This is a genomic window from Pantoea osteomyelitidis (assembly GCF_044342975.1).
In the GTDB taxonomy this organism is placed as follows: Bacteria; Pseudomonadota; Gammaproteobacteria; order Enterobacterales; family Enterobacteriaceae; genus Pantoea; species Pantoea osteomyelitidis.
In genome coordinates, this window is sequence record NZ_JBGFSN010000004.1 from 1075719 (window position 1) to 1534948 (window position 459230).

General features: G+C 56.0%; 422 protein-coding genes, 6 tRNA genes, 5 pseudogenes and 1 other annotated feature (2 of these 434 cut by a window edge). Of the genes and pseudogenes, 175 read left to right on the forward strand and 258 right to left on the reverse strand.

Features of this window, described 5'->3' with window-relative positions:
* The 4 genes in view from ABU178_RS10195 to osmV are tightly spaced (at most 16 nt apart) and all read left to right on the forward strand, a layout consistent with a single transcriptional unit that may run on beyond the window.
* Nucleotides 1–582, forward strand: partial view of an ABC transporter permease gene (locus ABU178_RS10195; RefSeq protein ID WP_397214425.1) — the 3' portion only. 132 nt of this gene lie to the left of the window's left edge; only the last 582 of its 714 coding nucleotides appear in the window; its start codon lies beyond the left edge, outside the window; it ends in the stop codon at nt 580–582.
* Between the two features lie 16 nt (nt 583–598).
* Nucleotides 599–1525, forward strand: a complete 927-nt coding sequence (locus ABU178_RS10200; protein ID WP_397214427.1) for a glycine betaine ABC transporter substrate-binding protein — start codon at nt 599–601, stop codon at nt 1523–1525.
* A gap of 9 nt (nt 1526–1534) precedes the next feature.
* The gene (osmW, locus tag ABU178_RS10205) at nt 1535–2182 is read left to right on the forward strand and encodes an osmoprotectant ABC transporter permease OsmW (RefSeq protein ID WP_397214428.1); all 648 of its coding nucleotides are present in this window, start codon (nt 1535–1537) and stop codon (nt 2180–2182) included.
* The gene (osmV, locus tag ABU178_RS10210; protein WP_397214430.1) at nt 2182–3318 is read left to right on the forward strand and encodes an osmoprotectant ABC transporter ATP-binding protein OsmV; all 1137 of its coding nucleotides are present in this window, start codon (nt 2182–2184) and stop codon (nt 3316–3318) included. Before osmW ends, osmV begins: the two co-directional genes overlap by 1 nt.
* A 37-nt stretch (nt 3319–3355) precedes the next feature.
* On the opposite strand, the gene ABU178_RS10215 is transcribed toward osmV, so the two are convergent.
* From ABU178_RS10215 to ABU178_RS10230, 4 genes are all read right to left on the reverse strand, one after another.
* On the reverse strand, nt 3356–4729 hold the full coding sequence (locus tag ABU178_RS10215; protein ID WP_397214432.1) for a nucleobase:cation symporter-2 family protein: 1374 nt from the start codon (nt 4727–4729) through the stop codon (nt 3356–3358).
* 177 nt (nt 4730–4906) lie between these two features.
* A complete protein-coding gene (gene bioD, locus ABU178_RS10220; RefSeq protein WP_397214434.1) occupies nt 4907–5611 on the reverse strand; it encodes a dethiobiotin synthase in 705 nt (234 codons plus the stop codon).
* A 94-nt stretch (nt 5612–5705) separates the two neighbouring features.
* Complete coding sequence (mlc, locus tag ABU178_RS10225; RefSeq protein ID WP_397214436.1) at nt 5706–6923, reverse strand: sugar metabolism global transcriptional regulator Mlc; 1218 nt, start codon at nt 6921–6923, stop codon at nt 5706–5708.
* Nucleotides 6924–7056: 133 nt separating this feature from the next.
* Nucleotides 7057–7956, reverse strand: a complete 900-nt coding sequence (locus ABU178_RS10230; protein WP_397214438.1) for a LysR family transcriptional regulator — start codon at nt 7954–7956, stop codon at nt 7057–7059.
* A gap of 95 nt (nt 7957–8051) precedes the next feature.
* Between ABU178_RS10230 and ABU178_RS10235 the strand changes: the two genes are divergently transcribed.
* The 3 genes from ABU178_RS10235 to ABU178_RS10245 all read left to right on the forward strand — a co-directional run bounded on the left by ABU178_RS10235 (nt 8052) and on the right by ABU178_RS10245 (nt 11169).
* Nucleotides 8052–9308 carry an MFS transporter gene (locus tag ABU178_RS10235; RefSeq protein ID WP_397214440.1) on the forward strand — a complete coding sequence of 419 codons (1257 nt, stop codon included), beginning with the start codon at nt 8052–8054 and terminating at the stop codon, nt 9306–9308.
* A gap of 164 nt (nt 9309–9472) precedes the next feature.
* Complete coding sequence (locus tag ABU178_RS10240; protein ID WP_397214442.1) at nt 9473–9730, forward strand: hypothetical protein; 258 nt, start codon at nt 9473–9475, stop codon at nt 9728–9730.
* A gap of 254 nt (nt 9731–9984) precedes the next feature.
* Nucleotides 9985–11169, forward strand: coding sequence for a sugar transporter (locus tag ABU178_RS10245; RefSeq protein ID WP_397214443.1), 1185 nt, complete (start codon nt 9985–9987; stop codon nt 11167–11169).
* Nucleotides 11170–11224: 55 nt separating this feature from the next.
* Here the strand turns inward: ABU178_RS10245 and bhsA (ABU178_RS10250) are convergent, their stop codons facing one another.
* The gene (gene bhsA, locus ABU178_RS10250; protein WP_397214445.1) at nt 11225–11482 is read right to left on the reverse strand and encodes a multiple stress resistance protein BhsA; all 258 of its coding nucleotides are present in this window, start codon (nt 11480–11482) and stop codon (nt 11225–11227) included.
* Nucleotides 11483–11520: 38 nt separating this feature from the next.
* Nucleotides 11521–11778: a multiple stress resistance protein BhsA gene (gene bhsA, locus ABU178_RS10255; protein ID WP_397214447.1), complete on the reverse strand. Its 258-nt coding sequence runs from the start codon at nt 11776–11778 to the stop codon at nt 11521–11523.
* Nucleotides 11779–12076: 298 nt separating this feature from the next.
* Here bhsA (ABU178_RS10255) and ABU178_RS10260 point away from each other — a divergent pair, with 298 nt between their 5' ends.
* Nucleotides 12077–12727 carry a TetR/AcrR family transcriptional regulator gene (locus tag ABU178_RS10260; RefSeq protein ID WP_397214449.1) on the forward strand — a complete coding sequence of 217 codons (651 nt, stop codon included), beginning with the start codon at nt 12077–12079 and terminating at the stop codon, nt 12725–12727.
* 33 nt (nt 12728–12760) lie between these two features.
* Here the strand turns inward: ABU178_RS10260 and rhaM are convergent, their stop codons facing one another.
* From rhaM to rhaB, 4 genes are read right to left on the reverse strand one after another with little or no spacing between them, the layout of a single operon-like run.
* The gene (gene rhaM / locus ABU178_RS10265; RefSeq protein WP_397214451.1) at nt 12761–13075 is read right to left on the reverse strand and encodes an L-rhamnose mutarotase; all 315 of its coding nucleotides are present in this window, start codon (nt 13073–13075) and stop codon (nt 12761–12763) included.
* Nucleotides 13065–13907, reverse strand: coding sequence for a rhamnulose-1-phosphate aldolase (rhaD, locus tag ABU178_RS10270; protein ID WP_397214453.1), 843 nt, complete (start codon nt 13905–13907; stop codon nt 13065–13067). Before rhaD ends, rhaM begins: the two co-directional genes overlap by 11 nt.
* A gap of 9 nt (nt 13908–13916) precedes the next feature.
* Nucleotides 13917–15173 (reverse strand): L-rhamnose isomerase, encoded by a 1257-nt coding sequence (locus tag ABU178_RS10275; RefSeq protein WP_397214455.1) that lies wholly within the window; start codon nt 15171–15173, stop codon nt 13917–13919.
* A complete protein-coding gene (gene rhaB, locus ABU178_RS10280) occupies nt 15157–16638 on the reverse strand; it encodes a rhamnulokinase (protein WP_397214457.1) in 1482 nt (493 codons plus the stop codon). Before rhaB ends, ABU178_RS10275 begins: the two co-directional genes overlap by 17 nt.
* 292 nt (nt 16639–16930) lie before the next feature.
* Between rhaB and rhaS the strand changes: the two genes are divergently transcribed.
* On the forward strand, nt 16931–17752 hold the full coding sequence (rhaS, locus tag ABU178_RS10285) for an HTH-type transcriptional activator RhaS (protein WP_397214459.1): 822 nt from the start codon (nt 16931–16933) through the stop codon (nt 17750–17752).
* A gap of 15 nt (nt 17753–17767) precedes the next feature.
* A complete protein-coding gene (rhaR, locus tag ABU178_RS10290; RefSeq protein WP_397214461.1) occupies nt 17768–18667 on the forward strand; it encodes an HTH-type transcriptional activator RhaR in 900 nt (299 codons plus the stop codon).
* A gap of 4 nt (nt 18668–18671) precedes the next feature.
* On the opposite strand, the gene rhaT is transcribed toward rhaR, so the two are convergent.
* Entirely contained in the window at nt 18672–19706 is a 1035-nt protein-coding gene (rhaT, locus tag ABU178_RS10295) for an L-rhamnose/proton symporter RhaT (RefSeq protein ID WP_397214464.1), read from the reverse strand.
* Nucleotides 19707–20087: 381 nt separating this feature from the next.
* On the opposite strand from rhaT, the gene ABU178_RS10300 reads away from it, so the two are divergent.
* Both ABU178_RS10300 and ABU178_RS10305 read left to right on the forward strand, forming a co-directional pair.
* Nucleotides 20088–20411, forward strand: coding sequence for a hypothetical protein (locus ABU178_RS10300; protein ID WP_397214466.1), 324 nt, complete (start codon nt 20088–20090; stop codon nt 20409–20411).
* Nucleotides 20412–20446: 35 nt separating this feature from the next.
* A complete protein-coding gene (locus tag ABU178_RS10305) occupies nt 20447–20545 on the forward strand; it encodes a YoaK family small membrane protein (protein WP_397214468.1) in 99 nt (32 codons plus the stop codon).
* A 32-nt stretch (nt 20546–20577) separates the two neighbouring features.
* Here ABU178_RS10305 and ABU178_RS10310 read toward each other — a convergent pair whose 3' ends face one another.
* The 3 genes from ABU178_RS10310 to ABU178_RS10320 form a co-directional block, all read right to left on the reverse strand.
* On the reverse strand, nt 20578–20844 hold the full coding sequence (locus ABU178_RS10310; RefSeq protein WP_397214470.1) for a DksA/TraR family C4-type zinc finger protein: 267 nt from the start codon (nt 20842–20844) through the stop codon (nt 20578–20580).
* 190 nt (nt 20845–21034) lie between these two features.
* Nucleotides 21035–21250, reverse strand: a complete 216-nt coding sequence (cspE, locus tag ABU178_RS10315; RefSeq protein ID WP_397214471.1) for a transcription antiterminator/RNA stability regulator CspE — start codon at nt 21248–21250, stop codon at nt 21035–21037.
* Between the two features lie 361 nt (nt 21251–21611).
* Entirely contained in the window at nt 21612–21866 is a 255-nt protein-coding gene (locus tag ABU178_RS10320; RefSeq protein ID WP_397214473.1) for a hypothetical protein, read from the reverse strand.
* Nucleotides 21867–22019: 153 nt separating this feature from the next.
* On the opposite strand from ABU178_RS10320, the gene ABU178_RS10325 reads away from it, so the two are divergent.
* The 3 genes from ABU178_RS10325 to ABU178_RS10335 all read left to right on the forward strand — a co-directional run bounded on the left by ABU178_RS10325 (nt 22020) and on the right by ABU178_RS10335 (nt 24500).
* The gene (locus ABU178_RS10325) at nt 22020–23246 is read left to right on the forward strand and encodes a zinc-dependent alcohol dehydrogenase (RefSeq protein WP_397214475.1); all 1227 of its coding nucleotides are present in this window, start codon (nt 22020–22022) and stop codon (nt 23244–23246) included.
* A gap of 492 nt (nt 23247–23738) precedes the next feature.
* Nucleotides 23739–24065, forward strand: coding sequence for a four-helix bundle copper-binding protein (locus tag ABU178_RS10330; RefSeq protein ID WP_397214477.1), 327 nt, complete (start codon nt 23739–23741; stop codon nt 24063–24065).
* Between the two features lie 177 nt (nt 24066–24242).
* The gene (locus ABU178_RS10335) at nt 24243–24500 is read left to right on the forward strand and encodes a hypothetical protein (RefSeq protein ID WP_397214479.1); all 258 of its coding nucleotides are present in this window, start codon (nt 24243–24245) and stop codon (nt 24498–24500) included.
* A 172-nt stretch (nt 24501–24672) separates the two neighbouring features.
* On the opposite strand, the gene ABU178_RS10340 is transcribed toward ABU178_RS10335, so the two are convergent.
* The gene (locus ABU178_RS10340) at nt 24673–24852 is read right to left on the reverse strand and encodes a general stress protein (protein ID WP_397214481.1); all 180 of its coding nucleotides are present in this window, start codon (nt 24850–24852) and stop codon (nt 24673–24675) included.
* 457 nt (nt 24853–25309) lie between these two features.
* On the opposite strand from ABU178_RS10340, the gene aldA reads away from it, so the two are divergent.
* Nucleotides 25310–26746, forward strand: a complete 1437-nt coding sequence (gene aldA / locus ABU178_RS10345; RefSeq protein WP_397214484.1) for an aldehyde dehydrogenase — start codon at nt 25310–25312, stop codon at nt 26744–26746.
* 54 nt (nt 26747–26800) lie between these two features.
* Here the strand turns inward: aldA and ABU178_RS10350 are convergent, their stop codons facing one another.
* Together ABU178_RS10350 and ABU178_RS10355 are read right to left on the reverse strand one after the other, a co-directional pair.
* A complete protein-coding gene (locus tag ABU178_RS10350) occupies nt 26801–28075 on the reverse strand; it encodes an MFS transporter (protein WP_397214486.1) in 1275 nt (424 codons plus the stop codon).
* The gene (locus ABU178_RS10355; protein ID WP_397214488.1) at nt 28072–29493 is read right to left on the reverse strand and encodes a M20 family metallopeptidase; all 1422 of its coding nucleotides are present in this window, start codon (nt 29491–29493) and stop codon (nt 28072–28074) included. Before ABU178_RS10355 ends, ABU178_RS10350 begins: the two co-directional genes overlap by 4 nt.
* Nucleotides 29494–29645: 152 nt before the next feature.
* Here ABU178_RS10355 and ABU178_RS10360 point away from each other — a divergent pair, with 152 nt between their 5' ends.
* A complete protein-coding gene (locus ABU178_RS10360) occupies nt 29646–30569 on the forward strand; it encodes a LysR family transcriptional regulator (protein ID WP_397214490.1) in 924 nt (307 codons plus the stop codon).
* 39 nt (nt 30570–30608) lie between these two features.
* Here the strand turns inward: ABU178_RS10360 and ABU178_RS10365 are convergent, their stop codons facing one another.
* Nucleotides 30609–32204 carry an ABC transporter substrate-binding protein gene (locus ABU178_RS10365; protein ID WP_397214492.1) on the reverse strand — a complete coding sequence of 532 codons (1596 nt, stop codon included), beginning with the start codon at nt 32202–32204 and terminating at the stop codon, nt 30609–30611.
* A gap of 126 nt (nt 32205–32330) precedes the next feature.
* Here ABU178_RS10365 and pepT point away from each other — a divergent pair, with 126 nt between their 5' ends.
* Nucleotides 32331–33557 carry a peptidase T gene (pepT, locus tag ABU178_RS10370; protein ID WP_397214494.1) on the forward strand — a complete coding sequence of 409 codons (1227 nt, stop codon included), beginning with the start codon at nt 32331–32333 and terminating at the stop codon, nt 33555–33557.
* Between the two features lie 40 nt (nt 33558–33597).
* On the opposite strand, the gene ABU178_RS10375 is transcribed toward pepT, so the two are convergent.
* Both ABU178_RS10375 and ABU178_RS10380 read right to left on the reverse strand, forming a co-directional pair.
* Entirely contained in the window at nt 33598–34374 is a 777-nt protein-coding gene (locus tag ABU178_RS10375; RefSeq protein ID WP_397214496.1) for a transporter substrate-binding domain-containing protein, read from the reverse strand.
* A 16-nt stretch (nt 34375–34390) separates the two neighbouring features.
* Nucleotides 34391–35557, reverse strand: a complete 1167-nt coding sequence (locus tag ABU178_RS10380; protein WP_397214498.1) for a methionine aminotransferase — start codon at nt 35555–35557, stop codon at nt 34391–34393.
* 126 nt (nt 35558–35683) lie between these two features.
* Between ABU178_RS10380 and ABU178_RS10385 the strand changes: the two genes are divergently transcribed.
* Complete coding sequence (locus ABU178_RS10385; RefSeq protein WP_397214499.1) at nt 35684–36565, forward strand: LysR family transcriptional regulator; 882 nt, start codon at nt 35684–35686, stop codon at nt 36563–36565.
* Here the strand turns inward: ABU178_RS10385 and ABU178_RS10390 are convergent.
* The 4 genes from ABU178_RS10390 to ABU178_RS10405 form a co-directional block, all read right to left on the reverse strand.
* Complete coding sequence (locus ABU178_RS10390) at nt 36523–38181, reverse strand: methyl-accepting chemotaxis protein (RefSeq protein ID WP_397214501.1); 1659 nt, start codon at nt 38179–38181, stop codon at nt 36523–36525. The two genes, ABU178_RS10385 and ABU178_RS10390, sit on opposite strands and share 43 nt — an antisense overlap.
* A gap of 210 nt (nt 38182–38391) precedes the next feature.
* Nucleotides 38392–39909 carry a carboxylesterase/lipase family protein gene (locus ABU178_RS10395; protein WP_397214503.1) on the reverse strand — a complete coding sequence of 506 codons (1518 nt, stop codon included), beginning with the start codon at nt 39907–39909 and terminating at the stop codon, nt 38392–38394.
* A 299-nt stretch (nt 39910–40208) separates the two neighbouring features.
* Complete coding sequence (gene hglS / locus ABU178_RS10400; RefSeq protein ID WP_397214505.1) at nt 40209–41546, reverse strand: 2-oxoadipate dioxygenase/decarboxylase HglS; 1338 nt, start codon at nt 41544–41546, stop codon at nt 40209–40211.
* Nucleotides 41547–41643: 97 nt separating this feature from the next.
* On the reverse strand, nt 41644–42978 hold the full coding sequence (locus ABU178_RS10405; RefSeq protein ID WP_397214506.1) for an MFS transporter: 1335 nt from the start codon (nt 42976–42978) through the stop codon (nt 41644–41646).
* 326 nt (nt 42979–43304) lie between these two features.
* Here ABU178_RS10405 and ABU178_RS10410 point away from each other — a divergent pair, with 326 nt between their 5' ends.
* On the forward strand, nt 43305–44225 hold the full coding sequence (locus ABU178_RS10410) for a LysR substrate-binding domain-containing protein (RefSeq protein WP_397214508.1): 921 nt from the start codon (nt 43305–43307) through the stop codon (nt 44223–44225).
* Here ABU178_RS10410 and smrA read toward each other — a convergent pair.
* Entirely contained in the window at nt 44222–44788 is a 567-nt protein-coding gene (smrA, locus tag ABU178_RS10415; RefSeq protein ID WP_397214510.1) for a DNA endonuclease SmrA, read from the reverse strand. The two genes, ABU178_RS10410 and smrA, sit on opposite strands and share 4 nt — an antisense overlap.
* A gap of 379 nt (nt 44789–45167) precedes the next feature.
* On the opposite strand from smrA, the gene ABU178_RS10420 reads away from it, so the two are divergent.
* Nucleotides 45168–45920, forward strand: coding sequence for an FNR family transcription factor (locus ABU178_RS10420; RefSeq protein WP_397214513.1), 753 nt, complete (start codon nt 45168–45170; stop codon nt 45918–45920).
* A gap of 119 nt (nt 45921–46039) precedes the next feature.
* A complete protein-coding gene (gene uspE, locus ABU178_RS10425; protein WP_397214515.1) occupies nt 46040–47002 on the forward strand; it encodes a universal stress protein UspE in 963 nt (320 codons plus the stop codon).
* Between the two features lie 45 nt (nt 47003–47047).
* Here uspE and pntB read toward each other — a convergent pair whose 3' ends face one another.
* Together pntB and pntA are read right to left on the reverse strand one after the other, a co-directional pair.
* Nucleotides 47048–48436 carry a Re/Si-specific NAD(P)(+) transhydrogenase subunit beta gene (gene pntB, locus ABU178_RS10430; protein ID WP_397214517.1) on the reverse strand — a complete coding sequence of 463 codons (1389 nt, stop codon included), beginning with the start codon at nt 48434–48436 and terminating at the stop codon, nt 47048–47050.
* An 11-nt stretch (nt 48437–48447) separates the two neighbouring features.
* Nucleotides 48448–49980, reverse strand: a complete 1533-nt coding sequence (gene pntA / locus ABU178_RS10435; RefSeq protein WP_397214519.1) for a Re/Si-specific NAD(P)(+) transhydrogenase subunit alpha — start codon at nt 49978–49980, stop codon at nt 48448–48450.
* A 539-nt stretch (nt 49981–50519) separates the two neighbouring features.
* On the opposite strand from pntA, the gene ydgH reads away from it, so the two are divergent.
* Together ydgH and ABU178_RS10445 are read left to right on the forward strand one after the other, a co-directional pair.
* On the forward strand, nt 50520–51473 hold the full coding sequence (gene ydgH, locus ABU178_RS10440) for a DUF1471 family protein YdgH (RefSeq protein WP_397214520.1): 954 nt from the start codon (nt 50520–50522) through the stop codon (nt 51471–51473).
* 205 nt (nt 51474–51678) lie between these two features.
* Nucleotides 51679–53070, forward strand: a complete 1392-nt coding sequence (locus ABU178_RS10445) for a basic amino acid/polyamine antiporter (RefSeq protein ID WP_397214522.1) — start codon at nt 51679–51681, stop codon at nt 53068–53070.
* On the opposite strand, the gene ABU178_RS10450 is transcribed toward ABU178_RS10445, so the two are convergent.
* Nucleotides 53067–53480 (reverse strand): hypothetical protein, encoded by a 414-nt coding sequence (locus tag ABU178_RS10450; RefSeq protein WP_397214524.1) that lies wholly within the window; start codon nt 53478–53480, stop codon nt 53067–53069. The two genes, ABU178_RS10445 and ABU178_RS10450, sit on opposite strands and share 4 nt — an antisense overlap.
* Before the next feature lie 177 nt (nt 53481–53657).
* Here ABU178_RS10450 and rstA point away from each other — a divergent pair, with 177 nt between their 5' ends.
* From rstA to ABU178_RS10475, 5 genes are all read left to right on the forward strand, one after another.
* The gene (rstA, locus tag ABU178_RS10455) at nt 53658–54383 is read left to right on the forward strand and encodes a two-component system response regulator RstA (protein WP_397214525.1); all 726 of its coding nucleotides are present in this window, start codon (nt 53658–53660) and stop codon (nt 54381–54383) included.
* Entirely contained in the window at nt 54380–55681 is a 1302-nt protein-coding gene (rstB, locus tag ABU178_RS10460) for a two-component system sensor histidine kinase RstB (protein ID WP_397214527.1), read from the forward strand. The genes rstA and rstB overlap by 4 nt, the downstream gene beginning before the upstream one ends.
* A gap of 21 nt (nt 55682–55702) precedes the next feature.
* The gene (locus ABU178_RS10465) at nt 55703–57190 is read left to right on the forward strand and encodes a carboxypeptidase M32 (protein ID WP_397214529.1); all 1488 of its coding nucleotides are present in this window, start codon (nt 55703–55705) and stop codon (nt 57188–57190) included.
* Between the two features lie 170 nt (nt 57191–57360).
* Nucleotides 57361–57756 (forward strand): acid resistance repetitive basic protein Asr, encoded by a 396-nt coding sequence (asr, locus tag ABU178_RS10470; RefSeq protein WP_397214531.1) that lies wholly within the window; start codon nt 57361–57363, stop codon nt 57754–57756.
* 279 nt (nt 57757–58035) lie between these two features.
* Entirely contained in the window at nt 58036–58845 is an 810-nt protein-coding gene (locus ABU178_RS10475) for a trypsin-like serine peptidase (protein WP_397214533.1), read from the forward strand.
* A gap of 47 nt (nt 58846–58892) precedes the next feature.
* On the opposite strand, the gene hrpA is transcribed toward ABU178_RS10475, so the two are convergent.
* Entirely contained in the window at nt 58893–62792 is a 3900-nt protein-coding gene (hrpA, locus tag ABU178_RS10480; protein WP_397214534.1) for an ATP-dependent RNA helicase HrpA, read from the reverse strand.
* Between the two features lie 255 nt (nt 62793–63047).
* Here hrpA and ABU178_RS10485 point away from each other — a divergent pair, with 255 nt between their 5' ends.
* Nucleotides 63048–63647, forward strand: coding sequence for an FMN-dependent NADH-azoreductase (locus ABU178_RS10485; protein WP_397214536.1), 600 nt, complete (start codon nt 63048–63050; stop codon nt 63645–63647).
* A gap of 80 nt (nt 63648–63727) precedes the next feature.
* Here the strand turns inward: ABU178_RS10485 and ABU178_RS10490 are convergent, their stop codons facing one another.
* Together ABU178_RS10490 and ABU178_RS10495 are read right to left on the reverse strand one after the other, a co-directional pair.
* Nucleotides 63728–63916 carry a YnbE family lipoprotein gene (locus tag ABU178_RS10490; RefSeq protein WP_397214538.1) on the reverse strand — a complete coding sequence of 63 codons (189 nt, stop codon included), beginning with the start codon at nt 63914–63916 and terminating at the stop codon, nt 63728–63730.
* On the reverse strand, nt 63913–66531 hold the full coding sequence (locus ABU178_RS10495; protein WP_397214540.1) for a YdbH family protein: 2619 nt from the start codon (nt 66529–66531) through the stop codon (nt 63913–63915). The genes ABU178_RS10490 and ABU178_RS10495 overlap by 4 nt, the downstream gene beginning before the upstream one ends.
* Nucleotides 66532–66693: 162 nt before the next feature.
* Between ABU178_RS10495 and ABU178_RS10500 the strand changes: the two genes are divergently transcribed.
* Nucleotides 66694–67689, forward strand: coding sequence for a 2-hydroxyacid dehydrogenase (locus ABU178_RS10500; protein ID WP_397214542.1), 996 nt, complete (start codon nt 66694–66696; stop codon nt 67687–67689).
* Between the two features lie 26 nt (nt 67690–67715).
* Here the strand turns inward: ABU178_RS10500 and ABU178_RS10505 are convergent, their stop codons facing one another.
* Both ABU178_RS10505 and ABU178_RS10510 read right to left on the reverse strand, forming a co-directional pair.
* Entirely contained in the window at nt 67716–67991 is a 276-nt protein-coding gene (locus ABU178_RS10505; protein ID WP_397214544.1) for a DUF333 domain-containing protein, read from the reverse strand.
* Nucleotides 67992–68400: 409 nt separating this feature from the next.
* The gene (locus ABU178_RS10510) at nt 68401–68553 is read right to left on the reverse strand and encodes a Hok/Gef family protein (protein WP_397214546.1); all 153 of its coding nucleotides are present in this window, start codon (nt 68551–68553) and stop codon (nt 68401–68403) included.
* Nucleotides 68554–69065: 512 nt separating this feature from the next.
* Between ABU178_RS10510 and ttcA the strand changes: the two genes are divergently transcribed.
* A complete protein-coding gene (gene ttcA / locus ABU178_RS10515) occupies nt 69066–70001 on the forward strand; it encodes a tRNA 2-thiocytidine(32) synthetase TtcA (protein ID WP_397214548.1) in 936 nt (311 codons plus the stop codon).
* 45 nt (nt 70002–70046) lie between these two features.
* Here ttcA and ABU178_RS10520 read toward each other — a convergent pair whose 3' ends face one another.
* The 3 genes from ABU178_RS10520 to ABU178_RS10530 all read right to left on the reverse strand — a co-directional run bounded on the left by ABU178_RS10520 (nt 70047) and on the right by ABU178_RS10530 (nt 73226).
* A complete protein-coding gene (locus tag ABU178_RS10520) occupies nt 70047–70184 on the reverse strand; it encodes a hypothetical protein (protein WP_397214550.1) in 138 nt (45 codons plus the stop codon).
* A 320-nt stretch (nt 70185–70504) separates the two neighbouring features.
* Nucleotides 70505–71488, reverse strand: coding sequence for a zinc transporter ZntB (gene zntB / locus ABU178_RS10525; RefSeq protein ID WP_397214552.1), 984 nt, complete (start codon nt 71486–71488; stop codon nt 70505–70507).
* 118 nt (nt 71489–71606) lie between these two features.
* Nucleotides 71607–73226: a peptide ABC transporter substrate-binding protein gene (locus ABU178_RS10530; RefSeq protein ID WP_397214554.1), complete on the reverse strand. Its 1620-nt coding sequence runs from the start codon at nt 73224–73226 to the stop codon at nt 71607–71609.
* Nucleotides 73227–73390: 164 nt separating this feature from the next.
* On the opposite strand from ABU178_RS10530, the gene mpaA reads away from it, so the two are divergent.
* Nucleotides 73391–74098 carry a murein tripeptide amidase MpaA gene (gene mpaA, locus ABU178_RS10535; protein WP_397214556.1) on the forward strand — a complete coding sequence of 236 codons (708 nt, stop codon included), beginning with the start codon at nt 73391–73393 and terminating at the stop codon, nt 74096–74098.
* On the opposite strand, the gene ycjG is transcribed toward mpaA, so the two are convergent.
* Nucleotides 74073–75059: an L-Ala-D/L-Glu epimerase gene (gene ycjG, locus ABU178_RS10540; protein WP_397214558.1), complete on the reverse strand. Its 987-nt coding sequence runs from the start codon at nt 75057–75059 to the stop codon at nt 74073–74075. The two genes, mpaA and ycjG, sit on opposite strands and share 26 nt — an antisense overlap.
* 144 nt (nt 75060–75203) lie before the next feature.
* Between ycjG and tpx the strand changes: the two genes are divergently transcribed.
* Nucleotides 75204–75707, forward strand: a complete 504-nt coding sequence (gene tpx / locus ABU178_RS10545; RefSeq protein ID WP_397214560.1) for a thiol peroxidase — start codon at nt 75204–75206, stop codon at nt 75705–75707.
* A 58-nt stretch (nt 75708–75765) separates the two neighbouring features.
* On the opposite strand, the gene tyrR is transcribed toward tpx, so the two are convergent.
* The 7 genes from tyrR to pspA form a co-directional block, all read right to left on the reverse strand.
* Nucleotides 75766–77331 carry a transcriptional regulator TyrR gene (gene tyrR, locus ABU178_RS10550; RefSeq protein WP_397214562.1) on the reverse strand — a complete coding sequence of 522 codons (1566 nt, stop codon included), beginning with the start codon at nt 77329–77331 and terminating at the stop codon, nt 75766–75768.
* Nucleotides 77332–77542: 211 nt separating this feature from the next.
* Complete coding sequence (locus ABU178_RS10555; protein ID WP_397214564.1) at nt 77543–78622, reverse strand: YcjF family protein; 1080 nt, start codon at nt 78620–78622, stop codon at nt 77543–77545.
* On the reverse strand, nt 78619–80016 hold the full coding sequence (locus ABU178_RS10560) for a YcjX family protein (RefSeq protein ID WP_397214566.1): 1398 nt from the start codon (nt 80014–80016) through the stop codon (nt 78619–78621). The genes ABU178_RS10555 and ABU178_RS10560 overlap by 4 nt, the downstream gene beginning before the upstream one ends.
* Nucleotides 79997–80245, reverse strand: a complete 249-nt coding sequence (gene pspD / locus ABU178_RS10565; protein ID WP_397214568.1) for a phage shock protein PspD — start codon at nt 80243–80245, stop codon at nt 79997–79999. Before pspD ends, ABU178_RS10560 begins: the two co-directional genes overlap by 20 nt.
* Nucleotides 80246–80300: 55 nt before the next feature.
* A complete protein-coding gene (gene pspC, locus ABU178_RS10570) occupies nt 80301–80660 on the reverse strand; it encodes an envelope stress response membrane protein PspC (protein ID WP_397214571.1) in 360 nt (119 codons plus the stop codon).
* Complete coding sequence (pspB, locus tag ABU178_RS10575; protein WP_397214573.1) at nt 80657–80881, reverse strand: envelope stress response membrane protein PspB; 225 nt, start codon at nt 80879–80881, stop codon at nt 80657–80659. Before pspB ends, pspC begins: the two co-directional genes overlap by 4 nt.
* Nucleotides 80882–80937: 56 nt before the next feature.
* Nucleotides 80938–81603 (reverse strand): phage shock protein PspA, encoded by a 666-nt coding sequence (gene pspA, locus ABU178_RS10580; RefSeq protein WP_397214574.1) that lies wholly within the window; start codon nt 81601–81603, stop codon nt 80938–80940.
* A 165-nt stretch (nt 81604–81768) separates the two neighbouring features.
* On the opposite strand from pspA, the gene pspF reads away from it, so the two are divergent.
* From pspF to ABU178_RS10620, 8 genes are all read left to right on the forward strand, one after another.
* Nucleotides 81769–82761: a phage shock protein operon transcriptional activator gene (pspF, locus tag ABU178_RS10585; protein WP_397214576.1), complete on the forward strand. Its 993-nt coding sequence runs from the start codon at nt 81769–81771 to the stop codon at nt 82759–82761.
* Between the two features lie 295 nt (nt 82762–83056).
* A complete protein-coding gene (gene sapA, locus ABU178_RS10590) occupies nt 83057–84685 on the forward strand; it encodes an ABC transporter substrate-binding protein SapA (protein WP_397214578.1) in 1629 nt (542 codons plus the stop codon).
* On the forward strand, nt 84682–85647 hold the full coding sequence (sapB, locus tag ABU178_RS10595; protein WP_397214580.1) for a putrescine export ABC transporter permease SapB: 966 nt from the start codon (nt 84682–84684) through the stop codon (nt 85645–85647). Before sapA ends, sapB begins: the two co-directional genes overlap by 4 nt.
* On the forward strand, nt 85634–86524 hold the full coding sequence (sapC, locus tag ABU178_RS10600; RefSeq protein WP_397214582.1) for a putrescine export ABC transporter permease SapC: 891 nt from the start codon (nt 85634–85636) through the stop codon (nt 86522–86524). Before sapB ends, sapC begins: the two co-directional genes overlap by 14 nt.
* Nucleotides 86524–87519 carry a putrescine export ABC transporter ATP-binding protein SapD gene (sapD, locus tag ABU178_RS10605; protein WP_397214584.1) on the forward strand — a complete coding sequence of 332 codons (996 nt, stop codon included), beginning with the start codon at nt 86524–86526 and terminating at the stop codon, nt 87517–87519. Before sapC ends, sapD begins: the two co-directional genes overlap by 1 nt.
* Nucleotides 87520–87521: 2 nt before the next feature.
* Nucleotides 87522–88325 (forward strand): putrescine export ABC transporter ATP-binding protein SapF, encoded by an 804-nt coding sequence (gene sapF / locus ABU178_RS10610; protein WP_397215774.1) that lies wholly within the window; start codon nt 87522–87524, stop codon nt 88323–88325.
* Nucleotides 88326–88466: 141 nt separating this feature from the next.
* A complete protein-coding gene (gene fabI, locus ABU178_RS10615) occupies nt 88467–89255 on the forward strand; it encodes an enoyl-ACP reductase FabI (RefSeq protein ID WP_397214586.1) in 789 nt (262 codons plus the stop codon).
* Nucleotides 89256–89461: 206 nt separating this feature from the next.
* A complete protein-coding gene (locus ABU178_RS10620; RefSeq protein WP_397214588.1) occupies nt 89462–90601 on the forward strand; it encodes a CMD domain-containing protein in 1140 nt (379 codons plus the stop codon).
* Here ABU178_RS10620 and ABU178_RS10625 read toward each other — a convergent pair.
* Nucleotides 90598–91494: a LysR family transcriptional regulator gene (locus ABU178_RS10625; RefSeq protein ID WP_397215776.1), complete on the reverse strand. Its 897-nt coding sequence runs from the start codon at nt 91492–91494 to the stop codon at nt 90598–90600. The two genes, ABU178_RS10620 and ABU178_RS10625, sit on opposite strands and share 4 nt — an antisense overlap.
* Nucleotides 91495–91820: 326 nt before the next feature.
* Here ABU178_RS10625 and ABU178_RS10630 point away from each other — a divergent pair, with 326 nt between their 5' ends.
* Together ABU178_RS10630 and ABU178_RS10635 are read left to right on the forward strand one after the other, a co-directional pair.
* Complete coding sequence (locus ABU178_RS10630) at nt 91821–91991, forward strand: hypothetical protein (protein ID WP_397214590.1); 171 nt, start codon at nt 91821–91823, stop codon at nt 91989–91991.
* A gap of 498 nt (nt 91992–92489) precedes the next feature.
* Nucleotides 92490–92696 carry a hypothetical protein gene (locus ABU178_RS10635; RefSeq protein WP_397214592.1) on the forward strand — a complete coding sequence of 69 codons (207 nt, stop codon included), beginning with the start codon at nt 92490–92492 and terminating at the stop codon, nt 92694–92696.
* Nucleotides 92697–92888: 192 nt separating this feature from the next.
* Here ABU178_RS10635 and ABU178_RS10640 read toward each other — a convergent pair whose 3' ends face one another.
* Complete coding sequence (locus ABU178_RS10640) at nt 92889–94478, reverse strand: PTS transporter subunit EIIC (RefSeq protein WP_397214594.1); 1590 nt, start codon at nt 94476–94478, stop codon at nt 92889–92891.
* A gap of 249 nt (nt 94479–94727) precedes the next feature.
* Between ABU178_RS10640 and ABU178_RS10645 the strand changes: the two genes are divergently transcribed.
* From ABU178_RS10645 to pdeR, 5 genes are all read left to right on the forward strand, one after another.
* Complete coding sequence (locus tag ABU178_RS10645) at nt 94728–97034, forward strand: FdhF/YdeP family oxidoreductase (protein ID WP_397214597.1); 2307 nt, start codon at nt 94728–94730, stop codon at nt 97032–97034.
* Between the two features lie 123 nt (nt 97035–97157).
* The gene (locus tag ABU178_RS10650) at nt 97158–99092 is read left to right on the forward strand and encodes an exoribonuclease II (protein WP_397214599.1); all 1935 of its coding nucleotides are present in this window, start codon (nt 97158–97160) and stop codon (nt 99090–99092) included.
* A gap of 181 nt (nt 99093–99273) precedes the next feature.
* Complete coding sequence (locus ABU178_RS10655; RefSeq protein ID WP_397214601.1) at nt 99274–101340, forward strand: carbon starvation CstA family protein; 2067 nt, start codon at nt 99274–99276, stop codon at nt 101338–101340.
* Complete coding sequence (locus ABU178_RS10660; protein WP_397214602.1) at nt 101333–101620, forward strand: YbdD/YjiX family protein; 288 nt, start codon at nt 101333–101335, stop codon at nt 101618–101620. The genes ABU178_RS10655 and ABU178_RS10660 overlap by 8 nt, the downstream gene beginning before the upstream one ends.
* Before the next feature lie 157 nt (nt 101621–101777).
* Nucleotides 101778–103763 (forward strand): cyclic di-GMP phosphodiesterase, encoded by a 1986-nt coding sequence (gene pdeR / locus ABU178_RS10665; RefSeq protein ID WP_397214604.1) that lies wholly within the window; start codon nt 101778–101780, stop codon nt 103761–103763.
* Between the two features lie 15 nt (nt 103764–103778).
* Here pdeR and ABU178_RS10670 read toward each other — a convergent pair whose 3' ends face one another.
* The 3 genes from ABU178_RS10670 to araD form a co-directional block, all read right to left on the reverse strand.
* The gene (locus ABU178_RS10670; protein ID WP_397214606.1) at nt 103779–104645 is read right to left on the reverse strand and encodes a crotonase/enoyl-CoA hydratase family protein; all 867 of its coding nucleotides are present in this window, start codon (nt 104643–104645) and stop codon (nt 103779–103781) included.
* A 141-nt stretch (nt 104646–104786) separates the two neighbouring features.
* Nucleotides 104787–105770: a 2-keto-3-deoxygluconate transporter gene (gene kdgT, locus ABU178_RS10675; protein WP_397214608.1), complete on the reverse strand. Its 984-nt coding sequence runs from the start codon at nt 105768–105770 to the stop codon at nt 104787–104789.
* A 221-nt stretch (nt 105771–105991) separates the two neighbouring features.
* Complete coding sequence (araD, locus tag ABU178_RS10680; RefSeq protein ID WP_397214610.1) at nt 105992–106690, reverse strand: L-ribulose-5-phosphate 4-epimerase; 699 nt, start codon at nt 106688–106690, stop codon at nt 105992–105994.
* Nucleotides 106691–107055: 365 nt separating this feature from the next.
* Between araD and osmB the strand changes: the two genes are divergently transcribed.
* Nucleotides 107056–107271 carry an osmotically-inducible lipoprotein OsmB gene (gene osmB, locus ABU178_RS10685; protein WP_397214612.1) on the forward strand — a complete coding sequence of 72 codons (216 nt, stop codon included), beginning with the start codon at nt 107056–107058 and terminating at the stop codon, nt 107269–107271.
* Between the two features lie 80 nt (nt 107272–107351).
* Here the strand turns inward: osmB and yciH are convergent, their stop codons facing one another.
* The 5 genes from yciH to pgpB all read right to left on the reverse strand — a co-directional run bounded on the left by yciH (nt 107352) and on the right by pgpB (nt 110968).
* On the reverse strand, nt 107352–107675 hold the full coding sequence (gene yciH / locus ABU178_RS10690) for a stress response translation initiation inhibitor YciH (protein ID WP_397214614.1): 324 nt from the start codon (nt 107673–107675) through the stop codon (nt 107352–107354).
* Nucleotides 107675–108394, reverse strand: coding sequence for an orotidine-5'-phosphate decarboxylase (gene pyrF / locus ABU178_RS10695; protein WP_397214616.1), 720 nt, complete (start codon nt 108392–108394; stop codon nt 107675–107677). The genes yciH and pyrF overlap by 1 nt, the downstream gene beginning before the upstream one ends.
* A gap of 197 nt (nt 108395–108591) precedes the next feature.
* Complete coding sequence (gene lapB, locus ABU178_RS10700) at nt 108592–109761, reverse strand: lipopolysaccharide assembly protein LapB (RefSeq protein ID WP_397214617.1); 1170 nt, start codon at nt 109759–109761, stop codon at nt 108592–108594.
* Nucleotides 109762–109767: 6 nt separating this feature from the next.
* On the reverse strand, nt 109768–110076 hold the full coding sequence (locus tag ABU178_RS10705) for a LapA family protein (protein WP_397214619.1): 309 nt from the start codon (nt 110074–110076) through the stop codon (nt 109768–109770).
* A gap of 133 nt (nt 110077–110209) precedes the next feature.
* Entirely contained in the window at nt 110210–110968 is a 759-nt protein-coding gene (pgpB, locus tag ABU178_RS10710) for a phosphatidylglycerophosphatase B (RefSeq protein ID WP_397214621.1), read from the reverse strand.
* A gap of 227 nt (nt 110969–111195) precedes the next feature.
* Here pgpB and ribA point away from each other — a divergent pair, with 227 nt between their 5' ends.
* Complete coding sequence (gene ribA, locus ABU178_RS10715) at nt 111196–111789, forward strand: GTP cyclohydrolase II (protein WP_397214623.1); 594 nt, start codon at nt 111196–111198, stop codon at nt 111787–111789.
* Between the two features lie 35 nt (nt 111790–111824).
* Here ribA and acnA read toward each other — a convergent pair whose 3' ends face one another.
* From acnA to sohB, 5 genes are all read right to left on the reverse strand, one after another.
* Nucleotides 111825–114512, reverse strand: a complete 2688-nt coding sequence (gene acnA, locus ABU178_RS10720) for an aconitate hydratase AcnA (protein WP_397214625.1) — start codon at nt 114510–114512, stop codon at nt 111825–111827.
* A 601-nt stretch (nt 114513–115113) separates the two neighbouring features.
* A complete protein-coding gene (locus tag ABU178_RS10725) occupies nt 115114–115272 on the reverse strand; it encodes a YmiA family putative membrane protein (protein WP_397214627.1) in 159 nt (52 codons plus the stop codon).
* 494 nt (nt 115273–115766) lie between these two features.
* Nucleotides 115767–116741 carry an HTH-type transcriptional regulator CysB gene (gene cysB, locus ABU178_RS10730; RefSeq protein WP_397214629.1) on the reverse strand — a complete coding sequence of 325 codons (975 nt, stop codon included), beginning with the start codon at nt 116739–116741 and terminating at the stop codon, nt 115767–115769.
* A 222-nt stretch (nt 116742–116963) separates the two neighbouring features.
* Complete coding sequence (topA, locus tag ABU178_RS10735; RefSeq protein WP_397214631.1) at nt 116964–119561, reverse strand: type I DNA topoisomerase; 2598 nt, start codon at nt 119559–119561, stop codon at nt 116964–116966.
* 527 nt (nt 119562–120088) lie between these two features.
* Complete coding sequence (sohB, locus tag ABU178_RS10740; RefSeq protein ID WP_397214633.1) at nt 120089–121135, reverse strand: protease SohB; 1047 nt, start codon at nt 121133–121135, stop codon at nt 120089–120091.
* A gap of 178 nt (nt 121136–121313) precedes the next feature.
* On the opposite strand from sohB, the gene ABU178_RS10745 reads away from it, so the two are divergent.
* Together ABU178_RS10745 and cobO are read left to right on the forward strand one after the other, a co-directional pair.
* Nucleotides 121314–122075, forward strand: a complete 762-nt coding sequence (locus ABU178_RS10745) for a YciK family oxidoreductase (RefSeq protein WP_397214635.1) — start codon at nt 121314–121316, stop codon at nt 122073–122075.
* Complete coding sequence (cobO, locus tag ABU178_RS10750; protein WP_397214637.1) at nt 122075–122665, forward strand: cob(I)yrinic acid a,c-diamide adenosyltransferase; 591 nt, start codon at nt 122075–122077, stop codon at nt 122663–122665. Before ABU178_RS10745 ends, cobO begins: the two co-directional genes overlap by 1 nt.
* Before the next feature lie 42 nt (nt 122666–122707).
* On the opposite strand, the gene rluB is transcribed toward cobO, so the two are convergent.
* Nucleotides 122708–123577 (reverse strand): 23S rRNA pseudouridine(2605) synthase RluB, encoded by an 870-nt coding sequence (gene rluB, locus ABU178_RS10755; protein ID WP_397214639.1) that lies wholly within the window; start codon nt 123575–123577, stop codon nt 122708–122710.
* 728 nt (nt 123578–124305) lie between these two features.
* Here rluB and ABU178_RS10760 point away from each other — a divergent pair.
* Nucleotides 124306–124953, forward strand: a complete 648-nt coding sequence (locus ABU178_RS10760) for a serine protease (protein ID WP_397214641.1) — start codon at nt 124306–124308, stop codon at nt 124951–124953.
* 10 nt (nt 124954–124963) lie between these two features.
* On the opposite strand, the gene ABU178_RS10765 is transcribed toward ABU178_RS10760, so the two are convergent.
* Together ABU178_RS10765 and rnm are read right to left on the reverse strand one after the other, a co-directional pair.
* The gene (locus ABU178_RS10765; RefSeq protein ID WP_397214643.1) at nt 124964–125584 is read right to left on the reverse strand and encodes an L-threonylcarbamoyladenylate synthase; all 621 of its coding nucleotides are present in this window, start codon (nt 125582–125584) and stop codon (nt 124964–124966) included.
* 12 nt (nt 125585–125596) lie between these two features.
* Nucleotides 125597–126481 (reverse strand): RNase RNM, encoded by an 885-nt coding sequence (rnm, locus tag ABU178_RS10770; RefSeq protein WP_397214645.1) that lies wholly within the window; start codon nt 126479–126481, stop codon nt 125597–125599.
* A 154-nt stretch (nt 126482–126635) separates the two neighbouring features.
* Nucleotides 126636–126740, forward strand: a sequence feature (Trp leader region).
* A gap of 23 nt (nt 126741–126763) precedes the next feature.
* On the opposite strand from rnm, the gene ABU178_RS10775 reads away from it, so the two are divergent.
* The 6 genes and pseudogenes from ABU178_RS10775 to ABU178_RS10800 all read left to right on the forward strand — a co-directional run bounded on the left by ABU178_RS10775 (nt 126764) and on the right by ABU178_RS10800 (nt 133782).
* On the forward strand, nt 126764–128326 hold the full coding sequence (locus ABU178_RS10775; RefSeq protein WP_397214647.1) for an anthranilate synthase component 1: 1563 nt from the start codon (nt 126764–126766) through the stop codon (nt 128324–128326).
* Nucleotides 128326–129919, forward strand: a pseudogene (trpD, locus tag ABU178_RS10780) (bifunctional anthranilate synthase glutamate amidotransferase component TrpG/anthranilate phosphoribosyltransferase TrpD). The gene ABU178_RS10775 and the pseudogene trpD overlap by 1 nt, the downstream one beginning before the upstream one ends.
* A gap of 2 nt (nt 129920–129921) precedes the next feature.
* Nucleotides 129922–131283 carry a bifunctional indole-3-glycerol-phosphate synthase TrpC/phosphoribosylanthranilate isomerase TrpF gene (gene trpCF / locus ABU178_RS10785; protein ID WP_397214649.1) on the forward strand — a complete coding sequence of 454 codons (1362 nt, stop codon included), beginning with the start codon at nt 129922–129924 and terminating at the stop codon, nt 131281–131283.
* Between the two features lie 46 nt (nt 131284–131329).
* Complete coding sequence (trpB, locus tag ABU178_RS10790; protein ID WP_397214651.1) at nt 131330–132520, forward strand: tryptophan synthase subunit beta; 1191 nt, start codon at nt 131330–131332, stop codon at nt 132518–132520.
* Nucleotides 132520–133323, forward strand: coding sequence for a tryptophan synthase subunit alpha (trpA, locus tag ABU178_RS10795; protein WP_397214653.1), 804 nt, complete (start codon nt 132520–132522; stop codon nt 133321–133323). The genes trpB and trpA overlap by 1 nt, the downstream gene beginning before the upstream one ends.
* A 144-nt stretch (nt 133324–133467) precedes the next feature.
* The gene (locus ABU178_RS10800) at nt 133468–133782 is read left to right on the forward strand and encodes a BON domain-containing protein (RefSeq protein WP_397214655.1); all 315 of its coding nucleotides are present in this window, start codon (nt 133468–133470) and stop codon (nt 133780–133782) included.
* A 56-nt stretch (nt 133783–133838) separates the two neighbouring features.
* On the opposite strand, the gene ompW is transcribed toward ABU178_RS10800, so the two are convergent.
* Nucleotides 133839–134471, reverse strand: coding sequence for an outer membrane protein OmpW (gene ompW / locus ABU178_RS10805; RefSeq protein WP_397214656.1), 633 nt, complete (start codon nt 134469–134471; stop codon nt 133839–133841).
* Nucleotides 134472–134732: 261 nt separating this feature from the next.
* On the opposite strand from ompW, the gene ABU178_RS10810 reads away from it, so the two are divergent.
* From ABU178_RS10810 to yciA, 4 genes are all read left to right on the forward strand, one after another.
* On the forward strand, nt 134733–135149 hold the full coding sequence (locus ABU178_RS10810) for a YkgJ family cysteine cluster protein (RefSeq protein WP_397214658.1): 417 nt from the start codon (nt 134733–134735) through the stop codon (nt 135147–135149).
* A gap of 28 nt (nt 135150–135177) precedes the next feature.
* Nucleotides 135178–135912: a YciC family protein gene (locus tag ABU178_RS10815; RefSeq protein WP_397214660.1), complete on the forward strand. Its 735-nt coding sequence runs from the start codon at nt 135178–135180 to the stop codon at nt 135910–135912.
* Nucleotides 135913–135975: 63 nt separating this feature from the next.
* Nucleotides 135976–136512, forward strand: a complete 537-nt coding sequence (locus tag ABU178_RS10820; RefSeq protein WP_397214662.1) for a septation protein A — start codon at nt 135976–135978, stop codon at nt 136510–136512.
* A gap of 69 nt (nt 136513–136581) precedes the next feature.
* Entirely contained in the window at nt 136582–137010 is a 429-nt protein-coding gene (yciA, locus tag ABU178_RS10825) for an acyl-CoA thioester hydrolase YciA (protein ID WP_397214664.1), read from the forward strand.
* A gap of 27 nt (nt 137011–137037) precedes the next feature.
* Here the strand turns inward: yciA and tonB are convergent, their stop codons facing one another.
* The gene (tonB, locus tag ABU178_RS10830; RefSeq protein WP_397214666.1) at nt 137038–137781 is read right to left on the reverse strand and encodes a TonB system transport protein TonB; all 744 of its coding nucleotides are present in this window, start codon (nt 137779–137781) and stop codon (nt 137038–137040) included.
* Between the two features lie 202 nt (nt 137782–137983).
* Here tonB and ABU178_RS10835 point away from each other — a divergent pair, with 202 nt between their 5' ends.
* The gene (locus tag ABU178_RS10835) at nt 137984–138280 is read left to right on the forward strand and encodes a YciI family protein (RefSeq protein WP_397214668.1); all 297 of its coding nucleotides are present in this window, start codon (nt 137984–137986) and stop codon (nt 138278–138280) included.
* Nucleotides 138281–138487: 207 nt separating this feature from the next.
* On the opposite strand, the gene ABU178_RS10840 is transcribed toward ABU178_RS10835, so the two are convergent.
* The 3 genes from ABU178_RS10840 to ABU178_RS10845 all read right to left on the reverse strand — a co-directional run bounded on the left by ABU178_RS10840 (nt 138488) and on the right by ABU178_RS10845 (nt 139726).
* The gene (locus ABU178_RS10840; protein ID WP_397214670.1) at nt 138488–138733 is read right to left on the reverse strand and encodes a hypothetical protein; all 246 of its coding nucleotides are present in this window, start codon (nt 138731–138733) and stop codon (nt 138488–138490) included.
* Between the two features lie 512 nt (nt 138734–139245).
* Complete coding sequence (gene ymcF / locus ABU178_RS20375; protein WP_449590185.1) at nt 139246–139413, reverse strand: cold shock small protein YmcF; 168 nt, start codon at nt 139411–139413, stop codon at nt 139246–139248.
* Nucleotides 139414–139552: 139 nt separating this feature from the next.
* On the reverse strand, nt 139553–139726 hold the full coding sequence (locus tag ABU178_RS10845; RefSeq protein ID WP_397214672.1) for a YciY family protein: 174 nt from the start codon (nt 139724–139726) through the stop codon (nt 139553–139555).
* A 160-nt stretch (nt 139727–139886) separates the two neighbouring features.
* Here ABU178_RS10845 and cls point away from each other — a divergent pair, with 160 nt between their 5' ends.
* Nucleotides 139887–141347 (forward strand): cardiolipin synthase, encoded by a 1461-nt coding sequence (cls, locus tag ABU178_RS10850; protein WP_397214673.1) that lies wholly within the window; start codon nt 139887–139889, stop codon nt 141345–141347.
* A gap of 44 nt (nt 141348–141391) precedes the next feature.
* Nucleotides 141392–141715: an HI1450 family dsDNA-mimic protein gene (locus ABU178_RS10855; RefSeq protein ID WP_397214675.1), complete on the forward strand. Its 324-nt coding sequence runs from the start codon at nt 141392–141394 to the stop codon at nt 141713–141715.
* 52 nt (nt 141716–141767) lie between these two features.
* On the opposite strand, the gene oppF is transcribed toward ABU178_RS10855, so the two are convergent.
* The 6 genes from oppF to ABU178_RS10885 all read right to left on the reverse strand — a co-directional run bounded on the left by oppF (nt 141768) and on the right by ABU178_RS10885 (nt 148924).
* Nucleotides 141768–142769, reverse strand: a complete 1002-nt coding sequence (oppF, locus tag ABU178_RS10860; protein ID WP_397214677.1) for a murein tripeptide/oligopeptide ABC transporter ATP binding protein OppF — start codon at nt 142767–142769, stop codon at nt 141768–141770.
* The gene (locus ABU178_RS10865) at nt 142766–143779 is read right to left on the reverse strand and encodes an ABC transporter ATP-binding protein (protein ID WP_397214679.1); all 1014 of its coding nucleotides are present in this window, start codon (nt 143777–143779) and stop codon (nt 142766–142768) included. Before ABU178_RS10865 ends, oppF begins: the two co-directional genes overlap by 4 nt.
* A gap of 11 nt (nt 143780–143790) precedes the next feature.
* Nucleotides 143791–144699, reverse strand: a complete 909-nt coding sequence (gene oppC / locus ABU178_RS10870; protein ID WP_397214681.1) for an oligopeptide ABC transporter permease OppC — start codon at nt 144697–144699, stop codon at nt 143791–143793.
* 14 nt (nt 144700–144713) lie between these two features.
* Complete coding sequence (gene oppB, locus ABU178_RS10875; protein ID WP_397214683.1) at nt 144714–145634, reverse strand: oligopeptide ABC transporter permease OppB; 921 nt, start codon at nt 145632–145634, stop codon at nt 144714–144716.
* 90 nt (nt 145635–145724) lie between these two features.
* Nucleotides 145725–147365, reverse strand: coding sequence for an oligopeptide ABC transporter substrate-binding protein OppA (gene oppA / locus ABU178_RS10880; protein WP_397214685.1), 1641 nt, complete (start codon nt 147363–147365; stop codon nt 145725–145727).
* 911 nt (nt 147366–148276) lie between these two features.
* On the reverse strand, nt 148277–148924 hold the full coding sequence (locus tag ABU178_RS10885) for a YchE family NAAT transporter (protein ID WP_397214686.1): 648 nt from the start codon (nt 148922–148924) through the stop codon (nt 148277–148279).
* Nucleotides 148925–149358: 434 nt separating this feature from the next.
* Here ABU178_RS10885 and adhE point away from each other — a divergent pair, with 434 nt between their 5' ends.
* Nucleotides 149359–152049: a bifunctional acetaldehyde-CoA/alcohol dehydrogenase gene (gene adhE, locus ABU178_RS10890; RefSeq protein WP_397214688.1), complete on the forward strand. Its 2691-nt coding sequence runs from the start codon at nt 149359–149361 to the stop codon at nt 152047–152049.
* A gap of 45 nt (nt 152050–152094) precedes the next feature.
* Here the strand turns inward: adhE and tdk are convergent, their stop codons facing one another.
* Nucleotides 152095–152724: a thymidine kinase gene (gene tdk, locus ABU178_RS10895; protein ID WP_397214690.1), complete on the reverse strand. Its 630-nt coding sequence runs from the start codon at nt 152722–152724 to the stop codon at nt 152095–152097.
* 461 nt (nt 152725–153185) lie between these two features.
* Here tdk and hns point away from each other — a divergent pair, with 461 nt between their 5' ends.
* Entirely contained in the window at nt 153186–153593 is a 408-nt protein-coding gene (gene hns / locus ABU178_RS10900) for a histone-like nucleoid-structuring protein H-NS (protein WP_397214692.1), read from the forward strand.
* Between the two features lie 111 nt (nt 153594–153704).
* On the opposite strand, the gene ABU178_RS10905 is transcribed toward hns, so the two are convergent.
* From ABU178_RS10905 to rssA, 5 genes are all read right to left on the reverse strand, one after another.
* The gene (locus tag ABU178_RS10905) at nt 153705–154712 is read right to left on the reverse strand and encodes an NAD-dependent epimerase (RefSeq protein WP_397214694.1); all 1008 of its coding nucleotides are present in this window, start codon (nt 154710–154712) and stop codon (nt 153705–153707) included.
* A gap of 14 nt (nt 154713–154726) precedes the next feature.
* The gene (locus tag ABU178_RS10910; RefSeq protein ID WP_397214696.1) at nt 154727–156067 is read right to left on the reverse strand and encodes a UDP-glucose dehydrogenase family protein; all 1341 of its coding nucleotides are present in this window, start codon (nt 156065–156067) and stop codon (nt 154727–154729) included.
* A gap of 24 nt (nt 156068–156091) precedes the next feature.
* Complete coding sequence (galU, locus tag ABU178_RS10915) at nt 156092–157000, reverse strand: UTP--glucose-1-phosphate uridylyltransferase GalU (RefSeq protein WP_397214698.1); 909 nt, start codon at nt 156998–157000, stop codon at nt 156092–156094.
* A gap of 194 nt (nt 157001–157194) precedes the next feature.
* Entirely contained in the window at nt 157195–158211 is a 1017-nt protein-coding gene (gene rssB / locus ABU178_RS10920) for a two-component system response regulator RssB (RefSeq protein ID WP_397214700.1), read from the reverse strand.
* A gap of 99 nt (nt 158212–158310) precedes the next feature.
* On the reverse strand, nt 158311–159216 hold the full coding sequence (gene rssA / locus ABU178_RS10925; protein WP_397214702.1) for a patatin-like phospholipase RssA: 906 nt from the start codon (nt 159214–159216) through the stop codon (nt 158311–158313).
* A 99-nt stretch (nt 159217–159315) separates the two neighbouring features.
* On the opposite strand from rssA, the gene ABU178_RS10930 reads away from it, so the two are divergent.
* The 5 genes from ABU178_RS10930 (at nt 159316) to xthA (ending at nt 162020) form a co-directional block, all read left to right on the forward strand.
* On the forward strand, nt 159316–159771 hold the full coding sequence (locus ABU178_RS10930) for a YchJ family protein (RefSeq protein WP_397214704.1): 456 nt from the start codon (nt 159316–159318) through the stop codon (nt 159769–159771).
* Between the two features lie 55 nt (nt 159772–159826).
* On the forward strand, nt 159827–160675 hold the full coding sequence (purU, locus tag ABU178_RS10935; protein ID WP_397214706.1) for a formyltetrahydrofolate deformylase: 849 nt from the start codon (nt 159827–159829) through the stop codon (nt 160673–160675).
* Nucleotides 160676–160820: 145 nt separating this feature from the next.
* Nucleotides 160821–160905, forward strand: a tRNA-Tyr gene (locus ABU178_RS10940).
* 47 nt (nt 160906–160952) lie between these two features.
* Nucleotides 160953–161037, forward strand: a tRNA-Tyr gene (locus tag ABU178_RS10945).
* Nucleotides 161038–161213: 176 nt separating this feature from the next.
* Nucleotides 161214–162020, forward strand: a complete 807-nt coding sequence (xthA, locus tag ABU178_RS10950; protein ID WP_397214707.1) for an exodeoxyribonuclease III — start codon at nt 161214–161216, stop codon at nt 162018–162020.
* 31 nt (nt 162021–162051) lie between these two features.
* Here xthA and ABU178_RS10955 read toward each other — a convergent pair whose 3' ends face one another.
* From ABU178_RS10955 to ABU178_RS10965, 3 genes are all read right to left on the reverse strand, one after another.
* Nucleotides 162052–162351, reverse strand: coding sequence for a YnjH family protein (locus ABU178_RS10955; protein WP_397214709.1), 300 nt, complete (start codon nt 162349–162351; stop codon nt 162052–162054).
* Nucleotides 162351–164267, reverse strand: coding sequence for a DNA topoisomerase III (locus tag ABU178_RS10960; RefSeq protein ID WP_397214711.1), 1917 nt, complete (start codon nt 164265–164267; stop codon nt 162351–162353). The genes ABU178_RS10955 and ABU178_RS10960 overlap by 1 nt, the downstream gene beginning before the upstream one ends.
* A 173-nt stretch (nt 164268–164440) precedes the next feature.
* On the reverse strand, nt 164441–164992 hold the full coding sequence (locus ABU178_RS10965) for an NAD(P)H nitroreductase (RefSeq protein WP_397214713.1): 552 nt from the start codon (nt 164990–164992) through the stop codon (nt 164441–164443).
* A 173-nt stretch (nt 164993–165165) separates the two neighbouring features.
* Between ABU178_RS10965 and sppA the strand changes: the two genes are divergently transcribed.
* The 3 genes from sppA to pncA all read left to right on the forward strand — a co-directional run bounded on the left by sppA (nt 165166) and on the right by pncA (nt 168752).
* Nucleotides 165166–167031: a signal peptide peptidase SppA gene (gene sppA, locus ABU178_RS10970; protein ID WP_397214715.1), complete on the forward strand. Its 1866-nt coding sequence runs from the start codon at nt 165166–165168 to the stop codon at nt 167029–167031.
* Nucleotides 167032–167116: 85 nt separating this feature from the next.
* Complete coding sequence (ansA, locus tag ABU178_RS10975) at nt 167117–168127, forward strand: asparaginase (RefSeq protein ID WP_397214716.1); 1011 nt, start codon at nt 167117–167119, stop codon at nt 168125–168127.
* A gap of 16 nt (nt 168128–168143) precedes the next feature.
* Nucleotides 168144–168752: a bifunctional nicotinamidase/pyrazinamidase gene (pncA, locus tag ABU178_RS10980; RefSeq protein WP_397214718.1), complete on the forward strand. Its 609-nt coding sequence runs from the start codon at nt 168144–168146 to the stop codon at nt 168750–168752.
* Nucleotides 168753–168783: 31 nt separating this feature from the next.
* Here pncA and ABU178_RS10985 read toward each other — a convergent pair whose 3' ends face one another.
* Both ABU178_RS10985 and msrB read right to left on the reverse strand, forming a co-directional pair.
* Nucleotides 168784–169065, reverse strand: a complete 282-nt coding sequence (locus ABU178_RS10985; RefSeq protein WP_397214720.1) for a YeaC family protein — start codon at nt 169063–169065, stop codon at nt 168784–168786.
* Between the two features lie 3 nt (nt 169066–169068).
* Entirely contained in the window at nt 169069–169479 is a 411-nt protein-coding gene (msrB, locus tag ABU178_RS10990; protein WP_397214722.1) for a peptide-methionine (R)-S-oxide reductase MsrB, read from the reverse strand.
* Nucleotides 169480–169819: 340 nt separating this feature from the next.
* On the opposite strand from msrB, the gene gapA reads away from it, so the two are divergent.
* Entirely contained in the window at nt 169820–170818 is a 999-nt protein-coding gene (gene gapA / locus ABU178_RS10995; protein ID WP_397214724.1) for a glyceraldehyde-3-phosphate dehydrogenase, read from the forward strand.
* Nucleotides 170819–170893: 75 nt separating this feature from the next.
* On the forward strand, nt 170894–171769 hold the full coding sequence (locus tag ABU178_RS11000; RefSeq protein WP_397214725.1) for a D-hexose-6-phosphate mutarotase: 876 nt from the start codon (nt 170894–170896) through the stop codon (nt 171767–171769).
* Between the two features lie 25 nt (nt 171770–171794).
* Here the strand turns inward: ABU178_RS11000 and ABU178_RS11005 are convergent, their stop codons facing one another.
* Nucleotides 171795–172646 (reverse strand): aldo/keto reductase, encoded by an 852-nt coding sequence (locus ABU178_RS11005; RefSeq protein WP_397214727.1) that lies wholly within the window; start codon nt 172644–172646, stop codon nt 171795–171797.
* 83 nt (nt 172647–172729) lie between these two features.
* Entirely contained in the window at nt 172730–173479 is a 750-nt protein-coding gene (locus tag ABU178_RS11010) for a MipA/OmpV family protein (protein ID WP_397214729.1), read from the reverse strand.
* Between the two features lie 429 nt (nt 173480–173908).
* On the opposite strand from ABU178_RS11010, the gene yeaG reads away from it, so the two are divergent.
* Both yeaG and ABU178_RS11020 read left to right on the forward strand, forming a co-directional pair.
* A complete protein-coding gene (yeaG, locus tag ABU178_RS11015; protein ID WP_397214731.1) occupies nt 173909–175843 on the forward strand; it encodes a protein kinase YeaG in 1935 nt (644 codons plus the stop codon).
* A gap of 91 nt (nt 175844–175934) precedes the next feature.
* Nucleotides 175935–177212 carry a YeaH/YhbH family protein gene (locus ABU178_RS11020; protein WP_397214733.1) on the forward strand — a complete coding sequence of 426 codons (1278 nt, stop codon included), beginning with the start codon at nt 175935–175937 and terminating at the stop codon, nt 177210–177212.
* Nucleotides 177213–177258: 46 nt separating this feature from the next.
* Here the strand turns inward: ABU178_RS11020 and ABU178_RS11025 are convergent, their stop codons facing one another.
* A complete protein-coding gene (locus tag ABU178_RS11025; RefSeq protein WP_397214735.1) occupies nt 177259–177966 on the reverse strand; it encodes a phage antirepressor KilAC domain-containing protein in 708 nt (235 codons plus the stop codon).
* Between the two features lie 246 nt (nt 177967–178212).
* On the opposite strand from ABU178_RS11025, the gene ABU178_RS11030 reads away from it, so the two are divergent.
* The 4 genes from ABU178_RS11030 (at nt 178213) to ABU178_RS11045 (ending at nt 183418) form a co-directional block, all read left to right on the forward strand.
* Nucleotides 178213–179940 (forward strand): potassium/proton antiporter, encoded by a 1728-nt coding sequence (locus ABU178_RS11030; RefSeq protein ID WP_397214737.1) that lies wholly within the window; start codon nt 178213–178215, stop codon nt 179938–179940.
* A gap of 77 nt (nt 179941–180017) precedes the next feature.
* Nucleotides 180018–180251 (forward strand): DUF1480 family protein, encoded by a 234-nt coding sequence (locus ABU178_RS11035; RefSeq protein ID WP_397214739.1) that lies wholly within the window; start codon nt 180018–180020, stop codon nt 180249–180251.
* Nucleotides 180252–180631: 380 nt separating this feature from the next.
* Complete coding sequence (wbaP, locus tag ABU178_RS11040) at nt 180632–182098, forward strand: undecaprenyl-phosphate galactose phosphotransferase WbaP (protein WP_397214741.1); 1467 nt, start codon at nt 180632–180634, stop codon at nt 182096–182098.
* A gap of 129 nt (nt 182099–182227) precedes the next feature.
* Nucleotides 182228–183418, forward strand: coding sequence for a multidrug effflux MFS transporter (locus tag ABU178_RS11045; protein ID WP_397214743.1), 1191 nt, complete (start codon nt 182228–182230; stop codon nt 183416–183418).
* 1 nt (nt 183419) lies between these two features.
* Here the strand turns inward: ABU178_RS11045 and dadX are convergent, their stop codons facing one another.
* Entirely contained in the window at nt 183420–184490 is a 1071-nt protein-coding gene (gene dadX, locus ABU178_RS11050) for a catabolic alanine racemase DadX (protein WP_397214745.1), read from the reverse strand.
* Between the two features lie 19 nt (nt 184491–184509).
* Complete coding sequence (locus ABU178_RS11055; protein WP_397215778.1) at nt 184510–185811, reverse strand: D-amino acid dehydrogenase; 1302 nt, start codon at nt 185809–185811, stop codon at nt 184510–184512.
* Nucleotides 185812–186319: 508 nt separating this feature from the next.
* On the opposite strand from ABU178_RS11055, the gene ABU178_RS11060 reads away from it, so the two are divergent.
* Nucleotides 186320–187855, forward strand: a complete 1536-nt coding sequence (locus tag ABU178_RS11060) for a SpoVR family protein (RefSeq protein ID WP_397214747.1) — start codon at nt 186320–186322, stop codon at nt 187853–187855.
* A gap of 34 nt (nt 187856–187889) precedes the next feature.
* On the opposite strand, the gene fadR is transcribed toward ABU178_RS11060, so the two are convergent.
* Nucleotides 187890–188609 carry a fatty acid metabolism transcriptional regulator FadR gene (fadR, locus tag ABU178_RS11065; protein ID WP_397214749.1) on the reverse strand — a complete coding sequence of 240 codons (720 nt, stop codon included), beginning with the start codon at nt 188607–188609 and terminating at the stop codon, nt 187890–187892.
* Nucleotides 188610–188806: 197 nt separating this feature from the next.
* On the opposite strand from fadR, the gene nhaB reads away from it, so the two are divergent.
* On the forward strand, nt 188807–190360 hold the full coding sequence (gene nhaB / locus ABU178_RS11070; protein ID WP_397214751.1) for a sodium/proton antiporter NhaB: 1554 nt from the start codon (nt 188807–188809) through the stop codon (nt 190358–190360).
* A 124-nt stretch (nt 190361–190484) separates the two neighbouring features.
* On the forward strand, nt 190485–191015 hold the full coding sequence (gene dsbB / locus ABU178_RS11075) for a disulfide bond formation protein DsbB (RefSeq protein WP_397214753.1): 531 nt from the start codon (nt 190485–190487) through the stop codon (nt 191013–191015).
* A gap of 70 nt (nt 191016–191085) precedes the next feature.
* Here dsbB and ABU178_RS11080 read toward each other — a convergent pair whose 3' ends face one another.
* The 4 genes from ABU178_RS11080 to ABU178_RS11095 all read right to left on the reverse strand — a co-directional run bounded on the left by ABU178_RS11080 (nt 191086) and on the right by ABU178_RS11095 (nt 193723).
* Complete coding sequence (locus ABU178_RS11080) at nt 191086–191532, reverse strand: YcgN family cysteine cluster protein (RefSeq protein WP_397214755.1); 447 nt, start codon at nt 191530–191532, stop codon at nt 191086–191088.
* A 64-nt stretch (nt 191533–191596) separates the two neighbouring features.
* Complete coding sequence (locus ABU178_RS11085; protein ID WP_397214757.1) at nt 191597–192256, reverse strand: fumarylacetoacetate hydrolase family protein; 660 nt, start codon at nt 192254–192256, stop codon at nt 191597–191599.
* Between the two features lie 48 nt (nt 192257–192304).
* A complete protein-coding gene (locus tag ABU178_RS11090) occupies nt 192305–193354 on the reverse strand; it encodes a lytic transglycosylase domain-containing protein (RefSeq protein WP_397214758.1) in 1050 nt (349 codons plus the stop codon).
* A 93-nt stretch (nt 193355–193447) separates the two neighbouring features.
* The gene (locus tag ABU178_RS11095) at nt 193448–193723 is read right to left on the reverse strand and encodes a YcgL domain-containing protein (protein WP_397214760.1); all 276 of its coding nucleotides are present in this window, start codon (nt 193721–193723) and stop codon (nt 193448–193450) included.
* A 154-nt stretch (nt 193724–193877) separates the two neighbouring features.
* Between ABU178_RS11095 and minC the strand changes: the two genes are divergently transcribed.
* Genes minC through minE form a run of 3 tightly spaced genes read left to right on the forward strand, consistent with a single transcriptional unit; the run spans nt 193878 to nt 195695 of the window.
* Nucleotides 193878–194576 (forward strand): septum site-determining protein MinC, encoded by a 699-nt coding sequence (minC, locus tag ABU178_RS11100; protein ID WP_397214762.1) that lies wholly within the window; start codon nt 193878–193880, stop codon nt 194574–194576.
* Nucleotides 194577–194609: 33 nt separating this feature from the next.
* Nucleotides 194610–195422, forward strand: coding sequence for a septum site-determining protein MinD (minD, locus tag ABU178_RS11105; protein WP_397214764.1), 813 nt, complete (start codon nt 194610–194612; stop codon nt 195420–195422).
* A 3-nt stretch (nt 195423–195425) separates the two neighbouring features.
* Entirely contained in the window at nt 195426–195695 is a 270-nt protein-coding gene (gene minE, locus ABU178_RS11110) for a cell division topological specificity factor MinE (RefSeq protein ID WP_130835189.1), read from the forward strand.
* Between the two features lie 55 nt (nt 195696–195750).
* Here minE and rnd read toward each other — a convergent pair whose 3' ends face one another.
* From rnd to ABU178_RS11135, 5 genes are all read right to left on the reverse strand, one after another.
* Entirely contained in the window at nt 195751–196872 is a 1122-nt protein-coding gene (gene rnd / locus ABU178_RS11115; RefSeq protein ID WP_397214766.1) for a ribonuclease D, read from the reverse strand.
* A 102-nt stretch (nt 196873–196974) separates the two neighbouring features.
* A complete protein-coding gene (fadD, locus tag ABU178_RS11120) occupies nt 196975–198651 on the reverse strand; it encodes a long-chain-fatty-acid--CoA ligase FadD (RefSeq protein ID WP_397214768.1) in 1677 nt (558 codons plus the stop codon).
* A gap of 217 nt (nt 198652–198868) precedes the next feature.
* Nucleotides 198869–199462: a Slp family lipoprotein gene (locus ABU178_RS11125; RefSeq protein ID WP_397214770.1), complete on the reverse strand. Its 594-nt coding sequence runs from the start codon at nt 199460–199462 to the stop codon at nt 198869–198871.
* Nucleotides 199463–199516: 54 nt separating this feature from the next.
* Nucleotides 199517–200215 carry a tRNA (adenosine(37)-N6)-threonylcarbamoyltransferase complex dimerization subunit type 1 TsaB gene (tsaB, locus tag ABU178_RS11130; RefSeq protein WP_397214771.1) on the reverse strand — a complete coding sequence of 233 codons (699 nt, stop codon included), beginning with the start codon at nt 200213–200215 and terminating at the stop codon, nt 199517–199519.
* A 54-nt stretch (nt 200216–200269) separates the two neighbouring features.
* Nucleotides 200270–202180 (reverse strand): ATP-dependent DNA helicase, encoded by a 1911-nt coding sequence (locus tag ABU178_RS11135; protein WP_397214773.1) that lies wholly within the window; start codon nt 202178–202180, stop codon nt 200270–200272.
* A 113-nt stretch (nt 202181–202293) separates the two neighbouring features.
* On the opposite strand from ABU178_RS11135, the gene ABU178_RS11140 reads away from it, so the two are divergent.
* Nucleotides 202294–202638, forward strand: coding sequence for a RidA family protein (locus tag ABU178_RS11140; protein WP_397214775.1), 345 nt, complete (start codon nt 202294–202296; stop codon nt 202636–202638).
* 14 nt (nt 202639–202652) lie between these two features.
* Here ABU178_RS11140 and ABU178_RS11145 read toward each other — a convergent pair whose 3' ends face one another.
* Nucleotides 202653–202832, reverse strand: coding sequence for a YoaH family protein (locus ABU178_RS11145; protein WP_397214777.1), 180 nt, complete (start codon nt 202830–202832; stop codon nt 202653–202655).
* Between the two features lie 111 nt (nt 202833–202943).
* Here ABU178_RS11145 and pabB point away from each other — a divergent pair, with 111 nt between their 5' ends.
* From pabB to ABU178_RS11165, 4 genes are all read left to right on the forward strand, one after another.
* The gene (gene pabB / locus ABU178_RS11150; RefSeq protein WP_397214779.1) at nt 202944–204299 is read left to right on the forward strand and encodes an aminodeoxychorismate synthase component 1; all 1356 of its coding nucleotides are present in this window, start codon (nt 202944–202946) and stop codon (nt 204297–204299) included.
* Nucleotide 204300: 1 nt separating this feature from the next.
* Complete coding sequence (locus ABU178_RS11155; protein ID WP_397214781.1) at nt 204301–204879, forward strand: CoA pyrophosphatase; 579 nt, start codon at nt 204301–204303, stop codon at nt 204877–204879.
* Nucleotides 204880–205109: 230 nt separating this feature from the next.
* Entirely contained in the window at nt 205110–206474 is a 1365-nt protein-coding gene (locus tag ABU178_RS11160; protein ID WP_397214782.1) for an L-serine ammonia-lyase, read from the forward strand.
* 242 nt (nt 206475–206716) lie between these two features.
* Nucleotides 206717–208279, forward strand: a complete 1563-nt coding sequence (locus tag ABU178_RS11165; protein WP_397214784.1) for an EAL domain-containing protein — start codon at nt 206717–206719, stop codon at nt 208277–208279.
* Between the two features lie 26 nt (nt 208280–208305).
* Here the strand turns inward: ABU178_RS11165 and ABU178_RS11170 are convergent, their stop codons facing one another.
* Nucleotides 208306–209865, reverse strand: a complete 1560-nt coding sequence (locus ABU178_RS11170) for a TerC family protein (RefSeq protein WP_397214786.1) — start codon at nt 209863–209865, stop codon at nt 208306–208308.
* Nucleotides 209866–210354: 489 nt separating this feature from the next.
* On the opposite strand from ABU178_RS11170, the gene manX reads away from it, so the two are divergent.
* The 4 genes from manX to ABU178_RS11190 all read left to right on the forward strand — a co-directional run bounded on the left by manX (nt 210355) and on the right by ABU178_RS11190 (nt 213579).
* The gene (gene manX, locus ABU178_RS11175) at nt 210355–211320 is read left to right on the forward strand and encodes a PTS mannose transporter subunit IIAB (RefSeq protein ID WP_397214788.1); all 966 of its coding nucleotides are present in this window, start codon (nt 210355–210357) and stop codon (nt 211318–211320) included.
* Nucleotides 211321–211383: 63 nt separating this feature from the next.
* A complete protein-coding gene (locus tag ABU178_RS11180) occupies nt 211384–212184 on the forward strand; it encodes a PTS mannose/fructose/sorbose transporter subunit IIC (RefSeq protein WP_397214790.1) in 801 nt (266 codons plus the stop codon).
* A 15-nt stretch (nt 212185–212199) separates the two neighbouring features.
* The gene (locus ABU178_RS11185) at nt 212200–213045 is read left to right on the forward strand and encodes a PTS mannose transporter subunit IID (protein WP_397214792.1); all 846 of its coding nucleotides are present in this window, start codon (nt 212200–212202) and stop codon (nt 213043–213045) included.
* A gap of 75 nt (nt 213046–213120) precedes the next feature.
* Entirely contained in the window at nt 213121–213579 is a 459-nt protein-coding gene (locus tag ABU178_RS11190; protein ID WP_397214794.1) for a DUF986 family protein, read from the forward strand.
* Here ABU178_RS11190 and rlmA read toward each other — a convergent pair.
* From rlmA to ABU178_RS11215, 5 genes are all read right to left on the reverse strand, one after another.
* Nucleotides 213576–214391 (reverse strand): 23S rRNA (guanine(745)-N(1))-methyltransferase, encoded by an 816-nt coding sequence (rlmA, locus tag ABU178_RS11195; protein WP_397214795.1) that lies wholly within the window; start codon nt 214389–214391, stop codon nt 213576–213578. The genes ABU178_RS11190 and rlmA overlap by 4 nt on opposite strands.
* 140 nt (nt 214392–214531) lie before the next feature.
* Complete coding sequence (gene cspE, locus ABU178_RS11200; RefSeq protein ID WP_130835208.1) at nt 214532–214741, reverse strand: transcription antiterminator/RNA stability regulator CspE; 210 nt, start codon at nt 214739–214741, stop codon at nt 214532–214534.
* Between the two features lie 81 nt (nt 214742–214822).
* Entirely contained in the window at nt 214823–214897 is a 75-nt protein-coding gene (locus ABU178_RS11205) for a DUF2627 domain-containing protein (protein WP_397215780.1), read from the reverse strand.
* 530 nt (nt 214898–215427) lie between these two features.
* Nucleotides 215428–216432 carry an MBL fold metallo-hydrolase gene (locus ABU178_RS11210; protein WP_397214798.1) on the reverse strand — a complete coding sequence of 335 codons (1005 nt, stop codon included), beginning with the start codon at nt 216430–216432 and terminating at the stop codon, nt 215428–215430.
* A gap of 20 nt (nt 216433–216452) precedes the next feature.
* Complete coding sequence (locus tag ABU178_RS11215; RefSeq protein ID WP_397214800.1) at nt 216453–216728, reverse strand: YebO family protein; 276 nt, start codon at nt 216726–216728, stop codon at nt 216453–216455.
* 229 nt (nt 216729–216957) lie between these two features.
* On the opposite strand from ABU178_RS11215, the gene ABU178_RS11220 reads away from it, so the two are divergent.
* Nucleotides 216958–217194, forward strand: a complete 237-nt coding sequence (locus ABU178_RS11220) for a YobH family protein (protein ID WP_397214802.1) — start codon at nt 216958–216960, stop codon at nt 217192–217194.
* 36 nt (nt 217195–217230) lie between these two features.
* Here the strand turns inward: ABU178_RS11220 and kdgR are convergent, their stop codons facing one another.
* On the reverse strand, nt 217231–218022 hold the full coding sequence (kdgR, locus tag ABU178_RS11225; protein ID WP_397214803.1) for a DNA-binding transcriptional regulator KdgR: 792 nt from the start codon (nt 218020–218022) through the stop codon (nt 217231–217233).
* A gap of 192 nt (nt 218023–218214) precedes the next feature.
* Here kdgR and ABU178_RS11230 point away from each other — a divergent pair, with 192 nt between their 5' ends.
* Nucleotides 218215–219594: an MFS transporter gene (locus ABU178_RS11230; protein WP_397214805.1), complete on the forward strand. Its 1380-nt coding sequence runs from the start codon at nt 218215–218217 to the stop codon at nt 219592–219594.
* Nucleotides 219595–219649: 55 nt separating this feature from the next.
* On the opposite strand, the gene htpX is transcribed toward ABU178_RS11230, so the two are convergent.
* The 4 genes from htpX to ABU178_RS11250 all read right to left on the reverse strand — a co-directional run bounded on the left by htpX (nt 219650) and on the right by ABU178_RS11250 (nt 224143).
* Nucleotides 219650–220531 carry a protease HtpX gene (gene htpX, locus ABU178_RS11235; protein WP_397214807.1) on the reverse strand — a complete coding sequence of 294 codons (882 nt, stop codon included), beginning with the start codon at nt 220529–220531 and terminating at the stop codon, nt 219650–219652.
* Between the two features lie 260 nt (nt 220532–220791).
* Entirely contained in the window at nt 220792–222837 is a 2046-nt protein-coding gene (gene prc, locus ABU178_RS11240) for a carboxy terminal-processing peptidase (protein WP_397214809.1), read from the reverse strand.
* Nucleotides 222838–222856: 19 nt separating this feature from the next.
* Nucleotides 222857–223546, reverse strand: coding sequence for an RNA chaperone ProQ (gene proQ, locus ABU178_RS11245; RefSeq protein ID WP_397214810.1), 690 nt, complete (start codon nt 223544–223546; stop codon nt 222857–222859).
* Nucleotides 223547–223642: 96 nt separating this feature from the next.
* Nucleotides 223643–224143: a GAF domain-containing protein gene (locus ABU178_RS11250; protein ID WP_397214811.1), complete on the reverse strand. Its 501-nt coding sequence runs from the start codon at nt 224141–224143 to the stop codon at nt 223643–223645.
* 236 nt (nt 224144–224379) lie between these two features.
* On the opposite strand from ABU178_RS11250, the gene yebS reads away from it, so the two are divergent.
* The 3 genes from yebS (at nt 224380) to rsmF (ending at nt 229737) form a co-directional block, all read left to right on the forward strand.
* Nucleotides 224380–225624 carry a membrane integrity lipid transport subunit YebS gene (yebS, locus tag ABU178_RS11255; protein WP_397214813.1) on the forward strand — a complete coding sequence of 415 codons (1245 nt, stop codon included), beginning with the start codon at nt 224380–224382 and terminating at the stop codon, nt 225622–225624.
* Nucleotides 225593–228232: a PqiB family protein gene (locus tag ABU178_RS11260; protein ID WP_397214815.1), complete on the forward strand. Its 2640-nt coding sequence runs from the start codon at nt 225593–225595 to the stop codon at nt 228230–228232. The genes yebS and ABU178_RS11260 overlap by 32 nt, the downstream gene beginning before the upstream one ends.
* A 77-nt stretch (nt 228233–228309) precedes the next feature.
* Nucleotides 228310–229737 carry a 16S rRNA (cytosine(1407)-C(5))-methyltransferase RsmF gene (gene rsmF, locus ABU178_RS11265; RefSeq protein WP_397214817.1) on the forward strand — a complete coding sequence of 476 codons (1428 nt, stop codon included), beginning with the start codon at nt 228310–228312 and terminating at the stop codon, nt 229735–229737.
* 5 nt (nt 229738–229742) lie between these two features.
* Here rsmF and ABU178_RS11270 read toward each other — a convergent pair whose 3' ends face one another.
* The 4 genes and pseudogenes from ABU178_RS11270 to hisD form a co-directional block, all read right to left on the reverse strand.
* The gene (locus tag ABU178_RS11270; RefSeq protein ID WP_397214819.1) at nt 229743–230390 is read right to left on the reverse strand and encodes a metallophosphoesterase; all 648 of its coding nucleotides are present in this window, start codon (nt 230388–230390) and stop codon (nt 229743–229745) included.
* Between the two features lie 281 nt (nt 230391–230671).
* Nucleotides 230672–230878: a hypothetical protein gene (locus ABU178_RS11275; RefSeq protein WP_397214821.1), complete on the reverse strand. Its 207-nt coding sequence runs from the start codon at nt 230876–230878 to the stop codon at nt 230672–230674.
* 2105 nt (nt 230879–232983) lie between these two features.
* A pseudogene (locus ABU178_RS20380) lies at nt 232984–233349 on the reverse strand (GntP family permease); the annotation flags it as partial.
* Between the two features lie 104 nt (nt 233350–233453).
* The gene (gene hisD, locus ABU178_RS11285; protein ID WP_397214824.1) at nt 233454–234761 is read right to left on the reverse strand and encodes a histidinol dehydrogenase; all 1308 of its coding nucleotides are present in this window, start codon (nt 234759–234761) and stop codon (nt 233454–233456) included.
* A gap of 184 nt (nt 234762–234945) precedes the next feature.
* Between hisD and ABU178_RS11290 the strand changes: the two genes are divergently transcribed.
* A complete protein-coding gene (locus tag ABU178_RS11290) occupies nt 234946–235986 on the forward strand; it encodes a LacI family DNA-binding transcriptional regulator (RefSeq protein ID WP_397214826.1) in 1041 nt (346 codons plus the stop codon).
* A 182-nt stretch (nt 235987–236168) separates the two neighbouring features.
* On the forward strand, nt 236169–237380 hold the full coding sequence (locus ABU178_RS11295) for a diguanylate phosphodiesterase (protein ID WP_397214827.1): 1212 nt from the start codon (nt 236169–236171) through the stop codon (nt 237378–237380).
* Between the two features lie 731 nt (nt 237381–238111).
* On the opposite strand, the gene ABU178_RS11300 is transcribed toward ABU178_RS11295, so the two are convergent.
* From ABU178_RS11300 to yobA, 3 genes are read right to left on the reverse strand one after another with little or no spacing between them, the layout of a single operon-like run.
* On the reverse strand, nt 238112–238453 hold the full coding sequence (locus ABU178_RS11300; RefSeq protein WP_397214828.1) for a YebY family protein: 342 nt from the start codon (nt 238451–238453) through the stop codon (nt 238112–238114).
* Between the two features lie 43 nt (nt 238454–238496).
* Entirely contained in the window at nt 238497–239378 is an 882-nt protein-coding gene (gene copD, locus ABU178_RS11305; protein ID WP_397214829.1) for a copper homeostasis membrane protein CopD, read from the reverse strand.
* Entirely contained in the window at nt 239378–239755 is a 378-nt protein-coding gene (gene yobA, locus ABU178_RS11310; protein ID WP_397214831.1) for a CopC domain-containing protein YobA, read from the reverse strand. Before yobA ends, copD begins: the two co-directional genes overlap by 1 nt.
* 151 nt (nt 239756–239906) lie before the next feature.
* Here yobA and ABU178_RS11315 point away from each other — a divergent pair, with 151 nt between their 5' ends.
* A complete protein-coding gene (locus ABU178_RS11315; protein WP_312241304.1) occupies nt 239907–240137 on the forward strand; it encodes a DNA polymerase III subunit theta in 231 nt (76 codons plus the stop codon).
* Nucleotides 240138–240140: 3 nt separating this feature from the next.
* The gene (gene exoX / locus ABU178_RS11320) at nt 240141–240812 is read left to right on the forward strand and encodes an exodeoxyribonuclease X (protein ID WP_397214833.1); all 672 of its coding nucleotides are present in this window, start codon (nt 240141–240143) and stop codon (nt 240810–240812) included.
* Here the strand turns inward: exoX and ABU178_RS11325 are convergent.
* Together ABU178_RS11325 and ABU178_RS11330 are read right to left on the reverse strand one after the other, a co-directional pair.
* A complete protein-coding gene (locus ABU178_RS11325; RefSeq protein WP_397214835.1) occupies nt 240803–242866 on the reverse strand; it encodes a prolyl oligopeptidase family serine peptidase in 2064 nt (687 codons plus the stop codon). The genes exoX and ABU178_RS11325 overlap by 10 nt on opposite strands.
* Nucleotides 242867–242980: 114 nt before the next feature.
* Nucleotides 242981–243362, reverse strand: a pseudogene (locus tag ABU178_RS11330) (DUF533 domain-containing protein).
* Nucleotides 243363–243525: 163 nt separating this feature from the next.
* Here ABU178_RS11330 and purT point away from each other — a divergent pair.
* Complete coding sequence (purT, locus tag ABU178_RS11335; protein WP_397214837.1) at nt 243526–244704, forward strand: formate-dependent phosphoribosylglycinamide formyltransferase; 1179 nt, start codon at nt 243526–243528, stop codon at nt 244702–244704.
* 38 nt (nt 244705–244742) lie between these two features.
* Here the strand turns inward: purT and ABU178_RS11340 are convergent, their stop codons facing one another.
* Nucleotides 244743–245381, reverse strand: coding sequence for a bifunctional 4-hydroxy-2-oxoglutarate aldolase/2-dehydro-3-deoxy-phosphogluconate aldolase (locus ABU178_RS11340; protein WP_397214839.1), 639 nt, complete (start codon nt 245379–245381; stop codon nt 244743–244745).
* 207 nt (nt 245382–245588) lie between these two features.
* The gene (zwf, locus tag ABU178_RS11345; protein WP_397214841.1) at nt 245589–247064 is read right to left on the reverse strand and encodes a glucose-6-phosphate dehydrogenase; all 1476 of its coding nucleotides are present in this window, start codon (nt 247062–247064) and stop codon (nt 245589–245591) included.
* Nucleotides 247065–247433: 369 nt separating this feature from the next.
* Between zwf and ABU178_RS11350 the strand changes: the two are divergent.
* The 3 genes and pseudogenes from ABU178_RS11350 to ABU178_RS11360 form a co-directional block, all read left to right on the forward strand.
* A pseudogene (locus tag ABU178_RS11350) lies at nt 247434–247585 on the forward strand (transcriptional regulator HexR); the annotation flags it as partial.
* Between the two features lie 160 nt (nt 247586–247745).
* A complete protein-coding gene (pyk, locus tag ABU178_RS11355) occupies nt 247746–249188 on the forward strand; it encodes a pyruvate kinase (RefSeq protein ID WP_397214843.1) in 1443 nt (480 codons plus the stop codon).
* An 81-nt stretch (nt 249189–249269) separates the two neighbouring features.
* Nucleotides 249270–250502 carry an MFS transporter gene (locus ABU178_RS11360; protein ID WP_397214845.1) on the forward strand — a complete coding sequence of 411 codons (1233 nt, stop codon included), beginning with the start codon at nt 249270–249272 and terminating at the stop codon, nt 250500–250502.
* A 37-nt stretch (nt 250503–250539) separates the two neighbouring features.
* Here the strand turns inward: ABU178_RS11360 and lpxM are convergent, their stop codons facing one another.
* The 3 genes from lpxM to znuA all read right to left on the reverse strand — a co-directional run bounded on the left by lpxM (nt 250540) and on the right by znuA (nt 253941).
* Nucleotides 250540–251511 (reverse strand): lauroyl-Kdo(2)-lipid IV(A) myristoyltransferase, encoded by a 972-nt coding sequence (gene lpxM, locus ABU178_RS11365; protein ID WP_397214847.1) that lies wholly within the window; start codon nt 251509–251511, stop codon nt 250540–250542.
* A gap of 127 nt (nt 251512–251638) precedes the next feature.
* A complete protein-coding gene (gene mepM / locus ABU178_RS11370; protein ID WP_397214849.1) occupies nt 251639–252967 on the reverse strand; it encodes a murein DD-endopeptidase MepM in 1329 nt (442 codons plus the stop codon).
* A gap of 14 nt (nt 252968–252981) precedes the next feature.
* Nucleotides 252982–253941 (reverse strand): zinc ABC transporter substrate-binding protein ZnuA, encoded by a 960-nt coding sequence (gene znuA / locus ABU178_RS11375; protein WP_397214851.1) that lies wholly within the window; start codon nt 253939–253941, stop codon nt 252982–252984.
* A gap of 77 nt (nt 253942–254018) precedes the next feature.
* Between znuA and znuC the strand changes: the two genes are divergently transcribed.
* Nucleotides 254019–254774, forward strand: a complete 756-nt coding sequence (znuC, locus tag ABU178_RS11380) for a zinc ABC transporter ATP-binding protein ZnuC (RefSeq protein ID WP_397214853.1) — start codon at nt 254019–254021, stop codon at nt 254772–254774.
* A complete protein-coding gene (znuB, locus tag ABU178_RS11385; protein WP_397214855.1) occupies nt 254771–255556 on the forward strand; it encodes a zinc ABC transporter permease subunit ZnuB in 786 nt (261 codons plus the stop codon). The genes znuC and znuB overlap by 4 nt, the downstream gene beginning before the upstream one ends.
* 8 nt (nt 255557–255564) lie before the next feature.
* On the opposite strand, the gene ruvB is transcribed toward znuB, so the two are convergent.
* From ruvB to aspS, 6 genes are all read right to left on the reverse strand, one after another.
* Nucleotides 255565–256569: a Holliday junction branch migration DNA helicase RuvB gene (gene ruvB, locus ABU178_RS11390; protein ID WP_397214857.1), complete on the reverse strand. Its 1005-nt coding sequence runs from the start codon at nt 256567–256569 to the stop codon at nt 255565–255567.
* Nucleotides 256570–256577: 8 nt separating this feature from the next.
* Nucleotides 256578–257192, reverse strand: coding sequence for a Holliday junction branch migration protein RuvA (gene ruvA / locus ABU178_RS11395; protein ID WP_397214859.1), 615 nt, complete (start codon nt 257190–257192; stop codon nt 256578–256580).
* A gap of 98 nt (nt 257193–257290) precedes the next feature.
* Nucleotides 257291–257818 (reverse strand): crossover junction endodeoxyribonuclease RuvC, encoded by a 528-nt coding sequence (gene ruvC / locus ABU178_RS11400; protein WP_397214861.1) that lies wholly within the window; start codon nt 257816–257818, stop codon nt 257291–257293.
* 34 nt (nt 257819–257852) lie between these two features.
* Nucleotides 257853–258596, reverse strand: a complete 744-nt coding sequence (locus ABU178_RS11405) for a YebC/PmpR family DNA-binding transcriptional regulator (RefSeq protein ID WP_397214863.1) — start codon at nt 258594–258596, stop codon at nt 257853–257855.
* A gap of 353 nt (nt 258597–258949) precedes the next feature.
* Nucleotides 258950–259381 (reverse strand): dihydroneopterin triphosphate diphosphatase, encoded by a 432-nt coding sequence (nudB, locus tag ABU178_RS11410; protein WP_397214864.1) that lies wholly within the window; start codon nt 259379–259381, stop codon nt 258950–258952.
* Nucleotides 259381–261174: an aspartate--tRNA ligase gene (aspS, locus tag ABU178_RS11415; RefSeq protein ID WP_397214866.1), complete on the reverse strand. Its 1794-nt coding sequence runs from the start codon at nt 261172–261174 to the stop codon at nt 259381–259383. Before aspS ends, nudB begins: the two co-directional genes overlap by 1 nt.
* A gap of 226 nt (nt 261175–261400) precedes the next feature.
* Between aspS and ABU178_RS11420 the strand changes: the two genes are divergently transcribed.
* The 4 genes from ABU178_RS11420 to cmoB all read left to right on the forward strand — a co-directional run bounded on the left by ABU178_RS11420 (nt 261401) and on the right by cmoB (nt 264478).
* Nucleotides 261401–262222, forward strand: coding sequence for a DUF72 domain-containing protein (locus ABU178_RS11420; protein WP_397214868.1), 822 nt, complete (start codon nt 261401–261403; stop codon nt 262220–262222).
* 94 nt (nt 262223–262316) lie between these two features.
* A complete protein-coding gene (locus tag ABU178_RS11425; protein WP_397214870.1) occupies nt 262317–262712 on the forward strand; it encodes an MAPEG family protein in 396 nt (131 codons plus the stop codon).
* Nucleotides 262713–262784: 72 nt separating this feature from the next.
* Nucleotides 262785–263513, forward strand: coding sequence for a carboxy-S-adenosyl-L-methionine synthase CmoA (gene cmoA / locus ABU178_RS11430; RefSeq protein ID WP_397214872.1), 729 nt, complete (start codon nt 262785–262787; stop codon nt 263511–263513).
* Nucleotides 263510–264478 (forward strand): tRNA 5-methoxyuridine(34)/uridine 5-oxyacetic acid(34) synthase CmoB, encoded by a 969-nt coding sequence (gene cmoB / locus ABU178_RS11435; protein ID WP_397214874.1) that lies wholly within the window; start codon nt 263510–263512, stop codon nt 264476–264478. The genes cmoA and cmoB overlap by 4 nt, the downstream gene beginning before the upstream one ends.
* Nucleotides 264479–264481: 3 nt before the next feature.
* On the opposite strand, the gene ABU178_RS11440 is transcribed toward cmoB, so the two are convergent.
* Nucleotides 264482–265105, reverse strand: a complete 624-nt coding sequence (locus tag ABU178_RS11440) for a LysE family translocator (protein ID WP_397214876.1) — start codon at nt 265103–265105, stop codon at nt 264482–264484.
* A gap of 180 nt (nt 265106–265285) precedes the next feature.
* Here ABU178_RS11440 and ABU178_RS11445 point away from each other — a divergent pair, with 180 nt between their 5' ends.
* Nucleotides 265286–266383 carry a glycerol dehydrogenase gene (locus ABU178_RS11445; protein ID WP_397214878.1) on the forward strand — a complete coding sequence of 366 codons (1098 nt, stop codon included), beginning with the start codon at nt 265286–265288 and terminating at the stop codon, nt 266381–266383.
* A 30-nt stretch (nt 266384–266413) separates the two neighbouring features.
* Here ABU178_RS11445 and ABU178_RS11450 read toward each other — a convergent pair whose 3' ends face one another.
* A complete protein-coding gene (locus tag ABU178_RS11450; RefSeq protein ID WP_397215782.1) occupies nt 266414–267229 on the reverse strand; it encodes a hypothetical protein in 816 nt (271 codons plus the stop codon).
* A gap of 192 nt (nt 267230–267421) precedes the next feature.
* Nucleotides 267422–268174 carry a copper homeostasis protein CutC gene (gene cutC, locus ABU178_RS11455; protein WP_397214880.1) on the reverse strand — a complete coding sequence of 251 codons (753 nt, stop codon included), beginning with the start codon at nt 268172–268174 and terminating at the stop codon, nt 267422–267424.
* Between the two features lie 88 nt (nt 268175–268262).
* On the opposite strand from cutC, the gene ABU178_RS11460 reads away from it, so the two are divergent.
* Nucleotides 268263–269450: a MalY/PatB family protein gene (locus tag ABU178_RS11460; RefSeq protein WP_397214882.1), complete on the forward strand. Its 1188-nt coding sequence runs from the start codon at nt 268263–268265 to the stop codon at nt 269448–269450.
* Here the strand turns inward: ABU178_RS11460 and ABU178_RS11465 are convergent.
* On the reverse strand, nt 269393–269971 hold the full coding sequence (locus tag ABU178_RS11465; RefSeq protein WP_397214884.1) for a VOC family protein: 579 nt from the start codon (nt 269969–269971) through the stop codon (nt 269393–269395). The genes ABU178_RS11460 and ABU178_RS11465 overlap by 58 nt on opposite strands.
* Nucleotides 269972–270279: 308 nt before the next feature.
* Here ABU178_RS11465 and ABU178_RS11470 point away from each other — a divergent pair, with 308 nt between their 5' ends.
* Nucleotides 270280–270402: a hypothetical protein gene (locus tag ABU178_RS11470; protein ID WP_009089698.1), complete on the forward strand. Its 123-nt coding sequence runs from the start codon at nt 270280–270282 to the stop codon at nt 270400–270402.
* 188 nt (nt 270403–270590) lie between these two features.
* Nucleotides 270591–272321 carry an arginine--tRNA ligase gene (gene argS, locus ABU178_RS11475; protein WP_397214887.1) on the forward strand — a complete coding sequence of 577 codons (1731 nt, stop codon included), beginning with the start codon at nt 270591–270593 and terminating at the stop codon, nt 272319–272321.
* Between the two features lie 64 nt (nt 272322–272385).
* On the opposite strand, the gene flhE is transcribed toward argS, so the two are convergent.
* The 19 genes and pseudogenes from flhE to otsB all read right to left on the reverse strand — a co-directional run bounded on the left by flhE (nt 272386) and on the right by otsB (nt 295039).
* Nucleotides 272386–272796: a flagellar protein FlhE gene (gene flhE / locus ABU178_RS11480; protein WP_397214889.1), complete on the reverse strand. Its 411-nt coding sequence runs from the start codon at nt 272794–272796 to the stop codon at nt 272386–272388.
* On the reverse strand, nt 272796–274895 hold the full coding sequence (gene flhA / locus ABU178_RS11485) for a flagellar biosynthesis protein FlhA (protein WP_397214891.1): 2100 nt from the start codon (nt 274893–274895) through the stop codon (nt 272796–272798). The genes flhE and flhA overlap by 1 nt, the downstream gene beginning before the upstream one ends.
* The gene (gene flhB, locus ABU178_RS11490; RefSeq protein ID WP_397214893.1) at nt 274888–276039 is read right to left on the reverse strand and encodes a flagellar biosynthesis protein FlhB; all 1152 of its coding nucleotides are present in this window, start codon (nt 276037–276039) and stop codon (nt 274888–274890) included. Before flhB ends, flhA begins: the two co-directional genes overlap by 8 nt.
* A 204-nt stretch (nt 276040–276243) precedes the next feature.
* Complete coding sequence (cheZ, locus tag ABU178_RS11495; RefSeq protein ID WP_397214895.1) at nt 276244–276885, reverse strand: protein phosphatase CheZ; 642 nt, start codon at nt 276883–276885, stop codon at nt 276244–276246.
* A gap of 9 nt (nt 276886–276894) precedes the next feature.
* Complete coding sequence (cheY, locus tag ABU178_RS11500; RefSeq protein WP_397214897.1) at nt 276895–277284, reverse strand: chemotaxis response regulator CheY; 390 nt, start codon at nt 277282–277284, stop codon at nt 276895–276897.
* A 39-nt stretch (nt 277285–277323) separates the two neighbouring features.
* Nucleotides 277324–278373, reverse strand: a complete 1050-nt coding sequence (locus ABU178_RS11505) for a chemotaxis response regulator protein-glutamate methylesterase (RefSeq protein WP_397214898.1) — start codon at nt 278371–278373, stop codon at nt 277324–277326.
* Nucleotides 278370–279245 (reverse strand): protein-glutamate O-methyltransferase CheR, encoded by an 876-nt coding sequence (gene cheR / locus ABU178_RS11510; protein WP_397214899.1) that lies wholly within the window; start codon nt 279243–279245, stop codon nt 278370–278372. The genes ABU178_RS11505 and cheR overlap by 4 nt, the downstream gene beginning before the upstream one ends.
* A 24-nt stretch (nt 279246–279269) precedes the next feature.
* Nucleotides 279270–280883, reverse strand: a complete 1614-nt coding sequence (locus ABU178_RS11515; protein ID WP_397214901.1) for a methyl-accepting chemotaxis protein — start codon at nt 280881–280883, stop codon at nt 279270–279272.
* A gap of 48 nt (nt 280884–280931) precedes the next feature.
* On the reverse strand, nt 280932–282599 hold the full coding sequence (locus ABU178_RS11520) for a methyl-accepting chemotaxis protein (RefSeq protein WP_397214903.1): 1668 nt from the start codon (nt 282597–282599) through the stop codon (nt 280932–280934).
* Between the two features lie 91 nt (nt 282600–282690).
* Nucleotides 282691–284358 (reverse strand): methyl-accepting chemotaxis protein, encoded by a 1668-nt coding sequence (locus ABU178_RS11525; protein ID WP_397214905.1) that lies wholly within the window; start codon nt 284356–284358, stop codon nt 282691–282693.
* Nucleotides 284359–284542: 184 nt separating this feature from the next.
* Nucleotides 284543–286204, reverse strand: a complete 1662-nt coding sequence (locus tag ABU178_RS11530; RefSeq protein ID WP_397214907.1) for a methyl-accepting chemotaxis protein — start codon at nt 286202–286204, stop codon at nt 284543–284545.
* Nucleotides 286205–286371: 167 nt separating this feature from the next.
* Complete coding sequence (cheW, locus tag ABU178_RS11535; RefSeq protein WP_397214909.1) at nt 286372–286869, reverse strand: chemotaxis protein CheW; 498 nt, start codon at nt 286867–286869, stop codon at nt 286372–286374.
* Between the two features lie 23 nt (nt 286870–286892).
* Nucleotides 286893–288908 carry a chemotaxis protein CheA gene (gene cheA, locus ABU178_RS11540; RefSeq protein WP_397215784.1) on the reverse strand — a complete coding sequence of 672 codons (2016 nt, stop codon included), beginning with the start codon at nt 288906–288908 and terminating at the stop codon, nt 286893–286895.
* Nucleotides 288909–288918: 10 nt separating this feature from the next.
* Entirely contained in the window at nt 288919–289863 is a 945-nt protein-coding gene (motB, locus tag ABU178_RS11545) for a flagellar motor protein MotB (protein ID WP_397214910.1), read from the reverse strand.
* On the reverse strand, nt 289860–290747 hold the full coding sequence (gene motA / locus ABU178_RS11550; protein WP_397214912.1) for a flagellar motor stator protein MotA: 888 nt from the start codon (nt 290745–290747) through the stop codon (nt 289860–289862). Before motA ends, motB begins: the two co-directional genes overlap by 4 nt.
* 132 nt (nt 290748–290879) lie before the next feature.
* Entirely contained in the window at nt 290880–291458 is a 579-nt protein-coding gene (flhC, locus tag ABU178_RS11555; RefSeq protein ID WP_397214914.1) for a flagellar transcriptional regulator FlhC, read from the reverse strand.
* Nucleotides 291458–291808 carry a flagellar transcriptional regulator FlhD gene (gene flhD, locus ABU178_RS11560; protein ID WP_397214916.1) on the reverse strand — a complete coding sequence of 117 codons (351 nt, stop codon included), beginning with the start codon at nt 291806–291808 and terminating at the stop codon, nt 291458–291460. The genes flhC and flhD overlap by 1 nt, the downstream gene beginning before the upstream one ends.
* A 998-nt stretch (nt 291809–292806) precedes the next feature.
* Entirely contained in the window at nt 292807–294249 is a 1443-nt protein-coding gene (gene otsA / locus ABU178_RS11565; RefSeq protein WP_397214918.1) for an alpha,alpha-trehalose-phosphate synthase, read from the reverse strand.
* Nucleotides 294246–295039 (reverse strand): annotated as a pseudogene (otsB, locus tag ABU178_RS11570) (trehalose-phosphatase). Before otsB ends, otsA begins: the two are co-directional and overlap by 4 nt.
* A gap of 439 nt (nt 295040–295478) precedes the next feature.
* On the opposite strand from otsB, the gene ABU178_RS11575 reads away from it, so the two are divergent.
* Nucleotides 295479–296045 (forward strand): flavin reductase family protein, encoded by a 567-nt coding sequence (locus ABU178_RS11575; protein ID WP_397214919.1) that lies wholly within the window; start codon nt 295479–295481, stop codon nt 296043–296045.
* Nucleotides 296046–296113: 68 nt separating this feature from the next.
* The gene (gene msrA, locus ABU178_RS11580) at nt 296114–296647 is read left to right on the forward strand and encodes a peptide-methionine (S)-S-oxide reductase MsrA (protein WP_397214921.1); all 534 of its coding nucleotides are present in this window, start codon (nt 296114–296116) and stop codon (nt 296645–296647) included.
* Nucleotides 296648–296680: 33 nt separating this feature from the next.
* Here the strand turns inward: msrA and phoA are convergent, their stop codons facing one another.
* Complete coding sequence (phoA, locus tag ABU178_RS11585; RefSeq protein WP_397214923.1) at nt 296681–298087, reverse strand: alkaline phosphatase; 1407 nt, start codon at nt 298085–298087, stop codon at nt 296681–296683.
* 243 nt (nt 298088–298330) lie between these two features.
* Between phoA and ABU178_RS11590 the strand changes: the two genes are divergently transcribed.
* Nucleotides 298331–298418, forward strand: a tRNA-Ser gene (locus ABU178_RS11590).
* Nucleotides 298419–298503: 85 nt separating this feature from the next.
* Here ABU178_RS11590 and ABU178_RS11595 read toward each other — a convergent pair.
* From ABU178_RS11595 to ABU178_RS11630, 8 genes are all read right to left on the reverse strand, one after another.
* The gene (locus ABU178_RS11595; protein WP_397214925.1) at nt 298504–298878 is read right to left on the reverse strand and encodes a type II toxin-antitoxin system death-on-curing family toxin; all 375 of its coding nucleotides are present in this window, start codon (nt 298876–298878) and stop codon (nt 298504–298506) included.
* Nucleotides 298875–299099: a type II toxin-antitoxin system Phd/YefM family antitoxin gene (locus ABU178_RS11600; protein WP_397214926.1), complete on the reverse strand. Its 225-nt coding sequence runs from the start codon at nt 299097–299099 to the stop codon at nt 298875–298877. The genes ABU178_RS11595 and ABU178_RS11600 overlap by 4 nt, the downstream gene beginning before the upstream one ends.
* Before the next feature lie 247 nt (nt 299100–299346).
* Complete coding sequence (gene phoH / locus ABU178_RS11605) at nt 299347–300135, reverse strand: phosphate starvation-inducible protein PhoH (RefSeq protein ID WP_397214928.1); 789 nt, start codon at nt 300133–300135, stop codon at nt 299347–299349.
* Between the two features lie 577 nt (nt 300136–300712).
* On the reverse strand, nt 300713–301987 hold the full coding sequence (gene efeB / locus ABU178_RS11610) for an iron uptake transporter deferrochelatase/peroxidase subunit (protein ID WP_397214930.1): 1275 nt from the start codon (nt 301985–301987) through the stop codon (nt 300713–300715).
* 2 nt (nt 301988–301989) lie between these two features.
* Entirely contained in the window at nt 301990–303108 is a 1119-nt protein-coding gene (gene efeO, locus ABU178_RS11615) for an iron uptake system protein EfeO (RefSeq protein WP_397214932.1), read from the reverse strand.
* A 56-nt stretch (nt 303109–303164) separates the two neighbouring features.
* The gene (gene efeU / locus ABU178_RS11620) at nt 303165–303998 is read right to left on the reverse strand and encodes an iron uptake transporter permease EfeU (protein WP_397214933.1); all 834 of its coding nucleotides are present in this window, start codon (nt 303996–303998) and stop codon (nt 303165–303167) included.
* A 200-nt stretch (nt 303999–304198) separates the two neighbouring features.
* The gene (gene putP / locus ABU178_RS11625) at nt 304199–305683 is read right to left on the reverse strand and encodes a sodium/proline symporter PutP (protein WP_397214935.1); all 1485 of its coding nucleotides are present in this window, start codon (nt 305681–305683) and stop codon (nt 304199–304201) included.
* Between the two features lie 72 nt (nt 305684–305755).
* Nucleotides 305756–306127: a hypothetical protein gene (locus ABU178_RS11630; protein WP_397214937.1), complete on the reverse strand. Its 372-nt coding sequence runs from the start codon at nt 306125–306127 to the stop codon at nt 305756–305758.
* Between ABU178_RS11630 and putA the strand changes: the two genes are divergently transcribed.
* Nucleotides 306126–310070, forward strand: coding sequence for a trifunctional transcriptional regulator/proline dehydrogenase/L-glutamate gamma-semialdehyde dehydrogenase (gene putA, locus ABU178_RS11635; RefSeq protein ID WP_397214939.1), 3945 nt, complete (start codon nt 306126–306128; stop codon nt 310068–310070). The genes ABU178_RS11630 and putA overlap by 2 nt on opposite strands.
* 763 nt (nt 310071–310833) lie before the next feature.
* Here the strand turns inward: putA and ABU178_RS11640 are convergent.
* The 10 genes from ABU178_RS11640 to ABU178_RS11685 form a co-directional block, all read right to left on the reverse strand.
* Entirely contained in the window at nt 310834–311919 is a 1086-nt protein-coding gene (locus ABU178_RS11640) for an acyltransferase family protein (protein ID WP_397214940.1), read from the reverse strand.
* A gap of 450 nt (nt 311920–312369) precedes the next feature.
* Complete coding sequence (locus ABU178_RS11645; RefSeq protein ID WP_397214942.1) at nt 312370–313464, reverse strand: acyltransferase family protein; 1095 nt, start codon at nt 313462–313464, stop codon at nt 312370–312372.
* A gap of 236 nt (nt 313465–313700) precedes the next feature.
* Nucleotides 313701–314453 (reverse strand): L-cystine ABC transporter ATP-binding protein TcyN, encoded by a 753-nt coding sequence (gene tcyN, locus ABU178_RS11650; RefSeq protein ID WP_397214944.1) that lies wholly within the window; start codon nt 314451–314453, stop codon nt 313701–313703.
* Nucleotides 314450–315118, reverse strand: coding sequence for a cystine ABC transporter permease (gene tcyL, locus ABU178_RS11655; protein WP_397214946.1), 669 nt, complete (start codon nt 315116–315118; stop codon nt 314450–314452). The genes tcyN and tcyL overlap by 4 nt, the downstream gene beginning before the upstream one ends.
* Entirely contained in the window at nt 315118–315918 is an 801-nt protein-coding gene (gene tcyJ, locus ABU178_RS11660; RefSeq protein ID WP_397214948.1) for a cystine ABC transporter substrate-binding protein, read from the reverse strand. The genes tcyL and tcyJ overlap by 1 nt, the downstream gene beginning before the upstream one ends.
* A gap of 124 nt (nt 315919–316042) precedes the next feature.
* Nucleotides 316043–317029: a D-cysteine desulfhydrase gene (locus ABU178_RS11665; protein ID WP_397214950.1), complete on the reverse strand. Its 987-nt coding sequence runs from the start codon at nt 317027–317029 to the stop codon at nt 316043–316045.
* Between the two features lie 128 nt (nt 317030–317157).
* Nucleotides 317158–317661 carry a flagella biosynthesis regulatory protein FliZ gene (gene fliZ / locus ABU178_RS11670; RefSeq protein WP_397214952.1) on the reverse strand — a complete coding sequence of 168 codons (504 nt, stop codon included), beginning with the start codon at nt 317659–317661 and terminating at the stop codon, nt 317158–317160.
* A 51-nt stretch (nt 317662–317712) separates the two neighbouring features.
* On the reverse strand, nt 317713–318435 hold the full coding sequence (locus tag ABU178_RS11675; protein WP_397214954.1) for an RNA polymerase sigma factor FliA: 723 nt from the start codon (nt 318433–318435) through the stop codon (nt 317713–317715).
* A gap of 143 nt (nt 318436–318578) precedes the next feature.
* Complete coding sequence (locus ABU178_RS11680; protein WP_397214956.1) at nt 318579–319547, reverse strand: HNH endonuclease signature motif containing protein; 969 nt, start codon at nt 319545–319547, stop codon at nt 318579–318581.
* Nucleotides 319548–319710: 163 nt separating this feature from the next.
* Entirely contained in the window at nt 319711–321015 is a 1305-nt protein-coding gene (locus ABU178_RS11685; protein WP_397214958.1) for a FliC/FljB family flagellin, read from the reverse strand.
* A gap of 267 nt (nt 321016–321282) precedes the next feature.
* Between ABU178_RS11685 and fliD the strand changes: the two genes are divergently transcribed.
* The 4 genes from fliD (at nt 321283) to amyA (ending at nt 325087) form a co-directional block, all read left to right on the forward strand.
* Nucleotides 321283–322701, forward strand: coding sequence for a flagellar filament capping protein FliD (gene fliD, locus ABU178_RS11690; protein WP_397214960.1), 1419 nt, complete (start codon nt 321283–321285; stop codon nt 322699–322701).
* A gap of 13 nt (nt 322702–322714) precedes the next feature.
* Complete coding sequence (gene fliS, locus ABU178_RS11695; RefSeq protein ID WP_397214961.1) at nt 322715–323125, forward strand: flagellar export chaperone FliS; 411 nt, start codon at nt 322715–322717, stop codon at nt 323123–323125.
* Entirely contained in the window at nt 323125–323484 is a 360-nt protein-coding gene (gene fliT, locus ABU178_RS11700; protein WP_397214963.1) for a flagella biosynthesis regulatory protein FliT, read from the forward strand. The genes fliS and fliT overlap by 1 nt, the downstream gene beginning before the upstream one ends.
* 121 nt (nt 323485–323605) lie before the next feature.
* Nucleotides 323606–325087 carry an alpha-amylase gene (gene amyA, locus ABU178_RS11705; protein WP_397214965.1) on the forward strand — a complete coding sequence of 494 codons (1482 nt, stop codon included), beginning with the start codon at nt 323606–323608 and terminating at the stop codon, nt 325085–325087.
* A gap of 48 nt (nt 325088–325135) precedes the next feature.
* Here amyA and yedD read toward each other — a convergent pair whose 3' ends face one another.
* Entirely contained in the window at nt 325136–325606 is a 471-nt protein-coding gene (gene yedD / locus ABU178_RS11710; protein ID WP_397214967.1) for a lipoprotein YedD, read from the reverse strand.
* A 221-nt stretch (nt 325607–325827) separates the two neighbouring features.
* Here yedD and ABU178_RS11715 point away from each other — a divergent pair, with 221 nt between their 5' ends.
* The gene (locus tag ABU178_RS11715) at nt 325828–326151 is read left to right on the forward strand and encodes a DUF6388 family protein (protein WP_397214969.1); all 324 of its coding nucleotides are present in this window, start codon (nt 325828–325830) and stop codon (nt 326149–326151) included.
* A gap of 194 nt (nt 326152–326345) precedes the next feature.
* Here ABU178_RS11715 and iraP read toward each other — a convergent pair whose 3' ends face one another.
* Nucleotides 326346–326636, reverse strand: coding sequence for an anti-adapter protein IraP (gene iraP / locus ABU178_RS11720; RefSeq protein ID WP_397214971.1), 291 nt, complete (start codon nt 326634–326636; stop codon nt 326346–326348).
* A 189-nt stretch (nt 326637–326825) separates the two neighbouring features.
* Between iraP and ABU178_RS11725 the strand changes: the two genes are divergently transcribed.
* Entirely contained in the window at nt 326826–327065 is a 240-nt protein-coding gene (locus ABU178_RS11725; RefSeq protein WP_397214973.1) for a DinI-like family protein, read from the forward strand.
* A gap of 411 nt (nt 327066–327476) precedes the next feature.
* Nucleotides 327477–327806, forward strand: coding sequence for a hypothetical protein (locus tag ABU178_RS11730; RefSeq protein WP_397214974.1), 330 nt, complete (start codon nt 327477–327479; stop codon nt 327804–327806).
* 169 nt (nt 327807–327975) lie between these two features.
* Here the strand turns inward: ABU178_RS11730 and ABU178_RS11735 are convergent, their stop codons facing one another.
* The 4 genes from ABU178_RS11735 to ABU178_RS11750 form a co-directional block, all read right to left on the reverse strand.
* The gene (locus ABU178_RS11735; protein ID WP_397214976.1) at nt 327976–328656 is read right to left on the reverse strand and encodes an SOS response-associated peptidase family protein; all 681 of its coding nucleotides are present in this window, start codon (nt 328654–328656) and stop codon (nt 327976–327978) included.
* A 119-nt stretch (nt 328657–328775) separates the two neighbouring features.
* Entirely contained in the window at nt 328776–329081 is a 306-nt protein-coding gene (locus tag ABU178_RS11740) for a hypothetical protein (RefSeq protein WP_397214978.1), read from the reverse strand.
* Between the two features lie 95 nt (nt 329082–329176).
* Nucleotides 329177–329398 (reverse strand): hypothetical protein, encoded by a 222-nt coding sequence (locus ABU178_RS11745; protein WP_397214980.1) that lies wholly within the window; start codon nt 329396–329398, stop codon nt 329177–329179.
* A gap of 79 nt (nt 329399–329477) precedes the next feature.
* Nucleotides 329478–329864, reverse strand: a complete 387-nt coding sequence (locus ABU178_RS11750; RefSeq protein WP_397214982.1) for a hypothetical protein — start codon at nt 329862–329864, stop codon at nt 329478–329480.
* A gap of 185 nt (nt 329865–330049) precedes the next feature.
* Between ABU178_RS11750 and ABU178_RS11755 the strand changes: the two genes are divergently transcribed.
* A complete protein-coding gene (locus ABU178_RS11755; RefSeq protein WP_397214983.1) occupies nt 330050–330700 on the forward strand; it encodes a helix-turn-helix domain-containing protein in 651 nt (216 codons plus the stop codon).
* 50 nt (nt 330701–330750) lie between these two features.
* Here ABU178_RS11755 and ABU178_RS11760 read toward each other — a convergent pair whose 3' ends face one another.
* Together ABU178_RS11760 and fliE are read right to left on the reverse strand one after the other, a co-directional pair.
* Entirely contained in the window at nt 330751–330978 is a 228-nt protein-coding gene (locus tag ABU178_RS11760; protein ID WP_397214985.1) for a hypothetical protein, read from the reverse strand.
* A 552-nt stretch (nt 330979–331530) separates the two neighbouring features.
* Nucleotides 331531–331842 carry a flagellar hook-basal body complex protein FliE gene (fliE, locus tag ABU178_RS11765; protein ID WP_397214987.1) on the reverse strand — a complete coding sequence of 104 codons (312 nt, stop codon included), beginning with the start codon at nt 331840–331842 and terminating at the stop codon, nt 331531–331533.
* Between the two features lie 230 nt (nt 331843–332072).
* On the opposite strand from fliE, the gene fliF reads away from it, so the two are divergent.
* The 15 genes from fliF to ABU178_RS11840 all read left to right on the forward strand — a co-directional run bounded on the left by fliF (nt 332073) and on the right by ABU178_RS11840 (nt 346007).
* On the forward strand, nt 332073–333800 hold the full coding sequence (fliF, locus tag ABU178_RS11770) for a flagellar basal-body MS-ring/collar protein FliF (RefSeq protein ID WP_397214989.1): 1728 nt from the start codon (nt 332073–332075) through the stop codon (nt 333798–333800).
* Nucleotides 333797–334789: a flagellar motor switch protein FliG gene (gene fliG / locus ABU178_RS11775; protein ID WP_397214991.1), complete on the forward strand. Its 993-nt coding sequence runs from the start codon at nt 333797–333799 to the stop codon at nt 334787–334789. The genes fliF and fliG overlap by 4 nt, the downstream gene beginning before the upstream one ends.
* Entirely contained in the window at nt 334782–335477 is a 696-nt protein-coding gene (gene fliH, locus ABU178_RS11780) for a flagellar assembly protein FliH (RefSeq protein WP_397214993.1), read from the forward strand. The genes fliG and fliH overlap by 8 nt, the downstream gene beginning before the upstream one ends.
* Entirely contained in the window at nt 335477–336844 is a 1368-nt protein-coding gene (fliI, locus tag ABU178_RS11785; protein WP_397214995.1) for a flagellar protein export ATPase FliI, read from the forward strand. Before fliH ends, fliI begins: the two co-directional genes overlap by 1 nt.
* Nucleotides 336845–336870: 26 nt before the next feature.
* A complete protein-coding gene (gene fliJ, locus ABU178_RS11790; protein WP_397214997.1) occupies nt 336871–337314 on the forward strand; it encodes a flagellar export protein FliJ in 444 nt (147 codons plus the stop codon).
* A complete protein-coding gene (locus ABU178_RS11795) occupies nt 337311–338624 on the forward strand; it encodes a flagellar hook-length control protein FliK (protein WP_397215000.1) in 1314 nt (437 codons plus the stop codon). The genes fliJ and ABU178_RS11795 overlap by 4 nt, the downstream gene beginning before the upstream one ends.
* A gap of 129 nt (nt 338625–338753) precedes the next feature.
* Entirely contained in the window at nt 338754–339239 is a 486-nt protein-coding gene (gene fliL / locus ABU178_RS11800; protein ID WP_397215002.1) for a flagellar basal body-associated protein FliL, read from the forward strand.
* A 4-nt stretch (nt 339240–339243) separates the two neighbouring features.
* Nucleotides 339244–340251: a flagellar motor switch protein FliM gene (fliM, locus tag ABU178_RS11805; protein WP_397215004.1), complete on the forward strand. Its 1008-nt coding sequence runs from the start codon at nt 339244–339246 to the stop codon at nt 340249–340251.
* Entirely contained in the window at nt 340244–340651 is a 408-nt protein-coding gene (fliN, locus tag ABU178_RS11810) for a flagellar motor switch protein FliN (protein WP_397215006.1), read from the forward strand. Before fliM ends, fliN begins: the two co-directional genes overlap by 8 nt.
* A gap of 2 nt (nt 340652–340653) precedes the next feature.
* Nucleotides 340654–341049 (forward strand): flagellar biosynthetic protein FliO, encoded by a 396-nt coding sequence (gene fliO / locus ABU178_RS11815; protein ID WP_397215786.1) that lies wholly within the window; start codon nt 340654–340656, stop codon nt 341047–341049.
* 2 nt (nt 341050–341051) lie between these two features.
* On the forward strand, nt 341052–341783 hold the full coding sequence (fliP, locus tag ABU178_RS11820) for a flagellar type III secretion system pore protein FliP (RefSeq protein ID WP_397215788.1): 732 nt from the start codon (nt 341052–341054) through the stop codon (nt 341781–341783).
* Between the two features lie 37 nt (nt 341784–341820).
* Nucleotides 341821–342090: a flagellar biosynthesis protein FliQ gene (fliQ, locus tag ABU178_RS11825; RefSeq protein WP_397215008.1), complete on the forward strand. Its 270-nt coding sequence runs from the start codon at nt 341821–341823 to the stop codon at nt 342088–342090.
* Nucleotides 342090–342875, forward strand: a complete 786-nt coding sequence (gene fliR / locus ABU178_RS11830) for a flagellar biosynthetic protein FliR (RefSeq protein WP_397215010.1) — start codon at nt 342090–342092, stop codon at nt 342873–342875. The genes fliQ and fliR overlap by 1 nt, the downstream gene beginning before the upstream one ends.
* A 634-nt stretch (nt 342876–343509) precedes the next feature.
* Entirely contained in the window at nt 343510–344145 is a 636-nt protein-coding gene (rcsA, locus tag ABU178_RS11835; protein WP_397215012.1) for a transcriptional regulator RcsA, read from the forward strand.
* Between the two features lie 158 nt (nt 344146–344303).
* Entirely contained in the window at nt 344304–346007 is a 1704-nt protein-coding gene (locus ABU178_RS11840; protein WP_397215014.1) for a methyl-accepting chemotaxis protein, read from the forward strand.
* A gap of 45 nt (nt 346008–346052) precedes the next feature.
* Here ABU178_RS11840 and dsrB read toward each other — a convergent pair whose 3' ends face one another.
* Both dsrB and ABU178_RS11850 read right to left on the reverse strand, forming a co-directional pair.
* On the reverse strand, nt 346053–346247 hold the full coding sequence (dsrB, locus tag ABU178_RS11845; RefSeq protein WP_397215017.1) for a protein DsrB: 195 nt from the start codon (nt 346245–346247) through the stop codon (nt 346053–346055).
* A gap of 48 nt (nt 346248–346295) precedes the next feature.
* Complete coding sequence (locus ABU178_RS11850; protein WP_397215018.1) at nt 346296–346454, reverse strand: YqaE/Pmp3 family membrane protein; 159 nt, start codon at nt 346452–346454, stop codon at nt 346296–346298.
* A 314-nt stretch (nt 346455–346768) separates the two neighbouring features.
* Here ABU178_RS11850 and ABU178_RS11855 point away from each other — a divergent pair, with 314 nt between their 5' ends.
* From ABU178_RS11855 to ABU178_RS11865, 3 genes are all read left to right on the forward strand, one after another.
* The gene (locus tag ABU178_RS11855; RefSeq protein WP_397215020.1) at nt 346769–347002 is read left to right on the forward strand and encodes a DUF2525 domain-containing protein; all 234 of its coding nucleotides are present in this window, start codon (nt 346769–346771) and stop codon (nt 347000–347002) included.
* Between the two features lie 366 nt (nt 347003–347368).
* Nucleotides 347369–348166, forward strand: a complete 798-nt coding sequence (locus ABU178_RS11860; protein WP_397215022.1) for a mannosyl-3-phosphoglycerate phosphatase-related protein — start codon at nt 347369–347371, stop codon at nt 348164–348166.
* 36 nt (nt 348167–348202) lie between these two features.
* On the forward strand, nt 348203–349423 hold the full coding sequence (locus tag ABU178_RS11865; RefSeq protein ID WP_397215024.1) for a glycosyl transferase: 1221 nt from the start codon (nt 348203–348205) through the stop codon (nt 349421–349423).
* 65 nt (nt 349424–349488) lie between these two features.
* Here the strand turns inward: ABU178_RS11865 and ABU178_RS11870 are convergent, their stop codons facing one another.
* The 4 genes from ABU178_RS11870 to ABU178_RS11885 all read right to left on the reverse strand — a co-directional run bounded on the left by ABU178_RS11870 (nt 349489) and on the right by ABU178_RS11885 (nt 351209).
* The gene (locus ABU178_RS11870) at nt 349489–349668 is read right to left on the reverse strand and encodes a YodC family protein (RefSeq protein WP_397215026.1); all 180 of its coding nucleotides are present in this window, start codon (nt 349666–349668) and stop codon (nt 349489–349491) included.
* Nucleotides 349669–349845: 177 nt separating this feature from the next.
* Nucleotides 349846–349977: a hypothetical protein gene (locus tag ABU178_RS11875; protein WP_397215028.1), complete on the reverse strand. Its 132-nt coding sequence runs from the start codon at nt 349975–349977 to the stop codon at nt 349846–349848.
* Nucleotides 349978–350011: 34 nt separating this feature from the next.
* The gene (locus tag ABU178_RS11880; RefSeq protein WP_397215030.1) at nt 350012–350923 is read right to left on the reverse strand and encodes a DUF808 domain-containing protein; all 912 of its coding nucleotides are present in this window, start codon (nt 350921–350923) and stop codon (nt 350012–350014) included.
* A gap of 10 nt (nt 350924–350933) precedes the next feature.
* The gene (locus ABU178_RS11885) at nt 350934–351209 is read right to left on the reverse strand and encodes a hypothetical protein (RefSeq protein ID WP_397215032.1); all 276 of its coding nucleotides are present in this window, start codon (nt 351207–351209) and stop codon (nt 350934–350936) included.
* A 178-nt stretch (nt 351210–351387) separates the two neighbouring features.
* On the opposite strand from ABU178_RS11885, the gene yedA reads away from it, so the two are divergent.
* On the forward strand, nt 351388–352296 hold the full coding sequence (gene yedA / locus ABU178_RS11890; RefSeq protein WP_397215034.1) for a drug/metabolite exporter YedA: 909 nt from the start codon (nt 351388–351390) through the stop codon (nt 352294–352296).
* On the opposite strand, the gene ABU178_RS11895 is transcribed toward yedA, so the two are convergent.
* Nucleotides 352293–352769 (reverse strand): very short patch repair endonuclease, encoded by a 477-nt coding sequence (locus ABU178_RS11895; protein WP_397215036.1) that lies wholly within the window; start codon nt 352767–352769, stop codon nt 352293–352295. The genes yedA and ABU178_RS11895 overlap by 4 nt on opposite strands.
* 148 nt (nt 352770–352917) lie before the next feature.
* Between ABU178_RS11895 and dcm the strand changes: the two genes are divergently transcribed.
* Both dcm and ABU178_RS11905 read left to right on the forward strand, forming a co-directional pair.
* Nucleotides 352918–354309 carry a DNA (cytosine-5-)-methyltransferase gene (dcm, locus tag ABU178_RS11900; protein WP_397215038.1) on the forward strand — a complete coding sequence of 464 codons (1392 nt, stop codon included), beginning with the start codon at nt 352918–352920 and terminating at the stop codon, nt 354307–354309.
* 142 nt (nt 354310–354451) lie between these two features.
* Nucleotides 354452–356068 (forward strand): methyl-accepting chemotaxis protein, encoded by a 1617-nt coding sequence (locus ABU178_RS11905; protein ID WP_397215039.1) that lies wholly within the window; start codon nt 354452–354454, stop codon nt 356066–356068.
* 30 nt (nt 356069–356098) lie between these two features.
* On the opposite strand, the gene ABU178_RS11910 is transcribed toward ABU178_RS11905, so the two are convergent.
* The gene (locus tag ABU178_RS11910) at nt 356099–356350 is read right to left on the reverse strand and encodes an Arc family DNA-binding protein (RefSeq protein WP_397215041.1); all 252 of its coding nucleotides are present in this window, start codon (nt 356348–356350) and stop codon (nt 356099–356101) included.
* 79 nt (nt 356351–356429) lie between these two features.
* Nucleotides 356430–357128 carry a phosphohydrolase gene (locus ABU178_RS11915; RefSeq protein WP_397215043.1) on the reverse strand — a complete coding sequence of 233 codons (699 nt, stop codon included), beginning with the start codon at nt 357126–357128 and terminating at the stop codon, nt 356430–356432.
* A gap of 615 nt (nt 357129–357743) precedes the next feature.
* Here ABU178_RS11915 and ABU178_RS11920 point away from each other — a divergent pair.
* From ABU178_RS11920 to ABU178_RS11930, 3 genes are all read left to right on the forward strand, one after another.
* The gene (locus tag ABU178_RS11920) at nt 357744–358409 is read left to right on the forward strand and encodes a hypothetical protein (protein WP_397215045.1); all 666 of its coding nucleotides are present in this window, start codon (nt 357744–357746) and stop codon (nt 358407–358409) included.
* A gap of 190 nt (nt 358410–358599) precedes the next feature.
* Nucleotides 358600–359376: a DgsA anti-repressor MtfA gene (mtfA, locus tag ABU178_RS11925; RefSeq protein WP_397215047.1), complete on the forward strand. Its 777-nt coding sequence runs from the start codon at nt 358600–358602 to the stop codon at nt 359374–359376.
* Between the two features lie 103 nt (nt 359377–359479).
* A tRNA-Asn gene (locus ABU178_RS11930) sits at nt 359480–359555 on the forward strand.
* A gap of 56 nt (nt 359556–359611) precedes the next feature.
* On the opposite strand, the gene ABU178_RS11935 is transcribed toward ABU178_RS11930, so the two are convergent.
* From ABU178_RS11935 to ABU178_RS11990, 12 genes are all read right to left on the reverse strand, one after another.
* Nucleotides 359612–360736 carry a lactonase family protein gene (locus ABU178_RS11935; protein WP_397215049.1) on the reverse strand — a complete coding sequence of 375 codons (1125 nt, stop codon included), beginning with the start codon at nt 360734–360736 and terminating at the stop codon, nt 359612–359614.
* A gap of 194 nt (nt 360737–360930) precedes the next feature.
* On the reverse strand, nt 360931–361818 hold the full coding sequence (locus tag ABU178_RS11940; protein ID WP_397215052.1) for an ABC transporter permease: 888 nt from the start codon (nt 361816–361818) through the stop codon (nt 360931–360933).
* 9 nt (nt 361819–361827) lie between these two features.
* Nucleotides 361828–362778 (reverse strand): ABC transporter permease, encoded by a 951-nt coding sequence (locus tag ABU178_RS11945; protein WP_397215055.1) that lies wholly within the window; start codon nt 362776–362778, stop codon nt 361828–361830.
* A gap of 64 nt (nt 362779–362842) precedes the next feature.
* Complete coding sequence (locus tag ABU178_RS11950) at nt 362843–364519, reverse strand: peptide ABC transporter substrate-binding protein (protein ID WP_397215057.1); 1677 nt, start codon at nt 364517–364519, stop codon at nt 362843–362845.
* A gap of 54 nt (nt 364520–364573) precedes the next feature.
* Nucleotides 364574–365905 (reverse strand): NAD(P)/FAD-dependent oxidoreductase, encoded by a 1332-nt coding sequence (locus ABU178_RS11955; RefSeq protein ID WP_397215059.1) that lies wholly within the window; start codon nt 365903–365905, stop codon nt 364574–364576.
* 122 nt (nt 365906–366027) lie between these two features.
* Nucleotides 366028–367668, reverse strand: a complete 1641-nt coding sequence (locus tag ABU178_RS11960) for an ABC transporter ATP-binding protein (RefSeq protein ID WP_397215061.1) — start codon at nt 367666–367668, stop codon at nt 366028–366030.
* A gap of 267 nt (nt 367669–367935) precedes the next feature.
* The gene (locus tag ABU178_RS11965; RefSeq protein ID WP_397215063.1) at nt 367936–369348 is read right to left on the reverse strand and encodes an EmmdR/YeeO family multidrug/toxin efflux MATE transporter; all 1413 of its coding nucleotides are present in this window, start codon (nt 369346–369348) and stop codon (nt 367936–367938) included.
* Nucleotides 369349–369466: 118 nt separating this feature from the next.
* On the reverse strand, nt 369467–370216 hold the full coding sequence (locus ABU178_RS11970) for an ABC transporter ATP-binding protein (protein WP_397215064.1): 750 nt from the start codon (nt 370214–370216) through the stop codon (nt 369467–369469).
* Complete coding sequence (locus ABU178_RS11975) at nt 370209–371087, reverse strand: ABC transporter ATP-binding protein (RefSeq protein WP_397215066.1); 879 nt, start codon at nt 371085–371087, stop codon at nt 370209–370211. Before ABU178_RS11975 ends, ABU178_RS11970 begins: the two co-directional genes overlap by 8 nt.
* Nucleotides 371080–372354 carry a high-affinity branched-chain amino acid ABC transporter permease LivM gene (livM, locus tag ABU178_RS11980; RefSeq protein WP_397215068.1) on the reverse strand — a complete coding sequence of 425 codons (1275 nt, stop codon included), beginning with the start codon at nt 372352–372354 and terminating at the stop codon, nt 371080–371082. The genes ABU178_RS11975 and livM overlap by 8 nt, the downstream gene beginning before the upstream one ends.
* Nucleotides 372355–372364: 10 nt before the next feature.
* Nucleotides 372365–373279, reverse strand: a complete 915-nt coding sequence (locus ABU178_RS11985) for an ABC transporter permease subunit (protein WP_397215070.1) — start codon at nt 373277–373279, stop codon at nt 372365–372367.
* 91 nt (nt 373280–373370) lie between these two features.
* The gene (locus tag ABU178_RS11990) at nt 373371–374486 is read right to left on the reverse strand and encodes a branched-chain amino acid ABC transporter substrate-binding protein (RefSeq protein WP_397215071.1); all 1116 of its coding nucleotides are present in this window, start codon (nt 374484–374486) and stop codon (nt 373371–373373) included.
* Nucleotides 374487–374906: 420 nt separating this feature from the next.
* Between ABU178_RS11990 and ABU178_RS11995 the strand changes: the two genes are divergently transcribed.
* Nucleotides 374907–376361, forward strand: a complete 1455-nt coding sequence (locus ABU178_RS11995; protein ID WP_397215073.1) for an AMP nucleosidase — start codon at nt 374907–374909, stop codon at nt 376359–376361.
* 60 nt (nt 376362–376421) lie between these two features.
* On the opposite strand, the gene ABU178_RS12000 is transcribed toward ABU178_RS11995, so the two are convergent.
* On the reverse strand, nt 376422–377720 hold the full coding sequence (locus tag ABU178_RS12000; RefSeq protein WP_397215790.1) for an NCS2 family permease: 1299 nt from the start codon (nt 377718–377720) through the stop codon (nt 376422–376424).
* Nucleotides 377721–378162: 442 nt separating this feature from the next.
* Between ABU178_RS12000 and ABU178_RS12005 the strand changes: the two genes are divergently transcribed.
* Nucleotides 378163–378909 carry a response regulator gene (locus ABU178_RS12005; protein ID WP_397215075.1) on the forward strand — a complete coding sequence of 249 codons (747 nt, stop codon included), beginning with the start codon at nt 378163–378165 and terminating at the stop codon, nt 378907–378909.
* Between the two features lie 7 nt (nt 378910–378916).
* On the opposite strand, the gene ABU178_RS12010 is transcribed toward ABU178_RS12005, so the two are convergent.
* The 4 genes from ABU178_RS12010 to ABU178_RS12025 form a co-directional block, all read right to left on the reverse strand.
* The gene (locus tag ABU178_RS12010) at nt 378917–379597 is read right to left on the reverse strand and encodes a D-lyxose/D-mannose isomerase (protein ID WP_397215077.1); all 681 of its coding nucleotides are present in this window, start codon (nt 379595–379597) and stop codon (nt 378917–378919) included.
* Nucleotides 379598–379658: 61 nt separating this feature from the next.
* Complete coding sequence (locus tag ABU178_RS12015; RefSeq protein WP_397215078.1) at nt 379659–380597, reverse strand: ABC transporter substrate-binding protein; 939 nt, start codon at nt 380595–380597, stop codon at nt 379659–379661.
* A 194-nt stretch (nt 380598–380791) separates the two neighbouring features.
* Nucleotides 380792–381775 carry an ABC transporter permease subunit gene (locus ABU178_RS12020; RefSeq protein WP_397215080.1) on the reverse strand — a complete coding sequence of 328 codons (984 nt, stop codon included), beginning with the start codon at nt 381773–381775 and terminating at the stop codon, nt 380792–380794.
* 12 nt (nt 381776–381787) lie between these two features.
* Nucleotides 381788–383302 carry a sugar ABC transporter ATP-binding protein gene (locus tag ABU178_RS12025; RefSeq protein ID WP_397215082.1) on the reverse strand — a complete coding sequence of 505 codons (1515 nt, stop codon included), beginning with the start codon at nt 383300–383302 and terminating at the stop codon, nt 381788–381790.
* A 141-nt stretch (nt 383303–383443) separates the two neighbouring features.
* Between ABU178_RS12025 and ABU178_RS12030 the strand changes: the two genes are divergently transcribed.
* A complete protein-coding gene (locus tag ABU178_RS12030) occupies nt 383444–386038 on the forward strand; it encodes an ATP-binding protein (RefSeq protein WP_397215792.1) in 2595 nt (864 codons plus the stop codon).
* On the opposite strand, the gene phnE (ABU178_RS12035) is transcribed toward ABU178_RS12030, so the two are convergent.
* The 14 genes from phnE (ABU178_RS12035) to phnF form a co-directional block, all read right to left on the reverse strand.
* Nucleotides 385992–386876: a phosphonate ABC transporter, permease protein PhnE gene (gene phnE, locus ABU178_RS12035; protein WP_397215084.1), complete on the reverse strand. Its 885-nt coding sequence runs from the start codon at nt 386874–386876 to the stop codon at nt 385992–385994. The genes ABU178_RS12030 and phnE (ABU178_RS12035) overlap by 47 nt on opposite strands.
* Complete coding sequence (gene phnE / locus ABU178_RS12040) at nt 386877–387737, reverse strand: phosphonate ABC transporter, permease protein PhnE (RefSeq protein ID WP_397215086.1); 861 nt, start codon at nt 387735–387737, stop codon at nt 386877–386879.
* 57 nt (nt 387738–387794) lie between these two features.
* Nucleotides 387795–388730 (reverse strand): phosphonate ABC transporter substrate-binding protein, encoded by a 936-nt coding sequence (gene phnD / locus ABU178_RS12045; RefSeq protein WP_397215088.1) that lies wholly within the window; start codon nt 388728–388730, stop codon nt 387795–387797.
* A 22-nt stretch (nt 388731–388752) separates the two neighbouring features.
* Entirely contained in the window at nt 388753–389583 is an 831-nt protein-coding gene (gene phnC, locus ABU178_RS12050) for a phosphonate ABC transporter ATP-binding protein (protein ID WP_397215090.1), read from the reverse strand.
* A gap of 103 nt (nt 389584–389686) precedes the next feature.
* Nucleotides 389687–390439 carry a phosphonate metabolism protein PhnP gene (gene phnP, locus ABU178_RS12055; RefSeq protein ID WP_397215092.1) on the reverse strand — a complete coding sequence of 251 codons (753 nt, stop codon included), beginning with the start codon at nt 390437–390439 and terminating at the stop codon, nt 389687–389689.
* Nucleotides 390436–390972: a ribose 1,5-bisphosphokinase gene (gene phnN / locus ABU178_RS12060; protein ID WP_397215094.1), complete on the reverse strand. Its 537-nt coding sequence runs from the start codon at nt 390970–390972 to the stop codon at nt 390436–390438. Before phnN ends, phnP begins: the two co-directional genes overlap by 4 nt.
* Nucleotides 390972–392108 (reverse strand): alpha-D-ribose 1-methylphosphonate 5-triphosphate diphosphatase, encoded by a 1137-nt coding sequence (gene phnM / locus ABU178_RS12065; protein ID WP_397215096.1) that lies wholly within the window; start codon nt 392106–392108, stop codon nt 390972–390974. The genes phnN and phnM overlap by 1 nt, the downstream gene beginning before the upstream one ends.
* Nucleotides 392105–392809, reverse strand: coding sequence for a phosphonate C-P lyase system protein PhnL (gene phnL / locus ABU178_RS12070; RefSeq protein ID WP_397215098.1), 705 nt, complete (start codon nt 392807–392809; stop codon nt 392105–392107). Before phnL ends, phnM begins: the two co-directional genes overlap by 4 nt.
* 14 nt (nt 392810–392823) lie before the next feature.
* Nucleotides 392824–393585, reverse strand: coding sequence for a phosphonate C-P lyase system protein PhnK (gene phnK, locus ABU178_RS12075; protein ID WP_397215100.1), 762 nt, complete (start codon nt 393583–393585; stop codon nt 392824–392826).
* Complete coding sequence (locus ABU178_RS12080; RefSeq protein WP_397215102.1) at nt 393575–394423, reverse strand: alpha-D-ribose 1-methylphosphonate 5-phosphate C-P-lyase PhnJ; 849 nt, start codon at nt 394421–394423, stop codon at nt 393575–393577. The genes phnK and ABU178_RS12080 overlap by 11 nt, the downstream gene beginning before the upstream one ends.
* On the reverse strand, nt 394416–395492 hold the full coding sequence (locus ABU178_RS12085; protein WP_397215104.1) for a carbon-phosphorus lyase complex subunit PhnI: 1077 nt from the start codon (nt 395490–395492) through the stop codon (nt 394416–394418). The genes ABU178_RS12080 and ABU178_RS12085 overlap by 8 nt, the downstream gene beginning before the upstream one ends.
* The gene (phnH, locus tag ABU178_RS12090) at nt 395492–396067 is read right to left on the reverse strand and encodes a phosphonate C-P lyase system protein PhnH (RefSeq protein ID WP_397215105.1); all 576 of its coding nucleotides are present in this window, start codon (nt 396065–396067) and stop codon (nt 395492–395494) included. Before phnH ends, ABU178_RS12085 begins: the two co-directional genes overlap by 1 nt.
* Nucleotides 396067–396513, reverse strand: coding sequence for a phosphonate C-P lyase system protein PhnG (gene phnG, locus ABU178_RS12095; protein WP_397215107.1), 447 nt, complete (start codon nt 396511–396513; stop codon nt 396067–396069). Before phnG ends, phnH begins: the two co-directional genes overlap by 1 nt.
* A complete protein-coding gene (gene phnF / locus ABU178_RS12100) occupies nt 396513–397226 on the reverse strand; it encodes a phosphonate metabolism transcriptional regulator PhnF (RefSeq protein WP_397215108.1) in 714 nt (237 codons plus the stop codon). The genes phnG and phnF overlap by 1 nt, the downstream gene beginning before the upstream one ends.
* A gap of 317 nt (nt 397227–397543) precedes the next feature.
* Between phnF and ABU178_RS12105 the strand changes: the two genes are divergently transcribed.
* The gene (locus ABU178_RS12105) at nt 397544–399724 is read left to right on the forward strand and encodes a putative bifunctional diguanylate cyclase/phosphodiesterase (RefSeq protein ID WP_397215110.1); all 2181 of its coding nucleotides are present in this window, start codon (nt 397544–397546) and stop codon (nt 399722–399724) included.
* Here ABU178_RS12105 and ABU178_RS12110 read toward each other — a convergent pair.
* The 28 genes from ABU178_RS12110 to ABU178_RS12245 form a co-directional block, all read right to left on the reverse strand.
* On the reverse strand, nt 399666–400589 hold the full coding sequence (locus ABU178_RS12110) for a MarR family winged helix-turn-helix transcriptional regulator (protein ID WP_397215111.1): 924 nt from the start codon (nt 400587–400589) through the stop codon (nt 399666–399668). The two genes, ABU178_RS12105 and ABU178_RS12110, sit on opposite strands and share 59 nt — an antisense overlap.
* Nucleotides 400590–400645: 56 nt before the next feature.
* Nucleotides 400646–402745, reverse strand: coding sequence for a N,N-dimethylformamidase beta subunit family domain-containing protein (locus tag ABU178_RS12115; protein WP_397215113.1), 2100 nt, complete (start codon nt 402743–402745; stop codon nt 400646–400648).
* A gap of 11 nt (nt 402746–402756) precedes the next feature.
* Nucleotides 402757–403773, reverse strand: coding sequence for an ABC transporter permease (locus tag ABU178_RS12120; protein WP_397215115.1), 1017 nt, complete (start codon nt 403771–403773; stop codon nt 402757–402759).
* 37 nt (nt 403774–403810) lie between these two features.
* The gene (locus ABU178_RS12125) at nt 403811–405304 is read right to left on the reverse strand and encodes a sugar ABC transporter ATP-binding protein (protein WP_397215117.1); all 1494 of its coding nucleotides are present in this window, start codon (nt 405302–405304) and stop codon (nt 403811–403813) included.
* Between the two features lie 2 nt (nt 405305–405306).
* Nucleotides 405307–406290 carry a sugar ABC transporter substrate-binding protein gene (locus ABU178_RS12130; RefSeq protein WP_397215119.1) on the reverse strand — a complete coding sequence of 328 codons (984 nt, stop codon included), beginning with the start codon at nt 406288–406290 and terminating at the stop codon, nt 405307–405309.
* Between the two features lie 606 nt (nt 406291–406896).
* On the reverse strand, nt 406897–407739 hold the full coding sequence (locus ABU178_RS12135) for an oxidoreductase (RefSeq protein WP_397215121.1): 843 nt from the start codon (nt 407737–407739) through the stop codon (nt 406897–406899).
* 120 nt (nt 407740–407859) lie between these two features.
* Nucleotides 407860–409644, reverse strand: a complete 1785-nt coding sequence (locus tag ABU178_RS12140) for a thiamine pyrophosphate-requiring protein (RefSeq protein WP_397215123.1) — start codon at nt 409642–409644, stop codon at nt 407860–407862.
* A gap of 57 nt (nt 409645–409701) precedes the next feature.
* Entirely contained in the window at nt 409702–411687 is a 1986-nt protein-coding gene (locus tag ABU178_RS12145) for a hydantoinase B/oxoprolinase family protein (RefSeq protein ID WP_397215125.1), read from the reverse strand.
* Between the two features lies 1 nt (nt 411688).
* Nucleotides 411689–413734 carry a hydantoinase/oxoprolinase family protein gene (locus tag ABU178_RS12150; protein WP_397215128.1) on the reverse strand — a complete coding sequence of 682 codons (2046 nt, stop codon included), beginning with the start codon at nt 413732–413734 and terminating at the stop codon, nt 411689–411691.
* A gap of 17 nt (nt 413735–413751) precedes the next feature.
* Nucleotides 413752–414198, reverse strand: a complete 447-nt coding sequence (locus ABU178_RS12155) for a GNAT family N-acetyltransferase (RefSeq protein WP_397215130.1) — start codon at nt 414196–414198, stop codon at nt 413752–413754.
* A 165-nt stretch (nt 414199–414363) separates the two neighbouring features.
* The gene (locus ABU178_RS12160) at nt 414364–414876 is read right to left on the reverse strand and encodes an Lrp/AsnC family transcriptional regulator (RefSeq protein WP_397215133.1); all 513 of its coding nucleotides are present in this window, start codon (nt 414874–414876) and stop codon (nt 414364–414366) included.
* Nucleotides 414877–415017: 141 nt separating this feature from the next.
* Complete coding sequence (gene gabT, locus ABU178_RS12165) at nt 415018–416334, reverse strand: 4-aminobutyrate--2-oxoglutarate transaminase (RefSeq protein ID WP_397215136.1); 1317 nt, start codon at nt 416332–416334, stop codon at nt 415018–415020.
* A gap of 131 nt (nt 416335–416465) precedes the next feature.
* Nucleotides 416466–417392, reverse strand: coding sequence for a 2-hydroxyacid dehydrogenase (locus ABU178_RS12170; protein ID WP_397215138.1), 927 nt, complete (start codon nt 417390–417392; stop codon nt 416466–416468).
* Complete coding sequence (locus ABU178_RS12175; protein ID WP_397215140.1) at nt 417392–418237, reverse strand: GNAT family N-acetyltransferase; 846 nt, start codon at nt 418235–418237, stop codon at nt 417392–417394. Before ABU178_RS12175 ends, ABU178_RS12170 begins: the two co-directional genes overlap by 1 nt.
* Before the next feature lie 10 nt (nt 418238–418247).
* Nucleotides 418248–419579, reverse strand: a complete 1332-nt coding sequence (locus tag ABU178_RS12180) for an NAD(P)/FAD-dependent oxidoreductase (protein ID WP_397215142.1) — start codon at nt 419577–419579, stop codon at nt 418248–418250.
* A gap of 147 nt (nt 419580–419726) precedes the next feature.
* Entirely contained in the window at nt 419727–421391 is a 1665-nt protein-coding gene (locus ABU178_RS12185; protein ID WP_397215144.1) for an ABC transporter ATP-binding protein, read from the reverse strand.
* On the reverse strand, nt 421388–422239 hold the full coding sequence (locus tag ABU178_RS12190) for an ABC transporter permease (protein ID WP_397215146.1): 852 nt from the start codon (nt 422237–422239) through the stop codon (nt 421388–421390). Before ABU178_RS12190 ends, ABU178_RS12185 begins: the two co-directional genes overlap by 4 nt.
* On the reverse strand, nt 422236–423192 hold the full coding sequence (locus tag ABU178_RS12195; protein WP_397215148.1) for an ABC transporter permease: 957 nt from the start codon (nt 423190–423192) through the stop codon (nt 422236–422238). Before ABU178_RS12195 ends, ABU178_RS12190 begins: the two co-directional genes overlap by 4 nt.
* A 21-nt stretch (nt 423193–423213) precedes the next feature.
* Nucleotides 423214–424818 carry an ABC transporter substrate-binding protein gene (locus ABU178_RS12200; protein ID WP_397215150.1) on the reverse strand — a complete coding sequence of 535 codons (1605 nt, stop codon included), beginning with the start codon at nt 424816–424818 and terminating at the stop codon, nt 423214–423216.
* 24 nt (nt 424819–424842) lie between these two features.
* A complete protein-coding gene (locus tag ABU178_RS12205) occupies nt 424843–426120 on the reverse strand; it encodes an NAD(P)/FAD-dependent oxidoreductase (protein ID WP_397215152.1) in 1278 nt (425 codons plus the stop codon).
* A gap of 16 nt (nt 426121–426136) precedes the next feature.
* The gene (locus ABU178_RS12210) at nt 426137–426805 is read right to left on the reverse strand and encodes a haloacid dehalogenase type II (RefSeq protein ID WP_397215154.1); all 669 of its coding nucleotides are present in this window, start codon (nt 426803–426805) and stop codon (nt 426137–426139) included.
* 32 nt (nt 426806–426837) lie between these two features.
* Nucleotides 426838–428307, reverse strand: a complete 1470-nt coding sequence (locus ABU178_RS12215; RefSeq protein WP_397215156.1) for an aldehyde dehydrogenase family protein — start codon at nt 428305–428307, stop codon at nt 426838–426840.
* Between the two features lie 355 nt (nt 428308–428662).
* Nucleotides 428663–430120, reverse strand: a complete 1458-nt coding sequence (locus tag ABU178_RS12220; RefSeq protein WP_397215158.1) for an NAD-dependent succinate-semialdehyde dehydrogenase — start codon at nt 430118–430120, stop codon at nt 428663–428665.
* Nucleotides 430121–430273: 153 nt separating this feature from the next.
* The gene (cbl, locus tag ABU178_RS12225; protein WP_397215160.1) at nt 430274–431239 is read right to left on the reverse strand and encodes an HTH-type transcriptional regulator Cbl; all 966 of its coding nucleotides are present in this window, start codon (nt 431237–431239) and stop codon (nt 430274–430276) included.
* Between the two features lie 627 nt (nt 431240–431866).
* Nucleotides 431867–432784, reverse strand: a complete 918-nt coding sequence (gene nac, locus ABU178_RS12230) for a nitrogen assimilation transcriptional regulator NAC (protein WP_397215162.1) — start codon at nt 432782–432784, stop codon at nt 431867–431869.
* 402 nt (nt 432785–433186) lie between these two features.
* Nucleotides 433187–434209, reverse strand: a complete 1023-nt coding sequence (locus ABU178_RS12235; protein ID WP_397215794.1) for an ABC transporter permease — start codon at nt 434207–434209, stop codon at nt 433187–433189.
* A 24-nt stretch (nt 434210–434233) separates the two neighbouring features.
* On the reverse strand, nt 434234–435718 hold the full coding sequence (locus ABU178_RS12240) for a sugar ABC transporter ATP-binding protein (RefSeq protein ID WP_397215164.1): 1485 nt from the start codon (nt 435716–435718) through the stop codon (nt 434234–434236).
* A gap of 32 nt (nt 435719–435750) precedes the next feature.
* Entirely contained in the window at nt 435751–436674 is a 924-nt protein-coding gene (locus ABU178_RS12245) for a sugar ABC transporter substrate-binding protein (RefSeq protein ID WP_397215165.1), read from the reverse strand.
* A gap of 507 nt (nt 436675–437181) precedes the next feature.
* Here ABU178_RS12245 and ABU178_RS12250 point away from each other — a divergent pair.
* Nucleotides 437182–437257, forward strand: a tRNA-Asn gene (locus tag ABU178_RS12250).
* Nucleotides 437258–437339: 82 nt separating this feature from the next.
* Here the strand turns inward: ABU178_RS12250 and fusA are convergent.
* Nucleotides 437340–439436, reverse strand: coding sequence for an elongation factor G (gene fusA, locus ABU178_RS12255; protein ID WP_397215167.1), 2097 nt, complete (start codon nt 439434–439436; stop codon nt 437340–437342).
* 217 nt (nt 439437–439653) lie between these two features.
* Here fusA and ABU178_RS12260 point away from each other — a divergent pair, with 217 nt between their 5' ends.
* The 4 genes from ABU178_RS12260 (at nt 439654) to ABU178_RS12275 (ending at nt 443017) form a co-directional block, all read left to right on the forward strand.
* Nucleotides 439654–439965: an ArsR/SmtB family transcription factor gene (locus ABU178_RS12260; protein ID WP_397215169.1), complete on the forward strand. Its 312-nt coding sequence runs from the start codon at nt 439654–439656 to the stop codon at nt 439963–439965.
* 79 nt (nt 439966–440044) lie between these two features.
* Nucleotides 440045–440689, forward strand: a complete 645-nt coding sequence (locus ABU178_RS12265) for a TetR family transcriptional regulator (protein ID WP_397215171.1) — start codon at nt 440045–440047, stop codon at nt 440687–440689.
* A gap of 64 nt (nt 440690–440753) precedes the next feature.
* On the forward strand, nt 440754–442157 hold the full coding sequence (locus tag ABU178_RS12270) for a D-arabinono-1,4-lactone oxidase (RefSeq protein WP_397215173.1): 1404 nt from the start codon (nt 440754–440756) through the stop codon (nt 442155–442157).
* A gap of 17 nt (nt 442158–442174) precedes the next feature.
* A complete protein-coding gene (locus tag ABU178_RS12275; RefSeq protein ID WP_397215175.1) occupies nt 442175–443017 on the forward strand; it encodes a glycosyltransferase family 8 protein in 843 nt (280 codons plus the stop codon).
* Nucleotides 443018–443050: 33 nt separating this feature from the next.
* On the opposite strand, the gene ABU178_RS12280 is transcribed toward ABU178_RS12275, so the two are convergent.
* Nucleotides 443051–444871 carry a DNA/RNA non-specific endonuclease gene (locus ABU178_RS12280; protein ID WP_397215178.1) on the reverse strand — a complete coding sequence of 607 codons (1821 nt, stop codon included), beginning with the start codon at nt 444869–444871 and terminating at the stop codon, nt 443051–443053.
* A 174-nt stretch (nt 444872–445045) separates the two neighbouring features.
* On the opposite strand from ABU178_RS12280, the gene ABU178_RS12285 reads away from it, so the two are divergent.
* A tRNA-Asn gene (locus tag ABU178_RS12285) sits at nt 445046–445121 on the forward strand.
* An 82-nt stretch (nt 445122–445203) separates the two neighbouring features.
* Here ABU178_RS12285 and ABU178_RS12290 read toward each other — a convergent pair.
* Nucleotides 445204–446226 (reverse strand): LLM class flavin-dependent oxidoreductase, encoded by a 1023-nt coding sequence (locus ABU178_RS12290; protein ID WP_397215179.1) that lies wholly within the window; start codon nt 446224–446226, stop codon nt 445204–445206.
* 276 nt (nt 446227–446502) lie between these two features.
* Between ABU178_RS12290 and panE the strand changes: the two genes are divergently transcribed.
* On the forward strand, nt 446503–447417 hold the full coding sequence (panE, locus tag ABU178_RS12295; RefSeq protein WP_397215181.1) for a 2-dehydropantoate 2-reductase: 915 nt from the start codon (nt 446503–446505) through the stop codon (nt 447415–447417).
* A 1-nt stretch (nt 447418) separates the two neighbouring features.
* On the opposite strand, the gene ABU178_RS12300 is transcribed toward panE, so the two are convergent.
* The gene (locus tag ABU178_RS12300; RefSeq protein WP_397215183.1) at nt 447419–448192 is read right to left on the reverse strand and encodes a YdcF family protein; all 774 of its coding nucleotides are present in this window, start codon (nt 448190–448192) and stop codon (nt 447419–447421) included.
* Between the two features lie 100 nt (nt 448193–448292).
* Between ABU178_RS12300 and ABU178_RS12305 the strand changes: the two genes are divergently transcribed.
* Nucleotides 448293–449366, forward strand: a complete 1074-nt coding sequence (locus ABU178_RS12305) for a LacI family DNA-binding transcriptional regulator (protein WP_397215185.1) — start codon at nt 448293–448295, stop codon at nt 449364–449366.
* Nucleotides 449367–449410: 44 nt separating this feature from the next.
* Here the strand turns inward: ABU178_RS12305 and tmaR are convergent, their stop codons facing one another.
* Together tmaR and ABU178_RS12315 are read right to left on the reverse strand one after the other, a co-directional pair.
* Entirely contained in the window at nt 449411–449731 is a 321-nt protein-coding gene (tmaR, locus tag ABU178_RS12310; RefSeq protein WP_215846430.1) for a PTS system regulator TmaR, read from the reverse strand.
* A 160-nt stretch (nt 449732–449891) separates the two neighbouring features.
* Nucleotides 449892–450950 carry an FUSC family protein gene (locus ABU178_RS12315; protein WP_397215187.1) on the reverse strand — a complete coding sequence of 353 codons (1059 nt, stop codon included), beginning with the start codon at nt 450948–450950 and terminating at the stop codon, nt 449892–449894.
* A gap of 209 nt (nt 450951–451159) precedes the next feature.
* Here ABU178_RS12315 and ABU178_RS12320 point away from each other — a divergent pair, with 209 nt between their 5' ends.
* From ABU178_RS12320 to ABU178_RS12330, 3 genes are read left to right on the forward strand one after another with little or no spacing between them, the layout of a single operon-like run.
* Entirely contained in the window at nt 451160–451912 is a 753-nt protein-coding gene (locus tag ABU178_RS12320) for a gluconate 2-dehydrogenase subunit 3 family protein (RefSeq protein ID WP_397215188.1), read from the forward strand.
* Complete coding sequence (locus ABU178_RS12325; protein WP_397215190.1) at nt 451909–453672, forward strand: GMC family oxidoreductase; 1764 nt, start codon at nt 451909–451911, stop codon at nt 453670–453672. The genes ABU178_RS12320 and ABU178_RS12325 overlap by 4 nt, the downstream gene beginning before the upstream one ends.
* Nucleotides 453669–454895, forward strand: a complete 1227-nt coding sequence (locus ABU178_RS12330; protein WP_397215192.1) for a c-type cytochrome — start codon at nt 453669–453671, stop codon at nt 454893–454895. The genes ABU178_RS12325 and ABU178_RS12330 overlap by 4 nt, the downstream gene beginning before the upstream one ends.
* Nucleotides 454896–455018: 123 nt before the next feature.
* Here ABU178_RS12330 and dacD read toward each other — a convergent pair whose 3' ends face one another.
* The 3 genes from dacD to ABU178_RS12345 form a co-directional block, all read right to left on the reverse strand.
* Nucleotides 455019–456188, reverse strand: a complete 1170-nt coding sequence (dacD, locus tag ABU178_RS12335; protein ID WP_397215194.1) for a serine-type D-Ala-D-Ala carboxypeptidase DacD — start codon at nt 456186–456188, stop codon at nt 455019–455021.
* A gap of 142 nt (nt 456189–456330) precedes the next feature.
* Entirely contained in the window at nt 456331–456495 is a 165-nt protein-coding gene (locus ABU178_RS12340; RefSeq protein WP_397215196.1) for a hypothetical protein, read from the reverse strand.
* Nucleotides 456496–456649: 154 nt separating this feature from the next.
* Complete coding sequence (locus ABU178_RS12345; RefSeq protein ID WP_397215198.1) at nt 456650–457735, reverse strand: acyltransferase family protein; 1086 nt, start codon at nt 457733–457735, stop codon at nt 456650–456652.
* Between the two features lie 347 nt (nt 457736–458082).
* Between ABU178_RS12345 and sbcB the strand changes: the two genes are divergently transcribed.
* A protein-coding gene (gene sbcB, locus ABU178_RS12350; RefSeq protein WP_397215200.1) for an exodeoxyribonuclease I crosses the window boundary here: on the forward strand, nt 458083–459230 show its 5' portion. The gene runs 280 nt beyond the window's last position; the window shows 1148 of its 1428 coding nt (coding positions 1–1148); the start codon lies at nt 458083–458085; its stop codon lies off the right edge, out of view.

Genomic DNA, 459230 nt, shown 5'->3' on the forward strand with positions numbered 1-459230 from the left:
CAGCAGCATATGTTTCTGGTTTTCTGCTCAATGTTCTTTGCCCTGCTGGTCGGCATTCCCAGCGGCGTCCTGCTTAGCCGCCCTTTCGCCCGCCGCTGGGCCGAGTATGTGATGCAGATTTTCAACGTGGGTAATACGCTGCCGCCGCTGGCGGTACTGGCGCTGGCCATGGTGGTCATTGGCATTGGCGACCGTCCGGCGCTGATCGCCCTGTTCCTCGCCTCGCTGCTGCCCATTGTACGCAACACTTACTCCGGGCTGAGCGCCGTACCCGCCTCGCTGATTGAAGCTGCCAACGGCATCGGCATGACAAAATTTCAGCGGCTGCGTCAGGTGGAGCTACCTAACGCGCTGCCGGTGATTCTGGCTGGGGTGCGTATCGCTACCGCAATCAATGTCGGCACCGCGCCGCTGGCCTTTCTGATCGGCGCCAGCAGCTACGGCGAACTGATTTTTCCCGGCATCTATCTGAACGATTTCCCGACCCTGATTCTGGGTGCGGCGGCCACTGCGCTGTTCGCCCTGATTCTGGATATGCTGCTGGCGGCATTGGGACGTTATCTCAGCCCGCACGCGGCATAATCCTCAGGAGTTGACTATGACGACAAACAATCGGGTCGCGCGCTGGTTGAAACAGACCGCGCTCGCTCTCACCGCCTCCCTCGCCCTGAGCCAGGCGGCAAATGCTGCCGAACCCATTATGATGGCGACCAAAAGCTTTACCGAGCAGCACATTCTTTCTGCGCTCACCGTGCTCTGGCTGGAGAAAAAAGGATTTCAGGTGATCCCAAAAACCAATATCGCCACCACCATCAGCCGCAATGCGATGATTAATAAGCAGATCGATATGACCTGGGAATATACCGGCACCTCGCTGATTATTTTCAACCACATCAGTAAGCCCATGTCATCGCAGCAGGCTTACGACACGGTAAAAAACCTGGATGCGAAGCTGGGCCTGGTCTGGCTCAATCCCGCCCCGATGAACAATACCTATGCTTTTGCCATGCAGCGTAGCCGTGCGGAGAAAGAAGGCATCAACACCCTGTCGCAGCTGGTGACGAAACTGGAACAGATTCGCCAGAGCGATCCGGATCATAACTGGAAGCTGGGGCTGGATCTGGAGTTCGCCGGGCGTTCCGACGGCATGAAGCCGCTGCAAAAAGCTTACAACATGCCGCTCGACAGGCCGCAAATCCGCCAGATGGACCCTGGTCTGGTCTATAACGCGGTGCGTGACGGCTTTGTGGATGCCGGGCTGATTTATACCACTGATGGTCGCGTTAAGGGCTTCGATCTGAAGGTGCTGGAAGATGATAAGCACTTCTTCCCAAGTTACAACGTCACGCCAGTGGTACGTCAGGACGTGCTCGCCAGCCATCCCGGCCTGGACGCGGCGCTGAATCAGCTCTCCGCGCTGATTACCGACGAGACAATCACCGAAATGAACAAGCGCGTCGATATCGATCATCAGTCTCCGCAACAGGTGGCGCGTGATTTCCTCAATTCGAAAAAGATGCTGTAAGGAGACGCCATGGATACGATTCATTACATCCTGAACAACTGGCATTACCTGCTGACGCTGAGCTGGCAGCACACCTGGCTGGTGCTGGTCGCGGTGGGCTGCGCCATTTTGATCGGCGTGCCGCTTGGTATTTTGATTGTGCGTTTCAAGTGGCTGGCGACGCCGGTATTGGGCATCGCCACCGTGGTGCTGACCATCCCGACTATCGCCCTGTTCGGCCTGATGATCCCGCTTTTTTCTCTGATCGGTGAAGGCATCGGCGCCCTGCCGGCGATTACTGCCGTGTTCCTCTACTCGCTGCTGCCCATCGTACGGAATACCCATACCGCGCTGGAAAATCTGCCGCCGGGTCTGCGCGAGGCGGGGCGCGGTATCGGTATGACCTTCTGGCAGCGCCTGCGCTGGGTAGAGATTCCCATGGCGCTGCCGGTAATTTTTGGCGGTATTCGCACTGCGGTGGTGATGAACGTCGGCGTGATGGCTATCGCGGCAGTGATTGGCGCGGGCGGACTCGGCCTGTTGCTGCTGGATGGCATCAGCGGCAGCGATGTGCGCATGTTGATTGCCGGGGCGCTGATGATCTGCTTGCTGGCTATTATTCTTGACTGGCTGCTGCACCGCCTGCAGTCGGCGCTGACTCCCCGAGGGATTCGATAATGATTAAACTGGAAAACCTGACAAAAACTTTTACCCAGAAAAACGGCAGCAGCGTTAACGCCGTAGATAACGTCAGTCTTGAGGTGCCGGAAGGCGAAATGTGCGTGCTGCTCGGCCCCTCCGGCTGTGGCAAAACCACCACTCTGAAGATGATTAACCGTCTGATCGCTCCCTCCTCGGGCAAAATCTATATCAACGGTGAAGATACCAGTACCCAGGATACCGTGACGCTGCGCCGCAATATCGGCTATGTGATTCAGCAGATCGGCCTGTTTCCCAACATGACCATTGAAGAGAACATCACCGTGGTGCCGCGCATGCTGGGCTGGGATAAAAAGCGCTGCCAGGAACGCGCGACGGAACTGATGAGCATGGTGGCGCTGGATGCGAAAAAATTTCTGCATCGCTATCCGCGCGAGATGTCTGGCGGTCAGCAGCAGCGTATCGGGGTTATCCGCGCGCTGGCGGCGGATCCGCCGGTACTGTTGATGGATGAACCTTTCGGCGCGGTTGATCCGATTAACCGTGAAGTGATTCAGAACGAGTTTCTCGATATGCAGCGCCAGCTGAAAAAAACCGTGATGCTGGTGAGCCACGACATCGACGAGGCGCTGAAGCTCGGCGATCGCATCGCGGTATTTGGTCAGGGCAAAATTGTGCAGTGCGCCAGCCCGGATGAGCTGTTGGCGAAACCGGCCAATGAGTTTGTCGGCTCCTTTGTTGGTCAGGACCGCACCCTGAAACGTCTGCTGCTGGTGCAGGCGGGCGACGTGACGGAGCAGCAGCCGACCATCACTGTGAAGCGCGCCACACCATTACCGGAAGCCTTCGCAATGATGGATGACAACGATATGCGCTCCATCACCGTGGTGGACAACGACGGCAAGCCGCTGGGCTTTGTGAAACGTCGCGAAGCGCGTAACGCCACCGGACGCTGCGAGGAGATGCTGCACACCTTTACCGTCACCGGCAAAGCGGAAGAAAACCTGCGCGTGGTGCTTTCCAAGCTCTATGAACATAACCTGGTCTGGATGCCAATCGTCGATGAAGAGGGGCGTTACAGCGGGGAAATTTCGCAGGATTATATTGCCGATTACCTCAGTTCCGGGCGCACCCGTCGCCGTCTGAATCCCTGACGGCCCGTGCTCTCCCGTGCGGGAGAGCACATTTTTCTTAGCTGCCCGCCCTTTCACCTTCAGGCAGCGCTTCCGGCTCCTCTTCCCCTGGCAGCACCATATTCAGCACGATCGCCGCGATGCCGCCGGTGGTAACTGCATGGCCAAACAGGTTGGAGACGATCGTCGGGAATGATTTCAGCACCTCCGGCACCGCCTCAATGCCCAGTCCAAGCCCAAAGGCCACGGCGACAATCAACATTTCACGACGGCCCAGCGGCGTTTGCGTCATCACGCGGATTCCCGCCGCAACCACGCTGCCAAACATCACCAGGGTAGCGCCGCCCAGCACCGGCGGCGGAATCTGTTGCAGCACCGCGCCAACGCCAGGAAACAGACCGAGCAGCGCCAGCATGACGCCGATCACCATGCCGACGTAACGGCTGGCGACGCCGGTCATCTGGATAACGCCATTGTTCTGCGCAAAGGTGGTATTGGGAAAGGAAGAGAAAACCGCCGCCAGAATGCAGCTGACGCCATCGGCCAGAATGCCGCCCTGCAGACGTCGCTGGAACGTCTCGCCGATAATCGGCTGCTGTGACAGCAGGCAGTTGGCAGTGAGATCCCCGACGGCTTCGATTACCGCGATCACTGAAACCAGCGCGACAGGAACAAAGATGGTCCAGTCAAAGTTAAAGCCGAAATGGAAAAAGCCCGGTAGCACCAGCCAGCTGGCGCTGGCCGTGGGTTTCAGATGCAGGTTGCCGGTCAGCGCGGCGGCGAGGCAGCCAACCGCAATACCCATCATCACCGCCACCAGGCGCAACCAGCGATTACGCGATCGGTTCAGCGCCACAATCACCAGCAGCGTCAACGCACCGAGCGCCAGATGATGCGGCGCGCCGAAATCGCTCGCGCTATGGCCGCCCGCCCAGTCGGTAATGCTGACTTTGATCAGGCTGATGCCAATCAGCGCAATCACCGTACCGGTGACAACCGGCGTCAGGATTTTTCGCAGCTGCCCCACGCAGCGGCTGATAAGGATGGGGATCAGCGCCGCCACAAGGTTACAGCCAAAAATCATCGCCATGATCTCTTCCGGCGAGCCGCCGCGCCCTTTCACGATCAGACCGCCGGAAAGAATCACGCCGAGAAAAGCAAAGCTGGTGCCCTGCAGACAGATCATACCGGCGCCGATACCGGCGAAGCGCCGCGCCTGGATAAAGGTGCCCAGGCCGGAAACCAATAAAGACATGCTTATCAGATAAGGGATCCAGGCCTGCAGGCCCAGCACCGAACCAATAATCAGCGGCGGGGTAATAATGCCTACCACGCTGGCCAGCACATGCTGCAGAGCGGCAAAAAATGCGGGCGCAGGGGCGATACGCGCTTCCAGCCCGTACAGCAGACCCTTCTCATGCGATTGCGACATAATGGTGCTCCGGCAAAATAATTATCAGCAGAGCTAATGCATATTTTGCGCCAGACGCGCACGCCGAGAAGCAAAAATCTGTAATTTATTGAATTAAAACAGGTAAACGTGCCCGTTTATTCCGGGCGTTTTGCAACGATGGGTTCATGTAAGATCGATTTGCCGCACTTTGTTTCATCAGCGCGCCTGTTTCGCACTTTCTGAGTGCAACTTTCTGCCGCCGCCCAGCAACGATAAATCGAGGTAATGACTAAGATCGCGCTGTTCAGCGCGGGGAAGATAAGGCAATTCTCCCAGCAGCGGCGCATCGATCTTTGCACGCAGCACCTGAATGATCTCCGCGTAGTGCGCCAGGCCAGGGTTGATACGGTTAGCGACCCAGCCCGCCAGCGGCAGACCATCGTTAACAATTGCCTGTGCCGTCAGTAACGCATGGCTGACGCATCCCTGCTTGATCCCTACCACCATAATCACCGGTAGCTGCTCTTTCACTACCCAGTCGGAAAGCGGACAGAGGTCGTTCATCAGGCAGCGCCAGCCTCCCGTGCCTTCCACAATGACTCTGGCGGCCTGAGCGCGCAGCTGTTTTAGTCCTGTGCTCAGACGCTGATAATCGACCGGCACAGCTTTACTGGTGCTGATTTCATCATCTTCCAGCGCGACGGGGTTAATGGCTTCGTACGGTAATGACAGGGTTGAGGCGGACTGCAACAGCAACGCATCTTTATTACGCAGGCCCGCATCCGTGTGGATAGCGCATTTCGCCACCGGTTTATAACCGACGGAACTGAAATTCGCCCTGGCAAAACATTGCAATAACGCGCGGGAAACCACGGTTTTTCCTGCGGCGCTATCGGTGCCGGTAACAAATAGTGTGTTCACCCTTCTCCTCCTTTAGACGCGATTACGCGATGAAGAAGGGATTCTAAGTGAAGGCAACGGGCCAGAGCTTGCGTTAGCGCAAGTTCAGGCGCACTTACCCCTGAAGAAGCTTGATCAGCAGAGAGCCGCTGTAAAGCGCATCTTTAACCAGCGCGGCGGCGCAGAGCGTACCAGGATCGCTAAAGCCGGTTGGTTCCAGGGTAATCTCTTTGCTGTAAGCTGGCAGCGCCTGCTGACGAATGGTGGCATTGACCGCCGGGAACAGCACTTCCGCCGCCTGGTTCAGGGGTGAACCGATAAGAATATGTTGGGGATTGAAAATATTCACCATCATCGACAGTATGCGCCCGACATGATGACCCACGCTGGCAATGACATCCCGCGCCAGTTGGTCGCCTGACATCGCGGCCTGGCACAGGTTTTCAATGCTGATCGGCTGTTGATGAAGCACGCTGCCCGGCTGCGTCGGCAGACGTTGCGCCGCAAGACCGAGCAGGCTGCCGGTGCTGGCAACTGTTTCCAGACAGCCATGATTGCCGCAGTAACACTGCTGACCGTAGGGATCGATCTGGGTATGACCCACTTCCACCAGCGTCCGTCCGCTCTTATGCAGCAGCTGACCCGCGCTGATAATGCCGGCGCCCACCGTGTCATCAATCACAATCTGAATCACATCCTGCGCGCCGCGCGAGGCGCCGAACAGCGATTCGGCCAGCGTCCAGGCGGAAATATCGTGCTGAACAAATACCGGCAGGCCGGTGCGCTGCTCCAGAGTGGCGCCCAGCGGCATCTGCTGGATATGATAACCGGGCATACGATGTACCACGCCCGTGGCCGCATTGATCAAACCCGGCAGGGTAATCGCGATGGCGGTAAGGCGCTCCAGCTTGTGCTGATGGCGGATAAAAAAATTGTCGATGTGCGTCACCAGCCACTCCAGCAGTGGTGTTTCCGCTTCGGGCGGCAGCGGCTGCGTTTCTTCTGCCAGCGCCCGACTGCTGAGATCGCGCAGCGTTAGCGTAATATTGCCGTGGCGGATACGAATCGCGAGGTAGTGCCAGGAAAACGTATCCAGCGTCAGGCCGATAGCGGGACGGCCCCGACTGCCGGGATCCTGATACGCTGTTTCCTGCACCAGGTGAGCATCCAGCATTTCACGCACAATTTTGGTAATGCTGGCTGGCGCCAACTGGGCGAGTTTAGAGAGTTCAATGCGTGAAATCGGGCCATGTTGATCGATCAATCGATAAATAGCGCCTGCATTGGCCTGTTTGATCTGGTCGATATGACCAGGCTGAATGTCCGGATTCACGACCTGCTCCATAATATTTTCGAGCCACAAAATAAACACTGGCTATGTTGGAACAGTTTTGCAGGTTCAGTTAATAATTTGCGTCGAATTGTGATTCAAAGCACATAAACAAATGATTTTTAGCAGATTATTCTTATTTTTCTTCCGCATCCCTTAACAGCAAACGCATCATATTCGCCATCTGCGCGCCGGGTTCCCGTGCCACAGACCAAACCATCCACACCTCTGACAGCGCATCTGCCTCCTGCAACGGCAGCCAGACCACATCGCTGAGCCGCGCATGACGAAACGAGGCTGGCAGGATCGATACGCCGAGTCCGGTTGCTACCAGTCCAAGGATGGTCATCGCTTCGCCCACTTCCTGCGTGATATAGGGCTGTATCTGATAACGGTGCAGCAGCGCGAGGATCTCGCTGTAAAGCGCCGTACCGCCCTGCGGATCGAAAAAGACAAAAGGTTCGCTGGCAAGGGCGCGGATGGAGATCTGTTCGGCGTCGGCCAGCGGATGCGCCCAGTGCACCACAGCGCAGAGCGGTTCACGCAGCAGGAGCTGATAGCGTAAATCAGCGGGTAAAGGCGTGTTACGCATTATGCCCAGATCGAGTCGGCCCTCGTGCAGCGGCGCCAGCTGCTGCCGGGTATTGATCTCCTGCATTCTGATATGCACAGCGGGCCAGCGCAGACGGAAATGGTAAAGCGCGTCTGAGACCAGACCGATAAAAGGCGCAGAGGAGGTAAAGCCAATGCGCAGTTCCCCTTCTTCGCCGCGGTGCAGACGCGCCGCGCGCTCCGACGCCTGCTCTACCTGTTGCAGAATCGCCCGCGCATCGGGCAAAAACTGCGCGCCAGCGGCGGTCAGCTGTACGCTGCGGTTAGTACGCAGAAAAAGCTGTGCGCCTATCTCCTGTTCCAGCTGCTGAATTTGCTGACTGAGCGGCGGCTGCGAAATATGCAGACGCTGTGCGGCGCGGCCGAAATGCAGCTCTTCCGCTACGGCGATGAAATAACGTAAATGGCGCAGTTCAATATTCATATGTTATACATATCATTTGAGATTATTAATATATTAGACAACTTACCACCGCTTTTTTACCCTTAACAGCGTGTTGAATGATTTGAGGATGTGTTGTGAACCGCTCTTCTCATGCTGTGACGCTCGATGATAGCGAGACAGTCAGTCCTTCTTTAACTGGCGTCAGCGTCAGCCCGTTTATTACGCGCGGCACGCCGCAATTTTTACGCGTCACCCTGGCGCTTTTCTCCGCCGGTCTGGCGACTTTTGCGCTGCTCTATTGTGTGCAGCCGATCCTGCCTGTGCTGTCACAGCAGTTTGACGTCTCCCCGGCGGCCAGCAGCATTTCCCTCTCGGTCTCCACCGCCCTGATGGCGCTCGGCCTGCTGGTAACCGGCCCGCTCTCCGATGCCATTGGCCGCAAATCGGTGATGGTGACCGCGCTGATGCTGGCGGCGATCTTTACTTTGATCTCCTCCACCATGACCAGCTGGAACGGCATTCTGATTATGCGGGCGCTGATTGGCCTTTCGCTGAGCGGCGTGGCGGCGGTGGGCATGACTTACCTGAGTGAGGAGATCCATCCCGGTTTTATCGCCTTTTCCATGGGACTTTATATCAGCGGTAATTCGATTGGCGGCATGAGTGGACGTTTGCTGACCGGCGTACTCACCGACTTTTTCTCCTGGCGGATCGCCATCGCCGCGATTGGCTGTTTTGCGCTCGCTTCCGCACTGATGTTCTGGAAAATTTTGCCGGAGTCGCGTCATTTTCGTCCGGCTTCGCTGAAGCCGCGCAGCCTGATGATTAATTTTCGTCTGCACTGGCGTGATCAGGGGCTGCCGCTGCTGTTCGCGGAAGGGTTTCTGTTGATGGGGGCGTTCGTTACCCTGTTCAATTACATCGGCTACCGCCTGCTGAGCGCTCCTTATTTTCTCAGTCAGGCCGTGGTGGGCCTGCTGTCGGTAGTTTATCTCACGGGTAGCTGGAGTTCGCCAAAAGCGGGCGCCATGACCGCTCGCTTTGGCCGCGGACCTGTGATACTTGCAGCCACAGCGATCATGCTGGCCGGTTTACTGCTTACCGTCTTTGGTTCAGTCTGGATCATTCTGGCGGGAATGATGCTGTTTACGACAGGTTTCTTTGCCGCCCACTCGGTAGCCAGCGGCTGGATTGGCCCGCGCGCCCGGCGCGCCAAAGGTCAGGCTTCTTCGCTTTATCTGTTCAGCTATTACGCAGGCTCCAGCGTCGCCGGGACCCTGGGCGGTGTTTTCTGGCATCATTTTGGCTGGTCGGGCATAACGGCCTTTATCGCCTCGCTGCTGGTCGTTGCTCTGCTGGTGGGCTGGCGTTTACAGGGCCGGAAACTTTAACGGCATTACATGCTCAGAAAGGCGCTGCGGCGCCTTTTTTGTTACCTCCATACTTAGCACGCTCATCATTTAGTTCCGTTAATAACAGCACCCTTTATCCTCGCTATAATTTCTTTTATTCCAATAATTTCCATAGTTTTTTCATACAGCATGGAGGATACATCATGTCTATCTGGTATTATGTTGATAAAACCTCAGGCTATAACAACAATCATGTGGTACATGCCGCTCACTGTCCTTATCTGCCTAAAATGCAGCATCGTCTGTTTCTCGGCACCTTCTACAATCCCGTCGCGGCAATTCAGCAGGCACGAAAATATTATCCCGGCGCAATGGGCTGTGCGACCTGCTGTCCTGTAAACCTAAAAAAAAACCTGACCGATCAGAATAGTGTGGCACTAAAGCATATGGTCAAACTCTGATTGCGGCAGCCTTTGCAGCAAGGCGGTTTCATTAGCGCGGCGCAAGTTGTTTGTGAAGTTGGCATCGCCGGGCGGCTATAACCGCTGGCTATCGTCCCGCCGCAGGCGATAAAAAATATTCAGCGATAAATCCCCTCTCTGATGTTTCCCTTCTGGCGCTCTTCATCCACAATAGTGAGTAATTTGTGACGGAGGTCACTTTCGCTGAGCGCTTATCACGTTCAATTTTGCTGTTCTGACTGATTTGACATCCCATGCAATCAACAACTGTTTCACGTAAAACGGCCTGGCTGCGCGTCGTGCTGCTGGCCATCGCCGCCTTTGTTTTCAATACCACCGAGTTTGTTCCGGTCGGCCTGCTCTCCGACATCGCCGCCAGTTTTTCCATGAAGACGGCAGATGTGGGGATTATGCTCACCATTTATGCCTGGGTTGTGGCGCTGCTTTCGTTGCCCCTGATGCTGCTGACGCGGCAGATCGAGCGGCGTCTGCTGCTGTCACTGCTGTTCGTGATCTTTATCGCCAGCCATGTGCTCTCGACCGTCGCCTGGGATTTCGTCTCGCTGGTGTTGTCGCGTATCGGCATTGCGCTGTCGCATGCGGTGTTCTGGTCGATTACCGCCTCACTGGCGATTCGTGTCGCGCCCGCCGGAAAGAAAACGCAGGCGCTGAGTATGCTGGCTACCGGCACCGCGCTGGCGATGGTGCTTGGAGTGCCGATTGGGCGCGTGGTAGGTCAATATTTAGGCTGGCGCACCACCTTCGGCATGATTGGCGTTTCAGCGCTGGTGCTGCTGGTTCTGCTCGCCCGCGTGCTGCCGAAGCTGCCGAGCGAGCACACCGGATCGTTGAGTAGCGTGCCGATGCTGTTTCGTCGCCCGGCGCTGGTCAGCATGTATCTGCTGATCACTCTGGTGGTCACGGCGCATTACACCGCCTACAGCTATATCGAACCTTTCATGCAGGTCGTCGCCAACGCGGGCCAAAACTTTACCACCCTGCTGCTGCTGCTGTTTGGATCTGCCGGTATTCTCGGCAGCGTACTGTTCAGCACCCTCGGCAATAAATTCCCTTCGTCGCTGTTGATCGCCGCCATTGGGCTGATTACGCTCTGTATGGGGCTGCTAATTTTCGCCGCTGTGCGCCCAACCGCCATCTCCATGCTCTGTATTATCTGGGGCATGTCGATGATGATGATCGGACTGGCGGTGCAGGTGCGCGTGCTGTCGCTGGCACCGGATGCGACCGATGTGGCGATGTCTCTGATGTCCGGTATTTACAATATCGGTATCGGGGCGGGCGCTCTGTTGGGTAATCAGGTGAGCGAGCATCTGAACATGGCCGATGTGGGCAATGTCGGGGCGATTCTGGGGCTGGCCGGGCTTTTCTGGTGTACCTATATTTTCCGCCGCTATCCGCAGCTGCGTTCTAACGGCTAAAAAAAAGGCTTCAGAGGATAATCTGAAGCCTTTTTCTTTTTCCTGCCGGACACGATTAATTATAGATGATCGCTGTGCCATGCAGGTTGTTGTCGCCAGAGGTCGAAGTGATGCGGAAAGACTTTGCTCCCGCCGCTGCGGCCTTCTCCGACAGTTGATTCTCCAGCGATGTCAGATCGCTGCTGCCGGTGGCGCTGATCACGCCGATTTTCTGCTGATCGACCGGCGAATAATTCACTTGTTGCGCAGCGAAACCGGCAAATGAGACGGTGCCCAGCAGCGCGGCAATAACGCTTAATTTAATGCTTTTCATGATGAGATTCCTTCCTGTTTAGTGTGAACGCGCTGCGATTACTGATAAATCACCGCAGTACCGTGCAATTTGTTTTGACCTGTTGTTGAGGTGATGCGGAAAGATTTCGCACCGGCCTCATCCGCTTTGGCATTCAGTTGCGCTTCCAGTGAATCCAGACTGTTGCCGCCCTGCGCTGAAATGGTCCCTACCGGCTGCTGATGCAGCGGATCGTTGCTTACCTGATCTGCCGCGAAGGCGCCAAAAGTCAGGGTACTCAGTGCAACGGCAGCGATGGTCAGTTTGATGCTTTTCATAATGTGTTCTCTCTGTGCAATTCATCGATTCGGTAGATGTCGTTATTTAATTAACGACCGTTAAACAAATGATAGGCCTGTTTTCTGCAGACGTCAATCATTTTATTAATGAGCGTTATTTTAATCGCGAAGTGGCGTCATTATGGGCCTGGCGGGCAATTCTCCCTTAGCCAATGGGGCGTTTTGAACGCAGCAAGCACAAAGTGTTAAACTGTGACGCAACGCGGTTGCGCGTCCCTTGCATAATTAGTTAATGATCGGTAATTTAATGAGTATGTTTTCCAGTTAGTGAGGTTATATGAGCCAGACTCAGGATACCGTTGTGAAGAAAAGCCGCGGCCGCCCGAAACTTTTCGATCGCGAAGCGGCGCTGGACAAAGCGCTGGAGCTTTTCTGGGCACACGGCTATGAAGCGACCTCTCTTTCCGATTTGGTCGCCGCGACCGGCGCGAAAGCGCCTACTCTCTATGCTGAATTTGAAAATAAAGAGGGGTTGTTTCGCGCAGTGCTGGATCGCTATATCGAAAAGTTTAGCGCCCGGCGTAACGCGGCGCTGCAATGCCAGGAGAGCTGTGTCGCCACCGGTATCGAAAACTATTTTCGCACCACGGCCGCCTGCTTTACTGACCGCAGCAAGCCAGCAGGATGCTTTTTTATCTGCACTTCCAGCGCCTTATCCGCATCGTCCAGTGATATTGCCGAGACTTTGCTGCAACGCCATCAGGCGCAGGAATCCACGCTGAACGATTTTCTGCGTGAGCGGCAGCAGTTGGGCGAGCTGGCGGCGGATATCGATACTGAAGCTCTCTCCCGCTACCTTTCCTGTATGTTGCAGGGCATGTCGGTGCGCGCGCGCGAAGGCGCCAGCTATGAAGAGCTGAATGGCATTATCGATACCATGATGGCGCTGTGGCCGAAGCTGGCCGGCGTTTGTCAGGAGAGAGGCTGAAACAGTATCAGGGCGGGAGATTCCCGCCCTTTCTTATTCCAGAAAAAACACCTGTTTCAGTTCACTGCTGACCGGGCTGTTATCCGCATGACAGGGCATTAAGGCTTTCATTGATGCCCACCAGCGCTGGCAAATTTCTGTTTCCGCCACCGCCGCCCAGCGCGCCTCTGATTCAATTTCCACGCTGGCAAACAACAGATTTCTCTCAGCATCCAGCCAGATCGCGTAATTATGCGCGCCGTGCGCCTTAAGCGTCTCCGCCAGCCCCGGCCAGACAGGCGAATGCCGACGCTCATATTCCGCGTGGCAATCGGGGTGCACCTGCATCACAAAGGCTTTACGCAGCATTGGCTGGCCCTATATCCAGCGCCGCTTGCCAGGGTTTGACGCCGAAACGTTCGCCCAGAGCGATCAGCTGCTCAGTGGTAATACTCTGGCGCATGCCGCCCATGGAAAGCACCTTCACGACCACTTCCGACGATTTTTCAGCCGTATCGATCAGACCAAATGCTTCATCGAGCGAAGGCCCGGCGGCAAAGATGCCGTGAAACGGCCACATAACCAACGTGTGCGACTGCATCTGCTCCGCCGTTGCGGCACCAATGCCGTCGGTTCCCGGCACCATCCACGGTAAAATGCCAACGCCATGCGGAAACACCACCAGGCATTCGGTGCTGCCTTCCCAGAGCAAACGCGTGAAGCGCGCCGCGTCCAGCTCCACCACATAGCTTAACGCCATAAAGTTAGTGGCATGGCAGTGCATGATGACGCGGTCCTGGTCGTTGGTCAGCTGCTTGCGTACGCTGTGGGACTGGAAATGAGATGCCAGCTCGGAGGTGGGCAAGCCGCCGTTGCTCAAACCCCAGTGGATTTGATAAGAAAGCCCTTTGTCATCCACCTGTAACAGCACCAGGCTGTCTGCCGGATCCAGCTGTACGTTGCGGAAAAATTTGCCGGAACCGGTAACCAGAAACCAGCAGTTAGCCAGAGCAGGCGTCGGTTGCGACAGCTCGATACAGCGCGGTTCGGCATAAAAATCTGCGGCGAAAGGCTGCACCTCCTCTTCCAGCAAACGCAGGCTCACATTGCCCCCGTTGCGCTCATCCCAGCCTTTCAACCACATATCGCTGGTCGCCTTGACCATTCCCTGTACAAACCAGGAAGAAAGAATGCTTTGCATAGTAAATCCTTAACGTTGAGTCAGAATCTGTTGTTCGTAATGGCGCACATCGCTCAGCCAGCTTGCATCGGCCGGCACATCATGACGCAGGCACCAGGCTTCCCAGACTGCCTGCCACGGCAGCGACTTTTGCTCTTCCAGCAGCGCCAGACGCGCGGTGTAATCCCCTTCCGCTTCCAGCTGGCGCAGACGGTCGGTCGGCTCCAGCAGCGCACGCAACAGCGCTTTTTTCGCATTGCGCGTGCCGATAACCCAGGCAGCGATGCGGTTGATGGAGGCGTCAAAAAAATCGAGACCGATGTGTACTTTGTCGAATAGCTGATGGCGCACAATTTCGCTGGCGATCGCCTGGGTTTCGTCATCAAGGATCACCACATGGTCGCTGTCCCAGCGTACCGGACGGCTGACGTGCAGCAGCAGACGCGGCACGTAGAGCATGGCGGTGGAAATTTTGTCGGAGATCACTTCGGTGGGATGGAAATGACCCGCATCCAGCGTCAGCGCGGTCTGTCGGCTACAGGCGTAGCCGAGGAAAAATTCATTGGAACCCACCGTGTAGCTTTCCGCGCCGATGCCAAACAGCTTGCTTTCCACGGCATCGATGTGGTGCGCGGGATTTTTCTTCTCGCTGATGATCTCATCAAGCGCAGCCAGCAGGCGCTGACGCGGCGCCAGGCGATCGACAGTAAGATCTTTCATTCCGTCCGGCACCCAGATATTCATCACCGACGGCGTGCCCAGCTGCTCGCCAAACCAGGCCGAGACGCTGCGGCTCGCTTTGCAGTGATCGATCCAGAACTGGCGAATCGCGCTGTCGGCATGAGAAAGCGTAAAGCCGTCGGCGCTCAGCGGATGGGAAAAACAGGTCGGGTTAAAATCGAGGCCCAGATCGTTTTGCTTCGCCCACGCCACCCAGTTTTTGAAATGCGCCGGCTCAATGGCGTCACGCTCTACCGGCGTGTCGCTCTCCAGATAGATGGCGTGCAGATTGAGGCGTTTCGCGCCCGGAATCAGCGACATCGCCTTGTCCAGATCGGCGCGCAGCTCTTCGGCATTGCGAGCCCTGCCCGGATAGTTGCCGGTCGCCTGGATGCCGCCGGTTAACGCGCCCTGCGGGTTTTCAAAGCCGCGCACGTCGTCGCCCTGCCAGCAATGCATAGAAACCGGAATGGCATCCAGTTGCTGCATAGCGTGATCCACATCCACGCCAATTGCAGCGAAACGTTGTTTGGCCAGATCAAAGGCCTGTTCAATCAGCTTTGTCATAAGCGAGTTCCTTAGCAGGTTGACTCAGCGCCGCGAAGCGTGCCTGAGTGGCGCGAAAGGCGCTGTTGTTCATCGGTTCGAATTTATCCAGCGGGAAATTGCGGGCCACGCAGCGGCGGAAGGCGGCCACATCGCTGATTTCGCCCAGCGCCACCAGCTGACAGCCCACATTTCCCAGCGTCGAGGCTTCAACCGGACCGGCGAAAACCGGCAGTTCACAGGCGTCGGCGCAGAGTTGATTGAGAAAATGGTTCTGGCAACCGCCGCCCACCACATGCAGCTGGCTGAAGCAGGCGCCGCGTAGCGCCGCCAGTTCGCGGATCACCTGGCGATAGAGCAGCGCCAGGCTGTCAAAAATGCAACGCGCCAGCGCCGCAGCAGACTGCGGTATCACCATTCCTTGCGCGGCGCAGGCGTTCTGAATCTCCCGCACCATGCTGTCCGGGTTGATAAAGCGGGCGTCGTTGGGATTGATCAGCGCCAGACAGGCTGGCTGGCTGGCAGTTTCCTCGATCAGCTGGCAGAGGTCGGCAATCTGTAGCTCGTCACAGACGCGCTGCAGCAGCCAAAGCCCCATGATGTTTTTCAGCACGCGGTAACCTTCCGCCCCGCCTTCGTTGGTGACGTTGGCATTGAGCGCCGCCGTAGAGGTATAAGGTTGCAGGCTTTCAAAGCCCATCAGCGACCAGGTGCCGGAGCTGAGATAAGCCGCATCTTCTTGTGTCAGCGGCGTGGCAAAAACCGCGCTGGCGGTGTCATGTGTGGCGACAGCGATCACCGGGATCGGGTTGCCACTGGCGTTCTGCCACCAGCCAACCCTGTTGCCGGGCGGATGTGGCTTGCCGAACCAGCTTGCCGGGACGCCAGCCCAGGCAAGCAGATCGCGATCCCATTCGCCGCTCTGAATGTTCAGCAGCTGAGTGGTGGTGGCGTTGGTGTATTCCCAGTTCAGCTCGCCGGTGAGCCGGTAATGGAGGTAATCCGGGATCATCAGCGCATGGGCGACTTTTTCCTGCCAGTCAGGCTGCTGCTGATGCAGCGCGCGCAGTTGATAAAGCGTGTTGAAAGGCAAAAACTGTATGCCGGTATGCTGAAAGATAAACTCACGGCCCGGCTCGCGCAGCGCCTGTTCCATCAGGCCATGGGTGCGTTTGTCGCGATAGCTCACCGCTTCACCGACACGCTGCCCTTGCGCATCCAGCAGCACCATGTCAACGCCCCAGGTATCGATGCCGATGCTGTCAGGTACGATGCCCTCCGCATCCAGCTGCGCCAGTCCGGCACGAATCTCCTGCTCCAAAAGATCCAGATCCCAGCAGTCGTATCCCTGACGGCGCTGACGCTGATTGGCGAAACGGCGCACTTCGCGCAGGCTTATATGTTGCGAAGCCGCGCACCATTCAGCCAACATCACGCGCCCGCTGGAAGCGCCTAAATCAATGGCAACAATATTTCGCTTACTCATGGCGTGTTCTTCCTGTGATCAGATAGTCACAGGGTAGAAATCTCGCCTTTTCATCACCTTCCCCTCTTTGCCAGCAGGTCAGGGCCGCTGGCAGGTTTGCAAAGATGTTCGTGAGGCAGCTCACAGATGTCGCAAAAGCGGCAGATGTGATGTTTGCCGCATTTCCGAAAACTTCATCATCTTTCTTCAATAAAAAACAAATTTCCTGACGCGGAGAGTGCAAAATTCAAGGCAAGGCGCGCAGCGGCTGATTAGTATCGGTTGCAATTATGTTAATAATGGAGAAGGGATCATGACCGTTCTGCATAGCGCTGACTTTTTTCCGGCAGGTAATTTTCCGATTGCTATCGAACCGCGTGTGCCACAGCATGCTTTTCCGGAACACCACCATGACTTTCACGAGATCGTGCTGGTAGAACAAGGCTCAGGCATTCATATATTTAACGGACAGCCGCAAACCCTTTGCAGCGGCTGTGTCTGTTTTGTACGCGATCACGATCGACATCTTTACGAACAGACGGAAAATCTTTGCCTGACGAACGTGCTTTACCGCAGCCCAACGGCGTTTCGCTTTCTGTCCGGGCTGCAGGATCTGCTGCCGCGAGAAGATAGCGCCCACTATCCGTCACACTGGCGTATCAATCATCGGATGATGGGCCAGGCGCTGAATATTGCGACGCAGATAAAAGAAGGTGAAGGCTGGTCGCTGGAAAAACAGGCGCGCCAGGAGCAGCTTTTTTTGCAGCTGCTGGTATTGCTGCGCGAAGCCTGTCGCGATGAGGCATCACAGGATCGGGAGGCGCGCCTGCATCGTCTGCTGGACTGGCTGAATGAACATTACAGTGAAGAGATCGAGTGGGAAGCGTTGGCGGATCGGTTTTCGTTGTCGTTGCGCACGCTGCATCGTCAGATGAAGCAGCAAACCGGCAATACGCCGCAACGTTATCTGAATCGTCTGCGACTGCTGCAGGCGCGTCATCTGTTGCGCCATAGCGACATGCGCATCACTGATATCGCCTTTCAATGCGGATTTGGTGACAGCAATCATTTTTCAACGCTGTTCCGGCGTGAATTCGGCTGTGCGCCCCGCGCGGAGCGTCAGCATAGCGTGTAACCAGGGAGGATTATCATGTCGTTGATATTGAGCCGTGAGGATTATTTTCCTGCCGCCAATCTGCCGGTCGCGGTAGCGGAACGTATGCCTCAGCCCTCGTTTCCGCCGCATCGCCATGAATTCGGTGAGATTGTTATCGTCTGGCGCGGTAACGGGCTGCACGTCTTAAACGAGCGGCCCTGGCTGGTGACCTGCGGCGACGTGTTCTATATCCATGATAATGATTGTCACAGTTACGACACCGTCAACGATCTGGTGCTGGATAATATTCTTTATTGTCGCGATCGCTTCCGGCTCGGGCTGGATTGGTCGCAGCTGTTGCCGCCTCAGACCGACAAGACGCCCGGCTGTTGGCGTCTGACTACCCGCGGTATGTCGCTGGCGCGCGGCGTGATTACTCAGCTTGAACGTGAAAGCCGAAAAACCGATCCTCTCTCTATTCAGCTTTCTGAGGCGCTGTTCCTGCAGCTGGCGCTGATATTGCGTCGCCACGGCTATGCGGCGGATCGTCCCTGGGCGCTGCCGGAAGGCGAGCAGCTCGATCTGCTGATGTCTGCGCTACAGGGCGCGGTCGTACGTCCTTTCGATTTATCCGCGTTTTGTCAGCAGAATAAGCTTAATGAACGTGCGCTGAAACAGCTTTTTCGTCAGCAGACCGGGATGACGATTGGTCATTACCTGCGCCAGCTGCAGCTCTGTCAGGCAAAATATCTGCTGCGCACGCGGGACTGTTTGATCAGCGAAGTGGCCGCACGCTGCGGATTTGATGACAGTAACTATTTCTCCGTGGTGTTTACCCGCGAAATCGGCCAGACGCCCAGCGCCTGGCGGCAACGCTTTTTGCAGCATATCCAGCAAAATAAAACGCCTGCGGCGGAGCGAGAGGAACCAGTGCCGCCAGTGCGGCACCGGTAAGGCCTCAGGCCGCCAGGCCAAGCCCGACGATATTTGCCGCGATGATGATCACCAGGCAACCCAGGGAAAGCACGCCGACCGGACGACGGCCCGCCGATTTCCACTCTTTCAGCAGTAAGCCCACTAACCCGCCGCAGAGAACATAGAGGCTCATATGCAGCATCCAGCTGACAAAATCATACTGCGGCGGTATTTTGGCGTGACCCCATGCATAGAAGAAGAACTGCAGATACCACATGGTGCCGCCCAGCACAGCAAAAGCGACATTGGCCAGCAGCATGGGTTTTGCTATGGAAAAATCCGCTTTAACCGAGAGCTCAGGCTTCACTGCCAGGCGAATAAAGCAGTAGGCCAGGTTAACCAGCGCCCCGCCGCCCATAATTACCACGTAGCTGGGCAACGCCACGTAAAGCGGATTGATACCCAGCTGTGCCGCCGCATCGTGCATGGGCTTCGCCGCATCCATGGCAAACGACATTCCGGCGGAGAAGATGCCGCAGATCACTGCCAGCACCAGCCCTTTCTTCAGGTTAAACTCTTCGGCATTGATCCCCAGGGCGCGCTCTTTTAACAGACCCGCTCGTGAGACGATCGCCACCCCGAGCAGCGCAACAAATACGCCCAGCAGCGTTAGACGCCCGCCGGTAGAGCTGAAAAGTTCGACAAAGCGCCCCTGCAATAACGGCGTCATCAGCGTACCCACCACCAGCGTAACGCCGATGGCGATACCGATGCCCATCGACATGCCGAGATAGCGCATGGTCAGACCATAGTTAATGTTGCCGATGCCCCACATTGCGCCAAACAAAAATACTGGCAACAGCTGCGACATACTGAACGAGCTGTAATACGTCCAGAAGTCAGGCAGCAGCACTGCGCTGACGGCCCAGGGCAGAATCAGCCATGACATCATTCCACCAACGGACCACATAGTTTCCCAGGACCACTTTTTCACCTGCTTAAACGGCGCATAAAAACATGCGGCACTGGCGGCACCGACCAGATGCCAGAAAATACCTGCAATGATGGCACTGTTCATTGTTTTTCCTTCGTAAGGTTGAGAGGCCGACGGGAAACCGATGGTCTCCCGATTACGAAGGAGTCTACGGCGCGCCGGGATCATTCAGCCTTTGAGTGACTGCCGGATGCATCAAAGCGATGGCAATATCTGACGGTTGTTCCCTACAAGGATCACAAATTCGATTTTATGACGCGCAGCGCGGCGATTTTGTATAACCTACTCATTATTCAGCTTATTTTAAGAGAATGCTGTGTTGATCAGCTCATTTCTTATCTGGCTGCCAGGATTTGATCAGAAATGGCAGCAGAATGAAGTTAAACGGCCAGATCAAGGTTTTCTTCCAATATGGCCGACAAACCCTTATAACACGGGGTAAATTCATCAGAACGCAGAATTGAGATGACGATGAAATGGTTGACGCTTTACCTTTCCCGATCGGTAAGTCAGGTCATGCTGGGAGATTTAAAGGCGATTCTGCCTGGCGATGCGGTGAAGATATTCATCAATGGCCTGGACGAGGCGCGTTACGCCACAGTGGAATGTGTGCAGAGCGAGCAGCATTGCGCATTGATTGCTTCGGCGATTACCGTCTGGCGACAGTTAGGTCATATCGATAGCATTATATTTAAGGCTGGCGAAATAGTGCGCCGTGAAGATGAAGCCAGCCAGTTTCAACTTTTCAGTATGATGAAAACATCGCGCGCAGTGCTGCAGCTTGCCTGAGCGTAGGACACACTCTTTTTTATTCAAGGTTGATGATGAAAATCGGTATTCTCTTTCCCATTGCGATTATTATTGCCGGCGTTTCTTTTCTCGCATGGTTTATTTTTAGTGGAGCGGCCGTTCCAGGATCCTGAATTTCATCTCAAAAAAGGTAATACGTTGCAAATTAACGCAGCTGGCTGTCTTTACTGCCTCGGCGATTAAAAATCGCGTGGCTATTCAGCTTTTTATCCCTTTCTTGCTGACAGGGAAGGCAATATTTAACGCCTTTCAATGCATTGCGTCGGGCAAGCGGGATCTCATCGCCGCATTCTTCGCAAAAATGCGCGCTTTCGCCCTGCCCGATTGACTGGCGTACACGGGTAATTTCGTCATTAACGGTGGTATCAATCTGTTCCTGAACGGCACCGTCAGAAGCCCAACCGCTTGCCATGATGACCTCCGAATTTCACAGAAGAGTCAATAAATATGGGGGCAAAAATGAAAATTTCAAGGGGCCTGGCAAAAAGGAGTTTGTTACACCCATAAAAAAACCCGCTCGGAGGCGGGTTTTTCATATGAAGGGAATCAGCTACTCAGGCTAAAGCCATCATCGTGATCGTAATTCCCTTTCATCAGGTATCTTATTTTGCAACCACGTTGATTGCAGAAGGACCTTTAGCAGAGTTGGCCTGAACTTCAAACTCAACACGCTGACCTTCGTCAAGCGATTTAAAACCGTCGTTCTGGATAGCAGAGAAATGGACGAATACGTCTTTGCTGCCATCTTCCGGAGAGATAAAGCCAAAACCTTTCTCAGCGTTAAACCATTTTACTAAACCAGTCATTTTCTTAGACATAACTATTACCTTATTTGATAGCCTTCCGGCAAACGTGGTCTGGGTACAGAATTTATTTAGCGCTTAACGAGGAGACTCACGAAGAAGGGATATCGAAGGATAACACTTATGATGAGAACTGCTTTACTAAACTGCTTTTGATAAGGTCTGCGTATCAAACCGATGACGCTATTAACGCATGAATCTGATGATGTAGCAAGTTTAATTATGAAAATTTGATTTAAATCTTCTGGCCGCAACCCTTTTCTGCGCCTCTTCCCGGCTTTGTTTTCTTATTTCTGATTAACCTGAGCAGCTTTCAACAGCGAGCAAGGCATTCATCTGCCTTGCTTTTATCGCTTGCCGTTTCGCTAATAAATTTTCACGGTATCTGGCCGATTATCTCAACCAGAACCAGCGCATTGTTTTTTACTTTGCAGGCGGCCTGTCGAGCTATAGAGCAGACCGCACAAAGATCTTTCGTTTCCGTTTTGTATTCATAGTCGATAAAGCACCTGAATTTCTCACCATAGGAACTGAGCCGACAAAAACGACGAGGCTCGAGCAGTTCATCCAACTGTAAAAAGGTTAATGCTGAAGGGTTATGAAACCCAACTCGTACGCGATATGTAGTCATCTGTTGATTATTTTGTCTAATCGCAACGGTGACCAGTCGTTAACGCTTCTTTTTGGAATAGGCGAAAACTAACAGCGACAACAGGGGCGCAATAAGCAAAAAAGTGAATTGGGCACTAAAGTTAACGAACCTTCGTCAAAAAGAGGACGTCTTGTGAAAGCGCTAACTTATCATGGTCCCCATCATGTCAGCGTCGATAACGTCGCCGATCCGATCATCGAAGCGCAGGATGATATTATCCTGCGCGTAACGGCTACCGCCATCTGCGGATCTGATTTACATCTTTATCGTGGCAAAATTCCGCAAACGAAACATGGCGATATTTTTGGCCATGAATTTATGGGTGAAGTGGTTGAAACCGGCCGTGATGTCACGGCGGTCCAGAAAGGCGATCGGGTTGTTGTACCGTTCGTTATTGCCTGCGGCGACTGTTTCTTTTGTCATATGCATCAGTATGCCGCCTGCGAAACCACCAATACCGGCCGCGGCGCGATTATCAATAAAAAGCAGATCCCACCGCCGGCGGCGCTTTTTGGTTTCAGTCATCTTTATGGCGGCGTTCCTGGCGGTCAGGCAGAGTATGTCCGGGTACCTAAAGCCAATACTGGCCCATTCAAAGTGCCGCCATTGTTGGCCGATGATAAAGTGCTTTTTCTTTCCGATATCTTACCCACCGCCTGGCAGGCAGTAAAAAACGCGCAGGTTGGCAAAGGCTCACGCGTCGCTATCTTTGGCGCAGGCCCGGTTGGTCTGCTTTCTGCCGCCTGTGCGCGGCTGGCGGGCGCGGAACAGATCTTTATTGTCGATCATCATCCCTACCGGCTTGAGTTTGCACAGCAGCGTTATGGCGCCATACCCATTAATTTTGATAAAACCGACGATCCTGCCGAGGTGATTATTGAAAATACGCCAGGTAACCGGGGCGTCGATGCGGTGATTGATGCAGTAGGGTTTGAGGCCAAAGGCAGCACGACAGAAACTATCCTTACGAACCTTAAGCTGGAAGGCAGCAGCGGTAAAGCGCTGCGCCAGTGTATTGCAGCAGTACGTCGAGGCGGCGTTGTCAGCGTGCCGGGGGTTTATGCCGGCTTTATCCATGGCTTCTTGTTCGGCGATGCTTTTGATAAGGGTTTGACGTTCAAAATGGGACAGACCCATGTTCACGCTTACCTGCCGGAGCTGTTGAAGCTGATTGAACAAGGCCTGCTCACGCCGGAGGAGATCGTCACTCACCATCTGCCGCTCAATGAGGCTGCGGAAGCCTATAAAATCTTTGAGAAAAGAGAACAGGATTGTCGCAAAATCATTCTGGTTCCCGGCACCCGAACCAGCGAAACGGGCAATGTGCGTTCTGCTACGCTGGGTTCCACGGATGTGTAATGGCAGGAGTAATATGGGGCGTCAGCGCCCCATTGAAAAAGGCCGCCCCAGGGCGGCCTTTATAAGCAGTGCCCCACCCGGCGCTTATCTCCGGCACTCATTCTCATGGCTTAGCTCTTGAAGGGGCGAAAAAGAGTATCTCAGATAAGAATATTCCTGGGTTAACATTTCTTGCTATCGTGACTATTCGCCTGCTAATTAATAATCTACTGGGCAGATGTGACATCTTTGCGCCAGAAAGGCTGTCTGAGAGAGAACTACTGACATAGTAAAAAAAACGTTAAAAAATGTAGGGTGCCTGACTTTTTACTACTCCGGAGTTACATTTTAGATGTATGTCATTTTATTTAATGTTGTAACTATTAAGCGGCATGATTGCTTACTGCAAGCATAACGGCAGAAAAACTTATTTACTCAGCCAGTATTTGCATAACGCCCCGCTGGCGACCAGGCTTGGTTAGTGAACATTGACGAAAATCATAAGGAGGAGCTATGTCCGAGAATTACAGAGATTGTGTAGAGGCCTGTTATATCTGCGCTGCTTTTTGCGATAACTGCGCAGCTTCCTGTCTGGAAGAAGAAGACATTGATATGATGCGTGAATGTATCCGTCTTGATATGCAATGTGCAAACCTTTGCCGTCTAACCGCGCAATTTATTGCGTTGGGTAGCGATTCCGTGAAAGAACTTTGTAAACTGTGCGCGGATATCTGCCAAAAATGCGGTGATGAATGTGGTAAACATGAGCATGACCACTGTCAGGAATGCGCAAAAGCCTGTCATCATTGCGCTGATGCTTGCCGTAAAATGGCTGCCTGAATCAAAGTGATTAGCTAACCGTCCGACGAGGCGGTTAGCTACGCGCCAGGAGTATCCCCTGCCCTTCGCTTTGATATTAATAATCTTAAGAATAATCTTAATAGCATCCGCCTGTACGGCCAATTCAGGAAAATGCGTCCAGGATCATATTTTAAACAATATCCAACAGGAGGTTCTATGCCCTCTGTTCAAATGTATATCAAAGATCGTCCCGAATACGCTTTTACCGGCAATTACTACACCACTAACCCGGAAGAAAATGAGGCTGTAACCAGAACCTGGTTTGAGGTTCTGAAAGAGAGACAGCCGACAGAAGCCTTTAATGACATAACGAAAGGCGATCGTGTCGTCTTTGTCTCCCCTGTGGGAGAAGCTGAAGAAATGCTTCTGATAAACGAAACGGCATCACATCTTATTTTCTCATCACATCAATAAACCATTGCGATATGTAATGGCGACGACAGTATGCACTTTATCAGTGCCGGAAAAATTAAAGACGCAGCAGAGATATGACAAGAGGGATTATTTGGATGAACTGAAATAAAAATTAGCCCCGGCATTTATTAATGTCGGGGCTGGTGTTTAAAAAGGATTTGAAATTACCTTTTTATTCAGACTTGCGTCCGCCACCATGGCTATGTTCGCCACCTTTTTTACCTGCTTCAGACGCTTTTTCACGGTCATTGGCGAAATTACCGCCGCTGTTTTTACCGCCTTTCTTACCTGCTTCTGATGCTTTTTCACGGTCTTCTGCGAAGTTACCGGAACCACCACGATGTTCGGCCATAGTTTCCTCCTGAACATATTTGTCATTTGTTTAATGGCAACCAGCATAATGCTAATTACACCGGACATTTTTCGTGTTGCGATAATAAGAATAGCTTGAAATGAATAAAGCGCAAATATTTCCAACCTTACCTGCATTAATTATTTATAAAAAATCCCTATCCCGCTGTAAATAAAGAGAAGCTGAGAGAATAAAAAATTTAAATAACCGCTTCGCTAAAACAGATATTAACATTTTGCAATGACTTTATGGCTTCGCTTTATTCAGCATTAGTCGAAAATGTAAATACCTAACTTTCAACCTGTTAATCAGTTTGCTGTATCGATCAGCCTGATGTGTTCATCTTTGCCATGACTTTTGCCCCTGTGGCATTCAGCGAAAGGTATGTTCTCCCCCTCTGTCTCACTCTCATCAGTATCACATTATTTTAACGAAGCCGTATCGGAGACACTGCAAGATGACAACTCATCATCAACATTACATCAATGGTGCATTCGTCGCGCATCAGGGCGATAAGTGGATTGAGGTGACAAACCCGGCAACAGAGGCGTTGCTGTCGCGCGTGCCGGAAGGCACGGCTGAAGAAGCTGGTCGCGCCATCGCTGCGGCCGAAGCGGCGCAGCCGATGTGGGAAGCGTTACCCGCGGTTGAGCGCGGCCTGTGGTTGCACAAGCTGGCTGCGGCGATTCGGCAACGTGAAGCTGAACTTACCTCAACCATCGTGGCCGAAGGCGGCAAAACCCAGGGGCTGGCGCAAACCGAGGTGCTCTTCACGGCAGATTACCTCGACTATATGGCCGAATGGGCGCGGCGCTACGAAGGCGAGATCATCAACAGCGATCGCCCCGGTGAGAATATTTTCGTGTTTAAAAAAGCGATTGGAGTAACCACCGGGATTCTGCCGTGGAACTTCCCTTTCTTTCTGATTGCGCGCAAAGCAGCGCCAGCCCTGATTACCGGCAATACCATCGTGATCAAGCCGAGCGAACTGACGCCGAATAACGCGGCCATTTTTGCAGAAATAGTGCATCAGATCGGTTTGCCAAAAGGCGTCATCAATTTTGTTTACGGCTATGGCCCGGAAGTGGGTCAGGAACTGGCGGCCAACCCAAAAGTGGGCCTGGTCAGCCTGACCGGCAGCGTCAATGCCGGGATTGCCACCATGGCGGCGGCAGCCAGAAACGTCACCAAGGTTTCGCTGGAGTTGGGCGGCAAGGCCCCTGCTATCGTGATGGACGATGCAGACCTGGCGCTGGCGGTAAAAGCCATTGTCAGCTCTCGCGTGATCAATACCGGACAGGTGTGCAACTGCGCCGAGCGCGTTTACGTGCAGGAAGGCATTTACGATCGCTTTATGAGCGCCCTCACCGCAGCCTTCCGAGAAATCACTTATGGCGATCCAGCAGAAAGAGCCGCTATCGATATGGGGCCGTTAATTACTGCTGCCGCCCTGGCGCGTGTTGAAGCGAAAGTGGCGAAGGCGGTTGAGCAAGGCGGCAAGATCGAGCTGGGCGGCAAGCGAGTCGGTGAAAAAGGCCATTTCTTTGAACCCACCATTATCAGCAATGTTCGCCAGGATATGGAGATTATGCGCGAGGAGATTTTTGGTCCGGTGCTGCCCGTTATGACCTTCAAAACGCTGGATGAAGCGATAGCGCTGGCTAACGACTGCGAATATGGCCTTACCTCTTCGATTTATACGCAGAATATCAATACCGCGATGCTTGCCCTGCGCCAGCTGAAATTCGGTGAAACCTACATCAACCGGGAGAACTTTGAAGCGATGCAGGGGTTTCATGCCGGTTGGCGTAAATCCGGCATCGGCGGCGCCGATGGCCGTCACGGGCTGGAAGAGTACCTGCAAACTCACGTAGCCTACCTGCAGTTTCAGTAACCTCTCCGGCTGTAAACATCAGCTAAACGGGCCGCATCTCTGCGGCCCGTTTTCTCAGGACAGAAGTTTTCTGCTGCGCAACAGCGCAACAGCGCTCAGCAACGCCACCATCATTAAATAATAACTGGGTGCCAGGCGGGTGCCCGTTGAGCTTATCAATAGCGTACAGATTAATGGCGCAAACCCGCCAAAGACCGTTACTGATATGTTGTAACTAATAGCCATACCGCTGGCGCGGGTGGCGACCGGGAAAAGATCCGCCATTACCGACGGCACGGTGGAGAAATAGACCGATTTCAGAAACGCCATCCACCCTACCAGCAGCATTAATGTCAGCGGCGTGGTATGGCTCACCACCAGGTGAAACGCAGGCCAGATGGTAACGATGAGCATCAGCAGCGATCCCCACATCAAGGGCACGCGCCCCATGCGCTCTGCCCATAGTCCCATTATCGGCGTCACCACGGTGAGGATCACGCCTGCCAGCAGCGTGGCGCCAAACGCAACCGAACCGGGCAGATGCAGGTTTTTGGTCGCGTAAGTCGGTACATAGTTCAGCATATAATTGACGGCGGTAGAGATCACCATCAGGCCAATCGCCAACAGCATCAGCTCCTTCTGACGACTCAGCAATGTTTTCAACGGCGACGGCGCTTTCTCCTGCGGCTTAAAGCTCGCCGGCTCGTGCACATGACGACGAATATACGCTCCCAGCGGCCCAATGAGTAACCCGAAGGCAAAAGGGATGCGCCAGCCCCACGCCTGAATCTCGCTCTCCGTCAACAGCTGCGTCAGGCCAAGGCCAAAAGCGGAAGCCATCAGGGTACTGGCGCCTTGGGTAGCGAACTGCCAGCTGGCGATAAAAGCTTTGCGTTCCGGAAAATGCTCTACAAGAAATGCCGTCGAGCTACCAAACTCACCGCCCGCGGAAAAGCCCTGAATCAGGCGCGCCAGCAGAATCAGGATCGGGGCCGCCAGACCGATAGAGGCATAGCCTGGCATAAAGGTAATAATCGCCCCGCCCAGCATCATCAGATTGATAGAAAGCAGCAGCGCTTTTTTACGTCCATGGCGATCGGCATAGTTGCCGAGCACAATGGCGCCCAGCGGCCGGATAAGAAACGACACGCCAAAGCTGCCGAAGGCCAACAGCAGCGACACCGAGGGATCGCTCACCGGAAAAAACGCATGGGCGATATAGCTGGCGAAAAAGCCGTAAACCGCAATATCAAACCACTCCAGCGCATTGCCGATGCAGGTGGCGAACAGCGTTTTATGCAGGCTGGGCTTTGACGCCGCCAGCGTCTGGCTGTGGCTCAGGCTGCTCATGCTTTTTCTCCCGCATGGGCGCGATGGCGCGCCGTCAGGGTTGCGCCCTGCTCGCCCAGCTCCCAGAACAGACGCGTCATGATTTGCAGACCTTCACGCGCAATCGACTTAAGCATGTGCTCGTTAACGCCGTGCTGCCCGCAGGCGGGATAGGAGTGCGGCACCCAAAGTGTCGGCAGGCCAAGGATCTCTGAAAAGACCTCATTCGGCAGCGAACCGCCGAGATTAGGCAGCAGCGCGGGCTTTTTGCCGCTGCTGATCGCGATGCTTTCCAGCGCCCAGCCAACCAGAGGATCGTTGGGATCGAGACGCGTCGCTGGCGATCCACGCATAAATTCCACCTCGACATTATGGAAACCCTGCTGCTGCAGATGGGCACGAATATGCTCAGCCAGATTTTCCCAGTCGGTGCCGACCACAAAGCGCAGCTGGCAAACGGCAGTGGCGTGGCCCGGAATGGCGTTCATCGGTCGGGCCGGATTGCCGGCGAGAAACGACAGCACCTCCAGCGTATTCCAACCGTAAAGGCGTTCGGTCGGCGTCAGGCCCGCCTCGCCCCAGTCAGGATCGATCGCCGGATCGCCCGGCATGCCGCCAACGTTAATATCGCTGAGGATCTGGCGCACCGGACCGGTCAGCGAGTCAGGCTTCAGCGCAGTTACCTGTAACTGTCCCTGCTGATTCACCAGCGAGGCGATAGCATTAGCCAACTGGCTGGCTGGATTGGTCAGTAGTCCGCCCCAGTTGCCGGAGTGGTAAGCGTTGTCACGGGCGTTGATTGTCAGACGAAAATTAACGCAACCGCGCGAGCCGAGAAACAGCGTAGGCCGTTCGGCATTCAGGCGCGGGCCGTCGGAGGCGATAAAAAGATCGGCGCGCAGCAGCGTCTGCTGCTGTTGGCAAATTTCCGCCAGTCCCGGCGAGCTGATCTCTTCGCCCATTTCAAACAGGATTTTGCAATTAAAGCCCAGCTTGCCGCCACGCGCATGATAAACCTGCTCCAGCGCCGCCAGGTTGACGCAGTGCTGGCCTTTATTGTCCGCGCTGCCGCGTCCATACCAGCGATCGCCCTCTTCTTTCATCTGCCAGGGCGACAGACCGTCGCGCCAGTTTTCATCGTCGCCGAACACCACATCGCCGTGACCGTAGCTGAGCAGCGTCGGCAGCTGTTCATCCTCAATGCGCGTGGCGATCAAAAAAGGTCGGTTTTCAGCGCGCGGATTGTCAATAAAATGCAGCGTGAAGCCCAGCGCGCTCAGCTGCGGCCCAATCTCATCCTGCAAATAGCGTTGCAGCAGCGCATCGCGATCGTCGCGCTGGCTCTCTGTGGCCAGCGCGACCCGCCGTGCCAGCAGCCGCTGAAACGCTCCGCTGTCAAAATAGTCCGTTGCCCCGTTTATCGCCTGATCTACCGTCATGTTTGCCCTGCTGTCGTTATTGGTTTTATCTGGAAAGTTATCTTTGCGGAAATGCTGCTTTGCCACAATTATCAATTTTTCGAGTAAGCTTTGCTTTTATAGCAAAAGCAGCCTGCCCGAAAACGAGGCATGCACCATCGCGAGGCAAATTTATGCTTAGCAGTGAAATGCGTTATTTTCTTGCCGTTGCCAGCGCCGGGTCGCTCAGTGCCGCCAGTGAGCAGACGTTTATCGCCGTTTCCGCCATCAGCCGTCAGATACGGCGTCTGGAAGCGCAGGTTGGCGCGCCACTGTTTGAGCGCCATGCGCGCGGCATGGTGTTAACCGAAGCGGGCGAAATCTTTGCCCATCAGGTACGCAAAAGCCTGCTTGATATGGAACATGCGATTGCGGAGATCAAAGGGTTAAAGGCGGTGCGGCGTACGCAGATTCGCGTGGCCTGTACTGACGGCATGGCCTTTAATCTGCTGCCGCGTCTGTTTGCAGCCTTTCACGAACAAAGTCCCGGCGTTCATTTTTCCCTCAAGGTCAGCAGCAGCCAGGGCGTGGCGGAGCTGATACGGGCGGGAGAATGTGATGTTGCGCTGCAGTTCAGCCTGCATCCGGAGCGCGGCGTCGAGGTGATCGCCTCCTGGCCTGCGCCGGTGCTGCTGTTGCTACACAGCAGCCATCCGCTGGCGCAAAAGCAGGTCACGCTGGCGGATCTCAGTCACTATCCGGTGGCGTTGCCGGAACAGAATACCACGGTGCGTCAGCTGTTCGACCTCTCCTGTCAGATGCGCGGCAGCGTGATTGAACCGGTGCTGACCTGCGATAACTTCTCGACGCTCTACCATTTTCTGCTGCATACGCCGCAGGCGGTGACCATTTGCAGCGCGTTTACCGTGCTCAGCGAGGCGCAGGCGCACGGACTGATCATGAAGTCGATGGGCGTCGATCAGCTGAGTCAGCGTACCCTGCAACTGCAAACGGTCTCGGGCCGCAAGCGCAGCGCGGCACTGAATCTTTTTCTGCGCTTTATTACCGAACAGATGAATGCGCAAGATGCCATGATGCGCCAGACGCTGGTCCGTTAACGGATTCGCCGGGGGAAGGATCCCCCGGCCAGCCAGGCATTACTGCGTGATATCAACCTGATAAAAGATATGTTTGCCGAAGGGATCGACCTGATAGTTGCTTACCGTTTTACGCACCGGCTCAAAGATCGTCGAATGCGCGATCATCACCGCGGGCATCTGATCGTGCATGATCTGCTGCGCCTGCAAATAGAGTGCCACGCGCTTCGCATGATCCTGCTCGGCGCGCGCCTCGGTAATGATCTTTTCAAAGGGCTGATAGCACCACTTCGACGAGTTTGATCCGCCATTAGCGGATGTACAGCTGTAAAGCGGTCCAAAGAAGTTATCCGGGTCGCCGGTGGCCGTGGTCCAGCCCATCAGCGCGGCCTGATGTTCACCGCCTTTCACCCGCTTCAGGTATTCGCCCCACTCATAGCTGACGATTTTGGCCTTGATGCCGACCTTGCCCCAGTCCGCCTGGATCATTTCCGCCATCCGCCGCGCGTTGGGATTATAAGGACGCTGTACCGGCATCGCCCAAAGCGAAATCTCGGTGCCGGGTTTAATGCCCGCCTCCTGCAACAAGGCTTTCGCCTTTTCAGGATCGTAATCGTAATCCTTCAGATCCTTGTCGGCACTCCAGACGCCTGGCGGCAGAATATTTTTCGCTACCGTGCCGGTGCCTTTAAAAATCGCCTCGATAATCGCCGGTTTGTTGATCGCCATCGCCAGCGCCTGGCGCACCTTGACATTATCCAGCGGCGCTTTGGTGGTGTTAAAGGCTAAAAAGCCGGTATTCAGCCCCGCTTTCTGCATCAGGTTAATATCCTGACTGGCGCGCATCTGCGGCAGGTCGGCCGGATTGGGGAACGGCATTACCTGACACTCATTTTTCTCCAGCTTGGCATAACGCACCGAGGCGTCAGGCGTGATGGAAAAGACCAGTCGATCCAACTTTGCCTTGCCCTGCCAGTAATCGGGAAAGGCTTTATAAAGGATGCGTGAATCTTTCTGATACTGCACCAGCTCAAAAGGGCCGGTGCCGATCGGGTTCATATCCACCTTCTCCGGCGTGCCTGCCTTCAGCATTTTATCGGCATATTCCGCAGAATGGATCGAGGCGAAATACCACGCGAGATCGGCAAGAAACGGCGCTTCCGCATGGGCCAGGGTAAAGCGCAGGGTATGATCGTCCACCTTTTCGATTTTTTTGATCAGCGTGCCCAGCTCGAGGCTCTCAAAGTTGGTGTAGCTGCCGCCCGAAATGTTGTGATAGGGATTGTTCGGATCCATCTGGCGCATAAATGAGAAGATCACATCGTCCGCATTCAGCTCCCGGCTGGGCTTAAAGAATTTGTTGCTGTGAAACTTTACCCCTTTGCGCAGATGGAAGGTATAAACCGTGCCGTCCGCACTGATTTCCCAGCTTTCCGCCAGCCCCGGCACCAGTTCTGTGGTGCCGGTTTTAAAATCCACCAGCCGGTTGAATATCGGCACCGCGCTGGCATCCACGCTGGTGCCGGAGGTATAGAGCTGCGGATTGAAATTCTCCGGCGAGCCTTCAGAACAAAACACCAGCGTTTTCGCTGACGCTGTTGTCGCCAGCGCCACGCCGAATGCCGTCAGGGCCAGCCGTGCCATTACCTTTTTCATCATGCTCCTCGCTTTTTATTGACTTCCCACAGGCAGGATTAGTAAATGAAACATTCGTTTAATGAATAAATAACACGAATTGCACCTTAGCGAACAACGCCGAGCACTCACAAATAAGGAAAAGTGATGACAGATAATCTGGCCGCGCAGTTAACCTCGCGTTTTTACCGCTATCTGGCCATAACCAGCCAGAGCGATGCCAAATCCACCACGCTGCCCAGCACGCTGGAACAGCACACCATGGCGCAGCTGCTGGCTGACGAACTACGCGCCGTCGGTCTGTCAGACGTGGTGATTGACGAGCACGCCACCGTGACGGCGGTGAAAAAAGGCAATCGCCCACAGGCGCCGCGCGTCGGCTTTATCACCCACATCGACACCGTGGATGTGGGACTGTCGCCCCATATTCATCCGCAAACCCTGACGTTTACCGGCGAAGATCTCTGCCTGAACCAACAGCAGCAAATCTGGCTGCGCACCGCCGAACATCCGGAGATCCTGCCCTACCTCGGTCAGCAAATTATTTTCAGCGACGGCACCAGCGTGCTGGGTGCCGACAACAAAGCCGCAGTGACGGTAGTGATGACGCTGATGGAGAACCTGAGCGGCGATCACGGCGATATCGTCGTCGCCTTTGTGCCGGATGAGGAGATTGGCCTGCGCGGCGCAAAAGCGCTGGATCTGAAAAGCCGTTTTGACGTCGATTTCGCCTGGACCATCGATTGCTGCGAGCTGGGCGAAGTGGTTTATGAGAATTTCAATGCAGCGGCGGCGGAGATTCGCTTTACCGGCGTGACCGCGCACCCGATGTCCGGCAAAGGCGTGCTGGTAAATCCCCTGCTGATGGCGCACGACTTTATCAGTGAGTTCGATCGTCAGCAGACGCCGGAAAACACAGAAGGACGCGAAGGGTATATCTGGTTTAACGATATGCAGGCCAACGCCAGCGAGGCAGTATTAAAGGCGTCGATCCGCGATTTCGATCTCACTGCTTTCGCCGCACGCAAGCAGCAGTTGCAGGCGGTAGCGCAGCAGATTACGGCCCGTTATCCCACCGGCAAGGTTGAAGTCAACATCAGCGATACCTACAGCAATATCAGCAATGCCATTGGCGAAGATCGTCGGGCTATCGATCTGATTTTCGAGGCGCTGCAGGCGCTGGAGATTGAGCCTAAAGTCATTCCGATGCGCGGCGGCACTGACGGCGCAGCGCTTTCCGCCAAAGGCTTACTGACGCCGAACTTCTTTACCGGCGCACATAATTTTCACTCAAAGTTTGAGTTTCTGCCGATTCCGTCATTTGTGAAGTCTTATCAGGTGGCAGAAAAGCTCTGTTATCTGGCGGCAAAATAGCGCGGTAAAAAAGGCGGCTCGCGGGCCGCCTTGTGCTGATTTACTTCGCGACGCTGACGTCGATGCCAGGGAAGAATTTTTTCGCCAGCTTGCTGACGGTGCCGTCCGCCTGAACTTTCTCAATCGCGGCATCCAGCGCCTGTTTCAGTTTGGCATCGTCTTTACGCAGGCCAAAACCGATACCGGAACCCAGAATTTTGTCATCCTCGACCGGCTTACCGATAAAGGCGAAACCTTTGCCCTGCGGTTTATCCAGGAAGCCTGACTGTCCGGCCGCCGACATCACCAGCGTGCCGTCAAGTCGTCCGGCGACCATGTCGTTATAAACCTGGTTCTGATCCTGATACGCGGTCACGGTAACGCCCTGAGGCTCCCAGTGCTGCTTGGCGTAAGTTTCCTGAATCGAGCCTTGCAGCACGCCAATGTTTTTGCCCTTTAATGCTTCAGCCGTGGGGGCCAGATTTTGCCCCTCTTTGCCGACCAGCATGGTGGGAATACGGTAGATCGGGCGGGTAAAGCCGATGCTTTTCGCGCGCGCTTCGGTGATGTTCATCGCCGAGTTGATGGCATCAAACTTTTTCGCCTGCAGCGCCGGGATCAACGCATCAAAGCTGCTCTCTACCCAGCTGCAGTTGAAATTGCCTGCCTGACAAATGGCTTTACCCAGTTCAATATCAAAGCCTTCCAGCTCACCCTGCGCGTTGCGGCTTTCAAACGGCGGATACTGCGATTCCAGGCCGTAACGTAAGTTGTCAGCCAGCGCGCTTACCGAGGTCAGCATGCCTAACGCCAGAAACAGTGCATTCATCTTTTTCATTGTTTACCCTTCTTCGTTATCTTTTGACCTGACAGAGCGCCTGAGCACCAGCCTGTAAGGTGGCATCGTCTCTGGCAAAAGAGAGACGAATTAATTTATTGTCTGTTCCGTCCATATAAAATGCCGACAGCGGAATGGTTGCCACACCGTAATCGGTGATTAAACGTTTTACCATTTCACTGTCCGCTTCGTCACTGAAATGTCCATAGCTGGCGAGCATAAAGAAAGATCCGGCGCTGGGCAGCAGCTTGAACGGCGAATCCTGCATCAGCGCCAGCAGCGTGTCGCGCTTCTGCTGATAAAATGCGGAGAGCGACAGGTAATGTTGTGCGTTCTGCAAATAGTGCGCAAAACCCACCTGCATCGGCGTATCGGCAGAAAACATCATGAATTGATGGATTTTCACCACTTCCGCCATCAGCTCCGCCGGAGCCAGGCAGTAACCCACACGCCAGCCGGTGACGTGAAAAGTCTTACCAAACGAGGAGACGATCACGCTGCGCTGCGCCAGCTCCGGATGGGTCGCCATGCCGCAGTGCGCGCGCCCGTCAAACAGAATGTGCTCATACACTTCATCGGACAGCACCACAATATCGGTGTTACGCGTCAGCGCGGCGAGCTGGTTCAGATCCTCCGGACTCAGCACCTGCGCGCTGGGGTTGTGCGGCGTATTGATGATAATCATGCGCGTGCGCGGCGTGATGGCGGCGCGCAGCTCATCCCAGTTAATGGCGAAATCGGGCACCTGTAGCTTCAGGCCGATCGGCGTCGCGCCCTGTAATCTCACCACCGGCGCATAGCTGTCGAAGGCAGGTTCGAAAAAGATCACCTCATCGCCGGGATGAACCAGCCCGGAAATCGCCATGTAAATCCCCTGGCTGGCGCTGCCGGTAATCAGCACTTCGCTGACCGGATCGTAGCTTTGACCATAAAGCGCCTGCACTTTCTCCGCCAGCGCCACTTTGAGCGCGCTCAGGCCGGTCATCGGCGCATACTGGTTATGCCCGTCGCGCATCGCGCCGCTCACCGCCTCGACCAGCGCCGGATCGCAGGGGAAATTGGGCGCGCCCTGAGAAAGATTGATCGCGTGGTGTTGCGCAGAGAGCTGACCAATCACGCTGAAAATGGTGGTGCCGACGTCGGGCAATTTTGACTGGGTGTGAACGCTGGATCTGAGGGTCATGAGCACTCCGGGCCGTTGCATAAACATGTAAAAGAAGTTGTTTTCTATTCAACGGGCTGCGGCTTGAGTCCACAAGCGAAATGTTGTCATAATAGCCATGAGAAAAAATCATAGCTGGAGGCTGATATGTCCCATCGCGCCCTGCCGTTAAATGCCATCAACGCGTTTCTGGTCACTGCGCGTCATCTTAACCTGACCCATGCCGCCAGCGAATTATGCATTACCCAAGGCGCCGTGAGCCGTAAGATCGCCGCGCTGGAGAGCTGGCTCGGCTTTGCGCTGTTTGAACGCCACGCGCGCGGCCTGCGGCTTACGGCTCAGGGCGCGGCGCTGTTGCCGGAACTGCGTCAGGGTTTTGAGATGATGATGAACGCCACGGAAAAAGCCAGCCGCAGCAATGCCGTGATTCGTCTGAAAGCGCCCACCTGCGCGATGCGCTGGCTGGTGCCGCGCCTGGTTTCACTGGAACAGCAGCGCCCGGAAATCCATGTCGCCCTGACGACCACGCTGGATCACGCCTCGCAGCTGGAAAATTTTGATGCCGCGATCGTTTACGGCACGCCGCAGCCCGATGCGTTTAAGCTGTTTGATGAGGCGCTGACGCCAGTGCTGGCCGCGAATCTGCCGCCGCCAGCTGCGGTTGAGGCGCTGGCGCGCTTCTCTTTTCTGCATCCCACCCCTGATGGCAGAGACTGGCAGCTGTGGCTGAAAGAGCAAAGCTCCACGCTGAAAATGGCGCGTAACCAGCACTTCGATACCATGGATCTGGCCATCAGCGCGGCAATACAGGGATTTGGCGTGACGGTGGCCGATATCAATCTGGTGCAGAGCGATATCGTTGCGGGACGTCTGATCGCCCCTTTCGCCGCCAGCGTGAAAACGGGCGCGGCATACAGTCTGTTGCAGCGCCCGTCAGAGGATGCGCCACCTTTCCTGCCGGAACTGGTGGCGTGGCTGTGTCAGCCTCAGAACGATATCCACTCCTCCGCGGCGGCGGACCTGGCCTGAGCCGGAGCCGGGGCCGCTGCGCGTTGCTGGTTTTTCATCGCTGGCAGCGGGCTGCTGGTTTCGCTGGAAAGGCGGAACTTCGCTACTGAGGTTTGCAGCGCTTCCGTTTGCCGCTCAAGGGCGCTGGCGGCGGCGGAAACCTGCTCCACCAGCGAGGCGTTTTGCTGCGTGACGCTGTCCATTTCGGTGACCGCCACGCCGATCTGTGAAATCCCTTTGCTCTGCTCTTCGGAGGCCGCCGCGATCTGCTTCATGATCTCATTCACATCCAGTACCGCTTTCAGAATGCCGCTCATGGTATCGCCCGTTTCATTCACCAGCCGTGAGCCTTTCTCCACACGCTGCACGGAATCGTCAATTAACGAGGCGATCTCTTTTGCCGCGCCGGCGCTGCGCTGGGCGAGGTTACGCACTTCGCTGGCGACCACGGCAAAACCACGGCCCTGCTCGCCGGCGCGCGCGGCTTCTACCGCCGCGTTAAGCGCCAGAATATTGGTCTGAAAAGCGATGCTGTTAATGACGCTGGTGATCTCGGCAATCTTTTTCGAGCTGCCAGAGATGCCATCCATGGTTTCCACCACCTCGCTTACCAGCTTGCCGCCTTTCTGCGCGGTGAGGGTTGCCGTACCAGCCAGCTCACTCGCTTCGCGGGCATTATCGGCATTGAACTTCACCGTCGCGGTGAGCTGCTCCATACTGGCTGCCGTCTGCTCCAGCGCCGCTGCCTGTTCTTCGGTACGGGAAGAGAGATCGTTATTACCTGCGGAGATCTCTGCCGCGCCGCGGTAAATATTATCGGTGCCGCTGCGAATAGTGCTTACCGCCTCGCGCAAGCTCTCCTGCATGGCGCTCAACAGTGGCACCAGCTTACCCACACAGTTACGACCAAATTCTTCTGGCGTCTGGCTGAGATCTCCTTTGGCGATCAGGCTGAAGTGTTGGCGCAGGCGATCCAACGGTTTCACCAGCATCGCCGCCAGATAGCGATCGGTGAACAGCAGGATCAGCAATCCGGCGATGACCGCCACGATAATAATCGCTTTGGTGACGTTAGTCAGATGATCGACCGTGACGCGCGTCTCGTCGAGCTTCACGCCAGCCACCTGGTTAAATCTGTCGGCGCTGGCGCCAAAGGCGCGGCTCAGCACAGGCGTCACGTTGTTAGCATGTTGACGATACGCCTCCGGCGTTCCCTGGCGGGCCAGCGCCATTTGCGGCGTAACGCCTTCATTCAATAATTTTTCCCAGTTGGCAATCACGTTGTCAGAAACGTCAGCATCCATCGGGCCGGGCGCCATCGCTTTAAACTGCGTGAGCTGCTGCGCCATGCTGTCCAGCGCTTTCTGAACCGAGGCATACTCTTCAGGGGTGGGCGTTTTGCCCGCAGCACGCCCTTCCATCACGCGTGAAAGCCGGGTGATAAAGCGGAAATACTGATCGTTCCCTTTGCTCAACAGGTTCATTTGGGTGACCAGCTGGCGATCGACCTCATTACCTTCGCCCAGCAGAGACAGTGAATGTACGCTGAACAGGCCGACGCCTGACCAGAGCAGGCAAAACAGCCCCAGAATCATGAGCATGACGGTGCGGATGGAAAAGTTTTTGAAGATACCCATACAAAATCCCATGCGGTAAAAGCGATATTGGCCCGTTAAAATCGGGAGATATTGCGGTTATCGGCAGAGAAAAAGGAAGATGTAACTCTTTTGCCAGTAAAAATATTGTTCAATCGTCAACACTGCTGCGAGGTTAAGTTGCGGACAGATAACAGGATAATAATCTGATGCCCGGAATTATTCATCAGAATGTCTTAACTAGCGCCTTTATCAGAGCTTCACCATGGCACGCATCAGTAAACAGCAGAGCCACAGGCGCGCTTTCATAAAATTACGTTTTAACACCAGCGCCGCCTTGCCTTTTTCACCGATCGATAAGGTCACATCATCGCCGGGATGCCAGGCAGGCCAGGGAAGTTCTCCGGGCAAGGTATGGGTGAATTCGGTCGCATCACGGGCGAAATTGAGCCAGTATTCGCTGACCGTGCGGGAGAAGGCGTGATCGGCAGCGGTATAAGGAGGCGCGTTCATCACCGGGTCCATATAGCTTAAGGTATTAAACACATAGGGAATTTCGTTGCCGTGCCAGGCGCCGTAAGGATAGAGTTCCTGCGCATTTTGCGCGACATAATCAAACCAGTAACGCCAGCCGGGCATGCCGATATCGTGCTGCGCCTTTACTATCTGCAAGGCCAGCGCGCTAAAAGCCATATCCCGCGCCAGCGCCCTTCCCAGCAGCGCATCATCGTGAATATCGTATAACCCTTTCACCAACTGATAACTGAGGCGCTTTTTCTGCCGCATATCCCTGATAATCTGCGTGGCGTCCACGCCAAAGTAATCCAGCACGCTCGCCTCATCGCTGTTGCTGCCGATCATCAGCGGCAGCCGGTGCTGTTTTCCGGCGCGAAACGTCTCCAGCATTGGCCGTGGCAACACCGCGTCGCCCACGATCGGCACCGGGCCGTTCGCCAGATCGCTTCCCAACCGCCGGAAATCTTGCGCCGGCAGGCGTCTCAGCGCATCCGCGCTGGCCCCGGATAAGCCAAAATGTTCCGCCACCGCCACGCCGGTTTTCAGCGCCTGACTGCGCGGCACGTCCGGCACGCTGTATGCGCTCTGGACGATCCCTTTATGAAACAGCCCCCGGCAAAGCGGCGAACAGCAGAGCGACAGCACGCTGCGCGCGCCGGAGGATTCGCCAAAAAGCGTAACGTTATGCCGATCGCCGCCAAACGCCGGAATATTACGCTGCACCCATTGCAGCGCGGCGATCTGATCGAGTAAGCCGAAATTGTTGATCGGCTCGCCGTCCGGATACTCTGCATCCAGTGCCGGATGGGCAAAAAAGCCAAGATGACCGAGCCGGTAGTTGAGCGTGACCACCACCACGCCGCGCGCGGCCAGCGGTTTGCCGTTGTAAGGCGACAGGCCGCCTGCGCCGATAGTAAAGCCCCCGCCGTGCAGCCAGACCATTACCGGTAAGGGCGATGCAGGCTCCATATCGGGTGTCCAGATATTCAGATAAAGACAATCCTCGCTGAGCGGCCCCGGTTCGCCGCCGCCTGCGGCCACACAATATTCACTGTTCTGCCAGCTGGCTTTACCCCATGCGGTCGCGTCGCGCATTCCTTGCCAGGGCGTGACGGCCTGCGGCGGCCGCCAGCGTAATGCTCCCACAGGCGGGGCGGCATAAGGTATTCCCCTGAAGACAAAGAGGTTATCGTCCATCGTGCCTCTGACTTCGCCTTCAGCTGTCACGATCCTCAGACGTCGTTCGTTTTTCATTGCCTATACCCTGAAAAAGCGTCATTCCATTATTTGTAGGCCTTGAGGTAATGTCCATGTTTCTGAGGCATTTGCAGATTATCCCGAAGTTTTGCCCGCGCTAATGAATAACGTTAGCGAACAAATGACGTATTCACTTTGCCATTTATTTTTTACATTCAGCTTATTAAGCGGGCGAAAAAGGATATTAAAAGATCGAACAAGCGTGAACTGGCCTGAAGCAGAGCGGTTATGATGAGGAATACTGACGCGTAACGCGTGCCAGCCATAAAAAGAAAAAGCCGGTATAACCGGCTTTTTTATGCGAGACCGCAGCGTTGCAGGCTCAGCTGCTGACGCGCTGCGTAGAGCGCCATTTCATCCAGCAGCGGCGCGCCAAGCGCCTTTTCAAAAGCTTCGCGGCTGGCATGACCGGCAGAACGCGCCTGCGTCTGGTCGCCCAGGTTTGACTGAAAAATCCCCGCCGCGCTTACCGGCAGAAAATCTTCGTAGATGATGGGATCGGCTACCACTCTGCCCTGTTCAATCAGCGTTTCCAGGGTCTCACCCGGCTGCGGCGGCTGCCTGCGCCCCTGCTCGCTCAGCCGATAATCAAACCAGGCAAGCTGCTGCTGCCGCAGCTGTTTCTCATCATCGGGAAAGGCGCGAAACTGCTCAGCTAGATGTTGCTGATGCTGCTGATTGTCGCTGCCGCTGCCTGCCAGAGCCAGCAGACGATCGTAGAGCGCACGGCCTTTCGGCGTCAGCGCGACGCCGCGCTGCTCGATTTCGCCAAAGCGCGCCATATGGGTGCCCTGATGCGCATCCTGAAAGCGCACCGGCTCTTCCAGCGCTTTGAAGCTGGTCTGACGCAGCAGAATCGGTACGCGGCGCTGCGGCGGCCCTTCGATGATCGCTTTCGGATCGATGCCGCGCGTTGGCATCAGCGCCTGAACCCGATCGATATCAAGCGTGCGCGGCGTGAGATGATTGATGTGACAGCCAGGGAAACAGACGACGTCGGCAATTAACCGATGCTGCCGGTTCAGCGCCTGATAGGTCTCGCTGTCAACAGTGGTTTCCGCATGCCAGCGAAAGGTTTCCAGCGCTTCGTGAACAAACGCCTGCGCCTGCTCTGCCGTGAAGCCGCCCTGCTGCTGATGGAGCGCAACCAGGGTGCGGCAGCGCGGCGTAAAGATATCGCGCGCCGCCAGTACCTGCTCGGCCTTCTCACGTAATGCGGCATCGTCAATCAATTCCAGCCGCAGCAACGAGGTAAACAGGCGAAACGGATTGCGTCGCAGGGCTTCATCCTCAATCGGCCGAAAGGCGGTGGAGTGCACCGGCACGCCAGCCTGTGAGAGATCGTAATAGCCCACCGGGACCATGCCCATGATGGCGAAAAGCTGGCGCAACATACTGAGTTCGTCTGCCCTGCCGACGCGAATCGCGCCATGGCGCTCCACGCCGAGGCGGTTTAGCTCATCGGCGGCTTCAAGTCGGGCAGCCAACGCGGGGTCGTCTGACAACACCTGCTGATTGACCTCCGCAACCAGCTGCATCAGCGTGCCGTATTGCGGGACTTCCTGCTGGTACATCGTCGACATGGCGCGGGAAAATTCACTGCGGATGTCATCAGCGCTGAGAAAGGTTTCCATGGTTTTCACCGGTCTGTGAGAGCGTTGCAGCTACTGTAGCGCAACGCTCTGACCACAGGAGGAAAAATCTCGGAAATGTGATGGTTGAAACGCTTCTTCAGCGCGACAGAAACCGGTTAAAGCCGAAGCGGCTTTTCAGCAGCAGCATCAGGGTGGTCAGCAGTGCCGGAATCGCCAGCAGCAGAAAAATCAGGCTGAACGACCAGCCAAGGGAAAGCATTTCAGCGCCGACGAAGGCGCTGAGGATCGCTCCAACGCGCCCGACCCCATGCATCCAGCTTGAGCCGGTTGCCCGTGCATGCGTGGGGTAATAGCTGGCGGAAAGCGCATTCATGCCGGTATTGGCGCCGTTGAAACAGAAGCCGCTGCAAAAGGCGACGCTGCTCATAATGCCTACATGCGCCGGAGAAAATCCCAACGTAATAATGGCGATACCGCCGCAAAAGTAGATAAGCGCCAGTGCGCGGTTGGCGTCGAAGCGATCCATCAGCCAGCCGGCAAACAGCGAGCCAAGCGTGCCGCCCGCCTGATACATGGCGGTAATGATGGCGGCCTCCGTGACCGACATGCCCAGCGTGCTGATCAGCGAAGGCAGCCAGCTGCCGATCAGATAAACCAGGAATAGCCCCATAAAATAGCCGCCCCACAGCATCAGGCTGCCGAACAGATAGTGGCATGACAGCACGGTGCTCACTGCGCCGCCGCCGCCCGGCGCAACATCGGCAAAAAGAAAGCGGGTATCCGGTCGGGTGGCACCGGGCAGCATACGCTCCAGAATGGCATGAATGCGCGCGGCGGAAGCACGTCGACTCACCAGAAATCGAACCGACTCCGGCAGGCCGCGCAGCAGAAACGGCAGCACCAGCAGCGGCAGGACGCCGCCCAGCACCATCACCGCATGCCAGTTATAGCGCGGCAGCAGCCAGGAGGCGGCGAAACCGCCGCTCGCTGCCCCGAAGGTAAAACCGCAAAACACCACGGTGATAATAAAGGAGCGCCGCCGTTCCGGCGCATACTCAGCCACCAGAGTGCCGACATTCGGCATCGCCGCGCCAAGTCCCAGCCCGGTTAAAAAGCGGAACAGCATCATCTGCTCAACGTTTTGCGCCAGCGCGGTGGCCAGCGTCCAGAGGCCAAAGAAGAAAACGCTGAGGATAATCAATAACCTGCGACCGTATCGATCGGCAAGCGGCCCCGCCACCATGGCGCCCAGCGCCAGCCCGATAAGCGCAGCGCTGATCACAACGCCCAACTGATGATTACTGACGCCCCAGGCGGCCTTTAGCGACGGCGCGATAAAGCCCATCAGCGCGATATCCATACCGTCGAGCGCGACGACGATAAAGCAGAGCGCAATCAATTTTTTCTGCCACCGGCTCAGCGCACACTGATTAATTAACTGGCGAACATCCACCGCCTCGACGCTGCTCACTGGGGGAACTCCTTGCTTTTGCATTCAGGCATCAGCCATCAGTTTTGGTAAAAAAAACGGCAGCTATGATAGCTCATCGTTAACAAAATGGCGTGGGATTTTAGATGATAGTGAGAATTATTCAATTTATTGCGATATAAGTGTTTGATATTTCGGAAGCCGATTAGGATGGAGGCGAGGGGCGCGGGAAATATTTTAGTAAATACATTCAGTTATCTTTCCCCGACGATTAAACGGCAATATTGTTAATATAAATTTGCAGCAAAGTTAACAGAATCAGCGTTTGCCGGTTGATTGTCTCCTCACATTCTCACTAAGTTTGAGTCATGGACAAGAATATTATCTTCAATCAGCGCATTCGCTTGCGCCATTTACATACTTTCGTCGCCGTGGCTCAGCAGGGTACGCTGGGCCGTGCGGCAGAAACGCTTAGCCTGAGCCAGCCTGCCCTGTCGAAAACCTTAAACGAACTCGAAGAACTCACAGGAGTACGCCTGTTTGAGCGCGGACGGCTCGGCGCTCAGCTGACCACCATGGGCGAGCATTTTCTTACTCATGCCGTGAAGGTACTTGATGCGCTAAACCATGCGGGTCAGAGTTTTAACGCGCCGGTCAGCGACCGTCCGGTGGTGATTCGCCTTGGCGCGCTCACTACCGCGGCAATGGGGATGTTGCCGCAAATCCTCGATCGCTTTCATAAGCAGCAGCCGAACACCACCGTTCAGGTCGCCACGCTGCACAACAATGTGCTGCTTGCCGGGCTTCGGGCGGGCGAGTTTGATATTGGTATCGGTCGTATGGCCGATAGCGAAATGATGACGGGACTGATTTACGAGCTGCTGTTTCTGGAATCGCTGAAGCTGGTAGTACGACCGGAACATCCCCTCATGAGTGACAACGTCACGCTTTCCCGCGCCATGCAGTGGCCGGTAGTGATTTCACCGGAAGGCACGGCGCCGCGCCGTATCGCGCAGCAGATGCTGGATGAACAGGGTTGCAGCCTGCCGACGCACTGTGTGGAGACCTCATCGACCTCGCTGGCGCGTCAGCTGGCCTTGCGCTATGACTACGTCTGGTTTGTCCCTTCGGGCGCGATCAAGGAGGATTTAGCCCATAACGCGCTCTGCGCCCTGCCGCTTAACTCATCCGGCCCTGGCGAACCGGTGGGGATCATTACCCGTACCGGCGACACCCTCTGTCTGAGCGCAGAGATCCTGATGGCGACCATCCGTAAGTGTCACAGCTAGCGGCTGCGTTTGGCGTGCCGCTCGCGGTTGTCGAGCCGCGCCTTGGCGGTTTTTCGCATGCCGACGTAGAGCGCGCCTGTGCCGCCGTGCTGTTTCTGTGCGACGCAGTAGGTCTGGACATCATCAAACTGCTGTAGCCAGCGCGCCAGATAGCTGCGTACGATATTGGCATGGGACTCGTCACCCCGCCCTTTACCATGAATAATCAGCAAATTACGCATGCTGTCTTTGCGCGCCTGCTGCATGAAGTTAAACAACGCCTGACGACAGGTTTCTACCGGCTGACGCAGCAGGTTGAGGCTGGCATCGAGCGGATATTTGCCCTGGCGCAACTTGTCGAGCACGCCTTGTTGAATGCCATCCGCCTTATACTCCAGCGGCATCGCCAGCGGAATAATATCGAGGTAGCCAAGCGTCAGAGGATTATCCAGCTCATCCTGCCGTTCAGGTTGTCGGGGCGCTTTAGTTGAAGGTGATTTCAGCCAGTGAATGTTGGCACAATCTTTCAGGGGGGTGACATCGTCCATGGCGTCTCGAAAAAGATCTTTATCATCAAGGTTCATGGTAATTTCTCACGCCAGATTCCCGCCCGGACGCGACATGCGCCTCAGGCAGGCAAATTTTAACAAAAGCTTGCTTAAGCGTAACCTCTCAATTCTGTTTTGCCAGCATTAACAGGTCTTCTTTATTTGCCCGGCAGGCTGATAGCCGCAGAGAAAGTTGAGTCGGCACAGTGAGTAAGGCTTGTCCCCTTCCCGGAACGTTTTCTTGCCAGCACGATATTTTCGGCGAAATTTTGCACGCATAAGAGTTTGTCTTAACAAAAAAGGGCTTATTTATGAGTATCCCTGCTTTTTGTATGCCGGTTACTGCTCGGATGAGTTCCATTCAGCGTCAAAAATGTTAAAATTGACCCCAGTCAATAATTGTCGAGTCACTATTATGATCCCGGAAAAACGCAATATTCGTCGCATACAGTCTGGCGGTTGTGCTATTCACTGTCAGGATTGCAGCATCAGTCAGCTCTGTATTCCTTTTACATTGAATGAACATGAGCTGGATCAACTGGACAATATCATTGAACGCAAAAAGCCGATCCAGAAAGGCCAGACGCTGTTTAAAGCGGGCGATGAGCTGAAGTCCCTTTATGCCATCCGCTCCGGGACCATTAAGAGTTACACCATCACCGAACAGGGCGATGAGCAGATTACCGGATTCAACCTTGCCGGTGATTTGATCGGTTTCGACGCCATCGTCAGCGGCAATCATCCCAGCTTTGCCCAGGCGCTGGAGACCGCCATGGTGTGTGAAATTCCTTTCGAAACCCTGGATGATCTCTCCGGTAAAATGCCGGCGCTGCGCCAGCAGATGATGCGGCTGATGAGCGGTGAGATCAAAGGCGACCAGGAGATGATCCTGCTGCTGTCGAAGAAAAATGCAGAAGAGCGTCTGGCCGCCTTTATCTGGAACCTGGCGCGCCGTTTCGGCCAGCGCGGCTTTTCCCAGCGTGAATTTCGTCTTACCATGACGCGCGGCGACATCGGCAACTACCTCGGCCTGACGGTGGAAACCATTAGTCGTCTGCTTGGGCGTTTTCAGAAAAACGGCATGCTGGCGGTGAAAGGGAAATATATCACTATTGAAAATCATGCGTTGCTGGCCGAACTGGCCGGACAGAGCCATCAAGCTGCCTGATACTAAGCCGGGTCAGTAAAAGTTATTTTATTGATCCGGCTAGAACTTTTTCCCTTTTTCCTGCCGATGACTTAGGCTATCTTTAAACCAGACTCGCTTTGGTTTAAGGAGAAATTCCTATGTCCCGTTACCAAAATATCCTGGTCGCCATCGATCCGCAGCAGGATGACCAACCCGCGCTACGACGAGCGGTTTATCTTAATCAACGCATTGGCGGCAAAATTAAAGCTTTCCTGCCGATCTATGACTTCTCTTATGAGATGACTACCCTGCTTTCTCCCGATGAGCGCACCACCATGCGTAAGGGCGTCATCAGCCAGCGCACCGAATGGATCAGAGAACAGGCGCACGCCTACCTGGAGTCAGGCGTGGAAATCGACATCAAAGTCATCTGGCATAACCGGCCCTATGAGGCGATTATCCAGGAAGTGCTGAATCACCAGCACGATTTGGTGCTGAAAATGGCGCATCAGCATGACCGGCTGGAGGCAGTGATTTTTACTCCTACCGACTGGCATCTGCTGCGTAAATGTCCCTGTCCGGTCTGGATGGTGAAAGATCAGCCCTGGCCAGAAGGCGGCAAAGCGGTGGTGGCAGTAAATCTCGCCAGCGAGGAGCCGCATCACGACGCGCTGAACCAGAAGCTGATCCGGGAAACCGCCCTGCTGGCGGAGATGGTCAACCATACCGAGGTCCATCTGGTCGGTGCTTACCCGATTACGCCTATTAATATCGCCATTGAACTGCCCGATTTCGATCCCAGCGTTTACAACGATGCCATTCGCGGCCAGCACCTGGTGGCGATGAAGGCGCTGCGGCAGAAGTTTGGTATTCGAGAAGAGTTTACCCATGTCTCGAAAGGCCTGCCGGAAGAAGTGATCCCGGAGCTGGCCGCCCATCTCGAGGCTGGCGTGGTGGTGCTGGGCACCATTGGCCGTACCGGTATCTCGGCGGCCTTCCTCGGCAATACCGCCGAACAGGTGATCGATCATCTGCGCTGCGATCTGCTGGCGATTAAGCCGGACGATTTCAAATCGCCGATCGAGCTGGAGGAGGAGGAAGATGAGGAAGAGGACGACTAAATTTGTCAGCAAAGAAAAAGGGGCGAATCATTCGCCCCTTATCCTTTACAGCGCTTTCAGAATTCCCTCTACGCTGGCTTTGGCATCGCCAAACAGCATATGGGTATTTTCCTTAAAGAACAGCGGGTTCTGTACTCCGGCATAGCCGGTATTCATTGAACGTTTAAAGACAATCACGTTCTGCGCTTTCCAGACTTCCAGCACCGGCATTCCGGCAATCGGGCTGCGCGGATCTTCCTGCGCCGCCGGGTTAACGGTGTCGTTGGCGCCAATCACCAACACCGTATCGGTATCGCTGAAATCATCGTTGATCTCATCCATCTCCAGCACCACGTCGTATGGCACCTTCGCTTCCGCCAGCAGCACGTTCATGTGCCCCGGCAGACGTCCGGCAACCGGATGGATGCCGAAGCGCACCTTGATGCCGCGCGCGCGCAGCTTTTCTGTGATCTCCGCCACCGGATATTGCGCCTGTGCCACCGCCATGCCATAACCCGGGGTGATTACCACCGATGAGGAGGCTTTCAGCAGCTCAGCCGTCTCTTCCGCCGTGATTTCACGGTGTTCGCCCGCTTGTTCACTGTCGCCGCCGCCGCTGCTGTCGGTGCCGAAGCCGCCAGCAATCACGCTGATAAAGGAGCGGTTCATCGCCTTACACATAATATAAGAGAGAATCGCACCGGACGAGCCTACCAGCGCGCCGGTAACGATCAGCAGGTCGTTGCTGAGCATAAAGCCCGCCGCCGCCGCCGCCCAGCCGGAATAGGAGTTGAGCATCGATACCACCACCGGCATATCCGCCCCGCCAATTGACGCCACCAGATGCCAGCCAAACGCCAGCGCAATCACCGTCATCAGCAACAGCGCGAAGACCTGCGCGCCGCTGCTGTGGGTCTGAACAAACCACATCAGCAGCAGGAAGGAGACCACCAGCGCCAACAGATTAAGCTTATGGCGATGCGGCAGCATCAGCGGTTTTGACGAGATTTTGCCGCGCAGTTTGCCAAAAGCCACAATCGAGCCGGTAAAGGTCACCGCGCCGATAAAAATGCCGATAAAGACTTCGGAAAGATGGATATTTTCCAGCACCGCCGCAAGGCCCGGCGCGTGATCGATGTAGCTGTTGTAGCCCACCAGCACCGCGGCGAGGCCGACAAAGCTGTGCAAAATGGCAACCAGCTCCGGCATTTCGGTCATTTCGACCCGCTTCGCCAGCTGTACGCCGATTGCACCGCCAATCACCATCGCCAGCAGAATCCAGGCGACGTGGCCGGAATCAGGACCGAAGATGGTGGCCAGCAGCGCGATCGCCATGCCGCTCATGCCAAAAATATTGCCCTGCTTTGAGGTCTCATGCTTTGAGAGACCGGCAAGGCTGAAAATAAACAGAATCGCGGCAACAATGTATGCTGCAGTCACTAATCCGCCAGACATGTTGCTACCCCTTAATTCTTACGAAACATTTTCAGCATACGCTGCGTCACGGTGAAGCCACCGAAGATATTGATGCTGGCAATCAGTACGGCAACAAACGCGAGGAAGGTCACCCAGCCGCCGTGTCCCATTTGCAGCACTGCGCCTACCACGATAATGCCGGAAATGGCATTGGTGACGGACATCAAAGGCGTATGCAGCGCATGGCTGACATTCCAGACCACGTAGTAACCCACCACGCAGGCGAGCGCAAACACGGTAAAGTGAGACAAAAACTCGCTCGGCGCCACGTTCGCCAGGCAGGCAAACAGCACGATGGCTAACGCCAGCAGCAGGTATTTGCGCCACGGCTTTGCGGGTTTTTCAGTGGTTTTATTGATCGGCTGTGCGGCGGGCTGAGCCGCTTTTGGCGCAGCGGAAACCTGAATCGGCGGTGCCGGCCAGGTAACGTCGCCCTGACGAATCACCGTGACGCCACGGATCACCACATCGTCAAAGTCGATGGCGATTTCGCCGTTCTTCTCTTTACACAGCAGCTTCAGCAGGTTCACCAGGTTGGTGCCGTAGAGCTGAGAAGATTGCGTCGGCAGGCGGCTCGGCAGATCGGTATAGCCGATGATCTTCACGCCGTTGTCCGTCAGGGTGATCTGGTCAGCTACGGTCAGCTCACAGTTCCCGCCGGTCTGTGCCGCCAGGTCCACAATCACGCTGCCCGGCTTCATACTGGCAACCATCTCAGCGGTGATCAGTTTCGGGGCGGGTTTGCCCGGTATCAGCGCCGTGGTGACGATAATGTCCACCTCTTTGGCCTGCGCGGCAAACAGCGCCATCTCGGCCTTGATAAAGGCTTCCGACATGACTTTGGCGTAGCCGTCGCCGCTGCCCGCTTCCTCTTCAAAGTCCAGCTCGAGGAACTCCGCCCCCATGCTTTGCACCTGCTCTTTTACTTCCGGACGGGTGTCAAAGGCGCGAACGATCGCCCCCAGACTGCCAGCCGCGCCGATGGCGGCCAGACCGGCCACGCCAGCGCCGATCACCATCACTTTCGCCGGCGGCACTTTTCCTGCGGCGGTGATTTGGCCAGTGAAGAAACGGCCAAACTCATGCGCCGCTTCCACAATGGCGCGGTAACCCGCGATGTTGGCCATCGAACTCAGTGCATCCAGTGACTGAGCGCGGGAGATGCGCGGCACGGCATCCATCGCCATCACGTTGATATTGCGCGCCGCCAGTTTCTCCAGCAGCGCCGGGTTTTGCGCAGGCCAGATAAAACAGACCAGCGTGCTGTCGGCGCGCGTCAGCAGAATCTCTTCATCATCAGGCGCATTGACCTTCAGCACGATATCTGAATGCCAGACCTCCTGCGTGTCGCTGAGCGTGGCGCCTGCCGCCACGTAGCTGTCGTCGTCAAAGCTGGCAAGCTTGCCCGCACCATGTTCAACGGTCACACTGAATCCCAGCTTTATCAGCTGCTCGACGGTTTTCGGCGTTGCCGCCACGCGAGATTCATTGGACAACCGCTCTTTGGGTACCCCAATTAACATACTCTTCCCTTTCATCGGTTAATGATGATGGCCTGTAACCCGCATAACGATGCCGCATGTGAAACACTGTTTCACGTGCTTATGAACGAAATGCACATGTATCAAAGTGTTTATAACCTACTGAAAATAAGATTACCGATCCACAGCGATAACTCTCACTTATGACATTCACACAATTATTCAGGCAAAAAAGATAAATGCCCCTATTTGACACTGCATTTTCGTCGCAATAACAAATAATGTTCCGGGCAAAATCGTGTCACGACGAATTAACTATTCCTAAAAACTTTTATTTAACAATACTTTAACGGGATAGCCGTTAAGCGTTACCAGCAAAAGTGGTAACCGGAACAAAAAAAAGCCATAACAGGCTGGTATGACGAAAAGATTATTTTGTTGGTCAACTTGCCGATTTATGTCGCAGAAATTGCCTGAGACAGCATCATTATTACATGCAATAATCAGCGGCTAATCTGTTATACATCAAGAGTCCAGCACGTTTTCGTTCTCATTTTTGCGTAAGGCGAAGGATTATTTTTATGAAGCTGAAGATCACCATTCTGGCGTCTGCCTTGTTATCCCTGCTGACGGCGAACGCGTTTGCTGCTCAGGAGCTGACGCCGGAAAAAGCGGCCGCGTTGAAGCCATTCGAACGTATTAATATTACCGGTCGCTTCAATGCTATCGGCGATGCAGCAGATGCCGTCTCTAAGCGCGCGGACGAGCTGGGCGCAGCGGCTTACTATATTCAGGGTATCAATGACAGTAACGGCAACAGCGGCAACTGGCGCGTCACGGCCGATCTTTATCATGAAGATGCGCCGAAAGCGGTGCCGGATACGACCCTACGCAGCTTTAACGGCGTAAAAGAGCTGCCAAAAGCGGAAGCCTATCGCCTGGAGCCTTTCGATACGGTATCGGTCAGCGGCTTTTTTGCCAGTCAGCCTGATGTGAATGAAGCGATATCCAAAGCGGCGAAGGAGAAAGGCGCGGCCTCTTTCTTTATTGTGCGTCAGATTGACGCCAACAACGGCGGCAATCAGTACGTGACCGCCTATGTATATAAAGCTGACGCTAAAGAGCGCAAGGTGCAGAGCCCGAACGCCATTCCGGCCAACTCTGAAGCAGGCAAAGCGGCGCTGGCTACGGGCGGCGCTGCCGCGAAGCAGGTAGAGATCCCCGGCGTCGCCTCATCAGAAACGCCGAGCAGCAATGTGGGTCGTTTCTTCGAAACGCAATCTTCTACCGGACAACGTTACACTGTCACGCTGCCGAACGGTCAGTCGGTGCAGGAAGTAAACGCCATCACCGCCGCGCAGATGCAACCGTTTGATACCGTGACCTTTACCGGTCACTTCGGGACGCCGACGGAAATCTCTGAAGAAGTGGCGAAACGCGCTGCGACGAAAGGCGCGAAGTTCTACCACGTCACGCGTCAGTGGCAGAACCAGAGCGGCGGCAACCTGACGGTTACTGCGGATCTGTTCAAATAAGTTGCCAGAGGGCGGCGCCCGTCGCCCTCGTTTTTGCATAATTCCTGCCTGCTTTTGCATAGTCACGCATTGCCATCCTGCGCCTCACTCCGTAAAATCTGCCGCCTGTTTTCAGGGCATTCCGTTTAATTTAACACGAACAATCGCGCTAAAATTCGACGGTCAGAAAATTAACCAGCAAGTTATGCTGTTAGAGGATGGCGTTTTGGAGAAAAAATTAGGCCTCAGTGCGCTGACCGCACTGGTACTCAGTTCGATGCTGGGCGCAGGCGTGTTCAGCTTGCCGCAAAACATGGCGGCGGTGGCTGGCCCGGCAGCGCTGTTGGTTGGCTGGTTGATTACCGGGGTGGGTATCCTGTTTCTCTCACTGGCGATGCTGCTGCTGACACGTCTGAAACCTGAGCTCGATGGCGGCATCTTTACCTATGCGCGCGCGGGTTTCGGCGAGCTGATGGGATTCTGCTCCGCCTGGGGTTACTGGCTCTGCGCCGTCATCGCTAACGTCTCTTATCTGGTGATCGTCTTTTCAGCGTTGAGCTTTTTTACCGATACGCCCGATCATGTGGTGTTCGGCGATGGCAATACCTGGCAGGCGATGCTCGGCGCTTCCGTTCTGCTCTGGCTGGTGCACTGGCTGGTGCTGCGCGGCGTGCAGACCGCTGCCGCGATCAACATGCTCGCCACCCTGGGCAAGCTGGTTCCGCTGGTGCTGTTTATTGTGCTGGCGGTGGCCGCTTTTAATCTGGATCGTTTCCGCTTCGACTTCAGCGGCCTGACGCTCGGCGTGCCGCTCTGGGAACAGGTGAAGCAGACGATGCTGATCACCCTGTGGGTGTTTATCGGCGTGGAAGGCGCGGTGGTGGTCTCCGCGCGGGCGCGTCAGAAAAAAGATGTGGGCCGCGCCACGCTGCTGGCGGTGCTGGCGGCGCTGACGGTCTACCTGCTGGTGACCCTGCTTTCGCTGGGCATTGTGCCGCGTGCCGAACTGGCAGAGATGCGCAACCCCTCCATGGCGGGGCTGATGACGCGCCTTATGGGTCACTGGGGCGATGCGGTTATCGCTCTTGGTCTGATTGTTTCGGTTTGCGGCGCCTATCTTAGCTGGACCATCATGGCGGCGGAAGTTCCTTTCCTCGCCGCGCAGCAGGGCGCCTTTCCACGCAGCATTGCCCGGCAAAACCAGCGTAACGCGCCCGCCGCGTCGCTCTGGCTGACCAATGGCAGCGTGCAGGTGTGCCTGATTCTGATTGCTCTGACCCATGCGGACTACAACACGCTGCTTACCATCGCCTCTGAGATGATTCTGGTGCCCTATCTGCTGGTGGGTCTCTATTTGATAAAAGTGGTGCGCGGGCAGAACAAACCGCTGGCGATGCTGACCGGGATCGTTGCCAGCGTCTATGGCCTCTGGCTGCTTTACGCCTCAGGCCCGCTGCATTTGCTGCTTTCGATAGTGTTGTATGCGCCAGGCGTGCTGCTGTTTCTCTACGCACGACGCGGCGGTCGCGCTGACGTTACGTTGTCACATCTGGAACGGGTAGCGATCGTTTTGTTGATAGCGGGATCGCTGCCGGCGCTCTGGCAGTTGACGGCTTAATGAGCGACGCCGGGAATAATGATACACAGCAGGTCGTCCTGCTGTGACAGGTTCAGCGGCTTGTGGTATTCGTTATGAATCGCTTCAAGCTGCTGTTCTGATAAGGGATAAGGTAACTGAATGTCGAAGCGGCCGATGTGCTGCTGTTCCGCCAGCGTAATGAGACGCGCAATATTGATCTCATCACTTACCTGCGTTGAAATGATTTGCAATGCTAATTCTTTCAGGTGCTCATCACTGGCCTGTACACTATGGGCGGATTTACGCGTTACCATGCCGAAAATCGGCATCACGCCGTAAATGGCGTCAACAAAGCTCCAGCGTTTTTTGCAAGATGCGGAAAGAAAATCACTGTAATTGAAGCAGATGCGGTCACTGTATATGGCTGAAGCCAGCTCTTTATCAGACACCCTCATTCTCCCCCTGTTTACCAATACGATTCCGAATCTTGCGCAAAGGCGCAGATGTAATGATGGCACATTTTGCAGTATGGATACCAGTAACGCACGGATATTTAGTGCGGTGGCATAGAGCTAAAGTGCAGGAAAAGTTATGCTGCTGACCACGCTTAACTGTCGTAGTGAATTATGAACAGAATTGTTTTTGTGGAAGATGAGCCGGAAGTAGGCGAACTGATCGCCGCTTATCTCGGACGTCACGATATTGAGGTGATGGTTGAAACCCGCGGCGATCGCGCCGAAGCCGTGATTGCCGCCGTCAAACCTGACCTGGTGATGCTGGATATCATGTTGCCGGGCAAAGATGGCATGACGCTGTGTCGCGATTTACGCGCCAGCTGGCACGGCCCGATTGTGCTGCTTACCTCGCTCGATAGCGACATGAACCATATTCTGGCGCTGGAGATGGGCGCCAACGATTATATTTTGAAAACCACGCCGCCAGCCGTGTTGCTGGCGCGCCTGCGTCTGCATTTACGTCAGGCGCAGCTGGGACAGAGCGAGGAAATCCTGCCAGCGCAAAGCTCGCAAAAGGTATTGCGTTTCGGCTCGCTCACTATTGATACCTTAAATCGCCAGGTCACGCTGTTTGACGAGCAGATCGCCCTTTCCACGGCGGATTTCGATCTGCTGTGGGAGCTGGCGACCCACGCCGGGCAGATTCTGAATCGCGACGCGCTGTTGAAAAACCTGCGCGGCGTCAGCTATGACGGCCTTGACCGCAGTATTGACGTGGCGATCTCACGCCTGCGTAAGAAGCTGCACGACAGCGCTACCGAGCCTTTTCGCATCAAAACCATTCGCAATAAAGGCTATCTGTTTGCGCCACAGGCTTGGGAAACCCGCTCAGCATGAGAAAGCTCTTTATCCAGTTTTATCTGTTGCTGTTTGTCTGTTTTCTGGTGATGACGCTGCTGGTCGGCCTGGTGTACAAATTTACCGCCGAACGTGCCGGTCGCCAGTCGATGAACGATCTGATGGCCAGCTCGCTGTTTCTGATGCGCAGCGAATTGCGCGAGATCCCGCCGCGCGACTGGAACAAAACCATTAAAAGCCTGGATCTCGATCTCTCCTTCGATCTGCAAATCGAGCCGATGAGCAAATATCAGCTTGATGAGAATGACATGCGCCGCCTGCGCGCGGGCGGAATTGTGGCGCTGGACGATAAGTACACCTTTTTGCAGCACATTCCGCGCAGCCACTATGTGCTCTCCGTAGGACCGATCCCTTATCTGTTTTATCTGCATCAGATGCGCCTGCTGGACATCGCCCTGCTCGCTTTTATCGGCATGTCACTGGCGCTGCCGGTGTTTATCTGGATGCGTCCGCACTGGAAAGAGATGCTGCGTCTGGAGAAAGCCGCGCAGCGCTTCGGCCGTGGTGAGCTGGACGTGCGTACCCATTTCGACAGCACCTCCAGCCTGTTCCGCCTCGGCGTCGCCTTTAACCAGATGGCGGACAACATCAACACCCTGGTCGCCAGCAAAAAGCAGCTGATCGACGGCATCGCGCATGAATTACGCACGCCGCTGGTCAGGCTGCGCTACCGGCTGGAGATGAGCGATAACCTGAGCGAAAGCGAGTCGATGGCGCTCAATCGGGATATCGGTCAGCTGGAGAGCCTGATTGAAGAATTACTCACCTACGCCCGGCTGGACCGGCCGCGCGTCGATCTGAACCTGCAACAGGTCGATCTCGCCAGCTGGCTGCGCGAACGCATCGAGGATTTGCGTGCCCTGAATCCACAGGCGGATATCACGCTGGATATTCCGCAGCGGGAAAACCACGGTTTCGCCGATCACCGACTGATGGAGCGCGTGCTGGACAATCTGGCGAATAACGCGTTGCGTTATGCCCAACAGCGGCTGCGTATCAGCCTGTGGTTTGACGGCACGCTGGGCTGTTTGCAGGTGGAAGATGACGGACCGGGTATCCCTGCGGAGGAGCGTGAGCGCGTATTCGAACCCTTTGTGCGCCTCGACCCGAGCCGCGATCGCGCGACCGGCGGCTGCGGCCTCGGCCTGGCGATTGTCCACTCTATCGCTCTGGCGCTGCGCGGCCAGGTCTCGATAGAAAGCAGCCCGCTGGGCGGTGCCAGCGTTCGCTTTTGCTGGCCGGTTGATTTACCCTTGCGGGAGATCCCGTCGCGTTAACATATCAACAAGGAGCCACGCGTGACCTCAGCTTATCAACAGCTTAGCGCTACTTTTTTACGACTCTCCCGTTTTGGTCATCTCTCCGCCATCGCCGGGTGGGATATGCAGACCATGATGCCCGCTGGCGGCAGCCGCGCACGCGGCGAAGCCCTCGCCGAACTCAGCGTGTTGCAGCATGAGATTCTGACCGACAAGCGTGTCGGCACGCTGATCGCGGCGGCGGAGCAGGAGTCGTTAAACGATGTGGAGCAGGCCAACCTGTTCGAAATGCGCCGCGCCTGGCAGCAGGCGTCACTGCTGCCCGCCTCGCTGGTAGAGGCGAAGTCGATTGCCGGATCGCGCTGCGAGCATGCCTGGCGTCAGCAGCGTCCGGCCAATGACTGGCAGGGTTTCGCCACTAATTTAAAAGAGGTGGTGGCGCTGAGCCGCGAAGAGGCGCGTCTGCGGGCCGAGGCAAGCGGCAGCTCGCGTTACGACGCGCTGCTGGATCTCTATGAGCCGGGCATGACCAGCGCCCGGCTGGACAGCATTTTCGGCGATCTGAAGAGCTGGCTGCCGGAGCTGCTGCAAAAGGTGGTGACAAAACAGGCCGGACAGCCGTTATCGTCGCCGGTCGGCCCCTTTGCCGTAGAGTCGCAGCGCCAGCTGGGCTTAAGCCTGATGAAGCTGCTGGGGTTTGATTTCAACCATGGTCGGCTGGACATCAGCGCACATCCCTTCTGCGGCGGCGTACCGGAAGATGTGCGCATCACCACGCGCTATAACCAGAACGAATTCCTCAGCGCTATGATGGGTGTTATCCACGAAACCGGGCACGCGCGCTATGAGCAGAATCTGCCTCAGCAATGGGCAGGCCAGCCGGTCGCGCAGGCGCGCTCGGTTGCGGTACACGAATCGCAAAGCCTGTTTATGGAGATGCAGCTGGGACGCAGCCGCGAATTTTTGCAGCACATCCTGCCGCAGGTGACAGCGGAGATGGGCGATCAGCCCGCCCTGCAGAGCGACAATTTTATTCGTTTGACGCAGCGCGTGAAGCCGGGGTTAATTCGCGTTGATGCCGATGAGGTGAGCTATCCTGCGCATGTGATGCTGCGTTATGAAATTGAACGCCTGTTGATTGAGGGCGAGATCGATGTAGAGGATATTCCTGCGCTGTGGGATGAGAAAATGCAGGGCTACCTCGGACTGGATACGCGCGGCAACTACCGTGACGGCTGTATGCAGGATATTCACTGGACCGATGGCGCATTCGGCTATTTTCCCACCTATACCCTGGGCGCGATGTATGCCGCGCAGCTGTTTCAGTCGCTGAAACGCGCTCTGCCTCAAATCAATCAGCAGATCCTGCAGGGCGATTTGCAGCCTGCGTTTGACTGGATGCAGCAAAATATCTGGCAGCACGGCAGCCGCTTCTCAACCGATCAGCTTTTCCAACATGCCACCGGCGAAGCCCTGAATCCGCAGTGGTTCCGCCAGCATCTGGAGCAACGTTACCTGGCCGATTGATTCGCCTCACGGCGGCGATTTTCGCCGCCGTTATTCCTCTTCCCGCCTCCTTGTACAATCCGTTACACGCCGATACCAAACACTGACGGAAAGCGAACGCTGTTTTCCCTATAGTGCTTTCACCGGCCCCGCAGTGGGCTAATACATGAAAATAGTCCGAGGAATTTGCAATGAAAAAATTATTTGCACTGGTGATCGCCGCTGCTATGGGTCTCTCTTCCGTCGCTTTCGCAGCTGAAACGACTGCGGCTCCGGCAACCACCGCGACCACCACTACCGCAGCACCGGCTAAAGCTACGCACAAAACCATGCATAAACACAAGAAAGCTGCCGCTCAGAAAGCGCAGGCTGCTAAAAAGCATGTGAAAAAAACCGCTAAAAAACCGGCTGCGCAGAAAGCTCAGGCCGCTAAAAAGCACCACAAAAAAGCCACCAAACCGGCTGCGGCTCAGAAAGCCCAGGCTGCTAAAAAGCACCACAAAAAAGTAACCAAACCGGCTGCAACTCAGAAAGCCCAGGCAGCAAAAAAACACCACAAAAAAGTGGTTAAGCCTGCCGCCAAATAAGGCTCGCCCGCGCGCCTGATTATGCCTTACTGAATAAATACACCCGGTTCTGCCGGGTGTTTGTTTACTGGAGTCGCGAAGAATGGTGCGTCGCTATCGCTTCGAAATAATCCTTCTTGTGATGATCATTTGCGGCATCGTTGCGGTTTGCTTTTTTGTTTAGTCGTTGTAGCGTGCTGATTATTCCAATAAATCTCCCTTTTTTACCGCTCACCGACTATAGTTATTGCTCAAGCGTGATGACGACAACTTCTATTTATTCTCGCTACTGAGAGAACTATGCGCCTGGCTATCTTGTTATTTGTTGGTTTATTCAGTTTCACTGCTGCCGTCCATGCTGATGATGATGATGAGGCGCCCAATCCCGACGAGATCAAGACGCTATTCTTTGGTAAGGATCACCGCCAGGCCATCTCTGACGTGACTGCCGCGCCCTGGGACGCCATTGGCCAGTTGGAAACGGAAAGCGGCAATCTCTGTACCGCTACCCTTATCTCGGCGCATCTGGCGCTTACCGCCGGACACTGCCTGCTGACGCCGCCCGGAAACTTCGACAAGCCGGTCGCCCTGCGTTTTATGGCTGGCAGCAAAGGCTGGCGCTATGAAATTCATGATATCGACGCGCGCGTCGAGCCGGCGCTGGTCGGTAAACTCAAGGCTGATGGTGAAGGCTGGATTGTGCCTTCCGATGCCGCGCCCTTCGATTATGGTCTGGTGATCCTGCATAACCCCCCTTCAGGGATCACGCCGATCCCGCTTTTTGACGGCTCGCGCGGCGATCTGACCGCGGCGCTGAAAGCAAGCGGACGCAAGGTCACCCAGGCGGGTTACCCGGAAGATCATCTCGACACGCTCTATTCGCACAGTGACTGTCTGGTGACTGGCTGGGCACAGCGTGCGGTGCTGTCGCATCAGTGCGATACGCTGCCTGGCGACAGCGGTTCGCCGCTGCTGTTGCAAAGCGACAATGGCTGGCGGCTGATTGCGGTGCAAAGCTCCGCGCCAGCGGCCAAAGATCGTTATCTGGCGGATAACCGTGCCATTGCCGTAACCTCTTTCCGCAACAAACTGGAAGATCTGGCGCTCTGACAAGAGAGAGGATGTAAAAAAGGCAGCCTGCGATGGCTGCCTTTTTGTTATGCCGCGACCTGCTCCATCGCCTGCAAAATACGCTTATCGGAAATGGGATAAGGCGTACCCAGCTGCTGGGCGAAATAGCTGATGCGCAGCTCCTCCAGCATCCAGCGAATCGCCTGCACCTCTTCATCATCCTGACGCTGCGGCGGCAGCTTGTTGCGCCAGCTCTGCCACGCCTGCTCTACCGCCTGCACCTTCAGCATACGCGCGCGATCGCTGTGCGGATCGGCCGGCAGTTTTTCCAGACGCCGCTCGATGCCCTGCAAATAGCGCAGCGTATCCCCCAGCCGCTTCCAGCCGTTGGCGGTAACAAAGCCGCGATAAACCAGCCCGCTCATCTGCGCTTTGATGTCAGAAAGTGCCAGCGCCATGGTCATATCGACGCGTCCTTTCAGCCGCTTGTTGATGTTGAACACCGTGGTGAGAATCTGCTCAACCTGTTTGGCGATCTCCACCACCGTCTCGTTCAGCTCGGCGCGCACTTTTTCCCGCAGCTGTTCAAAGCTTTCTTCACGCCACGCCGGGCCGCCCGCTTCGCTCATCAGCTTATCAATGCCGCAGGCGATGCAGTCGTCAATCAGCTCCAGCACCTTGCCGTAAGGGTTAAAATAGAGACCGAGCTTGGCCTTGTTCGGCAGCTTTTCGTGCAGATACTTCACCGGCGACGAAATATTCAGCAGCAGCAGACGGCGCTGTCCGCGCCACATCATCTTTTGCTGCTCATGCTCGCTGTCAAACAGGCGAATCGCCACGCTATCCTTTTCGTCCACCAGCGCGGGCCAGGCTTTGACCTGATAGTTACCGCGCTTCTGCTCGTAGCTTTGCGGCAGGTCGCCAAAGCTCCAGATATGCAATCCGCTCTGCTCCAGCCCGTCGTCCGCCACTTTCGACAGCGTCTCCTGCACTTTGCCTTTCAGCTGCGCCTTCAGCGCCGTGAGGTCTTTCCCCTCCTGCAGCTTACGGTTGTGCTCATCCAGCACGCGGAAGGTCATTTTCAGATGATCGGGCACCTGTTCCCACTGCCAGGCGTCGCGCTCGATGGTGACGCCGGTCATACGGCGGAACTCGCGCTCCATGGCGTCCAGCAGCGGCATCTCCAGCGCCGTGACGCGTCCGAGGAAAGCTTCGGCATAGTTGGGCGCAGGCACCAGATGGCGGCGTAGCGGTTTCGGCAATGATTTGATCAGCGCGATAATCAGCTCACGCCGCACGCCGGGGATCTGCCATTCGAATCCCTGATCCTCTACCTGGTTCAGCAGCGGCAGCGGAATATGCACCGTCACGCCATCGGCGTCGGCACCCGGCTCGAACTGGTAGCTCAAACGCAGCTTAAGGTTGCCCTGATGCCAGAAGTTGGGATAGTCGAGCTGGCTGACCTTCTCTGCGCCCTGTTTGATCAGCATCTGTTTGTCAAAGCTGAGCAGCTCCGGATTTTCCCGGCTCGCCTGTTTCCACCAGCTGTCGAAATGGCGGGCGGAAACCACCTCGTGGCCGATGCGATGATCGTAAAACGCGAACAGCGTCTCATCGTCTACCAGAATATCGCGGCGACGAGATTTGTGCTCCAGATCCTCCACTTCGCTGCGCAGCTTCTGGTTGTTGCGGAAGAAGGCGTGACGCGTCTGCCAGTCGCCCTCCACCAGCGCATGGCGGATAAACAGCTCGCGGCTGAGCGCCGCATCGATGCGGCTGTAATTCACCTTGCGCGCGGCGACAATCGGCAGGCCGTAAAGCGTGACCTTCTCGGTTGCCATTACCGCGCCCTGTGATTTTTCCCAGTGCGGTTCGCTGTAGCTGCGCTTGATCAGGTGCTGCGCCAGCGGCTCGATCCATTCAGGATCGATGCGCGCGGCAATGCGGCCCCAGAGGCGGCTGGTCTCCACCAGTTCGGCCACCATCGTCCACTTGGGCGGTTTCTTAAACAGGCCGGAGCCGGGGAAGATGGAGAAGCGGGTATTGCGCGCGCCGGTGAACTCCTGTTTCTCCGCGTCTTTCTGGCCGATGTGCGACAGCAGGCCGGTCAGCAGCGCGCAGTGAACCTCGCGGAACGCCGCCGGTTCGCTGTTGACCGGTAGACCTAACTCCCGCACTACCTGGCGCAGCTGGGTATAGATATCCTGCCATTCACGCACGCGCAGATAGTTAAGATAATCGCTCTTACACTGGCGGCGGAACTGGTTGCCGGAAAGCGCCTGCTGCTGCTCGCGCAGATAGTTCCAGAGGTTCACAAAGGCGAGGAAATCGGACTCTTTATCGGCGAAGCGGCGATGCTTCTCGTCGGAGGCCTGCTGCTTCTCTACCGGTCGCTCGCGCGGATCCTGAATCGACAGCGCAGCGGTAATAATCATTACCTCGCGCACGCAGCCGAATTTCTGCGCCTCCAGCACCATGCGCGCCAGACGCGGGTCCACCGGCAACTGCGCCAGCTGACGGCCCGAGGGGGTGAGTTTGTAGTGATTGTCGTCGCTGAGCGTAATCGCGCCCAGCTCTTCCAGCAGGCGTACCCCGTCCTGAATGTTGCGCTTATCCGGCGCCTCGACAAAGGGAAAGGCGGCAATATCGCCCAGGCCAAGGGCGGTCATCTGCAAAATCACCGAGGCGAGATTGGTGCGTAAAATCTCCGGATCGGTAAAGGCCGGGCGGCTGAGAAAATCGTCTTCAGAGTAAAGGCGAATACAAATACCTTCTGAGACGCGTCCGCAACGTCCTTTACGCTGGTTCGCCGACGCCTGGGAAATCGGCTCGATTGGCAGGCGCTGTACCTTGGTGCGGTAGCTGTAGCGGCTGATGCGCGCCGTGCCGGGATCGATAACATATTTAATCCCCGGCACCGTCAGTGAGGTTTCCGCCACGTTGGTGGCGAGCACGATACGCCGTCCGCTGTGCGCCTGGAAAACGCGGTTCTGCTCGGCGTTCGAGAGGCGCGCAAACAGCGGCAGAATTTCGGTATGCGGCAGGTCGCGCTTCATCAGCGCATCGGCGGTGTCACGGATTTCCCGCTCGCCGCTCATGAAGATCAGGATATCGCCGCGGCTCTCCTCGCCCAGCTCATCCACCGCATCGAAAATGGCCTGGAGCTGATCGCGGTCGGTATCCTCCGCCTCTTCCACCATCGGGCGATAGCGCACTTCAACCGGATAAGTGCGGCCAGAGACTTCAATCACCGGGGCATTGTGGAAATGACGTGAAAAGCGCTGCGGATCGATGGTCGCTGAAGTAATGATCACCTTGAGGTCGGGACGACGCGGCAGCAGCTCACGCAGATAGCCCAGCAGAAAATCGATGTTAAGGCTGCGCTCGTGCGCTTCATCGATGATGATAGTGTCGTACTGCAACAGCAATCGATCCTGCTGGATTTCCGCCAGCAGAATGCCGTCGGTCATCAGCTTCACCTGCGTGGTATCGCTGACCTGATCGTTAAAACGCACCTTATAGCCAATGGTGCCGCCGAGCGAGGTGTCCAGTTCATCCGCAATGCGGTTCGCCACGGTGCGCGCCGCAAGACGACGCGGCTGGGTATGGCCAATTAATCCTTTTACCCCGCGTCCCAGCGCGAGGCAGATTTTCGGCAGCTGGGTGGTTTTACCCGAGCCGGTTTCACCCGCGACGATGACAACCTGATGATCGCGAATGGCGTCGGCAATATCCTGCTGCTTTTGGCTGACCGGCAGGTTTTCCGGGAAGCTGATGCGCGGCGTGGCGGCGGCGCGTTGCGCCACGCGCTGTTCCGCCTGCGCGATCTCCAGCTCCAGCTCAGCGGCGATCCCCTGCTGCGCCGTGGGATTTTTGACTTTTCCCGCCCCCTGCAGACGACGCTGCAATCGCTGGCGGTCGCGCAGCATCAGGTGATCCAACCGTGGCCAGAGCGTATTAAGAGGCGATGAGACCTGTGATGACATAATAAAGACATACCTTATCTGCCAGCGCAGCCCGTAACGACTGCTGCCGGTCGGCCGGACTAACCGGCTGATTCGAAGAGTTAATTGCGCGCATCATAGCATATTTCGTCCGGGTCCGGCGCCGTTATGCCCTGGTGCTTATTCAATAAATTCGAACATTGTTCTCGAAATATTGCGCTTTCCCCTGCCCGCTAAAGCCCTTAAAGTGTAACCCATTGAGCGGGAAGCCTTCCGCGTTACAGACAGGAAAAGAGAATGAGCAAAGTATTAGTTCTGAAGTCCAGCATCCTTGCCGGCTATTCCCAGTCCAGCCAGCTGGCTGATTTCTACGTTGAGCAGGCGCGCGCAAAAGGTGACGAAGTAACCGTACGCGATCTGGCTGAGAATCCGATTCCGGTGCTTGATGGTGAACTGGTTGGCGCGCTGCGTCCGTCTGAAACCCCGCTGACCCCACGTCAACAAGAAACGTTGGCGCTGTCTGACGAGCTGATCGCTGAACTGCAGGCGCATGACGTCGTGGTTATGGCGGCACCGATGTACAATTTCAACATCCCGACTCAGCTGAAAAACTATTTCGACCTGATTGCGCGTGCTGGCGTGACTTTCCGCTATACCGAAGCAGGCCCGGAAGGTCTGGTGAAAGGCAAACGCGTGGTAGTGATCACCAGCCGCGGCGGCATTCATAAAGATACGCCTGCTGACCTGCTGACCCCTTACCTGAAACTGTTCCTGGGCTTCCTCGGTTTGACCAACGTGGATTTCGTCTTTGCAGAAGGCATGGCTTACGGTCCGGAAGCGGCCAGCAAAGCAGCGAATGATGCCAAAGAAACCATTAAACAGATTGTTGCTGCTTGATCATTATTTAATTTTTTAGCTACTTCTTGCCGGGCCTGCTGCCCGGCTTTTTTATGCCGTGAATTTCACGCCGCCTCTCCTCAAAGCTTATCGCTCTGATTTTTCAGTAACGCATCCATATCTTTGTCCGCTTTAATGTGGATCTCATGGTCAATTTTCACGTTCATGTTGATGGTAATCGGCTCTTTCGGTGCCGCCACCTCAATGCGCGGCACGCAGCCCGCCAGCGGCAGCCAGACTGCCATAACCAGCAATGCTCTCAGGCTCATGGTTTCGGATCCTTGTTTAATGGCAGAGCGGCATTCTGCTCCAGCCAGGATTGCAAATTATCGCCATAGCGCAAGCTGCGCCAGAGCTGGAACAGGTTTTCCTGATGACGGTAGTTGAGATTGACCGATTGATCGCGGTTGCTGAAACGGCTGGTGCCGTTGACCTGCGATTGTAAAGTGAGATTGCCCTGGGTATCGAGATCGAGCGTCGCCCAGGCGCGGGATATCTCCATATAGCGCAGCCAGTCCATCGCCGCGCCCGCAGCAACGTTGTTGCTGATGATGGCATCAACCATATCTTTATCCATGCGCAGCGTCAGCGGACCGCTGTTGGCAACCCAGCCCTTTTCCACCAGCCAGCGTGGCGAATTTACCCAGAGCGGCAGTTCGCCATTCACCTTGCCGGAGATGGCGATCTGTTTGGGTTTTAGCGCCGTGATAAGCTTGCTCATGTTGATGTCGCGCATCACCACGCGCGCCGCGTCATGCTGCGGCAGACGCAGCGCGGCCAGGCTAATATGGCCGCCAAGCAGATCAATATTCACATCGCTTAGCCTCAGCGGCTGATGTTCATTCCACGGATAGTAACCCTGAAGATCGGCGCTGATATTTTGCATCGCAAACTGATTTTGCACCTCGGCAATACGTAATGATACCGGCTCACGCACGCCTAACTGCCACTGCTGGCCTTTCAGACGAAACGGCAGGGAGAAGTCGATGCCGTTGATCTCGTTATCCGGCGTGCGGATGCTGCCCTGTTTCACCGTCCAGTGCCCTCCCGCCTCGAAGCCCTGATCGCGGGCGGCGGAAAAGGCAACCTGGGCGCGCAGCTCGCCAGACTCTATGTGCATTTTCAGCTCCGGGCTGAGCAACGACTGAAAAACCTTTAGCGACTGTGAAGGCCACCAGGCTTCGCCACGCAGACGTTCGCCATCCCAGCGACCCTGTACGCGCAGCGGACCGATCTGATTAGCGCGCAGCTGCCCACGCCAGAGGAAATTACTGGGATCGTCGCCCTTGACCTGAAAGCCCAGCGTCGAAGGCGGCAGCCAGCCGCCGTTGCTTAAATCGGTTTTTCCCGCCAGCAGTTGAAAGCCGCCGCTGAAAAGAGGCTGTTGCAGGCTACGCTGCCAGCGCACCGGCGCGGTGAGCGTCAGGCGCGGCTTATTCATTTTCACCATGCCATATTGCAGCTGGTCGAAGCCGGTAGAGAGCGTGCTGAGTTCTATCAGGGTGTCGTGCCAGCTGCCAGTGCCCTTCACATCCCATTTGGCATGCAGCGGCGCCATCAGCCCATCGCCCCAGTAGCGCCAGTTCCAGCGCCCTGCGTCGGGCCAGAAATCGCTGGCGCGTCCGTCAAGATGCAGCGTGAAGCGACCGAAGCTGGGATCGTGCGCTTTCAGGATCGCCTGCAGGCGGCCATCGATACCGCGCGACGAGACGGCGATCCCGGCCAGCGGCCAGCGCGCTTCATCCACTTCCAGCGTAGAGAGTAGACGACCACGCAGACGCAGCAGCGCGCCAGGCTTTACAATAATCGTCGGATCGAGCAGCGGACCGGTGAGCGTGCCGGGAATGGAGCCATACAATTGCAGCGCCGCCAGCTTGCTCTCGCCGGTGAGCTGAAACGGCAGCGCGCTCTCGATCATTCCCAGCTTGCCTGGCCCGACGCTGAGAACCAGGTTTCCCTTTCCGCCGCGTCCCTGGGTGAGCAGATTAAACCGCCCCTGAATACGCGTGGCGTTCAGCCCGTCTTGCCAGTTAGCCAGAGTCAGGCTAACCCGGCCTGACAGCGGCTGGACCGCCAATGGCCAGCGCCATTCCCCCTGTTCGAAATGAATTTCACTGGTGCTCGCCTGCCACGGCAGACGGAGCAGCGGCGTCGACTCGCCATGCGGCTGGATGCGCAATTCGCCCTGCTGGCGCTGCCAGATAAGAGCCACATCAAGCGGTGCCGGATATTGTGACAACGTCACGCTACCCCGGATATTCCCCGCCACGGGCAGACCATTAACCAAGGCAGGCAGCTCAAGCGTGCCGCTCAGGGTTACCGGCTGCGGCAGTACAGGATGCGCGAGAGTGAGTTGTTCAACGTTTAGCTGCTGGCCCTTCAGGGTCGCGCGGATGCTCAGATTGTCGCCCTGATAGCGCAGCAGTTGCTGCGCCTTATCGAGGTGTAAATCAAAAGATCCGGCATATTGTTGCCACGGCGAGATGACAAGCTGTTGAAGATGGATGTCGGCGCCGGGCAGCATACGCTGCCACTGCGCCAGCGAGCGCGGCGTACCCGGTTGCCCATCTGCGGGCAACAGGTTCAGACAGTTGCTGTTAAGCTCGACCCGATCGGCAGAGAGCCGCCAGCGCTGCGCCTGACGGCTGAGCGAGACAGATTTAATCGCCGCCAGCTCGCAATTTTTAACCCGATAGCGTACATCCGGAAACCAGAGACCGCCGTTGCGCCAGCGCGGACTTCCCGAAAACGCAATATGCGTTTCCGGCGGCAGCCAGATCCCGGCCAGGCGCGGCAGCCACTGGGTAAGGGTAAGCAGCAAGCCCAGCACTAAAAGCGCCAGCGCCAGAACCGCAGCCAGTAATCGACGAATGCCTCGCGTCATGGCACCGACTATCCTTTTCTTTACTTAATCCTGACAAAGATGATGGCATGTTACGCCGCTCAGGTGAAGGATCGCGCAGCATAACCGCCTGATAATCAGCAAAACCGGGAAGAAACCGTTATTCTGATCTGATACTTGTAGTTCTTTTTCAGGAGCGAAACGATGAAAATCGCGGTTTACAGCACCAAACAATACGATCAGAAGTACCTGGAACAGGTTAACGAAAGCTACGGCTTTGAACTGGTATTTTTTGACTTCCTGCTAACTGAAGCCACGGCGAAAACCGCAGAGGGCTGTGATGCCGTCTGCATTTTCGTTAACGATGACGGCAGCAAGGCGGTACTGGAAGCGCTCGCCGCGCACGGCGTGAAATATATCGCTCTACGCTGCGCTGGTTTCAATAATGTCGATCTGGAGGCGGCAGCCTCGCTAAATATGGAGGTAGTTCGCGTACCCGCCTATTCACCGGAAGCAGTGGCGGAACATGCTGTGGGTTTGATGCTGACGCTGAATCGCCGTATTCATCGCGCATACCAGCGCACCCGCGACGCTAACTTTTCTCTGGAAGGCCTGACCGGGTTTAACATGCACGGCAGAACCGCGGGCGTGATCGGTACGGGTAAAATCGGCGTGGCGGCGATACGTATTCTCAAGGGGTTCGGCATGCGGCTGCTGGCGTATGATCCTTATCCCAATCCACAGGCGCTGGAGATCGGCGCGGAGTATGTCGACCTTAAGACCCTGTTAGCTCAGGCTGATGTCATTACCCTGCACTGCCCGCTGACGCCGGAGAATCACCATATGCTTAACGCCAGCGCATTCAGCCAGATGAAAGATGGCGTGATGATCATCAATACCAGTCGCGGCGGTTTAATCGACTCACAGGCGGCGATTGACGCACTGAAACAGCAAAAAATCGGCTCGCTGGGCATGGACGTGTATGAGAATGAACGCGATCTGTTTTTTGAAGACAAATCAAACGATGTGATTCAGGACGACGTGTTCCGCCGTCTTTCTGCCTGCCATAACGTGCTGTTTACCGGCCATCAGGCATTTCTTACCGCCGAAGCGTTAACGGCGATTTCAGAAACAACCTTAAGCAACCTGAACCAGCTGGACAAGGGCGAACCTTGTTCCAATCAGGTCAAAGCAGGGTAAAGCCGCTGTTGAGGGCCATCTGCTTTTCAGAAACGGGCGCAGCTGCCGTTAACCAACGCGTTCTCATCACAGCGGCGTCCGTTGCTGAGCTGGCACATACCGATGCGCGTCCCATCCAGCTGGCGGGAAAAAGCCAGCGTGCCGCCAGCGCTGGCGCAGTTAGTTTCAGCCATGGCTGACATAACGACTTGTGGTTGAATATGGGCCGCAGTGGCTTGTTGCGGCGGCTCGTTATCGCTGTTGCTGCTACACGCGGACAGCAGCAGTGCGGCACCGGCCAGCAGAAAGGAAGCTGCTTTCATCAGTCGGACTCCGGAAAAGTGTGGGTAGAGGCCGACCCAGCATAAGCCAGCATTATCAATGGGTCGAGAGGCGACATAGCTTTTTACAAAATTTAGTTGCCCGATTTGCAACCGGAATTGTCTTGTTTCATGTTTACCGCCGCCAGGATAACGCTGAAAACCAGGGCAAGACAGAAAGATTTCTGGATTAAGTATCCTTACCCATCGGGGCCAAAACTTCCTGAGAACAAATCATGAAATAAGGGGCATCTTAATAGAGTGCCGCTCAAATAATTTAGCTAAACAGCGTAAAAATAAATGGTAAACAATGAGTTTTAATAAAAAATCATTTTCTTATGAAGAATGGGTGCATTGAGGTTATAACACAGCACTATAAAGAGTGGCGGGGATCCTTCCCCGCCGGTTGCTCTTACTTAACGGATTCGCAAGCCATTAAAACAGCAACATCTGTCAACCCGGTTTTGATTCGGACCTCACAAAGGTCTTTTCTCATGACCAGAGCGACGCTGGTCGCCGCAATGATGAGAATAACAGCGATAAATACCGCCGAGTGCTGTTTCATGGTTGCTTCTCCTTGCTTTTCAGCGTGTAAGAGGCTACCTTTATGTTGTGTGGCATAAAGATGGGCCTCAGGTTGATTTTAAGTCTCCTGGGGCTTTTCTCTTTCTGCCGTCTGCAAATGCTTAAGGCAGAAAACCTCAAGCACCCGCGCCAATATTATATAAAGACGGTTTCTAAATCAAACTTCCGTGATAAATCTGAGTTAATTCAATTAATACTTTCCAGCAACAGCGAACTCTTCATATATTATGAATAATATCCAAGCTAATAATTAACCTCCCTGCTTCGGTAGAGCAAAAGAGCTTATATTTTTCATATCCAGGCATTTTTTTGTTTTGAATCCTTGCTCTGCTCCCTGACGCTCCGGGGTTTCATGGCAAAAAGGCACTGGCTTTCGGCGCTGCAATCCGTACCATACTCAGCATCGTCGTGGGTGCGGAACGCTGTAACCGGAGAGCAGGTCGTGCAACCCTGTTTCTCTGGTGCCCCTCCTTTATGTCAGGCAAGAATATAATGCAGCAAAATCAAGAAAATACAAAAAAAGAGCAGTACAACCTGAACAAGCTTCAGAAGCGTTTACGCCGCAACGTGGGCGAAGCGATTGCCGATTTCAATATGATTGAAGAAGGTGACCGCATCATGGTCTGCCTTTCCGGCGGCAAAGACAGCTATACCATGTTGGAGATTCTGCGCAATCTGCAGCAAAGCGCGCCGGTTAACTTCTCGCTGGTGGCGGTGAACCTCGACCAGAAACAGCCGGGCTTTCCCGAACATATCCTGCCGCAGTATCTCGAGTCGCTCGGCGTGGAGTACAAGATCGTCGAAGAAGATACCTACTCCATCGTTAAAGAGAAGATCCCGGAAGGCAAAACCACCTGCTCACTCTGTTCACGCCTGCGTCGCGGCATCCTTTACCGCACCGCCAGCGAGCTGGGCTGTACGAAAATTGCGCTCGGCCATCACCGTGACGATATTCTTCAGACGCTGTTTTTGAATATGTTTTACGGCGGCAAAATGAAGGGCATGCCGCCGAAACTGATGAGTGACGACGGTAAGCATATTGTGATTCGTCCGCTAGCCTACTGCCGCGAAAAGGACATCATCCGCTTTTCGGAAGCGCGTCAGTTCCCGATTATCCCCTGCAACCTGTGCGGCTCGCAGCCTAACCTGCAACGCCAGGTGATCGCCGATATGCTGCGTGACTGGGATAAACGCTATCCGGGCCGTATTGAGACGATGTTCAGCGCAATGCAAAACGTTGTGCCTTCGCATCTTGCCGATATCAACCTGTTTGATTTCAAACGCATTCAGCATGGCGATACGGTGATTGACGGCGGCGATCTCGCTTTTGACCGTGAAACGCTGCCGGTTCAGCCTGCGGGGTGGCGCGCAGAAGATGAAGACGCGCCCGATTTCAGCGCGCGTCTCGACGTCTTACAAATAAAATAATGGTGTTAAAGTGAAAGCGCGCTCTGCCAGACAGAGCGCGCTTTTTTACATCCGGTTCGGTGGAGGATCGCCAATCGGTATGGTGTCCGGGGGCGGATCGGGCTGCGGCTGCGGTTGCGGAATGGGTTCGGGAATCGGCGGTGGATCGGTAGGTATCGGATCGCTTGCAGTTATCATTGTCATGCCGTTCTCCTTTTCACTGAATGTCTCTTAAGCATAGAAAAGAATCGACAGCACAGGCAAACCGACAAAAAAAAGCCGACACAGTGTGTCGGCGTCGTACGAATTAAATGTGCTATGCAGTAATTCAAAAAAAGGAAGTAAGACAATTTGGAGCGCAACGCCCATCGCTTGACGTTGCATTCACCTGCGAGAGAGAGTTTGCCCCTTTTGCGGTGGGCTTATATTGATTTCGATCAGCTTTTTTTCTGTTTTCTGCAAAAATTCTTCTTTATTAACAGTCATTTAAACTAATCTTAACCTTTACTTACTTTCCGGCGCGCTCACAGCCATCTGCGTCGCTTCAGCCACCACGCCACCCCTACTACCAGCACAACCAACAGCAGGCAAAACACGCTGAAGCCGTAACGCCACTCCCCGCCGGGAATGCCGCCGAGGTTAACGCCAAATAGCCCGGTGAGAAAAGTGGTAGGCAGAAACACCATCGCCAGCAGCGACATGGTATAGGTACGGCGGTTCATTGCCTCCGCCATTACCGATGCGATCTCGTCGGAGAGCACAGCGGTACGCGCCACGCCAGCGTCAAGGTCGTCGAGGCCGCGCCCCAGCCGGTCTGAAATTTCCTGCATCCGGCGGCGCTCGTCATCATCCATCCAGGTAAGTTTTTCGCTGGCAAGACGCGAATAGACGTCGCGCTGCGGCGCCATATAGCGGCGCATCACAATCAGCTGCTTGCGCAGCAGCGCCAGCTCCCCGCGCGGGGGCACCCGTTGATCGAGCAGCGTATCCTCCAGCTCGATAATTTTATCGTGCAGCTCTTCGATAAATTCACTGGCGTGATCGGTTAAGGTATCGCAGAGATCCACCAGCCAGCTGCCACAATCCACCGGCCCGTTGCTGTTCTGCAACTCGGTCAGCACTTCATCAACTGCGTACACCTTGCGACGGCGCGTTGAGACGATCAGCTTGTCGTTGATAAACACCCGCATCGCCACCAGCTGATCCGGCCGGGAATCGCTGTTGTGATTGACGCTGCGCAGCACAATCATAAAACCATCGCCCAGGCGGGTAACACGCGGACGCATGCTGTCGCCGGCCAGCGCGTCGCGCACCGCGTCAGGGATCAGCGGCGTTGACTGTAGCCATTCGGCGCTTTGTTGATGGGTGTAGTTGAGATGCAGCCAGCAGGGTCGCTCGCAGTGAATCGCATCTTTATCTTCGATGGGAACCACTCCGCCCTTTCCGTCCAGCTGGCAGGCAATAATGGCATCGGAAATTTGCAGCGCTTTACCTTCAATTACCTTCACAAACTCGCCTCAGATAGCAACATAATCAGTACAGTTTAACGTGGTCGCAAAGCGTTGCAATCGGCAGGCTGTGAGCAAAAATGACGGACAGCGGCCCGGAACAGCAGGCCGCTATGCTTTAGTGTTTCTCGATCCACAGCTCGCGGCTGTAGGCGACATCTTCCGGATTGGTAATGGGATAGCCTTTTACCCACGGCTTAATCAGGCGACCATTGGTGTACTGGTAGATGGGCGCAATCGGCGCTTCAGCGGCGATAATCTGCTCGGCGCGGTTATAATCCCTCTGACGCGCCTCGTCGCTGGTTTCCATGCTTGCCTTCGCCAGCACCGCGTCATATTCATTGTTGTTAAATTTAGCAATATTCCCGCTGTGGCTGTGGGTGAGCAGGCTGAGGAAGGTCGAAGGCTCGTTGTAATCGCCGACCCAGGAGGCGCGGATAACGTCAAAATTTCCGCTGTTGCGGCTGTCGATGTAGGTTTTCCACTCCTGATTTTGCAGCGTTACCTGCGCGCCCAGGTTCTTTTTCCACATCGAGGCGACCGCTATTGCAATCTTTTGATGATTTTCCGAGGTGTTATAGAGCAGCGTCAGGTGTAGCGGCTTATCCGGCCCATAGCCCGCAGCGGCCAGCATCATCTTCGCCTGTGCGTTCAGCTCCTGCTGGGAGTGCTGCTGTAGAAACGAAGGCTGCGGCCTGAAACCTGCCGTTACGTCCGGCGTAAAGTGCCATGCCGGTTTTTCACCGGTGCCCAGCACCTTCTCCGCAATAATATGACGGTCGATGCTCCAGGAGAGCGCCCTGCGCACGCGCGCATCCGCCGTCGGCCCCTTAAGCGTGTTGAAAGCGTAATAATAGGTGCCAAGCTGATCGGGCGTGTACACCTGGCCAGGCAGGCTCTTTTTCAGCAGGCCATACATCTGTTTCGGGAAGGATTCAGTGATATCGATATCCCCTGCGCGGTAGCGTTTAGTGGCGCTCGACTCCTCATTGATGGGAATAAAGGTCACTTTGTTTAGCACGGAGTGGGCGTCATCCCAGTAATGCTTGTTGCGCACCAGCACGATTTTCTCGTTAACTACCCGATCCTGTAATTGATAGGCGCCATTGCCCACCAGGTTTCCCGCTTTGACCCAGTCAGCGCCCTTCTGCTCGATCACTTTTTGCGACACCGGGTAAAGGGCGAAATTCGCCGCCAGGCTGGGGAAATAAGGCACCGGACGCGTTAAGGTCACGATGAGATGAGTGGCATCCTGCGCGCTGACGCCGAGCTTATCCGGGCTCATCTCGCCTTTGACGATCGCATCCGCGTTTTGCATGCCGCTGAGGGCGGCAAACCAGGCAAAGGGAGAACTGTTTTTCGGATCCACCAGCCGCTGCCAGCTGTAGACAAAATCTTGCGCCGTGACCGGCTCGCCATTTGACCAGCGCGCGTTGTTACGCAGAGTGAAAATCCAGCTTTTGTTATCGCTGCTGCTCCAGCTTTGCGCCACGCCGGGCACAATGTTGCCTTTGGCATCCTGATTGGTCAGCCCTTCGAACAGATCGCGGATAACCTGAATTTCCGGCAGGCCAACCGCTTTGACGGGATCGAGCGAGGCGGGTTCATCTTTAATATGTCGGACAATTTCCTGCTTAGCGGCCAGCTGCGCGCCGGGGGGAACTTCTGCTGCAAAAGCGGGCGCGACGGCGCTGGCAATCAGCAGCGCGCACAGCGTAACGCGAAAACTTCTCTTCATGAGCTATCCTCAATCCCAAATGTCGGCATGGCGTCTGGCATTTACGGCGGCTGATATGCCAAATCTCTTCGGCACTTTAGCGCAAATTCTTGATCGATAAATAGCTATTTTCTGTGACGCGGTTTTCCGCTAGCTTTAGCGAAAACGCTACAAAGGATGAGCTTATGTCACTGTTACAACCGCGCGCGCTGCGCGGCAAACTTGATGCCGCCTGGCAAACCTATGGAACGTCGCAGCTGGGCGCGCCTCTGCTCTGGTTTCCTGCGCCGCAGGCGGATCGGGAGAGCGGTCTGATCCTTGCCGGTACCCATGGCGATGAGAATGCGGCCGTCGCTACCCTTTCCGCGGCGATGCGCGCATTACCAGCGAACCTGCGCCGCCATCATGTGGTGCTGGCGGTCAATCCCGACGGCTGCCAGCTCGGCCTGCGTGCCAATGCAAGAGGCGTTGATCTCAACCGCAATTTCCCGGCGGCCAACTGGCAGGCAGGCGACACGGTGTACCGCTGGAATAGCATGGCCGCAGAGCGCGATGTACTGCTCTCCACCGGCACGCATCCCGCATCCGAAGCGGAAACCGCCGCGCTGTGCGCGCTAATCCATCAGCTGAAGCCGCAGTGGATCGTCTCCTGGCATGAACCGCTGGGCTGCATTGAAGATCCTCACGCCAGCCCGCTCGGACACTGGCTGGCAGAGCAGACCGCTTTACCGCTGGTGAGCAGCGTGGGTTACGCCACCCCCGGCTCTTTCGGCAGCTGGTGCAACGATTTGAGCCTGCCCTGCATTACAGCGGAAATGCCGGTGATCTCCGTGGATGAGGCAACAGAACGTTACCTCGACGCGATGGTCAACCTGCTGCGCTGGCAGGCGTAAGCCGGATAACGCCGCAGGAAAACGGCACCGCAGGTTCAACATCTACCGCCAGCCACGTGGGTCCGTCAAGATCGGCGAAGCGCGCCCGTGGCGCCAGCGGCAAAGCCGACTGGATGGCGCGGGACGTGCAGAGCATACAGCCCAGCATCAAACCAAAGCCCGCGGCGCATGCAGCATCGGCCAGCGCCAGCGCCTCGGTCAGTCCGCCGGTTTTATCCAGCTTGATGTTAACCATATCGTAGCGCCCCTTGAGCGCCGGCAGGCTTTCACGCGTATGGCAGCTTTCATCGGCGCAGATCGGCAACGGATGGACGAAGTTCGCCAACATCTCATCCTGCTGCGCCGGCAGAGGCTGCTCCAACATGGCGACGCGCAGATCGGCCAGCAGCTGGCAGCGCGCCGCCAGCCCCTCCTGCTGCCAGGACTCATTGGCGTCAACGATCAGCGTCGCCTCGGGCACCGCCGCGCGGATAGCCATCAGCCTTTCGGTGATAAAGGTATCGTCCAGCTTGATTTTCAACAGGGTCGCGCCATTCTCCCACAGTGCGAGGGCGCTGCTGGCCATCGCTTCCGGGGTATCGATGCTTACGGTTTGCGCAGTGATAATCTGCGCGGGCATCCGCGTGGCGGTTTGCTGCCAGAGGGTTTGCTGTTGCTGCTGCGCGGCCAGATCCCAGAGCGCACAATCAATCGCGTTGCGCGCCGCCCCTGCCGGCAGTGCCAGTTGTAGCGCTTCGCGCGTCATGCCCTGCTGGAGCGCTGGCAACACCGAGGCTATCTGGGCCAACACTGACGCCTCGCTTTCGCCATAGCGGGCGTAGGGGGTGCCTTCGCCGACGCCTTTCAGCCCCGCTTCCTCCACTTCCACCACGACTACGCTGGCTTCGTTTCGACTGCCGCGCGCAATAACAAAGGGGGAATGCAACGGCCAGGCTTCGGGATAACTTTTAACCCTTCTCATAGTAACTCCTTGTTGAAAAGGCGAATTCGTTGCGGCAGGTAAGATTTCATAACCTTATCGCAATGAAATATGTCATATAATGGCGCTTACACTTGCACTGGCGGCAAGCGTCGTCAGGTTATTATCACGATAAAAGGAACACCTATGTCTCAGACAGTACACTTTAAAGGTAATCCCGTTTCGGTTGCGGGCCAGCTTCCGCAAGCAGGCGACCAGGCAAAACCGTTTTCTCTGGTTGCGCAAGATCTGGCGAATACCTCCCTTTCTGAGTATGCAGGAAAACGTAAGGTTTTGAACATTTTCCCGAGCGTTGATACCGGCGTTTGCGCCGCGTCCGTACGTAAGTTCAACCAACTGGCGGGCGAAATGAATAACGCGGTGGTGCTGTGCATCTCCGCCGATCTGCCGTTTGCTCAGTCGCGTTTTTGCGGCAGCGACGGTTTGAACAATGTCGTGACGCTTTCTACCCTGCGCGGCGGCAACTTCAAACAGGATTACGGCGTGGAAATCGCCGATGGCGCTCTGCAGGGGCTCACCGCGCGTGCGGTTGTGGTGCTGGATGAGCAAGATAAAGTGATCTACAGCCAGCTGGTAAATGAAATCACTGACGAGCCGGATTACGATGCGGCGCTGGCTGCGCTGAAATAAAAAAGCGGATAACCCGGTTATCCGCTTTTACGCTAAAACGCGAGGTTAACGCCTCGCGTTATTGTTTTTCCGCTTTTTTCTGGCTCAGGCCATATTCCCGTAGCTTATTCGCGATCGCCGTATGTGAAACGCCGAGGCGTTTCGCCAGCTTGCGCGTGCTGGGATAGGAGAGATAGAGCCTTGTGAGCACCGAACGCTCAAAGCGGCTGGTGATTTCGTCCAGCGAACCTTCCATCGCTTCATCCCCCAGTGAGACATCCAGCGTCTGCTCAGGCAACACGATATCCTGCGGGCGCAGCTCATAGCCTTCCAGCTGCGTCAGCGCGCGATAGAGCGCATTTTTCAGCTGGCGCACGTTGCCGGGCCAGCTGTAGCGCGTCAGAAAAGCATTGAGCTGCGGCGCCAGGCGCGGGCGCGGCACGCCCTGCTCATCCGCAAAGCGCGCCACGAACATCTCCGTCAGCGGCAGGATATCCTGCGGACGTTCGCGCAGCGGCGGCAGGTTCAGCGTCAGCACGTTGAGGCGATAAAAGAGATCCTCGCGAAACTCGCCGCGCTGCACCAGTTCAACCAGGTTTTTCTGCGTAGCGCAGATCACGCGCACATCTACATGCACTTCATGCTCTTCCCCGACGCGACGGAAGGTGCCGTCGTTGAGAAAGCGCAGCAGTTTGGTCTGCATGCGCGGCGACATCTCGCCAATCTCATCCAGCAACACCGAGCCGCCGTTCGCTTGTTCAAAAAAGCCTTTTTTGCCTTCCAGCGCGTTGGGATAGGCGCCGGCTGCGTGACCAAAAAGTTCGCTTTCGGCGACGTCGTCTGGCAGAGAGGCGCAGTTCAGCGCCAGAAACGGTTTTTTGCCGCGCGCGCTGCGCAAATGACAGGCGCGCGCCAGCATATCTTTGCCGGTGCCGGTATCGCCCACAATCAGCAGCGGCGCGTCATGCATCGCCAGCTTGCGTGCCTGATCCAGTACCTGACGCATTTTTGGGCTGACCGCGACGATATGCTCGAATTCGGAATCGTCGGTGACGGTGAGGTTTTGCAGCTGCTGGCCCATGCGCGCAGTGGATTTCAGCATCACCATCGCGCCGACCGGCTGGTCGCCCTGCTCTTCATCCGCCGCCAGGTAGATGGGACGCGCTTCCATCAGGAAATCACGTCCATTAATCACCACATGCTGCGCCTGTGCATCAACATGTTCGCTCTCCAGCCAGCGGATAAAATTGAAGCCGCTGATTAAGCTGCCCGCGCTATGATTACGCATTTTCTGTTCGTCGAGGCTAAACAGGTTTTGCGCCGCCGGGTTGGCCAGCTCCACTTTGCTTTTCAGATCGATGGAAAAAACCGGCTCCGGCATCGCCACCAGCAACGCGCTTAGCGCCCGGTGCTCGCGCTCCGAAGGCAGATAGGCGACGGTGCGCACGTCGGTGACGCCTGGCGTACGGCGTATTTCCGCCATCAGATTGCTGAACTGTTCAAATTCCAGTGAAGAAAAGTTGAGATAGATGCGTCCGAGCGCCGCAATCTCAATGCCGCGCAGATCGATATTGCGCGCGACCAGCAGGTCGAGCAGCTCGCGCGCCAGACCGATACGGTCCTGGCAAAAAACTTCCAAACGCATTGCGATGGCCTTAATCAGGTTCAGAATTCAGTGATAATACGCTAACTTGCGTCGCCTCAGAAGCATTGTGTCATGAAATGTTGACAGTATTACGCAGGCGATGCAGGAAGTGTAGCGGAAGCACGGAAGATAATCCCGGACAAACAGGTTTAATGAGTTGATAATATCACCATTCAGGCGGTAAGCAGCCTGAACGGTGAGCGAAGCGGCACTATTTAGCCTGTTGATCGGGCTTTACACCGCCTTTTTGCAGCGCTTCTTTTAGCTGGCCAAGCAGCTCGCGTCGGAAATCGCCGAGGCGCGGCTTGTCATCCTTCAGCCAGGGAAGCGGCCGACAAAGCTCCATCGCTTTGATGCCGAGACGCGCAGTGAGCAACCCGGCGCCGATGCCCTGCGCGGCGCGCGCAGAGAGCCGGGCGGCGATATCCTGCGACATCCAGTCCATGCCCACTTCCCGCACCAGCTCCGAGGCGCCAGCAAAGGCCATATTCAGCAGCACCAGACGAAACAGGCGGATGCGGCTAAAGTAGCCCAGCTCAATGCCGTAAATCGCGGCGATACGATTGACCAGCCGCAGATTGCGCCAGGCGATAAACGCCATATCCACCAGCGCCAGCGGACTGACGGCGATCATCAGCGTGGATTCCGCCGCATGACGGCTGATTTCCCGTCGCGCCTGGCGATCCAGCACCGGCTGAACCAGCTGCGCATAAAGCGCGACGATTTCGCGATCGTTATGGGTTTCATGCAACGCGGCGTGCCAACGCTGGAGCGCCGGATGGCCCTGATCCAGGCCAGCCTGCTGCGCCAGCTTCTCGCAAAAAGCGCGCCCTTTGCCGATGCCGTGACTGTTCAGCAGCTCGCGGCCCACATCACGCTCTTCCGCGCGCTGCCGCAGACGCCAGAGACGACGCCATTCGCCTGCCAGCGAACCCACGCCCGCCGCCACAATCAGGCCAGCGGCAACGCCGCCACCCAGCGCGATCCAGTCACGGGTTAGCCAGGCATCATGCAGCCGCTGCGCCCCCTGCGCCACAACGCTGACGCCAAACAACCCCAGCCCGACGCCCACCATTTTGCGCCACAGGCTGCGCTTTGGCCGCAGCGCCGCTTCCACCGCGCGCTCACCGGCGCCCTCCTCCTGCGGCTGCGCCTCGTCAGCCTGCTGTGCCAGAAAGCGCGCCTCGCTTTCAGCGTCAAAAACGTGTGCCGGACGCAGCGGCATTTCTGGCTGCGGACCCAGCGGCTCGGCAAAATCAATTCTCGGTTTGAGCGGTGACTCGTCGTTCATCGCAATTTATCTCCCAGTAAAAATTCCAGCGCCGCATCCATACGAATGTGCGGCAGCGGTCGGTCCACATCGAGCGGCTTTGGCCGGAACGCTTCAAACTGAAACCCCTGCTGCTGCCAGAACGCGTTTCCCGGCAGACGCGGCGGCACCTCGCCCGGATAAAAGGTCAGCGCTTCGCCGTCGCTGAGACGATGTCCGCGCAGCGCCGGCATTTTCTCGCCCCGATGATCCACCAGACCGCTTTCGGTGGCCTGCACCGAAGCCAGACCCAGGCAATCCATGTTAATGCCCTCAAAGGCGGCGTTTTGCCAGGCGTCCTGCACCAGCTGTTGCAGCAGCGAAACCAGATTGGCATGCTGATCGGCGGTAACATGATCGGCCTTGGTGGCGGCAAACAGCAGCTTATCAATGACCGGGGAAAAGAGACGGCGAAACAGCGTGCGCTGCCCATAGTGAAAACTTTGCATCAGCTGCGTCAGCGCCAGACGCATATCGTTGAACGCCTGCGGCCCGCTGTTCAGCGGCTGCAGACAGTCCACCAGCACGATTTGCCGATCGAAGCGCAGAAAATGATTTTTATAAAAGCCTTTCACCACATGCTGGCAGTAGTAGTTGAAGCGCGCCTGCAACATGCCGAAGTTGCTGCCTTTATCCGCCTGCGCCAGCCGGGTTGCGCTGGCGTCATCCAGGTCAGGCCAGGGAAAGAATTGCAACGCAGGCGCGCCCGCCATATCTCCCGGCAGCACAAATCGGCCAGGCTGAATAAAATGCAGCCCCTGCGCTTTACACTGATGCAGATAATCGGTCCAGGCGGCGGCAATTTGCGCCAGACGATTCTCATCCGCCGGCGCAAGGGGATCGAGTCCGGCACAAAGCGCGCGCCAGGGTTTTGCCCATTCAGCGCGATCGCCCTGCAACAGCGCGTTCATCTGCCGCGACCAGGCGAAGTAATCCTGCGCCAGCATCGGCAGATCAAGCAGCCATTCACCGGGGTAATCGACGATTTCAAGATAAAGGGTGGACGTTTCTTTGAAGTGGCGCAGCAGCGAATCACTGGCGCGATAACGTAGCGCCAGCCGCATTTCGCTGACGCCGCGCGTCGGGGTCGGCCAGCCGGGCGGCGAGCCGTAGAGCTGCGCCAGCCCTTCATCATAGGTAAAGCGCTGAATGCCCATATCGCGCTGCGGCACGCGCTTCACCCCCAGCAGCCGCTCTTCGCGTACCACGGAGAACAGCGGCAGCCGTGCGCCGTTGTGGACGGTGAGCAGCTGGTTAACCAGCGAGGTGATAAAGGCGGTTTTTCCGCTGCGGCTCAGTCCGGTGACCGCCAGGCGGAGATGACGGTCAACGCCGCGGTTGACCAGTGAGATCAGTTCATCTTGCAGTCTTTTCATCGTTCTCCCTGATGAAGCGCGCCGAAATGCGCTTCATCACTTTTGCCAGCAGCGGTTCCAGAGCCAGCGAAAGGAGAATACGTAACGGTCGGCGCGCCACAGATTTAACTGCCCAACCGGCAATACCAGCGGGACCGTAGGTGACAGCACTGATAATGATGAATTTCGCCGCCGACTTCAACGCGGGAGCCGCACGGCGGCGAAATGTGGATTGTGCCTGCAAGGACATGGTGACCTCCGGAAACAGTAAAAATAAAGGCCCGTTACCGGGCCGTGCGTCAGGCTCAGAGCTGACGGAAGCGACTGCGGACGCTAAAGGTTTCTGACGTGACGTAACGCTCAATATCACGCACGCTTTTTTCGTCACGGTTCAGCGCCTCATCCAGCTGGTCCAGCAACTCCGCCGCGCTGGGGACGCGCTGGTCGGGGGCGTTTGCCGGTTTCACGTCAAGGACGAAGCCCAGAAACAGGTAGGCGATAACGGTAAACATAAACAGGCCGAGAAACAGCGACAGCACCACGATAACGCGGATCAGCCGCACCGGAATATCAAGGTATTCGGCCAGACCGGCGCAGACGCCCATCAGTTTGCCCTGTTCAGGCAGGCGCCAGAGCTTACGGCCCTTAAAGGTCATGCTGCTCATGGCTGCCTCCAGTGCGGATGCTCGGCATCCAGAATCGCTTCCAGCGCTTCGATGCGTTCACGCATGCGGCGCGCATCCTGCGTCAGCTGTTGCAGACGCTGTATCTCGCCCGACGACAGCTCTGCGCCGCCGTTGCGTTTGCTGTAATGCAGCCATAACCAGATCGGCGCCACAAACAGCACAAAAATCGTCAAAGGTATGGCCAGAAAAAGTGCGCTCATCGACTCTCCTTAATCATTAATTGGTCGCATGACAATTGGGCGCAGGGCCCAATTGCTTATTCGTCGCGATTCATTTTCGCTTTCAGCGCGGCCAGCTGCTCGCTGATCTCATCATCCGCCTTCAGTTCGGCAAACTGCTGATCCAGACCTTTCGGCTTACCGAAACGCTGGCTTTCCGCCTCAGCTTCCATATGGTCAATGCGACGTTCGAACGACTCGAAACGCGCCATCGCTTCATCAATCTTGCCGCTGTCGAGCTGACGACGCACATCGCGTGATGAAGAAGCGGCCTGATGACGCAGCGTCAGCGCCTGCTGGCGCGCGCGGGTTTCGCTCAGCTTTTTCTCCAGCTCACCGATTTCGCCTTTCATACGTTCCAGCGTCTCTTCAACCTGGGTCGCTTCCTGCTGCAAAGCGGCGATCAGATCGGTCAGCTTCTGTTTTTCAATCAGCGCCGAGCGGGCCAGATCGTCTTTATCTCTGCGCAGCGCCAGCTCCGCTTTTTCCTGCCATTCGGCCTGCTGAATGTCCGCCTGCTCGATACGGCGCAGCAGCTGTTTCTTTTCTGCCAGCGCGCGGGCAGAGGTCGAGCGAACTTCGACCAGGGTGTCTTCCATTTCCTGAATCATCAGGCGTACCAGTTTCTGCGGATCTTCTGCACGCTCCAGCAGCGAATTAATATTAGCGTTCACGATATCGGCGAAACGAGAAAAAATACCCATAATGATGTTCCTCTTGATGTAATGGTTATTGCGCCAGGCGCGGTATAGCCTATTCAATTGCCATGCCAACTTTTATCTATTTGTTTTTTAATAACTTTTAAATTTTACAGGTTCACTCTGGTCGCGTAAGGTAGTGAAATTGATTAACTGATAGTGAAATTCATCATGGCGGGTAGTAACGAAAATCTGTTGGGCGAATCCAATAACTTTCTTGAAGTGCTTGAGCAGGTATCAAAACTGGCGCCGCTGGAGAAGCCGGTGCTGGTGGTCGGCGAGCGCGGCACTGGGAAAGAGCTGATCGCCAGCCGTCTGCACTATCTCTCCGATCGCTGGCAAGGACCCTTTATCTCGCTGAACTGCGCAGCGCTGAATGAAAACCTGCTCGACTCAGAGCTGTTCGGTCACGAAGCCGGCGCCTTTACCGGCGCGCAAAAACGCCATCTGGGCCGCTTTGAGCGCGCCGACGGCGGAACGCTGTTTCTCGACGAGCTGGCGACGGCGCCGATGCTGGTGCAGGAAAAACTACTGCGCGTGATTGAATACGGCCAGCTGGAGCGCGTCGGGGGCAATCAGTCCTTACAGGTTAATGTGCGCCTGGTGTGCGCGACCAATGAAAATCTGCCGGCGCTGGCCGCTGCGGGCCAGTTTCGCGCCGATCTGCTGGATCGTCTGGCGTTTGACGTGGTGCAGCTACCGCCGCTGCGAGAACGACGCAGCGACATTCTGGTGATGGCTAACCATTTCGCCATTCAGATGTGCCGCGAGCTGGGACTGCCGCTTTTTCCCGGCTTCACGCCGCAGGCGGAGCGCACGCTGCTGGACTATCACTGGCCGGGCAACGTGCGCGAACTGAAGAACGTGGTTGAGCGCTCGGTCTATCGTCACCACAGCAGCGAAGAGGAGCTGGAAAACATTATCGTTAACCCCTTTTCTCCTCGCGAGTCCGTGCCGGAGGCGTCCGACACGCCAGCGCACCACGCCCTGCCCGCGCTGCCGATCGACCTGCGTGCATGGCAAAACCAGCAGGAACGTGAACTGGTAGAGCGTAGCCTGCAACAGGCGAAATATAATCAGCGCCGCGCCGCCGGTCTGCTTGGCGTGACCTATCACCAGCTGCGAGCGATGCTGAAAAAGCATGATATCCAGGCGGAGCGCTGAAGCCGGGACAAAAAAAAGCCCGCTGGTAGCGGGCAAGAATACTGGAAGCAATGTGAGCAATGTCGTGCTCTTCTTCGGTAGAGCCACCGTCGAAGCGCAAATGAATAATAATCATTCTTATTATCATCTGTAAAGAGGTTATTGAGAATTTTTCTCATTTCCACACAGAAGGTGGGATTATCCTGACGGCTAAGCGCCGCGCCTCAACAGAAAAACCATGATTAACGCGGCAGATTTTGGGTCAGCGCCACCTTTGCGATACACTCTGCCTATTGCCCGAGAATCGTTGAGTTCTATGTCAAAATTAATCCCCGCGCTGTTGCTTGCTCTCAGCGTTTTGAGTGCGCCTGCCTGGTCTGCGCCTGTCAGCGATATCCGCCAGAGCGGTTTCGTCTACTGCGTCAACGGTGTGATGAATACTTTTAATCCGCAGATGGCAAGCAGCGGCCTGACGGTGGATACCCTCGCCGCACAGCTTTATGACCGTTTGCTGGATGTCGATCCCTATACTTATCGCCTGATGCCGGAGTTGGCGAAAAGCTGGGAGGTGCGTGATAACGGTGCCACCTACCGTTTTCATTTGCGTCATCAGGTGACATTTCAGCACACCAACTGGTTTACCCCTACGCGCAGCATGAATGCGGATGATGTGGTATTCAGCTTCGCCCGTATGTTTGACCGTCATCATCCCTGGCATAACGTCAACGGCGGCAGCTATCCCTATTTTGACAGCCTGCAGTTTGCCGACTCGGTGCAGAGCGTGAAAAAGCTGAACAACGATACGGTGGAGATTCGTCTCAACAGCCCTGACGCCTCCTTTCTATGGCACCTCGCGACCCATTACGCGCCGGTGCTATCAAAAGAGTACGCCGACCAGCTCAGCGCCGCAGGCAAACAGGAGCAGATGGATCGCGTGCCCGTGGGCACCGGCCCGTTTCAGCTGAGCGAGTATCGCGCCGGACAGTATATTCGCCTGGCGCGCAATCCACGCTACTGGCGAGGCGTGCCGCGCCTGCAACAGGTGGTGATCGATATGGGCGCAGGCGGCACCGGTCGTTTATCCAAGCTGTTAACTGGCGAGTGTGATGTGCTGGCCTACCCGGCAGCCAGTCAGCTCACTATTCTGCGCGACGATCCGCGCCTGCGCATGACGCTGCGTCCCGGCATGAACATCGCCTATCTGGCGTTTAATACGCGTAAGGCGCCGCTCGATCGCCCTGAGGTGCGCCACGCGCTGGCGCTGGCGATTAATAATGAACGCCTGATGGAGTCGATTTATTACGGCACCGCCGAAACCGCGGCCTCGGTGCTGCCGCGCGCCTCCTGGGCCTATGACAGCGACGCCCGTGTGACTGAATACGATCCGCGCCGCGCGCGCGAACGGTTAAAGGCGCTCGGTGTGAAAAATCTCCACCTGAATCTGGTGGTGCCCTCAGCATCGCAATCCTGGAATCCCAGTCCGCTGAAAACCGCCGAGCTGATACAGGCCGATCTGGCGCAGATCGGCGTCAAGGTAACCATTGTGTCGGTAGAAGGGCGTTTTCAGGAAGCACAGCTGATGGCGATGGATAACGATTTAACGCTTGCCGGTTGGGCCACCGACAGCAACGATCCTGACAGCTTTTTCCGTCCGCTGCTGAGCTGTGCCGCCATCAACTCGCAAACTAACTATGCACACTGGTGTTCCCCCGCCTTCGACGAGGTGCTGCAAAAAGCGCTGCTGTCGCAGCAGCTGGCGGCGCGTATCGACAATTACGATCGGGCCCAGCAGATTCTGGCGCAGGAGCTGCCGGTGCTGCCGCTCGCCTCATCGCTGCGCCTGCAGGCCTACCGGCATGATATTAAAGGCCTGGTGCTGAGTCCCTTTGGCAACGCCTCGTTTGCTGGCGTCTACCGCGATGAGAGTGAGGAGACGCAACCATGATTATCTATATTCTGCGCCGCCTGCTGCTGCTGCTGATCACCCTGTTTCTGCTTTCGCTGGTGAGCTTCAGTCTGAGCTACTTTACTCCCCACGCGCCGTTGCAGGGCGCGTCGCTGCTGGATGCCTGGTGGTTCTGGTTTAAGGGCCTGTTGCAGCTCGATTTCGGCATCTCCAGCACCAACGGGCAGGCGATTGGCCTCCAGCTGCGCGAAGTTTTTCCCGCCACGCTGGAGCTTTGCGTGTTGGCCTTTGTGCTGGCGCTGCTGCTGGGGATCCCCCTCGGCATCTGCGCGGGGGTGATGCGTAATAAATGGCAGGATAAGGCGATCAGCGGACTGGCGCTGCTCGGCTTCTCCATGCCGGTGTTCTGGCTGGCGCTGCTGTTTACCCTGTTTTTCTCGCTGACGCTGGGCTGGCTGCCGGTTTCCGGCCGGTTCGATCTGCTTTATCCGGTGAAAAACATTACCGGCTTTGCCCTGATCGATGCCTGGATGAGCCCCTCCCCCTGGCGTCATGAGATGTTGATCAGCGCCCTCAGCCATATGATTCTGCCAGTGATTGCGCTGGCGGTGGCACCCACTACCGAAGTGGTCCGCCTGCTGCGTAACAGCACCAGCGAGGTGATGGATCAAAATTATGTCAAAGCCGCCGCCACGCGCGGTCTTTCGCGCTTTACGGTGATTCGCCGTCATGTGCTGCATAACGCCCTGCCGCCGGTTATCCCGCGCCTCGGCCTGCAATTTTCCACCATGCTGACGCTGGCGATGATCACGGAAGTGGTATTTAACTGGCCAGGGCTGGGCCGCTGGCTGATCAGCGCCATTCGCCAGCAGGATTACGCCGCGATCTCCGCTGGCGTGATGGTGGTCGGCGGGCTGGTGATTCTGGTGAATGTTTTTTCAGATATCCTTGGTGCGATGATGAATCCGCTGAAGCATAAGGAGTGGTATGCCCTCCGATAATATTTACGACGAGAAGCGGCTGCCTGGCGCGTTTCGTCGAACCTGGCGACAGTTTTACCACGACGCTCAGGCGATGATTGGCCTGTATGGCTTTGGCGCGCTGCTGTTTCTCTGCCTGTTTGGCGGACTGCTGGCGCCTTATGGCATCGATCAACAGTTTCTCGGCTACCAGCTGTTGCCGCCTTCCTGGTCGCATTACGGCGATGTCTCGTTCTTTCTCGGTACTGACGATCTTGGCCGCGATGTGTTGAGCCGCCTGCTGAGCGGCGTGATGCCCACTGTCGGATCGGCGATTCTGGTAACGATTTTTGCTGCGATCTGCGCGTTGGTGCTCGGCGTGCTGGCCGGGATCACCCATGGCCTGCGTTCCGCAGTAATGAACCACGTACTGGATACGCTGCTCTCTCTTCCCTCGCTGCTGCTGGCGATCATCGTGGTGGCCTTTTTAGGCCCGCGTCTGGAGCATGCGCTGCTGGCGGTCTGGCTGGCGCTGATGCCGCGTCTGGTTCGCGCTATTTACAGCGCGGTGCATGACGAGCTGAAAAAAGAGTATGTGGTGGCGGCACGTCTTGACGGCGCCAGCAATGCCAATATTCTCTGGTATACCATACTGCCTAATGTACTGCCTTTATTGATCAGCGAGCTTACCCGCGCCCTGTCGATGGCGATCCTGGATATCGCCGCCCTTGGGTTTCTCGACCTGGGCGCTCAGCTCCCCTCGCCGGAATGGGGCGCGATGCTGGGTGACTCGCTGGAGCTGATCTATGTGGCGCCCTGGACCGTAATGTTGCCGGGCGCTGCGCTGATGGTCAGCGTATTAATTGTTAACCTGCTGGGCGATGGCATCCGACGGGCCATCGAAGCGGGAGTAGAATAATGCCGTTACTTGATATCCGTAATCTGACCATAGAGTTTATGACCGCCGACGGCCCGGTTAAAGCGGTAGACCGTGTTAATCTCACGCTGGCGGAAGGGGAATTTCGCGGTCTGGTGGGCGAGTCGGGATCGGGCAAAAGCCTGGTGGCGAAAGCGATTTGCGGCGTCACCAAAGACAACTGGCGCGTCACCGCTGACCGTATGCGCTTCAACGACATCGACCTGCTGCGTCTGTCGCCGCGTGAGCGTCGCCGTATCATTGGTCACCATATCTCGATGATTTTTCAGGAGCCGCAGTCCTGTCTCGATCCTTCGGAAAATATCGGACGTCAGCTGATGCAGGCGATCCCCGGCTGGACCGTAAAAGGACGCTGGTATCGTCGTCTCTGGTTCTGGCGTAAAGCGCGCGCCATTGAGCTGCTGCATCGCGTCGGCATCAAAGATCATAAAGACATTATGCGCAGCTTCCCGTACGAACTCACCGAAGGTGAGTGCCAAAAAGTGATGATCGCCATCGCGCTGGCGAACCAGCCGCGCTTGCTGATTGCCGATGAGCCGACCAACGCCATGGAACCGACCACCCAGGCGCAGATTTTTCGCCTGCTGAGCCGTCTCAATCAAAACAACAACACCACGATTTTGCTGATCAGCCATGACCTGCGTACCCTGAGTCACTGGGCAGAACGCATTAACGTGATGTATTGCGGCCAGACGGTGGAGGTAGCGCACAGCGAAGAGCTGATGACCATGCCACATCATCCTTATACCCAGGCGCTGATCCGCGCCATGCCCGACTTCGGTCGCGCGCTGCCGCACAAAAGCCGTCTCAATACGCTTTCTGGCGCCATTCCTTCGCTTGAGCATCTGCCTATTGGCTGCCGTCTCGGCCCTCGCTGCCCCTATGCACAGCGCAAGTGCGTGGAGACCCCGCGCCTCGACGGCGGCAAATCGCACCTGTTCGCCTGTCACTTCCCGCTGAATATGGAGAGCAAGTGAACATGGAAACTTTGCTGGAAGTACGCAACCTGAGTAAAACCTTCCGTTACCGCACCGGGCTGTTTCGTCGACAGCATGTCGAGGCGGTGCGGGATGTGAGTTTTACCCTGCGCGAAAAGCAGACACTGGCGATCATCGGCGAAAACGGCTCGGGCAAGTCAACCCTGGCGAAAATGCTCAGCGGCATGACAGAACCTTCCGCCGGCAAAATCATCATTGATAATCACCCGCTCAGCTTTGGCGATTACAGCTACCGCAGCCAGCGTATCCGTATGATTTTTCAGGATCCCTCGACGTCGCTGAACCCGCGCCAGCGCATCAGCCAAATCCTCGATTTCCCGCTGCGCCTGAATACCGATCTTGATGCGCACGCGCGCGAGAAGCGCATCATCGCCACGCTGCGCCAGGTCGGTCTGCTGCGCGATCACGCCGGTTACTATCCCCATATGCTGGCTCCCGGACAGAAACAGCGCCTCGGCCTGGCGCGCGCGCTGATCCTGCAACCCAAGGTGATTATTGCCGACGAAGCCCTGGCTTCGCTGGATATGACCATGCGTTCGCAGCTGGTAAACCTGATGCTGGAACTGCAGGAAAAGCACGGGATCGCCTATATTTATGTTACTCAGCATATCGGCATGATGAAGCACGTTAGCGATCAGGTGATCGTGATGCATCAGGGCGAAGTGGTGGAGCGCGGCGGCACGGCTGACGTGCTCGCCTCGCCGCTGCACGATCTGACCAAACGCCTGATCGCCAGCCATTTTGGCGAAGCGCTGACCGCCGAAGCCTGGCGCATTGACGGATGATTTGCGTACTGTACGGCGGAATTCGCGGCGTGGTTTACCTGATTCCGCAGAGACGTGTTAGAATCGCCCGTCTATTAACGTCGGTCGCTCTTTTTTTAACCATGGCGACCGCCAACAACAGTGACCATAAGGATTACAGCTATGGGTTTTCTTTCCGGTAAGCGCATTCTGATTACTGGCGTTGCCAGTAAACTCTCCATCGCCTGGGGTATTGCACAGGCGATGCACAAGCAGGGCGCAGAGCTGGCTTTCACCTACCAGAACGACAAATTAAAAGGTCGTGTGGAAGAGTTTGCTAAAGAATTGGGTTCCGACATTGTTCTGCCTTGCGATGTGGCGGAAGACGAAAGCATTACTGCCCTTTTTGCTGAGCTGGCAAAAACCTGGCCAAAATTTGACGGTTTCGTTCACTCCATCGGTTTCGCTCCGGGCGACCAGCTGGACGGCGACTACGTTAACGCCGTTACCCGTGAAGGTTTCAAAATCGCGCACGACATCAGCGCTTACAGCTTCGTCGCGATGGCGAAAGCGTGCCGCGCTATGCTGAATCCGGGCGCGGGCCTGCTGACCCTCTCTTATCTGGGTGCCGAGCGCGCGATCCCGAACTATAACGTGATGGGCCTGGCAAAAGCGTCGCTGGAAGCCAACGTACGTTATATGGCTAACGCCATGGGTCCGGAAGGCGTGCGCGTCAATGCCGTCTCTGCCGGTCCGATCCGTACCCTGGCTGCTTCCGGCATCAAAGATTTCCGTAAGATGCTGGCGCACTGCGAAGCGGTTACCCCGATTCGCCGCACCGTAACCATCGAAGACGTGGGCAACTCCGCTGCCTTCCTGGTTTCTGACCTCGCGGGTGGCATCACCGGCGAAGTGGTTCACGTTGACGGCGGCTTCAGCATCGCTGCAATGAATGAACTGGAACTGAAATAAGTTTCTTTTGGGCGAGCCTGGCTCGCCCTTCTCTTTTCTGCTTTCCCGCCCCGTTTCTGCCGTTATAGCTCAACGCTATTAATTATCACCGATCAATCTTTTGCCCCGGACAGACCTTCGGCGACGATAGGCTAGCCCTTCGGCTCTGGTCGCTTTTCAGATTTTTTCTGCCTGCGTCGGGTCCGCCATTAGCAAAAGGAATAACCATGGAACAACGCCGCTATCCCGGCCATAACCACTGGTTCTATGAAAGCCAGGCCAGTCCGCGAACCAGCCAGGCCGCGCCGCTGGTGCCCGACGCAGCGGATCTGGAAGATCGCTTTCTGCTCGGTTTGCATCAGCACAGCGCCGCGCCAGAATCCCTGCTTGCCGCTTTCCAGCCCGCGCTGCTGGCCGCACGCGATTTGAGCCAGCTGCTGTTTCCCGACGCCCTGACCACCGATTTAACCCATACTCTGACTCTTTACGATCGCCTCAGCACCGCGCTGACGGTGGCGCAGGTTGCTGGCGTGCAGCGCCTGTGTAATCACTATGCGGCGCGGCTGAATCCGCTGCCAGGCCCCGACTCGTCGCGCGAAAGCAATAACCGCCTGACGCAGATCACTCAGTATGCGCGTCAGCTGGCTATGCAGCCGGAGCTGATTACCCCGTCGGCGCTAACGGCGCTGGATGCGGTGGGACTGAGCGCCCCGGATATCGTTACCCTGAATCAGGTGGTGGGCTTTGTCAGCTATCAGGCGCGCGTGGTGGCAGGCTTACAAGCGGTGATGGGTCTGCCGGTGCGCTGGCTGCCTGGTGCTGCGCCGCCGCCGGATGCTGATGCCGCAATTTTTGTTGCGCCGCCGCGCTGGCGCCCGGCGCTCAATCCTGTCGAGCTGCGTTACGCCAGCGCCGATCAGCTCTCGGCCGTGACCTTTTGCCAGTTGATGCCTGAGCTTGCTGACGCCGTCTGGCTGTTAGCGCAGGATGCGCAGCTGCTCTACGGTTGGGCCACGCTGCATCAGCGGCTGGCCGATCGGGAGAAAAGTGAGGTTAACGATCTGGCTCGGGCCGTGAGCGCCCGCATTAACGGCAGCGCGCGTTGTTTTCAGGCCTGTCCGGGAAAAGCGCGAGACACGCTTATCGCTGGGGTAGATGAGGCGGCAGCCAACGCTGATGCTGAATCCGGCGCGGTTATCGCCCTCGCCGCCCGGCTTACCCGCTCGCCCGAACAATTCAGCGCGGCACATTTGCAGCCGCTGATAGAGCATGGCTGGCAGCCCGCCTCACTGTTTGCATTGATACAACGCGTGGCGCTGGCAAACTGGGATAATCGTTTGTTCTCCGCGCTGGGCGAAAAACCTTAGCCCGGCAGGTGGCGCCGCGCCTCGTCAAAAAAGTGCTGCGCCAGCGGCGTTGCCCTGCCCGCTTCGGCAATCACCAGCGCCGCCTGACGCGTCATCGCGGGTAGCTGGATTTGACGCTGTTCCAGCCTCAGTAAAGTTTCCGGATGCAGATGCCCTACCGGCCCCACCAGTATGCCCAACCCCACCTGCGCGCTTTGCAACAGCTGCATAATCGACGCGCTTTCCACAATCACCCGCGGCGCGATTTCCGCCTCGCGAAACGCGCTGTCCAGGTAGCGACGAAAGTAGCGCGTGGGCTCCGCCAGGCAGAGCGGCAGCGTCGCCAGCGATCGCAGCGTTAAGCGCTCTTCCTGCATCAGTTGAGGAAAATGGTCAGGATGAAATATCGCCTCGACGCCGCGATCCGCCAGCAGAGAAGCCTGCAAATGCAGCTCACGCAGCGTGGCCAGCTCAAAAAAACCGATGCCGACATCAACGGTGTGGCTGTTAAGCGCCTCAAGAAGCTGATCGGCGCTCAGCACGGAAATGCGGTAATCGAGCTGCGGATAGCGAAACTCTACCGCCTTGAGCAGTGCGGGCAGCGATACGCTGCACTGCGGCATAACGCCCAGCCGCAGGGTGCCATTAACGCCGTGCTTGAGGGACTCTACCTCCAGTTTCAAGCCCTGGTAGACCGAAACGATCTCGCGCGCCCAGGCCAGAACGCGCTCACCTTCGGGGGTAAATCCGGCAAAGTTGTTGCTGCGATTGATCAGGGAAAGTCCCAGTTCCCCTTCCAGATTTTTCAGCCGCATCGAGAGTGTGGGCTGGCTGACGAAACTCGCCTCTGCCGCGCGGCCAAAATGGCGCTCGCGTTCCAGATTACAGAGATAGATAAGTTGCTTGATGTCTATTTTTGTTACCTTTCAATAACTTAAGGTTATTCAGAATCGGCAACATAAAAATTATGTACTACCGTGTGGGCCAAACAAAATTTTACCTGTAGCGGCAATCGTTTGTTAGTGAAGCGTAAATGTTTATAGAATGCTGCCCGGATGTCAATTTAAACGCGCCCAACTATTATACCACAGCCCTGTACCCTGACCGTCTGCGGCTGAGCAGGCGATGAGCGGCAGAAGAGTCTCAGTAGATTGAAGTGGCGGGCTTTTTTCCTGGCAGGTACGACGCTTTTGTCTATTCTTTAAGTTCTCGACTTAACTTTTGACCCAAGGGAAACGCTATGAAAAACTTCGCAAAAGGAATCTGTGCGCTGGTAGCGCTGGTGGCTTTATCCGGCTGTATGCATCGCAGTGAAGCAGTTGGCAACGATGGCCGACCGCATGCGCCCAGCGGCCAGCAGGCGCCCGGTGGCACGCTTGGCGCAGGTCCGGTCGGCCAGCCGCAATCCTGATCTCCCGCTGACGTCACTAATCGCATGCCGGCCTTGTGCCGGTTTTTTTTATTATGGTATTAAAATAAACCTGTTCCCCCCTCCTCTTCCCGCTAATCTGTGAGCAACATAACATTAAGCGAAACGGCAAGTTACGCTAAAACAGGCTGAATAAAAGATATTTTTTTATGTGTTCCAGGTTTAAACGGCGCAGGGAGATGTGAAATATCTGGAAATAACTTCAGGTGTTATTTTGTGCGTCAATATCATTGAAAGCATTCCTAAGGAACCCAGGCGCCGCAATAAACACGATCCGGCTCACTGTTTGCTATTTTCTGTGAGGTGAAATGAGGCTGAATAAGCGTTAAAAAAGGACCGGAGGCTGGCAATGCTGATCGAATATCAGGATGTTTCTGGCAGACAAATCGGGATAGGGTGAAGACTCAGCCAGTCTGAAGTCAGGATACAGACGCACACAGCAAAGGAGGAATGGCTGACTTCCTCTGAAAGGAGAATAAAATGGAAATCGCACGCCTTAATGAAGTTAATTTTAATCTTGAGTCTTTAGAAGTAGCCGCTTTTGAAATATGTAAAACCAAAGGTATGCTGGGTCTGTTACTGACCTACGTGCCGCCTGAGATACAGCACTCCTATTTTGAGCGATTGAAAGATGCTGGTCTTGAAGATGATTTAGTCTGGCTCCAGCAGATTGTCGAAACACAGTAATAAGACCGCCTTTTGCCCCAGCCTGAACACTCAGGCTGGGGTTTTTATATTTTTCTGCCCGGTAATACTGGCCGCTTATAATTGATGATAATAACATTAGAAAACAGAGGTCGTCATATCGCTGCTATTCAGCTCGACCACGGCAATGTTGTTTAACACAGCCGCATTTTTTGACTAAAGGGCTGTTTCACCTCAGGCGACACCCAGCGCGCTCTTCACCTCGTTAGCGATTTTTTCCACCTGTGGACCATAAATCACCTGCACATCATGGTCGCTGACGCGGTTTACGCCATTGGCGCCGGTGGTCATTAACGTCTGATCGACCACTTCATTCATATCTTTGACGCGCACGCGCAGGCGTGTGAAGCAGCAGTCGATATCCTCAATATTGCCCTGACCGCCAAGGCCGCTGATGATTACCTTGGTGCGCTCGTCCGCAGCCACCGCAGCAGGCTTTTGTTCCTCGTCCGATTCACGGCCCGGCGTTTCCACATTCATGCGCCTGATGACAAATGTAAACCCATAGTAGTAAACCGGCGCGTAGATGACGCCCAGCGCCAAAGTCCACCACCAGTGGGTTTTGCTGCCGCCCAGTATGCCGAACACCACAAGGTCGATGACCCCGCCCTGCACGTTGCCGATCATCAGATGCAACATCGACATCAACATAAACGAAAGGCCGGTCAGCAGCGCATGTAACACGTAAAGCACCGGCGACACGAAAATAAAACAGAACTCCAGCGGCTCGGTAATCCCGGTGGTAAAGGAGGTCAGCGCGCCAGCCAGCACCAGCGCTTTTACCCGCTGCTTATGCTCCGGACGCGCGGTGTGATAGATCGCCAGCGCCGCCGCCGGCAGGCCAAACATCATCACCGGTATCTTGCCCTGCGCCAGAAACTGCGTGGCGGCGCGCACGGTATCGTCCGGAATGGTGCCGGGGTTGGTAAGCGAAGTATTGAAGATGGTAAGCGCGCCGACGATGGTCTGTCCGTCCACTGTGGCGATGCCGCCAATCGGCGTGAAACGCACGGTTTCGTTCAGGATATGGTGCAAACCGGTGGGGATCAGCAGGCGTTCGCAGGCGCCGAGCAGAAATGCGCCGTACTGGCCGCTTTTGCCGATCATCTCGCCGATCCAGGCGATGCCCGCGCCCAGCGTCGGCCAGATCATCGCCAACAGCACCCCGACCAGCGGCAGAACCACCACCGTCACGATCGGCACAAAGCGTCTGCCGCCGAAAAAGCTGATCGCCGTCGGCAGCTGCTGGGTATAAAAACGGTTATGCAGCACTACCGTCAGCAGCCCGGCAATCACGCCGCCCAACACGCTCATGTTGTAGGTAAAGACGCCGAGCATTTCGATATATTCCGCCGAGGTCATCATCGCCGCGGTTTGATCCATGCCCGCCTGCTGTAATGCTTCCGGCGTGGTGGTCGCCGCCGTGAGACCTTTGGCCGCCAGCGTGGCGCTGATGCCGACGTTCATGGCGATGTAACCAATCACCGCCGCAAACGCCGCCGTGGGCTTTTCCGCTTTGGCGAGGCCGATGGCGCTGGCGACGGCAAAAAACACCGGCAGGTTGGCGAAAAGCGCGCCCGCCACCTTACGGATGAAGCCGATGATCAGCTGCGGCACCTGCATAGCGGCAAAGGCATCGCCGGTCACCGCCGGGTTCTGCATCGCAGCGGCAAGGCCAAGGAAAATACCCGCCGCTGCTATCACCGATATCGGCATCATTAACGCTTTGCCGAAAGCATGAATCTGGCTGCCCAAATTTTTCATGGTTGCGCCTTTCTACTCAGGAGAAAGAGCAAGTATTAGCCACTTCCCGGTGTTCGACGCGAAACGGCAGGTTAACAGCGGATAAAGTTTGAGCAGCTTCACATTTTTAACGCAACGGCGATAAACGCTGACTATCGCACCATTAAGTCAATCAATTAGACAAGCTTTGCTACAAGTCGCACACTCCCCTCCCATATTAAGACATAATCTCTTAACAAAACTTCTACATAAAAAAAGCCTGCACTCACCATGAAATTCAAACGCAAAATTAAACCCTACCGCGCGGCTGCGGGCGGCTGGGGCTCATTGGAAGCCACTACACGTTTCGTCTTCGACAGCAAAGCTGCCCTGAAAAACATGCGCAACCTGATGCGTATGAACAAAGCGCGCGGTTTCGACTGTCCCGGCTGCGCCTGGGGCGATGATAACAAAAGCACCTTTAGTTTCTGTGAGAACGGCGCGAAAGCCGTGACCTGGGAAGCGACGCGCCGCGTTGTCGATACGGACTTCTTTGCCCGCCACAGCGTCACCACCCTTTATGCTCAGAGCGACTACTTCCTTGAGTATCAGGGACGCCTGACGCATCCGCTGCGCTACAACGCGGAAACCGATCATTACGAGCCGATCGGCTGGGATGACGCCTTTGCGCTCATCGGTCGCCATATCAAGGCGATGGACAATCCCAACCAGATGGAGCTGTACACCTCGGGCCGCGCCAGCAACGAAGCATCCTGGCTCTATCAGCTGTTCGGCCGTATGCTGGGCACTAACAACTTCCCGGACTGCTCCAACATGTGTCACGAAGCGAGCGGCACCGGCCTGAAGCGCAGTATCGGCGTGGGCAAAGGCACCATCCGCCTCGACGATTTCGATCATGCTGACGCCATTTTTGTCTTCGGACAAAACCCCGGCACCAACCATCCGCGTATGCTGCACAGCCTGCGTCACGCTGCCGATCACGGCGCGAAAATCGTGACCTTCAATACCCTGCGTGAGCGCGGCCTGGAGCGTTTCGCCGATCCGCAAAAACCGCTGGAAGTGGTCACTTCGATGGCGGGCACCATCAGCTCCGCTTATTACCAGCCGAATCTGGGCGGCGACATGGCCGCCGTGCGCGGCATGGTCAAAACGCTGCTGGAGACGCATCGCGCCCGTCTGGCCGCCGGAGAAAATGGTCTGTTCGATCAGACTTTCCTGAATGCTAAAACGCAGGGCGTAGATGCCTATCTGGCCGCCGTCGACGCCACCGAGTGGGCGGATATCGTGAAGCAGTCCGGCCTGAGCGAGCAGCAGATCCGTGAAGCTGCCGCCATCTACCAGAACTCCGATCGCGTTATCCTCACCTGGGCGATGGGCATTACCCAGCACAAACACTCCGTGGATACCGTGCGCGAGCTGGTCAACCTGCAACTGCTGTTTGGTCAGCTGGGCAAAAAAGGCGCAGGTCTTTGTCCGGTACGTGGTCACAGCAACGTTCAGGGCAACCGCACCATGGGCATTGATGAGAAGCCAAACAAGGCATTTCTCGACGCGATGGCCGCCCACTTCAACTTTGAGCCGCCGCGTGAACATGGTCACAACACCGTGGAAGCGCTGAACGCCATGCTGCGCGACGAGATCAAAGTTCTCATCGCTCTCGGCGGCAATCTGGCCGCTGCCGCGCCCGATTCGCCGCGTACCGAAGAAGCGCTCTCGCGCTGTGGTCTGACCGTGCATATCAGCACCAAGCTGAACCGCAGCCACCTTGTGCCGGGCCATGAAGGTTTGATTCTGCCGACGCTGGGCCGTACCGAACGCGACATGCAGGCCAGCGGCTCGCAGTTCATCACGGTGGAAGACTCCTTCAGCATGGTGCATGCCTCTGAAGGCGTCGGCATCCCGCTGGCGGAGACGCAGCGCTCAGAAACCGCCATCGTCGCCGGTATCGCTAATGCCGTACTCGGCAACGAGAAGCTGGACTGGCTGGCGCTGGCAGACGATTACAACCTGATCCGCGAGCATATCGCCGCCACCATTCCGGGTTTCGCTGACTTCAATACCAAATGCGACATCCCCGGTGGTTTCTACCTCGGCAACGCCGCGGCGGAACTGCGTTTCAATACGCCGTCGCAGAAAGCGGAATTCAGCGCGGCCATGCTGCCGGATTCGCTGTTCCCGCAGCTGGGCGAAGTGAACGTGCCCTTCACGCTGCAAACGCTGCGCTCGCACGACCAGTACAACACCACGATTTACGGCCTCGATGACCGCTATCGCGGCGTATATGGTCAGCGCGAAGTGGTGTTTATCCACCCGGAAGATATGCAGGAGATGGGCTTCAGCGAAGGCCAGCTGGTCGACATTGAAACGCTGTGGAACGATGGTATCCACCGTCGCGTCAGCGGCTTTAAGCTGGTGCCCTATAATATTCCACGAGGCAACCTGGCCGCTTATTACCCTGAAACCAACCCGCTGGTTCCCCTTTCCAGCTTTGGTGACGGCAGCGGCACGCCGACCTCAAAATCGGTTCCGGTGAAGCTGGAACTGACCGCAACAATGCCGACGCAGCGGATAGCGTAACGGGGTTGTTTTTTCAGGTAAAAAGCCGGTTCGTCCGGCTTTTTCCATTGTTTTGGCCTTGCCGCGCGGCGTTGATTCGCGTAAAACTGTCTGCCGCTGTTAGGCCACGAAACTAAATAAACTATGTTCCAGGATAATCCGCTGCTCGCGCAGCTCAAAGAGAAACTCCACGCACAGACGCCGCGTGCGGAAGGTGTGGTGAAAGGCACCGAAAAAGGATTCGGCTTTCTTGAAGTCGACGCGCAAAAAAGCTACTTCATTCCGCCGCCGCAGATGAAAAAAGTGATGCACGGCGACCGCGTCGTTGCCATCATCCACACCGACAAAGATCGTGAGAGCGCCGAGCCGGAAACGCTGGTTGAGCCTTTTCTGAGCCGCTTTGTTGGCCGCGTGCAGAAAAAAGACGATCGTCTTTCTATTGTGCCCGATCATCCGTTGCTGAAAGATGCCATCCCCTGTCGTGCGGTACGTGGCCTGACCCATGATTTTCAAGCGGGCGACTGGGCGGTAGCGGAAATGCGTCGCCACCCGCTCAAGGGCGATCGCGGTTTCTATGCTGAACTCACTGAATTTATCACCACCGCCGACGATCATCTCGCGCCCTGGTGGGTCACGCTGTCGCGCCATAATCTCGAGCGTGAAGCGCCGGATGTCGCCTTTGGCGAAATGCTTGACGATCGGCTGGCGCGTGAAGATCTTACCGCGCTGGAGTTTGTCACCATCGACAGCGCCAGCACCGAAGATATGGACGATGCGCTCTATGTAGAAGAGACGCCGGAAGGCGCGCTGCGCCTGACCATCGCCATCGCCGATCCCACCGCTTACGTTACCGAAGGCAGCGAGCTGGATAAGCTGGCCGCCGAGCGCGCCTTTACCAACTATCTGCCGGGCTTCAACATTCCGATGCTGCCGCGTCAACTCTCTGACGATGTCTGCTCGCTGCGTCCGCAGGTGCGTCGTCCGGCGCTGGTCTGCCGCGTCACGGTTGAGAAAGATGGCAGCCTGGCAGACGATATTCACTTCTTCGCTGCCTGGATCGAGTCAAAAGCCAAGCTGGTGTATGACGAAGTGTCCGACTGGCTGGAGAATATCGGCGACTGGCAGCCCGCCAGCGAGGCTGTCGCTCAGCAGATCCGTCTGCTGCACCGCATCTGCCTGGCACGCGGCGAATGGCGTCAGAATCATGCGCTGGTATTCAAAGATCGCCCCGATTACCGCTTCCTGCTGGGCGAGAAAGGCGAAGTGCTGGATATTATTGCCGAGCCGCGTCGCATCGCCAACCGCATGGTGGAAGAGTCGATGATCCTGGCGAACGTCTGCGCGGCAAAAGTGCTGCGCGACAAGCTGGGCTTCGGCATCTATAACGTGCACAACGGCTTTGACGCCGCCAATGCCGAACAGGTAGCGGGCGTGCTTGCCGGACACGGGCTGACCGTGGATGCGCAGCACATTACCACACTGGAAGGCTTCCGTACGCTGCGCCGTGAGCTGGACGCCCTGCCGACGCAGTTCCTCGACAGCCGTATTCGCCGTTTTCAGGCTTTTGCGGAGATAAGCACCGAGCCGGGTCCGCACTTTGGCCTGGGTCTGGAAGCCTATGCGACCTGGACCTCGCCGATCCGTAAGTATGGCGACATGATCAACCATCGCCTGCTGAAGGCGATAATTCGCGGCGAAGAGATTGCCCGTCCGCAGGACACCCTGACGCTGACCATGGGCGAACGTCGTCGTCTGAACCGCATGGCGGAACGTGATGTCGGCGACTGGCTCTATGCCCGCTACCTGGCGCCCGTTGCTGGCAGCGATCGCAAGTTCAGCGCCGAGATTATCGACGTGTCCCGTGGCGGTATGCGGGTGCGTCTGCAGGAAAACGGCGCCGTCGCCTTTATTCCCGCGCCCTTCATCCATGCGGTGCGTGATGAGCTGGTCTGCAGCCAGGAGAATGGCACGGTGCAGATCAAAGGCGAAATCGCGTATCGCGTCACCGATGTGATCGACGTGACCATCGCCGAAGTACGTATGGAAACGCGCAGCATTGTGGCGCGTCCTGCCGCCTGAGCATGAAACACTGCGGGATAACCTTGTTTATCCCGCATTTTTTTCTCTGCTTTACGACAAACGCTAAATTTGTTTCCCGCTTCACACTTCTCCACCGAAAAACTTTCCCTGACAATCTATTACATTACTTTTGACTTGTTGCTTTCGAGCAGTTACCTCTTGGTCCAACAAGGAGTCAGTAATGAACAACGTCAAAACCGGTATTATCTGGTTAGCAGTGGCGTTACTCGGTGCCTTCGCTTTTGCCATGCTGGCCATCAGCCGGGGTGAACAGGTTAATGCCGTCTGGCTGGTGATCGCTGCCGTCGCCTGCTACAGCATTGCCTACCGTTTTTACAGCCTTTTTATCTCCCGCAATATTTTCGAGCTGGACGATCGCCGCCGTACCCCGGCGGAGCGTCATAACGATGGACTTGACTATGTCCCGACCAACAAATGGGTGCTGTTTGGTCATCATTTTGCCGCCATCGCCGGCGCCGGACCGCTGGTCGGGCCGATTCTGGCGGCGCAGATGGGATTTCTGCCCGGCACCATCTGGATTCTGGTGGGAGTGATGTTCGCCGGGGCGGTGCAGGATTTCCTGGTGCTGTTTATCTCCACACGGCGTGATGGCCGCTCGCTCGGCGAGATGGCGCGTCAGGAACTGGGTGCCTTTGCCGGGGTGATTACCATGCTGGGCGCGCTGGGCGTGATGATCATCATTCTCTCCGCGCTGGCGCTGGTGGTGGTGAAAGCGCTGGCAAACAGTCCCTGGGGTCTGTTCACCATCGCCGCCACCATTCCTGTCGCGCTGTTTATGGGCGTTTACATGCGCTTTCTGCGTCCGGGCAAAATCGCCGAGGTGTCGGTTATCGGCTTTGTGCTGATGATGGCGGCGATTATCTATGGCGGCGACATCGCTCAGCATCCTTTCTGGGGACCCTTTTTCACCCTGAAAGGCACTTCGCTGACCTGGGTGCTGGTGATTTATGGCTTTATTGCCTCGGTGCTGCCGGTCTGGCTGCTGCTGGCGCCGCGTGACTATCTCTCCACCTTTCTGAAAATCGGCGTGATACTCGGCCTGGCGGTGGGCATTCTGTTCGCCATGCCGGAGCTGAAGATGCCTGCCGTTACCCGTTTTATTGATGGCAGCGGCCCGGTTTTTTCCGGCGCGCTTTTTCCTTTCCTGTTTATCACCATCGCCTGCGGCGCGATCTCCGGTTTTCATGCGCTGGTCGCCAGCGGCACCACGCCCAAGCTGATCGAGCGTGAAAGCCATATCCGCTTTATTGGCTACGGCGCGATGTTGATGGAGTCGTTTGTGGCGATCATGGCGCTGATTTGCGCCTCGGTGATCGATCCCGGCGTCTATTTCGCCATGAACGCGCCCGCGGCGCTGATTGGCAGCACGGTGGAGAACGCCTCGCAGGTAATCAACGGCTGGGGCTTTGTGGTGACGCCGGAGATGCTGAGCGGCATCGCGCGCGATGTGGGCGAAGGCTCGATCCTCTCCCGCGCGGGCGGTGCGCCGACCTTTGCCGTCGGCATGGCGCATATCATCACCGACGTGTTTAACAGCCGTGCCATGATGGCCTTCTGGTATCACTTCGCCATTCTGTTTGAGGCGTTGTTTATTTTGACCGCCGTAGACGCCGGTACGCGCGCCTGTCGCTTTATGGTACAGGACCTGGTGGGCACCGTTGTGCCATCGCTGGCAAACAACCGCTCCTGGTTTGGCAATATGGCGGGCACCACGGTTGCCGTCGCGGGCTGGGGCTTTTTTGTTTATCAGGGCGTGGTCGATCCGCTCGGCGGCATCAATACTCTCTGGCCGCTGTTTGGTATCGGTAACCAGATGCTGGCGTCGATGGCGCTGATCCTCGGCACCGTGGTGCTGTTCAAGATGAAGAAGCAGCGCTATGCCTGGGTGACCATTCTGCCGACCATCTGGCTGTTTGTGACGTCGATGACAGCAGGCTGGCAAAAGATATTTCATGAAAAGCCCTCTATCGGCTTTCTGGCACAGGCGAATAAGTACAGCAAGGGCATCGCGGAAGGCGTGGTTATCGCCCCGGCGAAAAGCGTGGCGGATATGCAGACCATCGTTTTCAGCAATCAGATCAACGCCGTGCTCTGCGGGTTCTTTATGCTGGTCGCCGTGACCATGCTGTGCGCCGCCTTCTTCGTTATCCGCCGTGCGCTGAAAAGCGATGTGCCTACCATTCATGAAGCGGAAGTCTCGCTGCGTAAGGAGGCACATCATGTCTGACGCCATTCGTCGCGCCGCTCGCCCCAGCGGCCCCTTGCAGATACGCTGCTGTCACCCGCAGACGCCGCCCCCGCGCGGTTTTAGCTGGCGTGTTCTCTGGCAGGGATTACAGCAAAGCTTTCGCCTGATGGTAGGCGTACAGGATTACCAGAACTATCTGCAGCATATGCGCTTGCATCATCCGGAGACCACGCCGATGAACGAACGCGCCTTTCATCGTTACTGTCTTGAGGCCCGTTTTCCCAGCCAGGCAGGCAAGCTGGGCAAATGTCCCTGCTGACTCAGTAAGCCCCGCGCAGCGGGGCTATTTCGTGCCATTTTTCGCGCAAAGAAAAAATAAATAGCCTGGGTCACTTGTGCTGGCCTCAGATGATGAATACTGTTGCTAAAATAATGAGATAACACACCTGCAGAGCATTCTCCCGGAGGAATTTTTCATGACCGATGAACAAGGGCAAACGTTGCTGTATACCTTGTTTGGTACCACCAGCCCTCATTGGCGCCTTACCACGGACAGCGATGCTCTGCAGTTAGCGCAGGATGAAAATGCGCATACTAATCTTGCCGTGTCGCTGGCGCCTGCTCAGGCCAGCCTGCTGCGCTCGATGACGGTGATCACCTCCAGCATTAACCTGACGCTTTCCCTGCATGGCGACATGGTGCCGATGCACTTCGTTGGCCGTAAGGTCAATCAGTCAAGCTGGGCAGGCACCGCTTCCGCCTGGGGTGATACCTCATCTGTCGCGCGCGATCTCACGCTCGGCCTCTCCTTTGCTGAACAGGTGGTGTCGGAAGCCAACTCGGTGATTGTCATTCTTGATCAGCGCGGCAACATCCAGCGCTTCAACCGCCTGTGTGAAGAGTACACCGGGCTGAAAGAGCAGGAAGTGATTGGCCGTAACGTCTTTCAGCTCTTTATGACCAAACAGGAAGCCGCCGCCTCACGCCGCAACATTGCCGGTTTCTTTCGCGACGGCAACTCCTACGAAGTGGAACGCTGGGTCAAAACCAAAAAGGGCCAGCGATTGTTTCTGTTTCGTAATAAGTTCGTGCACAGCGGCAGCGGTAAAAATGAAATTTTCCTCATCTGTTCAGGCACGGACATAACAGAGGAGAGACGCGCCCAGGAACGCCTGCGCGTGCTCGCCAACACCGATACCGTCACCGGTTTGCCTAATCGTAACGCCATTCACCAGCAAATCAGCCTGGCACTGGAGCAGGCGGGCAAGGATGAAACCGGCGTGGTCTATCTGGATCTCGATAATTTCAAAAAAGTAAATGACGCCTACGGTCATATGTTTGGCGACCAGCTGTTGCAGGCGGTATCGCTGGCGATTCTGAGCTGTCTGGGCAAAGAGCAGACGCTGGCCCGTCTCGGCGGCGATGAGTTTGTGGTGCTGGCTGAACATACCAGCCAGCCGGCGCTGGAAGCAATGGCGGCCCGCATCCTGGATCGTCTGCGCCAGCCGTTTCGCATCGGCTTAATCGAGGTATACAGCGGCTGTTCCATTGGCGTCGCCCTCGCCCCGGCGCACGGTGAAGATCGTGAAAGCCTGATCAGGAACGCCGATACCGCGATGTATCATGCCAAAGAAAACGGACGCGGTAAGTTTTGCGTCTTTGCCAGCGAAATGAATCAGCGAGTGTTTGAATATCTCTGGCTGGATACCAACCTGCGCAAGGCGCTGGAGCAGGATCAGCTGGTGGTTTTTTATCAGCCGAAAATTGACCGCGATGGCGAGGTGCGCAGCGCCGAGGCGCTGGTGCGCTGGCACTCGCCGGAGCGCGGTCTGGTGCCGCCGGGCGATTTTATCTCTTATGCAGAAGAGTCCGGCCTGATTGTGCCGCTCGGTCGCTGGGTGATGCTCAACGTGCTGAAACAGATTATGCAGTGGCGCAGCCAGGGCATCGATTTGCGCGTGGCGGTAAACGTCTCGGCGCGGCAGCTGATCGACCAAAGTATTTATAGCGATCTCAAGCAGGCGCTGGCGGAAAGCAATCTGGAGAGCAGCCCGATCGATATTGAACTCACAGAAAGCTGTCTGATAGAGAATGAAACGCAGGCGCTGGCGCTGATGAAGCAGTTCCAGGAGCTGGGCGCTCAGGTGCATCTTGATGACTTTGGTACCGGCTACTCGTCGCTGTCGCAGCTGGCGCGCGTGCCGATCAACGCCATCAAACTGGATCAGAGTTTTATCCGTAATGTGAATCAGCAGCCTGTGTCTCAGTCGCTGGTGCGCGCCATTGTTGCGGTCGCCAGGGCGCTTGATTTGCAGGTGATCGCTGAAGGCATCGAAACCCGGTCGGAAGAACAATTCGTTATTAACAGCGGCGTGGATGGTCGTCAGGGCTATTACTATGCAAAACCAATGCCCGCAGAACAGTTTGGGCATTGGCTGGCTAAGCATCCTGCCCGCGTTTAACGTTACCTCATGTTATTAACCGGCTTTGCGCAACGCCGCGCTATGCCGGTTTTGTAACTGCACCAGGCGCTCCATATAGGCGATATCTTTTGGCTCCAGGGTAAAGGCGTAATCCACCCAGTCCTCGGTGATATCCATCAGTTCCGCCCGCGAAAGTTGCAGGACGCGCTGGCGCGCTTTCAGCATCGCCCGCACGCCGTTTAGCTTAGGCCGTAACGTATCGATGAAGGTGCGCGTGGCGCGATAGCTTTCTCCCTGTTGAAACACCTTGTCCACCAGACCGCGGGTTTCATACCATTCCGCGCTGTGCGACTCCCCTTCGATGATCAGCTCTTCCGCCAGCTTCATGCCTGCGCGGCGCGCCACCAGTGAGTAGCCTCCCATGCCCGGAAACAGGTTAAAGGCAATTTCCGGGAATCCCATGCGCGCATTGTTTTGCGCCAGAATGAAGTGATGCGCCAGCGCCGCTTCAAACCCACCGCCCAGCGCGCTGCCTTCGATCATCGCCAGCGTGACTGCGCCGGTATCAAAGCCTTTTGCCGCCGAGTGAATGCAGTCTACACAGGCGCGCGCATAGGCACGCAGCGCTTCACGCCGCCCGTTGCGGATGCACTCAACGAAAAAGCGCAGATCGCCGCCTGCGTTGAACATCTGCGGCACCAGCGAACCGGTGACCCAGAAATCGATAGGCAGGCCGGAACGTTGCGCCGCATAGCTCAGGTTCATGATCTCTTCGATCAGTTCATGGTTAAAACTCGGGCGCGGTTGCGCCCGCAGCATCATCCACATGGTGTGACGACCTTCCTCGTAATAGGCCACGAGTTGAGTGGTTTGTCCGGCTTCGGTGAACAGTCTGCATGTGGGCTGGTTAATAACTGACATAATTGATTCCTCTGATTAAATTGATGCGTTCTACGCCACATCAGCGTAATCCAGAGTGAGGCCAGACCAAATGAGAGATTGATTTGTAAAGTAAAATACAGAGATATCCCCGACTCAGAGGTCGGGGACTGATTAGCAGGCTTACTTGATCGCTGCGCGTTGACCTACAGCAACATGGGCGCGTTTAACGCGTCGGGAATAAATGGCAGTAATGATTGGCACCAGAACCGAGGTGACGATGACTGAGGTAGCCACCAGCGCCGTCGCCGCAGGCGCCATCGGCTTGAACTGCGGGATCATTTCTGCAATCAGCACCGGCGTGGCGACCGCAGCCCCCGCTGTGCTGGAGGCGGCAATCCCTGCCGTGCCGTCGCCGCCGCCAATCAGGCGATCGGCCAGGATTAACGGAATGCCGGTGATAATGATCACCGCAACGCCTAACATCACGCCCAGCAGGCCAGTTTGCGCAATCACCGAGAGGTCGATGGTATTGCCCAGCGCGAAAGCAAAAAATGGAATCAGCGCATGCACCGCTTTGCCAAACAGTTCACGCAGCTCCGGATCAAGGTTGCCCAGCGCAAAGCCCACCAGGAAAGGCAGCACCGCGCCGACAAACAGGTGCGGCTCGAAAGAGGCGATTCCGGCGGTGCCGAGGATCACCATGGTCATCAGCGGCCCCGACTCCAGCGACATCAGCACAAACGCACCCGCCTCTTCTTTCGATCCATACTGCTGCATGATCGAGGCGTAAAGACCGCCGTTGGTCATATCCATCGCGGCGACCAGCGCCAGGGTGGAGAAACCGGCAAACATCCCTACTTCAACGCCGTTTTCCGGCATCACGCGGGCGGCAATCGCGGCCACTACCCAAGCCACGGCGATTTTTGTTAATACCAGCGTCCCCGATTTACGCAACACGGTGCCCGTGGCGCTGAGCTTGATGGAGGCGCCCATGCAGAAGAACCAGACCGCCAGGATCGGCACCGTGCCGGTCATCAGCCCATTAGTAAATGAGCCAAAGTATTTACCGGCATCCGGGGAGAAGGTATGGCAAAGAGCGCCAATGAATAATGGCAGCAGCATCATGCCGCCAGGAATCTTATCTATCGCACGCTTGATATGCATTTGGTGTCACCTTTGCTGATCCAGAGGAGAATGCGTTTGGGAAGCCCGAAGGCGAGATCGGCAAGATAACGCGAGTAAAAAGAGAAAAAAGTGATCGCTGATTATTTTTGAAACGCTGTTTTATTTTTAAAGATATATTGTTTCATAAATTTGATCGGCATCGCCATACAAGCGAAAAGAGAGCGCGATGGCTCTCTTTTCAAGAAACAAGCTGGCGAGGATTATTGCTGCCCGTACCAGGCGTTTTTGCCATGCTTACGCTGGTAATGCAGATCGAGCAAGCTTTGCTGAATCGGGGGTAGATTGACCTGCAACTGCTGCGTATGCAGCGCCATGTAAGCCACCTCCTCCAGAACCACGGCGCTGTGCACCGCGGCGGCGGCATCGCGCCCCCAGGCAAAGGGACCGTGAGAATTGACCAGCGCGGCAGGAATGGTTTCCGGGGCAATATCGCGCATCGCCAGGGTTTCAATGATCACCTGACCGGTATTCCACTCATATTCTTGCTGAATCTCCTCATCGCGCATGGCGCGGGTACAGGGAATTTCACCGTAAAAATCGTCAGCGTGCGTGGTGCCCCAGGCAGGAATAGCCCGACCGGCCTGCGCCCAGATGGTGGCGTGGCGGGAATGGGTATGCACAATGCCGCCTACCTGTGACCAGGCAAGATAGAGGGCGCGATGCGTTGCGGTATCGGAAGAGGGTCGCTTATCCCCTTCGATCACCTTGCCGCTTTCCAGCTCAACCACCACCATATCGTCGCGCTGCATTTTATCGTAGCTGACCCCGGAAGGCTTAATCACCAGCAGCCCGCGCTCGCGATCCACTGCGCTGACGTTGCCCCAGGTAAAAGTGACCAGATGATAACGCGGCAAATCGAGATTCGCTTCCAGCACCTGCTGCTTCAGTTCTTCCAGCATGAGTTGATTCTCCTGATAGTGTCATCAGATGATTTTTGCGTAATGGCGCGCTTGAGCGTTATGGAAGGAATGGCTGGAAAAGCAGCGGAATATGGCTGTCTGTGAAAAAATGTGTCTCAGATTAAGAGTTTTCCACCTTCGCAAAGCGGCGCTTGTGATTAGACTTATCTGCAGCAATCTACGGATCTGTTTTTGACAGCCGCACGCGATTGCCGCTCACCTGATTTGCACTTAAGCGCTCATGAAGGCCAGCATTATGCGTGCCTTACGGACGAGACGCCGTTGTGATTCTGACGGGTGAAAAAAATCAGAGCAGACCTTCTATACTTGAGGTGTTGCCTCTGCGAATAACTAAGGAGAAGTTTATGACAACAACGATGAAACGAATCACTGCAACAGTACTGGCTACAACTCTGGTCGTTGCCCTGAGCGGCTGTTCACACTGGTCTAAACGCGACCGCAATACTGCAATCGGTGCGGGCGCAGGTGCGATTGGCGGCTCGGTCCTGACCAATGGTAGTGGATTAGGCACCATCGGCGGTGCGGCAGTGGGCGGCATTATCGGTCATCAGGTAGATTGATAGCCGATTGACGAAAATAAAATTTTGGCTTTACGCAGCGCATCTACACTTTTCGGGCCACATTGTGGCCCGTTCTCGTTTTAACCGCCCGCCAACTTCACCTTCATTCCTTTCGCTTCAAGCAGGCTTTTCAACAGATCGCGCTTGTCGCCCTGAATTTCGATAACGCCTTCTTTTACCGCACCGCCGCAGCCGCATTTTTTCTTCAGCTCTGCCGCCAGTTTCGCCAGCGCATCGTCATCCAGATCGATGCCGCTGATCAGGCAGACGCCTTTGCCTTTGCGTCCGCTGGTCTGGCGCTGGATGCGTACTATGCCGTCTCCTTTAGGGCGCACGGCTTTTTCTTGCGGCTGTTCGATGCGGCCGCTGTCAGTGGAGTAAACCAGAGGATTGTCCTGACGCATTACGCCTCCTGTAGGCTGGCGAGAATAGATTGCAGCATGGTCGCCGGATCGGCGGATTGCGTAATCGGTCTGCCAATGACCATATAATCGACGCCAGCCTGTTTCGCCTGCTGCGGGGTCATAATACGGCGCTGATCGCCCGCGTCGCTGCCGGCAGGACGAATGCCCGGCGTTACCAGCGCAAAGTTTTGTCCCAGCAGCTGTTTGAAATGCGCCGCCTCCTGGGCGGAACAGACGACGCCATCCAGACCACAGTCATGCGTGAGACGCGCCAGACGCTCAGCCTGCTCTGCCGGGGTGAGCGTAATGCCGAGGCCTTTCAAATCGTCCTCGTCCATGCTGGTAAGTACCGTGACGGCAATCAGCATCGGCGCATCCTGACCATACGGCACCAGGGCTTCGCGCGCCGCGTTCATCATACGCGCACCGCCGCTGGCGTGAACGTTAACCATCCAGACGCCGAGATCCGCCGCCGCCGCCACTGCGCGTGCGGTGGTGTTAGGAATATCGTGGAATTTCAGGTCGAGAAAAATGTCGAAGCCGCGCGCCTGCAGGGTTTTCACCAGCGACGGGCCAAACAGGGTGAACATCTCTTTACCGACTTTCAGGCGGCAGCTTTGCGGATCAATCTGGTCAACAAACGCCAGCGCGCGATCGAGATCATGATAATCCAGTGCCACCAGAACAGGAGAAGCGGTCACGATGTGGGGTGAAGGCATGAAAATTCCTCGACAGTTGGCACCTTTAACAGGCGCGATGGGCAAACGGCAAGCATTCTACCCGCCGTGCGCGGCGACTGCCAATGATTCATCCCTGCCTTTACCGGATTGAGGGTTGTTAAAGGTGTTTCTTGAGTATAAACTTTTAGTATGTTGTAACTATCAGCGGGCACGCAACGACATCCGGATGACAGCCGTTACTGGCCGTCAAGTCCTCGGATCGGTTTAACGGATGACCAGGCGCGGCAGGAAGGACAGTGCCAGTAGAGCGCATGGGCGGTGAAGCCGCACTTCTGGCAGCGGTAACGGGGTTTGGTGCGAATCTGCTCGCCGACCATGTCACGCAGCACCATCAGGCTCTCTTTAGCGCGGCCATCTTCCGCTTCGTGCAGGTGGAAATCCATCAGGCGATGGAAAACGCGCATCGTCGGATGTCGCTGTAGCTGGCGGTTGATGTAATTCTGCGCCGCCTCGGCCCCCTCCTGCTTTTCAATGATGTCGGCAAGGTAGAGTTCCGCCGCCGCACCGGTATTTTCTTCCACGCAACGATGAAGAAATTCGGCCCAGGCGTCCGGCTGCTCAAGACGCTGATAGCAGGTTTCCAGCATCGCCAGCGTTTCACTGACCAGCTCTTTATCCTGATCCAGCACGCGCTTCAGGCGCTCAACCGCTTTGGTATACTCGCTCTGTTCCATCAGAATGCGTCCCATCATGATAGAGACCCTGGCGCTCTGGCGATCCGCCGCCTCGCCTTTTTTCAACAGACTCATGGCGCGTTCCAGGTCGTCACTGCTCATCGCCTGCAAAGCCAGCTCGCAATAAAAGTGGGCGATTTCCGCCTTTTGCTTTTCCTTGCCCAGCTTCACCAGCCGCTCGGCCACCTCTATAGCCTGCTGCCAGTCGCTGGTGGCCTGATGGATCAGCAGCAGCTGTTGCAGCGCCCCGATGCGAAAGTCGGTTTCATCTGTCAGCTGATTAAACATATCCTCTGCGCGATCGTATAAGCCCGCCGCCATGTAATCACGGCCAAGCTGCTGCACAGCCAGCAAACGCTGCTCATAATTCAGCGAGGCGCTCTCCATCAACGCCTGATGGATACGGATCGCACGATCGACTTCGCCGCGCGAGCGGAACAGGTTACCCAACGTCAGATGGGCTTCCACCGTGCCGCTGTCCTCTTTCAGCATATCGAGAAACAGATCGACCGCTTTATCCTGCTGGTTGGAGAGGAGAAAGTTGACCCCGGCGACATACTCGCGGGAAAGACGATTCGCTTCCTGTTGCTTATCCTGCTGCGCGCTGCGTCGGCCCATATACCAGCCATAGGCCGCCGCAACAGGAAGTAACAGAAACAGCAGTTCAAGCATTAGCGGTTATTCCCTGCTGGCAGGCACGTTTGCCGATGTCACAGCGGCGTTGCCCTGCTCAATCTGCTGTTGCAGGCGTTTGACTTTGCGCTGTGCATTACCCAGCGAAACGCGGACGCGCAGCCAGAACAGCCCGCAAATCGCCCAGCCGAGAACAAAGCCTGCGCCAAAAAGCACGGCCAGCAGCGTAGAGATGCGGAATTCGCCCTGAGCAAGCAAGTAATTGAAGGTGATGATCTGATCGTTATGCGCACCCAAGGTGACAGAAATAATGAAAATGACCAAAACCACTAAGAAGATCAGCAAATATTTCACAGTGCATCCTGTTGTGAGGTAATCCAGATGAATTATGCCAAAAAAACCGCCAGGATGCTGCTTCCTGACAGGCTGCGAACCGGGATTTACGCAGACATCCTTTACGATATGGGGATGAAACGCCGCTTTACAATCATGTTTCCCGTTCCTTTATCTCTTTATGCTCGTCTGGCGGCACCGTTAAAGGTCCGCAAAAACGCTGCGCCAGCCAGGTGGCGACGGTGACTAACAGCGCGGAGATCAGGGTTGCCACCGCTAAATCTCGCGGCCAGTGCATTCCCAACAGCAGACGGCTGCCCATCACGGCGCTGGCCCAGGCAAACAGCAGAACAATGGTTTTAATATGGCGGCGCGGCCAGAGCAATCCTGTCGCCAGCAGCGCCCAGCTAACGGCAAACAGGGTGTGACCAGACGGAAAAGCGAAGCCGGTTTCAAAGGCCCAGTGCTGTTTCAGCCAGGCGGGGAGTTGGGTATCGCTGGCGAGCAAGGCGGAAACCATGTCGCCACGCTGCTGACGTTTCAATCGGTAAAAGGTTTCTTCATTCACACCGTGCGTTTTTTCCAGCCAAACCACATAAGGACGCGGCTCCTGTACCTGCTCTTTAAGCCAGGATTTCGTATATTGTCCCGTCAGGATCGCGCCGTTCATGATGATCAGTAATAAAATGGCGGGCTTGAGACGGAAGCGCAGGCACCACAATACCCAGGCGCTGAGGATCAGGCTGGTCAGGGTTCCCCAGGGGCGGGTCACGGTTTCCGTCATCCAGAAGAAAAATTTCAGTACGCTGTTGCTTTCACCGGGTTGCCATTGCCAGCCAGAGAGCCAGACGCTTACTGGCATAATCAGCAACAGCAAGGCGCCAAGGGTGATTCGTTGCGCAATTTTAAACATCCATTTTCCTTTTTTCCTGCGTGATCACACGACCGGGAATAACTTTAGCTTTAAAAATAATAACATAACTCTTGCGGCTTAGATAAATGTGCTTTATCACTACAATCGCTCTGACAGATTAACAGCCCATTGCGGGTTGTGGCACAATAATGCCAGTTTTGTCAGGCCACGCTGGCCTGTGCGCTATCATGATGATAGCGCATCCTCTGAAGGTTCTGGAGAGTCACATGCAGCTTAAACGGGTGGCAGAAGCCAAACTGCCAACGCCATGGGGAGATTTCCTGATGGTAGGTTTTGAAGAATTGGCAACGGGTCATGATCATGTCGCACTGGTCTATGGCGATATCAGCGATAACAGTTCGGTGCTGGCGCGCGTTCACTCGGAGTGTCTGACCGGCGATGCCCTGTTCAGCCTGCGTTGCGACTGCGGCTTTCAGCTGGAAGCGGCTTTAACCGCTATCGCTGAAGAAGGTCACGGTGTACTGCTTTATCACCGCCAGGAAGGCCGCAATATCGGTCTGCTGAACAAGATCCGCGCCTATGCGCTGCAGGATAAAGGATACGATACCGTTGAAGCCAACCATCAGCTGGGCTTTGCCGCTGATGAGCGCGACTTTACCCTGTGTGCCGACATGTTCAAATTGCTGGGTGTTAATGAGGTTCGCCTGTTAACCAACAATCCGCGTAAGGTGGAAATCCTCAGCGAAGCCGGTATTAATATTGTGGAACGCGTTCCGCTGGTGGTGGGGCGTAACCCGAAAAACGCCCACTATCTCGATACCAAAGCGGCGAAGATGGGTCATCTGCTGCCAAAAGAATAAAAAAGAAAAAGCCGGGAAAACCCGGCTTTTTTATTTCAGGTCAGCATATTACGTATCACGTAATGCAGAATGCCATCGTTACGGTAATAGGTCAGCTCATTCCCGGTGTCGATGCGGCAGCGCGTTTCCAGCGTCTCCGATTCGCCATTTGCGCGCGTCAGCGTCACCTTCACCTTACAGCCTGGTTGCAAATCCTTGAGGTTTTCCACATCAATACGCTCTTCGCCCGTCAGCCCAAGGGTTTTGCGCGTCACGCCCTGTGGAAACTCCAGCGGCAGAATCCCCATACCGATCAGGTTGGAACGGTGAATACGTTCAAAAGATTCGGCAATCACCACACGCACGCCCTGCAAACGCGGGCCTTTTGCTGCCCAGTCACGGCTGGAGCCTGAGCCATACTCTTTACCGGCAATCACCGCCAGCGGCACGCCCTCTTCCTGATATTTCATCGCCGCATCGTAGATCGCTAACTGCTCGCCGCTGGGAATATGTTTGGTATAGCCCCCTTCCACACCCGGAACCATTTCGTTGCGGATACGGATATTGGCAAAGGTGCCGCGCATCATCACTTCGTGGTTGCCGCGACGGGAACCGTAGGAGTTAAAGTCGTTGCGCTCGACCCCGTGCGCCTGCAAATAGCGCCCCGCCGGGCTTTCTGTTTTGATGCTGCCCGCCGGTGAAATGTGGTCAGTGGTGACGGAGTCTCCAAGCATCGCCAGGATGCGCGCGCCATGGATATCCTGCACCGGCTTCGGCTCTTTCTCCATATCATCAAAGAACGGCGACAGGCGAATATAGGTTGAGCCTTCATCCCATGCGTAGGTTGCCGCTTCACTGACTTTGATTTCCTGCCATTCCGGCGTGCCGTCAAACACCTCGGAATACTCTTTGTGGAACATATCGCTGGTGACCATCTGTACCGCATCGGAAATCTCTTCCGGGGTCGGCCAGATATCTTTCAGATAAACCGGCTTACCGCTGTGATCCTTGCCGAGAGGATCGCTTTGCAGATTGATCTTCATATTGCCCGCCAGCGCGTAGGCAACCACCAACGGCGGCGAGGCGAGCCAGTTGGTTTTTACCAGCGGATGAATACGACCTTCGAAGTTACGGTTGCCGGAGAGCACCGCGCCCACGGTAATGTCGCCCTGTTTGATGGCGCTTTCGATAGCGTCAGGCAGCGGCCCCGAGTTACCGATACAGGTGGTGCAGCCGTAGCCGACCAGGTTGAAGCCCAGCGTATCGAGATAAGAGGTCAGCCGCGCCACGGCAAGGTAATCGGAAACTACTTTGGAGCCGGGCGCCAGTGAGGCCTTCACCCAAGGCTTACGTTTCAGCCCGCGATCTACCGCCTTTTTAGCCAACAGCCCGGCGGCCATCAGTACGCTGGGGTTGGAGGTATTGGTGCAGGAGGTAATGGCGGAGATCACCACGGCGCCATCTTCCAGCTCATGGGTCAGCCCGGTGTTGCTGTCGACATAGCTCACCGTTTTATGCGCTTTTTGCGCATGGTTCACTTCCAGTTGGTTGCTGGCTTCAAAAGCAGCAGGCACTTCGCCCAGCGAGACGCGATCCTGAGGCCGTTTCGGCCCGGCAATGCTTGACTCCACCTCACCCATATCCAGCGACAGCGTGCTGGTAAAAATCGGTTCTTCACCCGGATTGCGCCACAGCCCCTGGGCTTTGGCGTAAGCTTCAACCAGTTCCACCTGTTCCGCATCGCGCCCGGTAAGGGTCATGTAGCCGACGGTCACTTCATCAATCGGGAAGAAGCCGCAGGTTGCGCCATATTCCGGCGCCATATTGGCAATGGTTGCGCGGTCCGCCAGCGGCAAGTCAGCCAGCCCGTCGCCATAAAACTCAACGAATTTACCTACTACCCCATGCTTACGCAGCATCTGCGTCACGGTCAGCACCAGGTCAGTGGCGGTAATACCGGGAGAGAGCTTACCGGTAAGCTTAAAGCCCACCACATCAGGGATCAGCATTGATACCGGCTGGCCCAGCATCGCTGCTTCCGCTTCAATACCGCCTACGCCCCAGCCGAGCACGCCCAGCGCATTGATCATCGTGGTATGCGAATCGGTGCCGACCAGCGTATCAGGATAGGCCACTTCGCTGCCGTCTTCGCGGGTTTCATGCCATATCGCTTTGCCGAGATATTCCAGGTTAACCTGGTGGCAGATACCGGTTCCCGGCGGCACCACGCGGAATTTGTTGAACGCTTTTTGTCCCCAGCGCAGGAACACATAGCGTTCGTGGTTGCGATCCATCTCCAGACGCACGTTCTCTTCGAACGCGTCATCATCACCAAAGCGGTCTACCGTCACCGAATGGTCAATAACCAGGTCCACTGGCGACAGCGGGTTCACTTTCTCCACATTGCCGCCGAGACGTTTCACTGCCTCACGCATGGCGGCCAGATCCACAACCGACGGCACGCCGGTAAAGTCCTGCATTAAAACGCGCGCGGGGCGATAAGCGATTTCACGGTCAGCGTGCGCATCTTTTTGCCAGTCCACCAGCGCCTGAATATCATCGGCCGTGACGGAATCGCCATCCTGCCAGCGCAACAGGTTTTCCAGCAGCACCTTCAGGGATTTGGGTAGACGGTCTACATTTCCCAGTTGTTGAGCCGCGCGCGGCAAGCTGTAGAAGTGATATGTTTGCGCTTTCACCTCCAGTGTGTCCTGACTCTGCTCGTGTAGGGTTAACGACGACATAGCTCCTCCTTTTTATCGTAATCTGACATAACCTCTGCGGGCACAAGGTTTATGTTAAAGATAGACCACAATCTTGTTAACGTTTTGATTACAAGAGGAGCGAACTGTAAACAAAAATGCCCCGCAGGCGATGCGAGGCATTTAGCGATATCAGAAGGGTAAAATCAGAGAACGATCCAGGCTGCGGCTGCCCAAAACGCGAAGGAAAAGGCGTAAGCGCTGAGCCAGGACATTTTAATAATATTCATTGTATTCACTCCCGCCGGATGTCGGCTGACAAAAAGGTACGGACCGTCCTCAACGCAGGGTTGATGACACCATTTTTATGCTGAGTGGTAAGAAGGGCTTTTAATATGCCCGCCAGAATAATCCGGCAAAAGAAAGAGTTATAACTTTGAAGCGAACAACGTAAAACTTATTTACTTTTCGGGTCGAGAAAAGATTCAATGAAATGACGCTGATTTTCACTCAGGTCCCAGGATTCCGGGATCATGACCTTTTCATCTTTTATTGCCGTCGACTCCTTTCCCTTACAGGAACGAGTATTAATCTGACGTGCTGATAAGGGCTGTTTACTGCTGAGTGTATTTGCCCACATGGCTTAACCCCACATACGCCAAATCATTAATGCTACAACCACCCAGAAGAGCGCAGAAGCAGCGAAGACAGTTAACCAGGCTTTGCGACGAATGTTGCCAGTGCGCTTAACCTTGGTGCTTTTAGCCCGGAACTCCGGTTGTACAGTTATTCTCGTAGCCATAGTTTTTGATAATCACTCTCAATAAAACGATTGTTAACATCAATCAAGATTTAGGACGAATCCTAAACTCAATAAGGCCAGAAATCCAGTTATTTTTATTGAGTAAAACGATTAACTCTATTTATCAACATAGCGCTGAAACATGAGTTAAATTGAACACTCAATTACCTTAAGAAATAAAAAGTTGCCATTAAAATTTGCCTTAAAACAATATTAGATCCAGCAACAATTTAAGTGCACCTTATAAAGCCCCATTACGTCAGGCTTCGTTACAAGGCTTAACTGGAGTATGGGAATATTCCTGGCAGGTCGCAAAGCGGCAAGCTAAAAACTGTGTACTGATTCTCATTAAATTAACAACAATGAAAAAACATGTGATCGATGTGTCATTTACAGGAAAATGTTTAAAACTTTCAAGCCACTGCTGGTTCTAAGTCTGTTCAATAAAAAAGGCCGTAAGCACGGCCTGAGCACAGAAATTATTGCCTGTGAAATTATTTAAACGGCAATTTTATATCTTTAAACATCGCTTCAATATCTTCATTTGAGCGTAACGCCACGGCAGTATCAACCACGTCGCGTGTCAGGTGCGGCGCAAAGCGCTGAATAAAATCATACATATAGCTGCGCAGGAAGGTGCTGCGACGAAAGCCGATTTTCGTGGTGCTGTTGGTAAATATTTCTGATGCTTCAATACGCACCAGATCGGGATCGGCATGCGGGTCGACCGCCATGCTGGCAATTACCCCAACGCCTAACCCCAGACGCACATAGGTTTTGATTACATCCGCATCCGTTGCCGTAAATACAATGCGCGGCGTTAATCCCGCACGGTTAAAGGCGGTATCGAGTTCCGAGCGCCCGGTAAAGCCAAACGTGTAGGTCACAATCGGATATTCCGCAAGCTCCTCGATAGTGACCTGCGCTTTGCCTGCCAGCGGATGATCGGGCGTCACCACAATGGCGCGGTTCCAGTGATAGCACGGCAGCATGATGAGATCGTCATAGAGATGCAGCGCTTCGGTGGCGATGGCAAAGTCCGCATTGCCTTTGGAAACCGCTTCAGCAATTTGCGTAGGGGAACCCTGATGCATGTGCAGAGAGACGCGTGGGTAGCGTTCGATAAAGCCTTTGATCACGCCGGGCAAGGCGTAACGCGCCTGGGTATGGGTTGTTGCAACGTAGAGGGAGCCTTTATCAGGCCAGGTATGTTCGCCAGCGACAGATTTTATCGCATCCACTTTCGAGAGCACTTCCCGCGCGATGCGAATGATCTCCTCGCCGGCCGGCGTTACCTGCGTCAGATGCTTTCCGCTGCGGGCAAAGATTTGTACGCCGAGTTCATCCTCAAGCATGCGCACCTGCTTACTGATGCCGGGCTGCGACGTGTAAAGACCTTCCGCCGTCGAAGAGACATTAAGATTATGATTCACCACTTCGACGATATAGCGCAACTGCTGCAATTTCATAATTTTTCATCCCGGTAAGGCTACAGAGCCGCGTTTCCCCGATGGCGTGTTCCCGCGTTGTTGGGGTTGGCGGTGCATAGGGTGAGGGGCGTTATTAAGGGAGTCGCTAACGCTATAACCACTATATCATTTTCGTCCGGAGAGTAGAACTTTTCGCTATAAGGCAATAAAAAAGGCCAGCGCGAAGGCTGGCCTGTTATAAAAACGTGATTGCTCAGGAAGTTATTTTTTTGCGTCCTGCCAGCTGCCGTCAATATAGAAAGCGGACCAGCCGGTCGCTTTGCCCTCTTTTTCCGACGCGACATACTGCTGCCGGGTTTTACGGCTGTAACGCACCAGGGTTTTATTGCCCTCTGGATCGGTGGCAGGTGCCTGCGCCAGATATTTCAGTTTTTCCGGCAGACGATCGCTGAAGCGCTGAAGCTCTTCCACCAGCGGCGCTCGGGTTTCGCGCGATTTGGGGAAGGTATTCGCCGCGAGGAACACGCCCGCAGCGCCATCACGCAACACAAAATAGGCATCCGATTTCTCGCAGGGCAGCTCCGGCAGCGGCACCGGATCCTCTTTCGGCGGCGCGACTTCGCCATTTTTCAGGATCTTGCGCGTGTTTTTACAATCGTCGTTGGTGCAGGCCATGTATTTGCCGAAGCGCCCCATTTTCAGGTGCATTTCCGAACCACACTTCTCACACTCTACGATCGGACCGTCATAACCCTTGATACGGAACTCGCCCTGCTCTATCTCATAACCGTCGCACTCCGGATTGTTACCGCAGACATGCAGCTTGCGCTGGTTGTCGATCAGGTAACTGTCCATCGCGGTGCCGCATTTCTCACAGCGACGACGGGCGCGCAGGGCGTTGGTTTCCGCATCATCCCCTTCGAGGATGTTCAGAACTTCGTTTTCCGGGATCAGGTTGATGGTTTGCTTACAGCGCTCTTTCGGCGGCAAGGCGTAGCCCGAACAGCCCAGGAAAACGCCGGTGCTGGCGGTACGGATCCCCATTTTGCGGCCACAGGTCGGGCAATCAATAGAGGTCAATACCATCTGGTTGGGCTGCATTCCGCCCTCTTCCGGATCCTTTTCCGCCTGGTCAAGCTGCTGACTGAAATCGGCAAAAAAGTTGTCCAGCACCCCTTTCCATTCCGCGTGGTTGTTCGCCACCTGGTCAAGGCTGTCTTCCATATGCGCGGTGAAGTCGTAATTCATCAGCTCGCGGAAGTTCTCTTCCAGACGATCGGTAACAATCTCGCCCATCTTTTCAGCATAGAAACGACGGTTTTCCACATGCACGTAACCGCGATCCTGAATGGTGGAGATGATAGAAGCATAGGTCGAAGGACGACCGATACCGCGTTTCTCCAGCTCACGCACCAGTGAGGCTTCGCTGAAACGCGCCGGTGGTTTAGTAAAGTGCTGGCTCGGCATCAGCTGTTGTAGATTCAACTCATCGCCGACGTTGACCGGTGGTAAGGTGCGATCTTCATCATTTTTACGCAACGCAGGCATCACACGCGTCCAGCCGTCAAAACGCAGCGTACGACCTTTCGCTTTAAGTTTGAAGTCGCCAGCCGCCACGGTGAGCGTGGTGGAATCGTACTGCGCCGGCACCATCTGACAGGCCACGAACTGGCGCCAGATCAGCTGATAGAGCTTCTGCGCGTCCGCTTCCATATCTTTGAGCTGCTCGGCAGCGACGTTTACGTCGGAAGGACGAATCGCTTCGTGTGCTTCCTGCGAGTTCTCTTTGCTGGCGTAAGTGTTCGCCGAGTCCGGCAGGTATTTGGCGCCGAAGCTGCTGTCGATGTAGCCGCGCGCCATGGCAATCGCGTCCTGGCTCAGGTTCGTTGAGTCGGTACGCATATAGGTGATATGCCCCGCCTCATAGAGACGCTGCGCCATCATCATGGTTTTTTTCACGCCGAAGCCAAGGCGGGTGCTCGCCGCCTGCTGCAGCGTCGAGGTAATAAAAGGCGCGCCAGGTTTGCTGCTGGTGGGTTTATCTTCGCGATCCACCACCTCAAAGCGTGCTTTTTCCAGCAGCGCCACGGCAGCCTGGGTTTGTTCGCCGTTTACCGGACGAAACGCCTTATCGTTCTGATGCGTCACCTGCATCGGCAGATCGTCGCCTTTCGGCGTGGTGAGCGCAGCGTTCAGCTCCCAGTACTCTTCCGGGACGAAAGCTTTGATTTCGCGTTCGCGTTCTACCACCAGACGTACGGCCACGGACTGCACGCGCCCCGCCGATAAGCCACGGGCGATTTTCTTCCACAGCAGCGGGGAGACCATGTAGCCCACTACGCGATCCATAAAGCGTCGCGCCTGCTGAGCATTAACACGATCGATATTCAGCTCGCCTGGCTTTTCAAACGCCTGACGAATCGCATTTTTGGTGATTTCGTTAAATACCACGCGGCTGAAGCGTTTGTCGTCGCCGCCAATGATTTCGCGCAGATGCCAGGCAATGGCTTCCCCTTCGCGGTCAAGGTCGGTTGCGAGATAGATGTGATCGGCGCTGGCGGCAAGGGCTTTCAGTTCAGCGACAACTTTCTCTTTGCCCGGCAAAATCTGATAGTCGGCTTTCCAGCCATGCCAGGGGTCAACGCCCATACGGTTGACCAGCGCCGCCTTTTCATCTTTTTTGCCTTTTTTGACGGTTTTTGCGCTTGTCCCGTCAGCACTCTTTTTGGCGGTTGAACCACTGGTCGGCAAATCACGGATATGACCGACGCTGGATTTCACCACGTAGTCACTGCCGAGGTATTTATTGATTGTTTTGGCTTTTGCCGGGGACTCAACGATGACGAGTGCTTTACCCATATTAACCTTTACCTAATGAAAACGTCCTGATAAACGGGAGTGGATTAGATACCCTAAAACCCATCGGGTTCAATATTGCTGCGCCTTTTTACTTTTCAAGGCCGCCGGGTCAATCTCAGGTCAGATTGCATTAACTTATGCAACTTTTTGATTAGAAGCGAGTTTTCCATCTGACATCATCACGCATCCTGACGTGATCTCCCTGAATTCTGAATCGCCCACACTCTACCTGATAAAATCCGTTACGCAACTTAATTAGCATTCTGTTTAATTTTCCGCCACTTTTCATTCCGGCTATCGATTTATCGCACAGAGGATTGGCAAGTAATATAGAAAGGTTTTTCGTTCTGTCAAAAAATGAGAGGAGGCAGATGAAAAGAAACAGCAGTGATTTCACGCCAGGCTTTAGTGGGAAAAGCCAATAGCCGGATTAAAGAACACAATGATTATTTTGCCGCTTTACGGACGCTACCGCTTTTGACCCAGTAACGTCTGGAATAAAAAACCCGGCCTGAGCCGGGCTTCCGTTACAGCAGGGGTTTATCGCCGCGCTGCCACAATTTAAGAATCAGCCGTTCTGCCACCGATCCCATGCTGTGTGTCACGCGATCGATCATTTTTTTACGCCGCGCATAGCGCACACCTAACACATTATAAGCCGCCATCTGACTGATGATCAGCTCGTCACTGGTGCCGATCTCATCAACCAGTTTTTTCTCCAGCGCCTGACGGCCAAACCAGTACTCGCCGGTCGCGACTTCATCAATATCCAGTACCGGACGCATCTGCTGGACAAAATCTTTGAAAAGCAGATGGGTTTCGTTGAGATCGTCGCGGAATTTCTCCCGTCCCTCTTCAGTATTTTCACCAAACATGGTGAGCGTGCGTTTGTACTGACCTGCGGTATGCAGTTCTACCTCAATATCATTGCGCTTCAGCAGACGATTGAAGTTAGGGATCTGCGCCACCACGCCGATAGAGCCAATAATAGAGAAAGGCGCCGCCACGATGCGATCCGCCACGCAGGCCATCATATAGCCGCCGCTGGCGGCGACTTTATCCACCGCCGCCGTGAGGCGTAAACCGTGATCGCGCAGGCGCTGAAGCTGCGAGGCCGCCAGACCGTAACCGTGCACCACGCCGCCCGGACTTTCCAGACGCAGCAGCACCTCATCGCCGGGCGTGGCGACGGCCAGCACGGCGGAAACCTCTTCGCGCAGGGAAGCGACTTCGGCCGCATCGACGCTGCCGCGGAAGTCGAGCACAAAAAGCGTGGGTTTGGCTGAAGTCGTCACGCCCTGTTTCGCCTGCTGCTTTTCCGCTTTCGCCTTCTCTTTTTTCGCTTTTTTATCTCTTTTCAGCCACAGCTTCTGTTCATGCGGCTTCATTTTCGCCAGTAGCAAATCTTCCTTCATTTGCTGAAAGTCGTCACCCAGATGACTCAGCCGTAGCTGACCGCTCTGGCCGCGTTTGCGCTGGCTGACATTAATAATAATGAGGGCGATTGCCGCGATCGCGACCACGACCGTTACCGCCTTCGCCAGAAATAATCCATAATGAAACAGTAAATCCATTCTGCCGCCTTATTAAACAGAGAATTAGAGCCAGTGCGCTAGTTTACCGGCTTCACGCACATTCGTCGCCTGAAATGCCACCGGCCGGCACAGAATGCGCCTGTCGATGATTGCACCCGCAGAGGAAATCAGGCATAAAGCCAAAAAACCACTCAGATCTTCGTTAAAGGATATTGCTGTGCACTACCAACCGAAAAGCGATCTGCTTACTGACCGCATCATCCTTGTTACCGGCGCTTCCGACGGCATTGGCCGCGAAGCGGCGCTTACTTACGCCCGCTACGGCGCCGAAGTGATACTGCTGGGACGTAACCCGGAAAAGCTGCAGACAGTCGAGCTTGCCATCGCCCGGCTGAATAAGCGAGCGGCGCGCAGCTTTGTCTTTGATCTTGCCGACGCCACGCCGGAAAAATGCCATCAGCTTGCGGACGCCATCGGCCAGCAGGTCTCCCGTCTGGATGGCGTGCTGCACAATGCCGGTATTTTAGGCGAAATCGTGCCGCTGGCAGAGCTGGATCCGCATATATGGCAGCAGGTGATGAAAATCAACCTCGATGCCACCTTTTATCTCACCCAGGCCCTGCTGCCGCTGCTGTTGAAATCTTCCGCTGGCTCGCTGGTCTTTACCACCTCAAGCGTGGGACGTACAGGTCGTGCGGGCTGGGGGGCCTATGCCGTGTCGAAATTCGCCACCGAAGGCCTGATGCAGGTGCTGGCTGACGAATACAAAAACCATCATCTGCGGGTTAACTGCATCAATCCCGGCGGCACCCGCACCAGCATGCGCGCCAGCGCCTTTCCGGAAGAAGATGCCAATAAGCTGAAAACCCCGGCGGATTTGATGCCGCTCTATCTCTATCTGATGGGCGACGACAGCCGTCGTAAAACCGGCATCAGCTTCGATGCGCAGCCAGGCAGAAAACCAGGACCGGCAGAATAATGAGCGAAGAACGTCATCAGCAGCGACAACAGCGCCTGAAAGAACAGGTCGATGCGCGAGTCGCCTCGGCGACCGAACAGCGTGGCATCCTGATGGTTTTTACCGGCAACGGCAAAGGCAAAACCACTGCCGCCTTCGGCACGGCGCTGCGCGCTACCGGCCACGGTAAAAAAGCGGCGGCGATTCAGTTTATCAAAGGCGAGTGGCCAAACGGGGAGCGCAATCTGCTGGAACAGCATGGCGTGGAGTTTCAGGTGATGGCGACCGGCTTTACCTGGGAGACCCAGAATCGCCAGACCGATACCGACGCCTGTCTGGCCGTATGGCAACATGCAAAACGTATGCTGGCCGACCCCGCCGTCGATTTAGTGATTCTCGATGAGATCACCTACATGGTTAGCATGGATTATCTGCCGCTGGAGGAGCTGGTTGCAGTGCTGAACAACCGGCCTGCGCAGCAAAGCGTCATCGTTACCGGACGTGGATGCCATCGTACGTTGCTGGAAATGGCCGATACGGTCACAGAGATGCGTCCGGTTAAGCACGCGTTTGATGCGGGCATCCAGGCGCAACAGGGAATTGACTGGTAATCCGGGGAAAGACGCAGCCGCGGAAACGGCTGCGTCAGGCGCTTAGCTGCGTTTGCCGCTGCTGCGGCGCGCGCCGCTCACCTGGCTGTGACGCTTCACGGCACGACGGATCTGGTTCGCCTTAGTGCGACGACGATCCTTTTCCACCGCCAGTTTGGTAACGGTCTCTTCTTTCATCTCGACCAGGGTGCGCAGATAGTTCACCGCCGCAAGATCCAGCTCCATCCAGCCGCCGCGCGGCAGTCCTTTTGGCAACGCAATATCGCCATAACGCACGCGAATCAGTCGGCTCACCTGCACGCCGACCGCTTCCCACAAACGACGCACTTCACGGTTGCGCCCTTCGGTCAGTGTGACGTTGAACCACTGGTTGATCCCTTCACCGCCGCCAAACTTAATGGTTTTGAATGCGGCCGGGCCATCTTCCAGCTGTACGCCACGGCTGAGCTGGCGCACTTTATCATCATCCACCTGACCAAACACGCGTACCGCATATTCACGCTCAACTTCACGGCTCGGATGCATCAAACGATTTGCCAGTTCGCCATCGGTGGTGAACAGCATCAGACCGCAGGTATTCACATCAAGTCGCCCTACCGCAATCCAGCGCGAACCGCGCAGTTTTGGCAGACGATCAAATACCGTCGGGCGTCCTTCCGGATCGTTGCGCGTGCAAAGCTCACCTTCAGGCTTGTAATAAGCGAGAACGCGGCACACTTCGGTCGCGGACTCGGCGATCGAGACGAGATGTCCGTCGATACGTATTTTCAGGGATTTATCGGTTTCGATACGATCGCCCAGGGTGGCCAGTTTGCCATCCACGCTAACGCGACCCGCAGAAATCATCGTTTCGATTTCGCGACGCGAACCGTGGCCGGCGCGCGCTAATACTTTCTGTAATTTTTCGCTCATTGAGCAGCCTCACTGTCGCCTTCACAGGCGTCGTGGTAATGGACAGGTTCGTCAGGGATTACCAGCCCCTGACCAGATATTCCGGGTTAACTGCGCGGCGCAGTAGCGAACACGGGCAGACCGGCTATTCTACACCACTCCTTAATCATCTGGACAGGTTTTCCTTGCATAGAGAGTCAGCCCTGGCTTGCTCCTTTCAGACAGACGCCTCAAATTCACCGGCCAGCATAAAAATTTCCTGCAAGAATAAGCAGTTTCATCCATGGGTTCAGTCAGTAAAATAATTAAGCAGCACTGAACACTGAAGAAAACATTAAGATGGATAGCAAAATCTGGCACCTGGATATTTTATGGTATTTAATGCTTCTCATTTGACTTAAGTTGTAAAAGTTATTTTGTTTAAACCCAACCTTCAGGCCTTATTCACCGAAGATTGGATTAACGCCTTATTTTAGGCATTTTTTACATTGACAACACCTGCTTTTAATTGCCTGCCGGTTAAATCTGTGTAGAATTTCCCTGGTAGAGTAAAGATTCATGTTTTCATAATTAAAACGGCTTAAGCCAAATATTTAATAATAATTTATCGTTCATGAATGTTTTATTTTCATAAAAAATAGCCGGCGTAAAACGGATACTTGCGTCAATCCACTTAAGGATGAGCCTGTATTGCATGTCAAAAGTCTTCACCAGGGATTTTCCGACATGCCTGTTTAAAGATGACTATCATGAGAAAACTGCCACTACTGTCTGTGCTGACCGCACTGGCGCTGAGCGGTTGTTCCGTGGGACAAACCCAGTACAGCCGCACTGCGATGCAACACGTCGATATGAGCCTGACCGGCATTCCGACCATTCTGGGTTTAGGCACGCTCGGCACCAGCATTCCCATTACGCCTGAATATAGTCTTACCGCCGCCCACGTAGCGAAATATGCCGTCCAGCGCGTAAAGGCGTATCACCCTTATTGCGACCTTGCGATTATTTACCACAAGAATGATGCGGCTACTTTGGCGAAATTCCGAACCAGCGACATCGGCGATCCGGTTAAAATGTACGGTTATAGTTTTATTTCCGCCATGCCGGTTGAATCATCCGGCGTCAATTTAGGGCGCACCGCCATTCGTAACGACTGGAATAAAAGTCCCTGCCTGGCAATGGCGTCTAATGCCGGTGTGGTTCAGGGAATGTCCGGCGGCGGCGTCTATAATGCCGATGAAACGCTGGGTGGGGTTATTGTGGGCTACAGCAGTGAAATTAAGAATCGTCGCAGCGGCAAAGTGATAATGAAAGATGTGTCGCTCTATATACCCTACGGCGATTTCAGAAACTGGCTGCTGCATAATATCGGTCAGGCGCCGATATCGGGCGCCTGACCAGAGCAAATCACAGGAAGGGGCGCGTGTCTCCCACCCCTTCACGCACCACGACAGGCACGTCGTCGGTGAGATCGATCACCGTGGTGGGATGCTGGCCAATGGTCCCGCCATGGATGATCAGGTCAACCTGTTTACCGATGCTCATCTGAATCTCTTCCGGGTCGGATTCGGTAAAATCGTTGCCCGGCAGCATCAGCGAGGTGGACATCATCGGCTCGTTCAGCGCCTCCAGCAGCGCCAGCGCCACCGGATTCGACGGCACGCGCAGGCCAATGGTTTTACGCTTCTCGTTCAGCAGACGTCGCGGCACCTCTTTGGTGCCCTTGAGAATAAAGGTGTAGCTGCCTGGCGTGTTGTTTTTGATCAGGCGGAACGCTGTGTTGTCGACATGTGAATAGGTCGACAGCTCCGACAGATCGCGACACATCAGGGTAAAGTTGTGGCGTCCATCCAACTGGCGGATGCGGCAGATGCGCTCCAGCGCATTTTTCTCTTCCAGACGGCAGCCGAGCGCGTAGCCCGAGTCCGTGGGATAGACGATAACGCTGCCCTTATTCAAATACTCCACCGCCTGGTTGATCAGACGCGGCTGAGGATTGTCAGGATGGATATGAAACAGTTGACTCATAAAAACCTCTTGTCACCCCGCCGTGTCGTTGATGGCCGGGCCGATAGCAGGAAATCGTTCCCAGATCGGTTCTACGCCACCCGGTAACCAGAGCTTGCGGCCCAGCTCTATCCACGGACAGGGTTGATGAAAATCGGATCCTTGCGATGCGGCCAGCCCGTTGTCGCGCGCATACTGCGCCAACTGGCTGCGCTCATTCGGTGCCTGCTGACACTGCGCCACCTCCATCGCATCGCCCCCTTCCTGTGTAAAGTGCGCGATCAGACGTTTCAGCCATTTCGCTGAAAGGCCATAACGACCGGGATGCGCCAGCACAGCATAACCACCAGAATGGTGAATCGCATCAATAGCTTGTTTAATAGTACACCATTGAGGCGGTACATAGCCGGTTTTACCGCGTGCCAGATAATGCTTAAACACCTGGGCAAGATTGTCCGCTTTGCCCAGCTCAACCAGATAGCGGGCAAAATGGCCGCGCGTCAGCACGCCGTCCCCTGCCAGACGCTGCGCGCCCGCCAGCGCATCGGGGATCTGCGCTTTCGCCAGACGTTCTGCGATCAGCTCTGCACGCGCCTGGCGCAGGTCGCTCTGCTGCGCGAGAAAGCTCACCATCACAGGATGATCAATATCGATGTTCAGCCCGACGATATGAATTTCGTGGTTTTCCCACAGTGTTGAGGCTTCCACCCCGGCAATGACCTTCAGGGGCAACGCCAGCCGCGTCGCCGCTTCCTGCGCCGCCAGCACGCCCGCCACCGTATCGTGATCGGTTATCGCCAGCACGCCGACTCGCATCGAAACGGCGCGCTGTACCAGTGCTTCAGGCGTGAGCAAGCCGTCAGATGCCTGGGTATGGCTGTGCAAATCGTAAATTGGAAAACGCGCAATTTCCGTCAAGATAACTCCCGCTGGATAACAATCTGGCGGGCATCATAACGATTTTGCTGCTAAGTGAAAAAGAGTATTGACTTTTCCCGCCTGAACCCGTTAACTAGTACACAAGTTCACACGCAACGGGTATCTCATCATGACTGCTGTTTATACGCTGGTAAATTGTTGGTGGCGCGCTTCTCCCGAATCCGGGCGACGCTGTCGCGCACAACTTGCGTAAGCACTGTGCAGATACCTGAGCCCGCCACCCAGCGGGCTTTTTTTTGAGCGAAATTCAGAGAATTCATCATGCCAAATGCGAAACCTACATTGAAGTTGATTACCGGCACCGCGCCCTACCGCGAAGATCCGGCCGCAGTGTTTCATCAGTTATGCGGCGCACGACCGGCAACCCTGCTGCTTGAGTCCGCCGATATCGACAGCAAGCGCAACCTGAAAAGCCTGCTGATCGTGGACAGCGCGCTGCGTATTACCGCACTCGGCAATTGCGTGACGCTGCAGGCGCTGTCAGAAAATGGCCGCGCGCTGCTGCCGCTGCTGGACGCCGCGCTGCCGCAAAGCGTGAAGACAGACGTGCGTCCCGATGGCCGCGAGCTGCATTTTCCGCAGATCGAAGGGGTGCAGGATGAAGACTCCCGCTTACAGGCGCTGTCAGTGTTTGACGCGCTGCGCCTGATTCCCCAACTGGTGAACACGCCGGAGGACGAGCGTGAAGCGATGCTGCTCGGCGGGCTGTTTGCTTACGATCTGGTGGCGGGCTTTGAAAATCTGCCCGCGCTGAAGAACGAGCAGCGCTGCCCCGATTACTGCTTTTATCTGGCGGAAACCTTACTGGTGATCGACCATCAGCAGCGCAGCGCCCGGCTACAGGCCAGCCTGTTCGCGCCCTCCACCAGCGAATTTCAGCGCCTGCAGGGACGTATTGAGCAGCTGCATGGTCAGATGGCGCAGCCTGCCCCCGCGCTGCCGGTACAGTGGGTTGAGCAGATGGCGCTGAGCTGCAACCAGAGCGATGAAGCCTATTGCGACGTGGTGCGCCAAATGCAGAGCGCCATTCGCATCGGCGAAATCTTCCAGGTGGTGCCGTCACGCCGCTTTTCGCTGCCCTGCCCGTCACCGCTTGCGGCGTACGATACGCTGAAAAATAGCAATCCCAGCCCCTATATGTTCTTTATGCAGGATCGCGACTTTAGCCTGTTCGGCGCCTCGCCGGAGAGCTCGCTGAAATATGACGCCGCCTCGCGCCAGATTGAAATTTATCCGATAGCCGGTACGCGCCCGCGCGGACGTCACGCGGACGGCTCGCTGGATCGCGATCTCGACAGCCGCATTGAGCTGGAGATGCGCACCGACCATAAAGAGCTGGCAGAACACTTAATGCTGGTGGATCTGGCGCGCAACGACCTGGCGCGTATCTGCGAACCCGGCAGCCGCTATGTTGCCGACCTGACCAAAGTTGACCGCTACTCGTTCGTGATGCATCTGGTTTCGCGCGTGGTGGGCAAGCTGCGCAGCGATCTCGACGTGCTGCACGCCTACCGCGCCTGCATGAACATGGGCACGCTGAGCGGCGCGCCGAAGGTCCGCGCCATGCAGCTGATTGCCGATGCCGAAGGCACGCGCCGCGGCAGCTACGGCGGCGCGGTGGGTTACTTTACCGCCCACGGCGATCTTGATACCTGCATCGTTATCCGCTCTGCTTACGTGGAGGATGGCGTTGCCACCGTCCAGGCAGGCGCTGGCGTGGTGCTCGACTCCCATCCTCAGGCGGAAGCGGATGAAAGCCGCAACAAAGCACGTGCGGTGCTGCGCGCCATCGCGACAGCCCATCACTGCAAGGAGATTTTCTGATGGCCGATATCCTGCTGCTCGATAATATCGACTCCTTTACCTACAACCTCGTTGACCAGCTACGCACCTTCGGCCACAACGTGGTGATTTATCGTAATAACGTACCGGCAGAGGTGCTGACCGAGCGCCTGCAAAGCATGGAAAATCCGATACTGATGCTCTCTCCTGGCCCGGGCGCGCCAGCCGATGCGGGCTGTATGCCTGCGCTGTTGCAGGCGCTGCGCGGTCGCCTGCCGATCATCGGCATCTGCCTCGGCCATCAGGCGATTGTGGAAGCGTACGGCGGTCAGGTGGGTCAGGCGGGGGAAATTCTGCACGGTAAAGCCTCGGCGATTACCCATGATGGCGAAGCGATGTTCGCCGGGTTGAGTAATCCGCTGCCGGTGGCGCGTTACCACTCGCTGGTGGGCAGCAACACGCCAGCCGGGCTGACGGTGAACGCCAGCTTCAACGGCATGGTGATGGCGGTGCGTCACGATGCTGACCGCGTGTGCGGTTTCCAGTTCCATCCTGAATCCATTCTTACCACTCAGGGCGCTCGTCTGCTGGAGCAGACGCTGGCCTGGGCGTTGGCGAAATAACAGGGAAATTGATATGCAACCGATCCTGGAAAAGCTTTATCAGGCGCAAACGCTGAGTCAGGCAGAGAGCCACCAGCTGTTCAACGCCATTATTACCGGTCAGCTTGAGCCGACGCAGCTGGCGGCGGCTTTAATCGCCATGAAGGTGCGCGGCGAGCGCCCGGAAGAGATCGCCGGTGCCGCCACTGCGCTGCTGGAAGACGCCAAACCCTTTCCGCGTCCCGATTATGCCTTTGCCGATATCGTCGGCACCGGCGGCGACGGCAGCAACAGCATTAATATCTCTACCGCCAGCGCCTTTGTCGCCGCGACCTGCGGCGTGAAAGTCGCGAAGCACGGCAACCGCAGCGTCTCCAGCAAGTCAGGCTCCTCCGATCTGTTGGCGGCGTTCGGCATCGCGCTCGACATGCCCGCCGAGCAGGCGCGTCGCGCGTTGGATGAACTCAACGTCTGTTTTCTCTTCGCGCCGCAGTATCACAGCGGTTTCCGCCATGCGATGCCGGTGCGTCAGCAGCTGAAAACACGCACGCTGTTTAATGTCCTCGGCCCGCTGATCAACCCGGCACGCCCGCCGCTGGCGGTGATTGGCGTCTACAGCCCTGAGCTGGTACTGCCGATTGCGCAGACCCTGCGCGTGCTGGGCTACCAGCGTGCGGCGGTGGTGCATGGCGGTGGCATGGATGAAGTGGCGCTTCACAGTGTCACTCATGTGGCGGAACTGCGCGAAGGGGAAATTACCAGCTATCAGCTCTCGCCGGAGGACTTCGGCCTGAGCTTCCATCCCAAAGAGGCGCTGGCAGGCGGCACCCCGGAAGAAAACCGTGACATTCTGAGTCGTTTGCTCCAGGGTAAAGGCCAACAGGCGCACGAGGAAGCGGTCGCTATCAACGTGGCCATGCTTCTGAAGGTATTTGGCAACGAAGATTTGCGTGACAACGCGCAGCGCGCGCTGACCGCTATCCGCAGCGGCCAGGCTTACGAGCGCGTGGTTGCACTGGCAGCAAGAGGATAATCATGCAGGAAACTGTACTTCATAAAATTGTTCAGGATAAAGCGGTTTGGGTCGAAGCGCGTAAGGCGCAACAGCCGCTGGCCTCGTTCCAGAATGATATCGAACCCGCCACACGCAGCTTTTATGATGCGCTGCAGGGTGCCCGCACCGCGTTTATTCTTGAATGCAAAAAAGCGTCACCCTCGAAAGGGGTTATCCGCGAGGATTTCGATCCGGCGGCAATCGCGGCGGTTTATCGTCATTACGCCTCGGCGGTGTCGGTTCTGACCGATGAAAAATATTTTCAAGGCAGCTTCGACTTTCTGCCCGTCGTCAGCGCTGCCATTACCCAGCCGGTGCTGTGCAAAGATTTTATTATCGATCCCTATCAGATTTACCTGGCGCGCCACTATCAGGCGGATGCGATTCTGTTGATGCTCTCTGTGCTGGATGATGATGCATATCGCCAGCTTGCCGCCGTGGCGCACAGCCTGAAAATGGGCGTGCTGACGGAAGTAAGTAATGAAGAGGAGCTGGAGCGCGCCATTGCGCTGGAAGCGAAGGTGGTAGGCATCAACAACCGCGACCTGCGCGACCTCTCCATCGATTTAAACCGTACACGCCAGCTGGCGCCGCGTCTCTCGCACGGCGTGACGGTGATCAGCGAATCGGGTATCGACAGTTACGCACACATTCGCGAGCTGAGCCATTTCGCCAACGGCTTTTTGATCGGTTCGGCCCTGATGGGCGAAGCGGATCTGAACAGTGCGGTTCGCCGCGTGCTGCTGGGCGACAATAAAGTCTGCGGCCTGACCCGCGCCGAAGATGCGCGCGCCGCGTATGAAGCGGGCGCGATGTATGGCGGGATTATTTTCGCCGTTGGTTCGCCGCGTCAGGTGGATATCGACCAGGCGCGCAGCGTAATTGCGGGCGCCCCGCTGCGCTATGTCGGCGTGTTCCGTAATGCGACAGTCAGTGACGTTGTCACTACCGCCAGTGAATTGCAGCTTGCGGCGGTACAGCTGCATGGCGAGGAAGATCGCGCTTACGTCGCTGAACTGCGCCAGGCGCTACCCGCGAAGATCAAGATCTGGAAAGCGATGAGTATTAAATCTGTGCTGCCTGTCCGCGACTGGGCGCACGTAGATCGCTATGTCTTTGATAACGGCACGGGCGGCAGCGGCGAGCGTTTCGACTGGAGCCTGCTGCAGGATCAGGACTTAAGCAATGTGCTGCTGGCGGGCGGCCTGGGCGCTGACAACAGCGTAGAAGCCGCGCAGCTGGGCTGTGCCGGTCTTGATTTCAATTCGGGTGTCGAGAGCACGCCGGGTATCAAAGAGAGCAGCAAAATCGTTGCGGTGTTCCGTACCCTGCGCGCTTACTGATTTGCCTGACCCGCAGCAGGCGGGCCGGAAAAAGAGAGATGATAAAATGACGTTACTGAATCCCTATTTTGGCGAATTTGGCGGCATGTATGTGCCGCAGATCCTGATGCCAGCCTTACGCCAGCTGGAAGAAGCTTTTGTCAGCGCCCAGCGCGACCCGGAGTTTCAGGCCGAATTTACCGATCTGTTGAAGAACTATGCGGGTCGTCCTACCGCGTTAACGCTCTGCCGCAACCTGACCAAAGGCAGCAAAACCCGTCTTTACCTGAAGCGTGAAGATTTGCTGCACGGCGGCGCGCACAAAACCAATCAGGTTCTGGGCCAGGCGCTGCTGGCGAAACGCATGGGCAAAAATGAGATCATCGCGGAAACCGGCGCCGGTCAACATGGCGTGGCCTCCGCCCTTGCCAGCGCGCTGCTGGGCATGAAATGCCGCATCTATATGGGCGCCAAAGATGTGGAACGCCAGTCGCCGAACGTGTTCCGTATGCGCCTGATGGGTGCGGAAGTGATTCCGGTGCACAGCGGCTCCGCCACGCTGAAAGATGCCTGTAACGAGGCGCTGCGCGACTGGTCCGGCAGCTACGAAACCGCGCACTATATGCTCGGCACCGCTGCGGGTCCGCACCCTTATCCTACTATCGTGCGTGAATTCCAGCGCATGATTGGCGAAGAGACCAAAGCGCAGATCCTTGAAAAAGAGGGTCGGCTGCCGGATGCGGTGATCGCCTGCGTCGGCGGTGGCTCGAACGCCATCGGTATGTTTGCCGATTTTATCGACGACGCCTCTGTGGGCCTGATTGGCGTTGAGCCAGCCGGACACGGTATCGAAACCGGCGAGCACGGCGCGCCGCTGAAGCATGGCCGCGTGGGGATCTATTTCGGCATGAAAGCGCCGATGATGCAGACCGAAGAGGGTCAGATTGAAGAGTCTTACTCGATCTCAGCCGGTCTCGATTTCCCTTCCGTCGGGCCGCAGCACGCCCACCTTAATAGCATTGGTCGCGCAGAGTATGTCTCCATCACCGATGATGAAGCGATGGAGGCCTTTAAGCAGCTTTGCCGTGCCGAAGGTATTATTCCCGCGCTGGAATCATCCCATGCCCTGGCGCACGCGCTGAAAATGGTGCGTGATAACCCGGAGAAAGAGCAGTTGCTGGTGGTTAACCTTTCCGGTCGCGGCGATAAAGATATTTTTACCGTTCACGATATTTTGACAGCCAAGGGAGAAATTTGATGGAACGTTACGATCAGCTGTTTAAACGTCTCTCGGCGAAAAAAGAAGGTGCCTTTGTGCCTTTCGTTACCCTCGGCGATCCCACGCCCGCGCTGTCACTGCAAATCATTGATGCGCTGGTCGCTGGCGGCGCGGATGCGCTTGAGCTGGGGATCCCCTTCTCCGATCCGCTGGCGGATGGCCCGACCATTCAGAACGCTACGCTGCGTGCTTTTGCTGCAGGTACTACCACAGCGCACTGTTTTGAAATTCTTGCCGCCGTGCGCGAAAAATATCCTGACCTGCCCATCGGCCTGCTGATGTACGCTAACCTGGTATTCAGCAAAGGCATTGATAACTTTTATGCCCAGTGCGCCGCGGTGGGTGTGGATTCGGTGCTGGTGGCCGACGTGCCGGTGGAAGAGTCTGCGCCCTTCCGCCAGGCCGCGATGCGCCATGATATTGCGCCGATCTTTATCTGCCCGCCGAACGCGGACGACGATCTGCTGCGTGAGATTGCCTCCCATGGTCGTGGCTACACCTATCTGCTCTCCCGTGCTGGCGTCACCGGCTCAGAGAAGCGCGCCAGCCTGCCGTTGCAGCATCTGATCGCCAAACTGCAAGAGTATCATGCCGCTCCGCCATTGCAGGGCTTTGGTATCTCCGAGCCGGGCCAGGTAAAAGAAGCGATTGCCGCCGGGGCCGCCGGGGCGATCTCCGGCTCGGCGATTGTAAAGATCATTGAGCAGCATCATAACCAGCCGGAAACCATGCTGGCTGAGCTGAGCGCCTTTGTCAGCCAACTTAAGGCGGGCACCCGTTGATCGCAGCATGCCTTATCCCCGGATAAGGCATGATCGCGTTCTTTATTTACGTTTCGCATTTGTACATTTCTTTTCTTCTGCACCACACTGTAAGCGCGCCGTTATGGTAACGACGCAACTTTGATTGTGACAGGGAGAAAAGCAATGAAATTATTCAAAGTCCTTGCAGGTGCGCTGATTACCGCAGTAATGGCACTGACGCTGAGCGCCTGCGCGCCAGGGCCAGCTAAAGAAGGTACCGGTGGCTATATTGATGACACGGTCATCACCACCAAAGTCAAAACCGAACTGCTGAAAGATGACCAGCTGAAATCAACCGAGATCAACGTGGAAACCTTCAAGGGCCGCGTGCAGCTGAGCGGCTTTGTCTCCTCGCCGCAGATGGCCAGCCATGCGGTTGAGGTCACGCGCCGGGTTCAGGGCGTGTCGGCGGTAACCAACAATATGCAAATCAAGTAACGCCAGAGACAGGCATCAGACAAAAAAGGCCGGTAATCCCGGCCTTTTTTACGGCTTCAGAAACGGTAACCCGCACCAAAGAAGAACACCCAAGGATCGATGCGCGTATCGATATTCTGCTGCACGCCGCCTGCCTTGAATTTCACTTCCGTATCGATATCCATGTACCAGAGCGATGCGTTCAGCATCCAGTTGCGGTTGATTTCATAATCGAGCCCCACCTGTCCGGCGATACCCCAGGAATCTTTTACGCTGAGATCGCTCAGGCCTGCTTCGCGTCCGGTCTGGTTAAAGCTATTGTCGAAGAAGGTGGTGTAGTTGATTCCGACGCCCACATAAGGACGCACTTTGCTGCGGCTGTCAAAAAAGTAATATTGAGCCATCAGCGTCGGCGGTAACTGATGCACCGTGGCCAGGTTGCCTGTTGCGGCCAGTCCAACCTTATGGCGAAACGGCGTGGCGGCTAACAACTCGACGCCAACGTTATCCGTTGCCATATATGTGAAGGTTAAGCCGAGCTGGGTGTTATTACTGACGTCAAAGGATCCCAGGCCCAATACATTGTCTGAGCCTTCGGTCGGCCGAACCGTTGCTGAACCGGCGCGCATAAAGAAATCCCCAGCCTGATGCGCCAGCGCCATGCCCGGTAAAATCAGCGCTATTGCCGCAGCCAGTGTTGCCCGTTTCATATTCGCTCCTTGATCAAAAAAAGGTGTTTAACTTGTAAGGTGGATTTTCAGGAATGTTTCGGCAACAAGATCTAACCTGAATTCAGGCAAAAATCATGCAGAACAATGTTGGTTAATCATTTAAAAAACAAAGGGTTGATTTAGATCAATTTTGCCCGCTGGCAATGTTGGAATATTGTGCTTGCGGAAATTCTGCGGCTTGATTATTTTGCTGATTCCGAGTGATTTTGGTTCGAAGCCTCAGGAGTGGCGGGCGATCAAATGAGCGATAATCTTAATCCTTGTATGACCTGTGGCGCCTGCTGCGCCCATTTTCGTGTCTCTTTCTACTGGGCTGAAGCGGATGATGGTGGCGGCGCTGTGCCTGCGTCGCTGACGGAACCGCTCAACCTGTTTTTGCGCGCTATGCGCGGCACCAACAGCCTTGCGCCCCGCTGCGTAGCGCTGCAAGGCGAGATTGGCGGCTGCGTTTCCTGCGGCATTTACGCTGAGCGCCCCTCTCCCTGCCGTGAATTCAACATGTCGGGAGAAGACGGCATTGCCAACGACGCCTGCGATCGCGCGCGGGCGCGCTATGGGCTGCCGCCGCTTTTGCATTCTGCTTTACCAACGATTACTGAAAGTTATGTAAGTCTGGGTGCCAGCGACCAGCCAGACCATGTACAATCGCCGGGTTAATCAACCCGGTACCATCCAAGGAGTGTACATGTCTATCACGGCAAGCTCGTTATACCGTGACACAGGAAACTTTCTGCGCCATCAGCTGATCACCATTGTGCTGATGTCGTTATTGACCTCTTTCATTACGGTTATTATCGGCCATGTGCTGACGCCCGGCGCCGATCAGCTTTCGCTGCTGGGCCAGGGTGATGAAAACGCCTCGTCGCTGTTTGAACTGGTGCAGAACATGTCGCCAGATCAACAACGCATTCTGCTGCGCGCCTCGGCGGCAGGCACTTTTGCCGCGCTGATCGGCAATACGCTGCTGCTGGGCGGGATGCTTTGCCTCATTCCCATGGTTTCCTCTGGTCAGCGGGTCAGCGCCCTGCGCGCTATCGGCGCTTCAGCGCCGTTGCTGCCCAAACTGCTGGTGCAGACCTTCCTGATTACCCTGCTGGTGCAGATCGGCTTTATGCTGCTGATGTTGCCCGGCGTGCTGCTCGCGATTGTGCTGGCGCTGGCGCCGGTGATGCTGGTGAGCGAAAAGATGGGTATTATCGCTGCGATGCGCGCCAGCATGCGGATGGCGTGGAAAAATGTCAGGCTCATCGCCCCAGCCATAATCCTCTGGCTGCTGGCTAAAATCGTGCTGATGTTTTTCTTCTCCTCACTGACGGTATTGCCGGCTAATGTGGCTTCCATCGTGCTGAATGCGTTAGGCAATCTGGTTTCAGCCATACTGATTATCTATTTGTACCGGCTTTATATGCTGTTACGTTAAGGGTCTGCGCGTCGGCTTTGTCTGGCGCGCAGGCTTAACGCTCCTGCCCTGACTGGAATTTTTATGAAGCAGTTACTCGATTTTCTTCCGCTGGTTGTGTTCTTCATTTTCTATAAGCTGTACGACATTTTTGTTGCTTCCGGCGCGCTGATTGTGGCGACTGGTTTAGCGCTGGTGGCGAGCTGGCTGCTCTGGCGCAAGCTGGAAAAAATGACCATTGTGACCTTTGTGCTGGTAGCGGTATTCGGCACCCTGACGCTGGTCTTCCATAATGATGAGTTCATCAAATGGAAGGTTACGGTGATTTACTGCCTGTTTGCCCTGGCGCTGCTTTACAGCCAGTGGTGGATGAAGCAGCCGCTGATTCAGAGCATGCTGGGCAAAGAGTTGCAGTTGCCCGATCGCACCTGGCGTCGTCTGAATGTCGCCTGGGCGATCTTTTTCTTTGCCTGCGGCCTGGCAAATATCTATGTGGCGTTTTGGTTGCCTCAGGCATTTTGGGTTAACTTTAAGGTGTTTGGGCTGACCGGTCTGACCCTGCTGTTCACCCTGTTTAGCGGCCTGTACATCTGGCGACAGCTGCCGCAAGAAGAGAAATAATCTCCTGCCCGGCGCGGCTTGCCGGGCGCTGTGGCGCTTTGCGCCCTCATCTGCATAAGAACCGAAGCAATGGACGATAAACATAAGCTGCCGCAAGGCGAAATGGTGCTGCGAACCCTGGCTATGCCAGCTGACACTAACGCCAACGGCGATATTTTTGGCGGCTGGCTGATGTCGCAGATGGATATGGGCGGCGCCATTCTGGCGAAAGAGATCGCGAAAGGCCGCGTGGTGACAGTGCGCGTCGACGGCATGTCATTCCTCAAGCCGGTTGCGGTGGGCGATGTGGTGAGCTGTCATGCGCGCTGCATTCGCACCGGCAACAGTTCCATGACGGTTAACGTGGAAGTGTGGATCAAAAAAGTCTCATCGGAGCCGATCGGGCAAACTTACTGCGCGACGGAAGCGGTGTTTGTTTACGTCGCGGTGGATAATGAGGGAAAATCACGGCCGCTGCCCGTGGATAAAGCCAACCAGAGCGCAGAAACGAAAGCCTAAAAAAGGCGGTCATCTGACCGCCTTGTTTTATTCGATGCTTGCCCCGCCGCTGATGCGGAACACGATATTCATCGTCAGGTTTTGTCCCGGACGTCCGCTCTGGTAACGCCATTTTCTCATCGCCTCTTTGACCGTACGCTCGAACATATTGCGCGGCTCGGCAGAAAGAATGCGAATGTTATCGACGCGACCATCACTGTCCACATCAAACTGCACACGTACACGTCCTTCCACCCGTAAGGCCAGGGCGCGTGGCGGATAGCCAGGCTTGCTGACGCTCACCGCTTTTGGGCCATCAGAGACCGTTTTGCTCGGCGCGGGCGAAGGCGTCGGCGCGGTGGCAGGTTTGGTCTGCGTAACAGGCGCATCGTGATTGAACGGATTCGCTTGCTCACGCGGTTCCTGACGTGGTTTCACCTCGCGCTTCGGCTGCACATGTTTCTTTTCCGGCTTCGGTTTTGGCTTCGGCTGCGGTTTAGGTTCCGGTTTGGGAATCGGCACCGGCACCGGCTTAGGCGGCTCCGGTACAGGCTCCGGTTCGGGCTGCGGCTCAGGCACCGGCTGTGGCGGCGGCTGCACGGCAGGCGCGGGTTCCGGCTGAACCACCGGCGCGACCATGGTTACGCTGATCGGCTGCGACGCTGTCGGGACTTCAATCACCTGATGAAACGAGGCATAAAGTAAACCGGCAATGGCACTACCGTGCAACACAACGGAAAGCAGCACGGAAACAGGCGCACGTTTTGGAAAAGAGGTAGTCAGCGTCGTCATAACAATCGAGTTAATGGAGTGAAGCGCCAATATTAAATGCAAATAGCAATCAATTTCAATAAGTACAAGAAAGGGCATCGTGGAAAGATCATGCTTTTAACCCTTCCTGCGCTCTGCAATCGCGCCGATATCTTTCGTTTGCACTTCGATCGGCGATCACTTAACGTGTTGGCAAATCTGACGAGTTAACGGGAGTCCCAACGTGCTTTACGTCATTTATGCCGAAGATAATGCTGATTCACTGGAAAAACGGAATTCGGTACGCCCTGCGCATCTGGCGCGTCTGCAGCTCCTGCACGATGAGGGACGCGTGATTGTCGCCGGTCCGATGCCAGCGGTAGACAGCAACGATCCGGGGGCGGCAGGCTTTACGGGTTCAACGATTATCGCAGAATTCCCTTCACTGGAAGCGGCGCAATCCTGGGCAGAGGGCGATCCCTATATTGCTGCCGGGGTGTATAAGCAAGTTTCGGTAAAGCCTTTTAAGCGGACGTTTTGATATTTAAAACAACGCAGTGACCCGATTTTTATAAAAACAGACAAAGCGCAGCGAGAGATAACCCGGTAAATCACATTTTACTTGCTCGCTTTTTCTGTTCCGCCACACGATTATACCTTCAGTTTTAATCAGCCAAAAAAAACCGCCCGCAGGCGGTTAGTTTTACATTTTTTCTCTTCTGGCGTCTGAAAACAGAATAAAAAACAATTAAGCCGGAACGACAGGCTTTGTCGTGGACTTAACAGTACGATATAAACTGCCATCGCAATGCCCCGGCCCGACGCGCCCTGCTTCCAGCAACATTGCCTTCAGCACATCTTCAAATACATCTGCGCCATGACGATGGCGCATCGTGCTTATATGCTTCGCGACTATGTCTGGTCGTAAATCCCCACGCAAAGCCGCTATCAGCATGAGCGATGCCCACCTTCGGGCCTCCGGTTCTGTCAGCATACAGCCTCCTCAGGTAGCGAAACTCTCTCATCGGATGATGCGTACACCTTCAGCCTGGCACGCCTTAGGCTGACAGAATTGTGATCTGGTTAACACTTCGGTCAACGGTAATCATTGGTCGCACCAGCGTTTCGCACAACAGACGCCGCTTATTTTCCGCTGCGTCAATCTGATCACAACGGCTGAAACATTAATTTCACTTAAACTTACGACGTGTAAATTTTTTGACTAAACGAGAATCCTGGCCTTGACTGAAGAAACGGTGTGAACGGAATGGAGGCGAGAAATGATGGAGTTAATTCATATTTTATCAGTCAGCGTCATTGTTGGCGGCTTGTATCTGATTATGTAATCAGGCGCGCCAGCCTCACAAAGGTGCTGCTTTTCTGACCAATCGCCGCTTTGCTTTGTTCAGTATTATTTATTTGATAAGTACTATTTTTATGCCTTGCGCAGCGGAATTATTTTTCACTTTTGCGCCTGACTTTATAAACAAAGCGGCTGATTCTGTATCAGACGGGAAACGCAACCGCGCGGTAACTGACGTGCATAATTGATTTACAAAAGATGCAGACAGCGCCATGGGGATTTTTATGGGTGACATCAAACAGGGAGAGGCGATACTGATGACCGAGGCAGCCCGGACACTGGAATTTTAAATTTAAGATAGAAACCTTCATTTTTTTACTTTAAGAGAAACTACCTTAACACCTTTTTCGCATTGCGTCTGTTTTATCTCAGCATTGAGCCTGATCAACGGAAGTTACGTTCAGCCCTTCGCAAAACAGGGGCGAAAAGCAAAGACAACGGGCAACGCTGTCAGAGATTCTGCGTAATAAACAGAATAGAGCGACGTTGTTGCTGAGCCAGCTGATGGCGAATAGCATGGATGCGTTTATAGCGGCGCGACTGTGCTTCCAGCCAACGGGCGCGTCGGAGCTTTACCTGACGCAACATTCTCCAGCGGGCAACTTCATTTCTGCTTCGTCTCATCACATCCTCTCTGACGGCGTTTACGCGGCGCATTATAAAGATCTCTGGCGTAATGCCAAATCGGATCTCTTATCAAAAGCACTTAACGATTAAGGGTTTCGTTGCCGTGCGTCTGCACGTACACTTTCCACATCAAAGCGCGAACGGGATGTCCACTTACATGACCACTTTTTACACGCTTGTCAGCTGGCTGCTGCTGTTTGGATACTGGCTGCTGATCGCCAGCGTGACGCTGCGGATTCTGATGAAGCGACGAGCCGTCACTTCGGCGATGGCCTGGCTGTTGATTATTTTTATCCTGCCGCTGGTCGGCATTATCGCTTACCTCTCCTTTGGGGAATTGCATCTCGGCAAGCGGCGCGCCGAGCGTGCGCGCACCATGTGGCCCTCAACGGCCCGTTGGCTGAATGAGCTGAAGCAGTGCCGCCACATCTTTGCCAGCGAGCACAGCGATGTTGCGCGCTCGCTGTTTGAGCTGTGCCGCAATCGTCAGGGCATCGCTGGCGTAAAAGGCAATCAGCTGCAACTACTGACCAGCTCCGATGATGTGATGCAGGCGCTGATCCGCGATATCCAGCTGGCGCGTCATAATATTGAGATGGTGTTCTATATCTGGCAGCCCGGCGGGCTGGCGGATGAGGTGGCCGAGTCGTTGATGGCCGCCTCGCGACGCGGCGTACACTGTCGTCTGATGCTGGACTCCGCCGGCAGCGTTGCGTTTTTCCGCAGCCCCTGGGCCGGTATGATGCGCAATGCTGGCATTGATGTGGTTGAAGCGCTGAAGGTAAGCCTGCTGCGCGTGTTCCTGCGTCGTATGGATCTGCGCCAGCATCGCAAAGTGGTGCTGATCGATAATTACATCGCCTATACCGGCAGCATGAATCTGGTGGATCCGCGCTTCTTTAAACAGGATGCGGGCGTAGGTCAATGGGTTGACCTGATGGCGCGCATGGAAGGTCCGGTCGCCACCACCATGGGCATTGTCTACGCCTGCGACTGGGAGATCGAGACCGGCAGGCGCATCCTGCCGCCGCCGCCAGATGGCAATATCATGCCTTTTGAACAGGAGAGCGGTCATACCATCCAGGTCATCGCCTCCGGTCCGGGCTTCCCGGAAGATATGATCCATCAGGCCTTGCTGACGGCGGTTTATTCCGCGCGCGAGCAGCTGATCATGACTACGCCCTACTTCGTGCCCAGCGACGACCTGCTACATGCCATCTGTACCGCCGCGCTGCGCGGGGTGGATGTCAGCATCATCGTGCCGCGCCACAATGACTCGTTGCTGGTGGGCTGGGCGAGTCGCGCATTCTTTACCGAGCTGCTCGAGGCGGGGGTAAAAATTTATCAGTTCGAAGGCGGCCTGCTGCATACCAAAAGCGTGCTGGTTGACGGGCAGCTGAGCATGGTCGGCACGGTGAATCTTGATATGCGCAGCCTGTGGCTTAACTTTGAAATTACGCTGGTTGTGGACGATGCCGGGTTTGGCAGCGATCTCGCCTGCGTGCAGGATGATTATATCGCCCGCGCGCGCCTGCTGGATGGACGCCGCTGGTCTAAACGCGCCTGGTGGCAACGTATCGTTGAACGACTGTTTTACTTCTTCAGTCCTTTGCTGTAAAACGAGCGAAATTGTTAAATGCCTGCGGGCGCACGGGACACACCATGGATTTAAATAATCGCCTTACTGAAGATGAAACGCTGGAACAGGCCTACGATATTTTTCTCGAACTGGCAGGCGATAACCTCGATCCGGCAGATATCATCCTTTTCAACCTACAGTTTGAAGAGCGCGGCGGCGCCGAGCTGTTTGATCCCTCTGAGGACTGGCAGGAGCATGTGGATTTCGATATCAATCCTGACTTCTTCTCAGAAGTGGTGATTGGCTTGGGTGAAGCGGATGGCGAGCCTATTACCGATGTTTTTGCCCGCGTTCTGCTCTGCCGCGAGAAAGACCACAAGCTGTGTCATATTCTCTGGCGCGAATAACACATGCGCGATAAAAAAAGCCGGGCTTTCTGACCCGGCTTTTTTGTGCCCCTTACAGCGGATCAACCTTGAGACAGGAGACCGCATGACGGAAGCTGCCTTCCAGCAGCGGGCGGGTTTTCGCGCACTCCGGCCCGGCAATCGGGCAACGGGTACGGAAAACGCAGCCGGACGGCGGGTTGATCGGCGACGGCAGCTCCCCTTCCAGTAGCTGAATCTGCTTGTTTTTTTCCAGATCGGGATCGGGGATCGGCACCGCCGACATCAGCGCTTTGGTGTAAGGATGCAGGGGGTTGCTGTAGACCTCATCATAGGTTCCCAGCTCGACCGCATGTCCCAGATACATCACCAGCACGCGATCGGAGATATGCTTCACCACCGCCAGATCGTGCGCGATAAAGATCAGCGAAAGCCCCATTTCGCGCTGCAGTTGCTGCAGCAGGTTCACCACCTGCGCCTGAATCGACACGTCAAGCGCGGAAACCGGCTCGTCACAGATAATCAGTTTCGGCTCCAGAATCAGCGCCCTGGCGATACCGATACGCTGGCACTGCCCGCCGGAGAACTCGTGGGGATAGCGGTTAATCAGGTTCGGCAGAAGGCCGACCTTCATCATCATCGCCTTGACGCGATCCTTCACCTCCTGACGCGGCATGTCAGGATGATAGGTGCGCAGCGGCTCGGCGATAATGTCGCCGATGGTCATGCGCGGGTTCAGCGATGCCAGCGGATCCTGGAAAATCATCTGGATATCGCTGCGCGCTTTGCGCCACTCATCGGCGCTCTGCCCGAGCAGATCGCGGCCCAACCAGGCAACGCGTCCGTCAGTGGCCTTCACCAGCCCGATAATGGCGCGCGCCAGCGTCGATTTGCCGCAGCCTGACTCGCCCACTACGCCCAGCGTCTCCCCTTCATAGAGACGCAGGCTGACGCCATCCACAGCCTTCAGGGTTTTTGGCGGCTGCCAGAACCACTGCTTGCCATCTTTGATATCGAAATGCACCTTGAGATCGGCGATTTCCAGTAACACTTTTTTCTCAGCTACGGCGCTCATACTAACTCCTCCACCGGCTTAAAGCAGGCGCGCAGACGGCCCTCCGCAAACGGCTCAAGCGGCGGCGATTTGGCGCAGATATCCATCGCGTAAGGACAACGCGGCTGGAAAGGACACCCCTGCGGCAGACGCAGCAGGTTCGGCGGATTGCCCGGAATAGTCATCAGCGCTTCGCCTTCCGCATCCAGCCGCGGCACCGCGTTAAGCAGGCCGATGGAATAAGGATGAGCGGGCTGATAGAACACGTCGCGCGCGCGACCATATTCCATGGTGCGTCCGGCATACATCACCAGCACTTTATCGCAAATCCCGGCGACCACCCCGAGATCGTGGGTGATCATGATGATCGCGGTATTAAACTCGCTTTTCAGCTCATTGAGCAGCGTCATGATCTGCGCCTGCACGGTCACGTCGAGCGCGGTGGTCGGCTCATCGGCGATCAGCAGCTTTGGCCGACAAAGCAGCGCCATGGCGATCATCACGCGCTGACGCATCCCGCCGGAGAACTCGTGCGGATACATTTTCATGCGCTTGCGCGCTTCCGGCATTTTTACCGCGTCCAGCATCCGCACCGACTCTTCAAACGCCTGCGCGCTGTTCAGGCCTTTATGCAGCTTCAGCACTTCCATCAGTTGCTCGCCGACGCGCATATAGGGGTTCAGCGAAGTCATCGGGTCCTGAAAAATCATCGCGATCTGCTCGGCGCGCAGACGGTTCAATGCGTTTTCCGGCAGGTTGAGAATTTCCTGGCCGTTGAAGCGCGCAGAGCCGCCGATGCGGCCATTTTTCGCCAACAGCCCCATCAGGGCAAAAGCGGTCTGCGATTTACCGGAGCCGGATTCGCCGACAATCCCCAGCGTCTCTCCCGCCCGCAGCGAGAAGTTGAGATCGTTCACCGCCGTGACGTCGCCATCGTGCGTACCGAAGGTGACGCGCAGATCTTTAACATCCAGCAGCAGTTCGTTTCCCGCACCGGCAGCCTGCCTCGGCTGAAATTCATGAATAGTCATCGGGAAACTCCTTACCTGTCTTTCGGGTCGAGGGCATCACGCAGGCCATCACCGATAAAGTTAAAACAAAACAGCGTTACAACGAGGAAACCGGCCGGGAACATCAGCAGCCACGGCGAGACTTCCATTGAGTTGGCGCCGTCGCTGAGCAGCGCGCCCCAGCTGCTCAACGGCTCCTGCGTACCCAGACCCAGAAAGCTGAGGAAAGATTCAAACAGAATCATGCTGGGCACCAGCAGCGAGGCATAAACCACCACCACGCCGAGCACGTTCGGCACAATATGACGCAGCACGATGCTGGCGGTTGAGACCCCGCCTACCTGCGCCGCCTCGATAAACTCTTTGCGCTTCAGCCCGAGGGTTTGCCCGCGTACGATACGCGCCATATCCAGCCAGGAAACCATGCCGATAGCGACAAAAATCAGCAGAATGTTGCGGCCAAAAAAGGTCACCAGCAGGATAACAAAGAACATAAAGGGAAATGAGTTGAGGATCTCCAGGATGCGCATCATCACCGAGTCGGTTTTGCCGCCCAGATAACCGGCAGCGGAACCGTACAGCGTACCGACGATCACCGCGATCAGCGCCGAGGCGATACCCACCATCAACGAAATGCGGCCGCCAATCGCCACGCGTACCAGCAGGTCGCGTCCGGAGGAGTCGGTGCCGAACCAGTGGCCGGATGTGGTGTCCGGCGGCGCGGACATCATTCCCCAGTCGGTATCGTCATAGGCAAACTGCGATAACAAAGGGGCAAAAATCACAAACAGCGCGATCAGCAGCAGAATCAACAGGCTCAGCAGTGCGGCGCGGTTATGGATAAAACGGCGGCGGGCATCCTGCCACAGGCTACGCCCTTCCACTTCCAGTTTTTCACTAAAAGCATCAAGAGCTTCGCTGTTTTTCTTACTCAATATCATGGCGAGCTCCGTAATCAGTAACGAATTTTCGGGTCGATCACGGCGTAAAGCACGTCGACAATCGCGTTAAACAGAATGGTCAGGATGCCAACCAGAATTGTCAGGCTCATCACCAGGGAGTAGTCACGGTTCAGCGCGCCATTCACAAACAGCTGGCCGATGCCCGGCAGGCCATAAATCGATTCGATCACCATCGAGCCGGTAATAATACCGACAAAGGCGGGCCCCATATAGGAGATCACCGGCAGCAGCGCTGGTTTCAGCGCATGGCGTAGCACGATACGGCGCAGCGGCAGACCTTTAGCGCGCGCGGTGCGGATAAAGTTAGAGTGCATCACTTCAATCATCGAGCCGCGCGTAATGCGCGCGATGCTGGCGATATAGGCCAGGGAGAGCGCCACCATCGGCAGCAGCATATATTGCCACTGACCGCCGTTCCATCCACCGCCGGGCAGCCATTTCAGCGTGATGGCGAAAATCAGCACCAGCAACGGCGCTACCACGAAGCTGGGTATCACCACGCCGGTCATTGCCACCCCCATCACCGCATAGTCCCACAGGCTGTTTTGCCGCAGCGCGGCGATCACCCCTGCCGTGACGCCCAGAATCACCGCCAGAATAAAGGCGGCCAACCCGAGCTTGGCGGAAACCGGAAAGGCGTGGGCTACCAGGTAGTTAACGCTGTAATCCTTGTACTTGAACGACGGGCCGAAGTCGCCATGGGCCAGCTGAACCAGATAATCCACATACTGTTTGCCGATGGGATCGTTCAGATGGTATTTCGCTTCGATATTGGCCATCACTTCCGGCGAGAGCGTGCGCTCGCCGCTGAACGGACTGCCGGGCGCCAGACGCATCATGAAAAAGGAGATGGTGATGAGCACAAAGAGCGTCGGAATCGCTTCCAGAAGCCGACGCAGAATGAATTTTAACATTGCCGTACCTACCAGGCTGTTGCTTCACGTATGTGAATATGGTGCTAAAAGGCGGCGCGTACGCCGCCACTGTCGATAGCCTGTCTGCTATTAATGCTTAATGATATACAGGTTCTTGTCGTACACGTTGTCCAGCGGATCTTTACCGGTGTAGCCGCCCACGTAAGTTTTCACCAGACGCGCGTTGACGTAGTAGAAGACCGGTACAATAGCGGAATCTTTGTCCAGAATCTGCTCGGCCTGCTGATAATCTGCCGCACGGGCTTTATCGTCAGCCGCACCCAACGCATTATGCACCGCTTTGTCATAGGCCGCGCTCTTGTAATGCGAGGTGTTGTTGCTGCTGTCAGAGAGCAGAATGTTCAGGAAAGAGGTCGGCTCGTTGTAGTCCGCACACCAGGCGGCGCGCGCTACATCAAAGTTGCCCTGATGACGCGTATCCAGATAGGTTTTCCACTCCTGGTTCTCCAGCTTGACGTTCACGCCGATGTTTTTCTTCCAGATCGAAGAGGCGGCGATCGCCAGCTTTTTATGCAGGTCGGAAGTGTTGTAAAGCAGGTTAAAGGTCAGCGGTTTGTCGGCGGTGTAGCCGGCTTCGGCCAGCAGTTTTTTCGCCTCTTCGTTACGTTTTTCCTGTGTCCACTTGAACCAGTCCGGCGGCAGCAGATCAACGCCGTCGGTGGCCGGCGGTGTAAAACCGAAGGCCGGCATCTGACCCTGTGCCAGAACCTTGTTAACGATGATGTCACGATCGATACCCAGCTTCAGCGCGGCACGTACGCGCGGATCGGTGAACGGCGCTTTCTGGTCATTGATTTCGTAGTAATAGGTGCAGAGATAAGGATCGACATGCAATTCTTTGCCGTTTTCACGCTGCAGCTTTTTGAACAGCTCGATCGGCATGTTGTTGTAGGTCATGTCGCTGCCGTTTTCAGAGAAATAACGGTTAACGTCGCTCACTTCAGATGAGATCGGCAGGAAAGTGACCTTGTTCAGTACAGTATGGGCGTTATCCCAGTATTGCGGGTTACGTACCAGCACAATACGCTCGTTGATCACGTGTGACTCGAGCTTAAACGCGCCGTTGCCGACCCAGTTTTGCGGCTGCGTCCATTTGTCGCCAAATTTCTCTACTGCCGGCTTGTAAACCGGAGACATGGAAGGGTGAATCAGCAGTTTGTAGAAGTAAGGCACCGCCTCGCTCAGCGTCACTTCCAGGGTGTGATCGTCAATCGCTTTTACGCCCAGCTCTTCTGGCTTTTTCTTACCGGCGATGATGTCGTCAACGTTGAGCAGATGACCATACTGCAGGTAGCTGGCATAAGGGGAAGCAGTCTTGGGATCCGCCAGACGCTGCCAGCTGTAAACGAAGTCCTGTGCAGTAACCGGCTCGCCGTTCGACCATTTAGCCTCTTTGCGCAGGTGGAAGGTCCAGACTTTACCGTCTTTATTGTCCCAACTTTCCGCGACGCCCGGTACCGGATGGCCCTGCTGATCGCTGATCACCAGACCTTCGAGCAGATCATGGTTTACGTTCGCTTCCGGCACGCCTTCGATTTTATGCGGATCCAGCGACTGCACTTCATCGCCATTGCCTTTCACCAGCTCTTGCTTTGCAGCCAGCTCTACGCCGGCGGGAACGGTCGCCGCCAGAACGCTATTCCCTGCCAGTGCGCCCAGCGCCGCCACGACTCCGATGGCTGCCAGGCTCTTTTTCGTGATGTTGGTCATTATTACACTCCAGTTTTTTTATTGTCACCGCAGGCGTATCCGCTGCGGCGTCCCCCGTTTCCGGGACGCTCCCTGTGGTTTTAATCAGGAAGCATTCGCTGACCCCTAATGGTGGTCTTGCCATGGCGGCGCGCATCCTGACTGTCTCGTCGGGTATGCCCGCCACACAATGCTGTTTGATAAAATGGGTTATTTGATGTGCAGTTAAGAAGGATATTCAGAAAAATGAAGAATGGGTTATACCCCGCACGTGAGGCAGCGCGCGCGACATGATAAATCACGGTAGACAACACTCTTTTTCGCGGCGCAATAATCCATCTCATCAAAAAACATCAACCTTCAAACCAAATGCCCGATAGCGGGTAAGCAAAAACCATACTCACTTTACGACCAGACCAGAAAAAAATGCGGTGCGCCGAAAATTAACAGAACGATCGCCGGTATACCAAAGCAAAATAACGAAAATGTTACCTGATTCTCTTTTATCATGACTTTCGGTATGAGGGAAGCGTTAATTTACAGGCAAAATTATCGCTTAACCTGTTGATATATATTTTATTTGTCAGGAAATATCGGCTATGGTGCAAGGATAACTGTGCAGTGAAGGATTTTTTTAGCTTATCTGGTTTTTCATGGAAAATGACTGATGCAAAACAGCCATAAAGATTATTACCCGAATTAAAATTATGCAGATAACTGCAAAAGCAGTATTTTATATTGTGATAATAATCACATTATTTTTCCTGCTCTGCCGCCAGACAAAGCAATTCAGTAACAGAAGTGATAATGCAGCCACGCTGTTAAGCAGGATGAATAATTGCTTTGATTTGGTGCATTAATTCCCGTAAATGCACCAAATAAGGTCAAATGAAGCTTCGTTTTAAAAATTAACCGCATCCAACAAAGGCTGATTAATTCAGCAGGCCTGGGAAAATAGATTTCATGCCGGTTACAACGAATTCAATACCCAAAGCCATCAGCAGCAACCCCATAATACGGGTGATGACGTTGATTCCCGTCTGCCCTAACACTCTGACCATTAAAGGCGCAGCGCGAAAAAGCAGCCAACAGCAAAAAGCGAAAACAGCGATGGCCAGACTGAATCCCAACAGGTTCAGCCAGCTGTGGTAGCGTGTACTCCAGACGATAGTGGAGCTGATGGCGCCCGGCCCCGCCATCAGCGGCAATGCCAGCGGCACCACGCCGATGCTTTCACGGATGGCCGTCTCTGATTTTTCCTGCTTATTCTGTTTATCCTCGCCCAGCTTGCCGCTGATCATCGACATCGCAATCGTCACCACCAGGATACCGCCGGCGATGCGGAAAGAATCGATAGAAATGCCGAAGAGACGCAAAATGGCATCGCCAAGAAACAGTGAGGTCCAGAGAATAATCGCCACGGCAAGGTTTGCCGTCATATTGGTTTTGTTTCGTTCCGCTGCCGCCTGGTAACTGGTCATACTGATGAAAACCGGAATGATGCCAACCGGATTGACCAGAGCGAACAGGCCGATAAAAAACTTGATGTAACCTGATAGATCGAGGATGGCAGGATTCAATGGACGCTCCGTCACAGTAGGAAATTTCGCGCATAATGTAGAGTAAAAGCCGTAGCTGAACCAGCGATGCCGGAAATTATCATCATTAACTTATTTTCTTAATTCTGGCCCTTACTGCCTGGGTTGACTACCCACCCGTCGGCACCTTCTGTAAGTGAATGCCAGAGCTGAAAATGGGACAAGGCTCGTCCAGGTAAAAATCACAGCTGAAAGGTGTCAGCATGAATAAAAATTGATCCACATCAAGCCAAACCTACCTCATACCAGGTAATCTTTTCGCAACGAAAGCAGTTTTGGGCAAGGTTTCTTCCATGCACCTCAGACTCTTTTAGTAAACAAAGTTGTGATCAGCCTGACGTTATCGCTACCCACTGTAACTACACTCAGCGTTCAGGATTGTTTACTAAAAAGTTTAACTTCCTCAGGAGAGCATTATGGCCGTTACCAATGTCGCTGAACTCAATGCACTGGTTCACCGTGTAAAACAGGCGCAGCGTGAATACGCTAACTTCACCCAGGAACAGGTCGACAAGATATTTCGCGCAGCCGCACTGGCCGCTGCTGACGCCCGTATCCCCCTTGCAAAAATGGCGGTTGCCGAATCCGGCATGGGGATTGTTGAAGATAAAGTCATTAAAAATCACTTCGCTTCCGAATATATCTATAACGCCTATAAAGATGAGCGCACCTGCGGCGTGCTGGAAACCGATGACACTTTTGGCACCCTGACGATAGCTGAACCCATCGGCGTGATTTGCGGTATCGTCCCAACCACTAACCCCACCTCTACCGCTATCTTTAAGGCGCTCATCAGCCTGAAAACCCGCAACGGCATTATTTTCTCGCCCCATCCGCGAGCAAAAGATGCCACCAACAAAGCGGCAGATATCGTGCTGCAGGCGGCCATCGCGGCTGGCGCGCCGAGAGATATTATCGGCTGGATTGATGCCCCTTCCGTCGAGCTGTCGAATCAGCTAATGCACCATCCGGATATTAACCTCATCCTCGCCACCGGCGGGCCGGGCATGGTGAAAGCAGCCTACAGTTCCGGTAAGCCTGCGATTGGCGTCGGCGCCGGCAACACGCCGGTCGTAATTGATGAAAGCGCCGATATCAAACGGGCGGTTGCCTCTATTCTGATGTCTAAAACCTTCGATAATGGCGTGATATGTGCGTCTGAGCAGTCGGTCATCGTGGTGGATTCCGTTTATGACGCCGTGCGCGAACGTTTCTCCAGCCATGGCGGTTATATGCTGCAGGGTAAAGAGCTGCAGGCAGTTCAGGAGATCATCCTGAAAAACGGCGCGCTCAATGCGGCGATTGTGGGACAGCCAGCGGTGAAAATTGCCGCGATGGCGGGCCTCACGCTGCCGGGCGATACCAAAATTTTGATTGGCGAAGTGGAACGGGTGGATGAATCAGAACCCTTTGCCCATGAAAAACTTTCTCCGACGCTGGCAATGTATCGCGCGAAGGATTTTGCAGATGCCGTAGATAAAGCAGAGAAACTCGTGGCAATGGGCGGTATCGGCCACACCTCTTGTCTTTATACTGACCAGGACAACCAGCGCGAGCGTGTGAATTTCTTTGGCGCAAGAATGAAAACTGCGCGTATTCTGATCAATACGCCCGCATCGCAAGGGGGTATCGGCGACCTGTACAACTTCAAGCTGGCGCCTTCTCTGACGCTGGGCTGCGGATCCTGGGGCGGTAACTCAATTTCTGAAAACGTGGGACCGAAACACCTGATCAACAAAAAAACCGTGGCTAAGCGAGCTGAAAATATGTTGTGGCATAAACTTCCGAAGTCTATCTACTTCCGTCGCGGCTCGCTGCCCGTTGCGCTGGAAGAAGTCGCCAGCGACGGCGCGAAACGCGCCTTTATCGTTACCGACCGCTTCCTGTTTAATAATGGTTATGCGGATCAGGTCATCCGGGTGCTTAAGTCTCACGGCATTGAAACAGAGGTGTTCTTTGAGGTTGAAGCCGATCCCACACTCAGCACCGTGCGCAAAGGCACGGAGCAGATGGAGAGCTTCAGGCCTGACGTGATTATCGCGCTTGGCGGCGGTTCGCCGATGGACGCGGCGAAAATCATGTGGGTGATGTATGAGCATCCTGAAACGCATTTTGAAGAGCTGGCGCTGCGGTTTATGGATATCCGTAAACGCATCTACAAATTCCCGAAAATGGGTATCAAAGCGCGGATGATTGCCATTACTACCACCTCGGGTACGGGTTCTGAAGTAACGCCTTTCGCCGTGGTAACAGATGATGCCACAGGACAAAAATATCCGCTGGCGGATTACGCCCTGACGCCCGATATGGCAATTGTGGATGCGAACCTGGTGATGGATATGCCGAAATCCCTTTGCGCCTTTGGCGGTCTGGATGCGGTTACCCACTCGCTGGAAGCCTATGTGTCGGTGCTGGCGAACGAATACTCTGACGGTCAGGCACTGCAGGCGCTGAAATTGTTGAAAGAATATCTGCCGGCCAGCTATCGTGAAGGCGCGAAAAATCCTGTGGCGCGTGAACGCGTTCATAACGCGGCGACCATCGCCGGCATCGCGTTTGCCAACGCTTTCCTTGGCGTCTGTCACTCAATGGCGCACAAACTGGGCTCGGAATTTCACATTCCGCACGGTCTGACCAATGCGCTGCTGATCGCCAACGTCATTCGCTACAACGCCAATGATAATCCGACCAAACAGACCGCATTCAGCCAGTACGACCGTCCGCAGGCGCGTCGTCGCTATGCAGAAATTGCTGACCACCTTAAGCTAAGCGCGCCCGGCGATCGTACGGCGCAGAAAATCGAGAAGCTGGTGGCATGGCTGGAGGAGCTCAAAACAGAGCTGGGCATTCCAAAATCCTTCCGTGAAGCAGGCGTCCAGGAAGCGGATTTCCTGGCGAAAGTGGACAAGCTGGCGGATGACGCCTTTGATGACCAGTGTACCGGTGCTAACCCTCGCTATCCGTTGATTGCTGAACTGAAACAGATCATGCTGGACTGCTATTATGGTCGGGAATATGTTGAGCCCTTCGCTAATCTGGGCGAAGCCATCGTCGCTACTCAGCCGGTGAAAGCGGAAAAAACAGATAAAAAAGCGAAACAGGTATAACTCAGTCGCATAAAAAAACCCGCTCCGGCGGGTTTTTATTTTTGTTCAGCAGGCGGAATTCGATGAAAGATGGCCGCCATGAATTGCCTGTAGCGATCCTTCTTGTATCGCCTGCTTATAATGCTTACGACAGACCGAAATATAACGCTCATTGCCCCCTATCACTACCTGCTCACCTTCGCTGAACGGTTTACCCTGACTGTCCAGTCGCAGCACCATGGTTGCCTTGCGGCCACAATGACAGATGGTTTTTAGCTCAACCAGCTTATCTGACCAGGCGAGCAGATAATGGCTGCCGCTAAACAGCTCGCCGCGAAAATCGGTGCGTAAGCCATAGCAAAGCACAGGTATATCCAGCTCATCGACGACGTCTGACAGCGCCTCAACCTGGTCGCGCGTCAGGAACTGGCTTTCGTCTACCAACACACAATGAATGGGTTGGCTTGCATGCTCAGCGGCAATCTCGGCGGCGATATCGGTTTGGCTATTAAAAAGGCGGGCCGCAGAAGAAAGTCCGATACGCGAACTAACTTTGCCGCTGCCGAACCGGTCATCAATTTCGGCCGTATAGACCAGGGTACGCATGCCGCGTTCCTGATAATTATAAGAGGATTGCAATAAAGCCGTTGATTTTCCGGCGTTCATTGCAGAGTAATAAAAATATAGCTGTGCCATTACCTGCCGCTCTCGTTCATATGCTCAAACTTACCGGCGCGAAGTTTACCATAAAGCACAGCGCACGCCGGAGGCCTTTATTTAAGAAACCTGCATAAAAGGCAAGCAAAACTGCTGCGCAATCACTCGCTCTTCATGGTTAATGGCATCAAAAGATAAAAAATTAACCTCAGAAAGCTTATGCTCGCGCGTCTTTTTTGCGTTATCGGCATTTTCTGATTTCCCTGCTGATCGACGGGATTAATTGCTGCCGTCATTCGGGTTGAATCTAACTCACCATCACAAAACCCGAAAATAACTATTAAACGGCTCCGGAGACTTCTGCAAAAAATAGGCTGCGTGATATTCCTTTTTAACGCTTTTTTCGTATCTCTCGACTTAACTATTGAAGTTCTTTTTTGCCAACACTATTATTAGCGGGCAGAACAATTCTCCCACCATTATATTCAGAGATTAGGACAATGAGCGAAGCACTTAAAATTCTTAATAATATCCGTACATTGCGTGCGCAAGCCAGAGAATGTTCACTGGAAACGCTGGAAGAATGCCTGGAAAAACTCGAAGTTGTGGTGAATGAACGTCGCGAAGAAGAGACGCATTTTCAGGCTGAAAATGAAGAACGTACCCGCAAATTAGAACAGTATCGTGAAATGCTGATTGCCGATGGTATCGATCCCAATGAATTACTGCAGGCAATGTCGGAAACCAAAACAACGGGTAAAGCGAAACGCGCTGTACGTCCGGCAAAATATCAATATACCGATGAAAATGGTGAAACCCGTACCTGGACTGGCCAGGGTCGCACACCTGCCGTGATTAAAAAAGCAATTGAAGAACAAGGTAAACAGCTGGAAGATTTTCTGCTTTAAATCGCCTGCAATGTGCTTCGTCAGGTCAGCTTAGCCAGGGAGAGGTTTTGACATGTTGTCGCCAGCATCAGGTAAAAAAAGGAAGCCTCGTGCTTCCTTTTTTATACAATATTAAACCTTATAAAATTCCCGATACCAGTCAACGAAGCGCTGTATACCCTTTTCCATATGAGTTTCTGGTTTGAAACCAATGGCGTTATACAATGCTTGCGTATCTGCGCTGGTTTCCAGTACATCCCCCGGTTGCATTGGCAACATATTCTTTTTGGCCTTAATGCCCAACGCTTTTTCTAAAGCTTCGATATAAGCCATTAGCGTAACAGGCGAGCTGTTGCCAATGTTATAAACCCGATAAGGGGCCGAACTGGTGGCCGGGGAACCGGTTTCAACCGTCCAGTTTTCATCTTTTTGCGGAATGACATCCTGTAGTCTGACGATCGCTTCGGCAATATCGTCAATATAGGTAAAGTCTCGCTTCATTTGTCCGTTGTTATAAACATCAATACTCTCACCGGCAATCATGGCGCGCGTAAATTTAAACAAGGCCATATCCGGACGCCCCCATGGACCATATACGGTAAAGAAACGCAGGCCGGTGGTGGGCAAATTATAAAGATGAGAATAAGTATGTGACATCAGCTCATTGGCTTTTTTCGTCGCGGCGTAAAATGATACCGGATGGTCAACACTGTCATCGGTCGAAAAAGGCATTTTACGATTCAGGCCATAAACTGAGCTGGATGAGGCGTATAATAAATGCTCAATCTTATGTTGGCGGCAACCTTCCAGAATATTCAGGTGGCCGGTAAGATTCGCATCCGCATAGGCATGTGGGTTCTCAATGGAATAGCGTACGCCAGCCTGCGCTCCCAGGTGAATAACGCGTTGCGGCTTGTGCTGTTGAAAAAGCGATGCGATAGCCTGACGATCGGCTAAGTCAGCCTGGATAAACGCAAAGGCGGGATGTTGCCGGATAAGATCAAGACGGGATTGTTTAAGGTTAACGTCGTAGTAATCATTCAGGTTGTCGAGACCAACAACCTGGTGACCGGCAGCCAGCAGGCGTTGGCTGACATGAAAACCAATAAATCCTGCGGCGCCGGTTACCAGAAAGTTCATATATCCCTCATTAATTATGCAATTTGAATAGACGCTCCGCGGCCGATTGCATAATAAACGAAACCGCGGCGGCTCATACGTTCCGGATCATACAGGTTACGACCATCAAAAATCACAGGTTCTTTCAGTGAGTTTTTAATCGTGTCGAAGTCCGGAGCACGGAAGTTTTGCCACTCCGTACAGATAACCAGGCCGTCAGCGCCTTGCAGCGCCGCTTCTTTGGTTCCCATCAGCTTGAGATCGCTGCGATGTCCGTAGATACGCTGCGCTTCGTCCATGGCTTCCGGATCGAATGCCTGCACGGTTGCGCCAGCTTCCCACAGGGTTTCCATCAGCACGCGGCTCGACGCTTCACGCATATCATCGGTGTTAGGCTTAAATGCCAGTCCCCAAAGCGCGAAGGTTTTGCCGCTGAGGTTTTCACCGAAGTGGCGCTTGATGAAGTCCGGCAGCTTGCTCTTCTGGTTATCATTGACCTCTTCGACCGCCTGCAGCAAACGTGGCTTGTAGCCAATCGATTCAGCGGTGCGAATCAACGCCTGCACATCTTTCGGGAAGCAGGAGCCGCCGTAACCACAGCCCGGATAGATAAAATGGTAGCCGATGCGGGAATCTGAGCCGATGCCCTGACGTACCTTTTCAATATCCGCGCCCAGACGTTCAGCCAGGTTTGACATCTCGTTCATAAAGCTGATTTTGGTCGCCAACATGCAGTTAGCCGCATATTTGGTCAGCTCAGCACTACGAATATCCATCAGGATCATACGATCGTGATTGCGATTGAACGGCTCATATAATTCACGCAGCAGTTCAACGACGTCGTCGTTATCGGTGCCGACCACGATACGCTCAGGACGCATACAGTCGTTTACCGCCGCTCCCTCTTTCAGGAACTCCGGGTTCGATACTACATCAAAGTTGATATTGGCATCGCGCGCGCGCAACGTTTCACTCATCACAGTACGAACTCTGTCCGCAGTGCCGACCGGAACGGTGGATTTATCGATAATCACCTTATGGCTATCCATATGCTGCGCAATGGTTCGTGCCACCGCGGTCACATATTTAAGATCAGCCGATCCATCCTCATCGGGCGGTGTACCCACGGCAATGAACTGCATGATGCCATGATTCACCCCCTCTTCCGCATTGGTACTGAATTTCAGGCGACCCGCTTCGTAATTCGACATGACTAACGGCGTCAGGCCGGGTTCGAAAATAGGGATAATGCCTTTTTTCAGATTTTCGACTTTATTTTCATCGACATCAATACAGAGAACGTCATGTCCGACCTCGGCCAACACCGCAGCCTGAACCAGACCAACATAGCCGATACCAAATACAGTGACTTTCATTGAGTTATCCTGTTTTTTAATGAGTTACTTTTTGTTGCCAACCGCTTGATCGAGCCACTGCGTAAAATCTTTGCCCAGAACCGGGTGACGAACACCGTACTCAACGAAAGCCTGCATATAGCCCAGCTTGTTACCACAGTCGTGGCTGACGCCCTTCAGGTGATAAGCTTCAACTGTTTCTTTGTCCATCAGCATGGCGATGGAATCGGTCAGCTGGACTTCTCCGCCTGCGCCCGGAGGCGTTTTAGCTAACAGCGGCCAAATATCAGCTGAGAGCACATAGCGTCCTACAACGGCCAGGTTTGACGGCGCTTCAGCCGCTTTCGGCTTCTCGACCACGCCAACCATCGGCGCGCTGTCGCCCGGGTTCAGCTCTGCGCCCTGGCAGTCAACCACACCGTAAGCGGTCACGTCAGCAACTGGCTCAACCATGATCTGGCTGCGGCCGCTCTCTTCGAAACGAGAAAGCATTTCAGCAAGGTTATCTTTGGTCGGATTAGATTCATATTCATCAATGATCACGTCCGGCAGAATCACCGCCACCGGCTCGTCGCCAATCAACGGGTGCGCGCACATCACAGCGTGACCCAGGCCTTTCGCGATGCCCTGGCGAACCTGCATAATGGTTACATGCGGCGGACAGATTGACTGGATTTCATCCAGCAGCTGACGCTTGACGCGTTTTTCCAGCATCGCTTCCAGTTCGAAACTGGTATCAAAGTGGTTCTCGATGGAGTTTTTAGAAGAGTGGGTAACCAGCACAATCTCATTGATTCCGGCAGCGATACACTCGTTAACGACATACTGAATTAACGGCTTATCAACCAGCGGCAACATCTCTTTTGGAATGGCTTTGGTGGCAGGCAGCATACGCGTACCCAAACCTGCTACCGGGATTACCGCTTTTTTTACTTTAGACTTATAGGCAGACATCAAGATACCTCTCTTATAGGCCGTTCAAGTTACTACTTGATATGTCGGTTTAAAAAATCGAAATGAGTATATCAGTTACCATCCGACGGAATTATCCTGGATGGACTTAATCCGTCGAATTTAAGACTATTACCCAAGTGTAAAGCGTGGAATTGGTCCTGTCTCCAGCGCCCCTGGAATTTAAATTTTTGTGCTCAGGAATCAGCCGATAACATCAGGCGCAGCCGACCACCAGCGCCCCATACGTGACATTGCCAGTTGTCCGCGCGCTGGCTGATTTGGTTAAGATAGGTGTTTCCCATAGTACCGAGCGGAACCCCATTACTGAGTTGAATCTGATGGGCGTTAATCTGAAGCGTTGCGTTTAATCCCGCCGAAACTAAAACCAGATTTTTTAAACCGCGGTGATAATAACCAACCAGCAGGGGAAACTGGCCGCTGAGATTCGCCTGGCGTAATAATAAATTGACCTGTCTCAACAAGCCGTTTAATTCCGGCAGGCGCTGTTTTTGACCGGAGAGTTGCTCCTGAAGCAGACCGTTAAATAACGCACGCAACAATAACGCGGCGAGCACGCCATTATCCCCGGCACGCGTGACGTCGAGACAGTAGAAAGCGAGATCTTTTTCCGACAGCGCGGCGATATCTAATACCAGGCCGGGCTGCTCGGCCATCGTCAACTGGCGATAATTGATGCGGCAGCTTGCGATGGTTTGCTGAACGGGCGGCTGCAGCTGCTTAAGCAGCTTCGCGGCGGCGGAGGGATCGCGCACTAACGCATCCCAGTCCTGAAACAGCTGCTCATCCTCTTCAACTTTTGAGGTGAACATAGATGGATAAAGGCATTCGTAAACGGCTTCGCGAAAACGTTCAAAGTTTTTAAGCGGTTTAAGCAGCACGTCCTGAACGCCCAGACGCAACACATGAGCAATATCCGCCATGTTTTGCGTGGCCGAAATGATGAGGATGGGCACGCTGTTACCGCGAGTTCGTATATGCTCCACGAATTTAATGCCGTTCATGCGCGGCATTTCCAGATCGGAAATCACCAGGTCCACATCATGGCCCTGCAACTGCGCAATAGCATCAAGCCCATCTCCTGCCAGCAGCGTGGTCGCGCCAGACGCCAGCAGAAAATTTTCCAGTAATGAACGGAAAACGACCTCATCTTCGACAATGAGTATCTTTTTGCCGATTAGTGGTTTTTCCATTCTCTCCCCCTGCGTACCAGATCATTCAATAGTGGTTCATAAAACGCAGTTGCGCCTTTCAGAATTGACCGAAGAAACATCTGTGAATGAACAACCCGATTATCTGCTACGGACCAGTGGTAATAGTTCATCCATTTTTTTCTCAACGGCAGCCTTGCCTGCCGCAATGGCTTCTTCAGCACGATGAAAGTCCAGTGTTGAAATCTGCGGACAAAACGGCTGAATCAACACATCCGGCGGATCGCCTGCCATGCGATTACGCTTCAGGCGATTTTCCAGCACCTGGATCGAGGTGGTCATAATTTCCATCGCTCCAGGCGTTTGATAAGCACGACGCTGTGTGAAACCTGTAATACGCTGACGTATCTTCTTGCCCCAGCTCAGCGCTGCAGCCGTGGCCGCCTCTTCGTCGCTCTGCGGCGTGACGGAGAGCAAATCCTGCTGCATCAGATGCGCGTCATGCTGCAGATCCACAGCGATAACGATATCTGCACCCAAGGCGCGCGTCAGTGAAATGGGCACCGGATTCACCACTGCGCCATCCACAAGCCAATAACCATTGTAGCTAACTGGTGGCAATAAGCCTGGCATACTACAGGATGCACGCACAGCTTGATGTAAGTCGCCTTCTGTAAGCCAGAGTTCGCGGCCCGTGCTGAGATTGGTCGCCACCACGCCAAACGGCTTGTTACAGCCTTCCAGCGTATCATGAGGAATAAGTTGACGGACGTGGTTAAATACGCGTTCGCCGCGTAGTAGCCCACCGCGTTGCCAGGAGAGATCCATCAGGCGAATAACGTCCCAGTAGCGAAAAGCGTTTACCCATTTTTCCATCAATCCGAGACGTCCGTTGACATAAGCGGATCCAACTAACGCACCGACGGAACAACCTGCCACCACATCGATTTCGATACCGGCACGCTCAAGCGCAGCGATGACGCCGATATGCGCCCATCCTTTGGCAGCACCTGACCCCAGCGCCAGTCCAATCTTAACCTGTCTCATTTCACCTCTGGTGTCGGCTGCAAAAATGGCTTCACTGCACCGAGTCAGCTACCATAGCCGCAATTATTCTCTTTTCTTACTTCACGCTCAGGAGCCAATGTGTCTGAAAAGTGCCCATGCTGCAGCGGAAAGCAGTATAGCCTATGTTGTGAGCCTTACCTTTCCGGCGCCGCTGTTCCAGCCAGTGCGGAAGCGCTGATGCGCTCACGCTATACCGCTTATGTTAACCAAAACGCGGCTTATCTTGTCTCGACCTGGCACCCTGACAAACGCTTACCCGATATGGCCGGGTTATTATCTGAAAGTTTTCACGATACGCAATGGTTAAGCCTGACTGTAACCCGTTGTAATCATGGAAGCCACGAGAATGAAAGTTTTGTAACATTTTTTGCGCGATACCTCGAAAAAGCGAAGCCGACGAGCCTGCATGAATGTTCGCGCTTTCTTCGCGAGGATCAACGCTGGTACTATGTTGACGGAACCTCGCCTCAAGTGGGGCGAAACGATCGCTGTCCTTGTGGCTCCGAAAAAAAATACAAAAAATGTTGCGGCTAAGGTCCTCTTCGCCCAACGGCATCACCATAATTGCTTTTACAGGACTCTGATCGAGATGCAAGCGCAAACCATGCAAAGAAAAGTTTTACGTACCATTTGCCCCGATGCGAAGGGACTGATCGCGAAAATCACCAATATCTGTTACAAGCATGAGCTGAATATCGTGCAAAACAATGAATTTGTTGATCATCGCACCGGGCGCTTCTTCATGCGCACAGAGCTGGAAGGAATTTTTAACGACAACACCCTGTTGGCGGATCTGGATAGCGCACTGCCCGCAGGCTCGGTTCGCGAGCTGAACAGCGCCGGTCGCCGCCGCGTGGTGATTTTGGTCACCAAAGAGGCGCACTGCCTGGGCGATTTGTTGATGAAAAGCGCCTTTGGCGGCCTGGACATGGAAATCGCTGCGGTCATCGCTAACCATGACACTTTACGTTCGCTGGTCGAGCGTTTCGATATTCCTTTCGTTCTGGTCAGCCACGAGGGCCTGACGCGCGAAGAGCATGACAATAAGATGGTCGATGAGATCGATCGTTATCAGCCCGATTATGTGGTGCTGGCGAAATATATGCGCGTGTTGACCCCTGCCTTTGTGCAACGCTATCCCAATCAGATTATCAACATTCACCACTCCTTCCTGCCAGCGTTTATTGGCGCCCGTCCTTACCATCAGGCTTATGAGCGCGGCGTGAAAATCATCGGCGCTACCGCCCATTATGTGAACGATAATCTGGATGAAGGCCCGATCATCATGCAGGATGTGATTAATGTCGATCACAGCTATACCGCTGAAGAGATGATGCGCGCCGGGCGTGACGTCGAGAAAAACGTGCTGAGCCGGGCACTGTATAAAGTGCTGGGTCAACGCGTGTTTGTTTACGGCAATCGCACCATCATTCTGTAAGTGCTGTGGGCGCTGAATTGCCTGACAATTCAGCGCCTCGGGCAAAAAGTGGGCAAACGATTCATTATTTCACTGGCGGTGCTTTACACCCTGTATTCATTTGGTATGATGCGCCCCGCTTTCAGGCATAATGATTCAGGCCAGTGGTGGGATTCCCGAGCGGCCAAAGGGAGCAGACTGTAAATCTGCCGTCACAGACTTCGAAGGTTCGAATCCTTCTCCCACCACCATCTGAATCTTCTCTTCTCGCCTGAAACAGCTTCACAATTATTTCCCTGGTGGGATTCCCGAGCGGCCAAAGGGAGCAGACTGTAAATCTGCCGTCACAGACTTCGAAGGTTCGAATCCTTCTCCCACCACCATCCTGAATTAACGACATTAGTTTCCCTTTCGATCATCCCCTTGTTGTGCGACCAGACGTAAAACCTTTATTCAGATATCTGCCAGAGATTGCACTCTACCTCACTGCCCTGCCCGATGACTTTTCGTTGAAAAGCCGCTACCATCCTGCCATTCTTTTCTGACAGTGGCTGGCCACATGAAATTTGTTTCATTTAACATCAACGGGTTGCGCGCCCGCCCTCACCAACTTGAAGCCCTTGTCGAGCAGCATCAGCCTGATGTTATCGGTTTGCAGGAAACCAAAGTCCATGACGATATGTTTCCGCTCGAAGAGGTAAGCAAGCTGGGCTACAACGTGTTTTATCACGGACAAAAAGGGCACTATGGCGTCGCGCTGTTAACCAAAGCGCCGCCGGTTATGGTGCGCCGCGGTTTTCCTGGCGATGACGAAGAGGCGCAGCGCCGGTTAATCATGGCTGAAATTCCCAGCCCGATCGGTGATATCACCGTGATCAACGGCTACTTTCCACAGGGAGAAAGCCGCGACCATCCAACCAAATTCCCGGCTAAAGATAAGTTCTACCGTGACCTGCAAAGCTACCTGGAAACGCAGCTGAGCGCGGATAAACCGGTACTGATCATGGGCGATATGAATATCAGCTCCACAGACCTCGATATCGGCATTGGCGAAGAGAGCCGCAAGCGCTGGCTGCGTACCGGCAAATGTTCTTTCCTGCCGGAAGAGCGTGATTGGATGGATCGTCTGTTAGGCTGGGGATTGATTGATACCTGGCGGGCGCAGAATCCCGCTACTGTCGATCGTTTCTCCTGGTTCGATTACCGTTCAAAAGGCTTTGATGATAATCGCGGGCTGCGTATCGATCTGGTACTGGCTAGCCAGCCGCTTGCCGCTCGCTGCATCGAAACCGGTATTGACTACGATATTCGCGCCATGGAAAAGCCATCCGACCACGCGCCCATCTGGGCGACATTCGGATTCTGATCGACAGCGTGGCCTGATGCCACGCTGCTGCTTATTTAATGATTTTCCAGATCAGGTTATTGGTGCCGAGCGACTTTTCGTCGCGCGTGCACTGCAACAGCACATCTTCCGCTTTCACCACCGCGCCTTCTGTGTAGCTACGGTTTTCATAGGTACAGCAGCGCATGCAGTTAGCCTGCTGGTTTTGCCCCTGTGTCCAGACCTCATCAGGCATATCCACCACCACATCGGGCGTGTTGTTGCTGACCACTTCCTCCTGCTGATGACGGCCAGCCAGCGCCGACGTGCTGAGCATTGTCAGAACTAACAGGCCCGCTAACGAATAACGCATTATTCTGTCTCCTTGATCTTACGCCTGAAGGTTTTCCTGGCTCGTTTCTGCCCGGATGCGGGCAGCCCGCGAAAGGCGCGTGCGGCGGGCTGCTGACGCGCCTGATGAATCAGGTCGGTCAGCGTTGTAACCAGCGGCTGCATAAACTCATCATAGCGACACGCCTTTTCACTGATGCGCGTCAGCGTCGATTCCCATTGCGCAGTCATATCCGGCCGCGCCGCCATTTCGGGCAGAGAGTGGATTAATGCCCTTCCGGCTTCGCTGGCGTGAATATAACGCCCCTTTTTCACCAGGAAGGCGCGCCGGAACAGCAATTCAATAATGCCTGCACGCGTGGCTTCCGTTCCTAAACCATCGGTCGCACGCAGCACTTTCTTTAATGCTTTATCCTGAACAAAGCGGGCGATACCGGTCATGGCGGAGAGCAGCGTGGCATCGGTAAAGTGTCTCGGCGGTTGCGTTTGCTTCTCAACCACTTCGCCCCGCTCGCAGAGCAGCTCATCTCCTTTCGCCACAACCGGCAACGGCGTGCCTTCGTTTTCTTCGTCACGCTCTTTATTGCCTAACAGCGCGCGCCATCCCGCTTCGGCCAGGAAACGCGCTTTGGCGACAAACTTACCGCCGGCGATATCGAGTTCGATAACGCATTTACGGAACATTGCATCCGGACAAAACTGCATCAAATACTGACGGGCGATCAGCTCATAGATACGCACTTCATTTTCTGACAGCCGCACCGCGCCGCTACGCGCTGTGGGAATGATGGCATGGTGCGCATCCACTTTCTTATCGTCCCAGCAACGATTTTTCTGCTGCGGGTTGAAATCAGCAGGAGGTTGCAGATCCGGCTGATGAGCGCGGATCGCTTTCAGCACCGATTGTCGTCCGGCGAAATGCTCTTCCGGCAGATAACGGCAGTCAGAGCGCGGATAGGTAATCAGCTTATGAGTTTCATACAGCCGCTGACAGGTATCCAACACGGTTTGCGCGCTGAGCCCGTAGCGTTTAGCCGCTTCGATTTGCAAACTGGAGAGCGAAAATGGCAAAGGCGCCGTTTCACTCTCCCGCTTATCGTTATAGCTGGTGACGATCGCTGGTTTGCCGTTAATGCGGGCAATCACATGATCGGCCAATGGCCGGTGCAGCAAACGCCCCTCTTCATCCTGCCAGGGTTCGCACGCTTCGCTGGGTATCCAGGAGGCGACAAAGCGTTCCTGTTTGGGCGTGACGATATGGGCTTTAACCTCGAAATAATCTTTTGGAATGAAATTTTCGATCTCTTCATCCCGACGCACTACCAGTCCCAGCACCGGCGTTTGCACGCGGCCCACGGAAAGCACGCCATCGTAACCGGCATTACGCCCCAACAGCGTCCAGGCGCGCGTCATATTGATGCCGTACAGCCAGTCGGCGCGCGCGCGAGCCAGCGCCGAAACGCACAGCGGAATGAATTCACGGTTTTCACGCAGACGGCTCACCGCGCGCGCTACGGCCTGCGGGTTGAGATCGTTGATCAGGCAACGCTGCACCTTATCGCGCTTCGCGGCGGGCAGGTGTAAATAATCCAGCACTTCATCTACCAGTAACTGACCTTCACGGTCCGGATCGCCGGCATGAACCACCTCACTGGCTTTTTTCAGTAAGCCTTCAATGACTTTGAGCTGTTTCGCCACTGACGGACGAGGCTGAAGCCGCCATTTTTCCGGAATTATGGGAAGATCGGCCAGCGCCCAGCGCGCATAGCGACTGTCATAGCTGTCTGGCTGCGCCTGTTCAAGCAAATGCCCAACGCACCAGGTCACAACCTGATCGTCGCCACAGGCGATATACCCCTCTCCACGCCGGTGCGGCTTAGGTAAAACATCAGCAATAGCACGCCCTAAACTGGGCTTTTCGGCAATAAACAAACGCATGGATAACGACGATCCTTTACTTCAGGAGACAATAATCTTCTTGATGAGGCCTATGTTAGCCTGGCAGGAGAAATGGCGTAAGCGTTGAGGGAAAGGTTCTCGATCTTTCGCACAATGCGCCGTCAATTTGCAGGGTCAGCGACGACCCTGCCTGAAAGCGCCGATAAAGTTTATCAGAAATAGCTGACGAAATGACGGGTGTCGGGCGGCAGCACGGTGGTGCTGGATTTCAACTGCGGCGTGCCCAGATAGAGGAAGCCGACGATAGCATCCTGTTCGCGACAGCCAAAGGCTTCGCGTACCTGCTGATGTTCGGTCCAGGGACCGCTGCGCCAGATGCCGTTAAAACCCTGAGCCAGCGCCGCCATCTGCATGGCCATCACCGCACAGCCCGCCGACACCACTTGCTCCCAGCGCGGCACTTTGGGATGCGCCTCGCAGTGCGCGACAACGGTAATCATCATCGGCGCGCGAAACGGCGACTGCGTGGCTTTTTCAATCGCTTTCTCATCCAGCCCATCGGCGTTCGCCGCCTGCGCCAGCAGTTGACTCAGACGCTCGCGTCCTTCTTTCTCGACAATAATGAAGCGCCACGGCTGTAACGTGCCGTGATCGGGCGCGCGCATACCGGCGCGCAGGATGTTTTCCAGCGCCTCGCCAGCGGGTGCGGGTTCAGCTAAGCGTGAAGCGGAACGACGGTTAACCAGTAATTCAAGTGCATCCATGTTTATCTCCTGATAATGAAGCGCATGAGTTAATCCTGGCACAGACGATTTTTTTGTAACAGTCCAACGCGATTTCCTGCTGACTTTTAGCACGCTGCTCTTTAGGATGAGGCGTGATCGAGGGTCTGTCTCTGACTTCGGGACTCCCTCAGCTAAGCGAATATGGAGATAGTATGCGCGCATTGTGGCGATTCATCGCGGGTCTGTTTAAGTGGACCTGGCGAGTGCTGAATTTTATCAGGGAATTTATTCTCAATCTGTTCCTGCTTTTATTGATTCTGGTTGGCGTGGGCATCTGGCTGCAAATCAGCGGCTCGGGTTCTTCTTCCTCTACTGCGATACAGCCCGGCGCGTTGCGCGTGGATCTCAGCGGCGTTATCGTCGATAAACCCTCCGTCAGCAATAAGCTGAGCAAGCTCGGACGCCAGCTGCTGGGTGCCAGCAGCGATCGCCTGCAGGAAAACTCGCTGTTTGACGTGGTTGATGCCATCCGTCAGGCAAAAAACGACAAGAACATCACCGGCATGGTGTTGGATCTGCGCGATTTTGCCGGCGGCGATCAACCTTCGCTGCAGTATGTCGGTAAAGCGCTGCGCGAATTCCGTGACAGCGGCAAGCCTGTTTATGCGCTGGGCGATAGCTACAGCCAGGCGCAGTACTATCTTGCCAGCTACGCCAATAAAATTTACTTGTCGCCGCAGGGCGCGGTCGATCTGCACGGCTTCGCCACTAACGGTCTTTACTATAAATCTTTGCTGGATAAGTTAAAGGTCACCTCGCACGTATTCCGCGTCGGCACCTATAAGTCTGCGGTTGAGCCTTTCTTGCGTGACGATATGTCCCCTGCCGCGCGTGATGCGGACAGCCGCTGGGTTGGGCAGCTGTGGCAAAACTATCTGAACACCGTTTCGGCAAATCGACAGATTACGCCGGATCAGCTGTTCCCCGGCGCGCAGGGCATTATTGCAGGACTGCAGGCCGTGCAGGGCGATACGGCGCAGTATGCGTTGAATAACAAACTGGTGGATGCGCTGGATTCGCGCGCTACCGTCGATCAGCTGTTGAGCAAGCAGTTCGGCTGGGACAAGCAGAACAACGATTACCACAGCGTCAGTATTTACGACTATCCGGTCAAGCCTGAACAGACCCGTCAGGACGGCAATATCGCGGTTATCCTGGCTAACGGCGCGATTATGGATGGCGAAGAGACGCCGGGCAACGTCGGCGGCGATACCACCGCAGGCCAGATCCGCGATGCGCGCCTCGATCCCAAAATCAAAGCGATTATTCTACGCGTCAACAGTCCAGGTGGCAGCGTGACGGCATCTGAAGCGATCCGTGAAGAGCTGGCTGCGGCCCACGCGGCGGGTAAACCGGTGGTGGTGTCGATGGGCGGCATGGCCGCATCGGGCGGCTACTGGATCTCGACGCCTGCTGACTACATTGTCGCTAACCCCAGCACCCTGACCGGCTCAATCGGTATTTTCGGCGTGATTAACACCCTGGAGAAGAGTCTCGATTCGGTGGGCGTTCATGGCGACGGCGTGGCAACTTCTCCGCTGGCCGATATCTCCATGACCAAAGCGTTGCCGACGGAAGTGCAGCAGATGATGCAACTCAGCATTGAAAACGGCTATCGCAACTTTGTCGGGCTGGTCGCCACATCACGCCATAAAACGCCGGAGCAGATTGATGCCATTGCTCAGGGCCACGTCTGGACCGGCAGCGATGCCAAAGCTAACGGCCTGGTGGACGCGCTGGGCGATTTTGACGATGCGGTGAAGAAAGCCACCGAGCTGGCGAAAGTCGCGGCGCCTCAGCTGAGCTGGTATCAGGATGAACCCGGCTTCCTTGATATGATGCTCAACCAGGTCAGCGCGTCGGTTAATGCTGTGCTGCCGGAAACGCTGAAAGCCTGGATTCCGGCGCCGATGCTGGCCGTGATGGCTGACGCGAAACAGCAGCCAGGCTTATTCGATAATCTTAACGATCCGCAAAACCGTTACGCCTTCTGCCTTAACTGCGGCAAAGTGCGATAAACCTTGCAGCCCGGCCGCTGGTCGGGCTGCTTTTCCCCCGCTTTCCTCTTATACTGCGCCTTTTAAGGCAAGTTTGAGTTTACTCATGCAAAAGAAAAACATTTACGTTGCTTATACCGGCGGCACCATCGGTATGCAGCGTTCTGCGCAGGGTTATATCCCGGTTTCCGGCCACCTGCAGCAGCAACTGGCGAAAATGCCGGAGTTTCATCGCCCCGAAATGCCCGCATTTACCATTCACGAATATCAGCCGCTGATCGACTCTTCTGATATGACGCCGGCAGACTGGCAGGCGATTGCGGAAGACATCCAACAGAACTATGACAACTATGATGGCTTCGTCATTCTGCACGGCACCGACACCATGGCGTTTACCGCCTCAGCCCTCTCCTTCATGCTGGAAAACCTGGCCAAGCCGGTCATTGTGACAGGGTCACAGATTCCTCTGGCGGAGCTGCGTTCCGATGGGCAACAAAATCTGCTTAACTCGCTCTATGTGGCGGCCAATTATCCGATCAAGGAAGTCACGCTCTTTTTTAATAACACGTTGTTTCGCGGTAACCGTACCACCAAAGCGCATGCCGACGGCTTCAACGCCTTCGCCTCGCCTAACCTGACACCGCTGTTGGAAGCAGGTATTCATATCCGTCGTCTGAACACGCCAGCCGCGCCGCAGGGCCAGGGGGATTTAAAAGTCCACCCCATCACGCCGCAACCGATTGGCGTAGTGACGCTTTATCCCGGCATCTCCGCTGATGTGGTGCGCAACTTTTCACGCCAGCCGGTTAAGGCGCTTATTCTGCGTTCCTATGGCGTGGGCAACGCCCCGCAAAATGCGGAGTTCCTGGCGGAACTGAAGCAGGCGACCGAGCGAGGTATTATTGTGGTTAACCTGACGCAGTGCATGTCGGGTAAAGTAAATATGGGCGGCTATGCTACCGGCAACGCCCTTGAACATGCGGGTGTCATCAGCGGTTTCGATCTGACGGTAGAAGCTACGCTGACTAAACTGCATTTTTTACTGAGCCAAAACCTTACTACCGAGCAAATTCGTGCCAAAATGCAGCAAAATTTGCGTGGTGAACTGACCGAATAGTGATACGGAGCGAGTAATGAAGCGGGCACTGATAATTATCGACATTCAGAACGATTTTTGCCCCGGCGGCCCCATGGCGGTCAAAGAAGGTGATATGACTGTCGCCGTGGCGAACCGCTATGCACGCGAGTTTCAGGCTCGTGGAGAGGACGTTCTGGCGCTGCAGGACTGGCATCCAGCCAATCATGGCAGCTTCGCCTCGGTATCAGGCGAGCCGGTTTACACGCTGGGTGAACTAAATGGTCTGGCGCAGATTTGGTGGCCCGATCATGGTATTCAGCATTCAGCGGGCGCCGATTTCCATCCCGACCTCGACCGTTCCCTGATTAATGCGGTTTTTCATAAGGGCCAGGATGCGGATGTAGACAGCTACAGCGCCTTTTTTGATAACGGGCACCGCCGCAAAACCGAGCTGGACAGCTGGCTGCGCGAGCGCGGCATTACGCATTTGGTGATGTTGGGTTTAGCGACCGATTACTGTGTGAAATACAGCGTACTGGATGCGCTGGAACTGGGTTATCACGTTGAGGTGGTCAGAGAAGGCTGCCGCGGCGTAAACCTGAACGCGGATGACAGTGACATCGCCTTCGCGCAGATGACCGCTCAGGGCGCAGTATTAATCTGAAAAAAGGCTGGCAATGCGCCAGCCTTTTTCTTTAATGCAGATGTATGCGGGTGACGTCCGGCTCGATGCCAAACTCTTCCTTTAACTGTTTCTTTGATTTCGTCACCATTTCGCCGCCTTTGCCGATAGTCATATGCTGCGGCGTCTCGTTATGCTGCGCCTGCCACAACATCACCAGCTGCATAGCGTGTTCGCGCTGTTCCGGCGTCAGCGCCACGCCATCCGGCCATTTGCCGGTTTCGACCGCCGTCGCCAGCCGTTGGTAAACTTCCGGCGTCATCGCCGTCAGAATGGTATTGAGTTCTTGCTTCATCGCTTATCCTTTTACCTGATCGCCCTGCTCGTCGGTAAAGCTCAGCGACGCTGAGTTGACGCAGTAACGCTCGCCGGTTGGCTGCGGCCCATCGGGAAACACGTGACCAAGATGAGAATCACAATTGCCGCAGCGGATTTCAACGCGATGCATGCCATGGGAGTCATCCTCCAGATAGCGAATCGCGTCATCGCTGAACGGCTGGTAAAAGCTCGGCCAGCCGCAGCCGGAATCATATTTGGTTTCGGAAAGAAATAGCGGTGCGTTGCAAACGAGGCAGTGATAGATGCCCTCTTGTTTATTATGCAACAGCGCGCCGGAGAACGGCGGCTCCGTGCCACGGTTTTGAGTAACGTAGCGCTGCATCTCGGTTAGCTGCGCGGCTTTCGCGTCGGGTGCGGTTTCTTTAGCCATTTTAACAATCCCGGAAGTGTCATTCTGAAAAATTCGACTACTATTCTAACAAATGGCTAACAAGTCCGGAGCTTTTTTCGTGCTTATCGTCGAACCCTGACCATCACTGCGTATATTTGTGACCGCGATCACCCTTTGCAAACCGCATCCCTTTATATTCGGCGATCGGGGCAGCGATGCCCTGGTATGAACACGTTGCGCAAGCGTTTGCGCAACAAATAATTCCTGACGCGTGGATTGACCTGTCGCAACAAGTGACACGATTCCGCTTGACGCCTGGTAAGGTTTTTGTAATTTTACAGCCAACCTTTTATTCACTAACAAATAGCTGGTGGAATATATGACTATCAAAGTAGGTATCAACGGTTTTGGCCGCATCGGTCGCATTGTTTTCCGTGCTGCTCAACAACGTTCCGACATCGAAATCGTTGCAATCAACGATCTGTTGGACGCCGAATACATGGCTTACATGCTGAAGTATGACTCCACTCACGGTCGCTTCGACGGTACCGTTGAAGTGAAGGATGGCGCGCTGATCGTTAACGGCAAAAAAATCCGTGTTACCGCTGAGAGAGATCCGGCTAACCTGAAATGGGACGAAGTGGGCGTGGATGTGGTTGCTGAAGCAACCGGTATCTTCCTGACTGACGAAACCGCACGTAAGCACATCACTGCTGGCGCGAAAAAAGTGGTTATGACCGGCCCGTCCAAAGATGACACCCCGATGTTCGTTCGCGGTGCCAACTTTGATAAATATACCGGTCAGGATATCGTTTCTAACGCATCCTGTACCACTAACTGCCTGGCACCGCTGGCGAAAGTGATCAACGACAACTTTGGTATCGTTGAAGGTCTGATGACCACCGTTCACGCTACTACCGCTACCCAGAAAACCGTTGACGGCCCGTCTCATAAAGACTGGCGCGGCGGTCGCGGCGCATCTCAGAACATCATTCCGTCTTCTACCGGCGCAGCAAAAGCTGTAGGTAAAGTGCTGCCGGAACTGAACGGCAAATTGACCGGTATGGCTTTCCGCGTACCGACGCCAAACGTTTCTGTTGTTGACCTGACTGTGCGTCTGGCCAAACCGGCAAGCTACAAAGAGATCTGTGAAACGATCAAAGCCGCTTCCGAAGGCGATATGAAAGGCGTTCTGGGCTACACCGAAGATGAGCTGGTTTCTACCGATTTCAACGGCGAAACTCTGACCTCTGTATTCGATGCCAAAGCGGGTATCGCGCTGAACGACAACTTCGTGAAGCTGGTTTCCTGGTACGATAACGAAACCGGTTACTCACATAAAGTTCTGGATCTGATTGCCCTGGTTGCTTCTAAATAAGAACAGCCTCGCAATTGGCAAGGGCGACTTCGGTCGCCCTTTTTTATGCTGGTCAGCTTAAAAGAAGGTCTTTTTATGCAAGATAAACTTTTTTCGCTACCCATAGTGAAGCAATTGACTCCCTATATTTCCCAGCGTCAGGCAGGCGAACTGCCGGTGATCGTGGTGAGCCACCCGCAAATGCGCGCGGCTATTACCTTGCAGGGTGCTCAGCTGATCGCCTGGCAGCCGAGTGGTGAAAAGCCAGTGATCTGGCTGAGCGACAAGACGCCCTTTGCCACTGGCAAAGCGATTCGCGGCGGCGTCCCGATCTGCTGGCCCTGGTTTGGCCCGGCAGGCGAACCGGCGCACGGTTTTGCCCGGAATCAGCCCTGGACTCTGTCTGCCCATGATGAAAGTGATGAGGGCGTGCTGTTAACTTTGGTGCTGGAAAGCAACGCGCAAACCAAAAAACTCTGGCCCCATGACTTCACGCTTTTTGCCCGTTTCCGCCTGGGCCAGCATTGTGAAATCGAGCTGGAATCGCACGGCGATTTCGAAGCGACCGGCGCGCTTCACAGCTATTTTCAGATTGCCGACATTAACGGCGTCGAGGTAGGTGGTTTAGGCCCGGTTTATATCGATAAGGTGAATAATGGCGAGGAAGGTAAGCTGGCCAATAAGCAAACCTATTCGGGTCGTATCGATCGTATTTTCACTCAGCCTGAAGACTGTAGTGTAATAAACGATAAAAGCGGCCAGCGCTGTATTGAGGTCTATCACCATTACCACAGTGACGTTGTCACTTGGAACCCGGGTGCAGAACTTTCCTGCAGCATGAGCGATATGGCGAACGATGGCTATAAAACCATGGTCTGCGTAGAAACGGCTCGCATTAACAAAGCGATGACCAGCGCAGGTGAACAGCCTGCCCGACTGGCCACGACCTTTCGGGTTCGTAACAAAACCTGATAGCTGTGCGGCGCGTTACGCGCCGCTAAACCACATCCAGCGGCTGCTTGCTATGCGGCGGCGGGAAAGCCTCGTCGAGACGCGCCAGCTCGTCGCTGTTTAAATCGATCTCAAGCGCGCGCGCATTCTCTTCTACATGGGCTATCGAGCTGGCTTTTGGTATCGCCACAACGCCCGCTTTTCGGATAACCCATGCCAATAGCAGTTGCGCTACGCTAATGCCCTTCTGTTGTGCAAGTTTCTGCAGGGTGACGTGACTCATCAGAGATTGCCGTAGCCGTCCTGCCTGCGCAAGCGGACAATATGCCATCACCGGCATCTGTTGTTGCTGACACCATGGCAAAAGATCGTACTCGATTCCACGCGATGCCAGATGATAGAGCACCTGATTTGTGGCGCAATTTTCACCGCCCGGCAAGTGCGACAGTTTTTGCATCTCATCGGTATCGAAATTGGAGACGCCCCAACGGCGGATTTTGCCCTGCTGCTGCAGCGTTTCCATCGCACGCACCGTTTCCTCCAGCGGCACGCTGCCCGGCCAGTGAAGCAGGTAAAGATCGAGATAATCGGTCTGCAAACGACGTAAACTGCGCTCGCAGGCTTTAATCGCCTCCGTCAGGCCTGCATTCCAGGGATAAACTTTTGATACCAGCCAGGCGCGCTCACGACGTCCCTTCAGCGCCTCGCCCACCACTTCTTCGGCAGCGCCGTCGGCATACATCTCTGCCGTATCGATTATCTTCAGCCCGAGATCCAGGCCAGCCTGCAATGCCTGAATTTCCTGCTGGCGCTGCGCCGCGCTTTCACCCATATACCAGGTTCCCTGACCAATCGCGGGTAATGGGTTTTCTCCGGTAAACATAACGCTGTGAGGCATAACGATCTCCTTGCACCATGGTGAGGCACCAAAAATAAACAGAGGGCAGAAATCGCCCTCTTTTGATGCATTGTATTCAGCCGTCAGAAGCTGTAGCTGATCCCGGTCCAGAGCGTGGTCTGGCCGCTTTTATCGATCATCGGGCTGTCTTTGATTTCATCATCAAAACGGGTATAGCGTCCAACCACGGAAGCGTTCCATTGCTCGTTGAGCCGGTAATTCAGGCTCAGCTCCACATAGGGCGACCAGCTGTCATCAGGTTGATAGCGACTAATGCCGGTGCGCGCGCTTTCATGTCCTGAAACACCATAGTAATAGCGGTTTTGATTCGCGCTGTTCCACATTGCGCCAATGCCTGGCGTGACGCTGAGCTGGCCAAAGTTGAAACGATAGAGCCAGGTCAAATCCCAGAGCATGCCATTGCTGTTATTCAGCACATCGCCCAGCAGCGCCGTTCGCAGGATCCCCCACTCTGCAACGTGCCGATAAGTCGCGCCAGCCATTAACGTCATATGGCGCTTATCGAGGCCTTTCATATCGCCCAGATCGTTATCATCGGGATCGTATTGCTGCGGCGACCCCAACAGGGTTAACGAAAGCTGATTTTGCTGATCTTTCCACAGGTAGTAGCCACCCTGCAGGCTGTGGAACCAGAAGTTTTCACCTTCATAGTTGATGACCGGAATTGGAAGGTAACGGTCCTGGCCGCCCCGATAGGGAGATTGCGCATAAATCACTGATGCTCCAATGGAGAGAGGATCGGCTTGTGCGCTACAGACCGCAAAACAACAAGGTAAAAAAACAGCAAGGGTCTTAAGTTTGAATTGGTTCACAATTTATTCATTCCATAAATATAACAATCACCGCTGAGTCTATCGAATTCTGGCAAAAGATTGAATTTTTACATTATGAGGAGAGCATAACGAAAAGTCGCAGGCAGGCGATTGCGTCAGCGGCTTCACAACAGGCAGACCAGCCCGCGCCAGTAAAATCAGGCCCGCTGTGCTTATCTGACTTTGTTATTGATATATCGCTAAATAAGGAGAAGAGTCTGAGGAAAATTCTTAAATGCCTTCTACAGTTAAAAGTAAGACGAGACTTTTTGTACGAGCAGAGTAACCATAAGATTTGTGTATCCCGATATAAAAACGTCAGGTTGGCATAAGGGTTGCTGTACTCATCAGAGAATATCTTCCGGGAGCTGCATGCGCATCTAATTACGCTCCTTTACCTGTGCTAAAAACGAAAGGACGGGCATCGCTATGAATATATTCGATCACTATCGTCAGCGCTATGAAGCTGCCAAGGACGAAGAGTTCACACTGCAGGAATTTCTTGCAATCTGTAAGCAAGATCGCAGTGCATACGCCAACGCCGCAGAGCGACTGTTAACGGCCATCGGTGAGCCAGTAATGGTCGACACTGCTCAGGAGCCACGCCTTTCCAGACTATTCTCTAACCGCGTTATTGCGCGCTATCCCGCCTTCGAGGAGTTTTACGGCATGGAGGATGCGATTGAGCAAATCGTCTCCTACCTGAAACATGCTGCCCAGGGGCTGGAAGAGAAGAAACAAATTCTGTATCTGCTTGGTCCTGTTGGTGGCGGTAAGTCATCACTGGCCGAGCGTCTGAAATCATTGATGCAGCGCGTACCCATTTATGTGCTGAGCGCAGATGGCGATCGTAGTCCGGTTAACGATCACCCGCTCTGCCTGTTCAATCCACAAGAAGATGCCAATATTCTTGAAAAAGAGTACGGCGTGCCGCGTCGTTATCTTGGTACCATTATGTCTCCCTGGGCAGCAAAAAGGCTGCACGAGTTCGGCGGCGATATTACCCGCTTCAAAGTAGTAAAAGTCTGGCCTTCAATTCTGGAACAGCTGGCGATCGCGAAAACCGAGCCGGGTGATGAAAACAACCAGGACATTTCCGCGCTGGTGGGTAAAGTCGATATCCGTAAACTGGAAAACCATGCGCAAAACGACCCGGACGCCTATGGTTATTCCGGTGCGCTTTGTCGCGCCAACCAGGGCATCATGGAATTTGTGGAGATGTTTAAAGCGCCGATTAAAGTGCTCCATCCGTTGCTGACGGCTACTCAGGAGGGGAACTATAACGGCACCGAGGGCATCTCCGCCCTGCCGTTCAACGGTATCATTCTGGCGCACTCCAACGAATCTGAATGGGTTCAGTTCCGTAATAATAAAAACAATGAGGCGTTCCTTGACCGTGTCTATATTGTCAAAGTGCCTTATTGCCTGCGCGTCTCGGAAGAGATCAAGATTTACGATAAGCTGCTTAACCACAGCGAACTGGCGACATCGCCCTGTGCCCCAGGTACGCTCGAAACTCTGGCGCGTTTCTCTATCCTCTCGCGTTTGAAAGAGCCGGAAAACTCCAGTATTTACTCAAAAATGCGTGTCTACGATGGCGAAAGCCTGAAGGATACCGATCCAAAAGCCAAATCCTGGCAGGAGTATCATGATTACGCGGGCGTAGACGAAGGGATGAACGGCCTTTCCACTCGTTTCGCCTTTAAGATCCTGTCGCGCGTGTTCAACTTTGATCACGCTGAAGTGGCGGCTAACCCGGTTCATCTGTTCTATGTTCTGGAGCAGCAGATTGAACGCGAGCAGTTCCCGCAAGAGCTGGCGGAAAAATACCTTGAGCATCTGAAAGGTTATTTGATCCCGAAATACGCTGAGTTCATTGGTAAAGAGATTCAGACGGCCTATCTGGAATCATACTCCGAGTATGGTCAGAACATTTTTGACCGCTACGTTACCTATGCGGACTTCTGGATCCAGGATCAGGAATATCGCGATCCTGATACCGGACAGCTGTTTGACCGTGAATCTTTGAACGCTGAGCTGGAAAAAATCGAGAAGCCTGCCGGGATCAGTAATCCCAAAGACTTCCGTAATGAGATTGTGAACTTTGTTCTGCGCGCGCGCGCTCAGAATAACGGACGCAATCCTAACTGGACCAGCTATGAAAAACTGCGCACGGTTATCGAGAAGAAAATGTTCTCGAATACGGAGGAGTTGCTGCCGGTTATCTCTTTTAATACCAAAACCTCAACGGATGAACAGAAAAAACACGATGATTTTGTCGATCGCATGATGGAGAAAGGCTATACCCGCAAACAGGTGCGCCTGCTGTGCGAATGGTATCTGCGTGTGCGTAAATCGTCATAATTCATATCTGTAAGCTGATCGGCGCAGGGGCGCCGGGGAAAAGAAGGCCGGCTTGTCCGGCCTGGCTTGCACTGTAGTTTGGGGGAACTCTATGGCCTATTTCATCGATCGGCGACTGAACGGCAAAAACAAAAGCGCAGTCAACCGACAGCGCTTCTTGCGCCGCTATAAGTCGCAAATCAAGCAGTCGATCTCCGAGGCCATCAACAAGCGTTCGGTTACCGACGTGGAAAGCGGTGAGTCTGTCTCTATTCCAATAGATGACATCAATGAGCCGATTTTCCATCAGGGACGCGGCGGTCATCGCCATCGCGTTCATCCGGGTAACGATCACTTTGTGCAAAACGATCGCATCGAGCGCCCGCAAGGGGGCGGCGGCGGTAACGGCGGCGGTCAGGGAAATGCCAGCCAGGATGGTGAAGGTCAGGATGAATTTGTTTTTCAGATTTCCAAAGATGAATATCTCGATCTGCTTTTTGAAGATCTGGCGCTGCCGAATCTGCGTAAGAACCAGCATCGCCAGCTGAACGAGTACAAAACACATCGTGCCGGTTATACCGCCAATGGCGTACCCGCCAATATCAGCGTGGTGCGTTCATTACAAAATTCGCTGGCGCGGCGTACGGCCATGACGGCGGGCAAGCGACGTATGCTGCATGAGCTGGAAGCTGAACTTTCGGACATTGAGAATACCGAACCGGCGCAGCTGCTGGAGGAAGAGCGTTTACGTCAGGAGATTGCCGATCTGCGGGCGCGTATTGAGCGCGTACCCTTTATCGATACCTTTGACCTGCGTTACAAAAACTTTGAGAAGCGGCCGGAACCTTCCAGTCAGGCAGTGATGTTCTGTCTGATGGACGTCTCCGGCTCGATGGATCAGGCGACCAAGGATATGGCGAAACGCTTCTACATTTTGCTTTATCTGTTCCTGAGCCGTACCTATAAAAACGTCGACGTGGTTTATATTCGCCACCATACGCAGGCAAAAGAAGTGGATGAGCAGGAATTCTTTTATTCGCAGGAAACCGGCGGCACTATCGTTTCCAGCGCACTGAAGTTGATGGACGAGGTGGTCAAGGATCGTTACGACCCGGCGCAATGGAATATCTATGCGGCACAGGCGTCCGATGGCGATAACTGGGCAGATGATTCGCCGCTGTGTCACGAAATACTGGCAAAAAATATTTTGCCTGTGGTGCGTTATTACAGTTACATCGAAATTACGCGGCGCGCGCATCAAACGCTCTGGCGTGAATATGAACATCTGCAAAATATCTTTGATAATTTCGCTATCCAGCATATTCGCGAACCGGAAGATATTTATCCGGTATTCCGCGAGCTGTTCCACAAGCAGGCTGCCGAAGCCTGAAAATGCAAAAGCCGGTCAGTGACCGGCTTTTTTCATCGTTTCAGACTCAGGCCGCAGCGCCTTTGGGCTGCGAGGCAACATGGCCCGCCCACAGGCTGGCCACCCATTTCACCCCTTTAGCGGTAAAACGTGCCTGAGAAAATGCATGAAGATTTTCCCCTACTCCTGCGCGCAGCGTAAAGTAACCGGCCTGAAGATGGTGCTGCTGAGGCGTCAGAACACCGTTAGCGCGATACATGATGTTGCGCTCAAGCAGGAACTGACGAAACTCCGGCTCTTTGACTTTGAGCATTTTACACAGCTGACGAAAACCCATCGAGTCCTCGACCTGGACGAAACGGTCAAAGAATTCAGCCTTTGGGGCTGACAAGGCCAGCTGCTGCTCAGCGGCCTGACGCTGTTCAAACTGTTCAGCCCAGGCACGCGCCGCCGCAGCGGGGTTGGTGAAATCGGGCAGATGCGTACTTCTCTCGCGCTCCTGCCAGCGATCCAGCGCTTCGGCAGTAAAGCCCGGCGAAAGACGAGCGACCGCAAGAAGCGAGTCGCGCTTGTTCAGGCAATACTCCTGGCGCATTTCTCCTGCATTTTCATAAGCGCTAACGCTCAACGGCTGCGAAAGACGCTGCGCCGTTTCAAGACTTTTAATCAAACGCTTCACTTCACCGTGCGTTACGCCTGTCATCTTCGCAATTTCACGGCTGCTCATTGTGACCGATTGATTCAGCGAATTCAGGTTTTCTGTCGAAATCATCATAGGCTTCACCATATACATACCAACAGCGTTTACCCGGTCGGGCAGTAGAAATAGTATACAATGACCTGTTTAAATATCCAGTGTTTTTTTTAATCAATTCACTAACGCGACGCTGTAAGATAAAATGCGAATCTGTGGCTGCCGACGCTGACAACTTATTGATTAAGCATTATCTTTTGACAAGGGCCGCGCAGATACAACACACTGTCCGGAAGTCCCCATTCTCAAATCGCAGGAGTAAGCGTCTTGAATGCCAGCATGATTTACAGTGTTTTCATCATCGGTTCCGTGCTGGTTGCAGCAAGTATCCTGTTAAGCTCATTCTCTTCCCGCCTCGGTATTCCTATTCTGGTGATCTTCCTGGCGCTCGGTATGATTACCGGTATTGATGGTATCGGCGGCATCGCCTTTGATAACTATCCCGTGGCTTATCTGGTTTCCAACCTGGCGCTGGCGGTGATTCTGCTGGATGGCGGTATGCGCACCAAGGCGAGCTCTTTCAGAGTGGCGCTGGGACCGGCGCTCTCGCTCTCAACCGTGGGGGTACTCATCACTGCCAGCCTGACGGGCCTGGTCGCGGCCTGGCTGTTCCGGCTGGATCTGATGCAGGGATTTCTGATTGGCGCCATTATCGGCTCCACTGACGCGGCGGCGGTATTTTCCCTGCTGGGCGATAAAGGGCTTAACGAGCGCGTCAGCTCGACGCTGGAGATCGAGTCCGGCAGCAACGATCCCATGGCGGTGTTTCTTACTATTACCCTGATTGAGATGATTCAACAGGGGGAAACCGGCCTGAGCTGGATGTTCCTTGTGCATCTGGTGCAGCAGTTCGGTTTGGGTATCGTGCTCGGCCTCGGCGGCGGCTGGGCGCTACAGCAATTAATTAACCGTATCTCACTGGCGAATGGTTTGTATCCGCTGCTGGCGGTGAGCGGCGGCATTCTGGTGTTTGCCTTAACCACAGTGCTGGAAGGCAGCGGCATTCTCGCCGTCTATCTGTGCGGTTTCCTGTTAGGCAACCGGCCAATCCGTAATCGCCACGGTATCCTGCAAACCTTTGATGGCATGGCGTGGCTGAGCCAGATCGGCATGTTTATCGTGCTTGGCCTGCTGGTCACGCCCTCAGACCTGTGGCATATCGCCGTACCGGCGATGATCCTGTCGCTGTGGCTGATTCTGATTGCGCGTCCGCTTTCCGTTCTGATTGGCCTGCTGCCGTTCCGCGCCTTTAACGGTCGTGAGCGTCTCTTTATCAGTTGGGTAGGCTTACGCGGCGCGGTGCCGATTATCCTCGCAGTGTTCCCGATGATGGCGGGCCTGGAAAACGCCTCGCTCTACTTTAATATCGCCTTCTTTGTGGTGCTGGTGTCGCTGATGCTACAGGGTACCTCGCTGGGTTTCGCCGCCCGCAAATTTCGCGTGATTGTGCCGCCAACCGCCTCGCCGATCAGCCGCGTCGGGCTGGATATTCATCCGGAAAATCCCTGGGAGCAATTTGTTTATCAGCTCAGCGCAGATAAATGGTGCGTGGGCGCCGCGCTGCGCGATTTGAAAATGCCACGAGAAACACGTATTGCCGCGCTGTTTCGCGATAATGTATTGATGCATCCCAGCGGCAATACCCGCCTTAAAGAGGGAGATGTGCTGTGCGTTATCGGTCGTGAGCGCGATCTGCCCGCGCTGGGTAAAATGTTCAGCCAGACCCCGCCGGTATCGCTCGATCAGCGTTTCTTTGGTGATTTCATTCTTGATGCCGAAGCGCGCCTGCGCGATGTCGCGCAAATTTATGGCCTTGAGCTGAATGAAGAGACAAACGATCTGCAAACGCTGGGTCAGCTGATTATGGGCAGATTGAGCAACTCGCCGGTTGTTGGCGATCAGGTTGAGTGGAACCATTTGATCTGGACCGTGGCGGAGAAAGAAGATAATCGAATTATAAAAATTGGCGTTCGCTTTGCTGAAGAGAAGGAATAATCCTGGAGCATTCCGCTCGATATTCCGCGCATAACGACTATGATCTCTATTTAACCCAGAGCACACGGGAGAAAACAATGGGACATATCGTTAAAATTGGTCGGTATGAAATTATAGATGCCGAACTAAATGCAGAAAATCTTGAGACGGTGAGTATTCCCTGTCAAACCAATCCCGGCCTGAGTTATCAACTGGATGGCTGGGATCAGGAGACCAGCGTACCGGCCTGGATTGACGGGGAACCGGTTGACCTGGAGATCGGACATTATGATAAGCAACAAGACCGCTGGGTTTTAAAAAAACCGGCATGATTTCTGCTTTTTACCGCCATTCTTATTGTTTGGCGGTAATTCCGAAAAAGAGGCTTAAAATTTATTGTTATATTCGCCCCCTTCCTGTTTTTACTCTTTTAAATCATCCAGTTACCTTAAGCGAACTTTAGTCAGATTTTACGTTTTCAGATTATTTCCATATTAACTATGTCAAATATCTCCTGCATACTCTTTAACGTTGCTGCTGCTTTTCGTGACGTTAATCACGTTGCCGCAAAAGCTTTTGGTGCAGCGCTTATGGCAGCATTGACTTTTAGCACGCTGAAAAAGCAGGTCTTTTTTCTTTCAGCGGTTTACTCCTGAGCGCGTACTTGATTCTGGTCAGGCCATCTTTTACTTAAGAAAAGAGAGCAGGTTTTATGGCAAGTACATTGGTTTTGAATGATGCAAGCCGTTCCTGGAGCGGGTTGCGTAAAAATATTATTGCGAAATTTGCCCTGAGCATTTCAGATCTTATCGCTTTGAATTTGGCATTGTTTTTATCAGCTGCCACTGTTCAGGGTATTTGGGGAGAACTGGACACTTTTATTCCACCGCAGCAGATCGAATACCGTTTTATTGCCCAGTTTATTATGTCAGTGCTCTGCACAGGTTGGTTTTGGGTACGGATGCGTCATTATTCGTATCGCAAGCCTTTTTGGTTTGAGCTGAAAGAAATTATCAAAACCCTTTTTGTTTTTTCACTGCTGGATTTGGCCTTTATCGCCTTTTCCAAATGGGATTTTTCACGTCTGATTTGGGGCTTCAGCTGGAGTTATGCGCTGCTGCTGCTGCCGTTAATGCGTGCCATGGTGAAACGCGCAATCAACAAAGCGGGTCAGTGGCAGAAAGAGACCATTATCATTGGTTCCGGCAAAAATGCGCTGGAAGCCTACGCCGCGTTACAGAGCGAAGAGATTCTCGGCTATAACGTGCAGGCCTTCGTCGCCATTGACGACGGCAATCATCCTGACAACGTCAACGGCGTGCCGGTGATCACCTTTAAGGACATCAACTGGCAGACCATGGACCGCGATAATACGCAGTTCATCGTGGCGATGGAATATGAGCAGCAGGGCGTGCGTGACAAGTGGCTGAAGTTTCTGTCGAAAATGCAGTGTCGCTCTATCTCCGTGATCCCGACGCTGCGCGGCGTGCCGCTCTACGGCACCGATATGTCTTTTATCTTCAGCCATGAAGTGATGATATTGCGTGTCAGCAATAATCTGGCAAAACGTTCATCACGCTTCCTGAAGCGCGCGTTTGATATCGTGGTCGCCTCGTTGTTGCTACTGTTTCTCGCGCCGGTGTTTGGCCTGCTTTGCTGGATGGTGAAGCGTGACGGCGGCAATGCGATCTATGGACATGAGCGCATCGGACATGAAGGCAAGAAATTTAAGTGCCTTAAGTTCCGTTCGATGGTGACCAACTCGCAAGAGGTACTGCAGAATCTGCTGGCTACCAGCGCCGAGGCGCGTGCCGAATGGGATCGCGACTTCAAACTGAAAAACGACCCACGCATCACCAAAATTGGCGGTTTTTTGCGTAAAACCAGTCTCGACGAACTGCCTCAGCTCTGGAACGTTATCCGTGGCGAAATGAGCCTGGTGGGACCGCGTCCGGTTATCGAAGCAGAGCTGGAGCGTTACGCTGGCGATGTGGACTATTACCTGATGGCGAAACCCGGCATGACCGGCCTGTGGCAGGTCAGTGGCCGTAACGATATCGATTACGATACGCGCGTCTACTTTGACTCCTGGTATGTGAAAAACTGGGCGCTGTGGACCGATATCGCTATTCTGTTTAAAACCGCCGGGGTTGTGCTACGTCGCGACGGCGCTTATTGATTCCCTTCCCGACACGGTGCCTGAGCGCTTTTGCTCAGGCACCGCATTTTCTGTCTGGTTTTCCCTTCCCTTTTCGCCCCTGAGTCATTACCCTCTCCCGCTCTTTTGACAGGATGTTTGCTGGCTGATATGCAAAAATTTACCCTTCTTCTGCTGAGTTTGGTGCTGCTTGCGCCGTTAGGCATTGATCTCTATTTACCTACCCTGCCGCAAATCGCTCAGGGGCTTGCCACGCCGGTGGCGAATATTCAGGCGACAATTCCTCTGTTCCTGCTGGTAATGGGGATCGGTCAGCTCATCACCGGCCCGCTGGTCGACAATTTTGGCCGTAAGCCGGTCGCGCTCATCGGTCTGGCGCTCTATATTCTCGGCAGCGCGGTGGCCGCTACCGCCACTCTCTGGCCGGTATTCCTGTTGGCGCGTCTGATTCAGGGCTGCGCGGTGTGCTGTACTGCCGTGGTCGCCTTCAGCGGCGTGCGCGATCGCCTGAGCGGTGACGATGCGGCGCGCGCCTATGGCTTTCTTAATGGCGCGCTGAATATCGTACCGGCGCTGGCACCGCTATTGGGTGGCCTGCTGGCGGATGCCTTTGGCTGGCGCGCGCCCTTCTGGTTTCTCAGCGCCTATGGCCTGTTGATCGGCCTGATCGTTATCGTCTGGCTGCCGGAGACGCGCCCGGCGGATACGCTGCGGGTAGCCGGACTGCCGCTGCGTCAATACGGCGCGATTTTGCGTCAGCCGCGCTTTCTCGCCTTTGCTTTCGCTAACGCTGGCGCGCTGGGTATGGTGTTAACCTACGTCTCGCTTGCGCCGCATGTCCTGATGACCGAGGGGGAACTCTCCCCGATTCAGTTCTCTTTCGCTTTCGGTGCTAACGGTCTCTGGATCATGCTGGTCAGCGCCTTCGTCAACAAAACTATCCGCAAAGCGGGACGGCCATTCTGTCTGGCGATGGGATTTGTCACCATGCTGTTGGGCGCGCTGCTGATGACCGGCGGACAGCTGCTGTTGCCTGCTCTCTGGCAGACGCACTGGGCGCTCTACATGTTGCCCGTTGCGGTTTCCGTGGCCGGGCTGGCCTTTACCGTGGGTCCGGCCACCAGCTATGCGCTTGAGCCTTATCAGCAGCAGGCGGGTGTGGCGTCAGCATTACAGGGGTTTATCCAGATGGCGGGCGGTGCGGCAGGCAGCCTGCTGATGGTGGCGCTGCCGGTGGCGGAGAAATCGGCGCTGGCGCTGATGATGCTGGCAGGCGCAGTGCTGGCACTGATCGCCTGGCGCTGCAGCAAAAAGATGCGCGGTACGCTGACCGCGCTTTGAATCAGATAATTTCTACCGGCACGCGGGGCGCGAGCGCGCACATCAGCTCGTAACCCACCGTGCCTGCTGCATGGGCAACATCATCAATTTTGACCTGCTCGCCCCACAGCTCCACCTGAGAACCGATCCCCGCCTGTGGACAGGGCGTGAGATCCACCATGAGCATATCCATCGAGACGGCGCCCAGGGTGCGGGTTATCACGCCGTCAACGCTGATCGGCGTGCCGGTGGGAGCATGACGCGGATAGCCGTCGGCATAACCGCAGGCCACGATACCAATGCGCTGCTCGCCGCTGGCATGATAACGATAGCCATAACCTACTCCGTCCCCCGCGCTGAGCTGCTGAACACCAATGATTTCGCTTGCCAGCGTCATGACCGGTTTTAGCCCGGTGCTGGCGATGTCACGCCACTGGCCGCTCGGCGACGCGCCATAGAGCACAATTCCCGGCCGCACCCAGTCAAAATGCGCTTCAGGATGCCAGAGCGTGGCAGCGGAGTTCGACAAAGAACGTGGCGTATCCAGCCCTTCCGCCGCGCGTTCGATGCGCTGTAGCGGCTCAATCAGACCGTCAGCTTTCTCCGCATCCGCGAAATGCGCCATCAGCGTCATCTCATCGACGTTCTCCAGCGAGCGCAGCTTTTTCCACACCGCATGCAGCTGTTCAGGTCGGAAGCCGAGGCGATTCATGCCGCTGTTGATCTTGACGTAAATATCCAGCGGCGCGCTCAGCTGCGCCTTTGCCAGCGCCTGAATTTGCCAGTTGCTGTGGATGCTGGTGGTCAAACGATAGCGATCAAGCAGGGCCAGCTCTTCGCTCTGGAAGAAACCTTCCAGCAGCAAAATAGGCTTTTTCCAGCCCTGCTCACGCAACAGGATCGCCTCTTCCAGGTTAAGCAATGCGAATCCGTCGGTTTCAGCCAGACCCTGCCAGCTGCGGGCGATGCCATGGCCGTAGGCGTTGGCCTTGACCACCGACCAGACGCGCGAATGGGGAGCAGCCTGGCGCACTACCGCCAGGTTATGTCGCAACGCCTGTTGGTTGATGGTTGCGACAATTGGACGTGACATACTTCCTCTCTTTGAATGCTTAACGGGTCGCGTTGGCGTTACGCAACGGCGAAGCCTGATGATCGAAACCCGGCAGATAGCGCAGCACCGACAGATCGTCTGCCGCGATAGCCGGTTTCTGTCCGGAGATTAAATCTGCCAGCAGCTGGCCTGAACCACAGGCCATTGTCCAGCCAAGCGTGCCGTGACCGGTGTTGAGATAAAGATTATTGAGCGGCGTACGACCCACGATCGGCGTACCGTCTGGCGTCATCGGGCGCAATCCGCTCCAGAAAGTGGCCTGCTCAATATGGCCGCCTTCAGGATAGAGATCGCGGACCACCATCTCCAGCGTTTCACGTCGTGCCGGCAACAGTTTGTTGTTAAAACCAACAATTTCAGCCATGCCGCCGACGCGGATACGATTATCGAAGCGGGTAACCGCCACTTTGTAGGTTTCGTCAAGGATGGTGGAGACTGGCGCTGCGGCAGGATCTTTAATTGGAATGGTCAGTGAATAGCCTTTCAGCGGATAAACCGGAATAGCCAAAATGCGATTCAGAAGCGCGGTAGAGTAAGAACCAAAGGCAACCACGTAAGCGTCCGCTTTGATCACCTCGTCACCGCACTTCACGCCATAAATTCGGTTGCCTTCACGCAGCAGCTGATCCACGGCGGTATCAAAGCGAAAGGTTACGCCCGCTTCTTCCGCCATTTTTGCCAGACGTTGGGTGAAAAGCTGACAGTCGCCGGTTTCATCATTTGGCAGCCGCAAGCCGCCCGTCAGTTTATGCTGCGTCGCGGCCAGCGCTGGCTCCACGCGCGCAAGCTGGTTCGCTTCCAGCAGTTCATAAGGCACGCCCGCCTGCTGCAACACGGCGATATCTTTGCTGGCGCTTTCATACTGTTGCGCCGTGCGAAACAACTGTAGCGTTCCGCCCTGACGCCCTTCATAGGCGATGCCGGTCTCTTCGCGCAGCGCCTTGAGGCAATCGCGGCTGTATTCCGCGATGCGCACCATACGGCTTTTATTTTGCTGATAGTGGCGCATATCGCAGTTGCGCAGCATGTTCCACATCCACTCCAGCTGAAAGCGACTGCCGTCCAGGCGAATCGCCAGCGGCGCATGACGTTCAAACATCCATTTCACCGCTTTCAGCGGCACGCCCGGCGCGGCCCAGGGCGCGGCGTAGCCTGGCGAAATCTGTCCGGCATTTCCGGCGCTGGTTTCCAGCGCGGCGCCGGGCTGACGATCGATCACCGTAACCTCATGCCCCGCCTTCGCCAGATACCAGGCGCTCGCCACGCCGACCACTCCACTTCCGAGAATCACAATGCGCATACGTACCCCACCGCCATCAACAAAAGCATAATTCACTGCTCATTCCGCCATCAACAGCATGAATGAATCAGCCCTTTTTGCCACTCTTTCCGATAACTTATTTCACATGTTTTTCACCAAAGCGGTAACTAAAATCATGCAGCGGATCAAAATTCAGTGTTTTTTCCGGCAAAAGCGCATTTATCAGTGGTTAATCAAGATTGCCTCAGTGAAATTCACTTTTTTCAGGAGAATCACTCATCGCCATATAAAACCCTTATGAACAGCATTTTATTCCGGTATTAAAAGCGAGGCTGAAATTTCACGCCATGAAATCTGGCTACCTGAAGGTTTGGATGATTTTCTGCCGAAGAATTCATTTGAGTTCCGGTTTCGGATAGACGACAGTGAACTATCATAGAAGTGTTCGCTCAGTTCTTTGGGCTCTCTTTACGCAGGATGTAGCCTTACATAACCGGAACAGGCTGTGCCCGCCGGGCCAGACCCGTTTGCATAACAGAGGTGCGCTATGACGACTATCTTAGACGATGCCATTAAGGACAGCAAACGACTCGATGACGGACCTGACTGGACATTCGACCTGCTCGATGTCTACCTGGAAGAGATTGACCGCGTAGCCAAGCTCTATCGCCTCGATACCTACCCCCATCAGATTGAAGTCATCACTTCCGAGCAGATGATGGATGCCTATTCCAGTGTCGGTATGCCGATAAACTATGCCCACTGGTCGTTCGGCAAAAAATTCATTGAGACCGAACAGCGCTACAAGCATGGTCAGCAGGGTCTGGCCTATGAGATTGTTATCAACTCCAATCCCTGCATTGCCTACCTGATGGAAGAGAACACCATGACCATGCAGGCGCTGGTGATGGCGCACGCCTGTTACGGCCACAACTCTTTCTTTAAAAATAATTACCTGTTCCGCAGCTGGACAGATGCCAGCTCAATCGTCGACTACCTGCTGTTTGCTAAAAACTACATTACCGACTGTGAAGAGCGCTTTGGCGTCGAGGTGGTGGAACGGCTGCTCGACTCCTGCCACGCGCTGATGAATTACGGCGTTGATCGCTATAAACGTCCGCAAAAAATTTCGCTGCAGGAAGAGAAGGCGCGCCAGAAAAGTCGCGAAGAGTATCTGCAGAGTCAGGTGAATACCCTGTGGCGCACGCTGCCGCGCCGGGAAAAAGAGGCGGTACACGTAGAAGCGGCGCGCTATCCCTCTGAGCCGCAGGAAAACCTGCTCTACTTTATGGAAAAAAATGCGCCGCTGCTGGAATCCTGGCAGCGTGAAATCCTGCGCATCGTGCGTAAGGTGAGCCAGTATTTTTATCCGCAGAAACAGACGCAGGTAATGAATGAAGGTTGGGCCACGTTCTGGCACTACACCATCCTGAATCACCTCTATGACGAAGGCAAAGTGTCTGAACGCTTTATGATGGAGTTTCTGCACAGCCACACCAATGTGGTGTTTCAGCCGCCCTATAACAGTCCCTGGTACAACGGCATTAACCCTTACGCCCTCGGCTTTGCTATGTTTCAGGATATCAAGCGCATCTGCCAGTCGCCCACGGAAGAGGACCGCTACTGGTTCCCGGATATTGCCGGTTCAGACTGGTTGGAAACGGTGCATTTTGCCATGCGCGAATTCAAAGATGAGAGCTTTATCAGTCAGTTCCTCTCGCCGAAAATTATGCGTGATTTCCGCCTGTTCACTGTGCTCGACGACGATCGCAACAATTATCTGGAAATCGCCGCTATCCACGACGAGGCGGGTTACCGCGCGATTCGCCAGCAGCTTTCGGCACAATACAACCTGAGCAATCTGGAACCGAACATCCAGGTGTATAACGTCGATTTGCGTGGCGACCGTTCATTAACCTTGCGTTATGTGCCGCAAAGCCGCGCGCCGCTGGATAAAAGCCGTCGCGAGGTGCTGAAACACGTTCATCGTCTCTGGGGCTTCGATGTCAATCTGGAGCAGCAGAATGAGGATGGCAGCGTCGAGCTGCTGGAGCGCTGTCCATCGCGCGGTTCTGCGCTGTAAAAGAGAAAACCGGACGCAAGGTCCGGTTTTTTTATTAACGTTTGCTGCCTAAATCTTCCGGCAGATTTTTCTGCATCCCATGCCAGATTTCACCGCTGCGGCGGCCATAGTCACGCACCGCATCAACAATCTGATCCTGGGACGGCTGCGCGCTACAGAGCGTCAGCAGCAGTTGATAAAAGCTGCGCGCCAGTTCTCGCGCCTCATGGTTAGAGAAATAGTGGCGACCTACCCGCGTATATAAACCTTTCAGTCCGTTCAGGATCAGGCCATAAATGGGATTGCCGGAGGCGAAAGCGAGACCGCGGAACACGCGATAATCCATCTCGGTAAAGGTGTCCGCCTGATCTTCCGCTTCGCCGATGCTTTCCAGCACCAGCTTCGCTTTGTCAGGATGATGACGCAGCGCGCGGCTGATAAAAATCGAGGCGATATTTGTGCGTACTGAAAGCAGATTATCAATCAGCTGCGGCACGCTGTCGTGGTCGAGCCTGGCAAGGGTTTCCAGAATATTCAGACCCGAGGTTTCCCAAAAATCATTTACCCGCGTCGGCTTCCCATGCTGAATGGTCAGCCAGCCGTCACGAGCCAGGCGCTGCAGGACTTCACGCAGCGTGGTGCGCGTTACTCCGATTAATTCAGAAAGCTCACGTTCAGCTGGTAAAATCGACCCCGGAGGAAAACGGCTGTTCCAGATGCTTTCAATAATATACTCTTCAGCAAATCCCGCAGGGCTCTGCGCCTTGATTACCATAACGTTAATATCTCATTACTTTCTTCATCATAATTTGCACTCATCATACCAGACGGCCTGTAACGGATATAGCCTGCTCAGGGATTAAAAGCGCGCGCTGCCGCAAAAATCAAGGTCTGCGCATTGCCTGAGCGGCCAGCGACGTTTACCCTTGGCCGCACAACCTAAAAAATTGCTAAAAGAGGATAGCTAAACAGATGGAGATTTCATACGGACAGGCGTTCAGCCGCAATTTTCTCGGGCAGTCGCCGAACTGGTACAAAGGGACGTTGCTCTTTTTTCTGCTGCTGAATCCGCTGTTATTCTTTTTCGTCAGCCCTTTTCTCGCTGGCTGGCTGCTGGTGGCCGAATTTATTTTCACGCTGGGTATGGCGCTGAAATGCTACCCGCTGCTGCCGGGCGGCCTGCTGGCGCTGGAGGCGATCTTTATCGGCATGGCCAGCCCGGAGCAGGTGAAGGAAGAGCTGGCGGGCAATCTCGAAGTCTTGCTGCTGCTGATTTTTATGGTCGCTGGCATCTTTTTTATGAAGCAGCTGCTGCTGTTTGTTTTTACCCGCCTGCTGCTCTCTATTCACTCGAAAATTGTGCTCAGCCTGGCCTTTTGTCTCGCAGCGGCGTTTCTTTCCGCCTTTCTTGATGCGCTGACGGTCATCGCAGTGGTGATCAGCGTCGCGATCGGCTTTTACGGCATTTATCATCGCGTGGTTTCCAGCCAGCACGCTGATGACGACGGTTTCCTTGACGAAAATATCCATGACGAGACGCATCGCGCCACGCTGGACAAGTTCCGCGCTTTCCTGCGCAGCCTGATGATGCATGCGGGCGTGGGCACCGCGCTGGGCGGCGTGATGACCATGGTGGGTGAGCCGCAAAACCTGATTATCGCCAAAGCGGCTGAATGGGATTTTATCGGCTTTTTTCTACGTATGGCCCCGGTAACGGTACCGGTGCTGATCTGCGGCATCATTACCTGCATGCTGGTGGAGCGTTTTAAGGTGTTTGGCTATGGCGAGCCGCTGCCAGCGAAGGTGCGTGAAATCCTGCTGGATTACGATCGTCAAACCAGCAAACAGCGTACGCGTCAGGAGTGGATTAAGTTGTGGATTCAGGGGGGGATTGGCGTCTGGCTGATTGTCGCGCTGGCTTTCCATCTGGCGGAAGTAGGCCTGATTGGCCTGTCGGTGATTATTCTGGCTACCTCGCTGTGCGGCGTCACCGATGAACATACTATCGGCAAGGCGTTTACCGAAGCGCTGCCCTTTACCGCTCTGCTGGCGGTGTTTTTCGCTATCGTGGCAGTGATTGTTGAACAGAACCTTTTCAGCCCGTTAATTCACTTCGTGCTTCAGGCGGAACCCGGCGCGCAGCTCACCTGGTTTTATGTGTTTAACGGCCTGTTATCGTCTATTTCGGATAACGTTTTTGTCGGCTCGGTCTATATCAACGAGGCCAAACATGCCTTTACCAGCGGCGCCATTAATGCACGTCAGTTTGAGATGCTGGCGGTGGCGGTGAATACCGGTACGAATTTGCCTTCAGTCGCGACGCCCAACGGTCAGGCGGCGTTTTTGTTCCTGCTGACCTCGGCGCTGGCTCCGCTGATTCGTCTCTCCTATGGCCGTATGGCCTGGATGGCGTTGCCCTATACCATTGTGCTGTCGCTGGTTGGGCTATTTTGCATTGAGTATACGTTGGTACCCCTTACTGATTACTTTATCCAGCAGGGCTGGGTCAGCCAACCGCACTTTTAAGATATTACGTTAGCCTGGATCAGTTTTAAGTCATTTTTTTTAATGATTTTTTTCGGATGCCAGGCTGGCACTGCTCTGCTTTTGGTTTACACTGCGGGGCATTAACGACTACAGGGAAAGCAACATGTTGCGATTTTTAAATCAATGTTCCCGTGGACGCGGCGCCTGGCTGTTACTGGCTTTAACCGCGCTGGCGCTTGAACTGATCGCGCTCTGGTTTCAGCATGTAATGATGCTGAAACCCTGTGTAATGTGCATTTATGAGCGCTGTGCGCTGTTTGGTGTGATGGGCGCCGGAATTGTGGGCGCTGTCGCCCCGAAAACGCCGTTACGCTATGTGGCATTGCTGATCTGGCTGGGCAGCGCCTGGGAGGGCTTACGCCTCTCTTACGAGCACACCATGATCCAGCTGCATCCCAACCCGTTTGTTACCTGCGATTTCGCCGCGCGTTTCCCCGGCTGGCTGCCGCTGGATAAATGGTTGCCGTCGGTATTTGTCGCCAGCGGTGACTGTGCGGAGCGAGGCTGGAGCTTTCTGACCCTGAGCATGCCGCAATGGATGATAGTGATCTTTGCCGCTTATCTGTTGGTAGCGCTGCTGGTACTGATTGCGCAGCCGTTTAAACCCAAACGCCGCGATCTTTTCTCACGCTAATCCCGTACGAACACGGCCTGCGCATGGCAGGCCGTTAATCTCTTCTCTTCGCTTACGAATCGCGCCCTTCTCAGCCGTTTCGGTCAGGCCGATCGATAATGTGATCTTCCCAGTCGCGAACTTCGCTTTCACGAACTGCAATGTAGCGCACCGAAATGCGCTGGGCGTGCATCGCTTTCTTTGAACCGGTAAGCAGCGGATGCCAGGCGGGCAACCCTTTCCCTTCCGCCAACAGACGATAGGCGCAGGTGCGGGGTAGCCAGTTAAAGGTGGTCAGGTTTTCGCGCGTCAGCTTGATGCAGTCCTCTTCATATTCAAAACGGCGCTCGTAGTTACGGCACTGGCAGGTTTGGATATTCAGTTGATTACAGGCGACGTTGGTGAAATAAATTTCATCGGTATCGGCATCCTGCAACTTGTTCAGACAGCACTGTCCGCAGCCATCACACAAGGATTCCCATTCCTCATCGTTCATTTCATCAAGGCGTTTACGTTGCCAGAAAGGGGTCTCGGTCATGGTTGCTGTTCCGCATTCAAATCAAAGCGCACCTTATAAAGCCTCAGGTGCGTCGATGCAAGCTTTAGAGCACGCGCGTGCTGACGCCGTGTCCTGCCAGGGAAAGTTCCAGCGTATCGCCGGAACGCATCGGGCCGACGCCTTCCGGCGTACCGGTCAGCACCACGTCACCGGCGCGCAGAGTGAAAAACTGGCTCATATAGGCGATAAGCGGCAGAATTTTATGGATCATATCTGACGTCGAACCCTGCTGACGCACTTCGCCGTTTACCAACAGTTTCAGCTCCACATTTTGCGGATCGCCGCTGAATTCGCCCGCGGGAATAAAGCCGGAAAGCGGACAGGAATTATCAAAGCCTTTCGATTTCTCCCACGGCTGTCCCGCTTTTTTCAGTCCGGACTGCATGTCGCGCAGCGTCAGGTCCAGCGCCACGCCATAGCCAGCAATTGCTTTCGCCACATGCTCTTCGCTGGCCTGCTTCAGCGTGGCGCCAATCAGCACCGCCAGCTCAACTTCGTGGTGCACTTCACCAAAGGCGGAAGGTATCGACAGCGGCTGGCGCAGATCGCACAGCGCCGTTTCCGGCTTGATAAAGACAACGGGTTCGGTCGGCGTCTGACTGCCCATCTCCTTGATGTGCTTTGCATAGTTGCTGCCAACGCAAACCACCTTGCTGACCGGATAGTCCAACAGAGCGCCCTGCCAGTTACGATGCTGATACATGCTGTTCCCCTGCTTTCAGTTGAGTGTGACGCCAGATAAGCTGGCGCTTTATTTTGCGATAGCGTCGGCGAGCATGCCGACGCTGATAGCGAAATAATAAGATCGATTCCAGCGCATGAGTGTGCGGAAATTGTCATAAACCATAAAAGCCCGTCCCTTAGCATCATCCGGCAGCACAATCCAGGCGGTTTGCGTTAGCAACGGCGTGGCGTCTTGCATGATTACGCCCCGCTGCCGCCACCAGGCGATGGTTTTCCCCTGTGCCTTTTTCGTGCCGCTCAGCGCGGGATCGAATCTTTCAGGCAGCGTGACCTCACTGCCCCAGCTTTGCTGCGCGCGCCAGCCCTCACGCGCCAGGTAATGCGCCGTAGAGGCGAAAACGTCGTCAGGATTGTTCCAGATATCGATGCGGCCATCTCCGTCGCCATCCGCGCCATAGTGCAGATAGGAACCCGGCATAAACTGATTTTGCCCCATCGCGCCGGCCCAGGAGCCTTTCATGCTGCCCGCATCAATGGCGCCTCGTTGAATCATCTGCAGCGCGGCGAACAGCTCTTTTTTGAAAAACGCCTCACGCCGCCCTTCAAACGCCAGCGTCGCCAGCGCCGAGACGATATCCTCTTTGCCTTGAATGGCACCGTACTGGCTCTCCATGCCCCACAGCGCCACGATATATTGTGGCGCAACGCCATAACGCTCGCTTACCGCTTGCAGCTGCGGCCGGTATTGCACCAGCATCATTTTGCCCTGAGCGATGCGTTTTGCAGTCAGCACCCGTGTCAGATAATCATCAAGCGTCACCTTCGCTTCCGGCTGGTTACGATCGGCACGGATAACATGATCGACGAAGTGAACGTTGGCAAAAGCGTCATTGATAACCGCTTCCGGCACGCCTTGCGCATGCGCTTCCGCCTTGAGCATTTCAATATAAGCGGGAAATTCAGCCGGATCGCGCCCCTGGGCGGAAAGTCGTGTCGCGTCCGCTAAAGGCGCAGGTTTGGTGATCGCCGGGGCGGAGGCGTGCGCGTGGTTGGTTTTTGCGGCGCAGCCCGATAACAGCAACGAAATAAAGATGATACTCAATGCTGAATGCTTCATCCCAAGCGCCTTATATTCAGTTAACGCGATGCGCCAAATATTTCATCCTGCGTTTAACAGCCAGCGCAGATAATATTTACAGATGAATCCGAATTAAACTTTTTTACCTGATTCCAAATGAATCTTGAGCAGACTTTCCGGCGGTGGCGGAAGCTGTAAATAAAAACCCGTTTCACTTAACGCCTGCTTCACTTTATTGATATCGGCGCCAGCCAGCTTCTCACGCTGCGTCAGCGATAACACCATTGCTAACTGAGGCTTACCGAAACCCTTCAGCAATTCCTCGGGCACGCGGGAGAAATCGTCCTTTTTTTCAACGTAGAGATAAGTCTGGTCACGGAGTGGACTTCTGTAGATCACACAAAACATATTTTTTACTCGAATTAACCGGGGTGGTCCCTTGCCTGAATATAGCAGTAACTATAACATGCTTGCAGTACTTCGAATATTCACCGTTCTGGCTTAAATGGCGATTTTATCAGCGCTTATCAGACGGTAAAGATAACAGGACTGAGTCAGGACGATGTCGCAAACGCCAATCGAATTCAAAGGCAGCAGTTTTACCCTGTCTGTAGTTCATCTGCATCATTCGCAGCCCGAGGTGATTCGTCAGGCACTTCAGGACAAAATCGACCAGGCGCCCGATTTTTTGAAAAACGCCCCGGTAGTGTTAAACGTGGCCGGACTGAGCGGCAATGTTAACTGGAAGCAGTTGCAGCAGGCGGTGGCGTCAACCGGGCTGCGTATTGTGGGCGTTAGCGGCTGCAAGGACGAGAACCTGAAGCGGATGATCGTCAAGGCGGGCTTGCCGGTGCTCTCTGAAGGCAAAGAAGCGAAAAAACGCAGCGATGAGCCCGCGCCGGTCGAAGCGGCACCAGTGCCGGAACCGGCCGCCAGAACGCGTATCATCACCACGCCGGTACGCTCCGGGCAGCAGATCTACGCCCGTAACGCCGATTTAATCGTCACCAGCAGCGTCAGCGCCGGCGCCGAACTGGTGGCCGACGGCAATATTCATGTTTACGGCATGATGCGTGGTCGCGCGCTAGCGGGCGCTGGCGGCGACCGCGACTGCCAGATTTTCTGTACCAACCTCGCCGCAGAGTTGGTTTCGATCGCCGGTGAATACTGGATCATGGATCAGATACCGGCGGAATTTTTCGGTAAAGCCGCGCGCCTGTGCCTTAAAGAGGGCGCGCTTACCATCCAGACATTAATTTAGGCCCCTTTTCTTTCGTTAAGGAAATCAATATTTATGGCACGCATCATTGTAGTTACATCAGGTAAGGGGGGCGTTGGCAAGACCACGTCAAGCGCGGCCATTGCCACCGGTTTAGCGCAAAAAGGCAAAAAAACCGTCGTTATCGATTTTGACATCGGCCTGCGTAACCTCGATCTGATCATGGGCTGCGAACGCCGCGTGGTATATGACTTTGTCAACGTGATTCAGGGTGATGCCACGCTGAATCAGGCACTTATTAAAGATAAACGCACCGAGCAGCTTTACATTTTGCCCGCATCCCAGACGCGTGATAAAGACGCCCTGACGCGTGAAGGCGTAGAAAAAGTGCTAAACGATCTCACCGCGATGGACTTTGATTTTGTGGTTTGCGATTCCCCGGCAGGCATCGAAACCGGCGCGCTGATGGCGCTCTATTTTGCCGACGAAGCGATTATTACTACCAACCCGGAAGTTTCTTCGGTGCGCGACTCTGACCGTATTCTCGGTATTATCGCCTCCAAATCCCGCCGCGCTGAAACCAGCGCCGAGCCGGTAAAAGAGCATCTGTTGCTCACCCGTTATAACCCAGGCCGCGTCAACCGTGGCGACATGCTGAGTATGGAAGACGTACTGGAAATTTTGCGTATTCCGCTGGTTGGCGTGATTCCTGAAGATCAATCGGTCCTGCGCGCCTCTAACCAGGGCGAACCGGTGATCCTGGACACAACATCTGATGCGGGTAAAGCCTATGCTGACACCGTAGACCGCTTGCTCGGCGAAGAACGTCCCTTCCGCTTTATTGAAGAAGAGAAGAAGGGTTTCCTGAAACGCCTGTTCGGGGGATAAACCATGGCATTACTCGATTTCTTTTTATCCCGGAAGAAGAACACTGCCAATATAGCCAAGGAAAGGCTTCAGATTATCGTGGCAGAACGCAGAAGGGGGGACAATGAGCCTCACTATCTTCCGCAGCTCAAGCGCGACATTTTGGAAGTGATCTGTAAATACGTCAAAATTGACCCTGATATGGTCACCGTTCAGCTCGATCAGAAAGGTGATGATATTTCGATTCTGGAGCTGAACGTGACGCTGCCGGAAACAGAAGAAGTGACCAAATGACGCCCTGTTTTTCCTGACAATCCCCTGCGTTGCGGCAGGGGAAGCTGGCCGCGGGTTACTGGCCTGAGACTATTTTGTCAATGCCCGCTTTCAGCAAGTCGCCGCGCCAGCCTGTCAGTAGTTCCGGCATCCGCGCCTGCGGTTTAAGTTCCCAGTACCCGTTCAATACCTGATTGATTTGTCGACGCGAAGCAAGCAGTTCCTGACTGTATCCCGACTGTTCACTCACCTGCTGAACCAGCGCCTTGATCGCTTTGAACATTTGCTTGTATTGCGGATGGTCAATTAAATTACTCAGCGGTGCGGGCAGGCTCTCTTCTTCCTGCGCCTGCGCCTCGGCGACCAGCGCCAGCAGAGTTTTGCCGTGAAAGCGGATCTCATGACCTGAAAGCCCAAGGTGATCAAGCTCCCCCAGCGAACCAGGCAGGAAACGCGCCACTTTCCACAAGTTTTCCTCGCGCACGACGAAATTCACCGCCATATCTTTTTCCCGCGCCAGGTTTAAACGCCAGGCGGCGAGGCGCTGCAGCGCGGCCAGCTGGCGTGAGCGCAGCTGCCAGGCATTGGTAATGTCGCGCCAGGCATCGATCGGCTGCAGAATATCGAGCCGGCGCTGGCAGAGCGTGTCGCACTCGCTCAGGGCGGCGGCCAGGTTGCCCGCCTCTTCCGCCTGCGTCATAAGTTGACGGGCGATCGGCAGCAGATAAGCCACGTCCGCTGCGGCATAGTCGCACTGGCGTTCCGTTAAGGGACGCGCCAGCCAGTCGGTGCGGGATTCACTTTTATCCAGCTGCACCTGGGTGAAATGCGCCACCATCGCGGCAAAACCCCAGGAGAGCGGCTGGCCCGCAAAGGCCGCCAGGATTTGCGTGTCGATCATTGGCTGCGGCAGCACTTTAAAGCGGTGCAGGAAAACTTCCAAATCTTCCCCGCCGGCATGCAGAAATTTCGTCACGCCAGTGTCGGTCAGCAGCTCGATAAAAGGCGACCAGTCGGTGATTTGCAGCGGATCGATCAATACCAGCTGTTCGCCGTCATACAGCTGGATCAGGCCGAGCTGCGGATAATATGTGCGGGTGCGAACAAATTCGGTATCCAGCGCAACGGCGTCATGTTGGCGTGCCGCCTGGCATACGCTGGCCAGTTGGTGGTTATCGTCGATCAGGGAATAATTCACGTTCAGATATTTTCACCGCGGCAAACTCCGCGCAGTGCTCCATGTTGAAAACAATAAAAACGCCGGTCGGTACCGGCGTTCAACCCATTTTGCCACGCGCGCTCAGCGTATTGCGGCTTTTGCTTCATCGCGCAGTTCGCGGCGTAAAATTTTACCCACGTTTGTCTTGGGCAACTCATCGCGAAACTCAATGATTTTTGGCACTTTATAGCCGGTCAGCTGTCGGCGGCAGTGATCAAGCAGCTCCTCTTTGGTCAGCGTGTGATCTTTCTTCACCACGCAGACTTTTACCGCCTCGCCGGAAAGGTCGCTCGGCACGCCAATGGCGGCCGCTTCGCGCACTTTAGGATGCTGCATCAACACATCTTCGATCTCGTTCGGATAGACGTTGAAGCCGGAGACCAGAATCATATCTTTTTTGCGATCGACAATGCGGATAAAGCCTTCCTGATCAACGGTAACAATATCACCGCTATGGAGCCAGCCATTTTTCAACACCTCCTCCGTCTCTATGGGCCGCTGCCAGTAGCCGGACATCACCTGCGGGCCGCGAATACAGAGCTCACCCGGCTCGCCCTCCTGCACGTCGTTGCCCTGTTCATCCACAATGCGGATATCGGTAGAAGGTACCGGCAGGCCGATGCTGCCAGTATGGCTGGTAATGTTATAGGGGTTAACAGAGACCAGCGGGGAACACTCCGTCAGGCCGTAGCCCTCCAGTAAATAGTGGCCGGTGAGTTTCTCCCAACGCTCCGCTACCGCTTTCTGTACCGCCATGCCGCCGCCCGCGGACAAACGCAGGGTAGAAAAATCGAGCTTGTGGAACTGTGGTTCATTCAGCAGCGCGTTAAACAGAGTGTTCACGCCGGTAAGCGCCGTAAAGGGGAATTTGTTGAGCGCCTTGACGAAGCCGGGAATGTCGCGCGGATTGGTAATCAGCAGGTTATGGCCGCCCAGCTCCAGAAACAGCAGTCCGTTTACCGTCAGGGCAAAAATATGATAAAGCGGCAGCGCTGTGACTACACACTCTTTGCCATCGCGCAGCAGAGAGCCGTAGGTCGCTTTGGTCTGTTCCAGATTCGCCTGCATATTGCGGTGCGTTAACATGGCTCCTTTCGCTACGCCGGTGGTGCCGCCGGTATATTGCAGGAAAGCCAGATCGTCATTCAGGATATCAGGGCGTTGATACGCCATCAGTTCGCCCTGCTGTAAAACGCTGCGAAAGGCGATCGCCCCTGGCAAATCGTATTTAGGCACCAGCCTTTTGACATATTTGACGACAAAGTTGACCAGCGTGGCTTTAACCGGCGTCAGCTGATCACCCATACGCGTCAGGATCACCTGTTTTACCGCCGTTTCCGCCACCACTTTTTCCAGCGTGTGGGCGAAGTTTGAGACGATGACGATGGCGCAGGCTCCGCTGTCGTTCAGCTGATGTTTCAGCTCGCGTGGGGTATAGAGAGGATTCACATTCACCACCACCATACCGGCACGCAACACACCAAACAGGGCCACCGGATATTGCAGCAGATTAGGCATCATCAGCGCAACGCGATCCCCTTTCTTAAGCTTCAGCCCCTGTTGCAGATAAGCAGCAAACGCCCGGCTTTGCGAATCAAGCTGACGATAGGTCAGTTGCTGTCCCATATTTTCAAACGCCGGTTTATCGGCGTAGCGCGCAACAGCCTGTTCAAACAGATCGATCAGAGAGGTATAACGGTTCGCATCAATTTCGGCAGGGACATCTGCCGGATAGCGTTTCAGCCAAACCTTATTCAAGGATTCACTCCGGGATTTATGTTGTATTGCCATCGCCGCCTCTGCTGAATCGAGTATTAACAATATTTTAACTGATTGTACCAGTATGCCCGGTTCAGCCTGTTCAGGTTGCGAAGCCCATCACTAAATTTTACGCTTCGTTACTGCATGAATAAAATGGCCCGGTCGCGTATGCCACGACCGGGCCGAAAATTGCCATTCTGCCCTGGCTGAAACGCTATTCTGTCAAAATCGTTTCGACCTGTGCCGGGCCGGAGTTATACATTCCCCAGTAAGGGTTTGGCCCCCAGTAGCCGGGGCGGTGACGCGAAGGACCATACCAGATCCAGGGATCGATCGGCTGCGGCGGCGTCATCACCTGTTTCACCAGATGCCAGCGCTGATAGCCTTTCACATCCACCACAATAAAGTTGTAGCTGGCCTGACCGATCTCGCCTTTTTCACTGCCCTTAATGGTGCCCAGCACCGTGACATACTGGTTGTTGAGATCGATGGGATCAACAAAACCGTGGATGTCGGCATAGATGCGTCCCACCGAGGCGGCGCCCAGCCGGGGTCGCGCGCCGTCGTCCAGCGGCTGCGTGGCGATCTCCACACGCGTTAAGCCGTTAAGGTTGGCCACCTTGACGACTTTCCCACCGAAGCGCGACTCCTGGCCGACATAAAGCTGCGGCGCATTCATCACGCGTAATAAATCTTGCTGTGGAAGCGGGGAAGTCCCTTGCAGCGTCGTCGGCACGGAAACGCAGCCGCTGAGCAGCAGCGTGGCCGCTAACAGGAAGCCAGAGATTCCGATAATAGGGTTTGGCATAATTACTCCTTTTTTCCTGTTAGACTGAATGCACAGCGATTAGTTGCGCCTGACTCAGCGTCCCGGCAATTTTTTCCAGGCCACTTCATTCCGCAGATAAACCGGCTCCGCATGCTCCGCCGTCACCGTTTTGCCCGCCTGCCACGCCTGCAACGCCAGAGGCAACATATCCTCTGCCGTCGGCAAGGAAATATCACTGGCGCTAAGGGTAACGGAATGTCCCTGTTGCAGCTGTGGATAAGCCTGCCAGCCGGTTCCGACCGTGGTCCACTCGCCGCTCAGGCTCTGTAATCGCTCCAGCGCCGCTTCCGGTTTGAGTACGCTTTCTGTGGTGTCGCCTTGCCAGTTGCCTTCAGCGTCGCGCTGGTATTCCGCCCAGTAAACTTCACCCATACGCGCATCGATCGCCGCCAGCACGCGCGTTGCGCCCGTGGTGCGCCAGGCGCCCTGCGCCATAGTGGCCAGCGTTGAAACGCCAATCATCGGCAGCGCCGCGCCCAGCGCCAGTCCCTGCGCAATACCGATGCCAATACGTACGCCGGTAAAACTGCCGGGACCGCGGCCAAAGGCCAGCGCGTCGAGCGAGAGGAGCTTGAGCTGCCGCGCCTGCAGCAACTCGTTGATCAGAGGCAAAATACGTTGGGTGTGATCGCGGGGAGCGATTTCAAAGCGGGCATCAATATGACCATCGCTGATTAATGCCACGGAACAGGCTTCCGTCGCCGTGTCCAGCGCTAAAATTCGGGCAGACATAACAACCTCAGGGTAATCCGAAATGGCGCGCATCTTAACATAGCCTGCCACAAATTACTGAACCTCCTCCGCCCGGACAAATTGCACCGCGCGGGCTAAATCGCGTGTGCGCGGGGTTGGCGGCAGGCTGTTAAGAAAAAGCGCGCCGTAAGGCCGCGAAACCAGCCGCTGGTCGCAAATCACCAGCACGCCGCGATCCTCAACGTCACGAATAAGGCGGCCGACGCCCTGCTTCAGGGTAATCACCGCATCCGGCAGCTGAACGTCGCTAAAGGGATCGCCGCCGCGCAGACGACAATCTTCCATGCGCGCTTTCAGCAGGGGATCTTCCGGCGAGGTAAAGGGCAGCTTATCGATAATCACCAGCGAGAGCGCGTCGCCGCGCACGTCGACCCCCTCCCAGAAGCTGCTGGTGGCGACCAGCAACGCGTTCCCCGCCTCGATAAACTGCTTCAGCAGCTGACCTTTGCTGGTTTCGCCCTGTACCAGCACCGGCAGCGTCATTGAGGCGCGAAATTCCGCCGCCAGCTCGCGCATCATCAAATGCGAGGTACAGAGAAAGAAACAGCGTCCTTTATTGGCATCGATCAGGGGTTTCATCATGCGCGCAAGCTGGCGCGCGCCGCCGGGCCGGTTCGGCTCCGGCAGATTGCGCGGCACACAGAGCAATGCCTGCCGGGCATAATCAAAAGGACTGCTCAGGATCAGGCTCTTCGCCTGACTGACGCCCAGCCGATCGGCAAAATGGCCCATCTGCTCGTTCACCGCCAGGGTGGCGGAAGTGAAAATCCATGCGGCCTTGCGGTTATCCATCACCTCGCGAAAACGTTCGGCTACCGACAGGGGCGTCAGGGCAAGCGTGAAATGGCGCGAGCTACATTCATACCAGTAGCTGTAGCCTGGTTCGTTAATCGCCCGCAGGCGCTTAAGACGGCCCCGATAGAGCGCCGCGCGCTCAAAGGCCGCATCCAGCAGAGCTGAACGCCCCAGGGAGAGTTTGATAACGTCGTAACAAAGCTCCAGCGCATCATCCAGTAACGTCAGCATGCGCAGGATATTTGCATCGCTCAGCAATTCGCGCAGATTGCCGCGAAAACCGGGTTCGCCCAGCGACAGACGGAAATCCTGCGCGCACTGCGCCAGACGATCCGCCGATTTTTGCAGCTGCTGAGCGTCACGCACCTCGGTGCGGTAGGCGATAATAATATCTTTTGCCAGATCCTGAAGCTGACGGCTGGAGAGCTGCTGACCAAAGTACTGGCTGGCGATATCGGGAATCTGATGGGCTTCGTCGAAGATCATCACTTCGGCTTCCGGTATCAGCTCGCCAAAACCGCTCTCTTTCACCACCAGATCGGCCAGAAACAGGTGATGGTTGACCACTACCACATCGGCATCCATCGCCCGCTTGCGTGCCTTGACCACAAAGCACTCTTTATAGAGCGGGCAATCACTGCCGAGGCAGTTATCATTGGTGCTGGTGACCATCGGCCAAATGGGGCTGTCTTCCGCCACGCCGCCGCAACTGCTGATATCGCCATCAATGGTTTCTGACGACCAGCCGCGTAAGGTGACCAGATCGCCCAGCGCCTGGTGGTTCAGCTCGCCGCCCGCCATGGTTTGCTGTTCAAGGCGTTCAAGGCAGAGATAGTTAGAGCGACCCTTCAGCAGCGCCGTTTTGCCGGTAAACTTCAGGGCGCCTGCGATGGTCGGCAAATCGCGATTGTAGAGCTGATCCTGCAAGGCTTTCGAGCCGGTCGAAATAATCACTTTTTTTCCGGCGCGTAGTGCCGGCGCGAGATAGGCATAGGTTTTGCCCGTGCCGGTTCCGGCTTCTACCACCAGCTCCCCACCTTCTTTCACCGCCGTCGCTACCGCCTCGGCCATCTCCTGCTGCGCTGCGCGCGGTCTGAAGCCTGAAATAGCCTGCGCCAGCGCGCCATCTGTTGCAAAATCGTCAGCCACACTTCCTCTCTTAACCCGGCAAAAACACTGTAATTATGTCAGTATTCCACAACAGATGACAGCCCGGTCGCAGTTGTGCCAGGCTAACGCGCATGTCGCTTAAGGAGAAACAGATGACTATTACACGAATCGATCCTGAACACCGTATGTCTGAAGCAGTAATCCATAACAATACGGTTTACTACACCAGCGTGCCGGAAAATCTCGATGAGGATGCGGAAGCGCAAACCGCCAATGCGCTGGCGGTTATTGATGCGTTGTTAACGCGTGTGGGATCGGACAAGAGCAAAATTCTGGATGCCACAATTTTTCTGGTGGATAAAGCAGACTTTCCCGCCATGAATCGCGCCTGGGACGCCTGGGTCTCACCAGACAACGCCCCGGTACGTTGCACGGTTCAGGCCGGGCTGATGAACCCGAAGTACAAGGTTGAGATCAAAATCATCGCGGCGATCTGATCCCTGCGGGCGCGCTATTCGTCGTCGTCTTCAAAGCGTGCCCGAATCTGCTCGCCCTGATGGTTCTGGCGGATCTCCTGCGCAACCTGCGCGATGGCCTGGCCGCTGGACATGCCCGCCGCCATCAGTTCCTGGATACGCTCTACGGCCTGCTGCTGCTGTTCATGAGAAAGTGCCGGTAAACCTGTAAACATATGTCACTCCTGAAATGGCGAAGCGCTATTATTTCACGGGGAACAAACAGGTGCCAGTAACAAAAAATTATGGCAGGCTGGCACCCCTGACTTTCTTGTTTTGCTCTCTTCATGACCCCTGAAACTGTTAGCTTAGCTTATACCCCGAATGCGCTGATGCAGCGTTTTTCCCGCCTTGCCCATCTGCCCTGGGCGATGCTGCTCTCTTCTGGCAGCGCCGAACATATTGATAATCGTTTCGATATTCTGACGGCCGATCCTCGCGTTATGCTGATTACCCGTGGCGGTGAAACAGAAATCAAAAAAGGTGACGTTGTCACCTGCTCCCCGGCGGATCCACTCGCGCTTGTGCAGCAATATTGTGCTGAAATGGGCGCGGTGCCTGAAAGCAATGCCGATTTGCCTTTTCAGGGCGGCGCGCTGGGGCTGTTTGGCTATGATCTGGGCCGCCGCTTCGAAAATCTGCCTGCCCTGGCAAAAGCCGAACTCTCCACGCCCGATATGGCGGTGGGCATTTATGACTGGGCGCTGATTGCCGATCACCATCTCAAGCGGCTGACGCTGGTGGCATTAACCGATGTCCAACAGCGACTCGCCTGGCTTGAGAGCAGGCCGCAACCTCAGTCGTTGCCATTCAGCCTAATTACCGAATGGCGATCCAATCTCAGTTATGGCGCGTACGCAGCGCGCTTTGCCGCCGTACAGGCCTATATTCAGGCAGGCGATTGTTACCAGGTAAATCTGGCCCAGCGTTTTCAGGCCAGCTATCAGGGCGACGAGTGGCAGGCTTTCTGTTTGCTGAATGCGGCAAACCGGGCGCCATTCAGCGCTTTCTTACGCCTCCCCGACAGCGCTATTCTCAGTATTTCCCCGGAGCGTTTTTTGAAGCTGGAAGATGGCGCGATCGAAACCCGACCGATTAAAGGCACGCTGCCGCGTCTCGACGATGCGCAAGCCGATCGCCAGCAGGCGCAAAAGCTCGCCTTGTCGCCAAAAGATCGCGCGGAAAACCTGATGATTGTCGATCTGCTGCGCAACGATATTGGCCGCGTTGCCGCGCCAGGCTCGGTCTCGGTGCCGGAACTCTTTGTGGTAGAGCCTTTTCCCGCCGTGCATCATCTGGTGAGCACAGTACACGCCCGTTTACAGGCGGGGTTACAGGCCACCGATCTGCTGCGCGCCTGTTTCCCCGGCGGTTCGATAACCGGCGCGCCGAAGATTCGTGCGATGGAGATTATTGAGGAGCTGGAGCCGCATCGCCGCAATGCCTGGTGCGGCAGCATTGGCTATCTCAGTCTGTGCGGCCGTATGGATACCAGCATCGCCATCCGCACGCTGATTGCCGAGAATCAACAGATATACTGTGCCGCTGGCGGCGGTCTGGTAGCGGACAGCGATGTCGATGCGGAATATCAGGAAACCTTGCATAAAATAAACCGAATTCTGCCCTGCCTTTCCGGAGCCTGACGTGACGACACACTCCCTGACGTTAAATCACTTTCTCAACCGCTTTGTGCTGCAAATTCCGGCCGCTGACGCGCCTGCTTTACCCGCCGGGCGTCGTGCCGCCGTGCTGGTGCCGCTGGTGGATCGCGACATACCCGGACTGCTGCTGACGCGTCGCTCAGCGCATCTGCGCAAGCATGCGGGACAGGTGGCTTTTCCCGGCGGGATGCAGGATGCGGAAGACAGCTCCCTTATCGCTACCGCGCTGCGTGAGGCGGAGGAGGAGGTAGGGATCTGCGCGCAGCAGGTGCGCATTATCGGCACCCTGCCTGCCGTTACCAGCAGCACCGGCTTTCAGGTAACGCCGGTGATCGGCATTATTCCGCCTGATCTGCCGCTGCGTCTTAATCCTGATGAAGTGGAAAGCGCCTTTGAAATGCCGCTGGCCGAAGCGTTACGCCTTAGCCGCTATTCGCCGCTCAATGTACACCGACGCGGCCTCACGCATCAGGTATGGTTATCCTGGTATCAGGATTACTTTGTCTGGGGCATGACGGCAGGTATCATTCGGGCGCTCGGTCATCAAATCTCCTCAAGCTGAGAGAAAAGTTAACGCCTCCTCTAGCGTAACGGCTCCCGCTACTGAGTGGCGGCTTTTCATCTCTGCCGTCTCCATCCCATTTAAAATCATGGCAGCATGATAAATTCTGCCTGTAAGAATTAGTTTTTTTCATGTGAAAAAGCCATTTTTTCCCGGTGTGTCCGTTTACTATTAGCGCCATTACCGCGCCAGCGGCAGCTACAAAAATAATACTGTTAAGGAGTATCACTGTGATTAGCGTTTTTGACATGTTCAAAGTGGGTATCGGTCCATCGAGCTCCCATACTGTTGGCCCCATGAAAGCGGGCAAGCAGTTTGTTGACATGCTGACTGAACAGGGAAAAGTGCAGGACGTTACGCGTATTACGGTCGATGTTTACGGTTCGCTCTCCCTGACCGGCAAAGGTCACCACACCGATATCGCCATTATTATGGGTCTGTCAGGCGCATCGCCTGACACGGTTGAGATTGATGCCATTCCCGCCTTTATCAAAGATGTTGAGCAGCGCCAGCGCCTGTGGATCGCCAACGGCGCGCAGGAGGTCGATTTTCCGCGTGAAGGCGGTATGGTGTTCCGCAGCGAAAACCTCTCTTTGCATGAAAACGGTATGCGCCTCTCCGCCTGGGCCGACGATCGGCTGGTACTGAGCAAAACCTACTACTCTATCGGCGGCGGCTTTATTGTAGATGAAGAACATTTCGGTCAGTCCACGCTGGATGAAGTCAGCGTGCCCTGGCCTTTCCATTCCGCTAAAGCGCTGCTGGCTCACTGCCATGAAACCGGTTTGTCCCTCTCCGGGCTGGTGATGAAAAACGAGCTGGCGCTGCATTCCCGTCAGGAGATCGAAGATTATTTCGGCCATGTCTGGCAGACCATGCTGGCCTGCATCGATCGCGGTCTGAATACCGAAGGAGTGCTGCCCGGCCCGCTGCGTGTGCCGCGACGCGCGGCATCGCTGCGTCGCCTGCTGGTTTCCAATTCCAGACACTCAAACGATCCGATGGACGTTATCGATTGGGTTAACATGTTTGCCCTGGCGGTGAACGAAGAGAATGCCGCAGGCGGACGCGTGGTGACTGCGCCGACCAACGGCGCCTGCGGTATCGTTCCGGCGGTGCTCGCCTATTACGATCACTTTATCGAAAAGGTGACGCCCGATATCTTTATCCGCTATTTCCTCGCCTGCGGAGCCATTGGCGTGCTGTATAAAATGAACGCCTCCATTTCCGGCGCGGAGGTGGGCTGTCAGGGGGAAGTGGGCGTCGCCTGTTCGATGGCGGCGGCGGGTCTCGCCGAGCTGTTGGGCGGCAGCCCGGAACAGGTTTGCGTGGCGGCCGAAATCGGTATGGAGCATAACCTCGGTTTGACCTGCGATCCGGTTGCTGGTCAGGTACAGGTGCCCTGTATTGAGCGTAACGCCATCGCCTCAGTGAAAGCGATTAACTCCGCGCGCATGGCGCTGCGTCGTACCAGCCAACCGCGTGTATCACTGGATAAAGTGATCGAAACCATGTATGAAACTGGCAAGGATATGAACGCCAAATACCGCGAAACCTCACGCGGCGGGCTGGCTATCAAAGTCCAGTGCGATTAGTGACAAGGTCACCGAACGCACCCTGTCCCCTGTCTGATTTTCGTTCAATCAGAGCGAAAAGCGCATCCAGCTCTATCCCCATTGCCCCGAAATGGGTAGAGTAATTTCTCGCGCGGCTTAGCCCCGCCGCGCGGTTATCAGAACCGCTTTTTTTCTCAAGCACCGCTAAACCTGGCTCGTGTGATGCCGATAACAAACCCGTTAAGTTGGCTCTTATATTTGTTCCTGGAAGGTGGTTACTGATGCAAATGGCCCAGCAATTTGTTGGACAGTTTCGCCGTAAGCGTTTGCTGATTGCGTTGGTGATTGCCGCACTGGTTTTAATTCTCACCCTCGCCTTTCGTTTTATAGAAGAAAAGTCACGCATTGAGCAGCAGTCCCTTGATTTTGCGGACAATGCCATTCAGCGCTTCGATCGCATGTTCTCTCCGCTGGACGTCTCCGCGAACAACATGCTCGGCCTGGTGGGATTACCCTGTCAGGAAATTCGCTTTCCGCTGATCGAGAAAATTTCCGCGCTGCAAACGGTGCGCGCTATTTTGCTGATCGATGAGGATACTCTTTATTGCTCGAGCATTTATGGCAAGCGCGCGATCCCCTTTAGTCAGAACTTCCCGGAGCTGGCGGTTTATAATCAGCGCATGATGCTGACCACGGATAATTTTCTGCTGAAAGGCTCGCCCGTACTGCTGCTCTGGACGCCGAAAAGCCTTGATAACCGCTCCGGCATTCTGCAAGTGATCAATATCGAGCTGATGAGCAATTACCTGCTCGAGCCGCAGCTGCCCTGGGTTGAGCGCGCCATTTTTAACGTTGGCGGCGAAAGCCTGGAATACGGCAATCCCATGATTGAACCGACGCACCCTTCGGAAGATGAGGTGAGCTACAATCAGGCTTCGTTACGCTATCCCTTTACCATTACGCTGTATGGTCCTTCACCGGCCCGGCTGGCGTTATCTACCCTGCCGTCGCAGCTGCCGCTGGCGGTGCTGTTGAGCCTGCTGATGGGCTACATCGTCTGGCTGGCCACCGCTAACCGCATGAGCCTCTCCTGGCAGATCAGCTATGGCATCAGCGCGAATGAATTCATGGTTTATTGTCAGCCGTTAATCAACGCCAAAAGCGGGTTGTGCGACGGCATTGAGCTGCTGCTGCGCTGGCATAATCCGCGTCAGGGCTGGATTTCGCCCGACGTGTTTATTCCGCTGGCAGAGCGCCAGAACCTGATTGCGCCGCTGACGCGCTTTGTGATTACCAAAGCGGTTCAGCAGCTGCCCAGCCTGCCGCACAGCGCTTCGTTTCATATCGCCATTAACGTGGCGGCCAGCCATTTTCACGATCGGGCCATCGTGGAAGATCTGCAACGTATCTGGTGGCCGGCCAACCCCCAGCCCGGACTGGTGGTTGAACTGACAGAACGCGATGCGCTGCCGATTATCGATCAGACTGTAGTTGCGCAACTGCACGATATTGGCGTGCGCCTGGCGATTGACGATTTCGGCACCGGGCATAGCTCGCTCTCTTATCTCAAAGACTTACAGCCGGACGTGCTTAAAATCGACAAGATATTCACCGCGGCGATCGGCACCGATGCGATTAACGCCACGGTAACAGATATGGTGATTTCACTGGCGCAACGGCTCAACATCGGCCTGGTGGCAGAAGGCGTGGAGACCGCCGAGCAGGCGGAGTATTTATGCGAGCGCGGTGTGGATCATTTGCAGGGCTACTTCTATGCGCGCCCGATGCCGATTGAAGATTTTCCCGCCTGGCTGCAACTGCATCAGGCCGGAAAAAACGCATAAAAAACGGCGCCGCAGCGCCGTATGGTTTATTCGTGTTCTTCTTCCGGTGGTTGATCTTTCGTCACCCGCACCAGATCGACGCGATAGTCGGTTGCTTCGACAATGCGGAAGTGCAGCGGTGGCAGATCGATCACCTCGCCCGGCTGCGGCAACTGTCCTTTCTGAGCAATCAGCAAACCGGCCAGCGAGGCGTGATCGTCTTCCGGCCTGACCAGCTCGTGGAAATCCAGCAGCTGCTGCAGCGAATGGAGATCGGTGCCGCCTTTGACCAGCCAGCCATCCCCGTCAGCGATAATATCAGGAGTTTCATCCTCATCCGGGAATTCGCCCGCAATCGCTTCCAGCACGTCCAGCGGGGTAATCAGCCCCTGCACCACGCCAAACTCATTGGTGACGATGACAAAGCTGCCTTTCGCCCGTCTCAGTACGCCCAGCAGATTAATCGGATCCAGCGTTTCGGGTACGATAATCGGCGGCGCGGCGGCGGCAAAGGTCGCCACGTCCATGCCATGATCCAGCGCTACCAGCAGCTCTTTGGCCCGCACCACGCCGATAATTTCATCCAGCTCGCCGCGACACACCGGAAACAGGCTGTGCGGCGTATCCAGCAGCTGCATGCGCACTTCATCCAGCGGACGCGCCACGTCAACCCAGGAGATTTCGCCGCGCGGCGTCATGATGCTGCGAATGGAGCGTGACGCCAGCGTCAGAACGCCGTTGATCATATAACGCTCTTCATCCTTAAAGGTCTCCTGCGGCATCGCTTCTGTCAGCGCTGACTCTTCCGGATTCGCCTGCTGTTTCCGCTGGCGTCCGCCCATCAGACGCAGAATTGCCTCTGCGGTGCGCTCACGCATCGGGCGGTGCGCCTGATGGCGAATAAAGTTACGACGCGCAATCTGGTTAAACAACTCAATCAGAATCGAGAAGCCGATCGCCGCATAGAGATATCCTTTCGGAATATGGAAGCCAAAACCTTCAGCCAGCAGGCTCAGACCAATCATCAGCAGGAAGCTGAGGCAGAGCACCACTACCGTGGGATGCGCATTGACGAAGCGCGTCAGCGGTTTTGAGGCCAGCAGCATGATGCCCATCGCGATCACTACCGCAGTCATCATCACCGGCAGATGGTTCACCATACCCACTGCGGTAATCACAGCGTCCAGTGAAAATACCGCGTCCAGCACCACAATCTGAATCACTACCGCCCAGAAGCTGGCGTAAGCTTTATTGCCCTCATGTTCCAGATGACGGTTCTCAAGCCGCTCATGCAGTTCCATCGTCGCTTTAAATAACAGGAATACTCCACCCACAAGCAGAATCAAATCACGCCCGGAAAAGCTGAAATCGCCTACGCTGAATAAAGGTCGCGTCAGCGTGACCATCCAGGAGATCAATGACAGCAGGCCCAGACGCATCACCAGCGCCAGCGAGAGGCCAATAAGACGCGCCTTATCACGCTGTTTAGGCGGCAGCTTATCCGCCAGAATGGCGATAAAGACCAGGTTATCGATGCCCAGTACGATTTCAAGCACGATGAGCGTTAGTAATCCCGCCCAGATAGAGGGATCGAAAAGGAATTCCATTAATGACTCCTCAGCAAGCTACGGACAGCATAATGCCGGATCAGAGCATGACGTTCTGACAGCAGGACAGATGAAACAGGAGGCATAAAGGCGCGCGCCAGCAGGCGCAAAGAGAAGGTGAAGCGACGTCGGTGACGATCCATAAGGTGGGCTGAAGCCCGTTACTCCTGAATAATGAACAGATTGTTAATGTATCAGTTACATCAGAGGCGTCAAAAAATTTTCTTACATTTACAAACAGTTTAATCAGACGTAACGGCCTGTTGCCGATGCAAATCGTTGGCGTTATGGCTTATTTGCTGATCGGCATCACATAATTTAATTTTTTACTCACTAAAATAAATCCCGACCTTTCTCCCTTTGGCTGTTAGCTGATGAAATTCTTAAACGTTTGCGCTTTGTGACAGAGCAGCATCAGGCTCAGCAACAATAATATCTCACCGATCTTAAGCAGCTCATTAAGATCTTTATAACGATCGGAGGTAGCAGGTGACCATTGCTCTTGTGATAGGTACACATGGTTGGGCGGCAGAACAGCTGCTGAAAACAACGGAAATGCTGTTAGGTGAACAGGAAAATGTCGCATGGATCGATTTTGTCCCCGGAGAAAATGCAGAAACCCTGATTGAAAAATATCAGGCACGCCTGAAAGATCTCGACGTCTCGCAAGGGGTGCTATTCCTGGTGGATACATGGGGCGGAAGCCCATTTAACGCCGCCAGCCGCATCGTGGTTGAGCATGAGAATTACGATGTTATCGCCGGGGTGAATATCCCGATGCTGGTCGAAACCCTGATGGCCCGCGATGATAACCCCACCCTTGCCGAACTGGTGGCGCTGGCGGTCGAAACCGGTCGTGAAGGCGTCAAAGCATTGAAAACCGAGCCGCCTCCCTCTGCTGCCGCACCCGTGGCGAAACCGGCGCAATCTGCCCGGCCCTCCCAGCCGCTTGCGCCGGGCGATCATATGAAAATCGGCCTTGCGCGTATTGACGATCGCCTGATCCACGGCCAGGTCGCTACGCGCTGGACCAAGGAGACCAACGTCGCGCGGATTATTGTCGTCAGCGATGAGGTCGCTAACGATCATGTGCGTAAAACCCTGCTGACTCAGGTCGCGCCGCCGGGCGTGACGGCGCATGTTGTGGATGTCGATAAAATGGTGCGCGTCTGGAACAACCCAAAATATGCGCAGGATCGCGTAATGCTGCTGTTTACCAATCCCACCGACGTGCTGCGCATTGTGGAACAGGGCGTGGTGATCAAATCGGTCAACATTGGCGGCATGGCGTTTCGTCAGGGCAAAACCCAGGTGAATAACGCCGTATCGGTCGATGACAAAGACATCGCGGCCTTTCGCAAACTGAACGAACGCGGGATTGAGCTGGAAGTGCGTAAAGTTTCAAACGACCCCAAACTGAAAATGATGGATCTGATTGCGAAAGTGAACGCGTAATTCACCGACGAAATGGCCTGCCTGAGCAGGTTAATTTCCGCTACTTCGTGAAGGAGAAGTGTAATGGAAATAACCACGCTACAAATTGTTCTGATATTTGTTGTCGCCTGTATCGCCGGTATGGGCTCTATTCTTGATGAGTTCCAGTTTCACCGTCCGCTGGTCGCCTGCACCCTGATTGGTATGGTGTTGGGTGATATGAAAACCGGGATTATTATCGGCGGTACGCTGGAGATGATTGCGCTGGGCTGGATGAACATTGGCGCCGCCGTGGCGCCGGATGCCGCCCTCGCCTCGATTATTTCCACCATTCTGGTTATTGCCGGTGGACAGAGCGTTGGGGCCGGTATTGCGCTGGCGATTCCGCTGGCCGCTGCCGGTCAGGTGCTGACCATTATCGTGCGTACCATTACCGTGGCGTTTCAACATGCGGCGGACAAGGCGGCCGATAAAGGCAACCTCACCGCCATTTCCTGGATTCATGTTTCCGCCCTCCTGCTTCAGGCGATGCGTATCGCGATTCCGGCGCTGATTGTCGCTATTTCCGTCGGCACCGAAGCGGTGCATAACCTGCTGAGTTCCATTCCGGAAGTTGTCACCAACGGGCTGAATATCGCGGGCGGCATGATTGTCGTGGTGGGTTACGCCATGGTGATTAACATGATGCGCGCCGGTTATCTGATGCCTTTCTTCTACCTGGGTTTTGTCACGGCGGCGTTCACCAACTTCAATCTGGTGGCGCTGGGCGTGATTGGCGTGGTGATGGCAGTGCTCTATATCCAGCTCAGTCCTAAATATAACCGTGTCGCTGGCGCGCCAGGCGCCGGTCCGTCGAATAACGATCTTGATAACGAACTCGATTAAGGAACAGGTGACAACATGGTTGATACTTCTGGCTCTTCAAAGAAAATCACCCCAGGCGACATTCGCGCGGTATTTGTACGATCTAATCTGTTTCAGGGTTCCTGGAACTTTGAACGTATGCAGGCGCTCGGCTTTTGCTTCTCGATGGTGCCGGTGATCCGCCGTCTCTATCCGGAAAATAATGACGACCGCAGGCAGGCAATTAAGCGTCATCTGGAATTTTTCAACACCCAACCCTTTGTTGCGGCGCCGGTGCTGGGCGTCACCATCGCCATGGAGGAGCAGCGCGCCAACGGTGCCCCTATCGACGACGGCGCCATTAACGGCATCAAAGTGGGATTAATGGGGCCGTTGGCGGGGGTGGGCGATCCCATTTTCTGGGGAACGGTGCGTCCGGTGTTTGCCGCGCTGGGCGCCGGTATCGCCATGAGCGGCAGCTTGCTCGGCCCACTGCTTTTTTTCGTGCTGTTTAATATTGCCCGTCTTTTAACGCGTTATTACGGCGTGGCTTACGGCTACCGGAAAGGGGTTAATATCGTCAGCGACATGGGCGGCGGCTTCTTGCAAAAGCTCACTGAAGGGGCATCTATCCTCGGCCTGTTTGTCATGGGGGCGCTGGTTAACAAGTGGACCCACGTCAACATTCCGTTGGTGGTGTCGCGCATTACCGATCCCACCGGTAAAACCACCGTCACTACGGTACAGACGATTCTTGATCAGCTGATGCCTGGCGTGGTGCCACTGCTGCTCACCTTTGGTTGTATGTGGCTGCTGCGCCGCAAGGTGAATGCGCTGTGGATTATCATCGGTTTCTTCGCTATCGGCATCATCGGCTACGCGCTCGGCGTGCTTGGGGTGTAACAACGGCGCCGGGAGTATCTCTCCCGGCTTTCTCTTTGATCCTCAGGTCAGAGGTCATTTCGTGAAGGAAAAGTCATGTCGTTGACCGACGCCCTGCTCCTGCTGTTTATTATTCTCAGCCTGGCTTACGCTATTTATGATGAAGCGGTTATGCCGCGTCTGAAGGGGCCGACGCGCCTGCAGGTGTCGCTGCAACGGCGCAGTAAACCCGACAGTCTGATATTTATCGCTCTGTTGATCATTCTGTTATGGAACAACCTCAGCCATCAGGGATCACAGCTCACCACCTCACTGCTGCTGATGCTCGCCTTTCTCGCCGTCTGGCTGTTCTGGGTACGTCGGCCAAAGCTGCTGCTGAAAGATCAGGGGATGTATTTTGCTAACGCCTGGATTGCTTATCCCCGTATTCAGAGCATGAACCTTTCCGAAGATGGCATTCTGGTGGTTCAGTTAGAGCAGAGGCGACTGCTGATTGCCGTGCACAAGCTGGACGACCTGGAGCGCATTTACCATACGCTGGTGGAGATCCGCTAGTCGCGCTGCCAGAGCATCAGGCAAAAATCGACTTCGCAGCTAAAGCTATCCGTCTGTTCCAGCTTTTGCCAGACCTCCGCCCTTGCGCGCCAGGCAAAGGGCGTCATTTGCAGCAGGGTTTTCGCTTCCGGGCTGGAAAGCTGCATTGGATAATCCAGGCGCTGTTGCTTAATGCGCGTAAAGCCGGCATAAGATTTTTCCTCTGCCGTATGCAAACGCACTTCACGGTAGATAAGCGCTTTAAACTGCAGCAAATGACGCGGGCCTGGCGTTACCGTCAACAGATAACCGCCCGGTTTCACCACGCGCTTCAGCTCTTGCTCATTGCAGGGCGCATAGATGCGCAGAATGGCATCCAGCGAGGCGTCGGCAAAAGGCAGCCGGTTGCTGGAGGCGACGCAAAACAGAATGTCGCGGTAACGTTTCGCCGCCGCGCGTATCGCCACTTTCGCCACATCCAGGCCAAAAATCTCCGCGCTTTGATGCTGATGCAGCGCGTCGGCAACGGCGGCGGTGTAGTAACCCTCACCGCAGCCAATATCAAGCAGCTTTGGCGCGCTGGCAGGCAGTAGCGCCGACAGCCAGTCAGCCACCTTCTGCTGCAGCGGCTGATAGTGTCCGGCATCCAGAAATGCGCGTCGCGCCTGCATCATCTCTGCGCTGTCGCCAGGTTCGCGCGAACCTTTATGCTGAGCGGGCAACAGATTGACGTAGCCCTCTTTCGCCTGGTCAAACTGATGGTGATTGTCACAGCGCCACCCGGCGTGTTGCAGGGATAAAGGATGCTGACACAGCGGACAAATCAGGGACATAGTAAACTCCAGAGAAAGAAACGCGCCGCAGTTTACCCTGTTCCGTCAGGGGCAGGAAGCCCAAAAGAAAAGCCCCGGTCAGATGACCGGGGCTTTAAGATTCGTTTCAGTGGTGCACGGCACCGAGGCAGGAGACGAAATCAGATGGCAACAACGTTAACTGCTGCCGGGCCTTTCTGGCCGTCCTGAATTTCAAACTCAACGCTTTGACCTTCGGCAAGAGTTTTGAAGCCATTACCCTGGATTGCAGAGAAGTGTACAAACACATCTTTGCTGCCATCAGCAGGAGTAATAAAACCAAAGCCTTTAGACTCGTTGAACCACTTAACCTGACCTTTAATCTTTGCCATTTTGCAAATTCCTTAGAGTGTTTATATTGCCCGGAGGCTGACCTACAGAGAAACCAGAGACGTTACTGAATGAGGCACTAATTAAGGTTCGGCAAGGAAGCGGTATTCAACGTCAACGTTTTTACTCGAAACTTCTTTACTGAAGATGCCATACATAAACAGAACTGTACCTCGTTTAACCCACGAATTGTTATCACATATCCGCAAATTATTGGCAAGTTATTTTTAATCATCCATTGATACGATGCATACCATTGCGAAGTTCATCGCACAATATGACCATTTATCTGTCAGGCCAATATCTTTGCCAAAGGGAAAAAACACCTCCTGCTAATCTCTTACGGGTGTTGCCCACCGTAGTGTGAACAGGGGTTTACGGCTCAATATGCGCCATTTTGATGAAAAACTATAGCCAAAAAATATTGCATAAATAAGGCAATGATAAATTTTTAATCACTTTTTTATTATCCGCCGTGAGGTTTATCTGAGGAAGTGAAGTTGTACAACTATTGTTATTTAGCACAAGTTGTTTATTTATTTGCACCAAAATCAGGAAAATAAGTCTCGCTTCGCCCCCAATAAAAGCAAAGCCCTATTTATCGCTTATCTGTTTTGTTTCTTACGACCCGACAAATTCTCGTTAAAAAAATCTGTTCGGTTAAGATATGCCGTTTTACGTTTTAGGATTATTCCTGGTTTATATTAGCCAGGCTGCGTCCTTCCCCTATTCGCCAGGGTTTAAACCGGTCGCGTTGATACCCGGCTGCGCTTATTATGCGCATCAGTTCCGTTGGCGGCTCATCAAGGGATTCATCGGCTAATTCAAAAACGCCCCAGTGTATCGGCAAGGTGACTGGCTGGCCGACAGCATCCCACAGCCTGACCGCCTGCTCCGGATCCATATGCTGTCCGCGCATGAACCATTTTGGTGCGTAAGCACCTACCGGCAAGGCGGCGAGATTAAACGGTCCCAGCCGCTCGGCCACTTCGAGCAAATTTTCAGAATAACCGCTATCGCCGGAAAACCAGAAGTTAACTTTGGCGGTACGAATCGTCCAGCCGCACCAGAGCGAGCGGTTGCGATCATAGAACGTTCGCATACTCCAGTGCCGTGCCGGAACGGCATCGATGCGAATGCCTTCCGCCTCGCTATGCTGCCACCAGTCGAGCTGTTTAACCTTGCGCACGCCGTGTCGTTTACACCAGGCTTCCAGCCCCAGCGGCACAATAAAGGTCGCGTCCGGAAAGCGGCGAACAATGCGTTTAATGGTGGGCTTATCCAGATGGTCATAATGATTATGCGAGATAAGCACATAGTCGAGCCGGGGCAGTTGTTTGATCAGCAGTGGCGCAGGCGTTTTGCGTTCCGGGCCGGCAAAAGGTAAAGGAGAGGCGCGCCGGGAAAGCGCCGGATCGATGAGAATATAATGCTGATTTAAACGCAGCAGCACAGCGGCGTGTCCCAGCCACCAGACGCGATCGTCATGGCCGCTGAGGTCTGCCTGCTGCCACCAGCGCGCAATAAATGCCGGATATCCCTCCTGCGGCGGATGCGGCAACCCCTGCTCTTTGCGCTCTTTACGCCAGCGTTGCAAATCGCCCTCCTGACGCAGCTCGCCTTCCGGATTGCGAAACCCGTCCGGCGTGTGGTGAGGTTTGCTTGCATCGTACCAGGGATTACGCCATGCCATACAGCCTCCTTGCGGTTGATTTAGCGCTCAGGGATGAGCCGGATAAAATCGCGCTTCTCATTCTCTTCCCCGCTTCGCTTCTCAACGGCATCAGGAAGTTGCGCCTCTACCAGGCGACGCAGCAGCGCATTTTGTTTTTTCTGTTCTTCCAGCAAATTCTCAAGCAAACGAATCTGCTCACTGGCGCGTACACTGGCGCGATTGACAAAAAACCAGACGATAAGCCCAATAATGATGATCCCTGCCACCATGCCTGGTGCGATCAGGCCGGATGAACCCGCTGCCATTTCATTCATAACTGCCTCAGAATATGCTGTTTATATTGGCTCTGGATACAAAGCGCCAATTTTACCTGCTGTGAAAAAAAAAGTAATGGCATCGCAACGAAAGCAGATTTAGCCGTACCAGCCCGGAGATGCTTTCAGTTATCTCTGATCGATCCCATAACAAAAGCGATGCAAGATAGCATTGTAAAAAGCGGCAGCAAAGCCTGGATAGCTGCGTTATCTATCACACGGAGACAAAATGAAAATTTTTATCAGGGCGCTGATTATGGTGGTTGTCATCTGGGTGGCAATGCTGTTTACAGGCTACGGTGTTCTGGCTGGCAGCAATAAAAATGCCGCCGGACTGGGATTACAATGCAGTTACCTGACAGCGCGCGGCGTAGTGACAGCGCAATATCTGCATACGGACAGCGGCGTTATTGGCGTTACCGATTGTCCTCTGCTGAAAAAGAACCAGGACGTGGTGGATAATTAACAGCAAAAAGCGGGTTGAAGGCAACCCGCTTTTTATTCAAAACGGATAATCGTGGTAGCCCATCTGTTCTGATACGTTTTTGGCCGCGCGGTGCAGCATCGCAACATAATCTTTTTTCGCCTCTTCCGAGAAGCGAATGGTGGGAAAGGAGATGCTCAGCCCGGCGATCACCACGCCAAAGCGATCGAAAACCGGTACCGCAATGCAGCGTAGCCCCTCTTCCTGTTCCTCATTATCCTCACCAAAACCCTGCTGCTTAACCTGCTCCAGCACCTTCAGCAGGTCGCCCTGGCTGGTAATGGTGTTGGCGGTGCTGCGCTTAAACTCCACGTCCTGCAGAATATCCTCGACTTCGTCACGATCGCGCCAGGCAAGCAGCACTTTGCCGATTGCCGTGGTGTGCAGCGGATTGCGGCGGCCAATGCGCGAATACATGCGCAGGTTATAGAGCGAGTCGATTTTATGAATATAAACGATGCTCTCTTCTTCCAGCGCACCGAGATGAATTGTCTCTTTTGTCAGGCGCGACAGCTCGCGCATCTGAATATCCGCGCTGCGGATAAGGTCGACGTTTTGCAACGCTCTGGCGCCCAGCTCAAACAACTTCAGAGTAAGGGAATATTTTTCGCTTTCACCTTCCTGCGCCACGTAACCCAATGACTTCATGGTCTGTAAAAAACGATATACGGTGCTTTTGGACATCATAACCCGCTGCGCCAGTTCGGTTATGCCGTGATCGCGCTCTTCACCCAGCGCCTGCAAAATGCCGAATACCTTCAGCACGGATGAGACGGAATCGGGCTGTTTGTCATTGTCAGCGTTGGCCATAAGCGCAATCCTTTCGAAATTGTTTTATAAAAAATGGAACAGGGTTGTCAGTATACGTTCAGGAGAGGGAGTGCAGCAATTGCAGAACAGAGCCAGACATATTCCCTGATAATTTTTTCCTGCAAAATGCGATGCTTTCGTCAGGTGAATTGATTAGCATGGTGATATTCACCCACTTTAATTGTCTGCTCTATGTCACCCTCTTCTTCTCAGGATGGTTTACCTGTTCCTCAGCGTTATTACGCCATCGTCACCATTGCGCTTGGTATTATGATGGCGGTTCTGGACGGTGCGATTGCCAATGTGGCGCTTCCCACCATTTCGCGTGAACTGCATGCCAGTCCGGCGGAGTCGATCTGGATTGTTAACGCTTACCAGATCGCCATTATCATATCGCTGCTCTCGCTCTCATTTCTCGGGGATATGCTGGGTTATCGCCGCGTTTATCAGGTGGGCCTGGGACTTTTTATCGCTACCTCGCTGTTTTGTGCGCTTTCTTCTTCACTGAGCATGCTGATAGTGGCGCGCGTATTACAGGGCTTCGGCGGCGCGGCATTAATGAGCGTCAATACCGCGCTGATTCGCATTATCTACCCTCAGCGCTATCTGGGCCGCGGCATGGCGATAAACTCGCTGATTGTCGCCGTATCGACTGCAGCCGGTCCCACGGTAGCCGCCGCGATCCTCTCTGTTGCCAGCTGGAAATGGCTGTTTCTGATCAATGTGCCGCTGGGCGCCGTGGCACTCTGGCTGGCGCTGCGCTATCTGCCTGACAATACACAGAAAGCCAAAGGCCAGAAATTTGATGTGCCGAGCGCGCTGATGAACGCCCTGTTCTTCGGCCTGCTGATCGCCTCGCTGAGCGGCTTTGCCCAGAAGCAAAATGGCTGGCTGACAGGGGCGGAAGTGGTATTGCTGCTGCTGGTGGGTTACGTCTTTATCCGCCGCCAGTTGAGAATGGAAATTCCGCTTTTGCCGGTTGACCTGCTGCGCATTCCCATTTTTTCGCTCTCGCTTTGCACCTCGGTCTGTTCCTTTTGCGCCCAGATGCTGGCAATGGTCTCGCTGCCCTTCTTTCTGCAAAACGTTCTGGGCCGGGATGAGGTGGCCACCGGCCTGTTACTGACGCCCTGGCCGCTGGCGACCATGGTGATGGCGCCCATTGCGGGTCGTCTGATTGAACGGGTTCATGCTGGCCTGTTAGGCGGTATCGGACTGGCGCTGTTTGCCGCCGGGCTGTTCCTGCTCGCCTTTCTGCCCGCCCATCCGCAGGACGGCGATATTATCTGGCGCATGATGCTGTGCGGCGCTGGCTTTGGTCTGTTCCAGTCTCCCAATAATCACACCATTATCTCTTCCGCTCCGCGCCAGCGCAGCGGCGGCGCCAGCGGCATGCTGGGCACGGCACGTTTGCTGGGACAGAGCAGCGGCGCGGCGCTGGTAGCGCTGATGTTTAATCTGTTTAACGAAAACGGCACGCACGCCTCGCTCATTCTCGCTGGCGTTTTTTCAGCGGTTGCCGCTGTGGTCAGCACCTCTCGCATGACACAGACGCGTCAGGTCGCCAGCTGATGCAAACAGGCAATAAAAAAGGCGACATCACTGTCGCCTTTTTTGTCTGCTGCGGTTACTTCAGATACTGACCGCTGCGCAGCGCTTCGATACGTTTATCTAACGGCGGATGCGACATAAACATCTCGCTCAGGGATTTTCCTTTGCCATTGATGCAGAACGCCATCATGCTGCTCGGCTCCTGCGGTTCGTAACTGGTTTTCAGGCGCTGCAGCGCGGCGATCATTTTCTCGCGGCCCACCAGCCTGGCGGAGCCGGCATCGGCATGGAATTCGCGGTGACGGGAAAACCACATGGTGATGATGCTGGCCAGGATGCCGAATACCAGCTCCAGCACCGTGGCAACGGCAAAGTAGACCAGCGGATTGCCGTTGCTGCTTTCTTCATCGTCACGGTTACCCGACAGAAAGCCGGAAGCAACCTGCGCGATAATGCGCGAGATGAAGATCACAAAGGTGTTCACAATCCCCTGAATCAGCGTCATGGTCACCATGTCGCCATTGGCGATATGGCTGATCTCATGCGCCAGTACCGCTTCAGCCTCATCACGACTCATGTTTTGCAGCAAACCGGTAGAAACCGCAACCAGCGACGCGTCGCGACGCGCGCCGGTGGCAAACGCATTGATATCGGGCGCATGATAGATAGCGACCTGCGGCATGCCGATTCCGGCCTGCTGCGCCTGACGCCCTACCGTTTCCATCAGCCAGCGCTCGGTTTCATTACGGGGTTGTTCAATGACTTCACCGCCAACGGAACGCAAGGCCATCCATTTCGACATCAGCAGTGAAACAAACGCACCGCCAAAGCCAAACAGACCTGCCATGATCATCAGGCCCTGAACACTGCTTGACCGGATTCCTGTCAGGCTGAGGATCAGCCCGAATACCAACATCACAGCCAGGTTGGTGACCAGGAAAAGAGCAATACGCATCATAAAGGTTAATCTTCCTCAATTGTTCACGCGCTTATACGCGAATCTACATCCTAAGGTCAAACATCAGCTTTTCAAGCGACCTTAACGTTTAAGTGTTTAAAAAGACATAACTTTACATTTTGACACAGGGGGCAGGCCAGGGTTTAAGCGCGACGCATTAGCCGTGTTGATACGTAACGCGGCGCCCGCCCTGGCCGCAGGTAAACGGGCAAAAAAAAGCACCGCGACGCGGTGCTTGGTTTCATGCCGGAACCCAGGCGTTATTTCGTGCTGGCTTGTTGTGACTGCGGCTGGGATTTCTCCAGTTGCGCAAGATCATTGGCGATATTTACCGTTTCATCCAGATACGGATCCGGCTCTTTATAATCTTTCGGCAGCTCGTCCAGGTTCTTCAGCGGTTTTTTTCCTTCCGCCTGATAACGCGCATTGATACGCTCAAGACGTAACGCATCCTCATCATGATTCTCTTTCTCGCGCTGGGCCAGATTCAGAGAGACAATGTTGCGTTTATCCTTCAGGGCGTTGAAACGCGCAATATCCTTCATGATGTACTGGAATTCGCGATCCTGTGCGATACGTGCATCATGATCCTTAGTCAACTGCGGCACCAGCGGTTTGACGTCGCCGCTGCGGGTATAGCTTGCCGCATTGATGCTGTCCCAGGGCAGCGCGTTATCTTCGAACTTCTCGCCCGTCTCCGCCGCTTCAACGCCGGTCGGCATCAGCAGATCGGGCGTGACGCCTTTACGCTGCGTACTGCCGCCGTTGATACGATAGAACTTCTGAATGGTGTACTGGACCGAACCCAGCGCCGGCCATTCCGGACGCAACATCTGATCGTAGATGCGGTTCAGCGAGCGGTACTGCTGTACGGTGCCTTTACCAAAGGTCGGCTCGCCCACAATCAGCGCACGACCATAGTCCTGCATAGCGGCGGCAAAGATTTCCGATGCCGAGGCGCTGAAGCGGTCCACCAGCACCACCAGCGGGCCTTTGTAATAAACCACGCCGTCGGTATCGCTGTCTTCACGCACGCGGCCATTATTGTCGCGCACCTGAACCACCGGGCCGCTGGGAATAAACAGACCCGAGAGCGAAACGGCCTCGGTCAGCGCGCCGCCACCGTTGGTGCGCAGATCGATCACCACGCTGTCCACGTTCTGCTTCTGCAGCTTCTGCAACTGAACCTTCACGTCATCGGTGAGGCCAACGTAGAAGCCCGGAATATCCAGCACGCCGACTTTCTCTTTGCCGACGTTATGCACCGTCATTTTCACTGCGCGATCTTCAAGGCGAATTTTTTCGCGCGTCAGGGTAATGGTACGGGTTTTGGTGCCTTTGCCAGCGGGCAAAATCTCAAGGCGCACTTTGCTGCCTTTCGGCCCTTTGATTTTTGCCACCACATCGTCGAGACGCCAGCCAATCACATCTTCTATCGGCTTGCCCGGTTGACCCACGCCGACGATGCGATCGCCAACGCTGATCGACTTACTCTTGGCTGCCGGCCCGCCGGCAACCATGGAGTTAATCACTGTGTAATCTTCATCCATTTGCAGCACCGCGCCGATGCCTTCAAGCGAAAGGCTCATTTCGGTGTTGAACTGTTCGGTGTTGCGCGGCGACAGGTAGTTGGTGTGCGGATCGATTTCGTGGGCAAACGAATTCATCGCCAGCTGGAAAACGTCCTCGCTATTGCTTTGCGCCAGACGGCGAATAGCAAAGTTATAGCGTTTGGTCAGGATATCGCGAATCTCTTTCTCTTCTTTCCCGGTGAGTTTGAGATTCAGCTCATCATATTTGACCTTGGCGTCCCAGAGCGCGTTGAGTTCAGACTGACTCTTCGGCCAGGGCGCTTTGGCGCGATCGATATCAATGGTGTCGTTGCCATTGAAGTTCATCGGCTGGCTCAGCACGCTCAGCGCATACTGATAACGCTCAAAGCGACGCTTCTGCGCCAGGTTATAAATTTCGTAGAAGAGATCCAGCTTGCCGCTGCGCAGCTCATCGCCCAGCGTCGTTTTCTTATCAGCAAACTGCGCCACGTCGGAAGCCAGCAGCACGTTATGGCTGTAATCCAACAGGTTCAGATAGCGGTCAAAGATTTTCGCCGAAAAATCCTGGTTGAGATCAAACTGGCGATAGTGTGAACGGGTAAAACGGGAAGTCACGCGTTCACTGACGGTAGGATGCTGCGGTTCTTCGTGAAGCTGTGGAATCTGGTCGGCGCGGGTAATGTTATCTGCGCCAAATGACTGGCCTGCTAACAGCAGGCCAGCGATCATTCCGATCTTAAAAATGGTGTTCATGCCGGGGTCAGCCTCCGTTTCAGAACTGCAAATGTTCTGCGCGCACAATCATTGCCATGCCGGAAGCGAGCTGTACCCGAACGCCGTCTTTGGAAACTTCCAGAACGGTGGCGTCCATCGCACTTTTGCCTGCTTTAACTTTAATATTCTGGCCGGGTTGCAAAGTTGAGGTATCAGTGATGGGTTTACGGGAAACCGGTTCAGGCTCCTGAGACGCAGCACGCGGCGCCTGAGGACGAGGTGCTTGAGCACGCGGTTGCGGTTTACGCACAGCATCGCCTTCTGCGGCTTTGCGCGGCGCGGGCTTACGTGCACGGCGTTCGCCGCTCTCTTCGCCTGCTTCACGCTTTTTCGCTCTTTGCTGCTCGCGCTGCGCCTGAACACGCGCTTTCGCCTCTTCCAGCTGCTTACGCGCATGCTCAACGTGTTGTTCATCCAACACGCCGCAGGCGTTGCCATCCAGATCGACGCGCGTCGCTCCCGCTTTGATACCGTAAAGGTAACGCCAGCTTGAGGTATAGAGGCGTAAAGCGGAACGCAGCTGCGTTTTGCTCAAACTCATTTCGCCCTGAACGCGCTCGACGAGATCCTGAAAGATACCGATTTTAAGCGGGCGCGCTTCACCCTCGGCGCTAAAGCAGTGAGGAAAACGTTCCGCCAGAAAGGCGATGACTTCTTTACTGCTGTTCAACTTAGGTTGATTTTCCATGAAATTTCCTGATTACAACGGGTTTGCCGACCAGTGCAGGCATGAACAGGCGACATTATAATGACAACATCGCTAAATGCCATGTGATCCAGTCGATTAGCTGCGCATCAGCTGAAGAAATTTTTCAATTTCGCTGTGCGCAAGCACTTCACAAAGCCCATCAGTAATAGTGACCAGCCCGGCTTCGTCATCGCTGTCGAAGCGATTATACACAGTGCTGTCGATATCCAGCACGCCCACCACAACGCCGTTCACTTTCAGCGGAATCACAATTTCTGCGTTACTGGCGGCATCGCAGGCGATATGGCCAGGAAACGCATGCACGTCGTCAACGCGCTGCACTTTCTCTTCCGCAACCGCCGTGCCGCATACGCCCTTGCCCACCGGAATACGCACGCAGGCAATTTTTCCCTGAAAAGGCCCCAGCACCAGCGTTTTCGGCTCGGTCAACAGATAAAAGCCCGCCCAGTTTACGCCTTCAAGACGTTCATACAGGAGTGCACTACAATTACCCAGCGCTGCGAGGAAAGAGGTTTCACCAGCCAGTAAAGCGCGCATATCGCGGTTTAAATCTTCATAAAAAGCTTTTTTGTTCATTGTTTAACCATAACCATTAACAGCAAGGACGCGTTGTCCCGTCGCTCGTTAAAATAAGCACTAAATATCCAGGGCCACAAGGTGAATCATTCTATTAGTTACTATACCCTTAACATCTTGTGGATCGGAAAACTGACGTCGCGCCGGAATTTTCCGGTAGATGACGCCCTGTTATTCCATTGCCAGTCGGATGCCAGGACTTATAACGTAAAAATGGGCCAATATTGCATCACCCTATGAAAATACACGCTATCAGCCAGGCGTTGCCCCACGCACGTTATCAGCGTTGTCCGCAATGCGATACCCTTTTTTCCTTACCGGATGTTAAAACGCACCAGGCGGCACATTGCCCACGCTGTTACGCGCAAATCATCAGCGGACGCGACTGGTCGATGACACGGCTCACGGCGATGGCCGTTACCCTGTTGGTGCTGATGCCCTTTGCTTTTTCGCTGCCGTTGGTGGATATCCGTTTGTTAGGAATGCGTATCAACGCCAGCCTGCTGGAAGGCATCATTCAGATGACGCAACAAGGGGATATCATCACCGCCTCGATGGTGGCCTTCTGCACCATCGGCGCGCCCGTAACACTTATCGTCGCCATCGGCTATCTCTGGATAGGCCGCCATCTTGGGATGAATCTGCGCCCGGTGCTGCTGTTGCTCGAACGGCTGAAAGAGTGGGTGATGCTTGATATTTATCTGGTCGGCATCGCCGTTGCGTCAATCAAGGTGCAGGATTACGCCACGCTCGAAGTGGGCTATGGTCTGGTTGCCTACGTGATGCTGGCACTTCTCAGCCTGTTGACGCTGATCCATCTTAATATGGAGCAGCTCTGGCTCCGTTTTTATCCGCAGCCGCTCCCTAACGTGTCGCCGGAAAAGTTTCGCGTCTGTCTTAACTGCCATCATACCGGATTGCCGGACAGCCGCGGCCGCTGCCCGCGCTGCCACACGCCGCTCTGGTTTCGTCGCCGTCACAGCCTGCAAAAATCCTGGGCGGCGCTGATCGCCTCGATCGTGCTGCTCATTCCCGCCAATCTGCTGCCGATTTCGGTGATTTACCTCAATGGCGCGCGCCAGGAAGATACCATTTTCTCCGGCATTCTCTCGCTCGCCTCCGGCAATATTCCGGTCGCGGCGGTGGTATTTATCGCCAGTATTCTGGTGCCCTTCACCAAAGTGCTGGTCATGCTGACCCTGCTGCTCAGCATTCACTTTAAGTGCGAACAGGGATTAAAAACACGCATTCGCCTGCTGCGCCTGGTGAGCTGGGTGGGCCGCTGGTCGATGCTCGATCTGTTTGTGATTTCGTTAACCATGTCGCTGGTGAATCGTGACCAGCTACTGGCTTTTACCATGGGACCTGCCGCCTTCTATTTTGGGTCGGCAGTGATCCTGACCATTATGGCCGTTGAGTGGCTGGATAGCCGCCTGATCTGGGATGCACATGCAACAGGAAACGCCGACTACACCGACTAGCGCTATCGTGCGAAACAAGCGCAGGATCTCTCCATTCTGGTTATTGCCGCTGATAGCCCTGCTGATTGCCGGCTGGCTACTCTGGACCAATTATCAGGAGCGGGGAACCACCGTTACCATCAATTTCCAGACGGCTGACGGGATCGTGCCGGGACGCACGCCGATTCGTTATCAGGGGGTTGAAGTCGGCACAGTGCAGGGGATTAATCTGAGCGACGATTACCGCGCCATTCAGATCAAAGCCAGCATTAAAAGCGATATGAAAGATGCGCTGCGCGACAATACCAAATTCTGGCTGGTGACGCCGAAAGCGTCGCTGGCAGGCGTATCGGGCCTGGATGCGCTGGTGGGCGGCAACTACATCGGCATGATGCCCGGCGACGGTAAGCCGCGCGAGAATTTTACCGCGCTGGATACCCAGCCCAAATACCGCGTCAATACCGGGGAGTTGTTGATTCATCTGCATGCACCCGATCTCGGCTCGCTCAGCACCGGTTCGCTGGTCTATTACCGCAAAATTCCGGTGGGTCGCGTCTATGATTTCAGCCTCAACAATGGCAGTGACGGCGTCACTATCGACGTGCTGATTGAGCGTCGCTTTACCAACCTGGTGAAAAAGCAGAGCCGTTTCTGGAACGTTTCCGGCGTGAATGCCGACGTCAGCCTGAGCGGCGCCAAAGTGGAGCTGGAGAGCCTGGCGGCGCTGGTTAACGGCGCTGTCGCCTTTGATTCGCCGGAAAACGGCGAACAGGCCACCAGCGAGCAAAACTTCAGCCTCTATCCCGATTTAGCGCACAGCCAGCGCGGCGTACTGATTACGCTCAACTTGCCCAACGGCGATAACCTCAAGGCGGGCCGCACGCCGTTAATGTACCAGGGGCTGGAGGTCGGCACGCTGACCAAACTGAACCTGAACGACGGTGGCAAAGTCACCGGTGAACTCACCATCAACCCTTCGGTCGTCAGCCTGATGCGCAGCAATACCCGCATTGAGATGCGCAGCCCGAAAGTGAGTCTGACGACGCCCAATATCAGCGGCTTGCTGACCGGCAATACGTTTGAGCTGATCCCTGGCGAAGGCCAGCCGCAGAACCATTTCACCGTGCTGGCGGCCGATGAGTCGCTGCTACAGAAACCTGACGTGCTAACGGTGAAGCTCACCGCGCCTGAAAGTTATGGCATTGATGCCGGTCAGCCGCTGATGCTTTATGGCATGCAGATTGGTCAGGTAATGGAGCGCCGACTTGATGAAAAAGGGGTGAATTTTGTGGTGGCGGTCAATCCGGAATATCGCCAGCTGGTGCATGCCGACAGTAAATTTATCGTTAACAGTCGACTGGATGTAAAATTTGGCCTCGACGGCATGCAGGTGCTGGGCGCCAGCGCCCGTGAATGGGTCGATGGCGGCATTCGTCTGGAGCCAGGCAAACAGGGCAACGTGAAGCCGTTCTATCCGCTTTATGCCGATGCAGAAAAAGCGGAGGAAGGCATTATCGGCGATAGTCCCTCCACCACCTTAACCCTGACGGCCAGCAGCCTGCCGGATATCCAGGCCGGATCGGTGGTGCTCTACCGTAAGTTCCAGGTTGGTGAGATTGTCGACGTCACGCCGCGCCCCAACGCGTTTGAGGTGGCAGTACATATCAAGCCGGAATACCGCAAGCTGCTGACCCCGGAAAGCGTGTTTTGGGCTGAAGGCGGCGCGAAAGTGCAGCTGAACGGCGGCGGACTGTCGGTGCAGGCTTCGCCGCTGAATCGGGCGCTGAAAGGCGCCATCAGCTTCGACAACATGCCGGGCGCGCAGCTGGCGAAGGGTGCGAAACGGGTGCTCTATCCGTCAGAAACCGCCGCGCGCGCGGTAGGCAGCCAGATTACCCTGCATACCTATGACGGCAGCAAGCTCTCCGCCGGTATGCCGATTCGCTATCTGGGGATCAATATCGGCCAGATTGAATCGCTGGCGCTGAGTCAGGATAAAAATCAGGTGGTGGCAAAAGCGGTGCTTTATCCTGAATATGAGCAGGATTTTGCCCGCAACGGTAGCCGTTTTTCCGTGGTCTCGCCGGAAATTTCCGCTGCTGGCGTGAACCATCTGGAGACGCTGCTGCAGCCTTATGTCAATGTCGATCCCGGCACTGGCCGCCCGTCACGCATGTTTGAATTGCAGGAATCGACCATTACCGATTCGCGCTACCTGAACGGGCTTAACATTTATGTTGATGCCAGCGAAGCAGGTTCGCTTTCTGTCGGCACGCCGGTGTTGTTCCGCGGCGTGGAGGTCGGGACCGTGACCGGCACCTCGCTCGGTACCATGGCCGATCGCGTGCAGATCGCCCTGCGCATCAGCAAAAGATATCAGCATCTGGTGCGGAACAACTCGGTGTTCTGGCTGGCTTCCGGCTATAACCTCGATTTCGGCCTGATTGGCGGCGTGGTGAAAACCGGCACCTTCCAGCAGTTCATTCGCGGCGGTATTCAGTTCGCCACGCCGCCGACCGTGCCGCTGGCGCCGCAAGCGACGCCCAACAAGCATTTCCTGTTGCAGGACGAAATGCCGAAAGAGTGGCGCAACTGGGGTACGGCGATTCCACAGCCGCCTCAATCTTAAGCGAAACGGGCAGCCTGGCTGCCCGTTTTTCATTAGCGTGGTACACTTCCCGCTTTGCGTTTACTGGATATCTCCCCGTGTCGGATTCCTCTTCCCTTTTTCCCGCTGATTTTCTGGCCTTAATGCGCGACATGCTGCCGGATGACGCCGATCTCAACCGATTTCTCGCCATCAGTCAGCAGCCGCTGCGCCGCAGTCTGCGCGTCAATACTCTGAAAATCAGCGTCGCCGATTTTCTTGCTCAAACCGCCCATTACGGCTGGCGCTTAACGCCGATCCCCTGGTGTGCCGAAGGTTTCTGGATCGATCGCGACGATGAATCTCTGCCGCTGGGCAGCATCGCAGAACACCTGAGCGGCCTGTTTTATATTCAGGAAGCCAGCTCGATGTTGCCGGTGAGCGCATTGTTTGCTGCCGCGCCCGATGCCATGACCGTGATGGATATGGCGGCCGCACCGGGTTCCAAAACCACCCAGATGGCTGCGCGTATGAATAACGGCGGCGTGATTCTGGCGAATGAGTTTTCATCCAGCCGGGTAAAGGTGCTGCATGCCAATATCAGCCGCTGCGGCGTGAGCAACAGTGCGCTGACCCACTTCGACGGTCGCGTGTTTGGCGCCGCCCTGCCGGAACAGTTTGAAGCGATTCTGCTTGATGCGCCCTGCTCGGGTGAAGGGGTTATCCGTAAAGATGCGGATGCGCTGCGCAACTGGACGCTGGAAAGCACTGCGGCGATCGCCGCTACGCAGCGCGAGCTGATCGATAACGCCTTTCATGCGCTGAAGCCGGGCGGCACGTTGGTTTACTCCACCTGTACGCTAAATCGCATAGAGAATCAGGACGTCATCGCCTGGCTGCTGGAGCGTTACCCTGATGCCGTCAGCATCAACCCGCTCGAAGGACTTTTTGCCGGTGCGCAGCAGGCGCTGACGCCGGAAGGCTTTTTGCATGTTTTCCCGCATATTTTTGACAGCGAAGGTTTTTTTGTCGCGCGCCTGCATAAAACCGCCTCGGTGGCGCCGCTGCCCGCTCCCGGTTACAAGGTCGGCAAGTTTCCTTTTACACCGGTCAGCCGCAAACTGAGCGCAGAAATCGCGCAGGCCGCCGCCGCGGTCAGCCTGGTGTGGGAGAGCAACCTGACGCTCTGGCAGCGTGATAAAGAGATTTGGCTTTTCCCGGCCGCCGTGGAGCCGATGCTGGGCAAGGTACGCTTTTCACGCATTGGCCTGAAGCTGGCGGAAACCTTCGCCAAAGGCTATCGCTGGCAGCATGAAGCGGTGATTGCGCTGGCGCGGCCCGATGAGAAGCTGGCGTTTGAGCTGAATGAAGCCGATGCAGAGGAGTGGTATCGCGGTCGGGATGTCTATCCGCACGCGTTGCCGTCTCGGGATGAAGCGCTAGTCACCTTTCGGCAGCAGCCGCTCGGGCTGGCGAAAAAGGTCGGTACGCGCCTGAAAAACAGCTACCCGCGCGAGCTGGTGCGTGACGGCAGGCTGTTCCGCTAAATCGCTTATTGCACCTGCACCATGGTCAGCCGGTTGCCGAATACTGCGCCGGTATCGATATAGTGCTGGTTGGCCACGTCAAACTGCTTTTCCAGCGGCGTATGGCCAAAAAAGAAGGCGTCCGCGCCGGTAATCTCTTCCCGATCGCCCTGCTGGTAGCGGGTGATGCGCTCGCGATTCCAGATCACGCGATGCCAGTCCACTTCCTGTCCCCAGGCATAGTGATCGGATGGATAATCAGCATGCGCCACAACAACGATGCCGCTGCTTAGCTGCAAATGCAACACCAGCGGCATCTCTTCGCAGCGCTTGAGCGCGTGGCGCGCGCTAATCAGCGCCACGCCTTTCAGCTGCCAGAACCAGGCGCCGCCGTTCATGACCCATCTCATCGGCTCATGTCCCGCCAGCGCATCCAGCGCCATCTCTTCATGATTTCCCCGCACACTGCGAAACCACGGTTCTTGCAGCAGTTGCAGACAGCCAAGGCTGTCCGGCCCACGATCGATAAGATCGCCTACCGCTACCAGCAGATCCTGCTGCTTATCGAAGCCATGCGCCAGCAACAGCGCGTCAAGCTGGCTGCGACAGCCATGCAGATCGCCCACCACCCAGATGTGTCGCCAGTTTTCGCCATTCAGATACTGATAGAGCATGTAACGCATCCATACAGTCGGTTGATTTGAGATTTAATAAAACAAAACTAGAGTATAGCCAGGCGAAATTTATCAGCGGAGGAGTAATGAACAGCCGGAAACAGTTTCTCAGAATGCTGGTGGTGCTTTTTATTGGCAGTCTGCTATTGCTGGAGTCTCTTGCCCGGCTGGTGCACATGCTGGTAGTGGGCTGACGCCCGTCAGATTATTTGCAAAAGGCCTCTGGTGCGCGCTGCCGCACAGGATAACCCTGTATAGATCCGATTGATTTCAGGAGGCGTTTATGAATAAGGCTCTCTTTTTTGCAAACAGGGGTTATCTCCATTCCTGTTTGTCAGCGAGTCGACAAGACATTTGCGAATGATCGCTGGCAGGCTGTTAAAGTCATGATATTTCACCGCGATTTCCTGCAAATCTTCCACTAATGCATCAATCTCCGTGACCGGGATGACCTCACAACCGGGCCGGAGATAGTAAATGTTGCTCATACGCTCAACCTCATAATGCAGACCGTTCGGTAAAATTTTACTGACGATATACTGCCCGCTGCAGAATTTTTCTATCGGTCATTAAACACCTCATCTGACCTCTTATTCCACGGTTAACCTGGCCGCCACGTTTACAAGCGATGCGCCTTTAAGCGCCTTCTGTATCGATAGTTAGTACTTGCATTAGCTCACTTTTGTTTGCGGGTAAATGCAAAAAGCGCAGCGGGATGAATGGGTTACCGGGAGATTCTGACTGAGCAGAAGTCACAGAACGAAAATCGGCACCAGGCAGATCGCTGAAACGGCAGCGTATTTATCCAAAAACGCTGCCGTCAGGTATGGAAGGCTATCTGGTAAAAAGCGTAAAGGTGTTGAAATAATAGGAGCCGGCAAACAGCACATAAGCCAGCCAGATCAAGATAAACAGAGTGAGTGAAAGCTTCGATGACATAATCATACCTCTCAGAAAAAGCGAACGGCTGATACGTTGAATGATTTTTCATTAGGGTAATAGCGGAACGCAACGAGGACATTGATCCAGAACAATTTACGTTTGGGTAAGCCAAAAAGCTGTGACGTACTGCCGATCAACTCTGCCTGACTTCTCTGCACAGTGGAAAAATCATCCTGCCAGAGCCAGATCGGTCAGCCGTTAATCCATGAAGATGCTTTAAGCCTCGCCTCCAGGCATTTTGCGCATAGCCATCGGCCGATCGCCGTTTTCGACGCGGCCGATGCTTTCTGTAGTGCAGAGAAAGCGCGTCCATGTCATACCGTCAAAGCAGGCCAAAAACTGAGAAAATAGCTGGATGTAAAGGCAATGCCGCGTTTTTGATGTGCTGTAAATTGTGGAAAATTGGAGAGATTTTTCTCAAGATATATTTTATATTCTTGGTTCAGGCTCTGCCTGAAAATCATGAGGAAACTTTCGCCGCATTCTCAGAACTGACCCGTTCTGTATGTATGCGGTTTTTTTTGTCTGTTGATCGCTAACGCGCGCCTGCAAAATGCCCGTTCTGAGCCTGCGGACCTTCAGACGACTTTTGTTGCCTGAAGGTCCGCGCTATGCCTGTTTGCTGTTACACAATACCGGTGAGGTAGTAAACACCAATCACAAAAAAGGCCCCCAGCACTTTAAACAGGGTAATGCCCAGGATGGGTTTATAGGCCTCACGATGGGTCAGCCCGGTGACGGCCAGCAGGGTAATGATTGCGCCATTATGCGGAAGCGTATCCATGCCGCCCGCCGCCATCGAAGCCACGCGATGCATCACTTCCAGCGGGATGCCTGCGGTTTCCGCCAGCTCTTTAAAGCGATCCGCCATCGCCGCCAGCGCAATACTCATCCCGCCGGAGGAGGAACCGGTAATACCCGACAGAATATTGATGGTAATCGCCTGGTTGAGCAACGGATTGGGAATAGCTTTCAGAGCGTCGGCGACATGCACAAATCCCGGCAGCGCCGCGATAACGCCGCCAAACCCATATTCTGACGCGGTATTCAGCGCCGCCAGCATCGCTCCGCCTACCGCCGCCCTGCTGCCGTCGGCCAGTTTTCCTTTCAGGGTACGCCATGAAAAGATGAAAATAGTCAGGATGCCGCAGAGCAGCGCCGCCATTACCGCCCAGATCGCAATCATCTTTTTGACATCGCTGGTCATCGGCGCTTTCAGGCCGGGCAGATCAATCAGGAAACTCGGGCCGTAGCCGTGAGGGATTGCCCAGGTGAACAGCAGGTTGGCGATGCCCACAACCAGTAACGGCGAAATGGAGATCACCGGGTTTGGCAGGTTCAGGTTGTCGGGAGTGTCAGGCTCATTGTGCAGGTTTTTGCCATACTCTTCGCCGCGTCGTGTGGCTTTGGCGCGTAGCCAGCTGAGATAAATCATGCCGCCGCCCGCGACGAATGCAGAACCCAGCACGCCGAGCCAGGGCGCCGCCCAGGAGGTGGTGCCGTAAAAGGTGGTGGGGATGATGTTCTGGATCTGCGGCGAGCCAGGCAGCGCATCCATGGTAAAGGTAAAAGCGCCCAGCGCGATGGTGGCTGGCATCAGGCGTTTCGGGATATTGCTCTGACGAAACATCTCTGCCGCAAAGGGATAGACGGCAAAAACCACCACAAACAGGGAAACGCCGCCATAGGTCAATAGTGCGCAGACAAAGATAATAACCGGTATGGCTTTATCCTTGCCGATAATGCGGGTCACGGCACTGACAATCGATCGGGAAAATCCCGAGAACTCAATGAGCTTACCGAATACCGCGCCCAGCAAAAACACAGGAAAGTAGAGTTTTACAAACCCCACCATCTTATCCATAAAGATATCGCTGAAAACAGGGGCAACTGCCGAAGGCTGCGTGAGCAAAACCGCGCCCATTGCGGCAATCGGCGCGAACAGAATGACGCTGTAGCCGCGATAGGCGGCAAACATCAACAGCCCGAGAGCCAGAAGAGCAATCAACACGTCCATAGGGGAAATCCGTCAGAGTAGCGTTTGTCTCTTTCCGTCGAATCACAAACGCCAATGTTCTGGCGGGAGACGCATGCCGGTCTCCCGTTATTTGTTTTTATGGGTTATTCAGGGATACCTGCATAGGGCACATCTTTATGGCCGTAGCGGCGCACGCGAATGTTAGCCTGCTCACCGTGACCACTGAACCCTTCCAGTGCGCAGAGACGCGAACAGTATTCTCCGACACGGACAGAGGCTTCGTCGGTCAATACCTTTTGCCAGGTACAGGTTTTCAGGAATTTACCTACCCAAAGTCCACCGGTATAACGGGCGGCTTTTTTCGTCGGCAGCGTATGGTTGGTGCCGATCGCTTTGTCGCCGTAGGCCACGTTGGTGCGCGGTCCAAGGAAAAGCGCGCCGAAATTCTGCATTTTTTCAAGGAACCAGTCGGGATTCTGCGTCATCACCTGAACATGCTCGAACGCCAGCTCATTGGCGATTTTCAACATCTCGTCATCATTTTCCGCAACGATCACTTCGCCATATCTCGCCCATGACTGGCTTGCCACCGGCGCAGTGGGGAGAATTTGCAACAGTCGTTCAATTTCAGCCAGGGTGTCGCGCGCAAGCTGCTCAGAAGTGGTCAGCAGAATGGCTGGCGAATCGGGGCCGTGCTCAGCCTGTCCCAGCAGGTCGGTGGCGCAGATCTCGCCGTCTACGCTCTCATCGGCGATGACCAGGGTTTCCGTCGGACCGGCAAAGAGATCAATCCCTACCCGTCCGAAAAGCTGACGCTTGGCTTCGGCGACGAACGCGTTACCGGGACCGACCAGCATATCTACCGGCGCAATGCTTTCCGTGCCCACCGCCATCGCAGCTACCGCCTGAATACCGCCGAGACAGTAAATCTCATCGGCACCCGCCATATGCTGGGCGACCACAATAGCTGGCGCCGGTTTGCCATTAAACGGCGGAGCGCAGGTTATCACGCGCGGCACGCCGGCCACCTTGGCGGTAATGATCGACATATGGGCCGAGGCCAGCAGAGGATACTTACCGCCCGGCACGTAGCAGCCCGCGGCGCTGACAGGAATATGCTTGTGGCCCAGAATCACGCCAGGCAAGGTTTCCACTTCCACATCTTTCATGCTGTCACGCTGATGTTGCGCAAAGTTGCGAACCTGCTCCTGCGCAAAGCGAATGTCGCTGATGTCGCGCTCGGAAAGCTGAGCATAACACTCAGCAATCTCCTCTTCGCTCAGACGATAATTTTCACGATCCAGCTTATCGAATTTCAGCGAAAGCTCGCGAACCGCCGCGTCTCCCCTGCTCTCCACGTCAGCCAGAATCTGCTCTACCGTCTCGCGTACAGCCTTGTCTTTCTCTTTAACTTCTTCCGGAGCCGCACCACGTTTCAACCATACCGCCATTTTCACTACCTCGCATAAATGTCACGAAAATGTTAATGCATTCGAATTCACTGCTATCCTGGCGCAAAAAAACGCGGTCGTGAACCATGAATGCATTCGAATGCAACATGGATCGCAAAATTCGTGACTTCAGCACTTCATGCTGCATAATGGCCTGCGCAAAAATCATTGTCGGAGGGATTTGATGACAGGTTCGGTTAAACGTCCGGTTACCAGCTACGATGTTGCCAGGCTGGCAGGCGTATCCCAGTCGGCGGTTTCCAGAGCCTTCACCGAAGGCGGTAAAATCTCCCCGGCGACGCGTGAAAAGGTGCGTCAGGCCGCTGCGGAGTTGGGCTATCGCCCCAGCTTTATCGCCCGCTCGCTGATTACCCGTCGCTCAAATCTGGTCGGCGTCGTGGTTCCCGGTCTGGTAAACCCCTTTTTTTCAGCGGTGCTGGATGCGCTTTCCAGAGAGCTAAACGCCATTGGCTATCGCGTTCTGCTTTTCTCAATGGGTCAGGATGATGATACCGATCCGCTGCTGGAAGAGATCCTGCGTCATCGTGTTGAAGCGCTGGTGCTGGTTTCCAGCAGCCTTTCCTCCCACTTTGCGCAGGAGTGTCAGGAGGCGGGGCTTCCTGTGCTGCTGCTGAACCGCAGAAACGACAGTGATTCGGTATCCAGCGTAACCAGTGACAATATCGCCGCCAGCGAAGCCATCGCCGATTTTCTTATTGCGGGTGGACATACGCGGATGGCCTTTATCGCCGGACGGGAAAGTTCCTCCACCAGTCGGGATCGGGAAACGGGCTTCACTTCCCGCTTACGTGAGAGAGGATTCACGACGCAATCTGCTGGCGGCTCCTGGTCTGTTGACGCCGCGATGGCGGCCACGAGAGAGCTGATGTCCTGTTCCGCTCCCCCTGATGCGATCTTCTGCGCCAACGATATGATCGCCATCGGTGCCCTGAACGTGGTGGCTGGTGAGATGAAGCTACAGCCGGGCAAGGATATTTCTGTCGTGGGATTTGATGATATCGCCATGGCAAGCTGGCCGCAGTTCAATCTCACCACCTGGATACAACCCCTGCCAGACATGATTTCACAGGCGATGTCTGTTCTGACGATGCAGCTTGAAAACTCAGCGACGCTGCCTGTACAGCATAAACTGAAAGGCAAACTGATTATCCGGGGAAGCACGCGAACCCCTGACGCCGGGGCAAGATTGCGTCACCAGGATTAATGATTTTCGCGCTGTCGGCTGTTGCTGTCTGCCTGTTTTGCCAACCACCAGGTTGGTTTGCATCAGAACGCCTGAGAAAGCAGAAATAAAACCATCGCGCCGATATCAGGACAGATCTGCACAACAGCATAAAAACTTCTGTTAATGTATGCGTCACAAAAGCAAAAAATCGGGAATACGCCATGTTGTCGACAATCATCTATCGCAGCCATCTTTCTGATGACGTTCCGGTAAAAACACTAGAAGATTTAGCCGTCAAGGCCAATAAGAACAACGAGTTATTTAACGTTACCGGCATTTTGCTTTTCAACGGAACCCATTTTTTTCAGGTGCTGGAAGGCCCGGAAGAGGCTGTTATCTCGATTTATGACGGTATATGTAGAGATCGCCGCCATCATAATCTGGTGGAACTGATGCGCGATTATGCACCATCCCGGCGGTTCGGTAACGTGGGGATGGAACTTTTCGATCTGAGAGAATATGACAAGGATTCCGTTCTTCAGGCGGTGCTTGATAAAGGCACGTCAAAATATCAGCTGACCTATGATGACAGAGCGCTTCAGTTTCTTCGCACCTTCGTTGAAGCGGGAGAAAAAGAAAACTATTTTGAAATCCCGCCGGCAAATGCCTGGGACTTCATCATGGACGAAGACGTGCAGTCGAAAGACGATACTGCCCTGCCCCCTTCCGGCGATTACAGTTTTGCCTTTCAGCCGATTATCGATCCCTTTTCGCGGCGGATTGTCTCGCTTGAAGCCCTGATGCGCAGTGCAAATGGCGATTCGCCACAGAACTATCTCAATCGTTTTCCCGGCGATGAAATTTACCAGGCCGATCTGAAATCGAAAAAGTTGGCCTTTGCGCTGGCAAAAGATCTGGGCATACAGGAACTGACGCTGTCGATAAAACTGTTTCCTATGTCGCTGGTCATGGTCCCTGATGCGGTAAGCTTCCTGCTGCAGGAGATTCAGGCAAACGGTCTGGTGCCTGAACAGGTCGTGGTTGAAGTTACAGAGAATGAAGTAATTTCCCGCATCGACGAGTTCGAATCCGCCATCAAGCAGTTGAAAGCGGCGGGGATCAGCCTGGCTATTGATGATTTTGGTGCCGGCTCCGCGGGTCTGCTGCTCCTGACGCGTTTCCAGCCCGATAAAATCAAAATTGACCGTAATATTATTTGCGATGTGCATAAAAGCGGTCCGAAACAGGCTATCGTTCACGCGATCATCAAGTGCTGTTCTTCAATGAAAATCACCGTGATTGCAGAGGGTGTAGAGAAGCCTGAAGAGTGGATGTGGCTTGAGGCGGCCGGGATTTTTAATTTCCAGGGATCGCTGTTTGCACAACCCAAACTGAACGGCATTCCCGTGGTGGCCTGGCCAGAATTGAAGTAGAGGGTTAGCGGTGATATTGCCTGAATCGTTAATGGTTCAGGCAAATCAAAAGAGGCAGCGATGCATATCCCTGTTACAACAACCATGAACACATCAAAGTGAAGTTAAATGGCCTGAGTCCGTACACGTTTTCATTACGGGTTGGCGCTACAGCATCAAGCGTGGCTTTACACAGCGCATCCTCTTTACCCGGCTTCGCTTTAAACACAGCAAGTAATTCAATCCCCTGAAAACATTTGAAAGATAAATGACTTTTAATCCGGTGTATCTGTCGATAGCCGCCAACCTGCGGATACGGGGTTAGCATCTTTTACATAAGGATTTCTGCCAGAGAGCATCATCAGTTTCACGCGCCATTGCGCCTTATGTGAAAACCTTTTGCGGCCAAATATGCAAGTCCTTAACAGAATTGGACAGGATGTTTTCGGGATCATTTCTGAAAATTGATAACTGGCGGATAACTATTTATATAAAACAACCGCATAAAAAAAGACCGAATACGATTCCTATATTCGGTCCAGGGAAATGGCTCTTTGAGAGCCGTGCGCTAAAAGTTGGCATTAATGCAGGCGATATCGCCTTGCATTTTAAGGGTAGAACAGAGCAGCAGATTTTCCAGCTAACCCCTTTCGGCGCTCAGAAAAGCTGCTCACTCTGTGATCGTTCTTGCAGAAATCTGTGACAGCGAGCGCAGCCACGCGGAACTGCGCTCCGACAAAAAAGCGAAGCGATTACTGGCCGCAAAGCGCCTGCGCGCGTTCAACAAAGGGCTGTAAGCTCATCTTCTGGCCCGGATGATCTTTATCGTCAATCTGGATCACGCTAATCGGCTGTGCATTGACCTGCTTCGCCTTCATACGCGCATCCGCTTTATCGTTCAGCGGATATTGCATCAGTGTGCTGGGATTTATAGCAAACAACGAGCCATCTTTTTCGCAGGTGAGCATCACCTCTTCGCGGTTAAACGCCCATTTCTCCTTGCCTATTTCGAAACGGCTGACGGTAATGATTTGTGCCGCCAGCGCATTGCCGCAGGCGGTTAACAACAGGAGTGCGGGGATCACTTTTTTCATCAAAATAAACACCTTCTGATTCGATCAAGAACAAATTGACTATTCAGGCTGGCGACAGCGTCGCAAACAGGCTGACCAGTCCGATAACACAGCTCGCTAACAGCAGCTCCAGCTGCGTCATGCGAATAAATTGCCGTTGCGCGCCCGCGCCGGCAAGACGGAAACGCGGCACCAGCCAGTAACGATTAATCAATGCGATCAATACCATAAACGCCACCAGCGCGATCTTCCACAGCAGCAGCGTGCTGTAGAGCGACTGGCCCGCCGGCAACGGCCATCCCACTATCAGCAGGCTGTTGATAACGCCGGTCAACAAGGTCAGCGCAACCGCCAGATGGCCATAGCGGGAAAAACGCATCATGGCGCGAATCGCGTCGGTGCGCCGATCGATGTTGCGCGCTTCCGCCATCAGCATCAGCAGCGGCAACAGTCCGCCAGCCCAGAAAGCGGCCGCCGTGAGATGTAACGCCTGGTTGATTTGCTGAAACAAGCCCGGCCAGCCGTCGCGCATGGCGGCATGACCGACGAAAGCCATGCCGATAAGCTGCAGCAGGCCGGTGAGCAATAACAGCTGCTGACGCAAACGGTTCTGTTTTATCACGCTCAGCGTGGCGGCGCAGGCAAACAGAATTTGCCAGCGCCAGACGGTGCCAAAGCGGGTCTGCAACACCGCCTGCCAGATATCCGCATCGGCAACATTGCGCCAGTCGCCGCTCATTAAACCGGTCTGCGCCGCCAGCATCGCCAGCGCGCTCAGCAGTGCCGCAATTGCGCTGCTGCGCATTATTGCTGCCAGCCGCTGCGCCAGCCTGTTGCGGTAACGGGCCGGAGCCAACAGAGCTGTATAGAAAGCGCTGCCTGTTAATAACATCACGGCGGCGAAATGTATGGCGCGCAGCAGGATCCAGATTGTGCTAAGGATCATCACTTCACGCTGAAATCGTAGTTTCCTTTGGTTTTATGGCCATCTACCGAGAGCACATGCCAGTTCACCTGATAATTGCCGGAAGGCAGCGGCTGAGTCAGCGGGACGATCAGCTGGTTATGCTGACGACCATTGCGCTGCACTTTCGCGGTGGGCATTGGCTGCTGCTGCGCATTGAGAATATCAACGCCGCTGAATGCCGGCTCGACATCTTCACTGAAAGTCAGCGTCAGGGCCTGCGGCGACGTTTCCATCATGGCTTTGGCGGCGGGGTACTGGGTTTTCAGGTGGGCATGTGCCAACGCAGAGTCACTGACCAGCAGCGCTGACGCCACAAACAACGAGGCGAGAACGCGGGAAAACGCGGTTTTCTTCATCGGAGCATCCTTATCACTGCAGCAGAAGCTGCAAACGTGGCGCAAGGATACGCCGCCGCTGAAAAGGTGTCGAGACTCTGGGTGCGATTCATACCCCTTGATCCGCGCGGGGGAAAACATTACTTTTGCCCCAGGTAATCAGGAGAAAAGCATGAGTCAAAACCTTGCCCTGCTGTCGCAAGAAGAGAAAGATAAAGTAAATGTGGAATTGGCCGCAGCGGGCGTGGCGTTTAAAGAGCGCTACAATATGCCGGTGGTGGCGGAGATTGTCGAAAGAGAGCAGCCGGAAGCGTTGCGCGACTGGTTTCGCCAGCGTCTGATGCACTATCGCCAGGCTTCCCTCGCCTTCTCTCGCCTGCCTTATGAACCCAAGCAGAAATAATCTATGTTACGCGTGATCGATACCGAAACCTGCGGATTACAGGGCGGCGTGGTGGAAGTGGCGTCGGTAGATGTGATTGACGGGCAGATCGTCAATCCGATGAGCGATCTGATCCTGCCCGATCGTCCTATCAGCCGCCAGGCTATGGCCGTACATCGCATTACCGAAGCGATGGTCGTGGGCAAACCCACGATTGAAGAAGCGATTGGCCGCTATCACGGCAGCGCCTGGTACGTGGCGCATAACGCCAGTTTTGATCGGCGCATGCTGCCGGAAATGCCGGGCGAATGGATCTGTACCATGACGCTGGCCCGCCAGCTCTGGCCCGGCATCAAATATGGCAATCAGGCGCTGCGTCACAGCCTGAAACTGGAGGTGACGCCGCCAGCGGATTTACATGCCCACCGCGCGCTGTATGACTGCTATGTGACCGCGGCTCTGCTGATTCGCATTATGGAAACCTCCGGCTGGGATGCGGCCAAAATGGCCTCGCTCACGCAGCCCGCCACCGCGCAAGGCGACATTCTGCCCTTTGGCAAGTATCGCGGCCAGCCGGTAGCGGCCATCGCCAAAAAAGATCCCCGCTATCTGCTCTGGATGCTGGAGAACGTACGCGATTTACGCCCGCCATTACGGCAGGCGCTGCGTAAATATCTCAAGGATATTCAGTTGTAATGGTGTCCAGGCAGGCTGCCCTGCGTCAGCGCGATCAGGAAAGTCAGTTCAAGCGCCACGCCTTCATAGGATTTAAAGCGTCCTGACTTCCCGCCGTGCCCGGAATCCATGTCGGTACAGAGCAGCAGCAAGTTCTGGTCGGTTTTCAGCTCTCGCAGTTTGGCCACCCATTTCGCCGGTTCCCAGTACTGCACCTGAGAATCGTGCAGGCCGGTGGTGACCAGCATATGGGGATAGGCTTTGGCTTCCACGTTGTCAAACGGGCTGTACTGCTTGATATAGTGGTAATAAGCTTCGTTAGCCGGGTTTCCCCACTCATCATACTCCCCGGTCGTGAGTGGAATGCTCTCGTCCAGCATGGTCGTTACCACATCGACAAAAGGCACCTGCGCGATGACGCCCTTAAAGCGCTCCGGCGCCATATTGATCACCCCGCCCATCAGCAGGCCACCGGCGCTGCCGCCCATGGCATAAAGCTGTTGCGGATCGCCGTAGCCCTGCTCCACCAGCGCATTGGTGACGTCGATAAAATCAGTGAAGCTGTTCATCTTGTTCATCAGACGACCGCCGTCATACCACTGCTGCCCCAGCTCGCCGCCGCCGCGCACGTGGACCAGCGCATAGATAAAGCCACGGTCGAGCAGGCTGAGACGGCTGGCGCTGAAATCGGCATCCATACTGCTGCCATAAGCACCATAGCCGTACACCAGCATCGGGTTTTTACCCGGCTGATAATGGCGGCGATGATAGACCAGCGAGACGGGCACTTCGGTGCCGTCGCTGACTTTAATCCACAGATGCTCGCTTTTATAATTCTCCGCGCTGAAGCCGTTTACCGGGCTCTGCTTCAGAATACGCCGCTCGCCGTTATCCATATCCAGTTCAAAAATGGTGGTCGGCATCGTCATGGAGGAGTAGCCGTAGCGCAGCTTGTTGCTCTCTGGCGTTGGGTTATAGGCGAGCCAGGTAACATAGGTAGGATCGTCGAAGGCGATCCCATAGGCTTCGCCGGTTTTGCGACAAATTTGTCGCAGGCTGGAGAGCCCACGCTGGCGCTCTTCAATCACCAGCCAGTCGCGGAAAATCTGGAAATCCTCCATCACCACATGGTCACGCGCAGGCACCAGGGTTTCCCAGCGGTTTTCCGCCAGCCAGGCGCTGCGGTAGAGGCCAAAATTTTTGCCGTCGCGATTGGAGCGGATATAGAAGTGATGATCGTAGTGGTCGAGACTGTACTCGTGATCTTTGCGACGCGGACAGAACACCTGTGGCTGCGCATCGGGATATTCCGCGTCAATTAACATGATTTCGCTGGTAGTGGTGCTGAACAGCGCAATCAAAATAAAGTGTTCGGAGGTGGTTTTATGGACGCTAAGGTGAAAGGTGTCATCTTCTTCTTCATAAACCAGCTCATCGTCATCCTGAGAGGTACCCAATTCATGCCGCCACACCTGATAGGGAAGCAGCGTTTTGTGATGCTTTAGCACGTAATAGATGGTGCGGGAATCGTTTGCCCAGGCAAAGCTGGGGGTGGCACAGCTCAGCACTTCCGGATACCAGCTACCGGTTTCCAGATTGCGAAAGCGGATGCCGTACTGACGACGTGAAAGAAAGTCTTCCGCCAGCGCCATGATGCGGTTATCGGGACTGATATCCAGCGCGCCCATGGTGTAGAACTCGCTATGGGAGGCGCGCTGGTTGGCATCCAGCAACAGCTGCCATTCGGTGTTGGGATCGGCATTATCCGGCTTGCGGTAATAGGCGGCATATTCGTTACCGGTGTCGTAACGGCTCTGATAACAGTAGCCGTTTTTACTGTAAGGCACCGACTGGTCGCGCTGCGGGATGCGATCGACAATCTCTTTCAGCACCCGATCCTGCAGCGCCTGCTGCGACGTCATCACCTTCTGACCGTACTCATTCTCTGCATGAAGATAGTCCAGCACCTCGCTGTTCTCACGCTCATCATCACGCAGCCAGTAATAGTTATCGACACGCGTGTCGCCATGCAGCGTCATGCTGTAAGGCACTTTTTTTGCTGTTGGTTTTTTCATTACGCTCGTCTCCCTGAATACAACGTCTTGTAAGGGTGGCATTTACCGGCCTTTAAGCCAAGCGTAAGCAAGAAATGAGCGGACCTGATGCCACCTCCCTGTGGCAAAAAAACCTTATTCTCCGGCGGGCAAACGCGCTTTCTCCTGGCGGATATCCTGTTCAATGCCCTCCCGCACATCCTGAGGAATTTTCAACGCGTCTCCCAGGGCGCTGAGATAGCTACGCTCCATAAAATGGTCAGGATCAATGGCAGCACAGCTGAGAAAATAGAGTTCCAGCGCCTCCTCTTCATTTTTCACGCCCGCCGCCAACAAGCAGCGCTTTCCCGCCATATTTCGTCAGTAGATTGCGCGTCGATTTACTGGCAATCAACATGCCTGCTAATCCACCCAGCGCGCCAGGCGCGAGCATCCCGCCCAGTGCTTCGCCATTTTGCTTACCGCTTCCGCTCTGGTTTGTCAGAACAGACTGAATTTGTTGCAGCCAGTTATTCATTGTTCACTCCTTTAACATTTCCGCTTTCTATCCTGCTGCAACAGGCGTCAAGAAGCGTCAGAGCGGGAAAAGTAAGGAAAACCCGCGAAGAAAGGGGCAAAAGATGAGAACGCAAACGTTTTCGTTTATACTGCGCGCGCTCTTTGACTGTTAAGGTGATTTTATGACGACTCTCGGAACTGCGCTGCGCCCTGCCGCAACGCGTGTCATGCTGTTAGGCTCAGGTGAATTAGGTAAGGAAGTCGCGCTGGAATGCCAGCGTCTCGGTGTGGAAGTGATTGCCGTGGATCGCTATGCCGATGCGCCTGCGATGCATGTCGCCCATCGCAGCCATGTGATTAATATGCTGGATGGCGATGCGCTGGCTGCCCTGATTGCTCAGGAAAAACCCGATTTTGTCGTGCCGGAAATCGAAGCTATCGCCACTGAAAAATTGGTTGAGCTGGAGCAGCAGGGACAGCGTGTCGTGCCCACCGCACGCGCCGCGCGCCTGACCATGAACCGTGAAGGCATTCGCCGTCTGGCGGCGGAAGAGCTGGCGCTGCCGACCTCAAGCTACCGTTTTGCTGACAGCAAAGAGAATTTCGTTGCCGCCGCCGAAGCGATCGGTTTTCCCTGCATCGTCAAGCCGGTGATGAGTTCTTCCGGCAAGGGGCAGAGCTTTATCCGTAGCGCCAGCCAGCTGGATCAGGCGTGGGAGTATGCCCAACAGGGCGGCCGCGCTGGCGCCGGACGAGTGATTGTGGAAGGCGTAGTAAAATTTGATTTTGAGATCACGCTGCTGACTATCAGCGCCGTTGACGGCATCCACTTCTGTGCGCCGATTGGTCATCGTCAGGAAGATGGCGATTACCGAGAATCCTGGCAGCCGCAGCAGATGAGCGCGCTGGCGCTGGAGCGGGCCCAGGCGATTTCACAGCAGGTGGTGAAAGCGCTGGGCGGTTACGGTCTGTTTGGCGTTGAGCTGTTTGTCTGCGGTGATGAGGTCATTTTCAGCGAGGTGTCGCCGCGCCCGCATGATACCGGCATGGTCACGCTGATTTCGCAGGATCTCTCTGAGTTTGCCCTGCACGTGCGCGCTTTCCTCGGCCTGCCGGTTGGCGGGATTCGCCAGTATGGCCCGGCCGCCTCAGCGGTGATTTTGCCGCAGCTCACCAGCCAGAATGTGCAGTTTGTTAATGTTGAAGCGGCGCTGGGCGCCGGATTGCAGCTGCGCCTGTTTGGTAAGCCAGAAATCGCCGGAACGCGCCGTCTGGGCGTGGCGCTGGCGACCGGTGAATCCACCGATGAAGCCGTTGCGCGCGCGATCGCCAGCGCAGCGGCGGTCACGGTTCAGGGTTAACGCTTATGCGGTGAGCAGCAGGCTCACCGCATCTCTGGTTACTTCGCCCCTTCCACCGCTTCGCGCGCCAGCCTGGTAATACGATCCCAGTCGCCAGCTTCCAATGCGTCATTCGGCACCAGCCAGGAGCCACCAATGCAGAGCACGCTTTTCAACGCCAGATAGTCACGGTAATTGTTGGGTGAAATACCGCCGGTCGGGCAGAAGCGAACCTGTGGGAACGGACCCGCAATCGCCTGTAGCGCTTTCACGCCGCCGTTGGCCTCTGCCGGGAAAAATTTAAACTCGCGCAGGCCATAATCCATACCGGTCATCAGTTCGGAAACGGTGCTGATGCCAGGGATCAATGGAACCGGCCCTTCCGTCGCCGCTTTCAGCAATGACTCCGTCACGCCGGGGCTGATAACAAACTGCGCGCCCGCTTCGGTCACTTCCTGTAGCTGCTGGGTATTGATCACCGTACCGGCGCCAACAATCGCCTCCGGCACCTCTTTGATCATCGCACGCAGCGCGTCCATCGCCACCGGCGTACGCAGCGTCACTTCCAGCACGCGCACGCCGCCCGCGACCAGCGCTTTCGCCATCGGTACCGCATGCTCCAGCTTATTCACCACGATTACCGGTACGACCGGACCGGTTGTGAGAATCTGCTCGGCACTCTGTTTCCAGTTTTTCATACTTCCCCTCTTTCTTCAGACCGGGATGAAAAGCCCGGCTTACGGGCGCTCGGCCCTGTCCTGTGAATTTTCCGCCCTACCATACATGATCGCTTTCGCTGCCGTCTATCTGACTTAACAGATTTTTGAAACCTTGGTTCATTTTCTGTTTGCGATCTGATCGAGCCAAAAAAAAGCCCGCAACATGCGGGCTTGTTTCAGTAGCGCTTACTCGAACTCGTTCCAGGAACGACCATCGCGCGTGATCATCGCGACAGAAGCGACCGGACCCCAGGTCCCCGCCTGATAAGGTTTCGGCGCATCGGCATCCGCTGCCCAGGCATTCATGATGGAGTCGACATAAGTCCATGCAGCCTCCACCTCGTCACGGCGCACAAACAGCGCCTGAATGCCGCGCATGGTTTCCAGCAGCAGACGCTCATAGGCATCCGCCAGATGCGACTGGTTAAAAGTTTCGGAGTAGCTCAGATCCAGCTTGGTGGTTTGCAGCTTGTGCTTGTGATCCAGCCCCGGCACCTTGTTAAGAATTTCGATATCCACGCCTTCGTCCGGCTGCAGACGGATGGTCAGCTTGTTCTGCGGCAGCTCAGCGTAGGAATCTTTAAACAGATTCATCTCCGGGTTCTTGAAGTAAACCACTACTTCGGAGCATTTGGTCGGCAGACGTTTGCCGGTGCGCAGATAGAACGGCACGCCAGCCCAGCGCCAGTTATCGATATCAACGCGGATAGCCACAAAGGTTTCGGTGGCGCTGGTTTTATTCGCGCCCTCTTCTTCCAGGTAACCCGGCACTTTTTTGCCCTGCACGAAGCCAGCGGTATATTGCCCACGCACGGTTTTATCACGCACGTTGGTCTGATCGATACGACGCAGCGAGCGCAGCACCTTTACCTTCTCATCGCGAATGCTGTCGGCGCCTAAATCTGACGGCGGCGACATGGCGATCATGGTGAGGATTTGCAGCAGGTGGTTCTGGATCATGTCGCGCATCTGGCCCGCCTGGTCGAAGTAGCCCCAGCGCCCTTCGATACCCACCTCTTCCGCCACGGTAATCTGTACGTGGTCGATGGTGCGGTTATCCCAGTTATTAACGAAAATCGAGTTAGCAAAACGCAGCGCCAGCAGGTTAAGCACCGTCTCTTTGCCGAGATAGTGGTCGATACGGAACACCTGACTTTCTTCGAAGAATTCGCCAACGGCGTCATTGATCTCCTGCGAGGTTTGCAGCGAGGTGCCCAGCGGCTTTTCCATTACCACGCGCGCCGGTTTGGCATTCAGCTTCGCGGTGCCCAGCCCTTTACAGATCGCGCCGAAGGTGCTCGGCGGCATGGCGAAATAGTTGATGGTGACGCGATTTTCCTGATCGAGCATTTTGCCCAGTTTGGGAAAATGGCTCGTGTCGTTAACATCCAGGTTGCAGAAATCGAGACGTCCGCTGAGTTTATCCCACAGCGCTTCGTCGATTTTCTCCTTCATGAAGGTTTCCAGCGCTTCACGCACGACTTTGGTATATTCCGCTTTATCCCACTCGGCGCGGCCCACCCCAATGATGCGGGAATCTTCATGAATCTGTCCCGCTTTTTCCAGCTGATACAGGGAAGGCAACAGTTTCCGGCGTGCAAGATCGCCTTTGGCACCGAAAATCACCAGATCGCATGCCTGGGCTGTTTGTGTTACCGCCATTTTACTCTCCTCGTTGCAGGATATGCCCGGCGGCTGAACGCCCTCGGCCACCGGGTCCTTATTGTCATTCTCTTTCAACACAATGTACTTTTTTCCCCGCTCCGGGTAAACCGGCGCGAGAATGGATCCTCACGGATAACTGTGGTCGCGATTGCGTTTCTCCGTGTGATGGGTCGTGCGCTTTCCGCGATTTTTTATTTCTGCGTTTGCCGACGTAAAACCCAACCGGCAGCAAAGTATGACAAAAAAAGCGTGCGGCCTTTTATCCGTCCTTGCGTGTCTTGCCGCTTAAAGCGGTATATTCTTTTCAAAATGATAGCGCTTTCTTCTCTGTATGAAATCGCTACATATGATAAGCGGTCGTGCGCTGATATTGTGATCCAGCGCATGAGTTGCACAAATAGTCTCCTTAAGAAGGCGTTTGTCCTCTTTTCACATACTGACCGCATAAAAAATATGGTAGAACTGGCCCGCCTGCGTATGTAAACGCTTCCACCCAGCTGGCGATCAGCTCGGCGGACGAGTCATGTGATGAAAAGCGTTAAGCGGAAGCGAGGCGTCAAAAAAAAATTAACATCACATTCACAATGTGAGTCGAATCACAGCCCAACCTTCATATAGAATAAGTGACCTCAAAGCGGCTGACTGCAAGGTCACGCTTATTTGCCAACGGAGCCTTTCATGTCTAGACGTCTCAGAAGAACCAAGATCGTTACAACCCTCGGACCGGCAACCGATCGTGATAATAATCTCGAAAAAATCATCGCTGCGGGTGCGAACGTTGTACGACTCAACTTCTCACACGGCACGCCGGAAGATCATCAGCTGCGTGCAAACAAAGTGCGTGAAATCGCGGCGAAACTGGGCCGCCACGTCGCTATTCTCGGCGATCTTCAAGGGCCGAAAATCCGCGTCTCTACCTTTAAAGAAGGCAAAGTCTTCCTGAACATTGGCGATCGTTTTCTGCTCGACGCCAGTCTCGGTAAAGGCGAAGGGGATAAAGAGCGGGTCGGCATCGACTATAAAGGATTGCCTGCTGACGTGGTGCCGGGCGATATCCTGCTGCTCGACGATGGCCGCGTACAGCTGAAGGTGCTGGAAGTTCAGGGCATGAAGGTGTTCACCGAAGTGACCGTGGGCGGCCCGCTTTCCAACAACAAAGGCATCAACAAGCTGGGCGGCGGCCTTTCTGCCGAAGCCCTGACGGAAAAAGACAAGGCGGATATTCTGACAGCGGCAAAAATCGCGGTAGATTATCTTGCGGTGTCATTCCCGCGCTGCGGCGAAGATCTCAATTATGCCCGTCGCCTCGCGCGCGACGCCGGTTGCGAAGCCAAGATCGTCGCCAAAGTGGAGCGCGCTGAAGCAGTCGCCTCGCAGGAAGCGATGGATGACATTATCCTTGCCTGTGACGTGGTGATGGTGGCGCGCGGCGATCTCGGCGTGGAAATCGGCGATCCCGAGCTGGTCGGCATTCAGAAAGCGCTGATCCGGCGCGCGCGCCAGCTTAACCGCACCATTATCACCGCCACGCAGATGATGGAGTCGATGATCACCAACCCGATGCCGACGCGTGCGGAAGTGATGGATGTGGCGAACGCCGTGCTGGACGGCACCGATGCGGTGATGCTCTCTGCGGAAACCGCCGCCGGCCAGTACCCGGCCGAAACCGTTTCTGCCATGGCGAAGGTCTGTATCGGCGCGGAGAAAATCCCAAGCGTTAACGTCTCGAAACACCGTCTGGACGTGCAGTTCGACAATATCGAAGAAGCCATTGCCATGTCGGCGATGTACGCAGCGAACCATCTGCAGGGCGTGACGGCGATTATCACTATGACGGAATCAGGCCGTACCGCCCTGATGACCTCGCGCATCACCTCTGGCCTGCCGATTTTCGCTATGTCGCGCCACGAACGCACGCTGAACCTGACGGCGCTCTATCGCGGCGTGACGCCGGTCTTCTTTGACAGCAACAGCGAAGGCGTTGCGGCGGCCCACGATGCGATCAACCTGCTGCGCGACAAAGGCTTCCTGGTTTCCGGCGATCTGGTCATCGTCACCCAGGGCGACGTGATGGGTGCCACCGGCACCACCAACACCAGCCGGGTCCTGCGCGTCGACTAAGTTTGGCTTTTATAACAGCTATAATCCCGGAATAACGCGACTGCTACAGTCGCGTTTTATTTTCTCTGACAAGGAGGCCAGATGGCCCGCTATAAGGCAGCGACTCAGCTGACTCCCCGCGCTTTGCTGTTCCCGCTCGCGCTGGTGCTGTTTGAATTCGCCACCTATATTGCCCATGACATGATCCAGCCGGGGATGCTGATGGTGACGCAGGAATTCGCCGTCGGTCCGGAGTGGGTCTCCACCTCTCTTACCGCCTATCTGATGGGCGGCATGGTGTTGCAATGGCTGCTGGGGCCGCTCTCTGATAAATATGGACGTCGCCCGGTGATGCTGACCGGCATCCTGTTTTTTATCGCCGCCTGCCTGCTGATGACCTGGGTTGAAAACATTGAGCAGTTCGTTACCCTGCGCTTTATCCAGGGCATCAGCCTCTGCTTTATTGGCGCGGTAGGCTATGCCGCCGTGCAGGAGGCGTTCGATGAGGCGCTGGCGGTTCGTATGATGGCGCTGATGGCAAACGTCGCGCTGCTGGCGCCGTTGGCTGGTCCGCTGGTCGGGGCCGCCTGGCTCACGGTGGCAAGCTGGCGCAGCATGTTCTGGCTGTTTGCCGCCACCAGCGCCCTGGCGTTAGTGGTGTTGCTGCGTGTCATGCCGGAAACCGCTGGCGATCGCAGCCATTCCATCGCCATCAACAATCTGGCGCGCGGCTATGGTCGACTGGCGAAGGATCGTCAGGTGATGTACGGCTCGTTCGCCATTGGTCTGGTGTTTATCCCTATCCTGACCTGGGTTGCGCTCTCGCCGGTGATCCTAATCCACGACGAAGGGCTGTCGCGCCTGCACTATGCGCTGCTGCAGCTGCCGGTGTTTCTGGCGATGATTTTGGGCAACCTGACGCTGGGGAAACTGGCCGGACGCGTACCCATTGAGCAGCCGGTAAGGTTTGCCGCCTGGCCGATTCTGCTGGGGCTGGGGCTGGCGCTGGCCGCCAACCTGTACGACCGCCACACTTATCTGCTGCTGACCGCAGGGCTGAGCCTCTACGCCTTTGGCGCCGGGATGGTGAATGCCGGACTCTATCGCCTGACGCTCTATGCCAGCAACGAAGGGAAAGGCAACGTCGCGGCGATGCTGGGGATGATCAGCATCCTGACGCTGGCGATTGGCATTGAGCTGGCGAAAAGCGGCTACTTCAGCGGCGGCACGCCCTGGTTCAGCGCCATTAACTTTGCCAGCGGCCTGCTCTGGTTCGGCCTGGTGCTACTGTTTTTGCAGGAGCATAAGCGCCGCAGTCGGCTGCACGCCGCATAATGCAAAACGGGCCGCTCAGTGCGGCCCGTTTTATTCATCAGCGCGGATAAATATCCTTGCGCTTATAGGGTTCAATATCCCCCTCTTTGCGCGTTTTCAGCAGCTTCAGAATCCAGGTATACTGCTCGGGATGGGGACGAACAAACAGCTCTACCTCTTCGTTCATGCGGCGCGCAATGGTTTTGTCATCGGCTTCCAGCAGATCATCCATCGGCGTATGAACATGGATTTCCAGCCGGTGCGTTTCGCTGTTATATACCGGAAACAGGGGCACCACCCGGGCTCGACAGACCTTCATTAAACGCCCAACCGCCGGTAGCGTCGCTTTGTAAGTGGCGAAGAAATCCACAAACTCACTGTGCTCCTCGCCATGATCCTGATCCGGCAGATAGTAGCCCCAAAAGCCCTGGCGTACCGAGCTGATAAACGGCTTGATACCGTCGTCACGCGCATGCAGGCGGCCGCCGAAACGGAGACGTACGCTGTTCCAGATATAATCCATCAGCGGATCGCTCTGGTGATGAAACATTCCCGCGACTTTTTTCCCTTCCAGAGAAAGCAACATGGCCGGAATATCGATGCCCCAGCCGTGGGGAACCAGCAAGATAACCTTCTGATTTTCAGCTTGTATCTGATCAAGGATCTCGCGACCATGCCATTCAACGCGTTGTTGAAACTTTTGCGGATCGCGGACCGCCAGTTCAGCCATCATCGCCATTGCCTGAGGCGCGGTGGCAAACATGCGATCGAGAATAGCTTCGCGTTCTTCTTCAGAACGTTCAGGCAGGCAGTAAAAGAGATTAATACGGGCGCGACGGCGCGCGCTTTTAGCCAGCTTGCCGGCCATTTTGCCCAAACCGCCCAGAACCGGATCGCGCAATTTTGCCGGAATACAGGCTATGCCCGCCAGCGCGCCGATAGCGAGCCAGCTGCCCCAGTATCCAGGCTTTAAAAACGATCGTTGAAAAACGGGAACAAACCCGACGTTAGTTTTCTTATTGGTTTCCATGCACTCGCCTCAATCAATGACCGGCTAATGATAATGTTGGCGTTCTAATTTGCAATCATCCTGCCTGAGATAACAAAAAACCCCCGACTTTCTTGTCGGCTTACGCAACGTGACCGGCGGAAAACACTTAATTCAGCGCCAGCTGCGGGCTCCATTCTTTCACCTGCTTCATATAATCAGCGCGGTCTTTACCGGTCAGCCCTTCCATACGCGGCAGCTTCGCCGTCAGCGGATTGACGGCCTGATTATTGATCCAGATTTCATAATGCAGATGAGGACCGGTTGAGCGGCCGGTATTGCCGGAGAGCGCGATACGATCGCCCCGCTTCACCTTCTGACCCGGCTTCACCAGTACCTTTTTCAGGTGCATGTAGCGCGTCATATACTGACGGCCATGGCGAATGGCGACATAGTTACCTGCGGCGCCGCCATTTTTCGCCAGCACTACTTCGCCATCGCCCACGGCCAGCACTGGCGTGCCGATGGGCAGCGCGAAATCAACCCCTTTATGCGGCGCGATGCGTCCGGTAACCGGATTCAGGCGGCGCGGATTGAAGTTGGACGAGACGCGATACTGCTTCACGGTAGGGAAACGCATAAAGCCGCGCGCCAGCCCGGAGCCGTTACGATCGTAGAATTTGCCGTCTTCGGCGCGGAAGGCGTAATAATCTTTGCCCGAGGCGCGCAGGCGCACGCCCAACAGCTGGCTTTGCTCGCTCTTGCCGTCGAAAATTTCACGCGACATCAGCACGCTGAACTGATCGCCGGAACGCAGCTTGCGAAAATCCATCTGCCACTGCATCGCTTTGATGACGTTACTGATTTCCGTACTGCTCAGACCGGCGCGGCGCGCGCTGGCGGCAAAGCTGCCGCTCACATCGCCATTCAGCACGCTGTTTTTCCACTCACCTTTTTGCAGCTCCTGCTTCATCGTGAAGCCGCCGTTATCGGTGCGTTGATAGGTGCGCGTTTCGCGGCGGGAGATCTCCCAGGTCGCGCTTTTCAGCCCGCCGTCGTCGGTGAGTGTCCAGGATAGCGTTTGACCAATCTGAATATTGCGCAGATCTTTGTCGCTGCTGACCAGGGCGCTGATATCGCCTAACTCAATGCCATACTGATTGAGCGCGCTGCTTAGCGTATCGCCGGCCGAGATAGTGTATTCATGCATATCGGGGGTATCGGGCACGTCGCGATCGATATCATCATTCGGCAGATCCTCTTCCGGCTCTGGCGGACTTTGATCGATCGGTTCGCTCGCTTCCGGCAGCAGCGTACGCAGCTGATTGGTATCCAGCTCGATGCTTTTGACAACCGGCGCGACGTCGGCGGGATGATAAACATAAGGCCGCCAGACAGCGACGGCCAGAGTAATAACAGTTAAAGAACCCAGCATAACGCGGTGGGGGCGCGGCAAATTATTAAATGCGAGGGCGACAGAGCGGGCTATCTGCTGCACTTTTACCTTTTCCTCTATGCTCCGTTCAGGCAGCTCACATACTGGCTCGACAGCTGTGAGAGGAATTTCACATAGCTGTCTTTGGTTAAGCTGATACCCATTCCCAGCGGATCGAGCGTGCCTTTATGCACCTGCGTTCCCCGGGCAACGGCATCGATGACTGCCGGCCTGAATTGTGGTTCAGCGAAAACGCAAACGGCTTTCTGCTCAACCAGCTGTGTTCGTATTTGATGTAAACGCTGTGCGCCCGGCTGAATTTCAGGATTTACGGTAAAATGTCCCAGCGGAGACAAGCCGTAGTGTTTTTCAAAATAGCTGTACGCGTCGTGAAAAACGAAATAGCCCTTGTTTTTTACCGGTGCGAGTTGCGTGTTAATCTGTTGATCTGCATCTGCCAGGCCAGCCTCGAATTGCTTCAGGTTGGCGTCTAGTTTGGCTCTGCTTTGCGGCATAAGTTCCGATAATTTTTGATGGATTGCAACCGCAGATTGCCTTGCTATCTCTGGGGATAACCAAAGATGCATATTATATTGACCATGATCGTGATGATGATGAGACGCGTCTGATTCTTCAGAATTATCCGTGTCATGGCTCTGATCCTGATGGTCGTCATCGTCGTCACCGGCGATCAGTAACGGCTTCACCGTATTGATATCGGCAAGCTCCAGGTTTTTTTCAGCAGGCAATGAAGCGGCGGACCGGGTCAGAAAGGCTTCCATATTCGGGCCGACCCAAACCACTAAGTCTGCGTTTTTTATACGTTTTACGTCAGAAGGGCGCAGCGCGTAATCGTGCTCGGAAGCGCCGTCAGGCAACAGCACATCCACGGGCGTCACGCCGTCGGCAATGGCGGCGGCAATAAAGCCCAGGGGCTTGATTGATGCCACAACATCAGCGTGCGCCGGAGCGGCGAGCGAACCGGCCAGCGTAACCGCAGAAAGGGTAAAAGCCAGGCGCTTATTTATATGTAACATAATGCTTCATTCCATCGTGACCCAGTGATGGGATGTGATATTATAACATTCGAAATTTGGTGCAACCTGTAAATAACATGTCATCACTCGTCTCGCTTGAAAATGTCTCGGTCAAATTTGACCAACGCCCGGTGCTCTCCGGCATCAGCCTGTCGCTGGCCCCCGGACGCATCCTGACGCTGCTCGGCCCAAACGGCGCCGGCAAATCGACGCTGGTGCGCGTTGTGCTGGGCCTGATAGCCCCCACGGGCGGAAAAGTCCAGCGCAGCGCCGGTCTGCGCATCGGTTATGTGCCGCAAAAGTTGCATATCGATCCTACCCTGCCGCTGACGGTGGAACGCTTTATGCGCCTGTCGCCCGGAAGCCTTGCCTCAGGGATTCTGCCTGCGCTTAAACGCGTGCAGGCGGGCCATCTGCTCAACGCGCCGCTGCAAAAACTCTCCGGCGGAGAAACCCAGCGCGTGCTGCTGGCGCGGGCGCTGCTGAATCAGCCGCAGCTGCTGGTGCTGGATGAGCCGACGCAGGGGGTGGATGTGAACGGCCAGGTCGCGCTCTATGATCTGATCGATCAGCTGCGCCAGGAGCTTAACTGCGGCGTGCTGATGGTTTCGCACGATCTTCATCTGGTGATGGCGAAAACCGACGAGGTGCTCTGCCTAAACCATCATATCTGTTGCTCAGGCACGCCGGAGGCGGTTTCCCAACATCCGGAATTTATCGCCATGTTCGGCCCGCGCGGCGCGCAGCAGCTGGCGCTCTATCGCCATCAGCATAATCACCGTCACGACCTTCAGGGACGCATCGTTTTACGCAAGGGACAGGGTCCATCATGATTGAATTATTACTACCGGGCTGGCTGGGCGGCGTGATGCTGGCGCTGGCGGCGGGTCCACTGGGGTCTTTTGTGGTCTGGCGCCGCATGTCCTACTTTGGCGATACCCTTGCCCACGCCTCGCTGCTCGGTGTGGCGTTCGGCCTGCTGCTGAACGTGAATCCCTATTATGCAGTGATTCTGGTGACTGTCTGCCTGGCGCTGGGTCTGGTCTGGCTGGAGCGACGTCCACACCTGGCGATCGATACCCTGCTGGGGATTATGGCGCACAGCGCGCTGTCGCTGGGTCTGGTGGTGGTGAGCCTGATGTCTGACGTGCGCGTCGATCTGATGGCCTACCTGTTCGGCGATCTGTTGGCCGTGACGCCTCAGGATCTCTGGACCATTGGCGGCGGCGTGATGGTGGTGTTAGTGGTGATGGCGTGGCAGTGGCGCGCGCTATTGTCGATGACCATCAGTCCGGAGCTGGCGCAGGTGGACGGGGTGAACATTCAGCGCACACGCATGATGCTGATGCTGGTCACGGCGCTAACCATCGGCGTGGCGATGAAGTTTGTCGGCGCGCTGATTATTACTTCGTTGCTGATCATTCCGGCGGCGACCGCGCGGCGCTTCGCCCGCTCCCCGGAACAGATGGCGGGAATGGCAGTGGTATGCGGCATCGCTGCCGTCAGCGGCGGCCTGTGTTTTTCAGCGTTTTACGATACGCCTGCCGGTCCGTCCGTGGTGCTCTGCGCCGCCGTGCTGTTTATTCTTAGTATGATAAAAAAACCGGCCAACTGAGAGGCCGGTTACGCTTCGCGCGTCAGCCCGAAGTGACGAAACGCATGCTGCGTCGCCATCCGGCCGCGCGGCGTGCGCTGAATAAAGCCCTGCTGGATCAGGAAGGGTTCAATCACATCTTCGATGGTTTCCCGCTCTTCGCCAATCGCTGCCGCCAGGTTATCCAGCCCGACCGGGCCGCCGGTAAACTTGTCGATAATCGCCAGCAGCAGCTTGCGGTCCATATAGTCGAAGCCTTCGCTGTCAACGTTCAGCATATCAAGGGCGCTGGCCGCCACCTCGCCGCTCATATCCCCTGCTGCCCGCACCTCGGCAAAGTCACGCACGCGGCGCAGCAGCCGATTGGCGATACGCGGCGTGCCGCGCGCGCGACGCGCCACTTCCCGCGCCCCTTCCTCGCTCAGGCTTAAGCCGAGGCAGGCCGCGCTGCGGCTGACGATGTGCTGCAAATCCGCCACGTTATAGAATTCGAGACGCTGCACAATGCCGAAGCGGTCGCGCAGCGGCGAGGTCAGCGAACCGGCGCGGGTGGTAGCGCCAATCAGCGTAAAGGGCGGCAGGTCGAGCTTGATCGAACGCGCCGCCGGTCCTTCGCCAATCATGATATCCAGCTGATAATCTTCCATTGCCGGATAGAGCACCTCTTCCACCACCGGCGACAGGCGATGGATTTCGTCGATAAACAGCACGTCATGCGGCTCAAGGTTGGTGAGCATCGCGGCGAGATCGCCCGCCTTTTCCAGCACCGGGCCGGAGGTGGTGCGCAGATTCACGCCCATCTCGTTGGCGACGATATTCGCCAGCGTGGTTTTACCCAGGCCGGGAGGACCGAAAATCAGCAGATGATCCAGCGCGTCGCCGCGCATTTTCGCGGCTTTGATGAAGATCTCCATCTGCTCGCGCACCTGCGGCTGGCCGACATACTCTTCGAGAAATTTTGGCCGGATAGCCCGGTCAAGACTCTCTTCTTCGTTAATAGTGCCGGCGGAAACCAGGCGATCGGCTTCAATCATGTTTTACCTCAGATGGCGGCGCGCAGCGCTTCGCGAATCAATGTCTCACAATCCGCCTCGGGGCGGCCAACCTTGCTGATCATGCGGCTGGCCTCCTGCGGTTTATAACCCAGCGCCACCAGCGCCGAAACCGCTTCGGCTTCAGCATCGTTGGTGGCAGGCGTGGCGGAAGGCGCGCTTAGCGTAAAGGCCGCGTCGCCGCCAAACAGATCGCCATGCATGCCGATGAAACGATCCTTCATCTCCACCACCAGACGCTCAGCGGTTTTTTTGCCCACGCCAGGCAGTTTCACCAGGGTGGAGACCTCTTCACGCTCAACGGCAGTGACAAACTGCTGCGCAGACATGCCGGAGAGGATCGCCAGCGCCAGCTTCGGTCCGACGCCGTTTACCTTAACCAGCTCGCGAAACAGCGTGCGCTCCTGCTTGCTGTTAAAGCCAAACAGCAGCTGGGCATCTTCACGCACCACAAACTGGGTAAAGATCACCGCTTCCTGGTTGAGTTCAGGCAGCTCATAGAAACAGGTCATCGGCATATGCACTTCGTAACCCACGCCATTCGCTTCAATTAACACCAGCGGCGGCTGTTTTTCCAGAATGTTGCCACGTAAACGACCTATCACCTGAACGCTTCCTTAAAATAAGAATGAGGCAGGATTTATAACATAAAAAAGGCTGGATGAATATCCAGCCTGAAAACAACCTGTTGGCGTGCGCCCGCCTAGCCGGAACGCAGCCTGCCGCGCGTCAGCGTGAGTTTGCTGTCGCTCAGGCGGCTGGCATTCTGGCTGACGTGACAATGCGTGATGGCGATAGCCAGCGCATCTGCGGCATCCGCCTGCGGATTCGCGGGCAGTTTCAATAACGTGCGCACCATATGCTGCACCTGGCTTTTCTCTGCGCTGCCGATACCTACCACGGTCTGCTTGACCTGGCGCGCCGCATACTCAAACACCGGCAGATCGAGGTTAACCGCAGCGACTATCGCCGCGCCGCGCGCCTGCCCCAGCTTTAATGCCGAGTCGGCGTTTTTCGCCATAAACACTTGTTCAATGGCGAAATAATCGGGCGAGAACTGGGTGATGATCTCCGTCACGCCAGCATAGATCAACTTCAGGCGCGACGGCAGATCGGTGACGTTGGTGCGAATACAGCCGCTGCCGAGATAGCTCAACTGGCGGCCGGTTTGCCGGATTACGCCATAGCCAGTAATGCGCGAGCCGGGATCGATGCCAAGAATTATCGCCATGCTGCGCCTCCGGCGGGCCATTGCGTATACGCCATTACAGCGTAGCCGCCACCTCGTCAGAAATTTCACCGTTGTGGTAAACTTCCTGCACGTCGTCACAATCTTCCAGCATATCGATAAGACGCAGCAGCTTCGGCGCGGTTTCCTCATCCATTTCTGCTTTGGTCGAGGGGATCATTGAGACTTCAGCACCGTCCGCCTTCAGTCCGGCCGCGTCGAGCGCATCTTTCACCGTCCCCAGATCTTCCCAGGCGGTAAAAATATCGATGGCGCCGTCGTCATAGGTCACCACATCTTCCGCACCCGCTTCCAGCGCTGCCTCCATCAGACTATCTTCATCCTGGCCCGGCGCGAAGGAGATAATGCCCTTTTTGCTGAACAGGTAGCTGACGGAGCCGTCAGTGCCGAGGTTGCCGCCGGTTTTGGTGAAGGCATGGCGCACTTCAGAGACTGTGCGGTTACGGTTGTCGCTCAGGCATTCCACCATAATGGCGGTGCCGCCCGGCCCGTAGCCTTCATAAATGATGGTTTCCATGTTGGAGTTATCATCACCGCCCACGCCACGCGCAATGGCGCGATCCATGGTGTCGCGCGTCATGTTGTTGGCGAGCGCTTTGTCCATCGCCGCACGCAGGCGCGGGTTAGAGGTCGCATCGCCACCGCCCAGCTTGGCCGCCGTGACCAGCTCACGAATGATTTTGGTGAAGATTTTACCGCGTTTGGCATCCTGCGCCGCTTTGCGGTGCTTGGTATTTGCCCACTTACTGTGTCCCGCCATCTGATTTTTTCTCCGATCCTGGCATCGTTCAGGCTATCTTGCTTGCGATCTTGTCCGCCAGCAGTGCTCGCACAGGTTGCTTGCACAACCTGAACGCCTTGAAAAGGCGGCCCCGAAGGGGTGAGCAACGCGAATCATCCTCACGTACAGAAGTACGCTCTGGTTGCTGCGCGCTGGCAGCGAACAACCTCGCTGCGCCAATTACGCCTGCTTTTTTTGGTGCGACGCTGACGCTTTTTGCTTGAGTGTCAACGTCCGTTTCAGGTGTTGAACGGTAATGTGTTTACCGATACCGTTCGTGTATGAGGAATATACACAGGATCGGGGCGGTAAAAACACGCCCGGATCGGCTGTCAGATAAATTCCTCAATTGCCTGGCGATTACTCCAGGACTTGGTTAATGTGGCGGCGTCAGCCGGGGAGAGCCAACGCGCGGCGAGATGTTCCGTCAGGATAACCTCGCGCTCGGCGGGCAGCGCCAGACGAAACCAGAACTCACGGTTATGGGTCACGCCCGGCGCGTAGCGATGGCGATAGTGCGGAAAGATTTCGAACTCGATTTGTCGTCCGCAATCCTCGACGGCTAACTGCTCCGCCACCACATCAATCGCCAGCTCCTCCATCACTTCCCGCTGCGCCGCCTGCAACGGCGTCTCGCCTGCCTCCAGGCTGCCGGTTACCGACTGCCAGAACGCCGTATCGTCACGCCGCTGCAACATCAGCACCCGGCCAGTATCGCGCGCAAAAATCACCACCAATACCGACACGGGATGCTTGTAAGCCATTATTGCTTCTCTGCGCTGTCGCCTGCAGGCTTCTCTTTTTTCACTACCTGGATAGCCAGCTCTTCCAGCGCAGCCGGATTAGCGAGGCTCGGCGCTTCCGTCATCAGACAGGCTGCCGCCGTGGTTTTCGGGAAGGCGATCACATCACGGATGTTGTCCGTGCCGGTCAGCAGCATCACCAGACGATCCAGACCAAAAGCCAGGCCCGCGTGCGGAGGCGTACCGTATTTCAGCGCATCCAGCAGGAAGCCGAACTTCTCGCGCTGCTCATGCTCATTGATGCCCAGAATGGTGAATACCGCCTGCTGCATCTTGCCGTTATGAATACGCACTGAACCGCCGCCCACTTCATAGCCGTTGATTACCATGTCGTATGCGTTGGCGATGGCGCTTTCCGGCGCAATGCTCAGCTCTTCCGGGCTCATGTCACGCGGCGCGGTGAACGGATGGTGCATCGCCGCCAGGCCGCCTTCGTCGTCCGCTTCAAACATCGGGAAGTCAACCACCCACAGCGGTGCCCAGGTTTTATCGTTGGTGATCTGCAGGTCGCGGCCTACTTTCAGACGCAGCGCGCCCAGCGCATCCGCCACCACTTTCGCACGATCGGCGCCGAAGAAAATGATGTCGCCATCCTGCGCGCCGCTGCGTGCCAGAATCGCTTCCACGATGTCGCCATTCAGGAACTTCGCTACCGGGCTTTGTACCCCTTCCAGGCCGTCGGCGCGCATGTTGACCTTCATCCAGGCCAGCCCTTTCGCGCCGTAAATTTCAACAAACTTGCCGTATTCGTCAATCTGTTTACGGCTCAGCTGCGCGCCGCCCGGCACGCGCAGCGCTGCTACGCGGCCTTTGGCGTCGTTGGCCGGACCAGAGAAGACCTGGAACTCGACTGACTTCAGCAGATCGCCCACATCTACCAGCTCCATCGGGTTACGCAGATCGGGCTTGTCGGAACCGTAGCGACGCATCGCTTCTTCAAAGGTCATCTGTGGGAACGCGCCGAGATCAACCCCCTTCACCTCCAGCCACAGCTCGCGGATCAGACGCTCCATCACTTCACGCACCTGCGGCGCGGTCATAAAGGAAGTTTCCACATCGATCTGGGTAAATTCCGGCTGGCGGTCAGCACGCAAATCCTCATCACGGAAACATTTTACGATCTGATAGTAGCGGTCGAAGCCGGACATCATCAGCAGCTGTTTGAACAGCTGCGGCGACTGCGGCAGCGCGTAGAATTTGCCTTTATGGACGCGGCTCGGCACCAGATAGTCGCGCGCGCCTTCCGGCGTCGCTTTGGTCAGCATCGGCGTTTCGATATCAAGGAAGTTTTCACTGTCCATGAAACGACGCACGAAGCTGGTAATGCGCGCGCGCGCTTTCAGACGCTGCGCCATCTCAGGGCGACGCAGATCGAGATAACGATATTTCAGACGCGCCTCTTCGCTGTTGTTCTGGTTGGAATCCAACGGCAGCGGCTCGGCGCGGTTGATGATGGTGAGATCGGTGGCAAACACCTCGATTTCGCCGGTGGCCATATCGGGGTTTTTATTCTTGTCGTCGCGCGCACGCACGGTTCCGCTGATCTGAATACAGAATTCGTTGCGCAGCTCAGACGCCAGCTGGAAAGCTTCCTGTCGATCGGGATCGAAAAAGACCTGAACGATGCCTTCGCGATCGCGCATATCGATAAATATCAGGCTGCCCAGATCGCGGCGGCGATTGACCCAGCCGCAAAGAGTGACTTGCTGACCTACATGAGACAGATTGAGCTGTCCGCAATATTCTGTACGCATAACGCTATCCTTTTAACTTCGCCGCTGCAGCCTGGCAGCATCCGGCCGCATAACCTTCTGTGATGCTGCCGCAAAAAAGGCGGTCATTATAATGGAAAAAGCCAGCCAGGATAAGTAGAGCCGCGCCAAAGCGGACATTTCATCGCCGTTTGCACGCGTAATCGCTCGCTGGCGTGATAAACGCGCTAACATACAAGGTAATTTGACCTCTGACGGAGAGCCAGGAGTGACCATTCGTATCGGTTTACCCCAGTGGCAACATGCGCACTGGAAGCGTCTGGGACTGGAAACCCTCGCAGATTACGCGCGCTACTTTAACTGCGTCGAAGGCAACACCACGCTCTACTCCGTACCGAAAACGGAGACGGTGCTGCGCTGGCGCGACATGACCAGCGAACATTTTCGCTTCTGCTTCAAGTTTCCGGCCACCATCAGCCATCAATCCGGGCTGCAATATACCGACGATCTGCAGGCGGATTTTTTCCGCACCCTGGATCCGCTGGCCGATCGCATCGGACAATACTGGCTGCAGTTGCCCGCCGCCTTTTCCCCTGCCCAGCTGGATGCGCTCTGGGCCTTTCTCGATGGCTTGCCGCGCCGCTTCGCCTATGGCGTCGAGGTGCGACATCAGGCTTTCTTTAACAAGGGCGAGGCGGAGCGCGCGCTGAATCGCGGTTTGCTGGCGCGCGGCATCAACCGGGTGATCCTCGACAGCAGGCCGGTTCACGCCTCCCGCTCGCAAAGCCCCGCCGCGATTGATGCGCGCAGCAAAAAGCCGCGCGTGCCGCCTCATGCGGTGCGCACCGGCAGCCAGCCGATGGTGCGCTTTATCGGCAGCGACAGCGTGGAGGAAAGCGTGCCGCTGTTTCAGCCCTGGCTGAGTACGCTGGCTGCCTGGCAGCAGGAGAGCACACCGATGCTGTTTATCCATACCCCCGATATGGGCCAGGTGTTTCCTTTAGTACAGGCGCTCTGGCCGCAGCTTCAACAGATCGCCCCTGACCTCGGCCCGCCGCCCGACTGGCCGCAGCAGAGCGCCCTGTTCTGAGCGCGATTTTCAGCTATAACAGCGCAGTGATGCGGGACAGCGCCTTTTTTCGCCGCTATGATAGCCGCTGCCCGAATTTCTATTGGAGTGCCTGATGGTCAGCGCCCTTTACGTTGTGTTTGGCGCCCTGCTCGTAATGAAGCTGGCCCTGAATGTTGTGAGTTACCGTCGTCAGTACCGTGTGGCGCACGGCGATGGCGGTTTTTATGCGTTGCAGATGGCGATCCGCATTCACGGCAACGCCATTGAAACGGTTCCGCTGGCTTTGCTGCTGCTGGTGCTGATGGAGATGAACGGCGCGGATATCTGGATGCTGCATCTGACCGGCCTGCTGTTTTTTCTTGCGCGCCTGATCCACATACGCGGCCTGCGTCACAGCCTGATGCGCTGGCGCAAATATGGCATGATGCTGACGCTTTTTTCCCTGTGCGGCATGGTGGTGTTTAATCTCATCTACCTGCCCTGGGAGCTGGTATTGACGCTACACTGAGTGAAAGGATGCAGCAGACAACACTTTCTGCCAGAATAGCGCCCTTTCCGTCGTCTCTTCGGATTTTTTGTTATGTCTGACCGCGATACGCTATTTTCCGCCCCCATTGCAAGGCTGGGTGACTGGACATTTGACGAGCGCGTGGCTGAAGTCTTCCCGGACATGATTCAGCGCTCGGTCCCCGGTTACTCCAATATTATTTCCATGATCGGCATGCTGGCGGAGCGCTTTGTCCAGCCCGACAGCGTCGTTTACGATCTCGGCTGCTCGCTGGGCGCCGCCACCCTGTCCGTCCGGCGCAATATTCATGTACCGGGCTGCACCATTGTGGCAGTGGATAACTCCCCGGCGATGGTGGAGCGCTGCCGCCGCCATCTCGACGCCTTCCGCGCCGACACGCCGGTTAACGTCATCGAAGCGGATATCCGCGATATTCCCATCGAGAACGCTTCGCTGGTGGTGCTGAATTTTACCCTGCAATTTCTTGAGCCGGATGCGCGTCTGCAACTGCTGAGCAAAATCTGGCAGGGGCTGAATCCGGGCGGCGCGCTGGTGCTGTCGGAGAAATTCAGCTTTGAGGATGCGGAAGTGGGTGAGCTGCTGTTCAACATGCACCATGACTTCAAGCGCGCCAACGGCTACAGCGAGCTGGAGATCAGCCAGAAGCGCAGCATGCTGGAAAACGTGATGCTCACCGACAGCGTGGAAACTCATAAGGCGCGTCTCAAACAGGCGGGCTTCTCTCACGCGGAGCTGTGGTTCCAGTGCTTTAACTTTGGTTCACTGGTGGCGCTGAAATGATCGACTTCGGCAAATTTTATCAGCAGATCGCTACCGGCCCGCTCGCCAGCTGGCTGGAAGTGCTGCCGGCGCAGATTGCCGCCTGGCAGCGGGAAAACCTGCACGGTCACTTTCGCAACTGGGAAAGATCGATTGAGCATTTGCCTGAGCTTACGCCGCAGCGGCTCGACCTGCTGCACAGCGTGAGCGTCGATCGCGACGACCTCAGCGATCGTCAGCGTCAGGGCATTGAAAAGCTGCTGCGTAACCTGATGCCATGGCGCAAAGGCCCTTATTCGTTGTATGGCACCCATATCGATACCGAATGGCGTTCCGACTGGAAGTGGCAGCGCGTATTGCCGCATATCTCGCCGCTGTCGGGCCGCACGGTGCTGGATGTGGGCTGCGGCAGCGGCTATCACATGTGGCGCATGGTGGGTGCCGGCGCGCAGCTGGCGGTCGGCATCGATCCCATGCAGCTGTTTCTCTGTCAGTTTGAGGCGGTGCGCAAGCTGCTGGGCGACGATCGTCGTGCCCATCTGCTGCCGTTAGGCATTGAGCAACTGCCAGAGCTGAAGGCGTTTGATACCCTGTTTTCCATGGGCGTGCTCTATCATCGTCGCTCGCCGCTGGATCATCTGCTACAGCTGAAAAATCAGCTGGTAAACGAGGGTGAGCTGGTCCTGGAGACGCTGGTAATTGAAGGCGGCGTGAACGATGTGCTGGTGCCGGGCGAACGCTACGCGCAGATGCGCAACGTTTACTTTATTCCCTCCGCCGACGCGCTGAAAAACTGGCTGGAGAAGTGCGGCTTTGTCGATGTCCGCATCGTCGACTATGCCGTCACCTCGACGGAAGAGCAGCGCCGCACCGACTGGATGACCAGCGAGTCTCTGGCGGAATTCCTTGATCCTCGCGACAGCAGCAAAACGGTGGAAGGCTATCCCGCCCCGCTACGCGCCGTGCTGGTGGCGCGCAAGCCCTGATGCTCAGCGGCGAGACAACGCCAGTTTCGCCGCAAAACCAATAAATACGCATCCCGTTACGCGATCCATCACTTTGATCACGCCCGGCTGGCGCAGCTGCCGGGCGAAATAGTGACTGCCCGCGATCAGCAACGCATTCCACACCAGCCCAATCAGCATATGCGTCAACGCCATCAGGCTGCACCACAAGGGTACCGACGCTCCCGCCGGAATAAACTGTGGCAGAAAAGTGACGTAAAACACGCCGACTTTGGGATTAAGCATGTTGCCCAGCAGCCCACGGCTGAAAAACGCCAGATAGCCGCCCGAATCGCGCGTATCGCTATCGGCGCTTTGTAGCGCCGTGCGGGGTTTCAGCAGCAGGTTGATGCCGAGCCATAACAGATACGCCGCGCCGATCCATTTCAGCAGGTTATAAGCCATTTCTGACGCCAGCAGCAGCGCGCCCAGCCCTACCCCGACCGCAACGCCCCAAACCAGACAACCGAGCGTAACGCCAAACGCCGTGGCGCTGGCGCGTCGCCAGCCCTGAGCCGCAGAGGTGCGCAGAACCAACGCGGTATCAAAGCCGGGGGTAACGGTGAGTATGATAATGGCAAAAAGAAAGGAGATCAGCGTCGCGGTCATTGTCATCTTCCTGAAAAATTTATCCGTACTATAGCAACCGCGAAAGGTTAAAACGAGGATAACAAGATGTTATCAAATGAGATTTATTCGCAACCTGCCAGCATTCGCTAAAGCCTGTCTCTGGCGTTGTGCCAGGATAAGTCAGGCCGACAATTTTCTTTCACGTTAGGAGTAGAGGTTATGAGTAAGTTTATTTTCTCTTCACCACGGAAGTATGTTCAGGGCGCGGGCGTGCTGGATGAGCTGGGCCAGTACGTTGCAGAGCTGGGCAGCCGCGCTTTTCTTGTCGCCGATGAGATTGTCTGGAAGCTGATCGGCGAGCGCGCCGGGCAGGCATTAACGTCCTCCGGCATTGAATTCCACTATCAACAGTTTAATGGCGAAGCCTCCGGCAATGAAATTAGCCGCCTGACGAAGCTGGCGCAGGAACAGGGCTGTGATATCGTCGTGGGTCTCGGCGGCGGCAAAACGCTGGATACGGTGAAAGCGGTGGCGGATGAGCTGAAACAGCCGGTGGCGATTGTGCCGACCGTGGCCTCCACCGACGCTCCCTGCAGCGCCCTTTCCGTTATCTATTCCGACAACGGCGTGTTTGAAAGCTATCGCTTCTACAGTAAAAATCCCGATCTGGTGCTGGTGGATACCGCCGTATGCGCTGGCGCGCCGGTGCGCCTGTTTGCCTCCGGCATCGCCGACGGGCTGGCGACCTGGGTTGAGGCGCAGGCGGTGCTGCGCTCTCATGCCAAATCGATGGTAAATGGCGATCCTACCATTGCCGGTATGGCGATTGCCCGTGCCTGCGAAGAGACGCTGCTCACCTGGGGCTACAGCGCTTACACTGCCGTAGAGCAGAAACGCGTTACGCCAGCGGTTGAAGCGGTGGTAGAGGCCAATACACTGCTCTCCGGGCTGGGCTTTGAAAATGCTGGTCTCGCTGGCGCGCACGCGATTCATAACGGTTTTACCGCCATCGACGGCGATATCCATCATCTGACGCACGGCGAAAAAGTCGCTTACGGTACGCTGACGCAGATGGTGTTGGAAAAACGTCCCGATGACGAAATCGCGCGCTATATCCGTTTCTATCGCTCCATCAAGATGCCAACCACCTTGCAGGAACTGCATCTGGAAAACGAAAGCTGGGAAAACCTGGTGAAAGTGGGCGCGCTGGCGAACAGCGAAGGGGATACGCTGAAAAACCTTAATCCTAATCTGTCGGCGGAAGATATCGCCAATGCCATTCTGGCGGTGGACGCCTTCAGCAAAACGGTGAAATAACGCCTGCGGGGCGGCCATTGCCGTCCCGATTTACTCGACTGGCCGATCCCAGTATTCATATTTATAGGCCGAGCTGAGATGGCGCTCGATGGTGCCCTGCTCAAACACCTCGGTTTCGTGCAGATAGCTCAGCGTACAGTTTCCGACCTCATCCCAAAGCTGGCACTCGCCCACCGAGCGAATGGTGCTTACCGGCGTGCTGGCGCGGCCATCGAGCCGCAGCTCGCGAAACTGTTTATCGTAGGTGTAGGTATCTTCGCTGCGTGACGAGCGGGTGCTGATCACCAGCCCCTGCGGATTCCAGCGGTAATGGCTTTCGCCGTTGGTCATCTTATCGGTGCCGCGCGAAACGCTTTCCTGCAGACGGAGCTGTTTGTCATAGCGATAGGTCGTATCGGTGAAACCGCTTTTGCCCATACTGGTGAACTTGTCTGATGCGCTGACGATATTGCCCTGGCGGCCCATCAGCCAGTTAATCGTGCCCTGACGATTGTCCACCACCACCTCTTTGCCCTGTTTTGTCACCCTGACCAGATAAGCATATTCCCCGACCCAGCCGTCCTGCACCCGGGCGATATGCTGCTCCATGCTCAGCTTCACGTTGCTCTCAATCTTGTCATAACTGACATCGGCAACCATCAAATCGCCGCACGGATCGAACTGACCCAGCACCCGCTTTTGCGAATTGACATCTTTACCGAACTCGCCGGCAATCACCTGACGCACTGCCCCTTTGGCGTTGCCGCCCAGCATAATCCAGCTATTGCTGCTGGCGACCATCTGGCTTAGCGGCCCGCAGTTGGCGGCGAAAACGGGGTGATTGACAAGGTTGGCCGTCAACGTCATTAAAGCCAGAGTAATCAGGCGTTTCATGTTGGGCGTCCGTAAGGGAGGATGATTTAAGTGTAACCGCTTCTGCGTCAGCATGACGACCCGCAGCCGATCATCAGACAAAAATAACCCCAGCAAGATACTGGGGTTTGGTACAGGCAAACATCACGTCGGTTTCGGCGTGCTGCGCGGCAAAATCATCGGCGATCAGGCCCCGCGGTCGGGGTTCATCTGCATCACGCTTTTCATGGCTTCCACCACATCACTATCCACGCAGTAGCGGCTGAATTCATCCGTTTCGGCTTCGGAACACATGGAGACACCGGCTTTACGGTAACGCATCGGGGAAGGAACAAGACGGCTGGCCGAGCTGTGAACTTCCTTGATTCCCGTATCAAGAAACTTTTGCAGGTTGCTCACCCGCACGCCTGCACCGGCCATAATGATTGGACCCGTGCTGAGCTGATTAAGTTCCCGTAACATCGCAATTCCGTTTTCCGCGCTCTGCTGCTGACCTGAAGTCAGAATGCGCGCGATACCCAAACTGGTCAACTCCTTCAATGCACGTTTCGGACTATGGCACAGGTCAAAGGCACGGTGAAAGGTCACCGCCATGCCGTTGCACAGCATCATGATCTGCCGCATGCGCGCATGGTCGATATGACCATCTTCGTCCAGCATGCCGATCACCAGACCGGGAAAACCCAGCTCGCGCATCATCGCCACATCCGACTTCATCGCTTCAAATTCACGCGCGGTATAGCAAAAATCCCCGCCGCGCGGCCGCACGATAGGATGGACGTCAATGGTGACTTCGCGCCGCACCGTTTCCAGCATACCCGCCGAGGGCGTCAATCCCCCTTCCCGCGGCGACGCGCAGAGCTCAACGCGGTCTGCCCCCGCCTGCTGCGCCGCGACTGCGCAATCCACGCCATAGCAACAAATTTCCAGTATTGTCATTCCCTTCTCCTTTATATTTGGCTGCTGGCTCGGGAAAGCGGTATCGGTTAGTCTGAACAAGAAACTTATTTTAGGCGGAAACTTAACTATGGCATTCAATTTTGACCAATGGCTCGATCGACGTCACAGCGATAGTTTAAAATGGAACAAGTATGGCGATCGCGACGTGTTGCCGTTATGGGTAGCCGATACCGATTTCCGTTCCCCTGAATGCATTATTGAAGCCTTGCAAGCGCGTGTTGCGCATGGCGTTTTCGGTTATGGCGGCGCCCCGCATGAGCTGATAGAAATTGTGGTCCAGCGCATGGCTGAACGCTATGGCTGGCAGATCCAGCCTGAATGGATAGTGATGCTGCCCGGCATCGTTAGCGGGCTTAACCTGAGCGTGCGCGCCTTTACCGCGCCGGACGAAGGCACTATCGCGCCCACCCCCATTTATCCGCCGTTTCGCGGCGCCGCCCGACTGGCCGAACGCCGTCAGGTGAATCTGCCGCTGACCTTACAGGATGGCCGCTGGGTGATGGATCTCAGCGAGGCTGAGGCGCAACTGGATGGCAAAGAGAAACTGCTGATGTTGTGCAACCCGCAAAATCCGGGCGGCACGGTTTACCGGCGGGATGAACTTCTGGCGCAGCTGCAATTTGCACAGCGCCACGACCTGATTGTCTGCTCCGACGAGATTCACTGCGACCTGATCCTGACGCCAGGGCTGCGTCATACCCCCTTCGCTTCGCTGAGCGAAGATGCCGCCCAACGTACCATTACCCTGCTTTCGCCTTCTAAAACCTTTAATATCGCCGGGCTGGGCGCGTCGATGGCGATTATTCCCAACCCGGCGCTGCGCCAGCGTTTTAACAGCGTGCGGCAGGGCATTGTGCCTCAGGTCGATATTCTGGCGCTGGTTGCCGCCAACGCGGCCTGGCGCGGCGGCGAATCCTGGCTGGCGGCACAAATTGACTATCTGCGCGCTAACCGCGACTGGCTGACGCAACAGGTTAACGCGCTGCCCGGCCTGTCAATGGCCACGCCGGAAGCTACCTACCTCGGCTGGATTGACGCCAGCGGCGTTGATGTTGCCAGTCCGGCGCTTTACTTTGAAAAACATGGGCTGGGCTTCTCCCCCGGACGCGATTTCGGCGACGACCACTTTGTACGCTTTAACTTCGGCTGTACGCGCGCCACGCTGGAGGAGGCGGTTTCCCGCCTGACGCGCGCCATTCAGGATCGCGCGGAATCCGCTTCGCTGGCGACGATCTCCTCCAGACGCCATGGGTGAAATTTGATCGTGGTCTGCCCATCCGTCACCGCCAGGGTCGGATTGGGCAACCGTTCATTCTCGCCTTTTGGCGAACTGGTTTTAAACGAGATGCCCGGCTGTGATAATCCTGCATCAGAGAGCAGCGCCATGGCGCGCGCTCCCAGCGTTTCCGGTTCGCCGCGCAAAACCACCTCCACGTGCTCCCATCCTTCATGGCGATAAAGTTTTTGTCCGGGCCACGGCAGTTCGATCACCCTGATCTGCCAGCTTGCTACCTGGATCGGCTGATGCAGCCGGAACAGCGCGATTGGACGTCCGTTAATCATCGCTTCTGAAAACAGCGTGCCGATCTGCACTAAGCCGCGCATCCAGCGTTCGGCCGTCGTATTCTGATTACAGCGTACCGCGATATGGTCAGCCTCCAACCCGGTCAGCGCTAAGCCCAGTCGCCGCGCCAGATCCTGCAGGGCAGTTTCGAAACGCGGCAAATCGATTCGCAGGTCGTCCAGTTCTGGCGGTAAAAGCGCATTATGAATCATGTTTCCTCAATATATGTTCAAATATTTTAATCAATATCACCTGCCGTGGCGGCTGGCGTAAACACGATAAACGGTTCAGATTCCTCTGATTCAGCCAAGTTTCCGTCAAAAAAATGCATAAACTGGCCTTTCATTTCAGAATTATCACCTATTTAGTACCAATGTTAAATGAATAAAACACAGTTATCTCTATGTTTTTATTTATCTTTATTACTACAATGAGATAACTCTTAATTAGCCGCCAAACGTTTGCAGGGGCGTAACCTTTCTTATAGATTTGACATAACCCTCATACAAGGAATGGCTCTATGTCTATGCTCATTGTTGTCGCGGTACTTATCGCCTTGATGGGATTTGCCATCTCTCGCCACTGGAAGGTGCGTGAAGACAAAAGCGTTAAAAATCCCCGCCGTCATCTGAGACGCCGTTAAATCGCATTTTGGGAAGCAACGCTGCCCTTGTTTCCCTGCGTTATCCGGCTGCTGACGCCCGGTAACAATTCACGTATACTTTCCCCTCTTTTTTCCATTCTGCCTGTCACCTCTTCACTCCGGGCAGGGTGATGACAACGGCTCGCTGCGCTGCAGACGAGCCTTTTTCAGCATACTAAGGTAACTCGGTGAATATTCAGGCTCTTCTTTCCGAAAAAGTCAGTCAGGCAATGATTGCGGCTGGCGCACCGGCTGATTGTGAACCTCAGGTTCGTCAGGCCGCTAAAGCACAGTTTGGTGACTATCAGGCCAACGGTATTATGGCCGTAGCGAAAAAGCTGGGGCAAGCGCCGCGTCAGTTGGCAGAGCAGGTTTTACAACACCTCGATTTAACGGGCATCGCCAGCAAGGTTGAGATCGCCGGTCCCGGCTTTATCAATATCTTTATCGACAATCAGTGGCTGGCGCAACAGGTAGAACAGGCGCTGACCCAACCCCGTCTGGGCGTCACCGCCGTCACGCCGGAAACCATCGTGGTGGATTACTCTGCGCCAAACGTGGCGAAGCAGATGCATGTCGGCCATGTTCGCTCCACCATTATCGGCGACGCCGCGGTGCGCACGCTGGAATTCCTCGGTCATAAAGTGATTCGCGCCAACCATGTAGGCGACTGGGGCACTCAGTTCGGTATGCTGATCGCCTGGCTGGAAAAGCAGCAGAGCGAGCATCATGAAGAGATCGCGCTCGCCGATCTGGAGGAGTTCTATCGCGAAGCGAAACGCGCCTATGACGAGGATGAAGCGTTTGCCGAGCGCGCACGCGGCTACGTGGTCAAGCTGCAGGGCGGCGACGAATATTGCCGTGCGATGTGGAAAAAGCTGGTGGATATCACCATGGCGCAAAACCAGCTGGTTTATGATCGCCTGAACGTTACCCTGACGCGCAAAGATGTGATGGGTGAAAGCCTGTATAACGATATGCTGCCAGGCATTGTCGCCGATCTGAAAGCCAAAGGGCTGGCCCAGGAGAGCGAAGGCGCGACCGTGGTATTCCTCAACGAATTCCAGAACAAAGAAGGCGAGCCGATGGGCGTCATCATCCAGAAGAAGGATGGCGGCTACCTCTACACCACCACCGATATCGCCTGCGCCAAATACCGCTATGAGACGCTGCATGCCGACCGCGTGCTTTACTACATCGACTCTCGTCAGCATCAGCATTTGATGCAGGCCTGGACCATCGTGCGTAAGGCGGGTTACGTGCCGGAGTCAGTTCCGCTTGAGCACCATGCGTTCGGCATGATGCTGGGCAAAGATGGGCGTCCGTTCAAAACCCGCAGCGGCGGCACCATCAAGCTTGCCGATCTGCTGGATGAGGCGCACGAGCGCGCGCTGGCGCTGGTGAAAGAGAAAAATCCGGAGATGAGTCTGGAAGAGGCGAACGAACTGGCTGAAGTGGTCGGCATTGGCGCGGTAAAATATGCCGATCTCTCTAAAAGCCGTACCACGGATTACATTTTCGACTGGGATAACATGTTGGCGTTCGAAGGCAACACGGCGCCCTACCTGCAGTATGCCTACACGCGCGTGCTTTCGGTGTTCCGTAAAGCCGGTATCGATGCCGACAGCCTGAGCGGCGATGTGGTTTTGAGCGAAGAGCGCGAAGCGACGCTGGCGACGCGCCTGATGCAGTTTGAAGAGATTATTATCCAGGTCGCGCGTGACGGTACGCCGCATGTGATGTGCGCTTACCTCTACGACCTCGCCGGTCTCTTCTCCGGCTTCTACGAGCACTGTCCAATTCTGTCAGCGGAAGATGAAGCCACGCGTCAAAGCCGTCTGAAGCTGGCGGCCCTGACAGCGAAAACCCTGAAGCAGGGACTGGATACGCTGGGCATCAAAACCATCGAACGGATGTAATCTGACTGCATAATCTGCGCTAGCGCCTGACCAACAGCGTTAAACCCCGCTCCGGCGGGGTTTTTTATTGCTGACCGTGCCCCAGGTAGTTCACCATCACTTCGCTGCTCACTACCCGCAGTCCCGGCGGCAGTCTGCCTTTCCCCATCACGCCAAACACCAGACGCAGCGGCTCATCGGCCGCCACGTTGGCGAGGCTGCGAGTGGTACCGCTTGCTCCCTCCAGCACGGCGCAGCGCTGTAGCGCGCAGAGCCGCACCTGTAAGCCCGACGGCGCCGGGCCGCTCAGCTGATAGCGCCAGTTTACCACCCGGATACTGCCGTGGGTTTTCGCGGGCGGCGTGAGCGGCGGAGAACGCAGCCAGCTGCCGCGCTGGCTCAGGGTCGGCCCGCTGGCGCTGGCATGCCAGGCGAAATCAGCGGCATTGACCAGACCCGGCAGCAGCAAGAACGCCAGCAGCAGCCTGCGCAACATTACTTGCCTCCAATGGTGGCGGTCATGCGGATCTGACGGTTATCGGTCAGCTCCATATTGGAGAGTACCACCAGCTGCGGCAGATTGCGGCGCAGGAAGCGCGCCAGCAGCGCACGCAGCGGATGGTTAACCAGCAGAACCGGCGGCGCGCCCAGCATCTCCTGACGCTGAAGAGCAGCCTGCGCCTGATGCAGCAAACGATCCGCCAGACCCGGCTCCAGCCCGCCGCCGCCCTGCAACGCCTGCAGCAGCAGACGTTCCAGCGTGGCGTCCAGGCCAATCACCTGTACTTCGCCGTTGCCGGGGAACCATTGCTGGGTAATCGCGCGACCCAGCGCCACACGCACCACGCTGGTCAACTCCTGCGGATCGTTCTGTACCGGCGCATGTTCCGCCAGCGTTTCAATAATGGTACGCATATCGCGAATCGAAATGCGTTCGGTCAGCAGGTTCTGCAAGACCTTGTGCAGCGTGGTCAGCGAGATCACGCCGGGCACCAGATCTTCAGTCAGCTTCGGCATCTCCTGCGTCACGCGATCCAACAGCTGCTGCGCCTCCTGACGGCCAAACAGCTCGCTGGCGTATTGTCCAATCAGATGATTCAGGTGCGTCGCCACTACGGTGCTGGCTTCCACCACGGTAAAGCCCTGAATCTGCGCCTGCTCTTTCAACGCGCTGTCGATCCAGATGGCGGCCAGGCCAAACGCGGGATCCACGGTGGCTTCGCCCGGCAAGGTGCCTGCGGCGGTGCCGGGGTTAATCGCCATCCAGCGGCCAGGGAACGCGTCGCCGCTGCCGATTTCCACGCCCTTCATCAGGATGCGGTAGCGCGCCGGCGGCAGCTCAAGGTTGTCACGGATATGCACCACTGGCGGCAGGAAACCCACCTCCTGCGCCACTTTTTTACGAATACTGCGGATGCGCCCTAACAGTTCGCCATTCTGTTGATGATCCACCATCGGAATCAGGCGGTAGCCCACTTCCATGCCGAGCGTATCTTCCAGCTGCACATCTTTCCAGGAGGCCTCGGCGGCGGTCTGGGTTTCCTGCGGTTTGCTTACGCCGCTCTGCGCGGCACCTGCGGCGGCGGCTGTCTTCGGCTGCAATTCACGCCCGCGCATCCACCAGGCCAGACCAAGCAGCCCGCCGGTGAACAGCAGGAAAACAAAGTTCGGCATGCCGGGTACCAGCCCGAGCAGACCCAAAACGCCGGCGCTCAGCATCATCACGCGCGGGTTTTTGAACAGCTGGCTCACCATCTGCTCGCCCACATCCTGATCGGTGCTGACGCGCGTCACGATGACACCCGCAGCGGTGGAGATCACCAGCGCCGGGATCTGCGCCACCAGGCCATCGCCGATGGTGAGCAGCGTATAGCTTTCTGCCGCATGGCCGATATCCATGCTGTGTTGCAACACGCCCACCAGCAGTCCGCCGATGACGTTAATTACCATGATCATGATGCCGGCGATGGCGTCGCCACGCACAAACTTACTGGCGCCGTCCATCGAGCCGTAAAAGTCCGCTTCTTGCGTCACCTCAGAACGGCGCTTTTTCGCCTCATCTTCGCCAATCAGACCGGCGTTAAGGTCGGCGTCGATCGCCATCTGTTTACCAGGCATTCCGTCGAGCACAAAGCGCGCGCCCACTTCCGCGATACGACCGGCGCCCTTGGTGATGACCATGAAGTTGATGATCACGAGGATGATAAACACCACGATGCCGATGGCAAAGTTGCCGCCCACCAGGAAGTGGCCGAAAGCCTCGACCACGCGTCCTGCGGCCGCGCCGCCGGTATGCCCTTCCATCAGAATGATACGCGTGGAGGCGACGTTCAACGCCAGGCGCAGCAAGGTAGAGAACAGCAGAATGGTCGGGAACGCGGCGAACTCCAGCGTGCGCTGGGTAAACATCGCCACCAGCAACACCATCAGGGAGAGCGCAATGTTGAAGGTAAACAGCAGATCCAGGATGAAGGGCGGCAGCGGCAGCACCATCATCGACAGGATCATCAGGATCAGCACCGGTCCGGCCAGCACCTGCCATTGCGTGTCTTTGAAGTTATTGGGTAAACGCAGTTTAGCGGCCAGATTAGCCATCGTTTCTGTTCTCTCCAGCAAAGTCCATCTCTGCCGGTACCGGCAGAGTTTGAGGTTTCTTCGGAATCAGGCCGCCTTCGCGTTTCCAGCGACGCAGCTGCCAGACCCAAGCCAGCACTTCCGCCACTGCCGCATAGAGCGCGCCGGGGATGTGCTGATCGATTTCCGTGTGACGATAAAGCGCACGCGCCAGCGGCGGCGCTTCCAGAATCGGAATGCGATGCTCTTTTGCCAGCTCGCGAATTTTCAGGGCGATTTCACCGGCCCCTTTTGCCACCACTTTAGGCGCGCTCATTTTCTTTTCGTTATATTGCAGCGCGACGGAGTAGTGTGTGGGGTTAGTGACGATCACATCCGCTTTCGGCACGTTCGCCATCATGCGGCGGCGGGCGGCGGCGCGCATCTGTTGACGAATACGCCCTTTAACGTGGGGATCGCCCTCCTGCTGCTTGTGTTCGTCGCGGATTTCCTGGCGCGACATACGCAGACGTTTGTAGTAACTGTAGAGCTGCCAGAAGACGTCAAAGCCCACCATCGGGATCATGCCCAGCACGATCATCAGGCAGCAAACCGCTATCATATCCAGGCCGTGTCCCAGGGCGTTCATCGGCGATTCGCTGATCAGGCGCAGCATTTCCGGCCAGTGCGACCAGATGTACCAGCCACCCACGCAGCCAACCAGTACCGCCTTGAGGATCGCTTTCAGCAGTTCCGCCCAGGCCTGCGCGGCGAACATGCGCTTCAGCCCGGAGAGCGGGTTCAGCTTGGTGAAGTCGACTTTGATCGCTTTGCCGCTGATGACGATGCCGCCCAGCAGCATGGGTGCGGCGATAGCAATCATCACCAGCCCGGCCATTAACGGCAGCAGCGCCAGAATCGCCTGGCCGATCAGATTGCCGATATGCGCGATGATTAACTTATCGTCGGTCACCATGCCGTGATCGAAGTTCAGCCCGGCGGCGACCATGCTCGCCAGCCGACGCGCCATGATTTTGCCGCCCATCCAGAGGATCATCAAACCGCCCGCCAGCATCAACAAGGAAGTCAGCTCGCGCGATCGCGGAATCTGCCCCTCTTCACGCGCTTTTTCAAGTCGGTGGGCTGTGGGTGATTCTGTTTTATCCTCGTCGCTATCTTCAGCCACGACAAACCTCTGCTGGCAGGAATTCTCAGCATAGGATGCCAAAGATAGCTACAGCTAAAGCGGGGATTAGGGGGGGAAAAGTGGGCTTATTTGCCCATAAGGGAAATTGGCCTGCTGGCGTAGGGCGTGTTCTGTCGCCACAGGGGCGATCGAAAACCCTCCGCGGCAAGCGGGCTGCCTCAGCAGCCAGCCCGCCGCTCTCCATCAGAAACCCAGACTGTCCAGCAAATCATCCACCTGATCCTGGTTCGCCACCACGCCCGGCGCGGCGGTGTCAATCTGTGGACCATTCAACAGGCCGCTGCCCTCTTTACGCTGAGAAGCATTAACTTCCGGCATATTTTCCAGCAGCACCATCAGCAGCTGACGTTCAATCTCCTGGATTACATCCATCATGCGCTTGATCACCTGACCGGTAAGGTCCTGGAAATCCTGCGCCATCATAATGTCCAGCAGCTGCTTGTTGGTGAACGAGGTGTGCTCAGGCACCGATGCAAGATAATCGCGCGTATCCGTCACCAACACGCGCGCATCCGACAGCTCGATCGGGTTCTCAAACCAGGCGTCCCAGCGACCTTTCAGGTCGCCCGCGCCCGCTTCCAGCGCGTCCTGATGCGGCTGCGCCGCCTCTACGCTGTTCAGGGCGCGATCGGCGGCCTGAGCTGTCATTTGCACCACGTAATCGAGACGATCACGGGCATCCGGGATGGCTTCTGCCGCTTCAGCAATCGCCTGATCCAAACCCAGTTCGCGCAAGCTGTCACGCAGCATGCGCGTCAGTGCGCCAACGCGGGCAATAATATCGTGCGCGGTTGCGTCCGGTGTTGGCTTCGGAAGTTCGCTCATCACATCTCCTTACATGCCCAGTTTTTCGAAGATTTTGCCTAACTTTTCTTCGAGGGTGGCAGCGGTAAAAGGTTTAACCACATAACCGCTGGCGCCAGCTTGCGCAGCCGCGATGATGTTCTCTTTTTTCGCTTCGGCGGTGACCATCAATACCGGCAGCTTGCCCAGCGCGCCGTCGGCGCGAATGGTTTGCAGCAACTCCAGTCCGTCCATGTTCGGCATATTCCAGTCGGAAATGACGAAGTCAAAGCCGCCGGCACGCAGTTTGGTCAGCGCATCGACGCCGTCTTCTGCTTCTTCAACGTTATTGAAGCCCAGCTCTTTCAGCAGGTTACGCACAATACGACGCATCGTATTGAAGTCGTCCACTACCAAAAAGCGCATGTTTTTATCAGCCATATCTACTCCTGAGTTGTCTCGTCCGGCAGGACGGGCTTGTTAAATTCGCAATGCCTGTCCGGCGCTAATTTTGGCCAGCATGTGCTGGCTGATGTGACCTAAGTCCACCACTTCACTGGTCCCCCCGCAGGCAATTGCCTCGCGCGGCATACCGAATACCACACAGGTCGCTTCGCTCTGGGCGATGGTCCAGGCGCCAGCGCGATGCATCGCCAGCATCCCGGCAGCGCCGTCGTTACCCATTCCGGTAAGAATGACGCCCACCGCGTTACGTCCGGCATGGACCGCCACCGAGTTGAACAGCACATCCACCGAGGGTTTGTGACGGTTCACCGGCGGCCCTTCGTTCAGTTTCACCACATAGTTTGCCCCGCTGCGCGCCAGCTCCATGTGCATGGCGCCCGGCGCGATATAGGCGTGGCCGGGCAGAATACGCTCGCCGTCTTCCGCCTCTTTCACCGTGATCTGGCACAGCTTGTTCAGCCGATCGGCAAAGGAACGGGTAAAGCCTGGCGGCATATGCTGGGTAATCAGCAGCGCCGGGCTGGTGGCCGGCAGCGGCTGCAGCACATGCCGAATCGCTTCGGTGCCGCCGGTAGAGGAACCGATGGCGATCAGCTTCTCGCTGCTGAGCAGCGGACCCGCTTTCAGCGTCACCGGCGGCGGCGTGGCGACACGCGCATGTAGCCTGGCGCGCGCGGCGGCGCGGATCTTGTCGGCGATCATCTGGCTGTAGGCCAGCATCCCTTCGCGGATGCCGAGCTGCGGCTTGGTGACAAAATCCACCGCTCCCAGCTCCAGCGCGCGCAGCGTCACTTCCGACCCTTTCCCGGTCAGGGACGACACCATCACGACCGGCATCGGACGCAGACGCATCAACTTCTCCAGAAAGTCGAGTCCGTCCATGCGCGGCATTTCCACATCCAGCGTCAGCACCTGCGGGTTGTACTGTTTGATCAAGTCGCGTGCCACCAATGGATCCGGCGCCGTGGCGACCATTTCCATATCGGGATGACTGTTGATGATTTCGGTCATCAGCTGTCGCATCAGCGCCGAGTCATCCACGCACATAACGGAGATTTTGCTCATCGTCTTTCCTTAGTCAGTCCATAGACGGTTTGTCCCCGCAGCCAGAATTCTTTACTGATCTGGCTGAAGTTTTCTGAATGTCCGGCGAAGAGCAGTCCACCCGGTTTCAGCAAGGGAACGAAACGGCGCAGAATTTTTTCCTGCGTCTCTTTATCGAAATAGATCATCACGTTGCGACAAAAAACCGCATCAAACTGCCCCGGTAGCGCCCAGTCGTTAGCCAGCAGGTTAAGCTGGGTGAAGTGCACCTGATTGGCCAGCTCCGGGCGCACGCGCACCATGCCGTCATGCGGACCGGTGCCGCGCAGGAAAAAGCGCTGCAGATGAGGCTGCGACAGAGTGCGCAGCTCCTCGTGGCGATAGATGCCGGCCACTGCTTTCTCCAGCACTTGGGTATCAATGTCGCTGGCGTGTACCTGAAACTTGCCCGGACCGGTGCCCAGAGTTTCCGCCAGCGTCATGGCGATGGAGTACGGCTCCTCGCCAGTGGAGGCGGCCGTGCTCCAGACGCTGTAGTTGCCCGACCGCTGTTTGGCATGTTCCGCGAGAATCGGAAAGTGATGCGCCTCGCGGAAAAATGCTGTCAGGTTGGTGGTAAGCGCGTTGATAAACGCCTGCCACTCCGCGCTGTTGGGATCGTTTTCCAGCAGTGCCAGGTAGCGACCAAAATCATCAATGTTCAACATGCGCAGGCGACGCACGAGGCGGTTATACACCATCTCCCGTTTGTGGTCGGCCAGCACAATGCCAGCGCGCTGGTAAATCAGCTGGCTGATACGACGAAAATGTGCATCCGAAAGCGGCAGACGCTGAACCATCTGCGACAGCAGCGTTGTAGCTTCGTTTTGATCCAATAACGTCGATTTCTTCATTTAGGTTACCTGGCAACGTACTGATTAAGCTGTTAACGCCATATCGTGTTTCTGTAATGCCAGCGACGGATCGGACAGGGCGGCCTCGATGCTGCCGGTCAGCTTGAAACGCTGTACCGTGCCGCTGAGGTGCTCCGCCCGCGCTTCAAGCGCGTCGGTGGCGGCTGCCGCTTGTTCTACCAGCGCGGCGTTCTGTTGTGTGACCTGATCCATCTCACTGACCGCCTGAGCAACCTGCTCGATACCGCGGCGCTGCTCGTCCGACGCCGAGGCGATTTCACCCATGATGTCGTTGACGCGCGTTACGGACTGCACGATCTCCTCCATGGTGCTGCCAGCGGTGGCGACCAGCTCGGAGCCTTGATCGACCCGGCTGATGGAATCTTCAATCAGCGTTTTAATCTCTTTGGCCGCCTGTGCGCTGCGCTGCGCCAGACTGCGCACCTCGCCCGCCACGACGGCAAAGCCGCGTCCCTGCTCGCCGGCGCGCGCCGCTTCCACCGCGGCGTTCAGCGCCAGAATGTTGGTCTGGAAGGCGATGCCGTCGATCACGCCGGTGATATCGCCGATCTTCTTCGACCGGGTAGCGATATCGCTCATCGTCTCCACCACGTTGCGCGTCAGCTCGCCGCCTTTATGGGCGGTTGTAGATGCTTCACGCGCCAGCTGCGCCGCCTGGCGGGCGTTATCCGCGTTGCCGGTTACCGTGGCGGTAAGCTGCTCCATGCTGGCCGCAGTCTGCGCCAGCGATGCCGCCTGTTGTTCAGTGCGCGAGGAGAGATCGTTATTGCCTGCGGCAATTTCCTGAATACCGACCTGCATCGCCTGGCTGCCGTCGCGCACCTGCGCCACGGTCTCCGCCAGCTTTTGCTGCATCTGGCGCAGGCCGTCAAACAGCAGCGTCATTTCGTTGCGGCCAGAGACCTGAATCTCGCTGTGCAGATCGCCGGACGCGATGCGCTCAAAGTGACGGCGCACCACTGCCAGCGGCGTGATCAGCGCGCGCTTCAGCCAGAACAGCGACAGCAGCGTAATGGCCAGCGACAGCGCCACGGCGGCGATAAAAGTCAGCAGCGACTGCTGATAAAAGCCTTCGCTCGCCGTGCGCGCATGGCCAATTACCTCGCCGATATGGCTGTTCCAGTTGTTGTACTGCTTCAGGAAGTTGTCCTGAATGCCCTGCGTCGGCGAGTCGAGAAAGTCCTGCAACTGGAAGTTCTCCAGATAAACAATCAGATGCGCCAGCTCTTCGTGATAGGCGCTGTAGCTGGTCTGCACCGATTTGGTCAACGCCTCGCTTTCTGCGGAATTGCGCGGAATCGACAGAAACGTCTTAAAACTTTTGTCCGCCTTGTCGAGATCGGCCTGTGCGCTGGTCATCAGGCTGACCACCTGATCGCGCGGCATGCTAAGCGCAGCACGGGTGCCCGCTCGGCTCAGGGTAACGCGCGCGCTCAGCAACGAAGCCCAGGTCTGGCTCAGGGCGTTGCGCTGCTGCGCGCCCTGATCAACCTGCGTCAGGTTTTTCGCGTCGAGGCGGAAAGCGTTAAAGGACAATCCGCTGCCCGCAATCTGCATCATGCAGAACACCAGCAGTACGGCAATCAACGTGGTGGATACTCGTATACGACTCAACATCACACACTTCCCCCGTCCAGGCCGCCCAACGCGGGCAGCCAAAAGTAGTTAAAAGGTTTCCCAGTTATCGTCAGATGCAGCCGCGCTGGCTTTAGGTGGCGCGCTCAGCAAGGCTTTTTTCGGCCCTGTAGTTAGGTTAACGGCCTGAGTGACAATTTCTTTACCAATATTGAACACGGAAACCGCCTGTTTTAAGCGGCTGGCCTGATCTTCCAGCGCTGCCGCCGCTGCCGCCGACTGCTCAACCAACGAAGCGTTCTGCTGGGTGACGCGATCCATCTCGCTCACCGCCAGCCCCACCTGGTCGATACCGCGGCTCTGCTCGTCCGACGCCGAAGCGATTTCACCCATAATGTCGGTGACGCGCGTTACCGCGCTGACAATGTCGCTCATGGTTTCACCGGCGCTTTCTACCAGCACGGAACCGGTATCGACGCGGCTGACGGAATCTTCAATCAGTCCCTTAATTTCTTTCGCCGCCTGGGCGCTGCGCTGCGCCAGATTACGCACCTCGCCCGCCACCACGGCAAAACCGCGCCCCTGCTCGCCGGCACGCGCCGCTTCCACCGCCGCGTTCAGCGCCAGGATATTGGTCTGGAAGGCGATGCCGTCAATCACGCTGATAATGTCAGCGATTTTCTTCGAGCTGCCGGCGATCTCTTTCATCGTCGAGACCACGCCATCCACCACTTTGCCGCCCTGCTGCGCGGTTTCCGACGCGCTGAGCGCCAGCTTTGACGCCTGACGGGCGTTTTCTGCGTTCTGCTTCACCGTGGCGGTAAGCTGCTCCATGCTGGCGGCGGTCTGCTCCAGCGAGGCGGCCTGTTCTTCGGTACGCGAAGAGAGATCGTTGTTGCCCGCCGCGATTTCGCTGGCGCCGATATAGATAGCGTCGGAACCGTCGCGCACCGTACCCACAGTGCGCTTCAGCGCTTGCTGCATATGCTGGAGCGAACCAAGAAGTTCGCCCATCTCATTCCGGCTGGTGACGTGAATGGGCTGAGTCAGATCGCCACGGGCGATATGCCGGATATGTTCAACGCTCTGCTTCAGGGGATGGATAAGCACTTTGTCCATGCCGCTCCACACCAGCGCCATCACCGCCAGGGTGACGATCAGCAGCCCAAGCAGCATCCAGAGAGTCTTAGCGTAAGCAGCCTGATTCTCTTCGATGCCCTTTTGGGTCAGCACATTGTTGTCGCTCAGCCAGGCGTTATAGCTTTTTTCAAACGCATTCTGGAGACCCTGAGTCGGCTGATCCACGAACGCGCTAAAGTTGCCGGCCTGCAGAAAACCCGTCAGCTCGTCCAGCGCAGTGCGGAAAGCTTTAAAATTCTCCTGCAACGCCAGGACGTTTGGCGCTTTGCGCCCGTTTTCCGACAGATGCGAGTTAAAGCTGGCCAGCGCGCCGTCGGCGGTTTTCAGCTCATCCTGCGCCAGCGCCACCAGCTCTTTTACCGTTGCGCCCGAACCGGATTGCGTACTGTCGAGCAAATAGCGGATCCCGGCGCGGTTCAGCGTATTACGTGACTGCACCAGCGAAACCCACGCGGTGCCCATCGACTGCTGCAGATCGCGCAGTTGCTGGCTAACCGCAAAATTTTCTTTATCGGCTTTGACCGTCTGAAAAAACATCCCCCCCGAACCCAACTGCAACGCAGCAAAAAGCACCAGCACGCTGAGCAGGCCGGTAACCACACGAACACGATTAAACATAGGCACCTCATTATTACGAATCGGCACTGTTATCGGCGCGGGTGGCAGAATCTTTATTCAGGGCGGGTGAGACAGCTCACCCGCAACGGCATCAGAAGGTTTCCCAGTTAGCGTCACTGCTGCTGCCGGAGGTAGCCAGCGCTTTACGCGGCGCGCCTGCCCGCGGCGACTTCACTACCGGCGCGGCTTTCAGCGCCTGACCGCGCGGGATTTTGAACACCGCGACTGACTGGCTCAGGCGGCTCGCCTGCTCTTCCAGCGAGGCCGCCGCCGAGGCAGATTCTTCCACCAGCGAGGCGTTCTGCTGGGTAACGCGATCCATCTCGGTTACCGCCTGGCCTACCTGGTCGATACCGCGGCTCTGTTCGTCCGACGCCGAGGCGATTTCACCCATGATATCGGTGACGCGTGTTACCGCGCTGACGATGTCGCTCATGGTTTCACCGGCGCTCTCCACCAGCACGGAACCGGTATCGACGCGGCTGACAGAATCTTCAATCAATCCTTTGATCTCCTTCGCCGCCTGGGCGCTGCGCTGCGCCAGACTGCGCACCTCGCCCGCCACCACGGCAAAACCGCGCCCCTGCTCGCCGGCACGCGCCGCTTCCACCGCCGCGTTCAGCGCCAGGATGTTGGTCTGGAAGGCGATACCGTCGATCACGCTGATAATGTCAGCGATTTTCTTCGAGCTGCCGGCGATATCTTTCATGGTAGAAACCACGCCATCCACCACTTTGCCGCCTTTCTGCGCGGTTTCCGAGGCGGTAAGCGCCAGCTGCGACGCCTGACGGGCATTTTCCGCGTTTTGCTTCACGGTAGCGGTAAGCTGTTCCATGCTGGCAGCGGTCTGCTCCAGCGAGGCGGCCTGCTCTTCGGTACGGGCGGAGAGATCGTTATTGCCCGCGGAGATTTCGCTGGCGCCGGTAAAGATAGCGTCAGAGCCGTCGCGCACGTCGCTGACGGTACGTACCAGCGACTGCTGCATATCACGCAGGCTGGCCGCCAGCTGTCCCATCTCGTTACGACCTTCCGCATCGATGGTGTGGGTCAGATCGCCGCTGGCGATCGCTTTAATATGTTGCATCACGGCGAGCAGCGGCTGAATCAGCAGACGACGCAGACCCACCCAGCAAAGCACGATCACGGCCACGACCAGCAGCAGGATGGCGGAAAGGGTCCAGATGGTATGCTGGAATGCTGATTCATTCTGCTCAATGCCCTGGTTTGCCAGCACGGCCTGTGCGGCGCGCCATTCAGTGTAGGCCGCCTGCATCTCATCCTGCTTTTGTTCGATATTCTGCTTGAACATCGCTTCAAGCTGTTTGCCTTCCAGCTGGTCTATCATCGTCGCCAGCGTCTGCTGATAGATGCTGTAATTTGCCTCCAGACGCTTGCCGATCGCAGGGTCAAGGCCGGGGGTATCCGGAATAGCTTTATAGCGAGCGTAATGTTGTTCCGCGCTGGCCAGCTGGCTTTTGCCATGTTTGACCAGCTCGTCGAGCGGCCCGCCGTTAATCTCGGCGGCCATGCTGTTTTGCAGGCGCAACATGCCACGGTTGAGGGTAATGCGCGTTTGGTTCAGCGCAATCCAGGCATCGGTAAAGGCGGCGACGTTCTGGCTGGCACTTTGCGAAACGGCGAAACTTTGTTTGTCCTGCTTCAGCGCCTTGAAGAACAGCCCGCCGGTCAACAGCTGAAGCAGACCGAAAATAGCCAGCACTAAAATCAGGCTGGTGACGACTTTGAGATTTTTAAACATAAGATTCCCTGGTATTAAAAAATAAGCTGCAAAGGATTTATCGGCGGGCTATTGCGTTTACTTATAGTTGCGCAGCGTTATTTACAAAATATTTAACTATAAAAAAGGCGTTATGGCGGAGATTAGTTCTTAGTTAGAAAAAATGGCAGCATAACGCTGCCATTTTGTTTAATTATCATTCTGCTCAGAAGGTTTCCCAGTTGGCGTCGCCAGCCGGGGCAGCCAGCGCTTTACGCGGCGCGGCCAGCACCGGTGCTTTCGCCAGCGGCGCGGCGGCTTTCAGCACCTGCCCGCGCGGGATTTTGAACACCGCAACTGACTGGCTCAGGCGGCTCGCCTGCTCTTCCAGCGAGGCCGCCGCCGAGGCAGATTCTTCCACCAGCGAGGCGTTCTGCTGGGTAACGCGATCCATCTCGGTTACCGCCTGGCCTACCTGGTCGATACCGCGGCTCTGTTCGTCCGACGCCGAGGCGATTTCACCCATGATGTCGGTAACGCGCGTTACCGCGCTGACGATGTCGCTCATGGTGTCACCGGCAGTGCCGACCAGCGTTGAGCCGGTATTGACGCGGTTTACCGAGTCTTCAATCAGTCCTTTGATCTCCTTCGCCGCCTGGGCGCTGCGCTGCGCCAGACTGCGCACCTCGCCCGCCACCACGGCAAAACCGCGCCCCTGCTCGCCGGCGCGCGCCGCTTCCACCGCCGCGTTCAGCGCCAGGATGTTGGTCTGGAAGGCGATGCCGTCGATCACGCTGATAATGTCGGCGATCTTCTTCGAGCTGCCAGCGATGTCGTGCATGGTTTTCACCACGCCATCCACCACCTGACCGCCCTTCTGCGCGGTTTCCGAGGCGCTGAGCGCCAGCTTCGACGCCTGGCGGGCGTTTTCCGCGTTCTGTTTCACGGTAGCGGTAAGTTGCTCCATGCTGGCAGCGGTCTGCTCCAGCGAAGCGGCCTGCTCCTCGGTACGGGCGGAAAGATCGTTATTGCCTGCGGAGATTTCGCTGGCGCCGGTAAAGATAGCGTCGGAGCCGTCGCGCACGTCGCTGACGGTACGTACCAGCGCCTGCTGCATCTCATGCAGGTTGCTCGCCAGCTGACTCATTTCGTTACGGCCTTCAACCTGAATATGCTGGGTCAGGTCGCCGTGGGCGATATGTTTGATATGCTCAATATTGCTGTTAAGGGGGTTGATCAATACCTTGCGCAGGCCGATCCAGCAGAGCACGATCACCAGCGCCACCACTGCCATGATAGCGCCCAGAATCCACATCATCTGGCTAAAAGCGTCCGAATTTTGCTGCACGCCAAGCTTCATCAGGCGCGCCTGATCGGCACGCCAGCCGGCATACAGTTTCTGAAAGGCGGACTGATTCGGCGCCACCGGCAGCTTGCCAGCCTGATCGATCTCATTAGCCATAATCGCCGCCTGCATCTGACCCAGCACATCGGCATAAGCGGTGTAACTGTCGTTGACCTGTTTAACTAAATCTTTATCCTGGCCCGGCGTGTCGGGGGTATCGATATAGCGCTTAAAGCTCGCCGCCGCCTTATCCTGAAAGGTTTTGCTCTGCTCAAACAGGTCATCAATATCCGCATCTTTTTCGGACAGCTTGCTGGTAGCGATACGCAACAGCGCGCGCGTCAGTACTACCCGACTCTGGTTGAGGCTCATATAGGCATCGCTCAGCGCGGAATTATTTTCGCTGGCAAGCTGGGAGACGTTAAAACTCTGTTTATCGTTGCTCAGCGCAGTAAAAAACACACTGCCAGAGACAACTTGTAAAATGCCAAACATTAACAACACCAGCAATAAGCTGGTTACGACACGTATTTTCGTCAGCATAGATAACCCTGGAGAAGTAAAAAAGAATAATTGGTACCACAAGCTTATCGGCGCAACGGGAGGGGAGTTTAGAAATATAAATGGCTTTATTTCTTATTTAGTCATTTATTTTTTATTTATTAAAAAGGCGGAAATATATTCCGCCTTATCGGTTAAACCGCGTTTTATTACGCGCTGCGCAAGGTATCCATCAGCGCCATCTCTTCGCTGCTCAACAGCTTTTCGATATCCACCAGGATCAGCATACGTTCGCCCAGCGCACCGAGGCCGGTGAGGTATTCGGTAGACATGGTAACAGCGAATTCCGGCGCCGGACGGATCTGATCCTGCGTCAGCGACAGCACGTCAGACACGCCATCCACCACTATGCCGACCACGCGCTGAACCAGATTCAGCACAATCACCACGGTGTTGTCGTTATACTCCACGTCCGGCTGGGCGAATTTAATGCGTAGATCGATAATCGGCACAATAACGCCGCGCAGGTTGGTGACCCCTTTAATAAACCCTGGCGTGTTGGCGATGCGCGTCACCTGATCGTAGCCGCGAATCTCCTGCACCTTGAGAATATCGATGCCGTACTCTTCATCACCCAGTGTGAAAACTAAAAACTCCTGGCCCACGGTTTCGCCAGCGAGCTTAGTAACGGTTGCCATTCCAGTCATTATTTTTACCCTTTCGTTATCAGTTACGCTGCGGCCCCGGCCACACGTTTTTCACGGTTAAGCGATTGCAGTGCGGAAACATCGACGATCAGCGCCACGCTGCCATCACCGAGGATGGTGGCGGCAGAGATGCCCGGCACTTTGCGGTAGTTGCTTTCTAAGTTTTTTACCACCACCTGATGCTGGCCGATCAGCTGATCCACCAACAGCGCGTAGCGCTTACCGGCGCTTTGCAGAATCACCACGATGCCCTGCGTCGCTTCGGTTTTCGCTCCCTGCACATCAAAGACGTTCCAGAGTTCCACCAACGGCAGATATTCACCGCGCACTTCCAGCACGCATTCGCCACCAGCCAGCGGTTTCAGCTCTTCGGCGCGCGGTTGCAGCGATTCCATTACCGCGTTCAGCGGCAGAATAAATACTTCATCCGCCACGCGGACCGACATGCCGTCCAGAATCGCCAGCGTCAGCGGCAGCAGAATGCGGATCGTGGTGCCTTTGCCCTGCTTAGAAGCAATCTCAACATGGCCGCCCATCTCCTGGATGTTACGTTTTACCACGTCCATGCCGACGCCGCGCCCGGAGACATCGGTCACCTGCTCGGCGGTGGAGAAGCCCGGCGCGAAAATCAGCATGCCGACTTCTTCGTCGCTCATGTTCTCGCTTACCGGCAGCCCGGACGAGAGCGCTTTCGCCAGGATTCGCTCGCGGTTAAGGCCGGCTCCATCGTCGCTAACCTCGATGCAGATGTTGCCGCCCTGATGTTCAGCGGAAAGCGTCAGGTTGCCGGTCGCCACTTTGCCCGCGGCAAGGCGTTTTTCCGGTGACTCGATACCGTGATCCAGGCTGTTGCGCACCAGGTGCGTTAACGGATCGATGATGCGTTCAATCAGGCTTTTGTCCAGCTCGGTGGAGCTGCCCAGCAGCGTCAGCTCGACCTCTTTACCCAGTTTGCTCGCCAGGTCGCGCACCAGGCGCGGGAAACGGCTGAAAACATATTCCATTGGCATCATACGGATGGACATCACCGACTCTTGCAGGTCACGCGCGTTGCGCTCCAGCTGGCCCATGCTGTTCAGCAGATCGCCATGGGCTACCGGATCGAGTTCGCCGGAGCGCTGCGCCAGCATCGACTGGGTGATTACCAGTTCACCGACCAGGTTGATCAGCTGATCGACCTTTTCCACCGCCACACGAATGCTGCTCGACTCGCTGGCTTTCGCCGGAGCCGCCGCTGCGCGCTTCGCGTCGCGCTTCACCGCAGGCGTGATTTCAGTGACCGTCGCGGTCTGTGCCACAGGCGCGGGCGTCTCCGCCACGGCAGCTACGGCAGCTACGGCAGCTACGGCAGCTACGGCCGGAGCCTCTGACGGCGCGGCGGCCTCAGGGAAGCGAATCTGCGCTTCATCAATCACAAAGCAGAGTACCGCAACGATATCGTCTTTGCTGACGCCTTCAATGTTAGCTTCCAGCGCGGTCGGTGCTTTCTGAATGTTGCTGAGCTGGCCCAGATTGCCCAGCTCCTCCAGCATCAGATCGACCTCTTTCTCTTTCAGATCGACCAGCTGAACGCGCAAGCCGCTGGCGGATGCTGCAGCAGGCTCTGCGGCGGCGGCCGGTTGTGCCGCGGCGGGCACGTCAACAGGCAAGCCTTTGGCTTCTAATGCCAACTGGCGCAGCGCTTCGCAGATGTAGTTAAAGCTCTCTGCATTCGGCTCCTGCGCGGTTTTATAAGCATCGAGCTGTTCCTGCATAATATCTTTGGTTTCCAAAAACAGGTTGATGATGTCGGTGCTGAGCTGCATCTCGCCGCGGCGAGCACCATCCAGAATATTTTCCAGAATATGGGTGGTTTCCTGTAATACCGTAAAGCCGAAGGTACCGGCCCCGCCCTTGATGGAGTGGGCGGCGCGGAAAATGGCATTAAGCTGTTCGGAATCGGGCTCCTGGGGATCCAGTCCCAACAGGTGTTGCTCCATGTCCGCTAACAGCTCATCGGCCTCGTCGAAAAAGGTCTGGTAAAAATCGCTGATGTCCATGCTCACGGGATCACCTCTGCTGTGAGGAGTGGTCTGTATTCACTGCGCTGTCGCCAGGCGGTTTCGGCTCAGTGATTTGTTGAATCGCCGCCGGGTCGTTCACCTGGACGGCGTCGCTTTCGGCGTTCTCTTTTTCTATTGCCGCTTCGGTGTCATGGTTCAACACCAGCAGGCTGATGCGGCGGTTGACCGCGTCGTCACCGCCACGGTTTTTCAGCTTCATGGTGTCAGCCATGCCCACCACGCGCAGCATCTTGCTGCTTTCCAGCCCGCCGATAATCAGCTCACGGCGCGAGGCGTTGGCGCGATCGGCAGAAAGTTCCCAGTTGCTGTAGCCGCGATCGCCATTGGCATAGGGAATATCATCGGTATGGCCCGCCAGGCTGATTTTGTTCGGAATATCGTTCAGAATCGGCGCGATGGCGCGCAGGATATCGCGCATGTAAGGCTCCACCTCGGCGCTGCCAGTTTTAAACATTGGCCGGTTCTGGCTGTCGATAATCTGAATACGTAATCCTTCCTCTACCATATTGATGATCAGGTGCGGCCGCAGGGCTTTCAGGCGCGGATCGGCTTCAATAAGCTGGTCCAGCTTCTCCCGCAGACGGTTAAGACGAATCTCATCCAGCTGACGTTTCTGCGCATCCATATCCACGACCTTGTGCACTTCGCCCTCTTTACGGGTCGGATCGTCGCCGCCGCCAGGAATCGGACTTTCGCTGTCGCTGCTGCGCTGACCGCCGGTCATTGCCACCTTGAGCGGCGTACGGAAATATTCGGCAATCTGAGTCAGCTCTTTCGGGCTGGCGATCGCGATCAGCCACATCACCATAAAAAATGCCATCATCGCCGTCATGAAGTCGGCATAAGCGATTTTCCATGAGCCATGTGCGCCCTCATGTTTCCCCCCCTTGTGCCGTTTAACCACCACAATGGGGCGATTATCATTCTTCATGCATTTTCACCCGATGTCTGTTTAGCGGGGTTTTTCGCGTTACGTACGTGCTCTTCCAGCTCGCTGAAAGAGGGACGCTCGGCGGAGTAGAGCGTTTTACGGCCAAACTCCACTGCAATCTGCGGTGCGTAACCGTTCAGGCTGGACAGCAGCGTGACCTTAATGCACTGCATTATCTTGGTGGATTCGGAACACTTCTGACGCAGCACCGATGCAAGCGGCGAAATAAAGCCATATGCCAGCAGAATGCCGAGGAAAGTTCCTACCATCGCATGCGCAATCAACTCGCCCAGTTCCGCCGGCGGACGATCCGCTGAAGCCAGGGTATGCACCACGCCCATAACCGCCGCCACGATACCGAATGCCGGCAGTCCGTCGCCCACTGCGGCTATACTTTGCGCTGGCACCTCACATTCGTGTTCGTAGGTCTCAATCTCTTCATCCATTAACGCTTCAATTTCAAAAGCGTTCATATTTCCGCTGACCATCAGGCGCAAATAGTCGGTAATAAAATCGACCAATTGCTTATCGGCAAGAATGCGTGGGTAATTAGCAAAAATTTCGCTCTGGCTGGGATCTTCAATATCGCTTTCCAGCGATAACATCCCCTGCTGACGCGATTTCGCCATCAGACGATAGAGCAGCGCCATTAAATCCATGTAAATAGCTTTGTTATATTTTGAGCCACGAAATAACAAGGGCAGCGCTTTTACGGTTTTCTTAATGGCTTTTCCGTTGTTGCCGACCAAAAAGGCACCGAGACCTGCCCCACCGATAATCAATAATTCCGAGGGCTGGTAAAGCGCGCCAAGATGGCCGCCGACCATCACGTAGCCCCCCAACACGGAACCCATGACCACGATATAACCCAATATAATCAGCACACAAAAATCCTTACGTCCGTAACGTGTTGGTGGAAGTTAAGCCAGAGAGCCGCAGGTGTTATTCCCAAACGCAAGGCAAAAAAAAGCAGCGGTAATAACCGCTGCTGGATTTCTTCCACGTTGCGAACAAACTTAAACGGCGTGTTTAACCTGTTCATCCAGCAGTTGTGGAAAGGTATCGGCAGAATCTGCAGAAAGTTTACGTCTTTTTACCGCGCGCGAAGGCGGCTGGCACAGGCTGCAAACGAAGCTGCCAACTGGCTGATGGGCGTGGTTAATAAAACTTCCGCCGCAGCATTTGCAGTCAGCAAGCTCGAGCATGCCACTTTCAACGAATCGCACCAGGGTCCAGGCGCGCGTCAGCGCCAACAGCGGGCCCTCGTCCGATTGCGGACACTGTTCGAGGTAAAGGCGATAGGCCTTGATGATTGCATCCACGCCGCTGCTCAGCTTGGTTTTCAGCAAAAACTGCCAGGCGTTGCAGAACATAGAAGCATGAATATTTTGTTCCCAGGTCATAAACCAGTCGGTCGAGAACGGCAGCATGCCTTTTGGCGGCGGGCTGCCGCGCAGCTCTTTATACAGCTTGATCAGACGACCACGGCTGAGCTGAGTTTCGCTCTCCAGCATTTGTAAGCGCGCACCCAGCGTAATTAATTCCATCGCCAGCTGAATATCACGTGCTTCCTGAACGATACTCTTTTCGCTCATTACACCGCCCTCTTCTTCGCAACGGTTTCTTCTTTAGAAGCGTTACGCAATAAACGACTGGAAAGTAATATGCCGGTATGAATCTGCTGTAAATCGTCAACGCGCGATTCCTGCGTCAGGCGACTAATATGGTTATGATCGTTGAAACGAAACTGGCAAACCAATTGATTGGTTTCGGCTAATTTAACCATTTCCGGCAAGGTTAATTTTGACAATGCATCCGCCATCGGCTCATCGATACCTAAACGAAACATTGCTGAAGCTTTTTCCTGGTTAATTAAACGCTGCGCAAGCAGTAAGTACGACAGGTTGATGTCATAAATATGTTTTAGTAATTCTGATGTACCCATTTTTTCCATCCTGATAGACGCTACATGAAACTACCGCAGAAAAAATATCTGCGTTTTAGGTTGCTGGTTGGTAAATCTAAAGATGGCAAAAATAATCAGGCAAAAGCCAAACGTTTTACTGAAAGCTGTTTCATTTCCCGTCAGGGAGTGAGTCAGTAATAGTCATAACCCCAGGCCAATCTTTTCTTGAGTCGTAACCATCTTCCGTGACGTCTGCTTACATTTTTTAAGACTAATCCGAAAACAACGCAAATCTATCCGTTCTGATTTCCACATACAACGAGGGCCAGGCAAAATTTTAGATAAAGTGTGATCCACATCACACTTTTAAGGCAAATTTTTTTCTGGAAGCTTCAGCAACGCTTTTCTGTTGTACTTTTTTTGTACAAAAAACCTGCGGATCGCTAATATTTCTTCCAAAATCCGGTTTCGTAAATGTAAACGGGCCAGAGCGCTTCGGCCTCGATCTTTTCTCTGTGTAATCGTTATTAATGACAAACAGATAACTATTTATGCAGCGATATGCAGCATAAAGCACTGTTTATGCGCTTATGCAATTGCTTTAAAATTAGTAACTTGAAGTAATCACGCCGGGTAATTGGCTGCCAAAAGAGAAGGTTTGTGAAAAGCCATTACGGGCGTAGCGTTAACAGTTGAAGTCTGATGTTTAGTAAGAGGCAGGAGATGTAACAATGAGTTACATTAGAGATATGAATGAATTAACAGATTGATACTTCGCTTCAGCAAAAGTATCGGCAGTCTGTAGATGACCTTAACAACAAGTCTGAAAAAGTTGTTTTGCAGCGGCTATATGATGAAAAGATGAACAACTGTATAAAAGCGATACAATACAGGCAGTTGGAACGTTAAGACCCGGACAACAGTTTATGCTGATAAAAAGGGGGCGAAACAGCAAAAAATGGCAGGATGTAACAATTTCTCGGCGGGAGGAAAAATCCTTCTGACGCGCCGTCAATCGGCGCGTCAGAAGTGCAGGGTCAGGCCAGTTTAGGGAGGGTCGCGACCTTGCTGTCAGCATCGTGATCGTCATGACGCTCAGCGACGGTGCGTAAATCCTTCAAAAAAGTCTCGCGCCAGTTGGCGATGTCGTTCTTACGTAGCACATTCATCATGTCGTTGTAGCGAGAAATACGTTCGGTACGCGGCATCGTCAGCGCTTTATCCAGGGCGGCAGCTACCTCATCGCGATCGTAGGGGTTAACGATCAGCGCTGAAGTCAGCTCATTAGCGGCGCCGGCAAAGCGTGACAGTACCAGCACGCCCGGATCGTCAGGGTCCTGAGCAGCAACATACTCTTTCGCCACCAGATTCATGCCGTCACGCAGCGGCGTAACCAGACCGACATCAGTTAAGCGGAAAATTTTCATCAGCAGACGGCGATCAAAGTGCTGGTTGAGATAGTAAAGCGGCGTCCAGCCGAGGGTGCCATATTTACCGTTAATACGCCCGGCCTCGGTTTCCAGCTGATGCCTGATATCCTGATAGGCCTGCACATCGCCACGGGATGTTGGGGCAATTTGCGAATAACGAATTTTCCCACGATGCTGGGGATAATTTTCCAGCAGCGCTTCATAAGCGAGAAAACGCTCCGGCAATCCTTTGGAATAATCGAGACGTTCACAGGCAATAATATTTTTCGCATCGCCCAGCTCGCGTTTCATTGCCGCCATTTTTGGCGGCAGCGGGCCTTCCGCCATCTCTTTAATACTGTCTGGCTCTATACCGATGGGATACGTCTCGGTCATAAAGGTATTACCAAAGGCGCGATGGATTTTCTCGCCTTTATTTTTCACCTGGGTCAGCTGGCCCAGACATTCAAGAAATGCCTGACGATCCGACTCTGTCTGGAATCCCAACAGATCATAGTCAGAGAGCATTTCCAGTAATTCCTGGTGCGGCGGTAATGCATTGAAGATTTCCGGCGTAGGGAACGGAATATGCAGGAAAAATCCGATACGGTTAGTGATGCCCTGTTTACGCAGCGCGGCGGCAAACGGTAACAGATGATAGTCATGAATCCACAAGATATCGTCTGGTTTAAGCAGCGGTTGAAGGCGCTTCGCCAGATGCTCGTTCACGTTGCAGTAGCCTTCCCAGGCTTCGCGCTGGAACTGAACCAGATCGAGGCGATAGTGAAAAGCGGGCCAGATAACGGTGTTTGAAAACTGACAGTAATACAGATCGTAATCGTTCTGACTAAGGGGAAAAGAGGCATAGGTAATGCCGTCATGTTCCATTTTCGATAAAGCTTCCTCGTCTTCATCTTCTCCGGAAATTTCGCTTATTTCTCCATTCCAGCCAAACCATAAACCTCCGGTGGTTTTTAATGCGTCAAGAATACCCACAGCGAGACCGCCTGCGCTGGCTTTTGACCCATCAGGAATAGCGATACGGTTAGATACGACCACTAAGCGACTCATAACCTTGACTCCTTACCGACGTTGTCTTGTCTTGCTCTAATTGTAATAGTAATTGTTCAAGCCAATGGTGAACCTCGTCTACGCCCTTCAGGCGATAACGGGCCTGGCTGGAACCTTCTCCAATTTTTACGGAAATGCCCTGCATGGCATTGACTACCAGAAATCCTTTCTCATCCGTCAGATCGTCACCAACAAATACCGGGATCCGACCGGTAAAAGGCACTTCACGCATGAAAGCATCGATGGCAGCGCCTTTATCAATGCCCTGCGGCTTAATTTCAACCACACATTTGCCTGGCTGCAGGGCCAGCGCCGGAAAACGGGCGACGGCCTGCTCCGCCAGCTGCAGAATAGCCTGTTCATACTGCATCGCCTGACGATAGTGCAGCGCAAAGGCCATGCCTTTCACTTCCAGCTGCGTGCCGGGCCATTGATCGATGGCGCTTTGCAGTTGCTGACGCAACGCCTGCTCAACATCCGCGTCTAATGTTGCGCGCTGGATATCGCCCTGCACATTGCGGCGTTCTGCGCCATGTACGCCTGCGGCGGGCACCTTCAGCGGCGCCGCAAGCTGATCGAGCTGTGCAATGGGTCGGCCGGAGACCAGCGCCAGCGCCCCATGACAGAGATCGGAAAGTTGTTGCAGGTGCGAACGCACCGCTTCAGGAATAAAAACATCTTCAGGACGCGGCTGTATCGCCGCCAGCGTGCCGTCCACGTCAAAAAAGAAGGCGTACAGGCCGCCGCTTAATGCGGGCAGCGTACTATGTTCATAAGCAGCCTGGGTCACACCTCTCCTCCTGTTTGCATGGTGTTACGCGATGCGCAATCTGACATTCGGCGCCTGTTCAGACGGGTCAGATTACGTACCTGAATCGCCATCGCGTCAGGAATTACTGATGTCACGGAGTGGTTGAGCAGAGTCAGAACAGGCAACGAGGGGAGGATACGGTATGCCTGACAGCGAGGAGGTTTGGCCTTAAAGCTAATGATTTTAATGGGTAACGCTCCACAAGAACTAAGTTATTTCTGACTCATCAACCTGACTGCGAACATCATCAAAATAAAGTGTAGACAACATTTCGGGTTTTGCCAGATGAGGTGTTGCCGTAACGATTGCAGGTAGCGGATTTGCCTGGTTAATCGACGATTTCGTGGTGTTAAGCGGCTCCGGGCCAGGGCGTTACCACTACACTTAAAAACGGATTCCTGCACAGAGGAGTAACGCCATGAGTCAACGCATCCATAAAATCGATTTTCCCGTCGAGAAAGCGCGCAAATATCTGGAGCCTGGTCCGGTGGTGCTGCTCAGCTCTGAGTTTGAGGGGCACAGCGACATTATGACGCTGGGCTGGCATACCATTCTGGAGTTTTCACCCTCGCTGGTGGGCTGCATGATTTCCGGTATGAACCACAGCCACGAGCTGATTCGCAACAGCGGCCAGTGTGTGATCAATGTTCCAACGGTAGAGCTTACTGACGTCGTGGTGGCCATTGGCAACAGCCACGGCGATAAGCTGGATAAATTCGCCGCCTTTCATCTCACCGCTGAACCTGCCAGCAAGGTGAATGCGCCGCTGATTGGTGAATGCTTCGCCAGCTTCGAGTGTCAGCTCTATGACGACTCGATGGTCGATAACTATAACCTGTTTATTTTCGAGATTGTGAAAGCGCACGTAGCGGAGAAACCGGAGTTCCCTGCCACCCTGCACTATACCGGTGAAGGACGTTTTACCGTGATGAGCGAGAAGGTGCTGGACCAAAGCCGCGATTTCAAACCGGAGATGTTAATTTGACGCCGGTTGAATTTCCTTCTGGCTGTCCCCACAGTTAAAGCACTATACCTTTACAGGAGTAAGCAATTATGGCAATCGAATACGCAGTGATCGCGGGTGGCTGTTTCTGGTGTACGGAAGCGGTGTTTAAGGACGTGATCGGCGTCGAGTCGGTTGAGAGCGGCTATACCGGTGGCAATCGCCCGAATCCCACTTATGAGCAGGTTTGCAGCGGCGCAACCGGTCATGCAGAAGCGATCCGTATCGGTTTTGATCCGGACCAGTTACGCTACGGCGATCTGCTGGATATCAGCTTTGCCACGCACGATCCTACCCAGCTGAACCGCCAGGGCAACGATATCGGTACGCAGTACCGCTCGGCCATTTTCCCGGCAAATGCGCAGCAGGAAGCGGAAGCCCGTGCGGCAATCGCGCGTGCGCAGGAAGATCATCAGGATCCGATTGTCACTACCATCGAACCGCTGAAAGAGTGGTATCCGGCGGAAGATTATCATCAGGATTACTGGGAAGGCGCGGGTCAGCGCAACGGCTACTGCATGGCCGTGATCCCGCCGAAGCTGCAAAAACTGCGTAAGAGCTTCGCCAACCGGGTGAAAAGCTAAACGTGAGGGCGGACAGATGTCCGCCCTTTTTCTTTACTGGATGCCCATGGCGTCGCACATGGTATAGAAAAGATCGGTCTGATCGGTCAGCCCCACCACGTTAGCCGCATGCGGGCCGTAGGCGGCAACACGCAGCTGCGTGCCGGTATGTTCCTGCGATTCCCCTTCCGAGTTGCCATAGCTGATAGTCATCACCGCGCCATCTTTGGTATTCAGCGCCTGGGTCAGGCCCGGCGCTTTGGTGCCGTTTTCCACGATCTGGCTGCTGTGCGCATGGTCTGCGGTCACAATCACCAGCGTGTTGCCCTCTTTACGCGCGAACTCCAGCGCTTTCTGCACCGCTTCGTCGAGATCCACCGTCTCACCAATCTGGCCGCACGGATTGGCCGCATGATCCTGTTTGTCGATAGAAGCGCCCTCAACCTGCAGGAAAAAGCCTTTCTGATTTTCGCTTAGCAGGGCGATCGCTTTTTCTGTCATCTGCGCCAGTGTCGGCACCGAAGCCGCACGATCCTTCGCCGGTTCGCAGGTGACCACCGGCTTATCGATATTGCCATGATAGCTGGCTTTGGGGCCCTGCCAGCGCACCGGCATATTGCCGTCGGCAAACAGGCCCAGCACTGGTTTATCCTGGCTGGCGCTGCTGACGGCATTCAGACCGTTCAGATCGCTGACCAGCTGATAACCCATGCTCTGTGCCTGCTTACGCAGGGTTTTGCCCTGATAGTCGCCCGCTTTGGCGACTTCGCTAAAGGTTTTGCCGCCGCCACCCAGCGTGACGTCGGCGCGAGTTTTTAGCAGCTGTTCGGCAATCGATCCCTTGCCGCCCTGCTCCAGCGCGTTGCCTGCACATAGCTCGCTGGTTTTTTCCGGGCCGTAACATTTACGTGAGATGACATGGGAAACCAGCGCAGCGGGCGTGGCATCCTCCAGCTCAGCGGTAGAGACGTTTCCTGTGGCTTTGCCCGCTGCTTTCGCCAGTTCCAGAATGGTGACGTGATCTTTGCCGTTCACATCCACGCCCAGCGCGCCGTTATAGGTTTTGGTGCCGGTAGACCAGGCGGTGGCCGAGGCGGCGGAGTCGGTGACGTAGCTCGGCTTGTGGCTCTCTTTATCCAGCGAGTAGTGGGTATACTGTCCGGTGAGCGGCAACGCATCAATGCCCTTGAAGAAGCCGCCCGCCCCCATCGCCAGGTTACGCGCTGCGGTGATTTCCGAGTCGCCCATACCGTCGCCAATCAGCAGGATGACATTTTTCGCCGTGCCGTTGCTGAGCGACGCTTTCAGCATCTCAGTTTGATCCTGCGTCAGGCGACGCGCGCCACCCGGCTGGGTCAAATCGCCCTGCGCCGCACGGGAATAATCTTGCGTTTCGGCAACGGCGTGAGCGGAAATCAGGCTGGCGAGCCATGTAACCGTAAAAAGGCGAGCATATTTCATCTGATTTATCCTTGTGAGCAACAATAAGCTGGTTTTTCAGGATGTAAGTCTGAGAAATATTTGTGACGCTTTTGTATCTTTTATGTTTAATTTTAATGACACCCGGGAAGAGCTGGCGAGAGATAAAGCGATTCGCTCACGCCTTAAGCGGATAGAAAAAAAGAGAAAGATAGTGCTTGACCGTTTTAAGCTCCCCCCCTATAGTAGCGCCCCGTTGACCCGGCGCGGTCAGCGAAAAAATGTGGTGAGGTGTCCGAGTGGCTGAAGGAGCACGCCTGGAAAGTGTGTATACGGCAACGTATCGGGGGTTCGAATCCCCCCCTCACCGCCATCATTTCAGAAGAGAGCCTGAACGCAAGTTCAGGCTTTTTTCGTTTATATTCTGCCTGCGAGGGGTACAGCGTAGCGGGCCGGGTCTAATCTGCGAGCTTTCTTAATACATCCGCTACATACTGTAAATCATGAAGCCCCTGAGCGGCTTCAACAACGTAATCAGCAAAGCCCTCAACTGGCGTGATCGGTGAACCATTCATATCTAAAAAAATCATGGCCGATGCTACCGAGGTTCTTTTGTTGGCGTCGTTGAAGCCGTGGCCGCGAGCGATTGAGAGCAGAAGCGCAGCAGCTAAGACAAACAAGTCTGTTTCGCTCTCATAAACATGAAGGTTTTCAACCCGCGCTACCATGCCTTCAACCAGGCCAAGATCTCTAAATCCAGGAAGGCCGCCATAGGTTTCTAACTGACTGTCGTGGATTGCAATAACCTGCTCAACAGTTAAAAAGAAAATCATTTATCAGCCAGTTCCTGGAACAAAGCTTGATTTTTCGGTTTGCTCATTACGCGGGCCAGAGATGCCTCAAATTTGGCCTGCTGCAATTCTGCGAACTGCTCAGCCGTAATAACAACGACATCCGGCGCAGAGCGACGAGTTATCGTTACCGGCTGATTGATAGCAGTATCAAGAATGCTGGCGAGCTTTTGGCGAGCTTCAGAAAATGGGATAGTCAGCATGGCGGTAATCTCTTTATTAGCTACAAAGTAACAACTGAGTTGTACAATTCAGTTACTGTTGCCGCCAGTCTAATGCGCCTACCCTGTTTCCGCAAACAGAGTTTGTCAGCAATAGAGTAAAGCTTGCATGAACGCCATCATTTCAGAAGAGAGCCTGAACGTAAGTTCAGGCTTTTTTCGTTTATATACTGCCCAAACTTCGATAAAAAAACCCGGCCGCAGCCGGGTTTGCTTTCACTTTTCTCAATCAACCGTAGGCATGTAGCGTGCGCTGGCACAGCGCCGACCGCACACAATCCTCTTTACCGAAACGCACGATGCCGATCATCTCATCCTCTTCGAAGCGCGCCAGCGCATCGCCGAGGCCAGACTTCACGTTAGAGGGCAGATCGCACTGGGTAATATCCCCGTTAACGATCACCGTGACGTTCTCCCCAAGACGGGTAAGGAACATCTTCATCTGTGCGGCGGTAACGTTCTGCGCCTCATCCAGAATCACCACGGCGTTTTCAAAGGTTCTGCCGCGCATATAAGCAAACGGCGCGATCTCGACCTTGCCGATTTCCGGACGCAGGCAGTATTGCATAAAGGAAGCGCCAAGACGTTTAACCAGAACGTCATATACCGGCCGGAAGTAGGGGGCGAACTTCTCAGAAATATCTCCAGGGAGAAAACCGAGATCTTCATCCGCCTGCAGTACCGGGCGCGTAACGATAATCCTTTCAACATCCTTGTTTATCAGGGCCTCCGCCGCTTTCGCGGCACTGATCCAGGTTTTACCGCAACCCGCTTCACCGATTGCAAAGATCAGCTGTTTCTTTTCTATGGCATTAAGATAGTGCGCCTGAGCATCATTTCTGGCTTCAATTGGCGAACGGTCGCGCGAATCGCGCGCCATACCAATGGCATCCAACCCACCCATTTGCACGAGCGAAGTGACCGATTCATCTTCACGCTGACGATGACTGCGAGAGTCATTACGAAGCACTCGTCTTGCTTCCCGACGCGCTTTGATCACTGCTTTCTGTCTTCCCATAGTGGCACCTTACAGTTGGTTTCATTTCCCGCTTCGGGCTCTCGCCCGCAGCGATTACGTGAACGCTTTAGAGGTTTTTTGGCTTCCTTGTAAGCCGTGACAAGCCCTTGAGAAAAGTGTGCAACAGCGCCGAAACGCCATTGCGCACCGGTTGAAGGAATACATTGATTGATTTAAGAGAAATAAAAAGTGAAGAAGAGTTACCCGGAGGAGAAAAACCCCCGTGTGATGACGCGATGTCAGAAGATAATCCCATTGTCCTTGTAAGGACCTACCCATTCGCGATCTCCAGAGTGAAACATCAACACGTCCGATTACGCATATGATTAAAGTGCATCACATTTAAGGCAATTTGCAACTCTATTTTTACCTGCCGATAAACAAAACAGAACGACAGCGGGTTAATCGCTCTGCGAAGCAATTAAATTTCCCTTTTATTTCAAATAATTATTAATTTATCATCCGGCGGAATCCTTTCAGATATTTCGTAAAAATGTGAAACAACCGCAGCGAAGAGAAAGCAAAGAGAAAAGCCTTCTGCAAAAAGAGAAACAGAAGGCAAACGGCGAAAAAATAATCAAACTTCCAGTAAAGTCTGCGCCAGATAATGTTTTTTATCGGTGACGCCGGGTAATACAAAAAAATAACCGCCGCCAGTGGGACGTATATATTCCTCCAGCGCTTCGCCGTTAAGACGTTTTTGCACGCTGATAAAGCCTTTTTCTAAATCGTGCTGATAACAAACAAACAGCAGACCCATTTCAAGCTGGCCCGACGCGGAAATACCCTCAGAATAGCTATAGCTCCGACGCAGCATCAGGCTGTCAGCGGTTTCCGGCGTGCGCGGATTAGCCAGCCGGATGTGCGCATCCAGCGCGATGATTTCGCCATCGGGATCCCGCGCATAATCAGGTTCATCGTGTTCATGCTGCATACCCAGCGGCGCGCCGCTCAGCTTTTCACGGCCAAAAATGGTTTGCTGTTCGCCCAAAGGCGTGCGATCCCACATTTCCACATGGAAACGAATGATACGCACCGCCTGATAGCTGCCGCCGCGCGTCCACGCAGGCTCCTGCTGATCGGGAGTCACCCACAACAGCTGATTCATCAGCTTCTCGTCCTGCGTATCGGGATTGGCAGTGCCGTCCTTGAATCCCAGCAGATTGATCGGCGTCTCCCTGTCCTGGCTTCGCGCCGCGTGATCGGAAATAAAACCGTCGCGCCGCCAGCGGATGCTCAGCAGATCGGGAGTTTGTTTGATGATGTCGCGCAGGGCATGAATCACCGTGTCGTTGGTATTGGCGCAAATTTGCAACAGCAGATCGCCGTGACACTGGCTGGCATCCAGGGAATCGTTGGGAAAGCGCGTCATTGCCTGTAGCTTTTTCGGCTTTTGCGCCTGGAGTCCGAAGCGCTCATCAAACAGCGTCTGCCCTACCGAGACCGTAATGGTGAGATTGTCGGGATAGATCTGCGCGCCGAGAATGCCGGAATCTGCCGGCGGCAGCTGTGGATTCTGCACCTGCGGCGCGCTCCCGCCCTGGGTAAGAAAGGCGATACGCTGCGTCAACAGGGTAAAAAGCCGCACCAGATCGGCTTTATCGCTGGCCAACACGTCAAAGGCCACCAGCATCATTGCCGCCTGCTGCGGCGTGACAATGCCTGCCTGATGCGTGCCCCAGAAAGGTTGCGCCTGATGGCGCGCATCGGGTGCAACCGTACCCGGCGAAAAGCTCCCGGCGGCAGCATGAAACGGACAGCCCCCCGCGACGGCAGCCGCCCCGCCTAATAAACCTAACCCCTGTAACAGGCGACGACGCGACGGCTGCGCCGCATCCTTTTTCTTACTCATACTTAATTCAGACCTAATGTTCCACGCAGCATTGCAAGATCTTCCGCCAGCGCGGTGATCGGTCCTTTCATCGCGTTGCGATCGGCACTGGTGAGCTTGTCATAAGATTCAAAGCCCTGCTTGCTGCGGTATTTATTGAGAATGGCATCGACCTTGCCGAAATTGCCGTCGATTTTTGTCAAAAGCGCGGGGTTGGCTTTTTCCAGCTGCGGACGCAGCAGGTTAACGATCTTCTGCGCGCCCTCAACGTTCGCCTGGAAATCCCACAGATCGGTACGACTGTAGCGATCTTCCTCGCCGGAAATTTTACTGGAGGCGACTTCTTCGATTAACCCTGCCGCACCGCCGACCACTTTCACAGGCGGGAAGGCCAGCTGGCTGATGCGCTGCTGCAGCTCCTGAGTATCCTTGTAAAGACGATCGGCATAGCTTTCCATGCCTTTGCTGCTGTTGTCCGCAAACAACGCTTTTTCCAGCCGGTGGAATCCGGTAAACGCGGGATCGTCCGCCTTTTTCTCGTAGTCATCTTCGCGGGCATCGATACTGCCATCCAAATCGGAAAAAAGCTCGGCGATAGGTTCAATGCGCTCATAATGCTGGCGCGTAGGGGCGTAAAGCGCTTTCGCTTTCTCGACATCCCCTGCTTTTATCGCGTCAGTAAAGGCTTTGGTGCCCGCGACCAGCTTCTCAGTCTCTTCCATCACGTAAGCTTTGTAGTCGGTAATGGCCCCTGCCAGCTGTAGCAGATCGCGCTGACCGCCTGCCACCGCTTCGCCTTTCCCCTTCACGATAAGCTTGCCTTTCGGATTGCTCAGCAGGCCGCAGGTCATCTCATATTCGCCCGCTTCAAGACTGGCGGTGAGCTTTTGCGTAAAGCCCGGCGCGATATTCTCGCGCTCTTCCACCACCATCACGCCTTTCAGGATCTCCCACTCCAGCCCTTTCTGGCTATTGTTTTTGATAATGAACTGCGTTTTACCGGCATTAACCGACAGCGTCATCGGGTCGCACTGCTTATCGTTTACGCTGACGGTTACCTGCGGCACATTAGCGGCTGCGGCGGTGCCGGAAAGCGCCAGCAGCGAGGCCAGCAATGTGTTACGGCGAAAGCGAATCGTCATACTCATTTCCCTGTTAATAAATGCTCTGGCACAAAGTGGCGTGCCGGGTAAAAGGCTCAGCGCGCCACGCCTGCACCCGCCGTGGAAAGGCGTGCAGGCAGCAAAAACAGCAGCAGCGCCGGAATCAGATAAAAGAGATAAACGGCAACTTCGCTTATGCTGGGCGCTTCCTGATAGCCCAGAACCCCTTCAAGCAAAGTGCCGAAAAAAGAATGCGTGGAGAGCGTGGCGCTCAGGTCGAAAGCGATCCGCTGAAAATGGTTCCACAGCCCCGCCTCGTGGAAAGCGCGAATCGCACCGGCGGCAAGGCCCGCCGCAACGAACAAAATGAACAGGCTGGTCCAGCGGAAAAACTGCGCCAGATTAAGGCGTACGCCGCCCCAGTAGAGCAACATGCCCAGCACCACGGCGGTAATCAGACCGAGCACCGCGCCAAGCGGCGGCGCATAGCCCACATCCTGGGTAAAAGCGGCCAGCAGGAAAAACACTGATTCCAGCCCTTCCCGCGCCACGGCCAGAAACACCATCAGTACCAGCGGCAGGCCGCTGCCGCTCGCCTTATGCAGCGCCTGATCTACCGCTACTTCCAGCTGCGCTCTGACATTGCGCGCTACTTTGCGCATCCAGAACACCATCGAGGTGAGGATAATCACGGCGACGACCGCAACAATGCCCTCAAACAGCTCCTGCTGCTTTTGCGGGAATTCGCCGGTGGTTTCATTGATGGCGATACCCAGCGCGAGGCAGAGCGCGACGGCAATAAACACGCCTGCCCACATAGCCGGAAACCAGCGGGTACGCTGCGTACGTTTCAGGTAGCTGGCGATCAGGCTGACAATCAGCGCTGCTTCCAGACCTTCGCGCAGCATAATGAGAAACGGAACAAACATCGCCAACCTCTGCAGCAATAAGAAGCGCACGGCTTCGTAAATAAATGTAAATAAAAACGATACCGATTATCATTATCGTCAGAAAAAATACAAGCGCCTGCCGGAAAGAATTTTGCTTTTGCGAGGGCGGGTGCGGGAAGCTGAAAGAAAAACGCCCATTTTCACGAAAAAAATGGGCGTTTTTCAGGCAAAGCGGAGAGTTATTTGGTTAAAAATTCCGCTTCGGCAGCACTGAAACGTTGCTGTGCGGCGGCCGAAGGTTCACGCCCCATCAGGCTCACCACCACTATGGCGATGCTGGCAAACAGGAAGCCCGGAATGATCTCATACAGATCCAGCCAGCCGTACTGTTTCCACACCAGCACGGTCATCGCACCGATAATCATGCCGGCCAGCGCGCCGTTGCGTGTCATTCGTTTCCAGCAGACGCCGAACAGCACCACCGGACCAAAGGCGGCGCCAAAGCCCGCCCAGGCATAGCTCACCAGGCCAAGCACACGGTTATTCGGGTTCGCCGCCAGCGCAATGGCGATCAAGGCCACCAGCAGAACCATCAACCGCCCTACCCACACCAGCTCTTTCTGGCTGGCATTTTTACGCAGGAAGCCTTTATACAGGTCTTCCGTCAGGGCGCTGGAGCAGACCAGCAGCTGACAGCTCAGCGTTGACATCACCGCCGCCAGAATCGCTGAAAGCAGAATACCGGCAATCCACGGATTAAACAGAATACGCGCCAGCTCAATGAAGATGCGCTCGCCGTTTTCGCTGACGCCCGCCGCCTGGCCCGGGTTGTTCTGGAAATAGGCGATGCCGAAGAAACCTACCGCCACGGCGCCAGCGAGACAGAGGATCATCCAGGCCATACCGATGCGGCGTGCGGTGCGAATAGAGCGATGCGAGTCCGCCGCCATAAAGCGCGCCAGGATATGCGGCTGGCCGAAATAGCCCAGCCCCCAGCCCAGCAAAGAGATCACCGCGACAAAGTTAAGTCCTTTCAGCATGTCGAGGTTCTCAAGGCTTTTCGCTTCTATTACTGCCATCGAGTCGTTCAGTCCGCCCACGGCGACAATCACCATCAGCGGCGTCAGCAGCAGCGCGAAGAACATCAGGCCCGCCTGCACGGTATCGGTCCAGCTCACGGCCAGGAAGCCTCCCACCAGGGTATAGAGAATGGTGGCAGCAGCGCCAGCCCAGATAGCAGTTTCGTAGCTCATGCCAAAGGTGCTTTCAAACAGGCGCGCGCCCGCCACGATGCCTGAGGCGCAGTAGATGGTAAAAAAGACCAGGATAACGAGCGCCGAGATGACACGCAGCACTTTACTGTGGTCTTCAAAGCGGCTGGTAAAGAAATCAGGCAGCGTCAGCGCATTGTTATGATGCTCCGTCTGTACACGCAGACGTCCCGCCACGATTTTCCAGTTCAGCCAGGCGCCGATGATCAGGCCAATAGCGATCCAGCTTTCTGAGATACCGGAGAGGAAGATCGCGCCCGGCAGTCCCATCAGCAGCCAGCCGCTCATGTCAGAAGCGCCGGCAGAGAGCGCGGTCACCATGCTGCCGAGACTACGTCCACCGAGAATGTAATCGTCGAAGTTTTTGGTTGATCGGTAAGCGATGAAGCCAATCAACACCATCCCAAGTATGTAAATAATAAAGGTCACCAGCATCGGTGTACTTACAGTCATCTGTCTCTCCACTTAATATTGATTTCCTCAGGGAAACCTTTTCCTTTCTTCATGCCGGAACGAGGCACAAAGTCAGGCTATCTCGCACCACAGAAGCAGGTGCGGTTTCCTGCGGCGCGGTATCCTGCCGTAAAGGCGCGGCGCGCACAATGGATTTAACACACCAGTTACAGGCATTTCACCTGTTGTTTGTGTAAAGATGCAAAGAGGTTGCACTGGCTCACAGAAATCCAGTTGCACCTGGCTACAACCCGCATATTCACCCGCTTTGCCAGATTGGCGAGATTCTTGCAGCAATATCCATGCCGTTTTTGAATTGTTAAATTTGGCCTGCACGCCGAGGGTGTTAACTGGCTCACATTTGCACGGTTGCACAAAGTTGCAACCTGGGTGATATTGCTCGCCACGCAGGATTTTTACTTTTTTGAGGAGTATTTCATTCATGGGTACGACCACCATGGGGGTGAAGCTCGATGAAGCCACCCGCGACCGCATTAAACAAGCTGCGCAGAAAGTGGACCGCACGCCGCACTGGCTGATTAAACAGGCCATTTTCAATTACTTAACTCAGGTGGAAGCGGGTGAATCATTGCCGGAAATTCCTCTGCACAATGGCCAGGCAGAAGGCGACGACCCGCCGCAGGAACAGGGACACCAGCCTTTTCTGGAGTTCGCTGAGCATATTTTGCCGCAGTCGGTATCTCGTTCGGCGATAACCGCCGCATGGCGTCGTCCCGAGACCGATGCGGTGCCCATGATGCTGGAACAGGCGCGCCTGCCCGCCCCGCTGGCAGAGAAAACGCATCAGCTGGCTTACCGCCTCGCCGACAAGCTTCGGCACCAAAAAGGTGCGACAGGACGCGCCGGAATGGTGCAAAGCCTGTTGCAGGAGTTCTCCCTCTCCTCGCAGGAAGGGGTGGCGCTAATGTGTCTGGCGGAGGCGCTGCTGCGCATTCCCGATAAGCCGACACGCGATGCGCTGATCCGCGACAAAATCAGCAACGGTAACTGGCAATCCCATTTGGGCCGCAGCCCTTCAATGTTTGTTAACGCGGCGACATGGGGCCTGCTGTTTACCGGCCGCTTGGTCTCGACCCATAACGAAGCCAACCTGAGCCGCTCGCTGAACCGTATTATCGGTAAAAGCGGCGAGCCGCTGATCCGTAAGGGCGTCGATATGGCGATGCGCCTGATGGGCGAGCAGTTCGTTACCGGCGAAACCATTGCCGAGGCGCTGGCCAATGCGCGCAAGCTGGAGGAAAAAGGCTTCCGCTACTCCTATGATATGCTGGGCGAAGCGGCCCTGACCGCCAGCGATGCCAAAGCCTACCTGCTCTCTTATCAGCAGGCGATTCACGCCATTGGCAAAGCCTCCAACGGTCGCGGCATTTATGAAGGTCCGGGCATCTCCATCAAGCTTTCCGCGCTGCATCCGCGCTACAGCCGCGCCCAATATGAGCGTGTGATGGAGGAGCTTTATCCAATTCTGAAATCGCTGACGCTGCTGGCGCGTTCCTACGATATCGGCATTAATATCGATGCTGAAGAGGCGGACCGCCTGGAGCTTTCCCTCGACCTGCTGGAAAAACTCTGTTTCGAGCCGGAGCTGGAAGGCTGGAACGGCATCGGCTTTGTGATTCAGGCCTACCAGAAGCGCTGCCCGTTCGTGATCGATTATTTGATCGATCTGGCGCAGCGCAGCCGTCGTCGTCTGATGATCCGTCTGGTGAAAGGCGCTTACTGGGACAGCGAAATCAAACGCGCCCAGATGGAAGGGCTGGAAGGCTATCCGGTTTATACCCGTAAGATCTACACCGATATTTCTTACCTTGCCTGCGCGCGCAAGCTGCTGGCAGCGCCAAACCTCATCTATCCGCAGTTCGCGACGCATAACGCTCATACCCTGGCGGCAATCTATCAGCTGGCGGGCAATAACTATTATCCGGGCCAGTATGAGTTTCAGTGCCTGCACGGCATGGGCGAGCCGCTCTATGAGCAGGTGGTGGGCAAAGTGGCCGACGGCAAACTCAACCGTCCATGCCGTATCTACGCCCCGGTGGGCACTCATGAAACGCTGCTGGCCTATCTGGTGCGTCGTCTGCTGGAAAACGGCGCCAATACCTCATTCGTGAACCGTATTGCTGATACCTCGCTGCCGCTTGATGAGCTGGTCGCGGATCCGGTTACGGCGGTGGAAAAGCAGGCTCTCAGCGAAGGCGCTGTCGGGCTGCCGCATCCGAAGATTCCGCTGCCGCGCGATCTTTACGGCGAAAAACGCGCTAACTCGGCCGGTCTGGATATGGCGAACGAACATCGCCTCGCCTCGCTCTCCAGCGCGCTGCTGAACAGCGCGACCCATCCGTGGCTGGCGCAGCCGATGATCGATGGCGCGCCGGGTGAGGGCGAAGCCCGTCCGGTGCTGAACCCTGCCGCACCTACAGATGTGGTGGGTCAGGTGCGTGAGGCGACGGAGCAGGAAGTGTCTCAGGCGCTGGATGCCGCAGTGAATGCCGGTCCGATCTGGTTCGCCACGCCGCCGCAGGAGCGCGCTGCGATCCTTGAGCGTGCCGCGCTATTGATGGAAGGCCAGATGCAACAGCTGATCGGCATTCTGGTGCGCGAAGCGGGTAAAACCTATAACAACGCCATCGCTGAAGTGCGTGAAGCGGTGGATTTCCTCTACTACTACGCGGGCATGGTGCGCGACGACTTTGATAACGAAACCCATCGCCCGCTGGGGCCGGTGGTCTGTATCAGTCCATGGAACTTCCCGCTGGCGATCTTTACCGGACAGATCGCCGCCGCGCTGGCGGCTGGCAACAGCGTGCTGGCCAAACCTGCCGAGCAGACGCCGTTGATCGCCGCTCAGGCGGTACAGATTCTGCTGGATGCCGGCGTGCCGCTGGGCGTGATTCAATTGCTGCCAGGCCAGGGCGAAACCGTGGGCGCGCAGCTCACCGGCGACGATCGGGTACGCGGCGTGATGTTCACCGGCTCAACCGCCGTCGCCACCCTGCTCCAGCGTAACATTGCCGGTCGTCTTGATCCCCAGGGTCGTCCGACGCCGCTGATTGCGGAAACCGGCGGGCTTAACGCCATGATCGTTGACTCTTCCGCCCTGACGGAGCAGGTGGTGATCGATATCGTCGCCTCTGCCTTCGACAGCGCCGGTCAACGCTGCTCGGCGCTGCGTCTGCTCTGTATTCAGGAAGATGTGGCCGATCACACGCTGAAGATGCTGCGTGGCGCGATGGCGGAGTGTCGCATGGGCAATCCGGAGCGGCTTTCCACCGATATCGGTCCGGTGATTGATGCCGAAGCGAAAGACAACATCGAACGCCATATTCAGGCGATGCGCAATAAAGGCTTTAAGGTTTATCAGGCAGTGCAGGAGATCCCACTGGACAGCAAAGAGTGGGTAACCGGCACCTTCGTTAAGCCGACGCTGATTGAATTGGACCAGGTCGCCGATCTCGACAAAGAGGTATTCGGCCCGGTACTGCATGTGGTGCGCTTCTCGCGCAGCAGCCTGCCGCAGCTGATTGAGCAGATCAACGCTTCGGGTTATGGCCTGACGCTGGGGGTGCATACGCGCATCGACGAAACCATCGCCCAGGTGACGGCAGGCGTTAAGGTGGGCAACCTTTACGTTAACCGCAACATGGTGGGCGCGGTCGTTGGTGTGCAGCCCTTCGGCGGCGAAGGCCTCTCCGGCACCGGTCCTAAAGCGGGCGGTCCGCTCTATCTCTATCGTCTGCTGGCGCACCGCCCGGACGGCGCGCTGCGTCTGACCTTTGATCGTCAGGATAGCGAACGTCCGGTTGATGCGGCGCTGCGTCAGGCGTTGACCGCCTCGCATCAGGCGCTGAGCGACTGGGCGAAAGATAAGCCCGGCTTGTCCACTGTCTGTCAGCGCTACAGCGAACTGGCGCAGGCGGGTACCGTGCACCTGTTGCCGGGTCCTACCGGCGAGCGTAACACCTTTACGCTGCTACCGCGTGAGCGCGTGCTTTGCGTAGCTGACAACGAGCAGGATGCCCTGGTGCAGCTCGCTGCGGTGACCAGCGTCGGCAGCCGCGCGCTGTGGCAGGACGACGAGCTGCATCGCAACCTGGTAAAATCACTGCCGAAGGCGGTACAGGATCGTATCGATCTGGCGCAGGATGCGCTGAACGATGAGTTCGACGCAGTGATTTACCACGGCGATGCCGATCAGCTGCGCAGCCTGTGCGCGGAGATTGCCGCACGCGAAGGCGCGATCGTTTCGGTGCAGGGCTTCGCCCGCGGCGAAACCAATCTGCTGCTGGAGCGTCTGCTGATCGAGCGCTCGCTGAGCGTGAACACCGCTGCGGCGGGCGGCAACGCCAGCCTGATGACCATAGGGTAAGGGGGCGCTGACCGCGCAGGTGTTTCGCTTGCGCGGGCTGTCCGCTAGCCGCGGGGCGGTCCGCTTGCCGCAGAGATGTTTCGATCGCCCATACGTGACGCAGTTTCAGCCCGCCCGTGCGGGCGACCGACGAGGGGGCGCCAGTCGCCGCGCCCCCTCGACCCCGGGCTCGCGGCCCGCTTTATCGCCGCTTCGCGGTGCCTTCGCTTCCTCAGGATTTCTCACGGACCGTTCGGGACGCGCCATCCCTGGCGCGGCCCTTCACTCTCGCCGACGTCCTGTCGGCTCGCCCTGAAATCCTTCCTCCGCTCAGCGATGAAAAGGCCGCCCCAACCCCCCCGCTGCAAGCGATGACTTACTTCTTTAAACAACCGCGTTGCTGAAAATTGTTTATCCGGCCATCAGACAACGCTGCGCGAAATAAAAAAACAATGAACATGCAGGCGGGGGTGTTGGTTCCGGCTTCCGACGCGCTGAGGAAAGAACGCAGGCCAGGACGAGCCGCATGGATGCGGCGAGAGGGAGGGTTGAGCCATGGATGGCGAATCCCGACCGTTCCGTGAGGCCGGAGTGAGTGACGAAGGCACAGCGCGCAGCGCTGCGCGGAGGCTGCCGGTCGCGGGGATTGTTAAGGGGCCAGCAAAACGGCCCCTTAACACGGCCGCATGTACTGCGGCTCCTGAAACTGCCTGCCGCCTGGCGGGCGGAACCCTGCGGAGCAACATATCGCCCCTGCGGTGACAGAGCAGGGCCGCCCCTTCCCTTACGCTACCTGCGTGCCCTTCTTCTTCCAACCGATCAGCGTCGGGAAAATAAACAGCGATTTCCCCAGGCCACGGTTGGTCAATGACCAGACGCCAATTGAACAGAGCGAACAGATGCCGACAATCGCCAGCGGATAGAAACAGGCCCACAGTATTGAGAACCAGGCATATTCAAACAGATGATGATGCAGCGCGAACAGAATGGCCGACATGCCGAAAAACTCAATAAAAATACGGTGGATAACGTAAATTTGCAGCGTGTTTCGTCCTATCCAGTTCATAAAAGACATATTGAAATGCGCGTTCAGCCAGCGACAGAGCGCCACGCTACACAATACGGCGATGAGACAGAGAAACAGACTCTTATCCAGCCCGAAAATGATATGGATACCTGACAAAGCAGCCAGTCCCGCCCAGGGAAGGAAATTCTCACGCCGCCATTCGCTCAGACGCAGCATTCTCTGGCTCCAGAATGCGCCCAACAGGAAAAACAGGAAATATTGCGCCACACTCTGCGGCCCCCAGTAAGGGATGATCTTTTCCACCGCCAGATAGTTAAGCACCACGGCAGCTACCAGCAGCACTAACTTCTGTTTGTGGAATAATTTCGCAAACAGGAAATAGATACCCAGACCATATAAATACCAGGATGTACTCATCGCGAGAAAGGTTAACTTCAGGAATTCATACAATGAACCGGCATAGGCCGCGTTCAAATTCTGTGAAATTCGCTGGCCGGTAATTTCCGTGGAGATGCCGATAATTGACCACCACTGGATAAAACCCCAAAGAATATAGAGATAAAATAAATTGGTGATTCGGCTGGTAAACACCTGCTTCCAGGGCCGGTTCAAAATGCCGTTTGTCGCCAGCAATCCTGAAACAAAAAAGAAAGCAGGCATACGTAAAGGTGAAAGCACGGTATTAAACTGTACCCATATTTCCGCAGGGAACCATCCCGCAGAAAGATATTTCAACGTACTCTCAAAACCCGGTAGCACCGTATGGTAAAGCACCACCAGCAAAATACAGGCGCCCTTCAGGGTGTTTACCCATAATATCTCGTCCCGCTTGGCATTATTCATTGTTCGACTCCCGCTGTGTAGGTCAGATTTCTCAAATTGAAATGCGCTAAAATGCGCGAGGCTTTTATGATTATTCAGCGAGTATTAGGGAATCGTAACGCGATGGATGTAGCTATAATCTTAAAAATATTGCGCTGGACCTGCCTATACAATAATTTACCTGACAAGGTATTTTTTTACATTTCTGTTTAACGATTTATTCTGCTCTTATTTTAATTAGTAACATGAAAATAATTATGTTACTAACCCGCCATACCACGACCATTATTTAAGACAAAGCAGCGATAATAAAAACCAGAAAATAATTGACCCACTACCCCGATGAAATATTACAACAGGAGATGGTACTGTTTAATGGATTATTACGTTAATAAAAAATTCTAACAGTCTGATAAGCGGGAAATTGGCTATATTAAAAAGGCCAGCGATGCTGGCCTTTAATTGCTGATATCAGGGGGCAGGCGCCGCATTTGGCGCAATCGGCGGCTTACGCAGCAGAGGCGGGTAAATAAATAGCGCGCGCCCCGGCCCGCGATTCAGTAATGACCAACTCAGCAGCGACAATGAAGTACAAAGCGAGACGGCGACAACTGGCAGCAGCAAAGCCCAGCTCAGGGAAAACCAGAAATGGGAAAACCAGCCATAGTGTCGTGCTACTGCCAGCATGCTCAGTCCCAACACTTCAATATAAATGCGATGCAGGACATAAATCGGCAGCGTATGACGGCCTACCCAGTTCAGCCACGCCATGTTCAGACGTTCATTTAACGTCCGGCACAGCACAATACCGCCCACAATCGCCAGCAGACTGTAAAACGGATTTTTATAGCTTCCCAGGGTATGGTGCATAACCCCTGCCAGGGCAATGGCGACCAGCAGCCAGAGATGGCGGCGCTTACATTGGCTTAACGCTATCAGCGAAGCACTAAAAAATGCGCCGAGCAGGAACCAGAGATAGTTCTGCGCCACGCTGGCCGGTCCCCAGCCGGGAATCAGACTGAATTGCGCAGCGTAGTTCGCCAGGATCGCCAGTACCAGCAGTGTGACTTTCTGGCGATGAAATAATTTACTCAGCAAAAAGTAACCGGCCAGCGCGTAAAGATACCAGAGGCTGGTCATGGAGAACGCCAGCAGCTTAATAAATTCCGCTGGCGAAGCGGCATAAGCGGCGTTTTTTGTCGCTGAAAGTTTTTCCCCCATTAAATTGAGCGAGAAACCGGAAATACATAACCATTGAATCGTGCCCCAAAGCAGATAAATATAAACAACGTTGCTGAATTTTTTGCTGAATACGTCACGCCAGCTTTTTTTGCTGATGGCGCTGGCCGATAGTAGACCTGAGACGAAAAAGAAGGCGGGCATTCGTAATGGTGAAAGATATTTATTGAACAGGATCCATATTTCTGCGGGTAGCGAGCCAGCAGTAAGAAAAGAGACAGAGGGCGCAAAGGTGGTAATAATGGTGTGGTGTAGCACCACAAGCAGAATCGCCCCTCCTTTCAGCGTATTAATCCAGAGCACTTCTTTTTCAGCATTGGCACGCATCTTTACTTCTCCGGTAACGGGTTTTGTAAAGAATTATTTATATTTGTGAGGAATTAACAATAAGGCATGGTCTTAAAGCGTTGTGATTGTTGACATAAGTGACTACTACGCCGGTGCAGAACAGAATAACCATAAAAAATTCAAGGCGATAATAAAAGCAATTTCAGATTTAGCCGGTGGGATAGCGTGATGACGCGCAGAGTAAGCGTGCCGCCAGTGAAATGGCGGCACCAGGATTATTGATTAAGAAATTTGTCGAGAAACTGACGCGTACGGGCATGTTGCGGCTCACTGAAAAGCCTTTTCGCCGGTCCCTGCTCCACAATCTGTCCTTGATCCATAAAGATGGCGCGGTCAGCCACGTCGCGGGCAAAGCTCATCTCATGAGTGACGATCACCATGGTGCGCTTCTCTTCCGCCAGCGCCCGGATGGTACTGAGTACTTCACCGACCAGCTCTGGATCGAGCGCGGAGGTCGGCTCGTCAAACAGAATCACTTCCGGACGCATCGCCAGCGCACGCGCAATCGCCACGCGCTGCTGCTGCCCTCCGGACAGACGACGCGGGAAACTGTTCTCTTTTCCGGTTAAGCCCACTTTTTCCAGCAGCTCGCGCGCCCGTGCTGTGGCTTCCGCTTTCGCTTCCCCTTTCACAATCACCGGTCCTTCGATGATATTTTCCAGCACCGAACGATGGGGGAACAGATTAAAGCTCTGGAACACGAACCCCACCTGTTGCCGCAGTCGTCTCACCTGCTCTTTCTGCTTGCTGATGGGCAGCGCGGCATCAATGGTAATCCCACCCACTTTGATGGTGCCGCTATCGGGCACTTCCAGCAGGTTAATGCTGCGCAGCAGCGTGGTTTTGCCGGAGCCGCTGGGCCCGATAATCGCCACCACTTCCCCGGACGCAACCTCCAGATCGATGCCATGCAGCACCGTCTGCCCGTTAAACTGTTTCACCAGTTTACTGACTTCAATGGCGCTCATTTTGACTCCCGATCCTGACGGTTAACATGATTTTCCAGCCGGTTTTGCAATGCCGAAAGCAGCGTCGCCATCACCCAATAGATCAGCGAGGCGGCAAGATACATGGTGAAAACTTCCAGCGTACGCGAGGTGATCAGCTGCGCCTGACGGAACAGCTCCGGCACCTGAATGGTGGCCGCCAGCGAGGTGTCTTTCACCAGGCTGATAAAACTGTTGCCGAGCGGCGGCAGCGCGGTCCGTGCCGCCTGCGGCAGAATCACCCGGCGCAGGGTTTGCCAGGAGGTCATCCCGATACTGGCGGCCGCTTCCCACTGGCCGCGCTCAATCGACGCGATGGCGCCACGCAGCGACTCTGAGGCGTAAGCCGCAGTATTCAGCGACAGGCCGATCATCGCTGAAGGGATGGGATCCAGCTCGATACCAAACTGTGGCAGACCGTAATAGATCATAAACAGCTGGGCAATCAGCGGCGTGCCGCGAAATACAGAGACGTAAAACCGCGCCAGCCAGGCAACCGGCCAGAAGCGGGAGAGCCGCATCAGCGCCAGCACGAAGCCGAGCACCAGGCCAAAAAACATCCCGCCGATGCTCAGCTGCAGGGTGAACAGCGCCCCTTTAAGCAAAAAAGGTGCTGAATCCAGCACCAGTTGTAAACTTTCCTGCATTATTTGGTTACGTCCGCGCCGAACCATTTCTCAGAAAGCTTGCTCATTGAGCCATCTTTCTGCATCTCAGCAATCGCCTGATTTACTGCCTTCAGCAGATCCTCATTGCCCTTGCGCAGCGCAACGCCTGATTCCTGACGAGAGAATGCCGGACCCGCTACCGCCATGGTGTTGCCGGTTTTCTTCACCAGATCCAGTGCGGCAAGACGATCCACCAGAATGGCGTCCACACGACCGGAACGCAGATCCTGATATTTGGTCGGATCGTCATCATAGGTGCGGATATCCACGCCTTTCACGTTCTCACGCAGCCACTGTTCATAGTTGGTGCCAAGGCCTACGCCCACTTTCTTGCCCGCCAGATCTTCCGGCTTGGTGATGCTGCCCTCTTTATCCTTACGCACTAACGCCTGGATGCCGGAAATGGTGTAAGGGGTAGAGAAGTCATATTTCTTTTTACGCTCATCGGAAATGGTAACCTGATTGATCACCACGTCGATGCGTTTTGAGTCGAGCGACGCCAGCATACCGTCCCACTTGGTCGGCTTCAGGCTCGCTTTCACGCCCAGATGCTGCGCCAGCTGCTGGGCAAATTCTACTTCGAAACCGGCCAGCTTGCCGCTCTCATCCTGAAAACTGAATGGCGGATAGGTGCCTTCCAGCCCAACCAGCAGCGTACCCCGCTCTTTGATCTTACTGAGCAAATTTTCTGCCGCAAACGTTTTGACGTTAATACCGGCGACCAACGCCACCGCCATCACTCCCATCACCAGCTGGCGACGAACCTGAGAGAAAGCCATAAGTACCCCATTTTTATTGATGTGTTGTCTGATGTAGCCTGTTACCGCTGCTGTCCGGCAGCGCGTCTGTTTGCACGCTGCCTGCGATTAACAAACGGATTATAAACCCTTTTCTGATGTGACATCAGACCGAAGGGTGATAAGCAAATAACGCCGGCGCGCCGCCGGTATGAATAAACAGCAGTGGTCCTTCGCGTTGGAAGCGTTGCTGACTAATGCCGTCAATCAATCCCGCCATCGCTTTACCGGTGTAAACCGGATCCAGCATGATCCCTTCCAGCCGCGCCAGCAGCTTCACCGCTTCCATGCCTTCTTCGTTCGGCTCGCCGTAACGCGGGGCAAAATAGTCATCCCACAGCGTAATGGGCGCGCGGGTTTGCACTTCAAGCTTTTCCGCCAGCTGCTGGCGGATGCGCTCCACGACCGGCAGTTGATCGGCCACTTTACGCGACACCGTCACGCCCACCAGCTCGCTCTCCGGCAGCAGCTGCTCCAGCCCGATCGCCAGCCCGGCGTGCGTGCCTGCGCTGCCCGAGGCGACCACCACCGCCGCGAAGTCGACCACCTCCTCGCTCTGATGAGCGATTTCCTGCGCGCACTCCACGTAGCCGAGCGCGCCCAGCGCGTTGGAGCCGCCAACAGGCACCACGTAAGGACGAAAGCCCTGCGCTTCCAGCCGTGTTGCCTGCTCTGCCAGTTGCGCCATCGGATCATGCAGCGCCTCGACCATGATCACCTCCGCATCCATCAGATCCAGCAGCAGGCGGTTGCCGTTATGCAGATAGTTAGGGGCGGTGGTCGCAATGGGGTTTTCCAGCAGCGCCACGCATTTCAGCCCGAGCTTTGCCGCGACCGCCGCCGTCTGGCGCACATGGTTAGACTGAATTGCCCCTGCCGTCAGCAGGACGTCGGCACCCTCGTGCAGCGCATCGGCGGCGAGGAATTCCAGCTTGCGCAACTTATTGCCGCCCATGGCGACCGGCGTGACATCGTCACGTTTTATAAAGATTTCGCGGCCAAGGTAGTCGGAGAGCCGTGGCAGATGCTCAAGGGATGTCGGGGCGCCAAGCAGCTCAAGGCGGGGGAATTGATGCAAAAGATGTAAGGACAATGCAGCCTCCGGGGCATTTCACAATTATCCTTACAGTGTTACAGAAGAGCGGAAAAGGATCACTCTGAATCCCACATATCGCGCCATTGTTGCTGGCTGAGTCAACAGCAACAATGGCGGGACAATGCTTAGCTACGCTGCCAGCCTAAAAATTGGTCATATTTGCGCAGGGCAATGCGATAGTTGTTATGACCCGCGTCCGGTAAATCACTTTCCAGCCTTTCATGCCAGCTGCCGCCGCGTAGCCTCTCGGCGGGATAATTTTTGGCTTTCAGCATCTCATCCAGCCGACGCAGACGCACCACATATTCACGGATCGTGCTGTGGCTCATCTCTGTCTGCTCAAACAGGTACTGTTTAAACGCCATAATGTCGAAGTAATTAGGATGTGTATTACAAAAAATATCGCTGCAAAAGCGACACAACGCTGTTAACTCGGGCTGTAATTTCATCCAGACCTGTTCATCAATCATTTGGTCCATACGCGCGATGGCCTCTTTATTGATGATCTGACCGCGAAATACCAGCGCCATACGATCTAACACCTTGCCACAGTGCGAGCAGTTACTCTGGCTGTGTTTGTAGTCTTTAAGGTAACGGCTTAAAGGTCTGGCTTTAGTTTTGGCTCCCATTGCTGAGTCCCCGGTTTTTTATATTTTTGGATCGCCAGGAACTGAGTGCCGTCAGCGCGCTCCCGTTAGCCGGGCGCGCAGGCGTTTGATCGCCTGACTGTGCAGTTGGCTGACGCGGGACTCACCCACTTCCAGCACCGCGCCAATCTCTTTCAGGTTCAGTTCTTCCTGGTAGTACAGTGTGAGCACCAGCTTTTCGCGCTCGGGCAGAGCCTCGATCGCGTCAATCACGCGCTCACGCAGATTCCCTTCCATTAACTGATGAAGCGGATTGGCCTCCTCGTGCCCTTCCGTCACCAGTTCCGCACTGTCGCCGTGCTCTTCCCGATACTCGTCGTAAGAGAAGAGTTGGCTGTTATTGGTATCGAGCAGAATCTGTCGGTACTCATCAAGAGAGACATTTAACCGCTGTGCCACTTCCAGTTCGCTGGCGGCGCGTCCCATGCTCTGCTCCACCTGATGCATGGCGCTGGCCACTTCGCGCGCGTTACGACGCACGCTGCGTGGTGCCCAGTCCCGGCTGCGCAGCTCATCCAGCATCGCACCCCGGATGCGCTGTACGGCATAGGTGGTAAAAGCGGTACCCTGAAGCGCGTCGTAGCGTTCCACCGCGTTCAGCAAGCCGATGCCGCCCGCCTGGAGCAGATCGTCAAGCTCAACGCTGGCAGGCAGCCGCACCTGCAGACGCAACGCTTCGTGGCGTACCAGCGGGACATATCGCTGCCAGAGCGAATGTTTATCCATCACGCCTTCGGCGGTATAGAGATCGTTCACGTTGACTACCCTGCGTTAATGAAGTTATCGGCATGATTATCCAATTCTGTAGGGCGATCGATTGAAGGAATAGGCGGGGAAAAGCAAGGTTATTTCAAATTTGTAATATTTAATGGCGAATCCTTTCGCCATCAGGCCAACAATCAGCGCGGATGCCGCAGTCTGTCCCGCGTGGCAGGCGGCACGGCATCCCATAAGGCGCAAATCTGCCCCTCAAGATCCTGATAAAAAACGCTAATGTTTTCCTGGGTTTCTGTGCCCGGATGAAAGCGCACGCGCCCGCTTTCTGCATCAATAGTCAGTAAGCGGTTGATAAACAAACGATGCAGATCGCTGCGCAGAAAGAGCCCGTTATCGACGCTGTTGTCGGCGAGAATGCCATCCTCATTTTCTGCGGTGTCGATATGGCAAGCTTCCAGCCAGGGCCAACTGTAGCGATCGATAAGGCGTGTGCCGGTGATGACGCAGCCGCTGTAGCGTGCCTTGAGCGCCGTGATAAATTCAGCCTGGCTGGCGCGCTGCAATACCTTCGCTTTGACCTTGCGACCCACTTCGGTGCCCGCGATCACCGCCGTAGGCACTTTGTGCTGCGGCGTGCTCAGCACCACGATAAACTGGATGCGGCGTGAGGTGGCGAAACAGGGATGGGCTTCACGGTCAAACAGCTGCCACCAGCTCTCTTCTTCATCCTGTCGCATCAGCACCAGCTTATAGCCCCGGCTGGTCAGCAGGTTTTGCGCCGCCGCCGAGTGGGGATCGAGCATCGCATAAACCTGGCTCTCTCCCATCACCCGCCACAGGTTCTGTTTTTTATCCTCGCTGCTGCGATGGAAATAAAGGAAGCGCTGTTGTGACTTCAGATAATGCTCGAAGCGGCGCAGGTAGTTTTTGCGCTCATTGTCGCTGGAGATAAACAGCAGATCCTCCAGCGGGCTGTTGCTCTCCTGATGCGCGAAGATCGCGCGGATCACCATTTTACGCGGGCTGGTGGAGGGGCTGAGCAAGGCGCGCGCCGTGAGTTCTTTATCCTCCGGGTGCTGCAAGGCGTAGCGCTTTGCGATCTCCTCGAAGGCAAGGCGTTCGCCCGGTAACAAGTCATAATTGAAGCGCATGGACACTCCAGAAGTTAAGCAAAAGAGAAATGAAACAATCTTCAGAAGTTATCGGCAAAAGGGGCGGGATCTGTAACAAAAGGGTTACGATTAAGAATAAACTGAAGCAATAAAAAAACCCCGCCGAAGCGGGGTTTGCAGTAACGCTGTTTGTTGAGAGCGATTAGCCCTGCAGCAGAGACAGAACCTGCTGCGGAACCTGGTTCGCTTTCGCCAGCACGGAGTTACCTGCCTGCTGGATGATCTGCGCTTTAGACATGTTAGAAACTTCGGTCGCGTAGTCAGCATCCTGGATACGAGACTGTGCTTCTGACAGGTTAGTGGTGGTGTTGTTCAGGTTGGTGATAGCAGAGTCCAGACGGTTCTGCACCGCACCCAGGCTTGAACGGAAGGTGTCAACCTGTGCAATCGCTTTGTCCAGCAGCGCCAGCGGATCGGCAGTCGCAGTACCTTCATACAGGCTGGTGTTGGCATCATCAGCGATATCACCGATGTCAGTAGGCTCGTTCTGAGTACCGGTTGCGTCACCGCTGTTGGTCAATGCGTTAGCTGCGGTTTCATAGTTTTTACCCTGGACGGTCACATAACCAACCGCATTGCCGGATGCATCGGTACCCACCTTAACCAGTTTGCCAGTTTGTTCAGCATCAGTTACACCGTTGTCGCCATCGTCATAAGTCACGTCGGTGGTATTCAGCGTAACAGTACCATCAGTGGCAACAGAGGCAGCATAGTAGTCATCACCGCTCTGAACAACGTAATCAGAAGTGGCGTCGCCGTTACTATCCAGTACGTTGTGCAGGCTCAGTGAAGAAGCGCTAACAGTTGATCCGGTAGCTGTGGTTAAAGAGGTTGCCGCACCTGACAAATTTACCGCAGCAGGCGTCGTGGTGCCATCGCCAACTTCAGTGACTGCATCGCCTACTTTCAGTGCGTTGCTGGTTACGGAGAAACCGCTCAGGCCCAGAGTAGAAGAATCGATTTTCTGCAGGTCGATAGAGATAGTTTCACCATCGTTCGCGCCAACCTGGATTTTCATGGTGCCGTCTTTTGCCAGCACGTTCACGCCGTTGAACTGAGTCTGACCGGATACGCGGTCAATTTCGTCCAGACGGGATTTGATTTCGTCCTGGATTGATGACAGGTCGGAATCAGAGTTGGTGCCGTTCTGTGCCTGTACGGTCAGTTCACGAACACGCTGTAAGTTGTTGTTGATTTCAGACAGTGCGCCTTCAGTGGTCTGCGCAGCAGAGATACCGTCGTTGGCGTTACGCGCTGCCTGAGTCAGGCCGTTGATGTTAGAGGTAAAGCGGTTAGCAATCGCCTGACCAGCAGCGTCATCTTTTGCGCTGTTGATACGCAGACCTGAAGACAGACGCTCAATAGAAGTAGACAGAGCAGACTGGTTTTTGTTGATGTTGTTCTGAGTGATCAGCGAGAGGCTGTTGGTATTAATGACTTGTGCCATGATTAAAGTTCCTGTATTTCAAGTCGTTCGGTTAAGTTGTGGGCTTCAACCCGTCGGCTTCATCGCCGTCAAACCTGTTATCGTCTGCCTCAAAACAACCTTTAGAATTTTTTTACGTTGTGGCCAAATTTTTTTTAGCCGCTGAATTGCCCTTCTCTCTATGCCCTATTCCCCTTATCAGCCGATTGGAATTAACCGTAAACTTTCCACATTGATGGCCGATAACTCAGGTATTCATTCTCCGTGTCGTTGTGATAAGGATAAAATATGGCAAGTATTTCTACCCTGGGTGTGGGTTCCGGCCTGGATTTGAGCAGTATTCTGGATAGCCTGGAGACGGCGGAAAAAGCCTCGCTCGATCCTATTTCCGCTCAACAAACCTCTTATACCTCTAAGCTGAGCGCTTACGGCACGTTAAAGAGCGCCTTGACTGATTTTCAGACCGCGAATACCGCGCTGAATAGCGCCGATCTTTTTACGGCAACCAAGGCCTCCAGTAGTTCGAGCGCATTCAGTGCGACGACATCAGGCAGCACCATTGCCGGTAAGTACACCATCAGCGTGTCGCAGCTGGCACAGGCGCAGACCCTGACTTCCGCTGTCAAAAGCGATACCTCAACGGCTATCGCCAGTTCCGACAGTACCATTACCATTCAGCAGGCGAACGGCGATGATCCCATCACCATCTCTCTGACTGCGGCTAACTCTTCTCTGAGCGGCATTCGCGATGCGATCAACAACGCGGATGCTGGCGTCAGCGCCAGCATCATCAAGGTGTCTGACGGCAGTTATCGCCTTTCTCTGACCTCTGACGATACCGGCACCGATAATGCCATGACCGTCAGCGTTAGCGGCGATGACACCCTGCAAAGCTTTATGGGTTATGACGCCAGCGCCAGCAGCAACGGCATGACGGAAAGCGTCACGGCGCAGAACGCTAAGCTGACGGTAAATAACGTTGAGATTGAAAACAGTAGCAATACCATCAGCGATGCGCTGGAAGGCATTGAACTGACGTTGAGCGACACCACGACCGGCAACCAGACGCTGACCATTACCAAGGACACATCGAAAGCGGAAAGCGCAATCAGTGACTGGGTGGATGCTTATAACTCATTACAGGACACCTTCGCCACGCTGACCAAATACACGGCGGTGGATGTGAATTCTGATTCCCAGGATTCCAGCAACGGTGCCCTGCTCGGCGACAGTACGCTGCGCACCATTCAGACCCAGCTTAAAAGCATGCTGACCAATGCGGCCAGTTCCTCTACCTTTAAGACACTGGCGCAGATTGGTATTACTACCGATCCGACCAGCGGCGACCTTGAGCTTGATTCTGATAAACTGGAAAGCGCTCTCTCCAGCGATCCGGCTGGCGTGAAAGAGATGATCGTCGGCGACGGTACAACCACCGGCATTACCACCACCATCTCTACCAATCTGACCAGCTGGCTCTCCAGCACCGGTATCGTACAGGCGGCCACCGATGGCGTCAGCAAAACGCTGAACGACCTCACCGACCAGTACAACGACATGAGCGATCGCATCGATAATTTGATTGCTCGCTATAAAGAACAATTTACTCAGCTTGACGTGCTGATGAGCTCGCTGAACAGCACCAGCGATTACCTGACGACGCAGTTTGACACGTCCAGCAGCAGCTCAAGCAGCAGCTCTTCATAAGTAAGGGGACAACATGTACAGCGCTAACGGCACCCAGGCCTATGCGAAAATCGGCGTTGAAAGCGCGGTAATGAGCGCCAGCCAGCAACAGCTGGTGGTGATGCTCTTTGACGGCGCGCTTAGCGCGCTGGTGCGCGCCCGCCTGTTTATGCAGGACGGTAATCTGGAAGGCAAAGGGCTTTCTCTCTCAAAGGCCATTAATATTATTGAAGGCGGCCTGAAACAGGGCCTTGATGACAACAGCGGCGATGCACTGGCGGCAAACCTGACGGAGCTTTACAGCTACATGGTTCGTCGTCTGCTAAAAGCCAACCTGCATAACGATGTGGCGGCGGTGGAAGAAGTTGAAAGCCTGCTGCGCAATATCGCCGATGCGTGGAAAGAAGTTGTTCAGCCGCAAACTCTGGTTCAGGACGCCGTTTAATGACAATTGCACCGCATCTGCTCGCTGCTTATCAGCAGCTTCTTGAGCTCAGCCAGGGAATGCTGCGCCTCGCTTCCGAGGGTAGCTGGGATGAGTTAATCAAAAAAGAGATGGAGTATGTCAGAGCGGTGCAACAGCTGGCGCGATCGAGCGAGACGGCGTCGCTGTCCAGCCAGACGCTGGAGCAGCTGCGCCCGGTGTTACGCCATATTCTTGATAACGAAGGCGAAGTCAGACGCCTGTTGCAGGCGCGCATGGCTGAACTCTCTACGCTGGTCGGTCAGTCAACCCGACAAAAGTCTGTAATGTCGACTTACGGCAAAAGCGGCACCGTGCTGGTGCCGCGAGACAACCTCTGATTTCACGCCTCTTCTGCCGTTCTTCGCGCCGCGCCGGTAAAAAATAATTTTACCGCGCGGCGCGCCTTTTCTGGCCTGTACTCCATACTTGTTTCAGTGAACGTAAAACGGAGCCTGAAACATGCAAAACCCCACGCTGTTGCAATATTTTCATTGGTACTACCCTGAAGGTGGAAAACTTTGGTCAGAAGTTGCAGATAAAGCGGCCTGGCTGAGCGAGATTGGCATTAGCATGGTGTGGTTGCCGCCCGCGTACAAAGGCTCTAATGGCGCGCAGTCGGTGGGTTATGAGGCCTACGATCTGTTCGATCTGGGTGAGTTTGACCAGAAAGGCAGCGTGGCAACGAAGTATGGGGATAAGCAACAGTTACTGGCGGCGATAGATACCTTGCGCAGCCATAACGTGGGCGTGCTGATGGATGTGGTGCTCAATCATAAAATGGGCGCCGACGCCAAAGAGAAGATCAAGGTCAACCGCGTTAATCCTGAAAACCGCGAAGAGATTGATGACGAAGTGGTGGAAGCGGAAGCCTGGACGCGCTTTACCTTTCCGGGACGCGGCGGAAAATACTCAAAGTTTGTCTGGGATTACAAATGTTTCAGCGGCGTTGACTGCATTGAAAATCCCGAGGAATACGGCGTGTTCAAGATCATCAATGATTACACCGTTGATGGCTGGAACGATCAGGTGGACGATGAGCTGGGCAATTTCGACTACCTGATGGGCGCGAATATTGATTTTCGCAACAACGCGGTAAGCGAAGAGCTGAAGTACTGGGCGCGCTGGATGATGGAACAGGTGCCTTGCACCGGCTTCCGTCTCGATGCGGTGAAACATATTCCGGCCTGGTTTTACAAAGACTGGATCGATCATATTCAGGCGGCGGCCGAGCAGCCGATGTTTATCGTGGCGGAATATTGGGCCTATGAGGTCGATAAACTGATGCTTTATGAACATCAGGTCGAAGGCAAAACCATGCTGTTTGACGCGCCGATGCAGATGAATTTTCATCACGCCTCACGCGAAGGACGCGAATACGATCTCAGCCAGATTTTTGAGGGCACGCTGGTCGCCGCCGATCCCTGGCATGCTGTGACCATTGTCGCCAACCACGATACGCAACCGCTACAGTCGCTGGAAGCGCCGGTAGAACCCTGGTTTAAACCGCTCGCTTATGCGCTGATCCTGCTGCGTGAACAAGGCGTGCCCACGGTGTTCTATCCGGACCTGTTCGGTGCCACCTATGAAGATACCGGCCACGATGGCGAAACCTATCAGATTGAGATGCCTGCGATCCCCGAGCTGGAAGCACTGATCCGGGCGCGTCAGATCTACGCCTTTGGCGTGCAGACCGACTATTTCGACCATGCAAACTGCATCGCCTTCAGCCGCAGCGGCACCGATGAACATCCGGGCTGCGTGGTAGTTATGTCGAACGGGGATGACGGTGAAAAACAGGTAGAGATGGGTGAAGGCTTCGCCGGTAAAAGCTGGCGCGACCACTTAGGTAACAGGGAAGATATTATCACCTGTGATGAGAACGGCAGCGGGCTGTTTCACTGCAATGCGGGCAGCGTCAGCGTTTGGGTGCTGGCGGAATAAAATATCGGCCTGGCCCCTTCTCGTCTGTGGGAAAGGGCCAGGAAATGATTATTGCGCGCTGGCGGCGTTGCTCGTCGCGGGTCGCATAATCTCCGGCTCGATATTCTGGATCACGCTGGCGTCAGACTGCTTTGCCACCTCAGCCAGCGCCTTCTGACACTCCAGCGTTGGATTGTCGACTTTGCGCAGCACCAAATCGTCATAATGCAGCTCGCCATTCTTTAGCACCAGCGGCATCACGCGCAGCTGTCGGGTGACGTTAACATAATCGTCGTTCAGACGCGTCAGCTTGCCCGGCTTGGCAATGACACGTTGCCACTGGCGACAATCCAGCGTATCGCCTTGAGCACCGATGATCAGCGAACCGATGGCGCGATCGTTGATTAAGCCACTCGCTTCCACGGTCTGCCAGTTGCCTTTCAGTTGAGCGGGCGCCGGCGTTTTCACCACACCATCATAGTCATTGATTTGCGCACAACCGCCTAATGCCAGTGCCGCAACGACAATCCACTTTTTCATGCTGTATCCCTGTCCTCTGTTCAATGGCGGCTACGTTATAATTTTTCCCTGGGGTTGCGCAAGGCATTGGCTTATACAGGCGGGCATGCGCGTGATTTTTCCTCTGCCGGCGTGCAAAGCGCGTTTTATTCAATACGCTAAAGCCAGGAAAAGTCTGTGTGCCTGACAAGCTTCTTTCCAGAGGTTACACTTGCGCAGTGAATAAAACGCAGGAAAAGCGCATGAAAACCCCAGAAGAGTATTACGCCCGCGCGCGTGAAATGTTTTTAACCGCCCATCCCGATTTTCAGGCCGCGCTCAATGAACTCAGCGAGGCGGAGGCGCGTGAAGCAGGTATGTCGCTGACGGCATTGAAAAATTTGCATGCCGAGCGCATCTACGCTGCCTTTTTACGTCAGAAGAAGCTCGACGGTATACTGTTTTCCATTCAGCTCGCCGAGCCGGATAAGGCCGTGGCGGCAGATGCTATCGAAGCCTATCTCAAATCCCATGCAGAAGCGTTAGGGATGAGCTGGGAAGAGTTTTGCCGCAAAAACGAGCTGTAAAAGGCGCTGGCGTAAAATTGCATTATTTATACACCTCCAACCAGACGCCCTTTGCCAGTATAAAGTTGTACAAGCTGTGCAATGTCGTATAAGTTTACTCCACGACTCAGGTCGTAGATTGTCCTTGAACGAATAGTGCTTGTGCACAACCTCTGGAGGTGTCGCTGGATTTCCACCTCCAGAGGTTCATTTTTTTACCCCGCCTGCTCCGCTTTAACCTCTACAAAACGCGCGACAGCCAATAAACGATTAACGTGCGTCAGCAACAAATCCACATCGGTCTGCAAAAATTCCGCCGAGGAGCGTGACGCCGTTACGATAGCTTCCTGTACCGTTTCTGTGATTGTCAGTGAATTCTCTGATTTCGCCTGAATCAGCAAGGCCGCAACAAGCAACGATTGCGCTTCCACCTGCGCGGTTAACTCCTTCGCCTCTACATCCATCGTTGCCATTTTCATTAACATATCAATGACCAACTGTTTCATGTCTGTGCTCCTGAGCGTTCCACCTGGTCACTATCCGCTGTTTAAAGCCTGATTAAACAACAATGCGACGAGTTTGCGAAATGCGCCGTAAAAATAAATTATTCCTCTGGCAGAGGGGTTCCGCTCTTGATACTGTTTGGATTTACAGTATTATTGCGCAGTTTAGTGTTAGCCTAATGGAACCCTCAAATGTTTGTTGAACTGATTTACGACAAGCGCAACGTTGCCGGTCTGCCCGGCGCCCGCGAGATGATTTTGCAGGAACTGGAGAAGCGTGTACATCGGGTTTTCCCTGAGCTGGAAGTCAAGGTGAAACCCATGGAACGTAACGCCATTGAAACCGATATGAGCAAGAATGATAAAGCGACGCTGGCGCGTATTATTGAAGAGATGTTTGACGAAGCGGAGATGTGGCTGGTAGCAGACTAAGCCCGTCACCTCAGCGATAAAATGCGCTGCTGATGGCCGCAACAGAGGCGATTCCGCTACCCCGAATCGCCATTGTCACGGCTTCGCCGTTCACACTCTGCGACTTATTGATCCTTAAGGTTAAATATCACAGAACCTAATAAAGGTTTTCTTTAATTCAGAATGCATGACTGAATTTATAAAGAATTATCCCGCCGATATGCTATTAGCTCAGCCGGAAATTTTACTGCTTTAATCATCCGCTTCACTCTACTTTTCGTGCAGAAAATAAAGCGCATCCGTAAATCAAATAACAGCAGTGAAAGAATATATTTACGCCTTTATCTACAGGAAAGCACGTTACAACTAAAATTATTATCATCCTGACCGATAATCAAAAGCGATAGTGATAAGATAAAAGGAGAAACCTGTATGTATGTAAGGCTGAAAAAAAAGAAGATTTTTTTTCTGAAAACGATTTTCCCTGCTGTTTTCTTTTCTGCGTTATCGCTGCCGATGACCGCCGCTGCAGATACCGGGACGGTGCATTTTCAGGGGAAGATCGTTGAGGATGGCTGTGAAACCAGCGGTGCCGACACGGCTCCCCGTATACGCTGTTACCGTCAGGGTAAATGGCTGTCGCAGCCAATAATGATGAAAGCAGATACTCAAGGTTATCTGCCAGGTAACATCGGCACCACGCAACTACGCTGGATAGATAAAGATAAAAAATTAGCGATTATGACTATTAGCTATCGCTGATTACGTCCCGCTGACTCGCCTTTTGTCGCTTCGCATTTTTTTCACCTCTGTTCAGACTGGCAGAAAGTGACTGATGGATAACTGAAAGTTGATATTTGCAACTGAAGGCATTTATTTATCAAAGCGATAAAGTCAGATTAAATCAAACCCGATGCGTTATTTTTTTATTTTATACAATCGGGTTGTCAATTTCCTCAATCAGATCTTTACTCTGATTTTTAACGCTGCCTACTTTTATCGTGACCGGATGCCAGATAAATTCATCTTCTTTTACCGCCCCGTCATGCGCTATCTCCGCAGCACGCGTTGGTGAGGTTTCCTCACTCATCCACGCCAATGCCGCTTCGGCAGTCAGCACTAATGGCCGCCGGTCATGAATATCCACCATTCCCTTATCACTGGCGGCGGTGACAATCACAAATCCCTCTTTCTCATGCGGTCGGTCGTAAGGCGCTTTACCAATGGCGGCAAAATAGAGCGGCGCGTCGTTGCCGGCATGGATAAAATAAGGTTGTTTTTTATCTGCCGCCCGTTTCCATTCAAACCAGCCGTCTGCCGGGACGATAGCCCGCCCGTGGTTCCAGAGGGGTTTAAACATACGTCCGCTAGCCGCCGTTTCGCTGCGCGCATTGATCAGCGGCGCTTTATCCCACCATTCAGGCGCATAGCCCCATAAAACAGGATCCAGATGCAAGCTGCCGTCTCGCTGGTTAAGCAACAGCACCTTAGTGCCCGGCGCCACGTTAAAGCGCTCGATGGGCATGGGATCGTAAGGGATATCGTTATCTTCTCCCTTGAGAGGGTTCAGATAAGCTTCCCGTGGCTGATACTGAGCAAATCGTCCGCACATATGTTCCTCCTTTTTTCAAGCATAGCGCGCATAGTGGAAAGCTGCTGTGCCCTGCTCTGCGGCTGAAGGAATAATGGTCCTCCCTGACCAGATGCATGTTGTAACCAATCTCATGGCATTTACAGGTACTTCTGAGCCAATACTTTCAGTTCCGCTTTCGCGGCATTGCCCAACAGCGCAACTCCCTGCTCAACGAAACTAAACGCCCGGTCAAAGTCTTCAACCCCTTTCTTAATCTCCGCCGTCAGGCTGGAAACGTCAGGCTCTGATACCTGAGCCGTGGAAGCCTGCTCGCTGGCCGTAGCCGTGCTTTCCGTTGCCGGGGCAATCACGTCTGTGGCCGCGCTCTGGCCGCTCGTCGCTTCAGGGTTAACCGCTGTGGTATCGTCAGCAGGATTTTGTGTCGCTGCGGTGATGTCAGTCATGGTGTACTCCTTGGTTTTTGGCTTAAAGAGGAAGCTCCGAAGAGCATTCCGGACTCGTTGGAAAATCGTTATTTGCTGTTGAGGCACGGGCTGGATCATGGCGTTTCCTCCCCTCTTACCGCCTCCTTCACCTTATCCGCCGTCTTGTTGGCGGTGCGGTCCGGCAGCGCATCCAGTTTCTTTTGTAGCTCAGAAACCTGGTTGGCCAGCGCATCAACTTTGGCCTCGCGCCGGTCTGCCACGAAGCTGTATTCCTGCCGGATGCTGGCAATCCTTCTGTTCGCCTCATTACTCACGTAGAGAAAAATAATCGTCATCACGATGCAGAGCAGCGAGCAGATGAGAAACAAACATCCCAGGATAAGGCTCCGCTTGTAACTTTGGGGTCGGGCTTCGTTACTGGTTAATATCATGGCTGCTGTCCTCCAGAGTTTTGATCAGCCGGTCTACTTCGTTTCTGAACTTATCGTCCTTGTCTACTTCGGTCACCGCCAGAAGGATGGTGACCGAGCTTTTAATCAGACGCAGATCCGTCTCCAGGGTAGAGATGCGGCGCAGATTTCTGTCGTGCCGTCCCCGAAGCTCATCGTTTTCCTTTCTGAGCAAACCGTTGCTCTCTTTCAACAACACAACCTGCTCTTTGTAACTGGTAATAATTTCGCCGCCAGCTCTGTTATTGGTGACGAAGGAGGCGATGCCTGCTAACAGCGGTCTCCAGAAAAGCGCGGCGGCACTTCCCCCCAGCAGCAACGCGCCGACGCTGGTTATTAAGCTATTCTCCATGCCACACCCCTTAAATTCGGCGAAACAGCGTGAATGAACTCTCCTCCCTCGCCTCTTCCTCATGGTTGTGGGCATCAGGGAAGGAGGATGAAACAGGCAAATACTCGCGCCGGTTAAAAATAAAGATTGCTTAAATTATTAGACTAAAGGAAACTTAAGTCAAGCCAATTTAAGATAACTTAACTATGAATAAAGAATCCGCAGGCGATCGCATCAGGGCGAGACGCAAAGAACTGAAGTTAACCCAGAAGGCGCTGGCCGCGAAGGTGGGCGTTTCCCATGTTGCCGTCTCACAGTGGGAAAAAGATGAGACCGTACCGAGAGGGGAAAATCTGCTTCGCGTTTCCGAAGCGTTAGGCTGTGCGCCTGCCTGGATCGTGGATGGCGAAGGAGAGATATTTAACTTTGCTTCACCGCCCGCTAACTTTTGCTCGGTGCCGGTGATTCCGTATGCCCAGGCAGCACACTGGACTGCGGACTATCTGCTGCGCTACCCCGAACATGATGTCGAATTTGTTCAGAGCAATATGGATCTTTCGGCTTCGGCCTTCGCGCTTGTGCTTCAGGGCAGCGCTATGGCGCCGGAATTCTATCAGGGCGATTGCGTTATCATCGAACCCGCTATCTTCCCGCTTCCCGGCGACTTTGTGGCGGCAAAAAATGGCGACGAGGCAGTATTTATGAAATACCGTCCGCGTGGCGTCATCAACGGTGAAAACCTGTTTGAACTGGTGCCGTTAAACGAGGATTATCCTGTGTTGCGGTCTCATCAGTGCCCGCTGCATATCATTGGCACGATGGTTGAGCATCGCCGCTATCGCAGACGAGATGCCTGAAAGCGTCAATAAAAAAGGTCGCTCCGGCGACCTTTTTTATTGACTCACTGTTACTCACCGGAAAGCGTATCCTGGAAGTTTTCTGCAAACGGAACGCCAGATGCTTTCAGCCGGACCAGCTTCTGCGTGATGTCGTTTTTTACCGTATCATCACCCGCCTGCCAGTAAGGCTTCACGGCACTCATTATCTTATCCGCCGTGGATGCGCCGTATCCTGTTGCCTCATCGCCATCCATTATTTCATGAATTTTTTCGTTCATTTCTCGTAAGTCGACCATATCTTCCTCCTTCACGAAACGGTAACTAAGTATAGTCAGGAGAGGATAAGCAGGTATGGCAATAAAAAACCGCCCGAACAGAGGCGGTTAACATGGCGATGGCAGCAAAGCGTGCCGGAGTGGTTAATTTAAAGTTTTATAAGATACTTTCTGGGATCATTAAAGCATTCCGGGCATGGAACGGCGCCAGGATGCCTTAACCGCGACACCTGGACAGCGTCACGCTCGTGATAAAAGCTTCCTAAAAACTCTCGCCTCTTGCTGGCGGGCAGAGTTGCGCACTCTTCCGAATGAATACGAAAACCAGCATGGCTGCGCGATAATTTCGCAATGTAATAATATTTTGGCATTTTTTATCCCCACTTTTATTTTTTGTCAGATAAAAGTAGCTATAAAAAAATGCCTGGTACTCATTTCTTAGCTATTTTAGCGATAAATTTTTTCTGTTGACGAGCAGTGTACGAAAGACGGCCAGATTGAAACGCAGAGGATTGATCAGGCGCGCTTGCCAGCGCGCCTGATAATAAATAATTGATTCAATAACTTAAATGGCTACACCTGCATATTCATCACATCCTGGTACGCCGATACCAGCTTATTACGTACCTGAACCCCCATCTGCATGGAGATCGATGACTTCTGCAGATCGACCATCACGTCGTTCAGCGAAACGCCCGGTTTGCCCAGCTCGAAATCCTGCGCCTGGGTACGTGCGCTAGTCTGGGTTTCACTGATTTTGTCCAGCGCCGACTTCATGGTTGCCGCGAAATCGACGTGGTTAGTGGCTTCACTGGATTTGTTGCTCGCCTGCAGTGAGCCCAGCTGAAGTTGCTGCAGAACGCTATCAATCGCCTGAATGGCCATGCCCTACCTCATAAAAATGGTGTGATTTTTCCTACGTTCGGAAAGTTAGCACACTGTCAATAAGACAAAGGCTTTAAATGACCGCAAAAAGGTGGGCTTTTTCAGCCATCGAATTTCCTGTTTCATCAAATAATGCCATGCATTGGAGTGGAACTTAATTCACGCAGTATCAGGGAGTCAGTTTTGTCACCACAACAAACACGGTTAATTTTGTCAGGCAGGAATCGGTCATGAATGCGAGTGCAGCAGCCACACAGGATTCAGCAAAGAAAGGCTTTAGTGACCTTCTCACCCGCCTGCGCGCTAATCCGCGTATTCCTCTTATTGTAGGAGCAGCGGCGGCGATCGCGATTGTTCTTGCCCTTGTGCTTTGGGCAAAAGCTCCCGACTACAGCGTCCTTTATAGCAATCTGTCCGACGAGGACGGCGGCGCTATCGTCACTCAGCTTACCCAGATGAATGTTCCTTATCGTTTCGAGGAGAACGGCGGCGCGCTGATGGTGCCGGCGGAAAAGGTGCATGAGCTGCGCCTGCGTCTGGCGCAGCAGGGTCTGCCGAAAGGCGGATCGGTGGGCTTTGAACTGCTCGATAAAGAGAAGTTCGGCATCAGCCAGTTCAGCGAGCAGGTGAACTATCAGCGCGCGCTGGAAGGCGAACTGGCGCGCACCATCGAAACGCTCGGCCCGGTGAAGAGCGCACGCATCCATCTGGCGATGCCGAAGCCGACGCTGTTTGTGCGCGAGCAGAAAGCGCCGTCAGCCTCGGTCACCCTGACGCTGCAGCCGGGACGCGCCATGGACGAAGGGCAGATCAACGCCATCGTGCACATGGTTTCCAGCAGCGTTCCTGGCCTGCCGCCGGGCAACGTCACGGTTGTCGATCAGGCTGGTCGTCTGCTGACCCACTCCGATGCTGATGGCCGCAATCTCAACGACACGCAGCTGAAATATACCGGCGATGTGGAAAACCGTTACCAGCAGCGTATCGAAGCAATCCTGAATCCCATTGTGGGCCAGGGGAATGTGCATGCGCAGGTTACCGCGCAGATCAACTTCGACACCAGCGAGCAAACCGATGAGCAGTATAAACCCAACGGCAGCCCTGATAACTCGGCTATCCGCTCGCGTCAGACCAGCACCAACGATCAGTCCGGCAGTCCTTACCCTGGCGGTGTACCGGGCGCGCTGACTAACCAGCCAGCGCCAGCGAATACCGCGCCGGTGAATGCGCCGAACGCCAACAATGCGAACGGACAGAACAACGCTAACGGACAGAACAACGCCAACGGCCAGAATAACGGCAGCACCGCCAGCACCGCACGCAGCGCCGGGCCGACCAGCTCGCGTCGTGATGACACGGTGAACTACGAACTGGACCGCACCATTCGTCATACCAAGATGAATGTGGGTGACGTACAACGTCTCTCGGTCGCAGTGGTAGTGAACTACCGTGCGGATGATAAAGGCAAAGCCGTTGCCCTGACCGATCAGCAGATCAAACAGATTGAAAACCTGACGCGCGAAGCGATCGGCTACTCACAGACGCGTGGCGATACCATTAACGTCGTGAACTCGCCGTTCAACGAGGTGGAGAACAGCGTTGCTGACCTGCCCTTCTGGAAGCAGCAGGCCTTCTTTGATCAGCTAATGAACGGTGGACGCTGGCTGCTGATCGCGCTGGTTGCCTTCATCCTCTACCGTAAGCTGGTGCGTCCGCATCTGGTACGTAAGCAGGAGGCGGAGAAAGCCGCAGCCGAAGCTGCCGCCCTGGCTGCCGAGAAGCAGGAAAATGATGAAGCCTTCAACGTTCAGCTCAGCAAAGACGAGCTGGATCAGGAGCGCAAATCTCAGACCCGCGTAAGCGCCGAAGTGATGAGCCAGCGTATCCGCGAAATGTCTGAAAACGATCCGCGCGTCGTCGCGCTGGTTATCCGCGAATGGATGAGTAACGAACTATGAGTCTGACCGGTACTGAAAAAAGCGCCATCCTGATGATGACCATTGGCGAAGAGCGTGCGGCGGAGGTGTTCAAACACCTCAACCAGCGTGAGGTGCAGCACCTCAGCGCGGCGATGGCCAACATGAAGCAGGTTTCGCACAAGCAGCTCACCGAAGTGCTGCGCCAGTTTGAAATGGACGCCGAGCAGTTTGCCGCGCTGAGCCTCAACTCCAACGACTATCTGCGTTCGGTGTTGGTCAAGGCGCTGGGCGAAGAGCGCGCCTCCAGCCTGCTGGAAGATATTCTGGATACGCGCGAAACCACCAGCGGCATGGAAACGCTCAACTTTATGGAGCCGCAGTCGGCAGCGGATCTTATTCGCGACGAGCATCCGCAGATTATCGCCACCATCCTCGTGCACCTGAAGCGTGGCCAGGCGGCGGACATTCTCGCCCTGTTCGACGAGCGTCTGCGTCACGATGTGATGCTGCGTATCGCCACCTTCGGCGGCGTCCAGCCGGCGGCGCTGGCGGAGCTGACCGAAGTGCTCAACGGCCTGCTGGATGGTCAGAACCTCAAGCGTGCGAAGATGGGCGGCGTAAGAACCGCGGCAGAGATCATCAACCTGATGAAAACACAGCAGGAAGAAGCGGTTATCGAAGCGGTACGCAGCTTCGACGGCGACCTGGCGCAGAAGATCATCGACGAGATGTTCCTGTTCGAAAACCTGGTGGAAGTGGACGACCGCAGCATCCAGCGCCTGTTGCAGGAAGTGGAGTCCGAGCAGTTGCTGGTCGCCCTGAAAGGCGCCGAGCAGCCGCTGCGCGAGAAGTTCCTCAAGAACATGTCTGCGCGTGCCGCCGATATCCTGCGCGACGATCTGGCCAACCGTGGCCCGGTGCGCATGTCGGCAGTGGAGAACGAACAGAAAGCTATCCTGTTGATTGTCCGTCGTCTGGCGGAATCGGGCGAGATGGTGATTGGCGGCGGCGAGGAAACCTATGTCTGATGCCTTTTCCGCCCGTCCGTGGCAGCGCTGGCAGCCTGACGATCTGGGCCGCCTGAACGCGCCGGAAGAGTTTGAGCCGCTGCCGGAAACCGATGCGATTTATGACGCGGTGGATGAACAGCAACAGCAGCTGGAGCAGCTGCAACTGCAGGCGCGTAAAGAGGCGCAGGGTCAGGGTTATAACGAAGGTTTCCAGAAAGGCTCTGCCGAAGGCCAGAAAGCGGGTTATGACGCTGGCTTTCAGCAGGGACTGGCGGAAGCTCAGCAGCAGCAGGCGCCGCTCCAGGCGCGCATGCAGCAGCTGGTGACCGAGTTCCAGCATACGCTTGAAGCCCTCGACAGCGTGATCGCCTCACGCCTGATGCAGCTGGCGCTGGAAGCAGCGCGTCAGGTTATCGGCCAGGCGACCACCGTCGACGGCAGCGCGCTGCTGCGCCAGATTCAGCAGCTGCTGCAACAGGAGCCGATGTTTAACGGCAAGCCGCAGCTGCGCGTCCACCCGGACGATCTGCAGCGCATCGAACAAACCCTCGGCCCGACGCTGGATCTGCACGGCTGGCGTCTGCTGGCGGACAGCACGCTGCACCCTGGCGGCTGTAAGCTCAGCGCCGAAGATGGCGATCTCGACGCCAGCGTGGCGACGCGCTGGCAGGAGCTGTGCCGCCTCGCCGCACCGGGAGAATTTTAATGACCACGACCTCTCGTCTTTCACGCTGGCTCGGCGCGCTCGACGCCTTTGAAAATCGCATTTCGCAAGTGCAGCCGGTACGCCGCTACGGCCGCCTGGTGCGCGCTACGGGTCTGGTGCTGGAAGCCACCGGCCTGCAGCTGCCGCTCGGCGCCACCTGCGTGATTGAACGTAACGATGGCAAAAGCATCACCGAAGTGGAAAGCGAAGTGGTGGGCTTTAACGGTCAGAAGCTGTTTCTGATGCCGCTGGAAGAGGTAGACGGCATTTTGCCTGGCGCGCGCGTCTATGCCCGTCTCTCCGGCGACAATCCCCAGAGCGGCAAACAGCTGCTGCTGGGTCCGCAGCTGCTGGGTCGCGTGCTGGACGGCAGCGGCCGCCCGCTTGACGGTCTGCCCTCGCCCGATACCGGCTACCGCGCGCCGCTGATCACCCCGCCGTTTAACCCGTTGCAGCGTACGCCGATTACCGACGTGCTCGATACCGGCGTGCGCGCCATCAACGCCCTGCTCACCGTGGGACGCGGTCAGCGTATGGGACTGTTTGCCGGTTCCGGCGTGGGTAAGAGCGTGCTGCTCGGCATGATGGCGCGCTACACCCAGGCGGACGTGATCGTGGTCGGCCTGATTGGCGAGCGTGGTCGTGAAGTAAAAGACTTTATTGAAAACATTCTCGGCGCTGAAGGCCGCGCGCGTTCGGTGGTGATCGCCGCACCGGCAGATGTCTCTCCGCTGCTGCGTATGCAGGGCGCCGCCTACGCCACGCGCATCGCCGAAGATTTTCGCGACCGCGGCCAGCATGTTCTGTTGATCATGGACTCCCTGACCCGCTACGCCATGGCGCAGCGCGAAATCGCACTGGCGATCGGCGAGCCGCCCGCCACCAAAGGCTATCCGCCTTCGGTGTTCGCCAAACTGCCGGCGCTGGTGGAGCGCGCCGGAAACGGCATCGACGGCGGCGGTTCGATTACCGCTTTCTATACCGTGCTGACCGAAGGGGATGACCAGCAGGATCCGATTGCCGACTCGGCACGCGCCATCCTCGACGGCCACATCGTGCTGTCGCGCCGTCTGGCGGAAGCGGGCCACTACCCGGCGATCGATATCGAAGCCTCTATCAGTCGTGTGATGACCCATCTGATTGATGAAAACCAGTACGCGCGTGTGCGCCAGTTCAAGCAGCTGCTCTCCAGCTTTCAGCGTAACCGCGATCTGGTGAGCGTCGGCGCCTATGCCGCCGGCAGCGATCCGATGCTGGATAAAGCGATTAAGCTCTATCCGCAGATGGAAGCGTTCCTGCAACAGGGCATTTTTGAACGCAGCGATTATGACAATGCCTGTCTGCATCTGCAGGCGATGTTCGGCTGACCCTGGCCGAGTGCGAGGTTAAGGCAATGAAAACAGCAAGCGCCATTGATACGTTACGCGATCTCGCGGAGAAGGATCTGGAAAAAGCCGTGATCCATCTCGGCGACATGCGGCGCGGCGTGCAGCAGGCCGATGAGCAACTTAACATGTTGCTCAACTATCAGGACGAATATCGCCACAAGCTCAACGAAGATATGTCTGGCGGTATCGCCAGCACCCGCTGGACCAACTATCACCAGTTTATTCTGACGCTGGAAAAAGCGATCGAACAACACCGCCAGCAGCTGCTGCAATGGAATAAGCGACTGGATCAGGCGCTGACCCACTGGCGTGAAAAACAGCAGCGGCTGAACGCCTATCAGACCCTGATTACGCGCGCGGCGGAAAACGCACTACGACAAGAAAACCGTCTCGATCAGAAACGGATGGATGAATTTGCCCAACGGGCCGCATTGAGGAAAGGCGAATGATTACGCTGCCAAACATAGCCACCAGCACCAGCGCTACCACCAGGGTCAGCGGCAAAGCCGACACGCTTGCCAGCGCCGCCGACGCAGACGTTGCTGCAAACGCAGCACCCGGCGATCTGCTGCAGAGCGTCACCGAGCTGCCGCAGGATTTTCTCACCTCCCTCGGCAATCGCCTGCTCACGCTGGCGAAACAGCAAGGCAGCGCGGCGCAAACTGCCGGCAAAACAACGGAAAGCGATGCGAAAAACAGCCCGAAGCAAGACCTGAACGCGCTGCTGGCGGCGCTGGATAAGCCCGATGCGCTGAGCGCGCTGTTACAGCCGGAAAATATTAAAGCCGCAGCGAAATCCGCCGATGATAAAGATAAATCAGATACGACAACGCTGAGCAGCACGGACCAGCAGAATTTACAGGCGCTGTTTGCTATGTTACCCGCAACAGTCGCGCCGACAGTGACGCCGACCCGCGCCGCTGATGCCGCCACGGAAAGTCTGACTGATAAAACGGACGCGAAGCGCCAGCCGCTCTCTGCACTGGATCTGCTCGCCAAACAGAGCACCGCCAAACAGAGCGATGCTGCGGTGAGCGGAAAAGATGCGCAGGCAGGCAGCGCGGCGTTAGCCAGCGACAGTACGCAGAGCGGCGCAGCAGCAGCACAGAACAACACCGCGGCGTTGACGCTGGACAGCAGCTTCCAGCAGGTTATCGGCAGCCTCGGCAAGCAGGATGATAAAAGCGCCGCGGTCAGCGCGCAGCCAGACAGCAGTACGCTGATGACCAGCGCGCCGCTGAGCAGCGCCAGTTTCGTGAACGCGCCAGCCACGGCGTCGGCCAGCGCCAGCACGCCCTCTACCCCGATGCTGAATGCGCAGCTCGGCAGCTCAGAGTGGCAGCAGGCGTTAAGCCAGCAGATCGTGATGTTTACGCGCAACGGTCAGCAGAACGCCGAGCTGCGTCTGCATCCGGAAGACCTGGGCGCTATCCAGATTAGCCTGAAGCTGGATAACGATCAGGCGCAGTTAAATATGGTTTCCAGCCACAGCCATGTCAGGGCGGCGCTGGAAGCGGCTCTGCCGCAGCTGCGCAGCGCGCTGGCGGAGAGCGGAATCAACCTGGGACAGAGCAACGTCAGCAGCGACGCCTTTGCGCAGGGCCAGGGGTATCAGGGCCAGCAACAGGCGCGACGCGACGGCCAGCAAGACAGCTTCTCTCTCTCCCAGGAGAACGACAATGACATCACGCCAATTGCCGTCCCTTCAGCCCTCCAGGCGCGCGTGAACGGCACTGGCGGAGTCGACATCTTTGCCTGACAGCGACAAACGCTGAAGGTAAGCGTAAAACCCGCGTCTTTTCTTCCCATTGTTTGACTTAAGACGCGGGATAATCTGTCCAGGCAAGTCGAGAGGCTTGCCATTAATTCACAGGAAGTTACTGCAAACATGTCTGATAACGCGAAAGCAAAAGGCCGCAAACGTTCAATCTTAATTCCGGTGTTACTGATAGTAACGCTGGCCGCTTGCAGCGTGGCAGGCTATGCAGTGTGGCGAATGATGAATAAACACGGGGGCGACAAGTCGGAAGCGGCAAAAGTAGAACCACCTGCCGCACCCGTATTTTTTGCACTGGATACATTTACGGTTAACCTGGTCAATCCCGATAACGATCCCGACCGTGTGCTGTACGTAGGCTTTACCCTGCGTCTGCCCAACGACGAGACACGTACCCGGCTGAGCGACTATCTGCCTGAGGTGCGCAGCCGTCTGCTGCTGCTGCTCTCCCGCCAGAACGCTGCGGCGCTGGCTTCAGAGCAAGGCAAGCAGGACCTGATTGCGCAGATCAAACAGGTGCTGGCCCCTCCGCTGGTTAAAGGTCAACCGCCGCAGGTAGTAAACGACGTGCTGTTTACCGCCTTCATTTTGAGGTGAATTGATGGGCGATAGCATTCTTTCCCAGGCTGAGATTGATGCGCTGCTTAATGGCGACAGCGACAGCGTGGAAGATGAGAAAAGTCATGTAGCGGGCGAAGGCAACATTCGTCCCTACGATCCGAATACCCAGCGTCGCGTGGTGCGCGAGCGTCTGCAGGCGCTGGAGATCATTAACGAACGCTTTGCCCGTCAGTTTCGTATGGCGCTGTTTAACCTGCTGCGCCGCAGCCCGGACATCAGCGTCGGTGCGATCAAGATTCAGCCTTATCATGAGTTTGCCCGCAACTTGCCGGTGCCGACCAACCTGAACCTGATCCACCTGAAGCCGCTGCGCGGCACCGCGCTGGTGGTGTTTTCACCCAGTCTGGTGTTTATCGCCGTGGATAACCTGTTCGGCGGCGACGGTCGTTTCCCGACCAAGGTCGAGGGACGCGAGTTTACCCATACCGAGCAGCGTGTGATCCGCCGCATGCTGAAGCTGGCGCTGGAAGGCTACAGCGATGCATGGAAAGCGATTTATCCGCTGGACGTGGAATATGTGCGTTCGGAGATGCAGGTGAAATTCACCAACATCACTACCTCCCCCAACGATATCGTGGTGAACACGCCGTTCCAGGTGGAGATTGGCAATCTGGTGGGTGAATTCAATATCTGTATTCCCTTTTCCATGATTGAACCGCTGCGTGAACTGCTGGTTAACCCGCCGCTGGAGAACTCCCGCCAGGAAGATACCCACTGGCGCGATAATCTGGTGAAGCAGGTACAGCACTCGGAGCTGGAGCTGATTGCGCACTTTGCGGAGGTGTCGCTGCGTTTGTCGCGCATCCTGCAGCTGAAACCCGGCGATGTACTGCCGATCGATAAACCGGATCGCATTATTGCCCACGTGGATGGCGTACCGGTACTGACCAGTCAATATGGCACGCTGAACGACCAGTATGCGCTGCGTGTTGAGCATTTGATTAACCCGATTTTGAATTCGCTGAACGAGGAACAGCCCAATGAGTGACAGCAAGAAACCGTCCGATGACAACATCTCTGCGGACGATCTGTGGGCTGAGGCGATGAACGAGCAGGCCGCGACCAGCGCGCCGCAGACCGATAACGTGTTTAAGTCGTTTGAAAGCAACGACATTACCGGTTCGCTGCAGGACATCGATCTGATCATGGATATCCCGGTCAAGCTGACGGTAGAGCTGGGTCGCACCAAAATGACCATCAAAGAGCTGCTGCGCCTGACGCAAGGCTCGGTGGTATCGCTGGATGGCCTGGCCGGTGAGCCGCTGGATATCCTGATCAACGGCTACCTGATCGCGCAGGGCGAAGTGGTGGTGGTCAACGACAAATATGGCGTGCGTATCACCGATATCATTACGCCGTCTGAACGTATGCGTCGTCTGAGCCGCTGATGATGAACACGAATCCTCAGTCACTGCATAACGTCTCTACCCAGCAGCAGACGCCTGCGATCTCCACCGGTTCGGTGCTGACGCAGGTAAGCAGCGTGCTGGCGGCGATTGTGTTGTTGATTCTGGTTTGTGCCTGGCTGGCGCGCCGTCTCGGGTTCGCCCCGAAAACGGTGAGCAGCCAGGCGCTGAAAATGAGCGCCAGCGTACAGGTTGGCCAGCGCGAACGCGTGGTGATTGTGGATACCGCCGACGCCCGTCTGGTGCTTGGCGTTACCGCGCAGCAGATTACTCATCTGCACACCTTGCCGCCCGCCGCGCCTGAAGCGAACAGCCCGGCCGCGCCGCACGATTTTCGTCAGCTTTTACAGACTCTGGTCAAACGCCCCGGAAAACCTTAATGATGCGTCGACTGCTTTCCCTTCTGCCGCTGCTGTTGCTGGCACCTGTCGCCCATGCGCAATTGCCAGGTCTGATGAGCCATCCGCTGCCGAATGGCGGCCAGAGCTGGTCGCTGCCGGTACAGACGCTGGTGTTTATCACCTCGCTGACTTTTATTCCGGCGGTGCTGCTGATGATGACCAGCTTTACGCGCATCATCATCGTTTTTGGTTTGCTGCGTAACGCCCTCGGCACGCCCTCTGCACCGCCGAATCAGGTATTGCTGGGACTGGCCCTGTTTCTGACCTTCTTTATTATGGCGCCGACCTTCGACAAAATTTATCAGGACGCCTATTTGCCGTTCAGCCAGGACAAGATCAGCATGGATGTGGCGCTGGAAAAAGGGGCGCAGCCGCTGCGCGACTTTATGCTGCGTCAGACGCGTGAAGCTGATTTAGCGCTGTTCGCCCGCCTTGCCAACACGCCGCCGATTGCCGGTCCGGAAGCGGTGCCGATGCGCATTTTGCTGCCAGCCTATGTGACCAGCGAGCTGAAAACCGCCTTTCAGATTGGCTTCACGGTGTTTATCCCGTTCCTGATCATCGACCTGGTGGTCGCCAGCGTGCTGATGGCGCTGGGGATGATGATGGTGCCGCCTGCAACCATTTCACTGCCGTTTAAGCTGATGCTGTTTGTATTGGTCGATGGCTGGCAGCTGCTGGTGGGTTCGCTGGCGCAAAGCTTCTATTCGTAACCGTTAATCTTTAACGCGATCACACAGGACACAGAATATGACACCCGAATCGGTGATGGTAATAGGGCAGGAAGCAATGAAGGTGGCGCTGATGATGGCCGCACCCCTGTTGCTGGCCGCCCTGGTCAGCGGTTTGATTATCAGTCTGCTACAGGCGGCAACGCAGGTAAACGAGCAGACCCTCTCCTTTATTCCTAAAATCCTGGCCGTTGCGGCGACCGCTATTATTGCCGGTCCCTGGATGCTCAACCTGGTGCTGGACTATATGCGCACCCTGTTTACCAACCTGCCTTACATGATCGGCTAATGATAGAAGTCGACAGCAGCCAGCTGGTGCACTGGGTCAGTCAGTTTTACTGGCCGCTGGTGCGTATGTTGGCCCTGATTGCCACTGCGCCGGTGCTGAGTGAACGCACCGTCAGCAATCGGGTTAAAATCGGTCTCGCCGTGATGATCACCTGGCTGATGATGCCGCTGCTGCCGCCGGTCGAGGTAACGCTTTTCTCTCCGGCTGGCTTCTGGCTGTTGATTCAGCAGATGCTGATTGGCATTGCCCTCGGCCTGACCATGCAGTTCGCCTTCGCCGCCGTGCGCACGGCCGGTGAAATAATCGGTTTACAGATGGGGTTATCCTTTGCCACCTTCTTTGATCCAGGCAGTCGTCTGAATATGCCGGTACTGGCCCGCTTTCTTGATATGCTTGCCATGCTGCTGTTTCTCAGCTTCGATGGTCACCTCTGGCTGATTTCGATGCTGGCAGACAGTTTTCATATGATGCCGGTCAGCGGCGCGCCGCTAAATGCCAACGCTTTTATGGCACTGGTAAAAGCCGCCGGATTAATTTTCCTTAATGGCATGATGTTAGCGCTGCCATTGATCGTTTTACTCCTCACGTTAAATCTGGCCCTGGGTTTGTTAAACCGGGTTTCACCACAGCTCTCGGTTTTCGCTATCGGCTTCCCGGTTACCTTAACAGTGGGGATCCTTTCCCTGGGTATGATGATGCCGCTACTTGCCCCCTTCTGTGAGCATCTTTTCGGCGAAGTGTTTGATTTACTCGCCCGCTTCCTGACTGAATTATCCCGCGCGTAATCGTTAAGTATCTAACAGAAAATCTGAACCAATAGTTAAGCAAGCGAAATCATTCTGTGCATTTTTCGAACCATTTTTTTCAGAAATCAACTAAGGAAATTCTGATAAGTGCGCCGCTTCGATGAAAATTATTCTTATTAAAAGAGGCTTCGCGTATTTTAATTAGAAGATTCTTAGGGTGCATAACCTTATGTATCTGTTGACTAAGTGCGCAAAGGGTTGTTTTAGAACAGAAAAAATACATAAATGATTTTTCTTGTCAGAATCCCTTTTTTACGGCATTGTCAACACTCGCTGATGCGTCACACTTTCGCGGATCGAATGTTTTTGAGATTTGTCCTATCAGCACCCACTGTATTATGGGCGATAGTGACGTGGCTCTCAAAACTGAGCGATATGAAAACAAAAGACCATCTGCCAGCGATTCCCACTATCGCCGGCAGATAAGTGACGTTACGGCAGCATAAAACTATAACTTCGCAGTTAGGGTCAGGGATGAGTGAACTTGAAGGGCTTTTTTGCCCGTCGCCAAGCTGCTGGCAAAATAAGAGTGTCATTGGAAATCTCTCTTGTACCGCAAACGCGTAATTCATCGTTGATTTAAACGGATAACAAATTGGTGAGGGTCGCTAACATGCCAACGATTATTATGGATTCATGCAACTACACACGCCTGGGTTTGTCGGACTATATGTCGTCAAAAGGAGTAAAAAAGAAAAACATTACGTCGGTATCAGATATTGAGCAGCTACAACAAAAGTGCGAGCAGTTAAAACCTGGCGTCGTTTTTATTAACGAAGAATGTTTCATTCATGAAGCAGACTCCAGCGAGCGCATTCGTAGTGTGATCATGCAGCATCCTGATACGCTGTTTTTTATTTTTATGGCGATCTCTAATATTCATTTTGAAGAATACCTTTACGTACGTAAGAACCTGATTATTACATCAAAATCGGTAAAAACGTCGACTCTGGATTCCCTGCTGAGCACTTATCTGCAAAAGAAAATCAATGCTTCACCTCGTATTAATTCCGGGCTTGACATCCATCCGTTAACGTTGAGCCAGACCGAGTCAAACATGCTGAAAATGTGGATGTCGGGTCATGACACCATTCAGATCTCGGACAAAATGCAAATTAAAGCCAAAACGGTTTCGTCACATAAAGGTAATATTAAGCGTAAGATCAAAACCCATAATAAACAGGTTATCTACCATGTGGTACGTCTTACGGATAATGTGACCTCGGGTATTTATGTCAACGTGAGATAATACTCTTTCCCTGAAAAAAGCCGGCCAGCAGGCCGGCTTTTTTTTCGCGCGAAAATGCGAGATGGATCGCACTCTGGCCCCCTCCCCCACCCTAATCCTTTCTCATAAATTGCCGATGTAATTGTCAATAACCCTTACAACACTATGAGAGCAAGGATATGAACACAGCACTGGTCACTGACGGGCAGAATAAGCTCAGTATCTGGCAGAATCTCCGCCTGATGCCGCTCTTTGCGATGATTTTTGGCAGCATTTTACTGCTATTTGCCCTCTGTATCGGACTCGCCAGCTGGTTTCTGGCGCAGAGCAACCAATCACTCAGCGACGCTACTCAAGAAATCCAGATTCGCATGGGTATTTCTAACAGCTCAAACCATCTGCGTACCGCGCGTCTCTTTATTATTCAGGCTGGCGCGGCGGCGCGTATTGGCGAGATGGAGGATTTCCGCGCCGGCGTCGCCCGTACCGAGCAGCGTATCGAGCAGGCGCGGGAAGGATTCAAGATTTACATGAATCGCCCGAACAAGCTGGCAGAGGGCATAACGCTGGATACCTCGCTACAGCAACGCTTCAATGACTACATCGATAAAGGGCTGGTGCCGATGGTTAACGCCGCCAAACAGGGCAGTTTTGAAACCATCGTCGCGCAGGAGACCGACGTCACGCGTAAGCTTGACGATGCTTATAACGAGGTATTGTTAAAGGCGATAAAAATACGTACTGACCGGGCTGAAGCTATCAATGCCAAAGCGGCGCAGCAGTCGCGTATCAGCTTTATCGCTATGGCCGCAGCCTTTGTCGCCGCGCTGCTGTTAACCCTGCTGACCTTTGTCTTTCTGCGCCGCGTGGTGATTACGCCGCTGCGCCAGTCAGTAGCGCGTATCGAACGCATTGCCCAGGGCGATCTCACCTCCGCGCCCCAGAGTCATGGGCGCAGTGAAATCGGCCTGCTGATCCACAACCTACAGTTGATGCAGGATGCGCTGGTCACCACCGTCGGCACGGTGCGCGAAGGCGCAGTAGCGATTTATCAGGGTTCCGGCGAAATCAGCGCCGGTAATACCGATCTCTCATCCCGTACCGAGCAGCAGGCGGCCGCGCTGGAAGAGACCGCCGCCAGCATGGAGCAGCTCACCGCCACGGTGAAGCAGAATGCGGAGAACGCTCATCACGCCAGCCAGCTGGCTGCGGACGCCTCCGGTAAGGCGCGCAGCGGCGGAGATATCGTTAACGGCGTGGTGCAAACCATGAATAATATCTCCGGCAGCTCGAAGAAAATTGCTGAAATCACCAATGTGATTAACAGCATCGCTTTCCAGACTAACATTCTGGCGCTGAACGCGGCGGTAGAAGCGGCCCGCGCGGGCGAACAGGGTCGCGGTTTTGCCGTGGTGGCAAGCGAAGTGCGCAGCCTGGCGCAACGCAGCGCGCAGGCGGCAAAAGAGATTGAAGGTCTGATCGCCGAGTCGGTGACGTTAATCGGCAATGGCTCAACCCAGGTAAGCCAGGCGGGCGCGACCATGAGCGATATCGTGGAAGCGGTACGTCGCGTCACCGATATCATGGCGGAAATTGCCGCCGCGTCGGATGAGCAGAGCCGGGGTATTCAGCAGGTCAGCCAGGCAGTAACCGAGATGGATAACGTCACGCAGCAGAACGCCTCGCTGGTGGAAGAAGCCTCAGCGGCAGCGGCCTCGCTGGAAGATCAGGCGGGCAAACTTACCAGGGCGGTTGCGGCGTTTCGTCTCACCGATACTCCGGCATTACAAGCGCCAGCGGCGCGCCCCGCCGCGGTAAAAACCCTGCGTCCGGCAGCGCGCCCGGCGCTGGCGTCCGGTGACGATAACTGGGAAACCTTCTGATAGGCGTGGCTTCGCACCGGAAGCCACAGCGGTAAAAAAGGGGCGTTACGCCCCTTGATAAGGTTCTACGAAAACGCCCTGCTGATGGGCGTTTTGATTGAAAAACCAGATCCCCAGCGGGTAATCTTCCAGCGACACCAGATACATGGTGCCTTCATTGAACGCTTCTACCGCCAGGATGGTGCCGATGCGTCGCGGCCCGCCACTGGTTTTCACTGTGACACGGTCATTCACCTTCATTGTCATCACTCCTGATCGCGATTTACCAGGGAAAGCCCTGCGCCAGACTCAGCGACGCGCGATAATCCAGACCGCATGAATGATGCCCGGAATGTAGCCCAGCAGCGTCAACAGGATGTTCAGCCAGAACGCGCCGCCAAAGCCGACCTGTAAGAACACACCGAGCGGCGGCAGCAGAATGGCGATAATGATACGTAACAGATCCATAATCTCTCCTTGAGGCCCACAATAAAATCGGTGAATAGCTGATAAATATAGCCTTTATTGCTGCGCTTTGCCTCGGAAGCAGGTAAAGATTCGTCAGTATTCAGCTTTTCACTTTCTTAACGTTTAGCGACCAGACTTTTGACGCGTTAACCTTTTACACTTATCCGTACTGCACCAACCCCAAAGGCGCAGTCAACCTAAAAGTAACAAGGATTTTTGCCCGCGCAGCGCGGGCTTTTTTTTGCCTGCAATCCTGCCTCGCCTGTTTCCCGCCAGCGTCTATACTCAAAATATATCCTGTCCGGGGGTGCATCATGAATACCATCAAAGTGAACAGCGACAGCGTTAAACGCGAAATTGGTAGCGACGTTGAAACCATGTTACAGGCTATTCATTTGCGCACCTCTGGCGAGGTAAAAAGCTATATGGATAGTGAGCCTACGCCGCAGGCGCGCGCCGAGAACCGCGGCTACGTCGCTTACAGCGAACTGGCGGAAGCCTTTGAGCTTGATATCCGCGACTACGCCAGCTATGAAGTGAACCGGTAAGACGAAAGGCAAAAAAATACCCGGCGGGATCGCCGGGTAGAAGCATTGCATTGAAATTCGTTACACCAGGGAATTCTCTAACACAGCAGCAGATTACGCCTTAACCACCGCAAGACAAGTCTTAGATTTGCATGTTCTGCTCGGCCATGCCGATGCCCCAGCGGGCATGTTACCGCAAACAGTGCGCCGTTCCTGCCCTGAGACCCTGCACAATTCACGCAGCTTCCCTTGTTAACGCTGTTCAGATTAGGACGATTCCTGGTCTGCACGCGAATTAACCCTGTGAAAAACCCAGGATGCGCATAAAGCTATTATACTGAAATTTATCCGCTTTACCGTCGGTGAAGATTGTACAGGAGAGGAAAGATGCCCGATTTGCACCAGCCCTTATTGATTGTGACCGATCTCGACGGATCCCTGCTCGATCATCATACCTACCAGTGGGATGCGGCTGCCGACTGGCTGGCGCGTTTGCAACAGCACCAGGTTCCACTGGTGATCTGCTCCAGTAAAACGGTGGCAGAAATTCTGCCGCTGCAGAAAAAACTGGGGCTTACCCGTTCGCCGTTTATCGCAGAAAACGGTGCCGTAGTGCGGTTAAACGATGACCATATTGAGCGAATACCCGATGCAGGCAGAGATTATTACTCTCTTTGCGCCACGCTGATCGCCTTACAGCGATCGTTTCGCTTTAACGGCTTTAGTGATTTTACCGATCGCGAAGTCTCAGAGATGACCGGTCTCACTCCCGCCGAGTCTGCCCTGGCACGCCAGCGTGATGCGTCTGAAGTGATCGTGTGGCGTGACAGCGAAGAGAAGCTGGAACAGTTTCGCGCTGCGCTGGATGCAGAGGGCCTGGCGCTGACCCAGGGCGGTCGTTTCTGGCATGTAATGGCGAAAGGCAGCGGCAAAGGCGCGGCGCTGGCCTGGCTGCTCAATTATATGCAGAAACTGGAAGGCCAGCGGCGGCAGACCATCGGCCTGGGCGACGGTCCTAATGATGTCCCGATGCTCGACAGCGTCGACTTTGCGGTAGTGATCAAAGGCTACAGCAAGTTCCCCGTCACGCTGACGCGTCAGGATCACGATAACGTATACCACACCGCACACTATGGCCCACAGGGCTGGAGCGAAGGCCTCGACTATTTTCTTGCGCAATCCTGAAGCAATGCGCCCTTTATCTGAAAGAAGGATGATGCGATGAGTGATTTTTACCAAAATGGGGTCATCACCAATTTTCATAATCTCACCCACCGCAGTGTGGATGAGCTGGAAAAAGAGATGGTGCGCTTTGCGCGCAAACGCAAAATGGGCCTGATGCTGCCGTCACTCTTTTCCGAGCTGGAAGGCCCGGCGTTGAGCAATATTGTCGATGAGCTGGCGAAAGTGCCCTATCTGGAGGAGATTGTGATTGGCCTCGATCGTGCCGATCGCGATCAGTTTCTGTTTGCGCGCGAGTTCTTCTCCCGCCTGCCGCAACGTCATCGTATCTTGTGGAATGACGGCCCGCGTCTGAAAGCGCTGGATGCCGAACTGGACAAAGAGGGTTTGTCGCCGAGCCAGCCGGGCAAAGGGCGTAACGTCTGGTTTTGTACCGGCTACACGCTCGCCTCCGATCGTACCAGCTGCGTAGCGCTACACGATTGCGACATTGTCACCTATGAGCGCGGCATGCTGGCTCGCCTGCTCTATCCGCTGGCGAATCCGTCGTTTCAGTATGAGTTCTGTAAAGGCTTTTATGCGCGCGTGGCGGACGGCAAGCTGAATGGCCGCGTGGGACGGCTGCTGGTGGGGCCTCTGCTGCGCTCGCTGCAAAAGGTATATGGTCATTCCGATTATCTCGACTACCTCTCCAGCTTCCGCTATCCGCTCTCCGGTGAGTTCGCCATGCGCACCCATGTGCTGAACAACATTAAAATCCCCGGCGACTGGGGGCTGGAGATTGGCGTGCTGTCAGAAATATATCGTAACTACACCACGCGCCAGAGCTGCCAGGTGGAGATTGCCGATAACTACGATCATAAACATCAGCCGCTCGCCGAAGAGGATGGCACCGGCGGGCTGAAGCGCATGAGCAACGACATTGTGCAGTCAATGCTGCGTAAGCTGGCCACCATGGGGGTCAATCTCACCAGCGACTCGTTTCGCGTGCTGAAAGCGACTTATTACCGCAACGCGCTGGATATGATGGAAACTTACAATCACGAAGCCGCGATGAATGGTCTGAAGTTTGACCAGCATTCCGAAGAGGCGGCGGTAGAGATGTTTACCCAGTCGATTCTGGAGGCCGGGCAGGCCTTTATTGAGCGCCCGAACGAAAAGCCTTTTATTCCGAGCTGGAGCCGCGTGCAGTCCGCTTTCCCCGATATTCTGCAACGCATCTATCAGGCGGTGGAAGAAGATAACGATGGCAAGGTGTGATGAAAGATTATGAAGAAGGATTTTCAGGCGGGGCAATTGCCGCCCCGCCTTCACCGCAGGCAGGGTTAGCTGGCCAGCTGGCGCTGTGGCGACAGGAGAGAAAGCTCATCTTTGCTGAAGGCTTCACGGCGCACGCTGTAACCGTCATACCATCGACACTCAACCATCCCGCTGGCATAACCGGTCACGACCATGATGGGTCCGCCCTCCTTATGCTGAACTTCATCGCTAATCACAAAGTACATACGTCCCCTCCTGCTCGTTAGTTAACACTGTTTTATATATAGCAGGCTCGCATTATTCTTGCAGGTTAAGAGGTGTAAAAAGCGGGGCAAATGCACAATAAGCAGTTGGATATGTTGCAAATAAAAAAAGCGGATAAAAATTATTATCCGCTTTTAACCAAATCAGCCAGGCTGAAATCAGATTTTACAGCCTTCGCAATCCGCTTCGTCATTCAGATCGTCAGGCACTTCACTGGCCTTCTGCTCGGCTTTCGCTTCAGCCTGTTCCAGCTGGGCATCGATATCAAATTCAAACATATCGTCGTTCACTTTTTCCTCCTGACTTCACGAAATGAAGTGCGCTTTATACCGATTTCCCGCGCAGTTTAGCAATCAAATTCACCACTAACAGCACGATAGCGCCAAGGATAAAGCCGAGTACCAGATTGGCGCCGTTGCTGAGCAGCGAGGCGATAAGGCCATTAAAACCTTCGCTGTACTGTTCAATGGCGTGATGCAGCGGCGTAATGCCATGCACCACAATGCCGCCGCCCACCAGAAACATCGCCAGCGTGCCGACCACCGTGAGGATTTTCATCAGCCAGGGAGCAGCGAATAACAGCGCGCTGCCTGTGCCCTGCGCCAGCGTCGAGCTTTTTTCCCGCAGCCAGTAGCCGAGATCGTCCAGCTTGACGATCGCCGCCACAATGCCGTAGACGCCGACGGTGACCAGAATGGCGATCCCAGCCATCACAATCAGCTGATCCAGCAGCGGCGCTTCGGAGACGATGCCTAAAGTAATCGCCACGATCTCAGCCGACAAAATAAAGTCGGTGCGCACCGCGCCTTTGATCTTATTCTTTTCGAAAACGCGCGGATCCTGCTGCGCCAGCTTCTCCAGTCGCTGGCGGCGCGCCTCCGGGCTTTTTTCCTCTTTGTCGCGATGCAGGCTGTGCATCACCTTCTCCACTCCTTCATAGCAGAGGTAGGCGCCGCCAATCATTAGCAGCGGCGTGATCAGCCAGGGGGCAAAAGCGGAAATCAACAGCGCCAGCGGCACCAGAATCAGCTTATTGAGGAAAGAGCCTTTTGCAACGCCCCAGACCACCGGCAGTTCGCGGTTGGCTTTGACGCCGCTGACCTGCTGCGCATTCAGCGACAGATCGTCGCCCAGCACGCCCACGGTCTTTTTCGCGGCCACCTTTCCCATCACGGAAATATCATCCAGAAGTGTTGTAATATCATCAAGTAAAGTCAGTAAACTTGTTCCTGCCAAAATTTTATCCTTATTCCGGTTCGTTATGCTGACAACAGGGGCAGCGCTCAACTTCCATTACGGTCATCTCAGCGATTCCATCGCAATCCCACTCCACACGCACCGGCTGCCCGGTTGATTCATCTGCGTGCAGATATTTACTCACCGGGCTCTCGGTCATTCCGGTGATCTCTTCTGTGGCGACCAGCGACTCGCCAACGTAGATACGTGCCGTGGCGCGGGTATTGACCATGCGCTCGTCATTGATCTGATAAAGACGTTTCACCGTCAGTTTTATACTGCTCATCGAAGCATCCTTCGTCACGAAGCGAGAAGCGATCTAAACAAGTATGGTGTAAATTGGCAATGGTTGCGCAGCTGCGGCGCGTCTGAAAAACGCATTTCGCCGTCCGAAAACCGCTTGCGCCCTGGCCTGTTTCGCCGCAGTCTATGCACCTTCTTTCGTTATGCTGAGATTATGGACAATGTCGCCTCCAGCCCGGCCCCTGCTTCCGTTAGCGCTGTCGTTATTTATCCTCTATGTGGTTTGGGGTTCTACTTACTTTGTGATCCGCGTCGGCGTGGAGAGCTGGCCGCCGCTGTTGATGGCCGGACTGCGCTTTTTCAGCGCCGGGATTTTGCTGCTGTTATTTCTGCGTCTGCGCGGGAAGCCGCTGCCGGGCTGGAAAGAGACGCGCAATGCGGCGATCGTCGGCTTTTTGCTGCTGAGCGTGGGCAATGGTCTGGTGACGCTGGCGGAGCATCAGCAGGTGCCTTCCGGGCTGGCGGCGGTGATGGTCGCCACGGTGCCGCTGTTTGCCCTGATTTTTGGCCGACTGTTCGGCATTGCGTCGCGGCCCATTGAGTGGCTGGGCATCGTTATCGGTATGGCGGGCATCATATTGCTCAACAGCGGCGGCCATCTGGCGGGGAATCCCTGGGGGGCGATGATGATCCTGCTCGCCGCGCTGAGCTGGGCATTCGGCTCGGTCTGGGGCTCGCGCGTGGCGCTGCCGCAAGGCGCGATGGCGGGTGCTATTGAGATGATCGCCGCCGGGATTATTCTGCTGGTGGTCAGCCCGCTCAGCGGCGAACGCTTGCATGCGCTGCCCTCGCTGCACGGCTTTTTCGCACTCGCCTACCTGATCGTTTTCGGCTCGATTATCGCCATCAACGCCTATATGTATCTGATCCGCCATACCACGCCGGCTGTCGCCACCAGCTACGCTTACGTGAATCCGGTGGTGGCCGTGCTGCTGGGCACCGCCTTTGCCGGAGAAACGCTCACGCCGCGCGAATGGCTGGCGTTAGCCATTATCATCGTGGCCGTGGTACTGGTCACGCTGGGCAAATATCTCTTCCCCGCCCCGGCTAAGCCGGAACGCGACGTTTAATTTTCAATGTATTGATGGATGCCGAGATGATCGATTTCGGCGCTTTTCTCCGTTCCCAGCAGCCACTCCTCCAGCCGCTCCGTCAAGGCCCCGTCGCTCAGGCGCAGCTTGCCGCGCAGCGCGCACTCCCAGACGATCAGCACCTTCCAGCCCGCCTGCTGCAACTGCGCCACGTAGCGTCTGTCGCGCTCCACGTTGCTGTTGATCTTGCCAGACCAGAATTCAGTCCGCGTCGCGGGCAGTTTAAACAGATAGCAATGGTGGTGATGCCAGAAGCAGCCGTGGACGAAGATGATCGCCTGCTGGGCGTTGAGCACAAAATCGGGCCGTCCCGGCAGACTTTTATCCTGTACGCGAAAGTCGAAGCCAAGCTCTTTTAGCTGAAGCGCCACGCGCTGCTCAATCAGGGTATCCTGGGTTCGTATGGCGCGCATGTTTTTGCTGCGTATTTCACTGGAATGTACGTCTGCCATAAGCGATTCCTTTTTTTCTTATTACCAGACAACTGTAGTCCGCCGTTCAGAAACAGAAAGCGCAATCCTGGCGGGCGGGCACCTCGCGCTAATGTTTTCGCCGGGCAAGGAGTGGTAGCATACAGCCTTCACTGTTAAGGAAAAACGCATGCACGCCGTTGAGACTTCCGCGCCCGCAGCCCCAAACGATTCGCTTCACCCCGACCTGACTGACGACGCCGCGTTACTGGCGCAGATACTGACGATTTACAGCCCGCGCGCCGTTGCTGCCGCGCTGAATGAAGCAGGCGGGCGCGACTGGACGCATGTGCTGCTGACCCGCATTCGTCAGGGCAAAACACACAGCCTGCCGCTTTCCAGCCAGGAGATCGCGACGTTAACGGCCATGCTGCCTGCCCGTCCCGCTCACTATGATAATCCGCTGTTTCGCTTTATCGATCTCTTCGCCGGTATTGGCGGTATCCGCAAAGGATTTGACGCGATTGGTGGCAAATGCGTCTTTACCAGCGAATGGAACAAAGAGGCGATAAGAACCTACCGGGCGAATCACTACAGCGATCCGGCAGAGCATCGTTTTAACACGGATATTCGTGAGATTACCCAGGCGGCTGGTCTGGCGGATGAAGCGGCGATTTACCAGCATATTGACCGTGAAATCCCCGATCATCAGGTGCTGCTGGCGGGGTTTCCCTGTCAGCCTTTTTCACTGGCGGGGGTCAGCAAGAAGAATGCGCTGGGGCGCGCTCATGGCTTTGAGTGTCAGGCGCAGGGCACGCTGTTTTTTGACGTGGCGCGCATTATTGCCGCGAAAAAGCCCGCTGTTTTTGTGCTGGAAAACGTGAAGAACCTGAAGAGTCACGATAAAGGCCGCACCTTTCAGATCATCATGGAAACCCTTGATGAGCTGGGCTACGACGTGGCGGACGCCCAAGCCAGCGCGCCCGATGCCAAAATCGTCGATGCCCGCCATTTTCTGCCGCAGCATCGCGAGCGTATTGTGCTGGTGGGCATTCGCCGCGATAGCACTGTTCATGACGATTTTACCCTGCAAAACATCCGGCGCTTTTATCCGCAGCAGGTGCCGCCGCTTCACGCCCTGCTGGATAAGCAGGTCGATGAGAAATATATCCTTTCTCCCGATCTCTGGCGCTATCTCTATCAGTATGCGAAAAAGCACAAGGCGAAAGGCAACGGCTTTGGCTTTGGCCTGAACGATCCACGCAACCTGAACTGTTGCGTGCGCACCCTTTCGGCGCGCTATTACAAGGATGGCTCGGAAATCCTTATTGACCGGGGCTGGGACAGCGCGCGCGGCGAAGCGGATTTTCACGATGCAGAGAACATGGCGCGTCGTCCGCGTCGTCTGACGCCGCGTGAATGCGCACGCCTGATGGGTTTTGAAGCTCCCGGCCAACAGACTTTTCGCATTCCCGTCTCCGACACTCAGGCCTATAAGCAGTTTGGCAACTCCGTGGTAGTGCCGGTGTTTGCAGCAGTGGCGCAACTGCTGCTGCCGGTAATTCGCGCGGTGACGCGGTAACCTTTTCCGTCTGGATTGCCGGACGGTTTACCTGAGATTTCTCTTAGCGCACAGCATTATGCTGTTTATTACCGCTGTCGTGACGCCGTCACAAAATTGTCATCAAGGCTGCCAATACTGCTTTTTATTTTTGGGCTGCCTTATGTCGCTAATCACACTGCTTCCGCTCCGTCTGAAAGCGCCGCGCTTTCACTCTCTGCGCCTGCCAGGCTGGATGACCAGCCTGCGCGGCAACTTTATCCTGTTTTTAGTGCTGTTTTGCCTGTTGCAGGGCATCGGCGTTGTGCTGCTGACGCAACAGGTCGATCGCAGCAAAAGCAACGTCACACAGGCGCAGAACCAGCGCGAACGCCTTGCGCTGCTCGACAAAGCGCGCATCGAATTGCTCACCGCCAGCGACAACAGTCATCGCGCCGGTATTTATTTGATGCAGGATCAGCAGAGCGGCTCGGTGGACAGCTGGAAAAGTCTTGCCGCCACTGCCAGTGAGTCGCTGAAGCAGGCGCAAACGCTGTTTGCCCGCTATGGCGCAGCGCAGAACAGCGATCTGCAACAGAGCTTTACCCTGCTGGCGGACGGCCTGAACGAACAGCTTAAAGGCCTGGCGGCGAACAATATGGACAGCTTTTTCATGGTGCCGATGCAGGCGTTCCAGCAGCAGTTCAACGATGCCTGGTTCAACGAGATGAAAACGGCGAATCAGCAGATGGCTGAAGCCAATCGCACCACGCTGGCCTCGCTGACCCACAGTCGCAACCTGTCGCTGGCGATCGGCGCGCTGCTGTTTACGCTGTTACTGCTGGCGGGAACGCTGCTGCTGCGCGGCGTCATCGCCCCGCTACGCCAGGCTGCGCGTCAGCTGCAAAATATCGCCACCGGCGATCTGATTCCTCACGGCACGCGGCCACGCTGGCAATCGCAGGAGACCCAGCAACTGTTTATGGCGATGGAAGAGATGCGTCAGGGATTGCAGCATATTGTGCTGGAGATTAACACCATCGCCGATGCGGTTTCAGCGGGTGCCGCGCAGATGCAGCAGCACAATGCCAGCCTGAGCGAGCAACATCAGGCGCAGAATGCCACCTTTAGCCATCTTTCGCAGCGTCTGCATCGCGTTGCTGAAGAGGTAGAAAACAGCGCCCGCTTCTCCCGGCAGGCGAGCGATCAGGCGCAGTCAGCCGACGCTCTGACGCGCAACTGCGCGCAGCGGGTGGATGAGGTCGAGAAGCAGATGCAGCAGATTGTTGAGGCATCGGGCGAAATTGCCGGAATTGTCGCGATGCTGGACGGGCTTTCCCTGCAAACCCGGCTGCTGTCGCTGAATGCCGCCATCGAATCAGCGCATGCCGGCGTTTATGGCCGCAGTTTTTCCATCGTCGCCAAAGAGATGGGCCAGCTTTCTGATCAGAGCGGTGACTCAACGCGCCAGATTGATGGGCTAATCCAGAATACGCAGCAGCATATCTCGCAGGGATTCACCAAGGTGAAGCTGCTGGAAACGCTGTTTCATCAGATCAGCGACGCGGTGGCGGGCGTGGTCGACCAGCTTCATGACCAGCAGCAAAACGCCACGGCGCAGAGCAAACGCGTGAATCATATTACGCAGCAGATTCTCGATCTCGACAGTCAGGTTCAGCGTAACGAAACTCTGGGGCAGCAAAGCCGTCAGGCGTCGCAGGCGTTAATGCAGCAGGCGGTGCGGCTGGCGCAAAGCGTTGCGCAGTTCAGGCTGGAGAATCGTACAGACAAACAGAGCTGATAAAAAACCCGTCTGGCGACGGGTTTATTGTTACTTCTTCTTTTTAGTCTGCTTTTTCAACAGAGCACGAATTTGCTTCAGCTCCGCAGCATTCAACTGCGTCGGTGAATCTTCTTCGGTATCCTGATTATCAATCGCCGGATGCGGGTGCGTCGTCAGGCTGGACTGTAAACGCTGAACAATCTCCTGACTCATCGAGACCTGATTCTCCAGCGCCAACTGTTTGATATGTTCTTTCAGCTCGGGATCAATTTTAATTGTTAAATTAACGGTTTCTGACATTCCATTTCTCCGGGTTTTATTTTTTCCCCATCCTGGCGGAACTCACCAGGATTTAACAGACTGTCATAAAAATTTAATATTAGGCCCGCAGTGCACTGAAGTCGCGCATCACCGACTCATCCAGAGACAACAGATCGCCCTGCAGCTCGGCGCAGAGTTTCGCCATATAGCCGACCAGAAAGTCGGCGTTGTGCTCGGCCAGCAGGCGACCCGCCTCGGTTTGCATAGTGGCGGGCAGACGCAGCAGCTTTTTCTGGAAGTGGTCCAGCGTCCAGTGCACGTCGTTCAGTTCGCGATCTTTTCCCAGCGGATCTTCACTGTCAAACAGCGGACGACCCAGCGCGCCTGCGGTATAAAACACCCGCGCCAGACCGATCGCCCCCAGCGATTCCAGCCGGTCAGCATCCTGAACAATCTTCGCTTCTGAGGTTTCCGGCGTAATCGCAGCGCTGAAGCTGTGCGCCTGTACGGCGTGGGCGACCGGTTCCAGCAGCTCTGCAGGAAAGTCGAAAAACTCTTCCTGCAAAATGCGCCGCGTCTCGACTGCCGCATACGTGGAGGCGAGATGGCGCTCCGGATGGTTTTTCGCCAGATTAACCACATCATGGAAATAGCAGGCGGTCAGCACTACCAGCGGATTAGCGTCGCTGCCCTGCATAATACGCTGTGCGCTCATCCAGACGCGCCGCAGGTGGGCGATATCATGCGCTTTATCCCCGTGTACCCAGTTTGTCTGGAGCCAGCTTTCGAATCGGGATTGCCAGAGTGTGAGCGACATAGTTCTTCTCCCTGCGAATGGTTTTTTTCGCGCTGACAGCACAGGCCAGCCAGCGTTGACAACAGCGCACATCATACCGTTCGGCTGATGACATTTTTTAAATCGGCAGAAACTTAAATACGAAGTGACAATAATGGCGTGAAAAATGAGATCCAGATCTTATTTATAGACTGATTAACTGCCGTTGCCCAGTGCTGCTGCGGTTTTCGGTTTTTCCTTATTTGCATTTCACTTAAGATAAACAATTAAATAGTGTTAATGTGTATTGGCAAACAGGACAGACAACCGAAGATCAATTTGCAGGTAAAATTAACTGCTTTCAGGGGAAGTATTACGTTAAAAATAGGCGAATTATTCTGAAATAGTTCCTATTGTTGCCGATATAACGTACTGTAACGGGAGAAGATGGTGTGAGAGCAGATAAAGAGAAGCACTGATAAGGCGCTTTTTATCGCGGGTCTATGTTTGAGACCAAAAAATACTAAACTCATGCTGATTATAAGGCGACAAATTATTAAGCAAAATGATTTAAGTCCCTTATGCCGGGGCATAAGGCATACGCCAGACTTTTTTACCGTACATAACGCGGGTTCTACACATAACAAGAGGTAAGCAATGAAAGAACGGCCGATTCAATTTTCCGAACAGAGGGTGCGTGCCCTGTTAATTGGCCAGCAAACTCAGACCCGACGTATCATGAAAACCCAGGCCTTTGGTCCAGGCCAGGATCATCATGAAGGGGTACATGCGTTTGACGTCAGCGCTAATCAGCTTCATGGCTACAAGATGAAGTCGATGACCGATATCAGTTGTCAATGCCCTTACGGCAAACCCGGCGATATTCTCTGGGTACGTGAAACCTGGCGCGGTCCGATTGTGCCGGAGGCGTTGATGGCCGATTTTGAGCGCAACCCGCTAATGTTCAAAGCGCCTGAATTTTGCCAGTATCGCGCCGACAGCGCCGAGCTGGGACATCATCCGGAAGCGGAGCAGTTCGGCTGGCAAACGGCGATTCATATGCCGCGCTGGGCGAGCCGCATCAATCTTGAAATTACGGCGGTACGCGCGGAACAGATTCAGAATATCAGCGAAGACGATATCATGGCGGAAGGGGTGCAGACCGATACCCATTTCCTGAACAACTTCTTCACCATGAATATGAACTCTGAATCGCCGAAAGAGGCCTACCGCAAAGCCTGGCAAAAACAGTATGGCGCAACCAGCTGGGAAGTGAATCCTTGGGTGTGGGTGATAGAATTCCAGCGTGCAGGGCGTGAATAATTGCCGACCGCGCCAGAGTTTGCGGCTTGCATCACAGATTAATCCCGCGCTAACGGTTTGAATATATTGATTTCGTTCCTGTAAACCGTTGTGCGGGTCAGTTCGAGACAGCCTGCCTGTCGGGCTGGTATTGCCAGACAGGCTGCGCCAGGTTCGATACCGTGATTATTCATCATAGCGAGCTGCTCCCATGTTCAGATGGCCCTGGAAAGCGAATACCGACGCGATGCTTGATACCCTGCCCTGGCAGGAGGCACTGGCGCAGCCCATTTTTACCTTGCTTAACGGCGAAGAACAGCAGGCGCTCGCTGCACTGGCCCGGCGTTTTTTACAGCAGAAAAAACTGGTGCCGTTAGAGGATATGGAGCTGGATGCGCTGCGCTCGGTGCGTATCGCCCTGCTGTGTTGCCTGCCGGTGTTAAAGCTGGGTCTCGAATGGCTTGATGGCTTTCATGACGTTCTGATCTACCCCTCGCCTTTCGCCGTGGACGATCGCTGGCAGGATGAGGCGGGACTGGTTCATCAGGCCGTTTCTGTTCACGCCGGGCAAAGCTGGACGCAGGGGCCGGTGGTGCTGAACTGGCTCGATATTCAGGACTCGTTCGATCTTTCCGGCTTTAACCTGGTCATACACGAAGTGGCGCACAAGCTTGATGCGCGCGGCAGCGGTTATACCAATGGCGTTCCGGCGATTCCGCTGCGTGAAGTGGCGGGATGGGAGAACGATCTTCATGCGGCGATGGCTGAAATAGAAACGGAAGTGACGCTGGTGGGCGAACAGGCGGCCACTATCGATCCTTACGCCGCCAGCGATGCGGCCGAATGTTTTGCCGTGCTGTCAGAATATTTTTTCAGCGCGCCGGATCTACTGGCGGAACGTTTTCCGGCGATGTATGCCCGGCTCAGCCAGTTTTATCGTCAACAGCCGCTGGCGCGTTTGCAGGCGATACCCGCGTTTTCTGAATGATATGCCATCAGTTTGCATTAAAGCTAGCCAGTTGAATGCTAATGCGTTTTTTACTGTTGACAGTCAGAAAGCCCATGGTTACTATGCGCTCCATCGAAACGATTCCTCTGTAGTTCAGTCGGTAGAACGGCGGACTGTTAATCCGTATGTCACTGGTTCGAGTCCAGTCAGAGGAGCCAGATTCAAAAAAAGCAGACGCTTAACGGCGTCTGCTTTTTTATTGGCTGTTTGTTAATCAATACGATACAACAGAAACCCAGTTCGCATCCTTGCCGCACGGCGCCTGTGCGGCACGCGTCAGCTTGCCGCTTTGCGGATCAATGGCGTAGCTGCCGACAACCGCGCTTTTCTCTCCGCTCACCAGCAGCCACTTACCGCTGTCATCAACAGCCATGCCGCGCGGCTGTTTCTCTACCGGCCAGCTGCCAATAAGCTGTAATTTTCCGCTTTGCTTATCCACCCGATAGCCGCTCACCGTGCTGGAGGTGCGCTCGCTGGCATAGAGATAACGTCCGTCCGGCGTAATTTTAATATCCGCCGCCCAGATACGCGGCGTGGGATCGCTGTAGTTGGCCGGACGCTCCCTGCCCGGCTGCAAATGATATTGCGCGGCTACCGCGTTCGGCCAGCTCGCCAGCTTCTGCAATGCGCCGTCAGGCAAACGTCGATATTGCGTAATGCTGCCGCCCATCTCCGTCAGGTTATAGACGAAGCGGTTATCGGGCGAGATCGCCGAGTGGCGCGGCCCGCTATTCGCTTCAGCCTGCACATAACCTTTGCCGATGGGCGTAATAGCGCCATTGTCGTGCAGTTCCAGTTGCAGCACCCGATCCGCCCCCAGATTGCCGACATAGAGCGCATGGTTGCTGTAATCCGCAATAACCGAATGCGCATGCGGCCCGGTGTGATAGCGACCGCTCTCCAGTCCGCTCACCACGCCCTGCGGGTTGATGGGCTGACTGGTAACAATATCGCTGTCGTAGGATGCGGCCAGCAGATAATGTCCGCTGCGATCGGTGGCGATATAAGGGTAGCTGGCGGAAACGGGCGTTATCGCCAGCTGATGCAGTTCGCCTGTCTGCTTATCGATGCGCCAGCTGATAATGGACCAGGGTTTGCTGCGCACCGCGCCGTAAAGCCGCTTTTTATCCGGGCTGACCGCCAGCGGCATGATTTTTTTTGCCGCCAGGGTGTCGCCCAGCAGGGTAAGCGCGCCGGATTGGTTATCAAGCTGATAGCGCGACACACTGCCTGAATCGGCGTTAGAGACATAGACGTAGGTTTTTGCCCACAGCGGCGCACTGCTAAACAGCGGCAGCAAAGCCAGGGTACAGGCGAGACGGGAGAAGCGGTTAGCCATAGACACTCCATTAACAGGGTAGAGAGGTTTTTGTTATGCCCTTTTATACAGGGTCTCTTCCCGATATTAATCAGAGACTTATCGCTACGCATCGTGCAACTGTCTGAATTACGCTTCGCCGATCAGGGCAGACAACAGAGGATCTGCCCTGCATTCTCGTCTCGCGCGATGATCCCGGCATCGCTCATGCCTTGTCATTTTCTTTCGCTGCGGCTATCGAGCGCATCGCGCAGTCCGTCGCCAATAAAGTTAAAGCAGGTCACCGCCAGCGTGATAGCGATCCCCGGCACCAGCGCCAGCCAGGGCGCGCGAACCAGATACTGCTGCGCGCCGTTCAGCATATTGCCCCAGCTCGGCAGCGGCGGCTGAATGCCGTAGCCGAGGAAACTGATATAGGCTTCCAGCAGAATGGCGCGCGCTACGGTCAGGGTGGCGGCGACAATAATCGGCCCCACCACGTTGGGCAGCAGCTCGCGGAACATGATCCAGCGTCCGGAAAGACCGAGCATGCGCGCCGCCAGAATATATTCGCGCTCGCGCAGCGAACGCACTTCCGCCTCGACAATACGCGCCACCTCCATCCAGCTGGTGACCGCGATGATGACCGTGATCATTGCCGGGCTGGGCTTGATAAAGGCCGCCAGCGCCAGCAGCAGAAAGACGCTGGGAAACGCCAGAAAGGCGTCCACCACGCGCATCAGCAGCGCGCCGACGCGCCCGCCGTAATAGCCCGCCACAATACCGATCAGGCTGCCGAGCATAATGCTGAGCAGCATGGCAAAAAAGCCCACCAATAGCGAAATGCGCCCCGCCATCAGCAGTCGCGCCAGCAGGTCGCGCCCCAGCGGATCGGTGCCCAGCCAGTGCCAGCCGGTGAGCGGCGGCGCAAAGCGCGCGCGCAGATCGATATGCAGATCGTCAAAGGGCAACAGCGCCGGGCCAAAGGCGCAGGCCAGCGCCATCAGCAGGATAATAATCAGACCGGCGCACGCCAGCCGGTGGCGGAAAAAGCGGCGCAGCGTACGGTTGCGGATGCCACGCGCCACGGGCAGCGGCGGCGTAATCACTGAGGATGCAGACATAATTCCTCCTTAAGAGGGTCGGATACGCGGATCGACCAGGGCGGTAATCACATCCGCCAGCAGGTTGCCGATCAGCACCAGAATGGCAGAACAGATCAGCAGGCCCATCACCACCGGATAATCGCTGTAGCCCAGACTGTCGAGGAACAGGCGTCCCATGCCGGGCCAGGTAAACACCGTCTCGGCCACCAGCGCCCCACCGAGGATAGTGGGCAGCTGCATCCCCGCCAGGGTAATCATCGGCAGCAGCGCATTGCCCACCACATGCTTCATCAGCACCCGGCGCGGCGGCACCCCTTTGGCGCGGGCGGTTTTCACGAAATCCTGATGGATCACCTCCAGGGTGGCGGCGCGCATGTAGCGGCTCCAGATCGCCACATCGACAAAGGTCAGCACCAGCACCGGCAGGATCAGGTGGCGCAGCACGTCCAGAAACGAGCCGTTGCCCACGGTGTACATATTGCCCGCCGGGAGCCATTGCAGCTTCAGGGCGAAGAACCAGATCGCCACCAGGCCAAACCAGAATGTCGGAATCGACAGGGCGATCATCGAGCTGATGGTGGTCAGCTGGTCGAACAGGCCGCCGCGCTTTACCGCGCTGCGAATCCCCACCCAGACGCCGATGGCGATCGACAGCACCATCGAAGAGACCATCAGCAGCAGCGTGGCGGGCAGATGAGAAAAAATAATCTTCAGCACCGGTTCGCCGTCGCGATAGGATCGTCCCCAGTCGCCGCGTAGCAGATGGCTCAGCCAGTCGAGATATTGCACCGGCAGCGGCCGGTTCAGCCCCATCTGTTCAGCGATGCGCTGCATCGCCTCCTGCGTCATGCCGGGCGTGAGCGCATACTGCGACAGCGGCCCGCCCGGCGCGAGATTGAGCGCCGCAAAGCCAATCACCGACACCATAAACAGCAAGATAATGCTCTGACCTGCCCGGCGTAACAGAAAAGCGCCCATCGAATCCTCCCGGAAACGGCGGCGTTAGCGTCCGCCGCTTCCTGCTGTGGCGAAAAACCTGACCTTAAGCCTTGTCCCAGTACCAGCTATTCACGTTCCAGCTATCGATGCGCACGTTGACGTTAGGAATAATGTTCTCCGCCCCCTGCTTATGGCCGCGTACGTTGGCAAAGGTAAACAGCGTCAGAAAAGGCATATCCTGTCGCACCAGTGACTGAACCTGCAAATAGGCGGCCTTGCGTTTCTCCGGCGAGAACTGCTCGCTGCCCTGCGCCAGCAGCTTGTCCACCTGCGGATTTTTATACTGGAAGTAGTTTTGCCCCGCCCCGCCCTGCGCCGGAATGTTGTCGCTGCGCATAAAGTTAGCGGTATCGGGATCGGATCCCACCAGGAAGTTCAGGCCGACTATGGCGGTATCGAATTTCGCCTGCGTCCAGAACTCCCCCCACATCACTGCGGGCGGCAGGTTGGCGATTTTCATCTCCACGCCGATATCCTGAAAGCTCTGTTGCAAAAACTGTTGCATCTGCTCGCGCAGGTGGTTTCCGGCGGTGGTGGAATTGCTGAAGGCGAGGCGAACGCCGTTTTTCTCACGTATCCCTCCGGCTCCCGGCTTCCAGCCCGCGTCATCCAGCAGTTTCTTCGCCTTATCCGGGTTGTATTCATGCTTCGGCAGGTCGGGATTAAACCAGGGAGACTGCATCGGCATATAGGTTTCGGTCGGCTTCGGCAGACCGTAATAGAGCGCGTCGATAATGGTCTGCTTGTCGATGGCGTAATAGAGCGCCTCGCGCACCGCCACTTCCTGAAATTGCGGCCTGCCGAGATTGAAGGCAAAGTTTTCGATGGTGGCGCTCTGGAACACATCCACCACTTTACCCGGCAGCTTTTTCGCTTCGTCATAATGGTCGGCTGAAATCCATTGCAGGCCCACCACGTCGATATCGCCGGAGGCAAACTGGGTATACATCACGTTGAGATCGGGAATGTATTTGTAGATCAGCCGATCCAGCCTCGGCCCGTCGAGGAAATAGCTTTTGTTCGCGACCAGCTCAATATGGTCGCCCGGAACGCGCTGCTGCCATTTGAACGGGCCGGTGCCGACCGGGGCGCTGTTAAAAGGGGCGTTGTTTTTATCGCTGACGTTGGCCAGCAGATGTTTCGGCACGATAAAGGTGGCGGCCAGAATCGAAGTGTAAGGCGAATAGGGTTTTTCCATGCGCCAGCTGATTTCGGTCGGCGATATCACCTTGATGTCACGCACCAGCTCATGGCCCGCACGGCTCCAGCTGCGGAAATTGGGATCCACCAGCAGCTCCAGGGTGAACTTCACATCCTCAGCGGTAAAAGGCTGGCCGTCATGCCACTTCACGCCGTCGCGCAGCTTCAGATGGAATTGCAGCCCGTCGGCGGAGATACCGTGGTTCTCCTGCGTCGGCACCTCGCTGGCCAGCGCCGGAGTAAAATTGCCTTTGTCGTCGATGGCAAACAGCGGATCGAACAGGCTGAAGTGAAGGCCGTCGTCCACCTCAATGTGCGGCATCAGGGGATTGAACACCGTGGGTTCCTGCGAGAAGCCCACCACCATTTGTCCGCCCACGCCGCTGCCGGGCATGGCGGCGCGGGCCAGGCTACCGCCAAACAGACCGGGCAGCGCCAGCGCCGCGGTACCGGATGCCAGATAAACCAGTGCCTGCCGACGCGAGAGTTGTGGCAGGGAGTCTGTAAACTTGTTGCTCATCTCTATTCCTCAGGTGAACGCAAAAGCACCATGCCGCGCCGGGCGCGCAGCAACTCAGTAACCGGTCATGATTTCAATTTTCGAACCATCACTAAAACGTGAGAAACGAAAGGCTTTTGGATCCACAATCGGCGGACGATTCAGTACCAGATCCGCCATCAGTCGTCCCGCCGCCGGGCCGATACCGAAGCCGTGGCCGGAGAAGCCGGTCGCCATAAAGAGGCCGGGATAGCGATCCACCCCGGAAATCACCGGAATGGCATCGGGCAGCACGTCGATACAACCCGCCCAGCGCTGCGCCACCTTCAGATTGGCGAAGGCGGGAAGCTGCTGGCGTAGCTGGCTCAGTACCTTGTCGGTGAGCGAAACGGAGGGCGGCAGATCGAGCACACGGCAATATTCAAACGGGCTTGGCTCATCCATCTCCCAGCGATCGGGAATGCGCATCTCGTCATAAAAGCGGCCGCCCAGACGCAGGCGCAGCGAACCCCACTCGTGGCGCAGCGCAGGCATAAAGTCGCGCGCGAAGCGAAAGGTTTTCGGCACGATATCCACTTCGCTCTCGTGGCCCGACGCGATGCTGTAGCCGCCGTCCTGACGCTTGCGGATGGCGAAGTCGCGCGCCCAAAAGGCGGTTTCCGGCCCGCCCGGCAGCGGCGCAGTACGCACCACGCTGTTCAGTACCTTGAGCTGCGGCAGACGCAGGTCGAAACGACCGGCAAACAGGCTTGACCAGGCGCCGCCAGCCAGCACCACCGACTCGCAGGCGATGGCTCCGCGCTCGGTGATAACGCCTGAAACGCGTCCGGCCTGGGTTTCAATGCCGCGCACCGCGCATTCGGTAAGAAGGGTTGCCCCCTGCTTGCGTGCCGCTTCGGCAATGGCGGGGGCGGCTTTTTGTGGTTCGGCACGGCCATCGTCCGGGGTGTAGAGCGCGCCGACGCCCTGCATGCGCTGGCCGGGAAACAGTTTCTCCACTCCCGCCCGGTCCAGCATCTGCGCGCTGAATCCGCTGCCTTCAAGATGGCGGGACCAGCTGCGCAGCTCCTCAAATTCCCGCTCGCTGGCGCAGTGAAAAGCGATGCCAGCCCGCTGATAGCCGGTATCCGCGCCGAGGCGCTCATCCAGCTGTTGCCAGATGCGCAATGATTCCGCCATCAGCGGCACCTCGCGCGGATCCCGGCGCGCCAGACGCACCCACCCCCAGTTACGGCTCGACTGCTCCTGGCCGATGCCGCCTTTTTCGCACAGCGCCACGCTGATGCCCTGCTCGGCAATTTCCAGCGCGGTAGAGCAGCCGATAATGCCGCCGCCAATCACCACCACATCGACTTTTTCCGGCAAATTCATATCACCGTGAACCGGCACAACAAAGGGACCTGGCATAATTAAACCCGTGATTGATCCTGTTTATTTCGCCCGACTCTGGGGCGATCCCGAAAATAACGCGCACAGCTCTCCCGCCCGCTGCGGAAATAACGTTTCCGCGTGCAGATAATTAATCGTACTTATATTGCTGCAATGCTTTTTTCAGCCGCGCCCGGTATCGCCTTTACCAGCTGCGCGGTATAAGCATGTTGCGGCTGCTGAAATACCGTCTGCGGCGTGCCCTGCTCGACAATTTCGCCGCGATAGAGCACCGCGATACGGTCGCAGATCTCACTGGCGACGCGCAAATCGTGGGTAATGAAGATCATCGCCACCTGCGTCTGCTGCTGGATTTTACGCAGCAGCGCCAGCACCTGCGCCTGAATGGAAACATCCAGCGCTGACACCGACTCATCGGCCACCAGCAGTACCGGATCAAACATCAACGCCCGCGCAATGCCGATGCGCTGGCGCTGCCCGCCGGAAAACTCATGGGGATAACGCGCCCAGGCACCTGCATCCAGACCGACCAGGGTTAACAGTCGCTGCGCCTTTTGCCGCACCTCGTTGGCGCTCATGCCGCCCAGCGCCAGCGGGCCTGCGGAAAGAATGGTGCCGATGGTGTGGCGCGGATTCAGCGAGGCGAAGGGGTCCTGGAAAATCATCTGGATCCAGCGGCGCAGCGGGCGGAACGCATTTTCACTCATCGGCAGGATGTCGCGACCATCAAACAGGATTTCGCCGCTATCGGCGGGCAGCAGCTTGAGCAGCACCCGTCCCAACGAAGATTTACCGGAGCCGGACTCGCCGACAATGCCTAAAGTTTCGCCTTTGTTCAGGCTGAAGCTGATGTTGTTGAGCGCTTTCACTTCGCGGGCGCGGCTCAGCCAGCCGCTTTCACCGCGATAGGTTTTACACAGCTGCTTCACCTGCAACACCCGCGGCGCATCCGGCTTTGCCGGTTTGCTTTGCGGCTGCATACGCGGCACCGCGGCGATCAGCTTTTGCGAATAGGGATGCTGCGGCGCGCGCAGCACCTGCTGCGCCGGGCCGGATTCAACGCGGTTGCCCTTCTCCATCACGATTACCCGATCCGCAATCTCTTCCACCACGCCGAAGTCATGGGTGATAAACATCACGCTCATCCCCTTGCGCTGCTGCAACGCGCGAATCAATTGCAGAATCTGCGCCTGGGTGGTGACGTCGAGCGCGGTCGTGGGTTCATCGGCGATCAGTACGTCGGGATCGAGCGCCAGCGCCATGGCGATCATCACGCGCTGCCGCTGGCCGCCAGAGAGGCGAAACGGATATTGGTGCTGAATTTTTTCCGGTTCCGGCAGGCCAACCTCCTGCAACAGCACCAGCACTTTGTCGCGCCTGCTGCTACTGGTGCCGACCTTATGGGCCAGCATCACTTCATTGATCTGCTCGCCGATGGTCATCAGCGGATTCAGGGCGGAAAGCGGGTCCTGAAAAATAATGGCGATGGTTTTTCCCTGCAGGCCGCGCAGCTGCTCCGGCGTCTGCTGCAACAGATCGGTTCCGCGCAGCCGTATCTCGCCGGAGGTAACGCGCAGCGCCTTTGGCAGCAACCCCATCGCGGCGTGGGCGGTGACCGACTTACCGGAGCCGGACTCGCCGATAATGCAAAGGATCTCGCCGGGCCAGAGATCGAAACTGAGGTTTTCTACCGCGTAACGCCGGTCCATACCGGCAGGCAACGCCACGGAGAGCTGACGAACGGAAAATAGCGGCGCAATCTTTTCTTCAGGCGTATCCAAATCTGTTACTCCTTCTGAAAAATAAAGTTCAGCAGCAGAACATTCTGAGAATAATCTTATTACGGCCCGCGTCTGTGTCCGGGAAAAACAATTAACCTGGCGGGGTTAATAAAAGCAGGAAGCCTTTTCTTATTTTGTCACTTATGAAAATGACACAGAACAACGCCGGGGAAATAATAGCTTTTACTTATTTCCCCGAATTATTATTTAATTTTTAATGGAAATTAAGCGTATCCCCAGGCGCGAGAGTCTCGCGCCTGGGGAATATCAGGGCCCGTTTTTCGCCACCATTTTACGGTAGTTGTTTAGCCATTTTCCGCTTTTCAACCGCCACCAGAAACAGAGGCCACGCACCGCCCAGTCAAGGAACATGCCGAGCCAGACGCCAATTACCCCCATGCCCAGCACAATGCCTAAGTAGTAACCCGCCACCACGCGCGCGCCCCACATGCTGAACATGGAAACGTACATGGTGTAACGCGCATCGCGTGCGCCCTTCAGCCCGGCAGGCAACACCCAGGAGGCGGCCCAGATCGGCATAAAGGCGGCATTCAGCCAGATCAAATGCTGCGTGACGGTAATAACCTCCGGGTCGCGAGTGTAAAAGCGCGCCAGCAGCCCGGAAAACGGCACGGTCAGCAACGCCAGCGAACAGAGACAGATCATCGCCAGCCAGAAAACGTGCTTCACCTGACGTTCCGCCTGAAACACCTCATTTTTGCCGAGGCGCGTGCCGGTGATAATGGTAGAAGCCGAACCCAGTGCGTTACCCGGCAGGTTGATCAGCGAAGCGATAGAGAAGGCGATAAAGTTACCGGCGATTTCGCTGGTGCCCATCCCGGCGACAAACACCTGGGTCAGCAGCTTGCCGCCGTTAAACAGCACCGATTCGATGCTGGCCGGTACGCCGATGCTCAGCACTTCCATCAGGATATTGCTGTTCCAGCGGCGGAAATAGCTCGGCAGGGTAATCTTCATTGAGCCGTTAAAGCCGATCATCAGCACATAAATCACACCGATCGCCCCGATATAGCGGGAAATCGTCAGCCCCAGCCCGGCTCCGACAAAGCCAAGCCCATCCCAGGAGAAGCAGCCATAAATCAGCACGCTGCTGATGACGATATTGAGAATGTTCATGCCGCCGTTAATCAGCATGGGGATTTTGGTATTGCCCGCCCCGCGCAGCGCGCCGCTGCCGATCAGCGCGATAGCCGCCGCCGGGTAGCTCCAGGCGGAGGTTTGCAGATAGCTGAGCGCCAGCTCTTTCACCTGGGGTTCCGCGCTACCGGCAATCAGATCGATAATCACATGCCCCCAGAACTCAATGGCGATCACCAGCACAAAGGCCAGCACCGTCATCAGGCCGAGCGACTGGCGCGTCGCCGCGCGGGCGCGCTTGCCGTTGCGTTTCGCCAGGCTGAAGGCGACCACCACCGTGGTGCCGAGATCGATGGCGGCAAAAAAGGAGATGATCACCATATTGAAGCTGTCAGCGAGCCCGACGCCCGCCATCGCCTCTTTCCCCAGCCAGCTCACCAGGAAGGTGCTCAGTACGCCCATCAACAGCACACAGGTGTTTTCGATCATGATGGGGATCGCCAGCGGCGTGATTTCACGCCAGAACAGCGTGCGATAAGCGCGACGTTTCGGATACCACGCCGTGCGTTTGATCGCCCGCATCACTGCTACGCCAGGATTTTGCAAGTGGATACCAAATCAGAAGAGATTGGACAGGAGATCTAATGATGATAGGGGGCCAGAAATTATGCAAAGTCTTTCCGGCCCGATTTAATATTTATTACGAACTTTTTGCCGCGCTAACGGCAGCCTGTGTCGCTGCCCCCAGATAAGCGCTGCGAACCTCCTCATTATTCAGCAGTTCCGCGCCGCTGCCGCTCAGACGGATCTCGCCGTTTACCATCACATAGCCGCGATCGGCGAGCTTCAGCGCATGGCGCGCGTTCTGCTCCACCAGAAACAGCGTCATCCCCTGCTGCGTCAGCTCGCGCAGAATGGTAAAGATCTGCTTCACCACGATCGGCGCCAGGCCAAGGCTCGGTTCATCCAGCAGCAGCAGTTTGGGACGACTCATCAGCGCGCGCGCAATCGCCAGCATCTGCTGCTCGCCGCCAGAGAGCGTCATGGCGCGCTGCTTACGTCGCTCGAGCAGACGGGGAAAAAGCTGATAGAGACGATCCTTATCCTCCTTCACAAAGCGGTTGCCAATCGCGATGGTGCCCATCAGCAGATTTTCTTCCACCGTCATGTCCGGAAAGATGCGCCTGCCCTCCGGCGCCTGAGCGATACCGTTGCTGGCGATAAAATGGGTCGATTTGTGGCTGATCGCCACACCGCGATAAAAGATCTCCCCGGCGGCGATGCGCGGCTGACCAAAAATCGACATCAGCAGCGTGGATTTTCCCGCGCCGTTGGCGCCAATCAGCGCCACCGTTTCCCCTTCGTTCACCGTCAACGAGACCTTTTTCAGCGCCTGTATCGGGCCATAGAACAGATCCACCGCCTCAAAGGCCAGCATCGGTTCAGCCATGATCGCTCTCCTCTTCATCCACGCCGAGATAAGCGGCGATGACCCGCTCATCATGCTGGATTTGCTGCGGCGTGCCGCGCGCAATCACGTCGCCGTGATCCAGCACCACAATCCGATCGGAAATGCTCATCACCATGCCCATGTCATGTTCAATCAGCAGCACGGTAATGCGGTGATCGGCGCGCAGTCGGTGCAAAATGCGGCTCAGCGCCTCGGTTTCCACCGGATTCAGCCCCGCCGCCGGCTCATCCAGGCAGATCAGCTCCGGCTGCGTACACATGGCGCGGGCGATCTCCAGCCGACGCTGCTGCCCATAGGAGAGCGTGCCCGCCAGCCGGTTGGCGCTCTCCACCAGATCCACCACCTCCAGCCAGTAAAAGGCTCGATCCAGCGCGCGGCTCTCCGCCTCGCGGTAAGCGCGGGTATTAAACACCCCCGCCAGCAGATTGCGGTTCGCCTGCATATGCTGGGCTACCAGCAGGTTCTCGATCACCGACATCTCGCGGAACAGGCGGATATTCTGGAAGGTGCGCGCCAGCCCGGCCCGGTTCACCAGATGCGCGCCGCCAAACATTTTGTACCAGATGCGTGATCCAAGCCGCGCCGGGTTGATCAGGTCGGCGGCACGAATTTTCTGCCCGAGGATCTGGATCACATCGGTGGAGCGCTGGTTGGCGTTCAGCAGAATGCGGCCGCCGCTGGCGCGATAGAAGCCGGTGAGGCAGTTAAACACCGTGGTCTTGCCCGCCCCGTTCGGGCCGATCAGCGCCGTGACTGAACCACGTGCCACCTCCAGGCTGACATCGTTGAGCGCCCGGATGCCGCCGAAATGCATCATCAGGTTTTCCACCTGCAAAATGACGTCACTCATGGCGCACTCCTGAACGCTGAGGCACGCCGACCCGACTGGTGCGCACCAGCCCGCGCGGTCGCCAGATCATCATCAGCACCATCAGCATGCCGAACAGCAGCACGCGATATTCGGCAAAGCTACGCAGCAGTTCCGGCGCCACGGTGAGCACAAAGGCGGCCAGCACGACCCCCAGCGTCGATCCCATACCGCCCAGCACCACAATCGCCAGAATCAATGCCGACTCGAAAAAGGTAAAGGAGGTGGGATTAACGAAGCCCTGATAGCTGGCGAAAAACACCCCGGCGATACCGGCGGTAGAAGCGCCAAGCATAAAGGCGGAGAGCTTGACCAGCACATGATTCAGGCCCATGGCGCGGCAGGCGATCTCATCCTCGCGCAGCGCTTCCCAAGCGCGACCAATCGGCATCCGCGTCAGCCGGTGCTTGATAAACAGTACCAGCAGCACCACCAGAACCAGTACCGCGTAGATAAAGATAAACTTCATGTTCGGGTTGTAGCTGAGATGAAAAAACTCATGAAACGGCGTGCCGCCTTCGCGCGCGCGGCGGCCAAACTCCAGCCCGAGAAAGGTGGGTGAAGGCACCGAGACGCCGTTCGGCCCGCCGGTGAAATCGAGCCAGTTAGTGAGGATCAGGCGGATAATTTCCCCGAAGCCGAGGGTGACAATCGCCAGATAGTCGCCGTGCATGCGCAGCACCGGAAAGCCGAGCAGCGCCCCGGCACAGGCGGCCATCAGCGCCGCCAGCGGCAGCATGCTCCAGAATCCCAGCCCGAGATACTGGTAGCCGAGCGCCAGCCCGTAAGCGCCAATGGCGTAAAACGCCACGTACCCGAGGTCGAGCAGGCCCGCCAGCCCCACCACGATATTCAGCCCCAGCCCGAGCAGCACGTAGATCAGGCCGAGGATCGCCACCGTGAGCAGATATTTGCTGGAGAACACCGGAAAAATTATCGCAGCCACCAGCAGCAGCGGAATGATCCAGCGCAGCGGCGAGCGGTAATCGGGCTGACGAACAAAAACGCCCTGATCCGACCCTCTGAATTTACGGACAAAACGCACCCCGGCAGCGCTTTGCAGGAACAGGCTCAGCAGCAGCCTGCCCGCCATCACAATCACGATCAGCAGCCCCACGCGCGCGGCGGAGAGATGAAAACTGTAACCATCCAACACTACGCCCACTATCGGCCCAAATACCACCAGCGCCACCAGCCCGGCCATCACCGTATCAAGCAGGCTCTGGCGCACATCAATCGCGTCTGTCATCGTCGCTTCCTTATACTTTCGCCACCAGCGGTCGGCCCAGCAGGCCCTGCGGCCGGAAAATCAGAATCACCACCAGCAGGGCAAACGAGAAAACATCTTTGTAATCGGAGTTCACCATGCCGGCGAACTGCGCCTCCGCCACGCCAAGCAGCAGCCCGCCCAGCATCGCTCCCGGCAGCGAGCCGATGCCGCCCAGCACCGCGGCGGTAAAGGCTTTGATGCCGATAATAAAACCGGCATAAAAATCAAAGGTGCCGTAGTTCATGGTGACCAACACCCCCGCCAGACCGGCCATTGCCGCGCCCATGACAAACACCAGCGAAATCACCCGATCGGTGTTGATACCGAGAATCGAGGCCATGCGCCGATCCTGTTGCACCGCGCGACAGATGCGCCCGAGGCGCGTGTACTGGATAATCCAGGTCAGCAGCGCCATGCCGCAAAAAGCCGCAATCAGAATAAACACTTTGGTCCAGGTGATTTGCACCACACCGCCGTCAATCTCCATGCGCAGCACGCCGGTGAGCAGCGTGGGAATGCCCTGCTGATTCGGTCCCTGGCTGATCTGCACATAGTTTTGCAGGATCAACGACATGCCGATGGCAGAGATCAGCGGTGCCAGGCGCGTGGAGTTGCGCAGCGGACGGTAGGCGATGCGCTCAATCGTCCAGCCGTAAACGGCGGTGACGACGATAGTGAACAGCAGCGTGCCGAAAATCAGCAGGGGAAACGACTGCACGCCAAAAAAGGAGAGCAGCGCCAGCGCGATGGCGCACAGGTAGGCGGAGATCATATAGACCTCGCCGTGAGCAAAGTTGATCATGCCGATAATGCCGTAAACCATGGTGTAGCCGATGGCGATCAGGCCGTAGACCGCACCCAGCGTCAGGCCATTCACCAGCTGCTGCAGAAAAAACGCATCCATAGAGTGCTCTCGCCGAAGGTGGGCCAGCACCGGCGCGTGGCCCAACGTGGAGATCTCCCCGCCGTGCGGAGGGGAGCTGTGACGTCATAGCTTACAGCTGGTGATATTTGCCCTTATCATCCCACTGGTAGATCACATAGTCGGAGACTTTAAGATCGCCTTTGCTGTCCCAGGCTTTTTTGCCCATCACGGTATCGACACTGTTGGCCTTCAGCCAGGCGCTCGCTTTCTCATTATCTTTGCCCGCCGCCTTATAGGCCGCCGCCAGCGTCTGAATGGAAGCGTAGGCATAGAGGGTGTAGCCCTCAGGCTCGAAGCCGCTGGCGCGGAACTTCTCAATCACCGTTTTGCCCGCCGGAATCTGACGCGGATCGTTGCCAAAGGTCATATAGACGCCGTTGGTATATTGAGGACCGCCCGCCGCAGTCACCATCTCCTCGGTCACGATGCAGTCGCCGGAGAAGAACTTCGCCTTCATGCCTTGCTCGCGCATCTGGCGCACCAGCGGTCCCGCTTCGGGATGGCAGCCGCCAAAATAGACCACGTCAGGATTCAGCGAGGACATCTTGGTCACCAGCGCGTTGAAATCTTTCTCGCCGCGAGAAAGCCCTTCGTACATTACCTCTTTCACGCCGCGTTTTTGCAGCGCGGCTTTGGTGGCGTCGGCCAGGCCCTGCCCGTAGGTATCTTTATCGTGGATCACCGCTACTTTCTTCGCCTTCAGGGTATCCAGAATGTAGTTAGCGGCAATGCTGCCCTGCTGATCGTCGCGGCCACACATACGGAACATGCCGTTCATGCCGCGCTCGGTGATTTGTGGATTGGTGGAGCCGGGAGTAATGGTGAGAATCCCGGCTTCGTCATAAACCTCCGAGGCGGGCATGGTAGAAGAGGAGCAGAAATGGCCGACCACTGCCATCACCTTGTCCTGATCCGCCAGACGGTTAGCCACCGAGACCGCCTGTTTGGGTTCGCAGGCATCATCGCCCTGCACCAGCACGATTTTCTCGCCGTTGATGCCGCCTGCGGCATTAATATCTTCCGCAGCCTGCGACGCGCCCTTCCAGTACTGCGCGCCGTAGGTGGCATTGGGGCCGGAGAAAGGACCGGCTACGCCGATTTTGATATCTGCCTGTGCGTAAAAGGCAACGCTCAAACACCCTGCAATCACGGCCTTGATGGATAAATTCATTAATTTCAGAGACATTCTGTCAATCCTCAACACGGTTAGGAGCAAATGCCAGACCACGGCTTGGGAGAAATCAATTTCTGAATCAACTTATCGGAGAGTACAGTGCGGCCAGCAGGGCCACGGTTAATCTGTAAGCAAAAAGCTCGCCAGAGGTAACAGCAGGTTGCAAAAATTTTCTGTGCGGCGCGATCCGATATTCTTGTTACGCCGCAGGCGAAGCGACAGCAAGGAAGATACAGGCAGATCCTGCTTTTGCCGCGACGTTATGTTAACAGTATGAAATTACCGGCTTGCTCACTCACAATACCGATTGTCGCCGCGCGCACCAGCACCGCGTTGGTGCAAAATGGGATGGATCACAGATTCTTCACCGGGATGAGAGAGACTACAGCTAAGCTTACCCTCTTAACAGATGACCAAAAGCCAGGAGAAGTTATGGAAACGCAACGGAACGGCCTGACCAGCCAGCAAGCGCTGGATGAGCTGGAGCGCCTTTACGATAACGCCGTCGCCGCCTTGCGCGAGGCGATAAAAACCTTCACGGAACAGGGCACCCTGCCGGATGCCGCAGCGCGGGCGCAGGGGCTGTTTGTCTATCCTGAGCTGCGTATCAGCTGGCTGGGCGATGGCCCGCAGCGCAACCGCACCCGCGCCTGGGGCCGCTTTACCCATACCGGCAGCTACAGCACCACCATCGCGCGCCCGGCGCTGCTGCGTCACTATCTGAGCGAGCAGCTGGCGATGATCGAGAAAGAGTATGAGGTGGTGATTGAAGTGGGTCCGTCGCAGCAGGAGATCCCCTATCCTTACGTGATTGACGGCTCGGATCTGTCGCTGGATCGCACCATGAGCGCCGGTATCGCTCGTTATTTTCCTACCACCGAACTGTCGCAGATTGGCGATGAGACCGCCGATGGCCTGTTTAACCCGAGCACCTTTTACCCGCTCTCCCATTTCGATGCGCTGCGCAGCGATTTCTCCTTTGCCCGCCTGCGCCACTACACCGGCACGGCGGTGGAGCATTTTCAGCCCTTTGTGCTGTTCACCAACTACACGCGTTACGTGGATGAGTTTGTGCGCTGGGCGATTGAGCAGGTGCGCGATCCGCAAACGTCTTACGACAGCCTGGCCTGCGCCGGTGACGTGGTGATCACCGCTGATACGCCGGATGCCGAGGCGATGATGTCCGATCTCGCCTGGAAGAAGCATCAGATGCCCGCCTGGCACCTTACCTCGCCCAACCGGCGCGGCATTACGCTGGTGAATATCGGCGTGGGCCCGTCGAACGCGAAAACCATCTGCGACCATCTGGCGGTGCTGCGTCCGCACGCCTGGCTGATGATTGGTCACTGCGGCGGGCTGCGTGAAAGCCAGACCATCGGCGACTACGTGCTGGCGCACGCCTATTTGCGCGACGATCACGTGCTCGACAGCGTGCTGCCACCCGATATTCCGATTCCCAGCATCGCCGAGGTGCAGCGTGCGCTTTACGACGCCACCAAAGCGGTGAGCGGCATGGACAGCGAGGCGGTTAAGCATCGTCTGCGCACCGGCACGGTAGTGACCACGGACGACCGCAACTGGGAGCTGCGCTATTCCGCCTCCGCGCTGCGCTTTAACCTCAGCCGCGCGGTGGCGGTAGATATGGAGAGCGCCACCATCGCCGCGCAGGGTTACCGTTTCCGCGTGCCCTACGGCACCCTGCTTTGCGTTTCTGACAAACCTCTGCACGGCGAGATCAAGCTGCCCGGCCAGGCGAACCGTTTTTATGAAGGGGCGATTTCGGAACATCTGCAAATTGGTATTTGCGCAGTAGAACTGTTACGCGCCGAAGGGGATAAGCTGCATTCTCGTAAGCTGCGGACGTTTAACGAACCGCCGTTCAGATAAGCGCCAGGGCCAGCCCGGATACCGTTCAGGCTGGCCCTGGGTTTAATGCCGGAGGGGGGATCAGGCGCTCAGCCAGCCCAACTTGATCACAAACAGAATCGAGAGAATCACCAGCGCCGCATTCAGCTCACGCGTACGGCCGCTCAGCAGCTTCACCACCGTCCAGGTGATGAACCCGAACGCGATGCCGTTAGCAATTGAGTAGGTCAGCGGCATCGTCAACGCGGTTACGGTAACTGGCGCGGCAGTGGTGATATCTTTCCAGTCAATCTCCGCCAGACCCGAGGTCATCAGCACCGCCACAAACAGCAGCGCAGGCGCGGTGGCGTAAACCGGTACGCTGGAGGCAAGCGGCGAAAAGAACAGGCTGAGCAGGAACAGAATCGCAACCACCACTGCGGTCAGACCGGTACGGCCACCGGCGCTGACGCCCGCCGCCGATTCCACATAGCTGGTGGTGGTAGAAGTGCCCAACAGCGAACCAAACAGCGCAGCGGCGCTATCGGCCACCAGCGCGCGGCCCATCTTCGGCACATTGCCTTGCTCATCCGCCAGACCGGCGCGCTTGGTCACGCCCAGCAGCGTGCCGGTGTTATCAAACACGTCAACAAACAGGAAGGCGAAAATCACGCTTACCAGGCCTACGTTAAAGGCACCGGCGATATCGAGCTGCATAAAGGTCGGCGCGATAGAGGGCGGCGCGGAGAAAACGCCTGCAAAAGGCGACAGGCCAATCCCCATGGAAATAAAGGTCACCAGCAGAATGCCGATCAGCACTGCGCCGGTCACACGGCGCGCTTCCAGCACCACGATAATGATAAAGCCCAGCATCGCCAGCAGCGGTCCCGGCTTCGTCAGGTCGCCGATGCCGACCAGCGTGGCCGGGTTGTCCACCACGATACCCGCCCCTTCCAGCGCAATCAGCGCCAGAAACAGACCGATACCGGCAGCAATGCCGGCGCGCAGCGGCAGCGGAATGCTGGCGATGATCCATTCACGAATTTTGAAAATCGACAGCGCGAAGAAGATCACTGCGGAGAGGAACACCGCACCCAGCGCGATTTGCCAGGTGTAGCCCATATGCAGCACAACGGTGTAGGTAAAGAAGGCGTTCAGCCCCATGCCCGGTGCCAGCGCGATGGGATAGTTAGCGATCAGACCCATCAGCACGGAGCCGATGGCCGCCGCCAGACAGGTGGCGACAAACACCGAACCTTTATCCATACCGGTCGCGCTGAGAATGCTGGGGTTAACAAACAGGATGTAAGCCATCGCAAGGAAGGTGGTAATCCCCGCGACGATCTCGGTACGAACCGTCGTGTTGTGAGCCTGGAGCTTGAATAGTTTTTCTAACATCATCATCTCTCGTAACATGGAGACGCTACTGACGTGCGTTCTCACTTGCCAATGTGGTTTGCATGCGCATTATTGTGTTGCGGGTCGTCGACTGCATGCTCTGCCGTCAGGTTGCGCGGCTGATGCCTTGTATACAACCTCCCCCTCTGCTCTCATAGCAATTGCTATGCCATGACGTAACGCGGCAAAAACGGCCCGCCGCAGGGTGCGCCACGCAAAATAAGAATAGTCTGAACCAAAGCAAGGCACCAGAAAGGTGCAGTGCTCATTTTTGGTGCAAAGCAGCATGCGCAGCCTCTCCGCCTTGACGCGCGAACTTTGCGCCACTGCACGATTTCAACAGCCGTCGGGCGATGTTTCTCACACTTCCGCGTTTCCGGCGCGCAGGCTTTAACGGCCTGTGTACACTCAGCTTTAACCCAATCGCTACAATAAGAGTCACAGGATGAAGCCCGCGATACTGGTGGTCGATGACGAACGCGCCGTTTGCGAACTGCTGCGCGATGTGCTCAGCGAGCATGTGTTTACCGTGTATACCTGCCATCAGGGTAAAGAGGTGGTGCCGCTGCTGGCGCAGCATCCGGACATTGCGCTGGTGATGCTGGATATGATGTTGCCCGACACCAACGGCCTGCTGGTGCTGCAACAGATGCAGCGCCTGCGCCCGGAACTGCTGGTGATTATGCTGACCGGCATGGGATCGGAGGCGGATATGGTGGTGGGTCTGGAGATGGGCGCGGACGACTATATCGCCAAGCCGTTTAATCCGCGCGTGGTGGTGGCGCGGGCGCGCGCCGCGCTGCGCCGCTGCGGTCGCCTGACGCTGCCCACGCCGGAACAGGACACGGGCTGGCAGTTCAACGGTTGGCAGCTGGACGAAGCGCGCTGTCAGCTGTTTAATCCGCAGCGTGAAGCGGTGGCGCTTACTCAGGGCGAGTATGCGCTGCTGCGTGCGCTGATCCGTCATGCGCGCAAGGTACTGACGCGCGATCAGCTGCTTGAGCTGACCCATAGCGAAAGCCTGGAGGTGTTCGATCGCACCATTGATGTGCTGATTATGCGGCTGCGGCGCAAGATAGAGGTAAACCCCCATCAGCCGACGCTGATCCGCACCATTCGCGGTCTGGGCTATGTCTTTTCCGCTGACGTGGCGCGGCCAGGGGCAGCAATGCTCTCAACGCAAACCGCCTGATCTCGGATCATAGCCAGCGGTGATATTCATTGCAGAGCAGCCAGCGCGGCGCTTCATCCTCGTCAAGAGGATTGAAGCGCGCCAGCGGCGTAAGAAATACATTGTCATGCTCGTCGTCGTTGGGCATCGACACTTCGCCTACCAGCACATCGCCATAGCCCGCCTCGCCCCAGAAGCTGTGCCAGATGCCGGGCGGCAGCGTCACGCTCTCGCCGGGAGACAGCCGTATCTGCGAACCGGCGGCGTGCGTCTGGCTGATGCCGTCCAGCGTCACGCTCACCGTGCTTTCCGCCAGCCGATCGCCTGCGCGGTTATGCAACTCCACAATCAGATTGCCGCCGCCGCGATTGATGATGTCCTCCATCTTTTGCGGATGGTAGTGCATCGGCGTCACCTGGCCATCGCGAATGTGCATCACCTTCTCAGCATAGGGCTTGCGCCAGGGCTGACCGCCGGGAGAGCCGTTGCGCAGGGTAAACAACGTTAGGCCGGTTTGCTGAAAATCAGGCTCGCCAAAGCTGGTGACGTCCCAGCCCAGCCGCAGCGCCAGCAGCTCTGCCGCGCGGCTTTTGTCCAGCGCGCGCCACTGGCTGAGGCCGTAATCCGCCCAGGCGGGCAGATGCACATCCTGGCGCATAAAGAACTCGCGCGTGCGCTGTAAAATGGCGTTGACTTCCGAACGTTGCATAAGCGCCTCTCCCCTTGTCGGACAACGCACGCGGCCTGTGGTGCCGCGCGCCGCCTGATGGTTATTTCACCGTCCAGCCCTTGTAGCTGTTGACGCTGTTGCGGTCGATCAGCGTAACCGGGATCAGCACCGGTTTATCCGGTGCCGGTTTGCCCTGCAGGATGTCGTAACCGATTTCCACCGCTCTGGAGGCCATGACCTGCGGGTCCTGGGCTGGCGTCGCGACAAACAGGGAATTTTTACGTTTCAGCGCCTCTTCGCCGTCGGGCGATCCATCTACGCCGACAATAAAGAATTCGCTGCGCTGCGCCTGTTTCGCCGCCAGATCGGCGCCGATCGCCGTGGGATCGTTGATGGCGAACACCGCATCGATCTTCGGATTGGCGGAGAGCAGCGAGGTCATGATCTCCAGCCCGCCTTCACGACTTCCTTTGGCGTTCTGGTTGTATGACAGCAGCTTGATCTCCGGGTGGCGCTTCAGCTCGGTCATGCAGCCTTCTACACGGTTCTGCACGGCGGAGACCGGCGGTCCGTTGATGATCACCACGTTGCCTTTCGCCTTCAGGCGGTCGGAAATATATTTACAGGCCATCGCCCCCGCCTGGGTGTTATCGGAGGTGATGGTAGCGTTGGCGCCGTCGGCTGCCACGTCCACTGCCACCACTACGATACCGGCGTCACGGGCGCGCTTCACCGCCGGGGCGATACCTTTGGAGTCGGCGGCGTTAAGGATAATCATGTCTACTTTGGCGGCGATAAAGTTATCGATCTGGCCGACCTGTTGGCCGAGGTCGTAACCGCTGGAAACCAACGTCACGTTCACCTTGTCGCCCGCCAGCTCATGCGCCTTCTTCTCCGCCCCTTTGGTGATCTGCACAAAGAACGGGTTGGCGAGATCGCCTACGGTAACGCCAATCGACTTCAGCTCTTTTGCCTGAACCAGCGGAGCGCTGAGCAGCGTCGCCGCCAGCAGCCCGGTTACAATCGGATTGAAACGCATATTTTTTCTCCTGCTGCTATTTTATCGTTGCCAACCGCAAAATGGCCTGAGGTTCTTCTTTTTACTCACCGTTATCACGGGCGTTATCGGCGCAGCCAGTTTGCCGACGGCCAGCGCGCAGTCACCGCAGCGTACAAGCAGTACGTGAGGATGACGAGCACTGCCGGTGGCAATATGGCAAGTAAGATAGCCCGTTAGCTTACGTGATGCCGGGTACGATACTTATCGATCAACACCGCAATAATGATCACCCCGCCCTTAATCACCAGCTGCCAGAAATAGGAGACGCCCATCAGCGTCATGCCGTTATTCAGGGTGGCGATAATCAGCGCGCCGATCAGCGTGCCGGTAATGGTGCCGATACCGCCGACAAAGCTGGTGCCGCCGAGGATCACCGCCGCAATCGCGTCCAGCTCATAGCCGACCCCGAGATTGCCGTTGGCGCTGTAGAGACGTGAAGCGCTCATCAGCCCGCCCAGCCCGGAGAGCAGTCCGCTGACGCCATAGACAAACACCAGCACCGCGCCCACTTTGATCCCGGTCAAACGCGCCGCCTGCATATTGCCGCCCACGGCATAGATATGAATGCCCAGCGTGGTGCGACGCAGCAGGAACCAGCAAAGCGCAATCACCGCAAAAGCGATCACAATCAGCCAGGGAACCGGCCCCAGATAGCCGTTGCCGATCCACTCAAAGTTAATGTCGGAGTTGATCACCGTGGTGCCATCCGCCAGCAGATAGGCCGCGCCGCGCATGGCGGTGTAGGTGCCCAGGGTGACGATAAAGGGCGGTAGCCCCGCCCAGGCGACCAGAATGCCGTTAAACAGCCCCATCAGCAGACCCGCGCCCAGCGCCGCCGGAATGGTCATCGAGGCGAAAGCGGGATCGAGCGAGGTGATCATCGCCACCACCGCCGTGGTGCCAAGCATCGATCCCACCGAAAGGTCGATACCGCCGGTCAGGATCACAAAGGTCATCCCCGCCGCCAGCACGATATTGATCGAGGCCTGGCGCGTAATGTTCAGCAGGTTGGCCTCGGTAAAAAAGTTCGGGGCGACAAAACCAAATACTGCCACGATCAGGATCAGAATCGGCAGGATGCCCACCGTCTGCACCAGGTCGCCCATAAAGGCGCGCTTCAGCGTAGGGGTTTTGGCGCGTGCGCTTTCACTGGTCATGCTGCTTTCTCCTCAAGCTTCTGCGGGCTGCGACGCGTGCGCGCCGGTCGCCAGCGTCATGATATTTTCCTGGCTGATCTGGTCAGCAGCCAGCTCTCCGGCGATGGTTCCCTCGCGCATCACGTAGACCCGATCGCTCATGCCGACCACCTCCGGCAGCTCGCTGGAGATCATCAGAATCGCCACCCCCTGATGCGCCATCTGGTTCATCATGCGGTAGATTTCGCTGCGCGCGCCGACGTCCACACCGCGCGTCGGTTCGTCGAGGATCAAAATGCGTGGATTGATAGCGGCCCAGCGCGAAATCAGCAGCTTCTGCTGATTGCCGCCGGAAAGCCCGCCGGCACGCACCTGCGCATGAGGCACGCGAATATTTAGCGTTTTGATCGCCTCGCTGGAGATCTTTTGTGCTTTGCGCCGGTCCAGCAGGCCATAGCTGGCGTCACGCTCCAGCGTCGCCATCACGATGTTTTCATGCGCCGCCAGCTCCAGAAACAGCCCCTGCTCTTTGCGGTTTTCGGTGAGAAAGCCGATCCCTACAGCGATCGCCTCGCGCGGTGAGTGGATTTTCACCTTTTCGCCATCGATCCAGATATCGCCGCCGCCTGGCTTGCGCACGCCGAAGATCATCTGCGCCAGCTCGCTGCGTCCGGCCCCCACCAGCCCGGCAAGACCGACAATTTCACCGGCGCGTACCTCCAGGCTGCTGGGATGGATTTTGCCGTTGTCGGTGAGGTTATTCAGCGCCAGCCGAATCGCGCCAAACGCAATGGTGCGATCCTTGTTAAACAGGTCGCTGAGCGGCCTGCCGACCATCATGCGCACCAGCTCGCTGGCGTTGAGCTTGTCCCGCGTCAGGCTGCCAACATACTGACCATCCCGCAGCACGCTGACGCGATCGGAAAGCTCATACACCTCCGCCATGCGGTGGCTGATATAGATAATCGCCATGCCCTCGTTGCGCAGCCGTTTAATCAGGGCGAACAGCTGTTCGGTTTCGCGGTTAGAGAGCGCCGCCGTGGGTTCATCCATCACCAGAATGCGGCTGTTGCGGTGCAGCGCGCGCGCAATCTCCACCTGCTGCTGCTCGGCAATGCTCAGCTTGCTCACCAGGTCGGTGGCGGAGAACTGTGCGCCGAGGCGGTCAATCACCTGCTGTGCCTCCAGCGCCATCTGTTTACGCTTCACCATGCCGAGATGGCGGATCTCGCTGCCGAGAAAGATGTTTTCCGCCACCGTGAGATTCGGCGCCAGATTGATCTCCTGATAGATCAGCGTAATGCCCGCCGCCAGCGCCTCTTTTGGCCCTTTGATTACCCAGGGCTTGCCATCGATAATGATTTCCCCGCTGCTGGCGCTATAGGCACCGGCTAAAATTTTCATCAGCGTGCTTTTTCCCGCGCCGTTTTCCCCCATCAGGGCATGCACCTCTCCCGGCCAGACGGTGAGATCCACCTCTTTCAGGGCGTAAAAGGTGCCAAACCGGCGCGATATGCCTTTCATTTCCAGTATCGGTGTCGCTGTCATTGGCCCGCTCCCGCTCAGGGTGATGCAGCGAGTTAACCAGCCGCAGATAAATGGAAAATGTCAGCGCCCGTTCACAATTGTCATATTTGCCGCCGCCCCCGCTTTTATACTCGCGCTAACGCTTCAGGGAGACAGCCGATGGTGCAACGGGTTTACGCATGGCAGGCCGGGGCGCGCGGGCGCCTGCTGCTGTTTAATCTGCTGGTGGTGAGCGTCACGCTGATGGTAAGCGTGGTGGCGATCCTCGGCTTTCGTCACGCCGGACGGATTCAGGAGCTGGCGCAGGCGCAGACGCTGACGGACATGAACGGCAGCCTGGCGCTGGCGCGTGATACCGCGAACGTAGCGACCGCGGCGGTGCGACTGGCGCAGGTAGTGGGCGCGCTGGAATACCAGAGCGAATCGGCGCGTCTGGCGCAGCAGCAGCAGGCATTGCAGCGCTCGCTGGCGCTGCTCGCCCGTGCGCCACTGGCTGCCCGCCAGCCGGAACGGGTGGCGCGGATGCGGATGCGCAGCCTGATGTTACAGGAAACCATCAGCCAGCTGCTGCTGCGCGGCCATCAGCGCCACCTGCAGCGCAACCAGATGCTCAGCGGACTCTGGCAATCGCAGCTGCTGCTGACCCATATCAATACGCTGGCGCAAAACAATCCCGACGCCCCACCTGCGGCGCTGCGCCAGCAGGCGATGGCGCTGATTGAGGTGGCGATTGGCACCGCGTCGCCCTGGGCTGCTATCGATCGATGGCAGGCGGTGATGCGGCAGTGGCCGGAACACCGCGCAGATACGGTGCTGAACAGCAAAATCGAGCGGCTGTTCGCCACCGGACAGTCACTGGTGCCGCTGGCGCAGCAGCTGGAAGAGAGCGATCTGGCGATTGCTTACGCCACTTACCGCATCAAGGCGCTGGTGGCGATGCTGAACGTGGATATTACCGCCTGCGTGCAGCAGGTCGCGCAGCAAAGCGACGCGCGCCTGCAGGAAACCCATCGCGAACTCAACTCCATTATCCTGTTTATCTCCCTGTTTGTGCTGCTGGCGCTGGCGATCACCTGCTACGCCGGTTACTACATCTACCGCAACCTGGGTTCCAGCCTGACCGCTATTGCCCACGCCATGACGCAGCTGGCGCAGGGGGAGAAGCACGTCAGCGTGCCGGGCCTGCAACGGCGCGATGAGCTGGGGGATCTGGCGCGTGCCTTTAACGTTTTTGCGCGCAATACCGCCTCGCTGGAACACACCTCGCGCCTGCTGAAAGAGAAAAGCAGCCAGCTTGAATCCACCTTTCTGGCGATGCGCGACGGCTTCGCCCTGTTCGATAACCACGGTGAGCTGGTGGTATGGAACGCGCAGTATCCGCATTTGCTGGGCCTGTCGCCGCGCGATCTGCATCGCGGCCTGCATTACCAGCAGTTGCTGACGCGTATCGGCATTACGCTGAACGACGTGGGCGATCCGCAGGAGGTGCGGCTGGCGGATGGCAGAACGCTGGAGCTGCGCTTCAGCCCGGTGCCCCGGCGCGGCATGGTGAATACCGTGCTGGAGCGCAGCGCGCGCAAGGCGCTGGAGGAGGCGCTGGTGCACAGCCAGAAGATGAAGGCGGTAGGCCAGCTTACCGGCGGTCTGGCGCACGACTTCAATAATCTGCTGGCGGTGATCGTCGGCAGCCTGGAGCTTACCGTGGGCCAGCTGCCGCCCGGCCCTGTCGCCAGCCGCGTTGAGCGCGCGCGCCAGGCGGCGGATCGCGCCGCCCAGCTGACCCAGCGTCTGCTCGCCTTCTCGCGCAAACAGGCGCTCTACCCGCGCGCGGTGTCGGTGGTGGCGCTGGTGGAGAATTTGCAGGGACTGCTGCAACATTCGCTGTTGCCGGGCCAGCAGCTGGTGATCGACGCGCAGCGCCCCGGCTGGCCCGCGTGGATCGACGCCAGCCAGCTGGAGAACGCATTGATGAATCTGGTGGTGAATGCGCGCGACGCGATGCAGCAGCAGAGCGGCGAAATCTGTCTGCGCATCTGGAATCAGCGTCGCCAGGAACAGGGCGAAAAACGTGACCGCGTCACTATTGAGGTCATCGATCGCGGCTGCGGCATGTCCGCCGGGGTACGCGAGCAGGTTTTCGAACCTTTTTTTACCACCAAGCCCACCGGCAGCGGCAGCGGTCTGGGGCTGTCAATGGTATATGGCTTTGTGCGCCAGTCTGGCGGGCAGGTTGAGCTGGAGACCGCGCCAGGCCAGGGCACCACGGTACGCCTGCTGTTACCGCGCGCGCCGGAGCAGCCTTCTCAACCGTTGCCCCTGGCGCTGCCGGTGGCCGATGCGGCGGAGGAGCGGCTGGTGCTGGTGCTGGACGATGAGCCAGCGGTACGCGAGACGCTCTGCGAGCATCTGCATGCCCTGGGCTATCTGACGCTGGAGTGCGGCGACGGCGAGCAGGCGCTGACGCTGCTGCGCCAGACGCCCGATATCGATCTGCTGATCAGCGACCTGATGCTGCCGGGAAAACTCAGCGGCGCGGAGGTGATTCGCCAGGCGCAGCAGCAGTGGCCGGGCCTCGCCACGCTGCTGATCAGCGGCCAGGATCTGCGCCACCAGCCGGTGACGCTGCCGCTGTGCGAACGGCTGGCGAAGCCCTGGAGCCAGCCGCAGCTGGTGCAGGCGCTGCAGCGCGCCTGGCAGCGCAGCCAGCGGCTTAAGCTTGCGCGTCAGGCTGCCAGAGCGGCACCGTTTTCCCGTTGATATAGCGCTTGCGCAGTCGGGAGGAGATCGCATCCATCGTCATCACAATCGCCACCAGCAGCAGGGTGATAAACATCACCACGTCCCAGTTCCACAGGCGCATATTCTCCGCGTAGACCAGGCCGATGCCGCCCGCCCCGACAAAGCCGAGCACCGCCGCCGAGCGGGTGTTGGATTCAATCTGATAGAGGCTGAGGGCGAGGAAAGCGGGAAACGACTGGGTAAAGATGCCGTAACGGTGTTTTTGCAGGCTGTTGGCCCCTACCGCGCTCAGCCCGCGTCCCGGCGAGCGCTCCACCGCCTCGTGCCCTTCCGCATAAAGCTTGCCGAGCAGCCCGATATCCTGAACCACAATCGCCAGCACCCCGGCCAGCGGTCCCATGCCCACGGCGCGCACAAAGATTAATCCCCAAATCGCCATATCGACGCCGCGCATCAGATCGAACAGGCGACGCACCAGCAGCGCCACGGGACGCGTGGCCCGATCGTGCATCACGTTGCGCGCCGCCAGAAACGACAGCGGCAGTGCCAGCAGCGAGGCGGTAACGGTCCCGGCAAACACAATCCCTAAGGTAATGCCGATCTGCGAGAAATAATAAGCAAAGGGCCAGCTGGCGAAGTCGTGCCAGACAAACATATGCATAAAGTATTGGCCAAGCTGCTGACAGCCCTGAATCGTGCGGCTCCAGCCGATGCCAAACTGATAAAAGAAGAACAGGTAGTAGAGCAGTGCCGCCAGCGCCAGCAGTGCGATGCGGCGCAGATAGCGGCGCTGTACCACGAAGAGTTGCGGGTGTTGCTGCCTGAGTTTTCCTGTGTCCGGGGCCATCGCGATCATTCAGCGTACTCCTTCTACCACGCGGCGACGCAGCCAGCCGGAGAGCATATCCAGCAGCGACACCACCACTACAATCAGCAGCAGCGTAATGCTGACCTGATCGTAACGGTCAAGTTTGATATTGGTCATCAGCTCCTGGCCGATGCCGCCCGCCCCTACCAGTCCGAGAATGGTGGAGGAGCGAAAGTTAACCTCCAGACGCATAAAACTGTAGGAGAGGAAAACCGGCTTAACCTGCGGCCAGAAGGCGAAGCGCATACGTTGCAGCTTGCTGGCACCACAGGCGGCGAGACCGCGCACCGGTTTGTCCGAGGCGCTCTCAATCGCCTCATAAAACAGCTTGGTCAGGCTGCCAATGGTATGCAGCGCCAGCGCCAGAAAGCCGGGGATAGCGCCGATGCCAAACGCCATTACAAACATTACCGCCCAGGCGAGTTCCGGCATGGTGCGTAAAAAGGCCACCAGCGTACGAATGGCGAGACGTACGCTCGCAGGAGACTGGGTATTGTCGGCGGCGAAAAAGGCCAGCACGGCGGCCGTCAATACGGCGACCAGCGTTGAGGAGATCGCCAGCTGCAAGGTTTCCCAAATCAGCGGCAGCTGAATGTGCAGACGATAGCCCCAGTACGCCAGCGAACCCTGGGTTTTGCCGTCGGAAAACAGCAGCGGCAGATGCAGCACCGGCAAGGTTTGACCAATGTAATCGAAGAAATGCGGCAGCGATTGCCAGACGGTGAACAGATTGAATTCAGCGACCTTGCCGGCAGCCAGGTAAAGCGCGATCAGCAGCAGCGACCAGAGCAGGTTGTCGCGCTTTTGCTGGCTGCGGATGCGTTGGTAATAGCGTTCGAAATCGGTCAACGTAACCTCTCGCAGAGTGGTGATGACCCTCACGCCCTGAAGCGTGAGGGTAAAGGTTTATCCGCGGCTGCCCTTCATCAGGTCGCGCTTCATATCAATAATGTTCTGGTAGTCCGCCAGGGTTGCCGGGCCGATATGCTGGGTGCCGCCCATCGCTTTGATGAAGCAGCTGTGATCCTGCGTATCCAGCTTTTTGATTGCCGCAACGACTTTCTGTTTGAAGTCAGCCGGCAGCTGGTTACTCACCAGAATCGGGCCGTTCGGGATCAATGGCGACTGCCAGATAATGCGGATCTGCTTCATCAGATCGGGATGATCCATGCTAATTATGCGGTTAAAGGCGCCTACGCTGTAGCCTTTGTCATAGTCGCCCACCAGCGAGGTCCAGGTGACCGCGCCGTCGAACTGGTTGTTCAGCACGCCGAGCACGTCCTGTTCATGGCCGCCGGAGAAAGTGACGCTGGAGAAGAAGCCGTTGTACTTGTCATCAATGGTGCCGCCAAAGATTTTCTTAAACGCCTGGTTCGGCATCAGGTAGCCGGAAGTGGAGTCGGGGTCGGCCATGCCAAACGATTTCCCCTTCAGGTCTTCCAGCTTCTGGTAAGGACTGTCCGCCTTCACGATCACCACCGAGTGGTAGCCTTTCGACTGATCGTTGTCATCCACGGCGATACCCACGATATCCACCGCTTTGGGATCCTGGAGGTAAACCGAGGCATAGGAGGCGGGCGACATACTCAGCACCAGATCGACCTTGCCGCCCAGCAGACCCTGAATCACGCCCGAGTAGTCGGACGAGTTACGCAGTTTGGTATCAACATTCAGCTCTTTATCGAAAAACTGTTTTACGCACTGGTTGTCGCCAATCTGCTGGGTGGCGTTCTGCCCGCCCAGAATGCCGAGGTTCAGTTCTTTCGGTGCATCCGCTGCATTTGCGCCGTAAGCCATCAGCGCGCCAGTAAAAATTGCCAACATTTTCGCTTTTATTTTCATTGTCTTGCTGTCTCTTAGTGATTTAGTGAAGCTGGTTGATTTCATCGCCGTACAGCTGGTGCAGCACGCTGTCGGTGAGCCGGGAAGGATGACCGTCAAACAGGATTTCGCCGCGCTGAATGCCGATAACGCGCGTACACCAGCTTTTCACCAGTTCGATGGAGTGCAGGTTCACCATCACGCTGATGCCCTGCTCGCTCACCTGACGCAGCACTTCCATAATGCGACGGGTATTTTTCGGATCGAGTGACGCCACCGGCTCGTCGGCCAGCAGGATTTTCGGGTTCTGCATCAGCGCACGGCAGATGGCGACACGCTGCATCTGCCCGCCGGAGAGGTTTTCCGCCCGCTGCAACGCCTGCGGCAGCATGTTCATCCACTGCAACAGCTCAATGGCGTGGGCGCGGTCGGTGTCGGAGAAGATTTTCAGGAACGATTTCAGCGTGGAGGTCTGGCTCAGCCGTCCGAGCAGCACGTTAGTCAATACGTCGAGGCGCGGCACCAGGCAGAAATCCTGGAAGATCATGCCGCATTCGCTGCGCCATTCACGCATCTGACGGCTGCTCAGCGTCACCACATCGCGCCCCGCCCGCCCTTCCTGCATGCTGAGGATCGCGCCTTCGCTGGCGTCGATGGTGCCGTTGAGCATGTGCAGCAGCGTGGATTTGCCCGCGCCTGAGCGGCCAATCACCGCCACCAGCTCACCGGCATGCAGATCGAAACTGACGTTATTCAGCACGCGGTTCTCACCGTACGCCTTGCTGAGGTTCTGTACCGACAGCACTTTGCGGCTGACTGGCAGCGCGGGTTCGAACCCGTTATCAACAACGGTTTTCAGTAGAGGCTGTGCCATATTGCACTCCGTTTCATCTGTGAATGCGTAATTTGCACGCTTATTAGGGCGACGGAGGATGAAGCGTGAATGACAGGAAAATGACCAAACCGTGACAGCGCCATCAGGCCGAAAGAGAAATCTGCTGGCCGTCACGCGCCGCCTGCACCTGTTCCGGCAACGGATTGGTCATCAGCCAGTGATCCATTTCGTGACTGAGGTGAGTGAGCCAGCTCTGGCGCGGCGCGAGCGCGCGCACGATCGCCAGCGCGCGGGAGACATCGTTATGGTTGCGCACTTCGGCGCGCGGGGGGTCATTGCAGTCGACCACCAGATGATCGAGCCGCATGCCGCGCAGAAAATCTTCGGTATCGGGCGGCAGTCCGATAGTGTCGCACAGCCAGGCGAGCCGCGCGCCGTGCCAGTCGAACAGGTAGCCGTGCGTCAGCTTTGAGTGCTGTAACGGCAGCGGCGTGACCTGGAGATCGCCAAAGGCGTGGGCCACGTAGGGGATTAAAGGCGGACGGAAATCGAGCAGGCCGGGATGCTTCAGCAAATCGTCGCATCCCTTCTCGTCGGGTGGTCCCCAGACCGGAATGCGCACGCCGACGCCCCAGCGCAAGGGAAACAGCCCCTGCACATGATCCATGTGGTAATGGGTAAGCAGGATGCGCGACAGCTCGCCGGGACGAAAGCGTTGCTCCAGCAGCGGCTGCCCGGCATCCAGCAGAATCGTCTCGCGCTCCGTCTCAATCAGCGCGCTACAGGGAGTGCGGCGACAGCGGGGATCCCGCTGCGCGTGCAGGCAGGCCGGGCATTCACAGCCGAACAGCGGCGCGGCCTGCACGCCGCCGGTACCGAGAAAGGTGAGCTTCATGGGGTGGTCTCCAGCAGCCTGCGCAGCTGTTGCAGCGTCTCTGACAGCGCGCCGTCATTATTCAGCATTTCGCACTGCGCAGGCAGCGGCTGCGCCGCCCGCTTCATGCGCTGTTCAATCTCCGCCTCGCTTTCACGCCCGCGCCGCCGCAGCCGGGCTGCCAGCACCTCGGGGGAAACCTGCAGGCAGAGCGGCAGCAGCTGTTTACCGTAGCGCTCGCGCACCTGCGGCAGATGCAGCCGCGAGCCATTCACCAGCACGTTAAGGCCCCGCCCGAGCCAAAGCTCCATCTCCAGCCCCAGCCCGTAGCTGTACCCGTGCGCCTGCCAGCACAGGGCGAACAACCCCATCTCCCGGCGGCGGGCAAACTCCCGTTCGCTGAGCGCGATATGATTTTCGCCCCCTGCATCTGCCGCGCGGGTAATGTAGCGATGGGCGATCACCATGCCTTCCGGCGGATCTTCACGCAGCGCGTTGAGCAGGCTGTCCTTGCCCGATCCCGACGGCCCGGTGAGCCAGATCAGGCGCGCCATCAGTAAACCATCCTGCCCTGCGCCCAGACGTGACGGATATGCGGATGTCCATGTTCGGTATGGGCCAGCACCAGATCGGCGCGCAGCCCTTCCGCAATCACCCCGCGATCGTTCAGTCCCAGCGCCCGCGCCGGATTACGGCTCACCAGCGCGGCGGCCTGCGGCAGATCCAACGTGTTGCGCTCGTCCGCCACCAGGCGGAACACCGCGTCCAGCAGGCTGGCCGGGTAGTAGTCGGAGGAGAGAATATCGAGCAGGCCGCGCTCCGCCAGCTGCCAGGCGGCGACGTTGCCGGAGTGCGATGCGCCGCGCACGATGTTGGGCGCGCCCATCAGGATCTGCATCCCGCACGCGCGTGAGGCGGCTGCGGCCTCCAGCGTGGTCGGAAACTCGGCGATGGCGCTGCCGATAGCGTGCGACTCCTGCACGTGCGCCGACGTGGCGTCGTCATGGCTGGCGATGGCGATGCTGCGCGCCCGGCAGTGGGCGGCGATCGCCTCGCGGTTGGGCTGCGACCAGAGCGCGGCCAGCTCGACCTGCTCGCGCTCATATTCATCCATCTGCTGATCGTTAAGCTGATATTTGCCCTGAAAGTATTCGCGGTACTTCTCCAGCGAGGTGTACTGCCGCTGGCCTGGCGAGTGATCCATCAGCGAGACCAGCGAGAGTTCCGGCGTTTCCATCAGCGCCTCAAACAGCGGCAGCGTGATGTGGTACGGCAGCTCGCAGCGCAGATGCAGGCGATGCTCAACGCGGTTCAGTGCCTTGCGCTGGCTGTCACGAATGGCACCGATCATTTTATTCAGATTGTCGAGGCGATGGCCGCCGTCGCGCACGTCGCCTACCGCAATGGCGTCCAGCACCGTGGTAATGCCGCTGGCGACCATCAGCGCATCGTGGCTGCTCATCGCCGAATGGGCAGGCCAGTCCACTTTCGGGCGCGGCGTAAAGAATTTATCGAGATTGTCGGTATGCAGCTCCACCAGGCCCGGCAGCAGCCAGGCGTCCTCGCCGTCCAGCGCGCCGGGGAGCTGACTGCGGTTTTCGCTGAAGCTGGCTATTATGCCGTCGCGCATCTCCAGCGATCCCGCCACCACTTCGTTTTCCAGCACCAGCCTGACATTATTGACGATCATGCTTCAACTCCCGTCTGTAGCGGTTGCATTACGTGCAGGCGATCCGCCACACGTTCACGCACCGCTTCATCATGAAAAATGCCGACAATGGCGGCGCCACGGGCGCGCGCCTGCTCAATCAGCTCCACCACGGCGGCGCTGTTGGCGTTGTCGAGCGAGGCGGTCGGCTCATCCAGCAGCAGTACCGGGTAATCGGCGATAAAGCCGCGCGCGATATTGACGCGCTGCTGCTCGCCGCCGGAGAAGGTTGAAGGCGCCAGCGACCAGAGCCGTTCCGGCACATTAAGACGCGTGAGCAGATCTTTTGCCCGTCCTTCGCAAAAGGCGCGTTCTACGCCGCGCTCCAGTAACGGCTGCATCACAATCTCCAGCGTCGGCACGCGGGGGATCACGCGCAGAAACTGGCTGACCCAGCCAAGCGTGTCGCGCCGCATGGCGAGGATCTGGCGCGCCGGGGCGTTGACCATATCAACCCACTGTTCCTGATGGCGCAGCCAGATATGGCCGCTGTTGGCCTGATAGTTGCCGTAGAGCGCGCGCAGCAGTGTGGATTTGCCGCTGCCGGAGCGGCCATGCAGCACCACGCATTCGCCGCTGTTAACCTCCAGGCTGGCATCGTGCAGCACCGGCAGCGCCACGCCGCTCTGGTTATGCAGCACGAAGGTTTTGCTGAGATTCTCCACGCGCAGTTGTGTATTCATCATCGTTCCCGTCATTAATTGAGCACCGAAGAGACCAGCAGTTGGGTATAGGCGTGATGCGGGTCGTCCAGCACGCGGTCGGTTAATCCGCTCTCCACTACCCGCCCCTGCTTCATCACCAGCAGGCGATGCGCCAGCAGGCGGGCGACGCCGAGATCGTGGGTGACGATTACCACCGCCAGGTTCAGCTCGCGCACCAAAGTGCGCAGCAGATCGAGCAGGCGTGCCTGCACCGAGACGTCAAGTCCGCCGGTCGGCTCATCCATAAACACCAGCTTCGGTTGAGTGACGAGATTGCGGGCGATTTGCAGACGCTGCTGCATCCCGCCGGAAAAGGTGGTGGGCAGATCGTCAATGCGCCCGACGGGGATCTCCACTTCCTGTAGCCAGCGGCTCGCCTGCTGACGGATGTCACCATAGTGACGCTGTCCTACCGCCATCAGCCGCTCGCCGATATTGCCGCCTGCGGTAACCTGCGGGCGCAGGCCATCCAGCGCATGCTGATGCACCACGCCCCATTCGGTGCGCAGCAGGCGACGGCGGTCGCTTTCGCTCATGTCATAAAGATCGCGCTCGAGATAATGAATGCTGCCCTGCTGCGGCGCGAGGCGCGCAGAGATGCTGCGCAGCAGCGTGGTTTTGCCGGAGCCGGATTCGCCGACGATCCCCAGCACTTCGCCGGGATAGAGATCAAAACTGACCTCTTCAAAGCCTTTGCCCGGCGCATAAAGGTGCGTGAGGTTGTTCACCGCAAGCAGCGGCTGTTCACTGTGCATGTTTTTTTTCCTGCTGCTGGTGGCAAAAGTCGGTGTCGGAGCAGACAAACAGGCGCGTGCCCTGGTCGTCCATCACGATTTCGTCGAGATAGCTGTGGCGCGAACCGCACAGCGCGCAGGGTTCCTCCCACTGCTGAACGCTGAAGGGATGATCGTCAAAATCCAGACTTTCCACTTTGCAATAAGGCGGCAGCGCGTAGATGCGCTTCTCGCGTCCCGCACCGAACAGTTGCAGCGCGGGCATCATGTGCATTTTCGGGTTGTCGAATTTCGGGATTGGCGAAGGGTCCATCACGTAGCGATCGTTGACTTTCACCGGGTAGGCGTAGGTGGTGGCGATATGGCCGTAGCGGGCGATATCTTCATACAGCTTCACCTGCATGATGCCGTACTCCTCCAGCGCGTGCATTTTGCGCGTTTCGGTTTCGCGCGGCTCGATAAAGCGCAGCGGCTCCGGAATCGGCACCTGAAAGATCAGGATCTGATCCTCCTGCAACGGCGTCTCCGGGATGCGGTGACGCGTCTGGATCAGGGTGGCGTCAACCGTGCGCTCGGTGGTTGCCGCGCCGCTGACGCGCTGAAAGAAGCGGCGGATAGAGACGGCGTTGGTGGTGTCGTCCGCCCCCTGGTCAATCACCTTCAGCACATCCTCTTCGCCAATCACACTGGCGGTGAGCTGAATGCCGCCGGTGCCCCAGCCGTAGGGCATCGGCATTTCGCGCCCGGCGAACGGCACCTGATAGCCGGGGATCGCCACCGCTTTCAGAATGGCGCGACGAAGGGTGCGTTTGCTCTGCTCGTCGAGATAGCCGCTGTTATAGCCGCTCAGCTCACTCATGATTTTGCTCCTGATAATCCTGGCGCAGCCGCTTCAGCAGCTCCAGCTCGGCCTGAAAATCGACATAGTGCGGCAGCTTTAGATGAGAGACGAAGCCGGCGGCCTCGACGTTATCGGCGTGCGACAGAACGAACTCTTCATCCTGCGCCGGGCTGGTGATGCGCTCGTCGTGCTCGCGGGTTTGCAGCGCGCGATCCACCAGCGCCATCGCCATGGCTTTGCGTTCGGCGCGGCCAAACACCAGACCGTAGCCGCGGGTAAAGTGCGGCGCGCTGTCGCCCTGGTCGGTAAAGCCGTTGACCATTTCGCACTCCGTCAGCAGCAGCTCCCCGATCTCAAGGGGAAAGCCCAGCTCTTCCGGACAAATCGTCACGCTGAGGTAGCCGGTGCGGATCTCGCCGGCAAAAGGATGAGTGCGGCCATAGCCGCGCTGCGTGGAGTAGCCCAGCGCCAGCAGATAACCTTCGTCGCCGCGCGCCAGCTGCTGTAGCCGCGCCGCGCGTGAGGCGGGATAGCCCATCGGCTCACGCGTGATGTCGCACGGCTCGCTGCCGTCATCCTCTTCCCGCGCCGCCAGCCCCTCATCGCTCATCATGGCGAACATGTGCGGGCAGCTTTCCGGCAGCAGCTGTTGGTCACGCGGCGGCGGCGGCGTTTCGCCATTCGCCAGCAGGGTGAAATCGAGCAGACGGTGGCTGTAATCATAGGTCGGACCCAGCACCTGGCCGCCCGGCAGATCTTTATAAACAGCGGAGATGCGGCGTTCGATGCGCATTGTCTGCGTGCTCAGCGGCTCGCTCTCCGCCAGGCGCGGCAGCGTGGTGCGGTAGGCGCGCAGCAGAAAAATCGCCTCCACCAGATCGCCGCTCGCCTGCTTAATGGCGAGCGCTGCCAGTTCGGTGTCGTAAATGCCGCCTTCGGTCATGACGCGATCCACCGCCAGCCCGAGCTGTTGCGCGATTTGATCGCATCCAAGCTCCGCGACCTCACGGTCGCCGCGACGCAGATCGGCCTGTAGCTGATGGGCGTTGGCGATCGCCTTTTCGCCCCCTTTCACCGCCACGTACATCAGCACACCTCCACTTGGGTGCTGCGCGGCAGCGCCATCATCGCTTCGCCACAGGTAAAGATAAAATCCACCCCCTGCGGAAAAGGATGCGGACGCTCGCGCAGGTAGTGCAGCACGCGCGGCGGCAGCTGCGGCGCAATGGCGCGCGGCTCGCGCAGGCCCGGCCCCGACAGGCGTAGCGTCAGTCCGCCGTTCAGCGCGGGCACTTCAATAATCAGCGTGGTGCTTTTTTCCGGCGCAAGATTGTCGCCAGCGGCGAACAGCAGCGGATCGGGGTTAGCCGTGCCCTGCGTCAGCGCGAAGGGCGCGTCGCGGGTGTCTGAAACCGGCGCGCCGGTATGGAAACGCAGGTTGGCGCGCAGCGTCTCGTTATCTGAGGCGGCGTCAATCCACAGCGGACTTTCCTGATCCACCAGCGTCAGCAGCACGGCGGTGGCGGCGGGCGACAGTGAACCCCAGCCCTGCTGCAACGGCAGCGAAACCATTACGCCCGGCTCGCTCATCGCTTTGAGTATGCGACGAAAGGCGCGCTGCGCATCGGCTACCGGATGGTTAAAACTTGCCAGTAAAGTCATCAGTTATCTCCGCGAACCAGGGTAAAGAAATCCACTTTGCTGCTGGCGATCTCTCGTGCGCGCAGCTGGCGCTGCTCTTCACGTAGCGCCGCCAGCGGCGCAATTATTTTTTCCTGCATCAGCAACCGGGTTTCCGGCTGTTGCAGCAGCGCGTCGATCAGGGCGCAGCGTTCGGCGTGCGGCTTGTCACGGCCAATCACATAGCTGTAGCCCATGGTGCCATCCTCCAGCACCACCACCGCGCGCGTCACGGTGGCATCTCCCAGCACGAAGCGTTTGCCGGTGCCGCCCATCCGCCCCTGCAGGCGCGTCAGGCCGATCTCCGCCGGACGCAGCAGGCGAAATGTCGGGTTAAGATTCAGCGCCTGCCAGTGGGCGTTGAGCGCGCTGGCATCGCTGTGGGCGAGGACCGAAAGCCAGTGCTGGCGTGCGGTTTGCTTTTCCATTAATGCTCCAGGGTCAGTTCAATCATGTCGCCGCGTGTCAGGCTGAGGGAGTATTCCGCCAGCTCGCCGTGGGCGGTTTTGTTCAGGGTGCGCACGCAGAGCAGCGGCGACTGAAGTGCGATCTCCAGCTGCTTGCACTCTTTCGCCTGCGCCCGTCGGGTGCTGATGCGCGTCTGGGCGCGCTGTAGCTGAATGCCGGTCCGCTGGTGTAAAAACGTATGCAGCGACCCGCTGTGAAACTGTTGCAGCGCCGGCCACCAGGCCAGTTCCGGCAGATAGTGGTTAATCACGCTAACCGGCACGCCGTTCACCCGACGCAGAGTGCGCAGATGGATCACGTTGTCCCCGTCGCGGCAGCCGAGCGCCGTTGCCACTTCTTCGCCCGCCGGGCGCAGCACCGCCAGCAGACGTTCGCTGGTGGGATGGCTGCCCTGCTCCAGCAGGTTTTGGCTGAAACGCGCCTGGGCGTGCAACGGATAGTCATAAGGGCGCATCAGCACCAGAATGCCGACGCCATGGCGGCGTTGCAGCAGCCCTTTGTTGACCAGCTCATCCACCGCGCGGCGCAACGTATGGCGATTAACCGCATACTGCGTCGCCAGCTGTTGTTCAGAAGGGAGATAGTCGCCACAGCGATAGCCTTCGCGCAGCGCCTGTTCCAGCCGGGCGGCAACCGCCTGGTAGACAGTGGTCGGATGTCTGGATAACTCCATCACAGGGAAGACCTCACACAGAGAAGGTTGCGGAAACGCAGCGAAAGCAGAGGCTGCGGGATGGCGTTACCTTGACGCAGCCAGATGACAAAACAGTTACGCCTTAATGACGTAGCGATGAATTTGCTTTATGGCAGCACAATGGCGTAGCGGAACCCGTCAATCAGATAAAAAATATTAAACTTTCCGTTATGCGAAGCGGCGCATTATTTTTTTATGCGTTTCAGTGATCTTGCCCGCATCCCTTGTCGTTCCAGACCCCGTATTTTCTGCTAATTTAGATAATGTGAATTCCTTGTTACGTGAACTCTAAATAAATGATTAACAGCAGCAAACTGTCTGAAGGTTTCCGACGCAATTTTGTGCGTGAAGTACTCCTGCCGCTTACGGCGATTTTGATTCTGACTTTTGCTGGCGCAAGTGTGGGTCTGTTCTGGGGCACCTCGCTGACTAACGACGAGGCGAAGTCGCAGCAGCAGCGCATGATAGAAGCCTCCTTTTCCCAGAGTCTGGCGGAACATTTGCGCCAGCTGCGCAGCCTGACGCGCTGGGGACCGCTGGAAGCGCAGCTCGGCCAGCAGCAGATGAATCTGGCCTGGCTGGATGAGAATGTTGGCAGCTGGCTCTATGAGATGTTCGGTCATCAGCTGATTGTGTTGCTGGACCAGAACAACCAGATCGTACAGGTGTGGCGCAACGGCCTCTCTGTTCCCGATAAGCGTATTGGTCCGGGCGTGCGGCAGATGCTCGACCAGCAGGTGGCGCAGTTCAGCGAACGCCTCGACCACCGCGATATGGCCGATTTTGTTCGCGTCGGTCAGCGGGTGGCGGCGATGGCGATGGGCGAGATTGCGCGCTATGAGCAGCAGCCTGCCCGTTATCGCCTGATCAGTCTGAAGTTTCTTGATGATGGCTATCTGCGTGGGCTGGCGGAACGCAGCCAGCTGCAAAATCTGCATTTTACCGACGGCAAGCCGCTCGCCGATGACAACGCGCGCTATCTGCTGTTGTCGCAGCAGGGCGAGCAGGTTGGCTATATCAGCTGGACGCCGTCACGGCCTGGCGCGCAGATGCTGCGCACCCTCGGTCCGTCAACCGCTTTCGCCGTGCTGATGGTAACCCTGCTGTGCATCTTTATGGTCCGACGGCTCTGGACCTCCTCGGTCACGCTGTCGCAGTCGATCCTGAAACTGGGTGCCAGCGAAGCGCAGGCGCAGCATCTCGCCTTTCATGATGTGCTGACCGGGCTACCGAATCGGGCGCTGGTGGAAGATCGTCTCACTCAGGCGCTGGCGCTGGCGACCCGTAACGAACAGCGCGTGGCGCTGCTGCTTATCGATCTCGATCGCTTCAAGACCATCAACGATACCTATGGGCATCACGCCGGGGACGATTTGATCATCGAGGTGGGACACCGGCTAACGTCGCTGGTGCGCACCAGCGATACCGTGGGCCGCATCGGGGGCGACGAGTTTGTTATCGTACTGCCAGAGGTGGAGAACATCGGTCAGGTGCAGGCGCTCGGCAAGCGGATTATCGAGACGCTGGGCCAGCCTTATATGCTGCTGGGCAGCGAGGCCTGGATTGGCGCCAGCATCGGGCTGGTACTGGCCCCGCGTGACGGTATGGATCGGCTGGAGCTGATGCGCAAAGCGGACATCGCCCTGTACGAGGCGAAAAACGGCGGGCGCGGCCAGTACCGTCAGTTTGAGCAGGTGATGGATGAATCGGTTCGCACCCGTCAAACCATTGCGGCGGATCTGCGCAGCGCGCTGCAACATCATGATGGCCTGGCGGTCTGGTATCAGCCGCTGATGGATATCAGCGGGCAACAGGTGGTCGGGCTGGAGGCGCTGCTGCGCTGGGAGCATCCCACGCGCGGCACCATTACGCCGGGTGAGTTTATTTCCATTGCCGAGGAGACCGGGCTGATTATTCCGCTCGGCGAGTGGGTGCTGCGCGAAGCCTGTGCGGTGTCGCAGCGTTTTCCCGAACTGGTGGTGGCGGTCAACGTCTCGCCGGTGCAATTTCGCGCCAGCGGTTTTGTTCAGCGCATGATGGAGATTGTGCAGGAGGCGGGCAGCGATGCGCAGCGGCTGGAGCTGGAAATTACCGAAGGGGTGCTGATTGAGGATGAGCGGGAAGCGCGGGCGATTATCATTGCGCTGCGCGAAGCGGGCTTCCGCATCGCGCTGGATGATTTCGGCACCGGCTACTCCAGCCTTAACTACCTGAGCAATTTCCCGGTCGACAAGATTAAAATCGATCGTTCTTTTACCCAGTCGCTGGGGGTAGCGGAGAACTCCACTGCGATCGTGGAGTCGGTAGTCAGACTGGGACACGCAATGGGCCTGACGGTTACGGCGGAAGGGGTAGAAACCAGCAGCCAGATGTCAGCGCTGGCGGATGCGGGCTGCAATCAATTGCAGGGCTATCTGTTCAGTCAGGCGGTGCCGCTGGAGCAGATTGTGCCGATGGTGGAAGGCGGGATACCTTAGCGGTCAGGCGGTGAAACTCCGTCACAGCTAAAGGAGGAAGAGGCTGGGTTAATAACTTTTGCGCTTTCGTCGCCCGCTCCAGCATGGCGTCATGAACAGCCCAGCCAGTATCAGTCAGCGATAGCAGCGAACGTCTGGCATCCTGCGGATCACGGGGATCGCGCATCATATGCGTACGGACCAGCCGCATTACCATACGTACGGCGTTACTCTCTTCAACCGAGGCCATGGATGCCGCGCTGCGAATATCGATGTTAGGAAAAATCGCGACCACGTTCATCAGGGTGAAAAGGGAACTGCTGATGCTTTCATCAACCTGTTCCCGCCAGAGACGACGAAATTGTCGGCATGCCTGTCTCAGAAAGAACCAGGGATAGTGCCTGAGCGGTGAGACCGTGCCATCTGTGTTCGCCTCTTCAGGATGGGATTCTTTCTGCATCATCTCTTCTGCCAGAATGGCCCAGCTCTGGATTAATGCAGCCTGTTCCGCGAGGTTCAGTGGCGCCATAAGTTGCTGATCTACTGCTTCAACCTGTGGTGCCATTTCCGTCAATATCTCCAGACCCGGCGGTTCAAGGGTCAGTACCGAACGGCGAAAATCCTTTGGATCGTTCTGGCGACTGACTAAATCCTGCTCCGTCATTTTTTTCAGAATCGGGCCGATAGTTGCCCTGTCGATCCCTACCCTGTCTGCCAGATTGTAATGTCCGATCCCGGGGTGATGAAAAATTCCACTGAGAACCAGAAACTGCGGCTGAGTAAAACCGTTTTCAATCGTATTACGCCAGAGCGCAGTACTCATTTGTTCCGCAGCGGTAAGTGCAAATCCCGGCGTGGTAAGAATCGAAGGCAGAATATGACCCATGGCTTATGTCTGAGGCGGCGATAAGGCCGCCATGTTCTCCGGATACAATGTCAGTTTTACTTTCTGGCGTTGAAGTTATTGATAATATTGCCAAGCAGGCGCGCCACGTTATTCTCACCATTATTGACCGGCAACGCCCCGGTGAAAATGATTGAACCTACGGAAAAGACCGCGCCGCCACTCTCATGCTCAACCAATACCATGTCAGATCGCACTTCGCGATTATAATTCGCATTCAGCGTGTTAGATACCGTTGTGACATCTTCTGGTACGGGAACATACCATTCGCTATGCGGCTCAGAAGAAGCCAAAATGATGGTGTTTTCTGGCGTACCGTAGCGGTAATCAACCCGGTCTATTTCATCACCGCTTGTGCCATTCATGATCAGGCCAAAATCACCGATAACCTCATCACAGATGCCGTCAAAAACCCAGGCAGCATCAGGTTGATAAGAGCGTTCCGTGCGTCGATAACCGGGAGCCTTATTGTCCCATCCATGTCCGGCCATTCCGACCCCAAACAGACCATGCGCACTTCTGCCACGACTGCGCCAGATGCCACCCAACTCTCCCGTACTGGCGTGATAGCGCTCCCCCGGCTCGGCATCCCAGTGCCGCAACCCTTCAGATTTACGCACTTCAAGCACATGAGGCAGATCGTTGAAAGGCGTGGTTACCCAGTAAAAACCATCCCCGCCGAGATACAGCAATCCGCCGCCATGGCTAACATGCTCTTCATAAGCGTTTAGCATTTCACCGCTGTAATACTCCGGATGGCTGCCAGTAATAATGGTTTGATAGGGATTTAGTACCGTCTGATGTTCCTGATGCAGATCATGCTCGGTGATAACATCAAAATGAAAACCCATCTGGTGTAAAAACCAAACCATGTAGAGATCGGCCGGAAAGCGACGAGGCGCGTGGAATCCCCAGAAACGGTAGTCGGGCCGCATATTAGGAATGGGGCGTAGTGAGCTGGAGCAGGCCACGCCAGAACCATCGTTGTGCAAATCGTAATGGCTTTTGCCCCACTCCTGATGAAGGGCAACTAAATCTTCCCAGTTGCCCGTTTGAACAGGGATTTCACTTCCTTGTTCAAAATCGCCTTCCGTCAGATGCTCATTGGCATAGGCAACATAGGTGTAAGTCCCGAGCACCAATGCTATTTTGGCATGTTTGGCTCCGCTGGCCGGGCGCACCGTCAGTGGAACATAATCCGGACGTTCTCCCTCGGCCCGCAGCCGCACACCATATACCCCGCTCGCTAACTCAGCAGGGATGGTGATACGGGCACTGACAGGCCAACAGGCATCGGATAAATCGTCTTCGTGAAAATGAATGGCATCATACTGTTCAGGTGCCTGCTTCCAGTCATGGATCTGGTTATTCCATGCAGGACCGGTCATTGCGCGTCCTGGGGTATTAATCAAAGATAAAGGCATATGGTTGTGTCTGTCGATCACCTGCTGGGTATGCATCTCTTCTTCAAAGGCCCAGCGGGCGACTTCATTGCCATCAACGAAAAGCACCGGCCGGGCGATTTTACCGTTGTAGAGATGGCAGGGAAAACGACGCCCTCTGCGATAGTCAATTTGCGCTGCAGCCATAAGGACATGACTTTCCGGCTTCAGAATGCTGCCCTCGCCGGTAAAATGCTGTGCTTTTTTTCCGGCCTGACATACCCGGAGTTGAGAACCTGTGGCTGAGATATCTACAGTCACGTGATACCAGTGACGGTTCAACAGGGCAAAAGAGGTGACGGCAATAAGACGCTGTTCATGGTATATCGCCAGTTTCCCTTCCGGCGTCAGAGCGACAAAGAGTGCGCTGTCTGGCAGGCTAAAGATGGCCTGAATATGGTCCGAAACGGATAAGGTTGGCCACAGGGAAAAATCAATTGTCAGACGCTTGCCCAGAGCAATTTTATTCTGGCTGATAGCCCACGAGCCGATAGGCGTTTCTTGCTCCTGCGCAGAAATTGATTGCGTTGCGACCTGAGCGATCTCTTCATAAAGAAAACCAGGGCCTGCCGGGTTATTATCACCGTGAATAAGGCGGACAAGATCGATGGAAACGTCGGGACAAGTACTGCTTATCATGATATCGACCGTTTCGCCGGCCCGGCAGCTGAGCGCAGATAAGTAACCAATCAACATTTTCGTTTCCCTTATTTCGCTTTGTGAATGTAATAACGCACAGCTTCCAGTGCAGCAGCCATGACCAGCACGCCACCGGTAATAATGCCACTTAGCTCGGTGCCAATATCAAGTAAAATCAATCCATTGCGCAACGTACCTATCAGCCATACGCCGACTAATACTCGCCAGATGCTTCCTTTCCCGCCAGTAAAAGGCACGCCGCCCAACAATACCGCTGTCAGAATGATGACTTCAAAACCCTCTCCCAGGGTGCCGGAGGGTGCGCTATTCAGACGTGAGATTTGCAACAGACCTGCGATGCCAACGGCCAGCCCGGTAAGCGCATAAAGAGCGGTGATCACGAAGCGAACCGGTATGCCAATCAAAAATGCTGCGCGGGCGTTAACGCCGATAGCGATGATTTTTCGACCCACCGGGAAACAGGTAGTGGCAATCACCGCAGCCAAACACACCACTGCCGCGACAAGAACCAGGTTTGGCAGGTCAAGAGTCGTGTCTGATCCAAAGTCAGCAAAAGCATCCGGGAAACCGTAAATGGAGCCTTGTCCCAGATATTGTGCTAGCCCCCTGGCGGCAGCGAGTCCTCCCAATGTGACGACGATCGGTGAGAAAGAGAGCATACCTATCAGTACACCGTTGATAAGGCCCGCAAGCAGACCCACCGCAAGACCCACCAGGATGCCAGGAATCAGCCCCCATGCATTCAGCGCCAACCCGGCGCAAACCCCCACCAGGGCTAAAACGGAGCCTACCGAAAGATCAACATATCCGGCCATCATCAACATGGCAAACATGCTCGCTACGATAAAGGTCGGGGCATTTTGCGTGGCGATCGCCAGCAGGTTATCCACGGTGAAAAATACTGGCGTCTGAGTGGTGAACCAGACCATCAGCGCTATGGTTGCGACGGGCAGAATCCAGCGGGTGATCAGCAAACCAATATGCTTTACGCCCGGTGCGCGACTCTCTTGTTTTGCCTGCGCGTTAGCTGGCGCATTGCGTGAATTTTTAATCGATGTAGTCATAAATAACCGCCGTTATATAAAAAAGATCGTGCCGCAATTAGCCGTGCGCCAGTGCTAACAATTTTTCTTCGCCCACATCCGGAGTGACGATGTCCGCAATTTCTCCCTCCACCAAAATGATGACCCGATCGGCCAGCGCAATAATCTCTTCAGGATCGCTGGAGGCAAAAATCACAGCATGCTCCGGCTGTGCAGCGTATTCGCGTATCAGCTCGTATAAGTCGTGGCGCGCGCCGATATCTACTCCCTGCGTGGGCTCGTCCAGTAAGAGCAGATGGCTGCGATCAATCGTTGTCATCCATCGGCCTACCATTAGCTTTTGCGCGTTTCCGCCTGAGAAATTAGCGCCATCCCGCTCGGGATCGGCTGGTTTCAAACCAACTCGCGCTGCCAAATCAGTAAACAGGGCGCGCTCGCGTTTGAAATGACGCCAGGGCCGGGACAAGGTATTCAGATGTGGCAGCAGCAGGTTATCGCAGGCGCTCATACTGCCAAACAACGACTGGATTTTGCGATCGGATGCCACAAGCACCACGCCTTGTTCCCGAGCTTTTTTTGGCGAGACTGCGCGAATATCGATGCCTTTCAGCAGCAGCCGACCTGAAGTTGCATTAACACCGGCTAACCCTTCCAGTAGATGGGTACGCCCGGAGCCAAGCAGACCAAATATGCCAAGAATTTCTCCTTCTCGCAGCGTAAGGTTGACAGGGCCAGTCCAGGCGGTGCCGTAGTTCTCCAGTTCTATCAACGGCATATGATGGCTGATGTCGCGTTCCGTTTTGGTCATCCGGCTTTCCGGCGAAATGGCATGAACCAAATCATCCAGACTGAGCTCTTCAATCTGCCGGGTCCACAAGACGTTTCCGTCGCGTAATACCGTAACCCTATCAGCAACCTCCATCACCTCACGCAGCAGATGAGTAACATAGATAATGATCAATCCATGCTCCTGCGCGAGGCGACGTACCAGTTCTAACAGGGCGGTCACTTCATGCTCGCTTAATGCGGCAGTAGGCTCATCAAGGATCAGAACTGAAGGTTCCTTTAACAGCGCGCGAGCGATTTCTACCGTTTGCTGCTCTCCTACGCTCAGTTCCTCGACCGGTTTTCCCGCATCGACATCGACACCCAGCGATTCGAGAATTTCCCGACTACGTCGTTTCTGATCGCGCTTGCGCACCATGCCAAATGCGTTACATAATTCGTTTTCAAGGAAAATGTTGTCACTGACTGCCAGCGATCCGATCAGTTGGAAGTGCTGATAAATACTCGCCATTCCCGCCTCAAAAGCGGAGGCAGGAGTAAAATGTTGGTAAGTCTTGTCGCCAATCACCATCTCCCCGGAATCAGGCATTACTGCGCCGCTCAAGCAGCCCAGCAACGTCGATTTACCGGCGCCGTTGGGACCCAGCAGAGCATGCACTTCGCCTGCTTTAAATTCCAGATTGATACCTTTCAGCACCAATTGGGTGCCGAAAGATTTATGGAGCGAACGGATGCTGAGTTTTTGCGTGGCAAGCGCCATGGTCATTATCAATCCTTGTATTGTGCAAGCAGTGCATCGAGGCGGGCTGGATTTTGTAACGTACCGAGCTCAACAGGCGTTTCGTAGTTTTTACGCCCCTTATCTGTAATAGTGGCGATCGAATTATCAATAATTGATTGCGCTAAATCATCGAGCAGAATGGCAGCGGATGCGCGATATGCGCCACCCTGCTTCACTGCTTCCAGTCCCTCTACCGTCCCGTCCTGCCCGGCAACGTACAGATCGTTGGGGCTGATGCCGGCATTCTTAAAGGCACGCAGCGCGCCCAAAGCCGCATCATCATTAATACCAATAAAAACGCGCAGGTTGGGATGCTGTCTTAATGCGTCTTCTGCAATTTGAAGACCGCAGGCCTGAGTTGCGCAATCCTGTTGTGAAACGACCGGCAATCCTGCTGCTTTAAATTGTTTCAGCGGTTCGTCCCAGCGCCCGGCAAATCCTTTCAGGGGCGTCAGAGTGGTTACAGCAGCTGAAATATCACCGTTAGGATAATGCTGTTTGACCCACTTCAGTGCATCCTTTGCAACCAGATTGCCGCTTTGCGTGTTATCAAACCCCACAGAGCCATCTACACCGGGTGTAGCACCCGCATAAGTCAGCCATTTAATCCCTTTTTTTTGCGCCTGGCGTCGCAGACCATCCAACGCCGTAGCCTCTACCGGCAGAACGACAATGGCATCAACTTTACGGGTTACCCAGCTCTCCAGCGTGGCGCGCTGAGACTCCAGATTGCTCTGATGTGTGTTATCCAGCAGCACTTTCACGCAGCCATTCTTTTCTCCTGCCGCTTCAACTTTCTTTTTCAGTGCAATCGCGAATTGCGATTCACCGACCGGATGGCTAAAACCAATGGTGTACACTTTATTACAGCTTTGGTTATCTGCTGCCTGCGCCACCGGCTGGAATGCCAGCAGAAAAGTAATACCACCGGCAGCCGATAAGATTTTTTTAATGTTTTTACTGAATTTCACTGTGTTTCTCCCCTGCATTTGCTGACTGTTTTAAAATGCTTTTTATAAGAAATACCAAAAAAGTCACTCTCTCACTTAGCTTTTCAGCAGGCTAAACTAGAACGTATTACATGTAAATAGCGCAAAAATCAGACAGCCGGTTAACCGCTTTACGCGGTAAAACCTACCTTTTCCGTTTAAAAAGCAGTTTGATGTAGTTGGAAAATGCCAGAATACAGGGGGAGATGCTGATGATGACTTTACTGTTGATGTTTTACTCGATGAGCATTCATAGCAAACCATAGGAAAACACGATGACAAAATCTGCTCTGACTAAAAATACTAGCTGCAAATCTCAATGTATTTCTTTGAAATTAAAAGATAAATTTTTTCAGGCAATGCCCATACAATCAAGGGCAACTCACAAAAACGAGAGATTTCACACGCATTTCCTATCACGTGAGCGTGGTAAGGACGGCTCTGTGCTGCCCAATTCTATAAGCCAGCCTTGTCTGGCATCTGTTTTCGCTCTGCGGCACGATTGCGTGTTTAATCACTAATAAAAAAAAAGCCGCCAGGCTTGAGATCTTCGCAAAGACCAAATGCACTGGCGGCTTAACACTAATTTTACTCCGGGAAATCGGTCCCGACCGACATCGCTTTCCACGCCTCGATCTCTGCCAGGCGCTCTTTCAGCTTGTTCACCACCGCATCGTGACCCCAGGCACCCATCACCAGATGGCGCGGCGGATTGTCGCTCTCGGTGATCTCGATCATCGCTTTGGCCGCGCGAGCCGGATCGCCCTTCTGCGTGCCGCTGTATTCCGAGGTGGTTTTCATACGCGCGGCGGCGGTTTCGGCATATTCCGGCAGCGTGCTCGGCGTCTGATGCAGCGAACGACCCGCCCAGTCGGTGCGGAACGGACCCGGCTCGACGCAGGTCACCTTGATGCCCAGCGATGCAGTTTCCACGGCCAGCGAATCGGACCAGCCTTCCACCGCATGTTTACTGGCGGAGTAGTAGCCGGAGCTGGCGAAGCCGATAAAGCCCGCCACCGAGGTGATGTTGATGATATGTCCGCGGCGCGCTTTACGCATTGTCGGCAGCACGGCGCGCGTCAGAGCAAACAGACCAAACACGTTGGCGTCAAACTGCGCGCGAATATCCTGCTCCACTCCCTCTTCCACCGAGCTTTGATAGCCGTAACCGGCGTTATTCACCAGCACGTCAATGGTGCCGAACTTCTCCAGCGCCGCGCTGACCGCGCTGCCGATGCTGGTTTGATCGGTAACATCCAGCGCCACGGCCAGTGCATTATCATGACCGTTCACCAGATCGGCAACCTTGCCCGGATCGCGCGCCGTCACCACCACGTTGAATCCGCGCGCAATGGTTTGTTGCGCCAGTTCGCGGCCAAAGCCGGTTGAGCATCCTGAAATAAGCCAGACGGGGCTTTTCTCTGCAGCCATCGTTTTTCTCCCAACTGATAATGAGTGTGGCGAAACGCCATGAACCCGACCGCGAGCGCGATCGGGTGAAGTGCCGGTAAAGGGTAGCGGTTTGCCGATGACAAACTTACCCCTTTGTGCTCAGCTTTTTTTCTTGCTGAACAGCTGGCTGGCGGTATCGCCGATAATTTGCGCCGCGCCACGATCCCCTTTCGCCATTGAGGCCATAAAGGCTTTCGCCTGCTTAAAGGTGATATGCGGCGGCAGCGGCGCGACTTCCGGATCGGTTTTCACCTCCAGCACCACCGGCCGATCGGCGCTCAGCGCCTGCTGCCAGGCGGCGGCGAGATCGTCCGGCGAGTCGACGTAGATGCCGGTCAGACCCAGCGACTGGGCGAACTGCGAATAGCGTACGTCCGGCACATCCTGCGACGCCTCAAAGCGTGGGTTGCCTTCCATCACACGCTGCTCCCAGGTGACCTGATTCAGATCCTGGTTGTTGAACACGCAGACGATAAGGCGCGGGTCGGCCCACTGCTGCCAGTATTTCTGGATAGTGATCAGCTCCGCCATGTTATTCATCTGCATCGCGCCGTCGCCCACTAGCGCCACCACCGGCTTGTGCGGATGGGCAAACTTGGCGGCAATGGCATAAGGCACCGCCGCGCCCATACAGGCCAGCCCGCCGGAGAGCGAGGCGCGCTGTCCCTGCTTGACACGGTAATCGCGCGCAAACCAGTTGGCGCAGGAACCCGAGTCGGAAGTCACGATGGCATCTTCCGGCAGCAGCGGCGACATCTCCCATACCACGCGCTGCGGGTTGACCGGATTAGCGGGCGCCATGGCGCGCTCCTCCATCACCTTCCACCAGTCGCGCACCGAGACGGCAATCTCCTCCTGCCAACTGCGATCCTCTTTGTGTTCCAGCAGCGGCAGCAGCGCGCGCAGGGTTTCCGCCGCGTCGCCGTGCAGGTTGATCTCGGTGGGATAGCGCAGGCCGAGCATCGCCGGATCGATATCGATCTGCACCGCGCGCGCCTTGCCCTCTTCCGGCAGAAACTCCGTCCACGGGAAGCCGCTGCCGATCATCAGCAGGGTATCGCAGTTCTGCATCATGTCTGACGAGGGTTTAGTGCCCAGCAGACCGATAGATCCGGTGACGAAGGGCGCATCATCCGGCAGCACATCTTTGCCCAGCAGCGCTTTCGCCACCCCGGCGCCCAACACATTCGCCGCCTGCACCACTTCCACCGCCGCGTTACGCGCACCCGCGCCAATCAGAATCGCCACTTTTTTCCCGGCGTTGAGGATCTCGGCGGCGCGCTGCAAGTCCGCCTCGTAAGGCACAACTTTTGGCCGCTGATAGCCGGGGCCGGAATGAGTAAAGCCGTGAACGTGCTGCGGCGGCTGCCAGGGTTCATCCTGGATATCTTTCGGGATGATCAGCACCGCCACGCCGTTTTGCGCAATCGCCAGCCGCACGCCACGATCGATCAGATGACGTATCTGTGCCGGTGCCGCCGCTTCCTGAACGAAATTAGCGACATCGGAAAAGACACGATCGAGATTTAACTCCTGCTGATAGCTGGCGCCGCGGGCGGTGGCTTCCGCCTGACCCGCAATCGCCAACACCGGCGCATGGTCCATTTTGGCGTCGTAGAGACCGGTGAGCAGATGGGTCGCCCCTGGCCCGCCGGTAGAGAGACAGACACCCAGCTCGCCGGTAAATTTGGCGTGGCCCGCCGCCATAAAGGCCGCCATCTCCTCGTGCCGTACCTGAATAAATTCGATGCCGTCGCCCGCTTTATTGGCACGCTGAATCGCCCCCAGCACGCCGTTAATGCCGTCGCCCGGATAACCGTAAATGCGCGTCACGCCCCACTCTTTGAGGCGCTGTACGAAAAAGTCACTGGTTTTGCTGCTCATCGTCCACTCTCCCTTTTGGTTTCCATTGAAACTTTAAGGGTAGCTGACGATAAGCGGCTACGGGGTTAGCGACCATCCGGCAGCGGGATAGCGCTGGCGCAATTCGGTAAAAATTTGTGTCATCTGCGTCGTCAGCGGCAGCTCGCCGTGCTGATTCGTCTCCACGGCTTTAAATACCTGATGCTTGAGGAAATAGCGCCAGCTCACCGGCGCCTGCAACAGAAAGCAGGTCAGCAGCTGATAGCGCGCCCTGTCCCACTGCGCTTCGAACTGCGTGCGCGCCGCGCCGTGGTCGAAATGCGCCGCCGCCTGTTGCGGCATTGCGGCGCGCAGCCGTGCGGTTTCCGCCTCATCGACCCTGCCCTCGACAATCGCCACGCCATAGTCACTGCGCGCGGCGCTGAGGCTGACAAAACCGCAGCGCACATCCTGCAATACCGCCTGCGCCGCACGCTGCGACGGCAGGCCGTAACCGCCCGCGCCCGGCCCGCGCACCTGCACGATGTCGCCCGGCTGGCAGCGGATCACATCAGTATTGCCATGTTCCAGCTGCTGGCCGTCGCGCAGGGTAGTAAAGGTGGAGAGCGCACCTGCTTTGCCGCCCACCGCGCCGGCGGAGGCGAACACCGAGCGGTTGCGGTTGCGTGCGGTGATCAGGGTATCGGGCACAAAGAGTTCAAACGCCATTTCCGTCGCCAGCCCGCCGCGAAAGCGGCCCGCACCGGCGCTGTCCGGCACCAGGCCGTAGCGGTGAAAGCGGATCGGCACTTCCGCCTCGTTAATCTCAATCGGGGTGTTTTTCAGAAAGGCGGAGAGTCCGCCGGAGCCGTCCGGGCCATCGTGGTGCGGCGTGCCGCCCGCCCCGCCGCCTACCGGCCCCAGCGAGGCAACCACGCTGCGGTTCTGCTCATCCACGGTACGGATATTCATGATGGAATTGCCGCCAGGGGAGTTGGCGGGCAGACGATCCGGCATTGCCTGCGAAAAAACGCCGACGGTGGCGATTTGCGAAAGCGCACAGGTAAGTGAGCGCATACCAACCGCAGCGGGCGCTTCGCAGTTCATCACTGTGCCCGGCGGCAGAATGGCGCGCGTGGGGCGCAAGGTTCCGGCATTCAACAGCAGCGAACGGTCGAGGGTAGAGAGCACGTAGGTGACGCCCACCAGCGCCAGCGGATGACGCTCGCGCCCGCCGGTCGGCATATTCAGCGACGAGGCGAGCTGCGGGTCGCTGCCGGTGTAATCCAGCTCCAGCGTCTCGCCCGTGACGCGCAGGGTAATCGCCACGCGGCAGGGATAGCCCCCTTCGCCATCTTCATCGGCATAGTCGGCATAAAAATATTCGCCGTCGGGAATGGTGGCGATAATGCTGCGCGCCTGACGTTCGGCATAGTCGAGAATGCCTTCAATGCCCTGCAGAAAGTCCTCCACGCCGAAGCGGGCGATGATCTCATGGATTTTACGTTCGCCGACGTTAACCGAGGCGATCTGCGCCTTGAAGTCGCCCCAGTTCTGATCCGGCACGCGCACGTTGAGACGCATAATGCTCGCCACCTCTTCATTAAGAGTGCCGTTACGCACGATTTTCAGCGGCGGAATGCGAATCCCTTCCTGCACGATCTCCGTCAGCGATCGCGACAATGACGCCGGTACCGCGCCGCCCACGTCGGTGTTGTGAATGTGCCCCACCACAAAGCAGACAATCTCATCCTGATGAAACACCGGTTTCCAGATGTGGATATCGGGCGAGTGCGTCGCCACGTTACCGGCGTAGGAGTCATTGGTGATGCAGATATCACCTGGCTGATAGCTGTCGATCAGCGCCAGCACCGGGCCGTAATCAATGCCGCTGTACCAGGGCGCGCCGAAGCTGCGCGGCGAGGCGAAGGCCAGCCCGTCGCGGCTGACGATCTGACAGGAGAAATCCTCCGTCTCCTTAACAAATGTGGAGTGCGCGGTGCGCATCAGGGTAAAAGCCATGGCGTCGGCGGCTGCCGCGCAGTAGTTGGCCAGAATTTGCAGGTTACGTCCGTCGATCGCCATATTATGCCCGCTCCTGTGCGGTAATCAGCAGGTTGCCAAACTCATCCACGTTGACCTGCATGCCGGGCGGCACGCAGGTGGTGCAGTCATCCTGGGCGATAATCACCGGCCCGTTAAGCTGATGCCCGGCGCGCAGCTGCTGGCGCAGCACCAGATCTACCTGATGCGATTGTCCGTCAATCCAGGCGCTGACCTGCTTGCTGACCACCACCGGCGCTTCCGCCTGCGCCAGACGCGCCAGCGGCGGTTTCGGCGTGGGTGAAGCGATGACCAGCCTGAGGTTGATCAGCTGGACCGTCGCCGCGCCATCGCAATGACCGAACAGCCGTTCATGCTGACGATCAAACGCCTGATGCAGCTCGCTGACCCCGGCGCACGCCAGCCATGTCTCCTCCAGCGCCACCTCAATCTCAAACGACTGGCCGCGATAGCGCATATCCGCCGACCAGTGCAGGGTAAACGGCAGCGCGCCGTGTTCCTGCGCCAGCCAGCTCTGCGCCCGCTGGCTGAGCGCCTGCGCCTCGCTCGCCAGCTGGTCGGCCAGCGCGGCGTTAAGATCGCCGTAGAGCGTGCAGATAAAGTCGTTGCGAATATCGGCCACCAGCCCGCCGAGCGCCGAGAGCACGCCGGGCGTCGGCGGCACGATTACCCCTTTCAGGTTCAGCTCGCGGGCGAGGAAGCAGGCCATCATCGGCCCGGCACCGCCAAACGCCAGAAACCAGAATTCGCGCGGATCGAGACCAAAGCGCGACAACAATCCGCTGGTATCGCTGTACATGCCGGAGATCGCCTGCTGAATCACCGTCTCCGCCGCTTCTTCAACGCTGATGCCGAGCGGCTGCGCCAGAGTCACACAGGCGCGGCGCGCCGCCTCAATATCCATCTGCACCGCGTTGTATCCCAGATCGCCATGGCCCATCATGCCGCTGACCACAAAGGCGTCGGTGACCGTGGGCTGCGTCCCGCCGCGCTGAAAGCAGACCGGGCCGGGCAGCGATCCGGCGCTATCCGGCCCTACCTGCAATACCCCCTGGCCATCGAGCCGCGCCAGCGTGCCGCCGCCCTGTCCTACCGATGTCACCGCCACCGAGGGGATATGGATGGGAAAGTCGCCGATGATTTCACCGTTGCCCTGCGCTACCCGGCCTCCCACAATCACCGCCACGTCGGCGCTGGTGCCGCCGATATCCAGGCTCAGGATCTTGTCAAAGCCGCAGCGCTGCGCAATATAGCTGGCGCCGATCACCCCGGATGCGGTGCCGGAAAGCACCATCTGCACGCATTCGCGCTTCGCCTGTTCCACGCCCATTACGCCGCCATTGGATTTGGTAATGCGTGGCGGGGGCGTCACGCCCATGGTGGTCAGGGCCCGCTCAAAAGATTCCAGATAGTTGATCACCATCGGCTGCACGTAAGCGTTGATCGTGGCGGTAATGGTGCGCTCATATTCGCGGATAATCGGCCAGATATCGGCGGAACAGGAGGTGAGCAGCTCGGGGGCCGCCTCGTTAACGATCGCCTTCACCGCCGCTTCGTTATGGCGGTTGCGATAGCTGTGCAGCAGCGCCACCACAATGCCCTGACAGCCCGCTGCGCGCGCCTGCTCAACCGCCGCCAGCACGCTTTGCCGATCCACCGGTTGCAGCACCGTGCCATGGCGGTCGGTGCGCTCAACAATGGGAAAAACCCGGTCACGGGTAATCAGCGGGGCCGGACGGCGCGAAAAGAGATCGTGAATATGGGGAATTTTCAGCCGCGCCAGCTCCAGCACATCGCAAAACCCGGCGGTGGCAAACAGCGCCAGCCGCACCCCTTTGCGCTGGATCACCGCGTTGATGCCGACCGTGGTGCCGTGGGTAAAATAGCCAATCTCCGTGGCATCGATGGCGTCACGCTGACGCAACTGTTGCAGGCCGGTGAGAATTTCGCTACCCGGCTGGTCGGGACGCGACAGCACTTTCAGGGTATGAATCTGGTGGGTTTGCCGATCCAGCACAGCAAAATCGGTAAAGGATCCGCCAATATCGACGCCAACGCGATAACGCATCTTGAGTTTGCTCCGGTTCAGGACAAGGGGAATTCCATCAGCTTGTGCGGCTCCTGCACCACACGCCAGCCGAGGCGTTGATAAAGCGCCTGCGCGTCGTTGGTGGAGAGCATCCAGCGATGCACGCTTTGCAGTTCGGGGTGTTCACGCACGCAGGTCGCCAGCCAGCTTCCCAGCCCTTTGCCGCGCCAGGCGTCGTCGATAATCACGTCGCACAGCCAGCCAAAGCGCGTGTAGTCGGTAATCAGCCGGGCGAAACCAATCTGCTGCGTAAGGTGATAAAGGCCAAACGGCAGCGAACCGGCAATGGAACGCGCGGTTTTTTCCCGCGACTGCCCTTTCGCCCAGTAAGTGCGTTCAGAGAGCTGAAAGTGAATCCAGGCGAGGTCCAGTGGTTCACGATCGGTTGAGAGAATAAATTCGTCACGCTGCCACTGGCAGACGGGCACGGTCAGATCGCTCATCGCGGCTCCTTATGAAGTTGCTGAAAGCAGTTTAAAAGTTCAACGCAAGGCGACGGCGTCGAAGCCGCAGAGGCAACAGCGTGAACAGAGGGAATTTTTCGCGGAAATGAAATTTTATGCCGGGCCCCCTCTCCCCTGACGGAGAGAGCGGAAAACCCAGGGAAATCAGATGCCAAACTCGACCTGGTTCTGACGCGAGATCAGCGAGCGCAGCGGCACGCTGCTTTTCATAATGGGGGATTTGATCACGATATAGCTGAAATATTTATCGATGCCGATATGCGCATCAAGCATCTTTTCAATCACTTCCTGGTAGTGCTCGATACTGCGGGTAATAAAACGCAGCAGATAGTCGTAGCCGCCAGTGATCAGGTGGCACTCCATCAATTCATCCACCTCGCGCATCGCGCTTTCAAACTTCATAAAATCTTCGCGACGGTGACCGGTAAGCGTGACTTCAGTGAACACGGTAACCGAGTCGGTGATTTTGGTGAGGTTGATATGCGCTTCGTAACCGGTAATAAAACCGGCCTGTTCAAGCCGCTTTACCCGTTGCAGGCAAGGGCTGGGGGAGAGTCCAACGGCATCGGCCAGATTGACGTTGCTGATACGGCCATCTTTTTGCAGTTGCACGAGGATGTTGATGTCGATGCGGTCAAGTTTCATTAAGCCGTTCATAGCACCCCTCATTGTTGACCAAACGCGCAGGATATCCCGATGGTATAGCACGCTTTCAGGTCGCTGCGCCAGCCTTAACGCGTCACGTACCCATCGGGTTTTTTTATAATAATTCCAGCAATATCAACAGGGAGCAGAGATTTATCCGAGACGGCCGCTGGCACGCGCCAGCGCAATATCAAAAATATGCAACGCTTCCTCCAGCTGCGAGTCGGTGGTGACCAGCGGCGCAAGGAAGCGCACCGTGTTGCGCTGCACGCCGCACTTGATCAGCAGCAACCCTTCCTGGCAGGCGAAATCGAGGATTTTTTGCGTCAGCGCCGCGTCTGGCTGACCGGTTTCAAAGTCGATAATCTCTACCGCCTGCATAAAGCCCAGCCCGCGCACCTCGCCGATGCAGGCATATTTCTCCGCCAGCTGATGCAGACGCGCATTCATCTGCTCGCCGAGCTGATTCGCGCGCGCCAGCAGGTTTTCATTCTCCAGCAGGTCGAGTACCGCCAGCGCCGCCGCGCAGGCCAGCGCGTTGCCGCCATAGGTGCCGCCCAGTCCGCCCGGCAGCGGCGCGTCCATGATCGCCGCTTTCCCCACCACGCCGGAGATCGGCAGCCCGCCGCCGAGGCTTTTCGCCACGGTGACCAGATCCGGCACGATATCGAGATGCTGAAAGGCAAACATTTTGCCGGTGCGTCCAAAGCCGGTCTGCACCTCGTCCAGGATCAGCAGAATGCCATGCTGTTCGGTGATGAGACGCAGCGCCTGCATAAAGCTGGCCCCGGCGGGCAGGAAGCCGCCATCGCCCTGCACCGGCTCGATGATGATGGCCGCCACGCGCTCCGGCAGGATTTGCACTGCAAACAGCTGATCCAGCGCCTTCAGGCAGTCCGCTTCGCTGACGCCGTGATAAGCGTTGGGAAACGGCAGACGATAGATGTCGGCGGGGAACGGGCCGAAGTTCTGCTTGTAGGGTTGGCTCATGCCGGTCAGGGTGCAGCCGAGCAGCGTGCGGCCATGAAACGCGCCGTCAAAAGCGATAATGCCGGGACGTTGAGTATGGGCGCGGGCAATTTTCACCGCATTTTCCACCGCTTCCGCACCGCTGGTGAAGAACACGCTTTTGAACGGCTCGCCGCAGCCTACCAGCTGATTAAGACGCTGCGCCAGCTCGATATAGCCGGGATAGGCGGCCACCTGGAAACAGGCATGGGTTACCAGACCCAGCTGGCGCGTTACTGCGTTCACCACCGCCGGGTGATTGTGTCCTACATTGAGCACGCCGATGCCGCCCACAAAGTCGAGATAGCGATTGCCTTCCACATCCCAGACTTCGCTGCCGCGCGCCCGCTCGATGACCAGCGGATGTGCGGTGACCACGCCACGCGGCACGTTCTGCTCACGGGCATCCAGTAACAGACTGTTATCGGAAAATGTTTGCTGTGCTGCCATGACATTCTGCATCTTTATACCTCATCCACGTAATGTTCGGTTGGCACAAGTATCGCAACCCATGGGTTTCTCGCGCTGCCGTTATGCGCACGGCAGCGGCATATCCTGTTAAATTCCCGTGCCATTCAGCGGGGAAAAGCTGCTCAGTAGCCCCGCCTGCGATCGATCAGGCCAACCATAGCTTCGCCGCGCTGGTAGCGGCGCAGGTTTGCCAGCAGTGCCGCCGCTGCACTCTCGGTTTGCGTCTGGCTGGCGATATGCGGCGTCAGCCAGATAGCGGGATGCGTCCAGAAGGCGTGGCCCGGCGGCAGCGGTTCGGGATCGGTGACGTCAATCACCGCCGCGCGCAGCTGACCCGAATCCAGCGCCGCCAGCAGATGATCCTGATTGAGCTGTGGCCCGCGCCCCACCTGCACCAGCGCCGCGTCACGGGGAAGCTGGCGGAAAAGTTGCTGGTTCAGCATGCCGCGCGTGCTGTCAGTGAGCGGCAGCAGGCAGATCAGGATATCGCTGCGCGCCAGAAAATCGCCTGGCGGCTGCTCGCCATGCCAGCAGGTTACGCCATCTATCATGCGCGGCGTACGGCTCCAGCCGCTGCAGTCGAAGCCGAGCGACACCAGCTGCGCCGCTACCGCCTGGCCCAGCTCGCCCAGCCCCATCACGCCGACGCGGCGCTTTCCGGCGGGTAAACTGGCGTGCCCCAGCCACTGCTGCTGGCGCTGCTGTTGCAGATAGCGCGGCATGTCGCGGTGCAGGCCGAGCACGGCAAAGGTGACGTACTCCACCATGCCCTGCGTCAGGCCTGGCTCAATCATCCGCACCACCGGCAGATCGGGCGGCAGCTGGCTGAGATCGAACTGGTCAGCTCCCGCGCCCACGGAAAGCAGCGCTTTGAGGTTGGGAAACAGCGTGGTGAGATCGTCCGGCGGCTGCCAGGCAATCAGCATTTCAACCTCAGCGGGATCGCCGATTTCCGGCCAGATATGCAGCTGAATATCGGGTGCCTGCTGCGCCAGCCAGCGCTGCCAGTGCGCACCCCGCACCGGCTCTGACTTATAGACGATATGCATCACGCCATCGCCTGGGTCATTAAGCCAAACGCCTGCATCCCCGCAGGATCGGGCTGCCACGGCGTGCCGCGCACCATGGTGGTGGGGGCATCGACCTCATCCAGCCCCAGGCTTTGCAGCCAGGGCGCCAGCGGCAGCGCGGCGTCAACGTCGATGCGCACAAACTCGCCCTGCAACTGCTGCATTAACGCCGCTACCAGCGCCTGCGCGCCAGCGAGGTCGCGGGCGATAATCGGCCCAATCGCCCAGCCGTGACCAAAGCGGCGCAGGCTGGCAAACCCCTGGACGTTGCCCTGCTGATCCTGTAACAGCTGGGTGTTTTCATTTATCAACGTGGTGATCAGCGCAGGCCGCCACATGCCGTGTGCCTGGCGATCGAGGCAGGCAAGCGTCTGCGCATCCTGCGGCGCAGCGCGGCGCAGTTGCACGCCTGCGGGCAGCACAACCGACGGCGCAGCGGCCAGCGCGCGCGTCTGAAGCTGTTTAATCTGACCGGTGACGACAAAGCCGAGCTTCTCGTAGAGTCCTTTGCCCATTTCGGTGGCGTGCAGACGCACGTTATAGCCGTTCAGCGTCTCCAGCAGCGCCAGCATCAGCTGTTTGCCGATGCCGCGTCCCTGCTGCTGGTTATCGACGATCACCAGCCCGATGGTGGCGTACTCGTCGCCCCAGCGCCAGGTGATGGCAGAACCGATTACCTGCTCCTGTTCCTGGGCTACCACGCCTTCGCCTAATTCCAGCGCCTGCTGCCACTCTTCACGGCGATGGGGCCATTTCAGCCGCTGTGTCAGGGCGTAGGTCTGTTCAATATCGCCCGCATGCATCGGGCGCAGTGTAATACTCATGTTTCTCTCCTTACATCATGCCAGGCGCGTTCAGGTCGCTGCCATCTACCAGGCGGGAATAACGATAGGGTGTGGGATCCACAATCGGGGTGACGTCGCTGGCCAGGTCGGCGGCGAGACGGCCCGCGCCCGGTCCGATGCCGAAGCCGTGGGCGCTGTAACCCGCCGAGAGCACGAGGCCCGGCAGTTGCGGCACGGTTGAAATCACCGGAATGGCATCGGGGGTGCTGTCGATCATGCCGCCCCACGCCTGCGCCAGCTGTACATTCGCCAGCGCCGGATACTCCTGACGCATGGCGTTCAGCCCCTGCTGCACCAGCGTAAGATCGGCTGCGGGATCGAGGATGCGGTTGCGTTCAAAGGGCGATTCGCGATCGAACTCCCAGCGCGCCAGCGCTTCCGGCCCGTTAAAAAAAGGCTTCAGACCAAGGTTCAGCTTCAGGTTTTTCCGTCGACGCTTGAAGGTGGGATAGAACTGGCGCGCATAGCGCAGGCCCTGCGCGCCTGGCTCCATGCGGCCACGGCCTGAGACCGCCACCGTGTAGCTGCCATCCAGCTGCGGACGACAGGCGAAGCCGGGGGTGGAGAGCGGCATGCCGATCGCCTGTTCGATGGGACGGGTGCGGAACGCGGTGCCGATAACGTTGCCCAGCGGCAGATCGATGCCGTGACGGCGGCAAAACATCGAGGTCCAGGCGCCCGCTGCGCAGATCACGCGGCTGGTTTTAATCAGGCCGCGCTCGGTCCAGACGCCGCTGACGCGCCCGGCGGCGATATCCAGCCCGCGCACCGCACACTGTTGAAACACCCGCGCGCCACGCCGCTGCGCCGCGATAACCAGCCCCGCCGAGGCGAGAGAGGGTTCGGCATGGCCATCAGTAGGCGAGGAAACCCCGCCACGCCAGGCGGTGGTGCTGCCCGGCGTCATCGCCTTCGCCTGTTCGGCGGTGAGAATATTGCTGCGCACGCCATAAGCTTTCGCCATTTTTCCCCAGTTATCCCAGGCGGCGATTTCGCTTTCGTCGCGCGTGGCGTAGACCAGGCCGGTGCGGCGGAAGCCCAGCTCTTCGCCCGTTTCTTCCTGCAACTCGCTCCAGCGTTGCAGCGCATGGATAATCAGCGGCAGCTCGCGCTCGTCGCGATTCTGCTGGCGGCACCAGCCCCAGTTACGGCTCGACTGCTCGCCCGCGACCAGTCCTTTTTCCACCAATACCACTTTCAGCCCCCGCTTAGTCAGCTCCCAGGTAGCGGCGGAACCGGCAATACCGGCGCCGATAATCACCACGTCGGCTGCGTCGGGGAAATCTGTACTGTCCTGTACGTAACGAATCGGTGCAGGCATCGCCTTTTACCTCTCAAATACATTTAAAATAAAGGCGTTATCGTCGCAGCCAGTTTGTTTACGGCCAGCGCACAGCCACCGGAGCGTACTTGTAGTACGTGAGGATGGCGAGCACTGCCCGGGAACAAAATGGCAAGTAAGATAGCCTTATTCTGCTTTCAGAATCTCTTCGTGCTCATCCAGCCAGCCTTGCCTTAGCTCAGGCACTGCGCGTTTCAGACGTTCGAAATAGAGCTCATTGGTCGGTTTGTCGTAGTCATCCCGCGCCAGCTGAGTCACCACGCGGCCACTCTTCATCACCACAATCTCATCGCATACCGAGCGCACCGCGTGCATATCGTGGCTGATAAAGATCACCGACAGGCCCAGCTCGCGACGCAGTTCGCTGATCAGGTCCAGCACCGCCGCCGCCACCACGCTGTCCAGCGCCGAGGTCACCTCATCGCACAGGATCAGATCCGGCTCCGCCGCCAGCGCACGCGCCAGGTTAACGCGCTGCTTCTGCCCGCCAGAGAGCGCCCAGGGACGACGCCACAACACGCTGCGCGGCAGCTTGACCAGATCGAGCAGCTTATGCAGCTGTTTGACCCGCGCCGCGCCGGTCAGACCGTGGAACAGCGCCAGCGGTCGCGACAGAATACGCTCCACGCTGTGCGCCGGGTTCAGCGCGGTATCTGCCATCTGGAACACATACTGAATGCGGCGCAGCTCATTGTCCGAGCGCTTCTGCATGTCGCCGTTGATGTAATGACCGTTAAACAGAATATGCCCCTGACTCGGCGCATTCAGTCCGGCAATGGCGTGGGCCAGCGTGGTTTTACCCGAGCCAGATTCGCCGATAATGCCAATCGCCTGCCCCTTCCACAGCTTCAGGTTAATCCCTTCCAGAATGGAGATTTTTGGCTTGCCGTGGCTGTCGCGCGGGCCGTACCCGGCTGAGACATCGCGCACCTCCATCAGCGGCTGCTGCTCTCCCTGTTCGGGATGCCAGTTGCCCGGCCTGATTTTTTGCCGCGCCGCGTCCATCAACAGCTGGGTGTACTCCGCCTGCGGCGCGCCAATCAGCCGCTCGGTGGTGCCATATTCGGCAATTTGTCCGCGCAGCAGCACCAGAATGCGGTCCGCCATCTGTGCCACCACGGCAAGGTCGTGACTGACGTAAATCGCCGTCACGCCACGCTGCGCCACCACGCGGCGAAACGCCTTCAGCACCTCGACCTGAGTGGTAACGTCGAGGGCAGTGGTGGGTTCGTCGAGGATCACCACGTCGGGATCGCCAATCAGCGCCATCGCCGTCATCAGGCGTTGCAGCTGGCCGCCCGATACCTGATGGGGATAGCGATCGCCGATGGTTTCCGGGTTCGGCAACGCCAGCTCGCGAAACAGCGTAATCGCTTTGGCTTTCGCCGCTTTGCGGCTCATCACGCCGTGGATCACCACGGGTTCAATCACCTGATCGAGAATCTTCATTCCCGGATTAAAGGAGGCGGCGGCGCTCTGGGCGATATAGGAGACTTTGTTGCCGCGAAAAGCGCGCAGCTGGGTCGGGGTCAGCGCGCTGACGTCAGTACCGGCAACGTGAATATTGCCGTCGGCGATGCGGCAGCCGTGACGCGCGTAGCCCATCAGCGCCATCGCAATGGTGGTTTTTCCCGATCCCGACTCGCCGATCAGCGCCAGCACTTCGCCTTTCTGCACGGTAAAGCGAATGTCGGAAACCAGATTGATCTCTTCGCCACGATCGGTGTGGGCGCTGACGCGCAGATTCTCTACCGAGATGACCGGCATGGCGGTGTGGGGTGTGACGTTCATACGCCCTCCTTCGCCAGCTGTAGCGGACGCATTGCCTGCAGGCTGTCAATGAACAGGTTGGCGCCGATGGTCAGGCTGGCGATCGCCAGCGCGGGCATCAGCACCGCCGGTGAGCCATCAAACAGGCCCTGAATGTTTTCGCGCACCAGCGTGCCCCAGTCAGCGTAAGGCGGCTGAACGCCAAGGCCGAGGAAGCTCAGGCCGCTGAGCAGCAACACGATGTAGACGAAGCGCAGCCCAAAATCGGTCAGCATCGGATGCACCATATTCGGCAGGATATCGTGGATCGCCACGTACCAGCGACTTTCGCCACGCAGGCGCGAGGCGCGCACGTAATCCATTGAGCGCAGGCTGCTGGCCATGGCGAACGCGATACGGAACGCCCCCGGCCAGTAGGTAAACACGGCAGTAAGAATCAGCATCGGCAGCGACGAGCCGAACACCGCAACAATCATCAGCGACAGCACTTTGCCCGGCAACACCAGCAGCGCATCGTTCACGCGGCCTAACACTTCCTCCAGCCAGCGTCCCGCCACCGCCGCCAGCAGCGCCAGCAGGGTGCCGATCAGGCTCGCCAGCAGCGCGGCGCTTAACGCCAGCCCGATGGAGAAACGCGCGCCATAGAGAATGCGGCTGAGAATGTCGCGTCCGAGATAGTCGGTGCCGAGCAGGTTGTCATGGGTGAAGCCGCCAAACATCGGGCCGCCGCCGATATCCTCCACGCTGTGCGGCGCCAGCGCGGTGCCGAACAGCGCCATCAGCAGCCAGAACAGCGAAATCAGCAGGCCGAGACGACCGGCGATCGAAAGCGAAGCAAAGAAGCGCCAGGGAAGCGATAAGAGATTCATGAGCTTCTCCATTTTGGATTGAAGGCGATGGTGAGGATATCCGCCAGCAGCAGCAGCACCAGGTAGCAGAGAGCGAACAGCATCACGCAGAGCTGCACCACCGGCAGGTCACGGTTGCTGACCGCATCCACCAGCTGGCTGGCGAGGCCGGGATAGCTGAAGATGGATTCAATAATGATCACGCCGCCGAACAGGTAGGAAAGGCTAAGCGAAATCGCATTGGCAATCGGCCCTACCGCGTTAGGCAGCGCGTGACGCAGCACCGCGCGCAGCGGGGAGACGCCCTTCAGCAGCGCCATCTCCAGATAGGGGCTGTCGAGCTGATTGATAATGGCGGAACGCGTCATGCGCGCCATCTGCGCCACCAGCACGCAGCAGAGCGTCAGCACCGGCAGCGCATAGGCTTTCAGGTAACTGAGCAGATCCATATCGGGACTGCCGAACGACATCGCCGAGACCCAGTGCAGCTTAACGGCGAAGATCAACACCGCGATGGTGGCGACCAGAAACTCCGGCACCGCCACCGTGGCCATGGTGCCGATCACCAACACGCGATCCAGCAGGGAGCCGCGTTTCATCGCCGCCGTGATGCCGATAATCAACGCCAGCGGTACGCAGATCAGCGTGGTGATCCCCGCCAGCTCAAAGGTGGCGGGTATGCGCTGCGCCACCAGCTGCGCCACCGGCAGATGACTGGCAAAAGAGATGCCGAAGTCGCCGCGCAGCATCCCGCCGAGCCAGCTGAAATAGCGCACTACCAGCGATTGATCCAGCCCCAGCTGCTGACGCAACGCCGCCACCGTTTCCGGCGTGGCGTTCTGTCCCAGAATCATCTGCGCTGCATCCCCCGGCAGCAGACTGGTGATAAAGAACACCACCGCCGAGACGATAAGCAAGGTCAGAATGCCGGCACCCACGCGCCGGGCAATCAGGAACATCATGTATCGGTTCATCGGCGTTCTCCTCGCAGTTAATCAGGCATTCAGCCAGGCGAATTCGTGGAAGCGGTAGCCCATCATCATCCCGGATGGCCAGGCCTCAACGCCGCCCACTTTTTTGCTGTAGCCGTCGGTGGAGCTGATAAAAGTTGGGATCAGCGTGCCGCAGTGGTCGTAGATCAGCTTCTGCATATCGCCATACATCTGCTTGCGTTTCCCCTGGTCGCGCTCGCCGCGCGCCGCGACCACCAGCTGGTCGAACTGATCGTTCTTCCAGCCCGACTCGTTGTTCGGCGCGCTGGAGAGATAAAACTGGGAAAAGAGCATGTCGAGGGTAGGACGTGGATTAATGGAGCCATAGCCCACCGGATCTTTGGTCCAGTGCGTTGACCAGTAACCGTCATAAGGCACGCGCCGCACCTTGAAGTTGATGCCCGCGCCGCGCGCCACCTGCTGGATCAGCTGACCGCCCTCCACCGCCCCTTCAATATTGGGCGTGGTAATGATCTCCACCGTAGCGCCATTCATCCCCGCTTTCTGGATATAGAATTTGGCCTTTTCTACATCGAGAGGACGCGGCTTCAGCTCGTGGTTATAAAGCGGATGCCATGGCGGAACCGGGGTGTCGTTTGCCACGTCGCCATAGCCCTGCAACACGGTTTTCACCAGCATTTCGCGCGGTTGTAGATATTTCATCGCCAGCACAAAATCTTTATTGCTGCCCGGCTTGATGTCGGTGCGGATAATCAGGTTGGTATACATGCCGGATTTGCTTTCCAGCAAGGCAAAATCGTGGGTGGCCTTGATGCGTTTACAGTCGGTGGCGGAGAGCGTCGAAACAATATGCAAATCGCCGGACATCAGCGCGTTGACGCGTGCCGCCTGATCGGTGACGCCCAGCAGTTCTACCTCGTCCAGATGCGGCAGTCCCGGCTTGAAGTAGTTCGGGTTGCGCGTGCCCACGGAGCGCGTCCCCGGCGAGAACTCTTTACAGATGTAGGGACCGGTGCCCACCGCTTTGGTAAAGGATTTGGTGCCGTCCTGGATGATAAGAAAAGGCGAAGTCGCCAGCATATAGGGCAGGTCGAAGTTCGCCTGGCTGAGCACGATCTGCACTTCGCTGTCGCTGAGCGCCTTGATGGTGGTCATCTGCTCCGCCAGCTTAAAGGCGTTGGACGCAACGGCGGGATCTTTATGGCGGCTCAGGGAGTAAACCACATCCTGCGACGTGAAGGGTTTGCCGTCGTGGAAGGTGACGCCCTTGCGCAACACAACCCGCCAGGTGACGCCGTCCGCTGACTCCACCGACTCGGCCAGCGCAGGCTGCACCATCAGGCTTTTATCCAGCTCGGTCAGGCCGTTGTAAAACATATACTGACGGGTATAGTCGCCGCTGTTGTTGCCCTTGGCGGGATCGAGGGTATCGGTCGCAGAGGCGTTCGACATGGCGGCGCGCAGCTTGCCCCCTTTCACCGGCGTATCCGCCGCAAAGCTCAGCGCGGGAAAGCCGATCAGGCCCGAACTCATCACCGCACCGGCGGAGAGCAACTTCATGATACTGCGACGCGACAGCTTTTTTTCACTGATTGCCTGCGTCAGGGTCGGATTCACAGCGCCAAATTCTTTACGAAATTTACTCATCTGCACACCCTTAATATGAAATGGTTAGGAGAGTCGATCCTTCGCCTTGTAATAGAGACCCGCGAGAGGCAAAAACCAGGGTTTCCCATGATAACCGGGCAGCGCGGGCCAGCTGTCGCGCTGCCAGGGGTTTTCGTTGCTTTTTCCCGCCAGCAGATCGGCCATGATGCGCCCCATCAATACCGACATTTGCGTGCCGTGGCCGCTGTAGCCGAGCGAATAAAAAATGCCTTCATGCTCTCCGGCGCGCGGCAGACGATCGGAGGTCATATCCACCATGCCGCCCCAGCAGTAGTCGATGCGCGCCTGCGCCAGCTGCGGGAACATTTTCGTTAACGCCGCCTGCAAAATTTCACCGCTGCGGGAATCGGAGCTGGGGTTACTTACCGCGAAGCGGGCGCGACCGCCGAACACCAACCGCCGGTCGGCGGTGGTGCGGAAGTAGTTGCCGATATTCAGCGAAGTGACGTAGGTGCGATCGTGCGGCAGCACCTGGCGCAGCAGATCGTCATTCAGCGGCTCGGTGACCACAATAAAGCTGCCTACCGGCACGATGCGGCGCTGGAACCAGGGAAAGGGGCCAACGTTGGAACAGCCGGTAGCCATCAATACTTTGTCCGCCACGATGTCGCCCTGCGCGGTCTGCAACCGATGACGATAGCCATCGAGGCGCGTGATGTTGGTGACGGCATGATGCGGAAAAATTTTCGCCCCGCTGCGCGCCGCCGCTTCCGCCAGGCCGACGCCAAATTTGCCCATGTGCATCTGGCCGCCGCGCTTTTGCAGCAGGCCGCCATGAAAATCGTCGCTCGCCACTTCACGACGAATGTCCTCTTTGCCGATCAGCTCAATCTCCGGATCGACGGTACTGCGCATCAGCTGCCAGGCCTCCTTCAGACTGGCAAAATGCGCCGCCTTGCTGGCCAGCTTCAGCTTGCCGCACAGGCGAAAGTCGCAGTCGATCTGCTCGTCATCGACCAGACTCTCCACATAGCTCACCGCGTTATCAAAGGCGCGGTAGAAACGGCTCGCCTGTTCGATTCCCTGGCTCGCCACCAGCGAGGAGAAGTTCTGCGCCACGCCGGTGTTGCAGTGGCCGCCGTTGCGCGCCGAGGCCTGGCTCATCACCTGACCGCTCTCCAGAACCACCACCTCCAGGCCGCTGCGCGCCAGGTTCAGGGCCGCTGAGATACCGGTAAAGCCGCCGCCAATCACTACCACGTCGGCGCGGGACGGCAAGGCGCCGCTGGCCGCGCCGCTAAAGGCCGGGGCGGTGGCTTGCCAGAAAGATTCCAGTTTCATATTGCGGCCCCTCGCTTCAGAGTCCGACCACGGCGGGCAGGCCGCCGATGTCGTTGATTTCGGTATAGCCGTAAGCCGGATTGCCCGGTTCGTGACCGCGATTCACCCAGGCCTTGTGGGTAATGCCGAGATCGTGCGCGGTCATCAGGTCGTAGCGCAGGCTGGAGGAGACGTGAAGAATCTCTTCCGGGCCGCAGTTCAGCTTGTCGAGCATGTACTCGAAGCCTTTCATCTGCGGCTTATAGGCGCCCACTTCTTCAGCGGTGATGGTGAGATGAATCGGCGCGCCGAGACGCGGCACATGATGAGGAATGAGATCCTTCATTGAGTTGGTCAGCAGCACCAGCGGGAACTCTTTGGCGACTTTCGCCAGGCCCGCCGGAACGTCCGGGTGCGGACCCCAGGTGGCGCAGTCGGTGTAGATAAAATCGCTGTCCGCTTTATCACAGGCGATGCCCCACTTTTTGCAGGTGCGCTGTAAGGCATTGCTCACCACATCGTAATAAGGCTTCCACGCGCCCAGCACTTCATCCAGGCGGTAGCGGGCGAAATCGGTAGTGAAGGCGTTCATTTCATCCGGCGCAACCCGATTGGCGAAGCAGCGCGCTGCCGCTCCCGCCATATCAAAGTTGATTAACGTGCCGTAGCAGTCAAAGGTGATGAATTTCGGTTTAAACAGTGCCATCTCGCAACCTCGTGGTTATTGAAAAGGGAAAATTAAAAATCAATTAATACGCTTTTCTGACGCTGACAGGCCTGAAACGCCTGACGACCCAAATCTTTGCCGATGCCAGAGCCGAGAAAGCCGCCGGTGGGGATAATGAAATCGCCGGAACGACCATAGCGGTTAATCCACACGGTGCCCGCCTCAATGGCGCGCATGGCGCGCAGCGCGCGCGGCAGGCTGAGGGTATGCACGCCCGCACAGAGTCCGTAGATGGCGTGTGCCGCCAGTTGCAACCCCTCTTCTTCCTCGTCGAAGATCTGCACCGTCAGCACCGGGCCGAAAATTTCTTGCTCCACTGCCGGGTTATCTGCGCCCGGCGCGCTGAGCAGCGTCGGCTGCCAGAACCAGCCGTCGGCGGTATCGGCAAAACGTTCGCCGCCCACCAGCACTTGCGCGCCCTGCGCTTTCGCCGCCGCGATCACCGAGGCAACCTTGTTGCCCTGACGCGCATCGATCAACGGCGCGTAGCGGCTGGTTTCATCCCAGGTGACGCCAGGACGGAAGGTCTGACAGAGCGCCACCAGACGTGCGATCAGCGGTTCGGCAATGGCGCGCTGTACGATAAGGCGCGTCCCGGCGACGCAGGCCTGGCCGCCGTTGGCGGTAAAGCCGCGCAGAATACGCTGCGCCACGGTGTCGATATCGCCAGCGTCGTCGAACACCAGCTGCGGACTTTTGCCGCCCAGCTCCAGCGTGACCGGCTTCATGCCGTGGTAAGCAGCATCGCTCATGATGCGCGCGCCGGTCAGGGTCGAGCCGGTAAAGGAGACTTTGCGCACCAGCGGATGCGCCACCAGCGCGCTGCCGGTTACCGCCCCGCTGCCCTGCACGATATTCAGCACGCCGGACGGCAGACCCGCCTGCACGGCCAGCTCTGCCATGCGGGCGGTGGAGAAAGGCGTGAGTTCAGAGGGCTTCAGCACCACAGCATTTCCTGCTGCGAGCGCCGGACCGCATTTCCAGGAGGCCATCGATAGCGGAAAATTCCACGGCGTAATTGCTGCGATCACGCCATACGGCTCCGGCACCAGCATGCCGAGGCTGCTGTCGCGGGTAGGAAAGAGATCGCCGCTGTACTTGTCCGCACACTCGGCGTAGAAGCGAATCGCTTCGGCGGTAAAGGGAATTTCGTGATTCACCACGTCAGAAATCGGGCGCGTGGATCCCAGCGCTTCCAGCTGCGGCAGCGTGGCATCCTGCTCAATCAGATCGGCCCAGCGGCGCAGCACTTTGCCGCGTTCGCGCGGGGAGGCGCTGGCCCAGCCGCTGGCTTTCACCGCCTGATGCGCCAGGGTGACGGCGCGATCCACATCGCCGGCCTGCGCTTCGCTCAGGGTAGCGTAAGGTTTGCCATCAGAAGGCCGGTTTACGCTCAGCTGCTCGCCCTGCGTATCACAATGTTGGCCGTCAATATAATGACCGGCGGGCAAAATAACTTTTTCAGGGTCGAAACTTAACATGGAAAATTCCTTATTTGTCACACCCGGCAAACCACAGAGAATTAAACTTTTTATCGCGCTTTTGCGCAGCGTTAATAAGCTAATGCAGAAAGTATGCCAGCCCGTTAAAAAATAAAAATGCGTAAAAAAGAGCGCAAAAAAATTTTCTGCCGTATTACTAAGGCAAATTTTGCGGAATTGCCGAAGCTTTAAACAGATGATTTAGCTCACAAAATATGTGCGTTGATTTGGTGCAGTTTGCATGAAACCTGCACTAAAAAGGCGACAGGCCGGAAGAAGCGGCAAAATACAGCTATAAAAAAACGCCTGCAACTCATGATTGCAGGCGTTTTGATGATGATTTATCAGGTGTAATTTAGAGGCTACCCATATGGAAAGTTTTATTTTCCAGATATTCCTCAATTCCATAGCGCGAGCCTTCGCGTCCAATGCCCGATAATTTAATTCCGCCAAAAGGCGCGACTTCCAGTGAAATGGCGCCGGTATTAAATCCTACCATGCCAAATTCCAGCGCTTCCGCCACACGCCAGGCGCGACGAATATTTTCCGTGAAAAAATAGGCGCCGAGACCGTAAGGCGTATCGTTCGCCATGGCAATCGCCTGTTGTTCATCGTCAAAGATAAACAGCGGCGCCACCGGGCCAAAGGTCTCTTCATGGGCGATTCGCATGCTGCTGGTGACCTCGCCCAGCACCGTAGGTTGCACAAAGGTACCGTTGCGCGGGCCGATACCGCCGCTCAGCAGCGTCGCGCCCAGGCTCAGGGCGTCGTCGATATGGCTGTTCACCTTCTCAACCGCCCGATCGTTAATCAGCGGGCCGATGGTACTGTCCGGCGCGAAGCCGTCGCCGACCTTCAGCTTCGCCACCTCTTCCAACAGGCGCGCGGCAAAGCGATCGTAGATGCCGCGCTGCACCAGGATGCGGTTAGCGCAGACGCAGGTCTGACCCGCGTTGCGGAATTTGCTGGTCATGACGCCCGCAATGGCAATGTCAATATCAGCGTCGTCAAACACGATCAGCGGCGCGTTGCCGCCCAGCTCCAGACTCAGGCGCTTGATGCTGTCGGCGCTCTGCTGCATCAGCAGTTGGCCGATGCGCGTTGAGCCGGTAAAGGAGATTTTGCGCACCGTGCGGCTGCCGGTCAGCGCTGCGCCAATTTCACCAGGCAGGCCGGTGAGAACTTGCAACACGCCAGAGGGGAATCCGGCGCGCTCCGCCAGTACCGCCAGCGCCAGCGCCGAAAGCGGCGTGAGTTCAGAGGGTTTAACGATGATGGGACAGCCCGCCGCCAGCGCCGGGGCCACTTTGCGCGTAATCATCGCGATGGGGAAGTTCCACGGCGTGATGGCGGCGGCCACACCCACCGGCTGTTTAAGCACCAGGATGCGTCGGTCATCGCTCGGCGCCGGAATGGTGTCGCCATAGATGCGACGCGCCTCTTCCGCAAACCATTTCACGAAGCTGGCGCCGTAGATCACTTCGCCTTTCGCTTCCGCCAACGGTTTGCCCTGTTCAGCGGTCATGATGGTAGCGAGATCGTCGGCGTTCTCCACAATCAGCTGATACCACTTCTCCAGCAGCGCCGCGCGCTGAGCATTCGGCGTTTTGCCCCAGGCGATGCGCACCGAATCAGCATAAGCGATCGCCTGTTCCGTCTCTTCGGTGCCCAGCGCCGGGATGGTCACCAGGGTATTGCCGGTAGCGGGATCGATAACCGGCAGCGTCGCGCCCTGGCGGGCATCCTGCCAGCGGCCGGCAAACAGCGCCTGCTGACGTAGTAAATCGCTATCTTTCAGTTTAATACGCGACATAGCCTCTCCTTTTTTCACCTGATCTCACTCTATCGCGTCGGAACAGCGGATGATGGCTTTCTGCCGTTAGCCGTAACGCATCAGCGGGTGTTTTCAGCGCGGAAAAAAAATTTTATGCCGCGCCGCCGGGTGAGGGTTGGAGAGCATGCCCGCTTAAATCTGGAAGTCGATAACCGCCACTTCTTCTTCGGTTGTCTGATAAGAGAGCGCCTGCCGTTTGATCTCCTCCAGCGACAGATTGGCGTTACACAGCTCCAGGAATTGCCAGACGTAGTTGCGCTGAAGCTGGCCGCGCTTCAGGCCGAGCCAGACGGTGCTCGCTTCAAACAGATGCCGCGCATCTACCCGCACCAGTTCCTCATGTTCTTCTGTCTGGCAGGCCTGATCGGCGAGAATGCCGACGCCCAATCCCAGCTCCACATAGGTTTTGACCACGTCAGAATCCTGGGCGCTGAGCACGATATCGGGTTTGAGTCCGGCAGTCTGAAAAGCGCGATCGACACGGGAACGACCGGTAATGCCCTGGCGATAGGTAATCAGCGGATAGCGGCTGAGCATACTGAGCGAGACCGACTCCGCCTGCGCCAGCTCGTGGCCTTTCGGCACCAGCAGCGCATGGTGCCAGCTGAACCAGGGAAACGCCGCCAGGCTGGGGTTGTTGACCAGCTGCTCGCTGGCGATGCCGATATCCGCCTCACCCGCCAGCAGCATGGTGACGATTTCCTGCGGCGATCCCTGATTGAGTTCGAGGCGGACGTTGGGATAGAGCTGGCGAAAAGCTTTGATCACACGCGGCAGGCTGTAGCGCGCCTGGGTATGGGTGGTGGCGATGGTGAGCACGCCGCTGGTTTCATTGGTGAACACATCCGCCAGGCGACGGACCTTACCCGCCTCATCCAGGATGCGTTCCGCAATGCTTAACAGGGCTTTACCCGGTTCCGTCATTCCCAGCAGTCGCTTACCGCGACGAATAAAGATCTCCACGCCGAGTTCATCTTCCAGATCGCGTATATGACGGCTGACGCCCGACTGCGAGGTATAAAGCGTGTTGGCGACTTCCGTCAGGTTAAACTCACAGCGTGCCGCCTCGCGGATGATTTTTAGTTGCTGGAAATTCATACCCTTCACTCCTGTTACCTGCCCATGTTTCTCTCATGTTAAGAAGTGATATCGATAGCAACAAATAATAAAAAAATGCGTGTTATACGGAAAAGTCATAAAGGATGGGATCGGGGGTGCGGCTCGTCCTGGCCTGCGTTCCTTCCTCAGCGCGCCGGAAGCCGGAACCACCTCCCCGCCTGCATGTTCATTGTTTTTATTTAGCGCAGCGTTGCCTGAAAGCACGTAAAACACTTTCAGCAAGGGCGTTGTTTAAAGAAGTAAGTCATCGCTTGCAGCGGGGGTGTTGGGGCGGCCTTTTCATCGCTGAGCGGAAGAAGGATTTCAGGACGAGCCGCATGGATGCGGCGAGAGTGAAGGGCCGCGCCAGGGACGGCGCGTCCCGAACGGTCCGTGAGAAATCCTGAGGAAGCGAAGGCACCGCGAAGCGGCGATGAAGCGGGCCGCGAGCCCGGGGTCAAGGGGGCGCGGCGACTGGCGCCCCCTTGTCGGTCGCCCGCACCGGGGGGCTGAAACTGCATCGCCTGTCGGCGAACGAAACCTTCTCCGCGGTAACGAATAGCTCCGCTCCAGCGGATAGCCCCGCGCCAGCGGACATCCCGGCGGCATGTCTGCCGCCCCTCAACCTCAGCTTACTAACATCAGTTCACGGTCTTCGACCAGCGGCTTATTCAGCAGCGACAGCAGAATATTCTTCACCGCCTGAGCGGATGGCGACAGCGGCAGCCGCGCTGAAACATTCAGCGACAGCGGCAAATTCAGCGACGGGCTGTTAATGCGCGCCATCCAGGCATTGGTTGAGCTGACCAGCGCACGCGCCGCCGACTCCGGCAGTACCGTGACGCCCATACCGCTGGAAACCGCGGCGGTCAGAGTGGAGATCGATTCAATTTCACCAATGATGCGCGCGCTCAGACGACGCAGGGAGAAAGCTTCATCAACACGCTTGCGCACGGCGCTATAGTCGCGCGGCAGGAACAGACTCATCTGTGCGACCTCGGCCAGATCCACCGTCTGTCCCGGACAGTCGGTCGCGCCGACCAGATAAAGCTCCTCTTTCATCAGCGGAATGCTGTTAATACCGGCAGTGGGCGCGCGGTCATACAACACCGCCATATCCAGCTGGCCGCTCATCACCTTCTCATTCAGCGACGCGCCGCTGTTCTCATGCAGGTAAACCAGCACGTCGGGATATTGATCGCGCACCGTCTGCAACAGCGGCATGGTCAGCGATGAAGCCGCCGTGCCCGGCGCCAGGCCAATAGAAACCTGCCCGCTCAACGCCTGACCGGCATTGATCACCGCCGTCTGCGCCTGTTCGCACTGACGCAGAATCGTCCGGGCATGAGCGTAAAGAATCTTTCCGGCCTCGGTGGGCGTCACGCCGCGTTTGGTACGGATTAACAGCTGCTGGTCCAGCTCATTCTCCAGCGTGGCGACCTGTTGACTGAGCGCAGGCTGCGCAATGTGCAGCACTTCTGCCGCCTGTGTCAGGCTGCCGATATCGACGATTTTTACAAAATACTTCAGTCGTCTTAAATTCATGTTGCCTCCGTCAAGGATCCCCGAATGCCAAAGTAATGGTTATGTTTTAAGCCTGCCGGCTTGATGTTGATAAGGATTGCAATATGCAGGCCAGGTTTGGTTTAGCGCTAAAAACCCGTCTCCGGATTTTTCCTAACAGACCGAAAAATAAGCGTTTCTGATTACCCATTTCGGGTTAATAAGCAGCAGAAATAAGAAAGAGATCAGAGCAGAACGGCAAAATGCACCGGAATGGTGCGGGATATGCGTATCAGATGTGCAAAAAAGTGATGACCCACTGGTGGATTTTAATGCAGCTTGCTTCAACGATGGCGGGCGTATTGGCGGTCAGGGCGCGTGACGACTGGCGTCACGCACCTTTTTGCTTATCGGGCTGTCAGTCAGATAACTTATATCCCCCCATCAGCGTTTCTTACGGTTGCGGTGCATGTCGATGGAAACCGCCGCCACGATAATGATCCCTTTGATGATGTCCTGCACATAGGCATCCACCCCGACAAAGGTGAAGCCGCTCTTAATCAGCCCGAGGATCACCGCGCCAATCAGCGTTCCTGTAATGCGTCCTACGCCACCCATCAGGCTGCTGCCGCCAATCACCGCTGCTGCGATGGCGTCCAGCTCATAGGACATCCCCATGCTCGACTGTCCGCTGCTGACGCGTGCAGCCAGCACCACGCCCGCAAGTCCGGAGAGCGCGCCCGCAATGGTATAGACAATAATCAGGTACTTGTTAACTTTAATCCCGGAGACCTTGGCGGAGGTCATGTTGCCGCCGATGGCGTAGACATATTTTCCGTAGCGCGTATGTTTCAGCGCGATATGGAAAACCAGTGCCACCACCAGAAAGATAATCACCGGCATTGCGCCCTGGCCGATAGAGGTAAAGCCATCGGAGAGGAAACTGATCGGGTTGCCTTGGGTATAATATTGCGCCAGGCCGCGTGCCGACACCATCATTCCCAGCGTGGCGATGAAAGGCGGAATGCCGGTACGGGTAATCAGTACGCCATTGACCAGCCCGCACAGCAGCCCCACGCCTATCCCGGCCCCAATGGGGATCACCGCAGGCATGTTAACCAGCGAAGGAAACATCGGCGACAGGCTGTCCGAGGTTTGCGCCAGGCTGGCGGCCACCACCGCCGTCAGGGCGATTACCGAGCCAGAGGAGAGATCGATACCGGTAGTAATGATGACCTGCGTCACGCCCACGGCGATAATGCCGATAATCGCTACCTGCAACACAATCAGCACCAGACGATTGGGATTCAGCAGAAAAGACTGGTCGCGAACATACCAGCCGGCTATTTCGAAAACCAGCGCAATGCCGACCATCACGATAAAAATACCGGTATCTTTCGGCAGCTTATGCCGCAGACCGGCAAAGAACGATGTGGATTCAGTTGCCCGTGGGGCAGTTACTTTAATATTGCTCATAGAATGTCTCGCGCCTCACTCGGATGCCAGCGACAGAATGGTTTCCTGATCGGCTTCTTCTTTATCCAGAATGCCGGTAATACGACCTTCGTGCATCACCATCACCCGATCGCTCATACCCAGAATTTCCGGTAGTTCAGAAGAGACCATGATGATAGCCACGCCGCGATTGGCCAGTTCACTGATCAGACGATAAATCTCCGCCTTGGCCCCTACGTCGATGCCGCGTGTCGGCTCATCGAGGATCAGAATTTTGGGCTGGGCCAGCAGCCAGCGGGCAATCAGTACCTTCTGCTGATTACCGCCGCTCAGGTTATTGATGATTTGGTCCATGGTCGGCGTCTTGATGTTGAGACGACGAATCTGCTCCATGCAGTCCTGCGCCATTTTTACGTGGCTGACAAAACCGCTTTTGCCGATGTAATCCGGCATATTCACGATGCTCATGTTCTCCAGCACCGAGAGCACCAGGAACAGCCCTGACTTTTTGCGATCCTCCGTCAGGAACGCCATGCCTTTTTCAATCGCGGTAGAGGGAGAATCGATATCCGTAGGCACCCCATCAATCAGCACTTCGCCGCTGTCGAAATGCGCCATGCCGAACAGGCACTCCATCACCTCGCTGCGCCCGGCGCCCACCAGCCCGGCCACGCCAAGGATTTCGCCGCGGCGTACGGTAAAGCTGATGTCGTGGAACAGATCTTTGCTGGTGAGGTTGCGCACCGTCAGGACTTCTTCGCCGATGGCGTTGTTGAATTTAGGAAAGAGCTGGGTCAGCTCACGCCCGACCATCTGGGTAATCAGCGACTGACGGGTAAAGCTGGCGGTGTGATCGCTGCCCACCCAGGCGCCGTCACGGAAGATGCTGACCTCATCAGTGATGGCAAAGATCTCATCCATTTTATGGCTGATATAGATAATCGCTTTGCCCTGCTCACGCAGATCGCGAATGATGGTAAACAGGTGCGCCACTTCCCCTTCGGTAAGCGCGGAGGTGGGCTCGTCCATGATCACCACGTCCGCGTTCCAGGAGACCGCTTTGGCAATTTCCACCATCTGCTGGGCGGCGATGCTGAGATCGCCCACCAGCCGGTCGGCTCTTAGCTTGATATTGAGTTTGTTCAGCAGCTCCTGCGTCAGCTTGTTAAGCCTGCCGTGGTCGACAAAGCCATACTTCATCGGCTCGCGGCCCAGCCAGATATTCTCGGCTACCGTCATGTAGGGCACGAGGTTCAGCTCCTGATGAATCATCGAGATGCCTGAATGCAGCGCGTCCATGGTGTCCTGGAACTGCACCGGCTCCCCTTTAATGCGAATGGTGCCGGTATCGGGACGGTAAATCCCGATCAGGCATTTCATTAAGGTAGATTTGCCTGCGCCATTTTCGCCCATCAAGGCATGTACCGATCCAGGACGCACGCGTAGCGAGACGTTATCAAGAGCTTTCACCCCGGGGAAGAACTTGCTGATGCCTTCAGCTTCAAGCGCAAAAGCGGTCATACATCACCTCCGTACTGCTGGGACGTAAACGGTTATTTAAGGTTAAGGCTGGCGAATTTGGCGTAGTTCTCTTTGGTGATCAGCTGGAAGGGAATATCTACTATCTTCTGTACCTCTTCACCCTTCGCCAGTTTCACCGCAGTTTGCACCGCGCCTTCACCCTGTCCTTTGGCATCCTGAAACACGGTGGCAACCATTTTGCCGTTCTTGATCATTTGCAGCGCATCGGGCGTGCCATCCACACCGGCAATCAGCACGTTATCGCTGTTTTTACCTAACGCCTGTAATGCGCCGATCGCCATTTCGTCGTTGTTGGAAGCAATGGCGTTGATATCATCGCCTGCGGTCATCCAGTTGCTCACCACATCGACCGCATCGTTACGCATGAATTTCGCTGTCTGCTTCTGAACGATTTTGATATTCGGATATTTTGCCACTACCGCTTCCACGCCTTTGGTGCGTTCGCGCGTGGATTCGTTAGCCAGATCGCCCAGCAAAATGGCGATATTGCCTTTGCCGTTCATCGCTTTTGCCAGCGCTTCCATTTGCAAACGGCCAGCCAGCTCGGAATCGGATCCGACATAGGCCATCTTGCCCGCCAGCTCAGCCGCAGGACGGCGGTTAACGAAAATCAGCGGGATATTGGCCTTTGTCGCCTGCTCCATAATGGGCTTCACGGCGTTGGTATCAACCGGGTTGACGATAATGGCGTCCACCCCCTGGCCGATAAAGTTCTGAACCTGCTGAAGCTGCTGTGAGACGTCGCCTTTGGCGTCTTCGATCTGGCCTTTCACCCCCTCTTTCTGCATCTCTTTCTGCATGGAAGTCCGGACAATGGTGAGGAAGTTGTCATCAAACAACGCCATAGAAACGCCAACCTGGATATCTTTTGCCATCGCGGCGGCAGGCAACATGCAGGCTAACAGGGACGTTACGATCGCTTTTTTAAAGTTCATGGGTAACCCTTATTCATCGTTAACTTGCGCAGGGTGCAGGCAGATGAATGAAAAATATCTTTTACATTCGCTCAACCTCACCGGCGGTTTTCATCTGCTTTCAGAGCTAAGGCCGACGGAAATCACATTTTTTTCAGCTTCGGGCTCCTTTATCGCAATCTCTTGTTTCATCAGAAGTTAATTTCAACACGGCGTTTCAATTCAGGGAACGGATCGCTGCGGTGATGCAACGCAGTTCATTTGTTCCAAATTTATTTCTTTTGAAATTTTTATCATAAAAGCACTGAAACGCTTGTTTTAAAATCGGCAGATAACAAAACTTTGACTTGCCTCTAACATCTGCAGAGAAAAGCGTTTAAAGTGAGATCCTGTTGGCAGTTTGAAATCTCGCCAGGTGTGATGAAAAAGCGGCAATTCGCTGCTTTTGCGAGCGTTTGAACGCGATAGGGCAAAGAGTGTTTTGACAACGCACATCGGCGTCGTTAATATTCGCCCCGTTCCAACGATTCCTCTGTAGTTCAGTCGGTAGAACGGCGGACTGTTAATCCGTATGTCACTGGTTCGAGTCCAGTCAGAGGAGCCAAATTCAACGCCCCGGCCTTTGCAAAAAGACCGGGGCGTTTCTGTTTCAGCGTTAAATTAGCGGCTTCCCTGCCCGCCGCCCGCTAGTGTCGGGAGGCGATAATCGCTTCGGCGACGTTGCGTGGCGCTTCGGCGTAGTGGTGAAACTCCATGGTGTAGGTGGCGCGCCCTTGCGACATCGAGCGCAGCGCGGTGGAGTAACCAAACATCTCCGCCAGCGGCACCTCGGCGCGAATCACCCGTCCGCCATAGCGTTCATCCATGCCCTGTACCGCGCCGCGCCGCGCCGAGAGATCGCCCATCACGCTGCCCGCATAATCTTCCGGCGTCTCCACTTCCACTTTCATCACAGGTTCGAGGATCACCGGATCGCTCTGCCTCACGGCCGCTTTGAAACCCAAAATCGCCGCCATGCGAAACGCCATTTCCGAGGAGTCAACGTCATGATAAGAGCCAAAGGTAAGCGTGGCTTTGAGATCCACCACCGGATAGCCCGCCAGGATGCCGTTATTCAGCGCTTCACGAATCCCTTTTTCCACCGAAGGAATGAATTCGCGCGGCACCACACCGCCTTTAGTGGCATCTTCAAACTTAAAGCCGCTGCCCGCCGCCAGCGGCTCCAGCGTCAGCACCACATGACCATACTGACCTTTACCGCCGGACTGGCGCACAAATTTTCCTTCCACATCGCGGGCCGCTTTGCGGATGGTTTCACGGTAGGTCACCTGCGGACGTCCGATATTGGCCTCGACGCCGAACTCGCGCTTCATGCGGTCAACAATGATCTCCAGATGCAACTCACCCATGCCGGAGATAATGCTCTGTCCCGACTCCTCATCAGTGTGCAGGTGAAACGAGGGATCTTCCGCCGCCAGCCGCTGTAGCGCGATGCCCATTTTCTCCTGATCGGCTTTGGTTTTCGGCTCAATGGAGAGCGAAATCACCGGATCCGGGAACTCCATGCGCTCCAGGGTAATCTCCGCCTGCGGATCGCACAGGGTTTCGCCGGTGGTCACCTCTTTTAATCCTACACAGGCGGCAATATCCCCCGCGCGGATCTCTTCCACCTCGTGCCGCGCGTTGGCGTGCATCTGCACAATGCGGCCGATGCGCTCTTTCTTGCCTTTTACCGCGTTATACACGCTGTCGCCCTTGTGCAGCACGCCGGAATAAACGCGCACAAACGTGAGCTGCCCGACATAAGGATCGCTCATCAGCTTGAAGGCCAGCGCGGAGAAAGGTTCTTTGTCATCTGCATGACGTTCCGCCGGCTGCCCTTTGGCATCAATGCCCTGCACCGCTGGCACGTCGATGGGCGACGGCATCAGCTCGATCACCGCATCGAGCATGCGCTGGACCCCTTTGTTTTTAAAGGCGCTGCCGCACAGCATCGGCTGAATCTGGTTAACCAGAGTAAGCTGACGCAGCCCCTGAATTATCTCCTGCTCATCAAGATCGCCCTGCTCCAGATATTTATCCATCAGCGTTTCCGACGCCTCCGCCGCGGCAGAGACCATCTTTTCACGCCACTCCTGAGCCTGTGACAGCAGTTCATCAGGGACAGGCGCATAGCTGTAGCTCATGCCCTGGGTCGCATCGTCCCAGTAGATGGCGCGCATTTTGATCAAATCGACCACACCGCGAAAATGCTCTTCGCTACCGACGGGAATCACAATCGGCACCGGCCTGGCCTTGAGGCGATCGATCATCATCTGTACCACATGGAAAAAGTCTGCGCCCGGACGATCCATTTTGTTCACAAACGCCAGCCGCGGTACGTGATATTTGTTCGCCTGGCGCCAGACGGTTTCCGACTGCGGCTGTACGCCACCCACCGAGTCGTACACCATCACCGCGCCATCCAGCACGCGCATGGAACGTTCCACCTCGATGGTGAAATCGACGTGTCCGGGCGTGTCGATAATGTTGATGCGGTGCGGCTCAAAGCTGCGATCCATGCCCGACCAGAAGCAGCTTACCGCCGCAGAGGTAATGGTGATCCCGCGCTCCTGCTCCTGCGCCATCCAGTCGGTTGTTGCAGCGCCATCGTGCACTTCCCCGAGCTTGTGGCTTATTCCGGTGTAGAACAGAATGCGCTCGGTGGTGGTGGTTTTTCCGGCATCAATGTGCGCGGAAATGCCGATGTTGCGATAACGCTCGATAGGAAAGGATCGGGGCATGATGCGTCCTTAGTCACTGTGACAGTAGGCGGACCGGCGTTATTGCCAGTCGCGAGTCATGAATTCATCACAGCATAGTACAATTGTACGCGTATATACGAACAGTTTGCGCTAAAATCAGACAGCGGGCGGCGCAGAGTCTCCGCCGGTAGTTTGCTATAGTAGCCATGCGCTGGCGCTGAACACCGCCTTTGTTTTGACGCTGTAAAGGAAGACTATGATTGCTAACCATCCGGAAACGGAACAGATACGCCTGGAAAATGTGCTTTTTGCCCTGGGTAACCCGCTGCGTCTGGCGATTGTCCGCACGCTTGCCATTGAAGGCGAGCAGGCCTGCGGCACTTTACGTCGTGACGTCGCACGATCAACCATGACCCATCACTGGCGCGTGCTGCGCGACAGCGGCGTGATTTGGCAACGGCCGCAGGGACGAGAAAATCTTATCTCGCTGCGCCGGGAAGATCTCAATGCGCGCTTCCCCGGCCTGCTGGAGACGCTGATGGAAGTGATGGAAGCTTGTGAATCCTGAGCCTTTGCATCACGTTACGCCACTTGCCTGCGATCCCGCTGTGCTACCATGCGGGTCCGGCCTTCCTGTTATTTGAACCATGACTGAAACATTAAAACGAAAAAACGATCCGGAAGGATTGAAAAAACGCATCGTCGCTGGCGCGCTGAAAACCTTTGCTGAATTCGGCATGCAGGGCGCACGCCTGGAGCAGATTGCAGAACACGCGCAGACCACCAAACGCATGGTGGTTTACCATTTCGGCAATAAAGAGAACCTCTACATCGAGGTGCTGGAGCAGGTTTATCAGGCGATTCGTCAGCATGAAACCGGCCTGAACCTCGCCAGCCTGCACCCGGAAGAAGCGATGACGAAACTGGTGGAGGCGAGCTTCGACTACCACGTCTCTCATCCCGATTTTATGCGTCTGGTCTGTACGGAAAACCTGCTGCGTGGCCGCTATATCAGCCAGTCGGCACGCATCAAAGCGCTGAATAAGAGCGCGCTGGATCTGCTGGATGACATTCTTTCCCGTGGGCAGCAGCAGGGCATTTTTATTCAGGAGGTACAGACCATTGATGTGCATCGCCTGATCAGCAGTATCTGTGTACACCATGTTTCAAACCGCTATACCTTTAACGCCCTGTTCAGCCCGGATAACAACGAAGCGGAAAGTATCCACCGCAACCGCCAGTTAGCCGTCACGGCGACACTGCGCTATGTCCGTAAGATGCCTTCGGCGTAAGCCGCTCCGTTTCCCGCTGCTGTGATGGTCTACGCTTGGTAAAGATAAACGGAGCCGCCACAGCATGTTAATAAGGAACGCAGCAGTGAACTCAGATCCTCTTCTCTATCCCTTGCGCCACATCGATGCCGTCCGCCAGAGCGACAGTTTGTGGAACTGGGCCCAGAATGCGCAGCTGGGTAAACAGCATCAGCTGCATCGGCCAGAAAACGAGGCGGCGCTTCAACAGCTGCTGGCGCAGCATAGCGGCAAAGTGCGCGTGCTTGGCAGTCGTCTGGCACCGGGACGGATGCTGAGCGTGGCGGAAGACGATCTGCTGCTCGATCTCAGCGGGCTGAGCGGCCTGCTGCATAGCGATGCGGAGACGGTGACCTTTGGCGGCGGGACGCTGCTGAAAACCCTGTACAACACCCTGACCGGGATGGATCGTATGCTCGCCTCTTCACCTGGCGTGATCGCCATCCAGACCCTGGCGGGTGCGATGGCGACCGGCACGCATGGCCAGGGTTTACAGCAAAGTTCGCTGGCCGATGAGGCGCTGCGCATTCGCATGGTGTTGGCCGACGGCAGCATACGTGAGTTTGACCATGATGACCCCGACTTTTCCGCCGCGCAGGTTTCGCTGGGCGCGCTCGGCATCGTTACGGCGATCACCCTGCGCACGCAGCCGTTTCGTGTTTTTACCTGTCATAAAAAGGCTGTGTCAGACGCGAATCTTGAGCGGGATCTGCTGCACTGGAACAACGACTATGAGCTGAGCAAAGCCTGGTGGTTTATTGATGACAACCTGATGCACGTCTGGAACGCGCACCAAGCCACGCCGGAGGAGCAGCAGCGCTGGCAGCAGAACCACAATATGGTGGTGGAGCACGCTCACAAAGGCGACAGCCGCCTGAACAATACGCTGGATCAAACGCTGGCCCATATGCACCGCGATACGCAGATCCACGGCAAAGGCGGCAAGCAGTTTCGTACCGTGACGCGCTTTCGCGACTTTACCGACGTGACCGGCGATATCTATCAGCTTTTTTGTCGCGGCATCGCCGTTCCGCAGATCAACGTTGAGATTGGCGTGGCGCTGGAACGAACCCCTGCGGTTATCAGTCAAATCAAGCACTGGTATGCGGAAAACCGGCCACATATGCATTATCCGATTATTTTGCGCTGTACCGGGCCATCTGCGGCCTGGCTCAGCCCCGCCTCGCAGCAGCCCACCTGCTTTTTTGGTTTTGTGGTCTATTACGCCGACGACGGCTCGCTGTCGCAGGAGGGTCTGCATTTTCTTACCGAGGTGGAGAAGCTGCTGGCGGCGGAAGGCGGTCGGCCGCACTGGGGGAAATATTACGATCCTCAGCGCTATGTCTGGCGCGAGATTTATCCGCAGTGGGATGCGTTTCGTGCGGTGCGTGACGCGCTCGATCCCCAACGAAAATTCAGTAACGACTACATCACCGCACTCTTTGATTGATGCACACAGGGGGAAAGATGTTTGCCTGGGTAACACTATTAACACAGCCTGATTACCTGCCGGGCGTAAAAGCTTTGCACCATTCGTTGCAGCAGAGCAAAACGCGCTGGCCGCTGGTGGTGATGGTCACCGACGCCATTGCCATCCGCGATCGTGAAGCATTGCAGGCGGAGGGCTGCGTGATCCATCCGGTTGAGCCACTCGCGCCGCCTGCCGATCTGCCGCACCATTACGCCTCGGCGCAGTTTGCTGAAGTCTGGACCAAACTGCGCGTCTGGCAGTTAACCGAATGTGAACGCGTGGTGTTTCTCGATGCCGATATGCTGGTTTTGCAGAACATGGATGAGCTTTTTACCCAGGATTTGGCTGATAACCTGCTGGCTGCCTGCCACGCCTGCCGCTGCAATCCCAACAAGGTTGTTACCTATCCTGAATCCTGGCAGCCGGCGCATTGCCACTACACCTGGCAGGAGCGCAATGAAGCGGCGCCCGCCTCGCTGGATCGCTATCTGAACGGCGGCTTTCTGCTGCTGAAGCCGGACAACGCGGTATTCAACGAGCTGGCCGCGCGCGTTACGGCCATCAGCGATCTCGCGGCTTATCCTTTCTCCGAGCAGGATCTGCTGAATGAAGTTTTCGCCGACCGCTGGCTGCCGCTTCCCTGGTTTTACAACGCGCTGAAAACCTTGCCCTATCAGCACCCGGCCATCTGGCGACGGGAGGCGGTAAAGAATCTGCATTATATCCAGGCGAAGCCCTGGAAACGCGATCTTAATCAGCCGGAAAGCGAGCGCGATCGTTATTACGATCTCGACAAGCTGTGGTGGGAGAAAGCGGGCGCGCAGCCCGCTAAGCGCTGAGGATTTTCATCTTTCGCAGTGGGCCGGAGGTGATTAAAGCAGATCGCGCCATTCCATAATTAACGCAGCCGGTAAAGGTTCGGCCCGTAGGGCGGGTTCCGGCTGCCAGCTGTCCCAGTCGCGAAATGCGGCGAAATCAAGGCCGGTCAGCTGCTCCAGCCCGCTGACGGTGATGCGATATTCATCGACATTGGGCGCAGCATCAGGCTGCGCCTGTGGCAGCAGACGGCGCGGCTCATCCAGCAGCATGGCTTGAGAGACCAGCAGCGCCGTAGCCTGCGGTTTGCCTTCCGGGCCGAGACGCAGCACTGCTTTCCAGTACATTAGCGGCACTTTTGCCTCGCCATATTGCCGCCACTGGTCATTTAACACCGGCCCGGTCAGCACGGTAATCTGCCGCTTGTCTTGCAAAACGCCGAATTCCAGAATATATCGTTCAACGCCCTGCCAGTATTGCAGGCTCTGATTAAAGCGAAAGTGTTGCGGCGAGCAGTTGGTAAAATGGAAGGTATCTTTGTTGGCGCGCACCGCCTGTTCAGCGCTGCCCCAGGTGGGATCGCTGCGGCGCGTCAGATGACCACGATCGAACCAGCGGCTGAATTCGCGATAGAACGCCTGACCCAGCATGTAGTCGCTGTCGATGCGGCTATCCTCATACCAGCTGTCCGCCTCCGGCAGCAGCGAGGGCTGACCGCTTCCGCGATCGATAGTGATATAACGCGCGCCATCAATGTTGGTGGCGGTCAGAAACGCCAGACGACGTTCCGCGCTCATCAGTAAAGAGAAATGTTCATAATTGAGTATCGCCTCGCTGCCCTGCCTGCCGTCACGCAGCGGCGCCACCTCAGCCGCGCGCGGGGCGACGATCTCCGCCAGCGCCACCCTTTGTCCCTGCACGAAATCGGCCTGATAGCCGTCGCGATTGGCATAGTTGCTGTCCGGCGCTGCGGCGGTAAAAGCAGCAAACGGTCGCGCGCTTGCGTCCGCGTTTAACGCGCTCAGCAGCAGCGGCTGCATCGGCTCCGGCAGCTGCGACAGCGCCCCTTTCAGCCAGTCCACCAGCGCGCTGACGCGAATTCCCTCGTTGATGCGCGCCCCGCCCGGCGTCTCCTCAACGCTGCCATGATGCAGAGCAACCAGTTGCCAGCCATCGTTAAACACCGGCGCGCCGGACGAACCTTCATCGCTGTCGGCGGCGTAATGCAACAGCTGTTCATGCCGCGCCAGCAGCGGGTTATTACGCAGGGTAAGCTGCTGCGGCGCACCGCCCGGATGGTGGATCAGGTTCAGATTGATGCCCAGCGCATGTTTATCGCTGCGGTCACTGAGGACGATGACACCCGGCAGGCGGCTATCCGCCGGGTTGAGCGCCTCGCCCAGCGCAATAAGCGTGCAGTCAAACGTCTCCAGCGGGCTGGTGAGCCAGAAGCGTTCCGCATCGACATGATAAAGCTTGCCGGACTCTGTCTCGCCCGCCGCCGTTTGCCAGTAACCAAATTCCAGGGTGATCGATCCTTTGCGCGGTTTGGCAGGCAACACATGATGATTGGTGATAAACAGGCCGCCATAAGTCAGAAAGCCGGTGCCTTTCGGTATGCCCTCTTCACGCACCAGCGCCACGGCGCGGGCGCAGGCCATGCCCTGCTGTAAAAAAGCGCTGGGCAGGAAATCTGTCTGCCCGCCGGTAATCACCGTTTGTCGCAGCCGCTGCTGAAAGGCGTAGCGCTGCGCACGCGCTCTGTCCGGCTCCGCATCGTGCGTGGCGTTACGTTGCAGGGCGCGCCGGGTTTGCTGACGTTGTTCACGCGTCAGCATCAGCCGGGACGCGATCAGACGTTCAGGTTCATGTTCCACACGCTTCTCCCGTTGAGAATTTTCACCTGCCTTAACCATAGCCGCTGCCCGTGACGCGTGCATGGCGGCAGAATCGTCAGCAACTGGTGCTTTATTCAGCAGTCGATAAAAATTGTGAAAAAGGGCTTTGACAAGCCCTGCCCTGCCCGATAATATGCGCCCCGTTCCAACGATTCCTCTGTAGTTCAGTCGGTAGAACGGCGGACTGTTAATCCGTATGTCACTGGTTCGAGTCCAGTCAGAGGAGCCAAATTCAACGCCCCGGTCTTTGCAAAAAGACCGGGGCGTTTTTCATTGCGACAAAATCAGCTGCGGCCTGGCCGCAGCAGCGCTTAGCGCCAGCCCAGCGCGGGGGCGACGTGCTTCAGAATCGATTCAATGACGTGTACGTTGTACTCCACGCCCAGCTGGTTCGGCACGGTGAGCAGCAGCGTATCCGCTTCCGCAATCGCCTCATCTTTTTCAAGCTGTTTCACCAGCGCATCCGGTTCGCCAGCATAGCTGCGGCCAAAGATGGCGCGAGTTTTCTCGTCGAGGAAACCGATGGAATCCCCCTCCTGACCGCCGCGTCCAAAGTAGGCGCGATCCATCTCGTTCACCAGCGCAAAGATACTGCGGCTGACGGAGACACGCGGCTCACGGTTATGACCAGCCGCTTTCCAGGCTTCACGATAGGCGCGAATCTGCTTCGCCTGCTGAATATGGAACGGCTCGCCGGTTTCATCATCTTTGAGCGTGGAGCTTTGCAGATTCATGCCCATCTTCGCCGCCCACTCTGCCGTGGCGTTGGAGCCGGAACCCCACCAGATACGCTCACGTAGACCTTCCGAGAAGGGTTCGAGGCGCAGCAATCCCGGCGGATTCGGAAACATTGGCTGCGGATTGGGTTTGGCAAAACCTTCGCCGCGCAGCACCTCAAGCAGCGTTTCGGTATGACGGCGGCCCATATCGGCGTCCGTCTCCCCTTGCTGCGGCGCATAGCCGAAGTGGCGCCAGCCCTCGATCACCTGCTCAGGCGAACCCCGGCTGATGCCGAGCTGTAAACGGCCACCGGCGATCAGATCGGCCGCACCGGCATCTTCAGCCATATAGAACGGGTTTTCATAACGCATATCGATAACGCCGGTGCCGATCTCAATACGGCTGGTTTTAGCGCCGACCGCAGCCAGCAGCGGAAAAGGCGAGCTGAGCTGACGGGCAAAGTGGTGGACGCGGAAATAAGCGCCATCGGCACCCAGCTCCTCCGCCGCCACCGCCAGATCGATCGACTGCAACAGAACATCCTGCGCCGAGCGGGTGGCCGACTGCGATGAGGGCGTCCAGTGACCAAAGGATAAAAAGCCAATCTTTTTCATAGTGAAATTTTCCTCGTGAGCCTTTCAGGCCCTGACGTGATCATTCAGGTTTCGATGCCAAAAGGTTACGCCAGACACGAGGTGACTGATAGCCAATAGTTTTCGCGCGCATCATCAACTTTTTTGCACAAGCTGGAAAATCATCCTCATTGCCCCTTTGTCAGGCGCCAGAGGTCGATCACGGCGCTGCGTGTACAATTTTACACCTTTAAACACTGGAAACCCCTGGGGGTGCGCTTTATGGTAGAAGTTTCACTTTCAAGGAAAAACAGAACGATGCGAATTCTTATTGTGGGCGCCGGAGCCACCGGCGGTTATTTCGGCGCGCGTCTGGCGCAGGCGGGACGTGACGTTACTTTTCTGGTGCGTGAACGACGCAAGCAGCAGCTGGAGCAGCAGGGTTTACAGGTGCAAAGCCCGCTGGGCGATTTCACCCTAACGCCCAATACCCGGCTGGCGAGCGAATTGAACAGCGCATACGATCTGATTATCCTGACGGTGAAGAGTTTTGCGCTGGAGCAGGCGCTGGAAGATATCGCACCGGCAGTGGGCGAACAGACGCTGATCATGCCGATTCTTAACGGCATGCGTCATATCGATACCCTGCGTCAGCGCTTCGGCGCGGAAAAGGTGATTGGCGGCTTGTGTAAGATCCATGCCACGCTCGGTCCGCAGGGCGAAATCGTGCAGATGTCGCCTCTGCATCAGATCTTTTACGGCGAGCTGAGCGGCGAAAACGGCGAACGTTTGCAGGCGCTGGATGAGGCGTTCAGCGGCTGCGGCGTTGATAATATTCTCACCGAAACCATTCTCAGCGACCTGTGGGAAAAATGGCTGCTGCTGAGCACGCTGGGCGCAGTGACCTGCCTGTCGCGCGGCAATACGCAACAGATATTACAGTCGCCCGGCGGCGAAACCCTGTTGCAGGGGCTGTTCAGCGAAATCCTTGCGGTGATGCGCGGCGACGGCTATCAGGAGCGGCCTGCGGTGACGGCGAAAATTTATGAAACGCTGAATAATCCCGCCACGCCGATGACTTCCTCCATGTACCGCGATCTGAACCAGGGCAACGCCGTCGAGGCGGACCATATTATCGGCGATCTGCTGGCACGCGCCACGCGCAACGGCGTGTCGACGCCGCTGCTGAATGCGGTTTACGTTAATCTGTGCGTTTACCAGCACGCCCGCTAAGTTAACGGCTGATGCGCGCTTGGATCTCCGGCACGCGCATCAGCCTTTGCCACGCCTCCTCTACCGCATCCGGCAGCGCAACATGGCCGAAGTATCCTTTGCCGCGTGGGCCGTAACCCTGCTCATCGTCACGCAGACGCTTCACCTCTCCCATCAGCAGGGAGATAAAGCGCTCCAGCGACCATAACCCCTGCGCCTGCGCCCCGGTGATGCGCGTCATCCCGTTATCATCCACCAGCTGCGGCTGAAATACCGGCCAGCTGATAAACTGCGGCGCATCGGGACGATCGCGCCACTGCCAGCGAAAGGTTTCCGTGGCGCGCCGCTGCAATAGCGGATCCTGCACCAGCACTACACGCTGCGGCTGGATGTTGCGCTCATCCAGCAGTTTCTGGCTGTAAGCCGCATTCTCACCGCCGTTGCGGGAGGTGGTTTCCAGCAGCAGTTGATCCTCCTGCAGAGCGGCAAAGGTTTGCGCGATGGCCGCCAGCATTTCCGCCTCGCTTTTGCCGTCGGTAGACAGATCATGGTAAAGCGGATGTGTCGCCATTGCCTGCGCCAGCAGCGGCGTGGCGTGGCCGATTCCGCCGCTGATCAGCAGCGGCAGCTGATATTTTTTCGCCAGCGCGACCGCCCCTTCGATATTGGGCAACACCGCATGACCGGCAAGGATCACCAGATCGGCACTGTCATCTCCCTGAGGAGCCAGTTCATCCAGCGCCAGCCAGGCGGCAATGATATTTACATCGCGTATCTCGTTCTGCTTGAGCGGCATCGCTTTCTCCCGTGGGTGGTTTTGCGCAGTGTAGCGCCTGCGGTCGGGGAGGCGAGGAAAAAATTTGCTACACTCGCCGCTCTGACTTCAGGAGAGAACAATGACTTCGCGCGCTAAAACCCTGGATGACGTCGCCCGCCTGGCTGGCGTCTCCTACCAGACCGTGTCACGGGTGCTTAACCGCTCGGCCCAGGTTTCCGCGCAAACGCAGCAGCGGGTAGAAGCGGCGATGCGGCAGCTTAACTACGTGCCTAATCGCGTTGCGCAGCAGCTGGCGGGAAAAGCCACGCGTACGCTCGGACTGGCGACCAGCGATCTGGCGCTGATGGCGCCTGCGCAGATCGCCTCTGCCATTCAGCACCGGGCGGTGGCCCAGGGTTATCATCTGGTGATTGCGATGGCGGCGAAAAGCGGTGTTGAAGCGGCGCGCGCCACGGTGAACGAGCTGCTGGCGCAGCGCGTGGATGGCCTGTTGATCAATCTGCCGCTGGAGAATGCGGATGCGCAGCAGTTGCAGGCGCTGTGCGGCGAAAAGCCCACGCTGTTCCTTGATGTGGCGACGGAGGCTGAGGTCGCGCAATGTCAGTTCAGCAGCACGGCGGGCGCACAGCAGGGCGTGGCGCATCTGCTGGCGCTCGGTCACCGCAACATCGGCCTGCTGAACGGGCCTGAGCATTCAGTGTCTGCCCGTCAACGCTTTCACGCCTGGGAGGAGGCGCTGGCGGTGCATCAGCTACGTCCATACTGCGTGCTGACCGGCGACTGGAGCGCCCGTTCCGGCTATCAGGCGGTGATGTCGCTGCTGCCGCACAACCTGCCGCAGGCGCTGCTGGTGGCCAACGATCAGATGGCGCTGGGCGCGATGCGTGCGCTGCATCAGCACGGCGTGGCGATTCCGCAGGAAATTTCGCTGATTGGCTATGACGATACGGCGGAAAGCGCCTGGTATCAGCCGCCGCTGACCACGGTGCGGCAGGATTTGCAGCAGCTGGGAGAGGTGAGCGTTGACCGGCTGTTGGCCCGTCTCAATATGGAAGCGGCTCCGCCGTCGGTGCTGGAGACCACGCTGGTGCTGCGCGCCACCACCGCGCCGCCGCCGTCAGGCAAACCGGATATGCAGCAGCTGGCGCGTCAGCTTCAGCGTATTGCGCGTCAGCTGGACGAGCATCAATAAAAAAGCGGCCCTCAGGCCGCTCTTCTCTTAATATTCTGTCAGGTTTACTGCGCTTTCGGCTCGCCCATGGATTTGATCTTTTTCGACAGATCGCGGCGCTCTTTTGACAGATCGGCATTTTTGATGATGTACTCATCGACGCGATCTTCATAGTCGACACGCATGGAGGCGATAATTTCCTGAATCGCTTCGATGCTCATGCCCGGCTTGATGTATTCGCTCAGGTTGTCCAACAGCAGCACACGTTTCTGGTTATCACGAATCTTCTTTTCATTGTCGTGAATTTCGCGCTGCAGCTTGTTCTTACGGCGGAACATACGCACAAACTCCAGTACGTCCTGAAATGATTGCTTGGCATTTTCCATGATGGCACCTTTCATTGGGCCTGCGTGGCAGGCGTAATAGTCATGACCTTCAGCTTAGCGGCTTGGCAGCCCCGTAAGCAATTTTCACATTTAAAATCGGACTGGCGCTTATCTTAGCGCAAAGAGGCGGCGATTCACATTAAGTCATTGTCTGATGAAACTATTTACGCAGCGCCAGGCGAATCAGGTCTGTCTGGCGCTCCAGCTGTTTCGCCAGCTCCAGGCTGAGCCAGACGTAGCCGTAAATCGGCGTCTCTTCCAGCCGCTCGCTGCCCGCATCGGCAATCAGCTGTTTCAGTTCGCGGCTAATCTCTGCCAGCTCATGACTGTTAGCCGCCAGCTTGTCGGTGTTGCCATTCACCAGCATCACAGAGAGCGCACGTAGGGTATTTTCCGTCATCTCCTGCGTACGCCGCAGCGTGGTGGCGTTAAGCATAATCAGATGACTTTCGCGCGACGCCCACCAGGCATTAATCTGCATCTCCACCGTGTAAACCATATTACGGTTGATGGTCTGAATCGCTTCAAACACCGATTTTGGAATGCGCGTCTCTTTACTCGACGGCTCCAGCAGCGCGCGCATTTTAATTACGCTGCTCAGCAGTCGTTGCAGCGGTTTATTGAGGCGCGGTTTGTCTACCAGGTTGGGGGAAAACCCGGCGTGATAGATTTTCGCCATCGACATAAAGGTATCGGAAAGCTGGATGCGCCAGTGCAACCAGGCACGCTGCGCCCAGATGGCGCTGAACAGCAGAGCCATCAGCGACCCCAGTATCACATCGCCGCCGCGCCACAGGGCCAGGGTGAAGTCACCCGCCGGGGCGCCCACCACCACGCTCAGGGTAATGCCGATCAATAACGCCATATAGGGATGTTTGCCAAGGGTGAGAAAACCGCAGACAAACATCACCACGGCGCACCAGGCCAGCATGCCGGGCAGCGAAATCAGCTCCAGCTTCAGGGCGATCAGCCCCGAGATCGAACCGGCGAGGGTGCCGCCGATACGCTGTATGGCGCGGGGAAAGACGTTTCCCCAGGAGGAGATCGGTCCCATCACCACCACCAGGGTGATCAGCGGCCAGGTGCCTTCCGGGATTTTCGTCAGCCGGACAAAGAGAAAAGAGAGAATAAACGCGATGGCGATACGTACGCCATGCACGCTGCGATAGTGGCGATATAACCAGAACTCAACTTTCGATAAGGGTTTGTCAGGGCGCAAAATGGCTTTCCGGCGTCAGGGACTTTTCGTGCGTTATTTTACCCTCTGTGTTTGCACAGCATTAGCATCACTTCTACATTTCAAAACAGTATTGACGCTCTCTTACAATAATCAACATAGCGTTTACAAAACCTCTAATTCTACAGAACAATTTATTCATTACCGCTGAGTCTGGTTCTTTTTTTAGTAACATGGATAAAGGAAGCATTATGCGCAAAAGAGCAAAAACCCTGCCGGGCGTGACACGACGGCAGGTACTGACGTGGTCAACGCTGGGCGTAGCCGCCACGGTCAGCAGCGCCGCCAACGCCGTCTCTCTGAAAGGCACGCCCGGCTGGTCCCCTTTCGCCGATAATCCCCCTGAAACCTTCACCAATACCGGCTGGCTCTTTTTCACCGATACCGAGGCTCGCACCATTGAAGCGATCGTGGATCGTCTGATCCCGGCCGATGAACTCAGTATGGGCGGAAAAGAGGCGGGCTGCGCGGTGTTTATCGATCGTCAGTTGCAGGGCTTTTACGGCACCTTCGAACGCGTTTATATGCAGGGTCCGTTCCACGAGGGCACCGTACAGCAGGGCGACCAGTCGCCGCTGGTGCCGCAGCAGCGCTATCGTCAGGGCATCGCCGCACTAAATCGCTATGTGCAAAAAGTTTCGCAGAAAGATTTCGCCGACCTGACGCCAAAGCAGCAGGATGACCTGCTGGTGGCGATGGAGGGAGGAAAGGTCCATTTTGAAGGCTTTGATGCGCAATCCTTTTTTATCGAAGTATTAAATAACACCATGGAAGGGTTCTTCGCCGATCCCATTTATGGCGGCAACAAGGAGATGACCTCATGGAAGATGCTGGGCTTTCCCGGAGCGCGTTATGACTATCGCGGCTACATCGCGCGGCATAACGAAGATCTCAAGCTCGAACCCCTTAGCATTGGTCAGTGGCAACAAAAGGATAACTCATGAAAAAACTCCCCAAAACCGATGTGGTGGTGGTCGGTCTCGGTTGGGCCGGATCGATTATCGCCAATGAACTGGCTGATGAAGGACTGGAGGTCATCGGCATTGAGCGCGGCCCGTGGCGCGATACCGCCCGCGATTTCAATATCGCTACCGTGACCGATGAGCTGCGTTATGTGATGCGCGAAGAGCTGATGCTGCGCACGCGGCAAAACACCTGCACCATGCGTAACAATCCTTCCGAAACCGCGCTGCCGATGCGCACATGGGGTTCGTTCCATCCCGGCAACGGCACAGGCGGCGCGGGCAACCACTGGGCAGGCATCACCTTTCGTTTTCAGCCCCATGAGTTTCGCCTGAAAAGCTATCTTACCGAGCGTTACGGCGCGGACGCCTTTCCCGAAGAGCTGGTGTTGCAGGACTGGGGCACAACCTGGGAGGAGATGGAGCCGCACTATATGCAGTTTGAACGCGTAGCGGGCACCTCAGGCCGGGCCGGGAATCTGAACGGCGAGGTGCGCGAAGGCGGCAATCCCTTCGAAGGCCCGCGTTCCGGCGAGTACCCTACTCCCCCGCTGAGCCAGCCCTACAGTCCGATGCTGTTTTCCGAGGCGGCAGCCAAAATGGGCTATAAGCCTTTTCCGGTGCCCTCTTCGCTGGTCTCGGAAGCCTATACTAACCCCTATGGCGTCACCATGGGCCCGTGTACCTTCTGCGGCTTCTGCACCAACTACGGCTGCGCCAACTACTCAAAAGCCAGCGCCATCACCACCGTGTTACCGGCGCTGATGCGCAAGCCCAACTTTACCGCCTGGACTAACTCCGAAGTGCTGCAGGTGCTGACCGATTCCACCGGCAAAAAAGCCACCGGCGTGACCTATATCGACTCCTCCGGCGATGAGTGGGAACAGCCTGCCGATCTGGTGATTGTTGCCGCTTTTACCTTTGAAAATGTGCGGCTGATGCTGCTTTCCGGTATCGGCGAGCCTTACGATCCGGTGACCAACAAGGGTACTACCGGCCGCAATTACGCCTATCAAACTGCCAATAACGTGACGTTGTTTTTTGACGACAAGAATTTCAATCCTTTTATCGGCGCAGGCGCGGTCGGCATGGGCATTGATGAGTTTAATAACGATAACTTCGACCACAGCGGCCTCGGCTTCTTTGGCGGCGGCAGCATTCGCGTCACGCCGATTGGCGCAGCGCCGATTGGCTATCGTCCCTTGCCGCCCGGCACGCCCAAATGGGGCAAAAGCTGGAAGCAGGCGCTGAAGAAAAACTATCTCAGCACCATGTCGATTGGCTGTGAGGCGAGCAGCTACACCACGCGCACTAACTATCTGTCGCTTGATCCCAACTACAAAGATCCCCATGGTCGTCCGCTGCTGCGCATTACCTTCGACTTTTCGCAGAACGATTTGAAAATGGCGCAGTACTGCACCGGCAAAGTAGCGGAGATTGCCAAAGCGATGAATCCGCGCGAAATGATCGTGAAGCCAATGACCGGCCACTGGAGCAGCGTGCCCTATCAATCCTCCCATGTGGTAGGCGGTTTTGTCATGGGCGCTGATCCCTCAATCAGCTCGGTAAACAAGCATTTGCAGGTGTGGGATGTGCCGAACCTGTTTGTGGTCGGCGCCTCGGCGTTCCCGCAGAATCCGGGCTATAACCCTACCGGCACCGTCGGCGCGCTGGCGTTTAAAGCGGCGCACGATATCCGCAACTACTATCTGAAACGTCCGGGGGAGATGATTACCGCATGAAAACACGTCATCTTCTCAGCGCAGCCGCGCTACTGTGCAGCGCCCTCAGCACATTCGCAACCCAGGCGCAGCCCGATTACGATCAGATTAAGCGTGGTCAATATATCGCCGTGCTCGGCGACTGTACCGCCTGTCATACTACCGATCCCGCTAAACCCTTTGCGGGCGGCGTAAAGCTGCAAACGCCGTTTGGCACTCTGGTGGGCGCCAATATTACGCCCGACCGGGAAACCGGCATTGGCGACTGGTCATACGAACAGTTCCGCCGCGCAATGAATGAAGGCCTGGGCCAGCATGGTGAGCGTCTCTACGGTGCCATGCCCTATACCGCCTACACCAAAATGAAAGAGAAGGATGTTCAGGATCTCTGGGCTTATATGCAGACTCTGCAACCCTATCACAACCCGGTGGAGACCAACCTGCTGCCCTTCCCGTTCAATATGCGTAACACCCTGATCTTCTGGAACTGGATTAACTTTGGCAAAGGGGAATATCAACCCGACCGCAACAAGTCGGAACAGTGGAATCGCGGCGCCTATCTGGTGCAGAGCCTGGGCCACTGCGGCACCTGCCATACGCCGAAAAATCTGCTGGGCGGCGACAAAAACAGTGAGTTCCTGCACGGTTCCGAGGTGGAGGATTGGTATGCGCCGAACATTACCGCTAACGAGCATATTGGCCTCGGCAAATGGACGCAGGAAGATATCGTGACCTATCTGCGCACCGGCGTGAACCGTTACGCCATCGCTTCCGGCCCGATGGCCGATGCGGTGCGTCACTCAACGCAGCACTGGCGTGATGAGGATCTGCAGGCGGTGGCGGTTTATCTGAAAGACAATGAAAAGTCAGACGATAAGCAGCCGCAGCCCCTTGATGCCAACGATGAGCGTATGAAACAGGGCGCGCTGGTGTACGAGGCGAAGTGTTCCGCCTGCCATGCGCCGGGCGGACGCGGCGAGCGCAACATCTTCCCGCAGCTGGCAAATAATCCGCTGGTGAATCAGCCGAACGTCACTTCGCTGTTGCACGTGGTGCTGGCGGGCAGTCGCGGCGTCGATACCGACGCCAGGCCGACCGCCCCCGCGATGCCTTCCTTCGCCGGTAAGCTGAGCGATGAGCAGATAGCGGCGGTACTGACCTACGTGCGTAACAGCTGGGGCAATGCGGCTGAGCCGGTGAAAGCGGATCAGGTCAAACAGATGAAACAAGATTTGAAGAATTAAAACAGTAACCGCAAAAGGATGGCGTTAAAATGCGAACGCCCGGCAGCGTCTGGCGCGTTCCGCAAAATAGTTCCGGTGAAGCAGCAGAACCTCTGTTCTGCCTGCTTCATTTTTTTCAAACGGTTAGAGCTTCTGCTTCAGATAATCGGTGATACGCGTCACCATGCCCGCTTTTTCCACTGCGTTCAGCGCTACCAGCGGATAGCTTGCCAGCTGTTTGTCTTTATCCATCACCTGAATCTCACCGATCTTCTCATTCGCCTGTAGCGGCGCTTCCAGATCCTTACGGTCGATGATGTATTTCGCCTTCACGTTCTGCATTTCGCTGCGCGGCAGCGAGAGATAAATGTCTTTTTCTGTGCCGACATCTACCTGATGCGGCGCGCCGTACCATACATTCTCCGTGCCGATTTTTTTCCCGGCATGAAACAGCTGCACGGTATCAAAGTTGCTCTGTCCCCAGATCAGCAGTTTACGCGCCTGCTCTTCACGACCTTTCGGGCTTTTGCCGCCCATGATCACCGCGATCAGACGGTGGCGACCAACAATATTCGACGCAATGATGTTAAAACCGGCGCTCTCGGTATGACCGGTTTTTAAACCGTCAACGTGCAGATTATTATCCCACAGCAGGCCGTTGCGGTTGTTCTGCGTGATCCCGTTCCAGGTCAGCGTTTTTTCGCTATACATCTGGTAGAAGTCAGGCTCGCCGGCAATGATGGCGCGCGACAGCACAGCCAAATCGCGCGCGGTGGTGAACTGGCCGGGCGCATCCAGACCGTGCACCGTCTCAAAATGGGTGTTGGTCAGCCCCAACTTTTCGACATACTGGTTCATCAGCGTGACGAAGTTTTGCTGGCTGCCTGCGACGTAATCGGCCAGCGCCACGCAGGCATCGTTGCCGGAATCGATGATCACGCCGCGGCTGAGATCGCGCACCGTCACTTTGTCGCCCGGCTTGAGGAACATCAGCGAGGAGCCTTTGAACACCGGATTGCCCGCCGCCCAGGCATCTTTACCCACGGTAACCTGGTCGTCGCGGGAAATTTTGTGCTGATCGATGGCGCGGTCCACGACGTAGCCGGTCATCAGTTTGGTCAGGCTGGCAGGGTTGCGGCGCTCGTCCGGATTGCCCGCGGTGAGGATTTGCCCGGTGGTGGCATCCATCAATACCCAGGAAGCCGCATCAATAGCCGGTGGCGTCAGGGGAAACGGCATTGCATTATCATCGGCCTGCGCCAGCGATGCCCATAAAACCACTCCAGAAACAGTAAACAACAGACGCCTTTTCAACACTCCATCCTCAAATTGCGGTATTCAGGCGCACGTTGTACGGCAAATGGTTTTAACAGGTTTGAATAAATTGAAAAAAAGTATGAATTGAGGTGCTGTCAGGGAGCCTGACGAATCTACGTCTGGCATTGATTGTGAAAGGTTATCTGCCTGGCTTGTCGGACGATCTGATGCTGAACCAGGCGCAGAGCGCAGCAAAAAACAGCATTAGTAGCCATGCGAAACCGCCGGTGGTGACCCATCGCAAGATGGATCCCAGCAGGAATGCCAGCGCCAGTACGCCAAATAGTATACGTTTGTTCATCATGCTTTATAGCTTAGTTCGCCGTGAACGGGACGCGGGATCATTTTACTCGCCAGGTCAAGCAGCTCTTGCGTCTGACGCTCAAAGGGAGGCTGCCGGGATTTACCGTAGAAACTAAAAATTTTATGGCTGAGCTGGGGAGAGGTTCCGGTAATTTTCAGGAAAAACCTTCCTTAAGAGAGGAAGCCTTTTTCTTCCTGGCCTGGATAAATGGTCTTTCTATATAGCGCCAAGACAGCCAGGCCAGTAAAAAGGAAGCAATCACAGAAATAATTAATCTTCCGTACCCGTCGGCGATACCAAAATGCACAAATCGCTTCCCTATTCCGTTATTCATTAAAGTATGTATGAGATAAAGGGAAAAGGAGATATTACCCAGCCACATAAGAACAGATGGTACATATTTCCCGATAATCCCCTCAGACAAGACGACGCAAAAAAGAATTAAGCTATATATCCATCCGGAACTAAGTATTCCGTGTCCGATAAACAGGCCATGACTAAAGAAGTAAGCGGCGGCAATCAGGCTAAGTACAGTAAAGAATACCATCAAACGAGGGGGTAACCATGTCAGATAGGGAAGAACCAATCCTAAGGCCATGCCTGTAAGAAACAACCAGATAACTGGATTAGTTATCAGCCCCAGCAGCGCCGATTTTGTTGTATAGCCTGATGGATCTAAGCTTAAGTTATGCCATAACATTAAAGGTAGTAAAATTAGGGTCGCTGCGAAAAGTAAAGCTACCCAAACCCAGCGCTTTGCGAACAGCAAAGCGACTGAAACAAATAAATAAAACATAACTTCATAATTCAGCGTCCATCTGACGCCATACAAACCACTATCAGCGACGTAAAAAGGAGCGTGATCGGGATATATTGGCATGAAGGTTAACGCACTGATGAAGTTTTCAGTCTTGTCAGCGTAATGGAAAGTACTCATTGCCCCGCTGAGAAAAAAAGAAATAATCAGAATGATGTAGTAAGCAGGTAATATACGAAATGCTCTTTTTTTCAAAAAAGTTAGTGCGCCGCTTATCCCTTGGGGTGTTTTTGCTGCGCTTAAAGTAATCACAAAGCCACTGATGAGAAAGAAGAGATCTACCCCGGTTGCACCCCATCCAAAAAGCTTATCGCCAAGGCCAGGGCTGACGGCATTAATGTTCCAACGAAAGTGAAACAGCATAACGCTCAGCGCTGCAATTCCTCTCAGCGCCTGTACGCCCTTAAAAGTAGAAGTATTCATATTAACTAAGTCAATTCGCATTTTTCTGTAAGGATAGAAGGATCATCTTACAGGTTATGTCACTGTATTGCACAACTGGCTACAGAAACGAAACAAGAGAGGCGGCCTTCGTTATTCGGGGGATTAATTATCGCGATATCGGCGCAATGCCCTTTCCAGTACTCACTGGTACTGAAAGGCGGTCGCACCTTTTGCAGAGAGCCATGCGCTGAGACCCTCTACATCTGACCTTCTGACTAGCCTGAATATGGTTTACCATATAAAGAAGGCTACTCTGGTTTCTGAACGAAGCGCATCGACATCCCGCAACAGAACGTTAGCGAACAGCAATAGAACGGATAAAAATTTTGGCAAACGACAGCGCACAACCTACCTTCCTCTTTCACGACTACGAAACCTTCGGCAAAAGCCCGTCGCTTGACCGTCCGGCGCAGTTTGCCGGGCTGCGCACCGACAGCGATTTTAATCCCGTCGGCGAACCTCAGGTCTTTTACTGCAAACCAGCCGATGACTATCTGCCGCAGCCGGAAGCGGTGATGATCACCGGCATTACACCACAAGTCGCGCAGGCGCGTGGCGTGCCGGAAGTAGAGTTTGCGCAACGTATCCACGCGCTGTTTACCGAGCCAAATACCTGTGTGGTGGGCTATAACAATGTCCGTTTTGATGATGAAGTCACACGCAACATCCTCTATCGCAACTTCTACGATCCTTACGGCTGGAGCTGGCAAAATGGCAATTCGCGCTGGGATCTGCTGGATGTGATGCGCGCCTGCTACGCCCTGCGCCCGGAGGGTATCGTCTGGCCGGAAAATGATGACGGCTTCCCGAGCTTTAAGCTGGAGCATCTGACGAAAGCCAACGGCGTGGCGCATGAGCAGGCGCATGACGCCATGTCGGATGTGTACGCCACCCTGGCGATAGCGAAGCTGGTGAAAGAGAAGCAGCCGAAGCTGTTCGATTTTCTCTACAGTCATCGCAACAAGCAGAAGCTGATGACGCTGATCGATATTCCTCAGATGAAGCCGATGGTGCATGTCTCCGGCATGTTTGGCAACGCGCGCGGCAACACCAGCTGGATTGTGCCGCTGGCCTGGCATCCCGATAACCGCAACGCCTTGATTGTGGCAGACCTGGCCGGTGAGATGTCGCCGCTGCTGGAGCTGGATGCCGATACCCTGCGCGAACGTCTCTATACCCGTCACAGCGACTTGGGCGATCTCGCTGCGGTGCCGATCAAACTGGTGCACATCAACAAGTGTCCGGTGCTGGCACCGGCCAGTACGCTGCGCCCGGAAGATGCGGAGAGGCTTGGTATCGATCGCCAGCGCTGCCTCGCTAACCTCGCGCTGCTGCGCCAACATCCGGAAGTGCGGGAAAAAGTGGTGACGCTGTTTGCCGAAGCGGAACCTTTCGTGGCGTCCGAGGATGTGGATGCCCAGCTTTATAACGGCTTCTTCAGCGATGCGGATCGCGCCGGGATGAACATTATTCG

What these genes read in the sequence shown, in the direction of transcription:
- pepT (WP_397214494.1), top strand. Translation starts at nt 32,331, where the DNA reads ATGACAGATAATCTGGCCGCGCAGTTAACCTCGCGTTTTTACCGCTAT.
- exoX (WP_397214833.1), top strand. Translation starts at nt 240,141, where the DNA reads ATGTTACGCGTGATCGATACCGAAACCTGCGGATTACAGGGCGGCGTG.
- ABU178_RS11080 (WP_397214755.1), bottom strand. Translation starts at nt 191,532, where the DNA reads ATGACCGAGACCCCTTTCTGGCAACGTAAACGCCTTGATGAAATGAAC.
- ABU178_RS10965 (WP_397214713.1), bottom strand. Translation starts at nt 164,992, where the DNA reads ATGGATGCACTTGAATTACTGGTTAACCGTCGTTCCGCTTCACGCTTA.
- ABU178_RS12240 (WP_397215164.1), bottom strand. Translation starts at nt 435,718, where the DNA reads ATGACCGCTTTTGCGCTTGAAGCTGAAGGCATCAGCAAGTTCTTCCCC.
- ABU178_RS11840 (WP_397215014.1), top strand. Translation starts at nt 344,304, where the DNA reads ATGAACACAGCACTGGTCACTGACGGGCAGAATAAGCTCAGTATCTGG.
- ABU178_RS11600 (WP_397214926.1), bottom strand. Translation starts at nt 299,099, where the DNA reads ATGCTGACTATCCCATTTTCTGAAGCTCGCCAAAAGCTCGCCAGCATT.
- phnG (WP_397215107.1), bottom strand. Translation starts at nt 396,513, where the DNA reads ATGGAAAAGCAAACCGCACGCCAGCACTGGCTTTCGGTCCTCGCCCAC.
- otsA (WP_397214918.1), bottom strand. Translation starts at nt 294,249, where the DNA reads ATGAGTCGCTTAGTGGTCGTATCTAACCGTATCGCTATTCCTGATGGG.
- cmoB (WP_397214874.1), top strand. Translation starts at nt 263,510, where the DNA reads ATGATCGACTTCGGCAAATTTTATCAGCAGATCGCTACCGGCCCGCTC.
- ABU178_RS10645 (WP_397214597.1), top strand. Translation starts at nt 94,728, where the DNA reads ATGAAATTCAAACGCAAAATTAAACCCTACCGCGCGGCTGCGGGCGGC.
- phoA (WP_397214923.1), bottom strand. Translation starts at nt 298,087, where the DNA reads ATGAAATATGCTCGCCTTTTTACGGTTACATGGCTCGCCAGCCTGATT.
- smrA (WP_397214510.1), bottom strand. Translation starts at nt 44,788, where the DNA reads ATGAACCTTGATGATAAAGATCTTTTTCGAGACGCCATGGACGATGTC.
- putA (WP_397214939.1), top strand. Translation starts at nt 306,126, where the DNA reads ATGGGTACGACCACCATGGGGGTGAAGCTCGATGAAGCCACCCGCGAC.
- hns (WP_397214692.1), top strand. Translation starts at nt 153,186, where the DNA reads ATGAGCGAAGCACTTAAAATTCTTAATAATATCCGTACATTGCGTGCG.
- ABU178_RS12330 (WP_397215192.1), top strand. Translation starts at nt 453,669, where the DNA reads ATGAAAACACGTCATCTTCTCAGCGCAGCCGCGCTACTGTGCAGCGCC.
- ABU178_RS12105 (WP_397215110.1), top strand. Translation starts at nt 397,544, where the DNA reads ATGATTAACAGCAGCAAACTGTCTGAAGGTTTCCGACGCAATTTTGTG.
- pntB (WP_397214517.1), bottom strand. Translation starts at nt 48,436, where the DNA reads ATGTCTGGCGGATTAGTGACTGCAGCATACATTGTTGCCGCGATTCTG.
- phnL (WP_397215098.1), bottom strand. Translation starts at nt 392,809, where the DNA reads ATGAATACACAACTGCGCGTGGAGAATCTCAGCAAAACCTTCGTGCTG.
- ABU178_RS12290 (WP_397215179.1), bottom strand. Translation starts at nt 446,226, where the DNA reads ATGAAAAAGATTGGCTTTTTATCCTTTGGTCACTGGACGCCCTCATCG.
- ABU178_RS12080 (WP_397215102.1), bottom strand. Translation starts at nt 394,423, where the DNA reads ATGAGTGAGCTGAGCGGCTATAACAGCGGCTATCTCGACGAGCAGAGC.
- ABU178_RS12190 (WP_397215146.1), bottom strand. Translation starts at nt 422,239, where the DNA reads ATGAATCTCTTATCGCTTCCCTGGCGCTTCTTTGCTTCGCTTTCGATC.
- ABU178_RS11940 (WP_397215052.1), bottom strand. Translation starts at nt 361,818, where the DNA reads ATGTCTGCATCCTCAGTGATTACGCCGCCGCTGCCCGTGGCGCGTGGC.
- ABU178_RS11230 (WP_397214805.1), top strand. Translation starts at nt 218,215, where the DNA reads ATGTCACCCTCTTCTTCTCAGGATGGTTTACCTGTTCCTCAGCGTTAT.
- ABU178_RS11970 (WP_397215064.1), bottom strand. Translation starts at nt 370,216, where the DNA reads ATGGCTGAACCGATGCTGGCCTTTGAGGCGGTGGATCTGTTCTATGGC.
- yciH (WP_397214614.1), bottom strand. Translation starts at nt 107,675, where the DNA reads ATGCGTCAGGACAATCCTCTGGTTTACTCCACTGACAGCGGCCGCATC.
- ABU178_RS12325 (WP_397215190.1), top strand. Translation starts at nt 451,909, where the DNA reads ATGAAAAAACTCCCCAAAACCGATGTGGTGGTGGTCGGTCTCGGTTGG.
- ruvC (WP_397214861.1), bottom strand. Translation starts at nt 257,818, where the DNA reads ATGGCGATAATTCTTGGCATCGATCCCGGCTCGCGCATTACTGGCTAT.
- ABU178_RS11465 (WP_397214884.1), bottom strand. Translation starts at nt 269,971, where the DNA reads ATGATTCATAATGCGCTTTTACCGCCAGAACTGGACGACCTGCGAATC.
- ABU178_RS10275 (WP_397214455.1), bottom strand. Translation starts at nt 15,173, where the DNA reads ATGACAAAGCTGATTGAACAGGCCTTTGATCTGGCCAAACAACGTTTC.
- ABU178_RS11870 (WP_397215026.1), bottom strand. Translation starts at nt 349,668, where the DNA reads ATGTACTTTGTGATTAGCGATGAAGTTCAGCATAAGGAGGGCGGACCC.
- ABU178_RS12210 (WP_397215154.1), bottom strand. Translation starts at nt 426,805, where the DNA reads ATGGCACTGTTTAAACCGAAATTCATCACCTTTGACTGCTACGGCACG.
- dadX (WP_397214745.1), bottom strand. Translation starts at nt 184,490, where the DNA reads ATGTCACGTCCAATTGTCGCAACCATCAACCAACAGGCGTTGCGACAT.
- pspD (WP_397214568.1), bottom strand. Translation starts at nt 80,245, where the DNA reads ATGTCCTTGCAGGCACAATCCACATTTCGCCGCCGTGCGGCTCCCGCG.
- ABU178_RS10310 (WP_397214470.1), bottom strand. Translation starts at nt 20,844, where the DNA reads ATGGCAAGCGGTTGGGCTTCTGACGGTGCCGTTCAGGAACAGATTGAT.
- phnD (WP_397215088.1), bottom strand. Translation starts at nt 388,730, where the DNA reads ATGAAAATAAAAGCGAAAATGTTGGCAATTTTTACTGGCGCGCTGATG.
- ABU178_RS11405 (WP_397214863.1), bottom strand. Translation starts at nt 258,596, where the DNA reads ATGGCGGGACACAGTAAGTGGGCAAATACCAAGCACCGCAAAGCGGCG.
- fliH (WP_397214993.1), top strand. Translation starts at nt 334,782, where the DNA reads ATGTCTGATGCCTTTTCCGCCCGTCCGTGGCAGCGCTGGCAGCCTGAC.
- pgpB (WP_397214621.1), bottom strand. Translation starts at nt 110,968, where the DNA reads ATGTTTAAAATTGCGCAACGAATCACCCTTGGCGCCTTGCTGTTGCTG.
- ABU178_RS11955 (WP_397215059.1), bottom strand. Translation starts at nt 365,905, where the DNA reads ATGCCAGGTCCCTTTGTTGTGCCGGTTCACGGTGATATGAATTTGCCG.
- ABU178_RS11250 (WP_397214811.1), bottom strand. Translation starts at nt 224,143, where the DNA reads ATGAACAAAAAAGCTTTTTATGAAGATTTAAACCGCGATATGCGCGCT.
- mpaA (WP_397214556.1), top strand. Translation starts at nt 73,391, where the DNA reads ATGTCACTGTTACAACCGCGCGCGCTGCGCGGCAAACTTGATGCCGCC.
- pspA (WP_397214574.1), bottom strand. Translation starts at nt 81,603, where the DNA reads ATGGGTATTTTTTCTCGTTTCGCCGATATCGTGAACGCTAATATTAAT.
- efeU (WP_397214933.1), bottom strand. Translation starts at nt 303,998, where the DNA reads ATGTTTGTTCCGTTTCTCATTATGCTGCGCGAAGGTCTGGAAGCAGCG.
- tonB (WP_397214666.1), bottom strand. Translation starts at nt 137,781, where the DNA reads ATGACGACGCTGACTACCTCTTTTCCAAAACGTGCGCCTGTTTCCGTG.
- ABU178_RS10490 (WP_397214538.1), bottom strand. Translation starts at nt 63,916, where the DNA reads ATGAGCCTGAGAGCATTGCTGGTTATGGCAGTCTGGCTGCCGCTGGCG.
- ABU178_RS10230 (WP_397214438.1), bottom strand. Translation starts at nt 7,956, where the DNA reads ATGAATATTGAACTGCGCCATTTACGTTATTTCATCGCCGTAGCGGAA.
- trpB (WP_397214651.1), top strand. Translation starts at nt 131,330, where the DNA reads ATGACGTTACTGAATCCCTATTTTGGCGAATTTGGCGGCATGTATGTG.
- minD (WP_397214764.1), top strand. Translation starts at nt 194,610, where the DNA reads ATGGCACGCATCATTGTAGTTACATCAGGTAAGGGGGGCGTTGGCAAG.
- ABU178_RS11715 (WP_397214969.1), top strand. Translation starts at nt 325,828, where the DNA reads ATGAAAACCCCAGAAGAGTATTACGCCCGCGCGCGTGAAATGTTTTTA.
- ABU178_RS12320 (WP_397215188.1), top strand. Translation starts at nt 451,160, where the DNA reads ATGCGCAAAAGAGCAAAAACCCTGCCGGGCGTGACACGACGGCAGGTA.
- panE (WP_397215181.1), top strand. Translation starts at nt 446,503, where the DNA reads ATGCGAATTCTTATTGTGGGCGCCGGAGCCACCGGCGGTTATTTCGGC.
- wbaP (WP_397214741.1), top strand. Translation starts at nt 180,632, where the DNA reads ATGGCAAGTACATTGGTTTTGAATGATGCAAGCCGTTCCTGGAGCGGG.
- ABU178_RS11520 (WP_397214903.1), bottom strand. Translation starts at nt 282,599, where the DNA reads ATGTTTAATCGTGTTCGTGTGGTTACCGGCCTGCTCAGCGTGCTGGTG.
- ABU178_RS10320 (WP_397214473.1), bottom strand. Translation starts at nt 21,866, where the DNA reads ATGACTACATATCGCGTACGAGTTGGGTTTCATAACCCTTCAGCATTA.
- ABU178_RS11515 (WP_397214901.1), bottom strand. Translation starts at nt 280,883, where the DNA reads ATGTTGAGTCGTATACGAGTATCCACCACGTTGATTGCCGTACTGCTG.
- ABU178_RS11425 (WP_397214870.1), top strand. Translation starts at nt 262,317, where the DNA reads ATGGTCAGCGCCCTTTACGTTGTGTTTGGCGCCCTGCTCGTAATGAAG.
- proQ (WP_397214810.1), bottom strand. Translation starts at nt 223,546, where the DNA reads ATGGAAAATCAACCTAAGTTGAACAGCAGTAAAGAAGTCATCGCCTTT.
- ABU178_RS12345 (WP_397215198.1), bottom strand. Translation starts at nt 457,735, where the DNA reads ATGAATACTTCTACTTTTAAGGGCGTACAGGCGCTGAGAGGAATTGCA.
- ABU178_RS10340 (WP_397214481.1), bottom strand. Translation starts at nt 24,852, where the DNA reads ATGGCCGAACATCGTGGTGGTTCCGGTAACTTCGCAGAAGACCGTGAA.
- ABU178_RS11595 (WP_397214925.1), bottom strand. Translation starts at nt 298,878, where the DNA reads ATGATTTTCTTTTTAACTGTTGAGCAGGTTATTGCAATCCACGACAGT.
- ruvB (WP_397214857.1), bottom strand. Translation starts at nt 256,569, where the DNA reads ATGATTGAAGCCGATCGCCTGGTTTCCGCCGGCACTATTAACGAAGAA.
- ABU178_RS11950 (WP_397215057.1), bottom strand. Translation starts at nt 364,519, where the DNA reads ATGAGCAACAAGTTTACAGACTCCCTGCCACAACTCTCGCGTCGGCAG.
- fliT (WP_397214963.1), top strand. Translation starts at nt 323,125, where the DNA reads ATGACAATTGCACCGCATCTGCTCGCTGCTTATCAGCAGCTTCTTGAG.
- ABU178_RS10215 (WP_397214432.1), bottom strand. Translation starts at nt 4,729, where the DNA reads ATGTCGCAATCGCATGAGAAGGGTCTGCTGTACGGGCTGGAAGCGCGT.
- ABU178_RS11740 (WP_397214978.1), bottom strand. Translation starts at nt 329,081, where the DNA reads ATGACTGACATCACCGCAGCGACACAAAATCCTGCTGACGATACCACA.
- ABU178_RS10910 (WP_397214696.1), bottom strand. Translation starts at nt 156,067, where the DNA reads ATGAAAGTCACTGTATTTGGTATCGGCTATGTTGGTCTGGTTCAGGCT.
- ABU178_RS10245 (WP_397214443.1), top strand. Translation starts at nt 9,985, where the DNA reads ATGCAATCAACAACTGTTTCACGTAAAACGGCCTGGCTGCGCGTCGTG.
- ABU178_RS11275 (WP_397214821.1), bottom strand. Translation starts at nt 230,878, where the DNA reads ATGAGCAACATTTACTATCTCCGGCCCGGTTGTGAGGTCATCCCGGTC.
- ABU178_RS10200 (WP_397214427.1), top strand. Translation starts at nt 599, where the DNA reads ATGACGACAAACAATCGGGTCGCGCGCTGGTTGAAACAGACCGCGCTC.
- ABU178_RS11680 (WP_397214956.1), bottom strand. Translation starts at nt 319,547, where the DNA reads ATGCGCTTCAATTATGACTTGTTACCGGGCGAACGCCTTGCCTTCGAG.
- ABU178_RS11530 (WP_397214907.1), bottom strand. Translation starts at nt 286,204, where the DNA reads ATGCTGACGAAAATACGTGTCGTAACCAGCTTATTGCTGGTGTTGTTA.
- rluB (WP_397214639.1), bottom strand. Translation starts at nt 123,577, where the DNA reads ATGAGCGAAAAATTACAGAAAGTATTAGCGCGCGCCGGCCACGGTTCG.
- nhaB (WP_397214751.1), top strand. Translation starts at nt 188,807, where the DNA reads ATGGAGATTTCATACGGACAGGCGTTCAGCCGCAATTTTCTCGGGCAG.
- ABU178_RS10960 (WP_397214711.1), bottom strand. Translation starts at nt 164,267, where the DNA reads ATGCGTTTGTTTATTGCCGAAAAGCCCAGTTTAGGGCGTGCTATTGCT.
- ABU178_RS10660 (WP_397214602.1), top strand. Translation starts at nt 101,333, where the DNA reads ATGTCTGACGCCATTCGTCGCGCCGCTCGCCCCAGCGGCCCCTTGCAG.
- amyA (WP_397214965.1), top strand. Translation starts at nt 323,606, where the DNA reads ATGCAAAACCCCACGCTGTTGCAATATTTTCATTGGTACTACCCTGAA.
- fliS (WP_397214961.1), top strand. Translation starts at nt 322,715, where the DNA reads ATGTACAGCGCTAACGGCACCCAGGCCTATGCGAAAATCGGCGTTGAA.
- ABU178_RS12170 (WP_397215138.1), bottom strand. Translation starts at nt 417,392, where the DNA reads ATGCATATCGTCTATAAGTCAGAGCCGGTGCGGGGTGCGCACTGGCAG.
- osmV (WP_397214430.1), top strand. Translation starts at nt 2,182, where the DNA reads ATGATTAAACTGGAAAACCTGACAAAAACTTTTACCCAGAAAAACGGC.
- rhaB (WP_397214457.1), bottom strand. Translation starts at nt 16,638, where the DNA reads ATGAGTAAGCGAAATATTGTTGCCATTGATTTAGGCGCTTCCAGCGGG.
- tdk (WP_397214690.1), bottom strand. Translation starts at nt 152,724, where the DNA reads ATGGCACAGCTATATTTTTATTACTCTGCAATGAACGCCGGAAAATCA.
- ABU178_RS11935 (WP_397215049.1), bottom strand. Translation starts at nt 360,736, where the DNA reads ATGGCTAACCGCTTCTCCCGTCTCGCCTGTACCCTGGCTTTGCTGCCG.
- ABU178_RS11735 (WP_397214976.1), bottom strand. Translation starts at nt 328,656, where the DNA reads ATGTGCGGACGATTTGCTCAGTATCAGCCACGGGAAGCTTATCTGAAC.
- minC (WP_397214762.1), top strand. Translation starts at nt 193,878, where the DNA reads ATGTCGCAAACGCCAATCGAATTCAAAGGCAGCAGTTTTACCCTGTCT.
- oppB (WP_397214683.1), bottom strand. Translation starts at nt 145,634, where the DNA reads ATGTTAAAATTCATTCTGCGTCGGCTTCTGGAAGCGATTCCGACGCTC.
- ABU178_RS10330 (WP_397214477.1), top strand. Translation starts at nt 23,739, where the DNA reads ATGTCCGAGAATTACAGAGATTGTGTAGAGGCCTGTTATATCTGCGCT.
- ABU178_RS11125 (WP_397214770.1), bottom strand. Translation starts at nt 199,462, where the DNA reads ATGCCAAACCCTATTATCGGAATCTCTGGCTTCCTGTTAGCGGCCACG.
- sapB (WP_397214580.1), top strand. Translation starts at nt 84,682, where the DNA reads ATGATTATCTATATTCTGCGCCGCCTGCTGCTGCTGCTGATCACCCTG.
- ABU178_RS11975 (WP_397215066.1), bottom strand. Translation starts at nt 371,087, where the DNA reads ATGAGTGACGTCATTTTGCAGGTGGAAAACCTGATGATGCATTTCGGC.
- ABU178_RS10630 (WP_397214590.1), top strand. Translation starts at nt 91,821, where the DNA reads ATGAAAAACTTCGCAAAAGGAATCTGTGCGCTGGTAGCGCTGGTGGCT.
- ABU178_RS12085 (WP_397215104.1), bottom strand. Translation starts at nt 395,492, where the DNA reads ATGTACGTGGCGGTGAAAGGGGGCGAAAAGGCGATCGCCAACGCCCAT.
- ABU178_RS12115 (WP_397215113.1), bottom strand. Translation starts at nt 402,745, where the DNA reads ATGTTGATTGGTTACTTATCTGCGCTCAGCTGCCGGGCCGGCGAAACG.
- ABU178_RS11180 (WP_397214790.1), top strand. Translation starts at nt 211,384, where the DNA reads ATGGAAATAACCACGCTACAAATTGTTCTGATATTTGTTGTCGCCTGT.
- ABU178_RS11085 (WP_397214757.1), bottom strand. Translation starts at nt 192,256, where the DNA reads ATGTATCAGCATCGTAACTGGCAGGGCGCTCTGTTGGACTATCCGGTC.
- sapF (WP_397215774.1), top strand. Translation starts at nt 87,522, where the DNA reads ATGGAAACTTTGCTGGAAGTACGCAACCTGAGTAAAACCTTCCGTTAC.
- ABU178_RS11685 (WP_397214958.1), bottom strand. Translation starts at nt 321,015, where the DNA reads ATGGCACAAGTCATTAATACCAACAGCCTCTCGCTGATCACTCAGAAC.
- ABU178_RS10305 (WP_397214468.1), top strand. Translation starts at nt 20,447, where the DNA reads ATGAAAATCGGTATTCTCTTTCCCATTGCGATTATTATTGCCGGCGTT.
- rstA (WP_397214525.1), top strand. Translation starts at nt 53,658, where the DNA reads ATGAACAGAATTGTTTTTGTGGAAGATGAGCCGGAAGTAGGCGAACTG.
- phnK (WP_397215100.1), bottom strand. Translation starts at nt 393,585, where the DNA reads ATGCACAGTGAACAGCCGCTGCTTGCGGTGAACAACCTCACGCACCTT.
- rhaM (WP_397214451.1), bottom strand. Translation starts at nt 13,075, where the DNA reads ATGCTGCGTAAAGCCTTTGTGATGCAGGTGCACCCCGATTGCCACGCG.
- fliZ (WP_397214952.1), bottom strand. Translation starts at nt 317,661, where the DNA reads ATGGGAGCCAAAACTAAAGCCAGACCTTTAAGCCGTTACCTTAAAGAC.
- ABU178_RS11295 (WP_397214827.1), top strand. Translation starts at nt 236,169, where the DNA reads ATGTTGTCGACAATCATCTATCGCAGCCATCTTTCTGATGACGTTCCG.
- ABU178_RS12180 (WP_397215142.1), bottom strand. Translation starts at nt 419,579, where the DNA reads ATGCCTGCACCGATTCGTTACGTACAGGACAGTACAGATTTCCCCGAC.
- ABU178_RS12260 (WP_397215169.1), top strand. Translation starts at nt 439,654, where the DNA reads ATGATTGCTAACCATCCGGAAACGGAACAGATACGCCTGGAAAATGTG.
- fliF (WP_397214989.1), top strand. Translation starts at nt 332,073, where the DNA reads ATGAATGCGAGTGCAGCAGCCACACAGGATTCAGCAAAGAAAGGCTTT.
- ABU178_RS10510 (WP_397214546.1), bottom strand. Translation starts at nt 68,553, where the DNA reads ATGAAACAGCACTCGGCGGTATTTATCGCTGTTATTCTCATCATTGCG.
- ABU178_RS11575 (WP_397214919.1), top strand. Translation starts at nt 295,479, where the DNA reads ATGAGTCAACGCATCCATAAAATCGATTTTCCCGTCGAGAAAGCGCGC.
- ABU178_RS12275 (WP_397215175.1), top strand. Translation starts at nt 442,175, where the DNA reads ATGTTTGCCTGGGTAACACTATTAACACAGCCTGATTACCTGCCGGGC.
- ABU178_RS12120 (WP_397215115.1), bottom strand. Translation starts at nt 403,773, where the DNA reads ATGACTACATCGATTAAAAATTCACGCAATGCGCCAGCTAACGCGCAG.
- ABU178_RS10955 (WP_397214709.1), bottom strand. Translation starts at nt 162,351, where the DNA reads ATGCGTTATTCGTTAGCGGGCCTGTTAGTTCTGACAATGCTCAGCACG.
- ABU178_RS10655 (WP_397214601.1), top strand. Translation starts at nt 99,274, where the DNA reads ATGAACAACGTCAAAACCGGTATTATCTGGTTAGCAGTGGCGTTACTC.
- ABU178_RS11215 (WP_397214800.1), bottom strand. Translation starts at nt 216,728, where the DNA reads ATGAATGAAATGGCAGCGGGTTCATCCGGCCTGATCGCACCAGGCATG.
- ABU178_RS10335 (WP_397214479.1), top strand. Translation starts at nt 24,243, where the DNA reads ATGCCCTCTGTTCAAATGTATATCAAAGATCGTCCCGAATACGCTTTT.
- sapD (WP_397214584.1), top strand. Translation starts at nt 86,524, where the DNA reads ATGCCGTTACTTGATATCCGTAATCTGACCATAGAGTTTATGACCGCC.
- galU (WP_397214698.1), bottom strand. Translation starts at nt 157,000, where the DNA reads ATGTCTGCCTATAAGTCTAAAGTAAAAAAAGCGGTAATCCCGGTAGCA.
- flhC (WP_397214914.1), bottom strand. Translation starts at nt 291,458, where the DNA reads ATGAGCGAAAAGAGTATCGTTCAGGAAGCACGTGATATTCAGCTGGCG.
- ABU178_RS11755 (WP_397214983.1), top strand. Translation starts at nt 330,050, where the DNA reads ATGAATAAAGAATCCGCAGGCGATCGCATCAGGGCGAGACGCAAAGAA.
- msrB (WP_397214722.1), bottom strand. Translation starts at nt 169,479, where the DNA reads ATGGCTAAAGAAACCGCACCCGACGCGAAAGCCGCGCAGCTAACCGAG.
- ABU178_RS10485 (WP_397214536.1), top strand. Translation starts at nt 63,048, where the DNA reads ATGAGCAAAGTATTAGTTCTGAAGTCCAGCATCCTTGCCGGCTATTCC.
- msrA (WP_397214921.1), top strand. Translation starts at nt 296,114, where the DNA reads ATGGCAATCGAATACGCAGTGATCGCGGGTGGCTGTTTCTGGTGTACG.
- ABU178_RS11000 (WP_397214725.1), top strand. Translation starts at nt 170,894, where the DNA reads ATGCAAGATAAACTTTTTTCGCTACCCATAGTGAAGCAATTGACTCCC.
- ABU178_RS11445 (WP_397214878.1), top strand. Translation starts at nt 265,286, where the DNA reads ATGAGTAAGTTTATTTTCTCTTCACCACGGAAGTATGTTCAGGGCGCG.
- pdeR (WP_397214604.1), top strand. Translation starts at nt 101,778, where the DNA reads ATGACCGATGAACAAGGGCAAACGTTGCTGTATACCTTGTTTGGTACC.
- osmB (WP_397214612.1), top strand. Translation starts at nt 107,056, where the DNA reads ATGACAACAACGATGAAACGAATCACTGCAACAGTACTGGCTACAACT.
- cls (WP_397214673.1), top strand. Translation starts at nt 139,887, where the DNA reads ATGACCACTTTTTACACGCTTGTCAGCTGGCTGCTGCTGTTTGGATAC.
- ABU178_RS11895 (WP_397215036.1), bottom strand. Translation starts at nt 352,769, where the DNA reads ATGGCAGACGTACATTCCAGTGAAATACGCAGCAAAAACATGCGCGCC.
- ABU178_RS11985 (WP_397215070.1), bottom strand. Translation starts at nt 373,279, where the DNA reads ATGGATGCGTTTTTTCTGCAGCAGCTGGTGAATGGCCTGACGCTGGGT.
- tsaB (WP_397214771.1), bottom strand. Translation starts at nt 200,215, where the DNA reads ATGTCTGCCCGAATTTTAGCGCTGGACACGGCGACGGAAGCCTGTTCC.
- ABU178_RS11190 (WP_397214794.1), top strand. Translation starts at nt 213,121, where the DNA reads ATGTCGTTGACCGACGCCCTGCTCCTGCTGTTTATTATTCTCAGCCTG.
- ABU178_RS10380 (WP_397214498.1), bottom strand. Translation starts at nt 35,557, where the DNA reads ATGACCCTCAGATCCAGCGTTCACACCCAGTCAAAATTGCCCGACGTC.
- nudB (WP_397214864.1), bottom strand. Translation starts at nt 259,381, where the DNA reads ATGGCTTACAAGCATCCCGTGTCGGTATTGGTGGTGATTTTTGCGCGC.
- cobO (WP_397214637.1), top strand. Translation starts at nt 122,075, where the DNA reads ATGAGCGAAGAACGTCATCAGCAGCGACAACAGCGCCTGAAAGAACAG.
- lapB (WP_397214617.1), bottom strand. Translation starts at nt 109,761, where the DNA reads ATGCTTGAACTGCTGTTTCTGTTACTTCCTGTTGCGGCGGCCTATGGC.
- fliE (WP_397214987.1), bottom strand. Translation starts at nt 331,842, where the DNA reads ATGGCCATTCAGGCGATTGATAGCGTTCTGCAGCAACTTCAGCTGGGC.
- ABU178_RS11315 (WP_312241304.1), top strand. Translation starts at nt 239,907, where the DNA reads ATGAGTCAAAACCTTGCCCTGCTGTCGCAAGAAGAGAAAGATAAAGTA.
- oppF (WP_397214677.1), bottom strand. Translation starts at nt 142,769, where the DNA reads ATGAGCGCCGTAGCTGAGAAAAAAGTGTTACTGGAAATCGCCGATCTC.
- ABU178_RS11440 (WP_397214876.1), bottom strand. Translation starts at nt 265,105, where the DNA reads ATGACCGCGACGCTGATCTCCTTTCTTTTTGCCATTATCATACTCACC.
- ABU178_RS11270 (WP_397214819.1), bottom strand. Translation starts at nt 230,390, where the DNA reads ATGCTCTATCAGTATCTGAATGGCGAAAACTGGCGACACATCTGGGTG.
- fliI (WP_397214995.1), top strand. Translation starts at nt 335,477, where the DNA reads ATGACCACGACCTCTCGTCTTTCACGCTGGCTCGGCGCGCTCGACGCC.
- rlmA (WP_397214795.1), bottom strand. Translation starts at nt 214,391, where the DNA reads ATGTCCCTGATTTGTCCGCTGTGTCAGCATCCTTTATCCCTGCAACAC.
- rssA (WP_397214702.1), bottom strand. Translation starts at nt 159,216, where the DNA reads ATGAGACAGGTTAAGATTGGACTGGCGCTGGGGTCAGGTGCTGCCAAA.
- ABU178_RS10505 (WP_397214544.1), bottom strand. Translation starts at nt 67,991, where the DNA reads ATGAAAGCAGCTTCCTTTCTGCTGGCCGGTGCCGCACTGCTGCTGTCC.
- ABU178_RS10650 (WP_397214599.1), top strand. Translation starts at nt 97,158, where the DNA reads ATGTTCCAGGATAATCCGCTGCTCGCGCAGCTCAAAGAGAAACTCCAC.
- purT (WP_397214837.1), top strand. Translation starts at nt 243,526, where the DNA reads ATGACGACTCTCGGAACTGCGCTGCGCCCTGCCGCAACGCGTGTCATG.
- ydgH (WP_397214520.1), top strand. Translation starts at nt 50,520, where the DNA reads ATGAAGCTGAAGATCACCATTCTGGCGTCTGCCTTGTTATCCCTGCTG.
- fliL (WP_397215002.1), top strand. Translation starts at nt 338,754, where the DNA reads ATGTCTGATAACGCGAAAGCAAAAGGCCGCAAACGTTCAATCTTAATT.
- yobA (WP_397214831.1), bottom strand. Translation starts at nt 239,755, where the DNA reads ATGAAGAAAACCGCGTTTTCCCGCGTTCTCGCCTCGTTGTTTGTGGCG.
- ABU178_RS10820 (WP_397214662.1), top strand. Translation starts at nt 135,976, where the DNA reads ATGAAGCAGTTACTCGATTTTCTTCCGCTGGTTGTGTTCTTCATTTTC.
- ABU178_RS10845 (WP_397214672.1), bottom strand. Translation starts at nt 139,726, where the DNA reads ATGAGACGAAGCAGAAATGAAGTTGCCCGCTGGAGAATGTTGCGTCAG.
- fusA (WP_397215167.1), bottom strand. Translation starts at nt 439,436, where the DNA reads ATGCCCCGATCCTTTCCTATCGAGCGTTATCGCAACATCGGCATTTCC.
- araD (WP_397214610.1), bottom strand. Translation starts at nt 106,690, where the DNA reads ATGCTGGAAGAACTGAAGCAGCAGGTGCTGGAAGCGAATCTCGATTTG.
- znuA (WP_397214851.1), bottom strand. Translation starts at nt 253,941, where the DNA reads ATGTTACATATAAATAAGCGCCTGGCTTTTACCCTTTCTGCGGTTACG.
- ABU178_RS10375 (WP_397214496.1), bottom strand. Translation starts at nt 34,374, where the DNA reads ATGAAAAAGATGAATGCACTGTTTCTGGCGTTAGGCATGCTGACCTCG.
- fliD (WP_397214960.1), top strand. Translation starts at nt 321,283, where the DNA reads ATGGCAAGTATTTCTACCCTGGGTGTGGGTTCCGGCCTGGATTTGAGC.
- ABU178_RS11910 (WP_397215041.1), bottom strand. Translation starts at nt 356,350, where the DNA reads ATGTCAGAAACCGTTAATTTAACAATTAAAATTGATCCCGAGCTGAAA.
- phnC (WP_397215090.1), bottom strand. Translation starts at nt 389,583, where the DNA reads ATGGCACAGCCTCTACTGAAAACCGTTGTTGATAACGGGTTCGAACCC.
- ABU178_RS11025 (WP_397214735.1), bottom strand. Translation starts at nt 177,966, where the DNA reads ATGATGATTTCGACAGAAAACCTGAATTCGCTGAATCAATCGGTCACA.
- phnE (WP_397215084.1), bottom strand. Translation starts at nt 386,876, where the DNA reads ATGATCGCGATGGCCCCGGACACAGGAAAACTCAGGCAGCAACACCCG.
- ABU178_RS11170 (WP_397214786.1), bottom strand. Translation starts at nt 209,865, where the DNA reads ATGGAATTCCTTTTCGATCCCTCTATCTGGGCGGGATTACTAACGCTC.
- ABU178_RS10395 (WP_397214503.1), bottom strand. Translation starts at nt 39,909, where the DNA reads ATGAAAAACGAACGACGTCTGAGGATCGTGACAGCTGAAGGCGAAGTC.
- ansA (WP_397214716.1), top strand. Translation starts at nt 167,117, where the DNA reads ATGCAAAAGAAAAACATTTACGTTGCTTATACCGGCGGCACCATCGGT.
- fabI (WP_397214586.1), top strand. Translation starts at nt 88,467, where the DNA reads ATGGGTTTTCTTTCCGGTAAGCGCATTCTGATTACTGGCGTTGCCAGT.
- sohB (WP_397214633.1), bottom strand. Translation starts at nt 121,135, where the DNA reads ATGGATTTACTGTTTCATTATGGATTATTTCTGGCGAAGGCGGTAACG.
- ABU178_RS11760 (WP_397214985.1), bottom strand. Translation starts at nt 330,978, where the DNA reads ATGGTCGACTTACGAGAAATGAACGAAAAAATTCATGAAATAATGGAT.
- efeO (WP_397214932.1), bottom strand. Translation starts at nt 303,108, where the DNA reads ATGACGATTCGCTTTCGCCGTAACACATTGCTGGCCTCGCTGCTGGCG.
- yedA (WP_397215034.1), top strand. Translation starts at nt 351,388, where the DNA reads ATGTCGCCTCCAGCCCGGCCCCTGCTTCCGTTAGCGCTGTCGTTATTT.
- ABU178_RS10815 (WP_397214660.1), top strand. Translation starts at nt 135,178, where the DNA reads ATGTCTATCACGGCAAGCTCGTTATACCGTGACACAGGAAACTTTCTG.
- ABU178_RS11865 (WP_397215024.1), top strand. Translation starts at nt 348,203, where the DNA reads ATGAGTGATTTTTACCAAAATGGGGTCATCACCAATTTTCATAATCTC.
- gapA (WP_397214724.1), top strand. Translation starts at nt 169,820, where the DNA reads ATGACTATCAAAGTAGGTATCAACGGTTTTGGCCGCATCGGTCGCATT.
- phnM (WP_397215096.1), bottom strand. Translation starts at nt 392,108, where the DNA reads ATGATCGTCAATAATGTCAGGCTGGTGCTGGAAAACGAAGTGGTGGCG.
- ABU178_RS10385 (WP_397214499.1), top strand. Translation starts at nt 35,684, where the DNA reads ATGTCCCATCGCGCCCTGCCGTTAAATGCCATCAACGCGTTTCTGGTC.
- oppA (WP_397214685.1), bottom strand. Translation starts at nt 147,365, where the DNA reads ATGACCAACATCACGAAAAAGAGCCTGGCAGCCATCGGAGTCGTGGCG.
- flhD (WP_397214916.1), bottom strand. Translation starts at nt 291,808, where the DNA reads ATGGGTACATCAGAATTACTAAAACATATTTATGACATCAACCTGTCG.
- fliM (WP_397215004.1), top strand. Translation starts at nt 339,244, where the DNA reads ATGGGCGATAGCATTCTTTCCCAGGCTGAGATTGATGCGCTGCTTAAT.
- ABU178_RS12025 (WP_397215082.1), bottom strand. Translation starts at nt 383,302, where the DNA reads ATGACAGCGACACCGATACTGGAAATGAAAGGCATATCGCGCCGGTTT.
- oppC (WP_397214681.1), bottom strand. Translation starts at nt 144,699, where the DNA reads ATGATATTGAGTAAGAAAAACAGCGAAGCTCTTGATGCTTTTAGTGAA.
- trpCF (WP_397214649.1), top strand. Translation starts at nt 129,922, where the DNA reads ATGCAGGAAACTGTACTTCATAAAATTGTTCAGGATAAAGCGGTTTGG.
- ABU178_RS10410 (WP_397214508.1), top strand. Translation starts at nt 43,305, where the DNA reads ATGGACAAGAATATTATCTTCAATCAGCGCATTCGCTTGCGCCATTTA.
- ABU178_RS10905 (WP_397214694.1), bottom strand. Translation starts at nt 154,712, where the DNA reads ATGAACTTTCTGGTAACCGGCGCCGCAGGATTTATTGGTTTTCATGTC.
- ABU178_RS10640 (WP_397214594.1), bottom strand. Translation starts at nt 94,478, where the DNA reads ATGAAAAATTTGGGCAGCCAGATTCATGCTTTCGGCAAAGCGTTAATG.
- ABU178_RS11290 (WP_397214826.1), top strand. Translation starts at nt 234,946, where the DNA reads ATGACAGGTTCGGTTAAACGTCCGGTTACCAGCTACGATGTTGCCAGG.
- flhA (WP_397214891.1), bottom strand. Translation starts at nt 274,895, where the DNA reads ATGGCTAATCTGGCCGCTAAACTGCGTTTACCCAATAACTTCAAAGAC.
- ABU178_RS11055 (WP_397215778.1), bottom strand. Translation starts at nt 185,811, where the DNA reads ATGCGCATTGTGATTCTCGGAAGTGGAGTGGTCGGCGTGGCGAGCGCC.
- ABU178_RS12220 (WP_397215158.1), bottom strand. Translation starts at nt 430,120, where the DNA reads ATGTCGCGTATTAAACTGAAAGATAGCGATTTACTACGTCAGCAGGCG.
- ABU178_RS10670 (WP_397214606.1), bottom strand. Translation starts at nt 104,645, where the DNA reads ATGTCAGTTATTAACCAGCCCACATGCAGACTGTTCACCGAAGCCGGA.
- ABU178_RS11360 (WP_397214845.1), top strand. Translation starts at nt 249,270, where the DNA reads ATGGCCCGCTATAAGGCAGCGACTCAGCTGACTCCCCGCGCTTTGCTG.
- ribA (WP_397214623.1), top strand. Translation starts at nt 111,196, where the DNA reads ATGCAGCTTAAACGGGTGGCAGAAGCCAAACTGCCAACGCCATGGGGA.
- ABU178_RS11525 (WP_397214905.1), bottom strand. Translation starts at nt 284,358, where the DNA reads ATGTTTAAAAATCTCAAAGTCGTCACCAGCCTGATTTTAGTGCTGGCT.
- ABU178_RS11145 (WP_397214777.1), bottom strand. Translation starts at nt 202,832, where the DNA reads ATGTTTACAGGTTTACCGGCACTTTCTCATGAACAGCAGCAGCAGGCC.
- ABU178_RS10360 (WP_397214490.1), top strand. Translation starts at nt 29,646, where the DNA reads ATGCTTAGCAGTGAAATGCGTTATTTTCTTGCCGTTGCCAGCGCCGGG.
- ymcF (WP_449590185.1), bottom strand. Translation starts at nt 139,413, where the DNA reads ATGAAGGTTTCTATCTTAAATTTAAAATTCCAGTGTCCGGGCTGCCTC.
- ABU178_RS10495 (WP_397214540.1), bottom strand. Translation starts at nt 66,531, where the DNA reads ATGACGCGAGGCATTCGTCGATTACTGGCTGCGGTTCTGGCGCTGGCG.
- ABU178_RS11990 (WP_397215071.1), bottom strand. Translation starts at nt 374,486, where the DNA reads ATGTCTCTGAAATTAATGAATTTATCCATCAAGGCCGTGATTGCAGGG.
- tcyN (WP_397214944.1), bottom strand. Translation starts at nt 314,453, where the DNA reads ATGAGCGCCATTGAAGTCAGTAAACTGGTGAAACAGTTTAACGGGCAG.
- ABU178_RS12000 (WP_397215790.1), bottom strand. Translation starts at nt 377,720, where the DNA reads ATGATGTTAGAAAAACTATTCAAGCTCCAGGCTCACAACACGACGGTT.
- ABU178_RS12340 (WP_397215196.1), bottom strand. Translation starts at nt 456,495, where the DNA reads ATGATGAACAAACGTATACTATTTGGCGTACTGGCGCTGGCATTCCTG.
- ABU178_RS11850 (WP_397215018.1), bottom strand. Translation starts at nt 346,454, where the DNA reads ATGGATCTGTTACGTATCATTATCGCCATTCTGCTGCCGCCGCTCGGT.
- ABU178_RS12195 (WP_397215148.1), bottom strand. Translation starts at nt 423,192, where the DNA reads ATGAACCGATACATGATGTTCCTGATTGCCCGGCGCGTGGGTGCCGGC.
- sapC (WP_397214582.1), top strand. Translation starts at nt 85,634, where the DNA reads ATGCCCTCCGATAATATTTACGACGAGAAGCGGCTGCCTGGCGCGTTT.
- yciA (WP_397214664.1), top strand. Translation starts at nt 136,582, where the DNA reads ATGGACGATAAACATAAGCTGCCGCAAGGCGAAATGGTGCTGCGAACC.
- cbl (WP_397215160.1), bottom strand. Translation starts at nt 431,239, where the DNA reads ATGAATTTCCAGCAACTAAAAATCATCCGCGAGGCGGCACGCTGTGAG.
- ABU178_RS12215 (WP_397215156.1), bottom strand. Translation starts at nt 428,307, where the DNA reads ATGTTAAGTTTCGACCCTGAAAAAGTTATTTTGCCCGCCGGTCATTAT.
- pabB (WP_397214779.1), top strand. Translation starts at nt 202,944, where the DNA reads ATGACCCCTGAAACTGTTAGCTTAGCTTATACCCCGAATGCGCTGATG.
- sapA (WP_397214578.1), top strand. Translation starts at nt 83,057, where the DNA reads ATGTCAAAATTAATCCCCGCGCTGTTGCTTGCTCTCAGCGTTTTGAGT.
- ABU178_RS12145 (WP_397215125.1), bottom strand. Translation starts at nt 411,687, where the DNA reads ATGGCGATCGACGGACGTAACCTGCAAATTCTGGCCAACTACTGCGCG.
- xthA (WP_397214707.1), top strand. Translation starts at nt 161,214, where the DNA reads ATGAAATTTGTTTCATTTAACATCAACGGGTTGCGCGCCCGCCCTCAC.
- copD (WP_397214829.1), bottom strand. Translation starts at nt 239,378, where the DNA reads ATGATCCTTAGCACAATCTGGATCCTGCTGCGCGCCATACATTTCGCC.
- aldA (WP_397214484.1), top strand. Translation starts at nt 25,310, where the DNA reads ATGACAACTCATCATCAACATTACATCAATGGTGCATTCGTCGCGCAT.
- kdgT (WP_397214608.1), bottom strand. Translation starts at nt 105,770, where the DNA reads ATGCATATCAAGCGTGCGATAGATAAGATTCCTGGCGGCATGATGCTG.
- topA (WP_397214631.1), bottom strand. Translation starts at nt 119,561, where the DNA reads ATGGGTAAAGCACTCGTCATCGTTGAGTCCCCGGCAAAAGCCAAAACA.
- phnN (WP_397215094.1), bottom strand. Translation starts at nt 390,972, where the DNA reads ATGGCGCGCCTGATCTGGCTCACCGGGCCGTCGGGATCGGGCAAGGAC.
- ABU178_RS12305 (WP_397215185.1), top strand. Translation starts at nt 448,293, where the DNA reads ATGACTTCGCGCGCTAAAACCCTGGATGACGTCGCCCGCCTGGCTGGC.
- ABU178_RS12150 (WP_397215128.1), bottom strand. Translation starts at nt 413,734, where the DNA reads ATGCGTTATCGCGTTGGCGTCGATATTGGCGGATCCTTTACCGATTTT.
- rhaT (WP_397214464.1), bottom strand. Translation starts at nt 19,706, where the DNA reads ATGAACAGTGCCATCATTGCAGGTATTTTCTGGCATCTGGTCGGTGCC.
- ABU178_RS10760 (WP_397214641.1), top strand. Translation starts at nt 124,306, where the DNA reads ATGAGAAAACTGCCACTACTGTCTGTGCTGACCGCACTGGCGCTGAGC.
- ABU178_RS11795 (WP_397215000.1), top strand. Translation starts at nt 337,311, where the DNA reads ATGATTACGCTGCCAAACATAGCCACCAGCACCAGCGCTACCACCAGG.
- ABU178_RS11220 (WP_397214802.1), top strand. Translation starts at nt 216,958, where the DNA reads ATGAAAATTTTTATCAGGGCGCTGATTATGGTGGTTGTCATCTGGGTG.
- pntA (WP_397214519.1), bottom strand. Translation starts at nt 49,980, where the DNA reads ATGTTAATTGGGGTACCCAAAGAGCGGTTGTCCAATGAATCTCGCGTG.
- ABU178_RS10800 (WP_397214655.1), top strand. Translation starts at nt 133,468, where the DNA reads ATGAAATTATTCAAAGTCCTTGCAGGTGCGCTGATTACCGCAGTAATG.
- mtfA (WP_397215047.1), top strand. Translation starts at nt 358,600, where the DNA reads ATGTTCAGATGGCCCTGGAAAGCGAATACCGACGCGATGCTTGATACC.
- fliO (WP_397215786.1), top strand. Translation starts at nt 340,654, where the DNA reads ATGAACACGAATCCTCAGTCACTGCATAACGTCTCTACCCAGCAGCAG.
- ABU178_RS11045 (WP_397214743.1), top strand. Translation starts at nt 182,228, where the DNA reads ATGCAAAAATTTACCCTTCTTCTGCTGAGTTTGGTGCTGCTTGCGCCG.
- ABU178_RS11905 (WP_397215039.1), top strand. Translation starts at nt 354,452, where the DNA reads ATGTCGCTAATCACACTGCTTCCGCTCCGTCTGAAAGCGCCGCGCTTT.
- ABU178_RS11920 (WP_397215045.1), top strand. Translation starts at nt 357,744, where the DNA reads ATGAAAGAACGGCCGATTCAATTTTCCGAACAGAGGGTGCGTGCCCTG.
- acnA (WP_397214625.1), bottom strand. Translation starts at nt 114,512, where the DNA reads ATGTCGTCGTTAACCCTACACGAGCAGAGTCAGGACACACTGGAGGTG.
- znuB (WP_397214855.1), top strand. Translation starts at nt 254,771, where the DNA reads ATGATTGAATTATTACTACCGGGCTGGCTGGGCGGCGTGATGCTGGCG.
- tpx (WP_397214560.1), top strand. Translation starts at nt 75,204, where the DNA reads ATGTCTCAGACAGTACACTTTAAAGGTAATCCCGTTTCGGTTGCGGGC.
- ABU178_RS10560 (WP_397214566.1), bottom strand. Translation starts at nt 80,016, where the DNA reads ATGAAAAGACTGCAAGATGAACTGATCTCACTGGTCAACCGCGGCGTT.
- yeaG (WP_397214731.1), top strand. Translation starts at nt 173,909, where the DNA reads ATGAATATATTCGATCACTATCGTCAGCGCTATGAAGCTGCCAAGGAC.
- ABU178_RS10855 (WP_397214675.1), top strand. Translation starts at nt 141,392, where the DNA reads ATGGATTTAAATAATCGCCTTACTGAAGATGAAACGCTGGAACAGGCC.
- ABU178_RS11630 (WP_397214937.1), bottom strand. Translation starts at nt 306,127, where the DNA reads ATGAATGAAATACTCCTCAAAAAAGTAAAAATCCTGCGTGGCGAGCAA.
- ABU178_RS12200 (WP_397215150.1), bottom strand. Translation starts at nt 424,818, where the DNA reads ATGAGTAAATTTCGTAAAGAATTTGGCGCTGTGAATCCGACCCTGACG.
- ABU178_RS11995 (WP_397215073.1), top strand. Translation starts at nt 374,907, where the DNA reads ATGGAAACGCAACGGAACGGCCTGACCAGCCAGCAAGCGCTGGATGAG.
- ABU178_RS11325 (WP_397214835.1), bottom strand. Translation starts at nt 242,866, where the DNA reads ATGAAAAAACCAACAGCAAAAAAAGTGCCTTACAGCATGACGCTGCAT.
- ABU178_RS12015 (WP_397215078.1), bottom strand. Translation starts at nt 380,597, where the DNA reads ATGCGTTTCAATCCGATTGTAACCGGGCTGCTGGCGGCGACGCTGCTC.
- ABU178_RS12135 (WP_397215121.1), bottom strand. Translation starts at nt 407,739, where the DNA reads ATGGCTGCAGAGAAAAGCCCCGTCTGGCTTATTTCAGGATGCTCAACC.
- phnH (WP_397215105.1), bottom strand. Translation starts at nt 396,067, where the DNA reads ATGACTTTACTGGCAAGTTTTAACCATCCGGTAGCCGATGCGCAGCGC.
- ABU178_RS11095 (WP_397214760.1), bottom strand. Translation starts at nt 193,723, where the DNA reads ATGTTTTGTGTGATCTACAGAAGTCCACTCCGTGACCAGACTTATCTC.
- rcsA (WP_397215012.1), top strand. Translation starts at nt 343,510, where the DNA reads ATGCCAACGATTATTATGGATTCATGCAACTACACACGCCTGGGTTTG.
- ABU178_RS11340 (WP_397214839.1), bottom strand. Translation starts at nt 245,381, where the DNA reads ATGAAAAACTGGAAACAGAGTGCCGAGCAGATTCTCACAACCGGTCCG.
- fliN (WP_397215006.1), top strand. Translation starts at nt 340,244, where the DNA reads ATGAGTGACAGCAAGAAACCGTCCGATGACAACATCTCTGCGGACGAT.
- ABU178_RS11260 (WP_397214815.1), top strand. Translation starts at nt 225,593, where the DNA reads ATGCAACAGGAAACGCCGACTACACCGACTAGCGCTATCGTGCGAAAC.
- ABU178_RS10840 (WP_397214670.1), bottom strand. Translation starts at nt 138,733, where the DNA reads ATGCTGACAGAACCGGAGGCCCGAAGGTGGGCATCGCTCATGCTGATA.
- cspE (WP_130835208.1), bottom strand. Translation starts at nt 214,741, where the DNA reads ATGGCAAAGATTAAAGGTCAGGTTAAGTGGTTCAACGAGTCTAAAGGC.
- yedD (WP_397214967.1), bottom strand. Translation starts at nt 325,606, where the DNA reads ATGAAAAAGTGGATTGTCGTTGCGGCACTGGCATTAGGCGGTTGTGCG.
- ABU178_RS10775 (WP_397214647.1), top strand. Translation starts at nt 126,764, where the DNA reads ATGCCAAATGCGAAACCTACATTGAAGTTGATTACCGGCACCGCGCCC.
- ABU178_RS11945 (WP_397215055.1), bottom strand. Translation starts at nt 362,778, where the DNA reads ATGGGCGCTTTTCTGTTACGCCGGGCAGGTCAGAGCATTATCTTGCTG.
- ABU178_RS12155 (WP_397215130.1), bottom strand. Translation starts at nt 414,198, where the DNA reads ATGAGCGATCTGACCGTGCCCGTCTGCCAGTGGCAGCGTGACGAATTT.
- ABU178_RS11020 (WP_397214733.1), top strand. Translation starts at nt 175,935, where the DNA reads ATGGCCTATTTCATCGATCGGCGACTGAACGGCAAAAACAAAAGCGCA.
- ABU178_RS11460 (WP_397214882.1), top strand. Translation starts at nt 268,263, where the DNA reads ATGGCATTCAATTTTGACCAATGGCTCGATCGACGTCACAGCGATAGT.
- tcyJ (WP_397214948.1), bottom strand. Translation starts at nt 315,918, where the DNA reads ATGGCTTTCTCTCAGGTTCGTCGCCAGCTGGTGATGGGAGTGATGGCG.
- ABU178_RS12185 (WP_397215144.1), bottom strand. Translation starts at nt 421,391, where the DNA reads ATGAACGTCACACCCCACACCGCCATGCCGGTCATCTCGGTAGAGAAT.
- ABU178_RS10420 (WP_397214513.1), top strand. Translation starts at nt 45,168, where the DNA reads ATGATCCCGGAAAAACGCAATATTCGTCGCATACAGTCTGGCGGTTGT.
- ABU178_RS10810 (WP_397214658.1), top strand. Translation starts at nt 134,733, where the DNA reads ATGAGCGATAATCTTAATCCTTGTATGACCTGTGGCGCCTGCTGCGCC.
- pspC (WP_397214571.1), bottom strand. Translation starts at nt 80,660, where the DNA reads ATGAGCAGCATGACCTTTAAGGGCCGTAAGCTCTGGCGCCTGCCTGAA.
- yebS (WP_397214813.1), top strand. Translation starts at nt 224,380, where the DNA reads ATGAAAATACACGCTATCAGCCAGGCGTTGCCCCACGCACGTTATCAG.
- ABU178_RS11855 (WP_397215020.1), top strand. Translation starts at nt 346,769, where the DNA reads ATGAATACCATCAAAGTGAACAGCGACAGCGTTAAACGCGAAATTGGT.
- asr (WP_397214531.1), top strand. Translation starts at nt 57,361, where the DNA reads ATGAAAAAATTATTTGCACTGGTGATCGCCGCTGCTATGGGTCTCTCT.
- ABU178_RS10355 (WP_397214488.1), bottom strand. Translation starts at nt 29,493, where the DNA reads ATGACGGTAGATCAGGCGATAAACGGGGCAACGGACTATTTTGACAGC.
- kdgR (WP_397214803.1), bottom strand. Translation starts at nt 218,022, where the DNA reads ATGGCCAACGCTGACAATGACAAACAGCCCGATTCCGTCTCATCCGTG.
- cheW (WP_397214909.1), bottom strand. Translation starts at nt 286,869, where the DNA reads ATGACTGGAATGGCAACCGTTACTAAGCTCGCTGGCGAAACCGTGGGC.
- fliG (WP_397214991.1), top strand. Translation starts at nt 333,797, where the DNA reads ATGAGTCTGACCGGTACTGAAAAAAGCGCCATCCTGATGATGACCATT.
- aspS (WP_397214866.1), bottom strand. Translation starts at nt 261,174, where the DNA reads ATGCGTACAGAATATTGCGGACAGCTCAATCTGTCTCATGTAGGTCAG.
- ABU178_RS12020 (WP_397215080.1), bottom strand. Translation starts at nt 381,775, where the DNA reads ATGACCAGTGAAAGCGCACGCGCCAAAACCCCTACGCTGAAGCGCGCC.
- ttcA (WP_397214548.1), top strand. Translation starts at nt 69,066, where the DNA reads ATGCAGCAAAATCAAGAAAATACAAAAAAAGAGCAGTACAACCTGAAC.
- ABU178_RS10390 (WP_397214501.1), bottom strand. Translation starts at nt 38,181, where the DNA reads ATGGGTATCTTCAAAAACTTTTCCATCCGCACCGTCATGCTCATGATT.
- cysB (WP_397214629.1), bottom strand. Translation starts at nt 116,741, where the DNA reads ATGAAATTGCAGCAGTTGCGCTATATCGTCGAAGTGGTGAATCATAAT.
- ABU178_RS10500 (WP_397214542.1), top strand. Translation starts at nt 66,694, where the DNA reads ATGAAAATCGCGGTTTACAGCACCAAACAATACGATCAGAAGTACCTG.
- rstB (WP_397214527.1), top strand. Translation starts at nt 54,380, where the DNA reads ATGAGAAAGCTCTTTATCCAGTTTTATCTGTTGCTGTTTGTCTGTTTT.
- ABU178_RS10475 (WP_397214533.1), top strand. Translation starts at nt 58,036, where the DNA reads ATGCGCCTGGCTATCTTGTTATTTGTTGGTTTATTCAGTTTCACTGCT.
- ABU178_RS10520 (WP_397214550.1), bottom strand. Translation starts at nt 70,184, where the DNA reads ATGACAATGATAACTGCAAGCGATCCGATACCTACCGATCCACCGCCG.
- osmW (WP_397214428.1), top strand. Translation starts at nt 1,535, where the DNA reads ATGGATACGATTCATTACATCCTGAACAACTGGCATTACCTGCTGACG.
- ABU178_RS10620 (WP_397214588.1), top strand. Translation starts at nt 89,462, where the DNA reads ATGGAACAACGCCGCTATCCCGGCCATAACCACTGGTTCTATGAAAGC.
- fliR (WP_397215010.1), top strand. Translation starts at nt 342,090, where the DNA reads ATGATAGAAGTCGACAGCAGCCAGCTGGTGCACTGGGTCAGTCAGTTT.
- ABU178_RS11725 (WP_397214973.1), top strand. Translation starts at nt 326,826, where the DNA reads ATGTTTGTTGAACTGATTTACGACAAGCGCAACGTTGCCGGTCTGCCC.
- cspE (WP_397214471.1), bottom strand. Translation starts at nt 21,250, where the DNA reads ATGTCTAAGAAAATGACTGGTTTAGTAAAATGGTTTAACGCTGAGAAA.
- rhaD (WP_397214453.1), bottom strand. Translation starts at nt 13,907, where the DNA reads ATGCAAAGCATTCTTTCTTCCTGGTTTGTACAGGGAATGGTCAAGGCG.
- ABU178_RS11185 (WP_397214792.1), top strand. Translation starts at nt 212,200, where the DNA reads ATGGTTGATACTTCTGGCTCTTCAAAGAAAATCACCCCAGGCGACATT.
- efeB (WP_397214930.1), bottom strand. Translation starts at nt 301,987, where the DNA reads ATGAGTAAGAAAAAGGATGCGGCGCAGCCGTCGCGTCGTCGCCTGTTA.
- fliQ (WP_397215008.1), top strand. Translation starts at nt 341,821, where the DNA reads ATGACACCCGAATCGGTGATGGTAATAGGGCAGGAAGCAATGAAGGTG.
- cheA (WP_397215784.1), bottom strand. Translation starts at nt 288,908, where the DNA reads ATGGACATCAGCGATTTTTACCAGACCTTTTTCGACGAGGCCGATGAG.
- ABU178_RS11640 (WP_397214940.1), bottom strand. Translation starts at nt 311,919, where the DNA reads ATGAATAATGCCAAGCGGGACGAGATATTATGGGTAAACACCCTGAAG.
- ABU178_RS11005 (WP_397214727.1), bottom strand. Translation starts at nt 172,646, where the DNA reads ATGCCTCACAGCGTTATGTTTACCGGAGAAAACCCATTACCCGCGATT.
- ABU178_RS10865 (WP_397214679.1), bottom strand. Translation starts at nt 143,779, where the DNA reads ATGACTATTCATGAATTTCAGCCGAGGCAGGCTGCCGGTGCGGGAAAC.
- ABU178_RS10530 (WP_397214554.1), bottom strand. Translation starts at nt 73,226, where the DNA reads ATGAAGAGAAGTTTTCGCGTTACGCTGTGCGCGCTGCTGATTGCCAGC.
- ABU178_RS12175 (WP_397215140.1), bottom strand. Translation starts at nt 418,237, where the DNA reads ATGAGTATTACACTGCGCCCGATGCATGCGGGCGATATTGAACAGACC.
- motB (WP_397214910.1), bottom strand. Translation starts at nt 289,863, where the DNA reads ATGAAGAATGATAATCGCCCCATTGTGGTGGTTAAACGGCACAAGGGG.
- iraP (WP_397214971.1), bottom strand. Translation starts at nt 326,636, where the DNA reads ATGAAACAGTTGGTCATTGATATGTTAATGAAAATGGCAACGATGGAT.
- zwf (WP_397214841.1), bottom strand. Translation starts at nt 247,064, where the DNA reads ATGGCGGTAACACAAACAGCCCAGGCATGCGATCTGGTGATTTTCGGT.
- pspB (WP_397214573.1), bottom strand. Translation starts at nt 80,881, where the DNA reads ATGAGCGCACTTTTTCTGGCCATACCTTTGACGATTTTTGTGCTGTTT.
- putP (WP_397214935.1), bottom strand. Translation starts at nt 305,683, where the DNA reads ATGACTGTAAGTACACCGATGCTGGTGACCTTTATTATTTACATACTT.
- pyk (WP_397214843.1), top strand. Translation starts at nt 247,746, where the DNA reads ATGTCTAGACGTCTCAGAAGAACCAAGATCGTTACAACCCTCGGACCG.
- rhaR (WP_397214461.1), top strand. Translation starts at nt 17,768, where the DNA reads ATGTCGTTGATATTGAGCCGTGAGGATTATTTTCCTGCCGCCAATCTG.
- ABU178_RS11885 (WP_397215032.1), bottom strand. Translation starts at nt 351,209, where the DNA reads ATGAGCAGTATAAAACTGACGGTGAAACGTCTTTATCAGATCAATGAC.
- ycjG (WP_397214558.1), bottom strand. Translation starts at nt 75,059, where the DNA reads ATGAGAAGGGTTAAAAGTTATCCCGAAGCCTGGCCGTTGCATTCCCCC.
- ABU178_RS11505 (WP_397214898.1), bottom strand. Translation starts at nt 278,373, where the DNA reads ATGAGCAAAATCTCCGTTATGTGCGTGGATGACTCGGCGCTGATGCGA.
- ABU178_RS11645 (WP_397214942.1), bottom strand. Translation starts at nt 313,464, where the DNA reads ATGCGTGCCAATGCTGAAAAAGAAGTGCTCTGGATTAATACGCTGAAA.
- ABU178_RS10635 (WP_397214592.1), top strand. Translation starts at nt 92,490, where the DNA reads ATGGAAATCGCACGCCTTAATGAAGTTAATTTTAATCTTGAGTCTTTA.
- uspE (WP_397214515.1), top strand. Translation starts at nt 46,040, where the DNA reads ATGTCCCGTTACCAAAATATCCTGGTCGCCATCGATCCGCAGCAGGAT.
- lpxM (WP_397214847.1), bottom strand. Translation starts at nt 251,511, where the DNA reads ATGGAAACCAATAAGAAAACTAACGTCGGGTTTGTTCCCGTTTTTCAA.
- adhE (WP_397214688.1), top strand. Translation starts at nt 149,359, where the DNA reads ATGGCCGTTACCAATGTCGCTGAACTCAATGCACTGGTTCACCGTGTA.
- ABU178_RS10260 (WP_397214449.1), top strand. Translation starts at nt 12,077, where the DNA reads ATGAGCCAGACTCAGGATACCGTTGTGAAGAAAAGCCGCGGCCGCCCG.
- ABU178_RS12245 (WP_397215165.1), bottom strand. Translation starts at nt 436,674, where the DNA reads ATGAACTTTAAAAAAGCGATCGTAACGTCCCTGTTAGCCTGCATGTTG.
- sppA (WP_397214715.1), top strand. Translation starts at nt 165,166, where the DNA reads ATGCGCGCATTGTGGCGATTCATCGCGGGTCTGTTTAAGTGGACCTGG.
- ABU178_RS11210 (WP_397214798.1), bottom strand. Translation starts at nt 216,432, where the DNA reads ATGGCATGGCGTAATCCCTGGTACGATGCAAGCAAACCTCACCACACG.
- rssB (WP_397214700.1), bottom strand. Translation starts at nt 158,211, where the DNA reads ATGGAAAAACCACTAATCGGCAAAAAGATACTCATTGTCGAAGATGAG.
- bhsA (WP_397214445.1), bottom strand. Translation starts at nt 11,482, where the DNA reads ATGAAAAGCATTAAATTAAGCGTTATTGCCGCGCTGCTGGGCACCGTC.
- trpA (WP_397214653.1), top strand. Translation starts at nt 132,520, where the DNA reads ATGGAACGTTACGATCAGCTGTTTAAACGTCTCTCGGCGAAAAAAGAA.
- phnP (WP_397215092.1), bottom strand. Translation starts at nt 390,439, where the DNA reads ATGAAGCTCACCTTTCTCGGTACCGGCGGCGTGCAGGCCGCGCCGCTG.
- fliP (WP_397215788.1), top strand. Translation starts at nt 341,052, where the DNA reads ATGCGTCGACTGCTTTCCCTTCTGCCGCTGCTGTTGCTGGCACCTGTC.
- cutC (WP_397214880.1), bottom strand. Translation starts at nt 268,174, where the DNA reads ATGACAATACTGGAAATTTGTTGCTATGGCGTGGATTGCGCAGTCGCG.
- hglS (WP_397214505.1), bottom strand. Translation starts at nt 41,546, where the DNA reads ATGGAAACCTTTCTCAGCGCTGATGACATCCGCAGTGAATTTTCCCGC.
- ABU178_RS12270 (WP_397215173.1), top strand. Translation starts at nt 440,754, where the DNA reads ATGTTAATAAGGAACGCAGCAGTGAACTCAGATCCTCTTCTCTATCCC.
- cheZ (WP_397214895.1), bottom strand. Translation starts at nt 276,885, where the DNA reads ATGAGCGAACTTCCGAAGCCAACACCGGACGCAACCGCGCACGATATT.
- tcyL (WP_397214946.1), bottom strand. Translation starts at nt 315,118, where the DNA reads ATGCAGGAAAGTTTACAACTGGTGCTGGATTCAGCACCTTTTTTGCTT.
- ABU178_RS11730 (WP_397214974.1), top strand. Translation starts at nt 327,477, where the DNA reads ATGTATGTAAGGCTGAAAAAAAAGAAGATTTTTTTTCTGAAAACGATT.
- ABU178_RS12160 (WP_397215133.1), bottom strand. Translation starts at nt 414,876, where the DNA reads ATGAACGGCTTAATGAAACTTGACCGCATCGACATCAACATCCTCGTG.
- ABU178_RS11915 (WP_397215043.1), bottom strand. Translation starts at nt 357,128, where the DNA reads ATGTCGCTCACACTCTGGCAATCCCGATTCGAAAGCTGGCTCCAGACA.
- cheR (WP_397214899.1), bottom strand. Translation starts at nt 279,245, where the DNA reads ATGAAGAAATCGACGTTATTGGATCAAAACGAAGCTACAACGCTGCTG.
- tmaR (WP_215846430.1), bottom strand. Translation starts at nt 449,731, where the DNA reads ATGGAAAATGCCAAGCAATCATTTCAGGACGTACTGGAGTTTGTGCGT.
- hrpA (WP_397214534.1), bottom strand. Translation starts at nt 62,792, where the DNA reads ATGTCATCACAGGTCTCATCGCCTCTTAATACGCTCTGGCCACGGTTG.
- ABU178_RS10240 (WP_397214442.1), top strand. Translation starts at nt 9,473, where the DNA reads ATGTCTATCTGGTATTATGTTGATAAAACCTCAGGCTATAACAACAAT.
- ABU178_RS10365 (WP_397214492.1), bottom strand. Translation starts at nt 32,204, where the DNA reads ATGAAAAAGGTAATGGCACGGCTGGCCCTGACGGCATTCGGCGTGGCG.
- pyrF (WP_397214616.1), bottom strand. Translation starts at nt 108,394, where the DNA reads ATGCCTTCACCCCACATCGTGACCGCTTCTCCTGTTCTGGTGGCACTG.
- ABU178_RS11300 (WP_397214828.1), bottom strand. Translation starts at nt 238,453, where the DNA reads ATGAAAAAAGTGATCCCCGCACTCCTGTTGTTAACCGCCTGCGGCAAT.
- ABU178_RS11035 (WP_397214739.1), top strand. Translation starts at nt 180,018, where the DNA reads ATGGGACATATCGTTAAAATTGGTCGGTATGAAATTATAGATGCCGAA.
- ABU178_RS11750 (WP_397214982.1), bottom strand. Translation starts at nt 329,864, where the DNA reads ATGGAGAATAGCTTAATAACCAGCGTCGGCGCGTTGCTGCTGGGGGGA.
- cheY (WP_397214897.1), bottom strand. Translation starts at nt 277,284, where the DNA reads ATGGCTGATAAAAACATGCGCTTTTTGGTAGTGGACGACTTCAATACG.
- nac (WP_397215162.1), bottom strand. Translation starts at nt 432,784, where the DNA reads ATGAATTTAAGACGACTGAAGTATTTTGTAAAAATCGTCGATATCGGC.
- flhE (WP_397214889.1), bottom strand. Translation starts at nt 272,796, where the DNA reads ATGTTGCGCAGGCTGCTGCTGGCGTTCTTGCTGCTGCCGGGTCTGGTC.
- hisD (WP_397214824.1), bottom strand. Translation starts at nt 234,761, where the DNA reads ATGGCGGTATGGTTGAAACGTGGTGCGGCTCCGGAAGAAGTTAAAGAG.
- phnF (WP_397215108.1), bottom strand. Translation starts at nt 397,226, where the DNA reads ATGGAGTTATCCAGACATCCGACCACTGTCTACCAGGCGGTTGCCGCC.
- ABU178_RS11090 (WP_397214758.1), bottom strand. Translation starts at nt 193,354, where the DNA reads ATGAAGCATTCAGCATTGAGTATCATCTTTATTTCGTTGCTGTTATCG.
- fadR (WP_397214749.1), bottom strand. Translation starts at nt 188,609, where the DNA reads ATGGTAATCAAGGCGCAGAGCCCTGCGGGATTTGCTGAAGAGTATATT.
- ABU178_RS11745 (WP_397214980.1), bottom strand. Translation starts at nt 329,398, where the DNA reads ATGACGATTATTTTTCTCTACGTGAGTAATGAGGCGAACAGAAGGATT.
- livM (WP_397215068.1), bottom strand. Translation starts at nt 372,354, where the DNA reads ATGACAGACGCGATTGATGTGCGCCAGAGCCTGCTTGATACGGTGATG.
- dcm (WP_397215038.1), top strand. Translation starts at nt 352,918, where the DNA reads ATGCACGCCGTTGAGACTTCCGCGCCCGCAGCCCCAAACGATTCGCTT.
- ABU178_RS10350 (WP_397214486.1), bottom strand. Translation starts at nt 28,075, where the DNA reads ATGAGCAGCCTGAGCCACAGCCAGACGCTGGCGGCGTCAAAGCCCAGC.
- ABU178_RS11860 (WP_397215022.1), top strand. Translation starts at nt 347,369, where the DNA reads ATGCCCGATTTGCACCAGCCCTTATTGATTGTGACCGATCTCGACGGA.
- gabT (WP_397215136.1), bottom strand. Translation starts at nt 416,334, where the DNA reads ATGCAGAATGTCATGGCAGCACAGCAAACATTTTCCGATAACAGTCTG.
- ABU178_RS12300 (WP_397215183.1), bottom strand. Translation starts at nt 448,192, where the DNA reads ATGCCGCTCAAGCAGAACGAGATACGCGATGTAAATATCATTGCCGCC.
- bhsA (WP_397214447.1), bottom strand. Translation starts at nt 11,778, where the DNA reads ATGAAAAGCATCAAACTGACCATCGCTGCCGTTGCACTGAGTACCCTG.
- znuC (WP_397214853.1), top strand. Translation starts at nt 254,019, where the DNA reads ATGTCATCACTCGTCTCGCTTGAAAATGTCTCGGTCAAATTTGACCAA.
- ABU178_RS12005 (WP_397215075.1), top strand. Translation starts at nt 378,163, where the DNA reads ATGAAGCCCGCGATACTGGTGGTCGATGACGAACGCGCCGTTTGCGAA.
- ABU178_RS11965 (WP_397215063.1), bottom strand. Translation starts at nt 369,348, where the DNA reads ATGCGGGCGATCAAACGCACGGCGTGGTATCCGAAACGTCGCGCTTAT.
- ABU178_RS12265 (WP_397215171.1), top strand. Translation starts at nt 440,045, where the DNA reads ATGACTGAAACATTAAAACGAAAAAACGATCCGGAAGGATTGAAAAAA.
- purU (WP_397214706.1), top strand. Translation starts at nt 159,827, where the DNA reads ATGCAAGCGCAAACCATGCAAAGAAAAGTTTTACGTACCATTTGCCCC.
- ABU178_RS11060 (WP_397214747.1), top strand. Translation starts at nt 186,320, where the DNA reads ATGACGACTATCTTAGACGATGCCATTAAGGACAGCAAACGACTCGAT.
- ABU178_RS12110 (WP_397215111.1), bottom strand. Translation starts at nt 400,589, where the DNA reads ATGGGTCATATTCTGCCTTCGATTCTTACCACGCCGGGATTTGCACTT.
- ABU178_RS10985 (WP_397214720.1), bottom strand. Translation starts at nt 169,065, where the DNA reads ATGAAGCAAGAACTCAATACCATTCTGACGGCGATGACGCCGGAAGTT.
- cmoA (WP_397214872.1), top strand. Translation starts at nt 262,785, where the DNA reads ATGTCTGACCGCGATACGCTATTTTCCGCCCCCATTGCAAGGCTGGGT.
- dsbB (WP_397214753.1), top strand. Translation starts at nt 190,485, where the DNA reads ATGTTGCGATTTTTAAATCAATGTTCCCGTGGACGCGGCGCCTGGCTG.
- ompW (WP_397214656.1), bottom strand. Translation starts at nt 134,471, where the DNA reads ATGAAACGGGCAACACTGGCTGCGGCAATAGCGCTGATTTTACCGGGC.
- prc (WP_397214809.1), bottom strand. Translation starts at nt 222,837, where the DNA reads ATGAACACCATTTTTAAGATCGGAATGATCGCTGGCCTGCTGTTAGCA.
- ABU178_RS10725 (WP_397214627.1), bottom strand. Translation starts at nt 115,272, where the DNA reads ATGGCTACGAGAATAACTGTACAACCGGAGTTCCGGGCTAAAAGCACC.
- htpX (WP_397214807.1), bottom strand. Translation starts at nt 220,531, where the DNA reads ATGATGCGTATTGCTCTTTTCCTGGTCACCAACCTGGCTGTGATGTTG.
- tyrR (WP_397214562.1), bottom strand. Translation starts at nt 77,331, where the DNA reads ATGCGTTTGGAAGTTTTTTGCCAGGACCGTATCGGTCTGGCGCGCGAG.
- ABU178_RS10300 (WP_397214466.1), top strand. Translation starts at nt 20,088, where the DNA reads ATGACGATGAAATGGTTGACGCTTTACCTTTCCCGATCGGTAAGTCAG.
- ABU178_RS11165 (WP_397214784.1), top strand. Translation starts at nt 206,717, where the DNA reads ATGCAAATGGCCCAGCAATTTGTTGGACAGTTTCGCCGTAAGCGTTTG.
- minE (WP_130835189.1), top strand. Translation starts at nt 195,426, where the DNA reads ATGGCATTACTCGATTTCTTTTTATCCCGGAAGAAGAACACTGCCAAT.
- fliJ (WP_397214997.1), top strand. Translation starts at nt 336,871, where the DNA reads ATGAAAACAGCAAGCGCCATTGATACGTTACGCGATCTCGCGGAGAAG.
- ABU178_RS11470 (WP_009089698.1), top strand. Translation starts at nt 270,280, where the DNA reads ATGTCTATGCTCATTGTTGTCGCGGTACTTATCGCCTTGATGGGATTT.
- ABU178_RS10765 (WP_397214643.1), bottom strand. Translation starts at nt 125,584, where the DNA reads ATGAGTCAACTGTTTCATATCCATCCTGACAATCCTCAGCCGCGTCTG.
- pncA (WP_397214718.1), top strand. Translation starts at nt 168,144, where the DNA reads ATGAAGCGGGCACTGATAATTATCGACATTCAGAACGATTTTTGCCCC.
- ABU178_RS12125 (WP_397215117.1), bottom strand. Translation starts at nt 405,304, where the DNA reads ATGACCATGGCGCTTGCCACGCAAAAACTCAGCATCCGTTCGCTCCAT.
- ABU178_RS11450 (WP_397215782.1), bottom strand. Translation starts at nt 267,229, where the DNA reads ATGACGTTGACGGCCAACCTTGTCAATCACCCCGTTTTCGCCGCCAAC.
- ABU178_RS11140 (WP_397214775.1), top strand. Translation starts at nt 202,294, where the DNA reads ATGACTATTACACGAATCGATCCTGAACACCGTATGTCTGAAGCAGTA.
- ABU178_RS10555 (WP_397214564.1), bottom strand. Translation starts at nt 78,622, where the DNA reads ATGAACGACGAGTCACCGCTCAAACCGAGAATTGATTTTGCCGAGCCG.
- pspF (WP_397214576.1), top strand. Translation starts at nt 81,769, where the DNA reads ATGGCGGGTAGTAACGAAAATCTGTTGGGCGAATCCAATAACTTTCTT.
- ABU178_RS12140 (WP_397215123.1), bottom strand. Translation starts at nt 409,644, where the DNA reads ATGAGCAGCAAAACCAGTGACTTTTTCGTACAGCGCCTCAAAGAGTGG.
- phoH (WP_397214928.1), bottom strand. Translation starts at nt 300,135, where the DNA reads ATGGGAAGACAGAAAGCAGTGATCAAAGCGCGTCGGGAAGCAAGACGA.
- dsrB (WP_397215017.1), bottom strand. Translation starts at nt 346,247, where the DNA reads ATGAAGGTGAATGACCGTGTCACAGTGAAAACCAGTGGCGGGCCGCGA.
- ABU178_RS12205 (WP_397215152.1), bottom strand. Translation starts at nt 426,120, where the DNA reads ATGAAACTGGAATCTTTCTGGCAAGCCACCGCCCCGGCCTTTAGCGGC.
- rhaS (WP_397214459.1), top strand. Translation starts at nt 16,931, where the DNA reads ATGACCGTTCTGCATAGCGCTGACTTTTTTCCGGCAGGTAATTTTCCG.
- ABU178_RS12010 (WP_397215077.1), bottom strand. Translation starts at nt 379,597, where the DNA reads ATGCAACGTTCGGAAGTCAACGCCATTTTACAGCGCACGCGCGAGTTC.